The following is a 461,373-nucleotide window of genomic DNA, read 5'->3' as shown; positions in this document are numbered from 1 at the left end:
CGGCAGCGACTTTGTGACAGGTGCACCTGCGCCACGTAACAGCAGCAGTGCGGTGAACGTGTGTGGTGGTGGTACGGGCACCAATCAGCCGATTGTGACTTCTTGCCCGGCAGTGACTTTGCAAGTGGGCGAAGCGGGTTCGGTATTGCTGCAAGCGTCTGATGCGGACAGCGTCGTCAATGCGGCAACCTTGTCAGCCTCTGCGCCAGCCGGTATTACATTGAGCAATTTTGTCGCCGCTGGCAGTGATGGTCAGTCTGCCAGTGCGAGCTTGCAACTGGATGGCAGTCTGCCAGCGGGTAACTATGCTGTTGACGTGCAGTTTGCTAACAACGAAGCGCAAACGGCCACGTGCAGCGTGAACATCAATGTACAAAGCAGCAGCATTACCCGTATTTTCCAGATTCAGGGCAGCGCCTTAGGCGTGGACTCAGTGAGTCCCCTCAACGGGCAGACCGTGACCACTGAAGGTGTGGTGACGGCTGTGTTCCCAGGTTTGAATGGTTTTTACATGCAAGATGCCAGCGGCGATGGCAATCCACAGACTTCTGACGGTATTTTTGTTTACCTGGGTTCGGGCGTGACACCGACTGTGAGCAAAGGCCAGAAAGTCCGCATGACCGCCAGCGTGACAGAATTCAACACCATCACCGAGCTGATCAATATCAGCGGCTTGCAGGTGTTGAGCAGCAACAATGTGATTCTGCCAACAGACATCACATTGCCGGAAGTGACCGAAGGCGATCTGGAAGCCTATGAGGGCATGCTGGTGCGCATCACCACGCCAATGACGGCTTCACAGAATTACTTTCAGGGACGTTATGGCCAGGTGACCTTGTCTGCAGAGGGCCGCATGATCAAGCCTAGCAATATTTATCCAGCCAACTCTGCGGCTGCCGCACAACTGGCAGATGAAAACGCCCGCCGCCGCCTAGTGCTAGATGATGGCAGCAGTGTACAAAACCCCAATCCGATCCCGTTTATCGGCGAAGACGATACCTTGCGCGCTGGTGACGTCGTGGAAAATCTGACCGGGGTGATAGACCATGGCCTGATCACTGCATCCAATCCGGGTCCGCGTGACTACAAATTGCATCCGACAGAAGCGGTGCAGTTTAGCCGTGAAAATGCGCGTACAGCGGCGCCTGCCAGTGTAGGCGGTAACGTCAAGGTGGCCAGCTTCAATGTACTCAATTACTTCACTACTTTCACCAACGGTGCCACGGCCAGTGGTCAAAGTGGTCAGGGATGCAGCCTGGGTAATAGCGTATCGGCCTCTAATTGCCGCGGCGCGAATAACCTGGTGGAGTTTAACCGCCAGCGTCAAAAAATTACCCGTGCACTGACTGCGATCAATGCTGATGTCGTCGGTTTGATGGAAATCCAGAATAACGGCACAACGGCGGCACAAAACCTGGTCAATGGCCTGAATGGTGTGTTGGGGGCCAATACTTATGCCGTGATTGCTGATCCAGCTAACGGCACCGGTACGGATGCGATCAAGGTGGCCATGATTTATAAACCGGCCAGATTGACGCCAGCAGGGGCTGCATTGTCTGATGCCAACAGTGTCAATAACCGTCCTACGCTGGCGCAAACTTTCCAGGCAGCCAACGGTGAGAAGTTCTCGGTATTGGTGAATCACCTCAAATCCAAGAGCTGCTCGGATGCCAGTGGCGCAAACCAGGATCAGGGCGATGGCCAGGGTTGCTATAACCCACAACGTCTGGCACAAGCCAATCAGCTCACCCAATTTGTCCAGACCGTTAAAAACCAGGCCAACGATCCAGATGTGTTGGTGATTGGCGACCTGAATGCTTATGGCAAAGAAGACCCGGTGCTGGTGCTGGAAAACGCTGGCTTGCAGGATCAGATTGCACGCTTTAATCAGCAGGCCGGATATTCCTATGTGTTTGATGGTGAGTCTGGCTACCTGGACCATGCCCTGGCCAATGCCGATTTGGTCACACAAGTCACGGGTACGGTGCACTGGCATATCAACGCAGACGAACCATTTGTGATTGATTACAACACCGAGTTCAAACCGCAAGACCTCTATAGCGACAGCCCTTACCGTTCTTCTGACCACGACCCGGTCATTGTGGGCTTGCAACTGGTGAAGTCTGTGCAGGGTAGCGCGCAGCGTGACACGCTGGTAGGCACACCAGGTGACGATGTCATCACGGGTGGCGTGGGGGCGGACACCATCACCGGCCTCGCCGGACGCGACACCTTTGTCTACCAAAGCATGCGCGATGCGACTGACACCATCACCGACTTTACACCGGGTGAAGATCAACTGGACATCACTGAGTTGTTGCAGAGCATCGCTTACACCGGTAGCCAGCCATTTGCTGATGGCGTGGCGCGCTGGGTGAGCGTGGCAGGTGGTGTGCAATTGCAAATAGACACCGACGGTACTGCCGGTGCGGCGACTGCCAAACCGCTGGTGACCTTGAAGGGATTAGCCGTGAACCAGCTGGACGCACAAAGGGATGTGCGCTGGTAGTTAAATCATCAATAAAACCCTAATCAATCAATACCTTGTTTTTTAAATATCTAGTGAGAGGATAGTTTTATGAAAAAAATCAGTTTAATCGCAGCTTTGTTGCTGTCCAGCCAAGCCAATGCGGCCCTGAATGCCGGTGACATCATGTTCACAGCCTTCAACGCCGATGAAGATGGCCTGTCTTTTGTGACTTTTGTCGATATCGCCGCCAATACCACTATCTACTTCAGCGATAACGAGTGGACAGGCAGTGCTTTCAATACAGGCGAAAGCTACAACCAATGGGTGTCCAGTGACGTTGTGAGCGCAGGGTCTGTGGTACGTTTCTCAGCCTATGACAAAGCTACCCTGTCTGCCTCTACCGGCGTGTTGTCCCGTGTCACTGTCAGCGGCAGCAGCAACTGGGGGATTTCCAATTCTGGCGAAACTGTTTACGCCTACCTGGGCACTGGCGCCACCACGCCAACGACTTTTCTGAGCGCGATTACCAACGGCAAATTTACAACAGATGGTTCTTTGACCAACACAGGTCTGACTGCGGGCGTGAACGCCATTGAACTGACTGCCAAAGCCGGTGCTTCCAGCGAGCCTGACTACGCCGAGTACAACGGTGTGCGTGACGGCCTGAGCAATTTTGCTGATTACAAAGCGCAAGTGGCTAATGTCAACAACTGGAACGTAGACACCGTGAATAACAGTGCTTCTGCAACGTTGATCCCTAACACCACGGCTTTTACTGTCGCAGCGGTGACACCGGTGCCGGAAGCTGACAGCGTAGGCATGTTGCTGGCTGGCCTGGGTGTATTGGCCCTGGTACGTCGTCGTCAATCACGTTAATCAATAAGCGTAATGCGTGCCGTGATGCGTCACGGCACGACATGGAGAATGTAATGTTTAAACTGAAACAATTAACGGCTTGCGTGGCGTTGGCATTGACTGCCGGTGCCGCCTGGGCCGAGGGTGTGACTGTGTTACACGTGGGTGACCAGGAAAGCTGGTTGCTGTCTGCACAAGGTAATCTGCGCGATAACGCTGGTCAGGCCATTTCTTTTTACGGCGGCATCGACCGCCTGGCGTCTGTGATTAAAAATGCAGAAACCGCGGCGACCAGCCAGGGCCGCACTGTACTGAAGTTGAATGCTGGTGATGCATTCTTGCCAGGCCCGCGTTTCACCGCCAGCCTGAACAATCTGGCCAATAGCTACACCGAGGGCGGCCAGGATTTTTACGATGCGATTGCCTTGCGCCAAATCGGTTTTGACGCCATGGTGTTCGGTAATCATGAGTTCGACCTCGGCCCGCAAGTGGCTGCACGTTTTGCCAAAGTATCCGGCAGCACCTATCTTTCCAGTAACCTGAACTTTAATGCCACCGCCGAATTCAGCGCCTTAAAAGCCAGCGGTAAAGTTGCATCTTCCAAAGTGATCACGACCACCGCCGGCCATAAAATCGGCCTGGTGGGTGCAACGACACCTTTGTTGCCGAATATATCCTCCCCGGGTGCCGTGAATGTGATTGGTTATGACGCAGGCAATACTGAAGCGCAAAACTTGCAAGCATTGATCCCGCTGATTCAGGCAGAAGTGAACCGTCTGCGCAGCGAACAAGGCGTGACGACCGTTATCCTGATGAGCCATTTGCAAAATGCCGCGAATGAAATCGGTGTGGTGATCCCAGCCCTGACCGGCGTGGATCTGGTGTTGTCCGGTGGTGGTCATGAGTTGATGGTGGACCCTGATGATGCCCTGATCAATGGTGGCGTGGCAGCGACTTATACGTCACATCCAGTGAATGCCGTCGATGCACACGGCCGTACCGTGCCGGTACTCACCAGTCATTTCGGTAACCGTTATGTCGGTCAGGTCAATTTCACCATTGATGATGCCCATGGCACTTTTGTTGGCATTGAGTCGAGCAAAATGATGCGCGTGACCGGTGCAACGGCCGATGCTGATCGCGTAAGTGGCGATACGGCGATCCAGGCGCAAGTAGTGACACCCGTGCTGAACTATATTTCTGCATTGAACGCACAAATCATCGGCACCACTGCGGTGAAATTGAACGGCCCGACACATACCACGTGTGCTGCACTGCCTTGTACCTTTGTGGCAGGCGTACGTAACGCTGAAACCGGCCTCGGTAACCTGGTGGCAGACGCCATGCGTTTTGCCGGCAAGACTGAGGTAGCGATCCAGAACGGTGGCGGTATCCGTACCAATATTGCAACAGTGGGCAATGTGTCTATCGGCGATACCTTCAATGTGCTGCCTTTTACCAACCTGGTGAAACGTGCGCCGGCTGTCAATGCCACGCAACTGAAAGACCTGCTGGAACATGGTTATGGCGATACCAGCCCGACTGGCCGCGCCAATGGCCGTTATCCACAAATCTCCGGCATGCAAGTAGTGTATGACAGCCGCAACACGGCCAGAACCACCCTGGGCACGGGCAACCGTATTCAACGTGTGGTGCTGGATGATGGCACTGTGCTGATTGATGGTGGTGTGGTGATCAATAACAGCCGCACATTCTCTTTCACCACGATCGACTTTACTGCTGCAGGCGGCGATGGCTTCCCATTCGCAGTCAATGCCGTGGTATTTGAAGATAGCCCGTTCACCATTACCTACCAGGAAGCTTTGGCTAACTATATCCAGTCACCTAAAGCCGAAGGTGGCCTGGGTCGTCTGAGCAATGCCGATAGTGATGAAATTACCGGCAACTTGTACGGCCTGGAAAACCAGTATGACAAAGGCGGCCGCCTGATTGACCTGGCCATTGCAACGACCACGCCTGGCGTGACACGCAACGGCACTGCCAGCCGCGACGTACTGGTAGGTACTGCCGGAGATGACATCATCAACGGTGGCCTGGGTGTGGATACGCTGACCGGTGGTGCTGGCAACGATGTGTTTGTGTATAGCAGCATGCGCGATGCTGGTGACACCATCACTGACTTCACACCTTATGCTGACAAGTTACAGCTGACGGCCTTGCTGTCTTCACTGGGGATCTCTGCCAATACAGCACTCACTAGCGGTTACCTGAACTTAGTTGATGTAACGGGTGGCGTACAGGTGACTGTTGATACCGACGGTGCCGCAGGCCCGGCAGCAGCCAAACCATTAGTTACCCTGAAAGGCTTGACCGCGAAACAAGTGTCACCCGCCAGAGATTTCATACTTTAATGTTTACTAAAGGAATTTTGCAATGAACAAATTCATGAAAAAAATCACGCTGGTTGCTTTGCTGGCAGTGGTGATGCCAGCCCAGGCGGCTATTCAATCCCTGCAGTTTGCAGGCCAGGTGGAGTCTGGTTATTACAATGGCACCAGCTACCAGGGCCAGTTCAGCTTTGATGATGCCGGTTTGCTGGCATCAGGCACTGAATTGCTCAACCTGAGCAGCCTGAACTTCAATTTCGGTGGCAGTCTGTTTAACCTGGGTACACCAGCATTGGCCGATGCCACTGCCGTATTCCAGGACGGCGTGTTTACTGGCCTGGAGTGGTCTGTGGACTCAAACAGCCCGGCCATTGGCTTTAGCCTTGTAGCTGGTTATGCCGATACTTCAGATGCTTTCTTTGCCTATGACACCGCGTTGGGTTTGTCCGGTACCGGTAGTCTGGCCTATGCCGCCACTGTGCCAGAACCGACACAATCCGGCATGATTCTGGCTGGTTTGGGCCTGATTGGCTTGATCGCTGCCCGCCGTCAATCTTAAGACTATCCACGTCTGCAATGCACGACAAAGCCCGGTTCGCCGGGCTTTTTTATGTCCAAAAAAAAGGATGTCAGGCAGGCATAGTCCGACTAGTCCGATCTTAATGTGTCTGCAACATTCGCTCTATAGACTTGCCACTCGAATTAACTCGTCAGCGAAGCTATGAAGAAAAAACTTGGTTTATTGCTTGGATTATTAGGGCTCAGCCTGTCCACGCCCGTGTTTGCCGCCTGGAATGCAGATTGGGCTGCACAACAAAAAATTACGATAGAGACCGCCAATATTAAAGAGGCTGTGAACCAGGCACCGGTGCTGGTGCGCCTGCATTCTGGCAACTTTGATTTTACCGGTGCCAATGTAGATGGCGCAGACCTGCGTTTTATCGCTGCAGATGATAAAACGGAACTCAAATTCTCACTGGAAAAATACGATGCGGTGAATGAGTTGGCTGTGGCGTGGGTGGTGTTGCCGCAAGTGTCTGCAGCTAATAAAGATCTGGCGATCAGCCTATATACCGGTAACGAAAGTGCCAAGGCAGCCAGCGATGCGCAAGCGCTCAATGACCCGGCCCTGCTGGCACGGTTTGCTTTTTCAGACAATGCCTTGCTCAAGGATAGCGGCCCCAGCCAGCTGATTGCGAGTGGCAATGCAACGGTGCAAAAGGCCGGTCTGATTGCCGAAAGTGCCACGCTGAACAATAGCCCGCTGACCATCACTTTGCCAACGGCACCAGTGTTGGCCAATGGCAGCACCTGGTCCGTGTGGTTAAAACCGGCCAACCTGCCGCAAATCGCTGAAATCTTTAAAAGCGGTAACGTCACATTGAAGCTGGAAGGCAGTGCCCTGGCATTGCAGGCAGGGACTGCCAGCACGCAAGCGGGTGAATTAAAGCCTGGCCAGTGGCAGCATATTGCGCTGGTGTTCCAGGGTGGCCAGGCCATTATTTATGTCAATGGCCAAGTCGCAGGCCAAGTGGCGGCCAGCGATGCACAGGCCGCAGCTGGCTTCACGCTGGGTCAGAATCTGAATGCCGAAGTGGACGAGTTACAACTGGCTGTCACTGCCCGTAGCGCGGCCTGGTTGGCACTGGTGGCGCAATCACAAGGGGCAGATGCCAGTATCGTCAAAGTGACGGCAGCCGACGCTGAAGAAGAGGGCGAGGGTGGCGAAGCCAACTACATGGGCATCCTGATTGATAGCCTGACCGTCGATGCCAAGGTGGTGATTGGCATCCTGGCGGTGATGTTTGCCATCAGCGTCTGGGTCATGATCAGCAAAGCACGTCTGGTGGTGCGCACCGATAAAGATAATGCCTTATTCCTCAAACGCTTCCAGCAAGCCTCTGCTAAAGATCTGCTGGACTTGGACAAGACCGGCACTTATGCCAATTCCAATCTGTTTGGCTTGTATAAAGCCGGTTTGCGTGAAATTAAAAAACGCGAACATGACGGCAAAGTACAGTTAAGCGGCGCGTCGATTGATGCCATCAAGGCAGCGGTGGATGCCGACCAGGTGCGTGAAACCCAACGCCTGAACAGCATGATGGTATTACTCACCATCGCGATTTCCGGGGGCCCTTTCCTCGGCCTGCTGGGGACCGTCGTCGGTGTGATGATCACCTTTGCTGCGATTGCGGCGGCGGGCGATGTCAACGTCAACGCGATTGCGCCAGGTATTGCGGCAGCGTTGCTGGCCACTGTGGCCGGTCTGGGTGTCGCGATTCCAGCCTTGTTTGGGTACAACTACCTGGCCAGCCGCGTCAAAAATATCACCATCGCCATGCAGATTTTTGTCGATGAGTTCATTACCCGTACCGCTGAACTGTACGGTAAGGAATAAGGCAGCGAGATGTCAGAAGGCGTCAAGGAAGAGAACCAGCTCTACGATGAAATCAATATTACGCCCATGCTGGACCTGGCGTACGTATTGCTGGTGATTTTTATCATCATGACTACTGCATCCGTGCAAGGCGTCAAAGTCGACATGCCACACACCGTGAACTCGGCGGCACTGGCGAAGCCGCAAATGCGCGCGATCACTGTGACCAGTGACGGCAGTGTCTACCTGGATGCGTTTCCGGTAGACATGGCGCAATTGGAGCAGCGCCTGGCTGAATATAAAAGCAGCAACCCTGAGTTGCCCGTAGTGCTTAAAGGTGATGCTGCTGCGCATTATGAAAAGGTGTCCGAAGTGCTGGAAATCTGTAAGCGGCTGGATATCACCGAAGTCGGTCTGGTAACGAAGAAAGTGGTGGAGTAAACCATGCAAGTCCAGAACGACGCCCAACCTTACGACACCATCAATATCACGCCGATGCTGGATCTCGCCTATGTGCTGCTGGTGATTTTTATCCTGATGACCACTGCTGGCGTGCAAGGCCTGACCATGAATCTGCCCAAGCCGTCTAACAAACCGAGTACCGAAAAACACGATATCAAAATCGTGCAGGTGCAGCAGGGTGGCACGCTGACGATTAATGGTGTTGGTGTGAGCATGGCCGAGCTGGAAACGCAACTCAACCAGGCCAAGGCCATGGACCCCAAATTCAACGTCATGATTAAAGGCCAGGCGCAAGCACCTTATGCCGGTGTGATTGGTGTGATTGACCTGGTCAATCGCCTGCAAATTGAAAATGTCGGCCTGGTCACCGGCAAGATCGGGACATAAGCATGGCATTGCATGAAATGGATGCCGTGGCAGAAGAAACACCAGTGCCTACCGCGCGCTTATGGACAACACGCATCGTGATTGCGTTGCTGGTGCTGGCTGTGTTGGCGGGTGCTGCTTATGGCATCAAAAAATTATTTTCAGGGGGCGCTACGCATAAAAAGCAAATCACTACAGTGAAGTTGCTGCCGGATACGCCGCCACCTCCACCGCCACCACCGCCAAAAGAGCCACCCAAGGAAACGCCGAAAGAGCAACCTAAGGAAATCAAGGCGCCTGAGCCTAAACCGGCAGAAGCCCCGCCTGCTGAAAACCTGAAAATGGAAGGGGCGGCTGGCGATGGCCCTAGCCCGTTCCAGGCCGGAGCGGTGAACAATGAGTACAAAGGTGGCGATGTCACCACAGGCCCCAAAATTGGGGGCAAGAAAAATATGGCTGCATTTGCCTGGTTTACCAACAAGGTCGATGCGCAGATTAAAAAGGCACTTGATGCTGAAAATGGGTTGAACAAAATCAAGTACCAGGTTGATGTCAGGGTGTTCTTGAATGCGCAGGGAGATATTGATCATGCCGAACTGATTGATACCAGCGGTGACGCGGAAGTAGACGCCTTGATTCGCAAGGTGTTGAGCAGGATTCCGCCTTTGAAGGAATCTGCGCCTGAGGATATGCCAAGAAAAGTCGTCGTACGTATGGCTTCAAAAAATATGTCTTAAAAATGCGACAGGCAATGCGACAGGCAATGCGGTAAAAGCGCTTAGTAATTAGGGAAAGAGAATGAATATTAAAGCAAAAAACTGGATGATTCCTTTAGTGGTGGCCAGCCTGTTTGGCACACAGTCAACAGGAGTCATTGCTGGCGAACGTGAGTCACTTGAAGAGGTGCGGGCAACTACCATGAGTTTGATTGAGTTGCTAGTGCAAGAAGGAGTGCTTTCTAAGCAAAAAGCAGATACTTTATTGCAACAGGCTCAGCAAGCCAGACAAAAAGCAAAAGAAGAGGCTGAAGCCTTAGCGGCCCAGAACCCACAGCCACTGGATCAGGCAGTATCAGGTCAGCCCAAGGCCATTCGTGTGCAATATGTGCCTGAGCATGTTAAAAACGAAATGCGTGCTGAAATTGAGCAGGATGTGATGAAAAAGCTCAATTACAAAGCGGGTGAGCGATTAGGCATTCCAGAGTGGATAGACCGCATCGAGTGGACAGGCGCCCTCCGTTTACGTTATCAGCAGGATATGTTTGGCGATAGCAATGCCATTCCAGGCAGCCTGAATAACGAAGTACAGAATATGGTCGTCAATAACTCGACCGAAGACCGTGAGCGTCAGCGTGTACGTGCGTTTTTTGGTGCGAATATACATATTAACGAGTGGCTGGATGGTGGTATTCGCTTTACCACGGGTATGTTGCAAACACCAGTCACCCCCAACCAGACCGAAGGGTTTTCCCAGGGCAAGTTTGTATTCGGGCTGGATCGCGCCTTTCTTGAAGCAAAACCATATGACTGGCTGACATTGAGTGGGGGGCGGTTTGCTAACCCATTCTTTACCGGTAACCAGGTGTTTGGCACAGATTTGCTTTGGGATCCTGACCTGGCATTTGATGGTTTTGTGGCACGTGCGAACCCGGCTATTAACAGACATTGGAAATTATTTTCCTCAGTGGGTGCATTCCCGATTGAAGAGGTCGAGAGCTCTAATACCAATAAAGCCGGTGACAAATGGTTATATGCCGCGCAGGGCGGGATTGAGTGGACGGCCAGCAATGATAGCAAAGTGAAATTGGGCGTCGCTTACTACGACTTTAAAAATGTAGAAGGTCAGCGCAATCCGGTCAATGATAGCCTTCAATATGCCGGTACCGTGCCGCTGTGGCGGCAAAAAGGTAACCACACCTTCAGTATTAATGATGGCACAACCAATGGTGCTTTATGTGGTTCGACGAACGGTCTATGCGGATTGGCCTCCCAGTTCCAGTTGATTAACTTCACCGGTGAGGTTGATCTGGCAGTGTTTGATCCGGTGCATGTCATCTTGCATGGTGCTTATGTGCAAAACATCGGCTTTGACGAGAAAGAAATACAGCGCCGCACTGGTAACACATACAAAAAAGAAAATGAGGGTTATGAGCTTGCGCTGATGGTAGGGCACCCCATGATCAAGAAACTGCATGATTGGCAAGTATTTGGCGGCTACCGTCGCCTGGAGGCCGATGCTATGCTGGATGGGTTCACCGATTCGAACTTCCGTCTGGGGGGCACCGATGCCAAAGGCTTTTATGTGGGCGCGCAATATGGCGTAGGCAAAAATGCCTGGCTGTCTTCAAGATATGTCAGCGCAGACGAAATTTCTGGTTTGCCATTCTCTGTCGATACGTTCTTTGTTGACTTTAATGGCAGATTCTAAAGGAACAGCATGAAAACCATTTTGTCTCTCTTGGTAAGTGCTTGTTTGATGGGGGGCTATGCCACCCACAGCATGGCTGCCGAAAAGCAGGATAAAGCCGCCAAGCGCGCGGCTATATTGATGCAGAAAATGAAGCAGGATCTGGAAACCGAGAAATCGGCCATGCAGACCCAGTTTGAGCAGGAGAAAAAAGGCCTGTCACAAGCACTGGGTGAGGCACAGAGTTCGCAAAAAGCACATTCGGCCAAACTGCAGGGCCAGCTCAGGCGTAACCAGCAGCTAGAGTCCGATAAGCAGAAGTTAGGTCAGGAAAAAGACGCATTGTCGGCGCAGGTGCAGCAATTGCAGGCACAGTTGGCCGAGCAGGCGCAACGCCTGGAAACCACCGAGCAACAACTCAAGGTCGCGAAAGCCGATCTGGTTACTAATGATGGACAACGTAAAGGTCTGGTGACCAAAGTGAGTGCCACTCACCAGCAATTGGTAGCGTGTGAAGAAAAAAATGGCCGCTTGTATAGCTATGGCCATGACTTGGTCAATTTGTACGCGGATGCCGGGGCTTATCAGCGCTTCTTGCGCGCAGAGCCATTTTTCCAGCTCAAACGGGTAGAGCTGGAAAATATTGTGCAGGGTAAGCAGACACAACTACTGGAAAATAAAGTTGATACAATAGCAACGCCTTGACCACTTTTTAGGCGAGGCCTGTGCTTTTTGATGATCGGCTGGCGCAATGACTGCTTTACTTGATTCTTGGTTTACCCGGCATGAGCGTGCCCGTATTTACCCGTTTGCCGGGTTTATCTTATTACTGGCGGCTGAGCCGTGGCTGGCAATGGCGTTGTCCTGGTTAGGTATAGGCGCAGAACCCACCTATTTGCTGCGCAGTCTATCGGCCTTGTGCCTGCTGTTATATTTCCGCCGCGATTACCTCGAACTGCGTGTGACACCCACGTTTAACCAAGCCTTAATCGCGCTGCTGGCTGGTTGGCTGGTCTTCTTACTGTGGATTGCGCCTTATCCCGCCTGGCTGGGTGGACATGGATCGAGCCATACGGTTGCCATGCCGATGCAGAGCAGCGCTGATATTTTCTGGTTAATTTGTCGCTGGAGTGGTTCGGCATTGGTGGTGCCAGTGATCGAAGAGCTGTTCTGGCGGTCATATTTAATGCGCAGGCTGGATAGTAACGACTTTATGTCGGTCTCTCCTGCGCGCGCGACGGCTTATGCAATTGCAGTAAGTAGCGTATTATTTGCAGTGGAACATCAGCTCTGGTTAGCCGGGCTGTTGGCAGGACTGGTATATGCCTGGTTATACCGTCGTTTCCAGGTGCTCTGGGTATCAATTCTTGCCCATGTGACCACCAATGCCGTACTCGGTGTTTGGGTGGTATACACTGGTCACTGGCAATATTGGTAACAAGAGTGTGTTAGCATGTGTTTTGAAAATTTTGACAATGATCGCTAAAGACAGGCCTGAGGGAGGCCGTAATTAGTGTGGCGAACTGTCGCAACAGAACACAAAAAATACCAAAATATTAAAGGGTGATGATGAAAAAAATCGCATTAATTGTGCCAGCACTGATGCTGGTGATGGCCGGGTGCAGTAAACATGATGACGCGGCCAAAGCCGGGTCACAAGTCGTGGCCAAAGTGAACGGCAGTGAAATTACCGTGCATCAATTGAATTTTGCCTTATCCAAACTGGGTAAGCTGGATCAGTCACAAGTCAAGGCGGCTTCTGAAAAAGTATTGCAACAAATGGTCGATCTGGAGTTGCTCAAGCAGAAGTCTGTGGATGAAAAGCTGGACCGTGATCCGAATGTACTGCAAGTGCTGGAAGCGACCAAACAACAGGTGCTGGCACAGGCTTACATGCAAAAGGTAGCGGCTAAACAAGCAGCGCCGTCTGCGGATGACATCAAGAAGTTTTACGACACACATCCTGAATTATTCAGCGAGCGTAACGTGTATGTGATTCAGGAGTTTGCCATCAAGGATGGCAATGAGCATGCCAGCGACATTGAGGCCGGGATTAGCGCCGCAAAAACGGCAGATGACTTGGCCAAATGGTTAAAAGACAATAACTATGTGTTTAGTGCCAATGCCAGCCGTAAAGCGGCTGAGCAACTACCGTTGGAGCTCTTGAAAAAACTGAACACTTTGAAAGCGGGCGATACGCTGGTGGTGAAAAGCCCTCAGGCCTTGGTGCTGCTGTTTTTGGCCAAAGTTGACCGTCAACCGGTGGATCTGGAAAAAGCAAAACCTGTGATCCAGCAATTCCTGGTGAACTCAAATCAGCAAACTGTGATCAAGAATGAAGTGTCTGCCTTGCGCAAGGACGCTAAAGTGGAGTTCTACGGCGACTTTTCCAAACTGACCCTGGATAGCGGCGCCGCGACTGCGCCGACAGTGCCTGTGGCACCTGCTGAGGCAAAACCGGAATCAGCCGTGGCTTCGCCAGTGTCTGAGACGACTGAGCAGCCAGCACATCATAATCAAGCGATTGAAAAAGGATTGTCTGGCCTGTAGTTCAGCTAGCAACTTTGCGAAAACCCCGGCTTGCCGGGGTTTTTTATTGGGTACGAGTTTTATCTACGCGCAAAACAGAATGGCGATGGCTTTAATGTTGCTGTTTTCTACGCCAGCGCATCCAGCCTGCCCACAGCAACAGAGCTGGCAAGCCAAATTGAAAGCTATTAAATAACAAGATCAGCCAGGTCTGAGTCGATGGCAGGGCAATCACGCTATCTCTTAACGGGGTGACGGGCAAACTGATGCTAGGCTGATTATTGACCACCCATTGCAGGCTTTGCATACTGAGCGCCAGATTGCCACCGCGCTGTAACTGACTGTTGCTAAAAAACTGCCGGCTGCCGATGACCAGAATACGTTGATGCTCGCCCGTGGCCCGTTCTTTTTCTAACGCCAGCATCACCGTGGCAGGCCCCTGCATATCTGTGTCGGCATTAAACGCAGGCAGCGCTGTTGACTGCCCAGGGCGATAACTCGCGCTGACCCAGCCATGCTCTGCCGCCGCAACCAGTGGTAGCGTACGCCATGTATCATTTGGCTGGCGCATGCGCTGGATGGCATGTGCCTCCTCAAAAAAGGTGCGCAGGGCAAACTCCTGGGTCGGGCCTTGTGCGGCATAGCGCTGTGTACTCAAGGCATGCAGCGGAATATCGAACTGGCGATTGGCTGGGTCTATGACCATACCTGGGCTGATATCGAGGCCTAACCCTTCAGCCAGCGCTTGCAGGCCTTGTGTTTGTGCTGAGTCGACCAGCCAGACCAGGTTACCACCCTGGGTTAGATGGGCTTTGATGGCGGCTGCCTGCGCAGGTGTATAAGCCTGTGTGGCGCCTGCCAGCACTAGGGTGGATAATGGCTTGTTTTTACTCGCGACATAAGTCAGTGATGTGCTCGCCATTACCTGTAAACCGGCTGCTTGCATGGCTTGTGCTAGCTGGCTGCCACCACTGTCAGAGGTGTTGTCTAGTGCGGTTTCACCCTGTCCGCTGGCAAATAATAGTGGCGCGCGTTCACCATGCTGTAGTTGTAGCAATACATTGGTAAACGCTTCTTCGGTGTATGGCAAATACATGCGCTTTTCTTGGCCGCGATAGCGGATGATCATTTCGCCTTCTTTTTTGATCTGCTGCTCGCGGGCCAGGGTCGGTGAGCTGGCTGGGTCAATAAATTGCACACGTAAATCTGCATGCAGGTATTGATAACGCTGCAGCAGCGAGGTGATCGACTTTCTGAAATAACGCCCTTTGTAAGGGCTATTACTGCAAAAAGCGGTGATTTCGATGGTGCCTGGTAAATGTTGTAGCACCTGAATACTGGCTGCAGATAAGGTGTTGCGGTGATTGTGCGTCGTATCCGCCATGATGTGGAACTGCCAGGCGAGCACGCCCAGTGCCAGCGTGAGCAGCAGCAAGGCAGGCACCGCCAGGCGGTGTTGCCACCAGTGTGCTGCACTCGCCAGCCAGTGTTTGATTGAGGCGCGTTGCCAGAGGTTAGCCATAAAGTCGGTCAGCATGTAAACGGCGGATAGAAAGCAGCACAAAAAACAGTGCGAACAGCACGAAAAATAATATGTCGTAGCTGTTGAGTATGCCCAATGAGAATTGGCGGTAGTGCTGCATCAGGGATAGGTCATGAAACAGCGCCTGACGATTGTCACTAAAGAACTTGTCCAGTAGTAAACAGACGGAGAGGGCTGTCATGCTGCAAAATGCCGCCAGGATTGGATTCGCCGTCAAGCAGGACACATATAGCCCCAATGCACTGCTGGCTACCACCAGCAACCACAGTCCCAAGGCATGTGTGAGCAGGTAAGGCAGGTCAATTTCTGCCCAGGGTAACAGCATGGCAATCATGAGCACCATACTGATAATCAGTATGCTGAGATAGGTGACGATACCCAGCAGCTTGCCTAAAATAAGCTCACTCATGCTTAACGGCGCGCTCATCAGCAAGGCCATGGTCTGGTTTTTGCGTTCTTCGCTAATGAGTTTCATCGATACCAGTGGCACCACAAACAGCATTAATATTGCGGCGACGCCAAACACACCTTCTGCCATAAACTGGGTGATGCCGATACGCTGCACTTGCCATTGTGCACTGCGCATGATTTCAAAATACTGGTTAAAACTCAGGCTGTAATAGGTGCCGGCAATGGCCTGGAAAATGGCCAGAATCAGCCAGCCCATGGGGGTGGCAAACAGGCTGCGGAGTTCTTTGCGGGCAATAATCAGAATCATGGCGAATGACCTGATTACAGGCCTTTGATAATGCCGAAGCGCACGGCGATATGCACCACCTGGCCAGTAGTTTCCACCCCCAGTTTTTGCCGCACGCTGGTCTGGATATTGGCCACTGTTTTATAGCCGATATGCATGCCTTTGGCGATGGCTGCCAGCGCCTCGCCCTGGGCGATGCGGCGAAAGACTTCAAATTCGCGCGGGGATAATTTCTGGATCGGGTTTTCCTGACTTTCCAGGTGATACATGGACAAACTCTGCGCTAGCTCGTTATTGATATAACGTCCGCCTTTGAGGATCTTCTGTACCGCTTCCAGCACCACTTCTGGCGGTTCGGTTTTGGTCACGTAACCGCGTGCACCCGCTTGAATGGCGCGCGTGGCGTAGATGCAGTCATCATGCATGCTGAAAATCAGTACCCGCATTTGCGGTTTACGATGCAAAATGCGCTTCAGGGTTTCCAGGCCACCGATGCCTGGCATATCCAGGTCCAGAATCAGCAGGTCAGGGTGATTCTTTTCTACCAACAGGCAGGCCTCTTCACCACTTAGCGCATCCGCAGAAACCTGGTGGTTTGCCTGTTCCAGCATAGTGCGCAAGCCTTGCCTGAGCATGGCATGGTCATCCGCGATCATTACTTTTGCCATGGGTCTGCGTGCGCCTTATTTTTTATTGGCAAAGGTGATGTTCACGCATTTGTCGTTGGCAAAGGTGAGCTCGGCAGTATTGAAAAACTTGTTTGGCGCATATTGAATCTTGCCGCGGTAATACCACATCTCAATCTGTTCGCCAGCACCAGGGGCTGCTTGCTGTTGTTGTTGCAAAATCTGGTCTGCGTTGTGTGGTTTCACTGCCATTTCTTTTTTGACGGGTTTGCCTAGTTGCTCTTCTACAAACTGGCGCGACTGGCCACTATAGGCCTGCAAAAAAGGTTGTTCTTCTGTTTGCAGATCTTTTGCAGACAATGCCAGCGGCATCATCAGTGCAATCAGGCTTAGCCATTTAAGGGGTTGCATAGTCGTTTACTCCCGGGTTTGACAATAAGGATGCAGCAGGGCGTACCTGCTTGCTGGTGTTGAGTGGCAGCAGGCCGGTAATCAGGGTGCCAGCCTGTAAGCCGCTCATGAGTTTGAAACTGCCTTGCAGCGACTCGATACGCTCGCGCATGCCGACCAGGCCGACACCTTCGGTTGCCTGCGTGGTATCCATGCCTTTGCCGTTATCACGGATTTCGATTTGCAGCATGGCTTTGTCCTGGCGCTTGATGATATGGATATCTATCCACACTTCACTGGCATGGGCGTGGCGTGCAATATTGGTCAGCGCTTCCTGCACAACGCGGAAAGCAACAATATTGGTGTCTTCGTTCAATGTCTGTTCGCTGGTATCCAGTGTGAGGTGGCAGTCGACGGACGGATTGAGTTTCTTCCAGTCATTGACCAGGCGCTCAACGGCGCCAATCAGGCCTAGCGAATCAAGTGCCGGTGGTCGTAAATGCTTAATCAGCGCACGTATGGACTGCTGCACATGCTGGGTATTGGAGGCAATCCTCACTGCAATCACATGGGCCTGATCGGGATTACTTTTTTGCAAGGTCAGTGCATCCATACGAATCGCCGTCAAATATTGACCCGTTTCGTCATGAATCTCGCTGGCGATATATTTACGCTCCTGCTCTTGCATCTGCATGGCATGACGCGCCAGCACACGGTTTTCTTTCAAGGTGCGTTCAAGGTCAAGTTCCACCAGGCATTGCTCGGTCATGTCGACCAGGTAGCCGTGAATTTGTGCCGGTTTGCGCTCTGCTGCCGGCACATAGACAAAGCGCGCGCCCACATAGCAGGGCAGGCCATCTGGTCGCCGGATTTGCAGCTTGTTGAAATTGAGTTCCTGGTGGTATTGCAGTTGCGATACAAAGGTTGGCCAATCAAATGAAAACAGTACGCAGGCGTTTTTGTCATCATTCAGCGGGCGGCAGATACGGTCAAATGCACGATTGTGCATGCCGATATTGCCATCAATATCCAGCACCACATTACCGGTCAGGTCGCCATCGAACAGCGTTTTATACAGTTGCTGGCTGCTGCTTAATTGGGCTTCTGTGTGTTTTCTGCGCTGGATTTCAGCATGAATTTCCCGCATGCGGCGCTGGCTGAACCAGACGCTCAATAACACAAACACAAACAATGTGAGCGGGACCTCGTCCAGTTGCGCATATTCATAGGTCAGTAACCAGGTGTTGACGCGCTCGGCCAGGTCGAATTCAGATGCACAGACAAACGTCAGCACCACGCCCGTCATCACAATGAGCGTGTCCTGGCTGGCCCGGCTTAATTTGCCGAGTTTGTGTAGAGCAGTAATAACTGGCATAGATCGTTGATAAGAATGCATGACTGAGTGACCAAACGCTGTGAAGCTATATGGCGGTAGCCAACTTGCTCCCGCCTTGTGTGAACCTGCGCCACTATAGACCACATCTCAATCAACTGCCCCGTGAAAAATTCCCTTATATGACCGGTCTGCATGAATGAATTGTTGAAGCAATGATAGGGAATCATTCATCTATTGCCTTTGTTACAAATTATTAATAATTCAGGTCGTGCAGTGCGGCATTCGGGGGGATGTCGCAACACCACGTGAAACTCATTCTTGAGAGATTAGGAGATAGTATGAAAGTAAGATCATCTAGTGCCATTTTAGGCGCTTTGGTCGGAGGCTTGTTTGCAAGCTTTTCTGGCCTGGCCATGGCGGATGCAGAGCTGGACAAGCAGGTGAACACACCTGGTGCCTGGCCGATCGCAACTGGTGGCTATTATAGCCAGCACAACAGCCCATTGGCTCAAATCAACAAATCCAACGTAAAAAATGTGAAAGCTGCGTGGTCATTCTCCACCGGTGTACTGAATGGTCACGAAGGTGCGCCATTGGTCATTGGTGACATGATGTACATCCACTCTGCTTTCCCAAACAATACATACGCCCTGAACCTGAACGATCCAGGCAAAATTGTTTGGCAACACAAGCCTAAGCAAGATGCTTCTACTAAAGCAGTGATGTGCTGTGACGTGGTTGACCGCGGTCTGGCATACGGCGCTGGTCAAATTATTAAGAAACAGGCCAATGGTCATTTGCTGGCTTTGGATGCAAAAACCGGTAAAACCAACTGGGAAGTGGAAGTATGTGATCCAAAAGTGGGTTCTACACTGACACAAGCGCCTTTCGTGGCTAAAGACACTATCCTGATGGGTTGTTCAGGTGCCGAGCTGGGTGTACGTGGCGCGGTAAACGCCTTCGACCTGAAAACAGGTGAACTGAAATGGCGTGCGTTTGCGACCGGTTCTGACGACTCTGTGCGTCTGGCGAAAGACTTCAACAAAGACAATCCACACTACGGTCAATTCGGCCTGGGTACTAAAACCTGGGAAGGCGATGCCTGGAAAATTGGTGGCGGTACAAACTGGGGTTGGTATGCTTATGACCCTAAATTGAACCTGTTCTACTACGGTTCTGGCAACCCGGCACCATGGAACGAAACCATGCGTCCTGGTGACAACAAGTGGACCATGACGATCTGGGGTCGTGACCTGGACACCGGTATGGCTAAATGGGGTTACCAAAAAACGCCTCACGATGAGTGGGACTTTGCTGGTGTGAACCAGATGGTGCTGACTGACCAACCAGTCAACGGCAAAGTGACTCCGCTGCTAAGCCACATTGACCGTAACGGTATCCTGTACACACTGAACCGTGAAAACGGCAGCCTGATCGTCGCTGAAAAAGTCGATCCGGCAGTCAACGTGTTCAAAAAAGTGGACCTGAAAACCGGTACGCCGGTACGTGATCCTGAGTTTGCAACCCGTATGGACCACAAAGGTACCAATATTTGTCCATCAGCGATGGGCTTCCACAACCAAGGTGTTGACTCCTACGATCCGGAAAGCCGTACTTTGTACGCTGGTCTGAACCACATTTGTATGGATTGGGAGCCGTTCATGCTGCCATACCGTGCAGGTCAGTTCTTCGTTGGTGCAACACTGGCGATGTACCCCGGTCCTAACGGCCCAACCAAGAAAGAAATGGGTCAGATCCGTGCTTTCGACTTGACGACAGGTAAGGCGAAATGGACCAAGTGGGAGAAATTCGCGGCCTGGGGCGGTACTTTGTACACCAAAGGCGGCTTGGTATGGTACGCAACACTTGATGGTTACCTGAAAGCTTTGGATAACAAAGACGGTAAAGAGTTGTGGAACTTCAAGATGCCATCCGGTGGTATCGGATCTCCTATGACTTACTCCTTCAAAGGTAAGCAGTACGTTGGCAGCATGTACGGTGTAGGCGGCTGGCCAGGTGTTGGTCTGGTGTTTGACCTGACAGACCCTAGCGCTGGTTTGGGTGCGGTTGGAGCGTTCAAAGAACTGCAAAACCACACACAAATGGGCGGTGGCCTGATGGTGTTTAGCCTGTAATTCATACAGTAAACCTGTTGATGTAGTGTGCAGGATGGCCGTCAGACGCAAGGATGGCCGGTCATCCTGTTCTCTCTAATGGAGAAGAGAACAAATGTTTGCTGAAGTTAAAAAGAATAGTCGTACCTGGTTGAGCGTCTGCTTGTCCTTGACCCTGAGTGTGTTTGCATTGCCCACACTTGCTGCCGATGCACTGAATATCTGTGCCGGTAAATCCGAATTACCTTTTTCCAATGACCAGAAACAAGGCTTTGAAAACAAGATCGCTGCTGTCATTGGCAAAACACTGAATGTCCCCGTCAATTATTTCTGGTGGACTAACCCGTTAACCCTGCAAAAGGACATGGAAGAAGGCAAGTGTGATGTGCTGATTGGCACTGACCCGAATGATCCGCGTGTGCTGGTGACCAAGCCTTATTACCGTTCCGGCTACGTATTCGTCACCCGTGTCGACCGCGAAATCGATGTCACTTCCTGGGATCATCCTTACCTCAAGGAAAAGAATTTCCGTATCGGCGTGATGCCGGACAGCCCGGGTAAAAACATGCTGCTGCAGATTAACCGCTTTGATGACATGTTTGACTACTTCACTGAAATCCAGAATTTTCAGTCCACGCGTAATCGCTATGTGCATGTTGAACCTTCACGCCTGGTGAATGATGTCGCCAACATGCATCTGCATATGGCCATGTTGTGGGCGCCTGAAGCCGCACGTTATGTGCGTGCCTCTGAAGTGCCATTGAAAATGGTGATGGTGGAAGACAACGCCAAAAAAACCAATGGTGAAAAAATCCCCATGCATTACGACGTGGTCATGGGTGTGAGCAAAAAACGCCCTGAGTTGCTACAGGCCCTGAATGGCGTCATTGAAAAACACGGGATGGAAATCACCGCCATTCTCAAAGAGGAAGGTATTCCTCTGCTGAACCTTCAGTAAATCACAATCTTGATTAATTAGTTTTTGGAGTTTGAATTGAAAGAATCTCAACAATCTCAATCGCAGGCCATGCCGTTGCGCCGTGTGAAACAACAGCTGGCGATGGCGTTCGGCATCTCTGGTCTGGTCATGGCGACTTTCTTTACCGTGGCGTGCGCCAAAGACGACACCTCTGCGCAAACCCAGGGTGCCAGCAAAACTGAGCTAGCGAAAGTGGTACTGAAGGATGGCCCGGCGATCGAGTTCCGCGGCACGCTGTCCGGCGATGTGCTGGACCTTGCGCCGATGGAAGATGAAACCTTCACGCCTGAAGCCAAGCATTTCATGGCAACCGGTGAAAACCCGTACCGTGGCAATGAGGAAGAGATTAAAAAAGGCTACACCATTTTCTCTACCGCCTGTTCCGGCTGCCACGGTCACTTGGCTGAAGGCAAGTTGGGACCAGCACTGGCTGATGATTACTGGACCTACCCTAAGAATGAAACCGATAAAGGTATTTTTGAAACCATTTATGGCGGTGCTGCCGGCATGATGGGGCCGCAACAGGGCCGTATGACGGTTGATGAGATCCTGCATGTGATCGCCTGGATTCGTCATCAGGCCGAAGAAAACCTTAAAAACGGTGGCGCTGCGCCGCACGGTTAAACCCATTATCGGATTGTTAGGCTGGTGGGCAATCCGTTAATCGAAAACAATACACCAGCTAATTTATGATTAAGGAGAAAGTGATGAAACACGTATTGGCATTACTGGCTGTTGCCAGTGTGTTTGCGGTGTCAAATCAGGCGCTGGCTTACGACGGTCAAAGTTGTAAAGAGCCAGGAAACTGCTGGGAAGCCAAACCTGGCTATCCGGAAAAAATTGCGGGTTCCAAATATGACCCGAAACATGATCCGGTAGAACTCAACAAGCAAGAGGAATCCATCAAATTGATGGATGCACGCAACGCAAAACGCATTGCGAATGCCAAATCCAGCGGCAATTTCGTGTTTGACGTGAAGTAATCTTAAATTCCCCCCTAGGAAACTGGCATCGTTTCCGGTGTCAGTTTCGCCCCCTCAATGCATGTGGCAAACCGGTGTCGATTGTATGCAGTCGACAGTGGCCTGTTTCATTCTGAATCATGGATGGTGTATGGAAAATAAAATTGAATTAGCCGCCTGGCGTGAGCGCGCCCTAGCATTTGAAAAGGCCATTAACACCGTGGTGGTGGGCATGCCGGAGCAAACGCGCGCACTGACTATTGCGATTTTTTCACGTGGGCACGTGTTGCTGGAAGGCGATGTCGGGGTAGGTAAGACCACACTGTTACGTGCAGCAGCGCAACTATTGGGTGGTGGCTATCAACGGATAGAAGGCGCAATTGACCTGATGCCCAGCGACTTTCTTTACCATGCCTATATCAATGAGCAAGGCCAGGCCGCGGTTAAACCCGGGCCGTTGTTGCAGCACGATGAAGCACTGGCGGTGTTTTTCTTTAATGAAATCAACCGTGCCCGTCCGCAGGCACATGCTCTGTTTTTACGCTTGATGGCTGAACGTTCAGTCAATGCATTCAACCGCGAATACCGTTTCCCGCACCTGACGGTGTTTGCCGACCGCAACCGGCTGGAACGTGAAGAAACCTTTGAAATCCCTGCTGCCGCACGTGATCGCTTCTTGATGGAAATTTCGGTGCAGGCGCCGGATGAGCGTGACCTGCAGCGGGCATTGATGTTTGATACCCGTTTTTATGATGTGGATGCGCTGATTGCGACACTGCCCGCCGGATTAACGCCTTACGACCAGTTAAACCTGGTCGCGGAAACCATACAGAATTCAGTCCGGGCCGAAATCGCATTGCAGGAGTATGCCGTTGATTTATGGCGTGCGCTAAAAGACCCGGTAGCAGCCGGCATCCAGTTACCCGATGTCGATATGTCACGCTTGCTGGCTGGCGGTGCCAGCCCGCGCGGTACCGCCATGCTCATGCGCAGTGCGCGCACGCGTGCCTGGATAGAAGGCCGTGATTATTTAACGCCGGACGATATCCGTGCCGTGTGGCCATTTGTCATGACGCATCGCGTATTCTTCAATGGCGCTTATGCCCTGCAACACGCACGACTGGCGCCACTGTTATTGCAAGCGGTTCTGGACAAGGTGTCTGCCCCTTAAGTCTGGCGGCAGTCTGTTTTTATCTTTATGGCTATCCTGTCAGTACCCACGGCGAATGCTTCCGAGATGAGTCCATCATCGTCGCAGCTTCAGGCTGCGTTTGAGCCAAGCCAGTTTTTTTACAATATCAACTGGCGCTCCAAGTCATACCACGCCGGGGCAACGCTCACTACGCACCATGGCAATGGCAGTGACTTTGCCGGGTTTGCCTCGTTGCTGGCGTGCCCTGACCCGAAACGCATCGATATCCGCGCCAGCGTGCGCACTGTACCCAGGCAATGGCTGGTGAGAACCTATCTGGAACGCGCTGCTGTACGGGTCTATGCGATTATCGATGTCTCCAGCTCCATGTTTTTCCAGGGCGAGGCCAATATGCGCCAGCAGGTGACAGAGTTTGTCTCTTCGCTGGCCTGGTCTGCCAACCGGCAAGGCGACGCGTTTGGCATGCGCGCGGCAGATGATCACGAACAACTGGCATTGCAAGTATTGCCCAGTTTTCAACCGGGCACAGCGCAGGCCGTGGCACAACAAATCACACGTTACTGGCAGCAGGCAGAAACAATGAATCGTGCTGATGGCCGCAGTGCCAACGCTATCCCGGAAACGCTCATGTCGCTAGGTTCGCAACGCGCGCTGGTTTTCCTGTTGTCTGACTTTTACTGGCCGGATGCCTTGTTGCAACAGACCCTGCAAGCTGGACAGCATCACGATGTGATTCCGGTTGTTCTACGCGACCGTACCGCGACAGCGGGTTTACCCAGCTTTGGCTGGGCACGCCTGCGCGATATGGAAACCGGTGAAGAACGCAGCTGGATGTTGAGGCGTAAGTTGCACCAGCAGATCGCCGACCATGCAAAACAGCAAAAAAAGTCACTCAATGCACGATTTTTAACCGCGGGTACGCGCGCTCCCTTGTGGTTAAAGCCGGGCTGGCGAGCAGAAGAAGTGAGTCGTCATTTGATGGAGAGCATGTCATGACTATGGGATTGCATGCAATGCATGGGCAAAAACATAAAAGGTTGTTAAAACTGGTAGGTAGCCTGCTGTGGCTGGCTGTGATGCAATCATCATATGCGAACGATGCTAATAAGCCACGCGCCGAAAGCCATACTCGCGAAGCCGATTACACCCTGGGCAGTATTGCTCGGCAACATATTAAGCTGCATGTGCCGTCAGGCTTTGAACTGGATCCTGCCAGTCTACCAGCGCCAGCACAAAATGAAGCCATAGAACTCAGGAAAGCACACTGGACTAACAGTGACAGCAAAGCTGAACGCCTGATCCAACTCGATATCGACTGGCAGATATTTGTGGCAGGTGACACGGTGAAAACCTTGCCGCTGAAAAACCTGCACCTGCAATTTAAACGCGACCAGCAACGCCTGACGATAGATATACCTGCTGACAAAGTCATTGTTTCCAGCCTGCTGCCAGCGCGTATTGATGCCGAGCACGTCAAACTTTACCCGGATGCGCCATTGCCCGAGTGGCCGCTCTCCACTCAACTGTGGCAGCTGGCTGCTTGGTTTCTTCTGTTGGGTTCAGGCCTGGTTTATTTTGCCTGGTATCTGGGCTGGATCCAGTTTCCGCAGGAAAAACGCATGCCGTTTAGGCAGGCGTGGCATGGTATCCGTCGCTTAAAGCAAGACCAAGATGAAACGCGTATGCACGCCATGCGCCTGATTAGTCGCGCAGTCGATCAATTTGCCGGTTACGCCGTCACCGCAGAAAATTTGCCCAGGCTGCTGGCCAGTCAATCAGCCATCACACCTTATCGCGACAAATTGCAGGATTTTTACCACAATGTTCAGCAAACTTTTTTTGCCGGTCAACCAGTGTCTTTGTCACTGAGTGAGTTGAAACAGCTCGCCAAAACCTTAAGCCAGGTGGAGATTTCCTGAACATGTGGGAAGAAGGCGCGCAAACCGTATTACTGGCTTCAGGCTTTAATGAGCACTGGGGGCTGACGGATTTCTGGCCATTGCTGTTGTTACCTTTGGCCGTATTGCCATGGGTATTGCGCGGGCAAATGAATTTCCCGCATCCGGCGTTACAAGGGTTACCCGCAGATCCGCTATCTGCCTGGCTGGATCGCCTGTGGAAGATGGCATTAAGTCTATTGATACTGGCCTTGAGTCTGGCGCTCACCGGCCCTTACCTGAAATCGCAATATGTCGAAAAGATAGGACGTGGTGCGCATGTCATGATCGTGCTGGACCGCAGTGCCAGCATGAATGAGCCATTTGTAAAAAAAGGTGACGATGCACAAGCACGCGTGCCCAAGATGGAAGTCGCCCGCAAGGTCCTTAAAACGCTGGTCGCACAAGGGCATGATGATTTAATGGGCATGGTGACTTTCAGTACTTCCCCAATTCTGGCGGCACCACTGGGCAATGACCGTGAGTTTGTGCAGGCGGCACTGGATGCCACCGAAGCCGGTGGCATGGGCTTTACCGCCGTGGCGCGTGGCTTGGGTATGGCACTGGATTACTTTGCGGACCAGCCAGTCACCGGCGCACGCGCCATGGTGCTGGTGTCGGACGGTGGCGCGCATCTGGATGGTAAAACGCAGGATATGTTACGCGCCATGTTTATGCGCCAGAAGGCTTCACTGTACTGGATTTATCTACGCTCCGAGAGTGGCGTCAGCCTTAAGCAAAGCCTGGCAGAAGGCGAAAATATTGATGCCTACCCTGAGTATGCCCTGCATGAATACTTCCAGACCCTGAATGTGCCTTACCGCGTGTATGAAGCTGAAAACCCGCAAGCGGTGATGGCGGCAGTACGCGATATTTCCACACTGAAAAATAAACCGACCAGATACCTGGAGCCCGTGTCGCGGCAGGATTTAAGCCAGTATGCCTATGGCTTGGCGTGGCTGGCGGCGGTGTGTTTGATCTGTTTGTATGCATTGGAATTGAAACGGTGGCAGGCATGAATAAAAAACTGGCGGGCATCCTGCGGCGTGGCATGTTATGGGCTGGGCTATTGATATTAATCTCAGTGGTGATGCTGATCAGGCAAGCGATAGATATCTATCAGGCTGAAGTCTATCGTCGCAGCCTGCAACCGCATGTATTGATTGAAAACACCTTGCTTGGCGCTAACCAGACGCCCCAGGCTTTGTTTGCCAATGCGGTGTTTTATGACAACCAGGTTAAGCCCGAACAGGCATTATCGGAATTTGCCGCTCTGATCAGCAAAGTGCCTGAAGGTGATGCGTTACGCCAACAGGCCTATTTTAATTCGGGCAATATTTACCTGCGCACAGCGATCCGCTTGCTGGAACAGCGCGGCCTGCCTGCCTGGGATGAAGCGGGTCCGCTGGTCGCACTGGCCAAAGAGAGCTACCAAAAAGCCTTGCGCGTAGAGCCTGACTGGTCTGAGGTGAAATACAACTACCACCTGGCCTTACGCCTGGCACCGACTACGCATGGCATGTCCGGGCCGCAACAATATGAAGATGAGCAGATCAAGGCAGAAGAAGAGCCAAGTGGCTGGCCAGCCATGCCGGGTAATCCTAGAGGCATGCCCTGATGCGTCTGCGTTTTTCTGAGGCATGGCGAGCGGTCGTAAAAGGCCTGGTGGGGGGCTGGTCTGGGCAAGGGTCCAGGCTGTATGCCTGGCGCAAAGCGTGCCTTATCGCAACATTTGTGTTGCTCACCATCATCTTATTCCGGCCACATCTAATGCTACCCAATCGCGTTTATGACTGGTATTTCGTGGTGGATATCACGCAAAGCATGAATGTGCCTGATTACCAGGTGGCTGGTAAAAGTATCAGTCGCTTGCAAATAGCCAAGCAAAGTATACGCAAAACCTTATCGGCCTTGCCTTGTGGTTCACGGGTGGCGCTGGGGATGTTTACCGAACGCAATGTGGTGAATGTGGTGGAGCCGGTTGAGGTCTGCGCCCATTTCGCCGCGCTGGACCAAACGGTTGCCAGCATGGACTGGCGCATGGCCTGGGCTGCGGATTCGTTTATCGCGCATGGTTTGTACAACGCCCTGGAACAGGCACCGGAATTAGGCAAGCAGATACGCGTCATGTTTTTCACTGATGGCCAGCAGGCGCCACCTGCCAATCCTAAATACATGCCCGGCTATGCCGGTAAACCTGGCGATGTGCAGGGATACCTGGTCGGCATGGGCAAGCCAGTCGCCAGCAAAATCCCCAAGCTGGATGAAAAGAATGCGGTTTCCGGCTATTGGGAACAGGAAGAAGTGCAGCGTTTCGGTAACTTTGGCATGGCTGAGACTTTGTCGGTACTGGCGATGGAGCAGGGCCAGCATGACCGCAATGCCGGTCACGGCCCGGGGACTGATTTGCTGAATAATGCGCACCTCTCGGCACTGGATGAACAGAACCTGCAACGCCTGGCTAACACCACTGGCCTGAATTATGTGCGTCTGGAGCAGTCAGCGCAAAGCAGCAGTTGGGCGACTGGCTTGGGCATGACTGCCTGGCGCTGGGCCGATACCGACCTCAGGCCTTGGCTGGCCGTGCCGGCGATAGTTTGCTGGCTGCTGTACCTGCTGCTGACATTTTCCGGTAGTCGCTGGGTCAAGTGGTTGGCGCGACGCTGGTCTGGCATCAGGCTGCGCAGTCACTAAAAGTTTTAAGTAAACAACAGATTTTAAGTAAACAACACGTTTAGTTTTTTAGAGAAGGAGCAACAATGAAGTGGTCTTTATTACTGATTGGATTAATGAGTGCAAATGCCTGGGCGCATGGCCCGACACCGCAGAAAACCGATGAATCCATTCAGGTAAATTCGGCAGCCGATGCCGTATGGAAGCGTATCAGCGCGCCTTGTGCACTGGTACAATGGCATCCACAAGTGACGGCCTGCGAGGCAGTCAACGACAAGCAGCAAAAAATTACCCTCAAAAACGGCAAGCATTTATTACAGGAAATCGATGAGGTTTCTGCCGCAGACATGACGGTGGCTTATCGCCTGTCGGGCGACATTGACCTGGAAGCGCTACCTGTCAGCTCCTTGAATGGCAAAATCAAGGTGGTGGCCGATGGCAGCAATGCCAAGGTGGTGTGGACAGCACGCTATTACCGCGCCTTTACCGGCAATGAACCGCCAGCCGGGCAGGATGATGAATCAGCCAAAAGTGCGGTCGACAGTTTTGTCAAAGACGGCTTGCAAGGCCTGAAAGACGCTCGCCAGAATGCAGCGGCCAATAGCAGTGGCTGGCGCAACAAGATCTGCGCACATTTGCGCCCTTTGTTTAAACGCATGGGTACAAGCGTGTGCGCCTGAATCAGTTAGCCAGCATGATGACCCGCATACGCTTGCTGGTTGCTGTCAGTGCCTGGATATTCCTGACCACTACCCCGGCCATGGCTGCTAGTGAAAACAGTGAGGTCACGCTGGTCGAAACCGATGACAGTCTATGTCTGGCACATGGCGGTCAACTGGTGTCGCTGCAACTGTCCGCTGTCAGCATTGAACAGGACGCCTCAGCAGAGGTTGAGGTGTGGGTGGATCGCTGGTTTATGCAAGTGCAAACGGCAGACCATACCCGCCATGTGTTGAGTGCGCAGGTGCCGGTCGCAGAACTCGGCTGTTCGCAAAGCATAGCCGGACCGCAACACTGGACCCTGAGTGTGATTAAACGCCTGCCAGCAGCAGGCGCCCCTTCCAAGGAAACTCCATGAGTGTCAATAATATTTATCCCATAGACAGCCAAGCCGCGTTTAACCAGCAAGTAACCGCGCATGATTTTATGGTTGTACTGTTTACCGCTAAGTGGTGTGCGCCTTGCCAGACCTTTGCACCGGTATTTGCCGAGGTAGCCGCACAAACGCCCCACATCTTGTTTGCTACGGTAGATATGGATGTGGCCACAGACCTGGCGGCCAATTTTCAGGTTGCACAAGTACCAGCGTTGATGGTGGTACGCGAGCGCGTGGTGATTGACCTGGTCAATGGCGCTATGCACGCCCACGAGCTGAAACATCATCTGCATATGTGGCAAGCGCTGGATATGGCGGCGATTAATGCCCATTTTGCGCAAAGAGTATCTGCTTCCTAGCCTCCCTGCCGTGAAAAAATCCCTGCCAGTTGCAGGATACTGTCTGACGTTTTAAGACAGATAAACACCTATAGTTAAACATCGCTCAAAGACCATACGCGAGGAGAAGTATGTTTTTTCGGAAGACGTCCAGCATGGCGTCTGCACGCCCATACTTTCAAAGATTTGCCGGGTTATGGTTGGCCTGTATGGTTCTGCATGGGCAAGCAGCAGAGCTTGCTTATATCACCAACCAGGGTGATCACACGGTGTCGGTGGTCGAGATGCAGCAGCGTACCGTGCTGCATACCCTGGTGGTGGGCAAGTCGCCGGTTGGTGTGGCGGTCGATCAGCAACAGCAAAAAGTGTATGTAAGCAATGTTGAAGGCCACTCTTTGTCGGTCATCGATATGCAGCATCAGCAAGTGATACGTACGATTGATTTACCGATTGCGCCAGTCGGGTTGGCCGTGAGTAAAACGGGTGACCGCTTGTATGTGGCTGACTGGTATCACGACACTTTGCTGGTCGTGGCTGCAGATAGCGGGCAGGTGCTGGCAAATATTCCGGTCGGGCAAGCACCGGGCGGCCTGCAATTGAGTCTGGATGGTAGCACTTTGTATGTTGCCAATCGCGACAGCGACGATATCAGTGTGATTGATACCCACAGCAACAAAGCGCGTCATCGGGTCAACGTTGGCAAGCATCCATTTGGATTGAGTTTAAGTCCGGATGGCCAGCAATTATTTGTGGTGAATGTGTATTCAAATACGGTCAGCGTGATGGATACGCGCACTCAACAGATACTGGCGACACTGAATACGGGCGATCACCCGTATTGCGCGACACCGGACCATCGCGGGCAACGCTTGTTTGTCAGTAATACGGGTGACGATAGTGTGAGTGTGATTGATCTGGCAACGCGGCAAACCATTCGCAAGATTCGTGTGCCGGGCACGCCGGAAGGTATTGCTTTCGATGCTGAGCACCAGCAGGTGGTGGTGGCCAGCTGGATGGATAACGTTATTGCCATTATCGACAGTGAACGCCTGCTTGTTAAAGCAACGGTTGCCGTCGGTGCGCAGCCGCGGGCGTTTGGTCAGTTCATCGGGAATAAATCCCGATGAAATCGGGAAGGCTGCCGCTATTGGGGCAGTCGTAGCATGCTTAATATGCAATTATCAATTTAAATGACTTAATTTAATTGATTTGCATAAAGTATATCTCCATGTTCAGGCCAGTTGTTGCAGCAACTGGTCGATTTTTTTGAAGGACACTCTATGCAACAAGCACTGCAACAGCTTCTATTCACAGCGGCTTTGGCCACTACCTCTTTCTCAGCGTTCTCCCAACCTTTCGCCTATGTGCCCAATGAAAAAGATGGCACGGTGTCGGTCATTGATACCAGTACCGATGAGGTGGTGAAGCGCCTGCCAGCCAAGGGCCAGTTCGGTAAAAAAGTTCAGGCAGCCGCCGTACACCCTGGCAATCAAAACTTGTATGTCGTCGTGCGCGATAAAAATGCGGTAGCTGTGGTGGATACCCAACAAGGCAAGCAAGTCGCTTTGATCAAGGTCGGCGACGAACCCGAGGGAATAGATATTTCACCGGATGGCAAACTGCTGGCTGCCTGCCTGGAAGAGGAAAATGCGGTGGCGCTGGTAGACCTGCAGGTCAATAAGGTCAAACACACCATTCATACCCAGGGCAGAAATCCCGAGCACTGTGTATTTTCGCCTGATCAGCAGTGGTTATTGGCGAGCAATGAAGAAAGCAATAATGTGGATGTGATCAATCTGACATCACTCAAATCCGAACATTTGATTGCTGCCACCAAGCATCCGCGCGGCGTGGGCTTCAGCCCGGACGGCAAATGGGCTTATGTCGCTAACGAAGCGGCAAATTTGCTGGAAATTGTATCCACCAGTGACTGGAAGGTGCAAGCCAATATCAAAGTCGGCTTGCGCTCTAATGGTGTCAAGGTCAATGCCGATGGCAGCCGTATTTATGTCAGCAACGGCGGCGACCATAATATCAGCGTGATTGATACTGCCAGCCGTCAGGTGATTGCCACTATCGCGGTGGGGCAACGGCCGTGGAATATGGCACTGACGCCAGATGGCAAAAAACTGTATGTCGCCAATGGCCGTAGTCATAGCGTGTCTGTGATTGATACCCAAACGAATCAGCGCTTAAAGGATATTCCGGTCGGCACCTTGCCTTGGGGTGTGGTGATTCGCTAGTCCGCCTATAATGCGTGGTATCCCTGCATACCAGGGGTATGAATCGGGAAAAATTCCCGATAGTTTTTGGGCGATCGACTTTAAAATCCACACAGCATGATGAAATCTCTCAGTCTTCAGTTCAAACTTAATCTGATCATTACCTTGTTATTGCTCGGCTTATTGCTGACCTGGGCAGTATCCGTGGTGAAGAATGCACGTGAAGACGTATTGGCAGAAGTAGATTCAAGTACCAACCTGGTGATTCATTTGCTGGATGCGGAAATTGCGCATTACATGACAGATTTTGGCTGGTTGAATAACAGTGAAAATGGTCAAACCAATCTGTTCAGGCTGGATGAGCTGACCAACATCCGCCATTTGAAGGTGGATTTTTTTGATATGAATGGCCGCTTGCGTGAGTCTAACCGCTCGACGCGATTGGAGCATACCGGTGAAGAGCCACCGGCGTGGTTTGTACGCCTGCTGGATATTTCCAGCGTGCTCAATGAACCCAAACGCAAGAATATTATTTTAAACGGGCGCTTTATCGGCGAGCTGGTCATTACGCCAGACCCGAGTTTTGAGTTGCGCGAAATTTGGGATGACACCTCTGGTTTGCTGGCGATTGTCGGCCTGTTTGGTCTCAGCGTATTGTTGTTTGTTTATTGGACGGTGCGGGCGACGTTTAAGCCAGTGAAGCAGATTATTTATGGTTTGAACCAGATTGAGCGCGGTGAATATCAAAGCCGCTTGCCTGGGTTTGAGCAGATTGAGCTGAGTGAGATCAGTGACAAGTTCAACAGCATGGCCAGCACGCTGGAGCAAAGCATACGCAATAATCACCGTTTAACGCAGCAGATTATTCACCTGCAGGAAGAAGAACGTAAAAAACTGGCGCGTGACCTGCATGACGAAATCGGCCAATACCTGACCGCGGTGCATGTGGATGCCAGTGCGCTGGTGGCGGCGAAAAAGCTCAGTGTGGCACGCGAAAGCGCACAGGCGATTGCGCAGATCACACGGCAAATGATGGTGACTATTCAGGATATCCTGGCGCGTTTGCGCCCGCGCGTGCTGGATGAGCTAGGGTTGAGCCTGGCGTTGGCCGAGTTGATTCATCACTGGCATGATCGTAATCGCGGCATTATGGTAGTGAATGCGATTTCAAATCACCTGAGCCAGCATGATGAATCGGTGTCGGTGACGGTTTACCGTATTTTGCAGGAGTGCCTGACGAATATCAGCAAGCATGCGGCGGCTACCCGCGTGACGATAGAAGTGACGGAAGATGAGCAAGGTTTGTCGCTGATGATAGAGGATGATGGCCGCGGGTTTGATACCAGTGTGCAAAGTCGCGGCTATGGCCTGGCAGGTATGCAAGAGCGGGTAGAGGGCTTGAGGGGCAGTATGAAAATTAGCAGTGCGCCGGGCCAGGGGACGCGCATCGAAGTCCGTTTTCACACAACAGAAGGTTTTCAGGAAGCAGTGACATGACAGTTAAAGTGGTTTTGGTGGATGATCACACCGTGGTGCGTTCAGGGTTACGTCGCTTGCTTGAGAGCCATAAATCAATTGAAATTGTGGCCGAGGCGGATACCGGGGAATCAGCGTACCAAGTCTATGGCGAGATCTTGCCTGATGTCATGCTGATGGATATTTCCATGCCTGGCATGGGCGGCCTGGAAGCCGCCAAACGTATTTTGCAGCGCTATCCGCAAGCCAGAATCGTGATTTTCTCCATGCACGAGGCTGTGTCGTTTGCAGCGCAGGCACTCAAAACCGGCGTGAAAGGCTATGTGACTAAAACCGGTGTGGCGGAAGATCTCGTGCAGGCGGTGCTGGATGTGGCTAAAGGTCGCACGTTTTTAAGCCAGGATGTGGCGCAGAAAGTCGCTTTGCAAACCTTGATTGGCGAAAGCAACCCCTTACAGCAATTGACGTCACGCGAGTTCGAAGTGTTTCGCCTGTTGGCCGAAGGCAAGCGCGTGGAAGAGGTGGCTGATATGCTCAAAATCAGCCAGAAAACAGTGGCCAATTACTATACCCTGATCAAGCAAAAACTCTCGGTGAACAGCCCGGTAGAAATGGTGCGGCTAGCCATGAAGCATGGCCTGATTGATGCCGCGTAAGCATGGCTAAAGTGTTTGCGCCACATCTTCAATCAATGACCGCAGCCAGCGATGTGCGGGATCTTGCCGATACCTGACATGCCAGGCGATATCGACTGGAAAAGTACCCAGGTCGACTGGTGTTGGCAGGATTTTTAAGCGCGTGTCATTTGCCAGGCGGCGGCAAATCTGGATCGGCAGTGTGGTGCAATAGTCGGTGACGGAAATCACTTCTGGTACCGACAGAAAATGCGTGACCGACACCGCCACTTCACGTTTCAACCCCTGCCGGTCTAATGCCTGAAACAAGCCTGCGCGCATGCGTCCTGGCGGCAATACATTCACATGCTTCAACTGTTCATATTGCGCCTTGGTGATTTCATTGCCAACAGTCGGGTGATCGGTGCGCACTACACACGCCAGCCTGTCATCCATCAGGTGCTGCACAATCAGGTTGTCTGGCGGGTCGACAAAACGGCCCATGACCAGCGCCGTGCCGCCTGAAATCACCCCGGTTTCAGCAAGATCATTGCCGTAAGGAATAATGCGCAGCTTGATGCCAGGGGCCAGTACGCGCAGCTTAGCAACGACTGCCGGAATCAGCACATATTCGACATAACTATTAGGTGCAATGGTGAATAACAAATTGGCACTGGCCGGGTCAAAAGCTTGCTGTTCCAGCACGATTTCATCCAGTTGCCCAATGGCTTCCATAATCACTGGCGCCAATGCCTCCGCTTTCTGTGTCGGTTGCATGCCATAACGTTCGCGGATAAATAATGGATCCTGGAGTATCTCCCGCAGGCGGTTCAATGCATTCGACAATGCTGGCTGCGTGATGCCAAGCCGGTCAGCCGCACGCGTCACACTGCGCTCTTCCATCAAGGCAATAAATACTCGTAATAGATTCAGGTCGTAGCGCATTTTAATTATTCATGTGGTGAATAATTAAAATATACATAATAAATTTCAAAAATGGAATCAAAGCGTTCATGATGGACTCACCTGATCACTTAATCACTAAGGAGCTTTAAATGAACATCCTGATCGTCCTCACCTCGCATGACACCCTGGGTAATACTGGCCTTAAAACTGGTTTCTGGCTCGAAGAGCTGGCTGCGCCTTATTACGCGTTTAAGGCTGCGGGTGCGCAATTGACATTGGCATCGCCTAAAGGCGGCCAGCCGCCGCTGGATCCTAAAAGTAATGATCCCGCTTTTCAAACGGCGGACACCAAACGTTTTGAAGCCGATGCAGAAGCAGGCAAAGCCCTGGCGACGACCGTGCCCTTAAGTTCGGTGTCACATAATGGTTTTGATGCAGTATTTTATCCAGGCGGGCACGGGCCATTGTGGGACCTGGCAGAGGACCGCGACTCCATTAGCTTGATCGAGTCGACATTGAATGCAGGTAAACCTGTCGCGCTGGTTTGTCATGCGCCTGGCGTGTTGCGCCATGCCAAACAGCCAGATGGTCGCCCGCTGGTGGCTGGCAAGAAAGTTACCGGTTTCACTAATACTGAAGAAGAGGCCGTTGGCTTAACCAATGTCGTCCCTTTCCTGGTCGAAGATATGCTGGCCAATCATGGCGGTATTTTTTCAAAAGGCGCTGACTGGCAACCCTATGTGGTCGAGGATGGTTTGTTGATTACCGGGCAAAATCCGGCGTCGTCTGCCTTAGCCGCACAGTCTCTTGTGCAGCGTCTGCAAGGTGCGCAAGCATCATGAGTGCCTATGTGGTCATGATGCGTGAGCAGACCACGGATCAAGCCGCCATGGATAGTTATGCCAGCCTGGCCCCTCTCGCCCGGGAGGGGCATGCGGTCACGCCGCTGGTGAAATATGGCGCGCTCAATATTCTCGAAGGCGTGTCCTTTGAGGGGTGTTTAATCCATCGCTTTCCCACCGTCAAAGCGGCCGAAGCCTGGTACCACAGTCCGCAATATCAGCAGGCCGTTAAGCATAGGCACCAGGGCGCACAATATCGGGTGTTTATTGTGGAAGGGATTGACGGCTGAAGCAGACGCAGGCTATAACGGTTTGTTGTGTCACTTTTATATATTGAGCGGTTATAGAGAACTCGGATGAATCACTTTAAAACTTATTTGATGGCCACCATGGCAGCGATTTTCTGGGGCGCTAATTTCAACCTGGCGCGCCCAGTCATTGCTGAAATGGGGCCTTATGTCGCGGGCGCAAGTCGCTATGTGCTGGCTGCGGCTGTTATGGTCTTGATTGCACAAATGCGAAAAGAGGCGATTCCCGCGCAGCATTGGAAAGCATATCTGACGCTAGGAGTGGTTGGCGTATTTGGCTTTAACCTGTTTTTCTTTCTGGGCATGGAAACGTCCTCTGCCATCAATGGCGCCCTGATTATGGCCTTGAATCCCTTGCTGACGGCCGTGCTGGGTTATGTGATTCTGCGCGACAGGCCAAGCAAGCAGCAACTGCTTGCATTCCCGATTGGTATTGCGGGCGTGGCAATCGTGGTGCTGGGTGCGGGCGCGCAACTGACGATTGCGGTCGGCGATATCTATATCCTGATTGCCTCGCTGAATTGGGCGCTCTATAACGTATTGGTCAAAAAAATGATGCCTAAGCAGGTGGGCGGTATTGCGAATACTGCGGGCATCATGACCGTTGGGGCGATGGCATTGAGCATTGCTGCCATCATGCATGGCGATCATGTTGTGGTGCCGACGATACATGCCGGGGCTGCGCTGCTGACGATGTCGCTAGGCGGCGGAGTGCTGGCTTATCTGTTCTGGAATGCCAGCATTTCACATCTTGGGCCCTCAAAAGCGGCAATCTTTATGAACCTGGTGCCGGTCACCACCATGGTCATTGCGGCGTTTGAGCATGTGCCACCTAATCATGCCCAGTTGCTGGGGGCGATGCTGGTCATCAGCGCGGTGACTTTTAGCTCGGTGTCGTTATCTAAAAAGGTTTAAAGGTGGTCGGGCCTTGGTCCATCTTTAGCTGCTTTTCCCAGTATCTGGTGTCAGCTTGGCTTTTGCGCCTTCTTTATGCGCCAGCGAGCGGGCTTTCTATACCTTCGCTCGCCAGCTTGACAGTGGCTCGGTCCGTTTTCTGGTTATATTCAGAATAATTATCCTCAAACAATACATTAAATCTTTACATTTGCTGCTTTTTATGCATAATGCATCATATGAGGCACATTAATTTCGCAAATCAATTTAAAGCACAACGCATTGCAGCAGGCCTTACTCAAGAGGATATGGCTGAGAATGCACACGTCACAAGAATGAATGTGCATGATTTAGAAACCGGCAAAAATGTTGGTTTTCACATCGTGGCTAAGATCATGGCGGCTTTAAATCTTGAGCTGACTAAAAAGAGTACGCTGGAAACCGTAGAAAAAGCCAGATTGGGCGCAATCACGAAGAAGAGGGTTAGAAATCCCAAGGTTGATGGCACCACGTATCCTCAATTGTGCTTACTGCTATGGGACAGAAGTAATAAAAACCTGACTGAAAAGGAGGCTTTTTATATCTATGAGAAGAATGCGAGATATTTAGAGCGTGACACGCTCACGCCTGAAGAAGCAAAATTTTTAGATAGGCTTACCCATAAATATGGCAGCGGAGTCATGTTATGAAGCTCGTGCGACATCATCATATAAGAATCATGTCTGTGCTGCAGAATTTCAATACTGAAATCATGCGCGCTACAGAATGCTACTTTGGTGGAGGCACTGCAATTGCACTCATGATTGATGAGTATCGGACATCCGTGGATATCGATTTTTTGTGTTCAAGCCGGGAGGGATACTCCGATCTTCGAGAGTTAGTCCATCAAAGGGGCATAGAGGGTTTGTTCATTCGAGACACTCCAGTGCAGTTGCGTAGCCCTCGAATAGATAAAGAGGGCATTCGAACTGTATTTGAAGTTGAAGGCCAACCAATAAAATTTGAAATTGTTTCAGAGGGAAGAGTTGACCTAACAGGTGAAGCATCAGATCTTCCATTGCCAACGCTCTCAAAAGCGTGTTTGTTTGTAGAAAAGTTAATGGCTAATGTGGACCGGGGAATGGATAAGTCTGGGTTGAGCAAAGACTTTTTAGACTTGATTATGATGCAGCACAAGTGGGGTGAGATACCAGATAGCGCTTTGCTCACCGCTAGAAAAGCCTATAAATCAGCTATTCCTGATTACTATGAAAAGGTTTTTAATTTGCTGCAAAAGGACAAGGCACATTTGGCATATTGCTTTGATCGGTTAGATATTAATGAAAAGGGAATGGAAATAATCTCTGATTATTTCATGAATAAAGACAATGCTAACTATGTCAGGCAAAGACTGCAGGCGATCGATTCAATGCATCAAATGTGATTGTGTTTTAATGTGGGCATATTCATTTGTATGAGGGTTGTTTCATGAAATTCCCTAAACGCTGTTCATGATCCGCAATAGCAGGATTGTTGGGGCATGGGCCGATAATACATTCACACGAGCCAGACATGGGGTCGGTTCGGGGAATCAAAAAAGGAGATCATTATGTGGACTAAACCAGCTGCTACCGAAATGCGTTTCGGCTTCGAAGTAACCATGTACGTGATGAACAAATAAGTTCATCTGCGTTCAGGAAACCCGGTTGCCCATGCTCAATAGGCGCCGGGTTTTTTATTGCCCGCAGCACTGTTTTATTACCTGAAGCGCCTGAATGAGCCTATTACTACACCCCAGACTTCAAACTGCATGGGCGCTTGAATCAGGATAGGTGTATAGCGGCCAGACGAGTTTGCCGGCAACAATTTTGGTGTGCCATCTTGTTGTTTGGCCAGCGTTTTAATGGTGAACTCGCCATCTATCATTGCCAGCACAATATCGCCGACCACGGCTGATTTACCTTTATCTACGACCGCCTTATCGCCCGGCATCAAACCGGCCTCTATCATCGACTCACCTTGTATGGTGACAAAAAAAGTGGTGTCGGCCTGGTCAATCAAATATGCGCTAGGATCCAGGCGCTGCTCAACATGGTCATCGGCCGGGGAGGGAAATCCGGCGGGTACCTTGGATGCATAGAGCGGCACTGCCATCGGTTGTGCTGCACTGTCAGGAAACGCGAAAACTTGCGGACTGTCCAGACTCTCCCTGTTTTGCCGTTGTTGCTGTTGTTTGGCATAGACCGCCAGCAAGTCACCAATCGCGGTTTTTTGGCTGACAGGCACGCGCATCACGGTGGTGCTTTCCTGGTATAAACCAGAGCCCGGTTTACGGCCCGCACCCGCCCGTCTGCCACCTGCCTTTTTCACACATTGATCACTCATTTGATTATTGTAACAAAAATTATTGCCGGTCAGCGTAAAGAAAAAGATGCAAATGGTGCTGAGTCAGCCGTTATACTGTTGCGCTTTCAACGGATGAGTGTCGCATGGACTGGATACAATTATTTATTGAGCAATATGCGCTGTTTTGCCTGATCGGCGTGGTGGTTGGTGTGCTGTCTGGTTTGCTGGGAATAGGCGGCGGCATTGTGCTGGTGCCTATGTTGCATGCCATGCTGGTGGCCAAGGGCTTTTCGGCTGATGCGGCTTTCCATATGGCGCTGGCGACCTCGATGGCCTGCATCGTGTTTACTTCCCTTTCCAGTATTCTGGCGCATCATAAAAACCAGAATATCGTCTGGCCGTATGTCTGGGCCATGGTGCCGATGGCGTTTATTGGCTCTTTGCTGGCAACCCTGGTGGCGATTCACCTTGATGCGTTTTACTTGACGCTGTTTTTTGCCACGTTTACTTTTTTTGCGGCGATCCAGTTATTCCTGGATCGCAAACCCACCCAGCACAAAATACCGGGCAAGGTGGAAATCAGCCTGGTGTCATTGTTGATCGGTGTGATCTCTGCGCTGGTGTCTATCGGTGGCGGCACGTTGACGGTGCCTTATCTGGCCATGCGTAATGTGTCTGTGAAACAGGCGATTGGTACGTCGGCAGTACTAGGCTTCCCGATTGCATTGGCGAGCACAGTGAGTTATCTGCAAGACGCTGCCCGACAGGCGACACATGCGCCAGACACATTTGGCCTGCTCTATTTGCCTGCCATTATGCTGATTACACCGCTTAGCGTGTTATTTGCCCCGGCAGGCGTGGCGTTGACCAAGCGCTTACCGGTCAAGGTGTTAAAACGTATCTTTGCTGTTTTCTTGATGGCAGTGAGTATCAACCTGTTGTGGTCGCAGCTTGCGTAAGCTCACAGCGGCAGACAATAAAAAAACCGCCGTATTCCGGCGGTTTTTTGTTCAGCGCAATCTTGATACTTAAGATTAAGTGCTGATTATTTGTTCATAACGTACATCGTCACTTCAAAGCCAAAACGCATTTCAGTAGCAGCTGGTTTAGTCCACATGATAGTCTCCTTTGGTTGTTTGGTAGTACATCGTGCTTGATGTACTTGTATGACTGTCACTATACGCCGGTGTTTCAAAACCACCCTGAAGCGAATCCGTAAAAGCAGCTCATGATTTTACGTAGTTTGCAGAGGCTGGAAATGATAAAAAGTGTGAGGAAATCGTCTGTGTAGCAAAAAAACTGACATGAATCTGTAATACAATCAAAGCAGTCCATTAATAAAAAAGAGTGTGCTTGCATGTCGATTCAAACTGTCGCAACTAATCCCTTTTCTGACCAGAAACCTGGTACTTCCGGCTTGCGTAAAAAAGTACGCGTGTTCCAGCAAGCCCATTACCTGCAAAACTTTGTGCAGAGCATTTTTGATACGCTGGAGATTCCGGCCAATGCCACGCTTACACTCGGTGGTGACGGCCGCTTCTATAACAAAGAGGCTATCCAGGTCATTATTAAAATGGCAGCTGCCAACGGTTTTGCCAAGGTGCTGGTCGGCCAGCACGGCATCCTGTCCACCCCGGCTGCGTCCAACATCATCCGTAAATACCAAACCTTTGGTGGCATCATCCTCTCGGCCAGCCACAACCCGGCCGGGCCAGAGGACGACTTCGGGATCAAATACAACACCAGCAATGGCGGCCCGGCACCGGAAAAAATCACCGATGCCATTTTTGCCAATAGCAAACACATTACACAATACAAACTGATCGATTTACCTGAAGTGGATTTATCGAGCATAGGCGTGACCACGCTGGATGGCTTTGAGGTCGAAGTGATTGACTCAGTGGCTGATTACGCGGACCTCATGCAAAGCATGTTTGACTTCGCTGCCATCAAGCGCTGGTTGGCGGCAGGCCACCGCTTGCAGTTTGATGCCATGCATGCGGTGACCGGGCCGTATGCCAAAGAAATTTTCACTCATCGCTTGGGCGCCTCGGTGGATAGCCTGATGAATTGCGAAGTGTCGGAAAACTTTGGTGGTGGTCACCCTGACCCTAACCTGACGTATGCAGAAGACCTGGTCAAAATAGCCTATGGCGGACAAGCGCCAGATTTTGCGGCAGCGTCTGACGGCGATGGTGACCGCAATATGATTCTGGGTAACCATTTTTTTGTCACGCCGTCTGATAGCCTGGCGCTGATTGCAGCGAATGCCAAACTGATTCCTGCTTACGCCAAAGGCTTGTCTGGCGTGGCGCGCTCCATGCCGACCAGTGGTGCAGTGGATAGGGTGGCTGCCAAACTCGGTATCGCCTGCTACGAAACACCTACCGGCTGGAAATTTTTCGGTAACCTGATGGATGCCGGCCGCGTGACCCTGTGTGGTGAAGAAAGCTTTGGCACCGGTAGCGACCACGTGCGTGAAAAAGATGGTTTGTGGGCAGTGTTGTGCTGGTTGAATTTGCTGGCCGCGACGGGCGAGAGTGTTGAGTCGCTGGTGCGCAAACACTGGCAAGTGTATGGCCGCAATGTCTATTCGCGCCATGATTACGAAGGCGTCCCGACCGAACAGGCCAATGCCGTCATCACTCATATCAAGGCGCAATTTGCCAACCTGCCAGGCCAGGTGTTTGGCAGCTATACCGTGAAAACAGTGGATGATTTTAGCTATACCGATCCGGTTGACGCCTCAGTCAGCACTGGCCAGGGTTTACGTATCCTGTTTACTTGCGGCTCACGAGTGGTCATCCGTTTGTCTGGCACCGGCACTGAAGGCGCCACTATTCGCGTTTACCTCGAAGCCTTTACTGAGGATGCTGCACAGCAGCAACTGGATGCACAGGAGGCATTGGCGGAGCTGATCAGCGTTTCACACCAGATTTCGCAGTTGCCGCAACTCACCGGCAGGCAGCAGCCAACGGTTATTACTTAAGGCTGAATGGCTGCGGCTGGATGGGGAAACAGCAGAATGACAATGATTAAAAAAAGTATTTTTTGCCCGGTGTTGCTCTCTGTGGGTCTACTGGCCTGCGGCGTCAATCCGGTGACCAAAGAGCGCGAGTTCCAGTTTGTCTCGCAGGATAAAGAGATTCAGCTGGGTCAGCAAAACTATAGTCCTGCCCGCCAGTCACAAGGTGGTGATTACACGCTGGATGCCGAACTGACGCGCTATGTGCAGCAGGTGGGACAAAAGCTGGCGGCCGTATCAGACCGTCCCGATTTGCCCTATGAGTTTGTGGTGCTCAATGACTCGGTGCCTAATGCCTGGGCGATGCCGGGCGGCAAAATCGCGTTTAACCGTGGCTTGCTTTATGAACTGCATAGCGAAGCAGAGCTGGCTGCCGTGCTGGGCCATGAGATTGTACATGCAGCGGCGCGACATGGTGCCAAAGGCATGGAGCGTGGCATGTTTATGCAAGGGGCCATGCTGGCAATCGGCCTGGCCACGAGGGACTCTAATTACGCCAACCTGGTTGTTGGTGGCGCGCAACTGGGTGGTCAGCTGATTACCAGCAAATATGGCCGCGATGCTGAATCAGAGTCTGACCACTATGGCATGAAGTACATGAAACTGGCAGGCTATGATCCGGCCGCAGCCGTGACCTTGCAAGAGACGTTTGTGCGCCTGAGTGAAGGCAAACGGCAGGACTTTATCGGTGGCCTGTTTGCCAGCCATCCGCCTTCACAAGAGCGGGTGGATGACAACAAAAAAACGTTGGCAGAGCTGGGCGCTGGTGGTGACATGGGTAAAGATGTCTATGCGCAAAAGGTCGCCAAGTTGATGGCCACGCGTGAGGCCTATAAAGCCTATGATGAAGGTAAAGAGGCATTGCAAAAAGGCGATGCCGAAAAAGCCAAAACCCTGGCCAAAAAAGCCATTAGTATTGAGCCGCACGAAGCACGCTTTCAGGAGCTGTTAGGCGATATTGCCCTGACCAAGAAAAACACCACGGAAGCGCTGGCGTTTTACGACAAGGCGATTCAAATGCAGCCGGATTATTTCAAGCCCTATGTGCAAAGCGGTATTGCCTTGTTTAATGATGGCAAAAAAGCGCAAGCCGAACCTTTTTTGAAAAAAGCCAATGCCTTGCTGCCGACCGCGCCTGGCTATGCCTTGCTCGGCCAGATTGCCGAAGGGCGTGGTGAAACTGCACTTGCCTTGCAACACTACCAGTTAGCCGCCAGTTCAGACTCCGAAATCGGCAAAGAAGCCGCTGGCCGCGCCATGCGCATAGACTTGCCGCGCAACCCGGCGCGCTACCTGCCTTCTGGCCCGCTGGCAGATAACACCGGCATGGTTTACGCTGCGGTACAAAACAATAGCAGCGTGCCAGTCGGGCGTGTGCAAGTGCGCATGCTGCAATACGACAACCGTGGACGTTTGGTGGACCAGACCCGCTCTATGCTGATTACCGGCGGCATTGCGCCAGGCAAGCGCGGTTCGGTAGCGACTGGTATCCGGATTCAAGACCAGGCTGCGTTACAGTTTTTCCGCGTCGTGGTTGAGGGTGCAGAGCTGGCGAATTAATTTTAAACAATAATAATCACGTTATGGCCACCCAAGATACCTGCTGTTCTGTTTCTCCTTACTTCGAAATCCATGCTGGCAAAACTGCTGTTTTTCGCGCCATCTGTGAAAAGTATGTCGAGTGGTCATCGCGTGAGCCTGGCTGTTTGTATTATGGCTTTAGTTTTGACGGTGACCTCGCACATTGCCGGGAAGGCTTTGAGAACGCGGAGGCACTGCTGGCTCACCTCGACAATCTGCGCCCGATTCTGCATGAAATGGGTGAGGTGTCTACACTGGTGCGTATTGAGGTGCATGGCCCGGACGCTGAATTGGCCAAGCTGCGCATGCCGCTGGCTGGGCTCAGTCCGCAGTATTTTGTACTGGAATATGGTGTGAGAAAGTAGAGGTGTGCGCAACATGGCTTTGCTGCTTGAAATCTGCTAATGTTTCGCCGGATTGGATTAACCGATCTTTACTTAACCACTTGGAAGAATAAAAATGAATATCACAAGAAAAATCGCCAGCACCACCTTGGTGGCATTAGCGATTGCTGTCTCTGGTTGCTCGACCATGCAAGATGTTGTCAAAGTTAAACAAAGTGGTGCAGAGGGGACGACGAAGAATTATGCAGTCACCGAAGCACAAGCCTGGGAAATTGCTAAAACAGTATTCAGATGGGAAGGGGCCGACGCAATTGAGGAGCATAGAGATCAGCACTATATGCTCACGAGTAGTGGCGTCAATTTGGTTTCATGGGGTGCTGTGATGGGCGCGTGGGTTGAGCCTGTGAAAGATGACGACACCAAGGTCACCGTGGTGACCAAGCGCCGTGTAACGGTGAACGTGGCAACGACCTTAACTGAAACGACCTTTCATAAGCGCTTTGCACAGGCCGTGAATATCGTCAAACAAGGCAAGCCACTCCCTGCTGAAGCACCCTAGTATTTATTTTGCGTGGACAAGTGGCTTGTCCACGCAAATCATTCAAGCTTATTGTGGTGCCTCACCATCCCGTATCGTCATCACTCCCCGATACAACCTGACATCCATCCTCCCCAGAAAACTCATACCGAGCAGGGCGTCGCCTTCCAGTCCAGGTGAAATCGTCGCCGCCACATCATGCGCGATCACGCCGCCTAATTGCACGGTTTTCAAACGCACCAGGTAAGACACGGCATTGCCGTTGGCAGTGTGTGTATTAATCGCATCCCGACTGGCTAGCCCCAAACGGTCTGCAACATGTTGTGAGATGGCGACGCCGGTGGCGCCGGTATCCACCAGCACGCGCACACGTTCGCCGTTAATCAGGGCTTCGGCACTGTAGTGACCGTCAGGGCCGCGTTTAAGGCTGACGACTTCTGGCTGGCCGATCTGCTCCAGGGTGTTGGGGTGTTGTACGCGATCGACTAACACCCACACCAGTGCGGCGAGTGCCAGCCAAGTGAGGGTGTAGAGCAGGCCGCGCCCGCGTGAATAACGTTTTTGAGTGGCATTGTGCATGCTCATTCAATGGTGGCTTAAAACGGGATTTTCAAGTCTGGCCTGGTATTGCTTAACACCTGTTTGAACGCCTGTTGAATGCGGATAAGCGCGGTTTCATCCTCAGCTTCAAAGCGTAGCGTGAGGACGGGCGTTGTGTTGGAGGCGCGAATCAGGCCAAAACCGTCGGCATATTCCACCCGCAGGCCATCAATCGTGATCACCTCAAGTGCATCTGGAAATGGTGCGGACTGTTGCAGGCTGGCAATAAAGGCATGCGGCTCACCTTCTTGCATGGCGATTTGCAGTTCGGGCGTGTTGACGCTATCGGGCAGGGCTTCTAGCACCGCGCTGGCATCAGGGCTGCGGCTGACGATTTCGAGTAATCTGGCGGCGCTGTAGAGGCCGTCATCAAAGCCAAACCAGCGTGGCTTGCCTGCTTTGGCATCGTTAAAAAACAGGTGGCCTGAGAGCTCGCCGCCCATGGCGGCACCGGTTTCCTTGATTTTGGCTTTCATCAGTGAGTGGCCGGTTTTCCAGATCACCGGTTTGCCGCCATGCTCGCGTATAAAAGGGGATAAGTGGCGCGTCGATTTGACGTCAAATACGACTTTGCTGCCTGGCTGCTCTATCAGCACATCTTCAACAAATAGCATGAGCTGGCGGTCGCTGCGGATAATCTGGCCGGATTTGGTGACTACGCCCAGGCGGTCGCCATCGCCATCAAAGGCAATACCGATTTCAGCCTCACCAGTCTGTAATGTGCGTATCACATCTTGCAGGTTTTTCGCTTCAACCGGGTCCGGGTGGTGATTGGGAAAATGCCCATCGACTTCGCAAAATAAGGGTTCAACCTCGCAGCCAAGGGCTTTAAACAAGGCCGGTGCATAAGCGCCGGCGACGCCATTGCCGCAGTCGATGACCACCCGCATCGGGCGTGCCAGCTGAATATCAGACACAATCGCCGCCTGGTAAGCCGGATAAATATCATAAAACGATTGTTTGCCGGGCTCTGGTGGCTGGGCAAACTGCTGCTGGAGAATGCGTTGCTTGAGTGCCTGAATGGCTTCGCTACTGAGCGTTTCACCTGCAATCACCATTTTAAGGCCATTATAGGGTGGAGGATTGTGGCTGCCTGTGATCATGACGCCGCTACTGGTCTGGGCCAGGTAGTGCGCCGCAAAATACAGCATGGGGGTGGTGACCATGCCCAGGGCAATCACGTTGGTGCCTGTGTCTGCGATGCCCGCCGTCAATGCTGCGGCCAGAGTTGGGCTCGACAAGCGTCCATCGTAGCCCACGCAGAGGCTGTGCTCGCCGCGCTCTTGTGCCAGTGTGCCCAGCGCCAGTCCGATCTGGCGCACGATGTCTTCCGTCAGCGACTCACCGACAATGCCGCGAATATCATAGGCCTTGAAAATGGACGCTGGCAGAAAAGTGGTCATTTACTCAGCTTCTTCTATCCAGGCCAGCTGAATGGCTTCGAGGATTTTTTCGCCGCAATGGGCAGGCTCATCATCAAAGCCGTCCAACGCCAGTACCCATTGCATCAGGTCAGTAAAGCGGATGGTTTTGGGGTCTATGTCAGGATGTTTGTCGTACAGTTCTTCAGCGATCCGCTGACTGTCGGTCCATTTCATTACAATCGGCTCCAGTGTTTAAGTTGAGGATATCTTTACTCTCATTATAACTGACAGCTTGCATCCGGTTTGACAGAATCGGCCTACACGCGTGTCAGCCATGTAGGACTAGCCAGTCCAGCCTATCATTGTCATCATAACAAGCTATGAATGAGACCGAAATAACAACAAAAAAATCTGCACCTATCACCAGATGGCTAATCGGAAGCTTGCTTGCGCTGGTGTTAGCCGTGATCGTGTGTGAAGTCGCCGGCTGGCCGTTTTTGCGCCAACCGTTACAACAATTGCTGCAAGATAAATTGCACCGATCTGTCGAGATTGAGCGCCCGTTTCGTTTGCAATTGCTGGGCGGCATCCGCCTGCAAGTGGGTGGCTTAAAGCTCGCGGCACCAGAAGGCTTTGATGCGCCTTACTTTGTCGATGCACACGGGCTGGACCTGGCGTTGCGTTATCGTGATTTATGGTCGCTCAAGGAAACCGATCCTTACCGTATTGAAGCAATTCGTGCGGATCAACTGAATGCCTATCTGCTTCGCCGTGCAGACAGGCATGCGAGTTGGGAGTTTGAGCTGGATGATAGCGGCCCGCCACGGCCTTTTCCACTGATTGAGCAACTGGCGGTGAATCAGGGCCAGGCAAAAGTCGCCGATGCTGTGACCAATGCACAACTGGCCGTGACATTTTTTACCGAGGAGGGGGAGCATCTGGCCACGCCGGAATCCAGGGTTAAGGTGAATGGTCAATTTCGCAAGCTGCCCATACAAGGGGAGCTAGTGACACAAGGTTTCTTGCCAGTGGCGACCCAAGATAGTAAGTCTCCGCCTATTAATTCTCAAGGCTGGTTGAAATATGGCGCGGTTAACGCACAATTTCGTGGCGCGGTGTATGACTTGTTCGGTACGCAACGCGTGAAAGGCAACGTTGAAGTCAAAGGCGCATCGTTGGCTGACGTAGGCGATTTGCTTGACCTGACTTTTCCACGGACCGCTTCGTTTAAAGTCAGTGCCGATATTGAAAAAGGCATAGACCAATGGCAGGTGAGTATTCCCTCGGCACATATTGGGCATAGCCGTTTATCCGGGCAGTTTGTCTATGACTTTGCGCCTGAAACGCCTATGCTGCGTGGCAAGTTGCAAGGCTCACTACTCATGCTGGCCGATTTGGCCCCCGCATTCGGGGCGACACAAGATAATCCGGCCGCCAAAACGCATCCCGGCAAGCTGTTCCCGGACGAGTCACTGGATTTTACGACTTACGGGCGGATGAATGCAGATATTGATGTACATCTGGATGCGGTTGATTTAGGTCATGCATTTAAGCAACGGATTTCACCTTTGAAATTGCGTTTGACCTTGATTAAACACAAATTAAGCCTGGCTGAACTAGAGGCCAATACCGCACAAGGCACACTGACAGGTGCACTGAGTATTGATGCACATGACTCCAGCAATGCCGATTTATCGCCACCGCCTGCGCCTGAATGGGATATACAGTTGGCCGTGCGCGATATTCGGCTGGAGCAATGGTTGAAAGTGACGCCTGCCGATAACAAGGCACCAGGTAAGCAACCACCGTCAGCCAAACAGTCGTCGAGTCCGGCACCAGCCTATATCTCAGGTAAGTTAAACGGTAAAGCCAAGTTACAAGGCCGTGGCCGCTCTACGGCCGCGTTACTTAAATCGTTGGATGGTCAGCTGGCGCTAATGGTGCGCCAGGGTGAAATCTCACACCTGGTGGTGGAAGCTGCAGGCCTGGATATTGCGCAAGCCGTGGGTGTGTTGATTAAAGGCGATCAACCCTTACCCATGCAATGTGCGGCCATGGGGTGGCATGCCAAGCAGGGCGTGCTAACGCCAGAAGCCGCCATCATAGATACACCGGTGACCACCGTGAACATTCTTGGCGATATTAATCTGGGCCAGGAGCAACTCAACCTCAAGTTGCAAGCCAGCCCGAAAAACTTCTCACCGTTGACGGTGCGTTCACCCATCCTTGTCACCGGGCCGTTTGTCGACCCGAAAGTGTCACTGAGTCCCGGGCCGATTGCTGCACGCGTTGCGGGAGGTGTGCTATTGGCGCTGATCAATCCATTTGCGGCGATTCTGCCTTTTCTTGACCCGGGCAGTACGCCGGAAGTGACGGATGCAGGTTGCGAGCAGACGCTGCAACAACTTAAAGCACGCAAGCATTAATGGGCGGTTGCGGGCGACCACAAAAAAAGAACCCAACCGAAGTTGGGTTTAGGGAGCGATTTTGGAGATATACGCTTACAGTTACTACTAAGCATAAGCTGTGCCAGGTTTGATAATTACATTTAAATCAATAAGATAGTCTCATTTTAGGATTTTATTGCCTGCTGCACGATCAGCAACTGTTTGATTGTGTGCACTGATTTGGTGCAGTGCGTGCAATGCTGGCGCATCCATCCCTGACATAAATACCAGTTACCTTCTTGCATCGGCCCTATGCACATCTAACACACGTATCAGCCCAGAAAAACAGGCCGACTTGGCGAGCCTGACGCTAAAGGTGCATGCCATGGTCGCCTCATGGTAAAATTACGCTTTATTGTTATTGATACGGAAACTTGATCGTCATGTTTAGCTTTTCAAGAAACTTAAGCGCTGCAGACCCGGCATTAGCCACAATGATTTCTTCCGAAGTCGAACGTCAACATCAGCATATTGAACTGATTGCCTCAGAGAACTACACCAGCCCGGCCGTGATGGAAGCGCAGGGCTCGCAACTGACTAACAAGTATGCGGAAGGTTATCCGGGCAAGCGTTTTTACGGTGGCTGTGAGTTTGTTGATCAAGTAGAACAATTGGCGATTGACCGCCTGAAAGCACTGTACGGCGCTGAGTATGCTAACGTGCAACCGCACTCTGGTTCACAGGCCAACCAGGCGGTGTATTTCTCCATCCTGAAACCAGGCGATACCGTGATGGGGATGAACCTGGGCCACGGTGGTCACCTGACCCACGGTTCCCCGGCCAACTTGTCCGGTAAATTGTTCAATATCGTGCCTTATGGCTTGAACGACAAAGAAGAAATTGACTACGATGAAATGGAGCGCATTGCCATTGAGTGCAAACCAAAACTGCTGATTGGTGGTGCCTCTGCGTACGCCCTGCGTTTTGACTGGGCACGCATGGCCGAAATCGCTAAAAAAGTCGGTGCTTATTTCATGGTCGATATGGCGCATTACTCTGGCCTGATCGCGGCCGGTGTGTACCCGAACCCGGTGCCGCATGCTGATTTCGTCACTTCTACTACACACAAAACATTGCGTGGTCCACGTGGCGGCATCATCATGGCCAAAGCCGAGTTTGAAAAATCAATCAACTCCAACGTATTCCCAAGCTTGCAAGGTGGTCCGTTGATGCATGTCATCGCTGGTAAAGCAACCGCCTTCCTGGAGGCTGCACAACCTGAGTTCAAGGTATATCAGGAGCAAGTATTGAAAAACGCCAGCGCCATGGCTAAAACCCTGGCGGCACGTGGCTTGCGCATTATTTCTGGCCGCACTGAGTCACACGTGTTCCTGGTAGACCTGCGTCCTAAAGGCTTGACCGGTAAAGCGGCTGACGCCTTCCTGGGCCAGGCGCACATTACTGTGAACAAGAATGCGATTCCTAATGACCCAGAGAGCCCATTCGTGACCTCCGGTATCCGTATCGGTTCGCCAGCGATTACCACCCGTGGCTTTAAAGAGGCTGAAGCCGAGCAAGTGGCCAACCTGATCGCTGACGTACTGGATAATCCGGAAAATGCAGAAGTGATTGTAGCAGTCAAAGCCAAAGTACATGCTTTGGCCGACAAATTCCCGGTCTACGGCAAATAATCTTTACGGCCATTTTTAGCCATGAAATGTCCTTTTTGCGGTGCTGACGATACGCAGGTGGTGGATTCCCGACTCAATGAGGAGGGAAATTCTATCCGCAGGCGTCGTCGCTGCCAGGCTTGCGATAAGCGTTTTACGACCTATGAAACGGCCGAGTTGCATCTGCCGCAGGTGGTGAAGCAAAATGGTAACCGCGAAGAGTTCAAGCGTGAAAAACTGCGCGTGTCTTTCACACGTGCGTTACACAAGCGTCCGGTGCCGACTGAGTATGTCGATAAGGCGCTGGACCGCATTATTCAAAAAGTGCTTGGTTTGGGCGTGCGTGAAGTGCCTGCGCGCCTGCTGGGCGAAACCGTGATGCAAGAGTTGAAACAAATGGATCAGGTGGCGTATATCCGTTTTGCTTCTGTGTATAGAAGCTTTTCGGATGTGGATGATTTCCATAACGCCATCCGTGACCTGGATAATTAACAGAAGCGGCTACGCGGATGAATGATACTTCATCCGGCGCGCTTGTTTCTCATATGTTGTTTGCATTTGAAGGCGGGGGCGTATGAAACTGATCAAGTTGTCTGCAATTGCGTTAGCGGTATTTACGGTCATTCTCACCATTGTGTTTTTTACCTGGTGGGCATTTAAAGACCAGGCGGTGTTTGGCAGCGACAAGTTTGACCAGACGCGCTGGATGGAACTGGCTAACACGGTACAAAAAGAGTGTAGACGTGGTGACATGGCCTACGACCTGAAAAATCATATCCTCATTCGTGGCGCCAAAAAAGAAGCGGTGATGGCCTTGCTGGGTCGCCCCAGTTTAGAAGATGCCAATGCGCTGGAGTACGACCTCGGTAAGTGCATGTATGTCTACCATGCCTTGCGCATTTATTTTGACCAGGATGGGCGCTTAACCCATAGCCAGATTTCTTCCCACTAAACGCTGTTAAGCGTAAGCAGGCGACAGGACTGTAGTTTGTGTTGTCGCTTTATAACGCTTACGAAATGTCTGCATAAAGTCAGCCAATTGTTCAGCGGCGGCCATCTCCAGGCCGTTATAAATTGATGCACGGATGCCGCCTATGCTACGGTGACCATTCAAACCTGAAAAGCCTGCCTGTTGTGCGGCCTGCAAAAAGGCTTGCTCAATCTCTGCGTTGGGTAAGTTAAACACCACATTCATCTTCGAGCGGTCTGCAACGGCGGCACGACCGCGGTAAAAGTCGGCGTGGTCATCCAGTACCTGATACAAATAGTCCGCTTTTTGCTGGTTGCGTTTGGCGATGTTGGGCAAGCCACCGATTTCGTCCCGTAACCAGCGCGTGACCAGCAAGACGCTATAAATCGCAAACACGGGGGGCGTGTTGTAGATCGAGTGCGCATCGGCTTGCGCGTGATAGTTGATAAAGCCAGGCAGGTCATCTGGCAGGCTATTCATAAAGTCATCCCGCAAAATCACCATGGTGACCCCGGCCGGACCGATGTTTTTCTGTGCATGAGCATAGATCATGGCGTAGCGGTTAAAGTCCCCAGGCGCAGACAGCAGGTCTGAGGACATATCACAGATGCGCGGCACATCGTCACGGCCAGGCACGCGATGAAATTGCAGCCCCTCTACCGTTTCGTTGGAAATGTAGTGAAAATACGCAGCGTCTTTAGATAACTGTAATTCGGCATCGCTGGGCAGGCGGCCAAACTGGTCCGCTTTACCACTCCAGGCCAGTTGTAGTTGGCCGGATTTCTCCGCCTCATGAATGGCCTTACCGCTCCAGTAACCGCTGTGAATATAATCGGCAGATTGCCCATTTCGCAGCAGATTCATTGGCAACATGGAAAACTGCTGCGTGGCACCGCCTTGCATCATCAGCACGCGCGTGGATGCTGGCAAGCCCATGAGTTGGCGCATATTATCTTCCAGCTCATGCACCACTTGCGCAAACCATTCGGAGCGGTGGCTGATGCCCAGAATCGACAGGCCGACTTCTGGTACACAGAGCATGGCAGTATGCAGTTGTTGCAATACGCTCTCAGGCAAGGCACCCGGGCCGCCAGAAAAATTCAGTTGATTGGCACTCAGTTTCATCATGCGCTCTCCAGTAAAGGTTGCGGCTGTAATGCATATAAATATTGCTCAAAGGCCTGTTGTAGCTTGGCGATTTGCCCGGCTTTAAAGGGGAACAGGCTGGCAGAGTCCATGGCATGGACTGCCATGATGTGGTCGATTTCAAACACCAGCAATTTGCCGTCTTTGGTTTCTGCGCAATCGATACACAAATAGTCTAGTTGCAAGCGCTGGTAAATCGCCGCCAGTGCTGACTGGTGGCGTGCAGCAAAGCTGGCAAAGTTCTGCATAAACGCGCCTTCTTCGGCCCGTTTGTCGGCAGAGTCATACATGCCTGCATTGACGTAATGCACCATCCAGTCGCTGGATATTGCCATATGACAGATAAACGGCTGGCCGCGCAGCATGGCAATGCGGTATTTGCGGAACTGGCCATCCTGGCTGCTGTAATCAACAAAGCGCGATACAAAAAACGCGGTGCTTTGCACCTGTTTTAAATAGTCTGCCAGCTCGGCTGTCTGTGTGATTCTGGCCAGGTCGTTACCGGCTTGTGAGCCGACCGGACGGATAATCAAGGGCAAGCTGGGTAGCGCATCGTGGTCGGTTGCCTCTGCGGGACGTTGCATGCTTAAACGCGTGACAACCTGACTACGGGTCAGCCGGTGTGTGCGTGGCATATCCAGGCCGGAGATGCCTTGTAGCAGCTCACTTAACTGGTCACGGTTGACGTTGGGCAGCAGGTGTGGCGGATTAATCACTGGCCGCGCGTGGTCAAGCAGGCTGGCTTGTACTGCCAGTAGCAAGGCGCGGTTGGCCTGGCTATCTGAGAGTGCGACCATCACCGCGTCGTGTTCCGGCATGGGGGATGGCAAAGGCTGCTCGACGGATGCGTAGTAATACAGGAGTTCTACCGGGCTGTTTTCGAGCAGGCAATCAATCGGTGTGTTTTCAGATAAATCGCCTGGTGTCATGATCATGAGCAGGCGGAAGCGTGGCGGCTGACAGTTTGCCGGGCGGCGATAGAGCCGTTGCAAGGACAAAGCCTGTTCCTGGATCGCCAGGCCCATGTCACGCATTTTGAGGCATAAAAAGCCGGTGGCCAGGTTCATCCACAAAATGGCATTCTCCTGGTCCTGATTGGCTTGTACCAACAGTGATTGCGCATGCGACCGCAAGTCGGCGCCATTGAGGCTCATGCGCAGAAAGGGCGCCAGCCCCTGGAAAGTATGGCTTGCATTGTTGTGGGCCAATGCTTCAAGTAGATTGCGCATATAACGCTTTTTTTCGCTGGCACGGGCTGACGCCCAGAAGTCATCACTGCGATAGACCGGATTGCCGTCTATCGTCACCTGCATGTGGTAAGGCTGTCCCAGTAATTCTGTATGCACATAGGTGGCGAAGCACTCGGCAAAGTCTTCTTGTACATCCATGCTGGCGTATAAGGTGGGAAACGATGTTCTCGCCAAGTCCCGGTATAAGTCTAATGCCTGGCTGGCATGCAGGGTCGGCTGGCGATAGAAGCTAATCTTCTCGCGATGCGGGAAGTTCTGTTCTGGCCGGATCGCCTTGCTGCCACTGGTTTGCCAGCTCAGTTTGCTAAAGTGACCTGCCAGCTTGGGTAAGGTGAATGACCAGTCCTGGGGACAGAGGTCAGTCATGGTTGCCAGGATGTGGCCGAATTCATGCAATAGCAGAAAACGCAGTGCCTGTATGCGATGGTCGTTTTCCGGCGTTGCGATCTCTACGTTGATTTGCACCTGCGGGTCTGCAATGAAGGCTGAATTTTCTTTCCAGCTGGCCCAGGCGTTTGCCGATGGTTGGCTAAATGCCTGGCTGTCGAGCACAATCACAAAGCCGATATTGTTACTGCCATCCCCCAGTGCGGCCATATCGGTAAAGCCAGAAGCATCCAGGCCTTTTGCAAAGAAAATACCCAGTATGGATTTTTCGAGTGTATCCAGCAGGCTCTCCGGGAGTGGTGCCAGCGCCTGCGCGAGGGTATCCTGCCAGTCTATGCTTGCGTCCAGGCTCACCTTCTCTGGTAATCCGTGCGTGAGGCCATACTCTGACAGAAAGTCCTGCAAGTCTGCGGTGGGTGGGGTCAGGCGCGTATGCAGCGGTTGCGCATACATGGCCAGCCATGGATTGGGATCGGCAATATAAATCATGCCTCAGTGTAGCGCCATCACGCGCGCGGATTAGTGGCAAAAAAACCGGCAAATACCACGGTATTCAACAGTTAACCTGTTATTTACTAGCCGTTTGTGCGCGATGGTGCGCAATTTGATGACAAAAAACCGCAGAGCCGTGTTTTTTTGTATCATGGCAGTCTATGCAAGTGAGCTCACAAGATATTGAATGGATGACGCGTGCGTTGCGATTGGCGGCGCGCGGGCTATATACAACGACCCCCAACCCGCGTGTGGGTTGCGTGATTGTCAATAATGGCCAGGTGGTCGGCGAGGGCGCACATCTTAAAGCGGGTGAACCGCATGCCGAAGTACATGCCTTGCGCGCGGCTGGCGAGCAGGCACGTGGGGCGACAGCCTATGTGACGCTGGAGCCGTGTAGTCATTTTGGCCGTACTCCGCCCTGTGCCGATGCCTTGGTCAATGCTGGCGTCAGTCGGGTGGTGGTGGCGATGCAGGATCCGAATCCGCTGGTGGCAGGCAATGGCATTGCCCGCTTGCAGGCGCAAGGGATTGCGGTGACTGTTGGGGTATGCGAAGCGCAAGCACTCGCACTGAATCCTGGCTTTGTCCTGCGCATGACCCAGCAACGTCCTTATGTCCGTCTCAAGGTGGCGGCCAGCCTGGACGGCCGGACTGCGTTGGCCAATGGCGACAGCCAATGGATCACTTCGGCTGCGGCCCGCCGCGACGTGCATCACTGGCGGGCGCAAAGTTGCGCCATTATCACCGGCATTGCCAGCATATTGAAGGATGATTCTTCCCTGACTGTACGTGAAGTCAAAACCCCAAGGCAACCTTTGCGCGTGATTGTCGATAGCCAGTTACGGATTCCGATTGATGCCAAGGTGTTGCAGGATGGCAATGCGCTGGTGGCTTACGCGCAAGGCGATGTGGCCAAGCTGGAGGTGTTGCAGGTGATGGGCGTACGCACCTTGCATGCGCCGGATTCGCTGGCGCCCAACGCAGCACAGGCACAGGTTGATCTTGCCGTACTTATGCAGGCTTTAACCGCATTGCCGTGCAATGAGGTGTTGATTGAGGCCGGGGCAACGTTGAGTGGTGCGTTTTTGCAAAGCGGCCTGGTGGATGAGTTGTTGCTGTATTACGCGCCTAAGTTGATGGGCCACACTGCCCGTGGCATGTTTGCCTTGCCTGAGCTCACGCAGATGTCCGCGGTGCGCGATTTGCATATTCTCGATGTGCGCCAGTTTGGCCAGGATCTGCGTATCCAGGCCAAACTGCAGCCTTAATATTTTATGTTGATAGACACCCATTGCCATCTTGATGCCAGCGAGTTCGATGCAGATCGCGACCAAGTGTGGCAAGAGGCGCAAGCACAAGGCGTGCGTGCGGTGGTGATTCCTGCCGTCACGCAGGCAACGTTTCAACCGATTATGCAGTGGTGCGCACAATACCCGCAGGCTGGCTTTGCGCTGGGTTGGCATCCTATGTATGTGGCACAAGCGCCGGATGACGCCTTGCAACAATTGCAGGAGATCGTGGCGACGGTACTGGCCGGGCCGCAGGCGCATCAATTACTGGCGATTGGTGAGATCGGCCTTGATTTTTACCTGACGCGTGACAATGAAGCCAAACAGATTGCTTTGTTTGAAGGACAGCTACAGATTGCCAAACAATTTGAGTTACCCGTCATCCTGCATGTGCGTAGCGCGATAGATAGCATACTCAAATACCTGCGCAAGCATCGCGTACATGGCGGCATTGCCCATGCGTTTAACGGCAGCATGCAGCAAGCGGCGATTTTTGGACAGTTAGGATTCAAGTTAGGCTTTGGTGGCGCCATGACTTGGCCGCGCGCATTAAAAATCCGGCAACTGGCTGCCGAATTGCCACTGGAGCTGCTGGTGTTGGAGACGGATGCCCCCGATATTCCCCCGGTTTGGATCGGTCACCAGGGACGAAACAGCCCTGTTCAATTAAAAAGAATAGCGGAGGAATTGTGCCTAATTCGTGGCTTGGAAACTTCGCAACTCATTGAAATGATAGGCAAAAATTCTACGCAAGTTTTACCGAAATTAGCCCATTTATGCACATGACTTAAAGTGACACATTAAGAATGTGTCGAAAGTGTTTCAATTATAGTGGTGCGTTGTAAGTTGTTGATTTTATTGAATAAAAAAATAGATTAAAAAATGAACTTTTGGAAAAAGTCCTTTTAAATTGGTAAGTTACGGAATTAAGACACAGCAATCCACAAAGTTATCCACAGATTTTGTGGATGGAAAAATACGGTGTTTGTCCTACAGGAAAAGCAAGGCCTTTTACAACTTTTACAATTAATGACTACTCGTCAGCAGATTCCTTTTTATGCGTATCAAACAACAACATTTTCGTACCATCTGGCAACAAAGTGGTGCCGTCTGCCTGATTGATCAGACCCGCTTACCATTTGAGTTTGTGACGGTGAATGTGACTACCCTGGCGCAAATGTGTCATGCCATTCGCAGTATGCAAGTGCGGGGTGCACCTTTGATTGGTGCTGCCGCTGCTTACGGCGTCGCGCTGGGCGTTCAGCAAACCGCCAGTGATGCGCAGGTGCAGGATGTGGTCACGCAATTGTGTGCTACCCGGCCAACAGCAGTGAATCTGGCGTGGGCGGCACAACGCATGCAGCAAGCCTTGCTGGCCTTACCTGAGTCTGCCCGCGCGATGGCGGCCTGGCAGCTGGCGCAAGCGATTGCCGATGAAGATGTGACACAAAATCTGGCGCTGGGCCAGTATGGCAAGGCGCTTATTGCCGCCAAGAGCACAGTCAATCCGCAGCAGGTCGTGAATATCCTCACCCATTGCAACGCTGGCTGGCTGGCCACTGTGGATGGTGGCACCGCACTGGCGCCAATTTACGCGGCACATGATGCGGGCCTGAAGGTGCATGTCTGGGTAGATGAAACGCGACCGCGCAATCAGGGCGCGAGTTTAACCGCCTGGGAACTGGCGCAACATGGTGTACCGCATACGGTGATTGCTGATAATGCCGGCGGGCATTTGATGCAGCACGGGCAAGTGGATATGGTGATTGTGGGCGCTGATCGCGTGACACGTGAGGGTGACGTGTGCAACAAGATTGGCACTTATTTAAAGGCACTGGCTGCTTTTGACCAGAAGGTGCCTTTTTATGCAGCCGTGCCTACGCCGACCATCGATTGGCAATTGGCACGTGGTGCGGATATTGAAATTGAAATGCGCGACGCAGACGAGGTGGCTTATATGCAAGGGCAGGGCGCAGACGGCCAGGTGCAACGCATACGCGTGATTCCACACGAAAGCACGGCGCTCAACCCGGCGTTTGATGTGACGCCCGCCAGGCTGGTCACGGGCATTATTACTGAACGCGGCGTATTGACGCCTGCGCAGCTACATACACTGGCAGCTTAAAATGACGACCCCAACAATGACCACAGCTCCACCCGCACAGCAATTATTACAGGCTGCCCAGCAGATGGCGCTAGCCGGACTCAACAAAGGCAGTTCTGGCAATGCCAGCATACGGCTGGATGACGGCTTTTTAATCACGCCTTCAGGCGTGCCTGCCGAACAGCTCAGCACACAGAGCATGGTGTATATGGATTGGACGGGACAGGCGGAGGCCGGTAAAAAGCCTTCTAGTGAGTGGTTTTTTCACCGCGACATTTTACAGGCACGGCCGGAAGTGAATGCGGTGGTGCATTGCCATAGCATGTTTGCCACCACCATTGCCTGCATGGCACGCGATGTGCCGCCGTTTCATTATATGATCGCCACCGTAGGCGGTGACGATATCCGCTGTGCGCCTTATGCCTTGTTTGGCACCCAGGCGCTATCTGATGTCGCCGTGAGCGCCTTACAAGAGCGTAAAGCCTGTTTGCTGGCGCACCATGGCATGATCGCTTTAGGTAAAAACCTGGCGCAGGCACTGGCGATAGCCATTGAGGTGGAGAATCTATGCGAGCAATATTGGCGCTTATTGCAGCTTGGGGAGCCTGTGCTGTTAACGCCAGAGCAGATGCGTGAAGTGCACGCCCAGTTTAAAGGCTATGGCCAGTGGGACAAGTAGGGCAAGTAGGTCTACAACTTGGGAAACAACGCCAAGGTGCTCAAGCGCAATAAGTATGTTGGGTCACATATAAACACATTGTTTTCTATGGCCAGAATGGCCTCCGGTGGCGCATAGCACTTGAGCAGCACGCCACCAGACTCTACTGCATTAAGACCTTTGGCATAAGTGGTTGCAATGTCTTCAGAGGTGGTCCAGCAAAAGCCGATCTGGTCGTTGTCAAATAAAAACCAGCTTTCACCACGGTATAAAGTAAAGCCCTCGCCGTGGTAACCAGGGAGTGCCTTTTTGAGTACTTTTAGCACCAGGACGTCATCTTTTATTTTTGCACGCAGGTCACCGCCGTATTGCGCCCACAGTATTGCAATCTGGCTTTTTTGAAACACGGTGTCATCTTTGAGTCTGGCCATATAGTCAAAGGTGTCATGCCAGAGCACGGCATCTACCGCATTGACATACACTCCCAGACAAAACTGCTTGGCGAGCGATTGCGGGGTGTGTTTCATATTATGGCTGCGGGCTGGCTACCCATTCGCCATCCACCAGTTTTTCCTGCGGCTGGAACTGCTGTTTATAGGCCATTTTCTGGCTGTCGGCGATCCAGTAGCCCAGATACAGATAGGGCAGGCCCAGCTGTTTGGCCCAGGTGATTTGCCACAGGATGCTATACGTGCCGTAGCTGGCTTTATCCGTGGTATAGTAAAACGTATAGACCGCAGATAAGCCATCCATCACGATGTCGATCACACTGACCATTTTGAGGGCGCCGTAGGCATCGCGGAACTCAACCATAATGCTTTCCACATTGCTCTGACACAAAAACTGCTGGTACTGCGCGGCCTCGTCCTCAAGGTCTGCAATATGGTCCGGGCCGTGGTGATGGCGCTGTTGCTGGTAAGCCTGGTAAAGCGCGAAATGTTCAGCATCGTAGCTGGCTTCGACGATCGTTACTTGCAGGTCAGCATGTTTTTTAAAAGCGCGTTGCTGGCTACGTGTGATTTGAAAGGCGTTGACCGGCAAACGCACTGAAATGCAGGCGTTGCAGTGTTCGCAGTGCGGACGGTAGGCAAATTTACCGCTGCGTCTGAACCCTTGCTGGATCAGGCCGCTATATACCGGACCATCGACCAGATTTTGCGGGGTGGCAATCAGGCTTTGTGCCAGCTTTTTTGGCAGGTAGCCACACGGATAGGCCGTGGTGACATAAAACTGCAGCTTTTGTAGCGGAGCATCGTTAGGTAGCGTCATATTGCACCAGGGTGTTCAATTGCGCGATAAATCGGTCTCGGGGAATCTCATATGCACCAAAGCTTGCCAGCAGCGGTGTATGCATCTGACAATCAATCATACCGACTTGTTGCGCGTTTAACCATTGCACTAAATGGGCAAACGCGACTTTAGAGGCATTGCTGGCATGATGAAACATGCTTTCTCCATAAAACATGCGGCCAATTTTCACACCATAGCAGCCACCCACGAGCTGCTCATCTTGCCAGGCTTCTACGCTATGCGCATACCCCATCAGGTGTAGTTGATGATAGGCGGCGATCATGTCGTCGGTAATCCAGGTGCCTGGCTGACCTGGGCGAGGGGTGGCCGCACATGCTTGTATCACGCGCTTGAAATCAGTATTGAAACGAATATCAAAAGGCTGCTGTTGTATGACCTTGCGTAATGAACGGCTGATATTCACTGCCTCGGGAAACAACACCATACGTGGGTCAGGACTCCACCAGAGGATAGGCTCGCCTGGGCTAAACCAGGGGAAGATCCCTTGCCGATAGGCCGCTAGCAATCGCTCTGCGGTCAAATCGCCGCCAATGGCAATCAGGCCATTGGGCTCGGTCAATGCCTGCTGCAATGGCGGAAAAGGCGTTTTTGTGTCCAGAATGAGTACTGGCCCGCCCGGCAGCGGGTAGTAGTGTTCGTGCATAAACGTCAGTTAAATTGGTAAGGGTCGTGCTTGCCTGCCCATTCTATAACCTTGTTGCCCGGCATGCCACGCGAAATGCCAAAGCCTTGTGCATAATCGCAACCTAATGCCGCCAGGATCTGGGCTTGCTCCGCTTTTTCCACGCCCTCTGCTACCACTTTGCGCCCGAATTCGCGGCATAGTGTGACTACGCCTCGAATCACTGCCAGGTCCTCCTGATTGCTGAGCATATTGTGGATAAAGGACTGGTCGATTTTGATGATATCTACCGGCAACCGGCGCAAATAAATCAGTGACGAGTAGCCGGAGCCAAAGTCATCAATCGAAAAAGCCACGCCCAGCGACTGGCACTGTTGAATGACACGGTTGACGCGGGCGAAGTCACTGATGGCTGCGCTTTCGGTGATCTCGATATGCAGCTGCTGCGGTTTGATGCTTGGATACTTTTTAAACAGGCTGGCCAGATGGTCACTGAACTGTTTATGCATCAAATGTTGTGCAGCAATATTGACCGAGACCTGGGTGTGCAGGCCATGGTCTTGCCATTCCGTGAGTTGTCGCAGGCTTTCTTCAATCACCCAGTTGCCAATATCAATAATCAGGCTGGTATGTTCCACCGCGTTGAGGAAGTCATTCGGGTAAAGCAGGCCACGCAGTGGGTGTTGCCAGCGCAATAAGGCCTCAAAGCAAAACAGTTTGCCTGATTGCATGCATACTTGCGGCTGGTAAACCAGTTTGATGTGGCTGTTTTGAATGCCGTTCAACAAATCTCGCAACAGCAGTTGCTGTTGTTGCGACTGCTGCGCGGAGGCTAAGTCGAACAGGTGGAACTGGTGCCCGCCATGCGTTTTGGCATGGTACATGGCATGGTCGGCATGGCGCAGCAGCGTGTCGGGCGGGTTGTGATCAATCGGGTAGAGGGTGTAGCCAATGCTGGCCGAAATCGAGAATTTGAATTTATCAATCGCAAACGGCTTTTCAATCGCCGCCAGCAGTTTTTTGAGTAAACGCGTGTATTCGGTTTGTGTACGGCCGCCGCACAAGAGCATGGCAAATTCATCGCCGCCGAGGCGCGCCAGCGTATCTTGCGGTTTAAGAATGTTGGTCAGCCTGCTGGCCAGTTGCATCAGTAATTTATCGCCAAATTCGTGGCCATACTGGTCATTTACAATTTTAAAGTCATCCAGGTCTATATAGCAGATCGCCACCAGCGATTGCTGGCGCTCAGCCTCCAGCAAGGCTTGCTGTAAACGGCTGGAAAACAGCACGCGGTTGGGCAACTGCGTTAATACATCATGGTAAGCCAGGTGTTCCAGCATGTTTTGCTGTTCTTTGGCGCGGGTGATATCCGAGAATAAACCGACATAATGCTGGAATTCGCCCGCCTGGTTCATCACCGGCGACAGTTCCAGTTCAACCAGGTAATCGTGGCCCTGATGATGGCGGTTCCACACTTCGCCTTGCCACTCTTGAAATGCCTGTGCACCTTCATACAGGGCTTGGAAAAAGTCTGGCTGCTGGCAGGCAATACCTAAGGCGGCAGGGGACTGCCCAATGGCTTCGGCCTGTGCATAGCCGGTGACCACGCTAAACGAGGGGTTGCATTGCACAATCAGGCCACGTTCGTCGGTAATGAAAATCGCATCATGTGCATGGTCAAACACGCTCGCAGAGACTTTGAGCCGGTTGGCGCTGGCCTGTATCTGGCTCACCATTTCACGCAAGCGGCGTCGCATTTTGACCATATTGGCGATCAAGGTATCTGGTGTGGCTGCAATATGGTCTTCGGCGAAATCGCCGCTTTCAATGCGCATCAGCAGCAGTTTTGCTGTTTCCGGCTCGCCACCCAAGGGGTTCAACACAAAGCGCTGCAAGCCGCTGATCACAGCCATTAACACCACCAGGGTCAGAATCAAGGCGATGATCATGACAGGCGAAAGCGCGCCCAGCGCAGACCAGTAAGCTTCGTTGACGGGGTAGAGGATATTGATCTGGAAGTCCCATTCAGGCACCTCTTTGCTGACTCTTTTCCAGCGGTGCTGGCTGTCTTCCATCGCCTCTAGCGCTTGCTGTTTGCTGATGCCGCCGGTAAGAAAGCGAATCTTGCCGTGGCCATCGGTGATGGCGACGAAGCCTTTTTCTAAAAATCCCCATTGGCGGATCGCCTGGTCAATGGCGTTGAAGTCCAGTTTATAACCGACATACCAGGCACCAATCAAACGATTCTGGTTGTCGTGCATGGGCTCGTAACGTGAAAGATAGGCTTCGCCCAGAATATCAACCACGCCATAGAACGTTTCATTTTTCTGCAGTTTTTCAATGACCTTGCCATACGGGTTCAGCTCGGTGCCAAAGGCGTTGCTGCCATCGGCTTTTTTCACATTGGTGGCAATCCGCAAAAACTGCTGGCCACGTTTGACAAAAATAGTGGCAGTGCCGCTGCCAATGCGGGTGACAGAGTCGACCATAATGGTCCTGCCGGTTTGCGGGCTGTCACCAAAACGCAGGTTGGGTACCTGCGTGCCCAGCATGTCGGTGACGCCATGAATATTGGGCGGACCTTCAACCGAGGCATATTGTTTCAGCAAAGCCATGCTGGAAAGCACATGTTCACTGACCAGTGTTCTAGCCGTGACTAACAGGTTGGCGAGCTTTTGTGTTTCTTCGTTGGCCTTGGCTTCAATATTATTCAGGTGATGGTTGAAAATAAAGGCAAATGAAATGAACCCGATCAGCAGGCCAAAGGCTGCCAAAGGTAATAGGATTTTCTTGAATAGCGTGTAATGCTTCATTGTTAATTTAATAATTATTATGTAAAAAAATACCCCACTCTTGAGAGTGGTTATACAGGGCTTTAACAGCCGCCGCAATCATAAATACACCTGTTAACGGCGAATGCCCGTCTTTTCGTGTTGGGCGTCTGATTCAGCACACAGTTTGTTTTGCGCGTGGTGTTTTCTCCGGACGAGACCTAATTCAGTCGTTCGCGTGATTGTGACGGCAAAAACACTTCATTTTTTTTAAGAAAAATGATTTCAAATCAATCAATTAACGCGTAAAATGCGCAACTCTCAAGCATTGCTGGTCACCCGCGTGGAAATCTACACCTCCCTTATAGCCAAACCTGTTAACAGCTATCGTCCGTATTGGGCCAAACGCTTTGGCACGGCGCCTGTGCTGCCGATGAGCCGCGCCGAAATGGATGCGCTGGGTTGGGATAGTTGCGACATTATTCTGGTGAGCGGGGATGCCTATATTGACCACCCCAGTTTTGGTGCAGCGTTGATTGGTCGTTTGCTCGAGGCGCAAGGCTTTCGCGTTGGCATTATTGCGCAGCCTGACTGGCAGTCAGCGGCGGCCTTTAAAGTGTTGGGTAAGCCTAATCTGTATTTTGGCGTGACAGCTGGCAATATGGATAGCATGGTCAACCGTTACACGGCAGACCGTAAAATTCGCTCTGATGATGCCTATACGCCGAATGCTGAAGCCAACAAACGCCCGGACCGCGCGGTGCTGGTATATTCGCAGCGCTGTAAAGAGGCTTATGCAGATGTGCCGCTGGTGATTGGCAGTATCGAAGCCAGCCTGCGCCGTATTGCGCATTACGATTACTGGTCGGACAAAGTACGCCGTTCCATCCTCATCGATTCTAAAGCCGATATTCTGCTGTATGGCAATGCTGAACGTGCCATTGTTGAGCTGTCGCATCGTATTGCACGCGGTGAGCCTGTGCATGAGATTCAGGATATCCGTGGTACGGCATTTATCCGCAAACAAGTGCCGGATGACTTTTTAGAGGTGCCTTCCACCCGTTTGGATAGACCAGGCGTGGTTGAGAAACACGAAGACCCTTATGCCATGAAAATGGGCAAGGGCGATGCCAGCTGCGCGACCGATGAAAAAGGCGCTGAAGCGAGTGCGGCTGCGCCAACCATCAGCCTGCCCTTACCGCTTAAAGCCAGCAAAGTGCCGCGTGACCGCCAGGTCATCCGCATGCCATCGTATGAAGAGGTGGTGAGTGACCCGGTGATGTATGCGCACGCTTCGCGCGTGCTGCATCTGGAAGCTAACCCAGGCAATGCGCGGGCGCTGGTGCAAAGACACGGCAACCGCGAAGTGTGGCTGAATGCGCCGCCGATTCCACTCACGACCAAAGAGATGGATTACGTTTACGACTTGCCTTATGCACGCAAACCACATCCGGCTTACAAAGACGCCAATATCCCGGCCTGGGAAATGATCCGTTTTTCGGTCAATATCATGCGTGGTTGTTTTGGCGGCTGTACTTTCTGCTCGATCACCGAGCATGAAGGCCGTATTATTCAAAGCCGCTCCGAAGACTCTGTTTTGCGCGAAATCGAGGAAATCCGTGACAAAGTGGATGGCTTTACTGGCGTGATTTCTGACCTCGGCGGGCCAACGGCCAATATGTACCGCTTGTCTTGCAAGTCTGAAGAGATCGAGAAAAACTGCCGCAAGTTGTCTTGCGTCTATCCTGGCGTGTGCGAAAACCTCAATACTGACCATTCAGCGCTGATCCAGCTTTACCGCAAGGCGCGTAATTTGCGTGGCGTGAAAAAAATCCTCATTGGTTCAGGCTTGCGTTATGACCTCGCCGTGAAATCGCCGGAATATGTCAAGGAGCTGGTGCAGCATCATGTGGGCGGCTATTTGAAAATTGCGCCTGAGCACTCAGAAGAAAACGTGCTGAGCAAAATGATGAAGCCGGGCATGGGCGCTTATGATGAATTCAAGCGCATGTTTGAAAAATTCAGTGCCGAGGCAGGCAAGAAACAGTATTTGATTCCATACTTTATTGCTGCGCATCCTGGCACCACAGATGACGATATGATTAACCTGGCATTGTGGCTCAAGCGCAATGATTTCCGCCTTGACCAGGTGCAGACCTTCACTCCGACACCGATGGCGATGGCCACCGCCATGTATCACAGTGGCAAAAACCCCTTACGCAAAGTCACCCCTGACTCTGAGAACGTGCCAGTCGCCAAAACTGGTACCATCCGCAAATTGCAAAAAGCGTTTATCCGCTACCATGACCCGCAAAACTGGCCCATGCTGCGTGAAGCGCTCAAGAAAATGGGCCGTGCCGATTTAATTGGTAATGGTAAAAAGCATTTGGTGCCGGCGTATCAGCCTGCGGTATTGCAGCAAATTGTGCAGTCCGACGGCAGCCGTTTCCAGGCCAAGGCCATGCCTAAAGGCTTTAACCAGACCAAGAATCCTGCTTATAAGCACAAAGCCAGAAAACCTGGCGCAGGCCGCTAATAAGGCAGCCCTAACACTTGATAGCCCAGGATCGGGCTGGCCAGTTTCTGTGCACGGGCGGTCAGGTCGTTCGCATTCGGGAAATCTATGGTTTCATAATGCCAGTTGACCCACACCTTGTGGTCGCTGCCTTCATGCATGCAGGCATAGTTGCGATGGAATAAAAAGCGATTGCCGGCGGCGTCTTTGCGTAGCGTGGCTGACAATACGCAACCGCCGCCGAGGTCAATATCCGGCTGTGTGACGCTAGAGGCCAGCCGGATCACTGATTGCTCCATGCTCAATGGCGGCGGATGCACAATGCCTGAGGAAATCAATTGCACGATGTTGCCTAGACCAGCTTGGTTGCCCTGACCTGACTGGTTGTTAGGCCCAGGTTGCTCGCGATAGGTGCCGCTGGCAGCGACATGCACATCTCCAGAAATAATAAATACTTTGGTCTGGGCTTGAGTTTGCAGCTCGGCTTGAAACTGCAGCAGGCGTTGCAGAATGCTGCACATTTCATCGTAATGCGTACTGAAGCGCCAGTGATCCGCCATATCGTCATAGGCATCAAACTGGATGCTGAGGCGGATATTGTGATCGCTTTCGGAAAAGTGCCGGTAAAGAAAAGGCACGCCACTCAGTATCAGCAACTTCTGGCCAGCTTGCCAGTCTGCCTGTAAATCGGCCAAGCCCTGAATAAAGTCTTGTTTGCCACTACCCATAATGTTGTGCAAAGTGCGCTGGCTACGGTTATCCATGACCAGCAAGCCGTAGTCACGGAAGTTTAGGGTCATGCCAAAATGCGCAGGTGCGGCAGTGCGTTGCTGCAAGGCGCGGTTGTTGGTCCCTCGCAATTGAAACAGTGTGAAATACTTTTTTGCACTGTCAAACATGGCCTGGTAGGTCGGGCTGGTTTCCAGGCGATAGGGTTGTGAGCCCCAGCCGTCGATAATGTCATGGTCATCCCACATCATGATGCTGGGAATACTTGCCAGACAGTAACGCAAAGCCGCTGATTGCGTCCAGCTTCTGAGATAAGTGTCGAAGTAGAAATTATCGATACGCTGCCTGAGCGTGTCAGACACTGGTGCAGACAATTGATCTTTCAATGGCTTTTGTGACCAGGCATACAAAGGCTGCTTTTCATTGAAAATCGCGTCGGCATAAATCTGGTCACCCCCCATGATCAGGGCCGCATAAGGCGCATCGACGACTTCTGTATAAGGCATGGCCGCCATATGTGCGGCCTGCTGTTGCTGCATACGTTGCCACAGGTAGTCGATCGGCGCCGGATGTTGTGTGCGCACCTTGTCTGATGAAAATCCATTGCATGACGCAAATGCCAGTTGTACCTGCTGCTTGGCTGCCGGGCAAAAAAATGACCAGTCAGTGACCAGGTCGTTGCGCGTTTGTGTGTAACTGGCCGGTTGTGCATCAATTAAAATCTGGTAATCACAGACTTGGTCTAGCGGTGTCAGCGGAATAGCGATTTCTGCGCGCCAGAACTTGCCGCGCCCCAGGCTGCTGATCAAGGTGAATTCGCTACGCAAGCTTTGCTTGGCGATGCGATAAGCAAGGGTGGCGGCGCTGACGTCGTTTTCTGAGAGAAAGCAAACACTGTAGATGGTGGCTTGGTCGTGCTCACCCTCCAGCCCTAGCAAGGGCCCTAATACAATATTGTGTGATGACATGCGTGCTCCGTATGTTTGTATGGCTTAAGTCGCACTATCCAGCAGGCCTGGTAATAGCGTTTGTATCTGCTCGGCCACTATTTTATCCGGATGACTGGCAGGCAGTTTAAGGTTTTGCGCAATATGTTCGCCCAGGCGGCGATAACTCTCAAACTGCGATTCACTGAAAAACTGGTCTACCGTACTGTGGTGAGGAAAGCTGGGCTCTTGCAGTTTGAAATTGATCAGGTCGCTAGGTTCATCACCAGTTAGCGAGCTTTTGATATACACCAGGTAGCCCATATGTGCCGGATCGCCATCGCCCAGGTAGTCAATGCTGCCAATCGCAAAATGGCGGGCACCGCATTTAAACAAGCCATATTTGCAATCATTCACTGGTAACAATGGGTTGATGTCCAGCTTGATAGTGATGCCGAAATCGACTTTGCATTTACGGATGGCATTGCCCAGGTCTTCAAATTCATAGCAGCCATCAGCACCAGCATCGATGGCAACGATCAATTTGCAGCGGCGGCGTACCAGTTCGTAAATGCCCAGGTTCTCAAAGTGGCCGCCATCAGATAGATACAAATAGCCTGAGGTGGGGCCAGTGTTGGTGATCAGTTCTTTGATCAGGTAAAACAGGTTCCAGAACGGTGATTGCCGCTGTGGCGGGTTGCGCAGCCTCAATTTGCAGTTAAATTGCATGAGCAGCCTGTTAAAGTAATTCTCATGCAAGGGGTTGCCAAACCAGCGCCCAAGACGCGCATTGAAAATGGTCATGATAAAGCCCATGACCGGGTTGGTGTGATAGCCCATATTCGGGCTGGCAGCCGCACCACTGGTAGACACCAGGCTGCCCAGCTCTGGCCCGCCTTCACTGGTGTAATGGTGGGTGTCATACCAGATTTCGGTATCGGGTAATTTAAAGCCGCAGTAATAGGGGCTGAACATAAATGAAGCGGCCTGACGCTGTTGCCAGGCCAGTTGCGAGCCATCGCTGATATTGACCGCCGTGTTCACAATATGGGTAGGCCGTTGTCCGCGCAAAGCAGACATGGTGACATCATCGTTATTATCAAAGCCGGTAAAACTGTTGGGTTTGCGATGGTTGTTGGTGGCGCCCAGATAGCAACGGGTGAGGCGGTTGCGGTAAAAGTTGTGCAGGGAAAACACATTGATATCGATGCGCCAACTGCCTAAAACGACGATGAACAAGGCTGCGGCAAACCACAGGCCGCGGTGCGGTGAAATATATAGGCTGAAACTCAGGTAGCCGGATACCAGCAGGATCAGTGCGACCACAATATAGGGCAGTGCGGTGGTGAATGTGCCTTTCAGGCTATTGGGTGACTCTGTGCCGGTGACGCGGCTTTTACCTAGCCTGGCGGTGAAAAAGGCCAGCAACCAGGAGCCAATCCCGGTCAGACTTTTCTCGGTGGTCCCCAGGCTACCCAGCCAGTGGTGAATGAGCACCGGGATGTACAGCGCGCAACCAAACAGCGCCAGCCAGATGACACAAAAACCAATATTGATGCCGCCAATGCGGTGCCACCATTCACGCGTACTCACCTCTATTAAGCGCCCACCTATGCCCATGGCGGCCACCAGTCCTGCAGAAATCAGCAGTGAAATCACCGGGACGCCCAGGCCTATCCAATAGTTGGGCTGGATATGGCTGGCCTCATGATCGACTGCATAGGTTGTGAATAATTGTTGCCAGCTTGACTGGGGAATTCCCCACAACAGCAAGATGAATCCTGCCACCCCGCATAAGAATGCCAGCACAGGGTAAAGCGCATGTGCTGTGCTGAGGCAGTCGCGACGACTGAAGTAGAATGAGCTGGCCAAGCTGATTAGCGCCAGGGCCATGCCTGTTTTGCCTGAGATCGTTTGCGCTGCATTTTCAAGCAGTTGCCGCAACAGGTCGCTATCCAGTGTGAATGCGGGCAACAGAGTGCCATGGATTTCCGAGTGACTGAAAAAGATCACTGTCATCATCAACACAATTAACACGCAGAGCAGGAGTACCTGGTTAAGTAAGGTATTGGCCATCCATTGTGCTAGTGCCGCCAGGGTGTCGCCGGTGAATAAACCGGTTTTGGGCGTCAGGTAATTGCTATAGCTACGTAACCAGAGAATCGCTTTTTCAGTGGCAGTGAGCTGGCGTGTAACCGGGCTTTGTGGCTGTGTGGATAACACCAGCTCGGCCTGCACGGTATTGACGTGATTGCTGTGTTTGATCAGGCTGGAAAACCAGGCACCGATATAACCACCGCCAGACACTGTCGACAAATAGTCAAATTGATTAAGCAGGCCTTTCTTTGCCAGGCCTTGCAGGATACCCAGGTTGAGGGTGGCACTACGGATGCCGCCACCAGAAAAGGCCAGGCCAATGAGGTTTTCACGATGAATATCTTGACGCAAATGCGCCATGCCACGAATTTCCGCATCCAGTACCGCGTCAAAAGAATGCGTTTTATATGGGTCGGTGTCTTCAGTCTGGTCGGTCGGGTGCATGGCAGTCTCCCTGAGCATATTGTTGATATTATTTAACACATGGTAGCTCTGTATCATATAAGTGACAACCTTTGGGCGCATACCATACGGCGCAGGCGCGCAAAAAGGGCATGCAATGTGTCATTTCTATGAGAGGATATCGGCTGGCGGGCAATAGGGATTGCCTGTGCAAGCAATGGGCAGTAACCAATGTGGATGACTAAAAATATGAAGAATGTGGTGCAAGGGTTATGGTTGTGGGCGGCGGTATTTTTATTGTTAGGCCAGCCGGTCAATGCCGCTGAAAAAAGCCTGTTTTGGCAGCTGGAATCCCCAGGTGGACAAGTAAGTTACCTGTTTGGGACCATGCACACGGATGACAATCGCGTCACTGATTTCTCCCCTGCGGTGTTGCAGGCACTGAAACAGGTGGATGCATTTATGCTGGAGGTGGCAGACGCACCGCCCGCATCTTTGTTGCAATTGCCACAAGGTAGCCTGAAACAGTATTTGTCTGAAGCCGAGCTGGATAAGGTGGCCAGCCTGGCCGATATGCATGTGATGCCGATGGATAGGGTGCTTAAAATGAAACCGTGGTTGCTGGCGGTGATATTTGATCTGCCCAAGCCACAAACACCGTTCGCGCAGGATTTTCTACTAAAAGCCAAAGCAGAGGAACTGGATAAGCAGGTACTTGGTCTGGAAAGTCCGCAGGAACATTTTGGCGTCATGGATGGCATGACGCAGGACGAGCAATTGTTGATGTTGCGGGCTGTGCTCAAACGTAGCCAGAAGCAAAAAGAGGGCGATTTTGAAAGGCTGATGAAGGCTTACCTGGCTGGGGATGCCGAGCAGGTGGCTAATATGGATGACGCCATGACGCGCGGGATCTTGCCTGCCGCCTTGTGGCAGCGCATGCGGGTAAAGTTATTGGATGAGCGCAATGTGCTAATGGCTGCACGCAGTATCGATCAGGCCAGGCAGCGCCCGGTATTTATTGCGGTTGGCGCCGCACACCTGGCGGGGCAAAGTGGATTGTTACAAGCCTTTAAACAGGCAGGATTTAAGCTGACACCGCTAAAGAAATAGGCGTGTTTTAATCGTAGGTAGCGTTAAGCGTGGTTTGAGCGGGTTTCTTGTGCAATGCGCGAAATATGGGCGACGAAATCCGCATCTTCACCGACCAGCAACCTGGGCAAGTGCTGGCGAAAGTCTTCACGCAGGCACCACTCGCGCATATAGTCTTCCCATGACATCCAGCGCCGCAAGCGTTTGCCACGCATATCAGGGTCATAGGTCAGCAAATAAGCGCGTTCAAACAGTGAAATCAGGATTTCGAATAGCACCAGTTTGCGTTCTTCCTGCTCGGCTGTCATCACTAAAGGCTCGCTATGCGAGCGCAGTTGCAGGTCAGGATGCGCCATGACCAGTTTTAAAAAGTCGGTATAGTTGTCTGCCAGTAACTGGTAGACCTCTTCGTCTTCGTTCTCACGCTCTTTGCGTTGCTCAAGCATAAAGGTCACAATCGCCAGCGGCAAGCCGACGACGGTGACGACATAACTCAGTAATTCCCAGGTGTCCTTGTCTATCATGTCAGTGTCTTTATCCGTTTACAGGATACCTTCAAAAATACGCGATGACTGCTGTTTGAATTTTTGCCAAAGCGGGCGTCGTTGCCACTGTTCCAGTTCAATTTTTTCAGCATTCTTCAAATCTTGCTGAAAACGGCGTTCAAGCATGCTGGCCGTTTCATTGCCCAAAATCACTACATCAATCTCGGCATTGATGCCCGCACTGCGATAGTCCAGATTGGAGCTGCCAATCACTGACCAGACACTATCAATAGACACCATTTTGGCATGTAATACCTGATCCTGCATCTCGTAAATCTCGACGCCATGTTTGAGCAAGTGGCTGTAATGCGAGCGTTGCACATTCATGGAGAGTGTAGAGTCACTGAAACTGGGCACCAGTAGCGATACTTTGACGCCACGGTCAGCCGCGTTGACCAGGGCCTCTTCCTGCGCGCTGGTTGGTACAAAGTAGGCAGAATTCAGGATGATGTGGTGCTCTGCATGCTGTATTGCGGCGATCAGGGTCAGATAGTACGGCGAATCAGTATTTTTGCGTTTGCTGGCAGGCGTGGTGATCACGCGTACGAACTGTCCTCCCTGTTTGGCCAGCGGTGGGAAGAAACTGCTTGTATCCAATGGCTGCGCAGCATCCCAGTGGTCGAGAAACGCTTGCTGGATATTGGCTACCACCGGGCCAGTGATCATGACATCAGTATCTCGCCAGTCCGCCTGATTGAGGTCCGGCAGTTTTTGTTTGCTAAAGAATCTGAGCGAGCCCTTGCTTTGATAGGTTTTGCTTAAATTGACGCCGCCGACGATAGCCAGCTTGCCATCAACGATCATGATTTTACGATGGTCGCGCTGATTGATTCGCGCCAGTGTGCTGGCTTGTACGGGATGAAAAACCGTGATTTTGGCGCCTGCTTTTTTCAAAATCTCAAACAGTGCAGGGGGCGTATCGCCTGAGCCAATTGCGTCGTAGATCAAGTGAACGCTGACTCCTTGTGACAGTTTTTGCAATAGCAGTGCCTGTAAGGTGATGCCGCCGAGGTCGACATCCTCAAACGTAAAGTATTCCAGATGAATATATTGTTGTGCCCCTGCCAGGGCCTGACGCATATTGCTGAAGGTGAGTTCACCATTAAACAGTAAGGTGACTTTGTTATCGGCATACAAGCTATTGCCCGCAATCGCCTGCTCCACCTGAAGGTGTGCAGCAAGTGCTGCACGAATGCTTTCGTCGGGCGACAGTTTTTTTAAGGCCTGCTCGACCTTGCCCGGTGGCAAGGCCTGTTTGGCTGTGACGACTGTAATCGGCTGTGTTTGCGTATTGATCTCAGTGAGGGCCAGCTTGGCATCGGGAATTGATGCACAACCAGACAGCCACAGGCCTAGCAGGTATAAGCAAGCGCGTGACCAGCGCTGGCAAAAATCTTTAGTAAAACGGCTGTGATAAAGACAGCAAAGGCCTGGGCGTGTGCGGATTGTTGTGGGCATGGCGTCCACCATCACCATTAGGATGATGATTTAGGAAACGTGGCTGGCGTGCTGCTGGATCACGTCCATGCACTCGTCAAATTGCAGGGATTTGTCGAAAAAGTACTCAACGCCCATGTTGTGTGCCAGGTTACGGTAATAGCTGTTGCCGTGATTGGTCAGCATGACGATATCAGGGGCTTTAAACGGATAGCCTTGCTGGCGTGTGTGGCGTACCACATCAAAACCGGTGCCTTTGGCTAGCTCAATATCCAGCACGATCATGTCGTACTGCCTGGCATTGAGCAAGTCAATGGCTTCGTCGCTGGTGGTAGCGATGTCCCTGACGTCGAGCTGGTCGCAGTCGTGCAACATCTCGACGATCACATCGCGAATCAGGGCAGAGTCTTCAACTAACAATAATCTATACATGACGGTTTAACCAGTGACTGATGTCAAATAAGGGGTTAACACAGGCTGCTTGGCGATGATATTCATGCGTACATTCAATCGTATTGGCTTAATTAAGCAAACCGTATTTGATGGCATAGTAGGTCAAGTCAGCATTCGATTTCATGGCCATTTTTTCCAGGATACGGCTGCGGTAAGTACTGACCGTTTTGATACTGATAAATAACTCATCCGCAATGGCGGTAGGCGTTTGGCCGGTTGCCAGTTTGACGAATACCTGGAATTCGCGGTCAGACAAGGTTTCGTGCAACTGCTTCTCTGAGGGATGACTGAGTTCGTTGGTCATCAGCTCAGCCAGTTCGGCCGAAATGTAACGCTTGCCTGCAGACACGGTGCGAATGGCCAGGATGATTTCATCTGAATCCGCATTTTTGGATAAATAGCCTTTGCAGCCATTACGCATTAAATTCAACGCGTATTGATCCTCTGCATAACCACTGAGCACCAGTACCGGTAAGTCTGGCGACACATGTTTGAGTTCATGCAAGGTATCCACCCCGTTTTTGTCAGGCATGGAAATATCAAGCACCATGGCATCATATTCATTTTTGCGCACCAGCTGGATCGCCTCTGCCCCTGACGAGGCTTCCCCGGTCACTTGCAGATCATTTTCCAGTTCGATCAGGTTACGCAAACCATCACGCACAATGCTGTGATCATCTACCAAAAGAATTCTTTTCATGCGGTTCTCTTAAATTCGTTAGTCAGGGTTTATGTCTCAGCTTGCAGATTTTTCGCCATCATTGTCTGGCGCAGCTGCCGGGTCTGTTTGCGCATCTGGCGCCATTTCTTTCCTAAACAAGCGCCAGTCCTGGCTGATCATGGCCAGCGAGTCAGCAAACAATGGTTTCTTATGCCAAATGGCGCGTACAGAAATAAAAGCAATAATACCGATAATTGTGGGCACCAGCATTGCCAGGCCAAGAATTAAAGAGCGGTGGGGATGTTGCCACAATAGTGAAAACAGCCACATCAAGCCGAGTAAACCGGTAAAGATGAACATGCTAAACACCACCAGCATGCCTACCATGCTGGTGGCCAGGCGTTCAGTTTCCTCCAGAAAATCCTGTTTCAATTGTTGTGCACGGTCTTCTGTGTAATCGGCGACGTGATGACGCAAATTGAAAAAACTACCTTTCAATGCGCTCACTTTGCGATTTAAAAACAAAACAGCGACAAATTTCAAGAGGTTTACCCACATAGCTTTCCTTGCTTATTCACGACGTTTGGTGCCTAACAGGTATCCTATCAGCAAACCGACACCAGCGGCTACCAGCACGGTGCCCAATGGATGTTCCTGTACAGTATCGGCGGTCTTGTCTTTGATCGAGTGGTAAGTGTCGCTCACTTCGCGTTGCACTTGCTCTTTGACACGGCCCGCTTTTGAGCTCAGGTTGGAGGCAAGGGCTGCCGCATTTTCTTCGCTGGTTAAACGGTCAATATTACTTTTCAGGGTATGAATCAGCTCTTTTGCCTTGTCCTGCGTGGTGTCCGCAGTATCATTGACGGCATCCAGCAGCTCATTGGCAGTCGATTTCACCTGCGCAGCGATTTGTTCAATGGCCTGGTCAGAGTGTTTGGCCAAGCGATCAGTCGTGTTCTCAACATTGTCTTTTGAAAAATTAAACATTTTGAAACTCCTTTTTAAATCGTGGTTTTACATACGTAGTTCAGTGTCTTACTCACATAACAAATAAACCGTTATGACTGATTGGACAGTTGATTAAACGAAAAGTGTTTTCAACATGTGGCCATCTTATCCAACTGGCATGCAATCTACCTATCGGCCAGCCACCGATATCAAAGTCAGAATTCTCTGACAGTGCATTAATTCACAAGGCAACACATCTTTACGTTGCTGTTAGTTCGCAACACCGCTATGATGCGTTTGATATATTGTGAACAATACACGCAAAAAACGTTACGCCGGATTGCCTGATTTTTCAATCTCTTCACTCAACCGCCATGCAAAAATTCAGAACCTACCTTATCGCCTTGCTTGATCGGCTGGAAAAAATCAGTGATACCTTTGGCGGTAACACGGTGGCTTTGCTCACTGTCAGTCTGATGCTGGCGGCCGCCATGCTGGTGGTGAATGACCGCTTTATTGTCACCACCCGCGAAAAAACCGACGTATTAGCCATGCTCGACCAGTTGCTGCTCGAAACCTGGAAAACCCAGTCCAACCTGGCCGTTGCCGAAAGTGCGCAGCGCGGGTATTTGCTCACGCGCTCAGAAAACTACTTTAAACCCTATGATGATGCGACCAAGCAAATGAGTCAGCATCTACGCAACATCAATAAATTGCTCAACCATACTAACCTGGTCAAACATCCGGTGATACAAACCACCATGAGCGAGCTGGTGAACAGTATTGTGAAGAAGTCTGCTGAAATGAGCGTGACCATTGATTTTGCTAAAAAACGCCAGTTTGATAAAGCATTGGCAGTAGTCAAGCTGGATTCCGGGATCAAGGAAAGCCGTAATATTGAAGTATTGTCCCGCCAGTTTGAAAAGCTGGTGCTGGATTACCGTGACGAAGTGGCCGATACGCGGGATACGACACGCAAACTGATGCGCTGGTTTGTCATGGCCTGCCCGCTGATCTTTGTATCATTGGTGGTGCTGGTGATACGCCGCTTGTTACGCGAACTGGCGGAGAAGGCTAATTTATATATACGCCTGACCGATGAGAACGCGGAGTATGAGCGTAATATCCAGCGCCTGACCACTACTGTGCAGGGCCAGGCCTTGCAGGCGCAAACCAATATTGAACATGAGCGCTATCAATTATCCCGAGAGTTACATGATGAACTGGGTTCTTTGCTTACAGCGATCAAGATGGATATTTCCTGGGCGATCAAGCATGTGAAGGATCAGTTGCCGCAGGTGACCGAGAAGCTCAAAAAGACCAATCAGTACCTGGATCGCAGTATTAATTTTAAACGCGAAATCGTACAAAACCTGCACCCGGCCATGATTAAGAGTTTTGGCCTGATTGCGTCGTTGCAGAACCTGATTGATGAAGCCAGGTCACGTAACCAGTGGCAAATGGATATTATTATGCCAGAGCAGGAAATGGCGATTAACGAGACCGTCAGCCTGATTGTTTACCGTTTGGTGCAAGAGAGTTTAAATAACTGCAGCAAATATGCCAAGGCGACCGAAGTCTCCGTGCATTTAATGCATGACGATCAGCATATCAAATTAGAGATCGTGGATAACGGTATCGGTTTTGATCCGGAAAAACTCACCAATAGCACCCATGGTATCAGCGGTATGTGTAACCGTGTGGAGTCGATTGGCGGGCATTATGAAATCACCAGCGCTCCGCAACAAGGCGCCAGCACGCGCGTACTGTTGCCATATCTCAAGAGCGATCCTTCTGCTGCCTGAGTGCAGCCCCCGCCTCACTGTAGGCCTATTCTGACATGACATTCAGTCGTTGGACGACTGACCTGACACGCGCACCTCATTAATATGGCCACACAAGACAGCAGAACTGTTTTGTGTAACGCGTGAAAAAGGAGACGCTCATGTTAATGTCAAAATACACACAAGCAACAATCTTTGGCGGCCTGTTGGCGACAACCATCACATTAAATGCTTTCGCATTCGATCTGCAGGAAGTCCAGAACGGTGAAAAACCCTACCTGGAAGAATTTAACACCTTGGACAAGAATGCCAATAACTCACTGAATTGGTCCGAGCTGCAACAGGACAAAGGAGTTAAGCAACAAGATTTCAAAGCGTTTGACCATGATAAAGATGGTAGTTTGAGCTACGAAGAATATGCAGAGCTCAAAACACAAACTGGTCAAAAAGCGATTAAAGGCGCCATGTCTGATAGCTGGATTACCACTAAAGTGAAAGCCCGCTTGCTGGAAGAGGAGTCATTGAAGTCCCTCAAAATCAGCGTGGAAACACACAAAGGTGAAGTGCTGATTAGTGGCTTTGTGTCTGAGGCTGCGCTGAAATCCAAAGCCGAGCAACTGGTGGCCAGCGTTGAAGGCGTGAAGTCTGTGAAAAACGCTATTGTGGTTAAAGGTTAATAAACACCCCCTCGCAAGCTACATATTCTCTCCCAAGTGCGTAGCTTGCTTTTTTCTTGCGGCGGGTTGTTCTTCATGTGTTGACTGATTCATCCTCTGTACAACTTGAACAACTCGCCACCTTATGCAACAGAAAGGAAACATCATGAATAAGATGAACCGATATCTGGCGATGAGTACGATGATTGCTTTATTAGTGGGTGGCAGCGCAAATGCGCTGGCTGCGGGTGTGCTGGCCAAAGCTGAGCCCATGTATAACTTTTTGCCTAGCGACACCGTGGTTGATAATGTGAAAAATACGTTGCAAACACATGGTGTAGATGTGTCGAGCATTCAGGTCGATGCCGATGCGCAAGGCGTGGTGCAGCTGAGTGGTGAGGTGGCCTCCAAGCAGGATGTGGAGACCGTGACCCAATTAGCCAAGCAGGCGGATGGTGTTTACGCGGTGTTAGGTGCATTACGTTACAGCACCGGTGAAGTCGTGCCAGCGCCCGTGCCTGCTGGTCTGGATCCAGTGATGGATGCGCCGGCGGCGGGTCCTGAAAGCGGTCGGCCCGAAAGCGAGCAGATTGACGCGCAATGAACAGAGCGGGAGGGGCAGCCCTCCCGCGCGTTAATCTCCAGTGGATTGACGCGGCAGGAGTTAGTGATGCTGGGGCATCACATGTCGACCGGATTCGTACTCAACCTGGTTGGACTGGCGGATGAACAATAGCTGATCAGTGGCAAATCCCAGTTCTTTGGCTTTGGCCATCAGGTGCTGTTTGATCGGGTAAGTGAGTTGTGGGGTGCGCGACAGTATCCATAGGTAGTCACGACCGCTACTCACCAGTGCATAGTTGTAATAGGGCTGGTCTACTTCGAGGATGTTGTAATCCCCATAAAATGGGCCGAAGAAAGACACTTTAAGGCGGCCAGTCCGGCTGCCATCTGCATTGGCGGGATCGACGAACTTGGCTTTGCCTATGGCTTCACTCCAGTCGTTTTTCTCGGGACTAAATCCACGGTTAATTACTTTGAGCGTGCCATCTGCTTCCAGGCTATAGGTGGCGGTCACCTGTTCCAGCCCTTTTTCAAATGTGTTGTCCAGCCTGGCAATTTCATACCAGGTACCCACATATTGGGTCGGGTCAAAACGGCGCACAATGGCCTGTTCAGCTTGCGGTGGCAAAGGCGCTGAGCAAGCGATTAAGGTGAGTGCAAGCAGCGGTGAACAGAGTAGTGATAAACGGGTAGCTAACATGATGTGAGTGTGTAGATGAAGGATATAAAGCCCGTCATGACTGACAAGACAGTTTAAAATAACATAAATTCAATCAAGGCAACATTCAAGCAAGTAGTTAATTCAAATAAGGGAAGATGATGAAGTTTTTAAAGATGTGCAAGGTATGGGGTGTGTTGGCATTGTTATCGACGACTGCGATGGCAGATAATCTGGAAACCGGTCTCGGTGGCGGTGTCGGCGCAGCTGCAGGCACTGCGGTTGGTAGCGTACTCGGTGGCAGTACGGGTGAAGTCATTGGCGGTGCCGTAGGCGGTGGCCTGGGTGGGGCAGCGACAACTGGCCGCGCTGGTCGTACAGGGGCCATTCTGGGCGGTGCCGCTGGCGGCGCAACGGGTGCCATGGTTGGCCGTAAAGTCAGCGGCACCACGACTGGCGCCGTGGTCGGTGCAGGAGTTGGTGGTGCCGGTGGTGCGGTGGTCGGTAAGGTGATTGATGAACCTGATCCATACCAGAGAAGTTACCGTGGTAAAAAAGGCAAAAAACATGGCCACCATCATGGCCGCGGTCATCATCATGATTAAACCCCTGTCATCCCGCGTGAAGCGTTAATCCTAGAGTCACTGCCATGAGAATCTGGATATTATCAGTCGGCCTGTTATGCATGAGTCATGTCGTGCAGGCACAAAGTTGCAACAATCAAGCCGTCGGCGCCAGTGGTGTCGGTGGTTTGGCTGGTTCGGCCATTGGCGCAGTGATGCTGGGCCCCGCCGGGGAAGTATTAGGCGGGGCGGTGGGCGGTGCCGTTGGCAGCGTGGTCGCCAATGGCGGCAAGACTCAACCTCATACCATGCTGGGTGGCGCGGTGGGCGGTGCTGGCGGTGCGATTCTTGGGCGTGGATTAGGTGGCGGCCGTTTATTGGCCGTGCTTGGTGCAGGGTTGGGTAGTGCAGGCGGCGCCTGTGTGGCACAACAGGCCGGGACCGGTAAAACTCACCATGCAGCCAGCGCAAAGAAACGTTCGGCCAATAACGCAACAGCCAAAGCGCAAAAGTTGCTGGGCAGTTAATTCACCATCGCCTGCGACCAGCTTGCTTGATCGCAGGTTATTTTCCCATCAGCGCAGCACTGGCTTTTTTCAGTTGGTACATCATGGTGTCCCCTTCAAGCAGCAGTTGATCCACGGATTTTGGTTGCTGGGGATCAAACTCGACGATGCCTTGTGAGAATGATATTTTATAAGGTTGTCGCAGTTGCTGCCGGATCATGTCTAAATGATGGCATAGCCTTTGCGTCACAATATGTGCTTCTTGTTCACGGGTGCAGGCGAGCAAGATCACAAATTCATCGCCACCCAGTCGCGCAAAAATATCCGAGCTGCGGCCCATTTGTTTCAGTGCTTTGCCAAACGTTTGCAAGGCACGATCGCCTTCATCATGGCCATAGGTGTCGTTGATGATCTTAAAGTCATTCAGGTCTAAAAACACCAGTGAGGCATGCAATTGGTGACGGCTGAAATAATTGAGGTATTTTTCCGTCAGCATGATAAAGCCGCGTCGATTACTGAGGTCGGTCAGTTCATCCATGGTCGCCAGTTCAATCGCCGCCAGTTCGCTCTCTACCATGGTTGCCAGGTCATCGAGGTCTTCTATATCACGGGCTGGAAACTCCCGTGGTTGCGAGTCAATCAGGCATAAGGTGCCGACTTTAAACCCATGGGTGGTGCGTATTGGCCTGCCAGCATAAAAGCGAATATGTGGTGCAGCCGTCACCAACGGATTATCGAGAAACCTGGGGTCTTTGGAGGCATCATTGATGACGAAGGTGTCATTACCCAAAATCGCATGACCACAAAAGGAGATGTCGCGTGAGGTTTCTGAGACTTGCAGCCCCATGCAGGACTTGAACCATTGGCGATTGGTATCGACCAGGCTGACCAGCGCAATCGGCACATTAAACATGCGCGTCGCAATTCTGGTTAACCGGTCAAAACGTTCTTCTGCCTGCGTATCAAGGATGGCGAGCGCGCGTAATACATGCAAGCGCTCTATTTCATTGGCAGGAATAGCTGGTATTTGCAAAGCACTCGATCCTTTGACAGGGATGTTGTAACGATCATACCGCGTTTTTTATGATTTATACAAAAAAATACAACTGTTTTTCCAGGTGAGTTTTTGACAGGCAGAAGGCTGCGCTTATGCTTGTGTGGTCGCGAGTTTTAAACCAATAATGCCCGCCATAATCAAGCCCAGGCTAATGATACGCAAGGCAGATACCGGCTCGTTAAACAGCCAGATACCGCCAATCACCGTCCCCACAGCACCGATGCCCACCCAGACGGCATAAGCCGTGCCGACTGGCAACGATTTGACGCAGAGGCCCAGTAACCAGACACTGATAATCATGGCGAGAATGGTCCAGAATGAAGGCCAGAAGCGGGTAAAGCCATCCGTATATTTCAATCCTATGGCCCAGGCCGTTTCAAACAAGCCAGCAATAACCAGGGTTAGCCACGTCATAAAGTTTCCTTTTTAAGTGATGCGATTCAAGGCTGCCGCGTAAATCAAGACTGGACAGCGATTAAGTCCTCGGCGGACAGCCAGCGCCACTGGCCAGCCGCCAATGTTTCAGGCAATACCAGTTGACCGATTTTGATGCGTTTCAATGCCTCGACACGATTACCAATCGCGGCAATCATGCGTTTGACTTGGTGGTATTTTCCCTCCGCCAGGGTCATGTGTAGCACCGTTGCAGAAATGCTGGTCACCGCCAGTGCTGCAATGGTTTCTTCCTCATCAATCAGTTTGACACCAGCCAGCAAATGCTCAAGGTCGGCGGCACTCAAGGCGTGCTTGCAAGTGACTTCATACACTTTAGGCACGTGGTGCTTGGGAGAGCTGACTTTATGGATAAACTGCCCATCATCCGACAGCAGAATCAAACCGGTGGTGTCTTCATCCAGGCGGCCTATGCATTGAATCCCACGTTCTACCAGTGGCTCAGGCAGCAGCGTGTAAATGGTTGGGTGGAACTGGGTTTTGTGCGTGCATTCATAATGCGCAGGTTTATGCATCAGCAGGTAGCTATGTTCGCGATACTGCCAGGCCTCGCCATTAACGGTGAAATGCAGGTCGCCATCCAGAGCAAATTTGGCGTCCGGGTCATCGCACAGTTCACCGTTGACGGTGACTTCTTCGTTGATGATTAAAATGCGGCACATCTTGCGCGTGCCAAAGCCCTGACGGTGCAGGATACGTTCTAGATCTAATGTTTTTGCCATGATGGGATTATACGTGAATTGGAAGTGGGCTTTGGTGTGACTGGGTTTCTTATGTGCTAGAAGGTCATTCTTACGTGGGGTGACTACTTGTAGGGATTTTTTTGCTCGCGATTGTATTGGATTGGAAGGTTTCTTTTCGCCTTTTTGGCGAGTTACTTTTCTTTGCTTGCCCAAAGCTAAGACTATTCTATGATCGATCTATTTCGCCTTTCCGGCGACCATTCTTTCTTATGCTTGTCCATAAGAAAGAAGGCAAAGAACAAGACACCCCAACTTCCGCTTGATTCCTGTGCTACTCGGCTTGCCGGGCGTCCATCGAAACTCGCCCTGACAAGCCACACAGAACGTGGCTTGTTGCGGAACTCGGACAGCCGATGGCCGAAGACTCCCGCCAACCCTGCGTTGCTCGGCGCGGCAGATGGGGACCCCGAAAACCTACGAGTGCCATCGTTTAGCAGGTTTAACAAAAGAATCCGGTTTTTAAACCGTCCAAACTAAATCCATGCAAGTTAGATGAGATAAATCCCATCCCATCACGCTGAGTAGCGGAAACAAAATAAGAGTAGAGGGAGCGACTGTCTGAGCTCCGCGGCAGCTTGCGTAGTGTGCAAGCTGCTAGGGCGAGTTTCGTGACCGCTTATTTTGTTGAGCAACGCAAGGGAGCCGAAGGCCGTGATGGCTGGGTGCCCTCTTTTTGGTTACTTTTTTGGGGCAAGCAAAAAAAGTAACTCGCCAATAAGGCGAAAAGAACTTTGGCGGTGTGCAAGTGGTGAATGGCTAAAGAATAACCTTTCTTCCCAATCCCAAAATCAGCCACCCAAGCAATTCACGTATAATCCCCACCATGGCCTTCAAACACATCACCTCCCGCGATAATCCCGTTTTCAAACAGCTACGCAAACTGCTCGATCAGTCTCGTGAGCGCAGGAAAACAGCGTCAACGCTGCTCGAGGGCGTGCATTTAATTGAGGCATATTGCCAGACCTATGGTGAGCCGCGCTTGCTGATTATCCCGGAAGGCCATAGTACGGTGGAAGCGACTGGTTTGATTCAGCAGTTGTCTGATGTGGATACCATGCTGCTGCCGACCTTGATGTTTGCCGAGCTGGCGCCGGTGGCGTCTAGCAGTGGGGTGATGGCGCTGGTGGATATTCCTGAACCCGCGCTGCCTGAAAAGGTTGATTTTGCCTTGTTGATTGAAGATATTCAGGATCCCGGTAATTTGGGCAGTATATTACGCACCGCAGCTGCGGCCGGGGTGCAGGTGGCTTACCTGAGCAAAGGCTGTACGGATGCCTGGTCGCCTAAGGCTTTACGCGGCGGGCAGGGTGCACAGTTTGTGTTGCCGGTGGTGGAAGGCGTGGATGCTGTTGAGGTGGTGCACAGTTTTGATGGCCACACGCTGGCGCTGACCATGCAGGGTGAGAGTCTGTATGAGCAAGCCTTGCGTGAGCGGGTGTTGTTTGCGGTGGGTAATGAAGGCGCGGGGATTTCTGCCGCCTTGCAATCTGCCGTCAGTACCTGCATCACCATTCCGATGGCGCATCAGGGAACATTGGCGCTGGAATCACTGAATGCCGCAGCCGCGACTGCGGTGGCGCTGTTTGAGTGTCAGCGCCAACGCTTGCTCGCTGGGTAATGGTTTAAATGGTATTAGTGCGTGACCTCGTGGTCATCATCTTCGTCAAATAGGGCCAGCGCTTCCTGCTCGTCGACCACGTAGTGCTTGTTGCAGAAGTCACATTGAATCTGCACGCTGCCTTGTTCTTCAATGATACTGCGTACTTCGGCCATGCCCAGCATTTGCAGCATATTGGTGACGCTGGTTTGTGAGCAACTACAAAATGCTTGCACTTCACGGCCGCTGAACAAGCGCACATCTTCTTCTGCAAACAGGCGCTGCAGCAGAGTGACCGTGTCCAGGTCTAATAACTCCTGTTCGGTGACCGTGCCTGCCAGGTGCTGCACACGGTTCCAGCAATCGAGGTCACTTTCTTGTTGCTGCGGCAATTTTTGCAGTAGCAGGCCTGAGGCGCGCTCGCCATCTGACGCCAACCATAAACGGGTATCGATTTGCTGTGAGCGCAACATGTAGTTCTCCAGCATGCTGGCGATGTTGTCACCTTCTAGCGGCACAATGCCTTGATAGGGCTCGCCTTCTTCTGGCATCAGCGTAATCACTAATTGCCCTTGTTTGAGCCAGGCGGTCAAGTTGTCGCCATGCAGTTCGGCGCCGACTTTGGCCGTGGCACGGATATTCAGCCTTGAGGTACATTCCACCACCAGTAATTGCAGCGCGCCCTGGCTTTGCAATTGCAAAATCAGTTTGCCCTGCATTTTGAGCGTCGCAGTGAGCAGCACGCTGGCGGCGGTGAATTCGCCTATGGCTTTTTTCAGGGCGGGCGGTAATGACTGATGCTCAAGCGCAGTCGACAGGCTTTGGTCAAGCTGCACACAGTTGCCACGCACGGCAGACTGCTCAAAAATAAACGGGTGTAATTGGTCTTGGTTACGATCTTGGTTCATACCGACATTTTACCATTTGCAGGCAAAACTGATTGTTAAGCGCTGGTAATTTTTGGCAACTGCCAGTGCGTTATCGCCCATTGCCATAGATTTGCCAGCGATAGCGATTGTGCATTTTTCGGCAAGGCTTGTTGCAGAAAAGTGAGTGCGGCGACCAGTGTGTCCACGAGATTGTCTTCAGGTAATGCCGTGGCCAATGTCTGTTTACTCAATTTTTGTCCGTCGGCATTTAATACCAATGGAAGATGGGCGTAGATTGGCGTGGGGTAGCCGAGTAATTGTTGCAGGTAAATTTGCCGCGTTGTGGAATTGAGTAAATCAGCACCACGTACGATATGCGTCACGCCTTGCAAGGCGTCATCTATCACCACCGCCAATTGATAGCTAAACAGTCCATCAGCGCGCTTAACGACAAAATCACCAATGTCACTCGCCATATGGTGTTGCTGGTGGCCCTGAATGAGGTCCTGAAAGCTGATGGTCTGGGCGTCCGTTTTAATGCGCCAGGCAGCGGCTGCACCTGGTTTGGTTGGATGCTGCAAACAAGTGCCGGGATAAATGGCTCCTTCTATGCCGAGCAGCGTGCTGGAATCAGTAATCTCTTTGCGTGAGCAGGTGCAGGGATAGGCCAGGCTGCGCTGGCGCAGTTGCTGCAATGCCGTTTGGTAATATTCATTGCGTTGGCTTTGATAAACAATCTCGCCATCCCACACAAAGCCGTAGTGTTGCAGGGTATGAATAATCGCTTCACTGGCACCCGCCACGTGCCTGGTTTGATCAACGTCCTCTATGCGCAACAGCCATTGCCCGCCACGACTTTTAGCATCGCAATAGCTGGCAACCGCGGCCACCAGTGAACCAAAGTGCAGTGGCCCGGTAGGCGAGGGAGCAAAGCGGCCAACCACCATGTTGATTACTGTGCAGCGTAGGGCGGAATATGCCAGGCCACCAGCTGTGCGCCGCGCAGTTGCAAATGGCAGGCCATGCGTTCTATGCCCTGGCTGGAGACGTCAAAAGTATAAGTGCGCTGCAATTGCATGCGGCCATTGCCATCCCGGGCAAAGCCCACGCGCGAGCAGGCAACGGTTTCGTCTAAAAACTGCAAATGGCAACGTTCTGCCAGTTGGCGTCCAATCTTTAAAGCCGCCTCGCGTTTGGCGACAGAGTCCATCCAAAACCATGCACCTGCAATTAAAATGGCCAATAAAGCCCATTCAGCCATTGTTGTTCTCCCGTAAAGCGATCATATGTTTCAGTGTATGATGTTTCAAGTTCATATTCCTATATCAGTGCAACCTGTCATGAGTTCAAGTCGCGAAGCAGACGCTATTCAAGCCTATTATAATTTATTGCATGGCAAGGGGGCGGATGCCGCCATTATGGCGCAACGCGATGCCTTGCTGGCTGAGTTAAGTCCTTTGCTGGCAGATCAGGAGTGTACCAGCACGGCCTATCGCCAGGCGGTTGATGATTGCCTGAACGATAAACCGGCACAACGCTGGCCTGAGTTGCTCACTATTATCCGCGAGTTCTACCCATTCTGGCGCGGGGATGTGAAAGCCGTGATGCAATATGCAGAGTCGGTTGGCTTTGAGTTGCATCCTATCGGCTGGCAGCCGGCCGTGATTGATTTACAGTCCGTCTGGCCAGCGTTGCAGTCTGAAAAGTTTGAGACTTCAGAGTTGTGGGCGCTCAATGGCTATGTCAAAGCGCTCAAGTCCATGGAGCACAAGCAGGAAATGGATATTGAACTGCGCACGCGGATGGCGAAACTGATGTTGTTACGCCTGCGAGAAGCTCCCTTGTCTGAAAAGAATGCCTTTCGTATCACTGCTGATGCAACCTTGCCGTTGTTTAACCTCAAAAATACCCGTCACCTGTTTTTAAATGCTGTGCGCGAGTTTTATTATTTTTGGGCGGCACATCCTGATGCGGTTGAAATGCTCAAACAGTTGCAGCCACCAGAAATTATGTAAAATTGCACCAAAAATGTGCAATGCACTTTTGTTGGTTCTGTTTTGGTGCAATTTCGCGTAGTCCTCAAAGTAAGTGCCTTTAAAATCAATCACATAAAAATGGTCTGATATTTGCTTTAGCCATGCGCATTAAATTGGTGCGCATTTTAATAGTGCGTATTCAATATAAGGCGTGCCATCAGGCAAAACGCCAACTTTCACCACTATTAGTCGGAGAGCGAAATGGAAGCATTAGTGTCAGCGAATGACGTCTTGTTTGTATTGCTTGGAGCCATTATGGTGCTGGCAATGCATGCCGGATTTGCCTTTTTGGAGGTCGGCACTGTACGTCAAAAAAACCAGGTCAATGCCCTGGTCAAAATCATGGTGGATTTTTGTGTGTCTACCATCGCCTATTTTTTCATTGGTTACAGCATTGCCTATGGCATCAATTTTTTCAGCGGCGCCGATGTATTGGCCGCGAAAAGTGGCTATGACCTGGTTAAATTCTTTTTCCTGTTAACCTTTGCCGCGGCTATCCCGGCGATTGTCTCTGGCGGCATTGCCGAACGCGCCAAATTCAATCCGCAAATGGCCGCCACCTTTCTCATCGTCGGTTTTGTCTACCCGTTTTTTGAGGGCATCGCCTGGAATAACCACTTCGGCTTTCAAGACTGGTTAAAAGCTAATTTTGGCGCAGGCTTTCATGACTTTGCCGGTTCAGTCGTGGTGCATGCCATGGGCGGCTGGATTGCACTGGCGGCGGTTATCCTGCTCGGTGCGCGTAATGGGCGCTATACCAAAGACGGCCGCTTGCATGCTTACCCACCATCAAACATCCCTTTTCTCGCTTTAGGTGCTTGGATACTTACGGTTGGCTGGTTTGGTTTTAACGTCATGTCTGCGCAGTCCATACAAAACATCTCAGGTCTGGTGGCCGTCAATTCGCTGATGGCCCTGGTTGGCGGCACGCTGGCCGCCCTGGTGCTAGGTAAAAATGACCCCGGTTTCGTACATAACGGACCTCTGGCGGGGTTGGTGGCCGTGTGTGCTGGCTCTGACGTGATGCATCCGCTAGGCGCATTAGTCACCGGCGCCGTTGCCGGCACATTGTTTGTGTGGGCATTTACCATGACTCAAAACCGCCTGAAGATTGATGATGTACTGGGTGTCTGGCCGCTGCACGGCCTATGCGGCGCCTGGGGCGGTTTGGCGGCCGGTATTTTTGGCTGTTCTGCTTTAGGCGGCATGGGCGGTGTCAGCTTTATCAGTCAACTTATCGGCACACTCACAGGCGTCGTCATTGCACTGGTCGGCGGTGCCATTGTGTATGGCCTGATCAAAAAAACGGTAGGTATTCGACTGGATGCCGAGTCGGAATTTGACGGCGCAGATTTGAGTATTCATAAGATTCCTTCAGTGTCTGGGGATTGATCAGTCACACATCATTGTGCTGCCTGATTCTCTGTGCGCCTGAACCAACAAAAAGGCCTGCCACTTTTGATGACAGGCCTTTTGTTTGCAGCGTCTTGGGGCTGCGAGTGATATTTGTGATACCAATCACAACCTACTGCAAAACGATGTACATTCACGCGTTTGGCTACAAACGATCAGAGTAGTAGCGCCAGCGAGAGAAATTTCAATATTGCACTTAACGCACCAGACCCTTGCTTTTTGGCTGGTTGCGCATCGACGATGACCACTTCATCTGCTGGTGCAGCGGGCTGGCTGCTTTGATATGCCAGACCGTATAAATATTTACCTTTCTGCTGCAAGGTGGCTGGTGGCGGTTGGTTGGCGGCAGACGCTTGTGCGATGACCTGCGGCTCATTTTTACCGGCGGCCACCGACATTTCTAATAACGCCAGGTTATTTTGGGCTTTGAGGTACTGACCATCCACAGCGATTGCGTCATGCAGGGCCTTTTCTGCATGGGCATAATCCTGTTTCTGCATATAGGCAAAGCCGAGGTTGTTATAATTTTTGGCGCTGGGCTCAACGCTGACCAGTTGTTCCAGCGCTGCAATCGCTTCGTCGGTGCGATTGTGGCGCATGAGCAAGGCACTCAGGTGTTGCAGGCTGGCAATATGTTGCGGCTCCAGGTGCAACGCTTTTTGATAGGCGACCACCGCCATCTCGGTATTGTTGAGTCGTTCGTAATTCAAGCCTATCTGGTCGTAGTCAGCGGCTGAGCTGGCAGAGACCAGTTCGATATTTGTCGTGGGCTTGATTTGGAACGAGGCCTGTTTTTCATCACGGATCTGGTGGGTGCATCCCAGTGCCAGCAGTGAAGAGAAAATCACTATATAGGTTAAATGCATAGCAGCTTCCTCCTTACATGCTAGGGGCCAAGATGGATCGCGCTGAATATTTCCATGATTGCGGGACCCGCCAGAATAAAAAGCAAGGTTGGCAGCATAAAGAAAGCTACAGGGAACAGTAACTTTACTGGAATCTTTGCCGCTCTTTCTTCTGCGCGTTGCTTTCTTTTTAAGCGCAACTCTTCAGAGCTGACCTTGAGTGACTCACTGACACTGGTGCCATAACGCTCGGCCTGAATAATCATGGAGGCAAAACTGTTGATATCTTCAATGCCGACGCGCAGGACAAAGTGCCTGAGTGCGCGCTCTCGGCTTTTACCGGAGCGTACTTCTAGCAAAATCAGCTCCATTTCATCGTGCAGGATGTTTGATTTGATTTTGATTTCATGTGATACGCGAGTGAGTGCCTGATCAAAACTGAGGCCTGCATCCATACAGATCACCAGTAAGTCCAGCGCATCTGGAAACGCGCCTAGAATCTCTTCTTTGCGCTGGCTGATGACAAAATCCAGGTATATTTTTGGCAGCACCAAGCCCATGGCCGCGCCTGAAAACAGGATGACGGCCAGGCTGAGTGAGTTGTCACGTGACAGTTGCTCTTTAAACAGCAGGTAAAACAAGAGTGGGATGGCAAAAGTCAGTATGGTCTTGATGCCGAAGAACAAACTTGGCGCATATTCGCCGCGCCAGCCGGCCTGCAAGAACTGCACTTTGAGCGGCGAAGTTTCCCAACCATCTTTAGGCAAGGTGAGTTTGGCAAACGGCTCGACCAGTTTGACCACTTTAAAGGCGAACTCCTCATCCGCGTCTGATTTGAGTTGCGCGCTTTGTTGCGTGGTTTGTAGCGACTTTAACCTTCGCGCATATTTGTCATGCGAGAACAGCGAAAACATAAACATTGCCAGGGCAAAAACTGCAACGAAGACACAGATGTAAACAATGATTTCGTTCATGATAGACCGCCAATCACACTTTGATTTGAATAATCTTGCGCATACATAAGCCTGCAAATATCATCAAGACAAAACCGATTTTCAATAATGTCAGTCCCACTTCTGTGCCGAATAAGAGCTTGGCGTAATAAGGCGTAATAGCACTCATTAACGGCACAATCATCACCGGCATCAGCCACATGACCCAGGCCGAGGTCCTGCCTTCGGCACTGAGTGTGTCGATGTCACGCATTAACTGGAATCGGTCACGGATAATCTTGCTCATAGAGGTCAATACATGGGCAAGGTTGCCGCCTGATTCGCGCTGAATCAGAATGGCAATCACAAAAAACTTGAGGTCGGTAATGGGTACGCGCCGACTGAGGTTTAACATCGCCTCGCTTAGTGGCACACCAAGATTGGTTTCCTCAAGGGATATGCGGAATTCTCCGGCCAGTGGTTCGGCGAACTCGTCACTGACAATCTTGAAGGCGCTTTGGAAGGAGTGGCCCGCTTTCAGCGAGCGCGCCATGGAGTCGATGGCATCCGGCAATTGTTGCTCAACCTGTTTGAGTCGTTTGCTGCGCTCTATGTAGATATGCATTAAAGGTAGCAAGCTCGCCCCGGCACCCAATAGTGTGCACCACATCCAGTTAACGCCAAGCAGCAGGCCGATTAAAAAGCCTGACACAAAGAACAGGAAAATATAACGAGTAAACTGCTCGACTGACCATAGCTTGCCGGATTGCATCAACAGGATATCCAGCTCCCGGATATCAAAGAACCAGCCTATCATTTTGATCAGTTGGCTTTGGCTGTCTTGAATGCGGCTACGCAAGATGCTGATTTCATGGCGGTAAACATTGTCGCTGGCGACGCCTTTGAGGCGGCTGGCAAGCTTTCTGGCTTCTGCGCTATGTTTTTCTTTCCATACCAGCAGAATCGCTTCAAAAAATAGAAAACAGGCGAAGAAGCCAAGCACTGCAAATAACATAAGTTGTGTATTGATTTTCATATGCTACACCTCGTACCTGACTGTCGGGTCAAAGTCGGACTCTAACAGTGCAGCCCCATAGGATTTAAGCCGTTGCATAAAGGTAGGGACAACGCCGGTGGCATAAAAATAGCCCCTGACTTTGCCTTGTTCATCGACGCCGGTTTGCCTGAAGCCATAAATCTCCTGCATGGCAATCGTTTCACCTTCCATGCCGGTGATTTCCTGGATACTGACGATTTTGCGGGTGCCATCCACCAGGCGGGAGACCTGGATAATCACATTGATCGCGGCCGCGATTTGTTGCCGGGTCGCCAGCAAGGTTAAATTGGCACCTGCCATGCCCACCATGTTTTCCATCCTGGCCAGGGCATCGCGCGGGCTGTTGGCATGGATAGTGGCAAACGAGCCTTCATGGCCGGTATTCATTGCCTGCAACATATCCAGCGCTTCGGCACCGCGCACTTCGCCCAAAATGATCCGGTCTGGCCGCATGCGCAAGGCATTGCGTACCAGGGCGGTTTGCGTCACTTCGCCCTTGTTTTCAATATTGGGCGGCCGGGTTTCCAGCCTCACCACGTGCGGTTGTTGCATTCTTAATTCGGCGGCGTCCTCAATGGTGACAATACGTTCTTCTTTGGGGATAAAGCCGGAAACCAGATTCAGCATGGTGGTTTTGCCGCTGCCGGTACCACCCGAAATCACCGCATTCATTTTGGATTTTGAGAAGGCGCTGATCAAGTTCGCCATTTGTGGCGTCATGGTTTTGAGCTTGATCAGATCGTCGGTCAGCAGCGGGCTCACCGAAAAGCGGCGAATCGACATCACTGGGCCATCCAGCGCCAGCGGCGGGATAATGGCGTTTACTCGCGAGCCGTCAGCAAGGCGGGCATCCACCATCGGGCTGGATTCATCGACCCGTCTGCCGACCTGGCTGACAATGCGTTCAATGATGTTGAGCAAGTGCTGGTTATCCTGGAATTGCACCTGCGTTAATTCCAGCATGCCTTTGCGTTCTATGTAGACCTGATTGTAGCCATTGACCAGGATGTCCGAGATTGCCGGGTCGCTCAGCAGCGGCTCCAATGGCCCCAGGCCAAACATTTCATATTGAATATCCCTGGCCAGTGAACCTCTTTCAGCCGTGTTGAGGGCGATACTTTGTTCGTCGACGATGACGCTGACCAGTTCATTGATCTGTTTTTTAATTTGCTCATCCGATAAGGTCGCCAGTTTTTCCAGGTTGATGCGATCGAGAATCTGGGTATGTATCTGCCTTTTCAGCGCAGAGTATCCGCTGGCATCCTGGCCGCCCTCAACCAGCGAATGATGGTGAGTGTTAAAGCTGCTATTGGTAGATTGCAATTTTTCACGAAGGGACATGATGCAGCCTCCGGCTATTTAAAAAGGTTAGAAAAAAATCCGGCACAGGCCACTTTTTCACCAGTGAATTTTTCAGCCAGTTGTTTAAGTTTTTTTGCCATGTCTGATTTTGGATTCAGTTTGTAAACGGCCTCGCCCTGATTAATGCAGTGATTCACCAGGGCATATTCGTTGGGCAAGGTATCACTGACTTTTAAGCCCAGCGCTTGCTCAAAATCTGAAATTTTTAACTTGTCATTCTTGTCGTAGCGGTTGACCAGGAAATAGATTTTTTCCTTGGCGTAGCCCAGGGAGCTGAAAATCCGGTACAAATAATTGGCATCGCGGATATAGGGCAGCACTAACTGCACCACTGGCAGTATTTGATGGCTCAGGTCCATCGCCTTGACCGTCAATGCATCAATGTGGCGGCCCAAATCCAGGATGATCAAATCGTAATAATTACCCGCTACCTCAATGATCTTTTCCAGATGCTCAGGTTTGACATCTGAGGCATGTGAAGGATTGTCCGATGCTGCCAGCACTTTCAGGCGTGGCGTGATTTCAATCAGTGAGGAATCAAGAAAGGCATAATCCAGCCGGTGAATTTGCTGGCAAAGTTCGGCCAGTGAAGCGCTGGCTTGTTCATCTGACAAATACATGCAGGCGTCACCAAAATAGGGGTTGGCATCAATCAGCAAGACGCGCTTGTTGGTATATTCGGCTATGACGTAAGCCAGATTTGTCGCTACGAAAGTCGCGCCGGCACCGCCTTTGCAGGAGATCACGCTGATGACTTTGGTTGAGACGCCCCGTGTGGCGCGTGACCTGGCCATATAGCGCTCCAGCGCTGCAATCAGGCTTTGCTCCGACAGTGGCAGTGCCAGCACTTCAGAAAAACCGGCCCGAATCCCTTTGAGTAGCATTTCTGAGGTGACCTCCTCAGATAACAACATGAAGGTCATCTGGCTGTATTGTGTTTTGTAGCGCTCAATCAGGTCAAACTCGGCGACATCTGACTGGCTGACATCAATCATCAGCACGTCGGGCCGCTCGGTGGCGATTTTCTGGTTGGCGCTCACCAGATTGGTGTGATAGGCAACACATTCAAAACCCCGCTGGTAAAGCGTCTGGAAGGCAGACAGGCTTTGAATGACTTGGTTGTTTTCACTTATTATTAGTATTTTCATATCAACACCTAACTACACTTAGCGTTATATTGACTATCCAGGCTTTCTCTGGGGAGCGTGGTGGTAAAACTGGGCATGGTCACGTTAAAACCAAACACTGCCGAGGTATAAACGGCCTGGCTCAGGGCCACGGTAATGGTCTTGCAATCGGCCACCGTGCATCCGCCAGGCAAATAGGTCACGACTACATTGCTATTGCTGACAAAGGGCAGGCGGCTGGTGACTTGTATTTTGATGGCATTGCTATTCTGGGCACAGACCGTGCCTAAGCGGGCGGCCGCGCGCGTAGCCTGCGAGGCCGCATCGTAGTAGTGCAGCACCTTGCCCAGTTCGACAATCGAAAACAGCAGCAGAAACAGAAATCCCGAGACCAGTACAAACTCGATGGCATAGACCCCTTGTTGTGATTTGCGTGTGTTCATGTCAATTGATTACAGCTCGTACTGACTGTATCCAGTTGTGGTTGATAAAAAGTGCTGGAGATATTGCCCAGCGCCAGTGAGCCGGAAAACAGCTTGGTGATATAAGAAAGACTCATGCTGTTAATGCCCACTTTGACCATGGTCACGCTGCCGACCATCAGGTATTGCACTTGCACTTTGCTGGTGGATAGCCCCGAGACCGAGGCTTTTGAACAGCTGGTGAGCGAACCACAGACGGCCAGGTTTTTGCTCTCGGTGATGACTGTTTTGTAAGCCAGGACCTCGGGGTCGGTGGTAGAGGCGCAATTCATCGGCCGCGTATGTCCGGCCAGGTATTTGCCCGCGTCACGCACATTTTTGACCAGCTCGTTATACTGGAACATGGTTTTTGCCAGGTCTACACCGGCCAGCATGACAATAATCAGGAAAGGCAGCACCACTGCCAACTCGATGGCTGCGATTCCGGAATGTGTTGTGCGATTGTTCATGATCACTCCACCAAGGCAGCCACTTTTGGCCCCAGCACTGAACCCCCGCCCACCAGGCCGCCAGATTTGCTGCAAGGCGTGACAGAAGTGCTGGCATTGCCCAGGTACTCAAGATACATATTGAAATTGGCCCCACTGGTGGTCGGCATCGGGTGTAGCAAAAAGATACAGACAAATGACTTGAGCTTCATGGTGGTGCAATCGACCACAGGTGCGATGGCAACCCGCCGGTTAGTGCCGTAGGCTTTCAGATCTGTGCTTGGCATATAGGCAAACGCGTTGCTGATTGATATTCCCGAAATATCACTGTAGGGCGTATTGTTCGGCACAGCGTTTGGTGAAAAATCAGCTGCATAACGATTGGTTTGGGCCGGGTTGTAATAGCCCTTGCCGCTGGTATCCGGAAAATATCCGGAAGAGGCTGTATTTTTTTTCTTAATACCAAAGCGGGTATTGAAATCATCCCGCAAAGAGGCTTTGTACCCAGGCGTGCCGATATATTGATCTGCGGATGCTTTTACCGAACAGTCGGTAGACTGTTGGCCACTTAGCGTATCCGCCAGTTCATTGGCACCGCCACCGCCACTGGTAAAGTCCACCCAGCGGAAATGGCCGGACAGCGTGGTATCTTTATTACCGTTATTCGGCGAAGCCAAGCCCGCCAGCCAGTCTCCGGGATTTTTGCCTGCCACATCCGGCTGGCAAATGCCGATCGGAATCGCACAGGCCGTTTGTGAGGGCAGGGTGGTGGCGGTGGCTACTGCCGTGACTGATTCAGCGGCATTCACACTGCCGCCTATGCGGTTCAATAGTGGCGTAATCCAGTTGCTGATACCGCTGCGCGTAATGCTGCAGCGCAGGTATTTGCCATTGACGCCATTGGATGTACTCGGAAAGGTGATGGTTACCTCGCCAGTGGCAATCGCATTTTTCTGAAAATAGGCACGGTTATTCTGCGCCACGGTCAGCCCGGCAGCGGAGGCCCTGGTTTGCTCATTGCTCAAGCCATCAAACTGTGCCGCGCCAGCCAGCGCACAGGCGTCCGCTGCATTTTGCAGTTCGGATTTAGTCACATATAGTTTGCCTAAATCCGCGCCCAGGCCACCCATTACCAGCAGCAATGGTAAAAACAGCAATACCATGAGCGCAATCGAACCTGACTGCTTACTTTGTTTGCAATGTCTGGTCATTAACATATCGATCTCCATAGGCAGGCAATGATGCGGATACGCTGCCTGGGTACGCCTACTGGTTGCCTGTGCCGTTATTCGACCCCGTGCCACCTACCCCGAAATTAAATACACTGGGTTGCGGCACCGGTTTGGAGAACGACTTCTGGTAACTATTAATCGAGTCACGCGCGGCACGGCCATCCAGCCCATTGACAGGGTCCGGATTATTGGCAGCAGCCGGGTGTATGATCTGCGCCTGCAAGGTATTGCGGACGCTTTCACCAAACTCGCGTTCATATCGTGGCATGGTGCTTTGACATGCTGACACACCGACGGCCACCCCCAACAACATATATAGATTTAGCGGTTTCATTTTGGCATCCTATTTAAGATCGTATCCAGTCGCATTGTCTGCGCTTGGTTCATCAGTTTTTTTTGCAGGTTGTTTTTCGTCAGCGTTGGTCTTGGCTGGCGCATCTCCGTCCGGTTTACCTTCCAGTTTGCCGCCCAGGAAAAACTCTTTACGGCTGGGGTCTGTATGGCGGCCGGTAGGCAGGTCAATGTCTGCCGGGTTCACCGGTTTCACCAGGTGCGGTGTCACTACAAATACCAGTTCGGTTTTATCGTTCTGAAAGTCCGAGCTTCTGAATAACGCGCCAATGATCGGAATTTCCCCCAGAATCGGGAAAGCCTTGATATTGGCTGTGGTATTGTTTTTGATTAAACCGCCAATGGCGAAGCTTTGTCCGTCAAACAGTTGCACAGTGGTCGAGGCTTTTCTGGTAGTAAAGGCCGGTAAAATAGCGGTGCCACTAAACCCGGTAGCGGTCACGCCTATGCCTTCCCGGTTAAGCTCAGAGACTTCTGGCGCCACGCGTAAATTGATGCGTCCGCCTGCCAGTACGGTAGGGGTGAATTTCACGCCTACACCAAACTCTTTTTCTTCCAGTGTGATGGTGTTGCCCGCGCCGGCATTTTGCGCCACCGGGATGAAAATGCGGCCACCTGCCAGAAAGCTACCTTCCTGGCCGCTAATGGCCATGATGGTTGGCTCAGCCAGCACTTTGATTAAGCCATCGCGTTTTTCAGCATCCAGAGTGAAATTTTTGTTGGCTGACTTAAAGCCGCCAATCGAGCCGCCAGTGGCGCTGCCCGATGTCGACAGGAAATTACCCAACAGGGTGTAAGTCCAACTGCCAGAGGTTTTACTGAGGGCGATACTGGCGCCCAGTTTATCCAGCAGGGTTTTAGACACCTCGGCCACTTTCACCTCCAGCATGACCTGTTGCTGGGCTGAGACCGTGAGCATGTTCACAATGCGGGGGTTTACAAACTCTTGTAGTAGCGGATTATTCAGCTGCTGCTGTGATTGTTGCTGTTGTTGCATCTGCATCTGCATTTGCATCTGTGCGTTGTCGCCACTGGCAAATACCGGCATGGTTCTTCTTCTGACAAAGGTCTGTGCAATATCAATCACCCGGTTGGCCGTCAGCGCATCCTCCACCGAGCCCCAGACGATGAGCGAATCTGCGGCGGCAGTGACCTTGATGTTTTTTTCCTCTGGCAGCAGTTCTGATAATGTTTGCAGCAATCCTTCTGCATCCATATTGACGACCACATCGACAAAGGTACATTTGCCACTCTTGCCTTTGATGATCATATTGGTCGTACCTATATTCACCCCAAGCAGATACAGGGTTTTTAATGACACCAGCTTGGTTTGCAGCACACTCGCATCACCCACACTGCGCGTCGCCAGCGGCTCCGGCAGACTCATTAAGGTAGACTTGCCCAGCGGCAGGTGCATGGTGGTGGGATGGTCAATCTCGCCGTCACAGTTGGCATCGCCATTGCCAATGTAATCATTGGTTTCAATGACTGCCGCTTTGGTTTTTTCAGCAGAAATCAACAGGGAAGGCAACGTGGCAGTGATGAACGCCGCGGCCAGGAGAGACAACTTCAACGCATATTTTGACTTGTGATCAAATGCGATATGCGTTCTCTTCAATGAGAAGAAATCCATGATCGACCCCCTCTGAAAACCTAAGGTTTTCAATATTGTTTGAGTTATTGTTCACTTACTTTTTGAGTTAAAAACACTCAAGTGACTCAGTCGTCCCTGTGAATACCTTGGTACATTTCTTAGTCACCACTATTGGCGCCGCTGCCGCAACAATCATTTTTTTCGCCTTGGGTTTGCTGATTACTGGCATCACCGGTCCTGTATTTTTAGGAACAAGCGATAACAAGGCTTCTTTGGTGATACCCTGGGTGGCGACGTCGCCGGGGTCGGCCTGATTGCGTAATACCAGGGAGAGGTTGCCGACACTGCGTGCCAGGTCAATCATTTCTGCCTGCTCCGGGGTGACTTCGAGGGTGACGGCATTGACGACTTTTGGTTTGTCGGCATTGGCATTGACGTCATCGCCCACGGCCAGCACGAGGATGTGCTTGAGGACGATCTTGGAAATATTGTCTTCGTCGCCGTTGCGTTCGGCCTGATTGGTATTGACGATCATGTCAACGTAATTGCCTGGTAGCGCGAAACCAGCCACGCCCACCACTTCGTTGACTTTGACAGTGATTGCGCGCTTGCCTTCGGCAATCACGGCAGATAAGCCGCCTTTAGAGCCAACCGGCGCCAGTTTGGATTCCAGCACGGGCTCGCCATTTTGCAGGCTATATTTGACCACCCGACCATCAAGCTTTTCGACCTCGCCAAAGAAGCCCTCGGGTAAACTGGTTTTGGGCCAATCGATGCGTTTCAGCATGCCCACATTGATTTTTTCACCCATATTGAGTGGGCTGACCATCACCACTACTTTTTCAGTTTGCATCGAACGTGTTTGCAACCATTTGGAAGCCGCTACGACCGCTCCAATCGCTGCTAACAAGGCAAACAACAGCATCGTCATTGCACGCATATTCATTTTTATTCTCTTTTTCGAAAAAAACTTGCAAATGAAATGGTCACGAATGCCAGACTACATATGTTGTGTGTACACCCCCATCAAAGTACCTATCGCAATCGCCAGTGCATAAGGCATTCTGCCTACACTGTTGATGCCATCTGTCCCATCCTCCATACCTAGCTGGATATGCGTATGGTGTAACTTGAAAAACAGGATTGCATTCACATTTCTGATGAGTTGCATGCCCCGTTTTTGCATTAACACCACTCCCATCGCCAATACTCCACCAACTAGATAGATACACACCGCAACTGGCATCCATGCCGCCGAACCTAAAATGCCACCGACCACCATGGCCAGCTTGACATCGCCTGCTGCCATGCCTTTCAGTAAATAAAGTGGCATAAAACACATGAACGCTAAGCCCACGCCTTGTAACCATTGCACACCGCCTGGCCCGCTGGCATTTAATAGCCACAATCCCAAGCTGCTTATCAGGCCAAATACAATCAGTGTGTTATACACTTTGCGAAATCTAAGGTCGGTGTAACAGGCGTAGATCAATACCCCGGCCAGTAACCATAATCCAAGTGCTGCGTAAGTCGTCATGTTCAGAAACAAAAAAACCTCTCACCGTTGGGGTAAGAGGTTTTAATGGATATCATAGGCTGAACCCGATACGCTACATTGTTTCTAGGTGGTGATACCGTTCACAATGGCCTGTAGCTTGGTGGTCAGAGTGGTACCCATCCCAGAAAAAACGGCAGCCAATACACCGACCAGTGCCGCAGCAATAATGACATACTCGATGGCGACAACGCCATCTTCATCCTTCATAAATTTAACGATTGCGCTCATCATCATCTCCCGAAAAGATATTTTTTGTCACATGAAATACAAGTTTAATTGCGTATTTCATGACTGTATTTTACGTATTGTTTTTAGGTTTCCAAGTACCCGTTTGGGCTATCGTGAAAATAATTACCTAGGTAACTATTAACGAAAATACAATAATTACAGTATCTAACTTGCAAAATTAAAAGCAATAGATACCCATTAAAACACTTGGTATTTAACTAACATTTACCATGTTTGGCGTAAATGTAATTGTTGATGCCATTAAATTGTGATAATGATTTTCATTAACGGCGGTCGGGGGGGCATGACATATGGCGGTCAAGCGTCGCGCGAAAAATGCAGCTTATTCTCAGGCATGTGAGGGGATGCTGTATCGCAATAGTAGCGACTTAAATACAATTTTTGCGCGGCTAATGACGATGCATTATTCAAGTAATACATCGGTTAAGTGAATGTTTGCTCAAGAGCCAGGCCTGGCAGGCGGCGACACGGTCAGTGCCGCTTCCCGCCGGGCAAGCTTAGTCTAGTGTCGGGCTTCTATATCTGGCTAGCCAATGTGCATAAGGCGCAGGCAATACCCAGGCGGCATCGTCTTTACCCAATTGCTTGGCGGCGAAATAGGGCCAGTGCGGGTTTTCCAGATGCGCGCGGCCTATCATGGCTAAGTCCAATTCTTGTTTGCGGATCGCGTTATCTGCCAATGATGGTGCGCCGAAGCCCCAGGCGGATGAAACCGGGATGCCTGCTTCATTGCGCACGCGTTGTGCAATCGGACCTAAAAACGCAGGGCCCCAGGGGATATTGGTTTCCGGAATGGTGAAACCGACACTGACGCTCAGCATATCCAGCCCGCGTTCACGCCAGGCTTTGACCAGCTGAATCGATTCACTCAGGGTTTCTTCATCTTTGCCATCATATTCAATGACGCCGAACCTGGCGGTGAGTGGCAGGTTTTCCGGCCACACTGCGCGGATGGCCTCCAGCGTTTCGATGGTAAAACGCGAGCGGTTTTCAAAGCTGCCGCCATAAGCATCGGTACGCTGGTTAGAGTGTGCAGAGGTAAAACTTTGTCCCAGGTAGCCGTGGGCAAAGTGGATTTCCAGCCATTCGAAACCTGCATCAAGCGCACGTTTTGCCGTAGCGACAAAATCCTGTTTGACGCGCTGGATGTCATCAATCGACATGGCGTTGGGCACACGTGGCAAATCACCCCCAAAGGCAATGGCAGATGGCGCAATGGTTTGCCAGGCGCGCGGGTCATTCTCTGCGATATGGTCATCGCCTTCCCACGGTTTGTTGGCACTGGCTTTACGCCCGGCATGGGCAATCTGGATGCCGGGGACTGCGCCGGCTGCCTTGATAGAGGCGGCAATTTCACGTAGTTGAGCTGTTTGCGTATCGTTCCATAATCCCAGGCAGCCAGGGGTGATGCGGCCTTCTGGCGCGACGCCGGTGGCTTCGACAATTACCAGTCCGCTGCCACCGCGTGCCAGCGTGGCGTAATGGGCTTTGTGCCAGTCATTGGCAACGCCGTCTTCTGCCATATATTGGCACATAGGCGGAATCGCAATGCGGTTTCTGAGGGTGACGTCTTTTAATTGATAGCTAGAAAATAAATCGGCCATGATGATCCTTTTACTAAGTTTTCCTATTGATTAATTGTCGACAGATGCCAGTGTTGAGTTGGCGTTATTTGAAAGGAGCTGCATTTCTATGATTGCCAATGCCAGCCCTACGCATACGATGCAACCGGCAATCCAGCCAATAGCGGTCAGGCCCAGGCCAGGCGTAATCACCAATCCACCTACCCATGCGCCTGCGGCATTGCCTATATTGAATGCACCAATATTCATGGCCGAGGCCAGGGTCGGTGCGCCGCTGGCCTTTTCCAGAATTTTGATCTGTAATGAAGGCACCGCAGCAAAACCGGCAATGCCGAGCAGTCCGACCAGCGCGACGACTGCTATTTGCTGATGGGCAAAGAAGGAGAACGAGACCAGGATGGCAATGATGAACATCAATGCCCCTATCAGGGTTTTATCCAGGTGGATATCGGCGAGTTTGGCGCCGATGATATTGCCGACGACCATGCCCACACCAAACAGTAAAAATACCGGTGAAATGGCGGCGGGTGAAAAGTGCGCGACATCGGTCAGTATTGGCGCGACGTAGGTGAGCACAGCGAACAGGCCCGTATCTACAATAATGGTCAGCAGCAATCCGGCAATTACTTGCGGTTGTAATAAGGTGTTTACTTCAGCGCGAACATTCACTTTTTCCGCATGATGATCACTGGGCACCAGCCAGTAGAGCGCGGCCAGCGCAACCGGGCCTATCATGGTCACCGCCCAAAAGGTGGATCGCCAGCCCAGCATCTGGCCTAACCAGGTCCCCGCAGGCACGCCAATGACATTGGCGACCGTCAGGCCGGTAAACATTAATGCAATCGCCAGTGCGCGCTTGTCTTTAGGCACCAGGCTGGTGGCGACCACCGCGCCTATGCCAAAAAAAGTACCATGTGCAAACGAAGTCACCACGCGCGCGATCATGAGGGTGGTGTAGTCAGGCGCTACCGCGCAGATTAAATTACCCAGCGTGAAAATGGCCATGAGCCATAGCAACGAGCTTTTGCGCGAAAACTTGGCCATCATGATAGACATGATAGGCGCGCCCACGGCCACGCCCAGTGCATAGCCGCTGATCAATAAACCAGCCATCGGGATGCTGACGTGCAGGTCGCGGCTGACTTCTGGCAATAAGCCCATAATGACAAATTCAGTGGTGCCGATGCCAAAAGCACCGGCCATCAGGGCATATAAGGCGAGGGGGATGCCTTGTGAAGATGGTTCTTTTTTCATTGCAGCTTAAACACTTTTATTAAATTCTATAGTTCGAATATAATCGAACTATAGAATAATATCAAGCGTTGTGATAAATTTTACATATGCGGCAAATTAAACATCCCAATATGGATCAGGTGGAGCTCACAGACATTATGTATGCGCTGTCAGACCCGACACGCCTGGAGATTGTCGGCCGACTGGCCAATGCAGGCCGTAAACTGACCTGTGGTGAACTCGACTTGAATCGTCCCAAATCCAGCATGTCGCATCATTTCAAGATTCTGCGCGCCGCCGGGCTGGTGGAAACCCTGATTGAAGGCACTGAGCATATGAATGCGCTCAGGGTAGCGGAGATTGAGCAGAAGTTTCCTGGCGTGCTGCAATCGGTGCTGCGCGCACTTGCTTAATTGCCACAAATTAATGCTCAAGGAGATGAGCATGCGCTTTTAGTAGCGCTTCATTGCTCAATACAAATTCTTGACTGTTTGCCAGTCTTTCAATCACCAGATCAATAAAGCAGCGTACCCGTGCCGGTTGCGCAGTACGGCTACCGTAATAAATATACAAGCCCAGGTTATCCACGATATGTTCCAGTAACAAGGGCACCAGGCGCCCTTGGCGAATATAGCTTGCAGCCGTGGGGACGGCCAGTTGACCAATCACTTCACCGGCCAACACAGCCCTGAGTTCGAAGCCTTCATCATTGGTGCAAAAGGCGGGGCGTACATGTTGCTCAATGATATTTTCGCCGACCTTCACGTGCCAGGGAACCACGCGACCATCGCTAGGGCGGCGAAATGCGCTGCAACGATGCGTTTCCAATTGGCTGAGCGTATGCGGAATGCCGTATTTTCGCAGGTAGCTTGGCGCTGCACAGATGGCGAGTTGCATGGGAAAAAGCCTGCGCATGACCAAGCCATCTTGCGGCGGGTTGCCCAGGCGAAATCCGACATCGACGCGATCGTCGACCCAATTGCCGATGCGGTCATCCAGCTGTATGTCGGGTTGCACTTCGGGATACAAGCGAGAGTATTCATCTAACACCGGGCCAAGTACCGATAATAAAACCGTACGCGGTCCGACGATACGCAACGGGCCTGCGAGTCCTTCCCTGGTTTGGCGTGTGGATTCCAGCGCCTGTTCCAACCCGATTAATGAGGGTTTTGCCGATTCATATAGCCGTTGTCCTTCTTCGGTGAGTGACATGCTACGTGTGGTGCGATGAAACAGCCTGACACCAAGGTGTGCCTCCAGCTGGCCTAGGGCCTTACTGGCTGCCTGCGGGGTAATCTGCTGCGCAGCGGCCGCTTTACTGAGACTTCCTAGTTCGACAGTCCGCACAAAGGTAGTCATTGATCGTAAGGTATCCAGGGCCATAAGGCATTGTTCTTTCTGCTATTTACATTATTTAGTTGTAAATAATTAAACTAATAATGCGCTAGTTTAATGCATATCCGGCGCGTAAAGTGCGACTCATCACATGGATAGATGAAAGGAACGCGCGTGGATCATTTTACTTATTACAATCCAACCAAAGTCGAGTTTGGTGTCGGTAAAGAGTCCCTGATTGGTCAGCACCTGGCCGAAGCCAGGGTCAAAAAAGTATTGCTCTGTTATGGCAGTGACCGTATCAAACGTGATGGCTTGTTTGATGTGGTGACCAAAAGCCTGGCCGAGAAGAACATTCAATTTGTGCTGTGTGGTGGTATTGTCAGCAACCCCATCATCTCTAAAGTACGTGAAGCGATCAGCCTGGCGCGCCTGCATCAGGTCGATGCCATTTTAAGTGTGGGTGGCGGTTCAGTGCTGGATAGTGCCAAAGCGATCGCCGCGGGTGTGCCTTATACAGGCGACGTTTGGGATTTGTTTATCGGCAAAGCCAGCATTGATAGCGCGTTGCCCGTGTTTGATATTCTGACGCTGGCGGCCACTGGCAGTGAAATGAATAATGGTGCCGTTATCACCAATGAAGACACCAAAGAAAAATTTGCGATTCAATCACCCCTAACGTTCCCCAAAGTGTCTATCGTAAATCCTGCACTCATGAAAACGGTGTCGCGCGATTACCTGGTGTACTCTGCTGCAGACATTATTGCGCACGCAATTGAGGGTTATTTTACTGCTGTCGACCAGCCCCGGTTTCACTCGCGGTTGGTCGAGGCCATCATCAATACCGTGATTGAAAACACGGAAATTCTGCTGGTGAATCCGGATAACTATGCAGCCAGGGCAGAGTTTGCCTGGGCATCGACACAGGCGCTGAATGGTTTGATTTATTCCGGGACGGCTGGTTACAGTTATCCCAACCACATGATTGAGCATGCACTGTCTGCCTTGTTCAATGTGCCGCATGGCGCTGGGCTGTCTGTGGTGATACCAGCCTGGATGAAGTGGTACCAGGACCGCAATCCTTTGCAGTTTGAACGCTTTGCGCAAAATATCTTTGGTTTAAAAACCGCCGAGCAAGGGATTGCTGCGCTGGAAAACTGGTTTAACAAAATCGGTACGCCAACACGCTTAGCACAACTGGGCATTACCGAGGCCCACTTGCCAGCCACTATAGACATCGTACTCACCAATGCTAAGTGGTTTGGTCTCGCCGATATTTACACCAAAGACGTGGCGACCACCATCTTGAAAAATGCACTTTAATTACTGACGAATAAGAAAGGTACAACATGCAAACACGTACATTAGGAAATAGTGGCCTGGAAGTCTCCGCGCTAGGTTTAGGTTGTATGGGCCTGAGTTTTGGATACGGCGCCGCTGTCGATAAGAAAGACGGCATTGCGTTGATCCGGGCGGCTTACAGAAAAGGTGTTAACTTTTTTGATACTGCCGAGGTATATGGTCCTTTTGACAATGAAGAGCTGGTTGGCGAGGCGCTGGCGCCATTTAAAAATGAGGTAGTCATCGCCACCAAATTTGGTTTCAAAATTGAAGATGGCAAACAAGTGGGATTGGATAGCCGCCCGGAAACCATCAGGAAAGTGGCTGAAGCCTCTTTAAAACGTCTCAAGATCGATGCGATTGATTTGTTTTATCAGCATCGGGTGGATGACACAGTGCCGATTGAGGAGGTTGCAGGGGCGGTGAAAGACTTGATTCAGCAAGGTAAAGTGAAACATTTTGGCCTGTCTGAGGCGGGCGTGAATACCATACGTCGGGCGCATGCCGTACAGCCGGTTGCTGCCTTGCAGAGTGAGTACTCCTTATTCTGGCGCGAACCGGAAAAGGAGATTATGCCGACCCTGGAGGAACTGGGAATTGGTTTTGTGCCTTTTAGTCCGTTGGGGAAAGGATTTCTCACCGGAAAAATCAATGAACGTACCCAGTTTAGCGAGGGTGATTTCCGCAATGTGGTGCCGCGATTCTCAAAGGAAAATCGCAAAGCTAATATTTTGGTGGTTGAGTTGCTGTCTTATCTGGCCGAATTGAAAAATGTCACCCCTGCGCAGATTGCCCTGGCCTGGTTGTTGGCGCAAAAGCCCTGGATAGTGCCGATTCCCGGCACTACTAAAACACATCGACTGAATGAGAATATTGGTTCAGTCGATGTCGAGTTGAGTGGCGATGAACTGCAAAGAATCAATGAAGTGGTCTCTGCCATGCAGTTTAAAGGCGAGCGTTATCCGGAGCATTTGCAAAAGTTAGTCGGGCGGTAGTCTTTTATACATGGCAATACTGCGTTGGCGCAGTCCTGTAAGCGGGGCGTTTAATACACGTCCCGCACATAGCGTTTGTCCTGTGCCATCTTTGATACGTAGTCTGCAGCCGCTTCGGCACTCATCTTGCCATGCGTCTGGATAATCGTTTTCAAGGCGGCATCGACATCTTTTGCCATGCGGCTGGCATCGCCACAGACGCAGAAATGCGCGCCTGCTTGCAGCCATTGCCATAACATTTCACCTTGTTCCAGCATGCGCTGTTGCACGTAGATCTTTTCTGACTGGTCTCTCGAGAAGGCCGTATCTAAACGATGCAAGACTTTGGCCTCTTGTAAGACTGTCAGTTCTTCACGATAGTAAAAATCTGAAGCGGCGTGCTGTTCACCAAAGAACAGCCAGTTTTTACCTTGCGCGCCTGTGGCCTGGCGTTCCTGTAAAAAGGCGATAAATGGCGCAATGCCGGTGCCTGGGCCGACCATAATCAACGGTGCATCCGGATTTTTTGGCGGGCGGAAGTGGGTCGAGCGTTGCAGAAAAATAGGCACGCTGATTTCGCCAGCACGGTCGGCCATAAAAGTTGAACACACTCCGCCACGCGCCTTATCTTTACCGTAACGCACGGTAGAAACCGTCAGGTGTACCTGGTTGGGATAGGTCTTCGGACTGGACGAAATAGAGTAAAGGCGTGGTTGCAGGCGTTTTAAGACGCTGAGCCATTCGCTCGCCTCGACCTTGATCGGATACGCCAGCAGCAAGTCTATGATCTGTTTGCCCCACAGCCAGTCTTTGAGTGCTTTGTCATCGGCCATTAGTGCTGCTAGTGCGGCACTGTGACTGCGTTCTTGCACAAATTTGAGTATGTCAGCGGTGATGCGGGCAATCTCATAGTGGTGTGAGAGGGCATCTACCAACGCCACTTCGCCGTGATCTTTCACGGTCACCATAGTAGAGGGTGACAATTTGAGCGCACTCAGCATGTCGCCCACCAGTTCCGGGCAGTTGGTCGGCCAGACGCCGAGGGCATCCCCTGCTTCGTAACTGAAGCCGCTATTGCTGAGGTCAAAACCAAACTGGCGGATCTCTTTCTCTGCACCTTGGGCATTCAGTCGCTGGTTGATGATCAATGGGGCTTGCAGCGGCTGCTGGCGCGTATAGCCTGAGGACGTTGCCACCGCCGTTTCTGCAAGTGCTTCATCGGTATCGCCTGCCAGCGCCATGGCGGGTTGCGTCACGCTGGCGGCATGATTAGCCAAAGCGGAAACCACTTTGCCCAGCCATTCGTTGGCGGCTTGCTCAAAGTCCGGCTCACAATCTATACGTGGTGTCAGGCGCTGCGCGCCCAAGGTTTCCAGGCGTGCATCAAGCTTGCGGCCAAAGCCACAGAACTGGTCATAATTGGAGTCACCGAATGCCAGTACGGAAAAACGGGTTTTTTCCAGCTTGGGCGCGGTATCCGCCTGAAGGGCGTTCCAGAAATGGCTGCCGTTATCAGGCGGGTCACCATCGCCAAACGTACTGGTGAGCAGGAGCACCTGGCTGCTCGTGGCCAGGTCTGCCACCGTTATGCTGTCCAGTTGTTTTACTGTGGCTTGCAGCCCGCTGGCGTTGATACGCTCAGCACATTTTTCGGCAAAGCCTTCAGCATTACCGGTTTGTGAGGCCCACAGAATCATCACCGGTGGGGCGGCTGGTGTGGTCGAAAAATCCGGCAGGCCTGTAGGCAGGTTGCTGTTGTCAGGCAGCCAGCTACGTGCAAACAGCCCCGCCAGGATGCCGTTGATCAGCACATGTTTGGCCGGCGCCAGCGGGGCGCCTTCTGGTAGCATGGGTACGCCACCCAGCTGGCGCGACTCTTCGGTACGCAAGCCGGTGATAAAGCCTTGCAAATAGAGTTGTTCGTGCGCATCCAGAATAATGTCCGGTTGCTTATCAAGCCCCAGCAACCTGGCTAAAGCGTCGATATCTTTCATAGGGAGTTCCTTGTGATTCTTGACCGAGTCAGCTGCGTCGGTGATTGTGATGAGCGCATCTTCTTCCGCAGGCGGCTGCACCGTGGCGACACGTGTCATCGCCACGGCGCAGAATTTGAATTCGGGTTGTTGTGAGATGGCATCTATCGCATCACTGGTGACGGCATTGATGGTCAGGTCGTCGCCGAATACATCGTTCCAGTGAAAAGGCGCAAAGCAGTTGCCAGCACGCACGCGATGCGTCACCACAGCAGGTAATACTGCACGGCCACGCCGAGAGCGAATTTCGACGGCGTCTTTATCTTGTATGCCCAGCGCGGCTGCGTCTTCTGGATGCAGCTCTACAAATGGGCCCGGGTTGAGTTTGTTTAAGGTAGGAATCTTGCCGGTTTTGGTCATGGTGTGCCATTGGTGCTGCAGGCGACCGGTGTTCAGCACAAATGGATAGTCCGGATCGGGCAACTCTGCCGGATCCATGTGTGGACGGGCAAAAAACACGCCTTTGCCACTGGCAGTTGCAAAGGCAATACGCGGCTGGCTACCGTCTTCGCGGATGGTCAGTTTCTGGCTGATGCCATTATTAAGATAGCGAATCGGATGGCGATCTTCTGTGCTGTCTGGCGCGCATGGCCATTGCAGTGATTGCTGGCGTAATTTTTCATGGCTGACACCGCGGATGTCATAACCGGTTTTCAGGTTAGAGGCCTGGGTGATTTCCGCAAATACTTCAGCGGCTGACTGGTAGCTGAAGCCGTCACTAAAGCCCATTTCGCAAGCCACTTTGGCAATGATCTGCCAATCTGCCATGGCTTCACCTGGCGGATTCACCGCATGCTGCATCAGCGTCATATTGCGTTCTGAGTTAATCATCACGCCTTCTGCTTCGGCCCACAAGGCACCCGGCAGCAAAATATCGGCATAGCGATTGGTTTCAGTATCGAGGAACGCATCCTGAGCAATCACCAGCTCGGCCTTTTCCAGTCCGGCGATGACGTTTTTGCGGTTGGCCATGCTAGCGACCGGGTTGGTACAAATCACCCAGCAGGCTTTGATGTCGCCGGCCATCATTTGCTCAAACATGGCGACGGTGCCGCCACCCAGGCGCGTATGCAGTGTGCCTTCCGGCACTTTCCACAGCTGTTCGATGAATTGTCTATCCTGCTCGACTAAGACTGAGCGCTGGCCAGGTAGCCCAGGACCCATATAGCCCATTTCACGCCCACCCATGGCATTCGGTTGCCCGGTCAGTGAGAACGGGCCGCTGCCTGGGCGGCAAATCGCGCCGGTCGCCAGGTGCAGGTTACAAATGGCATTGGTGTTCCAGGTGCCATGGGTGCTTTGGTTGAGGCCCATGGTCCAGCAACTGATCCAGTTTTTGCTGCTGCCTATCCACTCAGCTGTCTGGCGGATAGCGTATTCATTAATGCCTGTGATTTCGGCCACTTTTTCTGGCGAGTAGGCTTCGAGAAAGTCAGGCATGACCTCCCAGCCTTCGGTAAACTCGGCAATAAATGCGGTATCGGTGTGGCCGTTTTTGACCAGCAAGTGCAATAAACCATTGAGTAAAGCGAGATCAGTGCCGGGCTTGATCTGCATAAACAAACTTGCTTTATCTGCGGTGGTGTTGCGGCGCGGATCAACCACGATCAATTTGGCACCGGCTTTGACTCTATCCATCATGCGCAGGAATAAAATCGGGTGGCAATCGGCCATATTGGCGCCAATGACGAAGAACAGGTCGGTCTGGTCAAAGTCCTGGTAGGAGCCTGGCGGGCCATCTGCACCCAGCGATAATTTATAGCCACTGCCTGCGCTAGCCATACACAGGCGCGAGTTAGACTCAATGTTGTTGCTACCGAGATAACCCTTCACCAGTTTGTTGGCGAGGTATTGGGACTCAATCGACATCTGGCCGGAGACATACAAGGCAATTGCATCCGGGCCATGTTCGTCCAGAATAGCACGCAGGCGGCGTGCGGTTTCCTTGATGGCTTCGTCCATGCCGGTACGCACAGACTCTTGCCCGCGTGCCGGACGTACATAGGCATAGTCCAGCCGACCAGATTCAGCTATGGCCTGGATGCAGGTATTGCCCTTGGTGCACAGGCGGCCAAAGTTGGTCGGATGCTGCTTGTCGCCATAGACCTTGATCACGCGCTGATTCTTTGTGACGCCCTGATCTTCGACCTCCATGACAATGCCGCACCCGACACCACAGTAGGGGCAGACTGATTTTACCTGCGTGACCATCGTGCCTGATCCCGATGCAACCTAGACCTGCACCCAGATTGCGCCATCTCGCACTTCAACAGCGTAGGTGTTCAGGCACACACTGTCATCTTCTACGCAGACTCCAGTACGCAACTGGTAGTGATGTTTGTAGATCGGTGAGGCGACGACACGCTCGCCGCCTAAGTCGCCGACGATGCCGCGTGACAGCACGTTGGCATCGCTGTGCGGGTCATGATTGTCGATGGCGTACAGCAGGTTATCCTGCAGGCGAAAAATCGCGATCTGGCGATCCTCTACCAAGGCACATACGCCCATATTGGGCCAGATGTCTTCCAGTGCACACACCGGGTGCCACGCGCCTGCATTGTCTGGGATTTGATTGATTGCATCATCCAATGACGCTGCTTGTTGTAATTGACTCATGGGGTACTCCGTTGATTACTCTGTGGTCGCGAGGATAGGAATCACCTTCGCTTGTTTCTTTTCTTCTACCGTCGCCGGGCGCATCTGGTCGCGTTCCTTGACGAAGACAATATTGTTGTCGCCAGCCACGCTGTTCACAAAACTGCGGAAGCGTTTGCGCACTTCAGGGTCATTGACGGCGGTTTTCCATTCGTCCTGGTAGTTATCTACCACGTGTTGCATTTGCGCTTCCAGTTCGGCGCCCAGGCCCAAGGAATCATTGATCACCACGTCTCTGAGGTAGTCCAGGCCACCTTCCAGGTTGTCGCGCCAGGTGCTGGTGCGTTGCAGGCGATCAGCGGTGCGGATGTAGAACATCAGGAAGCGGTCTATCATGCGGATCGCTTCTTCTTTACTGAGGTCGCTGGCGATCAGTTCAGCGTGACGTGGCTTCATGCCACCGTTACCGCATACATACAGGTTCCAGCCATTTTCGGTGGCGATTAAACCCACATCTTTGCCTTGGGCTTCGGCGCATTCACGCGTACAACCCGAGACACCGAACTTGATTTTGTGCGGTGCGCGCAGGCCTTTGTAGCGATTCTCCAGTTGTACGGCCAGGCCGACACTGTCGTCCACACCATAGCGGCACCAGGTCGAGCCAACGCAACTTTTCACGGTACGTAATGATTTACCATAAGCATGACCGGACTCGAAACCAGCGGCGATCAACTCTTCCCAGATATTCGGTAATTGTTCGACGCGGGCACCGAACATATCGACACGGGCACCACCGGTGACCTTGGTATATAAGTTGTATTTCTTGGCAATCTGGCCGATAGCGATCAGGCCATCAGGGGTGACTTCACCACCCGGCATACGTGGTACGACAGAGTAGCTGCCGTCTTTCTGGATATTGCCCAGGAAGTAGTCGTTCGAGTCTTGCAGCGAAGCCAGGTCTTTCTTCAGGATAAAATCGTTCCAGCAAGAGGCGAGGATGCTGGCAGCGGTTGGTTTGCAGATGTCGCAACCCAGGCCTTTGCCATGTTTGTGCAGCAGATCAGCAAATGTCCTGATCTCGCCGACGCGCACCAGGTGGTAAAGCTCCTGGCGCGAATAGGGGAAGTGCTCGCACAAGTGGTTGTTGACGGTCATGCCGAGTTTCACCATCTGTGCTTTCATGACTTGCGTCACTAACGGCACGCAACCGCCGCAGGCAGTGCCCGCTTTGGTGCAGGCCTTGATGGCACCTATGCTGCAGTTCCCGGCAGCCACCGCTTCGCCGATGGCACCTTTGCTGACGTTGTTGCATGAACACATCACCGCGCTATCAGGCAAGGCATCTACACCCAGGCCTGGTTTTTCTTTGCCGTCGCTGGCAGGCAGGATCAGGAATTCTGGGTTTTCCGGCAATGCCATTTCATTGATGGTCATTTGCTGCAAAGTACCGTACTCGTCGGCATTGCCGATCAGCACTGCGCCCAGCAGTTTTTTGCCATCTTCGCTGACGACGATTTTTTTGTAGATATTGCGTACTTCGTCTGTGTACTGGTAGCTGCGGCAGTCATGGGTTTTGCCGTGTGCATCACCGACGCTGGCCACATCGACGCCCATCAGCTTGAGTTTGGTACTCATGTCCGCGCCCTGGAAGGTGGACGTCGTTTCACCTGACAAATGTGCGCAAGCTGTGCGGGCCATGTCGTAGCCTGGTGCCACCAGGCCGTACATTTCATCGTTCCAGCTGGCACATTCGCCGATGGCGTAAATATCGTGGTCGCTGGAGCGGGAGAAGTCGTCGATGGCGATACCGCCACGTGCGCCTATGGCCAGCCCGGAGTCGCGTGCCAGTTCGTCGCGCGGACGGATACCAGCGGAGAACACGATCATGTCGGTTTCCAGCCAGGTTTCATCAAAGAACACCATGCGGTGACGCGCTGTCGCGCCATCCACAATGGCTGTGGTATTACGGCTGGTATGTACGTGCACACCCAGCTCCTCAATCTTGCTGCGCAGCACTTTGCCGCCAGCCTCATCCACTTGCACGGCCATCAGGCGCGGCGCGAATTCCACCACGTGGGTGTCCAGGCCCATATCGCGCAAGGCTTTGGCGCATTCCAGACCGAGCAGGCCGCCGCCGACCACCACGCCACTCTTGGCGGATTTACCTGCGGCCGTCATGGCCTCCAGGTCTTCAATGGTGCGGTAAACAAAGCAGTTTTCGCGATCACGGCCAGCGACAGATGGCACGAATGGGAAAGAGCCAGTTGCCAATACCAGCTTGTCATATGACAGGACGGTGTTATCGCTTAGCGTGATGGTATGCTGGTGGCGGTCAATCTGGCTGACGCGCGCGTTCAGGCGCAGTTCCAGGCCTGGGCGGTCATAAAAGCCAGGTTCGACTAATGATAAATCTTCAGCGGTGCTGCCTGAGAAAAAACTGGACAGGTGCACACGATCATAAGCCGGGCGTGGTTCTTCGCCTAATACGGTGACTTGCAGGTTGGCGGCTGCCAGGTCCGGGTGGCGTTTCACCAGTTCCTGCATAAAATAATGTCCCACCATGCCGTTGCCGACAACTACTACGCGGGTAAGTTGATTCATCGTGTGTTCCCCATCAGATGCAAGCATGACGATGGCAGTTGTTTTTCCATAGGCATGCGTTGCGATTTACTAAACTTAAAAACGAAAAAAGGCGCCCACAGCTTATCTAGCGACCACCTTTGGCAGCATTTAAATAAGCTATGGACGCCGTTGTCCATAAAGGGATTTCCTGACTGCGAAAATGCCCTTATTGCAAATACTCATCGTTAATAAACGAGATTTATTGCCAAATAAGCAATTGGCATGCCAGGAGGCAGGGGAGGTTTCACTGCAAGCGATTGAAATGCTTTAAGTGACTGTTATATAGCGGTTTATATCTTGCCTGATTTGCGTTTTATGCATTCAGTAGAGATCAAGGCAGTGGGGTGGAATAAGTATGATGCACGATAATGATGCATATCAGGGGGATTGCACCAGAATCGATCTTAAGGGGCGATCTAGATCAATTTCGACTGTGTGATGACATGGTTTCCTTATCAGGCGTGTACTTTGCCATGCAATTTAACCAGGCGTTTAAGCTCCGGCACGCATGAACCACAACTGGTCCCGCATTTGAGTTTATTCTGCAAGGTAGGCAGGTCTGCACCCATTTCCAGCGTTTCCATGATTTCGTTTTCCGATACATCCAGGCAGTTGCAGATGATCTTGCCGCGGCTATGCTGGCCCGCAGGCGGTGCACTGAGTGGCGCCAGGGCCCAGCGTCGCAACTCGTCTGTCAGGGTACCCTGGCTCATGACTTCGCGCAGCCAATCCGCGGCCAGTGTTTCGCCAATCAGTCGCACGCCAGTGACCTGGTTATGCTGCACCAATATATGCTTGCTAATGCCACGTTTGGCATCGTTATAAGTCAGCATGGGCGCATCCTCTGCCATATCCAGCAGGGCATCCAGTTGGGCAATCAGTGCCGGGTCTGGTGCTGCATGGTGTGAGGCGCGCAACATGACCATCCCGGCATCGCGGCCATATAGGCCACAACTGGCGTAGTCAAACGACTTCAGCAGCTTGCGTACTTTGCTGATGAGTTGCGCATCGTCGCAATTGCGCATCACCACCATTTGCCAGGGCAGGTCCAGTTTTTCAATTTTGACCGCGGTGTGCTTGAGCTCTGGCTGCTTGGAAAACTTGTCAACAGCGGGCGGCATCAATGCATTGACGCCCAGACCGTGCATAAACTGGCTGCTCCAGTGCATGGGCATAAAAATCTGCGCCGGTTGCACTTCGTCAGAAGCCTGTACACGTACCACCAGGCTGCCACGCTTGTTACTGACTTTAACGATATCGCCATGCTTGAAGGTGCGTCGCTGCATATCGTCTGTATGCATCCAGATCACAGGCTGCTCTTCATGGTTAAACAGTTGCGGCACGATGCCGGTGCGGCTCATGCCATGCCACTGGTCACGCAGGCGGCCAGTCAGCAGATGGAAAGGGTGGCGCGCATCCGGCTTGTCGGCGGTGCCTTTGTAGATGGCACTCATAAAGTGCGCCTTACCGTCAGGTTTCTGGAATACGCCGTCGGTATATAAACGCGCTTCGCCCTGGGTGGCGCCAGATTTAAACGGCCATTGTTGCGGACCTTGCGTTTCCAGGATGCTGTAGCTCAGGCCGGTAATGTCGAGGTCACGGCCACGTGTGCTTTCACGGTGCTCGTTAAAAATGGATTCAGTATCCGGATAGTTAAACAGCGCCTTGGTTTTGCCTAGTTTTTGCTCCAGTCGCTGGGCAAAGTCGACCACGGCTTCCCAGTCATGGCGCGCTTCGCCCGGTTTGGGCGCAGCAGGGCGCACACGCGTAATGCGGCGCTCGGAGTTGGTCACGGTGCCTTCTTTTTCACCCCAGGTAGTGGCAGGTAAAAACACATCGGCGTACTGGTTGCTGTCGGTGTTGTTAAATGCATCTTGCAATACCACCAGCTCGGCGTTTTGCAGTGAAGCCAGCACATTATTCAAATCCGGCATGGAGTGGGCCGGGTTGGTGCAGGCAATCCAGATCGCTTTGATTTCACCACTTTTCACCGCGTCGAACATTTCTACGGCAGTTTTGCCCGGGGTCGCTGGCACCTCAGGCACGCCCCATAAACGGGCAACTTCTGCACGATGTTCGGCATTGCCCAGGTCACGGTGGCCAGACAATAAATTAGCCATGCCGCCCACTTCGCGGCCACCCATGGCATTGGGCTGGCCGGTAAGTGAGAACGGGCCAGCGCCTGGTTTGCCGATCTGGCCGGTGGCCAGGTGCAGGTTAATCAGGGTGGCATTTTTTTCTGTACCGTGGATGGACTGGTTGAGCCCCATGCAGTACATGGACAGGGTAGGGCCAGCGCCAAACCATTTGGCGGCCTGGATAATATCTTTTTCGCTGATGCCGCAAATATCCGCTACCATTTTCGGCGTGTATTCGCGTACGGTTTCCTTCAGCGCTTCAAACCCTTCGGTATGGTCGCGGATATATTGCATATCCAGCAAGCCTTCCCACAGCATGACATGCAGCAGGCCGTTGAATAATGCAACGTCGGTGCCGGGCAAAATCGCCAGGTGCAAGTCTGCCAGTTGTGCGGTGTCAGTGCGGCGCGGGTCCACCACGACAATTTTCATGTCCGGATTATTCGCCTTGGCATCTTCAATACGACGGAACACAATCGGGTGCGCAAATGCCGTATTGGAGCCCGCAATAAACAGGCATTGTGTATGGTCGATATCTTCATAACAGGCCGGCGGCGCATCGGCGCCCAGCGTGACTTTGTAACCGGCGACGGCTGAACTCATACACAGGCGTGAGTTGGTATCGACGTTGTTGGTACCTATCAGGCCTTTGGCCAGCTTGTTGAACACATAATAATCTTCGGTGAGTAACTGGCCGGAGATATAAAACGCCACGGCATCCGGGCCGTGCGTTTGTATGATGTCGGCAAAGCGGTCGACCACGTGATCAAGTGCGCTATCCCAGCTTACTTTTTCTCTGGCGTCATCGCGAGACAAACGCATTTCCGGATACAGGGCACGTGCATCCAGTTTGGCAGTCAGGTGTAGCGTCGAGCCTTTGGTACACAAGCGGCCAAAGTTGGCCGGATGCTCAGGGTCGCCTTTGACGTCGACAATCTGCTTGCCTTCCGTGGTAATAATGACGCCACAGCCCACCCCGCAATAGCAGCAAGTGCTGCGTGTTTCACGCCGTTGCGGATAAAACTGTACTGGCTCCGCAGTCAACGTGCTTTGTGTGTTCTGGAGTTGTTGCTGTTGGGTCATAGATTGTCTGTATTGCTGAAGCTACTTATTCAATTGCAGATAGACGTCGCCGTCTTCTACTTTCACTGCATAGCAGGCGGTGTGGCCGACATCAGGTTCTTCTGCCTTGCCATCGACCAGGCTGATTTTCCAGCTATGTAATGGGCAGGCGACTTTGTCACCATAGACGATGCCTTGCGACAACGGGCCGCCTTTGTGTGGGCAGCTGTTATTCAGCGCAAACACGCGGTCATCTTCAGTGCGGAACACACCAATATCCACTTCGCCATGGCGCACAACGCGTGCACCCAATGCAGGAATGTCGTTAACCGGGCAAATTTTTGTCCAACTCATTATTTCCTCTTTTCCAATTGGAGTCTGGTTTTCACAGCGCAAAAGCTTAAGAGACCAGTAACAAATAAATCAATAACAGGTTAATACACAGTGAAATCACGGCCAGCCATTGCCATTTGACCAGGCGTGCACGGGCGATCAGCGGCGTGCGCGGGATGACAATCGGTTTCAGTTCGCCATGTTCCAGCGCCAGTAGCATTTCTTCCGCCGTCTCAAAGCGGTCAGCCGGTTTTCTGGCAATGGCCTTGAGAATAATGTTTTCCAGCCAGGCCGGAATCTCAGGGCGGTAGCGGCTAGGGCGGATTGGCTCGCCAAAACGTGGTGACTGGAATGGCTCGATCTCGCCATAAGGATATTTGCGGGTCAGCAAGTGATACAACGTGACACCAGCGGCATAAATATCTGCCTGGCGGTCAGCGACTTTGCCATCAAACAGTTCAGGCGACATAAAACTTGGTGTGCCGGGATTTTCCATCTGCTCGGGCATCGGTAACGTGCTGCTCAGTGCCACACCCAGGTCGAGGATGCGCAGGCGCTTGTCACTACCAATATGAATATTGGCTGGTTTGATATCGCGGTGCACGATATTCAAACGGTGCAGCATGCTCAGGCCGCGTAATAAATCCTGGCCGATATTGGCAACGCCATTCATGGTGAAGTGGTGCCCGGCCTCAAGGCGTTGCTGCAGCGTCGCGCCTTCGTGCCAGGTCATGACGTAATACAGCGCACTGCGCTGTTCACGTGTGAGTGGCAGGATTTGCGGCACGCATTGCGATACCACGCGTTTGGCCAGCCATTCTTCGTTGAGCAGGGCTTCGCAGCTGGTTTTATCGTCTGCCCTGGCTGGCTGTAGTGTTTTTAGCACAAACAATTGGCCTGCCGCATTTTTGACCTGGTACAGCAGGCTGACGCGCGAATCATGGATGATTTGCGTAATGGTAAAGCCATCCAGCTGGTCGCCAATTGCCACCTTGCGCGGCACGGGCAGGCTCAGGGCATCGGCCAGCATATCGGTCAGGTGATCCTGGCCGACCTGGTCAATGCGCACCACCACGGCAGAAGCATTGTCCTGCCCGCCTTGTTCCAGCGCCTGGCTGGTCAGGTGTTCTGCCATCAGTTGTGGTGTGTGATACAGCATCAACACTTTATGTATATCGGCATCGCCGAGGGCTGCCCAGACGCCATCACTGACAATGGCATAGACATCACCGGTTTGCAGCAAGCCTTCGGCGTAATCGACGCTGAGCTGATCATCCAGCCCCACTGCACGCTTGAGCACGTGGCGCATATCCGGTCTGTCCCAGACGTGATCAGTGGTCAGGCATTGCAGCGATTGCTCTCGCAAGCGGTAGATACGTGTATCACCGACATGCGCTAGTACGTAGCGCTGCCCGCGCAATACCAGCAGCGATAAAGTGGTTGCCATGCCAGCCATCTGGCTATGCTTGCGCGCCTGTGACAGCACCCAGCGATTGGCAGCCTGAATCACCTTGTCCAGTGCATGCTGTATGGTCCAGGTGTCAGGCGTGGCATAGTAGTCAGCCGACAGTGTGCGCACCGTCATTTCAGCCGCTTCAGCGCCACCGGCGCCACCACTGATGCCATCCGCCACGGCCAGCAAGGCGCCCTTGATCCCCAGTTGGGCGTCGGCAGGGGTGACCAGGCCAATATAGTCCTCATTACGAGGTCTGGGCCCGGTGACACTGCTTTCGCCTACACTGAAGTTCAATTTCATCTTGGTATCCGTGGATGGTTGCGCAAATAGGTTTAAATTTTTGCACTGGTGACGGTGGCGGCACCCCAGGTGGTACGCCAGCGGTTTTTCACGCTAGAGAGTCCAACCAGTGCCACAATCGCCAGGCCTGCAAAAATGGTCAGGCCAATCTGGTAGCTGCCTGTGATTTGTTTAGAATATCCCAGGCTGGAGGCCAGATAAAAGCCGCCGACCCCGCCAGCCATGCCAACCAGGCCAGTCATCACGCCGATTTCCTTGCGGAAACGCTGTGGCACCAACTGGAATACGGCGCCGTTGCCCATGCCCAAGGATGCCATGGCTAACACAACTACCGCCAGGCCAGCGGCTTGTGTTTGCATGCCAAAGCTTAAAATGAACAGGAAAATGGCAGCCAACACATACATGGTGCTCAAGGAGCGGATGCCACCGATACGGTCAGCCAGCAAACCGCCGAATGGACGTACCAGCGAACCAGCAAACACACAAGCCGCAGTAAAGTAACCGGCATGCACAGGGTCCAGGCCATACTGGTCATGGAAGTAAATGGTCAGTGAAGAAGCCATACCAACAAAACCGCCAAAGGTCACGCTGTAGAAAAACATAAACCACCAGGCATCTTTGTCTTTTAACACCGCCAGGTATTGTGACAGTGACTTGGCCGCAGGCGCATCTGGCGCATCTTTAGCAAACACGGAATACACGACCAGCGCGAGCAGTAGTGGAATCAGTGCCAGGCCAAACACGTTGCTCCAGCCAAATGCCACGGCGAGGCCTGGTGCAAACAGGGCGGCCAAGGCCGTGCCTGAGTTACCGGCACCAGCAATGCCCAGAGCCGTGCCCTGATGCTCTGGCGGATACCAGCGTGAAGCCAATGGCAAGGCCACGGCAAAGGCGGCCCCGGCAAAGCCGAGGAACATGCCCAGCAGCAAGGCTTGCTGATAAGTGTGGATGCCATGCAACCAGGCGGTGAGCAGCGCGGCAATCACAATCACCTGGCCAATCAGGCCGGCTTTTTTCGGCTTGAGCTGGTCGACCAGTACGCCCATGACGATACGCAGGATAGCGCCGGTGAGTACTGGTGTGGCCACCATCAGGCCTTTTTGTGCAGGGTTTAACTGCAGGTCCGCCGCGATTTGCACCGCCAATGGCCCCAGCATGACCCAGACCATAAAGCTCAGGTCAAAATAAAAGAAGGCTGAAAATAATGTCGGTTTATGGCCGACTTCCCAAAAGCTTTTTTGCATGTTGTTTCTCCCGGGCGTGTGTTAACGATTGTCGCACGCCACATATTAATTAAACAGTAATCGTATCGAATTCTTTGTGTTCATCACGCTTGTTGACGCGCTCTGCCCACGGGTCAACAGACCCTTGTAATGCATACAGCAAGCGCTCGTAGGCAGCAGTGCGGCCTTCGGCATCTTCCAGGATGCGTTTTTTCACATAGTCGAGGCCGACGCGCTCAATCCAGTGCACGGTACGATCCAGATAACGCGCTTCTTCGCGGTAGATCTGGATAAACGCTCCCGAGTACTCAATGACCTCTTCGGCGGTTTTGACCTTGCACAAGAAATGCGCCACTTCGGTTTTAATGCCGCCGTTACCACCGACATAAATTTCCCAGCCGGAGTCGACGCCAATGACACCCACGTCTTTAATACCTGATTCGGCGCAGTTACGCGGACAACCGGACACCGCGAATTTCACCTTGTGCGGTGCCCACATATGGTCAAAGGCTTTTTCGATATCGATGCCGAGCTGGGTGGAGTTTTGTGTGCCAAACCGGCAGAACTCGGAGCCGACACAGGTTTTCACCGTACGGATAGATTTGCCGTAAGCGTAACCGGATGGCATATCCAGGTCAGCCCACATATTGGTCAGGTCTTCTTTTTTTACACCGAGCAAGTCAATACGCTGGCCGCCGGTGACTTTCACCATCGGCACCTTGTACTTGTCAGCAACATCGGCAATTTTGCGTAACTGGTCTGATGACGTCACGCCGCCATACATTCGCGGAATCACCGAGTAAGTGCCGTCTTTCTGGATATTGGCGTGTACGCGCTCGTTAATAAAGCGTGATTGCGGATCATCCTTGGCTTCATGTGGCCAGGTGGAAATCAGGTAGTAGTTCATTGCCGGACGGCAAGTCGCACAGCCGTTAGGGGTTTTCCAGCCCATGCCTTTCATGGCACTTGGGATGCTCAGGTATTTATGTTTGCGGATTTCATCACGCACTTCTTCGTGGTTAAAGTCAGTACATCCGCATACCGCTTTGCTTGTAGAAGGCGGTGCATAACCACCACCCAGCGTAGAAGCCAGAATCTGTTCGACCAGACCGGTACAACTGCCGCAGCTGGAACCGGCTTTGGTTTGTTTCTTGACGTCGTCTATGGTGAACAGGCCTTTTTCCTGGATCGCCTTGACGATAGTACCTTTACAGACACCGTTGCAACCACACACTTCCATTTCGTTGGTCATGGTGGAGACTTTGTCCTGACCCTGGTGGCCGGTATTGCCCAGACTGTCCTGCCCGAACATGAGGTGATCACGAATTTCGTGTATCGGCTTCCTGTCGCGCAGCAGCTGGAAATACCAGGCCCCATCCGTCGTATCGCCATACAGCACGGCACCGATGATTGTGTCATCTTTGATCACGAGTTTTTTGTAAACCCCGCCGACCGCGTCGTGCAGCAAAATTTCTTCGGCATCGTCACTGCCCATGAAATCACCGGCCGAAAACAAATCAATGCCGGTCACTTTCAGTTTTGTCGAAGTGACCGAGCCTTTGTATAGACCAATGCCGAAGTTGGCCAAATGTGTGGCGCACACTTTGGCCATTTCAAATAAAGGCGCCACCAGGCCGTAGGCAATGCCACGGTGGCTCACACATTCACCCACTGCATAGACGCGTGGGTCATAGGTTTGCATGGTGTCATTGACGACAATGCCGCGGTTGCAATGGATACCTGCCGACTCCGCCAGGGCATAGTTGGGGCGGATACCTACCGCCATCACCACCAAATCAGCCGGGATTTCCTGGCCATCTGTAAAGCGTACCGCAACGACGCGGCCATCTTTGCCTATCAGTTGTTCAGTATTTTTTTGCAGTAAAAAGTTGAGGCCGCGCGCTTCTAGCGATTTTTGCAGCATCTTGCCAGAAACTTTGTCCAGCTGACGTTCGAGTAACCACTCGTTTTTATGTACGACGGTGACGTCCATGCCTTGCACTTTTAGGCCGTTTGCCGCTTCCAGGCCCAGCAAGCCACCACCGATCACCACGGCATGCTTGTGCGTTTTGGCCGCGGCAATCATGTCATTGGTGTCTTTGATATCACGATAGCCCAGCACACCGTCGAGATCCGCGCCAGGAATCGGCAAAATGAATGGCTTGGAACCCGTCGCCAGCAATAAACGGTCATAGGCCACCGTGGTGCCATTGTCGGCAGTGACCGTACGCGCTTTACGGTCAATCTTGTTGATACGGGCGCTGGTGTGCAAAGCTATATCATTTTCCGCATACCACTCGCGTGTATTCAGGATAATGTCATCAATGGTCTGCTCATTGGCCAGCACCGGCGACAGCATGATGCGGTTATAGTTAGGGTAAGGCTCATCGCCAAACACCGTAATGTCATACATGTCTGGCGCAATTTTGAGCAGCTCTTCCACTGCCCGCATGCCGGCCATGCCGTTACCAACGACCACCAGTTTCTGTTTTATCATCAACATCGCTCCTTTTATAGTTATGCTGCATTGGCTACGCTGAGCCAGGTTTGCACGTTTTCTTGCCAGTCTTGTTCTTGCTGGCTGTTTCTTGCTAATTTCACTACTTCGCCGACGACAATAATCGCCGGGCTTTTCAGGCCTTCGGTGTGGGCCAGGTAGGGAATGGCCTGTAATGACGAAGTCACAGCCCGTTGGTGATGACGGGTGCCGTTCTCTACCACCATGCAAGGCATGTCGGCGGACATGCCTGCATTGATTAAGCCACGGGTGATTTCAGGCAAGTGCTGCATGCCCATATAAATCACCAGTGTGGTATTGGTTTCTACCAGCGCTTGCCAGGGCAGCGGTTCGCCGTCCTGGGTATGGCCGGTGATCAGGGTCACGCCGTGGTTGAAACCACGGTGCGTCACCGGTACTTCCATGCTGGCGCAAGCGCCCAGGCCGCTGGTCATGCCTGGGATAATTTCGTAAGGAATATTCGCTGCACGCAAGGCAAGCATTTCTTCGCCGCCACGCCCAAACACAAAGGGGTCGCCGCCTTTCAGGCGAACGACCACTTGTCCTTGCTCGGCCAGGGCAACCAGCATGCGGTTGATAAAGTGCTGCGGAGTAGACTTGCAGCCGCCGCGTTTACCCACCGGCACGATACGTGCCTGCGGACAATGCGCGAGCAGGGCCGGATTGACCAGGTCATCGACCAGCACCACCTCAGCTTGCTGCAAAGCCTTGACGGCTTTGAGCGTAATGAGGTCTGGGTCGCCGGGTCCGGCGCCGACTAAATAAACTTTTGCGGCTGAAGTCATAGGCAATTCCTTATCGAGTTAAAACGTATACATGGCAGTCAGCCATAATTTTTCGGTGTCGCGCACACGGCCACGGTTACCCGCGACGCTATCTGGGACGTTGGCGGTGAGGGCATAACGGTCACCTTCAGTAAAACGGCCGTACTCCAGCTTGGTCATCCAGTTTTTATCCACATTCCAGGTCACGGCAGCATTCCACTCTTTACCGTAACGCGAACCTTTGCTGCTGGTGCCACCACCGACAGTATGGAAGTCTTCATCTGAATCAATCAGGTGATAGTCGGCAAAGAACAAGAAATCGCCATAGCGGTAAGTCGCGGTAACAAAGGTATCTTTAATACCTTCAAGCGGCGTTGCCAAGAATTTGTCTACCCAGCCCTGAAACAGGTGGTTAGTACCCAATGGCGTCTGGAAGGCATACTTGCCGTTATTGCTGGACAGCAATTCCTGATCAAGTCGCATATTGAAGTTATCGATACCAAAGCCGCCACCCACTTTGTAATAGTGCGCATCAATGCGGGAGTCGCCATTGCTGTAGTCGGATTGTTTGGCGTATTCGGCAGTGTAGTGCGCGCGGTAGTTAGGCGTGAACGGATGGGTGCCGTCCAGACGTACGCCGATAATTTTGTTGCCTTGATCGGCTGTCTGGTTAGCTGCGCCACCTTTGCCTGCAGCAATCGCTGCGCCTGTGGTGCCGTTACCAAACCAGGCACGGCCCATGCCTAAATCCTGGAAACCATCCAGATAGGCATAACCGACCAGAAACTCTGTAGGGGAAATACGGTAACGTGCATTCACGATATCCAGTGCGCCATCTGAACGGTGCTTGGCTGTGATTTGCTCCAGGCTTTCAAAGTGGGCAACAAAAAGTTCGGTATCAGGAATGGTTTTGTTGAACACCGATACGCCATCAAACACTTGCATGACCTGGCGGAAAGCAATGTCACCAATAAAACGCACGTTATCCAGGTTCACTTGCTGGCGGCCGGCACGTACGCGGGTGTTTTTAATGCCGGTCCATTCGACAAATAACTGGTTGACGCCTGTGTAGTCAGGATCCACTACTTTGGCATATTCAATATTCCTGGCCTGGTTGGAGACGCTGTTGGTCAGTATGCTATTGGTGCTGTCATTATAGTTGTCTGCCAGTTTGGATACGTTGATCACCTGCGCCGCGAAGCTGAAGTTATGGTAAGGCGCAGTTTGCCAGCCAATCAGGCTGCGCAAAGTCAGGGCATTAGCATCTTTTAGTTCTTTCGTTGCGGTTGGGTTAGCCGTGCCATTCGGCAAGGTTGGCGGTTGCAAGCCATCCTGGTCTACATTCTCATAACGCAGTCTAAAGCTGGTCATATTTTTGCCGGTTTTAATTGCATCCATAAAAGTGTATTCGGGCAAAGCCTCTTCTTCTGCCATCGCCTGTGTACTCAATGCCGCCAGTAAAATAGCGACTGAAACTTGACGTAAGCGTGGGTGTGAGTTAGCGTTCATGTGTTGCTCCTTTTTCTATGTGGGGTAACCATACTTCGATGAGGTATGCAGTGCTGGCGGGTGACCGCCCGTCAGCACTACTTATATCTATGCCGCCTTTTTAGCGTGGCGCTCATACAAAAACTTCAATACTTCGCTGCGCAGATGCGTATACGCCGGGTCTTCTACCAGCTCCAGACGCTTACGCGGACGAGGCAAATCGACGTCCAGGATTTCGCCTATGGTCGCTGCCGGGCCGTTGGTCATCATGACGATGCGGTCTGACAGCAACACGGCTTCGTCTACATCGTGCGTGACCATTACGGCAGTGCAGCCAGAGCGCGCCATAATGCCCATCAGCTCGTCTTGCAAACCGGCACGGGTGAGGGCATCCAGCGCGCCGAAGGGCTCATCCAGCAGCAATACCTTAGGCTCCATGGCCAGAGCGCGCGCAATACCGACGCGTTGCTTCATGCCGCCAGAGATTTCGTTTGGGCGTTTTTCAATGGCGTGGCTTAAACCCACCAGTTCCAGCGCTGCACGGGTGCGCTCAGCCAGTTGTGCCGGACCTTCTTTATCGCCAAATACGCGTTCTACAGCCAGGTAAACATTTTCAAAACAGGTCAGCCATGGCAGCAGAGAGTGGTTTTGGAACACCACGGCACGCTCAGGGCCAGGCTTGGAGATTTCACGGCCGGCACAAAACAGGTAGCCTTCACTGGGTTGCAGCAACCCGGCAATCAGGTTGAGTACCGTAGACTTGCCACAGCCAGAGTGGCCGATGATGGAAATAAACTCGCCTTCACGGATATTCAGGTTGATGTCTTTCAGTGCCTGAAAGCTGCCTTTTTTGGTGTGAAACGTCATGTTGACGTTTTCAATCAGGACATAACGGTCTTGCATTACATTGGTCGTCATAATAAGAATCCTTTTCCTGCGGGTTATTCGTAGCTGTAGCGTTTTGCCACTAGCACCAGCAATTGTTCGAGTAACAAACCGACAATGCCAACAATAAAAATGGCGATGATGATGTGTTCTACATTGAGGTTGTTCCACTCATCCCACACCCAGAAGCCGATGCCCATGCCGCCAGTCAGCATTTCTGCCGCCACAATCACCAGCCAGGCTGCGCCAATTGATAAGCGGACGCCTGTCATCATGTAGGGCATGACATAAGGCAGCAGGATTTTGGTCACGACTTTCCATTCGGACAGGTTGAGCACTTTGGCCACATTCATATAGTCTTGCGGCACTTTGCTCACGCCGACGGCAGTGTTGATAATCATCGGCCAGACGGCGGTAATGAAGATCACCCAGATCGCCGCAGGGTTGGCCGCCTTGAACACCAGCAGACCAATGGGCAGCCAGGCCAGCGGTGACACCGGTTTGAGCAGGCTGATAATCGGTGCCGCCATCCTGGACATAAACGCATAGCGGCCAATCACAAAGCCCATCGGGATACCGACAATCGCTGCCAGGCCAAAACCCGTCGCCACACGTTGCAGTGAGCTCAGAATGTTCCAGCCTATGCCCATGTCATTTGGGTTGTTGATATAAAACGGGTCGCTGAACAGCTCGACAGCCGATTGCCAGGTCTTGACCGGGCCTGGCAAGCCTTGTGTTAGCGCGGCTACCGTGGCCCAGATGGCTGCGAATACCATCAAGCCAATCACAGGCGGCAACAGCCATTCAAATCCTCGTTTAGCCGTTGCCACCCATGCCCCGCGCTTGGGCGCGGTGGCTTTTGCAGCTGTGGTTGAGAGAGGGGTAACCACAGCAACAACTGGTTGCGCAGGTGCTGTGGTGACAGCTTCCTCGCTTTTTTGCATGATGTTTTCTTTCTTCAAGCTGACGACATTCATGGTGATTCTCCTTTAAAGGTTAGGCTTTCACCTTGAAGCTGTTGGCATACGCTTTCGGATCCTTGCCATCCCAGACCACGCCATCGATCAGCTTGCTGCTACGCATGGCATCTGGCACCGCAATGCCCAGTGATTTGGCTGCTTCGGTATAAATGTCGATACGGTTGACCTTTTTCGCGATGCCCAGGTAGTCAGGGTCAGACTTCAACAAGCCCCAGCGTTTGTGCTGTGTCAGGAACCACATGCCATCAGACAGGTAAGGGAAGTTGACCTTGCCGTCATTGAAGAATTTCATGTAGTTCGGGTCTTCCCATTTTTTGCCGATACCATTGTCGTAATGGCCGAGGAAGCGACCTTCAATCACTTCTTCTGGCGCATTGACGTAGGCTTTGCCTGCAATCAGTTTGGCCACTTCCGGGCGGTTTTTAGTCGCATCGATATAGCGGCAGGCTTCCAGAATCGCTTTGGTCAGTGCCAGTGCGGTATTCGGGTTTTTGGCCGCAAACTCAGCGGTGGTGCCGAGTACTTTTTCCGGGTGATCGGCCCAGATGTCCTGGGTGGTGGCGACGGTAAAACCAATCTTGTCGTAGATGGCGCGTGCGTTCCATGGCTCGCCTACGCAGTAGCCGTCCATATTGCCGATGCGCATGTTGGCGACCATTTGTGGCGGAGGCACCACAATGGTTTTCACGTCTTGCATCGGATTGATGCCATAACTGGCCAGCCAGTAATACAACCACATGGCGTGTGTGCCGGTCGGGAAGGTCTGGGCAAAAGTAAAGTCGCGGTTTTCGTTATCTAGCAGGCGCTTGAGCGTCCCGCCACTGGTCACGCCTTTTTCTTTCAGCTGGTTAGCCAGTGTGATGCCCTGACCGTTGTGGTTCAGTGTCATCAAAATGTTCATGTCTTTTTGCTGGCCGCCGATGCCTAGTTGCACACCGTAAATTAGACCGTATAACACGTGCGCTGCATGCAACTCACCGTTCACCATTTTGTCGCGTACACCCGCCCATGAGGCTTCTTTGGAGGGGACAATTTTGATGCCGTATTTTTTATCGAAGCCCATTTGTGAGGCGACAATAATCGGCGCACAGTCCGTCAGCGGAATAAAGCCTACTTTCACCTCAGTGATTTCAGGGGCATCTGAGCCTGCTGCCCAAGCCTGGCTGCGAATCGCAGAGGGCACCATGTTCATCATGGCAGCCGCGCCAAATGCACCTGCCAGGGTATTCATGAAAAAGTGACGGCGCTGCTGGTTTACTTGCTCGGTGGTGGATACTTCGGTGACCGTTGAAGTTGGTGTCACATTATTTTTGTCAGAACTGCTCATTGCTGCTCCTTAATCATCAATCAATTGGGAAAGTTAAAAAACAAAAAGGCGTCCTGAATGCAGACTGTTTTTTGTCTACACTCAGGACGCCTTTGTCCTTTTACTGCACAAGTCATTCGACTTGTTTACTGCCCAGCCGCGCTACATCGCAGGCTGGTATCACACGAGATTTTCAACCGCCGTTAGCTGAAGCCTCAAGCCAAATTAGCAATTGCCGTGCCAGCTGAAGCGTTATTTTTAAGTGATTGTTCTATATTGGTTTTTTTGGATGATTGCATTTTTATGCAACCTTTTCAGCGCGGTGCTGTCCGCACCATACGTGTGCGGATGCACCAATTTGACGGGCGTTTAGCCCGGTTGTGCGTGATGCGCCAAAATGTTTTCAGCGACATCAATAATCTTGCGGTTTTGCTCCATGGCAATGCTGCGCATGGTTTTATACGCTTCCATTTCATTCAGCCCGCGCGTGCTCATTAACAGGCCTTTGGCACGTTCGATCAGCTTGCGTTCGGCAAGCGCCTTTTTAGTATCAGACAACTCACTTTCCATCTCGGCAATTTGCCGCGACTGCTGTTGCAGCAGCGTAATCATGGAGGCCATCGGATACGCCTGCGACGTATCATGCGTCTGAAAATTCAGCGCATTTTCAACTGGAATCGCCAGGTTGAAAAAGGTGCTGTTGAGCGCGGCGGCTGGTGTTGCCTGAATGGCATCCAAATATTGCCGGGTTTGCTCAAAGTCGCTCTTGGCTTTGCTAGCCAGCTCGGCCAACAACTCATGCATGGTTTGGATGAGCTGACATTGAATCTGCCACATGGCGCTTAAACGCTGGCTGCACAATTCAAACCAGACATCTGCGCTACTGGGGTTGAGCGCCTGCTGGTCTTTGGCTGCGCTCAGTTTGGTGCGGTATTTTTGATGTTGCTGGTGCCAGCTGGTTTCCTGCAGCGCAAGCCATGACTGGCGTACCTCTTCACTGCCAAACTGGCAGAATAAATCAAAATGGCGGTCTTGCTGGGCGATGAGTTCAAACAGCTTTTGCTGATGCGGCAGTTGCAGGCTGCCTGAACCAAACATATAGGCACCCACTGCACGCTCCTGCCCGGCAAATTCCTTGCCCTGGATCAGGTTGTAAAGGGTCAGCAAACAGGTGGAAATCTTGCTATTGACCGAGCTGTCGGTGATCTCAAAGATCAGTGCAATCAGGCTGCCGATCAGGCGGCTAAAAGATTCGATGCAGTCCGCAAAGCTGATCTTTTGCAAAGTGATTTGATGCCGCAAAGACGTTAGTTGGTCCAGGCCTAGCAAGATCCACGAGGTCAGCGTCAATTGCTTGGCATCTGCCAGCGCGTTTCTATGCAAGTGCTGTTGCAACGCCTCTCTAAAACTGGCTTCCATGGCCTGGTTTTGCGTAATAATGTCAGCGCGCTCTGGTGCAAAGCGTCGCCCATTGGAGGCAATATAGAGGCAGCTAGCACCACGTTCGGCCTGGATCAGGTGGATCAACTGGCCAATTTTTTCGACAAATGCGATACAGCTATCGAGTCGCTCCAGCTCCTCGATATGTCTGATTTTGGCCAAGGTAATGGTTTGGGCAGGGGATATTTCTGTGTTCATCACTAGGCACCAAGCAAGAAGTGTGCGCAACTTGGTGGTTATCTTTATCTTTAATGTTTAAAACGATGATGTTCATGCATGCACTCACTAATGCCAACCGCCGCCCATGACCTTATACAAGGTCAGCTGGCTAGCGGCGTCACTTAATTGCAATGTGACCAGCGATTGCTCTGCAGTATAAAGCGTGCGCTGTGCATCCAGCACCACCAGGTAATTGTCGACCCCATTTTTAAAGCGGACATCAGCCAGCTGGAATGCCGCATTCGCCGCAGCGGTGAGTGAGTGCTGGGCGTCCAGTTGTGCTTGCAAACCTTCACGCTGCACCAACACGTCCGCCACTTCGCGGAACGCAGTTTGCACGGTTTTTTCGTATTGTGCGAGCAGAATATCGCGGTTTTTCTCTGCTGAGGTCAAATTGGCACGGTTACGTCCTGCGTTAAACAGCGGTACGCTGACTTGCGGCACAAAGGTCCAGATGCCGGAATTTTTGGCAAACAGGCCGGATAATTCGGTACTGGCTGAACCGACCGTGGTGGTCAGGCTGATGGTGGGGAAGAAGGCCGCGCGTAATGCGCCGATATTGGCATTGGCGCCTTCCAGCAAGTGTTCTGCTGCACGGACATCGGGCCGTTGCTGTAAGGTTTGCGAGCTGACTCCGGCAGGTAAGGCTGTGGTCGCGACGACGCTGGACAAGTTGCCTGCTGGCAACCACTGTTCAGGCACCATGCTACCCGCCAGCAGGTTGAGTGCGTTGATGTCCTGCTTGATTTGCATATTGTAGGTGGCCACTGCCACGCGTGCACTGTCGACACTGGTTTGCAGTTGCTTTAAGGTCAGCGCATTGGCAACGCCCAGTTCAAACATTTTCTGGTTGATATCATAAGTGGCTTGCTGACTTTGCTGGGTTTGCTGGGCAATCGCGAGTCGCTTTTTGTCTGCCGCCAGGGTTAGCCAGGCGGTCGCTACTTCGGCAACCAGGCTGATCTGTGTGCTGTGACGATTATCTTCATTGGCATAAAACGTTTGCAAGGCCTGCTGGTTCAGGTTGCGTATGCGGCCGAACAAATCTAGCTCATATGCACTAAAGCCTACGGTTGCACGGTAAATATGCGAGATATTGCCACTGCTGTTGCTGCTGCCAGCCGTGCCAGTGGTCGCGCCGGAGGTATTGCCAGCGGTATTGTTGGCTGCACTGGCCATGCCTTTGGAGGCGGTTTCGGTAACGCTCGCAGCGATGGTTGGAAACAGGTCGGCACGTTGCACCTGGTAGAGGGCACGTGACCGTTCTATGGTCAGCGCAGCTACCTGCAGGTCGCGGTTATTTTTCAAGGCGAGGTCAACCACCTGGCGCAGCTTTTCATCACTGATAAAGGATTGCCACGGCAGGTCAGTAAAGGCTTTGGGATCGCTTTCTACCGTGCCTAGCGTTGCCGGAACCGGTGAGGCTGGCCGTGTGTAAAACGGCGCCAGGTCAATACAACTGCTCAGGCCAAGTGACAGCGTCATTAGGGCCAGTAATTTGATTGGTAGTTTTGCCGTGCCAAGTAATGTATGTGTGCTTGGTTTTATCATAAGGTTATCCATGTGCGATGGCATCTGGATCAGGCTGGTAAGGGAACAGCGAACGTATCAGCACATAAAACAGCGGCACAAAAAAGATGCCGAGGAAGGTGGCCATCAACATGCCGCCGAGTACGCCGGTGCCAATCGCCTGGCGGCTCACCGCGCCTGCGCCTTCACTGAAGGCCAGCGGCAGCACACCAAAAACAAAAGCGAGCGAGGTCATGAGGATGGGCCGCAAGCGCAGTTTCACGGCCTCCAGGGTGGCAGTCAGTAAAGGCTGGCCACGCTCTTGTAGATGCTTGGCGAACTCTACAATCAGAATGGCGTTTTTCGCTGACAGGCCGATGGTCGTCAACAGGCCGACCTGGAAGTAAACGTCTGCTGTCATGCCACGCAAGCTGGTTGCCAGCACAGCGCCCAGGATGCCCAGAGGCACCACCATAATGACGGAGAAAGGCACCGCCCAGCTTTCATATAACGCGGCCAGGCACAAAAACACAAACACGACAGACACCGCATACAAAAGGGGCGCCTGTGAACCTGACAGTCTTTCCTGGTAGGACTGCGCACTCCACTCATAGCCGATGCCTGCCGGTAGTTGCTTGATAATGCCTTCAGCAATACGCATGGCTTCGCCGGTGCTGGTGCCTTTGGCTGCTTCGCCGACGATTTCCACGGAAGAAATACCGTTATAGCGTTCGAGCAAGGGCGAGCCCGATACCCAACGGGTATTGGAAAAGGCAGAGAACGGCACCATGTCGTTGGTGCTATTGCGTACATACCAGCGATCAATGTCTTCAGGCTGCATGCGGTAAGGCGCATCCCCCTGCAAATAGACTTTTTTGACGCGGCCTTTGTTGATAAAGTCGTTCACATAGGTGCCGCCCATGGCGATAGACAGTGTGGAGTTGATATTGGCGGTGGTCAGATTATAAATGCCGGTTTTCTGGTCATCAATATTGAGCCTGAACATCGGCGTATCATCCAGGCCGCTTGGCCGTACCCGGTTAAGTTTGGGATTGTCTGCGGCCAGTTGCACAAATTGGTTTCTGGCCTCCATCAGTGCCTGGTGCCCGAGGCCGCCGACATCCTTGAGCTCGAGTGTAAAGCCGGAGCCCTGGCCCAGGCCACGCACGGGCGCTGGCTGGTTCACAAACAGTTTGGCATCACGGATCTTGGATAAGGCTTTGGTCATCTGATCTGCGAGTGACGCGGCGTCCTGGCCTTCGCCACGCAGTGACCAGTCCTTGAGGCGGATAAAGGCACGGCCGGTGTTTTGGCTGCCGCCACCGCCCTGGCCGAGGCCGGCAATGGTTAAATATTCATCAATGACCGCTTCCTGACCATCCAGGTAATGCTCGATTTGTCGCAGCACACGCTGCATCCTGCTATCGGTGGCACCGACCGGCAATTGAATCTGCGCCATGAGGATGCCCTGGTCTTCTGTCGGCAGGAAGGAGCTGGGTAAACGCAGGAACAGGAAAGCCAGCAAGGCCAGAATGCCCGCATACAGCACCATGGTGAATAGCTTCTGGCGCAGGATTTTCTCGACGATGGCCTGGTAGCCGTTGGCAAATGCTTCAAACGCCGGGTTGAACCAGCGGAAAAACCAGCCAAACAGGCCACCTGTTGCCGCATGGCCATGGTTTGATGGTGTGAGCATGGTCGCACAAAGCGCTGGGGTCAATGTCAGCGCGACCAACACAGATAACAACATGGCAGAGACAATGGTGATAGAGAACTGGCGGTAAATCACGCCGGTGGCACCGCCGAAAAAGGCCATGGGAATAAACACGGCGGATAGCACCAGTGAAATACCGACCAGTGCGCTGGTAATTTCACCCATGGATTTACGCGTGGCTTCTTTCGGGCTCAGGCCTTCCTCACGCATCACACGCTCGACGTTTTCCACCACCACAATGGCATCATCCACCAGCAAACCAATCGCCAGTACCAGGCCAAACATAGTCAGCGTGTTAATCGAAAAGCCAAACGCGGCCAGTACGCCAAAGGTACCGAGTAGCACCACTGGCACAGCAATGGCGGGAATCAGCGTCGCGCGCAGGTTCTGCAAAAACACATACATAATGATCACGACCAGCAGGATGGCCTCTACCAGCGACTTGACGACTTCCTTAATGGAAATACGCACAAATGGCGTGGTGTCATAGGGGATGTGGATACTGAGTTTCAGCTCGGGCGGGAAATACGGTTCCAGCGCTGCTAGTTTGTCTTTTACGGCTTGCGCGGTCGCCAGCGCATTGGCGCCTGACGCGAGTTTGACCCCAAAGGCTGCGGACGTTTTACCGTTGAGGTTAGCAACCGGGGTGTAACTTTCGGCGCCGAGTTCAACACGGGCCACATCCGACAAATGCACGACATAACCATCTGCGCCGGACTTGACGATAATCTGGTTGAATTGTTCTACGGTTTGCAATTTGCTGCGGGCGGTAATCGGCGCATTCAAACCTTGGCCTTTGACTGAAGGCAGCGCGCCTAACTGGCCAGAGGAGACTTCGGTATTCTGCGCCTGTACGGCCGCCGAAATATCGGAAGGAATCAGGTTGTATTTTTGCAGCTTGGCCGGGTCCAGCCAGATGCGCATGGCATAGCCCGCGCTCAGGGTTTGTACATCTCCCACCCCATCCAGGCGGCTGATCTGGTCGATCAGGTTGCTCGAAATGTAATCACCGATATCAATGGCGCGCACTGTAGGGCTGTCAGACATGAGTGAAATCATCATCAGGAAGTCGATGCCGGTTTTGGCCACCGTCACCCCCTGGCTTTGTACAATCTGCGGCAGCCTGGGCATGGCTTGTTGCAGTTTATTCTGCACCTGCATTTGTGCGACGTCAGGGTTGGTGCCGGCATCAAAGGTCAGGCTGATATTGGCGGTGCCTGAAGATGTGCTGCTGGCAGACATATAGGTCAGGTTATCAATGCCCTTCATGTACTGCTCAATCACTTGCGTCACCGAGTTTTCAATGGTGTCGGCCGCGGCGCCGGTATAGGTGGCATTGATAGAGACGCGTGGTGGTGCAATATCCGGGTATTGCTCCAGCGGGAGCCACTCAATTGCGCCTATGCCCGCCAGCATGATGACAATTGCAATCACCCAGGCAAAGATAGGGCGTTGGATAAAAAAAGACGCCATAGTTAAATTCTCTTCTGGTTAGCGGGCAGGGTTCACGGTAGACGGTGTTGTTGCCGTGGCCGGTGTTGCTGCATCTGGATGACTGGTCGCCACAAAGGGCACCGCCTTCACTTCGCTGCCTACGCTGATGCCTTGTAGCCCATCCATAATCACGCGGTCACCGGCTTGCAGGCCGTGTGTGACACGCCAGTTGTCACCTTGTGCGCCACTGGTTTCCAGGGTTTGCTGAATCACTTTTTGCGTATTGTCCACCAGTAGCACCGTGGGTTCACCACGTGTATTTCTGGTCACAGCACGTTGCGGTACCAGAATAGCTGCCTTTTCTTCGGCGACATCAATCAGGGCATGCACATACATGCCGGGCAGCAAAATGCCTTCCGGGTTAGGCACCACCGCACGCAGTGTAACCGCCCCTGAAGTGGTATTGACACTAATGCCGTTGAATTTGAGTTTTCCGGCGTGGGCGTATGTGGAGCCATCTTCGAGTACGACACGGACAGGGATTTCTTTTTGCGATGTGCTGCTCAGTTTGCCGCTGGCAATATCCCGTTTGAGTTTGAGCAAATCACTGCTGGACTGAATCACATCAACGTAAATCGGGTCCAGTTGCTGCACGGTGGTGAGTGCGGTGTCCTGGCTGGCGGTGACCAACGCGCCAGGTGTGACGGTAGAAGTAGACACAAAGCCAGTGATCGGCGAGACCACGCGTGTGAAATCCAGATTGATTTTTGCGGTGGACAGCGCCGCCCTGGCGGCAGCCACATCGGCTTCACCTTGTTGCAAGGCGGCTTGCGCGTCATCGTTATCCTGCCTGCTCACAGCATTGATTTTGACCAGTTCTTTATAACGATCCGCTTTGAGTTTGAGCGTGGTCAGCGAGGCTTCTGTTTTTTGTAGCGCGGCGGCTGCACTTTGGGCACTGGCCTGGTAAGGCGCAGGCTCGATTTGATAAAGCAGTTGGCCCGCTTTGACCAGTGCGCCTTCTGTAAATGCGCGTTGGCGGATAATGCCGCCGACTTGTGGGCGGACCTCCGAAATCATAAACGGATTGGTGCGCCCTGGCAGGTCAGCCACAATCGGCTGGCTGGCAGGTTGTACAGTGATCACGCCGACTTCTGGCGTTTTTTTGGGCGGTTTGTTGTCCGGTTTGCCTGATGAGCAGGCGGCCAGCATCAGGCTGGCAAGGCCCAGTAGCCATACACCGGATTTAGCGTAAAGGCCAGATTTAGCGTCAAGGGAAGTGGCGTTCATAGGTACCAATATTGATATCGTTATTCTTGTCTGACAAGATTGTACTGCGTTTGATTGGGCGTGAATGTAACGATACGTATCGACAGCCTATACAATTGACATCATAGCGTTACGTGAGGCAGTCGTGTAAAAAATAAGGGCTGCCAAAGCAGCCCTTATTGCCGTTTTGAGGCTGTTAGAGCACGTGCCGTTCAAAACGCTGTAACACATGGGCAGACATGCCTTTGGCCAGTTCTTCCTCGCCAAAAAACACCGCTTGGCCCAGGTCTTTTTGCAGGCGCTGGTATTCGTCCTCGTGATGGGTGCGGATCACCACTTCAATGTCCGGTTTCAATTGCTTGGCAATGTCGACAATTTTGCGGATATCCATGGCGTCTGGTGTGGCAATAATCAGCATGGCCGCATTGGCGATGTGTGCCTGTATCAATACCATGGGGTCCGCGGCATTGCCTGACACGGCGGGCTGGCCTTGCTTGCGCAGTTTTTCCACCAGTTCGCGATTTTGCTCGGCCACCACAAATGGAATCGCAGAGTCTGTCAGCGATTGTGCAATGCGCTTGCCAACGCGGCCATAGCCGACCAATACCACCTGGCCTTCAAGAAACTTGCGTTCCGTGGACATCGGCAACTCACTGTAGGGATCCATGCGCAAAGACAGGCGTCGTGCCACATCTGATTTATTGACCACCCAGTTAGCCAACGGTTTGATCGAGGCAAATACCAGCGGATTCAAGGCAATTGAAATCAGTGCGCCCGCCAACACCAGGCTCATGCCATCTGCTGACAGCAGGTTAAGCGACACGCCAAGCCCGGCCAGAATAAATGAAAACTCGCCAATTTGCCCCAGGCTGGCGGCGACGGTGAGTGCTGTATTCAATGGATAGCGCAGCGCCAGTACGATCGCAACCGCTGCCAGTGATTTGCCTAGGATAATAATAGCGACCACAGACAGAACCTGTACCGGTTGCTTGATCAGGATACTAGGGTCAAACAGCATGCCGACGGCGACAAAAAACAGCACGGCAAATGCATCGCGGAAAGGCAGGGAGTCTTCCGCCGCACGATGGCTATATTCTGATTCGCGCATGATCATGCCGGCAAAAAAGGCGCCTAGTGCAAACGACACATGAAACAGGGATGAGGCAAAAAAGGCCACGCCAATCGCTACGGCAATCACGGTGAGCGTAAACAGTTCGCGTGAGCCGGTGCCAGCCACATACCACAGCAACCAGGGTAATACGCGTTTGCCTATCACCAGCATTACCACTACAAAGCCGGTGATTTCAAGCAAGGTAACGCCTATGGTCTCCCAAATGGCACTGGCGTTGGTGGCTTCGCCCTGGCCACCCAAGACGCCAGCCAGGGCTGGCATCAGCACCAGCACCAGCACGGTCACCATGTCTTCTACCACCAGCCAGCCGACAGCAATTTTGCCGTTCATGCTTTCCAGGATGCGTCTGGACTCCAGCGCTTTCAGTAACACCACGGTACTGGCGCAGGAGAGTGACAGGCCAAAGACCAGGCCATGCCCCATGCTCCAGCCCCAATAATGGGCCACCAGCATGCCGAGCAGGGTCGCCAGCGTCATCTGCGCCAGTGCGCCGGGTAGGGCAATGCGTTTGACCGACATTAAATCTTGCACTGAAAAGTGCAAGCCAACGCCGAACATCAGCAGCATGACGCCGATTTCAGACAGTTGCGAGGCGATTTCTATGTCCGCCACAAAGCCAGGTGTGGCCGGGCCGATGATAATGCCAGCAAACAGATAACCAATCAGCGCTGGCAATTTGAGTTTTTCGGCGATCAGGCCAAACACCAGCGCCAGCGCAAATGCGGCAGCAATGGTGGTAATAAGAGACAGGTTATGATCCATAGCAATATTTTTTCTTAAGTTATTTTTATAGGGGTGTGTATCGGGGTGATGCGTTTAAAAATGAACGTGCGTGGTCATACTGACCTTGTTCAGACAAAAAAGTTGAACAATTTTATTGTCATCAATGTATCCGGCCCTTATCTTGCCGGAAGGCGGGCGTGCTCGTCAATGCTAGCAGAATAGCTTGACGTTTAAATTACGGCTGGAAAAGTGGCATAGACAGGCGTTGCAGTCCATATTCACAGAGTTGTTCCGCACGTTGCCAGCGTTGTGATTCACTGAGGTTGCCAAAATAAATAATGCTGAACACACCTTCAATAATGGACTGGCAATACAGGCTGATCAGATCGAAATCGACTTCGGCAGAGAGTTCTGTTTGCGCAATCGCCTGTTTGAGCAGGCAATCTATTTGTGTAATGCGCTTTTTCTCCCAGGCAAAACGTAATTGCAATAATTCGGGCGAATCATCAATGCCGATATACAAAAAAAATAATACGCGCTGAATCGAGCTGGGTTCAATATAACTGCGGATTTCCTGCAAGCAATATTGTTTGAGGTTGCTTAAGGCGCTGATGGTAGGTTGGCTTTGAAACGGCGAGGCTTGTTGAATCACGCGTTCTGCCATAGCGGTGGCCACTTCCAGTTTGCCTTTGTAATGGCCGTAGACTGCACCACGTGACAGCGTGGCTGCTTCGGCAATATCTGCCATGGTGGTCAGGGTAAAGCCTTTGCGGTAAAACACGTGTTCAGCCGCATCCAGAATCTGGTCGCGGGTTTTTTGCGCATCTTCTTTGGTTTTTCTGGCCATGATCTCTAGGCTTATCATTCCTCAAACAATGGCGAGGATTATACCAAAAAATAATTAATCAGTCATGATTGATTAATTATTGAAGGGCGGATAGAATATTGACGTCTATATAGTAAGAAGGCATGTTCATGTCCCGTTTTTCTCTCAGCACGGCCTCTGTCGCCACACTCTTGTTATTGCAACTCTCTGCTTGTAGCAAACCGCAGGAAGCCGCTCAGGCAGCGGCTGGCGCACCTGAGGTCGAAGTGGTGACCGTGCAAACCGCCGAAATCCCCGCTGAGGTTGAATTACCTGGTCGTGTAGAGGCCTATCGCATTGCAGAAGTGCGTGCGCGCGTTTCCGGTATTGTCTCTAAACGGCTGTATCAGGAAGGGCAAACAGTGAAGGCGGGCACACCGTTATTTGCCCTCAACCCGGAGCAATTGCAGGCTAGTAAATTGGAAGCAGATGCTGAGCTCGCCAGAACCGAAGCTAACCTGGTGAATGCCAATGACAAATTGCAGCGCTACCAGGCGCTGGTAGGCGACCAGTCCGTGAGTCAGCGCGACTACCGCGCGGCACAGGCTGAGGCGCAACTGGCTAAAGCCGAAGTGGCCGCCGCGCAAGCTAAACTCAATCGCGCCAAACTGGATGTGGCTTATGCCAATGTGACGGCGCCGATTGATGGCGTGGCGCGCCGTGCGCTGGTGACCGAAGGCGCGCTGGTGGGTAAAGACGAGGCTACGCACATGACCACGGTGGAGCAAATCAACCCGGTGTATGTCAATTTTGCACAGTCTTCTTCTGAGGTGTTTGCCCTGCGCAAAGCCTTGCGCGACGGCCAGTTAAAAGGCAGCAATGGTCAATTGCAGATTGCCTTGATGTTGCCGGATGGTTCAACTTATCCCAGTGCAGGCAAATTGTCATTTTCTGATGTGTCTGTGAACCAGACGACTGATTCTGTCGTGATGCGCGCCATTTTTGACAACCCGCAACAGGAACTGATGCCAGGCGCTTATGTGCGCCTGAAAATCCGCCAGGCGACCAATCCGCATGCCATCCTGATTCCACGTGATGCGCTGATCCGTGACCAGTTCTCCAGCCGGGTATGGGTGGTCAATGCCAAACAGGAGTTGGAGTCACGCGAAGTGCAAACCGGCGCTGTGATTGATAAACAGTGGGTGATTGAGCACGGCCTGCAAGCAGGCGAGCAAGTGGTGGTCACCAATGCTGCCACGCAAACGGCGGGCGCAAAAGTGACGCCGAAGCAGGTAAGCGCCACAGACAACATCACGAAAGCCGTCGCACCTTGACTGGCGCGGTATCACACAAGCCTCAAGTTAAGGGAAGCAGGCCATGAGTCGTTTTTTTATTGATCGCCCGATTTTTGCCTGGGTGATTGCCATCCTGATTGTGCTGGCAGGTCTAATAGCCATCAAGCAATTACCGATTGCACAGTATCCTGATATCGCGCCACCCGTCGTCAATATCGCTGCAACCTATCCTGGCGCATCGGCCAAAGTGGTCGAAGAAACCGTGACCTCGATTATCGAGCGCGAGATGAATGGTATGCCAGGTCTGATGTATGTGTCTGCCACCAGCAACCAGGGTATGGCTTCTATTAGTGTGACTTTCCGCCAGGGCACCAACCCTGACCTGGCGGCCGTCGATGTGCAAAACCGCCTCAAAAGTGTTGAAGTGCGTTTGCCGGAAATTGTGCGTCGTAGCGGCATCATGGTGGAAAAATCGGCGGATAGCTTTCAGCTGATTGTGTCACTGACCTCAGAGGATAACCGTTACAGTGAGATTGACCTCGGCGAGTTGTCCTCTGCCACGGTCATGCCTACGCTCAAACGCGTGCAAGGTGTGGGTAAGGTGCAGTCATTCAGCCCGGAGTACGCCATGCGTATCTGGCCGGACCCGCAGAAAATGGCGGGCTTGAATGTCAGCGTCAGCGAAATATCCAATGCCTTGCGTAGCTACAATACACGCCTGACCTTGGGCCAGGTCGGTGCCAGTGGTGTGCCGGATGGCGCGCCATTGAGTGTGACGCTCGAAGCCGAAGCCACGCTGAAAACGGTAGAAGACTTTGCCAATGTGCCACTGCGCAGCCAGGCGGATGGCTCGGCCTTGTTGGTGAAGGACGTGGCGCGCGTGGAAATGGGCAGCAGTGACTATACCTATAGCTCTAAAGTCAATGGCAAAAATGCCGCCGGCATGGCGATTAAACTGTCGCCGGGCTCGAATGCAGTAGAAACCATCAAGCGCGTCAAGGTCGCGATGGAACAAATGCAGCCATACTTTCCACCGAATGTGGTGTTCCAGTTGTCGTATGACTCCTCGGCATTTGTGTCTATCTCGATTAAAAAAGTGATTCAAACGCTGGTTGAGGCGGTGCTGCTGGTATTCGTGGTCATGTACCTGTTTATGCAGAACCTGCGCGCGACCCTGATTCCGACCATCGTGGTGCCGATTGCCCTGATGGGGACGTTTGCCGTCATGTACTGGCTGGGTTATTCCATCAATGTGCTGACCATGTTTGGCGTGGTGCTGGCGATTGGTATCCTGGTGGATGATGCCATCGTGGTGGTGGAAAACGTTGAACGCCTGATTGTCGATGAAGGCTTGTCTGCGCGCGAAGCGACTATTAAAGCCATGTCGCAGATCAGTGGCGCTGTAGTAGGCATTACCGCTGTGCTTGTGTCGGTATTTATCCCGATGGCCTTTTTCAGTGGCGCGGTGGGCAATATCTACCGCCAGTTCTCATTGGCATTGTCGGTGTCGATCAGCTTCTCGGCCTTTCTGGCGCTGTCGCTGACACCTGCCTTGTGTGTCACGCTGTTGCGCCATGAAACCAGCCCTAAAGCACGCTTTTTTGTCTGGTTTAACCGTAGCTTTAAGTGTATGACCGAGCGTTACACGCGCCTGACCGGCGGTTTGCTCAACAAGCCACTGCGCTGGCTGGGCGTATTTGCACTCATCGTGACCTTGGTCGGCTGGCTGTTTATGCGCTTGCCAAGTGCCTTCTTGCCAGAAGAAGACCAGGGTAACTTTATGGTCATGGTGTCGTTGCCACAAGGCGCGACGCTGGCGGAAACCGCCGAAGTGCTGGGCGATATGAGCCGTTATATCCAGCAACACGAGCCGGTCGATATCATTTTTGAAGTCAGCGGGTTTAGTTTTTACGGCACCAGCACCAATAGTGGCATGCTGTTTATCACGCTGAAAGATTGGTCCGAGCGGCCCAAAACCGAGCAGCAGGTGCAGGCGATTGTGAACCGCGTTAACCAGCAATTTTATGGCCGACCCAATTTAAGTATTTTCGCCATGAATGCGCCACCGCTGCCAGAGTTGGGTAGCGTGGGTGGTTTTGATATGAAACTGGTAGATCGTGCCAGCGTTGGCATAGAAACCCTGATGAAGGCACGCGATCAACTGATTGCCGAATCGATCAAGCATCCCGAGTTGGCGAATGTCTTGTTTGCCGGTTTATACGATACGCCAGTGGTCAATATGCAGCTTAACCGCAGCAAGGCCAATGCGCTGGGCATCTCGCTGGATGAAATCAATGATTCGCTGGCAACTTTGCTTGGTTCTAATTATCTTGGTGATTTTGTCTATGGCAACCAGGTGCGCCGGGTGCTGATTCAAGCCGATGGCAAACAACGGCAGACGCTGGAAGATATCAAGAAAATTCGCCTCAAAGCTGCCGATGGTAGCCTGGTACCGCTGTCTTCCATCATGACGCTGGACTGGGCCATGGGTACCCCACAACGCACGCGTTTTAATGGCTTTCCGTCATTTAATATCAATGGCGGCGCCGGGCCTGGCTATAGCAGCGGCGAAGCCATGCAGAAGATCGAAAAACTGGTACAAGGGTTGGGCAAGGGCATAGGCTTCGAATGGGCCGGGCAGTCACTCGAAGAAAAGCAATCCGGCAGCCAGGCCATCATGCTGTTCGGTTTGTCTATCCTGATTGTGTTCCTGGTGCTGGCGGCTTTGTATGAAAGCTGGGCCATTCCGTTCGCCGTGATGCTGGTGGTGCCACTGGGTGTGTTGGGCGCGTTGCTTGGCGTGACTATCCGTGGTTTGCCCAATGATATTTATTTCAAGGTAGGCTTGATTGCGACGATTGGTTTATCTGCCAAAAACGCTATCCTGATCGTGGAGTTTGCACGCGAGCATGTGCTGCAAGGCATGCCTTTGCTTGAAGCCAGTTTGCTGGCAGCCAAAGAGCGCCTGCGGCCAATCGTTATGACCTCACTGGCCTTTGGTGTAGGTGTGATTCCATTGGCATTCTCCACCGGCGCTGCGTCGGGCGCGCAAGTTGCGATCGGCACCAGCGTGCTGGGTGGCATTGTCACGGCGACTTTGCTGGCGATCTTTTTTGTCCCGTTATTTTTTATGGTGGTCGGGCGCTGGATGCACAAGCCAGCGGCGACCAAGGATGTTGCATGAAATTAAGTCGACTCACATTGTTACTGGGTTTTATTCTCTCGGCCAGCGGTTGCTCGCTGATGCCTGAGTATTTCCGGCCAGCTGCGCCGGTGCCTGAGGCTTACCCAGGCCAGCCAGTGAATGACACGGTGACTGAAGCGCCTCCGCTCACCTGGCAAACTTATTTCCCTGATGCCGATTTACAGCAACTGATACAAGTGGGGTTGGCGCATAACCGTGACCTGAAAACGGCCGTGCTGCGCATGGACGAGGCCAAGGCCACTTACGGCATACAAAAAGCCGACCGCCTGCCGACCATACAGGGCAACCTGACGTACGACCGTAGTCGCACTGTGTTCAGCTCCAGCCAGGCATTTGAGGCCGAGTTGTACCGCGTTGGGGTCGGTATTTCTGACTACGAAATTGATGTGTTTGGCCGCGTCAAAAGCCTGACGCAATCCGCGCTGGAACAATACCTCGCCGTGACTGAGAATCGGCAAGCGGTACAAGCCACCCTGATCACTGAGATCGCCACGCAGTATGTCAACCTGCTGACTTTACACGCGCAACTCAAGCTGGCGCAGCAAACGCTAGATGACCGCAAACAGACCTTGCATCGGACTCAGCGTCGCTTTGAGGCCGGTTTGGATCAGGTGCTGGATGTCAAAGCCGCCCAAATCCAGGTCGAGCAAGTGCAGGCACAATATGCACAATGGCAACGACAACTGGCCACCACGCAAAATGCCTTGTATTTACTGCTCGGCGAGTCATCACAGCGCACATCGTTAGTCATCAAACCTCTGGCGGATTTAAAACTTGCTGACGTTACGCCAGGCCTGCCTTCCAGCCTGTTGACCCGGCGCGCAGATATCCGTGCTGCCGAGCACCAACTCAAAGCTGCCAATGCCAATATCGGTGCTGCACGTGCTGCGTTCTATCCACGCTTGCAACTCACCACCAACGTCGGCCTGGTTAACTCGGAGTTCTCCAAACTGTTCTCTGACACCGGCAGCAACTACTGGTCTTTCAGCCCGCAATTGACCATCCCGATCTTTAACTATGGCCGCAACAAAGCCAACCTCAACCTTGCGCAAACCCGTGAGCGTATCGAGGTAGTCAATTACGAAAAAACCATCCAGACCGCGTTTAAAGAAGTGATGGATGTATTAAGCACACGCGCAGCGATTGCCGAAGAGTCCACGGCCAGGACGCGTTTAAGCGAATTAGAAAGCAGCCGTCTGCAACTGGTCAAACGTAAGCTGGACCAAGGTTTGGTGACGTACCTGGAATTGCTCGACTCGCAGCGCAGTGTGCTGGATGCACAGTCACAGGCGTTACAAATACAGCAGCAGGCGTTGCAGAATCAGGTAGGGTTGTATAAGGCGCTGGGAGGGAGTTGAGTCTGGGATGTTTGCTTTGGTTGACGGGTTTATGTTTGTATTTTAGGATAGTCTAAAATTTAATAATAGTTTTAAAGTGTTAAAAAACTCATTAAATTTTCTTCCGAAAAAGCATCAATGGCGCAAAGTTTTGCGTTATTTAAGATGACTACTTTACGTTAGGGTTTCAAACATGCTAAGAAAAATAAGCTCCCTTTTCATCATATTTTCATTGCTCATCCTCTCTGCATGTACAGGGAGTGACCCAGGCCCTCTGGCTGGCACTTGGCGCATGGGTGGCTTAGTTCCAATGACCATTCAGTTTAGGTCTGGTGAAACCGAAACGCTTGGAGTTATTGAAAAAGTGTCATACAAAGTAAAAGGAAATGATGTGCTCGTAACCTACACTGAGGGCCTTGCAAAAGGTATGACCATGAGATACACCATTACTGGTCAAAACACAGCTCAAACTGAGATGGGCACACTTCAGCGCATACAATGAAAATACACCTTAACCCATCATTTAAGCGGGACTGGCTAAAGCCAGCCCCGTAATTCAAACGTTAGGTGCTCGGATAATTGTCATGATTAGTGAAATGAATTTAGCGATATTCGCAATTCTCGTATCTTGTTTGGCTGCCTTATATGCTCGGTGGAGTGCTATGGAATCAAAAAAGGCAAACGATATTGGGCGTTTGAATGCTTTGCTTTCATTGCGCACTCACTACTTAGCATTAATGGAACATCAAGTAAAAATGGCAGATTTTCTCAAAAATCATCCTAGCGGGCTCCAAGTCGCGCAGAATACATATGCAGATCTAGATCAAAAACTTGGTGAGGTGAGTCGTGAAATCAATACATACCACACAAGTCTCGTTAAATCACGCTCCTAACAAGCCAGGTAGGGTGGGCAACTCGTTGCCCACGAGGTAAAACTCACGGACAATTCCACCATGTCACGTTATCGTCGCGCTAATACTGCTGGAGCTACTTACTTTTTCACGGTTGTGACTTACCATAGGCAAAAATTTCTTTGTGACGATGATGTACGTGATGCGTTAAAGTATGCCATCCAAAAAGTCCGCACTGACCATCCTTTTACAATCGACGCATGGGTTTTGTTGCCTGATCATATTCATTCCATGTGGACGCTACCACCCCATGATGCAAATTTTGCGCTTCGTTGGCAACTTATCAAACGTTATGTGAGCCGTGCTTGCGGCTCGCGTTTGAACCATACAGAATGGATGACAGCATCCAAAACAAAACATCGTGAATCGACCATTTGGCAACGTCGTTATTGGGAGCATCAAATTCGCGATGATAGCGATTATGCAAAACATATGGATTATTTGCATTACAACCCGCTTAAACATGGCTTGGTGAGCAATGTGAAAGATTGGCCTTATTCAACGTTTCACCGATATGTTAAAGCGGGCGTTTATGATGAGCATTGGGGTGCTGGGCTAGGTTTTGTGGATGGGGCGTTTGGTGATGAATGACGAGTGTTTGTGCGTGGGCAACTAGTTGCCCACCCTACAGACTCAAGCCTCTAACTTTTCGTTCCGCGCTGAATAATAATCAATAGGGTCAAAACAAACGAGTCCGCCCTACGAATTCTCACGTACCGAGGAGGTAGCACTTTATGAAAGCTAAGGATTTTGAACAGCAGTTTGATGAAAGTGTTGATATCACTGCTGCGCTGGATTTATCAAAAGCAACACGCACTATGCAAGCGCAAAAACGAGTCAATGTCGATTTTCCTACATGGATGATTGAGTCTCTTGACCGGGAAGCTGTGCGCTTGGGTGTGACCAGGCAATCAATCATTAAAGTGTGGCTTGCCGAGCGTCTTGAAAAGTCTGCCTAAACACCTTTATCTTAAATGTTAACCATTTAGCTGTGCTAGCGCATGTCAAATCTTAACCGTAACCAGCTCGCGCTTGGCATAAGTATTTTTGCACTGTCAGTAGCTATGGTTGTTTGGGTTGAACTGTTCACCTTTTCAAAGGTAGTTCATTTGCCGCAGTGGGCCGATGCGTTTCCATGGCCCATATTGGCACCTTCTTTTCTTGTCCTTCTCTGTCTTATCCCCGCAGCATTTGGCACTCACACTTTTGCAAATGCATGCAAGGCAATCATCTTTTCGCTATTAGTGTGCCCACTCGTAGCAGTAGTCGCTTACGCACTTAATCCGCTCTATCAAACCCGATTTCTCCCTGCAAATGCGTTATTTAACTATTTCTGGGTGATCGGGTTTCATTGCCTCGTTCCAGCAATGCTACTTTTGGCGGTTCGGGCAATTGTTTACTTCACGCGTAAACGGTTCAACCAAGACAATTAATGAGGGGATGGCTCGACTAGTTACTATCTAGTCACTAACTTCTTTGGTTAACTACACCGCTCTATCATAACTACTCAACTCATTTATCTCGCCGCATATAGTGGTGGTTTCTGCATTTGCGAGTACTATCTGCCCTCTATCATTCAAGAAGTGTTGTTCCCTCATGCAAAGTGAAGTTAAAGAGCCCGTCAGCCATGCCGTTGTGGCGGCCGTGCAACTGCCAAATGTCAGCGATATGGAGTTTGAAGCTTCGCTGAATGAGCTACGCGAACTGGCAAAAACACTGGGCTACAAGATCGTCCACACCTTTGTGCAGAAGCGCGCTGGCTTTGATATCACCGGCTATCTGGGAGTAGGTAAGCGCGAAGAGATTCGTGATTATGTACGCAGTATGTCTGGTGACCCTGATGCACCAGAATTTAATCCCCATGCCCTTGAGATTGAAGCCGTACTGGTTGACCATGAAATTTCCCCGTCGCAGGCACGCAATCTGGAATTAGAAGTGGGTTGCGAGGTGATGGACCGTACTATGGTGATTTTGGAGATTTTTCACCGCAATGCCCGCTCGCGTGCGGCGCGTGCGCAGGTGGAGATTGCGCGCCTGGGTTATATGGCGCCACGTTTGCGCGAGGCGGCAAAATTGGCCGGGCCACAAGGGCGGCAGCGTAGCGGGGCGGGTGGTCGTGGGGCAGGGGAATCGCATACCGAGCTGGATAGACGCAAGATTCGCGACCGCATAGCCGAGTTGCAACAAGAGATTGTGATTATGGATGGCGAGCGCCGGACGCAGCGTGCGCGGCGCCAGGAGCGGCAGACGATGGCGAGTGTGGCGCTGGTGGGTTATACCAATGCCGGTAAATCTACCTTGATGCGGGCACTCACCGGTAGCGAGGTGTTGGTAGCAAACAAATTATTTGCCACACTGGATACCACGGTGCGCGCCTTGTACCCGGAAAGCGTGCCGCGCGTGCTGGTCAGCGATACCGTGGGTTTTATCAAGAACCTGCCGCATGGCCTGGTGGCTTCTTTTAAATCTACGTTGGATGAGGCGCTGGATGCTGCGCTGTTGTTGCACGTGATCGATGCCAGCGACCCTGGTTTTGAGCGTCAGCTTGAGGTGACGGATAAGGTACTTGAGGAAATCGATGCCGATGTAGTGCCGCGTATTCGTGTGTTTAACAAAATAGATTATGTCGGCGATGCAGCGGCACAAGTTGAGTGTGAAGCCGCGCTGCGCCTCAAATACCCGGATTGCATTGTGATGAGTGCTCGTCGCCCGGATGAAGTGGCGATGCTGCGGCAGAAGATTGTCGATTTCTTTCAGCAGGATTTGGTTGAAACCGAGATTTTCCTGCCTTGGTCCGTACAACAGCTACGCGGCAAAATTTATAGCACCTGCCAGGTATTGAACGAGCGCTCAGATGAAGAAGGCACTTTTTTCACTGTGCGCGGCGAACCCAATGACATCAATAGCCTGCGTGAGCAGTTATTGTTGGTGCAATAAATACAGCTTAGATCTCTGCCAATCACTGTTAGTGAGTCAATGTGACAGTATGAGAAACCACGTATTGAAGAAACGCTGGATAAATTAAACGATAATCGTTATCATTTGGAGATTGTTTTGATTCCCTATGATTGGCCATTCCCCGTTGTCGCACCAGCCCAAGTATCCTTCTTTGCTCCATGCCTTAACCACCCATTACGATGACTTGATTGATTATGTCAGGCGCAAATTTGGTGGGCGTGAGTTTGCGCAGGATGTGGTACATGATCTGTGTGTCAAGTTGATGGAACGCCCTATCTTATTAGAGATTCAGCAGCCACTGGCCTATCTGCGCAAAGCATCTGCCAATGGCGCGCTCAATCGTATCCGTGGCGAAAACCTCCGTGCTGAATTTATTGATGTGGTCGAAGAGTTACCTGATTATGCGCATACTGAGTCAGGTGAATATCTGCTTGCCCTCAAGCAAAATGTGATTAGCTTGCATGCGGTGATTGAAGGATTGCCACCACGAGCCCGTCAGGTGTTTCTGCTGCACAGGCTGTATGACTTTAGCCAGCAGGAAATCGCAAAGGAGCTGGAGATTTCCAGAACCATGGTCACTCAGCACTACCGCCGTGCGATACGCGAAATTGCCGAAAAGTGGCCACCATTACAGCAATACTATGAATCACGTTGGGGGAGTAAATTGTGAGCAAACGTGCAAATCATTCGGCATCCCCACAAGTATCCGCAGTGCGCAAGGATGTTTTTTCATCCTACGAAGATGAGTTGCGGACCTTGTATCCTTCCAGCGAAGATATCTTGCGGGAAGCCAAACAGCTTAGCCAGCGTCGTAAAAAGGTGAAGAAACGTAGCATCAGCATGGCCGTGTTATTACTGGCAATCGGTACCGTGGTGATCGATCCGGCCTGGCAGGTAGAAACCCTGTCCACCAGTATTGGCAAGCAAGCCACGTATGCGCTGCCAGATGGCAGCAGTGTGGTGCTGAATACTAGCAGCGTCCTCAAAGTGGAGCATCACATACGCACACGGCAATTACAGCTTGTCCAGGGTGAAGCGGCTTTTACCGTGAACCATGGATGGCGTCCTTTCAGCGTGATGGCCCAGGATGTACGTGTGACAGATATAGGGACCCGTTTTAACATCCGTTTAAAAACCAACAGCGTGCGCGTGGCCGTGCTGGAAGGGGCGGTTGAGGTGGCGACAGGCGATCAGTATCAGATTCTCACGACAGGGCAGGCTATAGAATCACAACTGGGTAGCTTGAGCCATTTGAATCATATCAACCTGGATCACGAAGCGGCCTGGCAACAAGGCAAGCTGGTCTTCAATGGTGCGCCATTGAGCCAGGTGGTCAATGAAATTCAGCGCTATAGTGCCATGACGATTCATGTCGATCAGGCTGCAGCAGGCATGCGGGTATCTGGTGTGTATGATATTGAGGCAGTGGAAACATTGATTCAGGATTTATTACAGAGCCTGCCTGTTGAAATAGCACGGACAGCCAATGGTGAGGTGCTTATCAGGAAAAGTCACAGGCTGCCCTCATAAGCGCTGAATAAAAAATTTCTTTCACGACCTTCACATTTTTTTGTTTCAAGTGCCAACCCTAATGAAACCTTCATTTAGAAGGTGAATTAATAGGGGAGTTTCATGTTTTCTATGCATCAACATGTCCGGCAAAACAATCTGGCCGGATTCAAATTAACCTTGGCAAGCCTGCTTCTGTCGGCGGCCATGCATACCCAGGCAGCACCTCTGGAGTTAGACATCCCGAGCCAGTCACTGGATCAAGCCCTCAATGCACTGGCATTAAAATCAGGAGAAAGAATTTCTTTCTCTACTGACCTGACTGAAAAGCACACGGCGCCTGCGCTTAAGGGAAAATATGAATTGCGCCGGGCGTTGGAAAAGTTGCTGGAAGGTTCTGGTCTGATACTCAAAGACACCGGTAACAACAGTTTTACTGTCGTCGGGGCCACTGACCAGCAAGTCAGCACCTTGCCAGAAGTGTTGGTGCAAGATATTGCCCAGAATGAATCCTTAACTGAAGGGACGCAGTCCTACACGACGCAGTCCATGAGTACGGCGACCCGCCTGCCACTTTCCATCCGTGAGACGCCACAGGCTGTCACAGTCATTACACGCCAGCGCATGGATGATCAGGGCATGCTGAATATTACGGATGTGGTCAAAAGTACGCCTGGGGTTTTTCTCAGTAATGCCGATGGTACCGGGCGTCCCAATTTTGAGGCGCGCGGGTTTGGTGTCAGTAATATTATGTATGACGGTTCACTGGTGCCATGGTCTTCTTATATCCCCAGTGCCCAGGCCAACCTTGCGATGTATGACCGGGTAGAAGTAGTGCGTGGTGCGACCGGTTTGATGCAAGGGGCAGGCAATCCTTCCGCTGCCATTAACTTGGTGCGTAAGCGACCAACCAGCGAATTTAAGGGCTCTGTCACGGCCTATGCCGGCAGCTGGGATAATTATGGCAGCATCCTTGATCTGGGTGGTGCGATGAATGAGGCCGCGTCGGTACGCGGGCGTGTGGTCGCTTCTGTACAAGACTCAGGCAGTTTCCGTGATGGTCAAGGTTATGAAAATCATCTGCTTTATGGCATTAGCGAGATAGACCTTGCTGATAGAACCACACTGACAGTGGGTGCCTTTACCCAGAAAGACAGTACAAACGGGTCATGGTGGGGTGGCCTGCCAGTTAATCCGGATGGTAGCCATGTCAAACTGAATCGTTCTGTCAGCCTGGCAAATAACTGGGAGTATCTGGATCAGGACAATAAAAGTCTTTTTGCCATTCTTGAGCACAGCTTTAATCAAGACTGGAAGCTGAAGTTGAGCACTACGTATATGTGGAACCATACCGATGGCCTGGGTACTTTTATGCGTAGCACAATCACTGGCGGCACCGTCAGTCGTGATTTAATGGCCTGGCGCGGCGATCAGGAAAACAAGGCATCCAGCTATGACCTGGTTGTAAATGGCAAATACGAACTGTTTGGACGTCAGCATGAATTGGCGTTTGGCGCTAATCGTAACCAGTTTGACGCCAGTCCCCATAATTACCGGACGACATACATCGGCGCGAATACCGATATCTACAACTGGAGTGGCAGTGCATTGGCCAAACCAGTGTTGCCTTATACAAGCACAGGTCATACACGCACACGCCAGGATGGTGTTTATGTGACTTCCCGCCTGAATCTCGCAGATCAATGGAAATTGATATTGGGTGGTCGACTGGACTGGTATGACTACGATAATTATCGTAATAACTCGGATTATGAGGTCGTGCGCAATGTGACGCGTTATGCCGGGTTGATTTACGATCTTAATGATCATCACTCACTCTATGCCAGCTTTACTGATATTTTCAGCCCGCAAAGCAGTATCGGGCGCGATGGCAATGTGATCCACCCGATTGATGGTGAGAACTACGAATTTGGATTGAAGAGTGAATATCTGAATGGTGCGCTGAATACTAGTATTGCCGTGTTTCAGGTCAATCAGAATAACCGGTCGCGCGCCGTCAGGGATGTCAGCCAGTGCACGGTAGGTACCAGTTGTGCCGAAGCTTCGGGCGAAGTGCGTAGCCGTGGGGTAGATATGGAAATGCAGGGTGCATTGCAGCCAAACTGGCAGGTTGGGGCTGGCTATACGTATACCAATACAGAGTACATCAAGGATGACAGCTATGATAAAGGTGACCGTTTTAATACCTTATCGCCTGAGCACATGTTCAAGTTGACAACGGTGTATCGCTTACTTGGCGATTGGTCGAACTGGAGAGTGGGTGCGAACGTATATCGTCAAAGCCGGATTTACATGACAGCTTCAGAGGCCGGGACGACAGATGATGTTGAACAGAAAGCTTATACGCTGGTGGATATGATCGTCGGCTACAAAGCCAGCAAGAATCTCGATTTACAGCTCAATATCAATAACCTGCTGGATAAAACCTATTATCGGGGTGTTTCCTCTGCCAATTGGGCTTGGGAAAGCTACGGTGAACCTAGAAGTGCCAGAATCACAGCCAAGTATACTTTTTAGTCGCATCTGTATGTAGTGTGCCTTCCTGGATGCAATCGGGAAGGCATTTTTATTGAAGATGACCAATCAATCATTTCAGTGAAGTGTAATTTTTTGCCGGTTTGGATATTCTTTACCGATGGTAGGGGGCTGCCAGGTATTGAGTGATCGCTCTGAGGATGAGAATTCATGTGATGGTTCATCGCCTCGACTAGAAACAAGATAAGTATTGCTTTGCGCAACAAGTGTTGGGTATCATTGATAATGATTCTTATTAGCAAATAAATTATGTCAATGCCTGACCCCGGGGTGCAACAGCAATTGCATCATTTATACAGCCATCATTATGGCTGGTTGAAAGCCTGGTTACGAAAAAAGCTCTCTTGTCAGCACACCGCGGCTGATTTGGCACAAGACACGTTTGTGCGGCTGATCGTTTCGGACAAAAAGCCATTGCCGGAACAATCACGCGCTTATTTAACGCAAATTGCCAAAGGTTTGATGATTGATCTGTATCGACGTCAACGCCTGGAGCTAGCTTATCAGGAATGGCTGTTGCAATTGCCGCCGGTCGAGACACCTTCGCCCGAGCAGCAGGCTATCGCATTGCAAAGCCTGATACAGCTCGACAAGGTATTGGACCAATTACCTGCCAAAGTTCGCGAGACATTTATCCTGTCACGGTTTGAGCAACTGACTTATAGCCAAATTGCCGACCAGCTTGGTATTTCTGTGGCGGCGGTGCGCAAGTATATGCTCAAAGCCACGCAAGCCTGCATGGAGTTGTTATGAACCAGCATTCAACCATCAACGTAGTTACAGACTATAGCCGACTACAGCAGGAAGCATTAGAGTGGCAGGTGATGTTATGGTCAGGTGAGGTCACTGCCGATCAGCAGCATGCATTTGAGGTCTGGCTGAGCCGCAGTGATGCGCATCAACAGGCATGGTCTGAAGTAGAAGTCATGCAGCAGAAGTTACAACTGGTCCCGCATGCGACCATCGGCCTGGTAAAAAATAGATTGCCGTCTGCCAAACGGCGGCGCGTATTACAAATGCTGGGGCTGGCTGCCGTGACTGGTGGCGCCGTGCCTGTTGTGCGTCAAAGTGATGGTTGGCAAGCGCTGGCTGCAGATTATCGCACCCATACAGGGCAGCAGGAAAAGGTTGTGCTGGCTGATGGCAGCGAGTTAATCATGAATACTTCGACGTCGGTTGATATTGCCTACAGCGCGCGTGAACGTAGGCTCGTTTTGCATGAGGGAGAGATTTATATCAGCACGGTAGCTGATCATGGATCTAACCGGCCATTGCTAGTGCAAACACGACACGGTACCGCCACAGCCTTAGGCACAAAATTCAATGTGCGTTTAAAGCATCATGAAACCAGAGTGTCCGTTGATGAGGGGGCCGTCAAATTGCGCTCAAGCAATGGCTTACATGACCTCACTATTGCCAGTGGAATGCAGGCCGGCTTGTTGACTGGAGCCCTGTCAAAAGTGACGGCCAATGGCAGTGAAAATGCCTGGCTAGATGGCAAGTTAGTGGCAGAGCAATTGCGTCTGGGCGACTTTCTGGATGAACTCAGCCGCTACCGCATGGGGGTGATCCGCTACGACCAAACGGTTGCCAATATGCTGGTGTCAGGTGTTTTCCCGTTACTGGATACTGATCGAGTGTTGCAGTCCTTATTACAGGCGCTGCCTTTGCGCATTGATTACTTTTCAAAATATTGGGTGACTGTGCATGCTTCCTGATGAGTGTGAGATTAGGTAAAAAATGCTTTAAGCGTAGCACTTTTATTTTTTCATTCGGGATAGGAGTGAAGACTACTTTTCAATGAGGAAATAATCATGTCACACCCCGTTCATGCCCAGGCAATATTGCCAGCATTCCGTATCAATCAACTCGCCGGCTTGTTATTACTCGCGGGTATTAGCTCAATGGCTTATATGCCGCGTGCCTATGCAGACGCTGTGCAAGAGAGTAATGCCTCTTTGCCTGCATTCAATATTGCTGCTGGCGCTATGGATCAGGTGCTCAATGCATACGCCAGGCAAACCGGGATCTTGCTGGTCATTGATGCCAATCTGACTCAGGGCAAGCAAAGTCGTGGTCTACGTGGGCAGTATGATGTGTTGCCGGGGTTGAATGCCATTCTGTCCGGTAGTGGCTTACAGGCAGTGATACAAGATAATGGTAGCTATAAATTGCAGAGGTCATCCCAGCCGCTGCCTGCCAGTTCTGATGCGGTTGATACTTTGCCGGAAGTGGTTGTTTCAGATGTGAAGCTGACAGAATCCAGCCCGGCATATGCGGGTTCTCAGGTCGCGCGCGCTGGTCGCGCCGGTATTCTGGGACAGCGTAATTTTATGGATATTCCGTTCAATGCGACCAACTATACCGCTGAGCTGATCACAAATCAGCAGGCGCGCAGTATTGGCGATGTATTGCAAAATGATCCATCGGTACGACAAACCAGTGCTCGCACCAACATTAACGAAGACTTTTCGATTCGTGGCTTTACTGTTGCCAGCCAGGATATTGCCTTAAATGGCATGTATGGCTTGATGCCATATTTTCGCGTGCCGGTAGAAATGGCCGAGCGTGTGGAAGTCCTTAAAGGCCCGAGCGCATTGCTCAACGGCATGCCGCCCAGCGGTAATGTCGGTGGCAGTATCAATATTGTGCCCAAGCGTGCAGGTGACCAGGCATTAAGCCGATTTGGCGTCACTTATATGAGTGATTCCGTATATGGCGGCACGGCAGATCTGGGTCGCCGGTTTGGTGAAAATAACGAGTTTGGTGTGCGCCTCAATGGCATGTATCGCAAAGGGGATACCGCGCTCGACCAACAAAAGCTGGAAGAGTTTATGGGTAGCCTGGCGCTAGATTATCGTGGTGAGCGTTTACGGGTGACGGCTGATTTCATCAACCAGCAAGAAACCATTAATAAAGTGGTCCGCCAATTTACCGTGGGCGCAGGTCTCACCAAAATGCCTGGCGCACCAGACAGTCAGCTTAATTATCCCGGTTATGGTCACTCGCAAATGAAAGACCGCTCCATGGTATTGCGTGGCGAATATGACGTGACCGATGCCGTCATGGTGTATGCAGGTGTTGGTAGCCGTAACAGCCAGATGGATGCGGTGGCAGGTAACCCGAGTTTGACCAGTGCCAATGGTGATTATAGTTCTATGGCCATGTGGCAGCTGTTTGAAGTCAAGTCGGAGTCATTTGAAGCGGGTAGCCGTATTAAGTTCAACACGGGCCCGGTTGGTCATCAGGTGAGCCTGGGCGCGACCAAAGTCAGCCAGAATACCGATATTCACTTTGTTGCTGTGTCGGGCACGATTAACGGTAACATTTTTGCGCCAGTGTATATTGATACGCCAAGTACAGCAGGGCTATCTGATAATAAGGTGAAGTATGGCGCGATGACACTGACCAGTTATGCACTGGCCGATACGCTGTCATTCTTGGATGACAAATTACAGCTTACTTTAGGCGCTAGACACCAGAGTGTGGAACAGCAGGCCTATAACTTTGTGACGGGTGCAAAATCGGGGCCGGGATATGATAAAGGCGCTCTCACGCCGGTGGCTGGTGTGGTGTTCAAGGCGCAAGAAAATATCTCCTTGTATGCCAACTATATTGAAGGTTTAAGCCAGGGGCAGCAGGCACCAGCAGGTACCAGTAACTCAGGGCAAATGTTCTCACCTTATAAAACCAAACAAAAAGAAGCCGGTGTTAAAGTGGATTGGGGCAAAATTGCCACCACGGTGAGCGTGTTTGAAATCGAGCGCCCCAGTGCTTTAACGACCAATGGCATCTACCGTGTGAGCGGTGAGCAGCGTAACCGTGGTGTGGAATTTAATGTATTTGGTGAAGTCGCCGAAGGCGTTCGACTGCTTGGTGGAGGAGCTTATACACAAGGTAAACTGGTAAAAAGCGGTGATGATGGTGAATTTAACGGCAATACCGCAGTGGGCGTGCCCGACTGGCAAGTCAGCATGGGTGGTGAGTGGGATCCGGTGCCTGTGCCCGGCCTGACATTGACCTCCAGAGTGATATACACCAGCAAGCAATACGTAGATCAGGCCAATAACCTGTCTATTCCAAGCATTACCCGCTTTGACATCGGCGCCCGTTACAAAACCGTATTGAATGCGACCCCTGTCACTTTGCGCGCCAATATCGAAAACCTGTTTAACCGCGACTATTGGAATACCTCTAACGAAGGCTATATCTACCTGGGCATGCCGCGTACCCTGTTATTATCAGCAACCGCTGATTTTTAAGCTGGCAAAGGGTGAGGGTTAAGGCGACATGAGCATTCGTACGTGGTATTTGACACATAAATGGAGCAGCCTGGTTTGCACAGCTTTTTTGCTGATGCTGTGCATCACCGGTTTGCCATTGATCTTTCATGAGGAAATCGAGCAGTTGTCCGGCGTGGTCGAAGCGCCTGCCATGGCAGAGGGAACGCCCAATGCCAGTATGGATGCCGTCGCTGAGGCTGCCCGTCAACAGCGGCCCCAAGATGTGATTCGCTTTATGTTCTGGGAGCAAGACGAGCACCCGAATGTCACGCTGGTTTCGATGGCAAAGTCTATGGATGCGTCGCCGGATGATTCGAATATCGTGCTGATTGACTCACGCACTGCCAAAGTTCTGGATGAACCGCCGCCAGACCATGGCTTTATGTATGTCATGCTCAAGTTGCATATTGATATGTTTGCCGGCTTGCCCGGCATGCTGTTTCTTGGCTTGATGGGTTTGCTGTTCGCTGTGGCCATCATTTCGGGCATTGTGCTGTATCACCCCTTTATGCGGCGACTGGATTTCGGCACCGTCAGGCGCGAGAAGCAGGCCAGGTTAAAGTGGCTGGATATCCATAACTTGCTGGGTGTGGCGACGCTGGTCTGGGCGTTGGTTGTCGGCATCACCGGTACCATCAACACCTTGAGCCAGATTGTGATTATGGTCTGGCAAGCCGATCAAATGGCGGAGATGATTGCGCCGTATAAAGGCTTGCCACCACCGGTCAAGCTGGGCTCTTTGCAAGACTCGATTGACACTGCCAAGCAGGCCGTGCCGGATATGCATGTAAGCTTTGTGGCCTTTCCGGGCAGTATGTTCTCCAGCCCGCACCATTACACGGTATTTCTGAAAGGCAATACGCCGGTCACTTCCCGTTTGTTGCGCCCGGCCTTGATTGATGCGCAGACTGCAAAGTTAACCGATACACGTGAGATGCCCTGGTATGTCAAAACGCTCTTGTTATCACAACCGCTGCATTTTGGCGATTATGGCGGGTTGCCGCTAAAGATTATTTGGGCCTTGCTGGATTTAGTGACGATTGTGGTGCTGGTGAGCGGCTTGTATCTCTGGATCAAGCGTCGTCAGCATACCGAGCAGCGTATTGCCGATCTTGAGCATAAGCATGCAGCAACGGCGAGAGGAGGTGTGCGATGAATAAACGGTTTATCGATATCTGGGGCTGGCCTATTGTGCTTTCGTTACTGACGGTCTTTGGTTTGTTGTCAGCCCTGCTTGGAACAGGCATCTGGCATTGGCTATCATGGGTCGCCATGGCTCTGCCACTTGTAGTGATGGGATGTTATTGGCGAAAAGCCAAGGTGATGGAGTCATCGTCAAGGCGGCGATGAGTGCTTGTTTAGCGTTGAGAATGATACATTTTTGTTGATCGCTTTGGCGTAATCTCACCGCGACTTTAAGCATCGTGCTTTTAAGCATGCATGAATCTATTGCAAGGGAGTGCTTGTACCGTTTAATATGAGAATGATTATCAATTAATATTTTACAAGCATCTCTTATGCTGCCTTTCGACGCCACGCTAGATCATACTGTTACCCGGCTCTATCGCGACCACCATCATTGGCTGAGTGCTTGGTTACGGCGCAAACTAGGCAATAGTTTCGATGCGGCAGACATTGCGCAGGATACCTTTGTGCGTATTCTCGCCGCGCCAGATCATTTGGCGGAAAAACAGACCAATTGGCAATTGCATGAGCCACGTGCTTACCTGACTGTGATTGCCAAGCGGCTATTGGCTAACCTGTATCGGCGACGATCATTGGAGCAGGCTTATTTAGATTCGCTGGCATCACTCCCGGAATCCCTGACGCCGTCACTAGAGCAACGGCTATTAATTTTAGAAACTTTGCATGAACTGGATGCCATGCTGGATGGTTTGCCAGCCAAAGTGCGTATGACCTTTTTACTGGCACAACTTGAAGGGCTAAGTTATGCCGAAATCGCTATGCGGCTCTCCCTGAGTGAGCGCACCATTAAGCGCTATATGGTACAAGCCATGGCACGTTGTATTCTGGTTGCGCTTTAAATGTCTAAGCTCAAGATCAGCAACCAAACAAGTACGAGTGCAGAACAGTTGTCTCTAAGTGCTGAAGCCGATTTGGTGACTGGTAGCATTGCTCAGCAGGCGGCTGAATGGTTTTTCCGCTTGCAAGCGCCAGATGTGTCTCCAATGGAGCGTAAAGATTGGGAACACTGGTGTGCGGCTGATACCAGGCATGCACTCGCCTGGCAACGTGCCATGCGCATTGGCGCCAAGTTGGATAGTTTGCCGTCGCAGTTGGCCATCACGACGCTCACACGTCATCCTGATGCAAATCGCCGCCTGGCACTGAAGACGCTCGCCTTATTGATCGTGAGTGGATCTGCCGGGTTGCAGACATGGCGTAGTGAGCCGGTGCGGCGCGTCATGGCCGCATACCACACGGCTACTGGCGAACGGCGCAGCATTATATTGGCAGACGGTACACGTGTTCAGCTAAATACCGCGAGTGCCATTGATATTGTGTTTGATGATAAGAAAAGGCTGCTAAAACTGCAGGCAGGTGAGATTCTTATTGAGACAGCACCTGATGCGGTTCGTAGCGATCATGCTGCCTATCGTCCATTTATGGTGGAAACCGCCCAAGGCGTATTGCGTGCATTAGGCACGCGCTTCGTGGTGCGGCAGGAGAGCGAACACACACGCCTGGCAGTATTGGAGGGTGCCGTCGAAGTGCGTCCATCCAGCGCAGCCGAGTCACCCTTTATCGTTCAGGCCGGATGGCAAACGCGCTTTACCAGTGGGCGTGCCGCTCAGGTAGATGTGCTGGATCGCCATGTTGATGGTTGGTCGCACGGTGTGCTGTATGCCAATGCTATGCGTCTTGACCAATTCATTGCTGAACTCGGCCGTTATCGTCCGGGCATATTACGTTGTGATTCGGCTGTGGCTGACCTACGCATTTCAGGTGTGTTCCAGTTAGATAACACTGACCCGGTGCTCAATAGTCTCTCTGAGGCACTACCGGTCAGGCTTATTTACCGCACGCGTTACTGGGTCACTATTTTGGCCAATTAAATTCGCCGTGATTTTAACGAATGAGATGCTGTAAGCGTTGTAATCAATCCGTCTGTTGATATGCAATAAAAAAATTCCAAATTTGTGTCACTTTTTATTTTCTTGCGTGTGAAGTGAGTGTAGACCGCATTTTTTACATTCAAGCAAAGGAAGTTAAATGACACAACCGTATTACTCGCCTCCCCAGAAAAAGATGATTGATGTTAGCTGTTCTAGCAGGCGTTTAGCGCGTGCCGTGCACGGCGCACTAGTGATGATGGCAACCTTGTCTATAAACGGAATGGCTGCTGTAGCAGTGTTTGCTGCAGATAGTGCCACCTCGATCGCTAGCCAAAAAAATTACCGTATACCAGCAGGCGCCCTGTATGAGGCACTGGTTGAATTTGCGAGTGCCTCCGGCGTCAGCCTTGTGGTGCCACCAGACTTGGTGCAAGGGAAAGTCTCGGAAGGCCTCAATGGCAGCTATAGCATACAACAAGGTTTTGATAAGTTACTCAGTGGGTCTGGGTTGGGTGTGAGCGATCAAGGAAAGGGTGCCTTTGTGTTGCAGAAGATCACGCCAGCAACACCAGCAAAAGCCGCGGCTGATCAAACTTTGCCCGAGGTGCAGGTGTACTCAGTGGCAGAGAAACCGCTCACGCAGCTTATTCAGCAAGAAGGTAAGGCCGAAGCAGGTTACCTGGTTAAAACAGTTTCTTCACTCGGCGCTTTGGGCGCGACTAATCTGCAAGATACACCATTTTCAATGAGCGTGGTGCCACAAGAACTCATCCAAAATATCCAGGCGCAATCACCGGATGATATTTACAAAATCAACCCGTTTTCGCGCACTGCAACGCCACAAATTACAAGCTGGTCACCAGCAACGACCATCCGTGGCTTTACTGCCTACAATACTGCGGAGGATGGTTTGCGGCGCCCATATAATCATGCAGCCGTGATTGAAGACAAAGAGCGTGTAGAGATATTTAACGGGCCAGCTGGCTTTTTATATGGCGCGGCTGCACCAGGCGGTATGATCAATTCTGTTTATAAACGTCCGACTATGGAGCGTTTGAACAGTGTCACGGTTGGTAATTACGGCGGGAGTCAATATTACGCGCACGGCGATTTCGGCGGGCGTATTGATGAGGACGGGCGTGCCGGTTATCGTCTGAACATTGTCAGGCAGGACGGTGATACCGCCATCGATCACCAGAGTATAGATCGTGTATTAGTCAGTGGCGCTGTCGATTGGCAGGTGTCAGACAAGTTGTTGCTTGAGCTGAATGCCAGTTATAACGACTACAAAACAAAGGGTACTTCTGCGTATTGGTTCTACAGTGTTAATCGTGGCAAGGCGCCTGATGCCAGCAAATTGTGGTCGCAGCCTTGGGCACGCGACGAGTTTGAAAATACCAAGTTGATGGGTAAGCTGACTTACCGTCTGAATGACAACATTACTCTGCGTGGCGCATATATGCGCGATTATGTTGATCGTCCGTTGACCGTACATACCTTAAATAGTGTGAGTTCGAGTACGGCATACGAACAGATACGTACCTTCTCAGGTAAAACAAAAGATATCTATGATGCAGCACAAGCCATGGCCGATATTCGTTTCGATACGGGCGCTGTTGAGCACAAGCTCACGCTGGGTTATTACATGTTTTCGGATAAGTTTTATCAAACGCCATCTAATAGTAATACCGGCTGGTTAGGCCCATATCCCCTGGATAATCCGACGTATGTTGCAAATCCTGGCTTTGCCGGAGATAGCTCAACCTATTATGCCGGCTACGACCTGAATGAGAATTATCTGATAGGTGATGCCATTAAGCTGAATGAGCAATGGTCGGTGTTAGTCGGGATTAATCACAGCAGAATACTCAGCCAAAGTTACGAGCAGTCTGGTGCAAAAAGCCAATCGGATTACAATAAAAGTCGCAACTCACCTTCCGCTTCGCTCCTGTTCAAACCTGTGTCCTGGCTGACTACTTATGCCAGCTACATTGAAGGTCTGGAGATGGGCGGGCGGGCTGGAACTGATGCGACTAACTTCGATCAGATCATGCCGCCCATGGTGAGTACACAAAAAGAAATAGGCATGAAAGCGACTGTAGGCGGTATGTTGCTGACGTCTGCATTGTTTGAGATAGAAAAGGCTTACGAATATAAGGATGCTGATAATATCTATAAACAAAATGGCCGCCAGAATCATAAGGGCATAGAGTTTAGTGCTACCGGCAGGGCTACTGAGCGGTTAACGATTGTGAGTGGGTTGACCTTGTTGGATGCGAAAGTCAGTCATTCAGAGTTAGATGGCAAGGAGCCGATGAATGTCGCTAGGCAATATGCAAAAATTTATGCTGAGTACGATCTTTTCGGGGCCATGGCCGGGCTTAGTTTAACTGGAGGCCTACAATATACCGGTAAGCAACAGGCAAATGATGCCAATACGGATACCTTACCCGCTTACGTGACTGCTGATATTGGCATGCGTTACCGAACTACCCTGTCACAGCGTCCACTGACCTTACGCCTCAACATCAATAATCTCATGGATAAAGACTATTGGCTAAATGCATACTATGTGGGCGCACCGCGTAGCGTTGCATTCTCGGCGCAAATGCAGTTCTAACTTGCTGTTGATTATGTGGCAGTGCTTGTGGCTGTAGAACGGTTGGCTAGCTGCCTGGATTGCTTCTGAATCATGGCAGTCATGGGCTAATTGCTATAGCTTCGGCATGCACATGATTGTTTGAAAAAAGACGCGTTGATGGCGCGTCTTTTTTTATTGGTATGATCAACCGACGCCCTGGCATTTGATGCGTATTAGCATGCTAAAGATCACTTGCTTGTGCCAGTGTAATAAATGCTTGTACATAATCAATTTCTACATCTGTTTCGCGGATACCCAGGTAAATCTGCTTGGCAATGCCTTGCTCGCCTAACTTGACCGGCACCACATCGAAGCGACTTTGATATTCTTCCACCAGCCAGCGCGGTAAGGCCGCGACACCGCGGCCACTGGCGACCATTTGCAGCATGATGTCAGTGGTTTCTATCGGTTTGTGCACCTGTGGGCTGATGCCTGCTGGTTGAAGAAACTGGTTGTAAATATCGAGCCGATCAATATCCACCGGGTAGGTGATCAAGGTTTCACTGCTGAGTTGTTCGGGGCGCACATACGCCAGTTGGGCCAGTGCATGCTGGTGATGCACCACCAGCACCTGTTCGTAATCAAATACGGGTTGAAACAGCAGGCCGGGTTTATATAGCGGGTCAGGCGTGACCAGCATATCGATCTCATAGCCAAATAAAGCGCCTATGCCGCCAAACTGGAACTTCTGTTTTACGTCTACATCGACATCCGGCCACGCGGCCAGGTAGGGTGACACCACTTTGAGTAGCCACTGGTAGCACGGGTGACACTCCATGCCGATGCGCAAGGTGCCACGCTCGCCTTGCGCAAACTGGCGCAAGCGTTCTTCTGCTAACGAGAGTTGCGGTAACAGCCGGTTGGCCACTGCCAGCAAGTATTGTCCGGCCTGGGTCAGGCGCAGGCTGCGGCCTTCACGTAACCAGATATCAGTGCCTAGTTGCTGTTCCAGCTTTTTTATCGAGTGACTCAGCGCCGACTGCGTGAGAAATAAATGTTCAGCGGCGGCGGTCAGTGAGCCTTGCCGTTCGACTTCGCGAATAATCGCTAAATGGATACGTTCAATCATGTTTTAATGTATGAATAAAATTAATTGATTATTGAAATAATACCATTTTACTTCATGGTTTGCCTTTTTTAGAATGCGTGTTCTCAAACGATTATTGACGAGGCTAGCATGGTCACCACACACAATCTTGGATTTCCGCGCATAGGCGCAAAACGCGAACTGAAATTTGCTTTAGAGGCTTATTGGAAAGGACAGTCTTCATTAGACGCATTAAAGCAAGTAGGCAAAGACTTGCGCCAGGGCAACTGGGCGTTGCAATCGCATCTGGACCTGGCGCCGGTGGGTGACTTTGCATTTTATGACCAGGTGCTGGATATGAGCTTTACGCTCGGTCACTTGCCTGCCCGTATACAGGGTTTTCATGGCGACCCACTGGATAATTATTTCCGTGTGGCCCGTGGACGTTCTGCAGAATCTGGCGAAGAGCATGCGCAGTGTTGTGGTGGCGTGGCGGCAGGGGAGATGACCAAATGGTTTGATACCAACTACCACTATATCGTGCCGGAATTCACCGCCGAGACACAGTTCAAGCTGGATGCGACACGCTTGCTGGCGCAATTGGCAGAAGCGCAGGCGCAGAATGTTAAAGCCAAGCCGGTGATTGTCGGGCCGGTGACTTACCTGGCGATTGGTAAGGCTAAAGATGCTTCAGACCGCCTGGCCTTGCTGCCGCAATTGCTGGTGGTGTATAGCGAGTTGCTCGAGGCGTTGGCGGCGCAGGGCGTGGCGTGGGTACAAATAGACGAGCCTATTCTGGTGACTGAACTGGAGGCTGAATGGCAGCATGCATTCAACCTGGCCTATCACCAACTCAAAAGTAGTCGCGTCAAGATTCTGCTCGCGACTTATTTTGGCCCGTTGGTTGATAACCAGTATCTGGTGGCGAATTTGCCGGTGGCTGGCTTGCATATCGATGCCATCAACGCGCGCCACGAGATTGTGCCTTTGCTGGCGATGTTGCCTGCGCACAAAGTGCTTTCATTGGGCGTGATTAATGGCCGCAATATCTGGAAAACTGATTTGAATGGCACCCTGGACTGGCTGGAGCCAATCGCCGAACGCCTGGGAGAGCGTTTATGGCTGGCGCCTTCTTGCTCACTGTTGCATGTGCCGGTGGACCTCGATAATGAGGTGAAATTGGATAGTGAGGTCAAGTCCTGGCTGGCATTTGCCAAGCAGAAACTGGATGAGTTACAGGTGTTGGCGACGGCATTGAATCATGGTCGTGCCGCGGTGAAAGTGGCTTTGGCTGTAAATCAGGTGGCGATTGATGCACGCCGTACCTCGAAGCGCGTCCATCAGCCGCAGGTGAAAGCCGCGCTGGAAACACTGACACCGCAACTGGGTCAGCGGCAAAATCATTATGTACAACGTGCCATCAAACAGGCCGCCTTGCTTGGTTTGCCCAAGTATCCGACCACCACCATCGGCTCTTTCCCGCAGACGGCAGAAATCCGCCATGCCCGCAGCCAGTTCAAGGCCGGGGCGTTGAATCAGGCAGCTTACCAGCAGGCGATGAAAGCCGAAATTGAGCGTAGCGTACGTGAACAGGAAGCCTTAGGGCTAGATGTGCTGGTGCACGGTGAAGCCGAGCGTAACGACATGGTGGAATATTTTGGCGAGCAGTTGGAGGGGTATGCCTTCAGCCAGTTTGGCTGGGTGCAGTCGTATGGCTCGCGTTGTGTCAAACCGCCTATCCTATTTGGGGATATCAGTCGTCCACAAGCCATGACGGTAGAGTGGATCAAGTACGCGCAATCACTGACCAGCAAGCCGATGAAAGGCATGTTGACCGGCCCGGTGACGATACTCAACTGGTCTTTTGTGCGTGATGACCAGCCACGTTCAGTCAGCTGCTACCAGTTGGCACTGGCGATTCGTGAAGAAGTGCTGGACCTGGAAAAAGCCGGTATCAATGTGATCCAGATTGATGAAGCCGCCTTGCGTGAGGGCTTGCCATTGCGCAAGTCACAGTGGAAAGAGTATTTGCAGTGGGCAGTAGAGTCATTCCGCATCACCGCCAATGGTGTGGCCGATGAAACGCAGATTCATACGCATATGTGCTATTCGGAGTTTAATGACATCATCGCTTCGATTGCTGACATGGATGCTGACGTGATTACCATTGAAACCTCACGTTCAGACATGGAGTTGCTGGATGCATTTGATGATTTCAACTACCCGAACGAGATCGGGCCGGGCGTCTATGACATTCACTCGCCGAATATCCCGACCCAGGCGCATATTGTGCAGTTGATGCAAAAGGCTGCCGAGCGTATCCCTGCCGAGCGTTTGTGGGTGAACCCGGATTGTGGCCTGAAAACCCGGCAATGGGCTGAAGTGTTGCCCGCGTTGACCAATATGGTCGCGGCAGCAAAAACCTTGCGCGCCCAGGCTTAGGTCGCGATACAGCTTGCTGGCATCTGGTGTCGGGTGCCAGCAAATCTTGCCTTCTCTTTGCGTTTTTTAATCTAGTTGATAATGATTTTCATTTGTATTTTTTCATCGAGGCCGTTAAGATGTCCGTTTAAATAATTGTCTGCCTCATTGCTGTGTTGCTCCATCCCGAAAACTCCAAACTTGTGGTGACCCTGGTGTATCACTACGATGAATTGGTCAATTATGTGAAGCGTCACTTTGGTGACCAGCATTTCGCACAGGATGTGGTGCATGACGTCTGCATAGAGATCATGGAGCGGCCACTGGGCCAGCCGGTGAATACCCCCATGGCCTTTTTGCGTCGGCTTTCCAGAAACCGGGCCATAGACCGTTACCGCCAGCAGCAGACGCAGCAGTCTCACGTGCACAGCATGCAGGACACGCTGGCGCAGACACATGAGGTGGATGGCGAGCGGGTATTGCACTTTGTGCAGCGATTAGAGGCGTTAAAACGCATTATCGAAGCATTACCGCCGCGTCAGCAGCAGGTGTTTCTACTGCACCGATTGCATGAAATGCCACAGCAGGAAATTGCGGATGCACTGGGTATTTCGCGCAATATGGTGACACAGCATTTCACCAAGGCGATGGCGACCATCCAGCGGGCGTGGGGAGCGCAGGCATGAAGATCAGTCGCCATGAAGCCCGTCCGTTGCCGGAGCAGGGGAATGTACCGGATGTGCTCAGCCCTTATACGCAGGCATTACGTAAGCACTTTCCTTCGCGGGAAGACATTCTGCGCGCAGCCCAACAGCAGACCCGGCAACAGCGCCGTTTGAAAAAAATCACTGCTGGTATTGCCGCCATCAGCGTCATTGCACTCAGCTGGTATGTAGACCCGGTATTGCAGCGAGAAGACCTGCATACCATGGTCGGGCAGCAAGCCAGTTATATGTTGAAAGATGGCAGCCGTGTCACGCTTAACACCAATAGTGTATTGCTGGTTGAGCAGCGTCTTTACTCCCGGCAATTACGTTTGCAGCAAGGGGAGGCTTTGTTCAGTGTCGCGCATGCATGGCGACCTTTCACTGTCTATGCACATCAGACCGCTATCCGGGATATTGGCACGGTGTTTAATGTGCGTCATCATGGACAAGGTGCCGTGGTGACGGTGGTTGAGGGTGCGGTAGACGTACGTACGGCCTCCGCGCAACGCCAGATTTTCCAGAACCAGTCTGTGAGCACGCATGCGGCTGACATGTCGACAACACGCCATGCTTCAGCGGCTGCTGCGACTGTTTGGCAGCAAGGGCGGCTGATGTTTGACGGCGATACCCTGGCAGAGGTTGTCAGCGAGTTGCAGCGTTACCATCACGGGCAGATTGAAATTGCAGATGCACGCATTGCCCATTACCGTATGTCAGGCGAGTACGATATCAATGGCATCGATGCATTGATCGATACCTTGCCAGAAATTTTACCGGTACGCATCGCACGGCACGAGGGTGGAACCATCGTGATCCGGCAGCGCTAATCATGGTTGAATCATTTGCCATTTCTACCAGAAAGTGCCTGCCATGGCCTTGCTGAATATACGCTGGCAGCAATTGCACGATGTTTATCGCCAGCATCATGACTGGCTGCAGGGCTGGTTACGCAAAAAAACCGGCAATAGCTGGGATGCGGCAGATATTGCGCACGACACGTTTGTGCGCATCATGCACCACAACAAGCTGGCCCAGCTCGGTACAGAGCCCAGGGCCTTGCTGGTGCATATCGCCAAAGGGCTGGTGATTGACCACTGGCGCCACCAGCAAGTCGAACGCGCGTATCAGGAAACGCTGGCACAATTGCCTCCCGGTTCGTGGCCGTCGGCTGAAGAGCAGCACCTGATTCTGGAGTCGCTGCGGCAAATTGATCGCCTGCTGCAAACCATGCCCGCGCAAACGCGCGCTATCTTCCTGCTGGCGCAACTGGATGGGCTGACTTACCAGCAAATTGCGGATCAACTGGATATGTCACTCATCACTGTCAAACGGCATATGCGTAAAGCCTATCTGGCGTGTTTAAGCCTATGATTTCAAACACCACCCAAACGCTGGATCCACAGGTGCTGACCCAGGCCGTGGACTGGCTGCTTAAATTACAGACGGAGGCGGCAAATCCGGCGACACAGGCGGCGTTTGAACATTGGCAAAGCAGCCATCCACAGCATGCAGAAGCCTGGTCACGACTCACGCAGATAGAGCACACATTTGGACAAGTGCAGCGCAAAGCTCTGGCCAAACAGGTGCTCACGCGCATGGACCATGCGTCACGCAGGCATGCACTCAAAAAGCTGGGCACGCTGGGGCTGATATTACCCAGTGCCTGGCTGGGATATCGCGCCTTGCCTTTAACACGCTGGCAGGCTGAATATCAGACGGCTGTCGGTGAACAAAAGCACCTGCATTTGGGCGATGGCACGCATCTGGTATTGAATACAGACTCTGCCGTGGATATTCAGTATCGCGAGCAACGGCAGATTGTGTTGCATCAAGGTGAGGTTTGGTTGGAAACCGGGCATCAGGACAAGCGCAAATTGGTCGTCATCACGCCGCATGGTGAGCTGGTGCCATTGGGCACACGCTTTAATGTCAAGTTGACTGCTGAGCGTACCATATTGGCGGTGACCGAAGGCGAGGTGCGTATTCAACTCGACAATGGCCAGAGCAGCGTGGTACAGGCCGGGCAGCAACGTGCATTTAATCGCCATGGCTTAGAGCAAACACGTCGTGCTGAGCAACATGTAGGTTATTGGCAGCAGGGCATGTTGCTGGCACAGGAAATGCCGTTAGAAACGTTGCTCAAAGAACTGGCACGTTATCGTCATGGCGTCATTCGTTGTCACCCTGACCTCAGGCAAATGGTTGTGTCTGGTGCGTTTCCTTTAAACGATACTGATGCTGCGCTCGATTTATTACAAAAAACCTTACCGGTACGCGTGCTTATCCCCAGCCGTTACTGGATCATGGTTGAGCCTGCCAATACGGCAGGATAAAAAATGTTGCTCACCCTGATACTTTTTTAGTCTTCATCCGGTGTACATGATGAAGGCCATGACCTGGCCATTTCGTTATTTATACTTAGGGAGCAATCAGGATCATGTCATCCTCAACATTTCAATTCACTCCACTTCAGCGTGCGCTGCGTATTGCGCTCTGTGGCTGGAGCCTTATGCTTGCCGCCAGCCCGACGCCGGCCCTGGCAGACAACGCTAAAGTGACTTCGGAAAAACAACGCTATCAACTGGCGCCAGGCCCATTGGGACATGTGCTGGCAGAGTTTGCCGCATTGACTGGCACCCGTTTATCTTTTGACCCGGCACTGGTAGCCAATATCAAAAGTGACGGCCTGCAAGGCTATTACAGCGTGAATGAAGGCTTTGATGCCTTGCTGAAGGGCAGCGAGTTTACGCTGGAGGACAAGGGCGGCCAGCAATATTCGTTGAAAAGAATGGCTAAAGTCAGTGGCCGAACAGCGCCAACCACCACCAACACAGCATCGATCGATACCTTAAGTGAGGTGGTGGTCAAAGGTGAAAAAATCGAACGCAAACTGAGCGAAACATTCTCTAGCGTGGCCGTGGCAACCGCGCAAGATATACGCACTCATTCTGATCAGTCATTGGCAGATATCATGGCGCGTACGCCTGGGGTGTATACGCAATCGCGTAATGAAACCTGGGGCATCCGTGGGGTGCCGGTGACCGGTTTTGATGACCAGGGGCCGCTCTCGCTTAATAATGCGGTATCGGTGTTTGTCGATGGTGCCTTGCAAACCAGCAGTATGGTGACCATGAGCCCGCTCTCGACCTGGGATATGAAGCAGGTCGAGGTGTACCGTGGCGCACAATCCACCGTGCAAGGCCGCAACGCATTGGCGGGCGCCGTGATTATGCAAACCAATGATCCCGAGTTTAAAAATGCACTGACATTGCAGGGCAATCTTGGCAATTACTACCAGCAGGGTGGGGCGTTGACGGCGAACGCCGAGCTGGTGCCGGATGTGCTGGCGGGCCGTTTTACATTGAATGTGCAAAATGAAGATGGCTATATCAAAAACCGTGTGCTGGATAACAACGCCGACCCGCGCCGGTCTATCAATGCCCGTGGCAAATTGCTGTTACTGGCGGGTGAAAAAACAGAAGCGTTGTTGACGCTATCGCATACGGATTATCACGCCGGTAGCAATGGCGTAACGCAAGTCAATAACCAGCCACAGTACTACCGGCTGGTTCAGAATACAGATGCGTTTGATGCTATACAGCAAAATGAGGCAACCCTGAAGCTGACTTACCAGTTAAGCCAGCCATGGCTATTGACCAGCATCACCTCAGGTACCAATGCCAATTATCAAAGCTTGCTGGACTTTGATCAGGGCGCAGTAGACAGTGAAGAAGCCAATCGTCACCATCAAACCAGGTTATTTAGCCAGGAGTTCCGTGCCACTTACCAAGGGGAAACACTGAAGGCTCATGCAGGTTTCTATTACGGTTCTTCCAGAATCAAGTTTAATGATACCTTGGGTATTGTGGGCTTGGGATCAGTATTGATGGCAGATGGCAGAAGCCAGATACGTAATAAGGCCATTTTTGGCGAGGTCAACTGGGATTTTGACCCGCACTGGCAAGCCATCGCCGGTTTGCGTTATGACCGTGAGAAGAATGAGGCCAAGGTAGATTATGTGCTAGATACCTTCTCGCTATCACCCGTCACAGAAGCCGATGACAAAAAGACTTTTGGCGCCTTACTGCCAAAAGCGGGCATCAACTACATCTGGTCGCCTACCCAGCGAACCGGGTTTATGGTGCAACGTGGCTATCGGGGCGGTGGTATTAATATGCGGGTGCCATCCGATCACCGGCCATATGATGCCGAATTTACTACCACCTATGAATTTTCTTATCGGGGTAGCTGGCCTGAATACGGCCTGAAAACGTTTGCCAACGTGTATTACACCGATTGGAAGGACCAGCAGGTGCGTCAGCGCGATGCATTGAATCGTTTGTATATTTCTAATGCTGCCAGAAGCCGTATGCGCGGCCTGGAGGTCTCCGCTGAGTATGCGATTAATAGTGACTGGCAAATGATTGCTGGCGCCGCCTACAACCACACTGAGTACCTGGACTTTATCAACAGTGATGGCCTCAATATGCGCGGCAAGCAGTTCATTATGGCGCCGAGAACCAAAGTGAATCTTGGGCTGAATTACCATTTGGGCAATCAGTGGTTGTTCAATGTCGATACGGTATACCAGGACAGCAGTCCGTCGGTCTACCTGCTGACGGAAACCCGGCGTAACGACAGTGTGGTGCTGGTCAATGCCAATGCCTCCTATCGCCTGAACCCGCGTACCACAGTCAATGCCTTTGTACGTAACTTGTTTGGTCGCGAATATATCACCAATAATAGTAGTGGCGATGTCATTGATGTCGGCGCACCACGTTTGTTCGGTGTGGCGCTCAAGCTAGAGATTTAATGATCCCTATCTGATCTTCAAGCACCGGCTCGCATACGCCGGTGCTTTTTTATCGGGGACTTATTATTTTTTAGAAAAATATTAAAACAGACCTCAACATCTTTCATCGCTCAAACGACATACCAGTATTACTGATTAATTTAACTGTACTGGATTACACATGCCTCGTTCCCGTTGTTCTGCTTTTATGGCGTTGTTGCTCGCGCAACTGACTTTCCCTGCTCTGGCTGTTGAGCTGAATATTCCATCCCAGCCCCTCGATAAAGCACTTAATGCACTTGCGCACCAGACCGGGGAACGTATTATTTTTTCGACCGGTATTACCGATAAGAAAACCTCATCGACCCTGAAAGGGGATTACACCACGCGCCAGGCATTGGAAAAATTGCTGGCCGGCAGTGGGTTGATGATCAAGCCAACCTCCACTGGCGGCTATGCCATTACCGAGGTGCCGCCAAAGTCCGAAAGTAAAGTGGACCCACAAACGTTGCCTGAAGTGAATGTGTCAAGCCAGCGTGTTGAGGAAACCGCCTATGGACCAGTCAAGGGCTATGTGGCTAAACGCAGTGCGACAGGTAGCAAAACGGACACGCCATTGGCCGAGGTGCCGCAATCGATCTCAGTGGTCACCCGCGATGAGATGAATGCCAGAAACGTGCAGACTTTAACCGAGGCTGTGGCATATACCCCGGGTGTGCGGGTCGGTGCGTTTGGTTTTGACCCGCGCTTTGATTCCTTTAGTATTCGCGGTTTTGATATGACTTATACCGGGGTTTATCGCGACGGGCTGCGTCAGCTCAGCAGCAATTTTGCGCTGTATAAAGAAGAACCTTATTCTGCGGAGCGGATTGATATCCTGAAAGGCCCGAGCTCGGTGTTATACGGCCAGGCCGAGCCCAGCGGGCTGGTGAATATTGTGAGCAAACGTCCGCAGTTTGAAGCCAGGCACCAGGCTGATATCCAGTTAGGCAACTATGACAGGCAACAGGTGCGCTTTGATACGACTGGCGCGTTGGATGCTGACAATACCCTGGCTTATCGCCTGACCGGTTTGTATCGTGATAGCGATAGCCCGGTCAAAGGCGGGCATGATGACCGGACGTATATCGCACCGGCTTTCACCTGGCAGCCCAATGAAAAAACTACATTGACGGTATTGACGCATTACCAGAAAGATACGACGGTTGGTAACTCGTCCTATTTTAATGACACTAACGGGCGTGTGGTGAGAAGCTTGCCAAGCGGCGATCCGGCGTTTCAGGATTTCACTCAGGAACAATACCAGATAGGCTATTTATTTGAGCACTTGCTGAATGAACATTGGACCTTGCGCCAGAATGTGCGTACCGGGCGGGTGGATGCGGATGCCCGCTATACGCAGATTGACAGTGTCAGTGGCAATATCGCCAGCCGCAGTACCGGGCGGTTGGTCGAGCGCTTGCATACTTATGCCATTGATAACCAGGCACAGTGGCAAGGCAATACCGGCAGTGTGCAGCATACGGTCTTGTTTGGCCTGGATTGGACCAAGTCTCTCAACAACGGCAAGATGGGGTTTGGTGCAGCACCTGATCTTGATGTAAGCACACACAACTATGGTACACAGCCTATCAGTAGCCCAGTGCTGGATCAGCCTTATGAATATGGCATGCACCAGACCGGCATATACGCTCAGGAACAACTCAAGTGGCAGCAATGGATACTGACCATAGGTGGTCGCCGCGACTGGGCAGAAACCGCACAGAAAACACTGACAGACGATGATGATGGCAACTTTAAGAAGTTTACCGGCCGGGTTGGCCTGAGCTATCAGCTGGAGCATGGCGTGATGCCGTATATCAGTTATGCGACCTCTTTTGTACCAGTGGTGGGCCGCAACGCTGCCGGGGGCTTTTTCAAGCCAACGACGGGCAAGCAGGTCGAGGCCGGGGTGAAGTTCAAGCCAGAAGACCTCAACCTGATGTTGACGGCATCGGTGTTTCAAATTACCCAGCAAAATGTGGTGATTGCCAGCGGGCCAGCCAGCCAGACCCAGGCGGGAGAAGTACGTTCACGCGGCTTTGAAGTGGAAGCGAAAGCCAGCCTGGATTCTGGTGTCAACGTGACAGCTGCTTATACCTATTTGATGCCTAAACTGACCAGCCGCCAGGACGAGAACTATGACAACCTGCTGTCTGGTCAGCCTAAAAATAACCTGTCATTGTGGGCGGACTATACCTTGCCTTCGGGTAGCCTGCAGGGCTTAGGTATTGGCGCAGGTGTGCGTCATATGGGGGGTAGCTATGGGGATGATGCCAACAGCTTTAGCAATAATAGTGCGACCGTGTTTGATATGACCACGCACTACCAAATTGACGAGCACTGGCGCTTAGCAGTCAATGCCACCAACCTGGCAGATAACCGCTATACGATTTGTACCCAGGGCTATTGCTATCTGGCACAACCACGGACGGTCATTGGCACCCTGGGCTATACCTGGTAGCCGATGCATGAGTGAAAGCGGGCAAGTGCCACTTTCACTCGTCCGCGGCTATTGAAGTCCCGCATCCGCCGCACGCTGAGTTGCGTGAATAAAGTGATAAATGTTAAGATGAGAATAGTTATCATTACCTTATTGCAATTTGTCACCTCCAATGGCGCCTGTTTCTGGTCAAAATTCAAATACGCATTTACTGAGCGCGCCAACGGGCGATGTGCCAAATCAGTCTTTGCTGACGTTGGCATTAGTCAAGCATTACGACCATTTGGTTGAGTATGTACGCCGCCGTTTTGGCAACCATGGTTTTGCCCAAGATGTGGTACAGGATGTATGTGTACATGTGATGGAACGCACGCCAAAAGAGCCGGTGCGTATTCCCTTGGCGTTATTAAAACGTATTTCGCACGACATTGCCGTTGATCGTTGCCGTGCAGAAGACTCCCGCCATGCTTATGTGCAATCGCAAGAGGTGCTGCCAGAGGTTGCTTCAAATGCGCCCTGTGCCTCACGTATTTTAAGTGCAAAGCAAGAGCTGCAACTACTGGCGGAGGCGATCAATGCCTTGCCAGAACGCTGTAGACTGGTGTTTATCATGCATAAGATTCACGAATTGCCGCAAGCTGAAGTTGCAAGCCGGCTCAATATTTCCACTAAAATGGTTGAGAAGCATTTACGTGCGGGTATGCTTGCCTGCCGCACCAGGCTTAGTCGCTTCAACGCTTTGTAAGGCTCAACCGCATGCAAAAGAAAACGTCCACACCTGCAGAGTTTTTGAATGAAGATGACGCGATTGCAGCCAATCGTGCGCAGTTGCAGCAGTTATTCCCGTTGCCCGACGAGGCCCTTTATCAGGCCGAGAAAAACACCTCGGCCCTCAAGCGCAACGTGAAAAAGGCCTTGCCAGTGTTCGGCTTTGTCTTCGCGGTATTCTCTTTACTGCTCTGGCTAAACCCTGCCTATAAAACTGAAACAATCGCCTCTGCCATTGGCGAGCAAAAAACGCTGACATTGGCGGACCATAGCCATTTAACGCTGGATACCAATACGCAATTGCAAGTGCATTGGCATTTGCGGTCAAGACAAGTTGTTTTAACGTCTGGTCGCGTGATGTTTCATGTGGCGCATCAGGTGTATCGCCCTTTTTACGTTAAGGCTGGTGTGACACGCATCAAGGTGATCGGCACTATTTTTGATGTATTACTGCAAGGCGACCAGGCGACCGTGACGGTGTTGCGCGGTAAGGTGCAGGTGCGCAGATATCACAATGCCTACACGCAATATCAGGAAGTCTATCTGACAAAAGACCAGCAAACGCAATCTTACCCAGCCCGTCCTCTGTCTGTCCAAACGGTGGATACTAAAACGCAGACAGCCTGGAAAGACGGAAAAATCATATTTGAACGCACGCCATTGCGTCAGGCGCTGGCAGAAATGCAGCGCTATGAAACCAGGCCGGTGGTACTGGCGGATGCGCAATTAGCCAATTTGAAAATCTCTGGTACGTTTAATACAAAGTCTACCGATGATGTGATCAAGCTGCTGCCGCAGATCTTGCCGGTGAAGGTTATTCACCATGCCGATGGCGCCATTTATATTCATACGAAATAATTTTTAATTTATTTTTGAAAATGAAGGTAGGGTTGGAGCCCTGCTGATACGGCTACTCTTTGAAGCAATTTCATACTGAAATATTTTTCTAAAAGAGAGCTAAATTGAACACCGCGTTATTACATCGTCCACAAGAACATCCAACATTATCGACGCTTAAGCGTTTACGCATTCCCGCACTGATTGCCTGCATGTGCCTGGCGTTCTCAGCACAAGCAGAATCCAAACGCGCAATAGAGATCAAACGTGCACCGCTAGACAAAGCGCTGAATAGCCTGGCGAGCCAGGCTGGCGTACAAATATTGTTCGCCAGTGATGTGGTGGCCAATCATCAATCCACCGCGTTGAAAGGCAACCTGAGTGCAAAACAGGCATTGAGTCAGATGCTGGAAGGCACCAATCTGGTGGCTAAAGAGCAGGCGGATGGCACATTTATCATTGTGAAAGCGCCCGAAGTCAAAACGCAAGTGTCGCCGGAACAGACGTTGCCAGAAGTCGTGGTCATGTCGGAAACGGAAAAAGAAACCGCTACCAGCCATGTGAATGGCTATGTGGCAAAACGTAGTGCGACCAGTTCGAAAATGGATTTGCCTATCCTTGAAACGGCGAGGTCGATTTCCGTGGTGACTTCAGATCAGGTGGAAGCACAGCAACCACGTTCGATTACTGAAGCGCTATCCTATACCGCAGGTGTCACCACGCCAGGTTCGGCCTTTTCTGTGACAGACGCCAATATTTTCCTGCGCGGTTTTTCGCTATATACCAACGGTACGATTTATGCCGATGGTTCGCTGATGGGTTCACGGTCTAACTACAACAGAACTGCGGCGGAGCCCTATGGTCTGGAGCGTATTGAAGTGTTGCGTGGCCCAGCCTCTGTTACCTATGGTAGAAACGAACCTGGTGGCATGGTGAATCTGGTTAGCAAGATGCCTTCAGTGACGCCGATACATGAAGTACAGGTGCAAGCTGGTAGCTTTGACCGCAAGCAATTCGCGCTTGACCTTAGCGACAGGATTGACGATGAAGGGGTGTGGAGTTATCGCCTTACGGCACTTGAGCGTAAAAGTGACTCGCAGGTAGAGCATGCTCAGGATAATCGTACGTATATTGCCCCGGCACTGACCTGGCAGCCATCGGACAAGACCAAGGTCACCCTCTTAAGCAAATATCAAAAAAATGAGGGTTTATCTAATAACACACTGCCCGCGGTTGGGACGGTGTTTAACAACCCGAACGGCAATATCCCCGTCAGCCGTAACTCAGGCAATCTCAAGCAAAACCACGAAAGTTATGAAAGTACCTCCATTGGTTATATCTGGGATCAACAACTCGCGGATAACTGGGGCTTCCGCCAGAATACGCGCTATACCGACTTTGATGGTTCCAGATACTCGATCCGCGTGGATGGTTATGTGCCCGGGCAGTTACGTGTAATTGAGCGTCGCCAATGGCAGATTCCAGTCATCACTGGCAGCCTGTTCACGATGGATAATCAGGTACATGGCAAGTTTGCCCTGGCTGGGATGGAACATACCTTGTTGCTGGGCACAGACTACCACACGGGCAATGCCACCATTAAACGTTTAAACAGCACCACCACAGACCTGGATTTATATGATCCTGTGTACGGTTCTCTGGCGGTGGGCCCATATACCGGTGTGACTAAAGATACGGATAGCCAGACCGGTATTTACTTGCAGGACAGTATCAAAATCACACCGAAATGGATTGCCTCTGCAGGCATACGCCGTGACCACGCAAAAGTGAGTAGCAAGGATTATCTGGCAGACACCTCGCAATCTAATCAATATCATGCGACGACAGGCTCCGCAGGTTTGTTGTATCTCACCGATATGGGCGTGGCACCGTATGTGAGTTATGCCGAGTCATTCGCCCCTGAAGGCGGCGCTAATTTTGCCGGTGAGTTATTTAAGCCACAAGAAGGCAAGCAGGTTGAAGTCGGTGTGAAATATGAACCCAAAGGCTATAACGCGTTATTTACCGCTGCCGTGTATGACTTGAAGAAGTCCAATGTGCCGACGACGGATGTTGCGCATCCAGATTTCAGTATTGCGCGTGGTGAAATTGCATCACGCGGACTGGAACTGGAAGCCAGGGCAGGTATTACTTCAAATCTCAACCTGATCGCCAGCTATACCTATACTGATATTAAAGTGACCAAGAGTAATGATGCTGACCGTGGCATGCATATCCCTGGCGTGCCAAGAAATATGGCTTCTGTCTGGGCGGATTACAAAATGACTGGGGCGTTCTCAGGCCTGAAACTGGCCGGTGGTTTGCGTATGCTGGGTGAAACCTACGGTGATTATGTCGAGTCGTTCAAAGTGCCTGGCTACACCTTGGTCGATATGAGTGCACGTTATGACTTGTCTAAAGCGAACGCTTCGCTCAAGGGGGCAGAGCTGGCTGTGAGCGCCAAAAACTTAATGGATAAGCGTTATGCCATCTGTGATGACATCACTTCTTGTGAATACGGTTCACGCAGGACGGTATTGGGAACGATGACTTACCGCTGGTAATTGATGGCTTCTTGAACTGCACACCATGCCACTCAGGTAAGTGGCATGGTACCTGTTTTTGTGAACTGGATATGCTTGATGGGGCGTGCTTAATGCGTCAAACATTTGTTGTGCTGCATCGTTATGTTGGCTTGGTGATGGCGCTGTTCTTGGTTGTGGCTGGCTTTACCGGCATGTTTATCGCTTTTTACGATGAACTGGATGCGTGTATTCACCCGGAGGTGATGCGCGTCGTACCGCCCGCCAACCAGGCCATGCTAAGCCCGGTCGCATTAACGGCATTAGTGCTCAGGCAATATCCTGACGCAATGATTACCAGGATAGATTTAAATCAGGTCGCGGATAAATCCAGGCGTTTCCGTTTACAGCCACGCCCCGGTCTGCCTGAGAGCGCTGTGATCAACAACGAAGTATTCGTGAATCCTTATACCGGTCAAATCCTCGGTGAACGTAAATGGGGCGATATTACGCAGGGCACGATTAATTTATTGCCTTTTATTTACCGCCTGCATTTTTCACTGGCGTTAGGCAGTGTGGGCGATTATCTATTTGGGATTGTGGCGTTATTGTGGACGCTGGATTGTTTTGTCGGCGCGTACTTAACGTTTCCGGCACCACAGCGCACGTCAAACATCAGGAATAAGCCTAAAGAGCAGCATTGGCTCAGACGCTGGTGGAAAGCATGGAAAATTCGCTGGCATGGCGGCTCAGCCAAGCGGAATTTTGACCTGCACAGGGCAGGTGGCTTATGGGTATGGGCCATGTTGTTTGTCTTTGCCTGGTCCAGCGTGGCGTTTAATTTACGTGAGGTGTACACGCCGGTGATGGACACTCTGTTTGCCCGGCAAAGTTTTGATGAAAAAATCCCTACACTGACTCAACCTTTGACCAGCCCTCAGTTGGATGTGAGTGCCGCCTTGGGTACAGGCCGCCAGTTGATACAACAAGCCAGTCACGATGATGCATTCACGATTCATCATGAAGCCAAAATTTATTATGATGCGAGCAAAGGCACTTATACCTATGTCGTGAATTCAAGCCGGGATATTTCTGAAAAAACCGCAGATACCGCAGTGATATTCAACGCCAACAGTGGCCAGCAATTGGCTATCTATCTACCGACTGGTGAAGCAGCGGGCGATACCATCACGCAATGGCTGCTGGCGTTGCATACTGCCCAAGTATGGGGACTGCCCATGCAGATATTTGTCTGTGCCATGGGCTTGGGCGTGGTTGGTTTAACCGTGACGGGAGTGCTCATTTGGCTGAAAAAACGACGCTCCCGCAAACTTGCTCATCAGCTTAAGGGTTCCCGTCGCTAGCAAATGACTCAGTTTCATACCGGTTGTTTTTTGTCTCCGGCGCAGAGGCTTATGCAAACACATTGTTAATGGTAAAATAAGAATCATTATCATTAAAAATCTAGAGTCTGGCCTGTATGTCGGCAAACGAATATCCTTTGCAACAAACATTGACTGCACTGTATACAGAACACCATTCCTGGTTACGCGGCTGGCTGCGGGGTAAGTTGGGTTGCAGCGAGAAAGCGGCGGATCTGGCACAGGATACCTTTCTACGTATCCTGGCTGCTCGCCGTGCCCTGAGCGCGCTGGAACAACCCAGAGCCTATCTGACCTCCATTGCCAAGCATTTGCTGATTGACCACTGGCGCCGGCAAGATATTGAACGTGCCTGGCTGGAAACACTGTCCACCTTGCCCGAGTCTTACGTGCCTTCTCCCGAAGAGCATGTCCTGGTATTGGAAGCCCTGTTCCGGGTGGATCTGTTACTGGACAAACTCAAGCCCAAGGTACGTGAAGCTTTTCTGCTGTCGCAACTGGATGGACTGACTTATTGCCAGATTGGTGAACAATTGGGCGTCGGCGAGCGTATGGTTAAAAAATATATGGCACAGGCCATGGTGGCGTGTCTGCAGGTAGAGTATGAGTAGTCTGGCACCCGAATCGCAGGATGAACAAGCCGTTATTGCGGAGGCCGCGGAATGGTTTGCGCTGTTGCAAGATGAACACAGCAACGAGCAGGATCGTCAGCGCTGGCAGGTCTGGCTGGCGGCACATCCTGTGCACGCACGGGTATGGCAGCGGGTGGAGGCGATTAGCCAGCCATTCCGGCAACTGGTGGAATCACTGCCTGTCCAGGCTGGTCATGACACGCTAGCGCAAGCACGCTTAGCCAGCCGGCGCCGGGCGTTGCGCCTGCTGGGCATGGGTGCCGTGTTGGTTGGGGCTGGCGGGCTGTTACGGCAGATGTTGCCGTGGCAGGCTTGGCAATATGAATATGCCATTGCACATGCCGGTTACCGCACCGGGGTCGGGCAACGTCAACGGTTTACTCTCGCCGATGGGACCGTACTGATCCTGAATACCAATACCGCTGTCGATGTTGTGTATGGACAGCAGTTACGCCGCATCGTCCTGCATCGGGGGGAGATTCTGGTGACATCTGCCCATGATCAATACGCCCGGCCATTGGTGGTGGATACTTCAACGGCTCGCGTAACGGCACTGGGCACACGATTTACTGTCCGCAGTGATTTACACGGCGGACACGTGGCCGTGTTTGAAGGCGCGGTGCAGGTAACGCCACATGCCGCAGTGGCCGTACGCGTTGCAGCGGGCCAGCAAGCTCGGTTTAATGCCAATACCGTGGTGGCAGATGGTGCTGCTGACATGGCACGTGAAGCCTGGTCACAAGGCAAGATTGTTGCCGATAATATTGCGCTGAGTGATTTTGTCAATGAACTGGTGCGTTATACCACCGTAAACATCAGTGTGAGTCCGCAGGTCGCTGCTTTGCGGCTGGTGGGTGTGTACTCGATAACCACGCCTGCGCGCGATATCCCCCTGATTCTGGCTAATCTTGAAAATGCACTGCCTGTACGTGTGCAGCAGACCACAGGCGCAAACATGATCATTATTTCTCGTTAAAAACAGTTCCCCTTTTTGCAAGTTGTTCGGCATACCAGTTGAAACTATCTGATATGACTTGAATCTGGAGCCTGATTTTATGCAGAACCCCCTTTTATTTCCGCGTCGCATGATGATCACGGCAGTGCACTTTGCATTGCTGGCGACGGCTGGCAGCCTCACTATTGCTACGCCTGTGGCACACGCCCAAACGCTAGAAGCGCAATACAATTTTGATATCGCGGCAGGCCCGCTGTCTACGGCATTGACCCAAATTGCGTTGCAAACCGGGGCAAATCTGACAGCCAATGCTGCGTTGACCAATGGTAAAAAGATTTCCGCACTCAAAGGAAGCATGACACTGAGCCATGCGCTGGAAAAAATATTGTCAGGCACTGGCCTGCAGGCGGTGCAACTGGGTAATGGCTATGTTTTACGTGCGACACCGGCGGCCTCACCTGTGGTCAAAGAAGAGACGGATGTCTTGCCTGAAGTTAATGTGACAGCGCTGGGCTATAAAGAAAATGCATATGGACCCGTGAACGGGTATGTGGCCAAACGTACGGCCACGGCGACCAAAACCGATACTCCTATTATCGAAACGCCGCAGTCTATCTCAGTGATTACTGCGGACCAAATCACTGATCAAAAAGTGATGTCCATTCAGGAAGCCCTGCGCTATAGCACCGGTGTTGCTGCCGATCAGTACGGGATGGATTCGCGCTCGGATGGATATGCCATTCGTGGGATGGAGGCTGTGCAGTACCTGGATGGCCTGCGCCAGATTAATACTTATTATTCAGAAACGATCCGGCCAGACCCGTTCATGATGGAGCGCATTGAGGTGTTGCGCGGTCCGGCATCAACTTTATACGGTCAAGGCGGTGTCGGCGGCATTGTCAACCTGGTCAGTAAACGGCCACTGACTGAAGCGCGCCGCGAAATTGGCGTCTCTTTGGGTAACTATGATTTCAAGCAAATCCAGGCAGATTTTACTGGGCCGGTTGCCGATAGCGATACGCTGTTTTACCGCTTGGTCATGGTTGGCAAGGACACGGATACGCAAGTCGATCATGCTTATCAAAAACGTACATTGTTTGCGCCATCTTTGACCTGGAAGCCTAGCGATAAAACGAGCCTGACTTTAATTGCCCGCTATCAGCTGGATGACTCACTGCCCACGCCGCAGTTCCTGCCTGTGTATGGCGTCCTCAAACCTAACCCCAATGGCCGCATTCCTTACGATAACTACCTGGGGGAGCCTGGTTTCGACAAGTACATCAGTGAATCTACCCATCTTGGCTGGATTTTTGATCATCAGTTGAATGATACCTGGTCGGTGCGGCAGAACTTCCGTTGGACCAAAAGCCGTAATAATTACAGCTCACTGTATGTGAATTCATTTACGTTTGATCCAAGTGTGAATCCATTCCCAACAGCAGGCCAGAATGTTTTGCCTCGCTATTACGATGTATCAAAAACGCATTCCTTTACATTGAATGTCGATACCAATGCCAAAGCGCACTTTGATCTGGGGAGTACGCTGCATACCGTGTTAATTGGCCTGGATTATGCGCGATTCCGCAAAACGGGCGTGGCAGGCTATGACGATGGTACCGGTAATCTGATTGATATTTACAACCCTGTCTACGGCAATATTGATTCGGTGGCGACATTGTCGGCATTACCAGAAACACGTGTGATGCAAACAGGCCTGTATTTGCAGGATCAAATCAAGTTTGACCAGCACTGGGTGCTGACGGCCGGTATCCGTCGTGACAAAGCTGAAAACCGCAGTGAAGGTTCTGTCCCGCAGGAAAGCTACAAAACCACGCAGCGTTATGGCCTGAACTACCTGTTTGATAATGGCTGGTCGCCTTATGTGAGTTATGCTGAGTCCTTCCTGCCACTGACTAATTTGTCAGTGAATGGCGGTTATTTAAAACCACAGGAAGGCAAACAGTGGGAGGCCGGCTTGAAATACATGCCTGCAAACTCGCCGACGCGTTTCACTATTGCCGCCTATCATTTGGCTGACGAGAACCGCCCGATTTATGTCATGAGTAATCTCTACACGCAAAAGGGCAGGATTGTGTCGCGCGGTATCGAAATGGAAGGCGCAACCAGCTTTGGTGACCGTTGGGACGTCCTGGCTTCCTGGAGCTACACAGATGCCAAGTATGACATCACTGATAATCCAGCAGAAAAAGGGCAGCAGGTTGAAACCATTCCTAAATACCTGGCTTCCGGCTGGCTGACAAAACGCTTTTCTATCGGGGATGTGAGTGGGTTCCGTGCCGGTTTTGGGGTGCGCTATATTGGTGAGTCCTGGAACTCTACCCATATTGTTAAAACGCCAGACGTGACTTTGTTTGACGCCATGATAGGCCTGGATTATGGCAATTGGCGCTATGCACTGAATGCCAGCAATCTTGCAGATAAAGAGTATGTGTCTACTTGTATTACGCGTGGCGATTGCTGGATTGGTGCTCGCCGTGCGGCCATTGCCAGTGCAACTTATAGCTGGTAACTACCAACTAGTAATTGCTGGTTTGATGAGTGAATATTGTTTGGCAGACATATCATGCCAAACAATATTCGCGACTAGCACAGGCAGGCATTGCTGCCACAGTGAGCGGATGGGGGTATTTGCCAGTCAGCGTCTTAAGCGGGCGTGCAAAATGAATTTTACATGATAGAATGAGAATTATTATCATTTGAATCATGAAGTTCGACCGTCACTATGTCTGCAAACGAGCATGCATTCCAACACACACTACATAGCTTGTATAGTGACCATCGCAGCTGGTTGCAACATTGGCTAAGGCGTAAATTGGGATGCCGTGAGCAGGCGGCAGATATGGTGCAGGAAACATTCTGCCGTTTGCTATCGCTTTCCGATGCCGATCTTAAAGCATTGCAGACCCCGCGCGCTTATCTGACGACCACTGCCACACGCTTGCTGATTGATCAGGCGCGGCGGCAGAAAATAGAGCAGGCCTATCTGGAAGCATTGGCACTGACACATGCAGAAAACTATGTGAGTTCGCCCGAGCAGCATCTGGAAGTGATCGAAACACTGACCTTGATTGCCGCCATGCTGGACAGTATGGCGGATAAGCCGCGGCAAGCTTTTATGTTGAGCCGGCTTGAAAACATGACGTATGCCGAAATCGGCGTAGTGCTGGGTGTTTCTGTCAGTATGGTCAAACAATATATTGCCAAAGCCATGGTGCATTGCCATCGTATTGTTTATGGTGAAGTGGTTTAGCCTGATGCAACACACCACATCTTCTCCCGATATTATTTTACAGGCCGCAGAATGGCATACACATTTGCATGCCGACCATGTCAGTGAGGCTGACCGGATGGCATTTGCGCAGTGGTTAGCGTCGGATGCACGTCATGCCACCGCATTTACACAAATGGAAAAACTGTGGAGCCGTTTTGATGCGGCACAGGAGACTTCGAGCAAACGTGTCCTGAATGCGGTGCTGAAGCCGTCCAAACACAAACGGAACAAAGTGTTCACGACCGGGTTGTGTTTACTGGCCGTCATGCTGGTTGGCGGCGTGGTTGCCAATAGCCTGCCTGCCCGTGTCATGCTGGCGGATTACCATACCGGCATTGGTGAGCAGCGCACGATTGAGTTGGCTGATCATAGCCAGATGACCCTGGATACGCATAGTGCCGTGAACATCCACTTTAATGGAGGCCAGCGCCGCGTCGAGTTGCTGCAAGGCAAGATCCTGCTGCAGGTGGCCAAAGATGCGCAGCGGCCATTTGTGGTCGAGACTGCCGAAGGGACGGCGCGTGCGCTAGGCACGCAATACACGGTGGGGCGCCAGCATCACGTCACGCAGGTCATGGTGATTGAGTCTAGCGTCGAAGCTTGTACTATACAGCGCTCGTGTGTGACTTTATCTCCCGGCGAGGCTACGCTGCTGCAAAATGATCTGCCAGCCAGTAAAACCAATGCCGATATCCAGAATGAAACTGCCTGGATATCATCCAGGCTGGTGGCAGATGATCTGCCACTCTCCTTGCTGCTCAGTGAATTACAACGCTATCACCAGGGGCATCTTTACTATGATGCCGCTGCGTTAGAGCATGTACATGTGTCAGGCGTGTTCGCGCTGAATGATACGGCCCGTACATTGAAGGTGTTGGCCGATACGACGCCAGTCGCCATGACGCATTACACGCCCTGGCTGACGTCGATTCAGCCAGCACATTAACCGGCCAATTAAAAAATATTGCATTCCACTGTCCACCTCTCTGGGTTGTACGTCATCAATAGTACATACAACAAATAATCAGGGAGTTTTATTTCTATGCAGTTGCTTCATCTCAAGCAAAAGCCACTTGCAGTGGCGTTGCACTTATTGCTAACTTGCTCAGCGTTCACATTACTGCAATCACCCTCTGCCCATGCTGACAGCGGAAGCCAGGCTGAAAGTACACATGTTTACGATGTGCCTGCCGGCTCGCTCACCAGTGCGTTGAATAGCTTTGCGCGCACGGCAAATGTCATCCTTTCCTTTGATCCTGCCTTGGCCTCGGGCAAACAAAGTGCTGGCCTCAAAGGGCGGCATACCCTGAAACAGGGCTTTGATGCCTTGTTGCGCGATACCGGCTTACAGGCAGTTCTGGCCGATGATGGTGGCTATACTTTGAAAAAGTTAGTCGTTGGTAGTGAGTCTTCAGTGGTCGATGTGTTACCTGAAGTCTTTGTTCGTGCCAAAAAAGAGCAAACGGCCGTGACTGAGAATAGTGGTTCTTATACCTCGAATACGGTCACTATCGGCAAAGGGGAACAAAAATTACGCGATATCCCGCAATCCATTTCGATTGTGACACGCCAGCGCATTGAGGACCAGAACCTGACCACGGTGGCCGAAGCAATGCAACAGACCACCGGCATTACGGTAGTGAGTTATGGCAGTAATACAGCGGGTATTTCCATGCGTGGTTACGGTCTGGATACTATTCAGATTGATGGCATTCCTGTACAGGATAGCCAGGGCGCATGGGGTACCAGCTCACAGGACCTGACTACCTATGACCGCATTGAGGTGCTACGCGGAGCAGCTGCTTTATTGCAGGGCACTGGTGAGCCCGGTGGTACGGTCAATCTGGTCAGAAAACGCGCCCTGGCAGATTTTGCGGTGAAGACACGTCTGCAAACTGGCTCCTGGGATAATTACCGTGGCGAAGTGGATGTGACAGGCGCACTTGATAGTGAGGGTAAAGTGCGTGGCCGGGTAGTCGCAATGTACCAGGATAAAAACTCTTTTATTGATGGCGATTACATGCGCAAGCCATTGCTGTACGGTACGCTGGAAGTGGATGTCAGTTCCAAAACCACATTGTCTGTTGGTGCAACCATTACCAGTATGGACTCGCGTCCAACGTTTGGTTTACCGACCTATGCTGATGGTAGGGTGGCAGATATCAAGCGTTCAACCTTTATTGGCTCTGGCTGGGATAACAAACACGAAAATAACAATCAATATTTTGTTGAACTGGAGCATCATCTTGACCAGGGCGGCGAATTCAAATTACGCGCCAGTGCCATTGAACGCAGATTTGGCCTGGAAAGCAGTGCTTTTGGCGACTCCTATATCGATGCCGCAGGTAACTTTGACCGCATTTTGCTGGGTAGTAAGGGCAAAACCAGTGATTACGGCGTAGATGCTTACCTGAGCCAGCCGTTTAATGCTTTTGATAAACAGCATCATTTGCTGGTGGGTTTTAATACGCGGGTATTTAACTCCAGTACCGCATACGCCCAGGTATTTGGTGCGACGCAAAATATTTTTTCACCGGTGCATAGCATTGCCAAGCCCGATTTTGTTTATGACCCGGCGGACGAATATCAAACCCGGCAAAATGGTTTATACGGTCAGACCCGATTGCAACTGCTGGAAAATACCAGATTGATATTGGGCGGGCGTCTTAGCAACTGGAAAACTTCGGTGAAAGGCAATCCTGACGGTAGTGACGAATTTACCAACCAGTTCACCCCGTATGTCGGGCTGGTGCAGAACCTGAATGACACCTATGCGGTGTATGCCAGTTATAGTGATATCTTCCAGCCGCAACAATATAGCTTGAGTGCTAATAATAAAATGCTCAAGCCGCGTACCGGCAGGCAGTATGAAGTGGGCGTCAAGGGCGAACTGGAAGGCGGCAAGTTAAATATGCATGCCGCCTTGTTCCGTATCAATGACGAGAACCGCGCCATGACCGATCCGGCGAATCCGCTTTATTCGATCGCGGTGGGCGAGGTGCGCAGCCAGGGCGCTGAGGCTGAGATCAGCGGCCGCTTGAATGACCAGTGGGAATTGATCGCCGGCTATGCGTACACCGAAACCAAATACCTCAAGGCAGAGGACAGTTTGAAGGGCCTGGTATTTGCAACTTCCACACCCAAACACAGTTTTAAACTGTGGAACAAATACCGTTTGTCAGACGCATGGGCGATTGGGGGTGGGCTGGATATGAGCAGCGGTGTATACGCTTATGATGGGACCAATAAATGGGAGCAAGGCGCGTACACCCTGGCCTCGGCGCAAGTGAGCTACCGCATTAACCCGAAATGGAACCTGAGCCTGACGGGCAGCAATCTGTTCGACAAGAAGTATTACTCTCGTTTGGAAGGCTGGTCGCGCCAGACTTATTTTGGTGAGCCGCGTAATTTCATGATGACGTTGAGTGGTAGTTTCTAAGTAACTGCTATTCACTCTCTATCATCATCATTCACGGCATGTATCGCATTGATGCATGCCGTGTGTGCGATCAATATATTTTCACCAAGCCTGCGTACAGGCTTTCTTTGTTTCAGATGTGTGAGCATGGCAGTGTCGCGATCATCGTCAAAACTTTACAATTGTTTTTAAACTATTAATCAACCGACTTCCTGCCGTTGTTTCCGCGTGAATGGCTCATGATAGAATTAAGAATCATTATCATTAATGGGCGTGATAGGCTGGTATGTCAGCAAATGAGTTTGCATTACAGCAATCGGTTGAGAGTCTTTATCTGAATCATCAATCCTGGTTGAAGAGTTGGCTGCGTCGACAGTTGTATTGCAGTGAGAATGCTGCCGATTTGGCACATGATACTTTTATTCGCGTGATTGCTGCACGCAATGCAAGCCAGATATTAGAGCCTCGTGTTTATCTGGCAACGATTGCGCGGCGGGTGATGGTCGATTATTTTCGCCGCAGTACCCTGGAGCGCGCTTACCTGGAAGCGCTGGCCGCAATGCCGGAACCTGTACAGATTTCTGCTGAAGAGCGAGCCATCGTCATTGAAACCTTGTGTGAAATTGACGCCATGCTGGACGCATTAGGTGAAAAAACACGCCAGGTATTTTTGCTGTCGCAACTCGATGGCATGACTTATCCTGACATTGCCGAGCAGATGAATCTTTCGGTCAGTTCGATCAAAAAATATATGGCGCGTGCGATTGAGCACTGCCTGCTGTTTTCTTTATCATGAATCACATATCACCAGACCCGAGAACGGCGCGTCGTTTGATTCGCGAAGCCGCAGGCTGGTATAGCCAGTTATGTTCTGGCGTCGCCAGTGCTGAGGATAAGCTTGCCTGGCAGCTTTGGCTGGCCCAAGGCTGGGAGCAGCAATGGGCCTGGTCGCGGGTCGAGCATCTTCAACAACAACTGACCCTGGCGCCTGCACAAATCACGCACACTGCATTAGAGGCAAGTAGCGAGGTCGTGCATGCCCGTCGCCGTGCGCTGCTGAAAGGGCTGGGGATATTTGCATTCACCATGCCATTGGCCTGGGTGGGCTGGCGCACGCAACCCTGGCAACCCATACTGGCCGATTACAGCACGGCAACGGGTGAGCGGCGGGAGTGGATGCTGACAGATGGTACGCGGCTGGTGTTGAATACCAACAGTGTGGTGAATGTCTCTTTCGATGCATCTGCACGTACGCTGCATCTGATCAGGGGCGAAATTTATATTGAAACCGGTCATGCAGATCCTCAGCAGCGACCATTGATCGTACATACGGCCCAGGCCAGTTGGCGCGCGTTAGGCACACAGTTTATTGTCAGGCAATATGCCGCCTCCACCTGGCTGGGCGTGATACAGCATGCAGTCGAAGTGACGCCTGCCGTGGGGCATCCCATCTTCCAGGTGCCTGCCGGACAACAATGCACACTCAATGCGCAAGGCGTTACTTCGCGTCAGGCCTTGACTGGGTACGAAGCCAGCTGGCTTCGCGGCATGCTGGTGGTGACCGATTGGCGGTTGGCCGACTTGGTCACGGAGTTAAACCGTTATCGCCGAGGCGTTTTGCGCTGCGACCCGCAGCTGGCAAACCAGCGCATCTCGGGGGCATTCCCGCTGGACCAGCCGGATATTGCAATTGACGCTATCCAAACCGCGTTGCCACAAGTACATGTCGACTATTTCACACGCTACTGGGTCAGTTTGCGTCTTGCAACGTAGGTGTTTTTGGCAAAATTATAAAAAAAGCCTGTTTGCATTGTCCCTTTTTAAATTTCGTTCGACCAATGCTATGAAAACATTCATTGCACAGGGACACGAAATGAACATCCAAAAACAAACCGGCCATGGCCGAACCTATTTGCAGCAACGCGCGTTGGGCAGTTTGCTCGCCGCAGCCTTAGGCCTGGCGGCATTACCTTTTTCCGCTAGCCTGTCATCTGCTATCGCGGCAGAAAATATCTTGCTACGCAGTTACGATATCCCCGCCGGGGCTTTGGATAGCGCTTTAGGGCATTTTGCCGCTGAGGCAGGTGTCGTGCTTTCATTTGAGGCCGAGCAGGCAAAGCACCTAGTCAGTAAAGGCCTCAAAGGCAACTACACCATTAAGCAAGGCTTTGATGGTCTGTTACACAACTCAGGTTTGCAGGCGGTAGAGGTACAACCAGGTAGATATACACTTAAAAAAATAGTCGCCAGCTCAACACCAAGTGCTGCGGTCGATACATTGCCTGAAGTCACTGTCACGGCACACGCGGAGTCGGATAAAAATGAACTCATGCCTGCCTATGCGGGTGACCAGGTGGCACGCGGCAGCCGGGTAGGCTTACTGGGCAACAAAGAGGTGATAGACACACCGTTTAATATCACCAGCTATACGTCACAGCTTATAGAAAACCAGCAGGCCATCACAGTGGCGGATGTGCTGGCGAATGATCCTTCCGTACGCACGATTTCCTATGGCTTAACCAATGCGGCGGGAGCGGGCGACTCTTTCATGATCCGCGGCTTTCCCATCCAGAGCGCTGTGCTGTTTGATGGAATTTATGGCATCGCCCCCAGTCGTACATTGCCTGTTGAGACAGCTGAGCGTATAGAAGTGCTGAAAGGCCCGAATGCCTTACTGAATGGCATGGCACCTAATGACGCCGCGGGCGGGGCGATCAATATGGTACCGAAACGAGCGGGTGATACACCTTTGACCAGATTGACGGCGACTTATATGTCGAAAGGCGTGCTGGGCGGGCATCTGGATGTCGGTCGTCGGTTTGGCGAAGATAAGCAATGGGGGCTACGCTTCAATGGTATTTACCATCATGGCAACACTGCGACAGATGGGCAGTCGATCGAGTTAGGCGCTGCCACCGTTGGTGTTGATTATAGAGGCAGCAGATTACGTGGGTCGCTGGATGCCGGATATCAGTCCATGAATAATGAGGCGCCGCAGGGCGCAGGAGGTCTCGGTATTTCCGACGCCATCAGCATTCCACGTCCACCCAGTGCACGTAAACAAATTGCCCAGGATTGGGAATATGCAAAAACACGTAGTGACTATGTGCTTTCCAAGCTGGAGTTTGATATCACGCCTGATTGGACAGTCTACGGTGCAATAGGTGAAAGTAATAATCGCTTTTGCTACTTATCGACCGATATCTATGTGACAGATACACAGGGTAATGCGCAAGCGACGGTGTATTACTGGCCTGACTTCTGGAACTACAAAACGATGCAAGCAGGCTTACGAGGTATGGCTTGGACCGGGGCGATCAAACATCAACTCAACCTGAATGCTTCTTATGTCAAGCAAACGCATGGCTATACCGATGACTACTATGGTTTTAGCAGTTTTAATACAAATATTTATGATACGCCAACGATTAACGCACCATCATTGGCCGGGTTTTCATCCAATCCGCCCAAAACAGATGCTTTGCAGCTACCTTCGATCGCTGTCTCCGACACCATTTCGTTCTTTGATGATCAGGTGGCGTTTACGCTGGGCGTACGTCACCAGCGTGTAAAAGTCATTACCTATGATCCAGCCACAGGTAGCGGTCAAACAGACTACGATAAAAGTGCCGTGACGCCCATGTTGGCAGTATTGTTTAAACCGTTTGCAAATTTTTCTATTTACGGCAACTACATTGAGGGCTTAAGTAAAGGCGATACCGCACCAATGGACACAATCAATAAGGAAAAAATCTTTGCACCATATAAAACGAAGCAATACGAAGTCGGGGCAAAGTATGATTTTGGCCGTTTTACTACTACCATCAGCCTATTTCAGATTGAGAAACCCAGCGGTTTCAGTGTTGTAAATCCAGATGGCACGAAAACCTATAAAGTCGATGGTGAGCAGCGTAATCGTGGTGTGGAGCTCAACGTCTTTGGTGAAGTGTTACCAGATGTCAGGCTACTAGGCGGCCTTGCCTATATTGATGCACGTCTGGCAAGCACAGAAAACGCGATCAATAATGGCAACTATGCGCCTAATGTGTCCCGCTGGCAGGTCAATCTGGGTAGCGAGTACGACGTTAAAACCGTGTCTGGCTTAACGGTCACTGCCCGCATGATTTCAAGCAGTGAGCAATATGTCGACGGTGCCAATATGCACAGTATTCCAGGCTGGACGCGCTGGGATATTGGTAGCCGCTACAAAACCCAAGCCTGGGACCGGCCTGTGATTTTTCGGGCTGGCCTGGAAAACTTGTTCGGACGCGATTATTGGGTGAGTGGTTCAGGCAGCTGGCTCTACCTTGGCAAGCCGCGTATGTTGACATTGTCGGCGACCATGGATTTTTAGCATACAGATTGCCATTGCTGCAGTTTTCTAGCGCGCTCTATTTTCAGCCTTTCATATCAGTGACTCAGGCAGTTTTTTGCTGAAGTCACTGATTCCATCGTTTAATCAATTTATTTTTTTCAATATTGTGGTGCCCTTTTTCCATTCTCGCGTGTCATTACAAATAAGAGGCTTTTTTATTCATTGCATAGTGTTGTTCAAGGTGATGAATATCAACATAAAGCATGTGACGGTTGAAAGGTTAGTTTGTGAAGTTATCTCATATACGTTTGGCGCTGGTGACTGTGCACCGCTGGGCGGGATTATTAATGGCAGTATTTCTGTTCATTGCCGGCCTCACAGGTGCGGTGATTTCATGGGATCACGAATTAGATGCATTGCTTAATCCCCAATTATTTACCGCCCGCAGCGGGGAGACTTCAAAAACTTTGACACCACTAGCACTGGCGCGCCAGGTTGAATTGGCCAATCCGCAATTGCAGGTTGGTTATCTACCTTTATCCATTGACGCTGGCCATACCTTAATGATGGGGGTAAGTGGTCGTGTCAATCAGGAGACTGGCAAGCGCATTGAGCTCGGCTTCAATCAAGTCGCCGTTGATCCGGCAACCGCGACCATTCAGGGCACACGACAATGGGGGGCTGTGTCCATGACACGTGAAAACCTGTTGCCGTTTCTGTACAAACTGCATTACAGCCTGCACCTGCCCAAGATTGGTGAGGATTTTTATTTGGGCTTGTGGGTGATGGGCGTGATTGCCATCGTCTGGGTACTGGATTGTTTCCTGGCGCTGTGGATATCCTTTCCGAATGTGTCTAGCTGGCGCAAATCGTTTGCATTCCGGCTTGGCCAGGGGTGGCCCAAAATGAATTTTGATTTGCATCGCTCGGGTGGTGTTTGGACTTGGCTGTTGCTACTCATGCTGGCGATTACCTCTGTCTCCATGAACCTGGGTGAGTCGGTGATGCAGCCCTTGGTGTCGGTATTTTCACCGCTAACTCCCAGTCCGTTTGATGCGCGAAAACCGACTCCCGACAATGCGCCAATTACCCCGCTATTTAGTCGTGAAGAGATACTGGCACTGGCACGCATTGAGGCTGACAAGCGAGGCTGGCACATCCCCGCGGGAGGAATTGCCTATGCCGATCGATATGGGACTTATCAAATCGGATTTTTTGAAAGTGAAAAGTCGCATGGCGATGGTGGGCTAGGCAATCCATGGCTTTTCTTTGATGCCAGGACAGGTCATCTGCTGGGGAGTGAAGTGCCTGGTACCGGTACGGCGGGAGATATTTTTATGCAGGCACAATTTCCGCTGCATTCTGGACGCATTATAGGATTAACGGGGCGTATTCTCATTTCCCTCATGGGGTTGGTCGTCGCCATACTGAGCGTCACTGGCATCATTATCTGGTGGAGGAAGCGTCGCTCCGCTGCCAAAAATGGTCATTCCAGGCATAAACGTGCAGCACACTTTTCTGCAAATCGATCGCTTCTCTAAACAGGCCGTTTCTTGAAAAATGCAGACATGAGAATCGTCCATTTTTCTGACAATAATTAAAATTTTAAGGAGCTATTTCACATGAATAGATTAATGCGCAGTACCTGTTTGCAGGTGATGATGCTTGCATGCTTATCGGCGAGTCTGGGTGTCAAGGCCGACTATGTCTGGCTGGAGCCAGGCCAGAATGGCGCAAATGCTTTTCTCGGATTGCATGACGCGGCTATCAAGGCCGATATTGCCGTGCTGAATAGTAGCCGTGCTTTTGTGAACGATGATAAAGAGCTGATATTGCAAAAAGAAAACAATCATTTTGTGATTGCGCCAGCAGAAGGGGATATCCGATTGACCGCACAGGCTGTGACTCAGGGAGAGGTGCTCAATTTTTATCAGGCAAAACTGGGGCGAAGTGAGACCAAAGCGGTTAATGACCTTGAGCTGGTGCCTGTAGCATCCAATGGCAATACTTTTAAGCTTGTATGGAAAGGGAGTGCGGTAGCCGCTTCACAAGTGAATGTGAGTACCAGCGAAGGCTGGATACGCTCACTCAAACCGGCTGAAGATGGCACGGTGACTTTGAAAACATCCTTCCCGGGACTGTATGTGCTTGAGGTGACTGCCCGCATCAATGGCAGCACGACTTATCAAGGAAAAAAATATGAAGATGTACGCCATACGGCCACATTGAGTTTTGAGGTTCCGCAATAAATGACATTCCGTCGATACAAGTGGCCAGTGTTGCTGGTACTGATGATTCTTTTGATCTTTGCTTGGCGCTGGTGGCAGGCGCGGACACAACTACCGTTTGAGACAGAAATGGTTCAGCGTGGCGATATAGAACAGAACGTGACGGCGATCGGCACCTTGCAGCCGCGTAGTTATGTTGATGTCGGTGCGCAGGTGTCAGGGCAGATACTGGCTTTGCATGTGCAACCGGGCGATGTGGTTGAAAAAGGCAAACTATTGTCAGAGATTGACCCGCGCGTGCCACAGGCCACGGTTGATGCCGGTCAGGCAGCCTTGGCCGGCCTGCAGGCACAACTCGAAGAGCAGGAGGCGCAATACGCCTTTGCACAGCAGCAGGAGGCAAGGCAGCAACGCATGCATGTAGAAGGTTCGACCCGTGCCGAGGATGTACAACAGGCTGAAGCGACCATGAAGACTGCCGCCGCGCGGATCAAAAACCTCAAGGCGCAGATTGTACAAACACAATCGACGCTGCAGGGCAACGAAGCACTGTTGGGCTTCACCCGGATTTATGCGCCGATGTCAGGCACAGTGGTGTCTATCGAGGCGAAAGCAGGCCAGACATTGAATGCGACTTACCAGACGCCTACCTTATTACGTATCGCCGATCTGTCATCCATGACGGTGTGGACAGATGTATCCGAAGCCGACGTGCGCTATGTCAAACCGGGCATGCCGGTATATTTCAAAACCCTGGGGGGTGATGCGCGCCGCTGGGCTGGCACAGTTCGCCAGGTATTACCTGCACCACCCAAGCCTGAAAGCACCAGTAACACTGCCGCCACTCAGGCAACAAGCAACAACAAAGTTGTGTTGTACACGGTGTTGTTTGATGTCGACAATCCTGATGGCGAGTTAATGCCACAAATGACGGCACAGGTCTCATTCGTGGTCGCGCAGGCCAATCAGGTCATTCTTGCACCAACGAATGCACTGGCTGCGGTAGAGGGCAAGCCCGGCCAATATAAAGTAAGGGTGCTGACCAAAGAGGGTAAGGTGGACTGGCATGAGGTCGTGACTGGCGTACGTACGCGCTTGCGCGCTGAGATTGTTTCTGGCCTGGCAGAAGGTGAGCAATTAATTATCGCTGATAAAGCAGCGCCGCCCAGTGCGTGGAAGTTTCAGTTTTGACGATGCACCAGCCATTGATCTCGTTGCGTGATATTCGCAAGCATTACGGTGGCGGTGACAAACCGCGCGTGGAAATCCTGCATGGTATTTCCATGGATATTCATGCAGGTGAATTTGTCGCGATTGTGGGTGCCTCTGGCTCGGGTAAGTCCACTTTGATGAATATTCTGGGATGCCTGGATAAACCCAGTAGCGGACATTACAACTTTGCCGGGCGCGATGTTGCCTATATGGACACCGATGAACTGGCGTGGTTACGGCGCGAGGCGTTTGGCTTCGTGTTTCAGGGCTATCACCTGATTACCACTGAAACTGCGCAAGAGAACGTTGAAATGCCTGCTTTGTATGCAGGCATGAGCGAATCTGCACGGGCTGAACGTGCCAAGGCGTTGCTGACCCGGCTGGGACTGGCCGAGCGCTTGCAATACCGACCGCAGCAACTATCCGGTGGTCAGCAGCAGCGTGTCTCCATCGCGCGTGCCCTGATGAATGGCGGTCATATTATCCTGGCGGATGAACCGACTGGCGCGTTGGACTCGCGTAGCGGCGAAGAGGTGATGCGCCTGCTGAATGAGCTTGCCGACGCAGGGCATACGATCATCCTGATCACGCATGACCGGAATGTTGCGGCGCGCGCGCGTCGTATCATTGAGATACGTGATGGTTATGTGATCAGCGATACCGGTTTTGCCAATACAGCTGCAGACGACAGGGCTAAAATTTCTCATATGCCTGCCCTGAAATTTGCTGCCAGTGATGCGGGTATCCAATGGCGTGGTGACATGCTGGAAGCTTGCCGTGCCGCCTGGCGCGTGATGTGGGTGAACCGCTTTCGTACTGGCTTGACGTTACTCGGCATCATTATTGGTGTTGCCTCGGTGATTGTTATGCTGGCTGTCGGCATGGGGACGAAAGAGCGGGTGGTTGCAGAGTTGGGCGCGTTTGGTACCAACCATATCTATGTTTACCCTAAACGCGAGAGCTCAAGTATTCCGGGGCGCGGCATCAATGCAGCCGATATGGAGGCATTGGGCGATTTACCGCAGATCAGTTATGTATTGCCAAATTTTTCCGGTAGTAAAGTGGTGCGATTTGGTAATCAGGATGCACAAACCCGTATTAAAGGATCGCGTGCCGCCATGTCACGCATGCTGTCCTGGCCGGTGATCAAAGGTTCTTTTTTTACCGAAGAGGATGATGAGCGCATGACTACGGTCGCGGTCGTCGGCCAGCGGCTGGTGCAAAACCTGATGCCGGATGTCGGGAACCCGATTGGCGAAACGATCCTGATCGGCAATGTGCCCTTTCAGGTGATCGGTGTACTGGCTTCCAAAGGGGCAGTCACTGGTGACCAGAGTGATGATGACATCGTTGTTATTCCATATTCTACGGCTAGCTTGCGTGTGTTTGGTGAGCGTGAGCCCAGCTATGTCACGCTGGAAGTGAAGGACATGGCATCGATAGATGCAGCGGCAGAGAGTATTGATGCTTTGCTTTTTAGCCGTCACAGCGTGCGTGACTTTCAAATTGAAAATGCGGCTGCCTGGATCGCGGCACAAGCCAAAACCCAGGACAGTATGGGTTTTATGCTCGCCCTGATTGCAGTGGTGTCGCTGGGGGTTGGTGGTATAGGCGTGATGAATGTGATGTTGATGACCGTGCGCGAGCGCACGCGCGAGATCGGTATCCGTATGGCTACTGGCGCCCGTCAGCGTGACATCCTGCAACAGTTCTTGACCGAGGCGGTATTAGTGACGACGGTTGGTGGCGTGACGGGGGTCGTCATCGGTTTGTCGATAGGCATTACCCTGGTTTTATTTGGTATGCCGGTCATTTTCTCACTCAGTGCCATCCTGGGTGCTTTTTTCTGTTCAGTGGTGACCGGGCTGATCTTTGGCTTTATGCCTGCGCGTAAGGCCGCCAGCCTGGATCCTGTGGTGGCGCTTGCCAATGAGTAATATGAAATCTACTGTGTGTATTCCCTTGATTGCCTTGCTGGCAGCTTGCAGCCCATTAAAACCGCTGCAACTCAAGCATGATGACGGCCTGGCTGGCATGCCATCGCAATGGCGTCATCAGGCTGACTCCACTGATGTGCAAATAGAGCGCGACTGGTGGCAGGCATTTGCTAATCCCGAGCTGGATAGCCTGGTGCAGCGAGCGCAGGCGGCCAATTACGATATTGTCGCTGCTGTGGCACGTGTGACACAAGCGCAGAAGTTAGCCGTAGTCGCCGGTGCGCCATTGTTGCCGGAAGTCTCGGCCACGACCAATGTGGGCCGCCAACACAGGCTGGGCGGCGGTAGTGATGCGGCCAATGCCAATCATTATGCTGGAAGCTTGGTGGCGAGTTACGAGATCGATTTTTGGGGCAAGAACCGCTCAGCGTATCAGGGGGCATTGGCGCGCGTTGAGGCTAGCCAGTTTGACCGTGACAGTGTGCGATTGTCGATCACGGCCAGTGTGGCGAATACCTGGATGGAATTGACTGGTTTACGCGAGCGAGCCTTAATCGCGCAGCAAAATCTTGATAATGCTGAGAAAGTGTTGCGGTTAGTGCAGTCGCGTTATCGCGCCGGTGCAGCCAATCAGCTGGCATTGGCACAACAGCAAGGCCTGGTCGCGACGCAACGTCGTACTGTGGTATTGCTCAAACAACAGCAAGGCAATACTGAAGCGGTGTTGGCGACACTGCTGTCTCAGCCGCTGGCTGAATTGCAATTCGGCAATAGTCTGCTCAGGGATTTGCAACTACCGCAAACCAGTGTGAGCCTGCCAAGCAGTTTGCTGACACGCAGGCCGGATATTGCCAGTGCCGAAGCTGCATTATTGGCAGCGCAGGCAGATATCCAGGTCGCGCGGGCCGTCATGTTGCCTAGCATTACCCTGAATGGTGGCATGTTAAGTAGTAGCAATCATTTGGCCAGTGTGCTTGATCATCCGCTTTATAGCCTGGCAGCCGGCTTGACGGCGCCTATCTTCAATGCAGGCCGGCTTGCTGCGCAACGTGATATAGCCATCGCCCGCAGGGAAGAGCTATTGGCAAATTATCGCCAGACCATCATTGCCGCCTTTGCCGATGTTGAAGCCGCCTTAAACCGTATCCAGGGACTGGATCAGCAGGCTGTGGCACAGGCCGAAGCACTGGAAAATGCAGAGCGAGCATTCAATTTTGCCCAGTCACGCTATCAGGCAGGAGCAGACACCATGCTGAATTTGCTGGATACCGAACGTACGCTGTTCACCGCGCAGGATGTCAATCTGCAAATACGTCAGCAACGATTGCAGGCTGCTATCGATCTCTATCGCGCATTGGGCGGAGGCTGGGCTCGCCCGGCTTCCTGAACCTGAAGACCGGCATCAAGATTACGCAATGTGATATAATGATAATCATTATCATTTGTAGTTTTTTTGGAACTTGTCTTCACATGCCGGCAAACGAGCGTGCACTGCAACAAACCCTGCATAGTCTTTACAGCGAACATCACGGTTGGTTATTTTCCTGGTTAAGAAAAAAACTCGGCTGCCCGCATGCAGCCGCTGACCTCATGCAAGATACGTTTACCCGCATTCTGGTGTCCCGAGATGCCTTGCTGACTATGCGTGAGCCACGTGCGTATCTGACCACGACAGCCAAGCACTTGCTGCTGAATCAGGCCAGGCGACGCGTCATTGAGGAAACCTATCTTGCTGGTGTGATGGCGATGGGAGAGGTATATGCACCGTCAGCCGAACAGGTAGCATCGGCAGTGGAGGCACTGGAACATATCAGCCACATGTTGCAAGGTCTTGCGCATAAACCACGCGAGGCTTTTCTGATGCGTTATCTGGATGGGATGTCTCATGCAGAAATTGCAGACAACCTGCAGGTATCCGTCAGGATGGTACAAAAGTATCTGATGAGTGTGCTGGTGCATTGCCATACCGTGCTTGGTGAATCGGAGAGCCAGGCATGACGACGGTTGCCGAGCAGGCCGCTGAATGGTTGCTGCGCCTTGAAGAGGATGCGCAAGATCCAGCTGTCAACGCTGAGTTCCAGGAATGGCTGGCGCTTGATCCAGCCCACGCAAAAGCGGTGCAGCTAATGCAAGGGATGATTGCTAGCCTGGAGGGATTCCGTCCGCAATCCGGTGTAGCACACCAGGCCATCCAGGCCGGTATCCAGCAGGATAAGCGTCGTAAACAGTTTAAACGTGGTGCCAGTCTTTTGGCTTTGCTATTCGTGCTGGCATTGCCAGCCAGGCTGATGCTGGAAGCGTATCCACTTTCTTACTGGCTATCGGATATACACACCGCGACTGCCGAGTGGCAGTCGTCGGTATTGCCAGATCAAAGCCAAATTACGCTGAATGGTCATACGGCGGTAGATGTCGATTTCACCACACATCGCCGCGTACTCACCTTGCTGCAGGGCGAAATCCTGATTGATGTTGCCAAAGATGCCAGCCGTCCTTTCGTGGTCAAGACCGAGCATGGCAGTATCACTGCCCTGGGTACGCGTTTTGTGGTGGGCCGCCATCGGCATTCGACAGAAGTCCTCATGCTTGAGTCTAAAGTAAACATCAAACCGGAAGCCCCGTCCGATAGGCAAGCCGTGGTGAAACAAGGCGAGGGCGTCAATGTGACCTCACAGGGCGTTGAAGGCTTACATGCCATTGACCCTGACAGCATTAATGATGCCTGGAAACTGCATCAGCTGGTGGTGCAAAGTCAGCCATTGTCAGATGTACTGGCGACGTTGGCACGTCACCATAAAGGCTATTTGCGTTATGACGAGGCTGCATTGTCGCAATATCAGGTCAGTGCGGTGTTACCACTCGACGAGCCTGAGCGAGCATTGGCTTTGCTGGCAGAGAGTTTTCCGATTAAGGTGCAACAATTCACGCCCTGGATGGTGTCAGTGAATCTCAAACCGTAAAAATGCATTAAATGTTTACTTTCCGGTTCCGGTTTTTGATGGCCGGTTGTCTTGGTGATAGTAACCGTTCACTAAGGGAGTAACACATTACATGCAATTACTAAAACAACAATGCCAGGGGCAAACACCTGGCTTCAGGCTGGCACCTGTTGTGCTGGCCTTGCAACTGGTCTGTTTGCCACTGCTGGCCAGTAGTCCGTTAATCGCTTATGCAGAGCCTGCGGTTGCGAGCAAAGCCTATGATATTCCTGCCGGGCCGCTGGCAAGCACGCTCACCCGGTTTGCGCAGCAATCCGGGGTGGCTATTTCCCTGGATGCTGCGGATATCCAGCATCTGCGCAGTGCAGGCTTAAAAGGGGCGTATACGGTTGAAGAAGGCTTTGCCAAACTGCTGGCAGAGACTGGCTACAGTGCTGATAAAACAGCGGCCGGTTATTCGTTGCGCAAGTCACCAGCACCGCGGGATGATGCCAGCCAGTCTACTTTGCCTGAGGTCAAAGTCACGGCGGAGAAAGACCGCGAGATGCATTCCGTTAGCGAAGGGACAAAGTCCTACGCTGCACGTGCAGTAACGATAGGTAAGGGGGTTCAGTCGTTGAGGGAGCTTCCACAATCAGTGAGTGTGGTGACACGCCAGCGTATGGATGACCAGAACCTGACCACGCTGGACAGTGTGTTGATGCAAACCACAGGGGTGACCAAACAGCTACGTGGCTACGGCCATTCGACTTATTACTCGCGCGGTTTCGAAATCAGTAACTATATGGTTGATGGCGTGCCGATGGGAGATTACGGGGGCATTGGTACTCCACCGGACACCATCATGCTGGATCGTGTTGAGGTCATGCGTGGAGCACCTGGCTTGTTGATCGGTAATGGTGACCCCGGCGGCACTGTGAATATGGTACGCAAGCGCCCTATGGCGGAGCAACAGTTACAGTTAACCGGGCGTGCAGGTAGCTGGGACTACTATCGCATGGATGCCGATTTGACTGGAGCACTCAATGCAGCCGGCACCTTGCGTGGGCGTATTATCGCCGGTTATGAAGACCGCCAGTACTTCTATGATGAGGCTGCAAGCAAGCTGCCCTTGCTTTACGGTATTATTGAAGCAGATCTGGGCGAGAAGACCGTGGCTGCAATTGGCATGCGCTATCAGGATTTCCGTCAGTATGGTGGCCGCTGGCGTGGTGGTTTGCCGATGTCTACCGATGGTAGCAACCTGCATCTGCCGCGGTCTACCTCGTTAGGCCCAGATTGGACTGGTTATCAGAGTCAGACGCAGGAAGTGTTCGCCGATCTCACACATGCCTTCAATGACGACTGGAAGTTCAAGGTCAGTGCCATGTATCAGCGTAACGACAGAAAAGATGCGATCATCCGCCCGACAGCTACCAATGTGAATCCGGTAACGATGACCGGTCCAAGTTATATGCGTGCCGAGTTTTCCAGGGTATTGTACGAAACCTCCGCACTGGATGCACAAGTAACCGGTCAATTCAATGCACTGGGGCAGACGCATGAGGTGTTCGTCGGTGCTAACTGGCAACTGGCCGAAATGCCATCCAGCAGAACTGCTCGGACAGCTTATTCGCCACAATATCCTATCGACTTTAACAATTTGGATTTGTCGCAGGTGCCACAGGTGTATCCAGGGGTGTATGGCGCAGCGTTAAGTTCCAAAGAAATCCGGCAAGGTCTGTATGGAAATGTCAGGTTGCAACTGGCTGATCCACTCAAGCTGATACTGGGTGGCCGGGTAAGCTGGTACGACTATGAAAGTTCATTTAACGGTGCCTATAAGCAAGCGCATGAAGTCACACCATATGCTGCATTAATCTATCGATTGAATGACAACTGGTCACTCTATGGCAGTTATACTGATATCTTCAAGCCGCAAAGTAATAGCTTCACTGCGAGTGGTGGTTCGCTAGATCCGGCAGTCGGTAAAAATTACGAAGCTGGTCTCAAGGGCGAGTTTTATGGCGGCAAGCTCAATACATCGCTGACTGTGTTTAGCATTAAGCAGACTAATGGTGCCATCATCGATCCGCTGAACTCTCTTACATGTTCTGGTTCTCCTACCGGTGGGTCTTGCTATATCAACGCTGGCAAGCAGGAGAGTAAAGGCTTCGACGGTGAGGTCAGTGGTGAAGTATTGCCAGGTTGGCAAGTATACGCTGGCTACACCTTTAATGATGCCAAATACGTGACAGCTGAAGATGCTAGTCTGAACGGGGTGCGCCTGAATGGTGATCATAATCCACGTCACCTGCTGCGTGCCTGGAATACCTATCGGTTGTCTGGTGAGTTGGATCGTTTCACCATAGGCGGTGGCGTTGTCATGCAAAGTGGCACTGCTTATACCACGGCTGATAGCGTTAAGCGCGAGCAGAGCGGCTATGCTATCTGGAGTGCGCAAGCCAGCTACAAAATTGATAACCACTGGACGGCTGCATTAAACATCAATAATGTGTTTGACAAGCATTATTATCTTGATGCGTTGCAGACATTCTACGGTGATCCGCAAAACTTTATGCTAACCATACGTGGCACTTTATAACCATGCCTGTATCAAGCCCCGCTGTCTGGCGGGGCTTTTTTATTGCAGCAACCAATCTCTGGATTGATGGCATGACCGGTAACGTTTTGCGCGAAGATTATCCAGGGCATGGCTTGCCAGGAGACATTATCAGTAAATGGCTAAGAGTGTTGCACACCGGTGCAGTTTTCGGTCTGGCTTGCCGGGTGCTCATTGTGATGATCGGCATTGTCGTGGCAATACTCAGTATCACGGGTGTGGTGCTATGGTGGAAAAAACGGCAGGGTCGACGTTTTGTTCAATCACGACGCAAGCCTCTTGATCAGGATGCCACAATTTAAACCTACCAGCGGCGGCTCAGCATGAAGTGAAGCACAATTGCTTCATTGCGGATTTCAGACTCGCCAAATAATTGGCTGTTGTATTTAACGCTGACAGGTAGCATCCATTCGACACCGCCAGTCATCAGCCAGTGCGGGTCGATCTTACGTGCGGCACCAAAGGTGAGGTGATGTTCAAGGGTCCCTGCCAATAAAGGACTGGAGTTCTGGCGCGGAATCGGGTTTTTGCCGTAATTGTGGCCCGCATAAAGCGTGGTACGGTCATCCCAGTTGTAGGCGACGCCTGTCGCGACCACCCATTGGTCTTTCCAGTCGGCACCCATCGAGCTGCCATATATAGATTGCGCTGAGGCATTGTTTGGTTTGGTGGCGCGCAGGGTCACGTCATTGATCGCATCGCCCCAGTTAAGCCAGTTGAGTTTGAATGACAGCAGCCAGTCGTCTGTTGGCTTGAACGCCATTCCTACCGCCACTTCGCGTGGCAGGGCGAAGCCTTTGATTGAAGCGTCGGCATACTTCACCTTGCCTAAGCCTGCGTCTGTGAAGTCAGCTGTCAGTGTACCGCCAGTCATCGGCAGCTCGGTTTTTTCGGTATAAGAGGCAGCTAGCGTCAGCGCCGGGGTCACACGATATTGCATGCCCAGCTTGAAGCCAGTACGCACTGCAGAGGCACCCTCTAATTTGTAACCAGCAAAGGGCACAGCATTCACTGACGTGTTCGCAAAAAAGTCCTGTTCTATGCTCGCATAAACAATATTCAGGCTGGCCCCTAGAGAGAGTTTGTCAGTCACCTCGCAGCCGATACCAGGAATAATCTTGGCGATCCCAAACAGCGAGGACAAGTCATCGCGATTGCCAAATGGCGTACGCAGGTTGTCGAACACGCCACCGGCGCCGCCTTGCGCGAACAAACCGATGCCGGCCGTACAGGGCGTATTTTCCAGTGGCCGCGCATAGCCACCACCACCAAGCAAGGTGTAGCGGTTGGACGCATGCTCTTCGTTGCGGGGGTCTTTGTGCACCAGGTCAGTGGTACGCAGCACTGAGCCAAACATATCCAGCAGCGGCGCTTTGATCTGCGTCAGCCCGGCCGGATTGGTATTCAGCGCACTGGTATCACGCGCCACTGCGACGTCAGCACCGCCCATCAGAGTCGATTCGGCACCGAAGCCGATCAGGTTGATGCCGTTGGTGGCATGCGCGGCGCTGCCGGTGGTTACCAAGGCGAGGGCGGTTGCAATACGTAGGGTAGAAACATTTAAGGCAGTCATAGCAAGTTTGTTCTTGTTCGTTAGACTTACTGTCGCATAATTCGACAATTCTGTGTTGCGATAACAGCGCTCCGATCACATGGCTTTTCGGCCTTTTTAGCTATGCGAGAAACATTCACATGGTAGCTAAATTATCGATCAATGTGTTGTAAAAATATTCTTTAATAAAAACAATCAGTTGCTGCCTGTCAATTAAAATATATCAATATATTGTGTTTTGGATAATTGAAAAGCCATAGATATTGTTTTATAGTCGCATCCATACGGTATGCAGAAGAGACTCTTCTTCTGCGTTTAATAGGGAACCTGGTGCGTGAAGCCGCGCAGGAGTCATTAAGCCAGGGCTGCCCCCGCAACTGTGATTAGCGAGTTGTTTGCTGCCATTTAAGCCACTGAAGAGATTCGGGAAGGCGAAAGCAAATAATGACGACCTGAGAGCCAGGAGACCTGCCGTGAAATTTTTTCTTGTTAACGTTTGAGGCGGGGTGTCCTCGGCAGATGCAGTTAGTCCATGTTCAACACTGATTGTTCAATACTGATTGCTAGTCTGGCCTTTGAGCGGGTACATTTTTCATCGTCATGATGGTCCGGGTATTGCCCGGTTAAATGTGTCTGTTTCGGGACCCCTCGCTTCCTGTACTGGGAGCCATCAATGTCAAAATACGAATCCATGCAGGCCACGAAAAGGGATGGCCGCAAGGAACCTATCAATCTCGATAAAATTCATCGGGTGATTGATTGGGCATCACAAGGCCTGAATAATGTGTCGGTCTCGCAGGTGGAGCTACGTTCGCATATTCAGTTTTATGATGGCATCCGTACTGACGACATTCATGAAACGATCATCAAATCCGCAGCCGACCTGATTTCTGAAGAAACACCGGATTACCAGTACCTGGCGGCGCGTTTGTCTATTTTTCACCTGCGCAAAATTGCCTATGGCCAGTTTGAGCCACCGCATTTGTTTGACCATGTGACCAACCTGACGGCGCTGGGTAAATATGACCAGCACCTGTTGCAGGATTACAGCCGCGAAGAGTTCGACGTACTGAATGCCACGATTGACCACTGGCGCGACATGAACTTCTCCTATGCCGCGGTCAAGCAGCTGGAAGGTAAATACTTGGTCCAGAACCGCGTGACCAAAAAGATCTACGAGAGCCCACAGTTCTTGTACATCCTGGTCGCCATGTGCCTGTTTGCCAACTACAAAGGCCAGGCGCGTCTGGATTACATCAAGCGCTTTTATGATGCGGTCTCGACCTTCAAAATTTCCTTGCCTACGCCGATTATGTCCGGCGTGCGTACGCCGACCCGCCAGTTCAGCTCTTGCGTGCTGATTGAGTGTGGCGACAGCCTGGACAGCATCAACGCGACTACCAGCGCGATTGTGAAATATGTATCGCAGCGTGCCGGCATTGGCGTCAATGCGGGCCGTATCCGCGCCCTGGGCAGTGAAATCCGTGGCGGCGAAGCGCAGCATACTGGCTGCCTGCCATTCTACAAATTGTTCCAGTCTGCGGTGAAGTCCTGCTCACAGGGTGGTGTACGCGGCGGCGCGGCGACCTTGTTCTACCCGATCTGGCACCTTGAAGTTGAATCGTTGCTGGTACTCAAAAACAACCGTGGCGTCGAAGAAAACCGCGTGCGTCACCTCGACTACGGCGTGCAACTGAACCGCCTGATGTACCAGCGCCTGATCAAGAGCCAGAACATCACCCTGTTCTCACCGCACGACACACCAGGGCTGTACGACGCCTTCTTTGCTGACCAGGATGAATTCGAGCGCCTGTATACGCAATATGAAGCCGATGACAGCATCCGCAAACGCACGATACCAGCGGTCGACCTGTTCTCACTCATGATGCAAGAGCGTGCCGGTACTGGCCGTATCTACATCCAGAACGTGGACCATTGCAATACGCATAGCCCGTTTGACCCGGCCGTGGCGCCTGTGCGCCAGTCTAACCTGTGTATGGAAATCGCGCTGCCGACTAATCCATTGAACGACATCAATGACACCGAAGGCGAAATCGCCCTGTGTACCTTGTCTGCGTTTAACCTGGGTGCATTGGAGTCCCTGGACGAGCTGGAAGGCCTGGCTGACCTGGTGGTACGCGCACTGGATGCCTTGCTGGAATACCAGGATTACCCGGTGAAAGCCGCCTTGAATGCGACTAACAAGCGCCGTTCACTGGGCGTGGGCGTCATCAACTACGCCTATTACCTGGCCAAAAATGGCACGAACTACACCAGCGACACTGCGCTAGGCCTGACACACCGTACTTTCGAGGCGATTCAGTTCTACCTGTTGAAAGCTTCTGTGCAGTTGGCGCGCGAATTTGGCCCATGTGGTGCGTTTAATGAAACCACCTACGCCAAAGGTATTTTACCGATTGATAGCTACAAGTCTGACCTCGATGCCGTATGCAGCGAGCCACTGTTGCTGGATTGGGAAAGCCTGCGTCAAGAAATCCAGAAAGATGGCCTGCGCAACTCAACACTGACCGCGTTGATGCCATCAGAAACCTCCAGCCAGATTGCCAACGCCACTAACGGTATTGAGCCGCCACGTGGCCTGGTGTCTGTGAAGCAATCCAAAGACGGCATCCTGCGCCAGGTAGTGCCAGAGATTGACCGTCTGCGTGACCAGTACCAGTTGTTGTGGAAAATGCCGAACAACGAGGGTTACCTCAAGCTGGTGGGCATCATGCAGAAGTTTGTTGACCAGTCTATTTCTGCCAACACCAACTACGACCCAACCCGTTTTGAAGGTGGTCGTGTGCCGATGAAGCAATTGTTGAAAGACTTGTTGCAAGTCTACAAACTGGGCATCAAAACGCTGTACTACCATAACACGCGCGATGGTGCGACTGAAGGTGGCACAGAGGCAGAAGATGATGGATGCGCGAGTGGTGCCTGCAAAATTTAAAGAAACACTGACTCAGTGGCTGCGCGGGTAAATTGCTGCGTTGTGCGGTACTCGAAATCCTCATGTACTTACGTGTACATTCCGGTTTCTGCGTGCCGTACGCCTTGCACTTTATCCCGCTCGCTCACTGATTCAATATTTCTTGCAGTGGGGTAATGAATATATTTTAAAAACAGTTTGAGAATAAATACTTAAACATTAGGAACACGGCCATGGCCTATAGCATCTTCACCAAAATCGACAACGAACAGTTAAAAGAACCCATGTTCTTTGGTCAGCCCGTTAACGTGGCGCGTTATGACCAGCAGAAATACCCGGTATTCGAGCGGCTGATCGAGAAGCAACTGTCTTTCTTCTGGCGTCCGGAAGAGGTTGATGTGTCGCAGGATCGCGCCGATTACCAAGGTTTGCCTGAGCACGAAAAGCACATTTTTATCAGCAACCTCAAATACCAGACCTTGCTCGATTCGATTCAGGGCCGTAGCCCTAACGTCGCGCTGTTACCACTGGTGTCCTTGCCCGAGATTGAAACCTGGATTGAAACCTGGGCGTTTTCCGAGACCATCCACTCGCGTTCGTATACCCATATCATCCGTAACATCGTCAATGACCCTTCCGTGATGTTTGACGACATCGTGCGTAATGAAAACATTACCGCGCGCGCCACCGATATTGCCCACTATTACGATGAGCTGATCCATCAGACCATGCTGTATTCACAGCTGGGTGAGGGCGAGCACATCATCAATGGCGAGCTCAAGTCAGTCAAACGGCGTGAGTTGAAAAAATTGCTCTACCGTTGCCTGATGAGCGTCAATATCCTTGAAGCGATTCGTTTTTACGTCAGCTTTGCCTGCTCATTTGCCTTTGCCGAACGCAAGGTGATGGAAGGCAACGCTAAAATCATCCGCCTGATTGCCCGTGATGAAGCCTTGCACCTCACCGGCACCCAGCACATGCTTAACATCATGCGCTCCGGGCAAGACGATCCGGAATTCGCCGAGATTGCGACTGAATTGCATCAAGAATGCTTCGAGATGTTTAAAACCGCCGCCGAGCAAGAAAAGCAATGGGCAGAGTATCTGTTTAAAGATGGCTCCATGATTGGCCTCAATAAAGACATCCTGTGCCAATACGTGGAATACATCACCAATAGCCGCATGGCGTCGGTCGGCTTGCCGCCGGCATTCCCCAATGCCAAAAACAACCCGATTCCATGGATCAACACCTGGCTGGCATCGGACACGGTGCAGGTCGCGCCACAAGAGGTGGAATTAAGCTCTTACCTGATTGGTCAAATTGACTCCGAAGTATCAGCAGACGACCTGAATGGTTTTGAACTGTAAATGAAACAATGATTAGCGTACGCAGCCAGCACAGCCGCTTTAGCCTTCTCCCGCAAGAAACCCTGCTCGAAGGCCTGGAACGTACCGGCCACGAAGTAGAGTACCAATGCCGGAGTGGTTATTGTGGTGCCTGCCGCGTACGCATGCTCGATGGCGAAGTCGATTACGTTGAATTACCCTTGGCGTTTATTGCCGCCGATGAAATCCTGCCATGCTGCTGCGTGCCCAAGTCTGATTTGTGGCTAGACTGCGAACTCAGGTTCGATTTGCAAAGCTCGCAATTGCAAGACGATATGTTCCCGGCACAGCAATCGTTGTTTGATGAAGCCTTGCCATTTGCCGATACGCCTGTGAAAAAACTGCTAAGAAGAAGAGTGGTTAGAAACAACGTGCAGGCCAGCAACCTGCCATTGTTCTAATAAAAAAGGCGCTTGAAACCAAGCGCCTTTTTTAACATATTTAATTCACGCCGCAGCGTTAGGCCGCAACCATTGCATTTTCAGGTTCGGTGCCCGCGCACTCGAATCCGCCACCAGGCTGCAACTCAAAATCTCGCAGCGCCAATACATCTGCCTAATTTTAGCGTCAGCCTCATTACGTGACTTGCCAAAAATCTGCAAATTTTCAACCAGCACCCCATTCGCACTGCGAATGGTATATAAATATTTTCCAGACATATCCATCATTTTCAATGTCACCCCGATGATTTTTGATGCAAACGCATCATATTTATTATGATATATCGGTAACATATCAAAGTTTTTTAGGGTTGTATACATTGTAAAGATAGTATTTATATCGTTAATTCAATAATTTAAGCGGTTTTTTGCATAAAACACCTATAATTAACCTGCTAAGTTCACTTCCAAATAGTTGGATTGAAGGTCAGTGATTGACGATCACGGCGCCAGATGACCTCATGTTGGCCGACTGCCAACCACCAGGTTTGTGTTTCAGGCCTGGGTTTATTCTCGGCAAATGCTTCCGGTGTTAAGACCGCCACACACCACGCGGCTTCAGGGTGACGTACAGATTGATAAACAATACAACCCAACGTAACTTCTCTTGCTATTTGTGCAAAGGCTTGTGTGGGGCCGTAATCGGTTTTATGTAACCAACTCGCATCTGCATCAAAGGGTGGTTTGCGTAAATCCACCGCTTGCGCCTTGAGCGCTACTTGAAACGCGGTATGTGCCACAGGTTCAATATGTGTCAGGGCGGGTGCATCCATTAAAAACTTCCAGCGCCAGTAACCGAGTTCAGCGGCTGCGGTTGCTACCGATTCCGCGCCATAAAACACACCAGGGTCATTTGCACCCCTAAATCGTGAGCCGCCTTTGCGCGTTGGGTAGCGAAATGGGGTTGCCAGCAGATAGTCCAGCTTTGCCGTCGTGTCAGGGTAAGCTGGCTTGCTGTGATCGAGCAATGCTTCAAGAATATTCTGCTCAGCGGCGGTATCCACCAGCTTCATGGTAGACGCCACATGCTGCGCCTCCACCATGCGCCAAGCTAAGCCGCGCCAGGCAAAGGTCTCAGACGAGACCGCGTGAGGTGTCCAGGTAGTGTACGACACGCACCAAACCTTCTGTTTGTGTGATGAGTTCAATCGGACGCGCATTCAGCGCCAGGTTATTGTTGTTCAACCATACTCGCGCCGTTTCATCATTGCTCACTATTGAATCCAGTGAGCGGAATACGCGCACAAACAACAACGCAAAATCCCACTCTTTACGCTTCTGGTCAAGAATGTATTTGCCATCATACAACCGCGTAATCGTCGCCGGACTCAAACCAAGAATCGTCGCCAACATCGCGCGCGAAAGCTGTAATCGCTCGGCAGCACGGCCTACCGCTTTGCTTAATACATGCGCGGCATCGGGCTTAGTCGCTGTTTCTGTGGTTGCAGTTGCCATTGTCTTTATCCTTTCTTTAGAAATTATATTATTAAAACATTTCTTTGGAAAGTTTTTGTGCGGTGACAAAGTCGTTATTCAGCGAATAGTTATCTACTTAGCTATTTAAAAACATCGTTTTAAGTCACGTCTTTTACGGATTTAAAGATTAGAATCTCTGGTGTTTAAAGCCTTGAAAGGGGTATTTAGATGACTAAACTTGACCAAGAGATTGAGCAGTTCAAAGCGGACTTGCTGGCCTCCGTCAAAGAGCTAAAGTCTGGAGAAATTGCATGTAGTACTCAGGTAGATGTTTCTTACTTTGTCTCAGAGCGCAATCATATGGGATTGTCAGGGGGCTCAGCAGATTAATGCTTGTGTAGTTTTGCAAGACCTGACCCCGTTAGTACGCATTAATGGGGTTTTTGCATAAATTAACTCCTATTTCAGCGCTAAGAAGATTTAAAAATCTGATTTTTTTAACGAGTCTGAAAAGCTAATTTCCGAGTTCTGCAGTTGATTAAGCATAGTAGAAAGATCTGTTTGTGTTGGAAGACCTTTAACAATTATTTCTGCATTGATCTCTAACTTCTTTGCGAGTCCATTTAGATGGGCAATTATATGTTCCCGCAATATTGTTTTTGCCAATTTAAAAGTTACATATTTATGAGCTAAATAGAACTCTGTAATGTAATCGCTATCAGAATTTCTGAAGTGATATCCTAATTTACGAGTTAGCTTATTTCTGAATAAAACTATATTCTTTTGGGCAGTCTTAAAGTCGAATCCTATATTCGAGAATTTACCAGTAGAGTTGAACATTAATGATGTGTTAGGTGTGTCTCCAAACTTATTCAAAAGCTTTAATATTGTTTGATACTTCGATTTTGAGTACAGTGTTTTTGGCGAGTTAATTATTAAGGTTTGGGAGTTACTCCACCAGCTAATTTTGTATTTTCCAGGTGTTTCCTCAAAATCTTTGTAAATAATATCCCTGTAAATTTGGACAGTGCCAATCTTCAATGAGTAAGTATTTTTGATATACATGGGATGGAGTTTGAAAAGTTTTTTGTCTTTATCAACTGAATGCAATATCTCAAAACGTGAAAAGCCATATCGAGAGATAGACTTGGCAATAGTATTAATTACATCACAAATGAAATCGCAGTCCTCATAATCTACTGCTTGAGGAATGTCTACAAGAAGCTGTCTCAATCTATTGCAATCTGCCTCTTCACCACAGAAGTAAGCTTTGAATTCTTTTTTACTGCTAAATCTCTGATTCAATGGCATAACTTGTTCGCCTAAATCTTGTGCTAAAAAATTGGCATACATTCCACTAGGGGATATAGATGCTGATGTAGAGTATGGCCTTTTTGATTTGGCTTTTTCAAAATCTACAGAATTCAATGATTGAGATGTTTTTCGTTTCATCATTTTTTATTTTCCTTATCTATTTCATCCAGAAGATTGTTTTGATAAGAAAAATCACTATTATCGGAAGGGAATAGTTTGGAAAAATATAAAGCATCAAAAACATGGAGCCCTGTGAATTCATTTATTATTCTTGGCTGAGCGAAAACTCGAATTAATGCGCTTTCATGAGGAATGGAATATTTCTCAAATGAAAATTCAAATTGATTATCCTTGATATTGAATTTTCTTCTCGTGTGTAGCTGAACTCTTCTAGACCACTCCATGCGCAGCATTCCTCTATGGGGTTCATTAGTAATATTTAGCCCCATTTGTATTGCTATACGAACTATATTTTGTAATGTTTCAGAGGTAGTCGTCTCTTTTTTCAGGTGAGTATCCCAAACTTTATGAACAATATTCTTATAAATTTCTGTTTGAGTTAATTCTGAAAATAATAATGCATATCCGCTTAAAGTAATTAAATCTGCTATTGGGCCTAATGCTACTCTAACTTCATTTGATAAGCGAAACTCAGGGATTGTGTTGTCAGGTTTAAGCCCTTCAAACATAAATATGCAGGCAATGAAATACTTCTCGAATAACTCAACGAACAATTCACTATCATTATGCAGAATCGCTTCGAAAATATTTTCGCCTGTTTCGTGTAAAAATCTTCCGGCAAAGTCAGGTAGTGTCTCATCAAAGTCTTGGAGAGATAAGCATTCGCTTAAGCTTGCTGTATTTAATGCAATTAATTGAGACATATCTTTAATAGCAAGTGTGGCAGGTTCACAAGCCAAAGTTGGCCAATGTAGACCGACAATATTCTTTTGGAGAGTTAATTTACTGTAAGACTCTTCAAATGATTTCTGATGAGTTTTTAGTTTGTTTAAAAACTCATTAAAAACACTGACGATCAAAGCTGCTTGAATGGGATCATCTTTCTCATTTATTGTAGTGAGTAGTTTTCCAATTTTCCCTTTTACAGGGTTATAAATTTCTGCAAAATTTTTCGCAAGATTTTCAGCTAATTCTCTAAAAACTATTTCTTGTAAATACCAAACTGGCGTAACAACTTTACCCTCTATATCAATCTCGAAATTCATTCGATTACTCAAATCAAGCAATGTATGAAGTAGATGTTGAGGAGCTCCAATTTTATAAATTGCTCTTTTATCTTCCCAAGCGATTTTGGCAAGCGATGTCTTCCAATCTATGCTTGTCAATTCGTCTGAATAATTTAAAAACTTTAAAAGTATTACTACAGGTATTCGAGCTAAGCATTCGGACAAAATTAACTTGAGTCGCTTATCTTTTATCTTACTGAAGTGGGGAATGCTAATGTTGAGTATTTGTGAATAAATAAGTATAGATTTAGCGGCTTCCCCGGATCGAGAGATATCACCTAATACTCTTTCTAGATATCTAACAAAACTTTCTAAACCTTGGGTGTTTTCAGTATCTAAGTTGAAATCTAATACTTGAAACAGCTGTTCAAAGACAAAGCTCTCTACCCACCAATGGTTAGACTCTGTATTAGTTGAGCCATAATTGGCTGTTTGATGTGCCATTTGTATTTCATAGTCACTTTGGCGATAAATTTTTACAAACTTTGTATCTTGCTGAAACCATAAGCTTGATGGAGGGATTTTGTGTTTAATGTCTTGGTAGCGAGTTAATAAGTTAAATGCAAGATTGCCTAAATCTGTGAGAGAGTTTTTTTGAAGGTGTTTTTCTGATTTGCAAATGTTGATCAAATCTGAAATAGAGTTTAAGGCTGATCTAGCTCGGGTTTGAGCATAGTTTTGAAAGGAGGGGTCAAAAGCGTTTGCATTATTCGATGTAGCTAACGTTAGTGACTCTTCAAATTGTCTATAAATATGATTGGAAAGCTGAATTGGGTCAAAGAAGGAAAAGACTCTTTGCCCAAGTTTCACAAAGGCAATTATTCCAAAACATGACATTCCTGCAACGATCGGTATTGAAATTAGTACGGCTTCGTAGTTTAAAAGTCGGAAGGTAAGTAAAAAAATTGATAACGCTGTTAAGTATGACAGAAAGCGGATATATACATTTCCAATCTGCTCGCGTGAGATCAACCCTCTAACACTTGAAGGTGTTTTCGCAAAAGTTGAAGCTGCTATCGTTGTTACTGCTGTGTAATACAAACCTATAAAGACAGCGCCAATGCTCGCTACAGTTGCATACAGTGTTGCATATACACCTTCGTCTGAGACTGTCCATTTGAGAACAGAATACATGTCCTGAAAGTGATCATTTAGTAATTGGAGAACAACTGCAGAAGCAAAGGCTAAAAAGAACTGAGGTAAGGTATTGGGAATTATTGCTCTAAAGTATTTTGAAGTTTCATACTCTTCAGCCCATTTGTTTTTAAAATTTAATATGCCTCTGCTGCTTGAGAAAGATAGTTTGCTCAAATATTTTCTTATTTGCCAAAACCACTTTTTATTAGCAAGAACTGCTGTTAGGTAATTTGTAATATGCATTTCTTTTAGTTTGAAGGCTGTGAGTCGATTAAACTATCATATAACGAGCAGTAAAATATTAGGTAACCCTCTGCTAGATCTCAATAATTCTGCAAATCGCTTTCTTAATCTTTTAAAGTGTCATGAAGTCTGAGTAATCCACATCAACCTTGCATCCATGGGATCAGCATCGCAATGGCTATGATTTCACAGTGCTAGTACAAGCACAACCAACACTCTCTCAATACGTCCGTCCAAATGCTTATGGCGATGATTCGATAGACTTTGCCAACCCGCAAGCGGTGAAAGCCTTGAATCAGGCTTTGCTCAAGCACTATTACGGTGTGGCGATGTGGGATATTCCAAAAATTACTGATGTCTGCCTATCCCTGGGTGGGCTGATTATGAGCATTATCTGGCGGATTTATTGGCAGCGATCTGCGTAGTTAACCAATTCGTTGATATAAACGATTCTGCTGTATATAACTAAATACCTGCTGTGGTATTTCAGTGATGACAGTCTCGTGATTCTGACTTAACTTTTCACGAATACGCGTAGAGGAAATATCTGGCGGGGTAGTTGGTAGAAAGCTGATCAGGCCGTTCGCTTGGGTGGTAAATGCTTCTGGCGCTGCTGCGATATCTACTAATTTACCCTCATGTTCTGGATGCAAGAATAAGGTTTTTTCGCGATCTGCGCGGTGTACGACCAATATATGGCAATAGTCTAATAACTCTAACCAGCGGCGCCAGGTGGGTAGTTTTTGGTAACTGTCTTGGCCCATGATCAGGCATAGTGCCTGGTTTGGGAAGCGGTGGCGCAATAGATGCAGGGTTTCTATGGTGTACGAAGTGCCCTGGCGGTCTAGCTCGCAGGTATCGAGCACGAATTGCGGGCGGTCTTGTATCGCCAATTGCACCATCGCGGCGCGGTGTTGTGCTGTGACGGCGGGTGTTGCTTTATGAGGTGGGACAGCTGCCGGAATAAAGCGGATTTGCGTGCAGTGCAGGGTGTCGAGCACGGTTTGCGCCAGCACCAAATGCCCGTTGTGGATAGGATTGAAAGTCCCGCCAAAAATGCCTATGAGTTCCATTTCAGCCATTCTTTGGGAGCATCGCGGTGTTGCGCGGTGCTCGAAAACTCGCTGTACTCATGTGTACTATCTTGTTTCCTGCGCTTCGTGCTCCTTGCGCTGCATCCCCAATAATGGCTGAAAGCGACATTAAGCGCGTACGTGGCCGTCACCTAGTACAACATATTTCAACGACGTTAATCCCTCTAAACCAACCGGGCCGCGTGCATGCAGTTTGTCGGTGGAAATGCCGATTTCTGCGCCAAAGCCATATTCAAAACCATCGGCAAAACGGGTAGAGGCGTTGACCATGACGCTGCTGGAATCGACCTCGCGCAGGAATTGGCGCGCTTTGGTGTAGTTCTCGGTGACAATCGCTTCGGTGTGCTGGCTGGAGTATTTGTTGATGTGCTCAATCGCTTCGTCGACGCCACTGACCACCTTGCACGAAATAATCGAAGCCAGGTATTCGGTGTAATAGTCTTCTTCAGTCGCGGCAATGGCTTGTGGCACGATGGCGCGAGTTTCTTCGCAACCGCGGATTTCCACGCCTTTGCTAATCAGCATCTCGGCCAGTTTAGGCAGGACGGTGTTGGCTATGCTGCGTGCGACCAGTAATGATTCGGCCGTGTTGCAGGTGCCCAGGCGCTGCGTCTTGGAATTCTCCAGAATACGCACGGCTTTGTCTAAGTTCGCTTCGTCGTCCACATACACGTGACAGTTGCCATCCAGGTGTTTGATGACTGGAATGCGTGCATCGTTGCTGATGCGCTCGATGAGGCCTTTGCCGCCACGTGGCACGATGACATCGACATATTGTTTCATGGTGATGAGTTCACCCACCGCAGCGCGGTCTGTGGTTTCAACCACCAGCACGGCGGCTTGTGGCAAGCCTGCTTGTTGCAGGCCTTGATGCACGAGCTTTGCCAGCGCCTGGTTGCAATGGATGGCCTCAGAGCCACCACGCAGAATGCAGGCGTTACCGGATTTGATGCATAAGCCAGCGGCATCGACGGTCACATTTGGACGCGCTTCGTAAATAATGCCGATGACGCCCAGTGGCACGCGCATCTGGCCGATCTGGATGCCGGAAGGGCGGTATTTGAAGTTGCTCATTTCGCCAATCGGATCTGGCAGGCTGGCGATTTGTTCCAGGCCTTCGGCCATGGTCGCCACCGACTTTTCACTCAAAGCCAGGCGGTCCAGCATGGCGGCTTCCATGCCGTTGGCTTTGGCGGCTTCCAGGTCTTGCTGGTTGGCGGCCAGTAGTGCTTTTTCGTGCTGGCGGATCAGGGCGGCGATATTACGCAGGGCCTGATTTTTGGTGTTGGTATCGGCTTTTGCCATCAAACGGGAAGCGGCACGTGCCTGCTCGCCCAGTTGTTTCATGTAATGTTGAATGTCCATAACCATCATTCTATATTAAAACCTTAACGAGACCGTGCTGCGGCCGATCTGGCGGATTTATTCGCTGCCATACGCGCAATGCCACTACATAAGCGGGAAAGCTCCAGCCAGGCATCGCCATCCCCTACGCCTTTTGCCATGCGGTCTATGTCAGACAATTTCTGCAAAGCAGCTTCGATATGTTTTTGCGGTAAAAATTCCAATGCGCGTTTAACCAGTGTCTGGCGGTCACCAAATAACCTGGCCTGGCTTAAGGCAGCCTGCACGGCCTGGCCGTTTTGCATGGCGAGCCGCACTTGCAATAGGGGGCGGAATAACCATACCAGCGGGTTCATCACAGCGACGGCAGTTTCGCCTTCTTCACGCAGGCCTTCAATAATGCGTAACACGCGGCTTTGGTCGCCTTGCAACATGGCTTCACCGAGTTGCGAGACATCAAAGCGTGCCACGTTGAGCACACATTGCCGGATGGCATCTTCAGAGAGGGGGCCGGGTGGATAGAGCAAGCCCAGTTTCTGGATTTCCTGGTGCGCAGCCAATAAATTACCTTCGACCTGCTCGGCAATAAACCGGCGTGAGGCTTCATCCGCTGTTTGCTGCTGCATGGCCAGGCGTTGCGCAATCCACTCTGGCAATTGCGGCAGTGGCACCTGGTTGAGCACCAGCAATACGCCGTGTTGTAATAAGGCTTCATACCAGGCGCTGCTGGTCATGTCGCGATCAGGCGCGGGCAGGGTAATGATAATGGTGGTATCAGCAGCGGGCAATTCAGCCACTTGCTGCAAGGCCTTGGCGCCTTCGACGCCGGGTTTGCCGGTAGGAATGTTGATTTCGAGAATGCGTTGCTCGGCAAACAGCGAGAAACTTTGCAAAAACTGGCTGACTTGCGCCCAATTGAAATAACGCTCTACGGTAAAGCTGGCACGCTCTTGCGCGCCATGCTGGCGGGCAGCCGCCCGAATCTGGTCGATGGCTTCAGTGATGGAGAGTGGCTCGTCACCCGCCAACACAAACAAATGCTGTTTTGGCGGCAGGTGTTGAGCCAGTTGCGCAGCCTGTATGCGCATGGTTATTGCGCTTTTTTCAGGGCAGACAAGCGGCGCATAATGCCGTTAAGCACGTCCGTGCGCATGGTCTGGGTCAAGCGCTTTTCTTCGGCCAGTTTAGCTAGCAAGTTTGAGTCGTTGTAGGTGTAGTCGCGTCTGCTTTCCATGACTAGTGGCAATCCCCATGTTGGCTCATCGCTGGCCTTGGTGCGGTATTGCACGCGATAGTAAAGCTCGTACTCTCGCACCACACCGGTACCACTCAGGGATAAAATGCGTTTTTCGTTTTCTTCATGCATCAGCTCCACCTGTAGTTCGGCTTCTTCGGCTGTCTCCACTAACTGGATATTTTGCTCTTTTAAACTCTTTTTAAGGGCCGATGTAATCTGCGTGTTGCCTGAGAGTTGGACTGTTTTAAATGACACAGGGTTAGGCTGCCTGAGCTGGAAGCCGCATGAGGATAACGCTGCAATCAATAGCATCAAGCCACTATTTTGCCAAAAGCGCTGTGGCAAAAATGGTGTCAGGTGTGAAAGCAGCATAGTCATCCTTTCTTTAAGCAACCACAATATTAATCAGTTTGTTAGGCACCACAATGATTTTTTTCACGCTGCCTTCATTGAGGAATTTTTGTACAAAGTCCTGATTAACGGCAGTTGCTTCAATTTGCTCTTTGGCCATGCTTTTAGGGATGCTGATGCTGCCGCGCAGTTTGCCATTTACTTGCACCACATACTCGACCTCGTCTTGTACCAGAGCCGAATTTAATGGGGCAGGCCATTGCGCACTTAAAATGTCATCACCGAACCCAAGTCTGCTCCATATAACTTGTGTTATGTGTGGGGCAATAGGTGAAAGTACGCGGAGTAGAATAGACAAACCTTCTGTTTTTACAAATAGTGATGCTCCTATATCTCCAAGGCCAGAGCTGGCTTCTATGGCATTCAATAGTTTCATAGTGGCCGAAGCAAGGGTATTGAATTGATTTCTTTCAATATCATGAGAAGCTTGCTTGAGGATTAAGTGAATATTTCTTCTAGCTGATGCAAAATCCTTTTTATGATTCTCGTACATTGCTTGGTACTTCTCATAGTTTTTTAGTACCAATTCAATACCCGATTGCGTGCTGTATGCAAATTGCCAAAGTCTTCTAAGAAAGCGATGTGCACCGTCAACACCGCTATCCGACCACTCAAGAGTTTGTTCAGGTGGTGCAGCAAACATCATAAAAAACCGTGCAGTATCAGCACCATATTTTTCAATAAGAAATTGAGGATCAACACCATTTCTCTTTGACTTTGACATCGTACCCATACCTTGGAAGTCAACCTCTAGACCATCTCTTTTACTTACATAGATAGAGTCAATGGTTCCGTCAATCTCTTCGTCAGTTTCTGATGGGTATTCTTTAGTTACTTTTATTTCGACTTCTTCTGGAGCGAAGTACTCAATGCCGCCTTTGGCCGTGCGACGTGAGAAAATATGGTTAAGCACCATGCCTTGTGTCAGCAGGTTGGCAAACGGCTCGTCATAATTCACCAGGCCTAGGTCACGCATGACCTTGCTCCAGAAACGTGAATACAGCAGGTGCAGAATCGCATGCTCAATGCCGCCAATATATTGGTCGACTGGCATCCAGTGGTTAGTCTGTGCGTCCACCATGGCATCATTGCTAAAGCCTGACGCATAACGCGCGTAATACCAGCTGGAATCGACAAAGGTATCCATGGTGTCGGTTTCGCGCTTGGCTGGCTGGCCGCATTTAGGGCAAGCGCAGTTCAGGAAGTCTTCGCGTTTATTGAGCGGATTGCCTGAGCCATCCGGCACACAGTCTTCCGGCAGTTTGACCGGCAACTGGTCATCTGGCACTGGCACATCGCCACAGCTGTCGCAGTGCACGATTGGAATCGGGCAACCCCAGTAGCGTTGACGGGAGACACCCCAGTCGCGCAGGCGCCAGTTGGTTTGTTTGCCGCCCAGGTTTTTCTCGGCCAGGTCAGCGGCTACAGCATCCACGGCTTGGGTATAACCCAGGTCGTTGTATTTGCCTGAATGGATGCATACGCCTTTGGATTTGTCGCCGTACCATTCTTGCCAGGCACTCAGATCAAAACTTTGGTCGACCACACTGATGACTTGCTTGATCGGCAGGCTATATTTCTTGGCAAAGCCAAAATCACGCTCGTCGTGCGCAGGCACGGCCATCACGGCACCTTCACCGTAGGTCATCAGCACATAATTACCAACCCACACTGGCACCTGTTCGCCGGTAATCGGGTGCGCAACGGTCAGGCCGGTGTCCATGCCTTCTTTTTCCATGGTGGCCATGTCGGCTTCCATGACTGAGCCTTGCTTGCATTTTTCAATGAACGCTTGCAGAGCTGGATTGTTTTGCGCGGCATGTGTCGCTAATGGATGCTCAGCTGCGACGGCGCAGAAAGTCACACCCATAATGGTGTCGGCACGCGTGGTGAATACCCACAGTTTGCCGTCATCAATCAGCTGGTCATCGTTATTTTTGATGTTATGCGTAAAGGCAAAACGCACGCCTACGCTCTTGCCTATCCAGTTGGCTTGCATGGTTTTGACACGCTCTGGCCAGCCTGGCAGCTTGTCCAGGTCATCGAGCAATTGCTGGGCATAACCCGTGATGTGCAGGTAATAGCCGGGGATTTCACGTTTTTCAACAAGCGCACCAGTGCGCCAGCCGCGGCCATCAATCACTTGCTCGTTGGCCAGAACCGTCTGGTCGACCGGGTCCCAGTTCACCACCTGGGTTTTTTTGTACGCAATGCCTTTTTCCAGCATACGCAGGAACAGCCACTGGTTCCATTTGTAGTAATCCGGCTGGCAAGTCGCCAACTCGCGCTCCCAATCAATGGCAAATCCCAGCGATTTCAACTGCTTGCGCATATAGGCAATGTTGTCGTAGGTCCATTGCGCAGGCGGCACATTATTTTGAATCGCCGCATTTTCAGCGGGCAAGCCAAACGCATCCCAACCCATAGGCTGCAATACGTTAAACCCTTTCATGTGGTGATAACGGCTTAAGACGTCACCAATGGTGTAGTTGCGCACATGCCCCATATGCAATTTGCCACTGGGGTAGGGGAACATCGACAAGCAGTAGTATTTGGGCTTATTGCTATCCGCCTTGGCCTGAAAGCTCAGGTTGGACTCCCAATGTTGTTGTGCCTGTTGTTCGACTTCTTTGAATGGATACTGCTGTTGCATGTGCGTGGCTTGAAAGTAACTAAACGAAGCGACAATTATACCCGAGAACTGATAGGCATGTTTTGCGTTGGCAGGTGTTGCCAGTAGGATGCGAACTCTATTTGGCTGATATCAGCCATGGTCGATTAAAGTGGGTTGATATAAACCTATTGTATGTCTGGTGAATGCCTTGTAAATGGCATTATTATTTATATAAATATAATTTACGTAATAAAAACATGGGGATAACTTTTATCGTCGTGATGCTGGTATCAATATTGCAGCCCTTTCACCTGTTTTTATAACAACAGAAACAGAAGAGGGTGTGACACATGAAGAAAAAAAGTTTGTTGATGGCCACGGTACTGGCGTTTAATCCCGCCATGGAAGTGCTTGCCGAAGAAAAAGAACGGCAGGATGAAACACTGAATATTTCACCAGTTGTGGTGAAAGGGATTTTGCCTGACCGGCTGGAATCGGTGCCAGGTTCTTATTTCCTGGTTGATGAAAAAGCGCTGCAAGAACGGCGACCATTCTCGGTTCAGGAGGCATTAAGCAATGTGCCTGGGGTACATGTTGTGGGGGAGAACAGTTTTGGCCTGGGCGTTAATATCGGCGTGCGGGGCTTGGATCCGAGAAGAACGGCACGCACACTGCTGATGGAGGACGGCATGCCTTTGTTTCTGGCGCCCTATGGTGATCCAGCCGCACATTACACCACGCCATTGGAGCGTGTGCAGCGCATCGAGGTGGTTAAAGGCTCAGGCCAGATTCTATATGGCCCGCAAACGGTGGGTGGCATGATTAATTTTGTGACACGCCCGGTACCCAGTGACGGCCAGGTGCATGGCAATGTCACCGCCACCTTGGGTAACAATGACTTTACCAGCCTCTATGGCAACATCGGAGCCGGTGATGAGCGCGGTGGTTTGATGATTGATGCCTTGCACAAAAAAGGTGATGGTATTCGTGACAATCATGATTTCGAGATTCAGGAATACACGGCAAAAGGGCAGTTGAATTTATCTGACCGGCATACCTTGATTGCCAAGGCCAGTTATTTCCGTGAGAGCTCGCATGTGACAGAAACTGGGTTGGGACTGGTGGAATACCGTGAAGATAAATATCAGGCGCCTACCGGCAAAAATGATGTATTTGAGCACGAGCGTACCACGTTTCAACTACAGCACCTGTTTCAAATCAACACACAGGTTAAGCTGAGTACACAAGCTTATTATGCCAAATCAGAGCGGGCTTCATTCCGCCAAATCAACGATCCCGGTGGTTTAGGTGGTCGTTCTGTGATGGATCGTTGTACAGGACTGGGTGTTGCGACCGAAGCCAATGCCGAACTTTGTGGTGGACGCTGGCGTCCGCGCGAGTTTGAATATTGGGGCATTGAGCCACGGCTGGATGTGCAGCATAGCCTGTTCGGCGTGGAAAGTAATGCAGTCCTTGGTTTCCGTTACCACCGTGAAGATATCCAGCGCAACCAGTTCCGTGGTGGGGATCCCCGTATCCAGAACCAGGAATACGCAGAGGCGTTTGGTGACCATCGCGAGCAGATTCATACCAATGTCGAGGCCAAGTCCTATTACGCACAAAATACTTTCTATGTGGGCGAGTGGACGTTTACGCCAGGTTTACGTATAGAAGATTTGCGTATCAGGACCGATATTCTGCGCGCCGAAGGTGCAGTGCAAAACAATGCTGAGTCAAAAGATACCAATCACCAGAGCAAAGTGTTGCCAGGATTCGGTTTAACCTGGAATGGGATTGCAAAAACCACCTTGTTTGCAGGTGTGCACAAAGGCTTTGCGCCGCCGCGTCCTGATCGGGATATCCATGCGCCAGGAGGCGCCAATACCGCCGTGGTGGTCAATACCAAGCCGGAGGAAAGCACCAATTGGGAGTTGGGCGCGCGCTCTAACTATATCAAAGGCGTCACCTTTGAAACCACTTTGTTCCATACGATTTTTGACGATATTGTGGTGGCGGGCCCAACCTCCGGTTCATTTATCAATGGCGGACAATCGCAACAAACCGGGGTGGAGCTGGCTGGGCGTATTAACTTTGGACACATATATGACTCGGCACATAATATTTACCTGGCCGGGTCTTATACCAATCTGATCACGGCCAAGTTCAAGAAAACCAATGCGGCAGCAGATGTGTTTAGTGGTGATCGTTTACCGTATGCGCCAAAACACTTGGCATCACTGAGCCTGGGCTATGAGCATCCGGTCGGATTCGATGCACGCATTGGTGTTGATTATGTCAGCGAGCAACAAGAGGATGTTTCTTACCGTGCAGGCCGTTCTGAGGCCGATGTGTTATCAGGCCGTACCGGGCGCATTCCGGCCTATGCGTTGCTGAATGCAACGGCGAATTACCGGCCTGTAGGTAGTCGTGTCTCGTACTTTGTCAGTGCCTATAACCTGGCAGATAAAGAGTACCTCACCAGCCGTGTGGATGGCATGGTGGCCGGGCGTCAACGCCAGGTTGTTGGTGGCATCCGTTACGATTTTTAGTCTGTTGTACCATCAATAAAAAAGCCCGCATCATGCGGGCTTTTTGCTTTAGCGCAGTTATTTCAATGCGCTAAAAATGTCTTCTTTAATCGCATTCAACTCGCCCAAGCCGTTGACCTTGACGTATTGTGGCGCACCGCTGACACCGGATTTTGCCCAGTCAGAATAGTAACCAATCAGTTGCTCAGTCTGGTCGTGATAGACCTGCAAACGCTTCAGCACGACCTCTTCTTTGTCGTCATCACGCTGCACCAGTTCTTCACCGGTAACGTCGTCTTTGCCAGCCACTTTTGGCGCGTTGAATTTGACATGGTAAGTGCGGCCAGAAGCAGGGTGGCTGCGGCGGCCGCTCATGCGCTCAACAATGGCTTCATCCGGCACGTCGATTTCCACCACGTAATCAATGGCGACGCCTGCGTTTTTCATCGCCTCGGCTTGTGGAATGGTGCGAGGGAATCCGTCAAACAGGAAACCATTGGCACAATCTGCATCTTTAATACGTTCTTTGACCAGGCCGATAATCACTTCATCTGGCACCAGGCCACCTGCGTCCATGAATTTTTTGGCTTCCAGACCCAATTGAGTGCCTGCTTTGACTGCTGCGCGCAACATATCGCCAGTGGAAATTTGCGGAATATTGAATTTTTCTTTAATAAAGGTGGCTTGTGTCCCTTTACCGGCACCGGGGGCGCCCAGCAGAATCAAACGCATAACATGCTCCAAAAGTTTGGGTTTTAGTAAAAACAGAATTATATCAGGCTAAACTTTAAATCAGGTTAAGCCAGTGCTGCTTTGCACAAGTTGTGCTTAAGCCTGGTCTAGCAGATGCTGGTCCGCCAGATAATTGCTGATGGCGACAAAATTGGCCACGCTCAGGTTCTCGGCACGTAGCTGGGAGTCGATATTCAATGCGCTAAATCCATCATCATCCAGCAAGCCTTTGAGTGTATTGCGCAAGGTTTTGCGGCGTTGACCAAACGCCGCCGTGACCACTTTAGCGAATAAGGCTTCGTCACTGGCAGGATAGGGCAAGGTGTCATAAGGAATGCAGCGCACAAAAGCAGATTCGACTTTAGGCGCCGGGTCAAAGGCTTCGGGCGGCACGGTGACCATGTATTCCATCTGCAAGCGGTATTGCAGCATGACAGACAAGCGGCCATATTCCGAGTTGGAAGGCTCGGCCACCATGCGCTCAACCACTTCTTTTTGCAACATAAAGTGCATATCGATGATTTGAGCAGTGTTTTCCAGCAGCTTGAACAGGATAGGGCTGGAGATGTTGTACGGCAAATTGCCAACCACCCGGATGCGCTCGCCTATGTTTGCGAAGTCAAACTTCAATACATCTGAATTATGGATGGTGATTTTCTTCGGCGGATAGAAGCCTTGCATCCACTGAATAATGTCGCGGTCGATTTCAACCACGTGCAAGTGATTCAGGTGCTTGATCAGGGGCTGCGTCATCGCGCCCAGGCCGGGGCCAATTTCGACCATCAGATCATCCGCCTGCGGATGGATGGCGTTAATCAGGCTTTGGATAATGGCTTGGTCAATTAAAAAATTCTGACCAAATTTCTTCTTGGCAATGTGTTTCATGTATTTGAGGTGTGACGTGTGTGTGACAGCGTGATGGCTAACTGTATGGCACTTAGCATACTGCCGAGATCGGCTTTGCCGCTGCCTGCAATATCCAGCGCGGTACCGTGATCGACAGAGGTGCGGATAATGGGTAGCCCCAGGGTCACATTGACCCCTTCGCCAAAGCTGGCGTGTTTGAGTACAGTGAGGCCCTGGTCATGGTACATGGCCAAGAACGCATCGGCTTGCGACAGATTTTTTTGTGAAAACATGGTGTCGGCCGGTAAGGCGCCGATGAGTTGCATACCTTCGGCACGCAAATTTTCCAGCACCGGGTTGATGGTGTCTATTTCTTCCATGCCCAGATAGCCGTTTTCACCTGCATGTGGGTTGAGCCCGGCAACGAATATACGCGGTTGAGCAATGCCAAATTTATGCACCAGGTCATGATCCAGAATGCGGATGGTGGTAGTGAGTGCTTCGGTGGTAATGGCAGCGCTGACCTGGGTAAGTGGTAGATGTGTGGTGGCGAGTGCAACGCGCATGCCGCCACCGACCAGCATCATCACCACTTGGGCCGTCCGGGTTTTTTCCGCCAGGTATTCGGTATGGCCAGTAAATGCAATGCCTGCATCATTGATCACGCCTTTGTGTACGGGGGCGGTGACCATGGCATCAAATTCACCGGATTGGCAACCTGCCAGCGCGCGATCCAGCATGCTTAACACCGCTGCACTGTTGGCCGGGTCGAGTGCACCAGCAACCACGGGTGCAGCCGTTTGCACCGGCAGTATATACAGGCTGCCATCGCCCGCATGTGGCGGCAACGTTTCGGTATATGTATGCAATGTTAAGGGCGTCGCTAATTGCGCTGCTCTCGCCTGTAGTGCGACGGGGTCTGCCAACACCACCAGTGCGGCAGGCATGGCTGTGTGGGCGAGTTTGACGCAGATATCGAGCCCGATACCAGCAGGTTCGCCAGCGGTGATCGCAATACGTGGCAAGTTGTTCATGCGTTTAGAATTTATCTTCTAGGCGCATTTCAACAAAGGCTTTGTCACGTAGTTCGTGGATCCAGTCGTTATAAGATTCTTCCGCTTTACGCGCGCGGATTTCCTGGCGTGCTTTTAAACGTTTGGATTCTTTGGACATATCCTGTTTGCGGCGTTCCAGTACCTGGATGATGTGCCAGCCAAACTGGCTGCGGATTGGTGCACTGACTTCGTTCACTGCCAGCTCGGCCATGGTTTTTTCAAACACAGGCACGGTGTCACCCGGACTGATCCAGCCCAGGTCGCCGCCACTGGAAGCACTGCCATCGTCTGAGTATTGGCGTGCCATGTCCTGGAACGGTGTACCATGGTCTATACGCTCCTTGATGCCGTCAATTTTTTGCTTGGCTTCTTTGTCAGACAAAACTTCATTGGGCTTTAGCAGAATGTGGCGCACATGGGTTTGCTCAACAATCAGGGTGCTGGCACCTGCGCGTCTGTCATTCAGTTTAAGAATATGTACGCCGGTACCACTGCGGATTGGACGTGAGACGCCGCCCGCTTGCAATGTTTTAACCAGTTCCAGAAACTGGGCTGGCATTTGCTGACCGCTGCGCCAGCCTAAACTACCACCATCCAGCGCGTTAGGCGCATCTGAAAAATTGGCAGAAGCTTTTTCAAAGCTCATGCCTTCAGCCAGCGCTTTGGTAATTTGTTCCGTGCGTGCTCTGGCTTTTTGAATGTCCTCTGGCGAACTGTCTTCCGGCAGGCGAACCAGGATTTGCGAGATATTGAACTCATCCAGATCGCCTTCTTTCTCTTGTGTCGTTAAATAGTTGTCAATTTCGGCTTCGGAAATATTCACCTTGTTGTCTACATCGCGCTCGCGCAGGCGGGCAAGAATAATGTCATTGCGGATATCTTCACGAAACTTGTAGAACTGGGTCCCGTCTTCCTCCAGTGCTTTTTTAAAGGCAGGCAAGGTCAGGTTATTTTGTTCGGCAATCCGCTCAATTGTTTTGTCCAGTTGTGCATCTTCAACTTTAATGCCGGTTTGGGCGGCCAGTTGCAGTTGCAGGCTATCGACGATCAGGCGTTCCAGAATTTGCTTTTGTAACACCTCATCAGGTGGCACTTCAACGCCTTTTTTAATCATTTGTGTCTTGACTGACTCCATACGGTTCAGCATTTCCCGTTCCGTAATGACGGATTGGTCGACTACCGCAATGATGCGATCCATTTTTTCAATCGGACGTTTTTCTGCGGCAAATAGTGTTGTTGATTGCGATGCGTACAGCGCAAACACCATCGTGGAGATAAGGAAATTAGATAAACGTTTCATCATTGCGCGTTCTGGTCTCTGTAAATTGCCGGGATATCATAAGTGCGCATATAGGTTGGAATATTGCGCTTGATCACATTTAACGGGTTGGCACCAATCGAGGTCAACCCACCGAGTTCGAGTTGGAAAAACATGGCATAGTTCGCATCGGCAGTCGCTGTTTGTACGCGTTGCATGACCGCGCGGGCTTGCCAGCAACCGGCATCATATTCCAGCCCGCCGAGGAATTGCACGATGTTGCCATCACGGATGGAGTAATTCAGCCTGCTGATACCATACCAGCCTGCACCCAATGGCCATTGGGCTGAAGTGTCGATTTGTTCGAGCGTGTTAGCCGTGTAGCGATAGCCAAAACTGAATGATTTGCCTGGTTCAGGGTTATACCGTAATAAATAGTTATTACGTTCCATATTGCCGCGGTCAGGATCATATTGCCAGAAGGTGTCCAGGTTCAGGCGGCTGGAAAGGCGTGCCGTAAAGCCAGCCAAAATGTCTGAGGATTTACGTGTACTAACGGAGGTGTTCGGGAGCGAGACTTTTTGATCTTCGAAATAAAAGCGTTGCCCCAATGTAGCACTGAGTCGCTCAATACCCGTTTCAGCGTCAATCAAGCGACTGGTGATCGCCAGCGTGGTTTGATTGGCATTGTTGACCCGGTCACCGCCAATAAACTGGTTTTCGGTAAAAATAGAGTCCTGATTCAGGGTCGCGAGCGCCGTGTCAAAAATCGGGATTTTGCTTTGATCTCGATACGGAATATAAACGTAGTACGCTCTTGGTTCCAGAGTGTGAGTATAGTTTGTACCGAAAATACTTGATTCACGATCAAAATACAGTCCTGAGTCCAGGCTGAAAATAGGCAGCGTTCGACTCAGCTGGTTGTAGTCTTGCGAATAACCAGAAGGGATATTGTTACTCAAACTATATTGCGTGGTATTGACCCCGAACTTGGGCGTGATAAAGCCATATGAACTTTTGATCGGATAGGATAGCGATGGATAGAAATTTAATCTAGAGCCGGTTGCTACCTTGCCCATCTCCTGCATGCTGTCAAAAAAGACATATTGCGCCGCCGTTTGCGTTGTGATGCCATGCCAGCTGTTGTCGTAATTCAACGTCAGCTGAGGCAGGCGCTGATAGACAAATGATTTGTTATCCAGGTTTTGATAGCGCTGTACCGAGCCATTAAATGTCCAGTTGTCGTCTTGATAATCAACAAAAGCGGTTTGTTGCAAGTTAACGCGTGACGTGACCTGAATCCTGGTTGCCATTTCGGAAAAGTATTTATCGTCTGATACTTTTTCCAGGTTGTAACCGCCGGACCAGTGTTCACTGAAGCGTTGTGCATGTGATAATTTGGCATAAAACCGGGTTTGATCGGTCAAGCTGTCTTTATCCAGATACTCCAGGTTATTAATGCCTGAATAGTCCTCACCGAGGTAGCGGAATTCGCCCTGCAATTGCACCCCGCGCTTACTTAAGAAACGGGTAGCAATAGTGGCGTCCATGTCCGGCCGGATATTAATATAGTATGGCGTGAGTAATTCAAAGCCGCTTCTGGACGTGGTTCCCCACAGTGGGGCCAGTAAGCCACTTTTACGCTGGTTGTTATAAGAAAAGCTCATCCAGGGCGTGTAGAGGATGGGTACACCCTTAAACTCAACGAATGCGTTAGTGGCTTCGCCAGTACGTGTATAGTCGTTGAGTTCCAGGTTGTTGGTTTTGATATACCAGTCATCCACATCGGCAGCACAGGAGGTATAGCTGGCACTCTTCAGGCGCTTGATATTCTGGCCTTCAAATAATACCTGTTTGGCCGAGGCGCGGATGTTCTCAAAAGATGTATTGTCTTTTTGCGTGCTGTAAGACTCGTTATCTTCCAGATATCTTTTCGGGTCACTCAGCAAAATGGCTTCATCATTGAGCAACGCGCTGCTGTCCTGGTTGCTGGGTGGCGGCGGGCTACTTTTGAACTCAATGGTGACGTCGCGCATTTCACCAATGTTCTCGCTCATGCGCATCCGCAGCATCGGGCCTTTGATGGTTGTTTGCCCGGCCGTAATCACCGCGTTACCATCTACTTGCAGTTCGTCATTCTGGATGTCGTAGCGGATATCATCCCCGGTGACTTGCTGGCCTTCTTTGCGGATCACCGCGTTGCCTATGGCGCGCATTTGGCGGTCCATGCGCAGTTGCAAGGTGTCGCCTTCAATTTCAATCGCACCGGGTAAAGTGGTGTTTTCTGCCACGACCATGGCAGGAGCTTCAGACTGATCATCCGCGCATGCATGCACAGGCGCCAGCGTGCCGATAGCAGTGAGCGCCAAAATCAGGCGGATGCCGCGTTCCTGAAAGGTGGATGAGTGAGCTTGCAAATTATTCAAAGAGTGATCGTTTCGGTAAGGCCTGCTAATGGCCGACGTTTGTATGCACGCATCCCGGACCATACGGCCAGATGTCCCGTTTCAATTGGGCTATATTATTCATGAAAATGCTTAAAAAGTCATTTTTCACTTAAAATGACAGCCGCATTTTAACAGTAATGCCCGCCAGTATGGGCCGATTCATTATTTGGGAACATTTGTGGATAGAACACAGCAATTACAACAATGGCTACAGCAGGTGCTCGATCAGCCTTTTACACTCACTACGGCTTCGGCAGACGCCAGTTTCAGGCGTTATTTCCGCGTGCATTTGCCGACGCAAACCCTGATTGCCATGGATGCGCCACCGCCGCAGGAAGACTGTCGCCCGTTTGTGCGCGTGGCTGAGCAACTGTTGGCCGCCGGGCTCAATGTGCCCAAGATCGTGGCGCAAGACGTTACGCAAGGCTTTTTGTTGCTAAGCGATCTCGGTAACGACACCTATCTGTCGCAACTGAATCGTGACAACGCCAAGGCTTTATATGGCGATGCTTGCCAGGCCCTGATCAAGATGCAACTGGCAACACAGCCAGACGCGTTGCCAGCATATGATGCAGCCTTGCTGATGCGCGAATTGCAATTGTTCCCGGAGTGGTATGTGAGCAAGCATTTAGGTCAAACGCTGACGGCAGAGCAGCAGGCCGTGATGGATAAGACGTTTGGCTTGCTGATCGACAATATTTTGCAGCAACCGCAAGTGACGGTGCACAGGGATTACCACTCGCGCAACCTGATGGTGACCGCGGATAATAATCCTGGCGTGCTGGACTTTCAGGATGCCGTCATCGGGGCCATTACCTATGACCTGGCGTCTTTGTTCAAAGATGCCTATATCCGCTGGGACGAAGAAGACCTGATGGACTGGGTAGTACGTTACTGGCAGTCTGCTAAAAAAGCTGGCTTACCAGTCACTGCCGATTTTGGCGAGTTTTATAAAGATTTTGAGTGGATGGGCGTACAGCGCCATATCAAGGTGCTGGGTATTTTTGCCCGTTTGTATCATCGTGATGGTAAAGATGGCTATCTCAAGGATATGCCGCTGGTGATGCAGTATTTGCAGGCAGCGTGCGAACGCTATGTCGAACTGCGGCCATTTTTAAGATTGCTATTGACCCTGGAAAAGGCAGCGTAAATCATGCAGGCAATGATCCTGGCAGCAGGGCGTGGCGAAAGGATGCGGCCACTGACCGACCATACGCCCAAACCGTTGCTGATGGTTGGTGGCAAGCCACTGATTGTGTGGCATATCGAGCGATTGGCGCGGGCCGGTTTTACCGAGTTAGTGATTAATCATGCACATTTGGGGCTGCAGATTGAAACCGCATTGCGCGATGGTGCGCAATGGCAGGTGCATATCCGTTATAGCGCCGAGCCGCAGGCTCTGGAGACGGCAGGCGGCATTGCGAATGCCTTGCCTTTGTTGGGTGACGAGCCGTTCCTGGTGGTGAATGGAGACGTGTTTACCGATATTGATTATGCCAGCCTGCGTTTGCCAACTGGTAAATTGGCGCACCTGGTCATGGTGGATAATCCACCGCAGCATGCGAGTGGTGACTTTGGCCTGGAAAACGGACTGGTGCTAGAGTCTGCCGGGCATCGCCTCACTTTTTCGGGCGTAGGCGTCTATCATCCTGCGCTATTCGAGAGTGTGACCCCTGGGCAGGCGGCCAAATTGGCGCCGCTGTTAAAAGCTGCGATGCAACAGCAACGCGTGACTGGACAACATCACCTGGGTTTGTGGCATGATATCGGCACACCGGAGCGTTTAGAGCAGCTCGATCATTGGCTACATAAAAAGACAAATCAGGGGGAATAATGAAGCCACCTTATGAACATCGTACCGATAAAATTGCCCATCAGGCATTGATGTGGATAGAGCGGTTGGGGCTAGGCTTAGTGACCATCGCTACTTTTTTCTCGCTGGCGCACGAATTGGCGCGCATGTGGGACGCAGGTATGGTCGGTCTCGGTGATTTGCTGCAGCTGTTTTTATATCTGGAAGTGTTCTCCATGATTAACAGCTATTTTGGCACCGGTAAATTGCCTATGCGTTATCCGATTTATATCGCCATGGTGGCTTTGGCTCGCTATTTATTGCTGGATATGAAGGAAATGACAGAGACACATATGTTAGCGGTGTCTGCTGCCATTCTGATATTGGCGATTTCCGTATTGGTGATGCGCTTTGGGCATTCGCGCTATCCCTATGAGGATATTCCTGAGCAGAAACGCGACTTGCTTTAAAGTAATCAGGCGGCTGCAAGTTCTCCGTTTAACAGGGTGACCTGGTTACGGCCTTGTGCTTTTGAGGTATATAAAGCCTGGTCAGCCCGTGTGATAAAGCTGTCAGCAGATTCCCCCGGATGGTAAGCGGTGACGCCCATGGAAATGGTAATGTTGGAAATCAGCCGCTGGGTGACATTGTTTTTAATGGTGATGGCGGCGACCTGGCGACGAATATTCTCTGCAATTTCGTGTGCAATATCCATACTGGTGTGCGGCAGCAACAGCACAAATTCTTCACCACCGTAGCGGGCAGCGGTATATAAATTGCCCGACACGGTTTTTAATATCCTGGCCACGGCCTGAATTACTTTGTCGCCGAATAAATGTCCGTAGCTGTCATTTACTTTTTTAAAGAAATCAATATCGGCAATCATCAGGCATGTTTCTTCAGCGGGCCCGGTGTCCAGGCATTGATGCAATGCGCTATCAAATCCTTTACGGTTCATCAGTCCGGTCAGACCATCCGAGATCGCCTCTTGCTTGGCTTTCATAATCTCGTTTTTCAGGTCAGCGATTTCCTCCAGACTAGAGGTTAGTTGATGCTGTAAACCATGCATGGAGGTTTGCATTTGTTGGGTGTCAGACAGCAAAGAGCCTAATTGCGCCCCTAGCTGCGGATCCAGTTGTTGAATCTCATCAGACCAGGCATCGAGTGACTTTCTAAACTGTGAGGTCTCTTGCCCGGCTTTTTCTGTGGAAGAGGTGATACTGGTCACCACCTGGTTGAAGCGCTCCACCAGTACCTTGGCACTATCGGCATCGGCACCGGCAATGTGTTTGTTAAACAGGTGAGTAGTGCTCTTTTCGTTAAGTCTTTTCTCTTTCTCAATCAAATCATTCACTTCTTCAATCAGGCGCACATGTTCGCCAGAGGAATATTCATACCAGACCGCGTAGCTGACCGGATGAAAAGCCGCATCCTGCATCGACATATGATGGATGGCTTGTCGCAGATATTCTGCACTTTTTTCTTTAGTAATTTCGTATTGCATCATGGCCTCTCGCGATGTTAAATTCAACGCAAAGAATCTTCTTATTGTTAAGTATTCAAGCATACTCAAGGGGAATAACGGCTGGCGGCGGGATTTTTTTAGGGCCGTTGTGAAATAAAGCTTAAAAATAGTGGATTGTGCTTAAAATAATGTATTGCTCATCCCTATTGTTCCCATGAAAAAAGAAGATCTGATGCAGTTGGTTACCCTCAAAATGCCTTATGGCAAATATCAGGGCAGGCTGATCGCCGACTTGCCGGGCCATTATCTGCACTGGTTTGCACGTGAGGGTTTTCCACCAGGCGAACTAGGCCGCCTGTTGCAATTGATGCGTGAAATTGACCACAATGGCTTGTCATCGCTGTTAACGCCGCTACGCGCTGAGGCGGCGAAACCTCATGATTAAGCATTGGCTGATGGTTTTTCTGTTGCCGTGCCTCATGCTGGCAGCATCGGCATTCGCGGAAGAATCCTGGCAGTCACCGGCGTATTTGCAGCAGGCATTCAATGAGGTGGCGCTGCATAGTGAATATATTGCGGGCGAGCAAGTCGTGCGCAAATGGCAGCAGCCGGTCAAGGTATGGTTGGTGCATCATGCAGACCAGGCTGACAAACACACGAAACTTACGCGCTATCATTTACACCATTTGTCGCAAATTACCGGTCACCCGATCAGTTTTGCAGCTAGCGCAGCAGAAGCTAATATGACAGTGGTGTTTAGCCAGTCTGCCCTGTGGCATCAAGAAGTTGCACAAGTAAGTGGCAATAAAAGCAGGCCACCACCCGCCGATGCCATATGTATGTTCGGCCTCACCCTCGATGCACAAAATGCCATCAAGCGCGCCTGGGTGGTGATTCCTGTCGACCATGCGAATGAGCGTGGTTCGCTGGTATCTTGTATTGTGGAAGAGATCACGCAGGCCATGGGCTTGCCGAATGATTCCGACAAAGTGTATCCCTCGGTATTTAACGATAAAACGCCAGAGTCATTACTCACTGGCCTCGATGCTTTATTGCTGAAGATGCTGTATTTGCCTGCGATTAAACCCGGCATGCGTGCCGGGCAGGTGCGGCCTATCCTGGCGCACCAACTGCAGCAATGGCAGGATGATGGCACGCTGCAAAATGCCGAAAAAAATGTCAGGCAATCTGAGTTATATGAAATGATGGGCTTCTGACCGCATTTGGCCGGAACCATTCCAGCAATTGCCACCCAAATACGCTACAATTCCTCACTATTCAGAATGTGCCTTGAGTGTTCCCATGCAAGAATTTTCCCGTCGTCGCCAGCAACTGATCACCAGCATGCAAGCGGGTATCGCGGTGATTCCAACCGCACCCGAAGTGACGCGCAATCGTGACAGTCATTACCCTTACCGTTTTGACAGTTATTTTTATTACCTGACAGGTTTTAAAGAGCCTGAAGCCGTGTTGGTGCTGATTGCCGGGCCATCGCCAAAAACGATTCTGTTTTGCCGTGATAAAGACATTGATCGCGAAATCTGGGACGGTTTTCGTTATGGCCCAGACGCAGCTAAAACAGAATTCGGTTTTGATGAGGCGTATTCCATCACGCAACTAGATGAACAGTTGCCCAAATTGATGGCAAATCAGCCAGAGTTGTTTTTCAGCCTGGGCAGTGATGCAGGCTGGGATGCCAAAGTCAGTAGCTGGCTGAATGCCGTCAAGGCGCAAGCCCGCACGGGCGTACAAGCGCCATCCAAGCTGGTTGACGTACGTCAAACGCTGGATGCCATGCGTCTGCTTAAATCACCTTTCGAAATCGACCTGATGCGCCGCTCGGCTAATATTGCCGCCAGCGCACACAATCGCGCCATGCAGGCAGTGATCCCAGGTAAGTGGGAGTATGAAATTGAAGCGGAATTTTTACATGCGTTTTATAGTCAGGGCGCACAGGCGCCAGCCTATACCAGCATTGTGGCAGGTGGGGCCAATGCCTGCACCTTGCATTACAACGCTAATAACGCTCAGCTAAACGTGGGCGATTTGCTGCTGATCGATGCCGGGTGTGAGCTGGATGGCTATGCTTCTGACATTACGCGCACTTTTCCTGTGAGTGGCCGTTTCAGTGGTCCGCAAAAAGATTTGTATGAACTGGTGCTGGCATCACAGGCGGCGGCTATTGCCAGCGTGAGCCCGCAGCATCACTGGAATGCGCCGCATGAGGCTGCACTGGATGTGCTGGTGGATGGCTTTATCCATTATGGTTTGTGCCAGGGCAGCCGTGATGCCGTGCTGGAAACCGGCAGTTACCGCCAGTTTTACATGCACCGTACTGGCCACTGGCTGGGGCTGGATGTGCATGATGCCGGTGAGTATAAAACCGCTGATGGTGACTGGGTCATGCTACAGCCCGGCAATATGCTGACGGTAGAGCCAGGCTGCTATGTGCGTCCGGCAGACAATGTGCCTGAACATTTCTGGAATATTGGCATCCGTATTGAAGATGATGTGCTGGTGACCGACAAGGGGCATGACGTCATTACCTCAGCGGCAGTAAAAACGGTTGCCGACATTGAGGCGATGATGCGTCAGCGCGCATAAGCGATTAGAAAGTACATTGAGATTGAGTCAAAGGCAGTCAGCGTGATGCAAACTATAGACCATCCGGTAGTGATAGGCGGCGGCCCGGTCGGGCTGGTGCTGGCGCTATCGTTGCAACAATCCGGTGTGCCGGTGACGGTGCTGGAGGCGCAGTCGCCAGGTGCCATGTATGGCGATGGCCGCGCGTTGGCATTGTCTTACGGCACGCGCCTGGTATTGGCGCAACTAGGCGTGTGGTCTCTACTGGAAACCGCTGTCACCGCGATTGAAACCATTCATGTTTCGCAACAGAAAGGTTTTGGCCGCACCGTGCTTAAGGCGCAGGAGCATGATTTGCCTGCCTTGGGGTATGTGGTTTCTTATGGCGCCTTGATGCAGGCGCTGGATGCGCGGCTTGAGCAATCACCTGCTGGCATCACCATGCAATACCAGGTGCCGGTGACCGGCCTGAATGTACATGCCAGCGCGACGGAGATTGAGTATCAGCCTATTGATGATGGCGTACAGGTATTAGCGACGCCTTTGGCCGTGATTGCTGATGGTGGCCGTAGCTTGGAGGCGATTCCAGGCCTAGTGCGCGAAACCAAGCATTACGGGCATGATGCGCTGGTTGGTCTGGTGCAAACCGAGCAGCCGCACCACAATATTGCCTACGAGCGGTTTACGCCACGCGGGCCAATGGCACTATTACCCAACGGGCAACAATTTTCGCTGGTGTGGACGGGCGAGCAGGCCTATCTGGATGAGATCGCCGCGCTGGATGACGCTGCTTTTCTACAAGCCTTGCATGAGGCATTTGGTGACCGCGTTGGAAAGTTTTTGCATGCGGGTAAACGATTCAGGTTCCCACTCAAATTGAGTAAACTGGGCCAGACGTTCGCCGCGCATTGCGTGGTCATCGGTAACGCGGCGCAAACCATGCACCCGGTAGCGGGGCAGGGGTTTAATGTCGGCATCCGCGATGCCGTGGCACTGGCCAAAAATGTAGCATCGACGCAAGCCAATGAATGGGGAGCTGCACACCGCCTAGCGGAGTATCACCAGTCTCGCCAGCGCGATACTGGTCGTGGCTTGCAGTTCACCGATTTTCTGGTCAATGTATTTTCCAATGACTTGGTTGGGGTCGGCCTGTTAAGGGGGGCTGGCCTGGGTGCGCTCAGCCTGTTGCCGATAGCGCGGCGTTTCCTGGTCAACAAGATGAGTTATGGCAGCTGAACATCCTTTGATTAAAACCGATGTCGCGATTGTGGGCGCAGGCCTGGTGGGCCTGACTGCGGCCATTGCCCTGTCGCGTCTGGGTAAACAGGTGGTATTGACCGATGCCAAGCCGGCACAATCACTGCCTGAGGACTGGATTGCAGATATGGCGCATTGGGATGCCCGTATCTATGCACTCACTAATCAAACCGTAGACTGGTTGCGCGAGCTGGGCGTGTGGTCGCGTTTGCCAGCCAGTCGAATTAACCCGATTGCAGCCATGCACTTATGGTCGCCCACCCATAGCCATGCTACGCCTAGCTTGCGCCTGCATGCCGACGAAGCGCACCTGTCTGAGATGGGGTACATCGTTGAAAGCCAGGCCTTGATGCATGCTTGCTGGCAGGCATTAGCGGAGTCTGAGGTGACTGTGATCACCGACGCCCCGGCGCAGTCATTGCAACATTGCGGTCATATCGTGCGCTTATCCTTACCGCAGCATGAGATTGAGGCGTCATTGTTATTAGGCGCTGATGGTGCACGTTCATGGGTGCGGTCGCAATGTGACGTGGGTGTGCAGCAAGTGGATTTTGCACAAACGGCGTTGGTGACCAACTTTAAAGCCGAGCGGCCACATGACAATATTGCCAGACAGTGGTTTGGCGAACATGAGACCTTGGCTTTGTTGCCCATGCCGCAACAACAGGTATCACTGGTGTGGGCTTTGCCTCTTGCGCTTGCCACGCAAAAACAAGGATTGTCTGCAGAAGCATTCTCAGCCGAGGTGGCTGAGCGCAGTGGTCAATTGCTTGGGCAGTTAACGCATAGCGGCCCTGTATTAGCTTTCCCGCTGATGCAGAACACCGCCGATACCATGGCGTTGCCGCAAGTCATGCTGTTAGGCGATGCCGCGCATCAGGTGCATCCGATGGCTGGGCAAGGCGTCAACCTGGGTTTTCAGGATGTACAAGCACTTTGTGCGCAGGTTGCCCAATTGCCAGCGATCAGGCCATTAGGCGACGCACGTTTTTTACGGCATGTCATGCGTACACGGCAGCCGGATATTTTGAAGATGCATGCACTGACACGCGGCCTGGATGGCTTGTTTGCGCGTCCGCAAGCCGTGTGGACACACGCCGCCCTGCTAGGCTTACATGGGGTGGAAAACAGTGCTATGCTTAAACGTTTTTTAATTCGCGCAGCGACTCAAGGCTGATATGGCAGAGAGCCATTGCGCATGTTTGAGAAAGAGTATGTCATGAAAAAATCTATCGGCCAGTGTGTGATGGGCGGCTTGATTGCCTTGGCCACGCTATGGTCTTTTAACAGCGTTGCAGACGAAGCTAGCCTGAAAAAGCTGGTAGAAGGCGCTTATCCAAAATTCAAGGTCGACAGTGTAACCAAAACGCCATACCCAGGCCTGTATGAAGTATTTATGGGTGGGCAAATTATTTATACCGATGATAAGTTCAGTTTCCTGATTGCCGAAGGTCGCCTGGTTGATCCAAAAACCAAAAAAGACATTACCGGTGAGCGCATGGATGAATTGACTAAAATTGACTTCAACAGCTTGCCGCTGGATCAGGCGATTAAAGTGGTTAAAGGTAATGGCAGCCGCAAACTGGTGGTGTTTTCAGATGTGGACTGCCCATTCTGTAAACGTCTGGAGCAGAAAGAGCTTAGCAATATTAACGACGTGACCATTTACACTTTCTTGTACCCGATTGAGCAATTGCACCCGGATGCGGCCAATAAATCACGCAGTATCTGGTGTGCCAGCAATCGTGTGAAAGCCTGGCAGGACTGGATTTTCAATAACAAACTCCCAACTTCTACAGCTAAATGTGACGTGCCGCTGGAAAAAGTCGGCGAATTGGCGCATAAAGTGGGGGTTAACAGCACGCCGACCCTGTTCTTTGAAAATGGCAAGCGTATGTTAGGTGCGCAGCCTGCTGATGAAATTGAGAAGTCGTTACAGGCAGCAAAGAAGACGTTGTAATATTATCGAGAAATTAAAAAAGGGGCTATTGAATAGCCCCTTTTTTTGTATGCGACGGTTTTTAACCGCCGCCACTGACCACCTTGCCCATTTTGAAGATAGGCATATACATGGCGACGACCAGGCCACCGATCAACACCCCCAATACCACCATGATCACAGGCTCCATCAGGCTGGAAATGGCTGCCACTGCATCATCCACTTCACCTTCGTAGAAGTCAGCCACTTTGGTCAGCATGCCGTCTAAAGAGCCGGATTCTTCACCAATCGCGGTCATCTGAATAACCATATTAGGGAATACATTGGTATTCTGCATCGATACAGTGAGGCTGGTGCCGGTACTGACTTCGCTTTGGATTTTCTTGGTGGCATCAAAATACACTTTGTTGCCAGAAGCCCCGGCGACGGAGTCCAGCGCCTCTACCAATGGCACACCCGCCGCAAACATGGTCGATAGTGTACGGGCAAAGCGCGCAATAGTGGCTTTACGGATCAATTCACCGAAAATGGGCAACCGCAGCATGAGGCGGTCCATGGTCGCTTGCAGTTTCTCGGAGCGCTTCCATGTGTAGAAGAAGAACCATAAGCCGCCGCCAATCGAGCCAAAGACTGCCCACCACCATTTAACAAAGAAATCGGATAAGTTGATCACTACGACCGTTGGGCCCGGTAAATCTGCCCCAAAACTGCTGAACAGGTCTTTAAATGCAGGGACTACGAAAATCATAATCACGGCGGTAATGACAAACGCGACGACGATAATCGACGCTGGATATACCAATGCAGATTTGATTTTGCTTTTAATGGCGAGAATTTTTTCTTTATAGGTCGCCAATCGCTCAAGTAAAGAGTCCAGAATACCTGCCTGCTCACCGGCGCCCACCAGGTTACAGAACAGTTGATCAAAATGCAGCGGGTATTTGCGGAAAGCCGCGCTCAAACTGCTGCCGGTTTCAACATCGGACTTAATATCGCCTAGCAGTTTTGACACAGCCGGATTATGGTGCCCTTTGCCGACAATATCAAAAGCTTGCAATAAAGGCACGCCAGCTTTCATCATGGTGGCGAGCTGGCGGGTGAACAAGGTGACATCTTTGTCTGTGACTTTGCCTTTGATGGCTAGTGAGCTTTGCTTTTTGACCTTGATGATCGTAATGCCCTGGCGACGCAACGTGGCATTGACCACGGCTTCGCCATTGGCACGCATCTCGCCTTTGACCAGCTTGCCTTTGCGGTCTTTACCTTCCCATTGGTATACGGATTGTTTGATATTGCCAGTCGCCATAGTGTTTTCTTAAAATTGGTTGATTGACTCACCGGAGTTATTCATTGGTGACCGCTTCCACTTCTTCAATCGAGGTTAGGCCCTGTTTTACTTTAAGTAAGCCTGATTCGCGTAAATCTTTCACACCGTCTTTTTTCGCTTGCGCGGCAATATCCAGCGCATTGCCGTTGGACATAATGATTTGCGCCATGGCTTCAGTGATAGGCATTACCTGGTAAATACCGACACGGCCTTTGTAGCCATTATTGCAGTGTTCACAGCCGCCTTCTTTCGCGCCATATAATTGCCAGTCACCTTCCAGCATGGCTTCGGTAAAGCCCACTTTGAGCAGTGCCTCTTGTGGCACATTTAAAGGCACTTTGCAGTGCTTGCACAAGCGTCTGGCCAAGCGTTGTGCTGTAATTAACGTCACGGCAGAAGCAATATTGAAGGGGGCGACGCCCATATTCAATAATCGAGATAAAGTAGTTGGCGCATCATTGGTATGCAGCGTAGACAATACCATATGGCCGGTAGAAGCTGCCTTGATTGCCATGTCTGCAGTTTCCAGGTCACGAATTTCACCAATCATGATGATGTCCGGGTCCTGGCGTAAAAAGGATTTTAGTGCCGCAGCAAAGGTCAGACCTTGTTTATCATTCACGTTGACCTGGTTAATGCCCGCTAAAGGAATTTCTGCCGGATCTTCAGCGGTAGAAATATTGACGCCAGGGTCATTGAGCAGGTTTAAACAAGTATACAGTGAGACGGTTTTACCCGAGCCGGTCGGCCCAGTGACCAGTACCAGGCCATAGGGGCGGTGAATCGCCTTGAGTAGCGAAGCTTGCTGTTCTGCCTCATAGCCCAGTGCTTCAATGCCTAGTGTCGCGCTGGTTGGGTCCAGGATCCGCATCACAATCTTTTCACCGTGAATCAGTGGCAAGGTGCTGACGCGGAAATCAATGGCACGGGTTTTGGTGATAATTAACTTCATGCGCCCATCTTGCGGGACTCTCTTTTCGGAAATATCCAGATTGGAGATGACCTTGATGCGCGAGGCCAGTTTTTCCTTAATAGCCAATGGCGGCTGCGACATATCCCTTAACACGCCGTCCACCCTGAAGCGGATACGGTAAAACTTTTCATAAGGCTCAAAGTGCAAGTCGGACGCCCCCATGTTAATGGCATCCAGCAATATTTTTTGCAAGAACTTGACCACAGGCGCATCGTCGACTTCTTGTATGACTTCTGCTTCCTGTTCTTCGCCAGCTTCTTCCATCCCCAGGTCAAAATCGTCACTGCCGGCATTGAGGTTAGACATGCTGGTATCTTTGGAGTCGACAATTTTATCGATCCATTTGCCCAGCTTGTCATCTTCCACCACGATCGGGAACAGCGTAGCGCCCATCTGAAACTGGATAGTATCCAGCGAGTGCAGATTGGTCGGGTCGGAGATCGCAATATAGGCAACATTGCTTTTTTGTTGCAGCAGTAATACCCGATGCGACTGCATGAGTTTTATGTCTATGGTTTTGTCTGGCAGGGAGTCTTGATCCAGCGCATCCAGGTCTAGAAAGGGAAAGCCAAAAGCATTCGAGGCTGTTTGCGCAATATCTTTAGCCGAAATCTTTTTTTGCGCCAACGTTGCCGCCAGAAAACTGACCTTTTGTGCAGAGGACTTTTCTTGCAATGCGGCGGCATCATCTTCGTTCATCAGCGAAGATTGCACCAGCATGCGCGCCATGCCTCCCAGTTTTCTTGAACTTTCCAGTGTTGCCATAGATGTCTTTAAACGTGTCTTCTAAACAGTGAAATAGGGCTGTTAATGTACTGATACCACTATACTTTTTACTTTAGTATACGTGGAGGATCACAGATTCAAATCGTAGAAAAGACGGGCTCTCATGCAGCATTTATACAAATTTTAATTGTATTTTTTAGCTTTCGTTAAAAGATACAAAATTAGTCTTGACATTTAAATTATGCTAACTTATAAATCCTTAAGGCGTTTGGGTTCAGGTTTTTTGTAGCCGTCTTTAAGTAAAGCAAAGCTTGTTAATTGCGACTGGAGTACTTGAGACAAACTTTTGGGGCGCCTCCCTGTTAAGTAAAAAAGTAAGGAAGTAAAATGGCAACAGGTACCGTAAAGTGGTTTAACGACTCTAAGGGCTTTGGATTCATTACTCCCGATGACGGCGGTGACGATTTGTTCGCGCACTTCTCCGCAATCGTTGAATCTGGTTATAAAAGCTTGAAAGAAGGTCAACGTGTATCCTTTGATGTGACTGAAGGTCCCAAAGGGAAACAGGCCTCAAACATACAAAAAGCATAATTTTTGTTTTAGGGGTAAAAAATACAAAACGGCTCGCAATTGCGAGCCGTTTTTTTATATTCAAATCGAGGCCAGTGGCCAGGACTTATGCCATCTGTTTGATGATTTCGTCACCAAATTCAGCCGTGCCGACTTGGGTCGCACCTTCCATTTGGCTACTGAAGTCACCAGTGACGCGTTTGCTGGCAATCGCTTTGGCCACGCCATTCAATACCAGGTCTGCCGCTTCTACCCAGCCCATATGGCGTAACATCATTTCGGCTGACAAAATCAGTGAGCTTGGGTTAGCCAGGTTTTTACCGGCGATTTTAGGCGCCGTACCATGCGTGGCTTCAAACATGGCGATGGTGTCGCTCAGGTTGGCGCCAGGCGCGATACCAATGCCGCCGACTTGTGCTGCCAGCGCATCGCTCATGTAGTCACCATTGAGGTTCAAGGCGGCCACGACATCGTAATCTTCCGGATGCAACAGGATTTCCTGCAGGAATGCATCTGCGATACAGTCTTTGATGATGATGCCATTCGGCAGTTTGCACCATGGGCCGCCGTCAATCAGCTCTGCGCCAAACTCCTCTTTGGCCAGTTGATAACCCCAGTCACGGAAGCCACCTTCGGTGAACTTCATGATATTGCCTTTGTGGGTAATCGTGACTGATTTACGGTTGTTATCAATCGCGTATTGAATCGCCTTGCGGATCAGGCGCTTGCTGCCGTCGATGGAGACTGGTTTGATGCCGATGGAAGAGGCCTCAGGGAAGCGGATTTTCTTGCGCACGCCCATATCACTCAAGAAGTTGATGACTTTTTTCACTTCTTCTGTGCCTGCTGCCCACTCGATGCCAGCGTAAATGTCTTCAGTGTTTTCGCGGAAAATCACCATATCGGTTTTTTCCGGGTGTTTGACCGGGCTAGGAACGCCTGTGAAGTATTGAATTGGGCGCAGGCAGACGTATAAGTCCAGTTCCTGACGCAGCGTCACGTTCAATGAGCGAATGCCGCCACCAACAGGCGTGGTCAATGGGCCTTTGATCGAGATGACGTACTCTTTTAATGCCGCCATGGTTTCGTCAGATAACCAGGTGTCTTTGTCGTATATGGTCGTGGATTTTTCACCGGCATAGACTTCCATCCAGGAGATCTTGCGCTTACCGCCGTAGGCTTTTTCAACTGCGCTATCTACCACTTTGATCATGGGTGGTGTGATGTCGATACCAATGCCATCGCCTTCGATAAACGGGATAATAGGTTGGTCGGGAACATTTAGGGTATTATCGGCATTGACAATGATTTTGCTGCCAGTGGCTGGCACCTTGAATTTAGACATAGCGCTTTCCATGTTATTACTGTTTAACAAACCTTTTAACGTCGTGTGTCAGTTCACTGTGCATGAAAAACACGCGACGCTCAAAGACTATATTCCGATTCCCAACGTATATGCAGCCGGGCGGTTAGATACTGACTCCGAAGGATTGCTTATTTTAACCGATGATGGTGGATTGCAACATCGTTTAAGTCATCCAAAACACAAACAGATCAAAACCTATTGGGCGCAAGTAGAAGGTGCTCCTACACAAGCAGATTTGATGCCATTGCAACAGGGTGTTGATCTGGGTGATTTTGTCACGCAGCCCGCGCAGGTGAAAATCATCGCCGAACCTGACCATTTATGGCAGCGCGAGCCGCCGATTCGCGAGCGGAAAAACATTCCCACCACCTGGCTGGAGCTTAAAATCAGTGAAGGCAAGAACCGCCAGGTGCGACGAATGACCGCGCACGTAGGGTTTCCGACCTTGCGCTTGATTCGTTATGCGATAGGGCCGTACACGTTGGACGGAATCTTGCTTGGGCAATATCAGGAAGTTAGTTTAGTAAGGTAAATCATGAAACCGGTGGTGATATTCAGGCACGCTTGCTGCGAGGGTGCTGGTTATTTGGGCACTTTTTTGGCGCAACATGCTATTCCGTGGTGCGAAGTACGGATTGATAAAGGCGAGGCAGTACCTGCCTCTGTCGATGATTACAGTGGCATTGTACTCATGGGTGGCCCCATGAGCGTGAACGATGATTTGCCGTGGATTCCGCCATTGTTGCAACTCATTCAACAGGCCGTGCAAGCCGATGTGCCCTTACTCGGCCATTGCCTGGGCGGCCAGCTCATCAGCAAGGCGCTGGGTGGTGTGGTCAGCAAAAACCCGGTCAAGGAGATCGGCTGGGGAGATGTGCAAGTGGCAGATCATGCCGTGGCGCGCGATTGGTTTGGTGACTTGCAAGGCTTTAACAGTTTTCACTGGCATGGTGAAACCTTTACGGTGCCTGAGGGTGCGACGCATGTATTGTCCAGCGCTTATTGCGCTAACCAGGCTTACGTGATGGGTAAGCATATCGGTTTGCAATGCCATATCGAAATGACGCCGAGCATGGTTAAAATATGGACCGAGCAATGGAAAAACGATATTGCCAGCGCGGCCAGCAGCCCCGCTGTGCAATCTGCCGATACCATGCTGGCCGGCGTGGAAGCTGATTGCGAAGTATTACACCGTGTGGCCGATAAAGTGTACAGCCGCTGGATTCAAGGCCTGGCCTAGCAAACTGGCTATGTGAGAGCGCTGCGTGTTTGTGGATGATCGATCAACGTTCAGCCTGCTCCTGCTGGGCTTTTTCTAACTTGTGCAGGGCGTAACGCCGCTGTTTAAAGCGGTTGTACTGCCATAAGTACTGCTCGGGGCATTGTGCCACCTGGCGCTCAATCGCCTGGTTGAGCAGGGCAGGCGTGCTAATATCCTCTACCTGTGTCAGGTGAATATTAAATCCTTTTCCGTTGGGCAGTCGCTCACCAAACGCCATGATAATGACAGCGTCTGCCTTGCTGGCCAGCTTACTGGCTAGTCCCATGGTGTAGGCTGGTTTGTCAAAGAAGTCCGCCCATTCACCTTCGCCCTGCCTGGGGATCTGATCCGGCAAAATGCCGATGGCTTGGCCGGATTTCAATGCTTGTAGCAGCTTTTTCACGCCGCTGGCATTGGCCGGTGCCATCTCCACTTTGCCTTTTTGCCTGCCTTTTACAACCAACTCACTTAACCATTGCAATTTTGGTGGTCGGTAAAGCACGGTGATGGGCGCCCGCTCGCCATAATAAATGGACGTGATTTCAAAACAGCCCAGGTGCGGGGTGAGGAAAATCAGGCCTTTGCCTTGTGCTTGCGCCTCAGTGATATGTTGCCAGCCATGCACTTGCTGTATCAATGGCAACAGCTTTGCCGTGGGGTTGCCCCAGATAAAGAATGTTTCCAGAATCGCCTTGCCTGCTTCGATGCGACTGGTTTTGACTAATTGTTTTGCATGCGCTTCGCTAGCAGCTAAACCGCTTTGCTTAATATTTTCCAGCGCAATACGATTGCTTTTGTGGTCAGAAAGATAAGATATCCAGCCGAAGAATGCCCCCAATCTATGTACCCAGGACAACGGCAGGCGAGCGATGGTTTTGCAGAAAAACAGCAACATGAGGCTAATTTATAAACGCATTCTGTTAAAATTTGAGATTAGCTCTTATGTTAACAAAATGTGGTTTAAAAACCCGCATTGGCGTCAATTATTTCAGCACAATTAATTTTGGAACATTCCCTGAATCATTATCAAGATCCTGTCTACGAAGCGGCCCTGCAGCGTCATGGGCTGGATACGTTTGAAGCCTGGTGGACGCGTGATATCGCCTGGTTTGAGGCGCCTAATCAGCGGCGCGGTGGCTGGAGTGGTGTCGGCAAGCTGGTATTGCCGCAGGAAAATCTGCCTGCACTGACCTTGTTTGTGAAAAAGCAGCAGAATCATGGTCGCCGCACCTTATGGCATCCGTTTGCTGGTGAGCCGACTTTCCGCCGTGAATACCATCGCCTGCAGTCGCTGGCAAAGGCGGGCATTCCTGCGCCCAAAGTGCTGATGTATGCCGAATCGCCGCAGGCTGGCAATCAGCGCGCCATCCTGGTCACAGAAAATCTGCATGGTTTTGTCGATCTGGAGCAATTTTTACCAAGCATGCTGAATCAGCATGCGCGTAGGCAGCTGTTACGTGCAGTTGCCAGGCAGATTCGCCGCTTTCACGACCTGGGCTGGGTGCATCGCGCTTTGTATCCCAAGCATATTTTTGTGCGGCCGGATGACGTCGCGCCTGATGTGGCACTGATTGACCTGGAAAAAGCCAGGCAAAGCCTAGGCGCCTGGCGTCGTGCGCGTTTCGACCTTGCGGCATTACACCGGCATACTGCAGACCTGAGTGGTCGCGATCGCCTCTATTTTTTAAAGCATTATTTGTATGGTGAGACGTATACGCGGCCGTTAGGCTGGTGTGATCGCCAGTTACTCAAATGGATAACCAAGCGTAGCAAGCGTTAACGGATAAGCATGTCTATGGCACACACATTACCAAGATTCAGCATCGGGCTGGTGAATTACAAAACGCTGGATTTGACCCGTACCTGTTTGAGTTTTATCAAAAGCCATTTCGATAGCGGGGCGCTGGATGCTAATGCCGTCGACGTCTGGGTGGTGGATAATGATTCTGCGGATGAAAGTACAGCATACTTGCGCAGCCTGGACTGGATTCATTTAATTGAGCGCCCATCACCAGGCAAAGAGCAGGGGTTTGCTGCGCACGGTGAAGGCCTGGATTTGATTCTGGCTGCGATCAATACGGATTACCTGTTTTTGATGCATACCGATACCTTTATTTACGAGCCGCAAATTTTTCTTGACTGTTTGCAGCGCATGCAGCACGAGCCTAATATTGCCGCGATTGGCTGTTTGCATCAGTTAAACCGCGGCCATGTGCGTTTGTTCTGGCGCGCATTCACTGGCTTTTTCAAGTACCACAGCCGTCGTATCAAGCAGCAGCTAGGCCTGCCTGCACGCCAGGCCCGGCCTTACATTGAGCCGTATATCAAGAGTTTTTTTGCCTTGTGGAACGTGGGTTTGATGAAAAAGCTAGGCTACCGTTTTTATATGCAGCAACAGATTCCTGGCTATGTATTGCAGGATAAGCTGGTTGCGCAGGGTTATGTCATTGAGCGCATGTCAGCGGCACGTTTGTTTCGTTACCTTGACCATGTCGAGGCGGGAACGGTTGGGCTTGTGAGCGGGTATACTGCGCAAAACCGCCGTTTACAGCGTAAACAAGCCATGCTTAAACAATTACAGTCACAGCAGGAAACAACAAAATGACCATGACTGATGGGGTATTGCCAATTGAAATGGGAAATGGATTTTCTCTGGATATGCAGCAGGCCAAAGATATTGGCAGTTTGCTGGCTGAGGAGTATGCGCAAGCGCAGCCGTTTCCGCATGCGGTAATCGACAATATTTTTCCTGCCGCGTTTACACAGTTATTGCTGGATCACTTTCCGCAAGACCCCAAAGCGCATGACAAGGTGTATGAAAAAGGCTATGGCGGTACACATAAGCGTCAAATTTCACCCTATGATTGCGATGAGACCTTGCGCGCGGCGTTTGCCTTGTTTAACTCTGCCGCCATGTTGCAGTTTATTGAAACCCTGACCGGTTTTAAAGGTCTGTTGCCAGACCCCTATTTCGCGGGCGGTGGCTTGCACGAAACGTCTGCTGGCGGCTTGCTCGGCATCCATGCTGACTTTCAGGTCAATGAAGGCCTGCAACTGTATCGCCGCGTCAATATGCTGGTGTATTTAAACCAGGACTGGCTGCCGGAGTATGGCGGTAATCTAGAGTTATGGGACAGGCAAATGCAGGCCAGGCAGCAAACGGTGGCGCCTTTGTTTAACCGTTGCGTGATTTTTAATACAGATGCTGACAGCTTTCATGGGCATCCTGATCCATTGACGACGCCGGAAGGCATTACGCGTCGGTCGATCGCACTGTATTACTACCAGGCTTTGCCTATCCCGAATGAACAGGGAGATTCTCGCCATACCTTGTATGTGGCCAGGCCGCATGATGATGCAGAGACAAAATCGCAAGTGAAAAAAATGATGAAAAAACGCGATAAACGGGCGAAAAAGTTATTCGCCGGGCAAGCTAGCTGGCTGCAGCAAATTGCGCAATGGTGGAAATCCCGCTAATGGTGGCAATGCATGACGCGATCATCGCGCCTGCCATGTGTGATGTTGTTGATAGCGCCACGGGCGCTATCCTGCTGTCTGACCAGTCTGTATTGACCGGGCTGGTCGCTGTGCGTGTTTTGCCGCAGCGGCGCTGGGTATTTCGCGCGCAATGGTCTGGCAAGGCGGTGTTCGCTAAAGTATTTCTCGGTGCGCAGGCAGAAAAATATGCCTCACGCGATGCGCAAGGCGTGCGTTGGCTCACGCAAGCAGGGTTGGCAACGCCTGCCTTGTTGTGGCAAGGACATTCCGCAGACCAGCGTGCCAGCATCTTGATCTATGCCGCTATCGCGCCCGCAGATAATGCCGATGTGTTATACCAGACCTTGCCCCCTGAACAAGGCTTGCTGTTACTCAAACAATTGGTGCAAACCCTGGCTGCACAGCATGCGGCTGGTTTGGTGCAGACGGATTTGCATCTTAAAAATTTTCTACTGTCGGATAATAAAGTATGGTCGCTGGATGGTGATGGGATTCAGAAACATACCTTGAACCAGCGCCAGGCTTATCGGCAGCTGGCTGAGTTGATCTCAAAAGTACAGGTGCTGGATCAGCATGCCTGGGTGGCGCCCTTGCTGGCAACGTATGATCAGGCGCGTGGGTGGCCGCCTACTTTGTTATCTTCCACATTGCTGACCTTGGCCAAGCAAATGAAGGCGCAAGAGGTTGAACGCTATGTCACGCGTAAAATTTTCCGTACTTGCAGCGATGTTGCCTGGCAGCAAACCAGCCAGAGCGCGCAGGCGGTGAGTGCGGCAGGCGGCTTACATGCAACAGACTTGCCTGCACTTGAAGTGGCCATGCATGTCGGCAAGGTGCTGAAGCCAGGCAATACCTGTACCGTGGTGCATACGCATTTGCAAGACCAGGCGGTGGTGATCAAGCGGTATAACATCAAGGACTGGCTACATGGCCTGAGCCGCGCCTGGCGACCCAGTCGTGCCGCGGCATCATGGCGTAATGCCCATCGTTTGCAGTACTACGGCATGCTGACGCCACAGCCATTGTTAATGTATGAGCAGCGCTACTGCGGCATGCGCGGCCGCGCTTATTTTGTGTCCACTTACAGCCCATGGCCGGATGCACTGACCTTTTTCCAGCAGTGCACCGATAGCAATATGCGTGAGCGGGTTATTCGCCAGCTGGTAACGCTGTGTTATCAATGGTATTTGCTCAAGGTATCTCATGGCGATCTGAAAGCCAGTAACCTGCAAGTGACCGATCGGGGCGAGATTGTGGTCATCGACCTCGATAGCATGCAGCAACATCGCCGTACGCAAATGGCTTTACGTGCACATGTCAAAGATATCCGCCGTCTGCTGCAAAATTGGAAACAGGATACTTCCCTGTATAATGCACTGCTTAAGTCGTTTAGCCTGATTTATCAGGACCATACGCCACTCAGGCTGGCGGGCATTTCCCTTTAGTTATTTCCATTAAATCATTACGCGAGTTTCTGCATGATTGTTTTAGGTTTATCCGGTGCCTTGGGGCATGACGCTTCTGCTGCCATTCTGGTGGACGGCAAGATTGTCGCTGCGGCGGAAGAAGAACGTTTTATCCGTGACAAGCACGCTAAAAATCACTGGCCCTACGAGGCGACACAATTTTGCCTGAAACAGGCAGGTATTACGCCGGATCAGGTGGATATCGTCGCTTTCCCTTACGGTGAAATTCCATTGACTTCGGCTGCGCGCTGGCATTATGCCAAGCGTTACTGGTATGCGCCTGATCGTGCGCTGGATGCGATTTTTAACGGTAACCGCCGTTTCCGTCGCAACCGTGACAAATCGCTCAAGTTGATGGCCGAACTGGGCCTGACTAAAGCCAAATATGTGCCGGTGGAGCACCATTTGGCACATGCTTCCAGTGCTTATCACCTGAGTGGGTTTAAAGAAAAAACGGCGATTGTCGGCATTGATGGCAAAGGCGAGTATGCGACGACCTTTTTCGGCTATGGTGAAAACGGCAAGATTCACAAAATAAAAGAATTCTATGACCCGGATTCACTGGGTGGCCTGTATGGTGCCATCACTGAATTTTTGGGCTTTGAAATGCTGGATGGCGAATTTAAAGTCATGGGCATGGCGCCGTATGGCGACCCAAATAAATACGATTTAAGTCGTCTGGCCAAGTTTGAAAACGGTGAACTCATCATTAACACCGAATATGTCAATGTGGTGGGCTTGCGCCGTTATAAAGAGACCGATGCCGATGGTAAATCCAAAGGTTATTACTTTACGCCCAGGCTCATCGAATGGCTGGGCCCCAAGCGTAAAGGCGACGAGATCGATGATCCGTATATCCATTACGCGGCCAGCGTGCAGAAGTTGCTGGAAGAGCTGGCATTGCAGATGATTGAGTATTACCTGGGTGATATCATCCGCGAAACCGGCAAGATTGTGATGGCAGGTGGTGTGGCGCTGAACGTAAAACTGAATCAACGTATTATTGCCTTGCCGCACGTGAAAGAGTTGTTTGTGCAACCGGCTTCTGGCGATAACGGCACTAGCCTCGGCGCAGCAACTTATGCTGCACATTTAGCAGGTGAAACCATCCATAAAATGGAGCATGCCTATCTGGGCCCAGCGTTCACCAACGAAGAGTGTATCGCCGCCTGTGAGGCGCATCCGGCCAAGCCTGTTTTTACCCGTGTCGAAGATGGTCCGCGTAAAGCGGCTGAATTGCTGGCGGCAGGGAATCCACTGGCGTGGTTCCAGGGCCGTATGGAGTTTGGCCCGCGCTCATTAGGCTGTCGCAGCATCCTGGGTGACCCGAGTTTTCCGGGCGTAGCTGACCGTATCAATGCGCAAATTAAATACCGTGAGCGCTGGCGGCCATTCTGCCCCAGTATGCTGGATCGTATTGCAGTCGATATTCTGCAAACAGAGCATCCAGCGCCATATATGACGTTCACTTTTGATGTGAATCCAGCCTGGAAAGCACGTATTCCGGAAGTGGTGCATGAAGATGGTACGGCGCGTGCGCAGATTGTGACCAAGGAAACCAACCCGCGCTATTACGCGTTGATTGAGCACCTGGAGCAATTGCGTGGGAATGGCGTGGTGCTTAATACCTCGCTTAATCGTCGTGGCGAACCCATGATTTGCAGTCCGACCGATGCCTTGAATATGTTCTATGGCTGCGATCTTGAGTATTTGATGCTGGAAGATATTCTGGTCACCAAATCTATCTGAAGGCTGGTTTGAAGCGCGTGCGCTTCAAACTGGTTCCCTCAAACGGTTTATATTGTTTTAAGTCATTGAATCGTCTAAAAAAACAATCAAATTTGGTAATTCAGTTTGACGTCTTGCACCAGTTTGGCGATAATCGCAGGTAGGGAACCTGTTTGGATTCATATATATTACGACCCTAAACTGTGACTAAATAGCAAGTTCAAAGCAGTTCATCAGGATAGTTCATCAGGTAGTTAAAACACAGTTGAGCGATAGTCAATGAAACAATCTCACATTGAAGTAACAGAACGCATCATCGAGCGCAGCCGTCCGACCCGCAAGGCGTATTTGCAGCGTATTGATGATTACCTGAACCGTGAAAAAGGCCCGGATCGTCTGGGCTGTGCCAACGTGGCGCACGCGTTTGCGGCGATGCCACAAAACGACAAGTTCAAGATTTATGCCGAGAAACCAACGCATATTGGTATCGTCACGGCTTACAACGAAATGCTGTCTGCGCATCAGCCTTACGTGGACTATCCGGATATTATCCGTGATGAAGCCCGTAAATTGGGTGCAACCGTGCAGGTGGCAGGTGGTGTGCCAGCCATGTGTGATGGCATTACCCAGGGCGAACCAGGCATGGAACTGAGCCTGTTCAGCCGCGACACCATTGCCATGAGTACTGCGGTTGCTTTGTCTCATGACGTATTTGATGCTTCTTTGTTGCTCGGTGTCTGTGACAAGATTGTGCCTGGCCTGTTGATTGGCGCGCTGCATTTTGGCCATTTGCCATGTGTGTTCGTGCCCGCTGGCCCGATGAGCACCGGTATCGATAACACCTCAAAATCCAAAGTCCGCGAGAAATACGCACAAGGCTTGTGTGACCGCGAGGAGTTGCTGGCGAGCGAGTCTGCGGCGTATCACGGTGCAGGTACCTGTACGTTCTACGGCACCGCCAACAGTAACCAGATGTTGCTGGAGGCGATGGGTTTGCATGTGCCTGGTGCAGCTTTTATCCATCCACATGATGGTATGCGCGAAGATTTGACGCGCGAGGCGGTGCGCCTGGTGATACAAAATACCAAAAAAGAAAAATTCGTGCCGATTGGCCGCCTGGTCGACGAACATGTGATTGTGAATGCCATGGTGGCCTTGCTGGCAACTGGTGGTTCAACTAACCATTTGATCCACTGGGTAGCCGTTGCACGTGCCGCCGGGATTATCATTGACTGGACCGACTTCCACTACCTGGCCAAGGCCACGCCTTTGCTGGCCAGTGTTTACCCGAACGGCAAAGCCGATGTCAACGAATTTCAGACCGCTGGTGGCCCTGGTTTCGTGATTCGCGAGCTGATCGAAGGTGGTTACATGTATCCCGATGTGTACACCGTCAGCGGTGGTGGCATGCGTGACTACGGTAAAAAACCGGAGAAAACAGCGGATAAACTGGTGTGGACCGACTACCCGGCTGAAAGCGGCGATGAAACCATTGTGCGTACTGCTGCACATCCATTTAATGAGTCTGGCGGCTTGCGCTTGCTCAAGGGTAACCTAGGCCGCAGCGTGATTAAAATTTCTGCAGTGCCTGAAGACCGTCATATCATTGAAGCGCCAGCCATTGTGTTTGATGCGCAAGAGGAATTGCTGTCAGCGTTTGACCGTGGTGAGCTGGAAAGAGACTTTATTGCGGTGGTTCGCTTCCAGGGCCCTAAAGCCAATGGGATGCCAGAGCTGCATAAACTGACACCGCCACTGGCTGTGTTGCAAAACAAAGGTTTCCGTGTCGCGATTGTGACTGACGGCCGCATGAGTGGCGCGTCTGGCAAGATTCCGGCGGCGATTCACTTGAGCCCTGAGGCGAGTGCCGGTGGTGCAATTTCCAAAATCCGCAATGGCGACATTATTCGCCTCAACGGAACGGTTGGCCAGTTGAACGTGCTGGTGGATGAAGACACCTGGGCTGAGCGCGAAGCTGAAGAGCTGAGCGATGCCAAGCGTCATCACAATGCGCACGGTCTAGGTCGTGAGTTGTTCGGTGGTATGCGCAGAAATGTGCTGTCTGCCGAAGAAGGTGCGGTCACCTGGTTGTAAATTAAAATTGCGTCGCAATACGTCGTTGCAGTTCGCTTGCCGTACTATTCGTACTGTCTGCGCTTCTGCGCCTAGTCTTGATTAGCACTTTTAATTCACTGTTAAGCAGGCAATTAAAAAAAAGTTTATTTATTTAGGTAAAGATTGAGAACATGAGCACATTAGAGTTAGCTAATCATGGCCCGGTGATTCCGGTCATTGTCATCAACAAAGTGGAAGATGCCGTACCAATGGCAGAAGCCTTGTTGGAAGGTGGCGTTAAAGTACTGGAAGTGACTTTGCGTTCACCTGTCGCCCTGCAAGCCATGGAACAAATCGCCAAGCACGTGCCTGATGCGATTTTGGGTTCCGGTACCGTGCGTAACCTGAAAGATGCACAAGCTTCTAAAGATGTCGGTTGCCAATTTGCAGTGAGCCCAGGCTATACCACTGAGTTAGGCCAATTTGCCCGTAAAATTGGCTTGCCATTACTGCCAGGCGTGTCTACAGGCTCTGAAATCATGATGGCGAATGCCGATGATTACTACTTTCTGAAGTTGTTCCCAGCCGTGGCTGTGGGTGGTATCAACCTGCTCAAAGGGTTTGCTGGCCCATTTGCTGACGTGAAATTCTGCCCAACCGGTGGCGTGAGCGTAGAAAGCGCACCTAACTTCCTTGCATTGCCTAACGTGGTTGTGTGTGGCGGTACCTGGTTGACACCAGCTGATGCGGTGGCGAACAAAGACTGGGCGCACATCACCAAACTGGCGAAAGAAGCTTCAGCGATTGTGGCGGCTAAATAAGCAAGTCACCGACGCAAATCGTCTATAATGAAGGCTTGTAGCAATACAAGCCTTTTTTATTAGCCAGCCTATGTCCCAACGCCCAGACCTCTCTATCTATAAAACCATCGTGCTTGACTGCGATGGCGTTGTCCTCAATAGCAACCAGACCAAAGTGGATGCTTATTACAATACGGCCAAACGCATGGGCGGTAGCGATGAGCAAGCGCAAGCCTTTGTCGATTACCATATCAAACTGGGCAGTATCCCGCGCAATGACAAGATCCGTTATTACATTACCGAGATCATTAAGCAACCGCTGACGCCTGAGTTGTTCCAGGCATTTATGGATACGTTTACAGTGATTCTGGATGAGACCTTAATGCAGTGTGAAGTCGCGCCTGCGTTGATGGATTTAAAGCAAAAGACGGCGCAGGCCAAGTGGATGCTGATGTCAGGCGGGGACCAGCAAGAGCTGCGGCAGATTTTTCCGCGCCGTGGTCTGGATGGTTTATTCGAGCTGGGTATTTATGGTGGGCCAACTAAAAAGAACGAGCATCTGGCGACCATGATTGCGGATGGCACCATACAATTCCCCGCTTTGTTTATCGGCGATAGTCGCTTTGACCACCAGGCATCTACAGGTGCAGGGCTGGACTTTGTATTTTTAAGTGACTGGACTGATATGCCGGACTGGCAGGCATATTGCGCCACACATCAGGTGACTGTGGTGCCGCATATGCATGCGCTGTGATCATTGGCCGATTATCACTTATGCTGAATCTATTGCACACGCGGAGCCAACTGTTGACCGATGAACGCTTGCAGCAGATGTGCCGTGAGGGCAACATCATCGAGCAGGATCCGCGTGGCCCGAAAGTGATTCAATTGCCAGATGGTGATTTTCTCAAGATTTTCCGTGCACGCAGGGTATTCAGTGGTGCTCGCCTGTATTCACATGCCCGGCGTTTTTACCGTAATGCATTGCGCTTGCAAGCATTAGATATCCCAACGGTGACGGTGAAATCACTCTACCATTTATCGCATTCCGGCCATACGGCGGTGGTTTACCAGCCGCTGGCAGGGCAGACTTTGCGTCAGTTAATGGCTTCTGACCTGGCCAGGCTTTACCCACTCGCAGCCAAGCTGGGAACATTCCTGGCAACCATGCACGATAAAGGTGTGCATTTTCACTCCTTGCATAGCGGTAACGTGTTATTGATGCCGAATAGTGAATTTGGTTTAATTGATGTGTCTGATATGACGATTTATCCCTGGTCGCTGATGTGTGCGACGCGGATTCGCAGTTTTGTGCGTTTAGGTAAATATCATGAAGAGATGGTCGTGCTGGATAAAGCATTCTGGCAAGCTGCCATGCAGGGGTATCAGCAGGTCTCGGCAAAGGCAGCCCGTTGTGTACCGAGCATTTTAGCCAGTATTGATTATTTGCAAAGTCGATAAGCACACATGACTGATTCTAACTCCTCACCATCACAACAGGTACACCTGGAGCCAGGATATAGCCCTAGTATCAGCAGGTTTGATGACTGGATGGCTTTGCAGGGCGAAGTATTCCGTTCAGTGAAAGATCGGCAGACGCATAAAGTGATGCTGGATGGAGAGTCTATCTTCATTAAAAAACATTACGGGGTAGGCTGGGGTGAGATTTTCAAGAACCTGTTGAGCCTGAAATGGCCGGTATTGGGCGCGCGTAATGAATGGCAAGCCATACACAAATTAAATGAGATTGGCATTGCCACAACGCCTCTGCTGGCCTATGGCGAGCGCGGTACGCATCCTGCACATAAACAGTCTTTTGTAGTGACCCGTGATCTGGGGGATATCGTGACCCTGGAAACTTTGTGTGAACCATGGTTGCAACAGCCACCGTCGCCATATTTTAAGCGGCAACTCATTGCAAAAGTGGCAGAACTGGCCCGCTGCTTTCATGCCAATGGCATGTGGCATCGTGATTTTTATCTATGCCATTTTGCTTTACCGCGCAGCACACTGAAAACACAAGATCTGCAATTGCATTTAATGGATTTGCATCGCGTAGAGATACATGCGCACCTGTCTGAGGATAAACGTCTCAAAGACCTGGCCGGACTTTATTTTTCCGCCATGCATATCGGTCTGACGCAACGGGATGTACTGCGGTTTCTCAAGCACTATTATCAGCAACCATTACGCCAGGTGTTGATGCAACACCAATTTTTGCACTCAGTCGCACATCGTGCCAGTCAACTGGATGCAAAGTTTCAACGCAAGCGGCAAGCTGGCGTGGCGATGTAATGAAGAGTGGGGGCGTGAATTTGCAGCCAGAAATTTCCATACTGATCGTTAACTACCATACGGTGAGTGAGTTGACACGCTGCCTGCAATCATTGGCGCAGCAGCAGGGCGTGACTTATGAGGTCATCATTGTTGATAATTCGGGTGACCAAAACGAGCAACAACAGTTAGAAGCCCTCGCTAATGCCCAGGTACGCTGTATTTTCAGTGAACAAAATCTGGGGTTTGGCCGCGCCAACAACCTGGCCGCCAATCATGCCACGGCTGCGTTGCTGCTGATCCTCAATCCGGATACTACTTTGCAGGACGTGACGTTGTTGCGTCGTTATATAGACCGGTTCAAAACTGGCCACGATGCAATGCTGGCGCCATTGATTGTGGAGTCAGAAAAGCAAAAGCTGGTGTATCCGCGCACACGTTATCCTTCGCAGCAATTATGCCGGAAAACGGATTTTTCAGCGCTGGCAGGTGATGTGGCCTGGGTGTTGGGGGCATGCATGATGATGCGGCGTGAAGATTATCTGCGTATTGATGGTTTTGACAGCGATTATTTTATGTATGGCGAAGACACTGACATATGCTGGCGTATCCGCGCGATGCTGGGTCCGATTGGATTTGATGAGACTTTGGCTGTGCATCATATTGGCGGCGCCAGTGAAAAGCAGGCCATTAGTTTTGCCAAGTGGATGCGTAAGCGGCAGGGGCAATATTTGTTTTTCAGAAAACGCTATCATGCAGTAGATGTACAACGCATTGCGTTGAAGCAGCGTGCGCGAGCAAGCTTCAAACTTGCCAGAAATGCATTATTGAATTTATGTCTGGGTCTATCTGCCCGGCGTCTCGATGATGATGCGCGGGCAACGGCAACACTGGCAGTGACTGCCGAGGTGCTCGCGCCGATAGTGAAAAGCTAGTCAGCTGTGGTCTGGCGTTTCCGGTAAATCAGTACTTTGGACTTTTTCTTCCAGCCATAGAGCGTATGAATATGTTCAAAATCCGCGTTTAGCCTGCGTTGTACAGATTGCTCATAGTCAGCTTTATCATCGGCAATGCTGATCATCAGGTAATTGTAGTTTGTGATTTTACCGGAGGCTAATAATGACTCCACAAGCTTATGCGATGGAATACGCTCCATAAACGGCTGTTGCGCGTAAAAACGGGCATTTTCGGTGTCATACAATACAGATTGTTGATGCGGAGTGATAGATTGCAAGTACTCTACAGCCGCTCTGTCCAGGTCTACCCGGCCTGAATCATGCAGATTGACCACCAGCATGCCAGCGAATAACAGCAGCAGGCCACGCTTTCCCCATGCTGAGGCTTTGACATATAGATATTCAACACAGAATGCACCAATCACCAACATGACAATGCCCGAGGCGATAACATAACGGCTCGACAGTACAAAGGCATTCATAATAATCAACACGCTGGTGATGAACCCAAGCATCAGGTGCAGGCTGAATAAATGTCGTGCGTGATAGTGGATATTTTTCCATGCTTTTCGCCCGGCAATCATGATCAAGAGTACTGGCCAACCGGCAACTTTGAGAGTCTTGTTCACTGTAATCAGAATCAGAACACTCCATATGGCAAATTGACTGTAGTTATCCAAATGATGCCCCAGAATCTGTTTGCCCATCAGGTCACCTTTGTCCTGAATAAACTGCAGACGCTCAATCAGGCCTTGTTGTAACAGGTAGATAATTTCCTGCAGTCGCCCAAGGTGTGCAATTTCCACGATGCCAGTGATGACTGCCGCCGTGAGAAGCAATCCGCAGCATAATGGAATGCTCACGCTATGTACCATTTTGTACAAACGCTTACGCAAGGGCAGTGTATGGCATGTCAATAGCGTCAGTAGTGGTAAGGCAAAGTAAACAATCGCCTCCAGGCGGAACAGCATCGCCACAATGATTGCAGCTTGAAAGTAATAAGCATCTGCCACTTTGCTGCGTTGCATGTAACGCAGCAGGAATAATAATGCCCAGGTCAGGCTTGCCCAGAACCCTTCATCGCGTAACAACATGCCTAGAATATCGCCAACGATATATTGAGTGGATAGCAGTAGTAGGCTGCCCCAGCACATGGTCTTGATGGTACCGCCAGCTTGCAGGATCAGTAATGAAAATCCCCAGCTAAACAAGGTGAATAGCGCAATATTAATCAGTTGCGCGGTCGTATGGATATCCAATCCGGTGGCTATATGCCCAAGCGTCAGCAAAGCAGGGTACAGTAACCAGGGGAATAAATCGTATGCAGCTTGCCATTGCCCGTCAGCAAGCAGGCGGGCGACTTCAAAATAAAGCAGTGAGTCATCATTTACCCAGCCGTGCTGTACATAAGTGATGCGTAAAGCAACCAGAGCAGACAGCGCAATCAGAATCGCGATATATTGATTGGGACGAAGCGCCGCAGCATAACGGCTGGCTTGGACGATTAGTGATTTAATGAGTGACATGGATATCAGCAATAATCGTAGAGGGAGAGATTTGTTTTAAACAGTTCAAATGTCCTAGCGGGCACACGCGTTCAAAACATGGACTGCATGAAAGCCCAAGGTATTCCACCACTGCATCCGGGTGCATGGGGGGCGTATGTTTGGGGTCAGACGAGCCATAAATCGCAATCAGTTTTTTATCCAGCGCTGCTGCGACATGCATGAGGCCTGAATCGTTGCTGATAATGGTATTGCACTGTGACATTAAATCAATGGCTTCGCCCAGCTTGGTGCTGCCAGCCAGATCCACGCAGCGTTGTTGGGTGAGTTGCTGGATGTTGGCTGTGACCGGTTTATCTTTTTCTGAGCCAAACAGCCATACTTGCCAGCCTTGGTTCAGGGCATGGTTTGCCACTTCTGCGTAATATTCTGCGGGCCAACGTTTGGCCTCGCCATACTCTGCTCCCGGGCATAGCCCGAGCACAGGTTTGTCTGTGTTCCCAATATTGAATGTTTTTAATAATGTGCTGGCATGTGCCGGGTCAGACCGTAATGCTGGTTGCGGTAATTGTGCGGGCAGGGCGACATTTTTTGGCAAGCCAAGTGCGACAAAGCGCTCCACGGTTTTTTTAAGCACTGTTTTATCCAGTGGACGCATATCATTCACCAGGCCATAGCGCATTTCGCCTTTAAAACCCGTGCGGACGGGAATCTTGGCCGCCCACGGCAGAATCGCTGATTTAAGGCTGTTAGTGAGCAAAATCGCTTGCGTAAACCCTTGTCCTGCCAATGAACGGCCGAATTGGAAGCGCTCACGCAACGCCAGGTCGCCATGTTTAAACGGTAGGGCAATGGCTTGTGACACTTCTGGCATCCTGTCTAGCAAGGGGATGGTCCAGGCTGGTGCGGCAACGGATATTTGGCAATTTGGTTGCTCGATTTTGAGCTGTTTGAACAGGCTTTGCGCCAACACCATGTCGCCTACCCATGACGGGCCCATCACCAGTATCTTATTCATGCGTGCAGTTTTTTAATCAGGTTGGTGGTGCTGCGGCCTTCTACCAGATCGATCAGGGCAATTTCACCTCCCCACGACAGCACTTCTTTGCCGCCTACCACTTGCTCAGCAGTATAGTCACTGCCTTTGGCAATCACGGCTGGTTGTATGGCATTGATCAGTGCGAGCGGGGTATCTTCGTCAAACAGGATGACAGCATCAATAGACTCTAGCGCGGCCAGGACACGGGCGCGATCCTGTTCATTAACCACTGGCCGAGTCGGGCCTTTTAACGCAGAGACTGAGCGATCGGTATTCAAGCCCAGGATCAGTTTGTCTCCGCGTTTTTTGGCGCCTTCAAGGTAGGTGACATGCCCGGCGTGCAATAAGTCAAAGCAGCCGTTGGTAAAAACGATTTTTTGTCCTTGTTGTTTCCATGCTGTGACTTTTTGCAGCAGGCCTGGCAATTCGCATACTTTATGTGCTTGTTCGCTGCCTTGTGCGGTGGCAATGGCGTCTACCAGGTCAGCCTTGGTAATCGGCACAGTGCCTACTTTGCCGACAACGACACCGGCAGCAATATTGGCGAGTGACAAACTATCTAGCGCACTCAAGCCATGCATGAGCCCGGCTGCCAGTGTGGCAATCACGGTATCGCCCGCGCCAGATACATCAAACACTTGTTTGGCCGTGGCGCTTAAATGATCGGTGCGGTCAGCAATCAGGGTAATGCCTTCTTCACCACGTGTGACGGCCAGAAAATCCAGCGCCAAACGGGACTTGAGTGCAGTGGCCTTCTCTATGAGTGCTGCGTCATGGACTTGCGTATCGCAGGCCTCAGCCGTTTCTTTTTTGTTGGGCGTGAGCGCCGTCGCACCACGATATTTGTCATAGTTGCGCCCTTTAGGGTCCACCAAGACCTGGATGTTATGTTGGCGGCAATGTTGAATCACATGCTGGCATAGCGGTTCGGTCAACAAGCCCTTGGCGTAGTCTGACAAAATCACTAGCGCCGGTTGTTGCGCCAGGGCTGCGTTAATGGTTTCGGTTGCGGTTTGGGTTTCCGCCGTTGAGAGTTCAGTGGTGATTTCCTGATCCAGACGCATCATCTGCTGATGCCCGCCCAGAATACGTGTTTTGGCAATAGTGGGGCGTGTGGCTGTGTTGATCATGGCCGATGTATCTATGCCACAGCTTTGCATGGCTGCGAGTAAGAGCTGGCCTTCATTGTCGGCTCCCACCATGCCTACCATACGGGTTTTGATGCCCAACAGTGCCAGGTTGGCCGCGACATTGGCCGCGCCGCCTGCGCGTTGTTGCTCTGATTTGATCAATACCACCGGCACCGGTGCTTCAGGTGAAATGCGATTGACCTCACCCATCAGGTAACGGTCCAGCATCACATCGCCAATGACCAGCGCATGCTGTTTTTGTTCGCCAAAATGGGCAACCAGCGTTGCCGTGTTGTTATTCAATACCGTTGCAGTCATCAGGATTCCAGAATTTCACACAGGCAGTGACCAATGAAAATATGCGCTTCCTGAATGCGGGCGGTGACGCTGGAGGGGACGACGATATTGTGTGTACACAGCACATTCAATTTGCCGCCGCTACCGCCAGTCAGGCCTATGGTTGTTGCGCCAATGTCATTAGCAGCTTCAATCGCACGCACCACATTGGCACTGTTACCACTGGTGGTCAAGCCAATCAGGATATCTTCGGGGCGGCAAAGTGCTTCGACCTGGCGCGCAAAAATATAGTCATAGCCATAGTCATTACCGACTGAGGTCAGGATAGACGTATCCGTTGTCAAAGCGATGGATGGCAAGCCCTTGCGTTCTTTTTTAAAGCGGCCAACGATCTCTGCAGCAATGTGCTGGCTATCCGCCGCGCTGCCGCCGTTACCGCACAGCAACACCTTGCCGCCACGCTGAATACAGTCGCGCAGCAAATTGCCAACATCGCTAATCAGCGGAAATAGCGGTTCCAATGCCTGAAACATCGCCACATGCGCCGCGTGCTCACCTTTAAGATATTCAATATGATTCATGTCGCTCACAATTTCTGAAGGAGGTTATGCGTAAGGGTCATCCTGCCGCAAATAGTTCTGCACATAGTCCTTCACGCCTTCTTCCAGTGTGGTAAATGGCTTTTTATAACCCGCATCGCGCAGCTTTTTCATCTCGGCCTGCGTAAAGTACTGATATTTGCCCTGAAGATCTTGCGGCATATCAATATAAGTAATATTGGGTTCGCGATCCATGCTGGTCATCACATTGGTCGCTAGGTCTTTAAAGCTGCGTGCTTGCCCGGTGCCGATATTGTAAATCGCATTCGCCGCTGGTTTGTTTTTCAACGCAGCCTCAAGGAAAAATCCCATCACATCTGCGACGTCTTTCACATAGACAAAGTCACGCAGTTGCATGCCGTCTGCCACGTCCGCCTTGGTACCTTTAAACAAACGCATGGTGCCGGTTTCTTTAAACTGGTTAAAGGTGTGGTAAGCCACGCTGGCCATGCGTTCTTTATGGTATTCGTTTGGCCCATAGACATTGAAAAACTTGAATCCTGCCCATGCGGGAGGTGTGATCTGTTTTTGCGCGACTTGCTGCAACACCCACTGGTCAAAAAAGTGTTTCGAATAGCCATAGCCATTCAAGGGGCGCAGGTTTTCGATGCTGGCATCATCGTAGCCTTGCTCACCGCCGCCATAGGTCGCGGCAGAGCTGGCGTAAAAGAAGGGGACTTCATATTCCGCACACCAAGACCACAAGTCCTGCGAATAATGCATATTATCCGCCACCAGCTTGTTAAAGTCGCGCTCGGTGGTCGCGCTGATGGCACCCATATGAATCACGGCTGTGATGTCGTCGTTATCTTCCAGAAAGTCGAACAACTGGTCTTTGTCCAGGTATTCGGCATAGTGCCTGTGCACCAGGTTTTGCCACTGGTTTTCATGTGTGATGCGGTCAACAATTACCAGATCTTGCCGGCCCAGTTTGTTGTTCAAATGCCAGGCCATGATAGAGCCAATCATGCCTGCACCACCGGTGATAATGATCATAGGGGAACGATAAAAACGTTAAAACGCGATTATAACGCGTAATCGGCGAGGGCTGGCATAGGAATCGGTAGGCTTTGAATGTATCAATACTTCATGCATGTCAATCAATCGTTATCACTATGTAGCTTATGCTGGAGACTTTTGCGCGGGCAATGACACTGTATAAACCCAGGTCAATTCAGCCTTAATTGCCTTGCCCCAAAGGGCTATAGACAGGTTCCTATCATAAGCTTACAATCACCGGCCAATTCTTATTATTAATATAATTTATGGGGAGGGTGTTATGAAATTCTTGAAACAACGCAGTATCGCTCTATCAATCTTTGTTGCTTTATTTTCAACCAATACGTTTGCTGATACATTAGACTTCACAACGTTAGTACACGGCTCTCAAGGCTCCACTGTTCTGGTATTCCCGCAGGCGACCATCACATCTTTCGGGTCAGATATTTACGTTGGTGCGTCAGGCATAGACAGCGAAATTTGCGCTCTGACGGCAGGTTTTAACTGCCAGGCAGACTTGCAAGTTGACTTTACAGCAGCAGTGAATAATCTCTCGTTTGTGCTTGCCGGTTACGATAGTGGTGACCATCTGGATATTAACATTTTCAGTGGCGCTTCTTTACTCGGCACCATTGCACGTGAGTCAAACGGTTTGGTTGATTTAAGCGCCTATTCAAACATCACAAAACTGTATTTTGATGACTCCTCGACAGGCGCTGGCTTCAGCTACGATAAATTTCAGTTTACGGTTGCAAACGTGCCAGAGCCAGAAACCTATGGCATGCTGTTGGCCGGACTGGGATTGTTAGGTTTTGCCACTCGCCGCAAACAAGCCTGATCATTAAACTATCCGTCAGTAGTAAAAAAAGCGTAATTTAATTACGCTTTTTTTATGTCTACTTTATGTCCGAGAGCTATTTTTCAGCACCCATCGCCAAAGCACGTTGCTGACTTGCTTGCGCCTCAGCTTCTGCTTGCACCTGATTGAAGTCATCACTCACCCAACCCTGCAAATGCTCCAGTGCAATATCGCGCATGGCTTCAATCCACACAGGTTCATTATTCAGCGCCGGGATATAGTGATAATCACCCCCGCCCACAGACTGAAATAAATGTTTGCCTTCCATGGCAATTTCTTCCAGGGTTTCCAGGCAGTCACTGCTAAACCCGGGGCAGACGACGTCTATGCGTTTGATTTGCTGTTTGCCTAAGGCGTCCAGTGTGTTGGCGAGGTAGGGTTGCAGCCATTCCTGGCGGCCAAAGCGGGATTGGAAGCCGACTTCATATTGTACTTTGCTTAAGCCTAAAGCCTCGGCCAGCAAGCGAGCGGTTTTATGGCATTCACAGTGGTAGGGGTCGCCTTTAAGCAGGTGAAATTTAGGCACGCCGTGAAAGCTCATGACCAGTTTTTCGGGTTTGCCGTGTTGTTTCCAGTAGGTTTGGATATGGCTGGCCAGGGCTTGAATGTAGCGCGGGTGGTCGTGGTAGTGTTTGATGGTGCGAATGGCGGGCACGTTGCGCATTTTAAGCAGCACGCGCCACACCGCATCCAGCGCGGCCGCCGTGCTGCTGGCGGCGTATTGCGGGTAGAGCGGGAATACGAGGATGCGGTCACAACCTTGTGCTTTGAGTGACTCAATCGCGCTTTGCATGCTGGGATTGCCGTAGGTCATGCCTAATTCGACGGCAAATGGCGAGTTGATTTTTTGTGACAGGTATCCTTGCAACAGTTTTTTTTGTTGTACTGCATAGGCCATTAATGGTGAGCCGTCTTTGCGCCAAATGCTGGCGTATTTTTCGGCAGATTTTTTGGGCCTGATGATTAAAATAATACCGTGTAGGATGCACCACCAGATCAGGCGCGGGATTTCGACCACGCGTCTGTCCATCAGGAACTGTTGCAGGTAGGGACGTAATGCCTTGGCGGTTGGCGCTTCTGGTGTGCCGAGGTTGGCTAACAAGATCCCCACTTTTGGTTGGCTGCCGTGGGTGTAGGCAGGCTCTGGCTGGTAATAGGTCATAAAGGCATTTTAAGCGAATAAGAGCCTATATGACGCTTGCCAGTGAAAAAAGTGCGGCAACCGCTAATACTCTGTCAGCGGTTGCTTGGGGCGCAGGGTGAGTTATTTTTTGTTGATCTGGTTACCGATCACGCCACCGATGGCGGCACCGCCAACCGTACCAATGGCGCTACCACCGGTTAACACAGCACCGCCGACTGCACCAATCCCTGCGCCTAAGGCTGTACTTTTACCGCGTGTGCTCATGGAGCCACAGGCCGTAGTGCTCAGGCACAACGCTAACAGTACAGACCAGATAAGTGATTTATGTAAAGATTTTTGATTTACGCTGTTCATTTTGATCTCTCCACAATAAGTAAATAGTGTGGTCAGTATAAAAAAGTGGTCCTTTAGGTTGTAGCAGGCTGAAGCTGATAGTGATGTCAGAACTTTCTGACAAATGTAAAGAAGCTGGCTACTGGTTCGATAATGCGTTCGATAGCAACTTGGCGGTCACATCTACAATCGGGATAATGCGCTCATAGGCCATGCGCGTCGGCCCAATCACGCCCAAGGTGCCCACAACTTGGCCATCCACTTCATACGGCGAGGTCACCAGACTGCATTCGTCCAGCGGCAGGTAGCCACTTTCACCACCAATAAAAATCTGCACGCCATCTGCGCGCTGGCTATGATCGAGCAATTGCATGAGTGCGGTGCGGCGCTCAAAAATCTCAAATAGCTTGCGCAGGCTACCGACGTTGGTGGATAACTCATCCACTTGCAGTAAATTGCGTTCACCGGCAATGACCACGGTTTCTTGCTCCGAGGATTCAGGCTGGCTGGCGGCTTCAAGTGCGGCGGACATCAGGCGGTTAATATCCACCTGCATTTGCTGCAGTTCTTGTTTGAGCTTGGCTTGTACTTCTTCGAGCGAAAGACCGCGGCAATAGCTGTTAAAGTAATTGCTGGCGGCGGTGAGCTCGCTGGCACTAAACGCTTTGTCGGTGAGCAAAATACGGTTTTGTACCTGGCCATCTTCAGTCACCAGAATCACCAGGATTTTCTTGTCGTTTAAGTGCAGAAATTCCAGGTGCTTCAACACGTTACGTGTGCGTTTCGGGATCATCACCAAGCCGGCAAACTGGGTGAGTTGCGACAGCATATCGGCGGCACTGTTGATCAGCGCCTGCTGGTTAGGCGAGGATAAGCCACTTTTCAGTTGCGTCATGGCGCGCTGGTCCAGTGGTTGCACCGTCATCAGCGAATCGACAAACAGGCGATAGCCTTTTTTAGTGGGCACCCTGCCAGCCGAAGTATGCGGACTGGTAATAAAGCCTAATTGTTCGAGGTCACTCATCACGTTACGGATGGTCGCCGGGCTGACGTCGAGGCCTGAATGTTGAAGCAGGGTACGGGAGCCGATAGGCTGCCCCTCACTGATGTAATGTTCCACCAGCGTTTTTAGCAAAATTTGCGCGCGTTTATCCACTTTTAACCACCTTGTTGCCGTGTTTCAAATTTTGCACCATTTACGCTCAGGATAACAGCCCCTTGCGCTTTTCAGTTGTGGGCTTCTATGCTTTAATGCGGCCATGCAATCTACATTCCGTTCCGTTGCCATTGTTGGAAAATACATGGATGCCATCGCCTTGCAGCACATGCAAAGTGATTTGACCCGTTTGGCGCATCACCTGCTGTCTCAGGGCTTGCATGTTTGTATTGAAGAGCGCACGGCACAATTTGTGGATGATGAAGGTTTTGAACTGGCTAGCCTGGATGATATAGGCAGCAAGGCTGACCTGGTGGTCGTGATGGGCGGCGATGGCACCATGCTGAGTGTGGGCCGCGCCTTGCGCGATACCGGCGTGCCACTCATCGGTATTAATCGTGGCCGCCTCGGCTTTTTGACCGACTTGCAAACCGATCATATGCTGGTTGAGATTGATAAAATCCTGCAAGGAGAGTGTCAGCTGGAGTCTCGCATGCTGCTGCAGTCAGTGGTGACACGTGCCGGGCAGGCCATAGAACACACCGTTGCTTTGAATGATGTGGTGATTAAAAGTGCTTTCCGTCTGATTGAGCTGGAAGTACATGTGGATGGACAGTTTGTCTCGCGTCAGCGGTCTGATGGCTTGATTCTCACTACCCCAACGGGTACCACGGCATATGGATTGTCTGCGGGTGGCCCGATTATGCATCCGGATCTGGAAGCGATTTCGATTGTGCCTATCAGCCCGCATACGCTTAGTTACCGGCCAATTACCGTACCAGCTTGTAGCGTGATTGAGGTAATTGTAGTGAATGCCGCCGATGCCCAAATCAGTTACGATGGGCAGGGGCAATATCCGCTGATGGTGGGAGATCATGTGCGCACTGAACGTGCGCCACAAGCAATTCAACTGGTACATCCCAAAGATTATTGTTATTTTGATATGTTGCGTAACAAATTAAACTGGGGCTAATCAGGCCCGTACAAAAAAACCATGCTACAAGCCCTTTCTATCCGAGATTTTGTCATTGTTGATATGCTGGAACTAGAGTTCTCAGCGGGATATACCGCGCTCACCGGCGAGACCGGAGCAGGTAAGTCAATTCTGATTGATGCTTTGTCTTTGAGCTTGGGTGCGCGTAATGAAGGTGATGTGACGCGCAAAGGCTGCGAAAAGGCCGAAATTTCCACCACCTTCGATATCCGCAATAATCTGCCAGCGCGCGAGTGGCTGCAAGCGCAAGAAATCGATGTCGACGATGCCCTGATTTTACGCCGTGTCATTTATGCCGATGGCCGTAGCCGTGCGTTTATCAATGGTGCGTCGGCCACCGTTGGCCAATTGCGCGACATTGGCGAAACCCTGATTGATATCTATAGCCAGAATGCGCACCACTCCTTACTGAAAGTCGCTACCCAGCGCGAGATTCTGGATGCTTATGCGCAAGCCGCGCCATTAGCCAAGCAAGTTGCCAAACTGTATAAAGAGTGGTCGCAACTGCATCAGCAACAATTGGCGTATGAAAAAAATGCCAGCCAGTTTGCCGATGAGTTGGCTGTGTTGCGCGATAGCACGCGTGAGCTCAAACAATTGGGGTTTTCCATTGAAGAATGGGCAGCTTTGCAGCAAGAGCATGCCCGGCTCAGCAATGGTGCCAGCCTGCTCAGTGGCATGGAAGCCAGTCTGCAGATGATGAGCGAAAGCGATGAGGTGAATGCGCTGGATTTACTGTCGCAAGCGCAAGCCAAACTAGCGGAGTTGCAGGCGATTGATATCGGTTTGCAGCCTATGGTAGAAACGCTCGATTCTGCCGTAGTGCAACTGGAAGAAGCCAGCCGTGCCTTGAATCGTTACTTGCAGAAAAGTGAACTGGATCCGGCGCGCCTGGCCGAAGTGGAGTCGCGCATACAGGCGATTCATGGTGCTGCGCGTAAATTCCGCGTTAAACCAGATGAGTTGCCAGATTTATTGGCCGCGCAATTGGGCCGCATGGCTGAGCTAGAAAGCTTTGCGGATGATGGTGCCTTGGCAAAGCAGGTGCAAGCCGCCTGGCAAAGCTATCAAGCGCAGGCTGCGCAGCTGTCATCTATCAGGCAGCAAGCGGCGAACAAGTTGGCAAAAACCATTAGCGAACAAATGCAGGCTTTATCATTAAAAGGTGGCCAGTTTGCTGTTGCTTTAACCCCAGGAGAACCTGCGGCACATGGCCTGGAGCAGGTTGAATTTCTGGTCGCTGGTCATGCCGGGGTGGAGCCGCGTCCACTCAATAAGGTCGCTTCCGGTGGTGAGTTGTCGCGTATCAGCCTGGCCTTGCAGGTGACCACGGCCTCATTGGGCACTGTGCCATGCATGATTTTTGATGAGGTCGATGTCGGTATCGGCGGCGGCGTGGCAGAGGTGGTTGGCAAGCTGCTAAGCCAGTTGGGTCAGCACAGGCAGGTACTGGTGATTACCCATTTGGCGCAAGTGGCTGCGCAGGCGCAACAACATTGGCAAGTCAGCAAGTCCGAGCAGCAGGGCGCGACCTTGAGCAGGATTCGCACGCTGGATGCACATGAGCGTGTAGAAGAAGTTGCCCGCATGCTGGGCGGCTTGCAGATCACCGAAACCACGCGCGATCATGCGCGGGAAATGTTACAGGCTAATCTGGCCTGATTGCTTCAATGCATAGTCGCACATGGTGTGAGGCTATAGCGCTTGCAGATGTATTTGCAAGTCGCCGGTTTATTTCTCCTGATGTTTATTTTCCCTCTCGTATGGCTTGGCGTTGATTGCTGTCTGGAATCGTGCTTTAATCTCCTCACCAATTGTTAAATTATATTAATTATTGTTTTCAATAGCGTCACTGCGATTCGCTGCTTTGTTCACATTAAATGCTGAGGAGATTCATATGTATAGATGGGTAGGATTAGTAGCTTGGGCCTGGGTGATTGTTATTGGTGGGTTGATGATTACACCGGGCGGGGTGCACTGCATCGTCTGTGGTGACAAGGGCAATCTGTTCATGGGCGTGATTTCGATTGTGCTTGGGGCAGTCGCCATAGTCACCAATAAAGTGTTCGCCAGATAAATAGCGATTGTTAACAGCGCGGCCTGACATGTCAGGCCGTTTTTTTTGATCTATTGCGCTTCTTGGTGTTGTTTTAGCACCTGCCATTGCGCCAGTTTTTCCTCAAACCGTAATCTCGCATTGGCAGGGCTGGTTGAGGGCAGCAATACAGTATTGATTGCGCGTGCAAGACGAATGTGTTTTTTGAACAACTGTGCGGCAGCTTGGCCATTACAGGCAATCAGCGCGATGTGTGGGCAGGTCTTTAATAGTCCGTTGATGTCGTTGGCAATAATGCTGTGCCCCTGAATGTTACTGTCCAGGCTGCCTGTGCGTTGTGCTGCGTGACATACGTCCCAAATCGCTAGTCCATGATCTTGTGCAGATTGGCAGCGCATGTGGTAAGGCGCATCTGCCGGGATATCGAATAGTCGCTCCAATATGCGCCAGAAAGCATTTTGCGGATGTGCGTAATATTGTTGCTGTTTGAGTGACGCGATGCCAGGCAGGGTGCCCAGAATCAGAATACGCGCATCGGGGCTAGCGACAGGCGCAAATCCGGTAGCGTAATGTGCTGGTGTAGGGGTGAGTTCAGACAAGCAGAGGTGCGATGGGCCAATGCTCGCCGAGGAGCATCAACCCATGATAGTGGTGATTATTCAGTGCAAGGTTGTTTTTTGCACAGGCCATAAATGGTCAGTGAGTGGTCTTGCATGCTGAAGCCATACTGTTCTGCTGCTGCTTTTTGTCTTTTTTCGATTTCTTCGTCGTAAAACTCTTCAACGCGGCCACATTTCACGCAAACAATATGGTCGTGATGGCTGCCTTCATTCATTTCAAACACGGCTTTGCCGCTTTCAAAGTGGTGGCGTACCAGCAGCCCCGCTTGCTCAAACTGGGTCAAAACGCGATAAACCGTTGCCAGGCCCACGTCTTCACCATTGGTAATCATGATTTTGTAAATGTCCTCGGCAGACAGGTGGCGCTGCTCGCTATTTTCAAACAGCTCCAGAATTTTCAGACGCGGTAGCGTCGCTTTGAGGCCTGCATTTTTAAGTTCTTTGGGATCATGCATAGGTTTTGTCCATTGGTGTTGTCTGTCGTTAAGTTTTGTCACGCCTTAAGTCGCCTGCCATACTTGATTGGCGAAACTACGTGGTATATTAATGATTATTCTCAATAATACCGATTATAAAGTGAATCCAATGCGTAATTCTATCTTATTTGTGTTGGCTGTCGCATCTCTGGAGAGTGGGTGCGGTGCCAAACTTCCTTCAGTCAAGCCATTCAAGATGGAAGTGCAGCAAGGTAATGTTGTCACTTCCAAAATGCTATTGCAACTTCGTCCTGGCATGACACGTTCGCAAGTGCGCTACATTATGGGGACTCCGCTGATTGTAGATAGTTTCCGTGATAACCGCTGGGATTATTTTTATGAGCTGCGTAAACAGGGCACCGTCGTTGAGAAACGCAGAGTGATTCTCGATTTTGACAAGGATAGTCTGGTTTCTGTGCGTGGCGACGTGATTCCGTCTGCAGAAAATCCTGATATTAAAACTATTGCAGAAGCACCACAGAAAAAAGTCGAGGCTGAAAAAGAGCAGGCCTGGACGGATAAGCTGAAATTCTGGAAAGCAGAAGAGGTCGCTGCTGATAAAACCACAGAAGCTGCGGCCGCTACCGCTACCGCTGCAGTTGCTGCGACAGAGGCTAAGGCCAACAAAGCGCAAGCTGACACGGCAAGTAGCAAAGTAGTTGCTGCGGAAGAGGAAGTCGTTCCCTACATTCCTGAAGGTGAATATGCGGCAGCCAATCAGGTGACTGAGGCCAAGGCGCATCCTGTTAATGAAAAAGAAATGGCTGCGCAGATTGCAGATACTGTAGAGCCGCCGCCAGTGTTTAAGCAAGAAGCAGTGACTGCAGAGCCTGAGGCTGTCTTGCCACCAGCAGTCAAAGCCGCGCCAGCAGCCAGCAAGAGTATTACTGCGCCTGTGGTGGCTGCGGCGACCGTTGCTGCCGCGGCTGTGAAGCCTGCGGAGACTAAAAAAGCTGCCGCAACGGCTGTCAAACCAGCGCAGCAGGCTGTACCAGCTGCCAAAACTGCTGCCGTGGCAGCCGTTGAAGATGATGAAGTGATTCCCTATATTCCTGAGGGTGAGTATGTGGCGCCAGTGGTGCCGACCGAGCAGGAAATGGTCAAAGGCAATATGGCTGAAGCCAATGCGCCCGCAACAGATGCTGAAGCGCATCAGGTGACCGAAAAAGGGGTTGCACCTAAAGCAGATCGTGCTGCCGAGGCGTCACCCACGTTTGTGGCGGAGCAGTTGCCAGAGCCTGAACCAGAGCCGGAATTGCCGCCGCCGCCTGTGAGCAAGCCGATTGTAAAACCGGTCGCGCAAGCTGCGGCCACGGCGGCCACATTGGCTGCTGCGGAAGAGAAGCCGGCGCAGGCTAAGTCTGCCGCCGCTAAAGTGGTTGAACCAGCGCCAGTAGCAACGCAAGAGGCGCCAGCTGGGGATGCTGATATTAATCAGGCCGTGGCTGCTTGGGCGCAAGCCTGGCGGACCAAGGATGTTAAAAACTATCTGGCGGCCTATGCGCCTGATTTCGTCCCGGAAGGTTTGCCATCCAAAAAAGCCTGGGAAGCACAGCGCAAGCAGCGTTTGTCTGCGGCAGGTAACATTACACTGGTGCTGAATAATACGCAGGTGCAACGTGATGGTTCGACAGCCACCGTACAATTTGAGCAAAAATATGCTGCCAGAGCTTATAAGGATGAATTAAACAAAACGCTGGAGTTGCGCTATGCGCCTGCACAAAAGCGCTGGTTAATTACGCGTGAGCGCACAGAGGCTGCTGCCGGTGCTGTGATTGCGGCGACGGAGTCAGCAAAAACCAGTGCATCAGTTGCTACTGATGCGGGTGCCGTATCCAGTAGTGCGGCTACGGTTGAAACCAGTGTGGATGCTGCTATTCAATCGTGGGCGCAGGCCTGGCGTAGCAAGAATGCCAGCGCCTACTTTGCGGCTTATTCACCGGCTTTTGTGCCAGAGGGTTTGCCTAGCCGTGCTGCCTGGGAAGCGCAACGTAAAAAACGCTTGTCGCCACAGCAAGGCAAAATCAGCCTGGAACTCGCAGATGTGAATGTGAGTCGTGATGGGGATGCTGCTATTGCGACCTTCACGCAGAAATATGCTTCGAAGTCGTTTAGCGACGAGATGGTCAAGCGTCTGGAGTTGAAGCTGGATACCACTAACAACCGCTGGTTGATTGTGCGTGAAAGCGCTGCCAGCGGTGCAGATGTGCCTGCCGCCAAACAGCAGGTGACTGCGCCTGAAGGTAGTTCAGAGCACTTGGATGGCGTGCTGGAACAAATCGGGTTTTAATCCTAAATTATTAAAGAATGATTGAGCGAGTGATGTTGAAAGTTGTGATTGCTGGTGTGTCCGGCCGTATGGGGCATGCCTTACTGGAAGGTGTTTTTTCGGATAGTGGTTTGCAGCTGCATGCTGCGTTGGATCGTGCCGAGAGCCCGATGATTGGGCGCGATGCCGGTGAACAGTTTGGTAAGCAAACAGGCGTCAAAATCAGTGCTGATATCGTTGCTGCATTGCAGGGTGCGGATGTGTTGGTAGATTTCACGCGTCCGGAAGCCAGCATGCAGTACCTGCAAGCTTGCCAGCAGGCAAATGTGAAATTAGTCATTGGCACCACCGGCTTTAATGAAGCTGAAAAAGCCAGTATTGAGGCAGCTGCCAAAAACGTTGGCGTAGTGTTTGCGCCTAATATGAGCGTCGGTGTGACCTTGTTGATTAACCTGGTTGAGCAAGCGGCACGCGTGCTCAATGAGGGCTATGATATTGAAGTGGTGGAAATGCATCATCGCCACAAGGTGGATGCGCCTTCTGGTACTGCGCTGCGTTTGGGTGAAGCCGCAGCCAAAGGTATTGATAAAGCCTTAAAGGATTGCGCGGTATATGCGCGTGAAGGCGTGACCGGTGAGCGCGAGGCAGGCACGATAGGCTTTGCGACCTTGCGCGGTGGCGATGTGGTCGGTGATCACACCGTGGTGTTGGCAGGCGTGGGTGAGCGTGTCGAGTTAACACACAAAGCATCTAGCCGTGCTACCTTTGCCCAGGGTGCATTACGTGCGGCCAAGTTTCTGGCCGATAAACCACAGGGTTTGTTTGATATGCGCGATGTGCTGGGGTTTGATAAAAGCTGATTTTTAGCAGGCACCTAAGGCCTGCCTGGTTTGAGTCACCAAAGCAGTATTGCCTGCGAGTTGCCCTTGAGTGGGCAGTCGATTTGCGCTATAATGCTTTAATTCTGAACGGGAAGAGTCCAACAAGCTTTTCCCGTTTTGCACATCTATTCACCGCAGCTTGAACCCGGTTTCTGGCGATGCGATGAACCCTCTAAACGATGTGTTTCGTATCAAACTTAAGGAGCTAAAGGTGTCAAAAACAATTCCAGCGATTTTAGTGTTAGCAGATGGAACTGTTTTTAAGGGCATTAGCATTGGCGCTTCCGGTCATACGGTCGGTGAGGTGGTGTTTAACACTTCCATCACCGGTTATCAGGAAATTCTTACCGATCCTTCCTATACCGAACAAATTGTGACACTGACTTATCCGCACATTGGTAACTACGGTACCAATAGTGAAGATGTCGAGTCAGGCAAAGTCTATGCTGCGGGTCTGATTATTCGTGACTTGCCCTTATTGGAAAGCAATTTCCGCAGTGAACAAAATCTCTCTGATTATCTCAAGGCCAACAATGTGGTGGCACTTGCTGATATCGATACCCGCAAACTGACCCGTATTCTGCGTGAAAAAGGCGCTCAGGCTGGCTGTATTATGGCTGGTGAGTCTGTCGATGAAGCGCAGGCACTGGCCTTGGCGAATGGCTTCCCTGGCCTGGCTGGCATGGACCTGGCCAAGGTGGTGAGCTGTACCCAGCCTTACGAGTTTACTGAGGCCGAGTGGCAATTAGGCGCAGGCTTTAGCAAAAAGGCTGAGTCACAATTCCATGTGGTCGCGTTTGACTACGGTGTGAAACGCAACATTCTGCGCATGCTGGTCTCGCGTGGCTGTAAGGTCACGGTGTTGCCAGCACAGGCGACAGCAGAGCAAGCCTTGGCTTATAAGCCTGATGGTATTTTCCTGTCTAACGGCCCTGGCGACCCAGAGCCATGCGATTACGCGATTAGCGCGATTAAAACACTGGTTGATACTGGTATCCCAACGTTTGGTATTTGTCTGGGCCACCAATTGCTGGCCCTTGCCAGCGGTGCTAAAACATTGAAGATGAAATTTGGCCACCACGGCGCTAACCATCCCGTGCAGGATGTTGAAAGCAAGCGTGTGTATATCACCAGCCAGAACCATGGTTTTGCCGCCGATCCTGCGACCTTGCCAGCCAATGTCAAAGTGACACATGTGTCCTTGTTTGATGGCAGCCTGCAAGGCATTGCGCGTACTGACAAACCAGCATTCAGTTTCCAGGGTCACCCTGAAGCCAGCCCGGGTCCGCAAGAAATGAGCGTGTTGTTTGACCGCTTTATCCAGTTAATGCAAGAAAGAAAGTCCATCTAATGGCAAAAAGAACTGACATTAAAAGTATTCTGATTATCGGTGCCGGTCCCATTGTCATTGGGCAGGCCTGTGAGTTCGACTATTCAGGTGCGCAAGCTTGTAAGGCTTTGCGTGAAGAAGGTTACCGCGTTATTTTGGTGAACTCTAACCCGGCGACCATCATGACCGACCCGGAAATGGCGGATGCGACCTACATCGAGCCAATTACCTGGCAGATGGTGGAAAAGATTATTGAAAAAGAACGTCCGGATGCATTGCTGCCTACCATGGGCGGCCAGACTGCGCTCAACTGTGCGCTGGATCTGGACAAGCACGGCGTATTGCAGAAATTCAATGTCGAGCTGATTGGTGCATCTAAAGAAGCGATTGATAAAGCCGAAGATCGCCAGAAGTTTAAAGAAGCCATGACCAAAATTGGCCTGGGTTCTGCACGCTCTGCGATTGCGCATAGCCTGGAAGAGGCACTGCAAGTGCAGGCAACGATTGGTTATCCTGCGATTATCCGTCCTTCATTCACCATGGGTGGCAGCGGCGGCGGTATTGCTTATAACCGCGAAGAGTTTATCGCCATTTGCGAACGCGGCCTGGATGCGTCACCTACCAACGAATTGCTGATTGAAGAGTCGCTGCTGGGTTGGAAAGAATACGAGATGGAAGTGGTGCGCGACAAAGCGGACAACTGCATCATCATCTGTTCGATTGAAAACCTGGACCCGATGGGTGTGCATACTGGCGACAGTATCACGGTGGCGCCCGCACAAACGCTGAGCGACAAAGAATACCAGATCATGCGTAACGCCTCATTGGCCGTGCTGCGTGAAATTGGTGTCGATACTGGCGGTTCTAACGTGCAGTTCGCCATCAACCCTGATGATGGCCGCATGATCGTGATTGAGATGAACCCGCGTGTGTCGCGCTCATCTGCGCTGGCATCTAAAGCCACCGGTTTCCCGATTGCCAAAGTGGCCGCCAAATTGGCCGTGGGTTTTACCCTGGATGAATTGCGTAATGAAATTACGGGTGGTCAGACGCCAGCTTCGTTTGAGCCATCGATTGACTACGTGGTGACCAAAGTGCCGCGTTTCGCTTTCGAGAAATTCCCGCAGGCCGATAGCCGTTTAACTACGCAGATGAAATCTGTAGGTGAAGTGATGGCGATGGGCCGTAGCTTCCAGGAATCTTTCCAGAAAGCCTTGCGTGGCCTGGAAGTGGGCGTTGATGGCTTGGATTCTGTCACCGATGACAAAGACCGTATCGTGAAGGAAATGGGTGAGCCTGGCCCTGAGCGTATCTGGTATGTGGCAGATGCTTTCCGTCTGGGCATGAGTGTTGCCGAGATTTTCGATATCACGAAAATCGACCGCTGGTTCCTGGTACAGATTGAAGAGATCATCAAGCTGGAACTGTCGCTGTCGGTGAAGTCATTGGCAGATTTGAACAAGGAAACGCTGTTCAGCCTGAAGCGTAAAGGCTTCTCTGACCGCCGCTTGGCTAAATTGCTGAACACGGATCAGCACGCGGTGCGTGCGTTCCGCCAGGCACTGAATGTGCGTCCAGTGTACAAACGCGTGGATACCTGTGCCGCTGAATTTGCGACCAATACGGCGTATATGTACTCTACTTATGAAGAAGAGTGCGAATCACAGCCAACCAATAACAAGAAGATCATGGTATTGGGCGGTGGTCCTAACCGTATTGGCCAGGGTATTGAGTTTGACTATTGCTGCGTACATGCGGCCTTTGCCATGCGCGAAGATGGTTATGAAACCATTATGGTGAACTGTAACCCAGAGACAGTTTCTACCGATTACGATACGTCTGACCGTTTGTATTTCGAGCCAGTGACCCTGGAAGATGTACTCGAGATCGTCAATATCGAAAAACCGGTCGGTGTGATTGTGCAATACGGTGGCCAAACGCCATTGAAATTGGCGCGTGACCTGGAAAAAGCCGGTGTGCCTATCATAGGTACCACGCCAGACGCGATTGACCGTGCGGAAGACCGTGAGCGTTTCCAGCAAATGTTGCATACCCTCAATCTGAAGCAACCACCTAACCGTACTGCGCGTGCGCCAGAAGAGGCGATTCGCCTGGCGACAGAGATTGGTTACCCATTGGTGGTGCGTCCTTCTTACGTATTGGGCGGTCGCGCCATGGAAATCGTGCATGAGCAAAGCCAGCTCGAGCGCTATATGCGTGAGGCGGTAAAAGTTTCTAACGAATCTCCGGTATTGCTGGATCGTTTCCTCAATGACGCGATTGAAGTCGACGTCGATGCGTTGAGCGACGGCGAAGACGTGTTGATCGGCGGTATCATGCAGCACGTGGAACAAGCCGGTGTGCACTCTGGTGACTCCGCTTGTTCATTGCCCCCTTATAGCCTGAGCGACAGCCTGCAGGATGAACTGCGCAAACAAACCGTACAAATGGCCAAAGCCTTGGGCGTTAAAGGCCTGATGAACGTGCAGTTTGCCGTGCAAAATACCGAACAAGGTGAAGTGGTTTACGTGCTGGAAGTCAACCCGCGTGCCTCCCGCACAGTACCGTTCGTATCCAAAGCCTGTGGCTTGCAACTGGCGAAGATTGCCGCGCGTTGTATGGCAGGTCAATCACTGAAATCACAAGGTGTCACCAAAGAAGTCGTACCACCTTATTACTCAGTGAAAGAAGCCGTGTTCCCCTTCATCAAGTTCCCGGGTGTCGATACTATTCTGGGTCCGGAAATGAAGTCAACTGGTGAAGTCATGGGCGTAGGCACGACGTTTGCTGAAGCATTTGTGAAGTCGCAACTGGGTGCCTCTGTGAAAATGCCTACTGGCGGCAAGGCGTTTATCAGTGTGCGCAACGAAGACCACGCAAAAGTGATCGACATTGCCAAAGATCTGGTCAAACTTGGCTTTACCCTGGTGGCGACTAAAGGCACTGCACGTGCCTTGTCACAGCAAGGTCTGGACGTGTCTCCTGTGAACAAAGTGGCCGAAGGTCGCCCGCATATTGTCGACATGATCAAGAACGATGAGATCAGTTTGATTGTCAATGTGACTGAGGATAAGAAAGCCATTACGGATTCTTACGAGATTCGTCGCAGCGCGCTGCAAAACAAGGTCACGTATTACACGACCCTGGCTGGTGCACGTGCCGCTTGTATCGGCATGGCGCAAAGCAAGGACATGAATGTCTACTCAGTGCAGGACTTGCACAAACGCTTGGCTTAACTTACACTTAAGTTCAATTGCATAGATGTAATTGATATTTGAAATAAGCCACGCTCTTTCGGGTGTGGTTTATTTTTTTTATACTTATTTTTTGAAGGTATTTCAACATGGCAGTACATCAAATTCCTGTGACCGTGCTTGGTGCAGAATTGCTCAAAGAAGAATTACAACGTTTGCGTGCGGTAGATCGCCCTAATATCATTCAGGCGATTGCTGAAGCGCGTGCACAGGGTGACTTGTCTGAGAATGCTGAATACGAATCTGCCAAAGAGCGTCAAAGCTTTATCGAAGGCCGTATCTCCGAACTGGAAGCCAAGTTATCTAACTTGCAAGTGATTGATCCAACCATGTTGAACGCGGAAGGCCGCGTGGTGTTTGGTGCCACTGTGCGTTTTGAAGATCTGGATTCTGGTGATGCCAAAACCTACCAGATCGTTGGTGAGGACGAAGCGGATATTAAAAACGGCAAGATTTCTGTCAGCTCACCGATTGCGCGTGGCCTGATTGGCAAGTCTGAAGGCGAAGTGGTTGAAGTACAATCACCAGGTGGCGTCAAAGAGTACGAAATTATTGAAGTACTCTATATTTAGGAGTGCACGGCCATGGCCAAACAAGCAGGACTCACAGGTTGGATGAATCCGCTGTTATTGACAGCGTGGGTGGGCGCATTATGGATGACGGCCATCACCGCCAGTGTCTTGTTCCAAACCATTCCAGATCACCAATTGGCTGGCCTGGTGGCTGGAAAACTATTTAGCATTGTCAGCTATATTGGCTTGGCGAGTGGATTATGGTTGCTGATACAGCGCCTGGCAAATGATGGTTTCTCTGCGTTCAAGCAAGGCTTGTTTTGGGTGGTGTTCCTGATGTGGGTACTGGTGCTGATCGGTGAGTTTGGCATTCAGCCGCTGCTGGCGCAATTGAAAGCAAGCGCTTTGCCGAATGATGTGATGCAAAGCGTGTTTGCCAGCCGTTTTAAAACCTGGCACGGCATTGCCAGCATTGCTTACTTGGTGGAATGTTTGCTAGGTGTCTGGTTGGTGATTAAATCCAGCTAGAGGTAAATAAAAAACGCGCTTTCAGTAGCGCGTTTTTTATTGATGACCTTTACCGGGATTTTATATCTGTCATTCTACAGCTTTGGAATCACGATCTTGGCCGAGGCTTTCACCGTTTCGCTGGCGCGGTAAAACACCAGCTGTTTGCCAATGTGGTGCACGGCAATCGCATTGGTTTTATCCGCGATATCAGTCAGCAATGATTTGCGTAGTTCGCGATCATCACCGGCCACTTGTACTTTAATCAGTTCGTGGGCATTGAGGCTGACATCAATTTCTTTTAACACGGCATCGGTGAGGCCATTGTTGCCTAACATGACCACCGGGTTTAAATTGTGTGCCAGGCCACGTAAATAAGCGATTTGTTTGCTATTTAATTGCATGCAAAAATTTCCTTGAAAACAATCAGTATTTTAGCATGAAGCAGGAATTCCCCCTATGAAACCCTCTAAAACCAGTAAAGCCTGGATGCAGGAACATTTGAACGACGAGTTCGTGAAACGCGCGCAAAAAGACGGCTATCGTGCACGCGCTGCCTATAAATTGCTGGAAATCGACGACAAGGACAAATTGATCAAACCAGGTATGACGGTGGTAGACCTGGGTTCTACGCCAGGTAGCTGGTCGCAGGTGGCGGTACAGCGCATTAAAGGGCAGGGACGCGTGATTGCGCTGGATATTCTGGAAATGCATCCGATTCCTGGCGTGGAGTTTATTTGTGGCGATTTTCGTGAACAAGAGGTACTGCAGCAGTTGGAAGCTTCACTCAATGGCAAACCTGTCGATTTGGTTATTGCCGATATGGCGCCGAATATGAGTGGTTTGAAAGATGTTGATCAGGCGGGCGCGACCTACCTGACTGAACTGGCGCTGGATTTTTGTCAACAATGGCTGAAACCAGGTGGCAATATTCTGGTCAAAGTATTTATTGGCAGCGGATTTGACGAAATTGTGAAACAAATGCGTGGCCAATTTGAAAAAGTAGTGACACGTAAACCGAAAGCCTCACGTGATCGCAGCAGTGAAGTTTATTTGCTGGGCTTGCAACGTAAAGCTTGAATTGCAATGCTTTTCAGCGTTTAGTTTTCGTCGCATAAGCAAAAAATTGGGTATACAATGCCATTAAAGGCTTGAAAAGTTTGGTTTTGCCTCCATTGTTCCAGATAGGGACCTCCCTGCCTTTCGATTTTAAATTAAGGAACCACCTTGAATAATCTATTGAAAAATATCGCGATTTGGGTAGCGATCGCCTTGTTGCTGATGACGGTATTTAATCAATTTACCGGCACCGGCAGAAGTAGTGGTCAGGTGGTTTACTCGCAATTTATGCAAGAGGTCAGAGATGGCCGTGTTGCAAAAGTCCAAATTGATGGCCGTTCATTGCATGTGACAACCAATGAAGGTAAAAACTACGATACCTTCACGCCTTCAGACCCATGGCTGGTGTCCGATCTGCTGAAAAATAACGTGATTGTTGAAGCCAAGCCGGAAGAGCATGAGTCTATGCTCATGAGTATTTTTGTCTCCTGGTTCCCGATGGTGCTACTGATTGGCGTCTGGATTTTCTTTATGCGCCAGATGCAAGGTGGTGGTAAGGGCGGTGGTCCATTCTCGTTTGGCAAAAGCAAGGCACGTCAATTGGACGAGTCTAACAATAGCACTACCTTTGCCGATGTGGCCGGTTGCGATGAAGCCAAAGAAGAAGTTGCTGAACTGGTTGAGTTCCTCAAAGACCCGAGCAAGTTCCAGAAGCTGGGTGGCCGTATTCCGCGTGGCGTACTGATGGTTGGCCCTCCAGGGACTGGTAAAACCTTGCTGGCACGCGCGATTGCCGGTGAAGCCAAAGTGCCTTTCTTCAGTATCTCCGGTTCTGACTTTGTAGAAATGTTTGTCGGCGTGGGTGCTGCGCGTGTGCGTGACATGTTTGAAACCGCCAAGAAAAACTCACCTTGTATCGTGTTTATTGACGAGATCGACGCGGTAGGTCGCCATCGTGGTGCGGGTACTGGTGGTGGTAACGATGAGCGTGAGCAAACCCTGAACCAGATGCTGGTTGAGATGGATGGCTTTGAGGCAAACTCCGGCGTGATTGTGATTGCCGCGACTAACCGTGCTGATGTGCTGGATAAAGCGCTATTACGTCCAGGTCGTTTTGACCGCCAAGTGATGGTTGGCCTGCCTGACATCAAGGGTCGCGAACAGATCTTAAACGTGCATATGCGCAAAGTGCCGAGTGATCCAGATGTCAGAGCGGATATTCTGGCGCGTGGTACACCAGGCTTTAGTGGTGCTGACCTGGCTAACCTGGTCAACGAAGCTGCGCTATTTGCAGCACGTCGCAACAAGCGCACGGTGGATATGCAGGACTTTGAAGATGCCAAAGACAAAATCTTCATGGGCCCTGAGCGCAAGTCTATGGTGATGCGTGAAGAAGAGCGTTTGAACACGGCTTATCATGAATCCGGCCATGCTGTCGTGGCCAAGTTGTTGCCAAAAGCGGATCCTGTGCACAAAGTGACAATTATGCCGCGTGGCTGGGCTTTAGGCCTGACCTGGCAGTTGCCTGAGCACGACCGCATCAGCAACTACAAAGACAAAATGCTGGAAGATATTTCGATTCTGTTTGGTGGCCGTATTGCCGAAGAAATTTTCATGCATCAAATGTCTACGGGTGCGTCAAACGACTTTGAACGTGCCACTAAAATGGCGCGCGATATGGTGACCAAGTTTGGTATGTCTGATAGTTTAGGCACCATGGTGTATGCCGGTAGCGAGCAGGATTCATGGATGGGCAATATGTCTTCCCGTACTGTGTCTGAAGCGACGCAGCAAAAGGTCGATGCTGAAATCCGTCGCATTCTGGATGAGCAATATGGCATTGCGCGTAAATTGTTGGAAGATAACCGCGACAAGGTTGAAGCCATGACTAAAGCCCTGATGGAGTTTGAAACCATTGATGCAGATCAGGTAAATGACATTATGGCTGGTTTGCCAGTGCGTGCGCCTAAGCCTAAAAATGGCCCAACTATCAGTTCCGGTGGCAGCGGCACAGGTCCAATGGTGAACCCGACACCACAACCAACAGCTAAAGGCGATGACACTGAAAGTAATACCTAACATTGATTAACCGGGTATTTTGCAACCGGGCTTTCAGTTAAAATAACAAGGCTGGCATTTGCCAGCCTTTATTTTTTGGGAAATCAATCACACATGCAATTTCACTGTGGCCGCTTTCGCCTCGATTTGGATACGCCCAAGGTCATGGGGATTATCAATGTCACACCAGACTCTTTCTCCGATGGCGGCCAGTTTAACCAGGTTGAGTTTGCAGTGGCTCATGCCCTGGCCTTGATAGAGCAGGGCGCTGCGGTACTTGATATTGGCGGCGAATCGACGCGGCCGAATGCGACGCCAGTACCGCTGGCAGAAGAACTACAACGTGTGATCCCGGTGATTGAAGCATTGATTGCGCGTGATATCCCTGTCCCGATTTCGATAGATACTTATAAACCCGAGGTCATGCGTGCCGCGATTGCCGCTGGTGCCAGCATTGTGAATGACATCCGTGGATTACAGGAAAAAGGGGCCTTGGAAGCGGTGGCTAATAGCCATGCCGGCGTCTGTATTATGCATATGCAGGGTACGCCGCAAACCATGCAGCTAGAGCCACACTATGATGATGTGGTCGCTGAAGTAAAAAAGTTTTTACGCGAGCAGAGAGATGCATGCCTGACGGCGGGCATTGCGCAGGATCGCATTATGCTAGACCCCGGCTTTGGTTTTGGTAAAACCCGGGCGCACAATATTGCATTGGCTAAAGCCTTGCCACAGTTGCTGGATTTACATTGTCCCTTGCTAGTTGGATTGTCACGTAAGTCAGTCTTGGGACAAATGACTGGTAATGATGTGGATGCGCGCCTGCATGCCAGTGTGGCAGCGGCGGTGATCAGTGCCATGCAAGGTGCGCATTTATTACGCGTGCATGATGTCAAAGCAACCGTTGAAGCACTTAAGGTCGTTGCAGCGTTGCAGTAAACAAACAGACAAAAGAACAAGCAAGAGAAGGATAAGAGCGATGAGTAAACAGTATTTTGGCACCGATGGTATTCGTGGTCGCGTGGGCGAATCCGTGATCACCCCGGAATTTGTGATGAAGCTGGGCTATGCCGCTGGGCGTGTCTTGGCTAGCCACGAGCACTTGCCCGCGGGCAAACGCCCCACAGTACTGATTGGTAAAGATACGCGCATTTCTGGCTATATGCTGGAGGCCTCACTTGAAGCCGGCTTGTCTGCCGCGGGTGTGGATGTGTTGCTTACCGGCCCCATGCCAACGCCTGCCGTAGCTTACCTGACGCGTGCCTTGCGTGCACAGGCCGGCATTGTGATTTCAGCTTCGCATAACCCGTATTACGACAACGGCATCAAGTTTTTCTCTGCGCAAGGCACCAAGTTGCCAGATGATATTGAGCATGCGATTGAAGCCGAATTGGCTAAACCCATGCAAGTCATGGAGTCGGCGCAACTAGGCAAGGCCAAGCGCGTTGATGATGCCGCTGGCCGCTATGTAGAGTTCTGTAAAAGTACCTTCCCTAACCATCTCGATTTGCGTGGCCTCAAAATCGTGTTGGATTGCGCGCATGGCGCGACTTACCACGTGGCACCGCCGGTATTCCATGAGCTAGGTGCCGATGTGATTGCCATTGGCAACCAGCCGGATGGACTCAATATTAATGAGGGCGTGGGTTCCACGCATCCGCAGGCGTTGCAAAAAGCCGTGGTTGAGCACCAGGCGGATCTTGGCATCGCCTTTGACGGTGATGGTGACCGTGTGATGATGGTAGATGGCGCCGGGAATCTGCTGGATGGCGACCAGTTGCTGTATATCATCGCCATGGGCCTATATGCCAAAGGTAAACTCAAGGGCGGTGTGGCGGGCACGCTCATGACCAACCTGGCACTGGAGCATGCGCTGCAAAAACACCAGATTCCATTTGGCCGCGCTAAAGTGGGTGATCGTTATGTGTTGGAGTTATTGCAAGAAAAAAACTGGAAGCTGGGCGGCGAAAATTCCGGCCATATTCTCACGCTGGATAAACATACCAGTGGCGATGCCATTATTGCGGCGTTGCAAGTGCTGCAATCGGTGCGTGAAAGCGGTAAGACGTTACAGCAGTTGGGCGCAGATTTGACCTTGTACCCGCAAGTACTGATTAATGTCACTACCAAACAAAAGCTGGATTTGAACCAGGCTGCGGTGCAAACCGCTGTTAAACAGGCGGAAACCACCCTGAATGGTGAAGGCCGCGTGTTACTACGCGCTTCTGGCACCGAACCCAAAATCCGCGTCATGGTTGAAGGCTTAAACCAGGGGCTGGTGCAATCACAGGCAGAACAGCTTGCCGAGGTCATCCGCCAACTGGCTGCTTAATTTTTCGGAGATATGCATGGACACCTTTAGTCACGCTTTATGGGGTTATGGCCTGTTTGGCTTTCGCAAGAATGCTCGACCCACGTACCCCAAATTCGCTGCCCTGATGGGAGCCATGCCTGACCTGATTTCTTTCGGTGCCTTGTTGTTATTGCGGGTGATAGAAGGCAATTACAGCTTCGGCAAGCCTGCACTGGCTACATTGCCCGCCTGGATTTATCCGGCCTACACCGTTGGCCATAGTTTTGTCATTGCCTTTGCCGTGATTGGCCTGGTGGCAATATGGCGCAAGGATATTGCGTTCGCCATGCTGGCCTGGCCGTTCCATATTACGCTGGACTTTCCATTTCATAGCCTGCAATACTTTGCCACGCCAATGTTCTGGCCGATCTCTGACTTCAAAGTGGACGGTATTCCCTGGTCTCACTGGTATATCTGGTGGCCGAATGTGGCCGGTATCCTCATTCTGCTGGCCTACCGTTACAAGCAAAAACGGCAAGGTCAGCGGCCATAAAAAGGCGGGCCCTGTAATGGTAGGCCAATCGTGCCCGCTTTTTTATTAAGCAGCCAGCGGTTCAGTCGCTGGGCCCTGGTAGACAGTGAGGTGTGGAAATGGAATTTCAATCTGCTGCGCATCGAATGCGTTTTTAATCCGTTTTAAATATTCACGCTTGATGGTCCATTGTTCCAAAGGTCGAACCTTCATGCGGCAGCGGATAATCACGGCAGATTCCGCCAGGTTGTCTACGCCGGCAATATCCAGTTTATCCAGTACTTTGTCCTGCAATTGCGTATCTTGCAGAATGCTGGCACCGACCTCATGCATAATCTGCATCACCTTGGCGATATTTTCGTCATAGCCCACCCGGATATCCATCACCGCATAGGCAAAATCGCGTGAGCGGTTAGTCACCGTGGTAATCTGACCATTGGGCACATAATGCACGTTGCCTTCGTAATCACGCATCTTGATATAACGGAGTGTAATTTCTTCCACCAGGCCTGATTTATTGGCAATCTCAACCACATCATCCTTACGGATCTGGTTTTCCAGCAATAGAAAAAAGCCATTAAAATAATCCTTGACCAGGCTTTGCGCACCAAAGCCGACCGCCAGGCCGACCACGCCCGCTGCCGCCAGCACGGGTGCGATGGAGATGCCCAATTCATGTAAGATTTCGACGATGGTAATGGCCAAAATGACGGTGGTAACGATATAGCGCAGTACCATGCTGAGTGTATTCAGGCGTTTAATCTCTTCAATATTGTCTGCGCTTCTTGCGTTCAATTTATCCCTGAGTTTCACAATCAGTTGTTTGCTTAAGCGATTGAGGAAATAGGCGACGCCGACAATGACAAAAATACGGAGCAGGGTTTTAACCAGAGCCAGCATTTCAGTCGGATTTTCGATCCCTAAATAAGTAAGCCAAGACATTGTGTTTCACATTCCTTTCGATTGATTTAAGTCGATAACCAGTAAGCGGTTAAGGGGGGGATTTCTATGCTGTCTTTATCAGTAGGCAGCGTTTGACCGCTATATAGCTCAGTCAATACCGGGGTTTTAAACAAGCCTTTTTGCCTGAATACCTGCAAGGGAGCGCTTTGGGGGGCCGTATCGAAATTGGCAATCACCACGACTTTGGGGTGCATGCCGGTTTGCACATAGCGGTAAAAAGCGAATAAATGTGGATGATCAAGTGCGATCAGTTCGCGATTGTTTAAGTCGGCAAACGCCGAAATTTCCTTGCGGATAGCAATGAGTTGCTTGATTCGGCTGAACAGGCGCTGTTGCACGGTGCCTGCTTCATTCTTGAGCGCCAATACCTCCCAATCCAGCGTTGGCCTGTGTACCCAGCGGTTATCATGCATTTTGTTCTCATCTTGCAGGTAGCTGTCATTATTCAAGGTGCCGACCGCGTCGCCATAATAAAGTAGCGGGATACCACCAAACGACATGATCAGGTTGTGCAGCAAGACGATAGTGAGGACAGCGTTGTCTATCGCAGCTTGGTCCTGATTGGCGAGTGCGGATTCCAGCCCGGCCAGTGAAGCGAGGGCACCTGAAATTCTGGCATCGCCGGTTTTTTTATTGACGCCAAAAGCAAAGCCACGGGCATTGGATTCCGGATAATGGCCGGTGTAATAGTCCACCAGGAAGCGGCGGTGCGAGACGGGTTCAAACCCGGCGGCAATAATGGCCCGGTCGCTAAAGCCCAGGCCGATATCATCGTGGCAGCGCACGTAATTGAGCCAGGTCGCACGGTCCAGTTTCTCTGGCAAGTCTTCTACCCCCCTGGTGAGTAGCACGGTTTGTTTGGTGGCAACCGCGTCCCATAACAGCGCCATAAAGGTGGCGTTATAGGCGATCTCACACTCTTTGGCGTTAATGGCGTCTTCGCCAAAATACTTGATGATTTCTATCGGCGCCACAATCGCTTCGGCAATAAAAATAACCCCGGGCGCGGTGACCTGGCAACAGTCCTTGAGCAATTGCAGAATCAGGTGTGCCTCGCGCTCATTCTGGCAGCTACTGCCTATTTTCTTCCACAGAAAAGCCACGGCATCCAGGCGCAGAATATCCACGCCCTTATTAGCCCAGAATAAAATGATGTCTACCATTTCAATCAGAACTGCCGGGTTGCTGTAATTGAGGTCCCATTGATATTGGTTGAACACCGTCATCACCCATTTACCGGTGTCAGGATTCAAGGTAAAACTGCCCGGTGCGTTTTCAGGAAACACTTCGGGCATGGCGGCCTCGAACATATCCGGAATGGTACGGTCAGGGTACATATAGTAATAATCCTGATACTGCTGATCGCCTAGTTTGGCCTGTTTCGCCCAGGCATGCTCATCCGAGGTGTGGTTGACCACCACGTCCAGTGTCAGCAACATCTCGGATTGTTGCATCGCCGCGATTAGCTGTTCGAGGTCTGCCATGCTGCCGTTGCGCGCGTCGACTTGCCTGAAATCACGCACCGCGTAGCCACCATCATTCTGTTGCTCCGGGCAGTCACAAATCGGCAAAATATGCACGAGGTTAATGCCCAGCTCTTGCAGGTAAGGTAGTTTTTCGCGCATATTGGCCAGGTTGCCGGCAAAGCCCTGGCAATACATGGCCATGCCTACCCACTTTTGTTGCATAAACCAGTCATGGTTCTTTTCACGCTCCAGATCTTTGGCTCTTAAATGCGCTGCCCGCTGCGCATATTGCTGCGTCAGCACGGTGACCAGCCTGCCCAGTTGGGCTTTAAAGTCTTCGCGCTGGCCATATAAGTGTTGAAACAGCGAATGAATCGCATAAAAGTTGGCGCCCAGCCGGGTATAAAAATGCTGCCAATCTTCGCCTTTGGGTTGTTTACATTGTGTCAGGATGTCATTCAGCAAAGAGTGCGAGATTTGCTCATACATAATTAAGCATCCTCCATGGCGGCTTGTTCAGGCGTAGGTTTTGGGGTTTTATTAGCGGCGACGCCAAATTTGTAATGTTGCATGCCTTCTAAAATGCCATGCGCATATTGGGCCTGGGCGAAATAAATACGTGGCACCCCTTTGAGGTGGATGAGGTCTTCACTGTAATTGCCAACCACCACCGCCATGGTGTCGCCCACCAGCATTTCGATGTCATTGCCAGAATCACCCGAGACCAGGAAACTGGCCAATGGCAGCCCCCATTTATATGACAGGTAGCGGATGGCGTGCCCTTTGGAAGCGCGTATTGGTAACAGGTCGAGAAACTCACCATGGGAATAGATGATCTGCGCATGCAGGCCACGTGCATGCAAATGCTGGCTGATTTTTTCTACTGCGGGCATGATTTGTGAGTCCACCAGATAAGAGATTTTGAATTCCCGTTGGTTGTCAGCAGTTTGCAAACGTATGCCTGGAATCTCTTGCATGGCCTTGACCACATCGTCGCGCCGCCACAGGTGGCGGATATGATTCGCCCAGCCGATGTCCGGAATACGGCGTATACCATAGTGAATTTCGGAGCCGACCGAGGTGATCAGCACATCGGGAATCGGGATGCGATTTTTGCGCAATATATCAATAGCACTCTCTAGCGGGCGACCGGTGGCGATGCCAAAAATGGTATAGCCGACATTGTCGATTAACCATTCCACCAAGGCTTCCTGTCCGTCACGCTGGCCAAGCAAGGTATTATCGATATCGGTGATAAACGCATGCTGCGCCAATGGAATTGCAGATTTTCCGCTGTGCAACGCGATCTGTTGTTTGCGCAGGTTTTTACGTTGCTTACGCAATAAAGCGCGGGCTTCTTTAACGTATTTGTTGACGTGGCCAGCCCAGGTGTAATGCCGTTTGACATTGATCACGCCGCTCTTAGACCATTTTCGCCAGCGTGGCTTGTCAGTCAGCGCCGATAACAATGCTTCGCCAATGGCATCGCTATCGAGTGTATCCACCAGTAAACCGTGATGGCAATTCGCCAGAATGTCCCGCGGCCCGCCATCGTCAGGCGCAATCACCGGCAAGCCGCAGGCGGCGGCTTCCAGCAAGGTCAGTCCAAACGGTTCGGTAAACGCGGCATTAATGAACATACCTCGGCTCTTGGCGGCCAAACGGTAAAGTTCAGGCACTTCTTCCTGTGCATGGCTTTTGGGGATTGCCACTTTGCCCCACAAATCATAAGTGTCAATATCCAGCAGCAACTCATTGAGTACTGCTGCCTGAGACTTTTCGAGATTTCGGATATTGTCACGACTACCAGCCACCAGTACCAGATTGGCGCGTTTTTGCAGGGCAGGGTGATTGCCATAAGCCGCAATCAGGCCCTGGATGTTTTTACGCATTTCGGGTCGGCAGATACATAGAATCATCGGCTTTTTAGGATGCTCTAAAAAGCGTGCGATGCTTTGCTCTACGTTGTCTGCAATCGGTCGCCTGCCGGGTGGTGAAAAGCGCGAAGTGTCGGTGCCTGGCGGGATAACTCTGAATTTTCTAGTGTCTGGTTGCGCATACATGCCATATTGCAGTTCAACCTCCTGGCGCGTACTGGTCACGATCATGGAGGCGTGCTGTATTAGCGCTTCCTCTTCGGCAATGCGCCGCTCAAAGTTAAATTGCTTTTCAATATTGGTGGCTTTGCGGCCACTGGAGAGTAATTTCTCCTGTTTGGGTTTACCCAGCGAATGCCCCGTGTGAATTTGCGGGATACCCAGCAACATGGAGAGCTGGCGGCCGACGTATCCGGCATCGGCATAATGCGAGTGAATCACGTCCGGCAAGCGACCTTGCTGGCGCAAATAATGCAGGCAGCGATCCACCATCTGGTCCAGGTGCGGCCACAAGGTCTCCTTGCGCATATAGCGCTTGGGGCCACATGGGAAACGAATAATGCGGGCATGATCACTCAGTTTTTCTTCAGCCTGCGCATAGTCTGGCGATACCTGTGGGTCTTCAATCAGGCGTGTCATCAAATCGACTTTGCCCACTTCAGGGTGTTCAGCCAGCGCTTTGGCTAAATCCAGCACATAAGTACACTGGCCGCCGGTATCGGCATCGACACCAAGTTCAAGTGCTTCGCCCCTGATCAGGCCGTGGACACTGATAAGGAGTACATATAGCTGATCTGTTTTTTGTTCAAGTTTTGCGCGCATAGTTACCTGACTGCTTATGAAGGTAGGGTAGACAAGGACGCCACTGGCTTACTTGCCAAAGACAGTATGCGAAGGTGCGATAGTCAGATTGACAGCGGTGTTTGCTGCCTGAGCCGTGCTTATGTCACACGCTTACACATTAAAAAGCTCTGTTAAACCTGACACCTTCATGGCAGGTAAGTTTATTTTCTGCTTGTAGGAATTGTCTGAAAATGAAAAAGCCCTGCAAACACGGCAGGGCTTTTTGAAGGTGGGGTGATGAGATTACAGCGCTAGCATTGCTGGCCTGTGGCAAAAAATACGCCACCGGCAATATGGTGCACCGTGCGTAATGCATCATGGCCATCAAAGTGCCAGCGGCCATCAGAAAACACGCGCTCGTCGGCATGCGCTGCCACGACTTCAGCGATAAATAAATCGTAAGTATTCTGGTTGTGTGGCTCAGAGATGATTTTGCATTCCAGCCAGCCGACACAGCCTTGTACCAGCGGGGCGCTGATTTCCTTTGCAGCAAAAGTTGCTATGCCATATTCGGCAAACTTGTCCGTGCCAGGCAAATCGCGGCCACTGATCGCGCCAACTTTTTTGACCATCTCAATCTGTTGTACGCAAGGCAGGTTAATGGCAAACGTACCTTCGGCCTCCATCAGTTCGCGCGTGTAGGTGTTGCGATCAATCACCACTGTGACTTTTGCCGGGTTAAAGTCCAAGGCACACACCCAGGCCGCTGCCATAATGTTGTTTTGGCCAGCATGGGCTGAGGTAATCAGGGTGGTCGGGCCGTGATTGAGTAGTCTTATGAAATGATTTTGCAATGAAGTTTTCATTGAGTAGCTGGAATATAATTAACTCGATAAGTTGTGTTTTATTGCCTGCTCTCTATTTAGCACATTCACCGCTGGTTCACTGATTCCCCATGGTTTTATATAACCCTTCATGATGGCTCTAAATTTGTCTGTAATCGGCGGTAACATGCTTCTGGGAACATCGGGTATTACTAAAGCTAAATGAATATCTATTGTTGACCAATTTAAATTTAATATTTCTTCAGGAATCTCTCTTAAGTCTACATGGCTTCGCTTTAGTGCGCCTGATACTGTCAGTGAAATAGCGTTCAAAATTTTACACCTAATATCATCGAAGAATTTTTCATAGTCCTCAGTGTTCGTTGGTTTTGGAATTGAAGTTTTTGCTTCTACAATCCACAGCTTTTGGCTATCTGAAACCCATAGGAACTCTGCAATTTTAGTATTCTGTTGAATCTTTACGTAACTTTTAGATTGTTCAATACGAAATATACTATTCTCATTAAATGGGCCGAAATTTAGCCCGGATTCTTGAAATACAATTGTCATCTGAGCGATACCTCTAGCTCTTCTTCATACAGACGTACTGATTCATTAATGATTTCAGTGTCTGGCATACCATCTTTTAAATTGTAATGAATCCATTTTTTTTCTTGATTTTCTACAAATGTGGGAATTGATAAATTCTCTTGTTGAGAAATAAGAAAAAGTTTTTTTATAACAAAGTAAGAATGGCTAGTAATAAAGATTTGTATTCCCAGTTTAGCTAGTAAGGCTAATATCTCCATAAATTTAATAATTGCAGTTGGATGCAATGCAGACTCTGGCTCATCAATAAAAATGACCGACTCAGGTGTTAAATATCGATTACCAAGTAAAGTGTCTAGGATTGCTATTTTTTTTACTCCCTCTGCTGTTGTCATTATTGAAAATTTGCTACTACCTTGTTTGTAAATCCATTTCTCAGCTGTTGCATCGTATTCAACTCTTCCTTCAAACATTGACTCTAATAACTGACGAGATTTTGTAAATGCATCATAATTTCTGCCTCTCTGCGTTGGATTTCTTAAGGCAAGAGCGAGGTCTGAATATGTAGCATCAAATCCAAAAGATTTATCTTGCAATGCTGATTTGATAATTACTTTTTCTAGAGTTAATACCTCTTTTGGAGGTAGGAAAACGGAGTTGAATTGACGTTTTTCAAGATTATTATGGAGTGGGGTTATTTTTTTTGTGGTGTCTTGACCAAAGTCATATGCGAGGGACGTGTTGTCAGACATTGATACAGAAACTTTAAGGCGATTACCACTTCCTTTTGTAACTAAGTCGCCAAGTTTTTCTGCTTGAAATGTCCAATAAAGTTTATCTGCGAGAACTTCTGAGAAATCTCTTTTATCGTCACCTCTACCAAATTCTTCTTGAGATTTGATTGTGCTATATAGGGTCTTAAGTAGAAAAGTTTTACCAGAGCCATTTTTGCCAATTATCAGATTGATATTTTGTAAATGATTGCAACTTATCTTTTTGATTGGCCCAAAATTTTCTATATCAAATTTTTTTAACATTTAGATTCCGCCGTAACTTATTTATTTATACGCACCATCATGATGATGCAACTGATCATTGCTTTTAGCCTCAGCTACTACAAAAGGTGTACCATTTTTCTCAGCAAGTTTTTTGCTGTTTGAGCCGCACGCCTTAGTGCTGCATCGACTCCCTTAAAAGTATCTTCAAAATCTTCGCTCTGATTATTCATAAACGATTTTTTGAATAATTTGGCTCACGATTCAAGTGCATGACGGCAAGTATATAAATCTTCATCATTCACAACTGAATACAGCACGCCATATGGAAAACGGCGTACCAAGATACGCCGAATATTGTGTTTAATCATTGTCCACGCTTGTGCGTGCTCTGCTATTAGCTGCACTGTAGATTTGAATCCAAGATTCAGCTGTTTGCACACCATGTTTGGCGGTCTTCATAATAAAAAATGGCTTTTTCAAGCTCTAAAGCGGCTTCCGGGTGAAAGCGTAATTTCATGCGCCCAAGCGATTATCAATTGTTTCAAATACCGCTTCGGCGGTTATGGTTTGCACTTTGCCAGTACTGATTTCGGACAAACGCTGTTGCGCTAACTTCAACCAGGCTTGCTCGATTTCCGGGTGCGTTGCGTTGAGTGTTTGCAATAGGCTATCTGCGATCATCGCACGCTCATCAATCGGCAGGTTGGCCAATTCGGAAATAATCTCTGAGGTTTTCATCTGATAGATCCATGCAATCGTTTGACTAACATCATGGCATTTCTATTTATTTCTGCCAAGTGTCCTTCAATGTCACCGTTCTATTAAACACCGGCTTGCCTGCTACGCTGTCTTTGCGGTCAGCGACAAAATAGCCGTGACGTTCAAACTGGTAAATATCCCCTGCGCGGGCGTCTTGCGCACCTTGTTCCAATTGCGCAGTAATGGTGGTCACTGAATTCGGGTTAATGTCATCCAGAAAGTCTTTATCGCCGCTACCCGGATGCGCGTCTTTAAACAGGCGGTCATACAGTCGAATTTCAGCGGTGTAGGCATGCGCTGCACTTACCCAGTGAATGTTGCCTTTGACTTTGACGCTGTCTGAACCCGGTGTGCCAGATTTGGTGTCTGGCAGGTATTCGCAATGCACGGTAGTGACGTTGCCTGCGGCATCTTTTTCACAGCTGATGCATTTGACCACGTAGCCATAGCGCAGGCGCACCATATTGCCTGGGAACAGACGGAAGTAGCCTTTGCTTGGCTCTTCCATAAAGTCTTCGCGCTCAATCCACAACTCTTTGGAAAGTTTGACCACGCGTTTACCCAAATCCGGTTTTTGCGGATGATTAGGCGCGTAGCAGTCTTCTTCCTGATTTTCGGGATAATTGTCGATGATCAGTTTGATCGGATCAAGCACGCCGATTTTGCGTGGTGCGGATTCGTTGAGCACTTCGCGCATGCAGTCTTCAAGGATACTGTAATCAATCCAGGAGTCAGCCTTGGAGACGCCGATACGATCAGTAAACAGCTTAAAACCTTCTGGCGTGTAGCCGCGACGACGCGCACCGGCCAGGGTGGGCAGGCGTGGGTCATCCCAGCCTGATACATGTTTTTCTTCCACCAGTTGAATCAGTTTGCGTTTGGAAAGCACCACATAAGTCAGGTTCAAGCGCGCAAACTCATACTGGTAAGGCACCGGGTTGGCCAGCAGGTTTGCTTCGACCAGGCGTGCCATCAGCCAGTCGTAGAATGGGCGTTGGTCTTCAAATTCCAGCGTACAGATGGAGTGGGTGATTTGCTCCAGCGCATCTTCAATCGGGTGCGCGAAGGTGTACATTGGGTAGATGCACCATTGGTCACCGGTGTTATGGTGATGCGCGCGGCGGATACGGTAAATGGCCGGGTCGCGCATATTGATGTTAGGCGAGGCCATATCAATTTTGGCGCGTAAAATCATGCTGCCATCGGCATGTTTGCCATCGCGCATTTCACGGAAAATACGCAGGTTATCTTCAACGCTGCGTGTGCGGAAAGGCGAATCTTTACCAGGCTCGGTCAGGGTGCCACGGTTAATACGCATATCCTCGGCGCTTTGTTCATCCACATAGGCGTGGCCATGCTGGATCAGCGCTTCAGCCGCTTGGTACATCACGTTGAAATAATCTGACGCAAAGTACAGATTCGTTTCTTTGTTGCCGTTAGGTGTGGCATTGTCCCAGCCAAAGCCCAGCCATTGCACCATGTCAGAGATGCTGTCTACATACTCCTGGCTTTCTTTCTCAGGGTTGGTATCGTCAAAGCGCAAGTGGCAAACACCGTTGTAATCACGCGCCAGGCCAAAGTTTAAAAAGATCGATTTGGCATGACCAATGTGCAGGTAACCGTTAGGCTCGGGTGGAAAGCGGGTGCGGATTTTAGCGAAGTCTACCTGGCCACTGGCTTGGTGTGCGGCGTCACCTGGCGAGCCAGCCCATTTTTTGCTCGCGTACTTGTTTTCTGCGAGGTCTTTATCAATCACGGCACGGATAAAGTTGGAGGCGGCTGGAATCGGTTCTTTTTCTGTCGACATGGCGGTTCTTGAAGTTTCTAAAGTATGTCTATTTTACACGCTTCGTGCTGTGCCCCAAAACGCTTAATGCACTGTATTTCAAGCCTTGATCGACCGGCGGCACAAGGCGGATATGCTACACTGCGGGCTATGATTAAAGCCCTTGATGCACTTAAAACAGTCATTCGATGAACAAACTGGCATTCCCGATATTGGCCGTACTGGCCGATGGCAAGTTTCATTCTGGCGAGACGCTTGCGCAACGCTTTGGCGTGACGCGGGCGACTGTTTATAACGCGATTCAATCAGTAGAAGCATTGGGCATTACCGTATTCTCCGTGCGTGGGCGCGGCTACCGCCTGCCCAAGGCGGTGACTTTGCTGGACGTGGATGCCATCGTGCAGGCCTGCGGCGAATATGCGCCGTGGTTTCATGTGCAGGTGCTGGCGCAGGTGGATTCAACCAACCGTTATTTAATGCAGGAAAGCGCACGGGGGATCGCACACGCCACTTGCGTCGCTGCCCATATCCAGACCGCCGGGCGTGGGCGCCGTGGCCGTACCTGGGTGTCACAGTTGGGTGGTAGCGTGACCTTCTCACTGTTATGGCGCTTTCAGTGTGGTGCTGCCGGCTTGTCTGGCCTCAGCCTGGTGGTTGGTCTGGCGCTGGTGCGCGCCTTGCACTCATTTGGCCTGATGGATGTGCAGCTAAAATGGCCGAATGATTTGCTGGTACTGCATCAGGGACAATGGCACAAGTTGGGTGGTATTCTGATTGAGCTGCAAGGCGATATGGAAGGCCCAAGCGCGGCAGTGATTGGTATTGGCCTGAACCTGGAGATCGCGCCTGAGATGAGGCTGAATATTGATCAGCCGGTGTTAGGCCTGAATGCGTTGTCTGCACAGGCATTGGACCCGAATATATTGCTGGGACGCTGCCTTAGCCAGCTTGCCATACACTTAAACCAGTTTGCTGAACAAGGGTTTGCCTATTTTCAACGCGAGTGGACAACATATCATGCATTTCATCAGCAGTCGGTCAATTTGTTGCTGGCCAATGGCCAGACGATTCCTGGTCAGGTGCTGGGTGTGGCCGAAGAAGGCAGTTTGCTGGTAGAAACCGCGACTGGCCAACAACGTTTTAATGCCGGTGAAATCAGTGTGCGGAGTGCAGCGTGAAGTTATTGATTGATGCAGGCAATACGCGCACCAAATGGGCCTGGTGCCCGGAGGATGCATCGCATGCATCCACTGCATGGCAGGTGCATGCATTAGAGCATGAACAGTGGTTGCAGGCGGATGTGGAAGCCCAACGGTTGTTGCAGGCGATTGAGCAGGCCGAGCAGGTCTGGCTGAGCAATGTGGCTGGGTCAGATTGGTTGCAACGCTTACCTGCACTTGGTGATCAATTGCATCTGGTGCAATCACAGGCTTCTGCGCTGGGTGTGCAAAATGCGTATGAGCAGCCTTCGCAACTGGGTAGTGATCGCTGGTGCAGCATGCTCGCTGTTTGGCAGCAGTTTGGTCGGCCAACTCTGATCGTTACTGCGGGGACAGCGATGACAATCGATGCGCTAGTGGTGAATAAGGCTGGGGCCAGGTTCGCTGGTGGTACCATACAACCTGGTCTGCGTTTGATGTGGCAAAGTTTGCAGCAAGGGGCGGCGCAACTGGATTATGCTTATCCCCTTGAACGTGATGCGCTGCCAGGCTTTGCACAAGAAAGCCGGCAGGCAATGTGGCTGGGTTGCTTGCAGGCATTGGCGGCTTCAGTCTCTGCACAGTTTGAGCGCATGTTAGCTTTGGTCGATTCAGTGCCTTTATTGGTACTCACTGGCGGTGATGCACCGTTATTAAATAGATATTTGCCGGGCACATTGTCAGCGCAGGCGATTATTGTGGATAATCTGGTTTTAAAGGGGTTGGCCTGCCTGGCTAAAAATACAGACGAATGAAAAGCGCACAATAATGAAAAGACTATTCTGGATATTGCTATTAGCCAACGTGGCAGTGTTTGCTTATTTTAAGCACGACGCATCGCTGTCGGCAGTCAGCAGCCTTAAGCCTGAGATACATCCCGAACAGATAAAATTACTCAGTGCGCAAGCATTGGCGTCTTATCCTAAGCGTACGGTGGCGGTGGCATCTACTCCTGAACCTGTTTTACAGCCTGAGGCGGTTGCAGCAAACACCTCACCGGTCATGGCGTCTAATTTATCCAAAGCAGACATCAAAGCGCCAGAAGTCAAAGTTGCTGAGGCAAAACCTGTGGATACTAAGTCCTCTGAAGCCAGGCCTTCCGAAACCAAGCCTGCAGAGAAGCTGCTTGCCGACAAAACTCCTCTGGTCAAGCCAGCGGAAACACATGCGGCAGTCCAAACTGCATGTTACGAGTGGAGCGGCTTTAATATGGCGCGGGTGACTGAAGCCGCCAGTTTGGCACAGCAGATGAGTATTAAAACGCAAACCAATATGACCAGCAGCGGCCAGGAGAGCGTGCGCTACTGGATTTACAAGCCACCTTTGGCCACCGCAGAAGCTGCACAAACCAAAGCTGATGAATTGCGCAAACTGGGCGTTGAAGATTTCTTTATTGTGCAAGACGATCCTAAATGGCGTAACGCCATCTCATTTGGCGTATTCCGTGATGAAAAACTGGCAGACAAGCTCATGGCCGACCTGAAAAATAAGGGCGTGAAACTATTGATTAAGGCGACGCGCAATGGCGGGCAGGCGGTCATCAAGCTACAGCAAGTGTCACCACAACAGTTCGCCAGTTTGCAGAAATCCCGCTCGCATTTTCCGGATAGTGTATTAAAAGAGATTCCTTGCCAGTAATCATGGAGTGACTCAAACAAAAAGCCCGCAATTGCGGGCTTTTTGTTGTACAAGGATATAAAGTTAACGCTTTTTCGGCGGCAACATATCGGTAATGGTGCCTTCTTTAAGCTCTGCGGCAAAGCAAACAGTTTCAGACAGCGTAGGGTGGGCGTGAATGGTCAGGCCCAAGTCGTGTGCGTCTGCGCCCATTTCAATCGCCAGTACGGCTTCAGCCAGCAATTCACCGGCGTTGATGCCGACAATGCCTGCGCCAATAACGCGATGTGTATCTTTATCAAAAATGAGCTTGGTGGCACCTTCGGTACGCGCAATCGATAACGCACGACCACTGGCTGCCCATGGGAAGCTGGCTTTTTCGATCTCAATGCCTTTGGCCTTAGCTTCTGTTTCGGTTAAGCCCACCCAGGCGATTTCAGGGTCGGTGTAAGCGACGGATGGAATCACGCTGGCAACAAATTCAACTTTATGACCCGCAATCACTTCAGCAGCCACTTTGGCTTCATGCGTTGCTTTGTGCGCCAGCATGGGTTGGCCGACAATGTCACCAATGGCGAAAATGTGAGACACATTGGTGCGCATTTGTTTGTCGACGGCAATAAAGCCGCGCTCATCCACAATCACACCTGCGTTTTCTGCACCTATGTTTTTGCCGTTTGGACGTCGGCCAATGGAAACCAGCACGCGGTCGTATTTCTGTGTTTCTTTCGGCGCGTTGGCGCCTTCAAAATCGACATAAATGCCGTCTGCTTTGGCTTCCAGTTTAGACACTTTGGTCGAGACTAAAATACTTTCGAAACGTTTTTCCATACGCTTTTGCAATGGGCGCACCAGGTCACGGTCTGCACCTGGAATCAGGCCGTCCATAAACTCGACCACACTGACCTTGCTGCCTAGTGCGTCATACACCGTGCCCATTTCCAGGCCGATAATGCCGCCGCCAATCACCAGCATGCGTTTTGGGATGTCAGCCAATGCGAGTGCACCTGTCGAATCCATAATGCGTTCGTCTTCTGGCGCGCCAGGGAATTTAGTCGCTTGTGAACCGGCCGCGATAATGGCATGTTCAAAGCCAACCAGGGTGACGTTGCCATCGGCGGCAGTCACGGCAATCTGGTGAGGGCTGGTGAATTGACCAACACCACTGATGACAGTCACACCACGCATTTTAGCCATTTGTGCCAGGCCGCCAGTGAGCTTGCCGACCACGTCGTTGGCTTTCCAGTTACGCAGTTTGTCGAGGTCGATGTTTGGTTGGCCGAAACTCAGGCCGTGATGTTCGGTTTCTTCGGCTTCGGTAATCACTTTTGCTGTATGCAACAGGGCTTTGGATGGGATGCAGCCAACGTTCAGGCACACACCGCCCAGGGTTGGATAGCGCTCAACCAGCACGACTTTCAAACCCAAGTCCGCCGCGCGGAAAGCGGCGGTATAGCCGCCTGGGCCAGAACCGAGCACCATGACCTGACAGCTTACGTCATTGTTGCCTGTTGCTGCCGCTGGAGCGGGTGCAACAGGTGCGCTTGTTTGTGCTATCGGGGCGGCAGTTGCCTCCACGGCTGCAGGTTTCGATTCAGCCGTCGCGGCTTGGGCACTTTCTACCACCAAAATCAGGCTGCCTTTGGCGACCTTGTCACCGACTGCAACTTTGAGTTCTTTAACGACACCCGCGTGTGAAGAGGGGATGTCCATGGAGGCTTTATCAGATTCTACCGTGATCAGTGAATCCTCTTTGGCGATGGTATCACCCACGGCCACCAGCACCTCGATGACATCGACGCTGTCAAAATTGCCGATATCCGGCACCAATATTTCAACCATTTGACTCATGAAAACCTTATATTCCGATTAGTTTTGCTATTTTATCACCAAAAGAACAAGATCACTTTCAGGCTGTCTACACATCCTAATGTCTGCTAGTTGCGCCGCTCGCAGGGTGGGCGACTGGCGCCGGTTTCATGGTGCAGGTTTCATGGCCGTAGTTGCCGCCTGTGTCATCTGGTTCGTAATAATCGTTTTTGAAGGTCCAGCCATTTTTGCCAACTTTGGTGAATTGGCCCATGCCAGTGGAGAACTCGGCATATTTGGCATCAGACAGTTTAAACGTCATGGCCAGTTGTTTGCCACGTGTGATGGCTTGCCCGGTATAGCTTTGCTTGTTTTCAGTATGTGTTGCCAGATCGTATACGGACACTTGCGACGTACTGTTGCGTCGATTCTTTTTCAAATAAATGGTTACCTCATAGTCACCGACGGTGACGTTGTTGCCTTTGCAGAGATATTCGCCGCTGTAGTCCAGGCTGGCAACAGGTGCCGCAAATGCTGGCACAGAAAATGATGAGAGCAACACGAGTGTGGTCAAGCAGGATTTAACGTTCATATGACTTCTGAGATGATTATTTTGGCGTGAAATTCTTTAAAAGCCGATGTTTTTAACGCGACTTTTGAATACGTTTCATCATAAGTCCAATTGCCTAATTTACCAAGTCTCTTTTGGAATATTTCTGAGGTTTTATCAGGGGTTGTAGGACGCATCCCGAGGGTATTTGTGAGAGAATGCAAGCTATTTTTTAAGGAATTCCGTTTCAGGGGATCATGTTGCAGCGTTTGTTATCTCGAATTTCACCGATTGTCTGGCTGACCCTATTCCTGATCGGGTCGATCTTTTACCTCTGGCGCCTGCAACAGCCGCAAGCGCTGGTAGAGGTGGCCGCAGAGGTGTTGCCATTACAATGCGTTTCTTATGCTCCGTACTACAAACCGGGCATGAATCCTACGATTAAAGACAGCTTTGTCGATCCGCTGCAGATTGAGCAAGACTTGCAGGCACTGTCTAAAGTCACACGCTGTGTGCGTACCTATTCGGTTGGCCAGGGGCTGGATTACGTGCCAAAAGCGGCGCAAAAATTGGGCATGAAGGTCATTCTTGGAGTATGGATTGGCTGGGTGGATGCGTTGAATCAATCTGAATTGCAATTGGCAGTGCAACAGGCTAACCAATACCCTGATACCGTGCGTGGCCTGGTGGTCGGTAATGAAGTATTGTTGCGTGGTGAACAAACCGAGCCGAAAATGCATGAATATCTGCAATGGGCCAAAGCCAATACCAAGGCCCCTGTCACTTATGCTGACGTCTGGGAGTTTTGGCTCAAGCATCCCACGCTGGAGCAGGATGTCGACTTTGTGACCGTGCATATTTTGCCGTATTGGGAAGACAAGCCAGTCGCGATTGAGCAGGCGGTTGCGCATACGGCGTCTGTCATGGGCCACTTGGGCACTGTGTTTAAAAAGCCGATTTTGATTGGCGAGACTGGCTGGCCATCACAAGGGCGTCAGCGCTTCTGGTCCAAGCCGAGTGCGATCAATCAGGCGCGCTATATGCGTGAGTTTTTACAAGCGGCGCACGTCAATCATTGGCAGTACAACGTGATTGAAGCGGTTGATCAGCCATGGAAGCGTGAGCTGGAAGGCACGGTTGGCGGTTATTGGGGCGTGCTGGATACCGATTTACAGCCTAAATTTAATCTGCAAGGCCCTGTAGCAGAGCGTGCCGATGGCTTTAAACCTTACCTGCTGGCCTTGGTACTTGCCGTAGCAGCCGTTGCCTGGGGACAATACAAGCGCGTGCCTGTAAACCAAATGCTGTTGCTGGCGTTTACTGGCGGTGTGGTTGGCTTGCATGCTTATTTGCAGGTGGGCTATGTGCAGCTGGCCGCACGCAATAGCGCCGAGTATGCCATGTTAGGTGGCCTGGTATTACTGGGCTGGACATTAGTGCTGATGCAATTGCGGCAATGGCTGGGTTTGGGCATCAAGCCTTGCATCGAGCAATCATTATTACGCTTGCTGGCGCTGGCATTTTTACTGACCAGTGCTGGTCTGGCGATCAATGGGCGTTATCTTGATTTTCCGCTGATTCTGGTCGGCTTGCCATTGGTGATGATCGCTATTTCTATCATCACAACGCCTTTGCGTGCTAGCGTGCAGGCACCTTTGCCTATAGTGGGCATTTGGCTGACAACGGTGATGGTGGTGATTGCGGCCAATATGGCAATTGCGGTGGCCATGACGGAACCTGGCAATGTGATTGCCTGGTGGTGGTGTGCAGCATGCGGTGTGGCAGTGTTTTTGTTGCCGGCCAGAAGTGCGCAGCTTAGCCAATAAAAGTTTAAATAAATACATCAGACATGATGGAAAGAGTGAGAAGTGATCGTTTCTTGGTTTAAAAAACTGGTACCCGGGTTGGTGTTTGCCATCCTGTTTTCGGCATTGCATTTCGGGCTGTGGGCCTTGGCCAACCGTGCATTGCCGCTGATCAATGTGAAACCAGCAGTCAATGGGTTTGCTTATTCAGGCTACCGTGGCAATCAAAGCCCGCTTGATGGGCAGCACCCAAGCACGGCCGAGTTGGCAGAAGATCTGGATTTGATGCACAAGCACACGCGTCATATCCGCATGTATTCGTCGCTGGATTTAAATGAGGTTGTGCCGCTGGCCGCCAGACGCAATATGAACGTGATTGCAGGCGCCTGGATTGATACTGATAACCAGAAAAACACTCGCGAGATCTCTGCCTTGCTGGAAAAGCTGGAGAACTACAGCAATATCGATCGTGTGATTGTGGGTAACGAAGCCTTACTGCGTAATGATTTGCCAGTGCAGTCGCTGATGGGTTACCTGGATTTTGTCAGGGAGCATAGTAATGTGCCGGTTTCAACAGCTGAACCATGGCACGTTTGGCTCAAGCATCCTGAGTTGGTGAAGCATGTGGATTATATCGCCGTGCATTTGCTGCCATACCACGAGGGTGTGCCAGTGGAAAAAGCCGTGCAATACACCATCGAGCGTTACAACCAGCTCATGCAGGCTTACCCGCGTAAAAAAATCGTGATTACCGAAGTGGGCTGGCCTAGCCGTGGCCCGGCTATTGGCGCCTCTGTTGCCAGTGAAGTCAATCAGGCGCGGTTTATTCGCGAGTTTCTGGCACGTAACTCGATTGAAGACCTTGATTTTTACCTGATGGAAGCGTTTGACCAACCATGGAAAGTGGCACTGGAAGGTTGGGCTGGCGCGTATTGGGGCATGTATAACGCCGACCGTCACCAGAAGTATTCGCTGCAAGGGGCTGTACCGCCAAATACGCGCTGGATTGCGAAAGCGACCTGGTCTAGCTTGCTGGCCTTTATTCCACTCATGTTAATTGCATGGCGTTTCAAACACTGGGGCATAGGCGGTGTGTTGTCGATGGCTGTGTTGTTCCAAGCATGTATTACCACCCTCACCATTGCCTGGAACTTGCCTGGTGATTATTACTACACCCTGCGTGATTTCGTGGTGCTGATTGGCCTGATTCTGGGCATTGCATTGACCTCTATGGTACTGATGATTTATGCCGCCGAGTTCAGCGAGGTGATGTTTAAGCCAGCCTGGCGTCGCCTGTTTAAGCGGGCACAAGCCTTACCAGCAGACCAGGAACTGTTTGTGTCTATTCACCTGGCCTGCTACAACGAGCCACCGGAAATGGTGATTGCTACCATTGATAGCCTGCGTCATCTGAATTACACGCACTATGAAGTGATTGTGGTGGATAACAACACCAAAGATGAAGCCAAGTGGAAGCCGCTGGAAACGTATATGGCGACCATGCCAGATAATTTCCATTTCTACCATCTGCCTTCCTGGCCTGGCTTTAAAGCCGGGGCATTGAATTTTGCCCTGGATAAAACGCACCCGGATGCAAAAGTGGTAGGCGTGGTGGATGCCGACTACGTAGTGACCCCGGACTGGCTGTCTGACCTGGTGCCACACTTCCAGGAGTCGCAAGTCGCAGTAGTACAAGCGCCACAAGCACACCGCGAATGGGAAAATCACTTTTTCCACCGCATGTGTAACTGGGAGTTTGAAGGCTTTTTCCGTATTGGCATGCACCATAGGCATGAACGTAATGCCTTGATTCAACACGGCACCATGACTTTGATTCGCCGTGAATCACTGCAAACACTGGGTGGCTGGTCAGAATGGTGTATTTGTGAGGATACTGAACTTGGTTTGCGCTTGCTCGAGAACAATATGGAGTTGCGCTACATTGATGAAACCTTTGGTCGTGGCCTGACACCAGCCAACTTCAAGGCACTTAAATCACAACGTAACCGCTGGGCGTTTGGTGCCATGCAGATTCTTAAGCACCATATGCCTAAATTGCTGGGCAAGTCATCGCTGAATTTCAGTCAGCGTTATCACTTTCTGACCGGCTGGTTTGGCTGGTTTGGTGAGGCCTTGCAACTGGTATTCACCATTGGTTCTATCGGCTGGACCATTGCCATGCTGGCGTTTCCTAAATATTTCAGTTTGCCAGTGGTGGTCATGATTGTGCCTATCCTGTGTTTCCTGGCGATCAAGGCGATTCTGGGGCCCGTGCTGTACCGCAAAACCATGCATTGCAGCTGGATGGATATTTTTGGCGCTTCACTGGCTAGCCTGGGCTTGTCACACGCGATTGCCAGAGGCATTATCAACGGCCTGACGCACAAGGCTGGCGTGTTTGTGGTGACCAACAAAACCAAAGCCAAGCTCAGCAACTGGCAATTGATTGACCCGATTAAAGAAGAACTGTTGATTCTGGTATCGCTGATTATGGCGGGCGCAGCCATGTTGTATGCACGTGGCTTTAGCAATCTGGATGCGCAATTATGGGTGTCCATGCTGGCCCTGCAATCGCTGCCGTACTGGAGTGCGCTGGCATGTCAATGGATATCGGAACGGAAGTAAGTCCTGACGCTTTTCCACCCGATCAGGTGGAAAAGCCCTTGATCTATAAGGGGCGGGCGGCACACAGCAACCAGGTCAGCCGCTTTGACCCACACGCCCGCGTGGCCGTTGACGATGGGTGGGGAACGCTTGATGAGGATGCCCCGCCATTACGCACCGAAGTCATGCTGGATGCAGCGAAAACCATCATCAACTACATCCAGTCGCCTGATTTGCCTTTTGACCGTACCCTCAACCATTACCGCGGCTGTGAGCACGGCTGTATCTATTGCTACGCGCGTCCTACGCATGCTTATTTAGGCTTGTCACCCGGGCTGGACTTCGAGTCGCGCTTACTGATGAAAGCGGATGCCGCCGAATTGCTCAAAAAAGAGTTGGCGCATGCCAAGTACCAATGTGCGCCCATCGCACTGGGCATGAATACGGATAGCTACCAGCCGATTGAGCGTGAATATCAACTGACGCGACAAGTCATTCAAGTGCTGGCTGAAGCGAATCACCCATTCAGTCTGGTGACTAAATCGTCGCTGGTCGAACGGGATATCGATTTAATCGCCCCCATGGCCGCCAAAGGTTTGGCCAGCATCTACTTGAGCATCACGACGTTAGATAGAGAAATTGCGCGCCGACTGGAACCACGGGCGGCAGCGCCTGAACGCCGCTTTGAAACCCTGCGCCGTTTGAGCGAGGCGGGCATTCCAACGGGTGTCATGGTGGCACCAGTGATTCCGGCGTTGACCGATTGCGATATGGAGCAAATTCTGCAGCAAGCACATCAAGCGGGTGCCAGAAAAGCAGGTTATGTATTTCTGCGCTTGCCGCATGAGTTAAGCGATTTGTTTGAGCAATGGCTGCAGCAATACTTCCCGCTTAAAGCCAATCATGTCATGAGTATTGTGAAACAAAGCCGTGGCGGTAAGGCCTACCAAAGCGGGTTTGGCCAGCGTATGCGTGGTGAAGGCGTATTTGCCGATTTGCTGGCACATCGTTTCAAACTCAGTTGCCAGAAGCTGGGCATGTCAGGCGAAAGGTTGGGATTCCGTACCGATTTGTTTAAGGTGCCGGATGCCTGGCGGCAGTCGTCAAACAGCCCGCAACTCACATTGTTTTAATCACCATGCTTGATTTGTTATTTGTCTATGGCACCTTGCGCCAAGGTAACGCAAACGCAATGGCTGCTTATCTTTCTACGCATGCTGAATTCGTCACTGGAGGCTGGTTTCAAGGCCTGATGTATCAGATCAGCTATTACCCTGGTGTGATTGCCTCTGACTGTGCTGATGACCGCGTCTATGGGGAGGTTTACCGTTTGCATGATGCGCAAAGCACGCTGGCTGTGTTGGATGATTATGAGGAGTGTAGTGCCCGACATAGGCAGCCTGCGGAGTATCAACGGCTTAACACGCAGATACTTGCCGTAGATGGTCGCGTATTGGAACAGGTGTGGATTTATCTGTATCAATGGCCTCTGCACAATAAGCGACTGATTGAATCTGGTGACTTTATGCAGCACGAACAACTGATATGAAAACAAAGGGCGCCATCAGCGCCCTTTGTTTGATATTGCAGCTTAGAGTAACAACCTTCTCACATCACTCAGCATCACTCGCAGGTGGCTGGTGAATCTTGCACCGTCTGCACCGTCAATCACACGGTGATCGTATGACAGCGATAATGGCATGATCAGGCGTGGGTCAAAGCCGCCAGTGTCTTTGTTGTAGACAGGCTGCATGGCCGCGCGTGAGACGCCTAAAATCGCTACTTCAGGGCAATTGATGATAGGCGTAAACATAGTGCCGCCGATACCGCCCAGGCTGGAAATGGTAAAGCAGCCGCCTTGCATTTCTTCTACTTTCAGCTTGCGTTCGCGTGCTTTAGCAGACAGGTCAGCCAGGTCACGTGCGATATCCATCACGTCTTTCTGGTTCACATCACGCACCACTGGTACTACCAGGCCGTCTGGCGTGTCGCAGGCGAAGCCGATGTTGTAATACTGCTTGAGAATCAGGCTATCACCTTCTGGTGACAGTGACGCGTTAAAGTTAGGGTAGGTACGCAATGCGTTGACCACCGCTTTCATCAGGAAAGCCAGCAAGGTCAGTTTGACGCCACGTTTTTCTGCTTCGGCCAACATAGACTTACGGAAGTCTTCCAGGTCGGTAATGTCGGCTTCATCAAATTGTGTGACGTGCGGTGCGGTCACCCAGTTACGGTGCAGGTTGGCGCCGGACAATTTCTTGATGCGTGACAGTGGTTTGTTTTCGATGCTGCCAAACTGGCTGAAATCGATCACTGGCATTGGCAAGGTGCTCAAACCGCCACCCACGCCCATGTTTTCAGAACGTGGCTTGGACAGCTCGCCTTTAACGTAGGCTTGTACATCCGCTTGTAGAATGCGGTTTTTCGGGCCGTTGGCTTTGACCAGTGACAAGTTAACGCCAAGCTCACGTGCAAACTTACGCACAGAAGGGCTGGCATGCGCCAGTTTGCCGCTGCTGGCAACACTGCTGGCTGCGACCGGGTTCGGGGTCGCTTGCGGTTGCACTACTTGCGGCACTTCGGCCACCGGGCGTGTTGGCTCAGGAATGGCCACCGTTTTTTCATCAACCTTGACCGTTGCCACGACTGGCGTGGCCGTTGGTTGCGGGGCGACTTTCTCAGCAGGTGCTGCTTCGGCAGTGGTATCCAGCGTTAGAATCAGTGCGCCTTGCTTGGTTTTGTCGCCAACGTTGATATGAATCTCTTTGACCACCCCAGCCAATGAAGAAGGGATGTCCATGGAGGCTTTATCAGACTCCACGGTAATCAGCGAGTCTTCTTTGGCCACGGTGTCACCCACGCTGACCAGGACTTCAATCACGTCGACGCTGTCAAAGTTGCCGATATCCGGCACCAGTACTTCTTTGATAGACATATTCTATACTTTCCTTATGTCGTGACCTTAGATCGTGGCCGGGTTGGCACGAGTAATGTCGATATTATATTTTTTGATCGCTTCGGTCGCTTTGCTTGCTGGCAGCTTTCCGTCATCCGCCAAGGCTTTCAGTGCGGCCAGTACCACGTAGTAGCGGTCAACTTCAAAGAAACTGCGTAGTGCTTCGCGAGAATCTGAGCGGCCATAACCATCGGTGCCCAGGGCGACAAAGCGGTTAGGCACATAGTTGTGGATCTGGTCAGCAAACGAACGCATGTAGTCAGTGGAGGCAATCACTGGACCTTCAGCTTTTGCCAAGGCTTGAGCAACGTAGCTTAGCTTAGGCTTGGCTTCCGGGTTCAGCAGGTTGTGACGCTCGGCATCGATACCATCGCGGCGCAACTCGGTAAAGCTGGTTACGCTCCACACGTCAGCAGACACGCCCCAGTCTTTTTCCAGCAACTCGGCGGCGGCAATCACTTCGCGCAAAATCACACCAGAACCCATCAGCTGCACTTTCGGGCCCTTGGCTTTGGATTTGCTGAAGCTATACATGCCTTTGAGGATGCCCTCGGCACTGCCTTCCGGCATGGCAGGGTGGGTGTAGTTTTCGTTCATCAGGGTGATGTAGTAATACACATCTTCCTGATTTTGCACCATGCGGCGCATGCCTTCCTGAATGATCACGGCCAACTCGTAAGCAAAAGTTGGGTCGTAAGACACGCAGTTAGGAATCGTCGCAGACATCAGGTGGCTATGGCCATCTTCGTGTTGCAAACCTTCACCGTTCAGCGTGGTACGGCCTGCCGTGGCACCCAGCAAGAAACCGCGTGCGCGGCTGTCACCGGCGGCCCAGGCAAAGTCGCCGATGCGCTGGAAACCAAACATGGAGTAGTAGATATAGAACGGAATCATTTGCGTGCCGGTGACGCTATAAGACGTCGCGGCGGCCAGCCAGCTGGCAAAAGAGCCAGCCTCGTTAATGCCTTCTTCCAGAATCTGGCCACTTTGAGATTCTTTATAGAACATCACCTGGTCAGAATCTTGTGGCTCGTACAGTTGGCCGACAGAAGAGTAAATACCCAATTGACGGAACATGCCTTCCATACCGAAGGTACGCGCTTCGTCTGGCACGATAGGCACCACGTATTTGCCCACTTGCTTGTCACGTACCAGCGTAGACAGGATACGTACGAATGCCATGGTGGTCGAGATTTCACGCTCACCGGTCGCACCGAGCATGTTTTCAAATGCAGATAGTTCAGGCACTGTCAGCTCGTTACCTTTACGGCGACGGCTAGGCACAAAGCCACCCAAAGCAGAGCGGCGTTCCATCATGTATTTGATTTCCGGGCTGTCTTCGGTCGGACGGTAGTAAGACAGATTTTCTACTTGCTCGTCAGTCAATGGCAAGTCAAAGCGGTCACGGAACGCTTTCAGTGAAGCGATATCCATGCTTTTTTGCTGGTGCGTGGTGTTCTGGCCTTCACCAGCTTCACCCATGCCATAGCCTTTAACGGTTTTAGCCAGGATAACGGTAGGTTGACCCTTGTGGTTCACTGCAGACTGGTAAGCTGCAAATACTTTGTGTGGATCGTGGCCACCACGGTTCAGGCGCCAGATATCAGCATCTGACATGGCCGCGACCATTTCACGCAATTCAGGATATTTGCCAAAGAAGTGCTCACGTGTGTACGCGCCACCTTTTTGCTTGAAGTTCTGGTATTCGCCGTCCACGCATTCTTCCATGCGTTTACGCAGAATACCGTCTTTGTCCATGGCCAGCAGTGGATCCCAGTAGGAGCCCCAGATGACCTTGATCGCGTTCCAGCCCGCACCGCGGAAGTTGGATTCGAGTTCCTGGATAATTTTGCCGTTGCCGCGCACTGGGCCATCCAGGCGTTGCAAGTTACAGTTAATGACGAAAATCAGGTTATCAAGGCCTTCGCGTGCAGCCAGTGAAATCGCGCCTTGTGATTCCGGTTCGTCCATCTCGCCGTCACCACAGAATACCCATACCTTACGGTCAGCCGTATCGGCGATGCCGCGGTTATGCAGGTATTTGAGGAAACGTGCCTGGTAAATACCAGCCAATGGGCCCAGGCCCATAGATACGGTTGGGAACTGCCAGAAATCAGGCATCAACCAAGGGTGAGGGTAACTGGACAGGCCATTGCCACCAGTTTCCTGGCGGAAGTTGTCCATTTGATCTTCAGAGATACGGCCTTCAAGGAATGCACGCGCGTACACGCCTGGTGAGGAGTGGCCCTGGAAGTAAATACAGTCGCCGCCAAAACTTTCATTGGCAGCGCGGAAAAAGTGGTTAAAACCTACATCGTATAGCGTTGCTGCTGACTGGAAGCTGGCAATATGGCCACCAATCCCTGGCGATTTTTCGTTGGCACGCAACACGGTCATGATCGCATTCCAGCGAATCAGTGCGCGTACACGGCGTTCCATCTCCGGGTCACCTTGCAGTTTGCCCTGCAAGTGGGTGGGGATGGTATTGACGTAAGAGGTGGTTGCCTTATAAGGCAAATGGCCGCCGGAACGGCGGGCCTGATCAATCATTGCTTCCAGCAGGAAGTGGGCGCGCTCTGGCCCTTCATTCTCAATGACGGCACTGAGGGCTTCTAGCCATTCTTGCGTTTCTTGTGCGTCGGTTTCATTGAGGTGTGCTTGCGAATGCGTTGCCATGCGTGAGGATTCTCCGAGTTTTTAGTCGCTATGCGTATAATCTAGCACCTAGTATCCCGCACCTGGCCATGCCTAGCGCTGAGGAAAGTGTTGATTACCAAGAAGGGATTCCGAAATTGGACACTGCTTTTATGGTAACACGTTGCTGAATTTAGGTGATGAGCCTCAGCAACCTAGCTATCAACTGTAAGTGTCTCTTTTTTGGCGCTTTTGGTCAAGTTTTGCATGAATGAATCATGCCTAACTACAGGTATTTGCTACGTTTATTTAATGTTTTATATAAGAGTGTTTTCTAAAGATATGCGCATCGAGTGGTCCCAAACTTCTGAAGTCAGTTCAACCTTATTATCCGCTTATGCCAAGCATGTATTGGTCGTGTTTGAAGAAAAGTTTTTTTCGTCATTGCCATTTGCTGATGCGCTGGCGCTTAAATTGCAGCGTGCTGGCCTCACCGCAGCCGATTTAAAAGACAAACCAGTCACGCTGGAGTTGGCCGATGGCACACTGGTCAGCCTGTGCCAAGTGGAGGCTACAGCATCCGCATTCGGCGTGACTACATTGTTGCGTACGGCCATCAAACCTTTACTCAGCGAGCATCCGGCACGTATTGCCCTGGCAATACTTTCTAAGAAACATGCGGCCTCACTCGCCAGATTGGCAGCTTATGTCACCCTGGTGAATGCACAAGCCTTGCCCGTGCTGAAACAAAAAACTGCCAGCCAGAAACTGCGTGAAATCGGCGTGTTTGGTGTCGCCGATATTGCCTGGACTGATGAAGTCACGGCATTGGTGGCTGGCAATACCGTTTGCCGCGCACTGACCATGACGCCGCCCAATATGCTGACGCCAGCCTTGTACCGTCAATGCCTGCAAACCATGGCCAGCGAAAAAGGCTGGCAATATGCCGAGTGGGACACCGAGGCACTGCGCCAACTGGGCGCAGGTGCATTTGTCGCGGTGGCACAAGGCTCTGAGCCCCAAGATGCCGCCATCGTCAAACTGTCTTACCGCCATCCACAAGCTGAAAAAACGCTGGCACTGGTTGGGAAGGGTATTTGTTTTGATACCGGCGGCCATAATTTAAAGTCAGCCAAATATATGCAGGGCATGCACCAGGATATGAATGGCAGCGCAGTGGCGGTGGGCGTGTTGCAGGCCATCAGTGCGCAACAGCTGCCTATCAATGTGGATTGCTGGCTGGCTCTGGCACAAAACCATATTGGCCCCAACGCTTACAAGCAGAATGATGTGATCACCGCCCTGAATGGCATGAGCATCGAGATTGTGCATACCGATGCCGAAGGCCGTATGGTGCTGGCTGATACCTTGACCTTGGCTAGTCGTGACAAACCAGATGTGATGGTAGATTACGCTACACTGACCGGCAGTATGCAAACGGCGCTGGGTTCTCGCATGAGTGGCATTGTGGCGAATCGCCAGGCCTTGGCAAACCAGATGGTGGAAGCAGGTGCGGTGAGCGGGGAGCGCGTCGTGGCTTTCCCTTACGCTGAGGACTATGACAGCGAGCTCGATAGCGACATCGCTGATATCAAGCAGTGCACCATGGATAGCGATGCTGACCATATCCTGGCGGCCCGCTTTTTAGGTAAGTTTATCGAGGGTGACGTGGACTGGTGCCACGTCGATTTATCGTCTTATGCGCACAAAGAGGGCTTGGGCGCTGTGGCCAGCGAGGTGAACGGCTTTGGCGTGGCGCTCACCTTGCAATGGTTGCAGACATTTATGGCCAGCCAAAAAGGCTAAGCGCACAAGCCAGCTAACCACAAGCGCTGCAACGTGCCAGCCACTCACGGCCTTTGAGCATCAGGTGCCAGTACAGAGAAGGCAATATATATTTTTTTAGCCACCAGGCACTGCGGCGAGGCTTGGTCGAGTCCCAGGGAAAGGTCGGCACGATTTTGCCACCATAACCAAACTCGGCCAGGATGATTTTGCCTTTTTCTACGGTGAGTGGGCAGGAGCCATAACCATCATAACGTGAAGGCAGGGCGAGGCCCGCGCGGGCAGCTAACAAGTTCTCGGCCGCAATCACCACTTGCTTGCGCGCAGCGGCAGCCGTTTTTGCATTCGGTGTATTGGTACAATCACCGACGCCGAAAATCTCCGGGTAACGCACATGCTGCAAGCTGTGTTGATCGACTTCCACCCAGCCATCGGCATTGGCTAACGGGCTTTGCTTGATAAAGTCTGGCGCAACTTGTGGCGGTACTACATGCAATAGGTCAAACGACTCGCTGACACGGTTGATATTGCCGTCGGCATCTTTCACATTAAACCAGGCTGTTTTACTCGGGCCATCCACTTCGACTAATGTGCTGTTCAAATGCAAATCTACCTGATAGCGGCGGATATATTGCATCAGCGGTTCTACATATTCCTTGACGCCAAACAGCGCAGGCGTACTGCTGTAGAACGATGCTTTGATATTGCCCAGGCGTCCCTTGCCCAGCCACTCGGCACAGGAAAGATACAAGGCTTTTTGTGGTGCGCCCGCACATTTGATTGGCATCGGTGGCTGGGTAAACAAGGCTTTGCCGGATTGCAATTGTTGCACTAACTGCCAGGTGTAAGGCGCCAGGTCGAAACGGTAGTTAGAGGTCACGCCATGCTGGCCCAGCGTTTCTGGCAAGCCTTTGATCCCTGCCCAGTTGAGTTTAAGGCCCGCAGCGACTACCAGTTGCTGATATTGAATGTTGCCCAGCTTGTCGGTGCTGACTTGCTGTTGATCCGGCTGAAAGCTGGTGACTGCGGCCTGCAGCCAGGTGACCCCGGACGGAATGCAAGATGCCATGGGGCGTACCGTTTTCTGGGCGTCAAATTCACCGGCACCGACCAGGGTCCAGGCTGGCTGGTAATAGTGCTGCTCCGAAGGCTCTATGATGGCAATGCTTAGTGCCGGTGCGCGTTTTTTCAGGCTGGCTGCAATGGCACAACCGGCTGAGCCGCCGCCTATAATCACAATGTCGAAATTGGTTTTTTGCATGAGATGAAAGTTTTTCTAATTTTCTAATAATGAAGACGTTGGTAAGGTTAAGGGCTTAGCCAGCTTTTAACTTTATGCAGTAAGCCTGCTTGTTCGGAAGACTGGCAGCAGGCAGGTTTGGCCGCCGTTTCTGCAGAAGCCGGGCCGTTATGTAATGCTTGTTGATACACCTGGCTGGCCCGGTTACCTGTCCTGCAAAACCCGAGTACAGGGCCTGGGTGCATATTCAGCAGGGCCTGCAATTGCTGCACATGCTCAGGCCTGATTTGGTTGGGTAACACCGGGATATCCGCGTAGGCGATGCCCAGTGAGGCTGCTTTTGCGGCAAGTGTCGCGCTGAGGGGCTGCGCATCGCCGCCTTCGCCATCTGGCCGAAAATTCACAACCAGCTTGATACCGTTGGCTGCCAGTGCATCCAGGTCTGTTGCCGTTAACTGGTCGCTCACACTGTAGCGTTGATCAATTGTTTTGATGTCCATCTTTCTTTCCTATGCGCTTTTTAGTTGCGCGGTTGCTGTCTTTTGGCAAAACTCGCGATGTAATACCTGAATCACCGCCAGGGCCGCCGGGCTGCCTATGCTGTAAAACACATTTTTGCCTTCACGGCGGGTGCTCACCAGTTGCGCCTCGCGCAGTACGGTTAATTGTTGCGACAGGCTGGGTTGTCTTAAATTCAGGTTGTTTTCCAGCTCGCTGACCGATTTCTCGCCTTGTGATAACTGACATAACAGCAACAACCGATCAGTGTTTGCCATTGCTTTCATTAACTGGCTGGCCTGATCGGCCGATGCTCTTAACTGGTCAAAAAGATCCACCGCAATATCCGACGTTTGCATAATACCCCTAGAATCATCATTTATTTTTATACTTCATTTATACGTTGAAATTCCATCATAAACCTGTTGTCACAGATTGTGTACGCTTTAACACTTGAGTGATTGACCGTGAGCATGATTTGAAATCAATCTATGGTAAAGTTTGTCGCACAAATTAAAAATGAGGGCCGCTGCGACGGTCTTCACAATCACAATAAAAACACTGGGGATTATCGGGATGATGCAATCACTTTCATGGATCAGCTTGTTTCCGGAACTGGAAGCGCTGGAAGATACGGCTAAGAAACTGCTCACGCAATATGCACGCATTGTGGAGGCGCCTATTGGCACCATCGGTTATCGCGAAGGCGACCACTGTGGAGGCTATGTGCTGCGGCTTAAAGGCCGCTCGCGTGTCTATAAAATGTCAGCCAGTGGCCGCGAGATTGTGTTGTACCGCGTCGGCGCCGGTGAAACCTGCGTCATCACCACGACCTGTTTGCTGGGCAATAGCCAGTATCCGGCTTCGACCATTGTCGAAGAAGAAATTCAGGATGTGATTGTGCCGGATACGACTTTCCATAAACTCATGATCGATTCACCGGTATTCAGGCAATACGTGATGCAAAATTATGGCGCCTTGATCAGCGACCTGATCGTGTTGCTGGATGAGGTCGCCTTTCAAACGCTGGATGCACGCCTGGCCAAATGGCTGCTGGATATGGGTAATAACACGATTCAACGCACGCATCAGCAAATTGCCGATGAATTGGGTACGGCGCGTGAGGTGATCAGCCGCCAGTTAAAGCGCCTGGAACAAAAAGGCTGGTTGACCATGGGGCGCGGTGTGATTGAAATCCAGCAGCGTGGCGAATTACTGAAACTGGCGAACAGCGGCCAGTAGCACTGTATCTGCCCAGATACAAAATTCTCCCGGCTTCGATACATCTCTTCGTCATCTCTCATGATTGAATGCACGTTAACAACATAACTGCATTAAGCAGTGTGCTTCAAGAGAGGAAAGCTAGGATGCGTAAATTAATCTTATCCAGCGTAGTTATGATGGCGGCGAGCCAGAGTGCATTTGCCGATGCCGAATATATTGACCGGGCCAGAGTGTTGTCGGTCGCACCGCAAGTGCAACAAATCAACCAGCCACGCCAGGAATGCCGTACCGAATATGTGCGTGAAAGTGTGTATGAATCTAATCGATCTAACACGGGCGCGATTGTCGGTGGTGTCGCCGGTGGTTTGTTAGGCAGTACTATTGGCCGTGGTAATGGCCGTATTGCGGCCGCTGCGGTAGGCGCAGGTGTGGGGGCGATTGTGGGTGACCGTGTCGGTAACCAGAATACCTATGGTAACGAACGCATCGTGACGCGCCCGATTGAGCAATGTGTGATGGTAGACCAGTGGCAAACGGTGACCACAGGCTATATGGTGAATTACGAATATCAGGGCCGTCAATATTCAACCATGATGGACCGTGACCCAGGCCCGGTGTTGGATGTGGCCGTATTAGTCAGACCGAATGTGGTGCAGATTCAACCTATGCCAGCCCCTGGCTATCGTCCAGCCGCGATGAGGGGGCATGGCCCACGCCAGCATCGCCAATATTGGTAAATGCATGGCTGTTAATAAGCGCGGTGCCCGCCATGGCATCGCGTTTATGCTTTGAGCAGCACAATTACGGCACCGCTGCCGCCATCGTTGGCGCGCGCCTGGGCATAGGCAATGACTTCATCTTTTTGCATCAGCCAGTTGCGCAATTTGTGTTTGAGCACGGGTTCTTTGTTACGCGAGCCCAGGCCTTTGCCATGCACAATGCGCACGCAGCGCAAGCCGCGTTTTTTGCAATCAGCAATAAATTCAGACACATATAACCTGGCTTCATCGCTGATCAGGCCATGCAAATCTATGTGTGCCTGCACCACCCAATGGCCACGCCGCAGTTTGCTCAGCACCATGGGTGACTGGCCATCGCGCAAATACAGTAACTCTTCGCCGCTTTCGAGTTCGTGGGCTGGAATATAGTGGTCGCTCAGCGAATCCACCAGCGCTTGTTGTTCGTCTTTAATCAGTTGCCGCGGGATCGGTTTCGGTTTTTTGGGCGCATGCGAAATACGATTGGTTTTGACTGGGCGTGCGCCTTTGACTGCTTCGTGAAACAGTGTCAGATCATCTTCGTCTTTGTCCGGCAACTCGTGTGACATGGTTTGATTTTAATGTTTAATTTAAAAATAAAAAAGCGCACCGGGGTGCGCTTCTTCATTTCAGCAGCTAGATTTACTCCAGGCTGGTCAAATAGCGCTCGGCATCCAGCGCGGCCATACAACCGGTGCCGGCACTGGTGACAGCCTGGCGGTAAATATGGTCTTGCACATCACCGGCGGCAAATACGCCAGGTACGCTGGTGGCAGTAAAATTACCCTGACGGCCGGTTTGCGTCACAATATAACCGCCTTCCATCTCCAGCTGGCCTTCAAAAATCTGCGTATTTGGCTGGTGGCCAATGGCGATAAACACGCCTTTGAGTGCAATATCTTTGGTGGTGCCAGCATTCACATCTTTCACGCGCATACCAGTCACGCCGGTGTTGTCGCCTAATACTTCGTCCAGCGTGTGGAAGGTTTCGAGGACGATCTTGCCTTCCTTGACGCGGTCCATCAGTTTATCGACCAGGATGGCTTCGGCCTTGAATTTGTCGCGGCGGTGTACCAGGGTCACCTTGCTGGCAATATTAGCCAGGTAGAGGGCTTCTTCAACGGCCGTATTGCCGCCGCCAATCACGGCGACTTCCTGGTTACGGTAGAAAAAGCCATCACATGTGGCGCAGGCAGATACGCCTTTACCGGCAAAGGCCTCTTCACTTGGCAAGCCCAGGTATTTGGCCGACGCGCCCGTAGCAATAATCAAGGCATCGCAGGTGTACTCACCGTTATCACCCACCAGGCGGATCGGTTTTTCTTTGAGGTGCGTGGTGTGGATATGGTCAAAAATCATCTCGGTATTAAAGCGCTCGGCATGCTGTTGAAAACGCGCCATCAACTCCGGACCCATGACGCCATTGGCATCGGCAGGCCAGTTATCGACCTCAGTAGTCGTCATCAGCTGGCCGCCTTGAGCCAGGCCGGTAATCAACACCGGGTTGAGGTTTGCGCGAGCAGCATAGACCGCTGCGGTGTAGCCAGCAGGGCCTGAGCCAAGAATCATTAAACGGGCATGTTTTGTTGCCATGATGGGATTTCCAGTGTTTGGTGAATTATTTTTATGTAGATGGGGATGGGCATCTGTGATTTAAATGCCCATCTCACTTAATGTCTTTAAAGAAAGGTTTCAGTCGCCTTACTCAAGCAAGCTCCGTAACATCCACGCTGTTTTTTCATGCAGTTGCAGGCGTTGGGTCAATAAGTCAGCGGTGGCTTCGTCCGAGGCTTTTTCTGCTGCCGGGAATACACTGCGCGCCGTGCGACAGACTGCTTCGTGACCAGCAACCAGTTCACGGATCATGTCGTTGGCTTTAGGCACATCAATGGTTTCTTCAATCGAGGTCAGTTTGGCAAACTGGGCATAGGTGCCAGGTGCATACACGCCCAATGAACGAATACGCTCCGCCACCAGGTCAACCGCCAGTGCCAGCTCGGTGTACTGGGTTTCAAACATCAGATGCAAAGTGTTGAACATTGGTCCAGTGACGTTCCAATGAAAATAGTGCGTTTTCAAATATAAAGTGTAGGTGTCAGCCAGCAGTTTGGACAAACCCTGCGCGATTTCCTGGCGATTTTCATTGTTAATTCCGATATCCATATGCTCTCCATGGGTGTGATTTATAGATGTGATTTGTTTATTTTAGAACCTCGTCTCCCTGACTGCAATTTGATTTTGCTATAATCATTTAAGTTCACTCTTGCAAAGAAAGAGACAACATATTGTTTTTTAATAAGAAAAAAGTTGCTAACGTCCGTCTTGAAAAAGTTTCGACGGAGAAACAGCTGCGTGATGCCAAACTGCTGCGTGAGGTGTCATGGATTGCGCTGGCCGCATTGGGCGTGTTCCTGGCGGTGATTTTAGCGACTTATTCGCATGAAGATCCAGGCTGGACACATGCGATTGGCGAACATGACATCATCCACAATGCGGGCGGGACTGTGGGCGCCTGGGTGTCAGATATTTTCCTCTCCTTATTTGGTTTTTCATCGTGGTGGTTTGTGGTGCTGGCCTTTTACATGGTCTGGCTCATGTATCAGCGCTTGCATCTGGACCCGGTTGAAAAACATGACTGGTGGTTGAATGGCGTCGGCTTTGCCTTGATGCTACTGGCGTCAGCGGCGCTTGAGTCCGGTCACCTGGTGAGTTTTCCGGCCGATTTTCCGCTTAAGCAAGGTGGCGTGATTGGTAGTGGCATTGATCATCTGCTACGCAACATGTTTGGATTTGCTGGCTCGACCATGCTGTTGCTGGTGTTGTTTGCCATCTCGTTCAGCCTGTTTACCAGCTGGTCACTGATTGCCATGAGCGAGCAATTGGGCGAGTGGGTGATCCAGTTTTACCAGTGGAGCCTGCTCAAATACCAGGATAGTCAGGACCGTAAAGTGGGTCGCCAGGCATTGCAGGCACGAGAAGAGTTTGTCGAAGCCGAGCGCAAGCGGGTTGAAGACCGAAAGCCGGTCGAGATTACGGTGCCAGAAGTGGTTATAGAGCCCAGCGAGCGCGTGGTCAAAGAAAAGCAGGCTGTGTTGTTTGCCGCGATTGAGCAGGAAGGCTTGCCGCCACTGCATTTGCTGGATGCGCCTAACCAGTCGGTTGAGTTGCAATCTGCCGAAACACTGGATTTCACCTCGCGCCTGATCGAGCGCAAGCTGATGGACTTTGGCATTGAAGTCAAAGTGGTCACGGCACAACCTGGCCCGGTGATTACACGCTATGAGCTGGACCCGGCCCCCGGCGTGAAGGGTAGCCAGATCACCAACCTGGCCAAAGACCTGGCGCGGGCGCTGTCTGTGATCAGTGTGCGCGTGGTCGAAACCATCCCAGGTAAAAGCTTTATGGGCCTGGAGATTCCTAACCCTAAACGCCAGATTGTGTCGCTGTCTGAAATCATGGGTAGTCAGGCTTATGCCGACCAGAGCTCACCGCTGGCAATTGCCATGGGTAAAGATATTGCTGGCAAGCCGATTGTGGCCGACCTGGCGAAAATGCCGCATGTGCTGGTGGCAGGTACCACCGGTTCCGGTAAGTCGGTGGCGATTAACGCCCTCATTTTAAGCTTGTTGTATAAGTCAGAAGCCAGTCGCGTGCGCATGATCCTGATCGATCCGAAAATGCTAGAGCTTTCAGTCTATGAAGGTATCCCGCATCTGCTGGCGCCGGTGGTGACTGATATGCGCCAGGCCGCTAACGCATTGAACTGGTGCGTGGCAGAGATGGAGCGTCGTTACAAACTGATGTCTACGCTGGGTGTGCGTAACCTGGCCGGGTATAACCAGAAGATACAGGAAGCGAAAAAGCAGGGCGTCTCGATTCCGCACCCGTTCAGCTTAACGCCGGATGAACCGGAGCCATTGGAAGAAATGCCATTGATCGTGGTGATGATCGACGAATTGGCCGACCTGATGATGGTGGTGGGCAAAAAAGTGGAAGAACTGATTGCACGACTGGCGCAAAAAGCGCGTGCTTCAGGCATCCACCTGGTGCTTGCGACACAGCGGCCATCGGTAGACGTGATTACTGGCTTGATTAAAGCGAACGTGCCGACACGCGTGGCGTTCCAGGTGTCGAGTAAGATTGACTCGCGCACCATCCTGGATCAGATGGGCGCAGAAACTTTGCTGGGGCAGGGCGATATGCTTTACCTGCCGCCAGGCAGCGGTTATCCGCAACGTATTCATGGCGCGTTTGTCAGTGATGGCGAAGTGCATAATGTGGTCAATTTCCTCAAGGCACAAGGCGAACCAAACTACATCGAAGGCATTCTCACCAATGAGACTGAGGGCGGCGATATGGATGCCTTGCCGGGTGGCAGTGATGCTGGCGGTGAAAAAGACCCGTTGTATGATGAAGCGGTGGCCATTGTGTTGAAGACACGCCGTGCTTCAATTTCATCGGTGCAACGCCAACTGCGCATCGGTTACAACCGTGCTGCGAGGTTAATTGAGGATATGGAACGTGCCGGACTGGTCTCTGCCATGCAAAGTAATGGCAACCGTGAAGTACTGGTAAAAGCTGGAGGGGACCATGAATAAAAAATTGATCAAAGCGCTGATCGTATTGAGCGGCTGGTGTGTGATGTCAGCAGCATTGGCCGATGGCGTCGATGATTTAAAACAGTTTTATCAAAGCACACAAGCCATGCGTGCTAACTTCAAGCAAACGGTGTTTGACCAAAAAGGGCGCAAATTGCAAGAGGTCAACGGCACCATGTTGTTGCAGCGCCCGAACAAGTTTCGCTGGGATTATCAAAAGCCTTACGAGCAGCAAATTATTAGCGATGGCCGTCAGGTGTTTTTGTTCGATGTTGATTTGCAACAAGTCACGGTGCGCACGGTGGATAAAGTGCTGGGTACCAGTCCGGCCGCATTGTTGGCAGGTGGGCCAAATGTGGAAGAAAGCTTCCGCCTCTCGCGTTTGCTCGACTTTGAAGGGCTGCAGCGCGTGCAGGCTAAACCCAAGCAGAAAGACAGCGGTTTTCAGGTGGTGATTATCTCGTTTGACCATAGCAAATTGGCCGAAATGCGCCTGGTGGATGCTTTTGGGCAAAGCACGCATATTGTGTTTTCCAATGTTGAGGCCAACCCAAGCCTGAATACCAACCAGTTTCTGTTCTCGATTCCCAAAGGGGTAGATGTGGTGGGCGAGTAATCGCCTGCGCATCAAAGCTATCCATGTCCTCGCTGTTTGAACCACAAACGCCTGCTTCTGCGCCCCTTGCGGAGCAGTTGCGCCCCAAAACCCTGGACGAAGTTGTCGGGCAAACGCATTTGCTCGGTGAAGGTAAACCTTTACGCCGTGCGTTTGAGTCTGGCAAATTGCCGTCCATGATTTTATGGGGCCCACCGGGTGTTGGTAAAACGACCTTGGCACGCCTGATTGCACAAACCGCAGAGGCTGAGTTTGTGCCTTTGTCCGCTGTGTTGTCGGGCATTAAAGATATCCGCGAAGCCGTAGAGCGTGCTGAGCACACCTTGCAACAAACCGGGCGTAACACCATTTTGTTTGTCGATGAGGTGCACCGGTTTAATAAAGGCCAGCAAGATGCTTTTTTACCGTATGTTGAAAGTGGCCTGATTACGTTTATTGGAGCAACTACCGAGAACCCTTCATTTGAGGTGAACAGTGCGTTGCTGAGCCGTGCTCAGGTATTTGTGCTGAATGCATTGACTGAGGAAGAGCTAGCCGAACTGCTGGAGCGCGCACGGCTGAAGGTGGCGCCAGACGTCACATTGGATGACACTGTCACCGAGCAAGTATTGGCTTACGCTGACGGCGATGCCAGGCGCTTGCTCAACTTTGCCGAAGGCTTGTTCAATGGGGCTGTCTCGGCCAAGATTGACAGCATAGACGAGTCCTTTTTGCAGTCGACCATGGCCAGCAAGTTGCGCCGGTTTGACAAAGGTGGCGAAGCCTTTTACGACCAGATTTCTGCATTGCACAAATCCGTGCGCGGCTCTAACCCGGACGCGGCGCTCTATTGGTTGATGCGTATGCTGGATGGAGGTGCCGAGCCCTTGTACCTGGCGCGCCGCATTATCCGCATGGCTTGGGAAGATATCGGCCTGGCCGATCCACGCGCCATGCAGATCGCGAACGACGCAGCGCTGACATTTGAGCGCCTGGGCAGTCCGGAAGGCGAGCTGGCGCTGGCGCAAGCGGTGATTTACCTGGCCGTGGCCGCCAAAAGCAACGCGGGCTATATGGCCTATAATCAGGCTAAGGCCTTTGTGGCGCAAGACAAATCCAGGCCGGTGCCGCTACACCTGAGAAATGCGCCGACCAAACTGATGAAAGCGCTGGATTACGGCAAAGAATATCGTTACGCGCACAATGAGCCTGGCGCTTATGCGGCAGGCGAGCATTACTTTCCAGATGATTTGGAAGCCCAGCCGTTTTACCAACCCACACCACGTGGTTTGGAAGGTAAAATAGGCGAAAAATTGCAGCACCTGAAAGAACTGGATAGAAAAGCCAAGAAGTAGTTTGGCCACAGAGGGCACAGAGCTCACAGAGAAAACCACTATGGATGATTTGACTGGTCAGATTATCGGGGCCGCGATTGAGGTACATCGTGAGCTTGGAGTAGGTTTGCTGGAGTGTGTTTACGAAGCTGCCCTTTGCCATGAATTTGGTTTGCGTGGCATTGCATACCGACGTCAGGTTGCAGTGGATCTATTGTATAAAGGTGTAGTGATATAAGGGCAGCGCCTTGATTTATTGGTGCATGGTGAAGTAATTGTCGAATTGAAAGCGCAATTGAAACTGCCTGAGTTTGCACAAGCACAATTGATTTCATATTTAAAATCAACGGGTCTCAAGCGTGGCCTGTTGATTAATTTTGCAGAGCCTAAATTGGTCAATGGAGTAAAACGGGTTTCTCTGTGAACTCTGTGTTCTCTGTGGCTAAAACAAAGAAAGAACTTATGTTAGACATACAACAACTGAGAAATGATTTGGACAATGTGGTCGCCCGCTTGGCGGCACGCAAGTTTGCTTTTCCGGCAGCGGAGTTCACCGCACTGGAAGCACAACGTAAAACCATTCAGACCCATACCGAGAATCTGCAAGCCAAACGCAATACTGCTTCCAAGCAAATTGGCATTGCTAAGTCCAAAGGTGAGGATGCCAGTGCGATTTTGGCCGAGGTGGCTGGTTTGGGCGACGAGCTAAAAGCGGCAGAAGCGCAGTTGAGCGAGATTCAGGCTAGCATGCAGGCATTGATGCTGAATGTACCTAATTTGCCGCATGACAGCGTGCCTGTAGGCCAGGATGAAAGCCAAAACGTGGAAGCACGTCGCTGGGGCACACCACGCAGCTTTGACTTTGAAGTCAAAGACCATGCTGACGTGGGTGCGCCTTTAGGGCTGGATTTTGATACTGGTGCCAAATTGTCAGGTGCGCGTTTTACGCTGATGAAAGGCCAGATCGCCAAACTGCACCGTGCGATTGCCCAGTTTATGCTGGATACGCAAACCGACAAGCATGGCTATACCGAGTGCTATACGCCTTATATGGTTAACCGCGAAACTTTGGTTGGCACTGGCCAATTGCCCAAGTTTGAAGAAGACCTGTTTGCAACGCCGCATAATGACAGCAAGCTGTACCTGATCCCGACTTCAGAAGTCACGCTGACCAATACCGTGCGCGACGAGATTGTGGCGGCGGATAGTTTGCCGATTAAACTCACTGCACATACGCCTTGCTTCCGCTCAGAGGCGGGTTCTTATGGCCGTGATACCAAGGGCATGATTCGCCAGCACCAGTTTGATAAGGTTGAAATGGTGCAGATTGTGCATCCTGATACCAGCTATCAGGCGCTGGAAGAAATGGTTGGCCATGCGGAAGCCATCTTGCAGGCACTGGAATTGCCTTACCGCGTCGTTTCATTATGTACTGGCGATATGGGCTTTGGCGCGGCTAAAACTTATGATCTCGAAGTCTGGTTACCTGCACAGAATACCTACCGTGAGATTTCCTCTGTGTCTAATTGCGAAGCGTTCCAGGCGCGCCGTTTACAGGCACGTTTCCGCAATGCTAATGGTAAACCAGAGTTGTTGCATACGCTGAACGGGTCTGGTTTGGCGGTGGGGCGTACGCTGGTGGCAGTGCTGGAAAATAACCAGAATGCTGATGGCAGTGTGACGATTCCTAAAGCTTTGCAGCCTTATATGGGTGGCAAGACCTTGCTCAGCGTGTAAGCTTAATCGCGGTGTTTAAGATGCCTTGGCTAATAACCAGGGCATTTTTATGTCTGCAATCTTGTAGGGATCTACGCCGGGGTCATAAATCGGGAAGTATTTCTGCATGATCTGGTAATAGCTTCTCACCAGCTCGGTGTAAATCACAGGCGCGCCACAGCTACAGTAGCCATGCCTGGCGTTGACGTAGTAAGCCGGGTCATTCAGTAGTTGGTAGCCGCGTTTCACGTCTGCCCAGCTGTCAGGGTTCAATCCTAGTTTCTGCGCGATAATCCGCGCGTCTTCCAGGTGGCCAACACCATTATTGTAGGCGGCCAGCGTCATAAAGGTGCGATCAGGCTCGGGGATGCGTGACGGAATGCGGTCTTTCATCCATAACAGGAATTTGGCGCCGGCCATCACACTTTGCTTAGGGTCCAGCCGGTCAGTGACATTCATCATGTTGGAGGTTTGCTCGGTCAGCATCATCAAACCGCGCACATTGGTTGGCGAGGTGCTGTAATTGTCCCAGTGCGATTCCTGATAGCTTAATGCCGCCAGCAAGCGCCAGTCTATGTCAGTGATCTCCTGTGCGCCTTTAAATAAACGCACATACCTGGGCAGCAGCGTTTGTGATTTGCTTAAAAACGCGGTGACATCCACAGGCTTCAAGCGTTTGGTGTGGCCGTGATAACGGTCCAGCAGGTTACGCAACGTGCCATCTTTTTCGATTTTCTTGAAAAAGGCCTGTACTTGTTTCAGTCGTTCTTCACCATGTAACTTGTTGAGCGCCCAGCCAATTTTATCGGCCTGGCCCAGCATCATGCCCGCATCCAGTTGCGGGTAGTTATATTGCATGATGGCGATGAGGTGATTGTCTGCTACCGTAAAGTCGATCTCATTACGTGCCACGGCTTCGATCAGTTGCTCAGAACTGAGCTTGTCCGTTTCTTTCCAGGTGAGTGTCGGTGCTTTTGATTGCAACTCACGCATGCGCTCAACAAAGCTGGTGCTTTTAGGCAGCACAATGCGCTTTTCAAATAAGGCATCGGCGTTATTGGGTTCGCTGTTTTTGTCCCGGTTATACACCACCATGGCCTGCACCTGGTTAAAGGATGGGCCAAACAAGACCTGGCGCTTGCGTGCAGGTGTGATGCTGATGTCAGCCGCAGCAATGTCAGCATCGCCCCTCAGTAGTGTTGGGAACACTTTGGCAAAACTGTCGACCACAATGAATTCGAGTTTGTAGGGCGGGCCTAGAAATTCGACAAAGCGTTTGGCGAGGTCATATTCCAGGCCGGCATAATTATTCTGGCTGTCGATAAAGTAAGTACTGGGGCTGTTGATGGTGACAAAGCGGATGGTATACGGATCTGGCTTGGGTTTGGTTTGTGCCAGGTGTTTTTGGCTACTGTTGTCACTACAGGCGAGCAAGGTGACACATAGCGTGATCAGCATGGTTTTCAACCACACTGACCATATTAACTTGCCTGAACAGAACTGCATAAGACCTGAGTGGCGCTTAAACGCGAGTCTCAATCTGCCCTTGGTCCGCAATCAGGATGGTGCTTGCCAGTTTGGCAAAAATGCCGTGTTCAATGACGCCGGGGATATTGTTAATCAAGGCATTCAAGCGATCGGCATCCAGGCTGGCATCAAAGCGCATGTCGAGCACCAGGCTGCCGTAACTGGTGATAGATAAACCGTCTTTGGCCACATTCTGGCGCAGCTCACCGACGCCGCCAATCGCTTCCAGGCTGCGTTTGGCCGCCTGCCAGGCAAAAGGCATCACTTCAATCGGGATCGCAAAGTTTTCACCAATACGGCTAACCAGTTTGCTTTTATCTGCAACCACAATGAATTGTTTGGCTGCCTTGGCCAGCAGCTTTTCCATCACCAGGTCATAGCCACGGCCTTTGAGTAAAGCATTGTCTGGTGTGATTTCGTCTGCACCATCCACATACAGGTCGATCTGGCTGAGTTGCGATAAGCTCAGCACGGTGAGTCCGGCGGATTGCGCCTTGATCATGCTGATATTGGAACTGGCAACGGTGGTGATGCGTAAGTTCTCGGTGCGCTGGCGCTCGGCCAGTGCGTCGATAAAGTAATTGGCTGTGGATCCTGTGCCCAGGCCTACGATCATGTCATTTTTAACGTAGCTGGCGGCTTCCAGCGCGACGGCTTGTTTGTCGTTCATATATTGTTCTCCGTGCTGGTCTCTTTAATCGCTCGGGCGTCTTGCGTTTCATTCAGTCACTGTCTGTGGACGCTTGCAGTTATAATAGCAAACTCGGCAGATTCGCCAAGAAATACTCGTCTAACCTGAGCAATAAGATTCTAACTTTTTATGGCAGTTTCACTCCCCGTTATCGGGCATCCGCAGCGTTTTTCTTTTCAAAGTCAGGGCCTGGATAGCCGGGCATTGGCCGAACTGGCCTGTGGTTTAAAAGCAACAAATACACCGTTGGTGGTGCTCACCGCGAGTGCGTTTGAAGCGCAACGCCTGATGGACGAGATTCCATTTTTTGGCAAAGACATTCAGGTACATTTACTGCCGGACTGGGAAACACTGCCTTACGATGTGTTTTCGCCCCACCCGGACTTGACCTCTGAACGTCTGGCGACGCTCTACCAACTGAGCCAGAACCAAAGCAATATCGTGATCGTGCCGATGGCGACGGCGTTGCTCAGGTTGCCGCCGGTGGCTTACCTGGCGGCGCATACTTTTATGCTCAAAAAAGGCCAGAAGCTGGATGTGGATGCTTTGCGCAACCAGTGCGCGCAAGCGGGTTATCACCACGTGAGCCAGGTGATGGGGCCAGGCGAATTTAGCGTACGCGGTGGCCTGGTTGATTTGTATCCCATGGGCAGCGCGTTCCCGTACCGTATAGACCTGTTCGACGATGAAATCGAAACCATACGTACATTTGATATCGATACCCAACGCAGCGTGTATCCAGTCCCTGAGATCCGTATGCTGCCAGCGCGCGAATTTCCCATGGATGAAGCGGCGATCACACGCTTCCGCAGCCAGTTCCGCGAGTATTTTGAGGGCGATCCTCAACGTGCAAAAATCTATAAGGATGTCAGCAAAGGCACGCCTAGTGGCGGTGTAGAGTGGTATCTGCCTTTGTTCTTTGAACAAACGGCTACCTTGTTCGATTACCTGCCTGCACAAACCGTGTTGTGCCTGCATGGTGACCTTGATAAAGCCGCGCAAACCTTTTGGACAGATGCCAATAGCCGCTACAAGCTGATGGCATATGACCCCGAAAAACCGATTATGCGGCCGGAAAGCCTGCTGCAAAAAGCCGATGAGTTTTTCAAGCAAACGCATGCATTTGCTCTGGTGAATCAGCAACTGGATATTAAGAAGAGTTTGCCTGCTGTCGATGTCGACCGTCGTGCAGAGCAGCCCTTACATAAGTTGCAGGGCTTTATCAGCCAGTTTGGTGGACGTGTGTTGATCGCGGCTGAGAGCTTGGGCCGTCGCGAAACCATTGCCCAGTTATTCGCAGAACACGGCCTGACTTTCTCATTGGCTGAAGACTGGGCCGGATTTGCACAGTCTAACTTTCCGGTGATGCTAGGTGTGGCGCCACTGCATCAAGGCCTGGTTGATGGCGAGTTGGCGGTGATTACTGAAGCTGAGTTATATGCCAGCACGGTGCGTCAGCAGCGCCGCCGCAACCAGGAAAAAGCACGCAATGCCGAGGGTATGCTTAAAGACTTGTCCGAGCTGCGGCTGGACGACCCGGTGGTGCATGAGCAGCACGGGGTAGGGCGTTATAAAGGCCTGGTCAATATCGATTTTGGTGAAGGCGAAACCGAGTTATTGCTGATTGAATACTTTGGCGATGACAAATTGTATGTGCCAGTGTCGCAATTATTCCTGATTTCACGCTACTCCGGCGGCCCGCCAGAGAGCGCGCCATTGCATCGCTTGGGCAGCGGTCAATGGGATAAAGCCAAGAAAAAAGCGCTCAAGCAAATCCGCGATACGGCCGCAGAATTACTGAATCTTTACGCCCAGCGTGCGTCACGCCGCGGCCATGCTTTTACGTTGAGTCTGCATGATTACGAAGCTTTCTGCGAAGGTTTCCCGTTTGAAGAAACGCCAGACCAGCTGGAGGCCATTGAAAACGTTATCAAAGACATGCAGTCTGGCCGCCCCATGGATAGGCTGGTCTGCGGCGATGTGGGCTTCGGTAAGACCGAAGTGGCGTTACGTGCCGCGTTTGTCGCTGTCATGGGTGGCCGCCAGGTGGCGGTGTTAGTGCCAACCACGCTGTTGGCCGAGCAGCATTACCAGAACTTCTGTGACCGCTTTGCCGAATGGCCGATCAAGATTGCCGAGATCTCACGTTTCCGTACTGCCAAAGAACAGGCCGAGGCCCTCAAAGGCCTGGCTGATGGCAGCATTGATATCATCATTGGTACCCACCGGTTGATCCAGAAAGACGTACAGTTCAAAAACCTGGGCCTGGCCATTTTGGATGAAGAACACCGTTTTGGCGTACGCCAGAAAGAACAGATGAAAGCGCTACGTGCCGAGGTTGATGTGCTGACGCTGACTGCCACACCTATTCCGCGCACCCTGAGTATGGCGATGGAGGGCTTACGTGAATTTTCGGTGATTTCAACACCACCGCAAAAACGTCTGGCGATTAAAACTTTCCACACGCCATACTCCGATGGCATTATCCGCGAAGCGGTGATGCGTGAATTCAAGCGTGGTGGCCAGGTATATTTCCTGCATAACGAGGTGGATACCATCTACGTGATGAAGGAAAAACTGGAGAAAATTGTCCCCGAAGCCCGCATCGCGATCGGTCACGGCCAGTTGCGTGAGCGCGAGCTCGAACATGTCATGCGCGATTTTTACCAGCAGCGCGCCAACCTGCTGCTGTGTACCACCATTGTCGAAACCGGGATTGACGTACCCACCGCCAACACCATGATTATCAACAAAGCTGATATGTTCGGCCTGGCGCAATTGCACCAGCTACGTGGCCGTGTGGGCCGCAGCCACCATCAGGCGTATACCTATTTACTGACTGACCCGGACCGCAATATTACGCCACAAGCGCAAAAGCGCCTGGATGCGATCCAGTTGCTGGAAGATCTGGGTGCTGGCTTCCACCTGGCCATGCATGACCTTGAAATTCGCGGCGCAGGTGAGCTGTTGGGCGATAGCCAGAGCGGTGAGATGCAAGAGATTGGTTTTAATCTGTATTCGGATATGCTCAACCACGCCGTTAAGCAGCTCAAGGCTGGTAAAGAGCCAGACCTGGATGCACCATTAGGCGTGACCACGGAAATCAACCTGCATACGCCCGCGCTGTTGCCGAATAATTACTGCCCCGACGTGCATGAGCGGCTGGTGATTTATAAACGCTTAGCCAATTGTGAAGATGATGACGCACTCGACGCCATGCAGGAAGAGCTGATAGACCGCTTTGGCCTGCTGCCAGAGTCTGGTGAAGCATTGATCGCCTGCCACCGCCTGCGTATTGCAGCCAAGCCGCTGGGCATCATTAAAGTCGACGCTTCAGATACGGCGATTCAATTACAGTTTAATGTGAAGGCCGACCTGGATCCTATGAAGTTGATCAGCCTGTTACAGCGCGACAAACGCTGCCGCATGAACGGGCCTGATAAATTACGGATGACGGTGCACATTGGCAATCTGGCGCACAAAATGACAATGGTGAAAGAGTTGTTGAGCCAGTTTAATTAATTTATCCGATTAGTAGGGTTTGATTCGGGTTGTTAATCAGGTATCCAACAAGCTCTGCTTCCGTAGCTGAATTAGTGGCATTAAACAGGTTGGTATTAGATAGCACGATGCGCACATCCTCCTCTGTTGTGTTATACGCGCCACCTGTGAAATTGCCGGTTGAGCTGATACGAATATGAGTTGAACTGCCTTGCATGACGATATCAATGTAATCAAGGATATTACCAGTCGATTCACCGATCAGCAGATCTCTCAGGTCAAGCTGATCTGTTTGTGTAAATGAGAAGTCAGTAATGGTATCTGTACTCTGAGAAATGTCTCCCGCAGTGCCAGCATCGTCTAATGACCACTTGAATACATCTGCACCAAGACCACCTTTCAGCGTATCACTGCCTTTGCCTCCGATGAGGATATCGTTACCAGCGCCGCCATCCAGGATGTTGTTAGCATCATTGCCTGTGAGAGTATTTGCGAGTGCATTGCCTGTGAGGTTGAGTTTGGTTAAGCCTGTGTCTGAGGCATTCAGATTCTCGAGGTTTGCACCTAAGGTGAGGGTAGTGAAAGTGGTCGGTTCAGTAAAGGTGCCACGCAATATGACTGTGTCAGTTCCGGAGCCTGCGAGAGCGGTTTCAGTGATGGTATCTTGCAGAGCGACCTTGAAGTTAGCTGGGGTTGTGCCTGTGCGGACGAGATCAACGATGTAGGTGTCATCACCATTCCCGCCGATGAGTTTGTCTACACCAGCGCCACCATCGAGGATGTTATTGCCAGCATTGCCGGTGATGATATTTGCCAGCGCATTGCCAGTGCCATTGATATGATCATTGCCGGTAAGCGTCAGGTTTTCGACAAAGTCAGTGAGTTCATAATCGACACTGGCTTTAACGAGGTCAATGCCTTCATTTGCAGCTTCAATCACTTCATCATCTTTATCGTCGACGATATAGGTATCGTTGCCTTTGCCACCGATGAGGGTGTCAATGCCACCTTTGCCATCAAGGATGTTGTTGCCTGCATTGCCTGTGATGATGTTTGCATCATCATTGCCGGTGCCATTGATGGCGGCAGTGCCTGTGAGTTCCAGGTTCTCTACATTGTCACCGAGCGTATAACTGACACTGGCTTTGACCAGGTCTGTGCCTTCATTAGAGTCTTCGGTCACGATATCAGCGATGTTATCGACGATGTATGTATCATCGCCATCGCCACCGATCATGGTATCGATCCCGGCGCCGCCGTTAAGGAGATCGTTACCAAAGCCACCTGTTAATGTATTTGCTGCATCATTCCCGGTCAGGACATTATTTGCATCGTTGCCAGTGAGGTTGAGTTTGCTAGACGAAGTCAGGCTTGCATCCAGGTTTTCTACGTTGGCCAGGCCAGCGCTAAGAGTAAGAGTCGTAGCCGTTGTGAGCTTAACGTTGCCTCTTAGTTGAATCGTGTCACTGCCGTCACCTGATGCATCTTCAATGATAATATCTTGTAATGCCGCTGTAGTGACTCCCGCGTGGATATTGGTAACAAGGTCCACAATGTATGTGTCACTAATGTTTCCGCCTACTAAGGTGTCTATGCCTGCACCACCATCAAAAATATGGGAGTAGTCATTGCCAATGATGTAGTTGGCCAAGTTGTTGCCGATAAGGTGGGAGAATGCGCCATAGGTGTTAGTTGCATCTAAATTCTCTACATTGAGTGGCATGAGGTATTTGTTCATGAGGCTATTATTGCCTGCTGCAGAGAGAATAATGCTATCTATACCAGCATTCAGGCTCTCTATAACAGTATCTTGTGTCACTGGTTTCGCGCTACTCGCAAATAAATAAGTCACCTCATAGATGTCATTGCCAGCCCCTCCAATCAGTGTGTCTGAGCCATCCCCGCCACCGCCTAACCGATTATTGCCTGCATTGCCCCTAATAGTATTGTTTAATTCGTTACCATAGCCATCAATGTTTTCTGTACCTGTTAACGTGAGATTCTCAACGTTGTAGTTCAGTGAAAAGCTGACCGATGACAAGACGATATCAATGCCGCCAGCGGCACCTGCAATCGTTTCAATGGCTTGGTCGTTAACATCATCAACAATGTAGGTATCGTTACCCGCGCCACCTTGCATGTCATCCCGGTTGCCACCACCATCTAAAATGTTGTTGCCGGCGTTACCGATCAACAAGTTGCTGCCATCGTTACCTGTTGCATTCAAATTGGCTTTGCCAAGCAGGGTGAGGTATTCAACATTGTCATAATTGGCAAGTGAAAGGCTAATGGATGAGAGAATGGTATCGATGCCTTCGTCTGCCAGAACATGATCGGTATTTTCCAACTCGACAATCACATCCTTAATATTATCTACGTAATAAGTATCCCAGCCCTTACCACCGATCATGGTGTCTGCGCCTGCGCCACCATTAAGGATATCGTTACCTAAACCACCTTCGAGTATATTAGCTGCGTTATTCCCAATCAGCGTATTGTCTTCGTCGTTGCCTTTGAGGGTTAGCTTAGTGGTGCCTGTGGCAGAGGCATCAAGGGTTTCAATATTGGTCCAAAGGTTAAGTGAGATATCAATAGCTGTGGCAAGATTAGTGGTGCCACGGAGCTTGACGGTATCGACTCCTTCAGTGCTGCCGTTGTCTTCAGTGATCGTGTCATCAAAGTCGATGTTGCCAGCTGAGACCTTGAGGTCGAGGATATAAGTGTCATTACCAGCGCCACCAATGAGGGTGTCAATGCCTTTACCGCCATCAAGGATGTTATCGGCATCGTTACCGGTGAGGATGTTGTCGAGTGAGTTGCCTGTGAGATTGAGCTTGATATCTTCTGTAGCAGAAACATCAAGGTTCTCAAGGTTAGCACCGAGGGTGAGGGTAGTGGCATTTTCCATGTCACTGTAATCTATGCTGCCAAGCGATCTGAGTTGCACTGTGTCAGTGCCTGCATTGGCTGCTTCGGTAATGGTATCTTGCAGGGCGACTTTGTAGCTTGCTGCATTCTTGCCTGTTTTAATCAGGTCAACGATGTAGGTATCATCGCCAGCGCCGCCGATGAGTTTATCTACACCGTCTTCACCGTCAATTATGTCATTACCAGCCGCCCCATCAAGCGTGTCATTACCAGTGCCACCTTGTAAATGATTGTCGGCACTATTGCCTGTGATTTTGTCATTACCGCTGCCACCAATGGCATTTTCAATCACGACATTGAAAGCAATTGCAATATTATCTTGTTGCACAGTTGCGTTGTTTGGGCCTACTTTAAAGGTTTGGCCTAGGCGGCTGAAAGCGCCTGCTTCAAGGTTAATCACTCCCCCGGTAGACGATGTGTACTTAATCGTGTCGTTTCCGCCGCCGTCCCAAATGGTTTCGTAATAATGTTGCGATGAGGAAAACTCATACACGGTATCATCGGCGTTATAGCTGTTGTTAGCACCGTATAAATGCTGTATTGCCAGAATGTCATACAGCATGGGGGTCGTTGGATAATATTCATTTAATCCATCATAACGAAGTCCGGGGCGATCTGAGTAGCTCATGACTGTATATTGAATATAGTCAATTTTGGCCGGTAACCCGATCTCCCCATCTTCTTCAGCAAAGGAATGGTCTAAGCCTAGTGCATGTCCGATTTCATGTAATCCAGCAAAATAGCTTATGGTACCTACTTCAAAGGTATTATCAGGAGAGGCTGATTGGTCATCGTTAAACCAGATATCCCCGCTCCTGGTGTAAGGGAAAATTGAAGAGTAGTCATATAAGGCAGCGTTAACCGTATAGGTATAAGCATAATACTCCGGTGACATCAATCCATCGCTAGTAAACCCAAAGCGGATATCACCTACAGTGGTAGGTGTTTCATCAACTTTAATAAAGTCCAGGTTGGCGACATTGGCCCAGGCATTTAGCGCTAGCGTGATACCATTTTGTTGACTGCTGGAGAATGGTGTCAGCGAGACGTAATCTGGCGTAGGGTCTGATATTGGGTCAAAAACTCCGTAGCCATTAATAAAGTCTTGAGACCAATATTCGTCGCTGCGAGAGAATGGAAAACTATAGTAAACCGTGGCCCCGCTGCCGATAGATCCACCCCATTTGTTACCTAGCAACAACACATTGATATAGGCGTTGCTTGAACTGGCGCTAGCATCAAAAATTGTAATATCACTAGTGGTATAAGGGGTAGGGACGGTCATAGTAGCTCTAATAACTCAATGAGGAGGGAACGCTGTTTTTAGGCATTCTCTCGTATTACAAGGTGGTTCAGTCTTTAGTCGATCAGTAGGTAATTGTTTTGAGTCAGATAGCCGATCAGTTGAGCGTCATTGCCTGCTGCCGTTTTTGTCGCAGTAAACAAGTTAATGTTAGATAAAACAATATGCGCATCTTCTTTAGTCGAGTCATAAGTACCGTCAGCAAATTCACCAGTTGAACTAATGCGAATATGCGTTGAACCATTCTCAAATACAATATCCAGGTAACTCTCTAGATTTGACGCGCCAGTCAGTATATCTCTCAGGTCTAGTTGATCCTTTTGAGCAATAGAAAAGTCTGTGATTGTGTCAGTGTTGTTAGAAATATCGCCTGGTGCCACCAAATCGCTTGTAGTCCATTTGAATACATCTGCACCCAAACCACCTGTTAAGGTGTCATTGCCCAATCCGCCAATCAGGGTGTCGTTACCAGCCCCACCATTCAGGGTGTCATTACCCATACCGCCATCGAGAATGTTGGCAGCAGCATTGCCAGTCAGCGTGTTGTCAAATTCATTTCCAGTCAGGTTGAGCTTGGTTGACTTGGTAGCAGACGCATCTATGTTCTCAACATGAGACCACGTAATAGCGGCGGAACCATCCAGTGATAGGGTTGTGGCCTCGGTGAGTGTGACTGAACCACGCAGCTTGATGGTATCAATGCCATCAGTTGTGCCATTAAATTCTTCTACTGTATCTTCAATCGAAAGAATTCCGGCTGTGGCTTTGAGGTCCAAAATGTAGATGTCATTACCTTCGCCGCCCTGCAGGGTATCTACCCCAGCGCCGCCATCAAGGATGTTATCTGCATCATTGCCTGTGAGAGTATTTGCGAGTGCATTGCCTGTAAGGTTGAGTTTGATAGATTCTGTGCCAGAAGCATCGAGTCTTTCAAGGTTCGCGCCCAGTGTCAATGTAGTTGCATTGTTCATGTTATACACTACGTCATCGAGCAGTCGTAGCTTCACAATGTCAGTCCCTGAGTCAACTGCCGCAGTTTCAGTAATGGTATCTTGCAACGCAACCTTGTAGTTAGCTAACGTTGAGCCTGTTTTAATGAGGTCAACGATGTAGATATCGTTGCCATTGCCGCCAATCAGTTTATCTACACCAGTGCCACCGTCGAGTATGTTGTTGCCGGCATTGCCAGTGATGGTATTTGCCAGCGCATTGCCAGTGCCATTGATATGATCATTGCCGGTAAGCGTCAGGTTTTCGACAAAGTCAGTGAGTTCATAATCGACACTTGCTTTAACGAGGTCAATGCCTTCATTTGCAGCTTCAATCACTTCATCATCTTCATCGTCGACGATATAGGTATCGTTGCCTTTGCCACCGATCATGATATCGCCACCAATACCACCATTAAGGATATTGTTGCTTGTATTACCTTTGATGAAGTTGTTCAGATCGTTACCGGTACCATTAATGGCGGAAGTTCCTGTCAGTTCAAGGAACTCGACATAGTTGCTCAGTGTATAGCTGACACTTGTCTTGACCCAGTCTATACCTTCATTGTCGTTCTCAATGACTTGGTCGGCTATATTGTCGACGATATAGATATCATTACCCTCACCACCGATCATGGTATCGATCCCGGCACCACCGTTAAGGATATCGTCGCCAGTACCACCGGTCAGGATGTTAGCTGCAGCATTCCCAATTAAAGTGTTGCCCAGGTTGTTGCCGGTCAAGTCGAGTTTGGTTGATCCAGTGGCTGAAGCGTCAAGGATCTCGATGTTAGCCCAGTCATTATCCAGAGTCAGTGTTGCAGCTGTCGCTAGAGTCCGCGGTGCCACGTAGTTTAACGGTATCGATACCTTCAGTTGTGCCATTGAGTTCGGTTACTGTGTCTTCAATCAAAATGCTTCCGGCTGAGGTCTTGATATCGATCACATAAGTATCATCACCAAGGCCACCGATGAGAGTATCTCAGCCACCAGCGGCCGCTCAGGATGATTAATTAGTATCCATTGCCAGTGAGAGTGTTGGCGAGTGCATTGCCTGTGAGGTTGAGTTTGGTTAAGCCTGTGTCTGAGGCATTCAGATTCTCGAGGTTTGCACCTAAGGTGAGGGTAGTGAAAGTGGTCGGTTCAGTAAAAGGTGCCACGCAATATGACTGTGTCAGTTCCGGAGCCTGCGAGAGCGGTTTCAGTGATGGTATCTTGCAGGAGCGACCTTGAAGTTAGCTGGGGTTGTGCCTGTGCGGACGAGATCAACGATGTAGGTGTCATCACCATTCCCGCCGATGAGTTTGTCTACACCAGCGCCACCATCGAGGATGTTATTGCCAGCATTGCCGGTGATGATATTTGCCAGCGCGCATTGCCAGTGCCATTGATATGATCATTGCCGGTAAGCGTCAGGTTTTCGACAAAGTCAGTGAGTTCATAATCGACACTGGCTTTAACGAGGTCAATGCCTTCATTTGCAGCTTCAATCACTTCATCATCTTTATCGTCGACGATATAGGTATCGTTGCCTTTGCCACCGATGAGGGTGTCAATGCCACCTTTGCCATCAAGGATGTTGTTGCCTGCATTGCCTGTGATGATGTTTGCATCATCATTGCCGGTGCCATTGATGGCGGCAGTGCCTGTGAGTTCCAGGTTCTCTACATTGTCACCGAGCGTATAACTGACACTGGCTTTGACCAGGTCTGTGCCTTCATTAGAGTCTTCGGTCACGATATCAGCGATATTATCGACGATGTAAGTATCATCGCCATCACCACCGATCATGGTGTCTGCGCCTGCACCACCGTTAAGGATATCGTCGCCAGTACCACCGGTCAGGATGTTAGCTGCAGCATTCCCAATTAAAGTGTTGCCCAGGTTGTTGCCGGTCAAGTCGAGTTTGGTTGATCCAGTGGCTGAAGCGTCAAGGATCTCGATGTTAGCCCAGTCATTATCCAGAGTCAGTGTTGCAGCTGTCGCTAGAGTCGCGGTGCCACGTAGTTTAACGGTATCGATACCTTCAGTTGTGCCATTGAGTTCGGTTACTGTGTCTTCAATCAAAATACTTCCGGCTGAGGTCTTGATATCGATCACATAAGTATCATCACCAAGGCCACCGATGAGAGTATCTACACCAGCGCCGCCATCAAGGATGTTATTAGTATCATTGCCAGTGAGAGTGTTGGCGAGTACATTGCCTGTGAGGTTGAGTTTGGTTAAGCCTGTGTCTGAGGCATTCAGATTCTCGAGGTTTGCACCTAAGGTGAGGGTAGTGAAAGTGGTCGGTTCAGTAAAGGTGCCACGCAATATGACTGTGTCAGTTCCGGAGCCTGCGAGAGCGGTTTCAGTGATGGTATCTTGCAGAGCGACCTTGAAGTTAGCTGGGGTTGTGCCTGTGCGGACGAGATCAACGATGTAGGTGTCATCACCATTCCCGCCGATGAGTTTGTCTACACCAGCGCCACCATCGAGGATGTTATTGCCAGCATTGCCGGTGATGGTGTTTGCCAGCGCATTACCAATTCCGTTAATGGCTGCGGTCCCACCGTTTGCTGAGCCATCAGTCAGAGTGAGGTTCTCAACGTTATCTGAGAGGGTATAACTGACACTTGCTTTAACGAGGTCAGTGCCTTCGTTGAAGTTCTCAATGATTTCATCATCTTCATCGTCGACGATATAAGTATCGTTGCCTTTGCCACCGATGAGCGTGTCCGCACCAGCGCCGCCATCGAGTGTGTCGTTACCCGCGCCGCTATATAAATTATCGGCTTCATCCCCACCTTGAATGTAATCATTGCCAGCTAGATTTGACTCTGAGTTAATATAGGAAAATAGATCTGAAAGAGATGAATGTCCGCTAGTTAACGATACGAACTGTGTCCAGCTAATCGAAAAGCCACTAGCCTTTAAGGTATGTTCTGAAGAGTCTATGAATGTGATTTCATTCAATGTTCCGCCAGAAATCTCACCGTTTGAATTAGTTGTTAAGCTGCCTTTTATAGAATACGAGTCGACTGAATTAGATGAGTAGATTAGAGAGGTTATTGTACCCGCTTTAAGTACTGCCCCATCTGCGCTGACCCCAAAGCTTCCCGAGATACTATAAGACTCCCCAGTAGTAAAGTTAGTATATTCAAATTTATTAATGGCGCCAGTAATAGAGCCATTATTGTAGTTTGCGGTTACGCCAGGACTTGAAAGTATAAAGTTCTCGTTACTGGATAGTGAGGTCAACGATATTGTTTTAATTGTAAGCAGGGGGGTGTCATCGATAAAGTGATTACCCGTAAGCGTATATTGGTAGCCCGTACTGTATTCAGTTCCAGAAGCGTATGTATTTGTTGCCTGCCAATCGCTAAAAGCCATGTATTCAATATCGACCACGGCAAATAACGTGTAATGCGTTTGGGCATTTGTTGATAGGGCACTGCTAAAGTTACTGAGTAGTATGGACTCCCATCCTGAATACTGGATATTCATTTTTTCTTTTCCCTGTTAGTTATTGTTGTTAAATATGGTTTATATATTTAACAAGAACCATGCTGCGACACTATGAATTTCTTGATAGAGCAAAATTATTTTTAAGCGACATAGACATATAATCTCATCACTATCAATATGCAATTGATAACAGAAATCAGTCGCCATACTTATTTCTGGATTTACATAATAGTTTTTATTTCTTGTATACCAGATGCTACAAGATTGGCAATCTAGCTCATCAATCTTTAGGTAGTAATAGATTTTGAGCTAGATTGCCTAATTTATTACTAATCAATCAATAGTGATTGATTAGTAATCATATGCTGAATTGCAAGCTCATATGTGCTCTGTCCAGTTGCCATTAATAAATTGGTATTGGATAAAATAATGCGAGTATCCTCTTCACCAGCGTTATAGCTGCCGCCAGTGAACTGACCAGTTGTACTAATGTGTAGCACAGTTGAAGAGCCCGCAGCCTCTACACTAATGTAGTCGAAGATGTTGCCTTCGGTCTCGCCTACGAGCAGATCTCTTAAATCCAGTTGGTCACCTTGAGTGACTGAGAAGTCAGTGATCGTATCTGTACTGTTGGAGATATTTCCAGCAGGGCCTAAGTCATCGGCACCCCACTTGAAAACATCAGCGCCTAGCCCCCCTTTCAGCGTATCACTGCCTTTGCCTCCGATGAGGATGTCGTTACCTGCGCCGCCATCGAGGATGTTGTTAGCATCATTGCCCATCAGGGTGTTGTTCAGAGCATTACCTGTGAGGTTGAGCTTTGTTGAACCTGTGAATGAGGCATCGAGGTTCTCAAGATTGGCACCGATGGTGAGAGTAGTAAAGGTGGTTGGTTCAGTAAAGGAGCCACGCAATATGACCGTGTCAGTACCAGAGCCTGCGACGGCGGTTTCAGTGATAGTGTCTTGCAGTGCCACTTTGTAGTTAGCAGGAGCCGTACCTGTACGTACGAGGTCGACGATGTAGGTATCATCGCCATTGCCACCGATGAGTTTGTCTACACCAGCACCACCGTCAAGGATATTATTGCCTGCATTGCCAGTGATGGTATTTGCGAGGGCATTACCGGTGCCATTCAGGGCGGCGGTGCCACCGTTTGCTGAGCCATCAGTCAGAGTGAGGTTCTCAACGTTGTCTGAGAGTGTATAACTGACACTTGCTTTAACGAGGTCAATGCCTTCATTTGCAGCTTCAATCACTTCATCATCTTCATCATCGACGATATAAGTATCGTTGCCTTTGCCACCGATGAGCGTGTCCGCACCAGCGCCGCCATCGAGGATGTTGTTACCAGCATTACCTGTGATGACGTTATCTAAACCATTGCCTGTGCCATTGATCGCAGCGGTGCCTGTCAGTTCCAGGTTCTCAATGTTTGCGCCCAGTGTATAACTGACGCTTGCTTTGACGAGGTCAGTGCCCTCATTCAAGTCTTCGGTCACGATATCAGCGATGTTATCGACGATGTAAGTATCATCACCATCGCCGCCGATCATGGAGTCAGCACCAGCACCACCGTTAAGGGTGTCGTCGCCTGTGCCGCCAGTCAGAATGTTGACAGCAGCGTTCCCGATCAGGGTATTGCCCAGGTTGTTGCCAGTGAGATTCAGTTTAGTTGAGCCTGTAGCAGAAGCATCAAGGATCTCGACGTTAGCCCAGTCATTATCCAGGGTGAGAGTTGCTGCTGTGGAGAGGGGAGCTGTACCACGTAGTTTAATGGTATCAATGCCATCAGTTGTGCCATTAAATTCTTCTACTGTATCTTCAATCGAAAGAATTCCGGCTGTGGCTTTGAGGTCCAAAATGTAGGTGTCATTACCTTCGCCACCCTGCAGGGTATCTACCCCAGCGCCGCCATCAAGGATGTTATCTGCATCATTGCCTGTGAGAGTATTTGCGAGTGCATTGCCAGTGAGGTTTAGTTTGATAGATTCTGTGCCAGAAGCATCGAATCTTTCAAGGTTCGCACCGAGGGTGAGGGTAGTTGCATTCGCCATGGTGCTGTAGTCAGTGCCACTGAGTAAGCGCAGTTGAACGGTATCACTGCCTGCATTGGCGGTTTCAGTGATGGTATCTTGCAGAGCGACCTTGAAGTTAGCTGGGGTTGTGCCTGTGCGGACGAGATCAACGATGTAGGTGTCATCACCATTCCCGCCGATGAGTTTGTCTACACCAGCGCCACCATCGAGGATGTTATTGCCAGCATTGCCAGTGATGATATTTGCCAGCGCATTGCCAGTGCCATTGATATGATCATTGCCGGTAAGCGTCAGGTTTTCGACAAAGTCAGTGAGTTCATAATCGACACTGGCTTTAACGAGGTCAGTGCCTTCATTTGCAGCTTCAATGACTTCATCATCTTCATCATCGACGATATAGGTATCGTTGCCTTTGCCACCACGTAAGGAGTCAATGCCACCTTTGCCATCGAGGATGTTGTTGCCTGCATTGCCTGTAATGATGTTTGCATCATCGTTGCCGGTGCCATTGATGGCAGCGGCGCCAGTCAGTTCCAGGTCTTCAATGTTTGCGCCCAGCGTATAACTGACACTGGCTTTGACCAGGTCTGTGCCTTCATTAGAGTCTTCGGTCACGATATCAGCGATGTTATCGACAATGTATGTATCATTGCCCGCCCCACCGATCATAGTATCGATTCCGGCGCCGCCGTTAAGGGTGTCATCGCCAGTACCCCCGGTCAGGATGTTCGCGGCGGCATTACCGATCAGTGTGTTGCCCAGGTTGTTACCTGTGAGGTTGAGCTTGGTTGAGCCTGTAGCAGAAGCATCAAGGATCTCGATGTTGGCCCAGTCATTATCCAGGGTGAGAGTTGCTGCTGTGGCAAGCGTAGCTGAACCACGCAGCTTGATGGTATCAATGCCATCAGTTGTGCCATTAAATTCTTCTACTGCATCTTCAATCGAAAGAATTCCGGCTGTGGCTTTGAGGTCCAAAATGTAGGTGTCATTACCTTCGCCACCCTGCAGGGTATCTACCCCAGCGCCGCCATCAAGGATGTTATCTGCATCATTGCCTGTGAGAGTATTTGCGAGTGCATTGCCAGTGAGGTTGAGTTTGGTTAAGCCTGTTGCAGAAGCATCAAGGTTCTCGAGGTTAGCGCCCAAGGTGAGAGTGGTTGCGTTAATGTGATCAAAGTTACCACGTAACTTGACGGTGTCATTGCCGGCATTGGCAGCTTCAGTGATGGTGTCTTGCAGTGCGACCCTGTATGCAGCGGCATTGGTACCGGTCTGAATGAGGTCGACGATGTAGATATCATCACCCGCCCCACCGATGAGTTTGTCTACGCCATCGCCACCATCGAGGATGTTATTGCCGGCATTGCCAGTGATGGTATTTGCCAGCGCATTGCCAGTGCCATTGATATGATCATTGCCGGTAAGCGTCAGGTTTTCGACAAAGTCAGTGAGTTCATAATCGACACTTGCTTTAACGAGGTCAGTACCCCCGTTTGCAGCTTCAATGACTTCATCATCTTCATCATCGACGATATAGGTATCGTTACCTTTGCCACCTTCCATACTGTCAGCACCTGCACCGCCATCCAGAACGTTGTTACCAGCATTCCCTGTGATGACGTTATCTAAACCATTACCGGTGCCATTGATGGCAGCGGCGCCAGTCAGTTCCAGGTCCTCAATGTTTGCGCCCAGCGTGTAACTGACGCTGGCTTTGACCAGGTCAGTGCCTTCGTTAGAGTCTTCGGTCACGATATCAGCGATGTTATCGACGATGTATGTATCATTGCCCGCCCCACCGATCATAGTATCGATTCCGGCGCCGCCGTTAAGGGTGTCGTCGCCAGTACCCCCGGTCAGGATGTTCGCGGCGGCATTGCCGATCAGTGTGTTGCCCAGGTTGTTGCCTGTGAGATTGAGCTTGGTTGAGCCTGTAGCAGAAGCATCAAGGATTTCAATGTTAGCCCAGTCATTGTCTAGGGTGAGAGTTGCTGCTGTGGCAAGCGTAGCTGTGCCACGTAGTTTGATGGTATCGATCCCTTCGTTATTGCCGTCGAGTTCTGTGATAGAGTCATCAAACACGATGTTGCCAGCAGAGACCTTGAGGTCAAGCATATAGGTATCATCACCGAGACCACCGATAAGAGTATCTACACCAGCGCCGCCATCAAGGATATTGTTAGCATCATTGCCTGTGAGGGTGTTGGCGAGTGCGTTACCTGTGAGGTTGAGCTTGGTAGAGCCTGTGTCTGAGGCATTCAGATTCTCGAGGTTCGCGCCGAGGGTGAGGGTAGTTGCATTGGCCATGGTGCTGAAGTCTGTGCCACTGAGTAAGCGCAGTTGCACGGTATCACTGCCTGCATTGGTGGCTTCAGTGATGGTATCTTGCAGAGCGACCTTGAAGTTAGCTGGGGTTGTGCCTGTACGAACGAGGTCAACGATGTAGGTATCATCACCAGCGCCACCGATGAGTTTGTCTACGCCTGCGCCACCATCAAGAGTGTTGTTTTGGCTATCACCTATAATTGTGTCATTACCTGTTAAGTATGAGCTACTCAATAAGAAGCTGCTTAATGTTGAGAAGTCTGTACTGGAACCGGCACCTTGCAGTATTGATTGCAGGTCTGCAGCATCAATCAGTGCATTGCTGATACTGAAGCTTTTGCCATCTGGAGAGGTATAACTGATTGAGCTAATTGTTCCGCTGGTAATTACCTCGTTGGAATCAATGTTAAGTGTTCCAGTTAGCGTCAGCTTTCCACTTGATGGATTAACTGTTGCGGACGTAATTGTGCCGCCATTAATGGAGTTATTAAATGTGGGCGAGTATGTAAATGAGCCCTTGATAATATAGTCAGTTACAGCAGCATCAGAATGTGTAAGCGAGCTAAACGTACCGCCATTAATAACGTAACCCCAGACTGTGTTCGATATATTGATGCTTCCGTTGAACTCATATTTTTCACCAGAGTCCGTGAGTTTTACGTAAGTAGCTCTAGGCGAACTACCTAAAAAGTTACTTCCTTTTACAGAAATATCATAGCTGCCCCAACTTCCGTAGCCTGTGCTATTACTACCATCATAAAAGTAAATTGACTGGGATGCTAAGCTTGTCAGTGTGTTATCAGTGTCTTTAACTGAATCTGTGATGTCGCCAAAGCTATTAGAAAAGTCTTGTAAGTTAATAGACTGCCATTGGTTAAATTGCACCTGCATTATTGTTTTTCCCTGTTTGTTTTTTTGCATGACAATACAGGGATTTACAATTAATCACAATAGTCCGTTTGTCTTGTTTTATTAAACTGTTATATTGCGCATAAAGAGTTGATTAGGTAAGTTTAAATGCTAGAAAAGTTATTAGCCGCCGTGGCGAGCTGGATTATCGCTGTCATTGCCAATATGGGCTATGGTGGCATCGTGTTACTAATGGCGATTGAGTCTGCCTGTATCCCATTACCTTCAGAAATTATCATGCCATTTGCCGGTTTTCTGGTCAGCAAGGGTGATCTGACTTTGTGGGGCATAGCCCTGGCCGGTGCTGTAGGCTGTGTGGTCGGATCAATCCCGGCGTATTACGTGGGCTTGTACGGTGGCCGTCCATTAGCGGAAAAATATGGCAAGTATGTGTTGATCAGCAAGAAAGACCTTGATATGGCTGACCGTTGGTTTGAGAGTCATGGCGAGATCATTATTTTCATCGCGCGCTTGCTGCCTGCGGTGCGTACATTTATCGCTTTCCCGGCGGGTGTGGCACGTATGAATATGACGCGCTTTGTGCTTTACACCTTTGTGGGGTCATTGATCTGGTGTTTTGTGCTTGGTTATGTTGGCATGAAAACAGGCGAGCATTGGGAGGACTTGAAAGTCTATTTCCATGAGTCACATTACGTGATTGCTGCCTTGGGCGTGGTGTTCTTGGCCTGGTATGTGCGCAGGCATTTCAAAAACGAGGCAGCGTAATCAGTCAGTTTCAAACAGTCACAAAAGTTCTGTGGGAATTAGAACTGGACACCTTGGTGTTGTAGGTAACTACGTGTGAAAAAGTAAAAAGGCCGTTAACCGGCCTTTTTATTTAAGCAGCGCACCAACATGATTGTCTGCGTCATCTACTACGCGACACCATGCCAGTACTTGCAGCTTTTAGGCGAGCATAGTTTCTGCCTCTGAGCTGTCAGCCTGATCATCATCCGCAACGGCTACAAGCGCTAACAGGCTGAGGTCTGCATGCACAGTCACATGCATTGGGGTCGAAGGGTCTACAGTGGCGTTGGCAGCCACACTTGCCAACATGAGTGCACTGCAAGCGAATACCTTTGATAATACAGATTTCATCCATCACCCCACTGAATTGATATTGAAATAAGACTCTATCAAAGCTAGGCAAGAGATTTAAATAGCTCTTTAAGGCCAACGATTTAACAATTTAAATGGTGTACCCAGGTGAGCGGCGTCTTGTGGGTTGGTATTTGAACAATCACAGAGCGCACTCACTTCCAAGTGACCACTTGCGACAAGGCTCTACGCGTTTTCGCTTTCGGCTCGTGTTTACGGTAACCAAAGGCGACCATATAAGCCAAACCATACTCTTGCAAATTAACGCCGAATTGCTCTGCCAGCAGGGCGTCAGTTTCTTTTTGTTTAAAGCCTTCAATCGGGCATGAGTCTATGCCGCGCATGGCAGCCACCGTCATCATATTTGCCAATGGCAAATAGCATTGTTTGCTGGCCCAGTCGAACAGTTTTCGTTCATCCGTGAGGTCAAAGTCTGATTGCTGGAACTGCTTGTAAAAGCCCAGGCGCATATTGGCGATGTCTTCCGGGTGGTGCTGCACGTCACGCATAAATTGTGGCAGGTAAGGGCTATCTGCATCCAGGAACGGTGATTTCATCGCCAGACACAACACAAAATGGCTCGCCGTATCCAGCTTGAGCGGTGCGCCCCAGGCATGCTGCTTGAGGCTTTCGCGCAGTGCCTTGTCTTGCACCACGATAAAATGCCAGGGTTCAAAACCGAATGAGCTGGGTGAGAGACGGGCGGCTTCCAGAATCAACTCAAATTCTGCGGCGGGAATCTGTTTGCTGGCATCAAACTCCTTACAGGCATGGCGGAAGTTAAACGCGTCCAAAATAGCTTGTTTTTCTATCATCATGTTTCCTTAGGGCATCTCAACAGGCGCTAATTGGCCTGTGCTTAAAAATAGAATTGCGGTTTTGACCGACAGGCCTTCCGCCTGAAATAACTGCGCATAGTCAGCCAATTGCAATTTGAATGTGCTGGCTAATACGGTGAGATCATCCTTGGCTGATACTGGCATGGATTTATAGTCGACAATCCAGCGCACGCCATCGGCGACAAACGTCCGGTCTATGACCTTTTTACCTACGCTGAGTTGCTCAATTGCTAACTCTGAGGCGGCTTGTGTATGTGGCTGTAATACCCAGCGCCCCTCTGTGGATTGCAACGTGGTTGTTAACAGCGTTGCCACCTGGTTCGCACCCTGGCTTGCTTCGCTGTCCGTATAACCCTGTTGTTTAAACCAACGCTGCATAGGGGGATGCAGCGACAGAAATGCATTTTTTTCATGCGTTTGCCAGGCCGCTAACCCTTGTTCAGCCACCAGTTGCAAATACAGATGGGCGAGAGTGCCGATATCAGCCTCCAGTCGGCTGGCCTTACTTTCACTGGCTTCTGCTTGATAGCCTGTATTTGCTTCGTGCTGGCTGGCCTGCAATATCGCTGGCGTGCTGGCTTCGCGTAAGCGGATCAGCTTGGGCACAAATTGGCGAATATCGGCTTCTTGCTGCGCGCTGGGATAACGGCTGACGATATCGTGTTCGCTGGTAAACCACGGCTGGATAGCAGGCCAGAGCAGGTGCAAAAAACTGTTTTTGCGTGCTTGTGGTTCGCCGCTTTTGTCTGGCTTGGCGGCACCCAGTAAATGCAATTGCCGCTCGGCGCGGGTCGCTGCCACATACAGCACGCGTGCATCTTCATAGCTGGCGCGGGTTTTATCCAGGTCGTTTAAATAGTCATAGGCGGTGATGCTGGCCTGCTGGCGTTTTAGCACTGTGGGCACAAACGGTGCGGCGACCAGTTCGGTATGGCCATTTTCCATGGGGACTTCTTCCCAGATCACCAGTTTGGCGTCGTCAGGCGGATTGCTGCCATCCAGGCCGGGCAGGATCACGGTGTCAAACTCCAGCCCTTTGGATTTGTGGATGGTCATGAACTGCAAACTGGCATCTGCTTTGGCATCGGGTGCGGCGTAGAGTTTTTGCACATCTTCAGCCAGTGCTTGCGGATTAAACTGGCCGTGTTGTTCTAACGCGGCGATACGGGCAAAAAAGGCCTGCACATCCTGCACATCACTTTCATTCCACAGGCAATGCGCGCCGCCCAGCCGCAGCCAGGTGTTATGCACCCAACGGCTGACCGAGGTGCGGCCACGCCAGTGTAGTGCGCTTTGCATCACGTCGCGCACATGGCGGGCGCGCGCCTGGCCATCTTCACTCAAGCGCGCGAGTACTTGTTCATTTTGCAGCAGGCTGAGCGCACTGCGTTGGCCATCCTGTCCAATCAACGCATGCATATCGGCCAGCGTCAGCCCGCACCAGGGTGCGCGCAATAGTGCCAGCCAGTGCACGCGGTCGGCGCGTTGATGCAGCGCATGCGTCAGCGTGAGCAGGTCCTGCACAATCTGGCGATTGGCCAGCTCTTCAATTTCTACCGCCTGAAAGCTTAACTCGCTGTGATTCCTGCGCATTTCCGTCACCAGTGCATGCAAATGTTTGCGCGCGCGTACCAGCACGGCAATGCTGGCGCCAGGTTTGTCGGTGCGTGTTTGCTGGATGATGCGGATAATCTGCTCGGCTTCCAGGTGACGGATATCGGCCGGTTCTTCGTCTTCGCTATTCACTGGCGTGATCAGGGGATGCACAAATACACCGGCACCTGTGGCCTCGGCGCGCGTGGCAACAAATGGCCGGTAAGCAATGGCGCCTTGCTGTGGCGCATCGTGTGCTGGCAGCATGCCGGCAAAGGTCTGGTTGATCCATTCCACCACAGGCGGGCAAGATCGGTTATTGCGCCATAGTTTGAGCGGTGTCAGCGCAATATCGGCGATGCCGTGCAACGCGGCATTGAGGAACAGGCCGACATTGGCTTTGCGGAAACGGTAAATCGACTGCATGGGGTCGCCGACAGCAAACAGCGTACGACCATCGCCCGGCTGCCAGCCGCGCGTCAGCGCCTTGAGCAGGTCGATCTGCATCGGGCTGGTATCCTGAAACTCATCGACCAGTAAATGCTGGATGCGGTAATCCAGCCGCATGGCCAGCTCGGTGGCTTCGTCGCCTTCTTGCAGCGCCTGAAACGCGCGTTGGGCGATTTCGACAAAGTCGACTTCATTTTGCGCCTGAAAACACAGCCACAATTGCGCGGCAGCAATATTCAATAACTGGCTCAGCGCCTGAATCATGGCGTCGTCTGCACCGTCAGCATCCGGTAACAGGCGGATGCGTGCCAGGTAACGTTCACTGTCGCTGTGCTGGGAAAGGCCTGCCAACAGTTCAGTCAGGGCTTCTTTATAGGGCTTGGCCTCGTCGGTCGCTGGCAAGCCCATGTTTTTATCCAGCCGTTTGCGCAAGCCACCGCTACTGGTGAGCAGCAACTCTGTCAGCGCGCGCCAGGCGGGCAGGTCTTCTATGCTGGCAGTCAATGGTATTTGCCAGTCCAGTAAAGCCGATAACACATGCTCAGGCGGTAATTGGCTGGCAGCATAGCGCGCAATCGGCATCAGTGCTTGTTGCAGGCGGGCAGAGATGGCCGTCAGCGCTGCTTGCAATTCGCTTTCTATCAGGTAAATCAAGGCCGCTTGCGCCTGCGCATGGTCTTTGGCCTGACTTAAATGCAGCCATTGCTCACGCTTGGCCAGCATGGACATGAGCAGGCTTTCCAGCCTGGCCTGGTCGTTATCCATATAGCGCAGCACACGGCGCACAGGTTCGCCCAGGCCGTCTTCATCCATGGTTTGCAGCGCCAGGCCAGCCGCTTCACGGTAATAGGCCCAGGCATCTTCGGTGACGGCCGGTTGTGTGCCAAAACGGCTTAATAAGGGCATTTGGCGCGCCAGGTTGGCGCACAACGAATCGATGGTGTAAATGCGCAGGCGCGCCGGGCTTTCCAGCAAATGCCATTGCAACTCAGCTGAACGTTGCAAGGCCTGTTGCCCCAGGGCGTAAGTGATCTGTTTATGCGGTGCTTCCGGCGGCACGCCCGTTGCGGCCAGCAACAGGCTATCCAGGATACGTGCCCGCATTTCCGACGCAGCCTTGTTGGTAAAAGTAATGGCGATAATTTCTTCTGGTGCCTGCACCGTTTGCAGCAGCTTGAGAAAGCGCTGCGTCAGCAGCTCGGTTTTACCAGCACCGGCCGGGGCTTCGACAATAAAGGATTCGATATCCAGCGCACGCTCACGGTTGGCCGCATCCAGCGCCAGCGCTTGCTGGAAGTCAGACTCAGTCATTTTCATGCAGTGCCTCCCGCCTGAAGGTGCTCAAATTGCAATTGCCGTTCTGGCAGACGCAACAAGGGCAGCACATCGCAATAGTCCAGATCTTGCTCCGACTCAAATACCACGGCGGCTTCACCCGCTTTGAGTGCTTGCGCCGTACGCGTAATCTGGGTGTGCCAATGCGCCAGCACCGATGGCCAGTCAGGGAACTGTGCAGGGTCAAACAATTTACTCTTATCGTGGTTAAAGGCTTTGATGCCGGGCACGATGTCGTCTTCGGCGGCAACACCGGCAAAGCCGCCATCGGTCAGTCGCAGTTTGCCAAAGCAGACGGCGGCAATGTCGGCATCTTGTAGCAGAAAGGCGGCATAAATCGGTAATTGTGGTTCGCTGATTTTGTCCGACGCCCAGTTTTTAAAGTCGGGCATGCTACCGGTTTTGTAATCCACCACCACCAGGCGGCCATCATCCAGCGTATCGACGCGGTCAATCACCAGTTTGACCTGGATACCTTCAATCAGCGGCTTGTAGACTTGTTCGACTGAGGTCACAGCGAACGCTTGCGGACGTTCGCGTTCCACCTCCCACAACCAGGTCAGCGCCAGCTTACTCAGGCGCTCGGCTTCCAGTTGGCAAAACACGACAGAGAACGGTTGCGCGAATTCAGTATTAAACGCAGCGATGACCTCAGCCGCAATCTGGTCGAGTTGGGCTTTTAAAGCTTCTATATTGACGGCCTGCCAGTCTAGTGTCGATTGCTGCGACCAGAACGCCGCCAGTACGCGGTGAATCAGGTCGCCGCGTTGCATGGCATCCAGCCCGTTATGCGGCGTTTCCAGTTTACGTGCCTTGAGGCGGTATTGATAAAACGCCCAGGCCGGGCAGAGCGCCTGCGCGCGCAGCAAACCTGTGCCGCCGCTGATATGTTCGCCTTCCAGGATGGGCGGGGCCTGATGGTCATCCAGCCATTGCCAGTCTTGCATGCTATTGCCTGCCAGCGTTTCTGCCAACGTGGAGGCCCCTGCGGTGGCAGTTATTTCCGGGATGGCCTGGATCAGCGGGCTCATACGCAGCAAACGGTCACCATCCTGGCGGGCCGATGAAAAAATGATTTGTTTGGCCGAGCGTAACAGTCGCTGGTGAATCTGGCTGGCAAACGCCATTTGCACTTCGCTGCTGGCGTTGGGCGTGCCTGCCTGCCGTTGTAATTCAGCTGGGATCAGCGCGTTGGTGCGTGACAATGGCGGCCATACATGGTCGTTCATGCCCATCACCCATACGCCATCCAGCGGCTGTGCGCTGGCTTCCAGCATGCCCATGACCGTGATGTTGGGTAGTCGCACGGTTTGCGGCTGGAAGATTTGCGCCTGACACAGTTGCGATAACCTGTGCAAAGCACTCATGGCATCAATAGGCCCCAACCAGCCATCAAGTGCCGCCAGTTGCGTCAATACTGCTTTAAACTTGGTCTGGCATTGATGTTCATGGCTGGATAAGCCGCGCTCGCCCGGCCAGTGCGTGGCTGTCAGCAGTTCAGTAAAGCTTGCCACCCAGGCAGAAGGGACTTGCTTGCGCGGCGTTTGTTTGGCCTGCGTTAACAAGCTGGTGAGGTCTGCGTGTAATGCAGGACACAGAATCGGGTATTCATCCTGCTGCTTGCGCGCCACAAAGCGGGCAAAGGTGTAGGCATTGACTTGCAGCGGCAACTGGCGGCGCATGTCGGCATCCAGTGCGGCGCGTGCGTCGGCTTCATAGAGTGCTTGTGACCAGTAAATATCTGCCAGTAACGCAGACAGTTCGGATTGTGGCAATGGTGTGGCCTGGAATGCCAGGCGCAGCACATTCAGTGCGCTATGCACTAACGGCCAGCGACTCAACGGCAGCCCGAGTGAAAACTCATAACAGCGTGGCGATTCTGCCTGCGCTGGATGCAGGGCTTCGGGGTGGAAGGTATCGTCGAGCAGGTTGGCCAGGGTTTCGCGTTGGCTATCCAGGTCGGGCAGGACAATGGCCAGTTTTGCTTGCGGGTCGGCGGCCAATTGTTGCTGTGCCCAATGCACCGCCGCACGCATTTCGTCCATGGCTTCGGCAAATGTCATGCGTTGTGTCTGTTGTGCAGGCACGCTGTTGTCAAACGTTGTTATCTGCACGCCTGCGGATTGCAGTATGGTGATGAGTGTCTGCACATGCGGATTGATGCGATCAAATCCGGCCATTTGTATGCTGGCAGGCAAGGGCAGTACATGCTGGCTGAGTTGTTCGAGCTGCCAGGTCTGGTAACGCACGCTTTCCAGAGTGCCACTTTGCTTGCATAAGGTTTGGAACTGCTGGCGCCACTGTAGAAACTGCCGTGTTTCTTCGCTGACTGTCGCCATGTCCAGGCTGATATTCCACTCAATCAGGTAGCGGTTGGCCTCCATGGCCGCGCTGGCCAGGCCATTGGTATTAAATAAATCGATAGCCGCATGCTGGCGTAAACAGTGCTGAATCGCCTGTTCCCAAAGCAGCGCTTCTTGTGTACTGGAAAGCATGCCTAGCGGCGCTTGTGCGATGTCGATTTGCCCACACAAGATGGCGTATTCCAGGCGCTGGTTGAGCCAGTCTTGCAACGGGAATACTTGTGGCGCTTGCCATTGTGACTGGCCTTGTTGCTGATAGGTTTGCTGCAACCATTGCCGGATGCCCTGTGCCAGACGTGCCGAGGCGCAGAGAACCACAGGTGCGGTGTCGGGATTGGCAGCAAGAGTCATGAATAGATATCAGCAGGAATTATTATGTTCAGCGCAACATTTTATAAGATAATGCGATGAACAAACGATAAAAACTTGCGGAGTAGTGACATGTCGGCTTTTGCCAAACTTTTAAAATGGGTTTTCTGGATAATCCTGCTGCCGGTCATATTGCTTGGTCTCTATACCTGGGGCAGCCTGAGCTGGGTCTACTCTGATGGTGAGCGCATCGGCTATGTGCAAAAACTGGCTCATAAAGGCTGGGTGTGTAAAACCTGGGAAGGCGAGTTGGTACTGGTGACTGTGCCGGGCACACAGGCTGAGAAGTTTTACTTTACTGTGCGCGATCCTGCCGTGATTAGCAAAGTGAATCAACTGGCCGGAGAGCGGGTACGCGTCATGTACAAAGAGCATAAAGGCGTGCCTTCAAGCTGCTTTGGCGAGACCAGTCATTATGTTTATGATGTGGATGTCATTAAAGAAGATTGACGCGTAGCGTGTCACTTTTTGTTGTTGCCAGCTTTATTCAGGCCTGCTGCTGGTCGGTTGAGCGTTTGCCACGGGCAGGCGAGTCAGTGGCAGCGACTGCTATGGCTAGCGAGACTGGTGGTAAAGGCTTCAATCTGGCCGTGGCCGCCCGCCGTCTGGGAGCCCCAGTATCGGTCATCATCGCACTTGGTGAGGATGCCGCAGCAGAGGCTGCTTTACAGGTGTTGCAACAACACGCTATTGCGCCTATTTACGCTTATCGGCTGTCGCCACAATCAGGCCATGGCGCAGGCTTGATCGGCGCCGACGGCGCCAATATGGTCAGTGTCTATCTTGGCCCTAACCGTTTGTTAACGGCAGCGCATGTTGCCAATGCGGCGGCCTCTATACAAGCGGCAACACTGGTCTATGCACAGTTTGAGACTTCATTGGCGGCGATTGAGAGCGCTTTTGCATTCGCCAGGCAAGCCGGGCGGCAGACTGTATTGAATCCTTCTCCCTGGCAGGTAATTCCGCCTGCTCTACTTGCGCAGACCAGCATGCTTATATTAAATCAATCTGAGGCAGCACAGTTGCTGGCGTGGCCTGCCGAGCTTGTAGCGCAGTCGCCTGAGATCACAATCAATGCATTACAACAAGCGATCAGCCGGTTTTACCAAACGTGGTCAGGCGAGTTGCTGGTGGTGACGCTGGGGGCATGGGGTAGCGTGGCCATGACGCAGGCCGGGGAGTGGATTATTTCACCCGCGTTTGCCGTCGTGGCAGTCGACACGCTGGGGGCCGGGGATGCTTTTGCTGCTGCGCTTTGCGTGGCCTTGGCGCGTGGAGATGCGTTGCCACAAGCATTACAGTTTGCCAACGCTTGCGGCGCTATCGTTGCCCAACAGCCGGGCGTGCTGGGCGCCTTGCCAGACGCCGCGCAGGTCAGCACATTCATGCGTCAGCGCCAGGCTACACTTCCAGTTTGATCCGGTAAGTATAGGCATCACCACGGAAGGTGCCCTCCACGTACTCCACCAGTTGCTGCTGTTGCGAGTAAGACTTGCGTTTGAGCAGCAAGCACGGGCTGCTTTGCCTGAAATCAAACACCCTGGACTCTTCATCGCTACTCATCACGGCTTCTATTGATTGCTCTGCCCAGCTCAGCTTAATGCCACATTGCTGCTCGAGGTGGTTGTATGCCGATCCCGAGGTATCCCAGTCTGCCATGCCAGGCGCCAGTGTTAAATCATACCAGGCCACTTCGCGCGTCATCGGCACTTCATTGCCCAGGCGGATTCTGATCAGGCGCAAGAATGTCGAGGTAGAGGGACGCTGGAAAATAGAGGCGATGGTACGGTCAATGACTACTTCATGCGAAACAATGCGTGTCGAAGCGGTAATGCCTACTTCACGCATTTCTTCGGTAAAGCCTTTTAATTTACCCAAGGACGGACAGATTTTTGGCGCTGCTTTGACCAGTGTGCCTGCACGGCCATCGCTATCGATTTGTCCACTGGCACGTAACTCTTCATAGCAGCGGCGCACCGTTGTTCTACTGAGGTTCAGTGCTTCCGCCAGCATACGCTCTGAAGGCAAGCCGCTGCCATTTTCAATGGCCCCGGTTTCAATCAGCGTCAGGATATTGCGTTTGAGCTGTTGATAGTAAGGTTCAGAGGTCTTTTCACTGACCTTGAGCCTGGTAATCAATTCATCGTAATCATGCATCATCTCTGCATTATAAAACGACAAATCAATGGATGCGCATGCATTTCCAACGGTAAATTGTTAACTTAATTATTTATATTGTAAATATTTATTGCATTTATAAATCCGTTATGGAACCATATAGATACCAAAAAAATACCATAAAGAGAGAGTGCCATGACTGAGATTCAACAAAAGTATCAATCGCTGGGAGGCGAGCAGGGACCGTTAGGCCGTGCAGTAAACGAGGAGCAAGCCACGCCTAACGGCTTAGGTTTTTTTCAGGATTTTGATCATGGCATGATTTTCTATCATGCTGATTATGGCGCGCATGTGTTGTCTGAGGCGGTAGAAAACAAGTGGAAATCCAGCATGCTGGCCAATGATATGGTGACCGGGACGCAGCAGGCAATTCGTGATTACATGGGGTTTCCTATTTCAGATACGCTGCCAACTGGCGAGCGCGGTGAGGCCTGCTACTTTGAGCGCGGCATGATCGTCGTCAGGGCAAGTGGTAGCAGTGTGGTCATCTATGGCGAGTGTTATCAGGCATATCGTGCGCATGGTGACCTGCAGGGGGCGCTGGGTTTGCCGTTGAATGATCAGAGACTTTCCGCTGGCGGTGGTTATGCCGTGCAATGCGATCAGGCCGATATTTACTGGCATCCAGCAACAGGCGCATTTGAAGTACACGGTGCCATTTTGCAGAAGTACCGCAGTATGGGCGCAGAAAATGCATTTCTGGGTTACCCAATCAGTGATGAGCAGCCGGTATTCAATGGCAGCCAGCAAATTGGTGCAGTGAGTCATTTTCAATCCGGCACCATTTACTGGAGTGCTGCAACTGGGGCGCATGAGGTGCATGGGGATTTGCTGACAGCTTACCAAACCCACCATCATGGCCCGGCGGGCGAGCTGGGCTTCCCTCTCTCAGATGAAACCAATTCGCCTAACGATGTATGCCGTTTCAATAATTTTCAACACGGCATTTTGGTGTGGCAGGCGGCGAATAGACAAGTCAGTTTGATTAACCGGCTCAAATTGGTGGTCACCCGGCTGGAAACGGATGAAGACGATGATGACTTACTGGTACGTACGCAAGTGCTGATTGATCATGTGCAAGGCCAGCAAAAACGCTTTGAAAAGCAGTTTGGCGAATATTCTAATCAAGGCACCAAAACCTTTAGCAACCCTGATGAAGGGTTTGTTTGTGATTGCCCGATTAATGATGGCAATGCCATTTTGACGGTGAATATGCAGGCGTTTGATGTAGACGCTGGCTTGAACTTCAACGATGACCTGATTGCACAATTCAGTAAGTCATTCGGCATTGAAACCCTATGGGATAGCTCTTTGCCAGACCTGCAAGGCAATGATCTCGGGACGTTTGCGCGTGGCCCGGATGGCAAGTTCCGCGCCAGTTTTACCGTGTTTACAGACCAGCGTGTGGTGGACCCGACCGATAGCAGCCATTTCAGGGAAAACCTGTTCTGGAGTTTTAAAAATCCTAAGATTGCCGAGCTAAGTTTTGACACCTGTGCTGCTACCTTTAGTGATCTTGAGGCTGATGATACCTGGCTTTTCCATCCGTTTAACAGGGCATTTTATGAAACGGTATACAAAAGCGCAGCCAAAACCGGCACTTGTTTTGGCATGTGCCTGGAGGCTATTTATGCGTTAAAAGGGGTGTCCAGTTCACGGCCATTTATTTCACAATATGGTTTTGATGCCCAGCGTACCAGGGATATTTCCATCAAGTTCGGTTATCAACTGGGCGGTAGCCAGGTGGGCTACATGATTGATGCGATCAAAAGTGGCCGCATGTGGGATCCGGTACAAAACTTTGAGTTTTCGCAAGCGGCGTTTGAGCAGAAAAACTATAGTCTGTTGTGTTTATCCGAAGATATCTCGCCGGTGGGCGGCCATGTCGTGCTGCCTTATCGCTGGGAAAAACGCAGTGATGAAGAGTGGCGTATTTATGTCGCCAACCCCAATTCGCCTTTCCCAAAAAGTAACAGTAATGAAGGCGGGGATAAGGTGATTACCATCAACCCCAAAACTAATACTTTTGTCTATCAGCATGGCAAAGAGAAAACGTGGAAAGGCGGGCAGGGCTTGTTTAATGGCGGGCGCATGTTTGCCATGCCGTTTAGTGAGTTATCGACGCAGCCGAGAACACCGTTTTGGGAAGCATTTTTGACCTTTATTACCGGCGGCATGTATTTGATTTTTGCTAGCGATTCGAGTGAGCTGGAGCAGGTCAGCAATGAGCAAGGTGAGACCTTGATCAATGCCGATGGCAGCTTGAATACGGATCGGGTGACGCGTATTAAAAACTTGTTCCCGGTTGAGCACCACGCGCAGAGAACATTTTCTGATGTCGCCAGACAAGTAGGCAAAATCAAAACCAGTCGCAATCTGAGTCAATTGTTTAAACGTCAGCAGTTTAATCTCTATTATTTGAGCCAACCTTTAGTGCGCGGCAAGATGTATCCCGATGTGGTCTTGCATGTGAACCCCGATTTGGTGAGAACATTTCCCCGGCAGGCGCCAGAACAAAACCCAACTGCGCAGCGTATAGGCAAACTGTCGACCAAGTTTAAAACCGGCATTCATACACAGCCACTCACTCACTCCGCTGCCAGCGATACGACACACACAGTCGCTCGTGATGTCAGCGAGCATGTACAGAGTTCGGCGATGTTGGGCGAGGTATTGCGCAATAAACGGGCACTGACACTGAAGGTACGCAATCAAGCGCAGGGCGATTATCAGTTAGGGTTTGTCTCAGGTGGAGCAAAGCTGATGTTGACGGCCAATTCAATACAAAATAGCAGTGATATGGTCACCTTGTCTCTGGCTGGTAGCCGGCAACAATCATTTGTGTTTCAGGCAGGCGATCAAACCGCCAACAAGCAACTGACGCTCACGCTCACCAGTTACGATAACCAGCGTCGCTATGAGCTCAGTGGGCTGCAACTACAAGCACAGCAAACCATACAATTGCAACATGATAATGCCTGCCGCAGTGTACGTTTGCAAAGTGCTGGCCAGCCAGTGGCGTTTGACTTGAAAGTGTTTGTCAATCATCAATCCGCTGCTGCCATGAGTAAACGCGTGGAGTTCCCGGCGGATGTGGCCTTGAACTTCAGCCCGCTGGATTGGACCGCACTGGAGCAAGGCGCGGTGGATACTGGATTAGAGTTGCAGTTGATTAATCCATTGGATGGCAAGTTAATCGAAACCAGACGCTTGTAAGACATGGCGTGACATCTGCTGTCAAACAACCATGCGCCAGTGAAGGCGCATGGTTGTTTAGCCTGAAGGTTAAGCAATCAGGCGTAAGTGGTCGAATTCATTCGCCTCGTCGGCATTGATTTTGAATTGATTCACGGATTCAACCAGTGTGTGTACCTGTTCCAGCATGCTTTCTGCGGCGGCGGCCGCTTCTTCTACCAGCGCGGCATTTTGCTGCGTGGTTTCATCGATGGATGTCATCGACTCATAGATTTGTTCCAGGCCGCTGCTTTGCTGGCTGGAGGCGGCAGAAATCGCCTGTATGCTGTGGGAAACTTGCTGCACGGCGTTGACAATTTCATGCATGGTATGGCCTGCCTGGCCCACTTGCTTGGCGCTGGCGTTGGTTTGCGAGACGGAGGCTGCAATCAGTTCCTTGATCTCTTTGGCTGAGGCGGCCGAGCGTTTGGCCAGGTTACGTACTTCGCCGGCAACTACCGCAAAACCGCGGCCTTCTTCGCCAGCGCGTGCGGCTTCTACGGCAGCATTCAGTGCCAGGATATTGGTCTGGAAGGCGATGCTGTCAATCACGCTGGTAATTTGCGCAATTTGTGCCGAGGTTTCATTAATCCCTTGCATGGTGGTGGTCAAGGCATTGAAGGCTTCACCCCCTTGCAAAGCCATCTGGTTTGCCTGGTTCGCTTGCAGGCTGGCTTGTTGGGCATGTTCTGCGGTTTGCTTGATATTGGTAGTCAAGGTTTCCAGGTTAGCTGAGGTTTCCTGCAAGGCATTGGCTTGCGTTTCGGTGCGGCGCGACAAGTCATTGTTGCCTTTTTCAATTTCGGCAGCCGCGACATGGATGGTTTCAGCCGCTTGCTTGACGGTTTGTATCGGCGCCACCATACGTTGCAGAATTTCTTGTGAGCCTTGCAGTACTTCCCTGAAGTCACCCGCGTGAGTCGTGACATCTACCAGGCTATACAACTGCCCCTGCTGTGCTTCGCCTGCAATCTGGCGCGTGTCTTCTACCAGGCGGTTCACCGCCAAAATGCAGGTGTTCAGGTTGTTAATCAGCACCTTGAAGTCACCGTGGTATTGATTGTGGATAGGTGCAGGAATATCACCGGCGGCAATGCGTTTGACGCAATCTGCGGCCACATGCAGTGGTGAAACTACCGCATCCAGCGTCTGGTTAATGCCCTGGATAATTTTGCGGAAGTCACCCGCATGCGCTTCAACGTCGACGCGGGTATTTAATTGGCCTTGTTGTGCTGCAGAGGCCAGGTGGTGTACATCCGCAATCAGTTGATGGATGGCGCCTGTGCAATGCTTAAGGCTGGTTTGCATCAGGTTAAAGTCACCGACAAAGTGCTCTTTAATCTGCGTTGGAATATGACCTGTGGCCATCTGGTCCAGGTAGCGGGCAGTGGTTTGCAGGGGCACGACGACGGCATCCAGGGTCTGGTTAAAACCTGCCACAATCTGTTGAAATTCCCCTTGGTGGCGTGACACATCGACGCGAATATTCAGTTGTCCCTGTTTGGCGGCCTGCGACAGGGTATGTACGTCATTCATCAGCAGGTTGAAGTTTTGGCGCACCTGCTCAATGCTTTGATTGATATAGCTGCGCTGGCCGGGGAATGTTTCCAGTGGCTGATTGAAGTCGCCCTGGCCAAAGGCCGTTACCACTTGCAGGGATTTTGTCTGCGCCAGAATATGTTCTTCTACCATCTGGTTAATGCCTGTGGTGAGTTGCTGATACGCACCGTTAAACGATGTGCTATCAATGCGATAATCAATCATGCCAGCGCGGTGCTGGCTGGACATCTCGTTGAGTGATTGCACAATGCTTTGAATGGTCGATTGCATACGATGCATTTCACGCAGCAATTTCCCGGTTTCGTCATTGCCCGTCGGTGCGTCTTGACTAATGAACTCACCGTTGGCGATATGCTGTGACAAGGTCAATGCCTGCTTGAGCGGCGTGGTAATCGAGCGTGTCATTTTCCAGGCGATGGCCATCGCCATCACCACCGCAATCAACAAGGCAATTTCAATTTGTTTATTGGCTTTGGCAATGGTGGAGGCAAACTGGCTCGAAGCATCGGTGACGCCCGCAATATTCATATCCATCAGCAAGCGCAATGAGTGGCTCAAGGGCTTGTCTGCACCTTTCACCGTGCTGTCAATGTCAGTCACGCTCATGCCGTCATTCTTCAACGCTTCGCAGCGTGCTATCGCGTCGCGGTAGGTGGTAATGGCCAGGGTAATATTGCCTAGAATCTCTTTCTCTTGCTGATTGAGTTCGCCTGTCGCTGCATAAGCCTTCATGGCCTGATCTATATCATCCATACTGTGCTGAAATTTGCTGGCTTCACGTCCGCCACGTAGCACATAATTTTTAAAATGATGCACCGCATCGCCCAGGCCTTTGCTGGCGTTTTCAATCTGTGTCCTTTTCACCAGCTGTATGTTTTCAAAATGCTGCCAGGTGTGATGAATGTGGTTGAAGCCGCGCCAGGCGATGACAAAAATAAAGGTGGTAAACAGGATCAGTAGCGCGTAACCCAGAAACAGCCGGGTGCCTACATTCAAACGGGCGATGGATTTTTTCATGCAATTCCTTACGATAACTCTTGGATAAATCAGCAACATTGCGTTGCCATGCACATCACGCTTTGTGACGCACAACTCATTTACGTAAAATAAATTGGCAAATGAAGCCTTTTCAAGAAAGCTTCACAAAAGATTCATAAAGCGACGTTGCTGGTCAAGCAAAAGGCAGTGATGGCTGCCGCAGGAATACGTTGTATGATAGGCGCTGAATAGATCGGACGTGGCGATAACTACGTACGCAATGGACTTGGAATGACATGGCTGAACAAAAAAATTACATTACGCCGGAAGGCTACGCCGCGCTGGAAAAAGAGTTTCAATACCTGATCAAGGTGGATAGACCGGAAGTGGTGCGTGTGGTGAGCTGGGCCGCTGGTAATGGTGACCGCAGCGAAAACGGTGATTATATTTATGGCAAAAAGCGCTTGCGCCAGATTGATGGACGTATTCGTTTTTTGACCAAGCGCATGGATGCCGCGGAGATTGTCTACAGCAATACGCAGACCAATACCGAGAAAGTGTATTTTGGTGCCTGGGTGACGCTGTTTAACCTGGGCGATGACAGCGAAATGACGATTCGTATCGTTGGCCAGGATGAACTGGACCCGACGCAGGGCTATATTTCATGGGTGTCACCGATGGCGAAAGCGCTGTTGGCCAAGAATTTGGGTGACACCATACGCGTAGTGACGCCGGGCGCAGAAATTGAATATGAAATTATTGATATCCGCTATGGGTAACGTGTTTTTAAAAAATATCCGCCGCGACTTGAACTAATTCATTTTTAGCTTTATCTTAGCCTTATATGCGTAAACGTCTTTGCCTGTTGCTGATTTGCTGGTTGCCATGCTTTGTCATGGCCGCTAACGTCATGTCATTGCAAATGGCGTTGGCCGAGCACGCCTTGACGTCTGTTGCCCAGGCGCCACAGGCCGAGATGCCGTGCCATCATATGGCAGGCGATCATCAACAGATGCAACATGCTAATGATGACCATGCTCCAGCCAAGCATCATTGTACGGTATGTGGCTTTTGCATGGTCAGTACCGGCGTTGCCCATTTAGAGACTTTCCCTCGCGTTGCCATCATTGCACAGACGGCTGCTGCCCCGTTGTTTGAGGCAGATCCCGTGCATTCACAAACTTATCCCCCTGCCATCAAACCACCCATATTCAGTTAACACACAGGACAAGTTCGTCCACGTTTTGTTTGTTTGATTGAATAAGGGAGGCTTTATGCTTAAGCAACGCACTGTTGCACTCGGCGCCATCCTTCTAGGCCAGATTGCTTTGCCACTGCACGCAGCGGCACTGATGGGCTTTGAAGACAGCGCCATGCTTATGACCGAAATCGGTCGCTATAACCAGGAATGGATGTTGAACTACTCGCCTGCACTCGGGCATGCCATCGGCGTTGAGCAGATGCGCATGTCGGGCAAAGGTGAGCAGGCGACCACCATTTCCGGCATCAATTACACCGGCCTCATTAAACGCTGGAACATGCCTGCGGCGCAGGCCAACGTCTGGTTTAACGGCAGCGTCGGTGAAGCCCGTGGTCAGTATGACGGCTTTGCCTACACGCCCAGCTTGCAGTTTGATGTCGAATCTACCCGGCTGTATTTTTTGGCCAAGGCCCGCATGATTCGTGCGCCCAATATGAACTACGACACCGCTGCCGTGCAGGCCGGGTTTTCATTTTATGAAACCGGCTTTCACCAGACGCAACCGTGGTTTGTGATTGAGGCTAAAACCATGCGTAACAATGATCCTGGCCTGCAAATTACTCCAGCGTTGCGACTGATTAACAAAAACTATTTTCTTGAATTTGGTGTGACCAATCCATGGCAGGGCGAGGGCTTTGCGCCGCGCCTGAATGCCATGTTTGTGTTTTAACCGATGCTATTTTTAAAGGATATTGAAATGAAAAAATTATTAGTGACTTTGATGTTATCTGCTTTAACCCCAGCTGCGTTTGCTGTGACGACGATCAAGGCAGAAGTCAACGGCATGGTGTGCGCGTTTTGTGCCAAAGGCATTGAGAAAAAACTCAATGCCTTGCCACAAAAACAAGCCGCCTTTGTTGACCTGAAAAGCCGTGTCGTTGCGTTGCAATTAAAAGATGGCCAGGATGTCTCCAATGAAGCATTTAGCAAGGTGATCCAGGATGCCGGATACTCAGTGGGCAAGCTGGAGCGTGTCAACCAGACCGTGGATGCGATTCAGGCCGAAGTGGCCGAGGCGGAGAAAGCGGGTGGCAAGTGATGGCGGCAGAAATCAATCCTCTGCAAGCCAGCAAACGGCTCAACCTGCTGTCGCTGTTTACCAGCGGGTCTACGCTGATTTGCTGTGCATTACCTGCAACGCTGGTGGCCATCGGTTCTGTGGCAACGCTCACAAGCCTCATCAGTTATTTTCCGCAACTGATCTGGATCAGTGAGCATAAGCCACTGGTCTTTGGGCTGGCTGGTGCGATGCTGCTGATCGCTGGGTGGATGCAATGGCGGGCGCGTTTGTTGCCGTGCCCCACTGATCCACAACTGGCAGCGTTATGTACGCAAACACGACGCCAAAGCGTGTGGATTTACGGGTTTTCGGTGACGATTTTTATGATTGGTGCTTTTTTTGCATTTGTTGCACCTTTATTGATTGATTAAATTATCTGTTAAATGCGCATTGCGCATTGCGCATGAAAAAAGCCGACTGCATAGTCGGCTTTTTTCTTGTCACCTAAAGCTTATTTTGGCGCTGCCTGAGATTCAGGTTCAGCGACGAAGATCTCTACACGGCGGTTTTTCGCGCGGTTCGCTTCGGTGTCGTTTGCCGCTAATGGTTCATGTGAGCCGCGGCCATCAATGGTGATGCGGTTAAAGGCAATACCGCGCTCGGCCAGGTAACTACGGGCACTGGCAGCACGATTCACCGATAATGGATCATTGATGGCATCTGAGCCACTGCTGTCAGTATGACCGACGATGGTGACGCGTGCGGCAGCGTTGTTTTGTAAACCGGTCGCAAATTTATCCAGGATGGGGCGGAAATTCGGTTTGATATTGGATTTGCCTTTATCAAATGAAATATCACTTGGAATCTCCAGTTTCAGCTGGTTATTTTCCGTTTTGGTCACGGCCACCCCTGTGCCGGCTGTGGCCTGTTCCATTTCCTGTTTCTGTGCCTCCATCTTTTTGGACCAGATGTTACCCGCAATCGCACCAGCACCAGCGCCTACAGCGGCACCAATGACTGCCCCTTTGCCACCACCGGCAACGGCGCCAATGACACCGCCCGCAGCAGCGCCAATACCTGCGCCTTTAGCAGTGCCTTTCTGGGTTTCGCTCATATTTGCACAACCAGACAAGCCAATCGCTGCTGTTAACACTGAGACTGTAATAATTTTATGCATTTTTTTCTCCCTAACAAGTATTTGTGACTTTAGTTTGTCCAGTAAGGTCACAGTAAGTTCAGTCCTCAGTTTAGACTAATTGCGTATAATCTCAATGCTGATTAAAGCCAAGCGTTTTTGTGCCGTTGAATAGCCAGATAAACGTAAGTTGCATGCAGTCGCAGATTCATTGATAGAGAGATACACACAGGTCAGTATTGATGGTTCCACCAGTCATATTAGATATTGAAGCTTCAGGTTTCGGCGTGGGTAGTTACCCGGTCGAGATTGGCTACGTCGATGCAAATGGCGACGTATGGAGTGCACAGGTGCAACCAGATGCTGACTGGCTGCATTGGGATAAAGAGGCTGAAAAGCTGCACCAACAGTCCCGGCAGTCATTAGAGGCACATGGTCAAACTGCAAAGGAAATTGCAACGCACCTGAACCGTGTGTTTGCTGGTCAAACCGTGTATACCGATGGCTGGTACCAGGATTTTGTCTGGTTACATAGCCTGTATGAGGCCGCTGGCTTCAGCCCGCGCTTTAAGCTGGAAGATTTAAGTGTCACCTTGACTCCTGAGCAACAGGCTGTCTGGCATGAAACCAAGCAATCCATACGTGACGCCTTTGCATTGCAGCAGCATAGAGCTTCTACTGACGCCAAGGTGTTGCAACTGACCTGGTTAAAAACAGCTGAAATGGCGACTGTACTGACTGAATAGTGTTTATGATCGCGTCAACAAAGCCCCTGATCATCGCCGATAGGGGCTTTGTCTTTTAGTGCTTGCTTTCTGCTTTTTTACTTGCAGCTTTTCTTCGCATCTACTTCAAACTCAATATCGACATCGGTCCAGGTCTTGCCTTGATGGAAGGCCTGGGTACAAATGCGCCCGAACTTCTCAAAAGCACTGCCGCCATTGAAGTCCTTGATAATATCCAGCGTACCTTTGGCGAGTAAATGACCATTTTTCTCAGTGATTTTCATCGGCACCACTTTGGTCACGTCATTCATGGTGACAGCCAACTGTAAGTCATTGCCCTGGATTTTCTCAATTTTGGCGGTAATCTTGCCCGGGTTGGCAAAGTTTTTGAACAGGCCAGTCACGACATTCATATTGCGGATGCTTGCCAGTGCCGGATCCCAGGTGCCACCTTTGCCATTATTTAAATCATTTGAGGTATCCAGCGAGGTGCTGTCGATCTCAATGGTCGCGCCTTCGAGCTTGCCGGTGGCAGAGGCCAGTTGATATTTTTTAAAGGTATTCTTGGTCACGACATAGGATTTGTCTGGCGCACCAAATGCGGTGAATGAAAATTTAAAGCTTTTTTCATCCGGGGTGTAAGTACAGCTATTCGCCCATACTGCGCTGCTTAATAAACTGCCGATAATTGCGGTTAATGCACGTGCTTGCCACATATTCATATCAATTTCCTGCCTTATTTTTGATCTGGTTAATATCGTCATGGATTGCGATCACTCGCTTTATTTATAGTAATGATAATCATTATCAATTGCAACAGGTGTATTGAAATTAAGCAGGGGATAGGTCTGCCAGTCGCTTAAATAAAGGCTTGTACTTTGGCACCGGGCATGACGCCGGATGGTTATCCGCTACATGAATTAAGATACAATCAATGACTTTTTAGCGGTATCAATGCTTTTGCCAGATGACTCATCCAGCACAAACAACATTCACGTGGGATATTTTTTGCAAGGTCGTCGATAACTTTGGCGATATAGGCGTGTGCTGGCGGCTGGCGCGTCAACTGGCCGACGAATACGAGATCAGTATGCGTTTGTGGGTGGACGATCTGGCGCTGGCGCAGCAGTTTGCCGGGGCAGGGCATGCGCGCATCCAGTTGCAGCATTGGTCTGAAAGTGCTGATTTTTCACAAGCGGCCGATGTGGTGATAGAAACGTTTGGCTGCGGTTTACCTGAGACTTACCAGCAACACATGCTCGGCCAGCGGTCGATTTGGGTCAACGTTGATTATTTATCAGCAGAAAGCTGGGTGGACAGTTTTCACGCACAACCTTCGCCGCAAGCCAATGGCCTGGTGCGTCATTTCTTTTATCCTGGCTTTACCCCGGCGACAGGGGGGCTACTCCGTGAAGCTAGTTTGCCTGGATTGCAAGCCAGCGCAGCGTGGCATGATTTAGGCTTGGCGCCGGCGCCTGATCAACTCACTGTATCGTTGTTTTGTTATGCGCATGCGCCATTGGCTGCCCTGGTGGAAAGCTTGCAGGTTTCAACTGTACCCGTATGTGTATTGGTGCCACAGACAGTAGCCCCCATGTTGGGCGCTGTGCTTGGGGTCAACAACGTGCAGGTGGGTGATCGCATCCAGCGCGAACAATGCGAGTTTTTGGTGATTCCGTTTTTATCGCAAACTGATTACGACCGTTTGCTTTGCTTGTGCGACTTTAACTTCGTGCGCGGTGAAGATAGCTGGATTCGTGCCTTATGGGCGGGCAAGCCGATGATCTGGCTGCCTTATCAGCAAAGCGAAGACACGCATCTGTTAAAACTCAACGCGTTTATGGCACATTATCTGGCACAGACTGATGCGGCACTCAGCGAAGTCATCCATCATGCCATGCTGGCGTGGGCGCAAGGGGATTGGCAAGCCGCCCATTGGCCGTCTTTGCTAGCCGCGCTGCCGCAGTTTGCGCAGCATGCCCATGCCTTTAAAGTGACCCAATCCAAGCAGGCAGACCTGGCGACTAACTTGGTGATTTTTATTGAGAAATGTCGTGCACATCGGGTATAATTCCGCGCTTTCAAATCCCGCATACAAATTAAGGCTTATTTATGAAAATCGCTCAAGACCTCCGCGTTGGCAACGTAGTGATGATTGGCAACGACCCGATGGTAGTTGTAAAAACCGAATACAACAAATCCGGCCGTAATGCGGCTGTGGTGAAAATGAAAATGAAAAATTTGTTGACTGAAGCGCCAAGCGAAAACGTTTACAGCGCACAAGACAAGTTTGATGTAATTGTGCTGGAAAAGAAAGAAGTGACTTACTCCTACTTTGCGGATCCAACCTACGTATTTATGGACGCTGAGTACAACCAGTACGACGTGGATGCCGAGTTTATGGAAGATGCGCTGCCATACCTGGAAGATGGTATGCCATGTGAAGTGCGTTTCTACGACGGTAAAGCCATTTCTATTGAATTGCCAACAACAGTCGTGCGTGAAATCACTTACACCGAGCCAGCTGTAAAAGGCGATACGTCAGGTAAGGTCATGAAGCCAGCCAAGATTGCGACTGGTTTTGAAATCCCGGTACCACTGTTTGTGAGCCAGGGCGACAGAATTGAGATCGATACCCGTACTGGTGAATACCGTAACCGTGTCATGAAGTAATTCAGCCTGTATCGGCGCCCAAAACCCCGGCTTTCCGGGGTTTTTTATTGCCTGCCGATGACGCGCGTAAAGGCGGATGCTTGAGGCAGGGAAGTATTGTGGCTATCGTAGGGAATCATTCACTATTTGCCGTTAATTTTTTTCAATGACAATCGCTGACAGCTTTACATCATTTCAACCTTGGGGGATGCAATGCGTTATCAGCGAGTCAATGAAAAACACACTGTTCTGAAATCACTGTTTGCTTGTTGTGCCTTGTTGGCCAGCATGCAAGTGATCGCTGAAGCAGATCCACGATCACTCAAACACCCTGTGATCGGTTATTGGGAATCGCGACTGCCTGAGACTGGCTGTTTGGAAAGCTATTGGTTTAAAGAGGATGGCAGCGCCGTGTTTACCAGTGGCGATGAACAACTGGAAGCGCATTATGAGGTGACGCCACAGCCGAATGAACATGGGTTTTTCAAGCTGAATCATCGGGTAACGCTCAGTAACAAAGCGCAGGATTGCACCCGGCAAACGTCGGAAGTGAATAGCGAGCAAACCAGTTTCTTGTTATTTAAACCAGATGGCAGCAGTTTTATTTCCTGTGATAACGATGACCCTTCGCTCGCAAGCTGTTTTGGGCCCATTGAGTTAAAAAATAACGCGAGCAGAAGTCTGCGCTGAAACGGACTGGCCCAGGCAAATGCGGCAGGTGAGCATAAAGCTGCTCAGGCGAGTGATGCCTCTATTAGTAGTCTGTATGGGGCTGACAATCGGGCATTCCAGCCAGGCCATTATTCATGGGCTGACATTTCCGGGAATGGCTATTTCCACCGTCAAGTTAAGTGTTCAGCATGCCCATTTTTTGCACTCGGCAGAGAAGTGGGAGTATTACGATTCGATTTGTAGTGCCGCGATTGTGGGCCTCAAACCACTGACACTCATTACGGCCGCGCATTGCCTGAAAGAGGTACGTTTGACCGGCGCCATGAGTTTGCCTATGCTTTCCATTGCGCAGCCTGAGCTACTGGGCATAGAAGATATTAGCCTGAAACAGGTTTTTTACCGGCCGTTTGAGGTGGTTGCAGAGGATTTAACCCAAGACGTTGCCGTGCTGGTGTTTGAGGCAAAAGTGACCAGCCTGATACAACCTTTACGCATTCGGCTTGACGATGCCTTGCCTGACCTGTTGATGATTTGCGGTTATGGGCGAGGGTATGGCGAAGCCGATACGCGGCATCCGCGTTGCGGTGAACGCAAACCTGTGCGTGATTTATCTGACTTTTATCAGGTATTACCCAAAGCATACCGCGAGATGGATGAGATGCTACATCTGCAAGCGCAAACCCAGTTTGCGTATACACAAGAACTGGTGCATGCCGAAAAAGCCTTGCTGGCCGTGAATCGTCTAAATGAAATGGACCAATATGACCATACGATTGCCATGCCTACGCTCGGTGACTCAGGCGGGCCCTGGCTGGTACTCAATGCCCTGGGTCAATACGAACTATTGGCGATTACCAGCCTGGTCGAGCGTTTTTACAACCCGAGTGCTCATTGGCCGTTCTTCCAGAAGCAGGTGCCACTCTCCGAATACCCTTACATTGCCTATGGTTTGCGCTTGAGTCATCCCGAAGTGTTGGGATTTTTACAATATGCGCAGCATAGCGGTGCCGATATCCAGTTCACTTCGGCACCGTTGCTGCCACGTACACGCCAGCCTCAATAAATAGCCAGTCTGGCAATCAGGCATTCAATTTGGCATTAATCTCTTGCTCAGCCTCTAACCAATAGTCCATATGGGAATGGCCAAAGCCTTTTTTTTCGGCAATATAGTAGGCCGCAACCTCAATCATTTTGTAACGTTCTTCACTGGTGATAATCGCAGGTTTAACGGTTTTCTTGCGCGTCACTGCCGGTTTTGCTGATTTGTCTGAAGCTGGCTTGGGCGCCGCTTTTTTTGCGGAGGTGGTTTTTTTAGCGGATGATGCCGTGGTTTTGGTAGCTGCCATACAATAATTCTCCGTGGTCTAGAGTTAAATGAAATAGCGTCGACTTGTGGTCGCTGTAAAGCTATATTAAGAGGGAGCTATGCCTAGCGTCAAGCCTAAATCGGTATTCGATTTGATCTGGATTAAATTCAACCGGTTCATTTTTGTGTTTGAGGTTGAATTACTGGCCGCATCAAGCTTAAAAAAGGGCATTGCACCAAAAGCAACTTCCAAAGCCATGACATTTATGCTGTAGTTACTCGCTGATTTAATTTGAAAGACGCTATGTATAAAAAAGCACTCACCTCACTGATTATATTGTTCTTTATGATGGGCTTTATTACCTGTCTAAACGATATCCTGGTGCCGTATCTCAAAGCGGTTTTCGACTTGAGTTACAGCCAGGCTGCGCTGGTGCAGTTTTGTTTTTTTGCGGCCTATGGCCTGACGTCAATTCCGTTTAGCAAGCTGATTGAAAAGGTCGGTTACCAAACCGGCATGGTGATTGGCTTTTCGCTGGCGGCATTAGGCTGTCTGCTATTTTATCCGGCAGTGGCATTGCATGCTTATCCCTTGTTCCTTGGCGCTTTGTTTGTGCTGGCCTCCGGTATCGTATTGCTGCAAGTGGCGGCTAACCCATGTGTGTCTGTGATCGGCCCTAAAGAAACCGCTTCTTCACGCCTGACCATGGCACAAGCGTTTAATTCGTTAGGCACTTTTATTGCGCCTTTCTTTGGTGCTTATTTCATCCTTTCTGCACTGGCACATTCCAGCCATGCAGAGGGCGTGGTTTATCCTTATTTGTTCATTGCTGGCGTGCTGGTGGCGATTGCTCTTGTGTTGTCGCGCCTGAATCTGGCCGGAATGGACAGCGCAGAAAAGGATGAGAGTCTCTGGCGTGAGGTGCTGGCTGACCGTGGACTGATGTTAGGCATGGTGGGTATTTTTTGCTATGTCGGTGCCGAGGTCGCGATTGGTAGTTTTCTGGTCAACTACATTAAAGAGCTGACACGCATGCCAGAGGCAGAAGCCGCATCATTGATTGCGCTGTACTGGGGCGGTGCCATGCTGGGGCGTTTTATTGGTATTTTTACGCTCAAGGCATTTGCCCCGGCTAAAGTGCTCAGTGTGCATGCAATACTGGCGATTATTTTGATTATTTACTCCATGAACGCGACCGGCATGCTGGCCGTCGTCAGCATGGTGCTGGTCGGTTTGTGCAACTCCATTATGTTTCCGACCATTTTTACGCTGGGTATTAAAAGCCTCAAGCCCGGTCAGGAGAAAAAGGGCTCAGGCCTGCTGGCCACTGCCATTTTGGGTGGCGCGGTGGTGCCGTTGTTGACTGGGTTGTTGGCCGATCGCATAGGCTTGCATCATGCGTTCGTGTTGCCGGTATTGTGTTATAGCTATATTGCGTGGCTGGGAGTGAATCATCTCAAAGCCCGTTAACGACTAAGTAAAAAAGCTGCCCTTTAGGCAGCTTTTTTACTCTCTGATAGATATTAGGCTGACGTGCCGCCTACCGTCAATCCATCAATCTTCAATGTTGGCTGCCCAACGCCTACCGGCACGCTCTGGCCTTCTTTGCCGCAGGTGCCAACGCCGCTATCCAGTGTCATGTCATTACCGATCATGCTGACTTTTGTCAGGACATCTGGTCCATTACCAATCAGGGTGGCGCCTTTGACCGGGTAGGTGATTTTGCCGTCTTCGATCATGTAGGCTTCGGCGGCACTAAACACGAATTTGCCGCTGGTGATATCGACCTGGCCACCACCAAAGTTAGCTGCATAGAGGCCTTTTTTCACCGACTTGATAATCTCTTGCGGGTCTTTGTCGCCATTGAGCATATAGGTGTTGGTCATGCGTGGCATGGGGATATGCGCATAGCTCTCGCGACGCGCATTGCCAGTGAGACCCATGCCCATCAGTCTGGCATTGAGCGTGTCTTGTATGTAGCCGCGCAGGATGCCGTCTTCAATGAGCACGGTGTTTTGTGGCGCGTTGCCTTCATCGTCCATGGTCAGTGAGCCACGGCGGTCCTGTATCGTGCCGTCATCGACGATGGTGATGCCTTTGGCGGCAACTTGCTGGCCGATCATATTGCTGAAGGCGCTGCTGCCTTTACGGTTAAAATCGCCTTCGAGGCCGTGGCCAATCGCTTCGTGCAACAAAATGCCTGGCCAGCCATTGCCCAGTACAACTGTCATACTGCCAGCCGGGGCAGGGCGTGCTTCCAGGTTGACCAGCGCCTGATGCGCAGCTTTTTGGGCGTAGTCTTGTAATATTTCATCGGTGAAGTAACTGTAATCGAACCGACCACCACCACCGCTGGAGCCTTGCTCGCGGCGGCCGTTGTGCTCGGCAATTACTTGCAAGGATAAACGCACCAAGGGCCTGACATCGCCAGCCATGACGCCATCACTGCGTGCAACTAATACGACTTCATATTCTGCGGCAATTGACGCCATCACTTGCGTGATGCGTGGATCTTGCGCCTTGGCATAACGCTCGAGTTTCTCCAGTAGTTTGACCTTGGCATCTGCGCTCAGGCTGGCAATCGGGTCTTGCGGTAAGTAGAGCGGCGTATGGCTGCGGGTGATAATGCTGTGACCGGTTTTTTCCTGGCCCAGGTTGGCAATCGCGCGCGTGGCCTGTGCCGCCTGTTGCAAGGCGTCGAGGTGGATATCGTCAGAATAGGCAAAGGCGGTTTTTTCACCACTGACTGCGCGTACGCCCACGCCCTGGTCGATATTGAAGCTGCCGGATTTGACCTGGCCTTCTTCCAGCCCCCACGATTCGCTACGGCTGTATTGAAAATACAAGTCGGCGTAGTCGATGTTGTGTGTCATCATGCCGGACAATACATTGGTTAAAGCGCTGTGGTCCAATCCGGCCGGGCGGAGTAGCAAGTCGTTGGCAGTGGTGAGTAGCGTTTGCATAGTTAAGTCACTTGTTTTAATCGTGAGTGTTGGAGTCAATCTGAAGCAAAGAGTGCCAGTATGGCGCTCAGTGTTTTCATTAAATCGCCTTAATGGTTTTGTGTTTGAGCGCAGGCAAGCTCTGGCGCAGGTTTTTAATATAGTTGCGGTTGACGTTGGCCACCACAATGCCAGAGCCACGTGGCAGGCGGTCCAGCACCACGCCCCACGGGTCTACAATCATGCTGTTGCCGTGTGTTTCGCGGCCAGACAAATGGTAGCCGCCCTGGGCTGAAGCAATCACATAACTGAGGTTTTCTACCGCACGTGCACGCACCAGGGTTTCCCAATGCGCTTTGCCTGTGGTTTCGGTAAAAGCGGATGGCACCACGATCATGTCAACGTCGCCCATGGCACGGAACAGCTCCGGGAAGCGCAAATCGTAGCAAATAGAGAGGCCGATGCGGCCAAACGGCGTGTCCACCGTTACTACGGTATCGCCTGGCTCTATGGTGTTTTCTTCATGGTAATGTTCGGTGCCCATGTCCAAACCGAACAAGTGGATTTTGTCATAGCGCGCGACTTGCTCGCCTTTGTCGTTGTAGACCAGGCAACTGTTACGCACCTTGTTGGCATAATTGCTTTCGAGTGGCACACTGCCTGCAACAATCCAGAGTTTAAAGGCCTTGGCTGTTTTGCTCAAAAACTGCTGAATCGGGCCATCATCCGGCTTTTCGCGGATAGTAACTTTGTCGAAATCTTTGAGGCCCATGATGCAAAAATACTCTGGCAGCACGACCAGCTTGGCACCGGCTTTGGCGGCCATTTCAATCAGGCGTTTGGCTTCTACCAGATTGGCAGCCACATTAGGGCTGGACGCCATTTGAACCGCGGCCACTTTGACAATGTCATCATTGGCGGCTGATTTCAGTTTTTTAGTTTTCTTCTCTGCCATGGCAAGTTTTCCGTTGAAATAATAATGTGGTCATTAGTGCAGCGTTTTCAAGGGCTGAGCAGGTGCAGGGGCCTTTTTATCAACCTCTGCCTCTTGCGGATTATCCCAGGTGCCTGTAATCATATACTCACTGGCACTGATTTTGTTAAGCGGGTCCTTGAGTAATTTTTGTGCGACAAACGCAGCCACGCCGACAATCGGCCCACCCGCCAGCGCCGCCAGGGAAACCGAATCGCTAATGTGAGGCACGACTCTCACCCGCAGGCGTTGCGTTTCTGTTTTTAAATTGGTCTCACCCTTGATTCTTGCTTCGGCGGCCGGGCCGGTCATAAACAAGTCATCACTACGCAAAATGCCGTCCTTGATATTGGCGGTAGAATTGATCTTGTCAAACGCGAAGCCTTCGCTAAAGAGGTCACGGAAGTCTAGTGTTAAACGACGTGGCAAGCTTTGCAAGCTCAATAAGCCCAGCAGGCGTCCAACGCCTGGCTGTACTTTCAAGATCTGGCCTTTTTCCAGTTGCATGGTGAAGTTACCATCCAGTCTTTCCACCGCGAACTCATGCGGACTGCCTGGCCAGCCCAGCTGACCATTCATATTGCCGGTGCCGCCTTTCACCATTTCGCCACCTGGTTGAAAACGTTGCAGGGTTTTGCCCAGATTGCTTGAAGTCAGGTTGAATTTGAGCATGGTTTGCGGGCTGCGTACCGAGTTACGCCAGGTGCCGTCGGCTGAGAGCTGGCTATCGCTGTTGCTGATGTTCATGCGCTGTATGACCCAGCTTTCACCGCTGTTATAGGCTTTTAAATCCAAGCTGCCCAATTGTTTGTCGCCAAACTGAAAATCTTGTGCGGTGATGTCCAGTTCAGGGTAAGTCATGTCCAGGCGCCGCACTTCTGCCGGATTGGTGTTGTTATCGGTGTCCATGCTGCGCGGAATACGCAGATAGTTTAGTTTAGCCACCAGTTTGCTGGGTTTCCCTGAAATCCAGTCTGCATCGCCTGCCAGTTCCTGGCTTTGTATCGCCAGTTTGAGTCGATCATTGTCTGGTGCAATATTCAGCTTGATTTGATGCAGGTTGCGGTCAAACACATGCAGGGTGCCCGCAGTCAGTTCTATTTGATTCAATGCCAGTGAGGAGGATTCCGCAGTCTGGTTGCCACTACCCTGGTTGAGATAGGCTAACCACTCATCCACGTTAAGCTTTTGAAAGTCTGCGCGTAAATTAATGCCATCTCCGGTTGGTAAACGAGGCGGTGTATTGATCGCAATTTCACCGGCGCTGACAGCGGCTGGGCTATTCGCATTACGCAAAAAGTTGGCATGAATCCAGTCGTTGTAATGAATAGCGATTTTGTCTGGTTGGTTGCTTTCCTGACGGAAACGTATCGTCAGGCTGGCGGGTGTTTCTACGCTTTTCTTTGCGGGTTCTGGCAGGTCAATCGCCATGCCGATCAACTGTGAGCGGATATCCAGCCGGATATTAGGCGCCTGGATCAACAGATTGCTTTTCCAGTCCGTCGTGCCGTGCAAAGCGCGGGTAATCGAGTTGTTATCCAGTTTTTTGAGCGCAGCATCGGTGATGCGGCCACTGCCCTGAATAATCACAGATTTATCAGATCGGGTACTCAGGCTGACGCTGGCAGGATTATCAAACATCGATAGCTGTATACCTTGCGCTTGCAGGCCTTTTTCGTTGAATTTTAAATGGCCATTGATATTGCTCATTTCCGGCATGGCAATTTGCGGATTGGCGGCAATATGCCCATTTTTTATGTTGTAGTCGCCTTGAAACTGGCTGGCGTCGACATCGTTGAGGGGCACTTGCAATGCCAGTTTAAGTTCTGCATTGCCTGTGGTTTTCAAAAAGTCGGTAAAGCCCATAGTGACTTGTCTTACCGGGCTGGTGTTGACGAACTTCACGCCTTGCTCGACGGTGCCGGTGGCTGCCGCTTTGACGTTGAGCATCGGCCAGTCGGCATCCAGTAGCGGAATTTCGACCTGTGCTTGCGTAATGTGCTGGCCGACCGTGCTGCCGTTTTTAACGGCGATATCCATGCGCTTGCCCTCAAACTTGAGAAAGGCGTCGATATTTTGGATCACTGGCCAGTCGGTGCCATATTCCAGGCTGGCGCGGTCTACTTGAGCAGTCACACGGAACAGGCCCAGGGACGGATCAGATTGCTGCGCTTGGTTGACGTAAGGAAAATCACTGACCCGGCCTTTGACGATTACTTCACCACGCCGGATTTGGCCACCGAGAATTGAGCTATCCAGCCAGTGCAAGGTCGTTTCACCCAGAATCAATGGGTAGTAAAACGGCGCAAACTTTGCATCGCCACGCTCGATTTGGCTTTGTAGTTGTATGGTGTCCCCGCCTGCTGCGCCTAACTGGTATTCCATATTGGTGCGCAAGGCCAGGTGAGGGTTGCTAAACTGCAGGTTGCGGGTGCTGATCAAGGTTTTCTGGCCGTTATGACTCCACTCCACTTCACCCTGCAAACGGTCTATGGGTAATGGCCAGCGTAGCAGGCCAGCCAGCTCAATATTAGCCTTGCTGGTATCGAGTTCCACGCTGCCTGCATTGGGGTGTAGTGATAATTGCCCAGACCAGTTATCCAGACCAGGAATGCCGGCATAAGCTTGCGTGTGCAGCGCATTGAAGTTGGCCTCGACGGCATAATCACGCCACTGATCTTGTTGATATAGCCAGCGCGCTTTGATTTGAGAGGCATTGCCTGCGGGCGCCATATTTTCCAGGTATGTTGCTATTTTTGAGTCAGGCGGTAACCATTGCGCAAATAAATTGCCTTGGGTCAGGCTGAATTTTTTAACCGTGATTGTGCCTTCATGGCCTTTGTCGTCCCATTGCAATTCACCATTGCTATCCTCTAGCACCAAACCAGGCTGGACGTTGGCAGAAAAGTGCTTGAGCGTGACCATAAAGCGTTGCTCAACACGTTGCCAGCGCAACTCGCCAGCCACGGTTTTGGCGACAAAGGTTTGTGGCTCATTGGCGGGTTTGACCGCTACATCGCTCAGTTGCACTTGCGCAGCCAGGCGTTGCAATTGCAGCGCGTCGAATGCCAGCGTGGTGGTCAGGTTGCCTTTGCCGGAATTCACCTTGAGTGGCAGGTCTAACCAGGGGCTCCAGGCAGCTAAATCGGTTTCTGGCAAACGTAGCGAAATTTCGCCATGCCATGCTTCAGGTTTGGCCACATCATGACCGACCACGACTGATTCCAGGGTGATGCGCTGCTTTGTCCCGGTTGAGACCAGGCTGTCGATATGGATGCTATGACGGTGCAGCAGGCGCTGCCAGACTGGCGTTAATATTTCAATATTCAAATCCTCCAGCAACAGTGGCGGTGCCTGGCGTTGCTCGTCTAGCCAGGTGATGGTGGCATGAGAGATTTTGATGCGCCGTTGCGCCAACAGCCAGTTGGCAAAAGCCGGGTTGCCTTGCCCAGACATGGATATGCCTGCGAGAAACAGCTCACCATTGGCTGTGCGCCTGATCACCAGATTAGGGGCGTCTATCCTGAGGCTGATCAATGAAGGTGAAAGCAAGACCAGGCTGCTCCACGACAAACGGGTAGTCACCTCCGATAATTCAAGCGCAGGACGCTGCTCAGTATCAAATACAGTGACTTTGCCCAGTGTCACTTGTGGTGCCAGGCCGCGCCAGCGAATGCCAATGTGGGCGATGGTGACTTGCTGTTTGAGCGATTGGCTCAGCGCTTGTTCGATGCGGCCTCTGTAGTCATCAATATGTGGAAACACATAGAACTGAATGACGCCAATAATGCCTGCCAGCATGACAAAAATAACAATCATGAGTGAAACCAGCCAGCGTTTGATTTTTTGCAGAGGCATAAGGGCGTTGAACAAGGGTTGAGGAAGTTTTAGTGATAACTGACCATTTTACTCGAAAACAGTTGCGCAGCCGCAGCAGAACTGCCTGTTGACTGCGGAATTATTCAGCATGAGCATGAATGATTCGTTTAAAATGCCACTCTTTTGCAATTTCGTTTTTAAATGAAAGTGATTGTCAGTGATTCAGTTTAAACAACTGACTTTTTCCAGAGCAGGTAAAACGCTGGTCGAAGCGGCCAGTTTTCAGTTGCATCCGGGGCATCGCGTCGGCCTTACCGGTGCCAATGGTGCGGGTAAGTCGACCTTGTTTGCCTTGCTGCGTGGTGAGCTCACGGCAGATGTAGGTGAGTTGCTGATGCCGCCACAATGGGTGATTGCACATGTGGCACAGGAAACGCCTGCGCTAACGCAATCTGCACTCGAATATACCCTGGATGGTGATGAAGAGCTGCGCACTTTGCAAGTAAAGCTTGCGCAAGCCGACGCTGGCGAAAGCCATGACCCGTTACATGTCGCCGAGTGGCATCAGCGATTGGCGGATATTGACGGCTATAGCGCAGAAGCCAGGGCCAGCGCTTTATTGGCTGGCCTGGGATTTTCTCAATCACAATTGAGCCGCCCGGTCAGCGATTTTTCAGGTGGCTGGCGCATGCGCCTCAACCTGGCACGCGCGCTCATGTGCCGTTCGGATTTATTACTGCTGGATGAGCCGACCAATCACCTGGATATTGAAGCCGTGATCTGGCTGGAGGGCTGGCTGAGCGCTTATCGTGGTACCTTGCTGCTCATTTCGCATGATAGGGAATTCCTCGATAATACTGTCAATCATATCCTGCATATCGAACAACAGCAGCTCACTTTATATCGTGGCGGCTATAGCGATTTTGAGCGCCAGCGGGCTGAAAAACTGACATTGCAACAAGCCAGTTACCAAAAGCAACAGCAGCAAATGGCACATTTGCAGAAATACATTGATCGTTTTCGCGCGCAGGCGACCAAGGCACGCCAGGCGCAAAGCCGTATCAAGGCGCTTGAGCGCATGGAGCGCATCAGCGCCGCGCACGTAGACTCTCCCTTCAGTTTCAGTTTTCGTGACCTGGGTTCAGCGCCGGATCCCTTATTGGTGATGAATCGGGTCGCACTGGGCTATGCAGGGCAAACCCTGGTGAAACTTGAGCATCTGGCGATTCGTCCTGGCGAACGTATTGGCTTGCTGGGTAAAAATGGTGCCGGTAAATCCACCTTGATTAAAGCGCTGGCACAGTCAGCAACTTTATTATCGGGCGAACGGGTGGAAGGCAAGGATTTGCGTATAGGCTATTTTGCCCAGCACCAGCTTGAACAACTGGTTGCCAGCGACTCACCGTTGCAACATTTGCAGCGGTTGGATGCCACTGCGAGAGAGCAGGAGTTATTAGATTTTTTAGGCGGTTTTGATTTCAGGGGTGAAATGGCCAAAGCAGCTTGCGGACCATTTTCTGGTGGCGAAAAATCACGCCTGGCATTGGCCATGCTGATCTGGCAGCGGCCTAACCTGATTTTGCTGGATGAGCCGACCAACCATCTGGATATTGAAATGCGGCATGCTTTATCCATGGCTTTGCAGGCGTATGAGGGCGGCATGGTGATGGTGTCGCACGATCGCACGCTGCTTGCCACTTGTTGCGAAAAATTTGTGTTGGTGGCTGATGGTCAGGCCAGTGTGTTTGATGGCGACCTGGAAGATTACAAAGTATCTTTGCTGAAGACAGCGCAAGCAGAAGTCGCCGCGAGCCGACCTGCGGCAGTCAAGCAAAATAGTTATCATCAGCAAAAAGCTGACAGGCAGGCACGCCTGGTAGAGCGCAGGCCTTTGCTCAAAACGCTGGCTGCGCTGGAAACCCAATTGACCAAGCTCACGCAAGAAAAGCAGGACGTTGAACAACGCCTGGCTGATAGCGCGATTTACGATGTCGAGCAACGCGAAACATTGCAGGCCTTATTGATTGCGCAAGGTGAGCATCAAAAACAACTCGATTCGATCGAGGAGCAGTGGCTGGATGTGCAGGAAAAACTGGAAGCGCTGCCTGAGATTGAGTAACACGACGATATTAATAAAGGGATCATCATGGAAATGACTTATGAAGAGCGTTTGAGATTCATGCATCAGCTGTGTCAGGCGCAGACGCATGCTGGGGGCCAGTCAGAGGCGCAAGCCGTGGCCGCTTTTGCCAATGGGGATGTCGAAGACTCGGTGCATTATCTGGCGAGTTTTTTAACTTTTAAAGCGATTCAGTCTGCGGATCGCCACCCGGCAGAAGAATTGCAAAATGATTTTGACATGCTAGGCGTGTATCAATGCTTTGGCTTGATGGTCTACGCCTTCTTGTTTATGCCGCTGACGCAGGAAGGGCTGCAGCCCGACTACGATAGGGCACAAATTACAATCGGTAAAACCTTGTTTGACGGGCTTGCGCCAGAAATGCTGGCCGAGATTATTGAATCCGGTTTTCATAAATTTAAACTGATTGCCGAAGCAGAGTCTGAGCATTGGCAGGAATACCGTGAAAATCTGGATAAAGTGACCATTAGTTATATGATTGCGACCACCGATGATGACAGCCCGCATAGCGCGGAAGATGTATTGCCACTGTTTGGGCAATTGCTGAGTCAGTTGTGTGAGGCATTTACGGCTGATTAGCCGTTTAGCATCATAAAACTTTAATGTATAATTTAAAATTGTTTAACATTTTTGATACAGTTTGAAAACTTGGGTAAAGTTAGGCCATTTACGCTTGTTAATCAATTTAATTGTTCATAATATTCCGAGGCTAAATATTAGGATAAGCCTTGTGTTATCTTTTAAAAAAGGACATAAATGAGCAAGCTGCTGTTGATTGACGATGATGTTGAATTAGCCAATATGCTGAAGGAGTTTCTGACGCAAGAGGGCTTTGCGGTGACGACTGCGCATGATGGATTGACGGGTGAGCAATACGTGCTTGCCGGTAAATTCGACTTGGTGATTCTTGATGTAATGATGCCAGGTCAGGACGGATTGCAGACGTTACGGAATGTCAGACAACATTCTGATATTCCTGTGCTGATGCTCACGGCTAAAGACGACAACGAGGGCCGCATTGAAGGTTTGGAAGGCGGCGCGGATGACTACGTGCAGAAACCTTGTCTGCCAAGAGAGTTGGTTGCCAGAATTCGTGCGATTTTGCGCCGTCACACCAGTGACACGCCAAAAGGCAACGATATCGTGGTTGGCCAACTGGTGGTTTCCAGTGAACGTAGAAAAGTGTTTTGGGTGGATAAGCCGATTGTGTTTACCAGCACCGAATTTAGCCTGATTGAAATTCTGGCTAAACATGCAGGTACTATCGTCAGCAAAGAAGATTTGTCCATTAAGGCACTGGGACGTCCGTTAGTGAAGTATGACCGTAGTATTGACGTGCATTTGAGCAGTATCCGTCAAAAAATATCAGAAGTATCTGGCGGTGTGAATGTGATACAAACCATTTACCGCGTTGGATATCAACTTGTTAGAGAGTAAGTGATTTAATGCGAGGGTTATGGGGCGCCTGTTCTGGAAGTTATTTTTAGCATTTTTTCTGGCGCTCGTCTCCACCGATCTTATCGTTGGTAATATTATCGAGTGGCAGGCCCATCAACAAACACCTGAGCATCATGAAGTCTCACACATTTGTTCGTCTGGAAGCAGCTGTGAGACAACGCCAAACGCGTTAAAGGCTGAACCACTCTCCGCCAAGACCGACCAGCGCTGGACTGAGAGGCAACTCTTTAGTTTGCCTTTCTCTGTTTTGATATACAGCCTTATCTCCAGCACGATTTTTGCCGGCGTCCTGGCCTGGTCTATTTCGCATCCCATCAAGTTGTTGCTTGAGCATTTAAAGAGTGCCGCAGAAGGCGATCTGCTAGTCAGGGTCAGCCCTAAAATCAAGGCCAGCCACGATGAGTTTGCTGAGCTTGGTGAAGCGTTTGATTTGATGGCATTGCGCCTCAATAATATGATCAAAAGCCAGTCCAAAATGCTGCACCATGTTTCCCATGAGTTACGCTCGCCTCTCGCCAGGATACAAATGTCGGTAGGCCTGGTGATGCAGAATCCCAAAAAAATGCAAAGCTCTTTACAGCGCGTGGAGCTGGAAGCTGTGCGCATGGAGCGCATGATTTCTGAGTTACTGGAAATCTTTCGTTTTGAATCCGGCATGCAAAAGCTGCAAAAAACTGAGGTGGATTTAAAAGGGCTATTGACCGGTATTGTGGGCGATGTGCTATTTGAGAAGCATGAAGCCAAGCTGCATCTCGAGATGCCAGAAGATGCTGTAGTGGTGGATGGCCAGCTGGAGTTGCTGCAGCGTGCGATCGATAATGTGATCCGCAATGCCGTGAAATATGGTCCGGAGAATGGCGTGGTGGCGATTGAATTGCAACACAGCGCACGCACGGGAGAGGTGATTCTGGAAGTGCAGGATCAAGGCCAGGGCGTGGAACCGCAGGAGCTGGAGCAGATTTTCAGGCCATTTGTACGCGGTCGTCGCGCATCGCAAGTGGATGGGCATGGCATTGGCCTGGCGATGACCAAGCATATCGTTGAGGCGCATGGTGGTTTTGTCAACGCAACCAATCTTAATCCGCATGGTTTTATGATACGTATCCATTTGCCTGAAAAGCATGAGGCACCTAGCGATCAAGAGTCCAAAAATTGGATGTAACAATGCTAAAATAGCGGGTTTACGAATAACGCAGAAGATTGCCGGATACTTTATGACAGCACAACACTCCAACCCAGACAGCGCGACAGAGTCAGTCGTTGATGAGAACCACGTGATTGCAGAGCGTCGCGAAAAGTTGCGCTTGCTGCGCGAACAAGCGCAATCAGCACAAGTGGCTACTTTTCCTAACGACTTTAAGCCTGAGCATAAAGCGGCTGTTTTGCAAGAGACGTATGCTGCCAGCGAGAAAGAAACGCTGGATCCGCAAGAGATCGTCGTTGTGGTTGCTGGTCGCATGATGCTGAAACGTGTGATGGGCAAAGCCAGTTTTGCAACGATTCAGGACAGCACCGCGCGTATTCAATTGTATGTCGCACGTGATGAAATTGGTGAAGACCTCTACGAGAGCTTTAAGCACTGGGACATGGGCGACATTCTGGGTGCGCGCGGGCGTTTGTTTAAAACCCGCACTGGCGAGCTTTCTGTACATGTCACCGAGTTGCGTTTACTCACCAAGTCACTGCGCCCATTGCCGGAAAAATTTCATGGTTTGCAAGATCAGGAAATCAAATATCGTCAGCGTTATGTTGATTTGATCACGTCTGAAGAAACACGCGCCACGTTTAAGGCACGCTCAAAAGTGGTGGCGGCGATTCGTCAGTTTATGAATGACAACGAGTTTCTCGAAGTAGAAACTCCTATGTTGCACCCAATTCCTGGTGGTGCGTCAGCCAAACCATTTGTTACGCATCACAATGCATTAGATATGCAGATGTTTATGCGCATTGCGCCAGAGCTTTATTTGAAGCGCCTGATTGTCGGCGGCTTTGAGCGTGTATTTGAAATCAACCGTAACTTCCGTAATGAAGGCCTCAGCGTTCGCCATAATCCTGAGTTCACCATGATGGAGTTCTACGCGGCTTACACAGACTATCAATGGCTGATGGACTTTACCGAGCAATGTATCCGTGCCGCAGCGATTGCCGCGAACGGCACTGCGGTGTTGAGCTACGCTGGCAAAGAAGTGGATTTAAGCAAGCCGTTTGAGCGTTTGACCATTGTGGGCGCGATCCAGAAATATGCGCCGCAATATACGCTGGCGCAACTCAATGATGCTGACTTTATCCGTCAGGAGTTATTGAAGTTTGGCGTGAAACCATTTGCTCACGCAGGCCTGGGCTCATTGCAGTTATCCCTGTTTGAAGAAACAGCAGAAAGCCAACTGTGGCAGCCTACTTATATTATCGATTACCCGGTGGAAGTTTCACCTTTGGCACGCGCTTCAGATAAGCAGCCTGAAATCACCGAACGGTTTGAGCTGTTTATCACTGGCCGCGAAATGGCCAATGGCTTTAGCGAGTTAAACGATGCTGAAGACCAGGCAGCGCGCTTCCATGCGCAAATGAAAGCCAAAGAGGCAGGTGACCAGGAAGCTATGTACTACGATGCAGACTTTATCCGTGCTTTGGAATATGGCATGCCGCCGACCGGTGGTTGCGGCATTGGCATTGACCGCCTGGTGATGCTGATTACCGATAGCCCGAGCATACGTGATGTGATTCTGTTCCCACACATGCGTGCAGAGAGCTAAACTCATCAAAGTAACATAGAGCCACCCAGTAAGGGTGGCTTTTTTGTTACTAGTAGTCTGCTTGTAAGAAATGTGTAAGGTTTGTCATCAAACTGTCATATTGAAAATTCAAAATACGTCCCGGATACACACATGTAATCTTATAACAGGGGATAAAAATGAATTTGAAGTTTCGTCGTTTGTTGATGGCAACCTTGGCCGGTGGTCTGTTAACAGGTTTGACGTCTGTCTCGCATGCTGATTCAACGACTGATCTGGTTCAGGCGCTGATTAGCAAAGGTGTTTTGACTGAAGAAGAAGGCGCTTTGTTGATGAAGGGCCGTACTAATGAAGTTGAAGTGCAGAAAAAGAAAGAAAGCAAGAGCTGGACTAGCCGTGTCAATATGCGTGGCTATGTGCAGGTTCGCAATACCCAGATGCTGGGTGGCGATGAAGGGGTTAACCTGTGGTCAGACCGCTCCGTAGGTGATGACCACTCATTGGGTGATGCAGATAAGAACTTCTTGATCCGCCGTGCGCGCATCATCATTTTTGGTGATTATGGTGATCACCTGAGCTACTACATCCAGCCAGATTTCGCCAGCTCTGTGGGCGGCACATCCAACTCTAATGCGAGTGGTGCCGGTAACTTTGCCCAGCTGCGTGATGCCTATGGCGATGTTTATATTGATAAAGAACGTGTACACCGTGTACGCGTAGGTCAATCCAAAGTGCCATATGGTTTTGAAAACCTGCAGTCAAGTTCAAACCGCCTGGCATTAGACCGTAACGATGCCTTGAATAGTGCTGTGCGCGATGAGCGTGACCTAGGTGCGTTCTACTACTACACACCAACCAATATCCAGGCTTTGTTTGAAGAAATCAACAAGAGTGGCCTGAAACACTCCGGCAACTACGGTATGTTTGCGTTGGGCTTGTATAACGGCCAAGGCGCTAATGCCCGTGACCAGAACGATAACTACCATGTGGTTTCACGTCTGACTTACCCATGGAAAACACAAAGTGGCCAGATCTACGAAGCAGGCATTCAAGCTTATAAAGGCGACTACATTTCAACCACTGGCAATTACAGCCGCCGCAACCCTGTGACTGGCGTATTGGCATCTTCTCCAGCGCCTACCTTGGGCACTGGCACGCCTCTTTCAGGCCGAAACGGTATTGAAGACGAGCGCGTAGGTATCAGCTTTATCATGTACCCACAGCCTTTTGGTATTCAGGCCGAGTGGAACTGGGGTAACACACCGGGTCTGGACATTACGAAAAACGTGATTGAAAAGAAAAGCCTGAACGGTGGTTATGTACAAGCCATGTATAAAATCGATAACTTCCAGTTCTTGAGTACCAATGGCACATTGATTCCGTTTATCAAATGGCAGTACTTTGATGGCTATAACAAAGCGGAAACTAACTCACCTGAAAACCATGTCAATGACTGGGAGTTCGGTTTAGAGTGGCAACTGGCACCAGAGGTTGAGTTGACAGCTGTCTACCACCGTATGAATCGTACTAACCTCGTGACAGGTAACCGTGCAACCGCGAGTGCTGCAAATAATCTGCAAGCCAGGGAAGATTACGATAACTTCAAAGCAGAAGCGTTGCGCGTACAACTGCAATACAACTTCTAATAACAACCGTATCAAAACTTAAATTGAAATCCCGCAGTCTTGCGGGATTTTTTTTTATTTTATATATAGTTAAAAGTAATATAAAAATAACGAATAATTATTTTTTAAAATATAAATAGTCTGAAATAATGCCCTTCATTCAATGCAGTGAGGGGCATCATGTCTACAGTATTAAACAAACCGGAAACACAAGCTGACGAAGCCTTGTTGGCGATTGTTGCGGCGGCCATTGCGGCTGTGCAGAAGGATACCGGTTATGGTTCTATTGAAATTACAGTACATGATGGGCGGGTGACGCAAATTGAACGGCGTGAGAAAGTGCGCTTTGATCACCAGATAAAACCCAAGAAGTAGTTGATAAGATTTTACTGAGCACTGACCAGGCTGCTGGAAGTCATTAATTAACGGGAGATAATACATGCAGTTAAAGAAATTAAGCCTTGCACTGGCAACCGCAGGTGTGTGGTGGCTGGGTAATGGCGTGGCCGCGGCGGCAGAAGAGGTACAGCTGGCCGAGACACAAGTAGAGGATGCTGAGCAACAAAAGAAAGTAAAAGCACGCCTGGAAGAAATCAAGGCTGAAGAAAAAGCGGCTGCCAAAGCAGCAAGTGGCTATTATGTTGAGCGCCGTAGTTATGGCACACAAAAAGAAACCGAGCCACCAAGATACGTAAAACAATTAAACAAAACATGGTTGAAAGATTACGACAGTTTTGCTGATGTTGACTGGCTGGACATTGGCTTTGAATATCGCGCCCGTTACGAAAGCCGTCAAAACGATTTTCGCCGTGCGCAAGAAAATATTGATGATCCACTCCTGTTGCGTTCACGCGCTTATTTGGGCCTGAAAAACATTTTAGACCCGTTCCGTTTCGCGGTTGAAGTGCAGGATTCCCGTCGTAATCACAGTGATTACAATGATAGTACTGATCGTCGTTTATCCAACGACCCAAAAGATATTGACCATGCTGACTTTTTACAGGCCTATCTGGAACTGTATTTCAAAGAAAGTATTTTTGGCAAAGATGACCTGGGTAACAATCGTCCATTCTGGGTGCGTGGTGGTCGTCTGGCTTGGGAAGACCTGGATCGTCGTTTGATCGCACGTAACGAGTGGCGCAACACGACCAATACTTTCCAGGGTATCCGTGCCAATATCGGCGAAAAGAAAAATGACTGGCAGTTGGAAGCTTTTGCCGTACAACCGGTACAGCGCTTTGCCAACCAATTGGACCAGGTTGATCATGCCCAGAAATTTTACGGCCTGGTGGGTGACTGGCGCGGCTGGTCTGACTATGTGACGATTCAGCCTTATTACTTTTACCTGAAGCAGAATGGTAACAGGGTTGAGTATGACGGTAACGGTACCGCATATAGTGACCGCAGTGTTTATACTAATCCATTACAACAAGTCAGGGCACAAGTTGATCGTGAGATTAATACCGGTGGTGTGCGCGTGTATGGTGTGGTTCCAGGAACACAATGGGACTATGACGCGAGCTACAGCAAACAGTGGGGTGAAGTTCAACGCTATATTGGCAGTTTGGCAACAGGCCGTTATATCAATGTTGATCACGATGCTTATGCCTATACCGCAGAAGTTGGCTATACCTTTAACAAGCATTCATGGAAACCACGTTTCAGCGGTTCTTATGGCGTAGCGAGCGGCGATAAGGTCTCTGGTACGACTGCGACGGACACTTCTGACAATCAGGGTTTTGACCGTTTGTTCGGGTTTGCACGTCCTTGGTCTAATAACGACTATATTCAAATGAATAATATTCGCGCAGCCAAAATACGTGCAGAGTTCGATCCTAAAGTGCCATTTTTGGATAATGTGAAAGTAGATACGGGCTTTAGCTGGTATCGCCTGGATAGCGCAACAGACCGTTGGGCAGCAGGTAACAATTTGCAGGATGTCACGGGTAATGCTGGTAGAGACTTAGGTAAAGAGTTCGATTTAAGAGTTCGTTTCCCATTGAGTCAATATGCTGCTTTGAATCTGGGTTATGCGCACTTCTGGGCTGGCGATTTTGTGAAGACAACGTCACGCCTGGTTGCGGGGCAAGCCAATCGTTCCGATACGTCCAACTTCTTCTATACCGAGCTGACTTTATACGGCTTCTAATAACAAGGGAATATGATGAGATTCAATCATAGTTTAAAACATGCTTTACTGGCGCTCACTCTGACATTCCCATTATTGTCTGGGGCTGCCGATGTCAACCTGCTCAATGTGTCATACGACCCGACCCGTGAGTTGTACCAAGACTACAACGATGCATTTGCAAAGTACTGGAAAGCCAAAACAGGCGACAATGTGATTATTAAACAGTCACATGGTGGCTCAGGCAAGCAGGCGCGTTCAGTCATCGATGGCTTGCAGGCGGATGTGGTGACACTGGCCTTATCTTACGACATTGACGAAGTGGGCAGCAAAGGCCGTTTGTTTGGGCCAGACTGGCAAAAACGTCTGCCGCATAACAGCTCACCTTATACCTCCACCATTGTGTTTCTGGTGCGTAAAGGTAACCCGAAAAACATCAAGGACTGGAATGATCTGGTGAAGCCAGGGACTTCGGTGATTACACCGAACCCGAAAACCTCGGGCGGTGCACGCTGGAACTACCTGGCTGCTTATGCTTATGCGCTCAAGCAGAACAATAATGACGATGCCAAGGCCAAGGACTTCCTGAAAAAGCTGTTTAAAAACGTGCCGGTGCTGGATAGCGGTGCGCGTGGCTCAACCACCACTTTTGTCGAGCGTGGCATTGGTGATGTGTTGCTGGCTTGGGAAAACGAAGCTTTCCTCGCGTTGAAAGAACTGGGTCCGGACAAGTTTGATATCGTGGTGCCTTCCTTGTCGATTTTGGCTGAACCGCCTGTGACGGTGGTCGACAAAAACGTCAAACGCCATAATACGCAGGCCGTGGCAGAAGCATATTTGCAGTATTTGTATAGCGAAGAAGGCCAGGAAATTGCGGCGAAGAACTACTACCGCCCAACCCTGGAGTCTGTCGCCAAGAAATACGAAAAACAGTTTCCAAAGGTCAATTTGATCAAAATTGATGATGTGTTTGGCGGCTGGCAAAAAGCACAGAAAACACATTTTGCCGATGGCGGCGTGTTTGACGAGATTTACCAGAAATAAGATTTGATCAACAGAAAAAGGCATTTACCCAATGCCTTTTTCTTTCTCTACAACAAGGAGAGTGTTTCATGTCAAAAGCATTAGTGATTGGTGGTGACCGTATAGAAGGCATCAAACAGGTACTGCAGGCGCAAGGGATCGATAAAATTGATCACTGGACCGGCAGGAAGCCTGGCGATGTGAAACGCGAGCTACCGGCAAACGTCAATGTGATTGTGTTGGTCACGGGCTGGCTCAATCATTCCATGATGTACCGCATCAAGCATGTGGCACACAAGCGTGGCCTCAAGGTCGTATATACACGCAATAGCGCGGATGGCATGCAGCGCGTGCTCGAGGCGGCCTGATCGTGCGCTTTACCATGCCCCAGCCCTAATTATTAATTTTTTTTAAATTAGGTCTAAATTTATCCGTTTGTTTAACCGATAACACTATTGAGATTTAAGGTTTAATGACCTGACTCAAGAATCTTTTTTGCTTGTGGCAGAGAATGATGCAGTGATAGCGGTTAAAGGGTAAATAATGAGTCAAACCGGGATTGGCGAACTGGCAGCGCCACTCAGCGAAAATATAACGCAGCGGCAGTTTATGCGTCATCGTCTTGTGCGTAAAGTGCAGGACAACACCCATTTCTTGGCCATGGCCAGCATGGTCTGTGGCTTGCTGGGTTTTCCGCATTACCTGTTAGACGTTGATAACAATGTCTGGCTGGCACAATTACTGACTTATCTCACCTTTATTCTGGTCAGCTACAATTTGCTGCTGGAAAACGGTCGCACCAATCTGGCCATGCTCACCATGTCACTGGTCACCATCAGTTTGTTCATGGTGCAACTTTCTCCTTACGCCGCCGATTTTAACGATACTGCGCAGTTGCTGCGCATTGCGAATGACATACAGGTGCAACAAGACTCGAGGCTGGTGGAATATGCCTCAGGTGCTTTGCTGGCGTGTCTGATTGCCATTTCCTATCTCTTCCAGCGTTCTGGCTGGCTAGCCACCAGCCAGGCTATTTTGTGCGTCGCAGTCATGATTCCATTGATTCCGCTACTGGGGTTTTTGTGCGGCATTGCACGTCCTTACGGCCTGATGCCGCCGCTGGCAACTCTAAGTGGCTTGTTGTGCGCCTTTGGTTTATTGGCCAGGCACGCGTCGCATCCGCCCATGAGTTACTTGTTGCTGATGGATGACAATGGTAAGCAGATACGCTTCAGTATCGTTTTCTTGAGCTTTTTCGCCATTATGCTGGCCAGAGCCGGTGTCGAGTTTGAAGACAATATGCGTGCATTGCCAGCGGTCGTTGTGGTAGCGATTTTGGCGATTGTTTACACGATGACTGTCACCTATTACCGCAAAGGGCAAAGCAACGAACAGGTGCTGCCAGCGACCGATATGGACTTTGCCAGCCAACTGGAAGCTGCGTTGGATAGTCACCAGTTCTTTATGGTGTATCAACCACAAGTCGATTTCAATACCGGCAAATTAAAAGGCGTCGAGGCCCTGGTACGCTGGCGACATCCGGAAAAAGGCATTATTTCTCCAGAAAAGTTTATCCGGGTGGCCGAATTGACCGGTCTGATTGTGCCTTTAGGCAAATGGGTCATGCGCACGGCTTGCACGCAGGCTGCGCAATGGCACCATGACCCTGTGTTGGGCAAGATCGAAGTGGCGGTGAATGTCTCCGCCCTGCAACTCAAGTCAGGCACGCTGGTGGAGGATATTTTACAAATCCTGGCTGAAACCGGCTTCCCGCCACAGCGGCTGGTGGTTGAGCTCACCGAAAGCTCTTTCGTGCAGGATGATGGTGAAAATGCCCGCATCATGCATCGCCTGAAACAGGCGGGCATCAAGCTGGCGATTGACGATTTTGGCACCGGATATTCGTGCTTGTCTTATCTGCGTGATATTCCTGGCGACTATTTAAAAGTGGACCGTTCATTTGTGATGGAATTGCCTGGCCATAACAAGGCCGAGGCGGTGATTCAGGCCATCGTCAGCTTAGGTAAGAGCCTGGATTACCGTATTATTGCCGAAGGTATCGAAACTGAAGCCCAGGCCGGTTTTCTCAAAGGTATAGGCTGCGATATCGCACAAGGTTTTCTGTTTGCCCGGCCGCTGGAAGCCCAGGCTTTACAACAATGGGTGGCGAACAATCTGCCCGTAGAGACCGCATCAGCAAGCGCTTAATCAGTGGCGATGGCCATGCCTGTTGTCGAGATAGCCTGCACTGTGAGCTTGTTTATAAAAACACGTTATTCCATAGCGAATCATCCATGAGTATCAATTTAATTTGATTTAAAGGATGATAAAACCCTGTTTTATTTTATGTTGATTTCAATGTACTTGCGCCTATAGTAAAACAAAACTGCCTGCCAGCGCGGGCGATAATAATAGATAGCGACAGGGGGCAACATGTCAGTATCCAACATTGACTGGTCAGCTGTAACTGTTCAGGAATGTACAACGCAACGCCAGTACATGCGGCATCGATTTCTTAGAACAGTACAGAAGTACTCTCCTTGGCTGGCACTTGCCAGCATTGTGAGCGTGCTGCTAGGGTTCCCATTGAGTGAGCTGCACCACACCTTTGAATTAAGTGTGCTGCAGAGTGTGAGTTACCTCATTTTTGTTGCGGTGAGTTTGCGCGTCATTTACGACACCAGGCGTGAGCATCCTCTGATTGGCTGGCTGATTGGCAGCGTGTTACTCGGCTATATGCTGCAAACTTATTGGCTATTAAGCAGCCACGCCTCTTTTAGTCATATTGCTTCCATCAACAGTTTTTCACAAGTGGTCAGCCATGGCCAGATTGCGACCGATTTCGGCATGTCGTTGCTGGTGATCGCAGGCTTTTTGTTATGCCACTTTCAATGTAACCGCGCAAGCCAAGCGGTACTCAGTGTCGCGTTGCTGATGCCGGTGACTGGTTTACTGGCGCGAGCATATGGTATCCCGGATGCTTATGGCCAGCTGTCTCTGCTGTCTTGTTTGGGCGGCTTGCTTTGTGCCTCTGCCTTGCTTGCCAAGCAGGTGTCGCAAACCTCAATGAGTTATCTGTTATTGATGGACGACACCGGTAAGCATCTGCGCTGGATCGTCAGTTTGCTGTTTTTATGCGCGATCGTCCTCGGTGGTGTTGGTGTTTATTTTAAACATGATTACCGTTTGACGCCGTTGATCATCACGCTGGCATTGACTTCTGTCGTCTGTATCATGACCTTCACTTATTACCGTAAAGGCGTGATGCATGAGCAAGTCTTGCCACCTGAAGACCTGGCATTTGCCAGTGAACTGGAAGCTGCGATTGCACATCAGGAGTTTTACCTGGTTTACCAGCCGCAGCTGAATTTTATGACCGGCGAACTGGTAGGTGTAGAAGCATTGATCCGCTGGCAACATCCGCAACAAGGCGTGGTGCCGCCCGCCAAATTTATTGGTGTGGCAGAGCTGACTGGCTTGATTGTGCCTATGGGCGCCTGGGTGCTGAAAGCGGCCTGCCAGCAGGTGGCCGCCTGGCAAGAGGGGGCGTTGAGCAAGGTCAAAGTGTCAGTCAATGTTTCTCCCATGCAACTGCGCTCGCCGGGATTTACCGATTATGTGTTGCAAGTCCTGCGCGAAACCGGCCTGTCCGCAGAACGCCTAGTGATTGAGCTGACCGAGAGTGCGCTGATTCATTCTGATTGCAAGGGCACCGATAGTTTGCAGGCGCTAAAACAGCTTGGGGTCAAACTGGCGATTGATGATTTTGGCACTGGCTATTCATGCCTGGCTTACTTGCGTGATATCCCCGGCGACTATTTAAAAGTCGATCGTTCTTTTGTCAATGACGTGCCAGGCAAAGAACGTTCAGAAGCGGTCACCAGTGCGATTGTTGTGCTCGGCAAAAACTTGCATTACCAGATCGTGGCAGAAGGGGTGGAGACGGAGGCGCAAGCTGAGTACCTGAAAAGCCTGGGCTGTGATCTGGTACAAGGGTATTTATACGCCAAGCCGATGGAAGCGCAGGCATTGCAACAGTGGGTCAGCGCCAGGCGCACATAAGTGTGTCGCCTGGCATTTAAACGGATGCTGGTTGAAACTTGTGATGATTGAGCTTTGACCTGACCAGCTCAATATGCGCACGTAACTCATAAGCATATTGTGAGAATGGCACTGGTAATTTCACATTGACCACTTTCGCTTCAATTTCATTGAGTTTTTCCAGGCATTCCTCTACATCTGCAGCACTCTTGATCTCTTGTAATTGGGTATCAAGAAAGCGCAACTCGCCGTAATAACGGAATAGTTTGCGTTTAACAAGCCACACATACACCATCGGGATAATCTTGGTCAGCGGGATCAGCAAGGCCAGCAATGGCAAGATCACGATCAAGGTGCGGTTCACAAATGTCGCTGCCCAGAACGGCAGGTATTTATCAATAATCGGTAAGCCGGATTTGTAAAAATTAAGCGCCTGCGTACTCAGTGGGAAGTCGGTATCTTTGGCTGAAGGAAACTCGCCTTTGGTATTAAACAGGCTAGGGCCGCCATGTACCTCGGCAATCACTTTCATCATCAGGTAAGCCAGGGCAGGATGCATGCTTTCTTTCACCACCAGCGTGGCTGTAGGCGCTACTAAGTGCACATCATGCCCCGGAATGTTGCGCGCCAGGTCCATGGCGCCTTCAGGCAGCACCAGATGGTGCATAAAGGCGAATTTTCGTGAAAAGGCTTCTGCGGTATCCATGCTCAGCAAGCGCAGGCGTTTGTCAGTCACCATTTCGTGAATCATGCCAGAATTGGCGACATCCACAAACAGTGCGGCATCCAGTTTGCCCTGTCTTAGCGCAGTCGCGGCTTCTTCGCCGCCAATGGACACGAGCTTGGTATTGCTATTGTTAATGCCACTTTCTGTGAGTAGTGTACTGACCAGGGTATGGGTACCATTGCCAGCATAACCGATGGCAATACGTTTGCCTTTGAGCGCTGACAAATGCGTCGTAGTGGCTTTGCAGCGGCAAAAAATCCATACCGGCTGGTAATACAAGCTGCCGAGGGATAGCAAGGATCCTGCACCTTCGCTATGGGCCACACCATCCTGGATAAAGGCAATGTCGACGTCTGATTCCGGATCTTTCAGCAAACGCAGATTTTCAGTATCCCCTGACGTTTTACGCAACTCCAGCGTGATGCCTTCCTTTTGCAAGTAGACGCCGTAGATAGCCGCGTAGGCGTTGTAGTTTAAATCGGCCTCACCAGTAGCGATCACAATCTTGCGTGGTGGCGCCGGGTCTATGAATTTGTAGGCAAAAAACAGGGCGAGGCAGATCAGCAGAACTGAAGGCAGTGTGGCCTCCAGCATTTCTCTGGTAAAAATTGAAGTGAATTTGTTATTACGCGGATCAAATTTCATCGGTCAGCTTTTATTGATACCTGATTGTAGAGAGCCTCAACCCCGCGGGCTGGTGTGAGTGATTTTACAGAGGCTTGCACAGAATGTCACAACAGAAGTGCTGGAGCAAACAAAAAGGGCGTACAGTGATGTGCCACTGTACGCCCGTTGCGGTCGAGATTGCGTGCGCTTAAGCGTGATAAGACGCCAAACGCTGCAACACCGCAATCATGCGGTCAATTTCTTCATAGGTGTTATAAAACGCCAATGAAGGACGCACCGTGGTTTCGACACCAAAGCGGCGCAAGATAGGTTGTGCGCAATGATGACCAGAACGCACCGCAATGCCTTCTTCATTCAGCGCTGCACCGACTTCTTCACTCTGGTAGCCTTTGAGTGCAAATGACAGCACGCTGGCTTTGTGTTTGGCGGTACCAATCAAACGCAGGTTGGGGATCTGGCTCATGGCTGCGGTCGCGTATTCAAGCAAAGCATGCTCGTAGGCAGCGATGTTCTCAATGCCCAGGCGTTCCACATATTTCAGTGCAGCACCTAAACCCACGGCATCCGCGATGTTGCCGGTGCCTGCTTCAAACTTGGCTGGCGCCGGGTGATACACCGTTTTTTCAAAGGTGACATCCTGAATCATATTACCGCCACCTTGCCAGGCCGGCATGTCTTGCAACACGTCTGCTTTACCATACAGCGCACCAATACCGGTCGGGCCGAAAATCTTGTGTCCGGAGAACACAAAAAAGTCAGCATCCAGCGTTTGTACATCCGTACGCAGGTGCGAGACGGATTGTGCGCCGTCCAGTAATACCTTGGCGCCAACCCGGTGTGCCATGGCAATCATTTCCTGCGCCGGCGTGACGGTGCCCAAAGCATTCGACACTTGCGTGAAAGACACCAGTTTGGTTTTTGCCGTCAGCAATTTCTGGTATTCCTCCAGCAAGATCTGCCCACTATCATCGACCGGAATCACCTTGATCACCGCGCCTGTTTCCTGGCATAGCTGCTGCCAGGGCACGATATTGGCGTGATGCTCAAGGTTGGAAACCACAATCTCGTCACCAGCGCCCAGGTGCTTCTTGCCCCAGGTTTTGGCCACCAGGTTAATGGCTTCGGTGGTGCCACGCACAAAAATTACGTTATTCACCGACGGTGCATTGATAAAGCGGCGCACGGTTTCACGAGCATCTTCATAAGCATCCGTCGCACGTGCCGCCAGTTCATGCGCAGCGCGGTGAATATTGGAGTTTTCGTGCTGATAGAAATAGCTGATGCGGTCTATGACTACCTGTGGTTTGTGCGTGGTTGCGGCGTTATCAAACCAGACTAACTGACGGCCGTTGACGCGCTCGTTCAGAATCGGGAAGTCGCGGCGCACGGCATGCACATCAAAGGCTGGATGCGCAGAGGCGGGCAGGCTACCGATGACGGCTGGCTCAGCTTGCAAAAAATAGAATGATTGCGCGCTGCCCGCAGATGGTTTGTTGGCCGGTTGCGTGGATGCTGCTGATGACGGAGACTGGCCCGCACCTGTGCCCAACCAGCGATCAAGCTCCTGCTGATAGGGAATCTCAATGCCCAGCCCGCCAAATGCGGCCGGTGCCAGGTAAGCGGCGTCAGGCTGCAACACATTCAGGTGTGCCGGATGGTTATGCAGCGGATCACTGGCCAATGTTTCCACGCCAGGCGCGTAAGTGAGTTGCTGCGCCTGTGTTTCCAGCGTAACGGGTTGCACTTGCGACTGAACGTAGCTAGGTGACGATACGCCCAAAGAGCTGCCCCCTGCATTGCCCAGTTTCGTGGTCAATGAGTCAGTGGCTGGCACAGACGGTTGTGGTGTATGTCCAGCGGCCAATGATTGCGCAAAGTCTGCTGCGGCAAACGGGGCGGTGGCCGGAAAGCCCTCGGCGTAAAGATCATTTACCAGTTGCGTCAGGGTGGCGGTATCCAGCACCCCTGTGTTTTCCAGTTCGCGACCCACGCCCAGCGCAGCCGTCATCTTCGGATGCTCACCCGGTAGTGAGGCTAATATCGCCTCAGGCTCAAAGCTCGCTAAATCGATAGAATTACTTGTAGTCATAGTAATGGTCAACTCCGACATCTTCCAGTACGGCAATCGCATCTTCGGTCAGCACTGCCAGTGAGCAATACAGGGAGACCAGGTAGGACGCAATCGCTTTATGGTTGATACCCATGAAGCGCACAGACAAGCCCATGGTTTGTTGACCTGGCAGGTTCGGTTGATACAAACCAATCACGCCTTGTTTGCTTTCGCCTACGCGCAGCAACAGGATTTTGGATTTGCCATTGACGATAGGCAGTTTGTCGCTAGGAATCAGCGGTACGCCGCGCCAGGTCAGGAATTGTGAGCCAAACAGGGACACGGTTGGTGGTGGCACGCCGCGACGGGTGCACTCACGGCCAAAGGCAGCAATCGCTTTCGGGTGCGCCAGGAAGAACGCAGGCTCTTTCCAGACTTTGGTCAGCAATTCATCCAGGTCGTCCGGGGTAGGGAAGCCGTTACGGGTTTTTACCGTTTGTGACTTGGCCACGTTGTTCAGCAGGCCGTATTCCTTGTTGTTGATCAGTTCGCTTTCCTGGCGCTCTTTCACCACTTCAATGGTCAGGCGCAATTGCTCTTTGATCTGGTTGTGCGGGCTGCTGTAAAGGTCAGACACGCGGGTATGTACGTCTACCACGGTGTTGACGGCGTTCAACACATATTCACGGCCCCATTCTTCGTAGTCGACAAAAGTCGCTGGCAATTCTTTTTCGTCTTTGTTAGAGCAATCGACCGTAATGGCGTTAGGATCTTTGGCCTTGTTGACGCGGTAAATACCAGCTTCTACCGGTACCCAATTGAGCAAATGCACCAGCCAGCGTGGGCTGATGGTGCTGAGCATAGGCACCGATTTGGTGGCATTGGCAAGCGTTCGTGCGGCGACATCGCCTAAGGCGCTTTGGGTTGGTTGTTCAGACATACGATTATTCTCCTTATTAAACTAATTAATTAGCGGCTAAAAACTGAGTGGTTAAAAATCAAGCAGCCACCGGAATCGGTTTGGCATCCGAATGTGCTTGTGTGACATGACTATTGGCGGGCACGCTGCGGGTGACCCAGACATTGCCGCCAATAATTGAATGTTTGCCGATCGTGATGCGGCCCAGGATCGTGGCGCCGGCATACACCACTACGTGGTCCTCCAGAATCGGGTGACGTTCAAACTTTTTGACCAGATGGCCATTGGCATCTTTGGGGAAGTTTTTGGCACCCAATGTCACGGCCTGATACAGGCGGACATGGCTGCCAATAATGGCAGTTTCGCCAATCACGACGCCCGTGCCATGGTCGATAAAAAAGTGATCGCCAATTTGCGCACCAGGATGGATATCAATCCCCGTCTGTGAATGGGCAATTTCGGTCATTAAACGCGCAATAATGGTCAGCCCCAGGCCATGCAATACATGGGCAATACGATAATGAATCAAGGCCAGGATGCCGGGATAACTGACCAGGATTTCATCCACACTGTCTGCTGCCGGGTCGCCCTGGTAGGCGGCCTCCAGATCTGTATCCAGTTGCAAACGGATATGAGGTAACTGCTCTGAAAACTGGGCAGTGAAATTATGTGCTTGCGTGCGAAACTGGTTGATCGGTTCACTGGGCGACTTGAAGGCCAGTTCCAGGCGAATCTGATGCTGTAACTCTCGCAGTGCTTTATCCAGCGTTGTCCCGACGTAGAAATTAATGGCATTGGCCTGAATGTCAGGATCGCCCAGCCGATTGGGGAATAGGGCTGCTGCCAGCCATTCTACGCATTGACCCAAGGCCTTGCGAGAAGGGAGTTTCGGTGGTTGTGATAAGCGCTGGCGTTGTTGTAACGCGCTTTCTCGTATGTTGGCCAGTTCTTGCACGATGTGCTCAATCGCGATTTCTTGCATCGTCAATTCGTCCTGTCAGTATCCGTTTTAGCTGCTAAAAACGCAAAAAGCCAGCTGCACGAATAGTGCAAACTGGCTTCTAGTGGTCTAGTCAGCTTTAATATTCGCCCACTATAAAATAAACGGCTGTAATTGAACAGGGTCGAAGTCAAATAATTATTGATTATTTGCTTATTCCATTTAGTTATTTAGTGGACGGGCTTGCAAAAGGGGCTGCAACATTGATTTAAGTAACCCTTTTGCCCCTATAAAATTACTCTACTGCATCAGCATTTGCAATGCAGTAGAGGCCATTTATCTCCCTTTTTATATATATTTTTATATTATAAATATATTATTTTTTATTCTTTTTAAAAATATGAGATTGTCGGTATAGTTCAGGCCAGTTTCAAAATAATAAGGGAGTTATGTATGCCGTTTGTGTTGCGCAGTGCCTTATTGGCCGTGTTGTTTAGCAGTGTGTCACTGCAAGCCGCCGAGTTGTTGAATGCGTCTTATGATGTGACCAGGGAGTTTTATAAGGATTTCAATCCGGCGTTTGTGCAGTACTGGAAAGAGAAAACTGGCGAAACGGTGACCATCAACCAGTCACACGGCGGCTCAACCAAACAGGCGCGCTCCGTGGTCGACGGCTTGCCGGCAGATGTGATTACCATGAACCGCAGTGCCGACATTGATATCCTGGCACAAAAAGGCAAACTGATCCCGGCCAACTGGCAAACACGTTTACCCAATAACAGCGTGCCTAGTGCTTCACCAACGGTATTTCTGGTGCGTAAAGGCAACCCTAAACAAGTCAAAGACTGGGATGACCTGGTGCGCCCAGGCGTGACTTCCGTGATTCCTAACCCTAAGACGTCCGGTAACGGTAAATATAGTTATCTGGCGGCCTGGGGCTATATCACACAAAAAGGCGGCGATGCAGTGAAAGCGCGCCAGTTTGTGACAGAGTTGTTCAAGCATGTGCCCGTACTGGATACCGGCGGCCGCGGTGCAACCACCACTTTTGCCCAGCGTGAAATCGGCGATGTGCTGGTGACGTTTGAAAATGAAGTCTACCTGTTGCAAAAGGAACTGGGTGAGGACAAATATGAAGTGGTGTATCCGTCTGTGACCGTATTGGCCGAGAATCCGGTGTCATTGGTGGATAAAGTGGTCGATAAAAAAGGCACACGCAAAGTGGCACAGGCTTATCTCGAGTTCCATTTCTCACCACAAGGGCAAGCGCTGGCCGCCAAGCATTATTTGCGTCCGCAAGTAAGCGAAGTGGCGCAACCGGCATTCAAGAAGTTACATACGTTCACCGTCAAGCAGGTGTTTGGTAGTTGGAACGAGGCTGAAAATACGCATTTTAGCGATGGCGGTATTTTCGACCAGATTTACCAGAAGTAAGCAGATTTTTCAGAAGTACAAAGTAGTCTCGCAGGAAGGAGTCACGATGACGCAACGTCAATCAAATCAGGAACCAGAACATGTCGTACAGTTACGCGCCGAGTTAAAGCAGGCGCTGTCGCTGGATCTGGAAGAGTTGGGGCTGTTAGAAGCCAGTTCGGGTGAATATGAGAGTACCTTTATCGGGGTGCATCTCAAAACGGCTTTTCAGCCTATTTATGATGCCAAACAAGGCGATATCTACGGCTACGAAGCCTTGATCCGCCCATCTTTGTTTGGCACGCTGGGCAGTACGCCGGAATTCGCATTCACCTACGCCGAGCAATCGGGCAAGCTGGTACAGTTTGACCGCGTCTGCCGCTCGCAGCACGTGTTGAACTATCGTGCGATTCATCAGGAAAATGGTTTGCTGTTTTTGAACGTGCACCCCAAGTTGCTGCTTGAAGTCAGCGCACACGGCAAGGTGTTTGAGCAGATCCTGCATAAATACTCAGTGCCTACGCATCGTGTCGTGCTTGAGATTAACGAGTCCCTGATTGAGCAGGACAAGCACCTGATTTCTGCCATCGAGAACTACCGTGCGCTGGGCTATCAGATTGCGTTTGACCATGTGGGTGGCCATCAGAGTAAGTTGTACCGCTTATGGAATGCCCATCATGACTACATCAAGTTTGATGTGTCGGTCATTCATCAGGCAGCACAACAACCAGCGCTGGCCAAAGCCCTTAAGGGCCTGGTGGCAACTGTGCAGGACTTAGGCAGCATCCCGGTGATTCTTGGCATAGAAACACAACAGCAACTGGATATTGCAATTGCTTCTGGCGCGACCGTGCTGCAAGGTAATTTATTGGCGGCGCCGGTAGTGGCCAAGGTCATTAATGACCAGTACCAGCACCGTTCACCTAAAGTAGCGTAATCATCCCTTCTTCAATATAACAGGCGCTTATAAATTAATGATTATCTATTCTTTTGAGATTTAAAAGAATCCAGCTACATTAGCGCCTGTTTACACTTGTCACCACACAACCTTGTCACTACACAACATGGCATCACAAAAAAAGAAACATCTACTTCCCGGCTTCGGGCTGTCATTGGGGTACACGCTGGTTTATTTAAGCCTGATTGTATTGATTCCGCTAGCTGCTGTTTTTCTACGCACCACTGAGCTGAGTTGGCATGAATTTTGTGCTGTAGTGACCACGCCACGGGTAGTCGCTACCTATAAACTGACTTTTGGTGCCTCATTACTGGCTGCCGTGATTAACCTGGTGTTTGGCTTACTTACCGCCTGGGTGCTGGTGCGTTACCAGTTCTTTGGCAAAAAAGTGCTCGATGCCCTGGTTGACTTGCCCTTTGCCTTACCCACTGCCGTTGCCGGTATCGCGTTGACTGCGATTTATGCGCCGAATGGCTGGTTAGGTCAATGGCTGGAACCACATGGTATTAAAGTGGCCTTTACGCCACTGGGCGTCGTGGTGGCGCTCACCTTTATCGGTCTGCCATTTGTGGTGCGTACGGTGCAGCCTGTGCTGGAGGATTTCAGTGCAGAAGCTGAAGAAGCCGCTGCCAGCCTGGGTGCCAACCGCTGGCAAACCTTTTACAAAATTATCCTGCCAGCTATCTGGCCTGCCTTGCTCACCGGTTTTTCGCTGGCATTTGCCCGCGCCGTGGGTGAGTACGGTTCGGTGATCTTTATTGCAGGCAATATGCCGATGATCTCCGAGATTACGCCACTGATGATTATTACCAAACTGGAACAATACGATTACGCCGGGGCGACTGCGATTGCGGTAGTAATGCTGGTGATTTCTTTCGTTTTGCTGCTGCTGATCAATCTATTGCAGTGGTGGAGCAATCATCGCCATGGCAATAAATAATTGGCTGCGCGGGCAAATCACGGCGTTGCAAGTTGTTATTTATGGGTACTCGAAATCCTCATGTACTCATTGTACATTCCGGTTTCTGCGTGCCGTGCGCCTTGTGCTTTATCCGCTCGCTCAATATTTAGTTAAATAATAGAAAACTTATGCATAACACACAATTTCAACAATATCAGGGCAAGGTGGCTTTTAAACGCGCGACCTCTGAGCCTGCCTGGGTACGCTGGGGCCTGATCGGGCTGGCCCTTGCTTTTTTGGGGCTGTTTTTGCTGATTCCGCTGGCCGCTGTGTTTTCTGAGGCCTTGCGCAAAGGTTGGGGCGTCTATCTGGCGGCGATTACCGAGGCAGATGCCTTGTCAGCCATGAAGCTAACACTGATTGCTTCCCTGATATCGGTACCGCTTAATCTGGTGTTTGGTGTTGCCGCGGCCTGGGCAATTACCAAATTCGACTTTAAAGGCAAGAGCTTTCTGATCACCTTGATTGACTTGCCGTTTGCCGTGTCACCGGTGATTGCCGGTTTGATCTTTGTGCTGATTTTTGGCCTGCAAGGCTGGTTTGGCGAGTGGTTAATTGATCATGACCTGAAAGTGGTCTTTGCGGTGCCTGGCATTGTGCTGGCGACTATTTTTGTGACTTTCCCGTTCGTGGCACGTGAGTTGATTCCGTTGATGCAGGCGCAAGGCAAAGAAGAGGAAGAGGCGGCCTTAGTATTAGGTGCTTCCGGCTGGAAAATGCTGTGGCACGTGACCTTGCCTAATGTGAAGTGGGGCCTGATTTACGGTGTGATTCTGACCAATGCGCGGGCGATGGGTGAGTTTGGTGCTGTGTCTGTGGTGTCTGGGCATATCCGTGGCCTGACTAACACCATGCCGCTGCATGTCGAGATTTTGTACAACGAATATAACTATGCCGCTGCGTTTGCTGTTGCTTCATTGCTGACGCTACTGGCGCTGGTGACCCTGGTTTTAAAAACATATGTCGAATGGCAGGCTTCGCGTGATGCCGCCAATATTGAAAAGGAAGTGACGGCTTAAAATGAGCATTACCATTCAACACATTAACAAAGGCTTTGGCCAGTTTAGCGCGCTGCGTGACATCAACCTGCAAGTACCGTCTGGCGAGCTGGTTGCATTGCTAGGCCCTTCCGGTTGCGGTAAAACCACCTTGTTGCGCATTATTGCTGGCCTGGAATCCCCTGATAGCGGCCAAGTGCTGTTTGATGGCGTGGATACCACGCATCGTGATGTGCGTGAGCGCCAGGTAGGGTTTGTATTCCAGCACTATGCACTGTTCCGCCATATGACAGTGTTCGAGAATGTCGCTTTTGGCCTGCGTGTGCGTCCAAAAGAGACCCGCCCGTCAGATGCTGAAATCAAGAAACGTGTGCATGATTTGCTCAAGTTAGTACAACTCGACTGGCTGGCAGATCGCTATCCACCGCAATTATCCGGTGGCCAGCGTCAGCGTATTGCCCTGGCACGCGCCCTGGCAGTCGAGCCTAAAGTCTTGTTGCTGGACGAGCCGTTTGGCGCGCTGGATGCCAAAGTACGTAAAGACCTGCGCCGCTGGTTGCGTCGCCTGCACGACGAATTGCATGTCACCAGTGTGTTTGTGACGCACGATCAGGAAGAAGCGCTGGAAGTGGCGGATACCATTGTGGTCATGAATCACGGCCAGGTAGAGCAGGTAGGTTCACCGCAAGGTGTTTACGACCAGCCAGCCACGCCTTTTGTGTATGAGTTTTTGGGCAATGTGAATGCGTTCGAAACACCACAAGGCAAAGGCTTTGTGCGCCCGTATGAAATTGCCGTGAGCCGCGTGGCAGAAGCCAACAGCATCCCTGGTGCCTTAACCTATGTGCATTCTGTCGGCTCTCTGGTGCGCCTCGAAATCAAGCGCACAGACAATGAGCAATATGTGGATGTTGAGCTTGGACGCGAACAGTTTAACCAGTTGAATTTCCAGCAAGGTGAAACGGTGTATCTGAAGCCGACACAATTGCGCGTGTTTTAAACAATTATTCAGCACGATTGAGATTAATCCAGGCGAGCCACAGGGCTCGCCTTTTTTTATCTACTCTAGTCTATCCTTATTCAGATTTAAATGATAATGATTGACTTTTTGTTATTAAATATTAAATTAAATCAATGTTTAATGACATAAATAGAATAACGTTATCATGTCTTGTCACTCCATGATACTTGCTAACATTATGTTAGCCATGGTGGTGCATATGAGAAATCAATGGTAAAGCGATGACGTACGACGAACACACCCCTGATACTGGTAATCTTCCAGAATATGCTCAAATGCTGGTCACTGAAGAGTGGCAGGCTATTATCACGGGCACTCCGCCTGCGGTGATTAAGCAAGTCTATGGCTTGATCCGCGACAATATGCAGGAGTTACTCACCGGTTACCGGCATTATCTGAGTACCGACCCGATATTGAGCAAGGTGCTTAATACGGATGAGATGCGCGCCAAATGGACGGCCGTGTTTGAAGAGTGGGTGTATCAGCTGTTTAGCATGCAGTTTTCAGATGTAGATCACTTCGTGCAGGAGCAGCATGCGCTAGGCATGAAATTGTCGCGCGTTGGCTACCCGGCGCATTCGGTGTCGAAAAGCTTGCGCATGATCAATGCCTGTATTTTGCGGCATATCCTCATGCAAGCGTGGACAGACCAGGAAAAAATGCAGTCGGTGATGTATGTGAATCATCTGATCGGCCTGTCGTACGAGATTCGCAACCATGGCTATATGCAGTCGATTTCTGATCAAACACGGCTTGATGAGTCCTATCGGCTGGCGGTGATAGGTAGCAATATCGCCATGGAAAGAGAGCGTCAACGCGCATTTCTCACCGAATGGGAAAGAAATATCCTGGCCTGGTTTTATAGCCCCTCCGACATCGGTTTGCCACGACTGGCCAAATCTGAATTTGGCATGTGGTTTTTGCATAAAGCCAGCTTGATGTTTGAACGCACCCCCAAGTTGCAAAACATTGCCGAATGTATCGCCAAAATTGATCAGCAGATTTTGCCAAACCTTGAAACCACGCAGTACGATGACCGCGCGGCGATTGGCAGCCAGTTTCAGTTGATTCAGCAGGACCTGGTCAAAATAAAATTTGTCATTAATGAGATTTTTGATTCTCATATTGAGCTGGATAATGCGCGTGACAGCCTGACCCGGTTGTTGAACCGACGGTTTATCCATACCGTGTTATCGCGCGAAATTGCCTTGCAAAAACGTGCAGGCGCCATCGGTTTTGCCATCCTGATTTTGGATCTGGATCACTTCAAAACCGTGAATGATAGCTATGGCCATGCTGCCGGGGACATTGCTTTGCAGAAGGTGGCGACCTTAATGACCGAGTCTGTGCGGCCGTCAGACTTTGTATTCCGGTATGGCGGTGAAGAAATGCTATTGATTCTGGTTGAAGCTGATGCGAACACGGCCATGCATGTGGCAGAGAATATCCGCAGTAAGGTCGCACAAACACGTATTCAGGCGCCGGGCGGCGGCAGTATTGCGCTGACCGTCAGTATTGGTGGCGCGCTGGCCAAGGGCAAAATTGATTATGAGTCTGTGATCGCCGAGGCAGATAAAGCGCTCTACCAGGCCAAACACGCAGGCCGCAACCGGGTGATGATGAGTGCGTGATTATTTTTCACGCACGATGTTGCCTGAAATCACATAGCGTTGTTTGCCGTCAATAATGGTTGAATATACCTTCATGGTGTTCAGGTTGATGACCTGGGTGACATTGATGCCTGTTTTTTCTACCCAGGTTGCAAAGTAAACCTTGTCGGCCACGGTAAAACGTTCAGGTGTTTCTACACCATGCGCGCCTTTTTCATCGCCCTTGATACATAGCCACGACATGGATTTAGCTTCCTTGACCGTGACCCGGTAAACGTTGCCGCCGTCATATTGGTAAAGAAACTGGCCGAGGTAGGCTTCGGCAGCATGTGCTGTGGTGACCAAGCTTGAGAGCAGTATCGTGGTGATCAGTAATGGCAGCGATTTCATAGGTGGTTTCCTGAAGGGGCAGTCAATAGGGCGTTTAAAGTCATGATTCAAGACGGCGTAACCAGGGCCATCTTTGCTGGTAGGAGTTGGCTTTGCTTTCGTAAAGGTCACGATGCGGTGTCAGCGGATTGATGGACAGAATGCCTTGATAGAGCGGCTCAAAACCATGCGGTGCATATACCGCATCAGAATTGATGCCAACACAAGTCGATGGAATCAGGAAGCGGTCTATGCCTTGCTGGCTGTTGTGTAACTGGGTGTAGGGATAGCCAAAGTGGCTTTCATACCACAAGTGTACCCTGGCCTGGTTGCACACCTCCACCGTGATATTGAGGTCATGGAAGAGGGCGTTGGCTTCTTCCTGGCGTGCCTGTTCAGCTTCTGCAGAGACATCCGTGGCGTCAAAGTAGAAGATATCGTAATCCTTGATGTCAGCTTCCGGCGATTTGGCAGATAAACGGTTCCAGACCGTTTGGAACAGGCATCCTGCCACCAGCCAGCTATCCGGCAGAGATAAGTGATGCCAGCGTGCCAGGATCTGGGCGTTGTTCGGATTGGTGAGAATATCTGCGACGAAAGTATGCTGCATGGCGTAGCACTTTAGCGATGATTGCAGGCAGACACAAGCCGCCTGCAATCACCAAGGTGATGCTGCTGATGGTTTAGACCTGAGCCAGCGCCTGCTCCAGGTCAGCAATCAGGTCGTCAATATGCTCAATGCCTACCGACAGTCTGACCATGTCTTCACTCACCCCCGCGCGGGCGAGTTCTTCAGCGTTAAGTTGACGGTGGGTGGTCGTTGCCGGGTGGCAGGCCAGGCTTTTGGCATCGCCGATATTCACCAGGCGGGTGAATAGTTGCAGTGCATCAATAAAACGTGTGCCGCCTTGTAGCCCATCTTGCACGCCAAAAGACAATATCCCCGAAGCTTGCCCCTTCAGGTATTTTTGCACCAGGGCATGGTCTGGATGGTCTGTCAGCCCGGCATATTTAACCCATTTGACCTTGGGGTGTTGCTGCAAGTAATTGGCCACCGCCAAGGCATTGCTACTATGCCGCTCAATACGCAGCGCCAGTGTTTCCAGCCCTTGCAGGATCAGGAAACTGTTGAATGGGCTGATGGCGGCCCCGGTGTTACGCAATGGCACCACGCGTGCACGGGCGATGTAGGCAGCAGGGCCTAGCGCTTCTACATAGTTAACGCCGTGGTAACTCGGGTCCGGTGTATTGAGGCTAGGAAATCTGTCCGCATGTTCACCCCACGGAAATTTGCCGCTATCGACGATGATGCCGCCTATCGAGTTGCCATGACCGCCGATATATTTGGTGAGCGAATGTACGACAATATCGACACCATGCGCGAATGGTTTTGCCAGAATAGGCGTAGCAACGGTATTGTCCACAATCACCGGCACGCCATGTTTATGCGCAGCAGCGCTAATGGCAGCCAGGTCTATCACATTGCCCAAGGGGTTACCTATGGTTTCGGCGAATATCAGTTTGGTGCGGCTGTCTATGAGCTTTTCCAGCGAGGCTGGGTCGCGATAATCAAAAAACCTGACTTCTATCCCTTGCTTGGGCAGAGTATGGGCAAATAAATTATAAGTGCCGCCATAGAGCGTGGAGACCGAGACAATATTGTCGCCAGCCTCGGCAATGGTTTGAATGGCATAAGTGATTGCAGCCATGCCTGAGGCCAGTGCCAATGCGCCTATACCACCTTCGAGTTGCGCCAGGCGCTCTTCCAATACGGCGGTGGTCGGGTTCATGATGCGCGTGTAGATATTGCCCTGTACCTTGAGGTCAAACAGGTCTGCGCCATGCTGGGTGTTGTCAAAGGCGTAAGAGGTCGTTTGATACACGGGCACCGCCACCGCCTTGGTGGTCGGGTCGGGGCTATAGCCGCCATGGATGGATATCGTCTCTTGCTGCATCGCCTGTCTCTCCTTGTGGTTTTATTGTGACGAACAAGGAGTATAGCCCCGCCATGAGGGCTGGTTTATAACATTTGCTTTGCGGCTTATAACCAGTATTTATGAGGCTGGCAGCGGTTATCCCAGGTCTGGGATCATATGGCCCAGTTTGCTGGACTTGGTTTGCAGGTACTTGAGATTTTCTGCGGTCGGTGTGGTCAGCAGCGGCACTTGCTGATGAATACTGATCCCTAACGATTGCAAGGCGGATCGCTTTTCCTGGTTATTAGAAAGCAAACGGATGCGATTGATTTCAAAGTAGCCCAGCATGTCAGCAGCGGCTTCATAGGTACGTGCGTCAATCGGTAAACCCAGTGCCACATTGGCTTCTACCGTATCCATGCCCTGGTCTTGCAAGGCATAGGCACGCATTTTGTTGGTCAGGCCGATGCCGCGCCCTTCATGATTTTTTAAATACAAGATCAAGCCCTGGCCGGTTTCCTGGATCAGGCGTTGTGCGTGATGCAGTTGTTCGCCGCAGTCGCAACGCGTGGAGCCAAACACATCGCCGGTCAAACACTCAGAATGCACTCTTACCAGTGGCGTGCTGGCACGCTGCAGTTCACCGCAGGCCAAGGCAATATGTTCCACGCCATTGCGGTTATCCGTAAATACATGGATATCAAACGCACCAAACTGGGTAGGTAATCTGGCGCTGGAAGTATGGGATAAAAAAAGCATGGGCGTGCGTATTCGGTGTTAAAGGCTCAATCTCATATTGTAGCGGTTATGCGTTTTTTAAAGTGTCTCTCATCAATTAATCTGTACTTTACATGCGGTCATGCATTTGCATGACTGCCAGATGGCTGGAATTCAGCTTGGTTTAAGATGAATACTGTTAAACTTTGGTCGATTTCGGTGGTTTTCAGGAGTGTTGAGCCTATGTTTTGGATGCAACGCCGTATATGGATGGCGCTTTTCGCGCTAGTGCTTGTATTGCTTGCGCTGGTTTACCTGCCGCGCGCAGATTCGGGTGAAAGCCCCGCCAACGCCGGGCGTTTATCGGCGAAAGGCGACATTTTGAGCCTGGAAAAAATCTCCCAAAAAGCCAAGAGTTATAAACCTGGCGAAATTCTGGAGGTCGAACTGGAGAAAAAGCACGGGCGTTATATTTATGAGGTTGAGATACTGGATGCTGGAAGCCAGGTGTGGGAGTTGAAACTGGATGCCAAGAGTGGGCAGTTACTGAAAATGGAACAAGACGACTAATATGCGGTTGCTGCTGGTAGAAGACGATGCTGTGCTTGGCGCACAGACGCAGCAAGCACTCAAGGCTGCGGGTTATGCCTGTGACTGGCTGCAAGAAGGCGGCGAAGCCAGTATACAAGGGGTGCTTGAGCCATATGACCTGGCGATCCTGGATTTAGGCTTGCCTGGCAAGCCTGGCCTGGAGGTGCTGGCCATTTGGCGTGCACAAGCAGACAGTATGCCGGTGATTGTATTAACCGCGCGCAGCAGCTGGCAAGAGAAAGTCGAGGCATTTAACCTCGGAGCCGATGATTATGTGACCAAACCTTTTCACATGGAGGAGTTGCTGGCGCGTATCGGTGCGGTGCATAAGCGCAGCGTGGGCGTGGTGAATAGCGCACTGGTGGTGGCAGATTTAAGTCTGGACGAGCAGACACAGACGGTCTGGCAGGGCGAAACTGCACATGCATTGACGGGTACCGAGTTCAGGTTACTGCGCTACCTGATGTTACATCCCGGACGGATTTTTTCTAAAACCGAGTTGACCGAGCATGTTTACGCCTATGATGCAGACAAAGACAGCAATGTGATTGAGGTCTATATCAACCGCCTGCGGCAGAAAGTCGGCGCCGACCGTATCCAGACCAAGCGCGGCCAGGGCTATGCGTTTACCAGTCTGATGTCCGGGGCGGAGACATGAAATCACTGCGCAGACAGTTGTCGCTGGGCTTGACGCTGAGCCTGGTTGGCCTGCTGACGCTGCAATGGGCGGTGGTCACCTTTACCATAGACCATTTAGTCCAGTCACAAATGACGGCACGTATGCAACAGGAAGCTGAAGGCCTACTGGCAGGCGTGTCAGTGAATGCGCGCGGCGAATTGGCGCTGGAGCCACGACTCATCACAAGCAGTTATCAGCGACCGTTTTCAGGCCGCTATTTTATTGTGCTGCTAGATCATGAGCGCAAGGAGGCCATCCACAAGATACAGTCTCGCTCCTGGTGGGATGTCGATATGCCGGTGAGCGCGCTCAAGGTTGGTGATGAACGCGTCACCCATGTCACTGGCCCGGAGTCGCAACCCTTGCTGCTATTAGGGCATGCTTACCGTAAGCAGCAACACACCATCACTATTTATATTGCAGAGAGTCTGGTTGACTTACAGCAAAGTCTGCGCCTGTTTCATTGGCTGTATGGGGTGTTTTCCCTGCTGGGTTTACTGGCATTGTTGGCGTTACAGCGCTGGATTGTCGTCAATACGCTGCAGCCTTTGCAACAGATTAAGGAGAGCTTGGCAAAAGTCGCCAGTGGCGAGTTGCAACAGATTAATGCCAGTGGCCCGGCGGAGGTGATGCCGCTGGTCAACGAGTTTAACCGTATCCTGAAAACAACCAGCCAGAAAACTCGGCGCTCGCGCCTGGCGATAGGTAACCTGGCACATGGGCTCAAAACGCGCCTGGCGCAGCTGCAATTGCTGGCCGGTAATGGATCAGAGGCAGGGGATATGCAGTTGCGGCAGATGATACAGCACTGTAGCGAGGACATACACCACGATGTGGAGCGTGAGTTAAAACGCGCGCGGCTGATGGGCGATGCCTACACCAGCCAGCAGACGGACCTAGAACTGGAGTTACCCAAACTGGTGACGACTTTGCAGAAGATTTACAGTGATAAAACCGTGGCATTCGCCTGGCAACATGATGGTCAGGCACGTTTAATGGTTGACCGTGAAGATATGCTGGAATTATTGGGTAATGTGCTTGATAACGCTTTTAAATGGTGTCACGGCCAGGTACAACTGCATATTTCTGTACAAAACAGCATACAAGATACTATTGAGATTGTGGTTGAAGATGACGGTCCCGGCAGCAGTGCGCCGACCTTGGACACTTTGTTACAGCGTGGCATGCGTATGGATGAATCCAAACCAGGCAGTGGCTTGGGCTTGGCAATCGTGCAGGATATCGTGCACCATTACCACGGCCAGATTTCGCTCACGCATTCTGAGCGATTGGGTGGTTTGCGCATCAAGATGACGCTGGCACCTACCTTGGCAGGCTCCAGCGTTTAAGGCTTAAAACCAGTCGCGGTTGATACTGTTGACCTTGCCGGTTTTGGCATCAATAGTGACTTCCCATTCGGCACCATTGCTATCGACGATTTCAACTTCGTAGTCCCAGCCAGCGCGAAATTTCCTGCGTTCCAGCTCTACTTCTTTCACCACGCCGGGTTTGGCTGCCAGCGCTTTGCTTTGCGCCTCCTCATGTGAAATCAGGCCAAACGCTTTGGCTTTTTCAGACATCTTTTGTACATCATCATCGTCATCGTCTGCCAGTGCAGGCTGGCAGGCCATCGCGCCTAAAAACAAGGCAATCATGAGCAGGCTAAGGGATTTGTTTGAGGCTTTACGCATCGTGTTCTCCTTGTGTGTTGAGTATTCACGATACATGGCGCGGATTAATCCACGCTTAATTTTCATGCATGCTAGGCAAGTGTAAGTTGGGTTGGTGCGTTTTGAGTTGATTAAATAACCAGCGTGTTTCCAGCAGGTTCCATACCCTGAGCATGGCTTCCATATGATCAAACGGCTTGGTTAAAAAGTCTTTGGCACCCAATGCCAGCGCTTTGCGCCGCGTGGCAATGGTCGCATCCGCGGTCAGTACCAGCACCGGCAAGAAGTCATGTGGTCCGACATGGTGAGAGAGCTGGTCGAGCACGGCAAAACCATCCAGCACTGGCATCATTAAATCCAGCAAAATCAGGTCGGGCTGGAAAGCATTCACCAGGTCCATGGTTTTGGTGGAATCCGTGGTGCTGATCACCTGCTCAAAGCCTTCTTTGGTCAGCAGCTCTTCAAGCAGGCGTAGATTGGCTTCAGCATCGTCAATAATCAGGATTTTAGAGGCACGTAATTGTTCAATATTCATGGAGTCTCGGGCAGGAGTTTTAGCAGTAACTGGTTAAAGGCCGCGACATTCAACGGCTTGGTAAAGTAATGTGTGATGCCCAGCGCGTTAAGCCGCTGTATGGTGTCCGGCAGGGCGTCTGCACTTAACACGACGATGGGAGTGGCTTGCAAGTCCTGACGGCTGGACTGGATATGCTGAATCAGTGACTCCCCTGAGCCATCAGGCAAGTTCAGGTCCAGCAATAGCAAGTCTGGCTGCATATCGCGTAGCCAGACCATGCTTTCCTGCAAGCTGGCCGCCAGGTGCAGCTTGAGGTGGCGATGCTTGCTCATAATGGCTTCTATCAAGGCCTGATTACTGTGGTTATCTTCCACATACAGGATATGGCGCTTGGCCTGACTGGTTGTTGCAGCAGGGCGCGCGTTCAGTGCTGTGCTTGCTTCAGCTTGCGGCAGGGGATTGTGAATTGCCTGCCCGGTTTCCGGCAGGCTGATCCAGAACAGGCTTTGCGCTTCGGCAACACCAATCTGGCCGCCCATGGCATCCATCAGCTGTTTGCTGAGTACTAGGCCCAAACCAGTCCCTTCCGTCACTGTACGTTCTGCGCCCAGCCGGTCAAATGGTGTGAATAGCCGCGAACGCAGGGCGGCGGGAATCCCCTGGCCCTGATCCTGCACATCCACCCGGATTTGGCCTTGCTGCCGATAAGCGCTGAAGCTGACACTGGTATTTTCCGGGCCGTATTTCAAGGCATTGGCCAGCAGGTTTAAAATCACCTGCAGCAAGCGCTGACGGTCAGCGCGCACTTTCAAATCAGGCTCAAAATGCGTTTCTATAGTGATATCGCGTACTTTTTCCAGCGGTTTGAGGTAGTGATAGGCTTCTTCTAGTAGTAAATTCAGGGCGATGACTTCCATAGACATGCTGATATCGCCACTTTCAATGCGCGAAATATCCAGTACTTCGTTAATCAGCTTCAGCAAGTGTTGGCCGGCATTATGAATCAGCGTGGCGCTGTCTTTTTGCCGACCTTCCGGCAAGTCGTTTTCTAGGATCTGCGCAAAGCCCAAAATCGCGTTTAATGGCGTGCGCAGCTCATGGCTGGTACGTGATAAAAAGTTACTCTTGGCGGCACTGGCTTCTTCCGCTTCTACGCGCGCCAGGTGCGCTTCCTGGGCGCTTTGGGTCAGCAATTGCGAGGCGTGCTCCAGTTCGCTGGTGAGCTCACCCAATTCATCCCGGCTAATGCTGGGCAGGGCTAGAGGTTCGCCCTTGACCAAGTGAATGGCGCTGTCGCGTATGGTTTTGACGCGGGCAACAATGGTTTGGGTAAACAGCCAGACGCCAATCAGCGAGCCAACCACGCCTGCAATTACGGCCATCAACGTGATGCGTAAATTGCGTTTGCGTTCGTAAATGACTTCTTTTTTATCCTGGTTGACGATGGTGGACTCGCGTAAGCTCATGCGATCAAGGTGGGCACGCAATTGATTTAAGGCATTGCCCTGCGAGCTGAATTTACCAATCAGGGCTTCATCCGCTTCGTCTTCGCTATGGCTGGCGAGAATCGCCAGGTCGTCCAGGTTTTTTGCCACCAGCGGGTGAATGACCTGCAATAAGTGTTGTTGCGAGCGATCATCCAGGTTGTGCTCCAACGAGCTCAGCAGGTGCGGCATACTTTGCCTGGCACTTTCATAACCACCCAGAAACTGGCGGTTACCTGTGAGCAGGAAGTCGCGCACACCGGTTGAGGCTTCGAGTAACAGGGTTTGCAGGGTTTGAATGTCCTGCTGGATTTGCAGGGCGTTTTGCACGCGTCTTTCCAGCAGGGCAGCCTGCTGTTCGCTTTCAAAAATCAGGGCCAGCGAGCCGAGTAACACCGTGAGCGGCAAAGCATTGAGGACGATGCCTTTGGTGGTCAGCGATAAATCCTGCCACAAGTGATTCAGGCGGCTGGTGAGCTGGGTCATGGTATTAAATAGCGACTGCATCATAAACCGTCACTCTTAAAACCGGCTTCAACTGCTTTGACTGCGGCTTGCGTGCGGTCATTCAGGTCCAGCTTGCTTAAAATCCGTTCAATATGGATTTTGACCGTGCCTGGGGAAATCCCCAGTTTTTGTGCCAGCGCGGCGTTGCTGGGGCCGGAAGGTAACAGGGCGAATACCTCACGTTCACGCGGCGTAAGTTTTTGCAGATAACTGTCATCAATGGTGCTATTGGACTGCGCCTGTCCTTGCAGAGCAAACCCCAGCAAGCCGCATACGCTATGCAGCACTTGCAAGCTGGCCGGACTTAAGGGGTTGCCGGTGATAAGGCCGAGTAAACCAACGGCGCGTTGCTGGCAGGCGATCGGCAAGTGATAACAATGTAATGGCGTCGGCTCATTATTGGTTTGCAGCGTCCACAAGCTGGGTACAAACTGGTTATGCACTTCAAAGTGTAGCGGCTCTTTGAGCCATTGCCCCAGTGCGCCCAGCATGGGCACGCGCGCACCGATAGGGAAGGTTTTGCCGCGCTGTGCCAATATCTTTAATGCCCCGGCATGTTGCTGGCTGATCAGGCCATGTGGTGCGCCAAACTGCATGCAGACTTCATCCAGCAACCATTGCATCAGTTCTTCTGACCAGCCACTGTTGAACAGTTTCTGACCAAGTCGCTCAAACAGTCGGTCATGTGCCATTTGCACTTGTGTTTGTTTCAGCGAGTTGCGTAAGGCAAATGCACTTTCTGTCGGTGGGGGGCTGTCATTCGGCATATGCCGTTTAGTATATACCGAACTACCTATATCGGTAGATTTTTTGATGATAATAGACGGGCAAAATGCAATCCATCGTGAATGCATCAAGATTCACACCAACAGAACAACTTGTCTGAATGACAATTTAAAGGAGATACACCATGCGTACATTCACAACCGTAGCAGCAATGATTCTGGGTTTAAGTCTGGCTTTGCCAGCACAAGCCGTTGAAACCAATGCCGGTGAAACTGTTCATAATACACATCATGTACAGTTTTTGGGCAAACGTGCATACCAGCAACCAGTGGTAGCCAAGGCAGATGCTGATCAAGCCTGGGTGGGCGCCACACTGAGAGTGGACCAGACAAACCAGCAGCAAGTCTTGAAAATGCACTCCCTGGGCAAGCGCGCTTACTAGTCAGTGTTGCGTAAGGTTGTTGGAACATAATGGCCTTACACCTGCCACAGGTGTATACACAAACAAATTATGTAGGAGCGAAAAATGAGTAAATTATTATTGGCACTCTTGGTGACATTTGGTTTAATGGCTAATGCATTGGCGGAAGAGTCGATTGATCAGGACGCCACGGTTAACCAGATGCATCAGCACAATTTTTTAGGTAAGCGCCCTTATGCCAAAACCCCGGTTGCCAAGCAAAATCCGGATGAAAAATGGGTAGGTGCTGGCATCGTCACCGACAAGCCTGAAAAAGGCTTCGATAAGCACCAGCAAATGCGTTTAAACTTTATCGGTAGACGCCCTTTTAATGCAGACACTTCAGCTGATTAACAATAAGCTGACCACTGCTCTGAACAATAACCCCGCATGATTGCGGGGTTTTGTGTGTCATAACGTCAATTATAAAAATTAACAATATAACAATAATTTTGTTTGTGAAGGATATACACCATGTCAACCTCTGTGCAGGGGTCTAGTCCGCTAGACTTGTTCAAGCACATCAATCGAGACTTACCGGCCTCCATTGTCGTGTTTTTTGTGGCATTGCCACTTTGTTTGGGTATTGCCCTGGCTTCTGGTGCGCCACTATTTTCGGGCGTGATTGCCGGGATTATCGGTGGCATTGTCGTTGGCCTGGCCAGCGGCTCGCAACTCGGTGTGAGTGGCCCCGCCGCTGGCCTGGCCGTGATTGTGATGGCAGCGATTGGCAATTTGGGCTCTTATGAAGTTTTTCTGGCCGCGGTAGTCCTCGCTGGTGTGTTCCAGTTTTTGCTCGGGCAGTTTAAAGCAGGCTTTATTGCTTACTTCGTGCCTTCCTCAGTGATTACCGGCATGCTGACAGGCATAGGATTGTTGATTATCCTGAAGCAGATTCCCCATGCATTTGGTTACGATGCGGACTATGAGGGCGATGAATCTTTTGACGCGTTTGCCGGCCATGATACGTTCAGCGATATTTTGCAGGCATGGGACCTGTTAACGCCGGGCGCGGTATTGATTGCTGCTGTGTCTTTTGCGATTTTGATCCTGTGGGATACGGTGCTTACCAAGAAACACCGGATTTTCCAATTGCTGCAAGGGCCGATTGTGGTGGTGCTGGTTGGTATCCTGCTCAATGTGGCATTTATGCGCGGCTGGTTGAATTTCACATTAAGTGACGACCAGATCGTACGTTTGCCAGTAGCGAGTAGCTTGGGTGAGTTTGCCAGCTTCTTTACGCATCCTGATTTTAGTCAGGTGACGCAGCCGCTGGTGATTAAAACCGCCTTGGTGATGGCTATTGTCGCCAGCTTGGAAACCCTGCTTTGTGTTGAAGCCACTGACAAACTGGATGTGCATAAACGCGTGACGCCAACCAACAAAGAGCTCAAGGCACAGGGCTTAGGCAATATTGTCTCAGGCCTGATTGGTGGCTTGCCCATTACACAAGTGATTGTGCGTAGCAGTGCCAACGTGACCTTTGGTGCGCAAACCAAGTTGTCTGCGATCTTGCATGGCTTCTGGTTGTTGCTCAGTGCCATCACCATTGCCAGCTTCCTCAACCTGATTCCTTTGGCCAGCCTGGCTACCATCCTGATTATGGTGGGTTACAAACTGGCGAAACCTAAACTGTTCAAGCAAATGTATCAGCTAGGCTGGGAGCAGTTTATCCCGTTTATTGTGACCATTGTCGCGATCGTATTTACCGATTTGCTGACGGGGATTGGCCTGGGCCTGGTGGTCGCCGTGTTCTTCACCTTGCATCACAGCTACCGCAATTCGCACTACATCAAACAAACGCGCTCTACCAAAGAGGGCAAGGAAGTGTATGAGCTCGTGCTGGCGGAAGAAGTCTCGTTTTTTAACAAGGCAAGTATCCTGGAAGTGTTGGAAGCCATTCCACCGAATAGCAAAGTCGTGATCGATTGTACCAATAGTAAATCGATCGCCTATGATGTCGTGGAATTCATCTATGGCTACCAGCAGCATGCCAAATTGAAAAATATTGATGTAGAAACCATTGATTTCAAACCACCCAAGCATATGCTGGGGCATTAACCAAAAAGCATGGCGTACAAGCCATGCAAAACAATTAATTAGTAGAGGATAGACACTATGTACAAGCACCCATTACTGGACCGCGACAAAATGACCGCGCGTGAGGCACTGGATATCTTGGTTGAAGGTAATCACCGTTTTATTACCGATCGTGAGCAAGACAAGGATTTTAAAAGCCTGATCCAAATCACCAAGGATAAACAACATCCGTTCTCGTCATTTTTGAGCTGCAGTGACTCACGTGCGCCAGTGGAGTTGTTATTTGACCAGGCATTGGGCGACGTGTTCAGCGTGCGCCTGGCAGGTAATATTGCTTCAGACAAAGCGATCGGCAGCCTTGAGTTCGGCAGCAAGTACCTGGGCAGCAAACTGATTGTGGTCATGGGCCATTCGTCCTGCGGCGCGGTGAAAGCGGCTTGTGACGATTTTAAAGATGGTCATATCGGCGAGATTATCAACCTGATCAAACCGTCTATCCGTCACGAAAAGACCATTACCGATCCGGCCCAGCGCAATTCAAAAAACAGTGATTTTGTGGAGAAGATTTGCGCCTTGAATGTAAAATATCAGATCGATACCATCATTCGTTGCAGTGACATTATTGATGATATGTTGCAAAGCAAGCAGATCGGCATTGTCGGTGCGGTCTATGATATCTCTACCGGTAAAGTGGATTTCCTGGAAGATACTTTTATTGGCTAAGCGCTGACTAGGTGAAACAAAAAAGCCGATGCATGCATCGGCTTTTTATTTGGCTTGAAGGTGATTAATGATGGCCTTCTTTGGCCAGGTTAATGCTGTATTTGGGAATCTCTACCGTGACATCGGTTTCCTGCAAAATGGCCTGGCACGACAAACGGGACTGCGGAGTCAGGCCCCAGGCGCGATCCAGCATATCGTCTTCGTCTTCTTCAATCTCATTCAGGCTGTTAAAGCCCTCACGTACCACCACGTGGCAGGTGGTACAGGCACAGACACCGCCACAGGCATTATCAATATCAATATCGTGCTTTAACAGCGCATCGCAGATGGAAGTGCCTTTTTCGGCTTCGATCACGGCGCCTTGCGGGCAGATTTCAGGATGCGGTAATACATTAATTTTTGGCATATTTTAGAGTTCCAGTGAATCCAGGTTTTTGCCTGCAAGGGCTTTTTGTACCGAGGCATCCATGCGCTTGGCGGCAAAGTCTTCTGTGGCATGGTTAAGTGCATCGCTCGCCTGTTTAACCGCATGGCTATCCGTGCCCTGGCATAAGGCCAGCAGCGCATCGATATGGGTTTGTATCTGCTGACGCTCATCTGCACTCAGCAGGGTGTCGCCATCTTCGGCCAAAGCAGCCTGGATTGCTTCAATCAGGCGTTGTGCGTCGACCACGGCCTCACGCAACATGCGGGCGGCTTTGTCGCTTTCGGCTGCACCAAATGAATCCTTCAGCATGTTGGTGATCTGGTCTTCGTTCAGGCCGTAAGAGGGTTTCACCGTGATATTGGCTTCCACGCCATTGGTCTGTTCGCGCGCACTCACAGATAACAGGCCATCGGCGTCGACTTGAAAGGTGACGCGAATGCGGGCGGCCCCAGCTGCCATGGGCGGAATGCCGCGCAGTTCAAACCGTGCCAATGAACGACAGTCACTGACCAGTTCACGCTCACCTTGCACGACATGAATCGCCATGGCGGTTTGGCCGTCTTTATAGGTGGTAAAGTCCTGTGCACGTGCAATCGGCAAAGTCGAATTGCGAGGAATCACTTTTTCTACCAATCCGCCCATGGTTTCCAGGCCGAGTGAGAGCGGAGTGATGTCCAGTAACAGTAACTCATCACCACTGCGGTTGCCTGCCAATACGTTGGCTTGTATGGCTGCGCCCAGGGCGACGACTTTGTCCGGGTCGAGGTTAGTCAACGGTTCCTGCTCGAAGAATGCCTGCACCGCATGGCGGATATGTGGCATGCGTGTTGCACCGCCGACCAGTACCACGCCTTTGATCTCGTCTATGCTTAATCGGGCATCGCGCATGGCTTTGCGCGTGGGACTTAAGGTTTTAATTACCAGATGTTCAGTGAGCGCCACAAACTGGGCCACCGACAAGGTTTCATCGACCAGGGCGCCGTTGCTTAATTTACAGACGATGTTGGCTTCATGATTATCGGTCAGCCATTCTTTGGCCTGGCGCGATTTGGTGAGTAGCAGGCGGGTATCTTCTTCGTTGAGTGGTTTAAAGTCTTTGCTTTTACTGCGCACCTGGTCCAGCACCCAGCAAAAAATGCGGTGGTCAAAGTCGTCACCGCCTAATGCCGAGTCACCATTGGTGGCCAAGACTTCAAACACGCCTTTACTCAGGCGCAAAATTGAAATATCAAAGGTGCCGCCACCCAGGTCATAAATGACATAGACACCTTCGGCCGCGTTATCCAGGCCGTAAGCCACAGCTGCGGCGGTGGGTTCATTGAGCAAGCGCAACACATGCAAGCCAGCGAGGCGTGCAGCGTCTTTGGTCGCCTGGCGTTGTGCGTCATCAAAATAGGCGGGTACGGTGATCACCGCGCCAGTCAGTTCGCCGCCCAATGCTTTTTCAGCACGTGCTTTCAGGGTTTTTAATATATCGGCAGAAATCTCGACCGGGCTTTTTAAACCAGCACGCGTTTTGATTTCGAGGATGCCTTGCGAACTATCATTTTCAACAAAATGATAGGGGATATGCGCTCTGTCGGTAATGTCGTGCAAAGCGCGGCCCATAAAGCGTTTAACCGAGATAATGGTATTCACTGGGTCCTGGCTTTGTGCTGCCTGTGCTTCATGGCCGACAATGACGGCATCCTGCAGGTAACGTACTACAGAAGGCAACAAGGCGTGCCCATGCTCGTCATGCAACACAGTACTCATGCCGCTGCGTACAGTGGCAACCAGGGAGTTGGTGGTACCCAGATCAATGCCTACTGCCAATTTGTGCTGATGTGGGGCAGGGGACAATCCAGGTTCTGAAATCTGTAATAAGGCCATGAAACTCTAATCTTCCAACTGAGCGATCAGCTGATTCACATCTTCACTCACTTTATCAATAAACCGCAGCTTGCGGACGGTCAGTGCTGCTTGCGTCGGGGCGGCCACAATCTCGTTGGCCACTCGCTGCTGCAAGGTTTTTGCCTGTATTCGCATTTCTTTGAGTAATGCATCCAGCGCTGGAATATCTTTACCAACCCTGGCGTCATCCATGGCCTCACGCCACTCCATTTGCGCCATTAAAAAATCACCAGGCATGGCGGTGTTATTTTCTTCATCAGTGGCAATGCCCTGCAGTTGCAGCAAGTAGCGGGCGCGAGATGTCGGCTGTTTGAGTGCCTGGTAAGCTTCATTCACCAGTGTGGCCATTTGCATGGATTGCATGCGGTCGGCAGGCGAAGCATTCACAAATTTATCCGGATGGACTTCCGCTTGTAACTTGCGGTACTGGCCATCCAGTACGGTCAAGTCCAGCTCAAACTGTTGCGGCAGCTGAAAGAGGGCGAAGTAGTTTTGCATAGTCTTTTGGCCGCAGCGTCAGGCGAACGCTGCGTGTATTTGCAGCAACAATTAAACGGTAAATGACTCGCCGCAGCCGCACTCGTCTTTGACATTTGGATTGTTGAACTTGAAGCCTTCGTTCAAGCCTTCCTTGGTAAAGTCGAGCTCAGTGCCATCGATATAGACCAGGCTTTTCGGGTCGACAATTACCTTGACGCCGTGGCTTTCAAATGACACATCTTCCGCTTGCATTTCGTCCACAAATTCCAGCGTGTAGGCCATGCCTGAACAGCCAGTGGTTTTGACGCCCAGGCGTAAACCAAGGCCCTTGCCACGGTTGGCCAGGAACTTCTCGACACGGTTAGCTGCTGTTTCAGTCAGGGTAATTGCCATACGCTTAGCCTTGCTTGGATTTCAAATCAGCGATCGCAGATTTGATAGCATCTTCTGCCAGTACTGAGCAGTGAATTTTCACTGGTGGCAATGCCAGTTCTTCAGCAATCGCAGAGTTTTTGATTTCTTGCGCCTGATCCAGCGTTTTGCCTTTTAACCATTCGGTCACCAGCGAGCTGGAAGCAATCGCAGAACCGCAACCATAGGTCTTGAATTTGGCATCTTCAATCACGCCTGCATCATTCACCTTGATTTGCAATTTCATCACGTCACCACACGCAGGCGCGCCGACCATGCCGGTGCCCACATTCGGGTCATTTTTGTCCAGAGAACCCACGTTACGTGGGTTTTCGTAGTGGTCCAATACTTTATCTGAATAAGCCATGTTGTTGCTCCTATCAATTAAATCGCGACCAACAGGATTGTGTCGCTTTTTAATTCTTAAAAAATATTCCTTAATTCGTAAAAATTGCAGATTTGACTGTCTGGCAAGGCGGAGGATTGCGCCGTTTAGCTTATCTAAACAAGCAGTCCGAAAACGCCGCCAGGCGGTCAAAGATCAATTTTTAATGTTCCGCCCATTCTACTTTGGACAGATCAATTCCATCCTTGAACATCTCCCATAATGGGGACAGTTCACGCAATTTTCCAATTTTGCTCTTTAACAGGTCAATGGTGTAATCCACATCGGCTTCGGTAGTGAAGCGGCCAATACTGAAACGGATCGAGCTGTGTGCAAGTTCGTCTGAGCGGCCCAAGGCACGCAACACATAGCTAGGCTCCAGGCTGGCAGAGGTACATGCAGAACCAGAGGAGACAGCAATATCCTTGATCGCCATGATCAGTGACTCGCCTTCAACGTAGTTAAAACTGACGTTGAGGTTGTGCGGCACACGATGATCCAGGTCACCATTGACGTAAGTCTCTTCGATTTGTAGCAGGCCGTTCAGTAAGCGGTCACGCAGTGCGCGGATACGCTCGTTTTCGCTTGCCATTTCTTCGCGTGCAATGCGGAAAGCTTCGCCCATGCCTGCAATCTGGTGCGTGGCCAGGGTGCCGGAACGCATGCCGCGCTCATGGCCACCGCCATGCATTTGCGCTTCAATACGAATACGCGGTTTACGACGCACATATAATGCGCCTATGCCTTTAGGGCCGTAGGTTTTATGCGCAGAAAAGCTCATCAAATCCACGGGCAGCGTTTCCAGGTCAATCGCGACTTTACCGGTGGCTTGCGCAGCATCGACATGGAAAATCACATTGTTGGCGCGGCAGACATTACCCAGCGCCGTAATGTCCTGGATCACGCCGATTTCGTTATTGACCAGCATGATAGACGCCAGCACAGTATCCGGACGAATCGCGGCTTTGAATTTCTCAAGCGAAATCAGGCCGTCGGCTTCTGGTTGCAGGTAAGTCGCTTCGTAGCCTTCACGCTCGAGTTCACGCACTGTATCCAGCACCGCTTTGTGCTCGGTGGCTGCGGTGATGATGTGCTTGCCTTTGCTGCCTGCATAAAAGTGCGCGGCACCTTTAATCGCCAGGTTATTCGACTCCGTCGCGCCTGATGTCCACACGATCTCACGTGGATCGGCATTGACCAGCTTGGCTACTTCTTCACGCGCATTTTCCACGGCGTGCTCCGCGGTCCAGCCATACGGGTGGCTACGCGAAGCCGGGTTGCCAAAGTCTTCGGTCAGGTAAGGAATCATTTTTTGCGCCACACGTGGGTCTACCGGTGTGGTCGCAGAGTAATCCAGATAAATCGGCTTTCTTTCAGACATGTCTCATGCTCTTTCAATTAAAGTCTCATGCCGCAACGGCATTTAATCCTTTCAGACGCTGCATTTGTTGCTGCAACGCTGCTAAAAACTGTGTGATTTCTTCACTGGTATTGCTATCGCTCAGGCTGACGCGCACTGCACCGCGTGCCAGGTCTGGCGTGATGCCCATTGCCAGTAGTACATGACTGGGCTCTGTACTATCACTGGAGCAGGCCGAGCCGCTGGCAACTGCAAAGCCAGCTTTATCGAGTGCTGTCACCAAGGTTTCGCCTTCAATATTCGTAATGGCAAAGAAACTGGTGTTTGGCAGGTGCTCGGCTTGTGACGCAAAAATTGTAGCGCCTAACTTGTTTAACCCGGTTTCCAACTGGTCACGCAATTTTTGTACGACGGTGTGACGCGCGTCCAGCGTTTCCATCGCCAATTGGCAAGCCCGGGCAAAACCGACAATACCGGCGACATTTTCAGTGCCACTACGCAGGCCACGTTCCTGACCACCGCCATGCAATAAAGGTGCAATGTCTACACGTTTATCCAGAATCAAGGCGCCGACTCCAATCGGGCCACCAATCTTGTGACTTGAGATCGTCATTGCATGTACGCCAAGCGCGATCATGTCGACGGCGATTTTGCCGAAAGCCTGTACGGCATCGGTATGCAATAACGCACCATGTGCTTTTGCCAATTGCGCCAACTCGGCTATTGGCTGTATGGCGCCGGTTTCATTGTTTGCCAACATGGCCGAAACCAAGCCTGTGCGAGTGCTCAGTGCTTGTTCGGCCTGCGCCAGGTCAATCACGCCCTGACTGTTGACGGCAAGCTGGGCGACTTTCCAGTCATGCCAGGCCAGCGATTGTGCCGGGCGGGTCACGCATGGATGCTCAATGGCACTGATCAGTAGCTGTGACGGGCTCAGGTTGGCCGTGATGCCTTTAATCGCAAAGTTATTCGCTTCAGTGCCGCCAGAGGTAAACACGACTTGTGACGCCTGAACACCGACGCACTCGGCAATCTGCTTCCTGGCCAGCTCCATCGCCTCACGTGCATTGCGGCCATACACATGGCGACTGGTCGGATTGCCAGTCGCCTGGGTCAACCAGGGTAGCATCGCTTCCAGTACCTGCGGTTTTAACGCCGTGGTGCTGTTGTGATCCAGGAAAACGGTTTTCGTTGTCATAGCCAAATGTTAGGCGGCAATGGTTGCTTCAGAGCCACATTTTCTCGGTGCAAAGACCACTGTGCCCGCGCCTTTTTTGCGTTGCATCTCGACCATATCCGCCAGGCTGACGCCGGACAAATAATCCAGAATCTTGCTATTTAATGATGCCCAGAGCTCATGCGTCATGCAACGGCCTTCGTCGTGACAGTTTTCATTACCGCCACATTGGGTCGCATCAATTTGTTCGTCCACAGCCGTGATAATGTCGGAGACTGAAATCTCTTGGTGTGCTCTGGCGATGCGGTAGCCGCCACCGGGCCCGCGTACGCTGGAAACCAGCCCTTGCTTACGCAAGCGGCTAAATAGTTGTTCAAGATATGATAGGGAAATGCTTTGGCGTTCGCTAATGCCAGCCAAGGTGACTGGCTTGTCTGCTTCGTAGAGCGCAATGTCCAGCATCGCAGTAACAGCAAAACGTCCTTTGGTGGTTAATCGCATCTTGAGATGACCTTTTAAAACAGAGTTGAATTGTATAATAACCTACTGTTTTAGTCAATTATTATGCTTGAAAAGTTCAAGTCATGCTGGACGATGGTTTGAGGTAGGTGCTACTTGCCTTTGCGGGCAATTACTCTGGCTTTTTGGCAAAGGCTTCACCGACGTTGCTATCTGTTTCAACATCATTGAGTTTGGCTAATTGCACTTTAAGCTCGGCGATTTCCGCCTCTTGCTTGTGCGCATGATCCAGCAGGCTGTTAATCGCTTTGATCATGGGGTCGTTTTCATCATTGCCAACCGCGTAGGCGCTGAAGCCCATTTTTTGCGCGGCATCCTGACGCTGTTTGGCTTTTTCTTCTTCGAGGATGCGGGCCGGAATGCCAACTGCGGTGGCGCCGTCCGGCACATCCTTGACCACCACGGCATTGGAGCCAATCTTGGCGTTTTTACCAATCGTAATCGGCCCTAGCACCTTGGCACCTGCGCCAATCACCACGCCAGATTCCAGTGTAGGGTGGCGTTTGCCTTTGTTCCAGCTGGTGCCGCCGAGGGTGACACCATGGTAGAGCGTGCAATCATCGCCAATAATGGCGGTTTCACCCACCACGACCCCCATGCCATGATCAATAAACACACGGCGGCCAATGGTAGCACCAGGGTGGATTTCGATGCCGGTGATCCAGCGCCCGAAGTGGGAGAGCGCGCGCCCTAGCCAATACAGGCGGTGACTCCACAACCAATGGCTGAAACGATGCAGAATCAAGGCATGCACACCAGGGTAGGTGGTCAGAATTTCAAAGTGCGTGCGGGCCGCCGGATCGCGGTCAAACACAATCGAAATATCTTCTTTGAGGTGCTTAAACATGCGCGCATTATGCCATTAAGTTAAGCCCACGTCTAAAGCCAGCATGCGCGACTATGGTCCATTTTAGTATTTGTCATGTTTTTTCGGGTTGACGGTCAGCGTCAAAATGCCACGTAACAAATTGACCTCTTCTTTTTCCAACCGGCTACGGCCATAGAGGCGGCGCAGACGTTCAAACAGCTTTTTCGGCGCACGTGGATTGATATAGCCGATATGTTCCAGTACCTCGCGCATATGCTCGTAAAAGCGCTCCAGATCATCCTGTGTTGCGAGCTCGATCGGCTTCTCGGCGTAATGTAATTCGCCGGTAGTGATCGCCATGCGCGTTTCGTAGCTCATGATTTGTACCGCCTGCGCCAGGTTGAGTGAGGTGTACTCAGGATTGGCCGGAATCGTTGCCAGCACATGGCAAAGGTCAGCCTCGGCATTACTCAGACCGCTCATCTCGGTACCAAACACCAGTGCGACCTGACTATGGCTGGCAACTGACTTTACCTCTTGCGCCGCCTCACGCACCGTCATCACCTGTTGTGACAGTGATCGCTCCTTGCCGCTGACACCAATCACAAACTGGCAGTCGGCGAGCGCTTCCTCCAGGGTTTCTGTCACGACGGCTGTTTCCAGCAGGTCGGCGGCATTGACTGCCAATGAGGTGGCTTCGCTATCTGGAAAGTGTTTTGGGCGCACCAGGTAAAGACGGCTTAAGCCCATGGTTTTCATGGCGCGCGCCGTGGAGCCAATGTTGCCAGGATGGCTGGTTTGGCATAAAACGACGCGGATATTTGAAAAAATGGCGGATTCAGTATTGAGTGACATGGGTAAATTTTGCCGTTGTGTTTGTGGCTAAGCGTGTAAAAAGCTAAAATAGCATTTTATCAGTGAATCAAGATCCCACAGCATGCATCCAATCCTGAATGTCGCCATTCGCGCCGCGCGTGAAGCAGGCAAAATCATCAACCGTGGCGCCATGGACATCGGCGCCTTAAAAGTCGAGCAAAAAGACACTAACGATTTTGTCAGCGAAATCGACCGCAATGCCGAGCAAGCCATTATCAATATCTTAAAAGAAGCTTATCCAAACCACGGTTTTTATGGCGAAGAAACGGGTAAAACCAATAGCGAATCCGACAATATCTGGATTATCGACCCGCTAGATGGCACCACTAACTTTTTGCATAACTTCCCGGCTTACTGTATTTCAATTGCCCTGCAAGAAAAAGGCGTGCTGACCCAGGCCGTGATTTACGACCCGGTGCGCAACGACTTGTTTACCGCTACCAGAGGCAGCGGCGCGTTTTTGAACAACCGCCGTATTCGCGTCACCCAGCGTACCAAATTGCAAGAAGCATTGCTTTCCACTGGGTTCCCATTCAAGGATTTCAGCTATCTGGATACCTATATCAACATTTTCCGCGACATGGCCAAGAAAACCGCTGGTTTACGCCGTCCTGGATCTGCCGCGCTGGATCTGGCCTATGTTGCCGCTGGGTTCACTGACGGTTTCTTCGAGATCAACCTGTCACCGTGGGATATTGCAGCGGGCGCCTTGTTAGTACAGGAGGCTGGCGGGATTGTTGGTGATTTTGAAGGCAATGAAAGCTGGTTGCGTACGGGTAATATTGTGGCAGCTAACCCGAAAGTGTTTGGGCAAATGCTGCAGGTGATTGCGCCACATCTGACTGAGCGGATCAAGACGCCGACATTGGGCATGTAGTTTTTTCTGATGTTGAATGATGAACCCGGATAGAGATATCCGGGTTTATTTTTTTGTGGCTGATTGGTTGGGAAGGTCATTCTTTAGGTTTGTGCGTGTACGAGAGATTTCTTTTCGCCTTTTCGGCGAGTTACTTTTCTTTGCTTGCACAAAGAACAAGTAACCAAAAGAAAGTGCACCCCAACTTCCGCTTCTTCCTTGCGCTACTCGGCTTGCCGGGCGTCCATCGAAACTCGCCCTGACAAGCCACATAAGACGTGGCTTGTTGCGGAACTCGGACAGTCGATGGCCGAAGACTCCCGTCAACCCTGCGTTGCTCGGCGCGGCAGATGGGGACCCCGGAAACCTAATGAGTGCAACGGTAAGTGATTGTAAGAAATGAATTTGGTTTTCTAACTTTCCAAATTGCTACGATGTCAGTTTGACGAGACAAATCCCATCCCATCACGCTGAGTAGCGGAGACAAAGTGGGGGCTTTCGGCCATCGGCTGTCCGAGTTCCGCAGTGGCTTGCGTTTTGTGCAAGCCGCCAGGGCGAGTTTCGATGGACGCCCACTTTGTTGAGCAACGCAAGGTAGCCGAAGGCCATGATGGCTGGGTGTCTTCCTCTTTGGTTACTTTCTGGGGGACAAGCACCAGAAAGTGACTCGCCTAGAGGCGAAAGAGAGTGCAGCTTAAAAACTCACATCTCTAAATGTTAAGAATAACTTTCTTGCATCATTGTCTTTCTAAAAGCACTCTAAGCAAAAAACCGTGCTTTTGTTGTAAGATGCAGTGGCTATTTATTCCAACATCTCTAAATCAAAGTATCCCTGCATGTCCTTCGAAAACCATACCCCCATGATGCGTCAATACCTGACGTTGAAAGCACAGTATCCCGATATGCTGCTGTTTTACCGCATGGGCGATTTTTACGAATTATTTTTTGAGGATGCTGAAAAAGCGTCGCGTTTGCTTGGGATTACGCTGACCCGTCGTGGTGCCAGTAATGGTGAGCCGATCAAAATGGCTGGCTTGCCTTATCACGCGGCCGAGGGGTATCTGGCCAAACTGGCAAAGATGGGCGAGGCGGTGGCGATTTGCGAGCAGGTTGGCGATCCGGCGACCTCTAAAGGACCGGTGGCGCGTGAGGTGACGCGTATCCTCACGCCTGGTACCTTGACGGATGCCGCGCTGCTGGACGAAACACGCGATAACACTTTGCTGTGTGTGGCTAAAGGTGAGGGTGTGCTGGGTTTGGCACGGCTCAACCTGGCCTCGGGTGAGTTTGTGTTGAGTGAAATTGCGCCGGGGCATTTGTCGCAGGAGCTGGAGCGTATTCATCCGGCGGAATTGGTGATTGCGGAAGACCATAGTTCAGACGTGCTGCAGCAATGCCGCTGTGCCAAAAAACGCCTGGCACCATGGCAGTTTGATCTGGATACTGCTAATCGCAGCCTGACGCAGCAGTTTAATACCCATGATCTGGGCGGTTTTGGCTGTGGTGAAATGCCTGCGGCCGTGACTGCTGCGGGTGCTTTGCTTGAGTATGTGAAACATACTCAACGCACCGCATTGCCGCATATTGTGGGTTTGCGCGTGGAGCAGGGCGATCACTATCTGCAACTGGATGCCGCGACCCGCCGCAATCTGGAAATAGATACAACGATACGCGGTGAAACGACGCCGACCTTATACTCGTTGCTGAATTCGACCCAAACAGCCATGGGCGCACGTTTGTTGCGCCATTGGTTGCATCATCCTCTGCGCAATCAACATACCATACAGCAGCGGCATTTGGCTGTGGCTGAGTTGCTGGATCAATTCCTTGAAAGCACGTTGCAGCAGGTGCTGCATCCGATTGGTGATATTGAGCGCATGACTGCGCGCGTGGCGCTTAAATCTGCCAGGCCGCGTGATTTGTCGGGTCTGCGCGATAGCTTGTTACAACTACCCACGATTGTCACCACGCTGCCACCACCTGAGTCCAGCTTGTTAAAAGGCTTGCTGGCAGAGTTGCAAGTACCTGCTGATGCCTTGCAGGTATTGGTGCAGGCAATCCAGGCCGAGCCTTCGGCAGTGCTGCGCGAAGGAGGGGTGATTGCGACTGGCTATGATGCTGAGTTAGATGAACTGCGTGCGATCCAGACCGATCATGGTGACTTTTTGCTGCAATTTGAAGCCGCTGAAAAGGCGCGTACCGGCATCGCTAACCTCAAGGTGGAATACAACAGCGTACATGGCTTTTATATCGAAATCAGCCGCTTGCAAGCTGAAAGTGCACCGCCCGAGTATCGTCGTCGCCAGACCTTGAAAAATGTAGAACGCTTTATTACGCCTGAATTAAAAGCATTTGAAGACAAAGTGTTGAGTGCCAACGAGCGGGCGCTGGCACGTGAAAAAATGCTATATGAGCAAGTGCTGGAGGCGTTGTTACCGCATATTGCAAACTTGCAACGGATTGCTACGGCTGTGGCGACGTTAGATGTATTGGCCTGTTTTGCCGAGCGTGCCCGTGCGCTTCATTATATACAGCCGGAATTCCGGCCAGATATTGGCCTGGATATCCAGCATGGGCGCCATCCGGTGGTGGAAAGTATCGCCCAGCCTTATGTGGCCAACGATGTGATGCTCAATCCGTATCGCCAGTTGCTATTGATTACCGGCCCCAACATGGGTGGTAAGTCGACATTTATGCGCCAAACAGCGCTGATTGTGTTGTTGGCCTATTGCGGCAGTTTTGTGCCAGCACAAGTTGCGGTGATTGGAGATATTGACCGTATTTTCACCCGCATTGGTGCTTCTGATGACCTGGCAGGTGGCCGCTCAACCTTTATGGTAGAGATGACGGAAACCGCCAATATCCTGAATAATGCTAGCGCGAACAGCCTGGTATTGCTTGATGAGATCGGCCGCGGCACCAGTACTTTTGATGGTTTGAGCCTGGCGTGGGCGGTGGCTAAACAATTACTGGAGAAAAACAAATCTCTGACTTTGTTTGCCACGCACTACTTTGAGCTGACGCGCATTGTCGATGAGGCCAAACACGCCGCCAATGTACATCTGGATGCGGTTGAGCATGGCCAAGGCATTGTCTTTTTGCACAAGGTAGAAGAGGGCGCGGCCACCATGAGCTATGGTATCCAGGTCGCGCAACTGGCTGGAATCCCCAAGTCAGTCGTGCAATTGGCCAAGCGCAAATTGCAGCAACTCGAAAACCAGACCATTGCCGCCACGCCGCAAAATGACCTGTTTGCAGCAAGCCATGTGCCAGAGGAGCCGCCTTTGCACCCGCTGGTTGCAGAATTGGAACGTATTCAGCCAGATGACTTAACCCCTAAGCAGGCGTTAGAGTTACTGTATCTTTTGAAAAAACAACTGTGAGGATTTGACCATGCAAAAACCTGCTATTACCCAACAAGCCATCCATGAGTTGCTTGCCAACCGCTGGAGCGGTCGCGCCTATGATGCGGGCAAAGCTGTCAGTCAGGAGCAAGTGGTCAGCCTGCTTGAAGCTGCCCGCTGGGCGCCTTCATGCTTTGGCGATCAACCGTGGCGTTATGTATTCTGTAACAAGGCAGATAACATGCAAGCCTGGCAGGCGGCATTTGATTGCCTGGTTCCCGGCAATCAAGGCTGGGCAGTCAACGCGCCTGTGTTGTTGTTGATTTGTGCGGATACCTTGTTTGGCCATAATGACAAACCCAATAAATGGGCGGCATATGATACCGGTGCAGCCACTGAGAACTTGTGCTTGCAAGCCACTGCTTTGGGTTTGATGGCTCACCAGATGGGGGGCTTTGATGCCGATAAGGCGCGCACCACCTTTAAAGTGCCTGAACGTTACCAGATTTTAGCCATGGTGACGGTTGGCTATCAGGCTGCCATAGAGGGATTGTCGGAAGAGGACAAAGCCCGTGAGGTAGCTGCCCGTAGCCGCAAACCACTAGATGAGTTGTTTTTTAATGGCGTATGGCAAGGTCAGTAATTCGTCACATTTGCCCATGCGGCATTGGCCCGTTTGGGTAGATAAGCCGCTAATCAATAAGATTGTTGTTGAGTTATTTTATTTGATGATTTAGGATTGCTCATCACTAAAGGTTTAATTAAAAAAATGCCTGCTAATACAGGCCTATTCTTTGAGGAGAGAGAAGATGTCGATATCACGTTTGTTTAAAGCACTGGTAGCTACCGCCTTGTTCGCTGGCGTATCACTGGCGAATGCAGCTAGTTATAGTTTCGTTGGCAGCTGGTCTGTTTATAACGATGCAGCACCAGTATGGAGCGATAGTGCTTATGATGCCACTAATGGCCCATTAGCCTACACTGCGCAAGAAGCGGCTGCACTGTTATTCGGCGGCTCAGCTTCCGATTATGTCATCAGCACCATTGATAACAATCCATTAAACATCAACTTTCAGGGTTGGTATGACGTGATTGGTTATGGTGGCGCACAGTTCGCACAAGATTACAGCAACAAATACAATGGTTTGTACTATGGCCCGGTAGATTCATTTGAGGCATCTAACATTAATTCAGCAGCTTCTGCCTTTGTTAGAGACAACAATGTCACCAGTCTCAACTATGCATTCAGAGTTACTGCTGTACCAGAGCCAGAAACTTATGGCTTGTTGATGGCAGGTCTGGGTGCCATTGTGTTGGTACGTAGAAGAAAATACAACGCTTAACTCAAGCGTGTAAAACAAAAAAGTCGGCGATTGCCGGCTTTTTTGTTTTTGTGAGTTTGTGTCTCAACATCCAATGAAAATTTCTCTGGTAGCAGTTTCGTCTGTTAAAATAAGACCTATAAAAAAACAATTTTTTGGACTGGAGATAGTATGGCGGTTGTAACACTGACCAAAGATAATTTTAAAGAAACCATCGAAAGCAATGCGTTCGTGGTTGTCGATTTCTGGGCGCCTTGGTGTGATCCTTGTGTGGCATTCACGCCGACGTTTGAGGCTGCTGCGGCCAAAAATCCAGACATTGTGTTTGGGATGGTGAATACTGAAACTGACCCGGAAATTTCTGAGTATTTCGAAGTGAAGCAAATTCCAGGCTTGCTGGTGATTCGCGAGCGCGCAGGTATTCATGCGCAAGTGGGTGAGATTGGTGCGCCGGCATTGGATGAGATTATCAAATGGGCACGTGAGTTTGATATGACAGCTGTGCGGGAGTATTACAAGGCGGAAGATGCCAAGCAATAATCGCTGATTGTTGTATTTAAAAAGCCATGCATTGCATGGCTTTTTGCTTTTTGAGGGTGTCGATTAGTGATGTGATGAGAGTTTTTTTTCGCCTTTTCGGCGACCGTTCTTTCTTATGCTTGTCCATAAGAAAGAAGGCAAAGAACAAGACACCCCAACTTCCGCTTGTTTCCTGCGCTACTCGGCGCGGCAGATGGGGGCCCCGAAAACCTACGAGCGCTATCGTTTGACCGACTTAACAAAAGAATCCGGTTTTTGAACCGTCCAAACTGAAGTGATGCAGGTTAGATGAGATAAATCCCATTCCATCACGCTGAGTAGCGCAGGCGAAGTGGGGGCTTTCGGCCATCGGCTGTTCGAGTTCCGCGGTGGCTTGCGGGTTGTGCAAGCCGCTAGGGCGAGTTTCGATGGACGCCCACTTTGTTGAGCAACGCAAGGGAGCCGGAGGCCGTGATGGCTGGGTGTCTTCCTCTTTGGTTACTTTCTGGGGGACAAGCACCAGAAAGTGACTCGCCTAGAGGCGAAATAAAACGCTACATTCCTATGTAAACATTGGCTAAATTCATGTTTCTTGTTCACTCCTAATCCACTGGTACTTTCGCCCGTGCCACCACATTTCTCAATACAAAACTGGTATGCACACCCGTAACCCCTGCAATTTTGGTAATTTTATGCAGTAACAGATGCTGGTAATCATCCATGTCCTTCACAACAACCTTAAGCAAATAGTCCGATTGCTGGCCGGTAATCAGCAAGCATTCCAGCACCTCAGGAATATTAACGATGCTGCTTTCAAAGTTGGCAAAACGTTCGGGGGTGTGTTGATCCATCGAAATACCGATGAGTGCCATCAGGCTCAATCCAAGCTTTTTGGCATCGACCAATGCTTGATAACCTAGAATCAGGCCTGCTTGTTCTAGTGCTTTAACTCTTCTCAGGCATGGCGCAGGAGAGAGGCCAATCCGGTCAGCGAGTTCCTGGTTGCTGATATGTCCGTCCGTTTGCAGGATGCTGAGAATGGCTTTGTCGAATCGGTCTAATTTCATTTAAATTTCAACTTCAATTTAATATTGAAATAATATTACAAAAATAATTAATATATTGAAATAATATTTTTTAAATTGGCTTATTTTAGTTAAATTAGCAATTTAATTTTTTGCCAAAGCTCTATCATGTCTTCTGTCAAAAACAAAACAGATGGAGCACAGCATGCAGACACAATCCGCACAAAAATATCAGGCTTTCCCCCCCGTGAGCCTCAAAGACCGTCAATGGCCGAATGCCGTGATTACCCAGCCGCCGATCTGGATGAGCACCGATCTGCGTGACGGCAATCAGTCATTGTTTGAGCCGATGGATGCAGATAAAAAACTGCGCATGTTTAATATGCTATGCCAAATGGGGTTTAAAGAGATTGAAGTGGCGTTTCCTTCGGCTTCGCAAACTGACTTTAATTTTGTGCGCAGCCTGATTGAGGAAAAACGCATTCCCGACGATGTGACGATAGAAGTGCTGACACAGGCGCGTGAGCACCTGATACGTCGCACCATGGAGTCAGTGCGTGGCGCACGTCGTGTGATTGTGCATATTTACAATGCGATTTCACCTACGTTTAGGGAGGTCGTATTCAATATGAGCCAGGCGGAAGTGAAGGCGATGGCGGTCGATTCAGTGAAGCTGGTGAAGGCGCTGGCAGCTGACATGCCTGAAACGGAAATCATCATGCAATATAGTCCGGAAACGTTTACTGCCACTGAACTTGTATTTTCCAAAGAAGTCTGCGATGCGGTCACCGAGGCTTGGGAGGCAACACCGGCGCGCAAAGTGATTATCAATTGTCCGGCGACGGTAGAGGTCGCCAGCCCAAATGTGTATGCGGACCAGATTGAGTGGATGCATCGTAATCTGGCGCGCCGCGATAGCGTCATTCTGAGCCTGCATCCGCATAATGACCGCGGCACAGCCGTGGCAGCGACTGAGCTTGGCATCATGGCGGGCGCTGACCGTGTCGAAGGTTGCCTGTTTGGGCATGGTGAGCGTACGGGTAATGTTGACCTGGTAACTGTGGCACTGAATATGTATACGCAAGGCGTGCATCCTGGCCTGGATTTTTCTGATATTGATGCGATTGGGCGTACGGTAGAAGAGTGCACGCAGATCGAGATTCATCCGCGCCATCCTTATGCGGGTGATCTGGTATTCACGGCGTTTTCTGGCTCACACCAGGATGCGATCAAAAAGGGCTTTGCCAGTCAGCAAGCAGATGCACGCTGGAATGTGCCTTACCTGCCGATAGACCCCAAAGACCTGGGCCGTAATTATGACTCTATTATTCGTGTCAACAGCCAGTCAGGCAAGGGCGGGGTGGCTTACCTGATGGAAAGCCATTATGGGGTGGTGATGCCCAGACGCATGCAGGTGGAGTTTTCTGGCGTGGTGCAGCAATATACGGATCAGCATGGCAGCGAAGTTGGGCCTGCCGAGCTGTGGCAACTGTTTAATGCGCATTATGTGGCTGCGGTAGTGCCTATGCACTTTCAGGACTACCAACTGGAAACACACGCACAAGGGCAGGCAATCCGCATGCATATTGCGGTAGATGGTGTGCCAACCATTGCCAGTGGGCATGGTAATGGGCCGGTCGATGCTGCGATTCATGCGCTGCAAAATATCGGTATTCAAGTGCAGGTGCGCAGTTTTGAAGAGCGCTCGCTGGGGGCAAGCAGTTCAGCCGGGGAGGCGATGGCTTGTGCATTTGTCGAGGTCGTCTGCCAGGGCAAGGTCTGCTATGGCGTGGGCATGGATACCAATATTGTGACGGCTTCGATCAAGGCAATCTTCAGCGGCATGAACAGATGTGCTGTGCAACCTGCAGCGCTGGTTAAAACCGCTTGATTGATGCGTAACGCCCTGCCATCAACGCTGTTGGTGGGGTGTGCTTACCAATGACCTGTGGTGATCAGTGTATAAATGAAATAAACGCCAATCAGCATCATGGCGTAGACAGGCAGCTCGCTGGCAGAGCGGCGTTGCTGGTTGCTAATATGGGTGATGTAACGGTGAAAAGCGACGACGACTATCAGCAGGATAAACGTGATCACACCGTTGATGGGTGTCGCCGTGACCCATTGTAACCAGTCTGCCGGGCCTTGGTCACTGCCAAACACGTGCACGGCGATGCCGATAAAGCCGCAGAGCATCAGCCCCAGGGTGACGAGTGCCTGTACGACTTGCCAGGCACTATCGGGGCGAATCGTACGGTTTTTGCTGTAACGGTTTGGATCCATACGGCACTCCTTTCAAACAGCAACCATGCGCAAGAGGTCGGAGGCGCAAGGCTGGTTTTGTGAGCCCGTCAGGCAGTGCGGGCTTAACTATTGCTGCTTATTGTAGCCGGATTCGCTGGCAAATAGCTGATAGGATCAACTGGTTTGCCTTTTTGCCTGATTTCAAAATGTAGCATGGGTGACTTGTTATTGGCTGCGGCGGGTAAGTTCGCAAGTTTTTCACCTGATGCCACAAAAGCACCTTCTTTGACCAAAGAGTTACCTTGATGTGCATAGACTGACAGCAGGTTGCTGTTATGTTTGATAATAATCAGCTTGCCATACCCACGCACATCCATACCACTGTAGATCACTTTGCCTGCACCGGCTGCATTAATTACCTGGCCTGCATTACCGGTAATATTGAGGCCCTTGTTGGTTTGTGCGTCAAAGCTGGTGCTGACTTTGCCTGCCAAAGGCCATTGCCATTGAATATCACCATCCGCAATCGCTTCTATATCGCTGCTTGTGGCATTTTTGCCAGCATCCGCTGAAGTGGACGCTGGATTGTTTGCGGCTGACGTTGCTGCGGTGTCACCAGCGGCGTTCATATCCGGGCGGCTAATGGCGGAGGTCACAACTTCTGCATCATCAGCGGTACTGGCTGCTTCATTGGCTTTGTTGCTGACCGTGGTGGCCTTGGCATTGAGGTTCAACACTTGGCCGACGTGGATCTCATAGGGCGCCTGCAACTGGTTAATGTCGGCCAGCTTCATGAATGGAATGCCAAATTTACGGCCTATGCTGTACAGCGTATCGCCTTTTTGCACCAGATACTGGCTGGCGCCTATCGTCGACACTGCTGGCGCGGCTGCTTTGCTTTCGCCGCTTGTGGCCGGGCTGCTGCTGACTGGCGCACGCGGCATGGGTGAGTTCAGCGCGCAAGCTGCCAGTGTGCAGGCTGCACCCCATACCGTTAGCAAAGTGCGTAAATTCATGATAAAGCCGTGCCTCCCAACAATGGAACAAACTTCACTGGTTCCAGCGCGATTTGTTGTACACCTTGTGCGGTGCGTTCGATCAGATGTAATACTTGCTCGTTGGTCCCGACCGGGATCACCATGCGGCCGCCAACGGCCAGTTGTTCAACCAGTTCTTGTGGCACATGACTGGCCGCGGCCGTTACCATAATGGCATCAAATGGACCATAACTCTTCAACCCCAGGCTGCCATCGGCGTGGTCGAGTTTGACGTTGGTGCATTTGAGGGTACGCAAATGGTTTCTGGCCTTCATCACCAGGGGTCGAATGCGCTCTAATGAGTAAACCTCTGCACTGACACGTGATAAGACGGCCGTTTGATAGCCGCAGCCAGTACCGATTTCAAGCACCTTGTTTAACGGTTTGCCATTACGCAGAATTTGCGTCATTTTTGCCACAATATAGGGCTGTGAAATGGTCTGGCCATAACCAATCGGCAATGAAACATCTTCATAGGCGCGAATAGACAATGCTTCATCGACAAAGATGTGGCGCGGAATATCGGCCATGGCTGCAATCACCACCTCATCCTGAATGCCTTGCTCGCGCAGGCGTGTCAGCATGCGTTCACGCGTGCGTGACGAGGTCATGCCTATGCCGGTTTTACTTGATGTTCTTGGAATCGCCATAATACTTAATTCTTGGCTTGCAGCCATTGTTGCATGGTTGCAATTTGAGAGTGCCGGGTCAGGTCTACCTGGATAGGGGAGATGGAAACATAGCCTTGCGCCACCGCATGAAAGTCCGTGCCTTCGCCGCCGTCGTTCGGTTGTCCGGCTGCGCCTACCCAGTAGACCGTTTCGCCACGCGGGGTTTGCAATTGAATGACCGGTTCGGCTTTGTGGCGTTTACCCAGACGGGTAATTTGGCGCCCTTTGATATCTTGCAATGGTACATCCGGCACGTTGATATTCAGTAGCGTGGGCTCAGTAAACTCACTATGGTTATATTGTTTGACCAGCTCAACCACAATTTTTGCGGCAGTTTCAAAGTGCGCGGGCTGGTGTTGCGCCATGGAGACGGCAAACGAAGGGATACCCAGCAGGTAGCCCTCAGTCGCAGCGGCGACGGTGCCTGAGTAAATGGTGTCGTCGCCCATGTTGGCGCCATCATTAATACCGCTGATGACCATATCCGGCATTTCCTGCATGAGGCCAGTGAGGGCAATGTGGACGCAATCTGTCGGCGTGCCATTCACGTAATAGAAGCCATTGGCCGCTTGCTTGACACTTAAGGGGCGATCCAGTGTTAAGGAGTTGCTGGCGCCGCTGCGGTTACGTTCCGGCGCCACCACCGTGATATCGGCAATTTTGCTTAAGTGGGTGGCTAGCGCGTTTAGGCCCGGTGCCAGGTAGCCATCATCATTGGATAACAGAATTCTCATGCCCGATATTATATAAGGTTTACCAGGCTTGTCAGCGCCTGCGCATGAAAGAATTTATTGCAAAATAGACTGTTGATGGGCGTTACAAAAACGCTCTTAGGCAAGCTGGTAACGGCGGCCTGTATATTTGGCATAGGCAATGACGCTGGCAAAGAAAATCAGGCTAAGCATGACTTCGCTGGCTGCCAGCCAGCGCGATAAACCTGCTTCTGACCAGGTTCTGACCGCACCTTCGGTAAAGTAGAACAGGATCAGCATGCCAGACCATTGGTAGGTATAGCGTTTTCCGCGCAAAATGCCAAATAGCGGTAGCAGTAATGGCAAGGTTTTGAGAAATAATAGGCTGCCACCGGCCCGCAGTGGCGCCCAGAAAATTTCCCAACCCAGGCACAACACAATGAGGCCAAGCAGGCTGATACTTGCCGCGATGCGGCTGATGGATAAAATACGTGGAATCATGATCGGCAGGCTTGTGATAAGGCGACCAGTGCTTTGCGTGCATCCATCGCGTTTAATACGGGTTGTTCAAATTGAAAACGTAACTGGCCATGTATTTCTTCGCCTTGATGATATTGCACATCAAAGCCGTCGGCATCCAGGCCAACCATTTCTGCGTGATCAGCTGCCACCCCATGCACATGTTGGCAATATTGCAGCAAGCTGTCTTTGTGGTCTTCGTTCATATGCGCGACGATGCCGCCTTCTTGCGCCGACAACATACTCTCTGCCAGGCCATCATTCAGCGCATGGCCTTCAAACCAGCCCATGCGGCCAAAACCGGCGATATAGCGCACCTGTTTAACCTGGATACGGTAAAAATGGAAATCATGCATATCAAAGTAACTAGCGGCCTGTGGCAAGTAGCGCAGATAACGGGCACGCAAATCTTCGTCCTGTTTGTCGCAATGAACGGCTTCACCCATCAGGGTCAACCGTGCATTGGCCTGCAAATCATCTGCGCCTGAAAATACCAGCAAGGAGACTTTCGGATTTTCGAGGATGTTTTTAGTGTGCTCGGCAATCGTGCTGATTAATATGATCGGCTCAGCCTGCTGGTTGCAGACAAACGGCGCTACCGAGCCAAATGGAAAGCCAGGGTATTTCATCGAATGTGTCGACAAAATGGCATGGCGGGTTGAAAACAGAAACTGGCGAGCTTCATGGGCGAGGGCAGCAGACATAGCGTACTTTTCCTGAAAAACGGTTATTGCAATTTGAGTGCAGTTTCGGCCAGGCGTTTCCCCAGCGCCATGCACAACTTCTTCTCATCATCCGAGATTGGATGGTCATCCATGGCACCACCGATGTGACTGGCCCCATAAGGCGTGCCGCCCGTTTTGGTGGTACCCAATTGCGGCTCGGAATAGGGTAGTCCTAACATCAGCATGCCGTGGTGCATGAGCGGAATCATCATGGTCATCAGCGTCATTTCGTTACCGCCATGCAGTGAGCCACTGGAGGTGAATACCGCCGCTGGTTTACCGATCAGAGCACCCTTGAGCCACAGGCCAGCGGTGCCATCAAGAAAATACTTCATCGGTGCTGCCATATTACCAAAACGGGCCGGGCTGCCCAAGGCCAGCCCGGCACAGTCTTCCAGATCCTGCAACGTAGCATAAGGCGCCCCGGACGCAGGAATGTCGGCTTCGGTTGCCTCACAGTTGGCAGAGACTTTAGGCACCGTGCGTACGCGCGCGGTTACCCCGGTGACACTTTCCACACCACGCGCAATCAATTGTGCCATCTCTTTGACGGCCCCGCCTTGGGAGTAATAAAGAATCAGGATTTCGGTCATTTTTTTCGTTTATCTTTTACGTGTTGCTTTTTAGTGTCCAGCTCAAATAACCCTATGGTTTGAATAAGCTCGCTAAATTTGGCATAGCCATAGTTTCTTGAGTCAAAGGCGGAGTAGTTCTTAATGATATGTTTTTTGACTTCGCTTAAGTTGGCAAAGCTGTCGTCATCAGACAGTGCTTCAATTGCCGAGCGTATCAGTGAGACCAGTTTTGTGTCCATCGCCAGTTGTTGTGAGGTTCTTCTCACAACAGGGCTCAGCGCTACCGGCTCGGCTGGTGGGCTCGCATTTTTACCAGCATGGTCTGGTTTATCTGCCGTAACTTTGTCGCTATTGGCCGGGACAGGCGTTTCTTCTTCGGCCTTTTTATCTTGTGACAGAATTTCAATAAATACAAACTGGTTACAGGCAGCGCGTAACGACTCAGGGGTTTTGGCTTCGCCGAAGCCATACACCCATTTTCCAGATTCCCGGAAGCGTATGGCCAACCTGGTAAAGTCACTGTCGCTGGAAACGATACAGACGCCATCCAGTGGCGCGGTATACAGTAAATCCATGGCATCAATGATCAGTGCGCTGTCGGTCGCATTTTTACCTTTGGTATTGGCATATTGCTGCATGGGTTGTATGGCGTGTTTGGGCAGAACCTCTTTCCAGCGACTCAGCTGGTTTTGCGTCCAGTCTCCATAAATGCGACGTATGCTGGCGTCGCCGAATTTGGAGATTTCCTCAAATAGCGCATCGATGATAGGAATTACGTTAAACGTATTGTCCGCATCGATCAGCACAGCAAGTCTTGGATTGTTTTTGTCGGAACTCATGTGTTTAAAGGCTCAGTTAGTCAAAGCTAAAACCATAAAATATATCCAGCGCATTATCAGAGCCGGTTCTGGTTTCGATGGAAATGCGTTTGGTCAGTTGGTAGGTGAGTTTACCAACATTTAACAGGCCGACAATGCTTTTTTCGTAGCCAACTACCAGGTTGCGATTGATTCGCTTGCCGACGCTGACAGCGTAATTGGTGGGGCCAGTGCCACGTACATCTATGCTATCCAGGCCAACCGCTTGCGCAATCTTGGTTTGCAGCGAGACGGAGTCGCCTTGTGATAACAGCGCGCCTGCTGCCACCGATAACAAGGCCATATCACTGCTGCCGACTTGCGACATGGGCTGCCCCAGTACCAGCAGTGAGATTTTATTCTCGTTGCTGGTATCAGGTGTTGAGACCAGTTTTAGTTGCGGGGTTTGCAGGCTGCCATTGATTTGAATACCCACTTTGGTACTTTCTACTTGCCTTGTCGCCAGCACATCCAGGCCGATATTGGGTAGTTTGCCGCTAAATATCAGGCGGCCTGTTTCGATATTCAATGACTGTCCGTAAGCGATATAGGTGCCGGTGATTTCCAGTGTACCGGCCGCAGTGAGCTCGTCCAGCATACCGTTAAGCTGCATATTGCCACTGAGGGCGCCATTGAGCCCTTGGCCACGCAACATGAATTGCTCGGATTCCTTGAAAGGTAATACCAGTGGTTTGTCGCCAAAATCGAGCGCAAAGTCGTTAAAGACCAGTTTTGACGTTGGCTCAGCCTGGCTGGCTTGCGGCGATTCAATGACGACATCTTCGTCCAGCTTGGGTTTGTCGGCTTTAGGCAGCTCAAACAGGCCTTTATGTATCTTGAGCTTGCCGCTGAGCGTGGTTTGCTCGCTGTTCATGCTGAGCTGGGTATTACCGCTGAGTTGCACCCAGCGATCTACCCTGGACAGCGCCTGTAATTTGTTAAGTTGCATCGCGGCATCCAGTTGCCAGCGGTCTTCTCTAAAGGTCAGCAGGCCGTTGCCATTGAGCTCGCCACTTTTGCCAGCAAAGTGGATGTGTTCAATATTGACCTGGTCTCCTGCGAGTTGGGCATTCAAACTGCCTTGCTCTAGCCACAAGCCTTGTGACGGTATTTGTATGGCAAGGGCCTGGCCTTGAATGCTGCCTTGCAGCTGTGGCTGGGCAATCACACCGCTGGCCCGGGCATCTATTAGCAATTGGCCTGCTGGCTGCAACTCTGGCATGAGTTTGGCCAGCCAGCCCAGTTTTGAGAGATTGGCTTTGAGTTGTGCCGAGATTGGCGCTGAGCGTTGAATCACTATTCCACTTTGTGTTGGGGTCACCACTGTGTTGCCTGTCAATTGCAGATCTATCGCAGTGTCTGCACGTACGCTGCTTTGCACGCTGACGCGATTGTTCTGCGCCTGGATATCTGCCAATAATGACTGTATGCCCAGCCCTTGCCACTGCGCCTGGCTGCTGTCGTAGACTTGCCAGTCACCTGATGCGCGCTCAAGGTGTAATGTCCCGTTGAGCTGTTCGTCCAGCGCCAGTTGCCATTGTGCTGAAACACGCAAGTGGTCTGCAGGCAAGGCTTCAGGCTGCGCGGGTGCCAGCCATGCCATCACGGCTTGCAATGGAAATGCCTTGAGTGCGCCTTGGCTGCTGAACTGCACTTTTTCGGCTGATTGTTGTGTGAGCGGGTCGGCTGTTTTGGCCGGGCGATAGTGCAGTTGGTCCAGTTGCAATTGTCCTGCCAGGACATTAACAACCAGATTTTGTAACTGGAAGCCTTGTTCGTTTTGCCATTTCAGACTGGCGGGGTGCGCCAGTTGAAATACTTTGCCATTAGCGTCTTGCAACTGCGTGAGTTGTGCCTGCCAGGTATTTTCTTGCCAGCTACCATCCAGCGCTAACAGCAGGTTGCGTTGCAGTAAAGGGTCGGCATCATTGATTTTCAACGCGAAGTGATGTTTTGCCAGCGACCCGCTCAGATCGAGTTCAGCATCAATCGGCGGGCTGTCTATGCCACGTGCATTCTGCTGTGACAAACCACGCAATTTGATATGGTTTTCCAGTGACGACTGTGACTGGCTGGCAGCCTGGCCTTGCGCCTCAAAGGCACTCAGTGACAGGCCTTGTGGTAACTGCAATTGCTGGCCAGCGAGTTGATACGTCGCGGCAAAGCCGTCTGGTGATTGTTGCACCCTACCTGCACCTTTGACCCGGCCAGCAAAGCCTGGCATCAATTGTGCAAGATTGGCCAGGTCTGCCTGCCAGACCAATGTACTGCGATTGTTACCTGAAGGTTCGGGGTCTACTTTCACAGTGAGTGTGTTTTTATCCAGTTGCGCGAGCAGATCCATTGTTGTCAGTTGTGATCCTTGCAGGCTGGCTGTGCCACGGACGATCAATGGCTGGCCTTGCAAGCGGCTATCGCCAGCATCTATGGAGGCCAGGATCTGGCCTTGTTCGGTCAGGCTGCCATCGGCGACGATTTTTAAGTCCATATGGCCAGCCAATTGCGGATGGATATGCTTGGCTTGTAATTGCTGCAGATGCACTAGCAGGTGGCTCTGGCGTGTTTCATCAAGGCCAATCGAGGCGCTGATTTGCAGCATATCTTCGGCCTGAGCATTGGTAGCCTCGGCGGCCGGTACGATGGCAAATGGCCTGGCTTGTGGCTGGTAATGATGATTGGCGGCAATCTCCAGCCGGGTGAGGTCGCCGTGCAGCTCGGTGCGCAGATGGTAGGGAGTGTCGCCTTGTGCTTGCTGAACGTCCATCCAGCCATTGAGCGAGAAGGGGGCGGCATTCTGCATTTGAAAATGCGTGCTGACTTTGCCCCAGGGGCTGTGCGCTTCGGCAATACGGAACTGCATGGCCTGGTTGTCGGCATCCAGGTCGAATTGAATCTGTGTGATATCCGACGTGCTTGCACCCTGGATAATCGTAAGCCTGTCAATCTGGCCGGATAACAAGTGAAACGGCAGTGGAATATGGATATGCGCAGGTAACGGTGCTTGTCCGGCTTTAGGCGTTGGCGTGACTTCCGTGGCCGGTTTAAAGCGCAGGGTGATCTGCCTGGCACGGAAGTGCGATACGGTCAGTTCGCCTTTGGGTGTGACGCCCAGGCGCATATTGGAATCTATGCCTTCTACCTTCAGGGTGGCGTTACCCAGGTCAGATTCAAACGCCTTCAAGCTAGTCATCAGCAGTACATTGGCCGCCCACACCATTTGCGGCGTGATGATCAATGACAGGCACAGCATGCCGATGAGTAGCATATTGAACAGTCGGTTGAAAGTGTGAGTGAGTGACATCAGAAATTCACGCCCAGGTTAAAGTGCAAACGATATTCTTTGGTTTCTTCACCATAGGCGACATCGACGCCTACCGGGCCAATCGGGCTGCGCCAGCGCACACCCAGGCCATAGCCCAAGGCCGGGTCATAATCTTTCCAGCTATTGGCGGCGTTGCCGAAGTCGACAAATATGGCTGCGCCCCAGGATGAGGTCAGCCACTGCACGACTTCGCTGCTGCCGGTGAGTAGCACACGGCCACCAACAATGGCATCGGCTTCTTTGACACCCAGTGACTGGAAGGCATAGCCACGCACGGATTGGTCGCCACCAGCCCTGAATAAATAAGTGGCTGGCACACTGCGCGCGCCGGTGACCGAGCCCACTTCGATACGGCCCAGCCATTGTGTGGATTGCGTCAGTGGATAAAACGCCTGTAACCGGGCTTGCGATTGCAGAAAACGACCATCTGACAACTTGTCCAAAGGGGCCAGTTGGAACTGGGTATTTAAAATCCAGCCTTTAGTGGGCGCCAGCGGATGATCCAGCTTGCGCATATTCAGGCCATAGGCCAGCGTCGCGGCTTTGTTGAATTGCGAAGATTCACCATCCACGGTCAAGAATTCATATAGTAAATTGGCCCCTATATATTGTTCAAAAATACTAGGTTGACCCCAGTAACGACGTACACCGTTTTGTACGGCGGTAGTGATTTGGCCTTCGAGGTCTGTGCGTGTGACGCTATTCTGGATGCTGTCCCGGTAGCCTTTATCATCAGTGAGGAAAGTGATATTAGAGGTGACAGCTTGTAGACGCTGTTCCAGCCGCAAGCTGCTATCCCACAGCAAACCACGGTCAAACAGGTTGCGGTCGGTGTAGTTAAATACAATACGGGCGCCAGTGTTGGTGCTGGCGCCTGTACCAATGCGAAAGGTATTTTGTTCCATTTCGTGCACGGTCACGTCTATGTCGGCACTATGATCGGCATTGAGTGCTTCGGTTTTGGCAACGACATCTACCGAGCGAAATTTGCCGGTGGCCATAAAACTGTTTTGCAACGTGAGTAAATCTGCCTGGCGATAGGGCGCGCCGGTTTTTAGCGTATTAAGCGGGCGCACCAGTGACTCTTGGTAGTGCTGCAATCCGTGAATACGGACTTCACCAATGCGTACTGCAGGACCGGAATCCATTGCCAGCGTAATCAACACCGCTTGTGTTTGCGGATTGACCATGGCTTGTGACGTGGTGATTCTGGCATTGGGGAATTCTGCGCGCAGCAATGTCGCCAGTAATTCGCGTTTGGCCGTACTCCAGGCTTGCTGGGTAAAGGGGCTGTTGACGGGCAGTGGCCAGCTTTTCTGGGCGGCTTCCAATGTCGACTGATGGCTGGCTTGCTGGATTTCGCCAGTGATGGCTACGTTGACCTGACTCACTTTGGCTTGTGGTGGCAGCTTGATATGGAATTCGGCCAGATTGGCGGTTGGTTGCACACTAATGGTTTTTGTTTTGAAATAGCCTTCGGTTGCCAGCAGGTCAGCGATTTCCTGTGGTGTTTTTTGTACTAGCCGGCGCCATTCATTGTCGTTCATGCGCGGGTTTTGCATGGCTTCGTGTATGGTCAGGTGTTTTTGCAGCAGCTCACGCAAGGCCGAAGTGTCTTCGGCGCTTGCGTCGTTAGCAAGTGAGAAGCGTGTCTGGTAGCTGTTGCCTGGTTTGACGTCAAACCAAGGACTATCTTGAGCCTGACAGGTGGTAGTCAGCAACATCAGGGTTAGTGCTGTCAAAGTCAGTGCCAGGTGCATTAACTGCTTGCACGTGGCGTTTGCCCAGAGCAGGCAGCGGTACAACATGTGTGCTGCCTGTTCATAAGCGGGATGTTTTACATGATGAGCAAGAAAATCCCGGATCAAATCGACTTGGTAAAGACTATGGTTTAAATATGCTTCACTAGTTGACTGGCCTTGCCGGTATAAGTTGCAGGGGTGAGGGCCAGCAATGCCTGTTTGGCTTCAGCTGGAATTTGCAGGGTTTCAATAAACGCATGCAATGATTGTTTGTTGATGCCACCTTTGCCGCGCGTCAGTTCTTTTAATTGCTCGTATGGATTCTCAATGCCATAACGACGCATCACGGTCTGGATAGGTTCAGCCAGCACTTCCCAGCTATTGTCCAGGTCTTCTGCCAAACGTTGTGGGTTGACTTCCAACTTGTTTAAACCGCGCAGGCAAGAGTCATAGCCTAGCAAAGTGTAGCCAAATGCCACCCCCATATTGCGCAATACGGTAGAGTCGGTCAGGTCACGCTGCCAGCGAGAGATAGGCAGTTTCTCTGCCAGGTGGCGCAACACAGCATTGGCCAGCCCAAGATTGCCTTCAGAGTTTTCGAAGTCAATCGGGTTGACCTTATGCGGCATGGTAGAAGAGCCGATTTCGCCAGCTTTGACCTTCTGCTTGAAATAGCCAACAGAAATATAGCCCCAGATATCGCGGTTGAGGTCGATCAGAATAGTATTGATGCGTGACAGGGTGTCATACATTTCAGCCATATAGTCGTGTGGCTCAATCTGGATGGTCATCGGGTTGTAGGTCAAACCCAGTGATTCGACAAAGCGTTTGGCAAAGCCTTCCCAGTCAAACTCGGGGTAGGCAGACAGGTGTGCATTAAAGTTACCCACTGCACCGTTGATTTTGCCTAGCACTTCATTGGCTTGCAGTTGCTTGAATTGGCGTTGCAGGCGGTAGACCACGTTGGCCAGTTCTTTACCCATGGTGGAAGGGCTGGCAGTTTGGCCATGCGTACGGGACAGCATGGGCTGATCAGCCAGCGCATGCGCGAGTTCTGTCAGGCGTGCAATCACCGTTTGCAGGTTAGGTTGCATGACGGCATCGCGCGCAGATTTCAGCATCAGGGCATGCGACAGGTTATTAATGTCTTCCGAGGTGCAGGCAAAATGAATGAATTCGCTGGCCTTTTTGATCTCCGGGTTACCGTCAAACTTTTCTTTCAGCCAGTATTCGAGTGCTTTTACATCATGATTGGTGCGTGCTTCAATCGCCTTGACTTGCGTCGCATCTGCTTCGCTGAAGGCGGTAATGGCAGCATCCAGCTCGGCGATGGTTTCAGGGCTGAACGGTGCGATTTCTGCCAGTTCAGACGCTGCGCTGAGTGCTTTCAACCACGCCACTTCAACCAGCGCCCTGTATTTAATCAGTGCATATTCACTGAAAAAAGGACGTAAAGGATCGAGTTTGGATTGATAGCGACCATCCAGTGGTGACAGTGCATTGAGCGTGGTGAGAGACGTCATGAGTAAAAAACTTATCGATTCAAAAGCCGATATTTTACCCAATCCAGCCACACTTGTCTTTGTTGAATGTGGTTTGCTTGTGATGAGCCGGGAGGGTGGGCGCGCTGAAATTGTCGATTAAAACCGCTTTGTTTGGTAAATTGTGCTTGATTTAGCCGTGACATAATCGCTCACTGGGAATGAATTTCACATGAGACGCCACGTAAACTCATCTTTTGTCCGCTTGCTGACAGGCTTGTGCCTGGGGCTGTGCCTGCTATGGTCGCAGATACAGGCGGATGACTATGTGCTGGCCATGCTGGAAAAAGTCAGGCAACGCTACGGCGAAGAGGCTTACCAGAATGTCATGCGCATGAATGAGATGTTCGCCCAGGTGGCCGGTGCCAGCGAGATGACCAAGGTACATATGGTGAATGATTTTACCAATCAGCACGTGTTGTTTGTGGATGATATTACCTTGTGGGGCATGGAAGATTACTGGGCTAGCCCCCTAGAGACCTTTGGCAAAGGGGCGGGTGACTGTGAAGACTTCAGTATTGCCAAATATACCTTGCTGAAAAAGCTGGGCGTGTCGCAAGACAAGTTACGGCTGACTTATGTTCGGGCGCGCATGCCTAGCGGTTCCATTCGTCCACATATGGTATTGACCTATTATGCGACGCCGAATAGCGATCCATTGGTACTTGATAACCTCAATTTTGAATTATTGCCCGCCTCCAAGCGCGGTGATTTGTCTCCAGTATTCAGCTTTAATGATAAAGGGTTATTCGTAGCAAATAACCCGAATATGCGGGCAGGTTCGCCTTCCAATATCTCCAAATGGCGTGATGTATTGACGCGTATGCGACAGGATGGATTGGAATGATTAAAAACCTGTTAGGGGTGTGGTTATTATGGGGGCTTAATGCTAGGCTGATGGTCAAAGCCTGCACAAGCGGCGGGCCATTATCTGGTCTCCCCCAGGAAAGTAAGAGGGCTTTCAAATGTCTTTGGTAAAACAAATACGCATTGCGATTTCTGTCATTATTTTAATGGTGGCGGCAGGATGCCTGTTTTTGGGTGTCTATGACGATCACCGTTACATGGCTGAGCAACTGCAAAAGAAAAATAACGATAACGCCAACGGGCTGGCGATTACGCTTTCCAATATCCAGAAAGACAATGTCACGGTAGAGCTGATTATCAGCGCCCAGTTTGATATGGGGCACTATCGCCGCATTGCCATTATTTCGCCGGACAACAAGCTGATGATCGAGCGGGTGAACCGCCATCCGCACTCCATCGCACCTGCCTGGTTCCAGTCGGTGTTTTCTGTCAATATCCAGCCTGGCGTGGCCAATATCCAGTCCGGCTGGCAACAATATGGCACCCTGGAGCTGGAGAGCGAACCGTCACTGGCCTATGACCAACTATGGGAAACCTCACGTCATGCTGTGTTGTGGACATTGATCGTTGCGCTGCTGAGCTATGTGGTTTCTGGTTTCTCCTTGAAGAAAATCCTGAGGCCGCTGGACGAAGTGATTGCACAAGCCGAGGCCTTGGGCGAACGCAAGTACATCACCATCGAAGAGCCAGCGACAGAAGAGTTCCAGAAGCTGGTGCGCACCATGAATACGCTGTCTGACCGTGTTAAATCCATGGTCACGGCAGAATCTGAACGCCTGAATACCTTTAATCAGCAAATTAACTACGATGAAGTGACTGGCTTGATGAATCAGTCACATTTTACCAATACGGCTTCGGTCGCCCTCAAGCATGAAGGGTTTGTCGAAGGCGTGTTGATTCTGGTGCAACTACGCAACTTGCCTGACATTGATAAGCAATTGGGTTACAGCATGACCAACCAGTTGATTAAAAAGGTGGGGGATGCCATACAGCAACAGATGGACCATTACCAGGATGTGGTGTGTGGCCGCCTGGCTGGTGGCGTGTTCGGTATTTTCAGTCGCCAGCCATTGGATGATTTTGCCGTCACGACTGAGCTGAAACTGGTGCTGGAAAAACTGAATGCGGCACAACAGCTATTGCAGTTCCAGTTTGTGGTCACACATACCAAAACTAAAAAAGGCGATGACTTTGTCGATATTCATCGTGTGATGCAGTTTATTCTAGACTTGGCTGAAGATCAGGCAGCAACGCCGATGCGGGTGATGAATGCCAACAGTATTGTCACGTCGAGAAAAAATTACCTCAATCAATGGAAAGAGCAATTCTTGCAAGCCATTGAGCAAAAACAGATCAAACTGGCCTGCTACCCGGTCATGCAGCGCGATCAGCAACTGTATCACTACGAGTGCCCGCTGCGTTTGCATATTGATGAAGGGGATCAATGGCTGGCTGCAGGCGCATTTATTGATTGGGCTAGCCAGCTTGATATGATTAAAACACTGGATGGGTTGGCGCTGGAATACGCTGTCGATATGCTGACGAAAAATAATGCCAGCCTCAGTGTGAATGTCTCAGCAGCTGCCATGCGCAGCGACGAATATAAGGATAAATTGCAATCCCTGATGCTCAGCATCACAACGCCAGCACGATTAAGCTTTGAAGTCTCGGAAGAGGCTGCATTTAGCGACTTTGTGAAATTTAAGGAATTTGTGCACCTGGCGAAATCCCTGGGTTGCATGGTCGGCATGGAGCATGTATCAACCCGCCTGGCGCAATTGGGTGATTTGCATGAACTTGGCTTGGATTACATCAAGTTTGATGCGTCACTGATTCGCGACATTCATTTGCGGCCACAGCAGCAATCACTCATGCGCGGTTTATGCATGATGGTGCGCACGATGGGGATTGTGCCAATTGCAGAGGGTGTGCAGGGCCAGGAAGAGCTGGATAGTTTGAATTCCATTGGTATTGAGGCGGTGACTGGCCCCTTCGTACAGGAAAACTTACAGTTTGGTGCGCTGTGAAAGTGTCAATTTTTGTAATTTCGGGGTGTTATGCCATATACTCATCGTTTTGACATGGCTTAACACCCCATACAATCAACAGTCGGTAAATCAGTCACTGGTTTAACTCGGATAAGGATAATAATAAGTCATCTGCCATGGAAACGACGCCATATTTTAATCAAACCGCAAAAGACGCTCTGCTGGAGTGTCTCCTTTATATTTGTCGCCATAATCGACTAGCCACAACGCGTGATGCTTTAACTTCCGGTTTGCCGCTGGAAGGGGGCAAGCTTAATCCGGAGTTGTTCAAACGCTCGGCTGAACGTTTGCGGCTGGAGGTGGTGGTGAAGCAGGGAGCGATTGCGACACTGCTGCAACCGCAGGCCGATGTCACCTTGCTGCTGAATAATCACCGCGCTTGCCAACTGATCAAAATCGATGAAAGCCAGCATTTCGCGCAAGTAGTGTTTCCAGACTTGTCGCCCGATGCCGTGACCATGAGTCTGGCTGATCTGGCTGCCGAATATACTGGCTATGCCTTAATTACCAAGCAAACCTTTATGTTTGATGCACGTACGCCAGAAGTGGGCCGGGTGCAAGTCCGCCACTGGTTCTGGGGTACATTGGCCGAAAACAAAGGGATTTATCGCGATGTGATGGTCGCTGCATTGCTGATCAATATTTTTGCCTTGGCCATGCCGCTGTTTACCATGAACGTGTATGACAGGGTGGTACCTAACAAAGCGGTAGAAACCTTGTGGGTTTTGGGTATCGGTGTCGCGTTGATTGTCCTGGGCGATTTGCTACTACGCTCTATGCGCGCCTATTTTCTGGACTGGGCCAGCGCCCGTATTGACGTCAAGCTCAGTGCACAGATTATGGAAAAGGTATTGGGCACACGCTATGAAGCCAAGCCAACTTCGGTCGGTTCATTTGCTTCTAATCTACGCTCGTTTGAAAGTGTGCGTGATTTTATTACCTCGGCCACGGTAGTGACATTGATTGACCTGCCATTCGGCATTATTTTCCTGATCGTGATTGCATGGATTAGTCCATATATGGTGTTGCCCGCATTGATTGGTGGCGCCATTGTGTTGATTTACTCGCTGAGCGTGCAAACCAAGATGCATGATCTTTCAGAAACCATGTACCGTGCCAGCGCCCAGCGCAATGCGACCTTGATTGAAAGCCTGGTTGGGCTGGAAACCGTCAAGTCTATGGGGGTTGAGGGCCAGATGCAGGGCAAGTGGGAGAAAAGCGCGCTGTTCCTGTCTGAGGTGGGTAGCAAACTCAAACTGCTGTCATCTTCTATTACCAATGGCACCTATGCCTTGCAACAGATTATTAGCGTTGCCATTGTGATTTTAGGCGTGTATTTGATCTCGAATGGCGATTTAACCATGGGTGGCTTGATTGCCTGCTCACAGTTGACCAGCCGTGGCTTGGCGCCTATTTCGCAAATCGCAGGCCTGTTTACGCAGTATCACACGGCGGCGACCTCCCTGAAGTCACTGGATGAAGTGATGGGTAAACCGGTGGAACGTAATAAAGGGGTTAACTTCTTGTCTCGCCCGGCATTCAAGGGCGAAATCGAGTTTAAGAATGTTTCCTTTAAATATCCTGGCTCTGATGAGCTGGCCCTGAACCGGATTTCTTTCAGGATTCGTCCTGGTGAGCACGTTGGCCTGATTGGTCGCATGGGTTCAGGCAAAACGACGATTAACAAACTGATTCTTGGTTTGTATCAGCCGACTGAGGGCGCGATTCTGATTGATGGTATTGATGCGCGGCAAATTGACCCGGCGGAATTGCGCCGCAGCATTGGCTACGTGCAACAAGATAACCATTTGTTTTATGGCTCGTTACGTGAAAATATTACTTTGCGCCATCCGCATGCTGACGATCGCTCTGTGTTACAGGCGGCACAAGTGGGCGGTATTGCCGAGTTTGTGAATGCGCATCCGAAGGGCTTTGATCTGGAAGTTGGCGAGCGCGGGGATACTTTGTCTGGGGGGCAACGTCAGGGCGTGGGCATTGCGCGTGCGTTTGTGACGCAGCCGCAAATTGTATTGCTGGATGAACCGACCAGTGCCATGGATCACTCCGGTGAGGAAACTGTAAAACGTAACATCGCCGAAGCCACTGCCGATAAAACCATGGTTGTGATCAGTCACCGTAACGCCATGTTAGAGCTGGCAGAGCGTTTGATTGTGATTGATTCTGGTCAAGTGGTCGCAGATGGTAATAAAGAGGACGTCACTGCTGCGCTGCGCGCCGGCAAAGTGGGTAAGGCGAGATAACAATATGGCAAAAAAAATATTCGATCAATTAGGTGAAGTCACCAAGCCAGACAGTATCTGGGTGCGCCTCGGCAAGCCTGTGCATGCGCTGGTAGACAAGGTCATTAAAACCGAGACTGCTGAAGCACGCACATGGTCCGAGCAAGCACATGATGTGATGATAGAAGATACCATGTTGCATGCCAAATTGATTATGTACGGCATTTTAGCGATTCTGCTGGTGTTACTTATCTGGGCCAGTGTGGCCAAGGTCGACGAGGTGACGCGTGGTGAAGGTCGTGTGATTCCATCCCGCCAGATTCAGGTGGTGCAGTCTTTGGATGGCGGTATTGTGGTCGATATCATGGTGCAGCTAGGCGATACTGTTAAGCGTGGTCAGCCCTTGATTAAAATTGATGAAACGCGGGCCATTTCATCGTTAAAAGAGAACGAAAGCCAGTATTTGTCACTCAAGGCCAAAGAGGCACGCCTGAAGGCACTGGCGAATGGTGGCAGTTTTAACCCGCCTAGCGAAGTACAGCAAAAAACGCCTGATACCTACTTGCAAGAGTTGCAACTGTTTAATGCAGGCAGGGACGAACTGAACTCACAGATTAATATCGCCAGGGACCAGTTGTCGCAACGTGAACGCGAACTGTCAGAAGTGCAGTTTAAAAAAGAGGTTGCTATTAAGACCTATGATTCGACCAGTAAAGAGCTGGCTGCCAATCGACCATTATTAAATAGTGGTGCGGTTTCAGAAATCGAGATATTGAGGCTGGAACGTGATGCTAACCGTGCCAAAGGCGATATCGACCAGGCATCGGCGCAGATGGGGCGCTTGACGGCGGCTATTTCAGAAGCGCGTCGTAAAGTATCAGAAGCGCAGCAGTCTTTCATGAGCAAGGTGCGTACCGACTTGAACGAAACCACAGCAAAAATCAATAGCCTGACGCAATCCAGCCTTGCGCTTTCCGATAAAGTGAAACAATCGACATTGACCTCACCGGTCAACGGCAAAGTCAGCAAGCTTTATTACAACACCGTCGGTGGCGTGATTCAGCCAGGAAAAGAAGTCATGGAGGTGGTACCTTCAGATGATGCGCTGGTGATTGAGGCTAAAGTACAAACCAAAGATATTGCGTTTATTCGCCCGCAACAGCCTGCGGTGATCAAGCTGACGGCCTATGATTACACCATTTATGGCAGTTTGGATGGCTCGGTGCAAGATATTGCAGCAGATTCCACCATAGACGATAAAGGTAATGCATATTATGTCGTTAAGGTAAGAACAGACCAGAATACTCTGGGCGACCACTTGCCGATTATTCCGGGCATGGTGGCACAGGTTGATATTTTGACCGGCAAGAAAACAGTGCTGTCCTACTTATTAAAACCAGTGTTAAAAGCTAAATCTTACGCACTAACCGAGCGCTAATTACTATGAAGCATATATTTATCACTACATTAAAACAATCCGTAGAATCCTGGCTCAAGGCTTTTCCGCAGTTAACGACTATCGCTGATGTTGTGTCAGCAGATGTTGCGGGGGCTTCTATCATCTGGGTACATGCGCAAATTGAACAAGGTCAGCAGTGGCGTAAGCACGTACAGCAGATATTAACCTTCTTGCCCTCGGCCAAAGTGATCGTGTTATCAAATAACCCGGAACAGGCTGAAGCCATGCAGGCCCTAGAGTTAGGTGCCGTAGGCTATTTGCACGCTTATGCGCATCAGCACGTGCTGCAAGAAGTTTACAGTGTTGTTTCACATGGCGGGGTCTGGTTAGGCAGGGATGTACTTAAGCATCTGATCACGCTAACGACACGGGGTAATCCGCAGCCCGATGCCACGGAAGAAATTTTAGAGGGCTTGACCAAGCGCGAGCGTGAAGTTGCGCTTGAGGCGGCCAGAGGTAATAGCAATAAAGAAATTGCACGTACGCTGTCTATTTCCGAGCGTACAGTCAAAGCACACCTGACGTCGGTATTCGACACCTTAAAAGTGCGTGATCGTTTGCACTTGGCATTGGTGTTGCAAGGTAAATCAGCGCAGGGACACTTCTCCCATGATGATAATGTGCAAAAAGATTCTTTGAATAAATTACATTTAAACTCATGATTGATTAATATTTTTAATATATGTTTATTTTTGTAAATTAATGAATTTAATCAGATTTTTTCAAAATTTTTGCTGTCTTACCTGTGAAATATATGACATTTTTCACTAAAAGCCTATCTAAGTGCGTACTTGGATAGGCCATATGCCCTTGTGCCGACACAATTCCGTGGTTATACTGGTTCTGGATGAATCTTTATAACTTGTTAAGAGTCTGCACATGAAACTAAAAAAAATCGCCTCGGCACTATTGATGGGGGTATTTTCTTACTCGTCTTTGGTATTAGCTGCTAGCCCAGAGACTTTAGAGAAAATAATTGAAAAGGCTGTCTCCGAGAACCCGGAAGTTCAAGCCACCTTTCATGCATTCAAAGCAGCAGAGTTCGATGAATCTGCCGCCAAAGGTCGATACCTGCCAAATTTGACGGTGGATCAAACGTTCAGAAACCAAGAGCGCCTGACACCAAACGTTAATAACACTTTTACGCCCAATCAGCAATCCACCTTGACCTTGCGTCAAATGATTTTTGATGGTCTGGCAACCCCGTCTGAAGTTGGCCGCCTGGATCATGTGGCCAAATCTCGCTTCTATGAGCTGCAGGGTCAAATGCAAGGCGTGGCGCTGGATACGGCAACCGCTTATTTTGATTTGTTGCGCTATCGCCGTCTGGTGTCTTATGCACAAGATAACTTTGTGGTGCATAAGCAGGTTTTTGACAAAATCAAATCACGCGTGGATGCCGGTGTAGGTAAGAAGGTGGATTTGGAGCAGGCGACTGGTCGTTTGGCCTTGGCTGAAGCAAACCTGCTGACTGAAACCACAAACCTATATGATGTGTCTGCCCGTTTCCAGCGTCTGGTGGGTGAGTTGCCGCCAGAGACCGTAAACGAAGTCATGCTGACAGGTGATGGCTTGGCTGGTAGCGCAGATCAGGTGTTGGATGCAGCTTACAAGCAAAACCCAAATATCCTTGCAGCCATTGAGAATATCATTGCAGTAGAAAAATCCGTTTCAGGCAAAAAAGCACCATTCATGCCGCGTCTGGACTTGCAGGGCCGCAAAGTTTTGGATGTGAATGACGCAAGTAGAAACAGTACGTTAGCTGCAGATACGTTGGAAGTCACTGCCAGCTGGAATATTTTTAATGGATTCACAGATAAATCTAATCTGGATTCTGCCGTACAAACTTTAAATCGCTCACATGATTTGCGCGATAAAGCGTGTATTGATACACGTCAGTTAGTTGCTATCGCTTACAACAATATCAAGCAGTTGAGTGAGCAAGTAGCGTATCGCAAGCAACATCAGGACTCCATCGAGAATGCACGCCTGGCCTATCGTAAGCAATATGATATCGGTCAACGTACCTTGCTTGACTTGTTGGATACGGAGAATGAATACTTCCAGTCACGCCGTAACTTTACCAATGCGGAAATGGACCTCAGTACTGCTTACGCCAGAACCTATGCTGGTCAAGGTTTGTTGTTGAGCAAGCTGGGTGTGACGCGTGCTGACGTGGGTGAGTATCCACGTGAAGAGTACATGGATCGCGAGAATGTGTGTAAGGCTGTTGCGCCTACGCAGGTTGTACCAGATAAGGCAGCATTGTTAGCCAATGCCAAACCTTGGGAAGGTGAAGCCTTTAAGCCTAAAGCACAAGAAAAAGCGACCATGAAGTTCACGCCTCGCATCTTGTTCCAAGCAAATAGCGCCATCATCTTGCCAGAGTCTTATGCGGATCTGGATATCGTGTATGACGTGGTTAAAGAGTGGGGTAATGACAAGGTTGAAATTGCAGGTCATACCGACAAGCGTAATACTTCGAAAGAGAAGTACAACCTGCTGTTGTCAGAGAAGCGTGCTAAGGCGGTTGCTGATTACTTAGTGAAAAAAGGCATGGATGCGCAGCGCATTGCAGTCAAAGGCTACGGTTTCTCGCAACCGATCGCTGAAAATGACCCTGTGAGTGGTAATGATGCCAACCGTCGCGTTGAGGTCATTCGATTCCAGTCTGTCGCTCAGTAATATTGAGCTTAGCTCCCGCGTGTCGGGGGTGTAAAAAAGCGGTGCCAAATAGGCACCGCTTTTTTTATATCTGCTAGCGTTGGTTGGCAAGCATAATGGCCTCTAAGGCTGGTCCAGGCATTGTACTTTAGTACAATAGATTTCTGTTTTGGATTGGCGTCTAATACGACACTATCAGAATTGTCTCAATCTTAAGTGAGGATCAAAATGGCTACAGTAATCGGAACTGTTACAAATATTCAGGGTATGGCTATCGTAGTTGATGCCAGTGGCAATCGCCATATGTTGAAAGTCGGCGAAGTGCTTCATGCCGGTGACAAAGTCATCACTGCCTCTGGTGCGGCAGTTGCCGTGAAATTGGCTAATGGTGAAACCGTGAATTTTGCTGAAGCACAAACAGTTAAGATTACAGACAATTTAGCCCAGGTTGATGTTTCTGATGTCTCTGAGAATGCTGTGAATCAAACGGTTTTTGATGCGGTGTTGACCGCGTTAAATGAAGGCCGTGATATCACCGAAGTATTGGACAGCCCGGCTGCAGGTGAGGCCGGTAGTGATGGTAATGCCAGCTTTGTGAACCTGGACAGAATCCAGACACAAAATGCCGGTGGCGCCAACTATGATGGCGGTACTGGTGCAGGTGGTGTGGCTACAGCTGGTGGTATTGCCCCTAATTATGTTTATCTGAGCCCTGCAAGTGGTGCGCCTGTGATTACATTGTCAGATGATGCAGATAATGACGGCTATTTGAATGCTGGCGAATTGGGTAATGCGACAACGACTAAAGCAACGGTAACCTTGCCAGCTGGTCTTGAGCCAGGTGATACGTTAAATGTTGTGCATAATGGTGGCACGATCAGCATTGCATTATCCGCAGCTAATATTGCAGCTGGCTTTGTTGAACTACAAGTACCAGTTCCTGCTGAAGGCTCAACGCTTACGGTGACGGCAAGCATTACCAATCAGTCCGGCCAAACCTCACCTTCTAGTTCAGACTCTGCGATTATTGATACAACTCCTCCCAATGGTGGTGAGTCGCCTGTCGTTGAGATTACAGAGGATGCGAATAATGACCACTTCATTAATCGTGCAGAATTAAATGGTGATATCGATGTGAAGGTTTCATTCACACCAAGTTTGGTGGATGTAGGTGATATCGTTGTCGTTAAGTCTAATGATGGTACTGTTAAGCAAGTTGTGATTGCCGCAACAGACAAAGCCAATGGCTTTATTACAACAACGGTGCCGGCGCAGCCAGATGGCGCTACTGTAACTGTGACTTCTACCATTGTGGATGCTGCCAAAAACGAATCAAAACCTGGTAGTGATTCTGCAATAATTGATTTAACTGCACCAAATACACCAGCGTTTGAGGGCGTGGATGATGTCGGTCCGACCCAGGGTGTGATCGTCAACAACTCAACGATTGATGATAATAAACCTGAAATTCGTGGTTCAAATGGTAATCCTGGCGACACGATCACCATTTACGATAACGGCACTAAACTTGGTACAACTGTTGTTCAGCCAGACGGCACATGGACATTCACACCAACAACACCATTGGTAGATGGCTCGCATAGCATTACAGTGACAGCGACTGATCCGGCTGGCAATACCAGCAACCCATCAACACCACTGAACTTTACTGTTGATACAGTTGCACCTAACACCCCAGCATTTGAAGGCGTTGACGATGTTGGCCCAACCCAAGGTGTGATCGTTAATAATTCAACCATCGATGATAACAAGCCTGAGATTCGTGGTTCCAATGGCAATCCTGGTGACACAATCACCATTTACGACAATGGAACCAAGCTTGGTACAGCGCTTGTTCAGCCGGATGGTAAATGGACATTCACACCGACAACACCGTTGGTTGATGGTTTACACAGCATTACAGTGACTGCAACTGATCCGGCTGGTAACACTAGTGATCCATCTGCACCACTTGGTTTCACAATCGATACGGTTGCACCAAATACTCCAGCGTTTGAAGGCGTTGATGATGTTGGCCCAACCCAAGGTGTGATCGTTAATAATTCAACCATCGATGATAACAAGCCTGAGATTCGTGGTTCCAATGGCAACCCTGGCGACACCATCACGATCTACGATAATGGTACCAAGCTCGGTACTGCCCTTGTTCAGCCTGACGGCACTTGGACATTCACACCAACAACACCATTGGTTGATGGCTCACACAGCATTACTGTGACAGCGACCGATCCAGCAGGCAATACCAGTGATCCATCGACACCACTGAATTTCACTGTTGATACGGTTGCGCCTAATACACCAGCATTTGAAGGCTATGATGACGTTGGTACGATTCAAGGGGTGATCGCGAATAACTCTTCAATTGACGATAACAAACCTGAAATTCGTGGTTCAAATGGTAATCCTGGCGACACGATCACCATTTACGATAATGGCACCAAGCTCGGTACAGCGCTTGTTCAGGCTGACGGTACCTGGACATTCACACCAACAACACCATTGGTTGACGGCTCACACAGTATCACTGTGACAGCGACCGATCCAGCTGGCAATACCAGCGATCCATCTACGCCACTGAACTTTACGATAGATACTGTTCCACCAGCTCTATTTATTAGCCTGGATGCCAACGTGGCAGGTGATGGCATTGTGAACGTCGCTGAATCTACAGCGGCTGCAATCCCAGTGACTGGTACCGTGAGTGGTCAGTTTAAAACTGGCGATATCGTCACAATCACTGTAAACGGTAAAGACTTTACTGGCGCTGTGACTGCTACAGGTACATTCTCAATTAATGTGCCAGGTGCCGATTTGGCCGCTGATGCGGACAAAACGATTGATGCGCGCGTCACTACATCAGATATTGCCGGTAACACAACAACGGCGACCGATACCCAGACGTACACAGTTAATCTGTTGCCACCAGCATTGGCGATTAGTCTGGATGCGAACGTTGCAGGTGACGGCATTGTGAACGCAGCTGAATCTACAGCGGCAGCGATTCCAGTGACTGGTACAGTCAGTGGTGATTTTAAAGTGGGTGATGTAGTCACTGTGACAGTCAACAACAAAGACTTCACTGGTACAGTGCAAGCTGGCGGTAAATTCTCAATTAATGTTCCTGGTGCAGATTTGGCTGCAGACTCTGACAGTACAGTATTTGCCAGCGTGACAACGACTAATGCTGCTGGTAACAATGCGACAGCGACTGATACACAGACCTACACTGTGAACGTATTGCCACCAGCGCTGGCGATCAGCCTGGATGCGAATGTAGCTGGTGATGGCATTGTGAACGTGGCTGAGTCTACTGCCACTGCGATTCCAGTGACTGGTACCGTAAGTGGCCAGTTCAAAACTGGCGACATTGTGACGGTTACGATTAATGGTAAAGACTTTACTGGCGCAGTTGCGACAGATGGTACTTTCTCAATCAATGTGCCTGGTGCCGATTTGGCTGCTGATGCAGACAGCACGGTATTTGCCAGCGTCACAACCACCAATACGGCAGGTAACAGTGCGACCGCCACGGATACACAGACTTACACAGTAAACCTGTTGCCACCAGCTTTGGCGATCAGCCTGGATGCAAACGTTGCTGGTGACGGCATTGTGAATGCAGCGGAGTCTACAACAGCAGCGATTCCAGTGACTGGTACAGTGAGTGGTCAATTCAAAGTCGGTGATGTCGTGACTGTGACGATCAACAACAAGGACTTCACTGGCACAGTGCAAGCTGGTGGTAAGTTCTCAATTGATGTCCCTGGTGCAGACTTGGCTGCTGACTCAGATAGTACGATCTTTGCGAGCGTGACAACGACAAACGCAGCAGGTAATAGTGCGACCGCAACGGATACACAGACCTATACTGTGAACGTATTGCCGCCAGCAGTTGCAATCAGTCTGGATGCGAACGTTGCAGGTGACGGCATTGTGAACGCAGCTGAATCTACAGCGGCAGCGATTCCAGTGACTGGTACCGTGAGTGGCCAGTTCAAAACTGGCGATATCGTAACAATCACTATAAACGGTAAAGACTTTACCGGTGCTGTTGCGACAGATGGTACTTTCTCAATCAATGTGCCTGGTGCCGACTTGGCGGCTGACTCAGATAGCACCGTATTTGCCAGCGTGACAACGACAAACGCAGCAGGTAACAGTGCGACCGCAACGGATACACAGACCTATACTGTAAACGTATTGCCGCCAGCAGTTGCAATCAGCCTGGATGCAAACGTTGCTGGCGATGGCATTGTGAATGTTGCTGAATCTACAGCAGCTGCAATCCCAGTAACTGGTACAGTGAGCGGCCAATTTAAAACTGGCGACATTGTAACGGTGACGATTAACGGTAAAGACTTTACTGGTGCGGTTGCTGCAAATGGTACCTTCTCAATCAATGTGCCTGGTGCCGACTTGGCTGCTGACTCAGACAGCACCGTATTTGCCAGCGTGACAACGACAAACGCAGCAGGCAACAGCGCGACAGCGACCGATACACAAACATACACCGTGAACGTATTGCCACCAGCAGTTGCAATCAGTCTGGATGCGAACGTTGCAGGTGACGGCATTGTGAATGTAGCTGAATCTACAGCGGCTGCAATCCCAGTGACTGGTACTGTGAGTGGCCAGTTCAAAACTGGCGACATTGTGACGGTTACGATTAACGGTAAAGACTTTACTGGTGCAGTTGCGACGGACGGTACTTTCTCAATCAATGTGCCTGGTGCAGATTTGGCAGCAGATCCTGATGCAACGGTATTCGCCAGCGTCACAACCACCAATGCGGCAGGTAACAGTGCGACAGCAACGGATACTCAGACCTACACAGTAAACCTGTTACCACCAGCATTGGCGATCAGCCTGGATGCGAACGTAGCTGGTGATGGCATTGTGAACGTGGCTGAGTCTACTGCCACTGCGATTCCAGTGACTGGTACCGTAAGTGGCCAGTTTAAAGTCGGTGATGTTGTGACTGTGACGATCAACAACAAGGACTTCACCGGCACAGTGCAAGCTGGCGGTAAGTTCTCAATTAATGTGCCTGGCGCAGACTTGGCTGCGGATTCCGACAGCACAATATTTGCGAGTGTAACAACAACGAATGCTGCTGGTAACAGTGCGACAGCAACTGATACACAAGACTATAAACTGGCAGTGAATCCAAACTTGTTTGCAACAATTGCCTTGGATGCAAACTTTGCTGGCGACGGTATTATTAATATCGAAGAAGCTAAAGCGACCTCAACTATTGCGGTGACTGGTACCGTTGGTGGGGATGCTAAAGCAGGTGATCCGGTAGTCGTCACCATCAATGGTAAAGATTACAACACAACTGCTATTACCCGTCCTGATGGTAAATTGGGTTTCAGTGTGAATGTCGCTGGTAATGAACTGGCTGCTGACCCAGACAAGACTATCGATGCGAAAGTGACAGTAAGTGACAATGCTGGCAATAGTCTGAGTCAATCGACACAACTGACGTATACCGTGGATCTGACACCGCCAGTTGCAACGATCGCGCTTGACGCCAACTTCGGTGGTGATGGCATCATCAACATTGAAGAAGCGAAAGCGACTTCCATTACGCCAGTAACGGGTACAGTTGGCGGCGACGCCAAACTGGGTGACCCTGTAGTTGTGACCATCAACGGTAAAGACTACAACACAACAGTGATTACCCGTCCTGACGGCAAACTGGGCTTCAGTGTCAATGTGGCTGGTAATGAGCTGGCTGCTGATGCTGACAAGACGATTGATGCGAAAGTGACTGTGACTGACAACGCTGGTAACACAGCGAGCCAGTCTACCCAATTGACATACAGCCTGGATCTGACGCCGCCAGTAGCGACAATCGCTTTGGATGCTAACTTTGGTGGCGATGGCATTATCAATATTGCCGAGTCTCAACCAGGTGTAAATCAGCCTGTCACTGGTACTGTCGGTGGTGAGGCCAAACTGGGTGACCCAGTGGTTGTGACCATCAACGGTAAAGATTACAACACAACAGTGATTACCCGTCCTGACGGCAAATTAGGCTTTACTGTGAGTGTGCCTGGTTCAGAATTGGTTGCCGACGCAGACAAAACTATTGATGCTAAAGTGACTACAACAGATACCGCTGGCAATATTGGTGTAGCCACCACGCAGCTGACTTATGTAGTGGATGTCATTGCGCCGAACAAACCAACCATCGATAACATCTATGATGACTTTGGTGCAGTGAAAGGCAATGTCGGAAATGGCGGTGTGGCTGATGATGCAACGCCAACCTTAACCGGTAAGGCGGAAGCGGGTAGTACAGTGACTATCTACGATGGTTCCACCAAAGTAGGTACTGCTGTTGCTGATAAAGATGGTAAGTGGACATTTACGCCGACGACTGACATTACCAAAGGTTTGCACAA

Annotated in this window: 393 protein-coding genes, 1 pseudogene and 1 riboswitch (1 of these 395 cut by a window edge); of the genes and pseudogenes, 223 read left to right on the top strand and 171 right to left on the bottom strand. The window is 51.0% G+C overall.

Going from position 1 to position 461,373, the window contains the following annotated elements; genetic code table 11:
* The 12 genes from MET42_RS0111060 to MET42_RS0111005 all read left to right on the top strand — a co-directional run.
* A protein-coding gene (locus tag MET42_RS0111060; RefSeq protein ID WP_019883056.1) for an ExeM/NucH family extracellular endonuclease crosses the window boundary here: on the top strand, positions 1-2,509 show its 3' portion. 560 nt of this gene lie to the left of the window's left edge; 2,509 of the gene's 3,069 nt are visible here — the last part of the coding sequence; the start codon falls outside the window, past its left edge; it ends in the stop codon at positions 2,507-2,509.
* Between the two features lie 69 nt (positions 2,510-2,578).
* Positions 2,579-3,346 carry a PEP-CTERM sorting domain-containing protein gene (locus MET42_RS0111055; RefSeq protein ID WP_019883055.1) on the top strand — a complete coding sequence of 256 codons (768 nt, stop codon included), beginning with the start codon at positions 2,579-2,581 and terminating at the stop codon, positions 3,344-3,346.
* Positions 3,347-3,399: 53 nt separating this feature from the next.
* Positions 3,400-5,697, top strand: a complete 2,298-nt coding sequence (locus MET42_RS15035) for a 5'-nucleotidase C-terminal domain-containing protein (protein ID WP_019883054.1) — start codon at positions 3,400-3,402, stop codon at positions 5,695-5,697.
* 22 nt (positions 5,698-5,719) lie between these two features.
* Positions 5,720-6,232 (top strand): PEP-CTERM sorting domain-containing protein, encoded by a 513-nt coding sequence (locus MET42_RS0111045; protein ID WP_019883053.1) that lies wholly within the window; start codon positions 5,720-5,722, stop codon positions 6,230-6,232.
* A 162-nt stretch (positions 6,233-6,394) separates the two neighbouring features.
* The gene (locus MET42_RS0111040) at positions 6,395-8,071 is read left to right on the top strand and encodes a DUF2341 domain-containing protein (protein WP_019883052.1); all 1,677 of its coding nucleotides are present in this window, start codon (positions 6,395-6,397) and stop codon (positions 8,069-8,071) included.
* 9 nt (positions 8,072-8,080) lie between these two features.
* A complete protein-coding gene (locus MET42_RS0111035; RefSeq protein ID WP_019883051.1) occupies positions 8,081-8,491 on the top strand; it encodes a biopolymer transporter ExbD in 411 nt (136 codons plus the stop codon).
* Positions 8,492-8,494: 3 nt separating this feature from the next.
* Positions 8,495-8,899: a biopolymer transporter ExbD gene (locus tag MET42_RS0111030; protein ID WP_019883050.1), complete on the top strand. Its 405-nt coding sequence runs from the start codon at positions 8,495-8,497 to the stop codon at positions 8,897-8,899.
* Positions 8,900-8,901: 2 nt separating this feature from the next.
* Positions 8,902-9,615: a TonB C-terminal domain-containing protein gene (locus MET42_RS0111025; RefSeq protein WP_019883049.1), complete on the top strand. Its 714-nt coding sequence runs from the start codon at positions 8,902-8,904 to the stop codon at positions 9,613-9,615.
* 61 nt (positions 9,616-9,676) lie between these two features.
* Positions 9,677-11,305: a putative porin gene (locus MET42_RS0111020; RefSeq protein WP_019883048.1), complete on the top strand. Its 1,629-nt coding sequence runs from the start codon at positions 9,677-9,679 to the stop codon at positions 11,303-11,305.
* 9 nt (positions 11,306-11,314) lie between these two features.
* Positions 11,315-11,989 carry a hypothetical protein gene (locus MET42_RS0111015; protein WP_019883047.1) on the top strand — a complete coding sequence of 225 codons (675 nt, stop codon included), beginning with the start codon at positions 11,315-11,317 and terminating at the stop codon, positions 11,987-11,989.
* A 46-nt stretch (positions 11,990-12,035) separates the two neighbouring features.
* Positions 12,036-12,722 carry a CAAX prenyl protease-related protein gene (locus MET42_RS0111010; RefSeq protein ID WP_019883046.1) on the top strand — a complete coding sequence of 229 codons (687 nt, stop codon included), beginning with the start codon at positions 12,036-12,038 and terminating at the stop codon, positions 12,720-12,722.
* 128 nt (positions 12,723-12,850) lie between these two features.
* A complete protein-coding gene (locus tag MET42_RS0111005) occupies positions 12,851-13,834 on the top strand; it encodes an EpsD family peptidyl-prolyl cis-trans isomerase (protein ID WP_232411510.1) in 984 nt (327 codons plus the stop codon).
* A gap of 91 nt (positions 13,835-13,925) precedes the next feature.
* Here the strand turns inward: MET42_RS0111005 and MET42_RS0111000 are convergent, their stop codons facing one another.
* Genes MET42_RS0111000 through MET42_RS0110980 form a run of 5 tightly spaced genes read right to left on the bottom strand, consistent with a single transcriptional unit; the run spans position 13,926 to position 18,444 of the window.
* The gene (locus tag MET42_RS0111000) at positions 13,926-15,335 is read right to left on the bottom strand and encodes a GldG family protein (protein ID WP_232411507.1); all 1,410 of its coding nucleotides are present in this window, start codon (positions 15,333-15,335) and stop codon (positions 13,926-13,928) included.
* Positions 15,328-16,074 (bottom strand): ABC transporter permease, encoded by a 747-nt coding sequence (locus MET42_RS0110995; protein ID WP_019883043.1) that lies wholly within the window; start codon positions 16,072-16,074, stop codon positions 15,328-15,330. The genes MET42_RS0111000 and MET42_RS0110995 overlap by 8 nt, the downstream gene beginning before the upstream one ends.
* A gap of 14 nt (positions 16,075-16,088) precedes the next feature.
* Complete coding sequence (locus tag MET42_RS0110990) at positions 16,089-16,721, bottom strand: response regulator transcription factor (protein ID WP_019915176.1); 633 nt, start codon at positions 16,719-16,721, stop codon at positions 16,089-16,091.
* A 15-nt stretch (positions 16,722-16,736) separates the two neighbouring features.
* Positions 16,737-17,090, bottom strand: coding sequence for a hypothetical protein (locus tag MET42_RS0110985; RefSeq protein ID WP_019883040.1), 354 nt, complete (start codon positions 17,088-17,090; stop codon positions 16,737-16,739).
* Positions 17,077-18,444, bottom strand: a complete 1,368-nt coding sequence (locus MET42_RS0110980) for a sensor histidine kinase (RefSeq protein WP_019883039.1) — start codon at positions 18,442-18,444, stop codon at positions 17,077-17,079. Before MET42_RS0110980 ends, MET42_RS0110985 begins: the two co-directional genes overlap by 14 nt.
* 299 nt (positions 18,445-18,743) lie before the next feature.
* Between MET42_RS0110980 and MET42_RS0110975 the strand changes: the two genes are divergently transcribed.
* The 17 genes from MET42_RS0110975 to MET42_RS0110895 all read left to right on the top strand — a co-directional run bounded on the left by MET42_RS0110975 (position 18,744) and on the right by MET42_RS0110895 (position 34,011).
* Entirely contained in the window at positions 18,744-20,540 is a 1,797-nt protein-coding gene (locus MET42_RS0110975; RefSeq protein ID WP_019883038.1) for a methanol/ethanol family PQQ-dependent dehydrogenase, read from the top strand.
* Between the two features lie 94 nt (positions 20,541-20,634).
* A complete protein-coding gene (gene moxJ / locus MET42_RS0110970; RefSeq protein ID WP_019883037.1) occupies positions 20,635-21,477 on the top strand; it encodes a methanol oxidation system protein MoxJ in 843 nt (280 codons plus the stop codon).
* Between the two features lie 69 nt (positions 21,478-21,546).
* A complete protein-coding gene (moxG, locus tag MET42_RS0110965) occupies positions 21,547-22,122 on the top strand; it encodes a cytochrome c(L), periplasmic (protein ID WP_019883036.1) in 576 nt (191 codons plus the stop codon).
* Between the two features lie 83 nt (positions 22,123-22,205).
* Complete coding sequence (locus MET42_RS0110960; protein WP_019883035.1) at positions 22,206-22,481, top strand: methanol dehydrogenase [cytochrome c] subunit; 276 nt, start codon at positions 22,206-22,208, stop codon at positions 22,479-22,481.
* A 130-nt stretch (positions 22,482-22,611) separates the two neighbouring features.
* Positions 22,612-23,631: a MoxR family ATPase gene (locus MET42_RS0110955; RefSeq protein ID WP_019883033.1), complete on the top strand. Its 1,020-nt coding sequence runs from the start codon at positions 22,612-22,614 to the stop codon at positions 23,629-23,631.
* A 66-nt stretch (positions 23,632-23,697) separates the two neighbouring features.
* The gene (locus tag MET42_RS0110950; protein ID WP_019883032.1) at positions 23,698-24,609 is read left to right on the top strand and encodes a DUF58 domain-containing protein; all 912 of its coding nucleotides are present in this window, start codon (positions 23,698-23,700) and stop codon (positions 24,607-24,609) included.
* Entirely contained in the window at positions 24,606-25,532 is a 927-nt protein-coding gene (locus MET42_RS0110945) for a hypothetical protein (RefSeq protein ID WP_019883031.1), read from the top strand. The genes MET42_RS0110950 and MET42_RS0110945 overlap by 4 nt, the downstream gene beginning before the upstream one ends.
* A 2-nt stretch (positions 25,533-25,534) precedes the next feature.
* Positions 25,535-26,569, top strand: a complete 1,035-nt coding sequence (locus MET42_RS0110940; RefSeq protein WP_019883030.1) for a VWA domain-containing protein — start codon at positions 25,535-25,537, stop codon at positions 26,567-26,569.
* The gene (locus tag MET42_RS0110935; RefSeq protein ID WP_019883029.1) at positions 26,566-27,168 is read left to right on the top strand and encodes a hypothetical protein; all 603 of its coding nucleotides are present in this window, start codon (positions 26,566-26,568) and stop codon (positions 27,166-27,168) included. The genes MET42_RS0110940 and MET42_RS0110935 overlap by 4 nt, the downstream gene beginning before the upstream one ends.
* Positions 27,168-28,244, top strand: coding sequence for a vWA domain-containing protein (locus MET42_RS0110930; protein ID WP_019883028.1), 1,077 nt, complete (start codon positions 27,168-27,170; stop codon positions 28,242-28,244). The genes MET42_RS0110935 and MET42_RS0110930 overlap by 1 nt, the downstream gene beginning before the upstream one ends.
* 65 nt (positions 28,245-28,309) lie before the next feature.
* Positions 28,310-28,903 carry an SRPBCC family protein gene (locus MET42_RS0110925; protein WP_019883027.1) on the top strand — a complete coding sequence of 198 codons (594 nt, stop codon included), beginning with the start codon at positions 28,310-28,312 and terminating at the stop codon, positions 28,901-28,903.
* Positions 28,904-28,917: 14 nt separating this feature from the next.
* Entirely contained in the window at positions 28,918-29,301 is a 384-nt protein-coding gene (locus MET42_RS0110920) for a hypothetical protein (protein WP_232411503.1), read from the top strand.
* Positions 29,298-29,678 (top strand): thioredoxin family protein, encoded by a 381-nt coding sequence (locus tag MET42_RS0110915; RefSeq protein WP_019883025.1) that lies wholly within the window; start codon positions 29,298-29,300, stop codon positions 29,676-29,678. The genes MET42_RS0110920 and MET42_RS0110915 overlap by 4 nt, the downstream gene beginning before the upstream one ends.
* Positions 29,679-29,812: 134 nt before the next feature.
* Positions 29,813-30,784, top strand: a complete 972-nt coding sequence (locus MET42_RS0110910) for a cytochrome D1 domain-containing protein (RefSeq protein WP_019883024.1) — start codon at positions 29,813-29,815, stop codon at positions 30,782-30,784.
* Between the two features lie 153 nt (positions 30,785-30,937).
* On the top strand, positions 30,938-31,900 hold the full coding sequence (locus tag MET42_RS0110905; protein WP_029512411.1) for a beta-propeller fold lactonase family protein: 963 nt from the start codon (positions 30,938-30,940) through the stop codon (positions 31,898-31,900).
* Positions 31,901-31,996: 96 nt separating this feature from the next.
* Positions 31,997-33,376 (top strand): ATP-binding protein, encoded by a 1,380-nt coding sequence (locus tag MET42_RS0110900; RefSeq protein ID WP_019883020.1) that lies wholly within the window; start codon positions 31,997-31,999, stop codon positions 33,374-33,376.
* Positions 33,373-34,011 carry a response regulator transcription factor gene (locus MET42_RS0110895; protein ID WP_019883019.1) on the top strand — a complete coding sequence of 213 codons (639 nt, stop codon included), beginning with the start codon at positions 33,373-33,375 and terminating at the stop codon, positions 34,009-34,011. Before MET42_RS0110900 ends, MET42_RS0110895 begins: the two co-directional genes overlap by 4 nt.
* A gap of 6 nt (positions 34,012-34,017) precedes the next feature.
* Here MET42_RS0110895 and MET42_RS0110890 read toward each other — a convergent pair whose 3' ends face one another.
* A complete protein-coding gene (locus MET42_RS0110890) occupies positions 34,018-34,914 on the bottom strand; it encodes a LysR substrate-binding domain-containing protein (protein WP_019883018.1) in 897 nt (298 codons plus the stop codon).
* A 110-nt stretch (positions 34,915-35,024) separates the two neighbouring features.
* Here MET42_RS0110890 and MET42_RS0110885 point away from each other — a divergent pair, with 110 nt between their 5' ends.
* The 6 genes from MET42_RS0110885 (at position 35,025) to pqqA (MET42_RS15030) (ending at position 38,579) form a co-directional block, all read left to right on the top strand.
* Positions 35,025-35,717 carry a type 1 glutamine amidotransferase domain-containing protein gene (locus MET42_RS0110885; RefSeq protein ID WP_019883017.1) on the top strand — a complete coding sequence of 231 codons (693 nt, stop codon included), beginning with the start codon at positions 35,025-35,027 and terminating at the stop codon, positions 35,715-35,717.
* A complete protein-coding gene (locus MET42_RS0110880; RefSeq protein ID WP_019883016.1) occupies positions 35,714-36,007 on the top strand; it encodes a DUF1330 domain-containing protein in 294 nt (97 codons plus the stop codon). Before MET42_RS0110885 ends, MET42_RS0110880 begins: the two co-directional genes overlap by 4 nt.
* Before the next feature lie 66 nt (positions 36,008-36,073).
* Positions 36,074-36,940, top strand: coding sequence for a DMT family transporter (locus tag MET42_RS0110875; protein WP_019883015.1), 867 nt, complete (start codon positions 36,074-36,076; stop codon positions 36,938-36,940).
* A 218-nt stretch (positions 36,941-37,158) separates the two neighbouring features.
* Positions 37,159-37,608, top strand: coding sequence for a helix-turn-helix domain-containing protein (locus tag MET42_RS0110870; RefSeq protein WP_019883014.1), 450 nt, complete (start codon positions 37,159-37,161; stop codon positions 37,606-37,608).
* Positions 37,609-37,637: 29 nt separating this feature from the next.
* A complete protein-coding gene (locus MET42_RS0110865; RefSeq protein WP_232411501.1) occupies positions 37,638-38,342 on the top strand; it encodes a nucleotidyl transferase AbiEii/AbiGii toxin family protein in 705 nt (234 codons plus the stop codon).
* Between the two features lie 165 nt (positions 38,343-38,507).
* Positions 38,508-38,579 carry a pyrroloquinoline quinone precursor peptide PqqA gene (gene pqqA / locus MET42_RS15030; protein ID WP_081624291.1) on the top strand — a complete coding sequence of 24 codons (72 nt, stop codon included), beginning with the start codon at positions 38,508-38,510 and terminating at the stop codon, positions 38,577-38,579.
* Between the two features lie 77 nt (positions 38,580-38,656).
* Here the strand turns inward: pqqA (MET42_RS15030) and MET42_RS0110860 are convergent, their stop codons facing one another.
* Positions 38,657-39,283: a LexA family transcriptional regulator gene (locus MET42_RS0110860; RefSeq protein WP_019883012.1), complete on the bottom strand. Its 627-nt coding sequence runs from the start codon at positions 39,281-39,283 to the stop codon at positions 38,657-38,659.
* Positions 39,284-39,387: 104 nt separating this feature from the next.
* Between MET42_RS0110860 and MET42_RS0110855 the strand changes: the two genes are divergently transcribed.
* Positions 39,388-40,203, top strand: a complete 816-nt coding sequence (locus MET42_RS0110855) for a sulfite exporter TauE/SafE family protein (RefSeq protein ID WP_019883010.1) — start codon at positions 39,388-39,390, stop codon at positions 40,201-40,203.
* Positions 40,204-40,289: 86 nt separating this feature from the next.
* Here MET42_RS0110855 and pqqA (MET42_RS14705) read toward each other — a convergent pair whose 3' ends face one another.
* Positions 40,290-40,361 (bottom strand): pyrroloquinoline quinone precursor peptide PqqA, encoded by a 72-nt coding sequence (gene pqqA, locus MET42_RS14705; protein ID WP_081624291.1) that lies wholly within the window; start codon positions 40,359-40,361, stop codon positions 40,290-40,292.
* Positions 40,362-40,601: 240 nt separating this feature from the next.
* Between pqqA (MET42_RS14705) and MET42_RS0110850 the strand changes: the two genes are divergently transcribed.
* The 4 genes from MET42_RS0110850 to MET42_RS0110835 all read left to right on the top strand — a co-directional run bounded on the left by MET42_RS0110850 (position 40,602) and on the right by MET42_RS0110835 (position 44,753).
* On the top strand, positions 40,602-42,233 hold the full coding sequence (locus MET42_RS0110850) for an alpha-D-glucose phosphate-specific phosphoglucomutase (RefSeq protein ID WP_019883008.1): 1,632 nt from the start codon (positions 40,602-40,604) through the stop codon (positions 42,231-42,233).
* A 42-nt stretch (positions 42,234-42,275) separates the two neighbouring features.
* A complete protein-coding gene (locus tag MET42_RS0110845; protein WP_019883006.1) occupies positions 42,276-43,829 on the top strand; it encodes a M48 family metalloprotease in 1,554 nt (517 codons plus the stop codon).
* A gap of 23 nt (positions 43,830-43,852) precedes the next feature.
* A complete protein-coding gene (locus MET42_RS0110840; protein WP_019883005.1) occupies positions 43,853-44,215 on the top strand; it encodes a putative quinol monooxygenase in 363 nt (120 codons plus the stop codon).
* Between the two features lie 94 nt (positions 44,216-44,309).
* Positions 44,310-44,753 carry a hypothetical protein gene (locus MET42_RS0110835; protein ID WP_019883004.1) on the top strand — a complete coding sequence of 148 codons (444 nt, stop codon included), beginning with the start codon at positions 44,310-44,312 and terminating at the stop codon, positions 44,751-44,753.
* A 48-nt stretch (positions 44,754-44,801) separates the two neighbouring features.
* On the opposite strand, the gene MET42_RS0110830 is transcribed toward MET42_RS0110835, so the two are convergent.
* From MET42_RS0110830 to iscX, 3 genes are read right to left on the bottom strand one after another with little or no spacing between them, the layout of a single operon-like run.
* Complete coding sequence (locus tag MET42_RS0110830; RefSeq protein ID WP_019883003.1) at positions 44,802-45,317, bottom strand: TIGR02281 family clan AA aspartic protease; 516 nt, start codon at positions 45,315-45,317, stop codon at positions 44,802-44,804.
* Positions 45,318-45,328: 11 nt separating this feature from the next.
* Positions 45,329-46,735, bottom strand: coding sequence for a phosphomannomutase/phosphoglucomutase (locus MET42_RS0110825; RefSeq protein ID WP_019883000.1), 1,407 nt, complete (start codon positions 46,733-46,735; stop codon positions 45,329-45,331).
* A complete protein-coding gene (gene iscX / locus MET42_RS0110820) occupies positions 46,736-46,930 on the bottom strand; it encodes a Fe-S cluster assembly protein IscX (protein ID WP_019882999.1) in 195 nt (64 codons plus the stop codon).
* A 146-nt stretch (positions 46,931-47,076) separates the two neighbouring features.
* On the opposite strand from iscX, the gene MET42_RS0110815 reads away from it, so the two are divergent.
* The 4 genes from MET42_RS0110815 to MET42_RS0110795 all read left to right on the top strand — a co-directional run bounded on the left by MET42_RS0110815 (position 47,077) and on the right by MET42_RS0110795 (position 51,705).
* Positions 47,077-49,122 (top strand): AsmA family protein, encoded by a 2,046-nt coding sequence (locus tag MET42_RS0110815; protein WP_019882998.1) that lies wholly within the window; start codon positions 47,077-47,079, stop codon positions 49,120-49,122.
* Positions 49,123-49,526: 404 nt separating this feature from the next.
* Positions 49,527-50,774 (top strand): serine hydroxymethyltransferase, encoded by a 1,248-nt coding sequence (glyA, locus tag MET42_RS0110805; protein ID WP_029512410.1) that lies wholly within the window; start codon positions 49,527-49,529, stop codon positions 50,772-50,774.
* Positions 50,775-50,795: 21 nt separating this feature from the next.
* On the top strand, positions 50,796-51,245 hold the full coding sequence (nrdR, locus tag MET42_RS0110800) for a transcriptional regulator NrdR (RefSeq protein WP_019882994.1): 450 nt from the start codon (positions 50,796-50,798) through the stop codon (positions 51,243-51,245).
* Positions 51,246-51,327: 82 nt separating this feature from the next.
* Positions 51,328-51,705, top strand: a complete 378-nt coding sequence (locus MET42_RS0110795) for a hypothetical protein (protein WP_019882993.1) — start codon at positions 51,328-51,330, stop codon at positions 51,703-51,705.
* A 6-nt stretch (positions 51,706-51,711) separates the two neighbouring features.
* Here MET42_RS0110795 and MET42_RS0110790 read toward each other — a convergent pair whose 3' ends face one another.
* Together MET42_RS0110790 and MET42_RS0110785 are read right to left on the bottom strand one after the other, a co-directional pair.
* Complete coding sequence (locus tag MET42_RS0110790) at positions 51,712-52,851, bottom strand: phosphoserine transaminase (RefSeq protein ID WP_019882992.1); 1,140 nt, start codon at positions 52,849-52,851, stop codon at positions 51,712-51,714.
* On the bottom strand, positions 52,848-54,995 hold the full coding sequence (locus MET42_RS0110785) for a RimK family alpha-L-glutamate ligase (RefSeq protein ID WP_019882991.1): 2,148 nt from the start codon (positions 54,993-54,995) through the stop codon (positions 52,848-52,850). The genes MET42_RS0110790 and MET42_RS0110785 overlap by 4 nt, the downstream gene beginning before the upstream one ends.
* A 164-nt stretch (positions 54,996-55,159) precedes the next feature.
* Here MET42_RS0110785 and ribD point away from each other — a divergent pair, with 164 nt between their 5' ends.
* The 4 genes from ribD to MET42_RS0110765 all read left to right on the top strand — a co-directional run bounded on the left by ribD (position 55,160) and on the right by MET42_RS0110765 (position 59,073).
* Positions 55,160-56,269, top strand: a complete 1,110-nt coding sequence (ribD, locus tag MET42_RS0110780; RefSeq protein WP_019882990.1) for a bifunctional diaminohydroxyphosphoribosylaminopyrimidine deaminase/5-amino-6-(5-phosphoribosylamino)uracil reductase RibD — start codon at positions 55,160-55,162, stop codon at positions 56,267-56,269.
* A 6-nt stretch (positions 56,270-56,275) separates the two neighbouring features.
* Positions 56,276-57,076, top strand: coding sequence for a TatD family hydrolase (locus MET42_RS0110775; RefSeq protein ID WP_019882989.1), 801 nt, complete (start codon positions 56,276-56,278; stop codon positions 57,074-57,076).
* 271 nt (positions 57,077-57,347) lie between these two features.
* On the top strand, positions 57,348-58,415 hold the full coding sequence (gene mtnA, locus MET42_RS0110770; RefSeq protein WP_019882988.1) for an S-methyl-5-thioribose-1-phosphate isomerase: 1,068 nt from the start codon (positions 57,348-57,350) through the stop codon (positions 58,413-58,415).
* A 16-nt stretch (positions 58,416-58,431) separates the two neighbouring features.
* Positions 58,432-59,073, top strand: coding sequence for a class II aldolase/adducin family protein (locus tag MET42_RS0110765; RefSeq protein ID WP_019882986.1), 642 nt, complete (start codon positions 58,432-58,434; stop codon positions 59,071-59,073).
* An 11-nt stretch (positions 59,074-59,084) separates the two neighbouring features.
* Here MET42_RS0110765 and MET42_RS0110760 read toward each other — a convergent pair whose 3' ends face one another.
* Genes MET42_RS0110760 through MET42_RS0110745 form a run of 4 tightly spaced genes read right to left on the bottom strand, consistent with a single transcriptional unit; the run spans position 59,085 to position 63,798 of the window.
* A complete protein-coding gene (locus MET42_RS0110760; RefSeq protein ID WP_019882985.1) occupies positions 59,085-59,579 on the bottom strand; it encodes a hypothetical protein in 495 nt (164 codons plus the stop codon).
* A 1-nt stretch (position 59,580) separates the two neighbouring features.
* Positions 59,581-60,321 (bottom strand): arginyltransferase, encoded by a 741-nt coding sequence (locus tag MET42_RS0110755; protein WP_019882984.1) that lies wholly within the window; start codon positions 60,319-60,321, stop codon positions 59,581-59,583.
* Positions 60,308-61,006, bottom strand: a complete 699-nt coding sequence (gene aat / locus MET42_RS0110750) for a leucyl/phenylalanyl-tRNA--protein transferase (protein WP_019882983.1) — start codon at positions 61,004-61,006, stop codon at positions 60,308-60,310. The genes MET42_RS0110755 and aat overlap by 14 nt, the downstream gene beginning before the upstream one ends.
* Positions 61,007-61,011: 5 nt before the next feature.
* On the bottom strand, positions 61,012-63,798 hold the full coding sequence (locus MET42_RS0110745) for an EAL domain-containing protein (RefSeq protein WP_232411496.1): 2,787 nt from the start codon (positions 63,796-63,798) through the stop codon (positions 61,012-61,014).
* Between the two features lie 268 nt (positions 63,799-64,066).
* Between MET42_RS0110745 and MET42_RS0110740 the strand changes: the two genes are divergently transcribed.
* Positions 64,067-66,292: a YgiQ family radical SAM protein gene (locus MET42_RS0110740; protein WP_019882981.1), complete on the top strand. Its 2,226-nt coding sequence runs from the start codon at positions 64,067-64,069 to the stop codon at positions 66,290-66,292.
* Here MET42_RS0110740 and MET42_RS0110735 read toward each other — a convergent pair.
* Complete coding sequence (locus MET42_RS0110735) at positions 66,289-67,968, bottom strand: alkaline phosphatase D family protein (RefSeq protein WP_019882979.1); 1,680 nt, start codon at positions 67,966-67,968, stop codon at positions 66,289-66,291. The two genes, MET42_RS0110740 and MET42_RS0110735, sit on opposite strands and share 4 nt — an antisense overlap.
* Before the next feature lie 24 nt (positions 67,969-67,992).
* A complete protein-coding gene (locus MET42_RS0110730; protein WP_232411494.1) occupies positions 67,993-70,506 on the bottom strand; it encodes a patatin-like phospholipase family protein in 2,514 nt (837 codons plus the stop codon).
* 150 nt (positions 70,507-70,656) lie between these two features.
* Between MET42_RS0110730 and MET42_RS0110725 the strand changes: the two genes are divergently transcribed.
* Entirely contained in the window at positions 70,657-71,535 is an 879-nt protein-coding gene (locus tag MET42_RS0110725) for a TraB/GumN family protein (RefSeq protein WP_019882975.1), read from the top strand.
* 23 nt (positions 71,536-71,558) lie between these two features.
* On the opposite strand, the gene MET42_RS0110720 is transcribed toward MET42_RS0110725, so the two are convergent.
* The 6 genes from MET42_RS0110720 to MET42_RS0110695 all read right to left on the bottom strand — a co-directional run bounded on the left by MET42_RS0110720 (position 71,559) and on the right by MET42_RS0110695 (position 75,597).
* Complete coding sequence (locus tag MET42_RS0110720; protein WP_019882974.1) at positions 71,559-72,038, bottom strand: hypothetical protein; 480 nt, start codon at positions 72,036-72,038, stop codon at positions 71,559-71,561.
* An 18-nt stretch (positions 72,039-72,056) separates the two neighbouring features.
* Complete coding sequence (locus MET42_RS0110715) at positions 72,057-73,517, bottom strand: phosphatidylserine/phosphatidylglycerophosphate/cardiolipin synthase family protein (RefSeq protein WP_232411492.1); 1,461 nt, start codon at positions 73,515-73,517, stop codon at positions 72,057-72,059.
* Positions 73,518-73,547: 30 nt separating this feature from the next.
* Entirely contained in the window at positions 73,548-73,928 is a 381-nt protein-coding gene (locus MET42_RS0110710) for a response regulator (RefSeq protein WP_019882972.1), read from the bottom strand.
* An 88-nt stretch (positions 73,929-74,016) separates the two neighbouring features.
* On the bottom strand, positions 74,017-74,649 hold the full coding sequence (locus MET42_RS0110705; RefSeq protein WP_019882971.1) for a response regulator transcription factor: 633 nt from the start codon (positions 74,647-74,649) through the stop codon (positions 74,017-74,019).
* 36 nt (positions 74,650-74,685) lie between these two features.
* Entirely contained in the window at positions 74,686-75,087 is a 402-nt protein-coding gene (locus MET42_RS0110700; RefSeq protein WP_232411489.1) for a phage holin family protein, read from the bottom strand.
* A gap of 93 nt (positions 75,088-75,180) precedes the next feature.
* A complete protein-coding gene (locus MET42_RS0110695; RefSeq protein ID WP_019882969.1) occupies positions 75,181-75,597 on the bottom strand; it encodes a YqjD family protein in 417 nt (138 codons plus the stop codon).
* 335 nt (positions 75,598-75,932) lie between these two features.
* Here MET42_RS0110695 and MET42_RS0110690 point away from each other — a divergent pair, with 335 nt between their 5' ends.
* The 3 genes from MET42_RS0110690 to MET42_RS0110680 all read left to right on the top strand — a co-directional run bounded on the left by MET42_RS0110690 (position 75,933) and on the right by MET42_RS0110680 (position 78,602).
* A complete protein-coding gene (locus MET42_RS0110690) occupies positions 75,933-77,363 on the top strand; it encodes a CHASE3 domain-containing protein (protein WP_019882968.1) in 1,431 nt (476 codons plus the stop codon).
* A gap of 140 nt (positions 77,364-77,503) precedes the next feature.
* Positions 77,504-78,019, top strand: a complete 516-nt coding sequence (locus tag MET42_RS0110685; RefSeq protein ID WP_019882966.1) for a BON domain-containing protein — start codon at positions 77,504-77,506, stop codon at positions 78,017-78,019.
* A gap of 145 nt (positions 78,020-78,164) precedes the next feature.
* Complete coding sequence (locus tag MET42_RS0110680) at positions 78,165-78,602, top strand: BON domain-containing protein (protein WP_019882964.1); 438 nt, start codon at positions 78,165-78,167, stop codon at positions 78,600-78,602.
* A gap of 60 nt (positions 78,603-78,662) precedes the next feature.
* Here the strand turns inward: MET42_RS0110680 and MET42_RS0110675 are convergent, their stop codons facing one another.
* A complete protein-coding gene (locus tag MET42_RS0110675; RefSeq protein ID WP_369751509.1) occupies positions 78,663-79,262 on the bottom strand; it encodes a lipocalin family protein in 600 nt (199 codons plus the stop codon).
* Positions 79,263-79,381: 119 nt separating this feature from the next.
* Here MET42_RS0110675 and MET42_RS0110670 point away from each other — a divergent pair, with 119 nt between their 5' ends.
* Both MET42_RS0110670 and MET42_RS0110665 read left to right on the top strand, forming a co-directional pair.
* Positions 79,382-79,825 carry a glycine zipper domain-containing protein gene (locus tag MET42_RS0110670; RefSeq protein WP_019882960.1) on the top strand — a complete coding sequence of 148 codons (444 nt, stop codon included), beginning with the start codon at positions 79,382-79,384 and terminating at the stop codon, positions 79,823-79,825.
* Positions 79,826-79,869: 44 nt separating this feature from the next.
* Entirely contained in the window at positions 79,870-80,310 is a 441-nt protein-coding gene (locus tag MET42_RS0110665; RefSeq protein ID WP_232411486.1) for a bacteriocin, read from the top strand.
* A 37-nt stretch (positions 80,311-80,347) separates the two neighbouring features.
* On the opposite strand, the gene MET42_RS0110660 is transcribed toward MET42_RS0110665, so the two are convergent.
* The 3 genes from MET42_RS0110660 to MET42_RS0110650 all read right to left on the bottom strand — a co-directional run bounded on the left by MET42_RS0110660 (position 80,348) and on the right by MET42_RS0110650 (position 82,521).
* Positions 80,348-81,322 (bottom strand): diguanylate cyclase, encoded by a 975-nt coding sequence (locus tag MET42_RS0110660; protein WP_019882957.1) that lies wholly within the window; start codon positions 81,320-81,322, stop codon positions 80,348-80,350.
* A 114-nt stretch (positions 81,323-81,436) separates the two neighbouring features.
* Positions 81,437-81,760: a quaternary ammonium compound efflux SMR transporter SugE gene (gene sugE / locus MET42_RS0110655; protein WP_019882955.1), complete on the bottom strand. Its 324-nt coding sequence runs from the start codon at positions 81,758-81,760 to the stop codon at positions 81,437-81,439.
* A 44-nt stretch (positions 81,761-81,804) separates the two neighbouring features.
* Positions 81,805-82,521 (bottom strand): pseudouridine synthase, encoded by a 717-nt coding sequence (locus MET42_RS0110650; protein ID WP_019882954.1) that lies wholly within the window; start codon positions 82,519-82,521, stop codon positions 81,805-81,807.
* 844 nt (positions 82,522-83,365) lie between these two features.
* On the opposite strand from MET42_RS0110650, the gene MET42_RS0110645 reads away from it, so the two are divergent.
* Entirely contained in the window at positions 83,366-84,160 is a 795-nt protein-coding gene (locus MET42_RS0110645; RefSeq protein ID WP_019882952.1) for an RNA methyltransferase, read from the top strand.
* Positions 84,161-84,174: 14 nt separating this feature from the next.
* Here MET42_RS0110645 and hslO read toward each other — a convergent pair whose 3' ends face one another.
* From hslO to MET42_RS0110630, 3 genes are read right to left on the bottom strand one after another with little or no spacing between them, the layout of a single operon-like run.
* Positions 84,175-85,047 carry an Hsp33 family molecular chaperone HslO gene (hslO, locus tag MET42_RS0110640; protein ID WP_019882951.1) on the bottom strand — a complete coding sequence of 291 codons (873 nt, stop codon included), beginning with the start codon at positions 85,045-85,047 and terminating at the stop codon, positions 84,175-84,177.
* Between the two features lie 35 nt (positions 85,048-85,082).
* Positions 85,083-85,955, bottom strand: coding sequence for a tRNA glutamyl-Q(34) synthetase GluQRS (gluQRS, locus tag MET42_RS0110635; RefSeq protein ID WP_019882950.1), 873 nt, complete (start codon positions 85,953-85,955; stop codon positions 85,083-85,085).
* Positions 85,956-85,960: 5 nt separating this feature from the next.
* Positions 85,961-86,269: a DUF3301 domain-containing protein gene (locus MET42_RS0110630; protein ID WP_019882949.1), complete on the bottom strand. Its 309-nt coding sequence runs from the start codon at positions 86,267-86,269 to the stop codon at positions 85,961-85,963.
* Between the two features lie 79 nt (positions 86,270-86,348).
* Between MET42_RS0110630 and MET42_RS0110625 the strand changes: the two genes are divergently transcribed.
* Both MET42_RS0110625 and MET42_RS0110620 read left to right on the top strand, forming a co-directional pair.
* Complete coding sequence (locus MET42_RS0110625) at positions 86,349-87,023, top strand: hypothetical protein (protein ID WP_024929274.1); 675 nt, start codon at positions 86,349-86,351, stop codon at positions 87,021-87,023.
* A 222-nt stretch (positions 87,024-87,245) separates the two neighbouring features.
* Positions 87,246-88,436 (top strand): ammonium transporter, encoded by a 1,191-nt coding sequence (locus MET42_RS0110620; protein WP_019882946.1) that lies wholly within the window; start codon positions 87,246-87,248, stop codon positions 88,434-88,436.
* Positions 88,437-88,612: 176 nt separating this feature from the next.
* Here MET42_RS0110620 and MET42_RS0110615 read toward each other — a convergent pair whose 3' ends face one another.
* From MET42_RS0110615 to MET42_RS0110545, 15 genes are all read right to left on the bottom strand, one after another.
* A complete protein-coding gene (locus MET42_RS0110615; RefSeq protein WP_019882944.1) occupies positions 88,613-89,323 on the bottom strand; it encodes a tetratricopeptide repeat protein in 711 nt (236 codons plus the stop codon).
* 20 nt (positions 89,324-89,343) lie between these two features.
* The gene (locus tag MET42_RS0110610) at positions 89,344-90,276 is read right to left on the bottom strand and encodes a type II secretion system F family protein (protein ID WP_019882943.1); all 933 of its coding nucleotides are present in this window, start codon (positions 90,274-90,276) and stop codon (positions 89,344-89,346) included.
* Positions 90,277-90,289: 13 nt separating this feature from the next.
* The gene (locus MET42_RS0110605) at positions 90,290-91,270 is read right to left on the bottom strand and encodes a type II secretion system F family protein (protein ID WP_232411484.1); all 981 of its coding nucleotides are present in this window, start codon (positions 91,268-91,270) and stop codon (positions 90,290-90,292) included.
* Positions 91,271-91,273: 3 nt separating this feature from the next.
* Positions 91,274-92,632 (bottom strand): CpaF family protein, encoded by a 1,359-nt coding sequence (locus tag MET42_RS0110600; protein WP_019882941.1) that lies wholly within the window; start codon positions 92,630-92,632, stop codon positions 91,274-91,276.
* Between the two features lie 14 nt (positions 92,633-92,646).
* Positions 92,647-93,801 (bottom strand): AAA family ATPase, encoded by a 1,155-nt coding sequence (locus tag MET42_RS0110595; RefSeq protein ID WP_019882940.1) that lies wholly within the window; start codon positions 93,799-93,801, stop codon positions 92,647-92,649.
* Positions 93,802-93,809: 8 nt separating this feature from the next.
* A complete protein-coding gene (locus MET42_RS0110590; RefSeq protein ID WP_019882939.1) occupies positions 93,810-94,223 on the bottom strand; it encodes a TadE/TadG family type IV pilus assembly protein in 414 nt (137 codons plus the stop codon).
* The gene (locus MET42_RS0110585; protein ID WP_019882937.1) at positions 94,220-94,711 is read right to left on the bottom strand and encodes a TadE family protein; all 492 of its coding nucleotides are present in this window, start codon (positions 94,709-94,711) and stop codon (positions 94,220-94,222) included. The genes MET42_RS0110590 and MET42_RS0110585 overlap by 4 nt, the downstream gene beginning before the upstream one ends.
* Before the next feature lie 2 nt (positions 94,712-94,713).
* A complete protein-coding gene (locus tag MET42_RS0110580) occupies positions 94,714-95,907 on the bottom strand; it encodes a pilus assembly protein TadG-related protein (RefSeq protein ID WP_019882936.1) in 1,194 nt (397 codons plus the stop codon).
* 49 nt (positions 95,908-95,956) lie between these two features.
* Positions 95,957-96,256: a hypothetical protein gene (locus tag MET42_RS0110575; RefSeq protein WP_232411482.1), complete on the bottom strand. Its 300-nt coding sequence runs from the start codon at positions 96,254-96,256 to the stop codon at positions 95,957-95,959.
* Positions 96,257-96,265: 9 nt separating this feature from the next.
* On the bottom strand, positions 96,266-97,906 hold the full coding sequence (locus tag MET42_RS0110570; RefSeq protein ID WP_019882934.1) for a type II and III secretion system protein family protein: 1,641 nt from the start codon (positions 97,904-97,906) through the stop codon (positions 96,266-96,268).
* 67 nt (positions 97,907-97,973) lie between these two features.
* Positions 97,974-98,813 carry a Flp pilus assembly protein CpaB gene (gene cpaB, locus MET42_RS0110565; protein ID WP_019882933.1) on the bottom strand — a complete coding sequence of 280 codons (840 nt, stop codon included), beginning with the start codon at positions 98,811-98,813 and terminating at the stop codon, positions 97,974-97,976.
* 54 nt (positions 98,814-98,867) lie between these two features.
* A complete protein-coding gene (locus MET42_RS0110560) occupies positions 98,868-99,404 on the bottom strand; it encodes a prepilin peptidase (RefSeq protein WP_019882932.1) in 537 nt (178 codons plus the stop codon).
* Positions 99,405-99,488: 84 nt separating this feature from the next.
* Complete coding sequence (locus MET42_RS0110555) at positions 99,489-99,653, bottom strand: Flp family type IVb pilin (RefSeq protein WP_019882931.1); 165 nt, start codon at positions 99,651-99,653, stop codon at positions 99,489-99,491.
* Between the two features lie 518 nt (positions 99,654-100,171).
* On the bottom strand, positions 100,172-101,278 hold the full coding sequence (locus tag MET42_RS0110550) for an NADH:flavin oxidoreductase/NADH oxidase (RefSeq protein ID WP_019882930.1): 1,107 nt from the start codon (positions 101,276-101,278) through the stop codon (positions 100,172-100,174).
* Between the two features lie 30 nt (positions 101,279-101,308).
* Complete coding sequence (locus MET42_RS0110545; protein ID WP_019882929.1) at positions 101,309-102,511, bottom strand: MFS transporter; 1,203 nt, start codon at positions 102,509-102,511, stop codon at positions 101,309-101,311.
* Between the two features lie 86 nt (positions 102,512-102,597).
* Here MET42_RS0110545 and MET42_RS0110540 point away from each other — a divergent pair, with 86 nt between their 5' ends.
* Positions 102,598-102,903, top strand: coding sequence for a helix-turn-helix transcriptional regulator (locus tag MET42_RS0110540; RefSeq protein WP_019882928.1), 306 nt, complete (start codon positions 102,598-102,600; stop codon positions 102,901-102,903).
* Between the two features lie 10 nt (positions 102,904-102,913).
* Here MET42_RS0110540 and MET42_RS0110535 read toward each other — a convergent pair whose 3' ends face one another.
* On the bottom strand, positions 102,914-103,849 hold the full coding sequence (locus tag MET42_RS0110535) for a LysR family transcriptional regulator (protein WP_019882927.1): 936 nt from the start codon (positions 103,847-103,849) through the stop codon (positions 102,914-102,916).
* Positions 103,850-103,999: 150 nt separating this feature from the next.
* Between MET42_RS0110535 and MET42_RS0110530 the strand changes: the two genes are divergently transcribed.
* The gene (locus MET42_RS0110530; protein ID WP_029512408.1) at positions 104,000-105,148 is read left to right on the top strand and encodes an iron-containing alcohol dehydrogenase; all 1,149 of its coding nucleotides are present in this window, start codon (positions 104,000-104,002) and stop codon (positions 105,146-105,148) included.
* A gap of 26 nt (positions 105,149-105,174) precedes the next feature.
* Positions 105,175-106,161 carry an aldo/keto reductase gene (locus tag MET42_RS0110525; protein WP_029512407.1) on the top strand — a complete coding sequence of 329 codons (987 nt, stop codon included), beginning with the start codon at positions 105,175-105,177 and terminating at the stop codon, positions 106,159-106,161.
* A gap of 50 nt (positions 106,162-106,211) precedes the next feature.
* On the opposite strand, the gene MET42_RS0110520 is transcribed toward MET42_RS0110525, so the two are convergent.
* From MET42_RS0110520 to MET42_RS0110430, 19 genes are all read right to left on the bottom strand, one after another.
* A complete protein-coding gene (locus tag MET42_RS0110520; protein ID WP_019882920.1) occupies positions 106,212-110,384 on the bottom strand; it encodes a bifunctional nitrate reductase/sulfite reductase flavoprotein subunit alpha in 4,173 nt (1,390 codons plus the stop codon).
* 21 nt (positions 110,385-110,405) lie between these two features.
* On the bottom strand, positions 110,406-110,789 hold the full coding sequence (gene nirD / locus MET42_RS0110515) for a nitrite reductase small subunit NirD (RefSeq protein WP_019882919.1): 384 nt from the start codon (positions 110,787-110,789) through the stop codon (positions 110,406-110,408).
* A 15-nt stretch (positions 110,790-110,804) separates the two neighbouring features.
* On the bottom strand, positions 110,805-113,369 hold the full coding sequence (nirB, locus tag MET42_RS0110510; RefSeq protein ID WP_019882918.1) for a nitrite reductase large subunit NirB: 2,565 nt from the start codon (positions 113,367-113,369) through the stop codon (positions 110,805-110,807).
* 476 nt (positions 113,370-113,845) lie between these two features.
* Positions 113,846-116,611 (bottom strand): nitrate reductase, encoded by a 2,766-nt coding sequence (locus MET42_RS0110505; protein WP_019882917.1) that lies wholly within the window; start codon positions 116,609-116,611, stop codon positions 113,846-113,848.
* A 21-nt stretch (positions 116,612-116,632) separates the two neighbouring features.
* A complete protein-coding gene (nirD, locus tag MET42_RS0110500; protein ID WP_019882916.1) occupies positions 116,633-116,944 on the bottom strand; it encodes a nitrite reductase small subunit NirD in 312 nt (103 codons plus the stop codon).
* Between the two features lie 46 nt (positions 116,945-116,990).
* The gene (locus MET42_RS0110495; protein WP_019882915.1) at positions 116,991-118,679 is read right to left on the bottom strand and encodes a bifunctional protein-serine/threonine kinase/phosphatase; all 1,689 of its coding nucleotides are present in this window, start codon (positions 118,677-118,679) and stop codon (positions 116,991-116,993) included.
* A 32-nt stretch (positions 118,680-118,711) separates the two neighbouring features.
* Positions 118,712-119,923, bottom strand: a complete 1,212-nt coding sequence (locus MET42_RS0110490) for a NarK/NasA family nitrate transporter (protein ID WP_019882914.1) — start codon at positions 119,921-119,923, stop codon at positions 118,712-118,714.
* Between the two features lie 49 nt (positions 119,924-119,972).
* Complete coding sequence (gene nirB / locus MET42_RS0110485) at positions 119,973-122,399, bottom strand: nitrite reductase large subunit NirB (RefSeq protein ID WP_024929252.1); 2,427 nt, start codon at positions 122,397-122,399, stop codon at positions 119,973-119,975.
* 20 nt (positions 122,400-122,419) lie between these two features.
* Positions 122,420-123,205 carry a uroporphyrinogen-III C-methyltransferase gene (gene cobA / locus MET42_RS0110480; RefSeq protein WP_019882911.1) on the bottom strand — a complete coding sequence of 262 codons (786 nt, stop codon included), beginning with the start codon at positions 123,203-123,205 and terminating at the stop codon, positions 122,420-122,422.
* 18 nt (positions 123,206-123,223) lie between these two features.
* A complete protein-coding gene (locus MET42_RS0110475; protein ID WP_019882910.1) occupies positions 123,224-124,693 on the bottom strand; it encodes an alginate export family protein in 1,470 nt (489 codons plus the stop codon).
* A gap of 87 nt (positions 124,694-124,780) precedes the next feature.
* Positions 124,781-125,590, bottom strand: a complete 810-nt coding sequence (locus tag MET42_RS0110470) for an ABC transporter ATP-binding protein (protein ID WP_019882909.1) — start codon at positions 125,588-125,590, stop codon at positions 124,781-124,783.
* Between the two features lie 23 nt (positions 125,591-125,613).
* Positions 125,614-126,534, bottom strand: a complete 921-nt coding sequence (gene ntrB, locus MET42_RS0110465) for a nitrate ABC transporter permease (RefSeq protein WP_019882908.1) — start codon at positions 126,532-126,534, stop codon at positions 125,614-125,616.
* Positions 126,535-126,553: 19 nt separating this feature from the next.
* Positions 126,554-127,864: a CmpA/NrtA family ABC transporter substrate-binding protein gene (locus MET42_RS0110460; RefSeq protein ID WP_019882907.1), complete on the bottom strand. Its 1,311-nt coding sequence runs from the start codon at positions 127,862-127,864 to the stop codon at positions 126,554-126,556.
* 348 nt (positions 127,865-128,212) lie between these two features.
* Entirely contained in the window at positions 128,213-129,481 is a 1,269-nt protein-coding gene (locus MET42_RS0110455; RefSeq protein WP_019882906.1) for a nitrate regulatory protein, read from the bottom strand.
* Positions 129,482-129,568: 87 nt separating this feature from the next.
* A complete protein-coding gene (locus MET42_RS0110450) occupies positions 129,569-131,065 on the bottom strand; it encodes an efflux transporter outer membrane subunit (protein ID WP_019882904.1) in 1,497 nt (498 codons plus the stop codon).
* Positions 131,058-134,198: an efflux RND transporter permease subunit gene (locus tag MET42_RS0110445; RefSeq protein WP_019882903.1), complete on the bottom strand. Its 3,141-nt coding sequence runs from the start codon at positions 134,196-134,198 to the stop codon at positions 131,058-131,060. Before MET42_RS0110445 ends, MET42_RS0110450 begins: the two co-directional genes overlap by 8 nt.
* 18 nt (positions 134,199-134,216) lie before the next feature.
* Positions 134,217-135,449 (bottom strand): efflux RND transporter periplasmic adaptor subunit, encoded by a 1,233-nt coding sequence (locus tag MET42_RS0110440; protein ID WP_019882902.1) that lies wholly within the window; start codon positions 135,447-135,449, stop codon positions 134,217-134,219.
* A gap of 175 nt (positions 135,450-135,624) precedes the next feature.
* Positions 135,625-137,322, bottom strand: a complete 1,698-nt coding sequence (gene ybaL, locus MET42_RS0110435) for a YbaL family putative K(+) efflux transporter (RefSeq protein ID WP_019882901.1) — start codon at positions 137,320-137,322, stop codon at positions 135,625-135,627.
* A 196-nt stretch (positions 137,323-137,518) separates the two neighbouring features.
* Positions 137,519-138,130: a TetR family transcriptional regulator gene (locus tag MET42_RS0110430; protein WP_019882900.1), complete on the bottom strand. Its 612-nt coding sequence runs from the start codon at positions 138,128-138,130 to the stop codon at positions 137,519-137,521.
* 128 nt (positions 138,131-138,258) lie between these two features.
* Between MET42_RS0110430 and MET42_RS0110425 the strand changes: the two genes are divergently transcribed.
* From MET42_RS0110425 to MET42_RS0110330, 19 genes are all read left to right on the top strand, one after another.
* The gene (locus MET42_RS0110425; protein WP_019882899.1) at positions 138,259-139,422 is read left to right on the top strand and encodes an efflux RND transporter periplasmic adaptor subunit; all 1,164 of its coding nucleotides are present in this window, start codon (positions 138,259-138,261) and stop codon (positions 139,420-139,422) included.
* A gap of 43 nt (positions 139,423-139,465) precedes the next feature.
* Entirely contained in the window at positions 139,466-142,567 is a 3,102-nt protein-coding gene (locus tag MET42_RS0110420) for a multidrug efflux RND transporter permease subunit (protein WP_019882898.1), read from the top strand.
* A complete protein-coding gene (locus MET42_RS0110415; protein ID WP_019882896.1) occupies positions 142,564-143,946 on the top strand; it encodes an efflux transporter outer membrane subunit in 1,383 nt (460 codons plus the stop codon). Before MET42_RS0110420 ends, MET42_RS0110415 begins: the two co-directional genes overlap by 4 nt.
* Positions 143,947-144,118: 172 nt before the next feature.
* Positions 144,119-144,427: a hypothetical protein gene (locus MET42_RS0110410; protein ID WP_232411480.1), complete on the top strand. Its 309-nt coding sequence runs from the start codon at positions 144,119-144,121 to the stop codon at positions 144,425-144,427.
* Between the two features lie 82 nt (positions 144,428-144,509).
* Positions 144,510-144,818 carry a hypothetical protein gene (locus tag MET42_RS0110405; protein WP_019915173.1) on the top strand — a complete coding sequence of 103 codons (309 nt, stop codon included), beginning with the start codon at positions 144,510-144,512 and terminating at the stop codon, positions 144,816-144,818.
* A gap of 60 nt (positions 144,819-144,878) precedes the next feature.
* The gene (locus MET42_RS0110400; protein ID WP_081624267.1) at positions 144,879-145,427 is read left to right on the top strand and encodes a transposase; all 549 of its coding nucleotides are present in this window, start codon (positions 144,879-144,881) and stop codon (positions 145,425-145,427) included.
* A 143-nt stretch (positions 145,428-145,570) separates the two neighbouring features.
* Positions 145,571-145,795 carry a type II toxin-antitoxin system BrnA family antitoxin gene (gene brnA, locus MET42_RS0110395; RefSeq protein WP_019882891.1) on the top strand — a complete coding sequence of 75 codons (225 nt, stop codon included), beginning with the start codon at positions 145,571-145,573 and terminating at the stop codon, positions 145,793-145,795.
* A 42-nt stretch (positions 145,796-145,837) separates the two neighbouring features.
* Complete coding sequence (locus MET42_RS0110390) at positions 145,838-146,269, top strand: hypothetical protein (RefSeq protein ID WP_019882890.1); 432 nt, start codon at positions 145,838-145,840, stop codon at positions 146,267-146,269.
* A gap of 163 nt (positions 146,270-146,432) precedes the next feature.
* Positions 146,433-147,773 carry a GTPase HflX gene (gene hflX, locus MET42_RS0110385; protein ID WP_019882889.1) on the top strand — a complete coding sequence of 447 codons (1,341 nt, stop codon included), beginning with the start codon at positions 146,433-146,435 and terminating at the stop codon, positions 147,771-147,773.
* Positions 147,774-147,900: 127 nt separating this feature from the next.
* On the top strand, positions 147,901-148,464 hold the full coding sequence (locus MET42_RS0110380; RefSeq protein WP_019882888.1) for an RNA polymerase sigma factor: 564 nt from the start codon (positions 147,901-147,903) through the stop codon (positions 148,462-148,464).
* Positions 148,461-149,324, top strand: a complete 864-nt coding sequence (locus tag MET42_RS0110375; RefSeq protein WP_019882887.1) for a FecR family protein — start codon at positions 148,461-148,463, stop codon at positions 149,322-149,324. Before MET42_RS0110380 ends, MET42_RS0110375 begins: the two co-directional genes overlap by 4 nt.
* A gap of 102 nt (positions 149,325-149,426) precedes the next feature.
* The gene (locus MET42_RS0110370) at positions 149,427-151,841 is read left to right on the top strand and encodes a TonB-dependent receptor (RefSeq protein ID WP_019882886.1); all 2,415 of its coding nucleotides are present in this window, start codon (positions 149,427-149,429) and stop codon (positions 151,839-151,841) included.
* Between the two features lie 267 nt (positions 151,842-152,108).
* Positions 152,109-152,612, top strand: a complete 504-nt coding sequence (locus MET42_RS0110365) for a sigma-70 family RNA polymerase sigma factor (protein WP_019882885.1) — start codon at positions 152,109-152,111, stop codon at positions 152,610-152,612.
* Positions 152,609-153,577: a FecR domain-containing protein gene (locus MET42_RS0110360; protein ID WP_019882884.1), complete on the top strand. Its 969-nt coding sequence runs from the start codon at positions 152,609-152,611 to the stop codon at positions 153,575-153,577. Before MET42_RS0110365 ends, MET42_RS0110360 begins: the two co-directional genes overlap by 4 nt.
* Before the next feature lie 96 nt (positions 153,578-153,673).
* Entirely contained in the window at positions 153,674-156,121 is a 2,448-nt protein-coding gene (locus tag MET42_RS0110355) for a TonB-dependent receptor (RefSeq protein ID WP_019882883.1), read from the top strand.
* 28 nt (positions 156,122-156,149) lie between these two features.
* Positions 156,150-157,298, top strand: coding sequence for a PepSY domain-containing protein (locus tag MET42_RS0110350; protein ID WP_019882882.1), 1,149 nt, complete (start codon positions 156,150-156,152; stop codon positions 157,296-157,298).
* Positions 157,299-157,659: 361 nt separating this feature from the next.
* A complete protein-coding gene (locus MET42_RS0110340) occupies positions 157,660-158,187 on the top strand; it encodes a sigma-70 family RNA polymerase sigma factor (protein ID WP_019882880.1) in 528 nt (175 codons plus the stop codon).
* Positions 158,188-159,219 (top strand): FecR domain-containing protein, encoded by a 1,032-nt coding sequence (locus tag MET42_RS0110335; protein WP_019882879.1) that lies wholly within the window; start codon positions 158,188-158,190, stop codon positions 159,217-159,219.
* A gap of 280 nt (positions 159,220-159,499) precedes the next feature.
* Positions 159,500-161,839, top strand: a complete 2,340-nt coding sequence (locus MET42_RS0110330) for a TonB-dependent receptor (RefSeq protein ID WP_019882876.1) — start codon at positions 159,500-159,502, stop codon at positions 161,837-161,839.
* Positions 161,840-162,041: 202 nt separating this feature from the next.
* Here the strand turns inward: MET42_RS0110330 and MET42_RS0110325 are convergent, their stop codons facing one another.
* Positions 162,042-162,929, bottom strand: coding sequence for a LysR family transcriptional regulator (locus MET42_RS0110325; RefSeq protein ID WP_019882875.1), 888 nt, complete (start codon positions 162,927-162,929; stop codon positions 162,042-162,044).
* A gap of 108 nt (positions 162,930-163,037) precedes the next feature.
* Between MET42_RS0110325 and metE the strand changes: the two genes are divergently transcribed.
* The 29 genes from metE (at position 163,038) to MET42_RS0110170 (ending at position 202,630) form a co-directional block, all read left to right on the top strand.
* On the top strand, positions 163,038-165,329 hold the full coding sequence (metE, locus tag MET42_RS0110320; RefSeq protein ID WP_019882874.1) for a 5-methyltetrahydropteroyltriglutamate--homocysteine S-methyltransferase: 2,292 nt from the start codon (positions 163,038-163,040) through the stop codon (positions 165,327-165,329).
* A 152-nt stretch (positions 165,330-165,481) separates the two neighbouring features.
* On the top strand, positions 165,482-165,994 hold the full coding sequence (locus MET42_RS14420; RefSeq protein WP_198289754.1) for an RNA polymerase sigma factor: 513 nt from the start codon (positions 165,482-165,484) through the stop codon (positions 165,992-165,994).
* Positions 165,991-166,842 (top strand): FecR family protein, encoded by an 852-nt coding sequence (locus MET42_RS0110305; RefSeq protein ID WP_019882871.1) that lies wholly within the window; start codon positions 165,991-165,993, stop codon positions 166,840-166,842. Before MET42_RS14420 ends, MET42_RS0110305 begins: the two co-directional genes overlap by 4 nt.
* Before the next feature lie 43 nt (positions 166,843-166,885).
* Entirely contained in the window at positions 166,886-167,386 is a 501-nt protein-coding gene (locus MET42_RS0110300; RefSeq protein ID WP_019882870.1) for a sigma-70 family RNA polymerase sigma factor, read from the top strand.
* Positions 167,383-168,348: a FecR domain-containing protein gene (locus MET42_RS0110295; protein ID WP_019882869.1), complete on the top strand. Its 966-nt coding sequence runs from the start codon at positions 167,383-167,385 to the stop codon at positions 168,346-168,348. The genes MET42_RS0110300 and MET42_RS0110295 overlap by 4 nt, the downstream gene beginning before the upstream one ends.
* Positions 168,349-168,452: 104 nt before the next feature.
* On the top strand, positions 168,453-170,828 hold the full coding sequence (locus MET42_RS0110290; protein WP_232411478.1) for a TonB-dependent receptor: 2,376 nt from the start codon (positions 168,453-168,455) through the stop codon (positions 170,826-170,828).
* A gap of 160 nt (positions 170,829-170,988) precedes the next feature.
* Positions 170,989-173,310, top strand: coding sequence for a TonB-dependent siderophore receptor (locus MET42_RS0110285; protein WP_232411476.1), 2,322 nt, complete (start codon positions 170,989-170,991; stop codon positions 173,308-173,310).
* A 211-nt stretch (positions 173,311-173,521) separates the two neighbouring features.
* Complete coding sequence (locus tag MET42_RS0110280; protein ID WP_029512402.1) at positions 173,522-174,034, top strand: RNA polymerase sigma factor; 513 nt, start codon at positions 173,522-173,524, stop codon at positions 174,032-174,034.
* Between the two features lie 11 nt (positions 174,035-174,045).
* Entirely contained in the window at positions 174,046-174,915 is an 870-nt protein-coding gene (locus tag MET42_RS0110275) for a FecR family protein (protein WP_019882865.1), read from the top strand.
* Positions 174,916-175,019: 104 nt separating this feature from the next.
* Positions 175,020-177,458 carry a TonB-dependent siderophore receptor gene (locus MET42_RS0110270; RefSeq protein ID WP_019882864.1) on the top strand — a complete coding sequence of 813 codons (2,439 nt, stop codon included), beginning with the start codon at positions 175,020-175,022 and terminating at the stop codon, positions 177,456-177,458.
* A gap of 92 nt (positions 177,459-177,550) precedes the next feature.
* Positions 177,551-178,780, top strand: coding sequence for a PepSY domain-containing protein (locus MET42_RS0110265; RefSeq protein ID WP_019882863.1), 1,230 nt, complete (start codon positions 177,551-177,553; stop codon positions 178,778-178,780).
* Between the two features lie 116 nt (positions 178,781-178,896).
* Entirely contained in the window at positions 178,897-179,409 is a 513-nt protein-coding gene (locus MET42_RS0110260) for a sigma-70 family RNA polymerase sigma factor (RefSeq protein ID WP_019882862.1), read from the top strand.
* Entirely contained in the window at positions 179,402-180,406 is a 1,005-nt protein-coding gene (locus MET42_RS0110255) for a FecR domain-containing protein (RefSeq protein WP_019882861.1), read from the top strand. The genes MET42_RS0110260 and MET42_RS0110255 overlap by 8 nt, the downstream gene beginning before the upstream one ends.
* Positions 180,407-180,485: 79 nt before the next feature.
* A complete protein-coding gene (locus MET42_RS0110250) occupies positions 180,486-182,915 on the top strand; it encodes a TonB-dependent siderophore receptor (RefSeq protein WP_019882860.1) in 2,430 nt (809 codons plus the stop codon).
* 213 nt (positions 182,916-183,128) lie between these two features.
* Entirely contained in the window at positions 183,129-183,656 is a 528-nt protein-coding gene (locus MET42_RS14415; protein ID WP_024929208.1) for a sigma-70 family RNA polymerase sigma factor, read from the top strand.
* A complete protein-coding gene (locus tag MET42_RS0110240) occupies positions 183,640-184,623 on the top strand; it encodes a FecR family protein (protein WP_019882858.1) in 984 nt (327 codons plus the stop codon). The genes MET42_RS14415 and MET42_RS0110240 overlap by 17 nt, the downstream gene beginning before the upstream one ends.
* 96 nt (positions 184,624-184,719) lie before the next feature.
* On the top strand, positions 184,720-187,116 hold the full coding sequence (locus tag MET42_RS0110235) for a TonB-dependent receptor (RefSeq protein ID WP_019882857.1): 2,397 nt from the start codon (positions 184,720-184,722) through the stop codon (positions 187,114-187,116).
* Between the two features lie 265 nt (positions 187,117-187,381).
* Positions 187,382-187,891, top strand: coding sequence for a sigma-70 family RNA polymerase sigma factor (locus tag MET42_RS0110225; protein ID WP_019882855.1), 510 nt, complete (start codon positions 187,382-187,384; stop codon positions 187,889-187,891).
* Complete coding sequence (locus tag MET42_RS0110220; RefSeq protein WP_019882854.1) at positions 187,888-188,868, top strand: FecR domain-containing protein; 981 nt, start codon at positions 187,888-187,890, stop codon at positions 188,866-188,868. The genes MET42_RS0110225 and MET42_RS0110220 overlap by 4 nt, the downstream gene beginning before the upstream one ends.
* Before the next feature lie 100 nt (positions 188,869-188,968).
* A complete protein-coding gene (locus MET42_RS0110215) occupies positions 188,969-191,449 on the top strand; it encodes a TonB-dependent receptor (protein WP_157380510.1) in 2,481 nt (826 codons plus the stop codon).
* Positions 191,450-191,697: 248 nt separating this feature from the next.
* Complete coding sequence (locus tag MET42_RS0110210) at positions 191,698-192,951, top strand: PepSY domain-containing protein (RefSeq protein ID WP_232411474.1); 1,254 nt, start codon at positions 191,698-191,700, stop codon at positions 192,949-192,951.
* 81 nt (positions 192,952-193,032) lie between these two features.
* Entirely contained in the window at positions 193,033-193,659 is a 627-nt protein-coding gene (locus MET42_RS0110205; protein WP_232411472.1) for a hypothetical protein, read from the top strand.
* Positions 193,660-194,829, top strand: coding sequence for an efflux RND transporter periplasmic adaptor subunit (locus tag MET42_RS0110200; RefSeq protein WP_019882850.1), 1,170 nt, complete (start codon positions 193,660-193,662; stop codon positions 194,827-194,829).
* Entirely contained in the window at positions 194,811-196,787 is a 1,977-nt protein-coding gene (locus MET42_RS0110195) for a MacB family efflux pump subunit (protein WP_304412138.1), read from the top strand. The genes MET42_RS0110200 and MET42_RS0110195 overlap by 19 nt, the downstream gene beginning before the upstream one ends.
* A 1-nt stretch (position 196,788) precedes the next feature.
* Entirely contained in the window at positions 196,789-198,174 is a 1,386-nt protein-coding gene (locus tag MET42_RS0110190; RefSeq protein ID WP_019882848.1) for an efflux transporter outer membrane subunit, read from the top strand.
* An 83-nt stretch (positions 198,175-198,257) separates the two neighbouring features.
* Entirely contained in the window at positions 198,258-198,785 is a 528-nt protein-coding gene (locus tag MET42_RS0110185) for a sigma-70 family RNA polymerase sigma factor (protein ID WP_019882847.1), read from the top strand.
* Positions 198,782-199,747 carry a FecR domain-containing protein gene (locus MET42_RS0110180; RefSeq protein WP_019882846.1) on the top strand — a complete coding sequence of 322 codons (966 nt, stop codon included), beginning with the start codon at positions 198,782-198,784 and terminating at the stop codon, positions 199,745-199,747. The genes MET42_RS0110185 and MET42_RS0110180 overlap by 4 nt, the downstream gene beginning before the upstream one ends.
* Positions 199,748-199,838: 91 nt before the next feature.
* Positions 199,839-202,310, top strand: coding sequence for a TonB-dependent receptor (locus MET42_RS0110175; protein ID WP_019882845.1), 2,472 nt, complete (start codon positions 199,839-199,841; stop codon positions 202,308-202,310).
* Positions 202,311-202,381: 71 nt separating this feature from the next.
* Positions 202,382-202,630 carry a PepSY domain-containing protein gene (locus MET42_RS0110170; protein ID WP_019882844.1) on the top strand — a complete coding sequence of 83 codons (249 nt, stop codon included), beginning with the start codon at positions 202,382-202,384 and terminating at the stop codon, positions 202,628-202,630.
* Between the two features lie 2 nt (positions 202,631-202,632).
* Here MET42_RS0110170 and MET42_RS0110165 read toward each other — a convergent pair whose 3' ends face one another.
* Positions 202,633-203,901 carry an OmpP1/FadL family transporter gene (locus tag MET42_RS0110165; protein WP_019882843.1) on the bottom strand — a complete coding sequence of 423 codons (1,269 nt, stop codon included), beginning with the start codon at positions 203,899-203,901 and terminating at the stop codon, positions 202,633-202,635.
* 247 nt (positions 203,902-204,148) lie between these two features.
* A riboswitch (cobalamin riboswitch) is annotated at positions 204,149-204,371 on the top strand.
* Positions 204,372-204,553: 182 nt separating this feature from the next.
* Between MET42_RS0110165 and nrdA the strand changes: the two genes are divergently transcribed.
* The 3 genes from nrdA to yfaE all read left to right on the top strand — a co-directional run bounded on the left by nrdA (position 204,554) and on the right by yfaE (position 208,598).
* Positions 204,554-206,833 carry a class 1a ribonucleoside-diphosphate reductase subunit alpha gene (gene nrdA, locus MET42_RS0110160; RefSeq protein WP_019882842.1) on the top strand — a complete coding sequence of 760 codons (2,280 nt, stop codon included), beginning with the start codon at positions 204,554-204,556 and terminating at the stop codon, positions 206,831-206,833.
* 212 nt (positions 206,834-207,045) lie between these two features.
* Positions 207,046-208,179, top strand: coding sequence for a class Ia ribonucleoside-diphosphate reductase subunit beta (gene nrdB, locus MET42_RS0110155; RefSeq protein WP_019882841.1), 1,134 nt, complete (start codon positions 207,046-207,048; stop codon positions 208,177-208,179).
* Positions 208,180-208,187: 8 nt separating this feature from the next.
* Complete coding sequence (gene yfaE / locus MET42_RS0110150) at positions 208,188-208,598, top strand: class I ribonucleotide reductase maintenance protein YfaE (protein ID WP_019882840.1); 411 nt, start codon at positions 208,188-208,190, stop codon at positions 208,596-208,598.
* 45 nt (positions 208,599-208,643) lie between these two features.
* Here yfaE and MET42_RS0110145 read toward each other — a convergent pair whose 3' ends face one another.
* The 3 genes from MET42_RS0110145 to MET42_RS0110135 form a co-directional block, all read right to left on the bottom strand.
* Positions 208,644-208,931 carry a hypothetical protein gene (locus tag MET42_RS0110145; RefSeq protein WP_232411469.1) on the bottom strand — a complete coding sequence of 96 codons (288 nt, stop codon included), beginning with the start codon at positions 208,929-208,931 and terminating at the stop codon, positions 208,644-208,646.
* A gap of 107 nt (positions 208,932-209,038) precedes the next feature.
* On the bottom strand, positions 209,039-209,752 hold the full coding sequence (locus MET42_RS0110140; protein ID WP_029512400.1) for an RES family NAD+ phosphorylase: 714 nt from the start codon (positions 209,750-209,752) through the stop codon (positions 209,039-209,041).
* Positions 209,712-210,092, bottom strand: coding sequence for an antitoxin Xre-like helix-turn-helix domain-containing protein (locus MET42_RS0110135; protein ID WP_019882837.1), 381 nt, complete (start codon positions 210,090-210,092; stop codon positions 209,712-209,714). Before MET42_RS0110135 ends, MET42_RS0110140 begins: the two co-directional genes overlap by 41 nt.
* Before the next feature lie 189 nt (positions 210,093-210,281).
* On the opposite strand from MET42_RS0110135, the gene MET42_RS14875 reads away from it, so the two are divergent.
* Positions 210,282-210,443 (top strand): hypothetical protein, encoded by a 162-nt coding sequence (locus MET42_RS14875; RefSeq protein ID WP_019882836.1) that lies wholly within the window; start codon positions 210,282-210,284, stop codon positions 210,441-210,443.
* Positions 210,444-210,533: 90 nt separating this feature from the next.
* On the opposite strand, the gene MET42_RS0110125 is transcribed toward MET42_RS14875, so the two are convergent.
* Both MET42_RS0110125 and MET42_RS0110120 read right to left on the bottom strand, forming a co-directional pair.
* A complete protein-coding gene (locus MET42_RS0110125; protein ID WP_019882835.1) occupies positions 210,534-211,508 on the bottom strand; it encodes a hypothetical protein in 975 nt (324 codons plus the stop codon).
* On the bottom strand, positions 211,505-213,994 hold the full coding sequence (locus MET42_RS0110120; protein WP_019882834.1) for a hypothetical protein: 2,490 nt from the start codon (positions 213,992-213,994) through the stop codon (positions 211,505-211,507). The genes MET42_RS0110125 and MET42_RS0110120 overlap by 4 nt, the downstream gene beginning before the upstream one ends.
* A 191-nt stretch (positions 213,995-214,185) precedes the next feature.
* Here MET42_RS0110120 and MET42_RS0110115 point away from each other — a divergent pair, with 191 nt between their 5' ends.
* Positions 214,186-214,419, top strand: coding sequence for an RlmF-related methyltransferase (locus MET42_RS0110115; protein ID WP_369751508.1), 234 nt, complete (start codon positions 214,186-214,188; stop codon positions 214,417-214,419).
* On the opposite strand, the gene nadD is transcribed toward MET42_RS0110115, so the two are convergent.
* From nadD to leuS, 5 genes are all read right to left on the bottom strand, one after another.
* On the bottom strand, positions 214,420-215,067 hold the full coding sequence (gene nadD, locus MET42_RS0110110) for a nicotinate-nucleotide adenylyltransferase (RefSeq protein WP_019882833.1): 648 nt from the start codon (positions 215,065-215,067) through the stop codon (positions 214,420-214,422).
* A gap of 129 nt (positions 215,068-215,196) precedes the next feature.
* Complete coding sequence (locus tag MET42_RS0110105; protein ID WP_019882832.1) at positions 215,197-216,453, bottom strand: glutamate-5-semialdehyde dehydrogenase; 1,257 nt, start codon at positions 216,451-216,453, stop codon at positions 215,197-215,199.
* Between the two features lie 23 nt (positions 216,454-216,476).
* The gene (gene holA, locus MET42_RS0110100; RefSeq protein WP_019882831.1) at positions 216,477-217,520 is read right to left on the bottom strand and encodes a DNA polymerase III subunit delta; all 1,044 of its coding nucleotides are present in this window, start codon (positions 217,518-217,520) and stop codon (positions 216,477-216,479) included.
* A 2-nt stretch (positions 217,521-217,522) separates the two neighbouring features.
* A complete protein-coding gene (gene lptE / locus MET42_RS0110095) occupies positions 217,523-218,041 on the bottom strand; it encodes an LPS assembly lipoprotein LptE (protein WP_019882830.1) in 519 nt (172 codons plus the stop codon).
* A gap of 13 nt (positions 218,042-218,054) precedes the next feature.
* A complete protein-coding gene (gene leuS, locus MET42_RS0110090) occupies positions 218,055-220,733 on the bottom strand; it encodes a leucine--tRNA ligase (RefSeq protein ID WP_019882829.1) in 2,679 nt (892 codons plus the stop codon).
* Between the two features lie 311 nt (positions 220,734-221,044).
* On the opposite strand from leuS, the gene MET42_RS0110085 reads away from it, so the two are divergent.
* Positions 221,045-223,243 carry a TonB-dependent receptor domain-containing protein gene (locus MET42_RS0110085; RefSeq protein ID WP_019882828.1) on the top strand — a complete coding sequence of 733 codons (2,199 nt, stop codon included), beginning with the start codon at positions 221,045-221,047 and terminating at the stop codon, positions 223,241-223,243.
* Positions 223,244-223,300: 57 nt separating this feature from the next.
* Here the strand turns inward: MET42_RS0110085 and adk are convergent, their stop codons facing one another.
* The 5 genes from adk to MET42_RS0110060 all read right to left on the bottom strand — a co-directional run bounded on the left by adk (position 223,301) and on the right by MET42_RS0110060 (position 229,539).
* A complete protein-coding gene (gene adk / locus MET42_RS0110080; protein WP_019882827.1) occupies positions 223,301-223,954 on the bottom strand; it encodes an adenylate kinase in 654 nt (217 codons plus the stop codon).
* A 96-nt stretch (positions 223,955-224,050) separates the two neighbouring features.
* Positions 224,051-224,839, bottom strand: coding sequence for a 16S rRNA (adenine(1518)-N(6)/adenine(1519)-N(6))-dimethyltransferase RsmA (rsmA, locus tag MET42_RS0110075; RefSeq protein ID WP_019882826.1), 789 nt, complete (start codon positions 224,837-224,839; stop codon positions 224,051-224,053).
* Complete coding sequence (gene pdxA, locus MET42_RS0110070) at positions 224,836-225,834, bottom strand: 4-hydroxythreonine-4-phosphate dehydrogenase PdxA (protein ID WP_019882825.1); 999 nt, start codon at positions 225,832-225,834, stop codon at positions 224,836-224,838. The genes rsmA and pdxA overlap by 4 nt, the downstream gene beginning before the upstream one ends.
* 4 nt (positions 225,835-225,838) lie before the next feature.
* Entirely contained in the window at positions 225,839-227,158 is a 1,320-nt protein-coding gene (locus MET42_RS0110065) for a peptidylprolyl isomerase (protein WP_369751507.1), read from the bottom strand.
* Positions 227,155-229,539 (bottom strand): LPS-assembly protein LptD, encoded by a 2,385-nt coding sequence (locus MET42_RS0110060; protein WP_019882823.1) that lies wholly within the window; start codon positions 229,537-229,539, stop codon positions 227,155-227,157. Before MET42_RS0110060 ends, MET42_RS0110065 begins: the two co-directional genes overlap by 4 nt.
* Before the next feature lie 199 nt (positions 229,540-229,738).
* Here MET42_RS0110060 and MET42_RS0110055 point away from each other — a divergent pair, with 199 nt between their 5' ends.
* Genes MET42_RS0110055 through MET42_RS0110045 form a run of 3 tightly spaced genes read left to right on the top strand, consistent with a single transcriptional unit; the run spans position 229,739 to position 231,822 of the window.
* On the top strand, positions 229,739-230,710 hold the full coding sequence (locus MET42_RS0110055) for an aminoglycoside phosphotransferase family protein (protein WP_019882822.1): 972 nt from the start codon (positions 229,739-229,741) through the stop codon (positions 230,708-230,710).
* Between the two features lie 3 nt (positions 230,711-230,713).
* Positions 230,714-231,394 carry an N-acetylmuramate alpha-1-phosphate uridylyltransferase MurU gene (murU, locus tag MET42_RS0110050; RefSeq protein WP_019882821.1) on the top strand — a complete coding sequence of 227 codons (681 nt, stop codon included), beginning with the start codon at positions 230,714-230,716 and terminating at the stop codon, positions 231,392-231,394.
* The gene (locus MET42_RS0110045) at positions 231,394-231,822 is read left to right on the top strand and encodes a phosphate-starvation-inducible protein PsiE (protein WP_019882820.1); all 429 of its coding nucleotides are present in this window, start codon (positions 231,394-231,396) and stop codon (positions 231,820-231,822) included. The genes murU and MET42_RS0110045 overlap by 1 nt, the downstream gene beginning before the upstream one ends.
* A 5-nt stretch (positions 231,823-231,827) precedes the next feature.
* On the opposite strand, the gene MET42_RS0110040 is transcribed toward MET42_RS0110045, so the two are convergent.
* Positions 231,828-232,859 carry a GGDEF domain-containing protein gene (locus MET42_RS0110040; RefSeq protein ID WP_019882819.1) on the bottom strand — a complete coding sequence of 344 codons (1,032 nt, stop codon included), beginning with the start codon at positions 232,857-232,859 and terminating at the stop codon, positions 231,828-231,830.
* A 172-nt stretch (positions 232,860-233,031) separates the two neighbouring features.
* On the opposite strand from MET42_RS0110040, the gene MET42_RS0110035 reads away from it, so the two are divergent.
* From MET42_RS0110035 to MET42_RS0110010, 6 genes are all read left to right on the top strand, one after another.
* A complete protein-coding gene (locus tag MET42_RS0110035) occupies positions 233,032-233,262 on the top strand; it encodes a DUF3820 family protein (RefSeq protein ID WP_019882818.1) in 231 nt (76 codons plus the stop codon).
* Positions 233,255-234,034 (top strand): DUF2927 domain-containing protein, encoded by a 780-nt coding sequence (locus tag MET42_RS0110030; protein WP_019882817.1) that lies wholly within the window; start codon positions 233,255-233,257, stop codon positions 234,032-234,034. The genes MET42_RS0110035 and MET42_RS0110030 overlap by 8 nt, the downstream gene beginning before the upstream one ends.
* Before the next feature lie 85 nt (positions 234,035-234,119).
* A complete protein-coding gene (locus MET42_RS0110025; protein ID WP_019882816.1) occupies positions 234,120-235,421 on the top strand; it encodes an aminopeptidase P N-terminal domain-containing protein in 1,302 nt (433 codons plus the stop codon).
* Between the two features lie 45 nt (positions 235,422-235,466).
* Positions 235,467-236,636 carry an FAD-dependent monooxygenase gene (locus MET42_RS0110020; protein ID WP_019882815.1) on the top strand — a complete coding sequence of 390 codons (1,170 nt, stop codon included), beginning with the start codon at positions 235,467-235,469 and terminating at the stop codon, positions 236,634-236,636.
* Positions 236,626-237,834, top strand: a complete 1,209-nt coding sequence (locus MET42_RS0110015; RefSeq protein WP_019882814.1) for an FAD-dependent monooxygenase — start codon at positions 236,626-236,628, stop codon at positions 237,832-237,834. Before MET42_RS0110020 ends, MET42_RS0110015 begins: the two co-directional genes overlap by 11 nt.
* 42 nt (positions 237,835-237,876) lie before the next feature.
* Positions 237,877-238,617: a DsbC family protein gene (locus MET42_RS0110010; protein WP_198289753.1), complete on the top strand. Its 741-nt coding sequence runs from the start codon at positions 237,877-237,879 to the stop codon at positions 238,615-238,617.
* Between the two features lie 61 nt (positions 238,618-238,678).
* Here MET42_RS0110010 and MET42_RS0110005 read toward each other — a convergent pair whose 3' ends face one another.
* Together MET42_RS0110005 and pilB are read right to left on the bottom strand one after the other, a co-directional pair.
* Positions 238,679-239,902 (bottom strand): type II secretion system F family protein, encoded by a 1,224-nt coding sequence (locus MET42_RS0110005; protein ID WP_019882812.1) that lies wholly within the window; start codon positions 239,900-239,902, stop codon positions 238,679-238,681.
* A gap of 37 nt (positions 239,903-239,939) precedes the next feature.
* A complete protein-coding gene (pilB, locus tag MET42_RS0110000) occupies positions 239,940-241,661 on the bottom strand; it encodes a type IV-A pilus assembly ATPase PilB (protein WP_029512398.1) in 1,722 nt (573 codons plus the stop codon).
* A gap of 348 nt (positions 241,662-242,009) precedes the next feature.
* Here pilB and MET42_RS0109995 point away from each other — a divergent pair, with 348 nt between their 5' ends.
* Complete coding sequence (locus tag MET42_RS0109995; RefSeq protein WP_013441419.1) at positions 242,010-242,213, top strand: cold-shock protein; 204 nt, start codon at positions 242,010-242,012, stop codon at positions 242,211-242,213.
* An 85-nt stretch (positions 242,214-242,298) separates the two neighbouring features.
* On the opposite strand, the gene icd is transcribed toward MET42_RS0109995, so the two are convergent.
* A complete protein-coding gene (gene icd, locus MET42_RS0109990) occupies positions 242,299-243,537 on the bottom strand; it encodes an NADP-dependent isocitrate dehydrogenase (RefSeq protein ID WP_024929165.1) in 1,239 nt (412 codons plus the stop codon).
* Between the two features lie 10 nt (positions 243,538-243,547).
* Between icd and MET42_RS0109985 the strand changes: the two genes are divergently transcribed.
* Together MET42_RS0109985 and MET42_RS0109980 are read left to right on the top strand one after the other, a co-directional pair.
* Positions 243,548-244,090, top strand: a complete 543-nt coding sequence (locus tag MET42_RS0109985) for an rRNA large subunit pseudouridine synthase E (protein WP_019882809.1) — start codon at positions 243,548-243,550, stop codon at positions 244,088-244,090.
* 3 nt (positions 244,091-244,093) lie between these two features.
* Positions 244,094-244,798: a type 1 glutamine amidotransferase gene (locus MET42_RS0109980; RefSeq protein WP_019882808.1), complete on the top strand. Its 705-nt coding sequence runs from the start codon at positions 244,094-244,096 to the stop codon at positions 244,796-244,798.
* Positions 244,799-244,841: 43 nt separating this feature from the next.
* Here MET42_RS0109980 and MET42_RS0109975 read toward each other — a convergent pair whose 3' ends face one another.
* Positions 244,842-245,714 carry a lysophospholipid acyltransferase family protein gene (locus MET42_RS0109975; protein ID WP_019882807.1) on the bottom strand — a complete coding sequence of 291 codons (873 nt, stop codon included), beginning with the start codon at positions 245,712-245,714 and terminating at the stop codon, positions 244,842-244,844.
* 108 nt (positions 245,715-245,822) lie between these two features.
* Here MET42_RS0109975 and MET42_RS0109965 point away from each other — a divergent pair, with 108 nt between their 5' ends.
* From MET42_RS0109965 to MET42_RS0109915, 11 genes are all read left to right on the top strand, one after another.
* Positions 245,823-246,599, top strand: coding sequence for a lipopolysaccharide kinase InaA family protein (locus tag MET42_RS0109965; protein WP_019882805.1), 777 nt, complete (start codon positions 245,823-245,825; stop codon positions 246,597-246,599).
* Between the two features lie 15 nt (positions 246,600-246,614).
* Complete coding sequence (locus tag MET42_RS0109960; protein WP_232411467.1) at positions 246,615-247,424, top strand: glycosyltransferase; 810 nt, start codon at positions 246,615-246,617, stop codon at positions 247,422-247,424.
* Positions 247,421-248,296 carry a 2OG-Fe(II) oxygenase gene (locus tag MET42_RS0109955; protein WP_019882803.1) on the top strand — a complete coding sequence of 292 codons (876 nt, stop codon included), beginning with the start codon at positions 247,421-247,423 and terminating at the stop codon, positions 248,294-248,296. Before MET42_RS0109960 ends, MET42_RS0109955 begins: the two co-directional genes overlap by 4 nt.
* A complete protein-coding gene (locus tag MET42_RS0109950) occupies positions 248,278-249,762 on the top strand; it encodes a lipopolysaccharide kinase InaA family protein (RefSeq protein WP_232411463.1) in 1,485 nt (494 codons plus the stop codon). The genes MET42_RS0109955 and MET42_RS0109950 overlap by 19 nt, the downstream gene beginning before the upstream one ends.
* Positions 249,763-249,795: 33 nt before the next feature.
* Positions 249,796-251,532 (top strand): carbamoyltransferase, encoded by a 1,737-nt coding sequence (locus MET42_RS0109945; protein WP_019882801.1) that lies wholly within the window; start codon positions 249,796-249,798, stop codon positions 251,530-251,532.
* Between the two features lie 258 nt (positions 251,533-251,790).
* Positions 251,791-253,605: a phosphogluconate dehydratase gene (gene edd, locus MET42_RS0109940; RefSeq protein WP_019882800.1), complete on the top strand. Its 1,815-nt coding sequence runs from the start codon at positions 251,791-251,793 to the stop codon at positions 253,603-253,605.
* 152 nt (positions 253,606-253,757) lie between these two features.
* Positions 253,758-254,387 carry a bifunctional 4-hydroxy-2-oxoglutarate aldolase/2-dehydro-3-deoxy-phosphogluconate aldolase gene (eda, locus tag MET42_RS0109935; protein WP_019882798.1) on the top strand — a complete coding sequence of 210 codons (630 nt, stop codon included), beginning with the start codon at positions 253,758-253,760 and terminating at the stop codon, positions 254,385-254,387.
* Between the two features lie 70 nt (positions 254,388-254,457).
* Positions 254,458-255,120 carry an HAD family hydrolase gene (locus MET42_RS0109930; protein WP_019882797.1) on the top strand — a complete coding sequence of 221 codons (663 nt, stop codon included), beginning with the start codon at positions 254,458-254,460 and terminating at the stop codon, positions 255,118-255,120.
* A 53-nt stretch (positions 255,121-255,173) separates the two neighbouring features.
* Complete coding sequence (locus tag MET42_RS0109925; protein WP_232411461.1) at positions 255,174-255,827, top strand: hypothetical protein; 654 nt, start codon at positions 255,174-255,176, stop codon at positions 255,825-255,827.
* Positions 255,828-255,833: 6 nt separating this feature from the next.
* Positions 255,834-256,661 carry a lipopolysaccharide core heptose(I) kinase RfaP gene (rfaP, locus tag MET42_RS0109920; protein ID WP_232411458.1) on the top strand — a complete coding sequence of 276 codons (828 nt, stop codon included), beginning with the start codon at positions 255,834-255,836 and terminating at the stop codon, positions 256,659-256,661.
* Positions 256,661-257,575: a glycosyltransferase family 2 protein gene (locus tag MET42_RS0109915; protein ID WP_019882794.1), complete on the top strand. Its 915-nt coding sequence runs from the start codon at positions 256,661-256,663 to the stop codon at positions 257,573-257,575. Before rfaP ends, MET42_RS0109915 begins: the two co-directional genes overlap by 1 nt.
* Here MET42_RS0109915 and MET42_RS0109910 read toward each other — a convergent pair.
* From MET42_RS0109910 to rfaD, 5 genes are read right to left on the bottom strand one after another with little or no spacing between them, the layout of a single operon-like run.
* On the bottom strand, positions 257,572-259,122 hold the full coding sequence (locus MET42_RS0109910) for a hypothetical protein (RefSeq protein WP_019882793.1): 1,551 nt from the start codon (positions 259,120-259,122) through the stop codon (positions 257,572-257,574). The two genes, MET42_RS0109915 and MET42_RS0109910, sit on opposite strands and share 4 nt — an antisense overlap.
* The gene (gene waaF, locus MET42_RS0109905; protein WP_019882792.1) at positions 259,109-260,119 is read right to left on the bottom strand and encodes a lipopolysaccharide heptosyltransferase II; all 1,011 of its coding nucleotides are present in this window, start codon (positions 260,117-260,119) and stop codon (positions 259,109-259,111) included. The genes MET42_RS0109910 and waaF overlap by 14 nt, the downstream gene beginning before the upstream one ends.
* The gene (gene rfaE1, locus MET42_RS0109900) at positions 260,116-261,588 is read right to left on the bottom strand and encodes a D-glycero-beta-D-manno-heptose-7-phosphate kinase (protein ID WP_019882791.1); all 1,473 of its coding nucleotides are present in this window, start codon (positions 261,586-261,588) and stop codon (positions 260,116-260,118) included. The genes waaF and rfaE1 overlap by 4 nt, the downstream gene beginning before the upstream one ends.
* On the bottom strand, positions 261,588-262,148 hold the full coding sequence (locus MET42_RS0109895) for an SIS domain-containing protein (protein ID WP_019882790.1): 561 nt from the start codon (positions 262,146-262,148) through the stop codon (positions 261,588-261,590). Before MET42_RS0109895 ends, rfaE1 begins: the two co-directional genes overlap by 1 nt.
* 24 nt (positions 262,149-262,172) lie before the next feature.
* The gene (rfaD, locus tag MET42_RS0109890) at positions 262,173-263,162 is read right to left on the bottom strand and encodes an ADP-glyceromanno-heptose 6-epimerase (protein WP_019882789.1); all 990 of its coding nucleotides are present in this window, start codon (positions 263,160-263,162) and stop codon (positions 262,173-262,175) included.
* A gap of 283 nt (positions 263,163-263,445) precedes the next feature.
* Between rfaD and MET42_RS0109885 the strand changes: the two genes are divergently transcribed.
* On the top strand, positions 263,446-264,003 hold the full coding sequence (locus MET42_RS0109885; RefSeq protein WP_019882788.1) for a PEP-CTERM sorting domain-containing protein: 558 nt from the start codon (positions 263,446-263,448) through the stop codon (positions 264,001-264,003).
* 76 nt (positions 264,004-264,079) lie between these two features.
* On the opposite strand, the gene hemH is transcribed toward MET42_RS0109885, so the two are convergent.
* The 3 genes from hemH to hrcA form a co-directional block, all read right to left on the bottom strand.
* On the bottom strand, positions 264,080-265,186 hold the full coding sequence (hemH, locus tag MET42_RS0109880; protein ID WP_019882787.1) for a ferrochelatase: 1,107 nt from the start codon (positions 265,184-265,186) through the stop codon (positions 264,080-264,082).
* A 102-nt stretch (positions 265,187-265,288) separates the two neighbouring features.
* Complete coding sequence (locus MET42_RS0109875; RefSeq protein ID WP_019882785.1) at positions 265,289-265,522, bottom strand: glycine zipper 2TM domain-containing protein; 234 nt, start codon at positions 265,520-265,522, stop codon at positions 265,289-265,291.
* Positions 265,523-265,640: 118 nt separating this feature from the next.
* Positions 265,641-266,657, bottom strand: a complete 1,017-nt coding sequence (gene hrcA, locus MET42_RS0109870) for a heat-inducible transcriptional repressor HrcA (RefSeq protein ID WP_019882784.1) — start codon at positions 266,655-266,657, stop codon at positions 265,641-265,643.
* A 103-nt stretch (positions 266,658-266,760) separates the two neighbouring features.
* On the opposite strand from hrcA, the gene MET42_RS0109865 reads away from it, so the two are divergent.
* The 3 genes from MET42_RS0109865 (at position 266,761) to MET42_RS0109855 (ending at position 269,728) form a co-directional block, all read left to right on the top strand.
* Positions 266,761-267,630, top strand: a complete 870-nt coding sequence (locus tag MET42_RS0109865) for an NAD(+) kinase (protein WP_029512394.1) — start codon at positions 266,761-266,763, stop codon at positions 267,628-267,630.
* Positions 267,631-267,651: 21 nt separating this feature from the next.
* Entirely contained in the window at positions 267,652-269,313 is a 1,662-nt protein-coding gene (gene recN, locus MET42_RS0109860) for a DNA repair protein RecN (protein ID WP_019882782.1), read from the top strand.
* Between the two features lie 235 nt (positions 269,314-269,548).
* Complete coding sequence (locus MET42_RS0109855; RefSeq protein ID WP_019882781.1) at positions 269,549-269,728, top strand: hypothetical protein; 180 nt, start codon at positions 269,549-269,551, stop codon at positions 269,726-269,728.
* 50 nt (positions 269,729-269,778) lie between these two features.
* On the opposite strand, the gene MET42_RS0109850 is transcribed toward MET42_RS0109855, so the two are convergent.
* Positions 269,779-270,306 (bottom strand): DNA-deoxyinosine glycosylase, encoded by a 528-nt coding sequence (locus MET42_RS0109850; RefSeq protein ID WP_019882780.1) that lies wholly within the window; start codon positions 270,304-270,306, stop codon positions 269,779-269,781.
* Between the two features lie 56 nt (positions 270,307-270,362).
* Positions 270,363-270,782 (bottom strand): ferric iron uptake transcriptional regulator, encoded by a 420-nt coding sequence (gene fur, locus MET42_RS0109845; protein ID WP_019882779.1) that lies wholly within the window; start codon positions 270,780-270,782, stop codon positions 270,363-270,365.
* Between the two features lie 130 nt (positions 270,783-270,912).
* Here fur and bamE point away from each other — a divergent pair, with 130 nt between their 5' ends.
* From bamE to MET42_RS0109815, 6 genes are all read left to right on the top strand, one after another.
* Positions 270,913-273,093: an outer membrane protein assembly factor BamE gene (gene bamE / locus MET42_RS0109840; RefSeq protein ID WP_232411456.1), complete on the top strand. Its 2,181-nt coding sequence runs from the start codon at positions 270,913-270,915 to the stop codon at positions 273,091-273,093.
* Positions 273,094-273,125: 32 nt separating this feature from the next.
* Entirely contained in the window at positions 273,126-273,932 is an 807-nt protein-coding gene (gene dapB / locus MET42_RS0109835) for a 4-hydroxy-tetrahydrodipicolinate reductase (protein ID WP_019882777.1), read from the top strand.
* Between the two features lie 232 nt (positions 273,933-274,164).
* Positions 274,165-275,304, top strand: a complete 1,140-nt coding sequence (carA, locus tag MET42_RS0109830) for a glutamine-hydrolyzing carbamoyl-phosphate synthase small subunit (protein WP_019882776.1) — start codon at positions 274,165-274,167, stop codon at positions 275,302-275,304.
* Positions 275,304-278,519: a carbamoyl-phosphate synthase large subunit gene (gene carB, locus MET42_RS0109825; protein WP_019882775.1), complete on the top strand. Its 3,216-nt coding sequence runs from the start codon at positions 275,304-275,306 to the stop codon at positions 278,517-278,519. Before carA ends, carB begins: the two co-directional genes overlap by 1 nt.
* A gap of 107 nt (positions 278,520-278,626) precedes the next feature.
* Positions 278,627-279,109: a transcription elongation factor GreA gene (greA, locus tag MET42_RS0109820; protein WP_019882774.1), complete on the top strand. Its 483-nt coding sequence runs from the start codon at positions 278,627-278,629 to the stop codon at positions 279,107-279,109.
* A 12-nt stretch (positions 279,110-279,121) separates the two neighbouring features.
* Positions 279,122-279,577 (top strand): DUF4149 domain-containing protein, encoded by a 456-nt coding sequence (locus MET42_RS0109815; protein ID WP_019882773.1) that lies wholly within the window; start codon positions 279,122-279,124, stop codon positions 279,575-279,577.
* A gap of 74 nt (positions 279,578-279,651) precedes the next feature.
* Here MET42_RS0109815 and yhbY read toward each other — a convergent pair whose 3' ends face one another.
* Positions 279,652-279,960, bottom strand: coding sequence for a ribosome assembly RNA-binding protein YhbY (yhbY, locus tag MET42_RS0109810; RefSeq protein WP_019882771.1), 309 nt, complete (start codon positions 279,958-279,960; stop codon positions 279,652-279,654).
* Positions 279,961-280,015: 55 nt separating this feature from the next.
* On the opposite strand from yhbY, the gene rlmE reads away from it, so the two are divergent.
* From rlmE to MET42_RS0109785, 5 genes are all read left to right on the top strand, one after another.
* A complete protein-coding gene (gene rlmE, locus MET42_RS0109805; protein WP_019882769.1) occupies positions 280,016-280,636 on the top strand; it encodes a 23S rRNA (uridine(2552)-2'-O)-methyltransferase RlmE in 621 nt (206 codons plus the stop codon).
* A 147-nt stretch (positions 280,637-280,783) separates the two neighbouring features.
* On the top strand, positions 280,784-282,694 hold the full coding sequence (gene ftsH, locus MET42_RS0109800; protein WP_019882768.1) for an ATP-dependent zinc metalloprotease FtsH: 1,911 nt from the start codon (positions 280,784-280,786) through the stop codon (positions 282,692-282,694).
* A gap of 93 nt (positions 282,695-282,787) precedes the next feature.
* Entirely contained in the window at positions 282,788-283,612 is an 825-nt protein-coding gene (gene folP / locus MET42_RS0109795; protein WP_019882767.1) for a dihydropteroate synthase, read from the top strand.
* Positions 283,613-283,652: 40 nt separating this feature from the next.
* The gene (gene glmM / locus MET42_RS0109790) at positions 283,653-285,005 is read left to right on the top strand and encodes a phosphoglucosamine mutase (protein WP_019882765.1); all 1,353 of its coding nucleotides are present in this window, start codon (positions 283,653-283,655) and stop codon (positions 285,003-285,005) included.
* Positions 285,006-285,021: 16 nt separating this feature from the next.
* Positions 285,022-285,519: a hypothetical protein gene (locus MET42_RS0109785; RefSeq protein WP_019882764.1), complete on the top strand. Its 498-nt coding sequence runs from the start codon at positions 285,022-285,024 to the stop codon at positions 285,517-285,519.
* 45 nt (positions 285,520-285,564) lie between these two features.
* Here the strand turns inward: MET42_RS0109785 and MET42_RS0109780 are convergent, their stop codons facing one another.
* The 8 genes from MET42_RS0109780 to MET42_RS0109740 all read right to left on the bottom strand — a co-directional run bounded on the left by MET42_RS0109780 (position 285,565) and on the right by MET42_RS0109740 (position 295,524).
* Positions 285,565-286,440 (bottom strand): mechanosensitive ion channel family protein, encoded by an 876-nt coding sequence (locus tag MET42_RS0109780; RefSeq protein WP_019882763.1) that lies wholly within the window; start codon positions 286,438-286,440, stop codon positions 285,565-285,567.
* 26 nt (positions 286,441-286,466) lie between these two features.
* Positions 286,467-288,416 carry an alpha-amylase family protein gene (locus MET42_RS0109775; protein WP_019882762.1) on the bottom strand — a complete coding sequence of 650 codons (1,950 nt, stop codon included), beginning with the start codon at positions 288,414-288,416 and terminating at the stop codon, positions 286,467-286,469.
* Between the two features lie 2 nt (positions 288,417-288,418).
* The gene (locus MET42_RS0109770) at positions 288,419-290,626 is read right to left on the bottom strand and encodes an HAD-IIB family hydrolase (protein ID WP_019882761.1); all 2,208 of its coding nucleotides are present in this window, start codon (positions 290,624-290,626) and stop codon (positions 288,419-288,421) included.
* A gap of 272 nt (positions 290,627-290,898) precedes the next feature.
* Positions 290,899-291,453, bottom strand: coding sequence for a flavin reductase family protein (locus MET42_RS0109765; RefSeq protein WP_019882760.1), 555 nt, complete (start codon positions 291,451-291,453; stop codon positions 290,899-290,901).
* A gap of 18 nt (positions 291,454-291,471) precedes the next feature.
* Positions 291,472-291,981, bottom strand: a complete 510-nt coding sequence (locus tag MET42_RS0109760; RefSeq protein ID WP_019882758.1) for a hypothetical protein — start codon at positions 291,979-291,981, stop codon at positions 291,472-291,474.
* Positions 291,978-292,997 (bottom strand): ATP-binding protein, encoded by a 1,020-nt coding sequence (locus MET42_RS0109755; RefSeq protein WP_019882757.1) that lies wholly within the window; start codon positions 292,995-292,997, stop codon positions 291,978-291,980. The genes MET42_RS0109760 and MET42_RS0109755 overlap by 4 nt, the downstream gene beginning before the upstream one ends.
* 474 nt (positions 292,998-293,471) lie before the next feature.
* Positions 293,472-293,696, bottom strand: a complete 225-nt coding sequence (locus MET42_RS0109745) for an addiction module protein (RefSeq protein WP_019882755.1) — start codon at positions 293,694-293,696, stop codon at positions 293,472-293,474.
* Positions 293,697-293,742: 46 nt separating this feature from the next.
* A complete protein-coding gene (locus MET42_RS0109740) occupies positions 293,743-295,524 on the bottom strand; it encodes a glutamine--tRNA ligase/YqeY domain fusion protein (protein WP_019882754.1) in 1,782 nt (593 codons plus the stop codon).
* A 167-nt stretch (positions 295,525-295,691) separates the two neighbouring features.
* Here MET42_RS0109740 and MET42_RS0109735 point away from each other — a divergent pair, with 167 nt between their 5' ends.
* The 3 genes from MET42_RS0109735 to MET42_RS0109725 are packed head-to-tail and all read left to right on the top strand — an operon-like array spanning position 295,692 to position 298,340.
* Entirely contained in the window at positions 295,692-296,681 is a 990-nt protein-coding gene (locus tag MET42_RS0109735) for a biotin--[acetyl-CoA-carboxylase] ligase (RefSeq protein WP_019882753.1), read from the top strand.
* The gene (locus MET42_RS0109730) at positions 296,678-297,457 is read left to right on the top strand and encodes a type III pantothenate kinase (protein ID WP_019882752.1); all 780 of its coding nucleotides are present in this window, start codon (positions 296,678-296,680) and stop codon (positions 297,455-297,457) included. The genes MET42_RS0109735 and MET42_RS0109730 overlap by 4 nt, the downstream gene beginning before the upstream one ends.
* A gap of 13 nt (positions 297,458-297,470) precedes the next feature.
* On the top strand, positions 297,471-298,340 hold the full coding sequence (locus tag MET42_RS0109725; RefSeq protein ID WP_019882751.1) for an SPOR domain-containing protein: 870 nt from the start codon (positions 297,471-297,473) through the stop codon (positions 298,338-298,340).
* 63 nt (positions 298,341-298,403) lie between these two features.
* Here MET42_RS0109725 and lpdA read toward each other — a convergent pair whose 3' ends face one another.
* Together lpdA and MET42_RS0109715 are read right to left on the bottom strand one after the other, a co-directional pair.
* On the bottom strand, positions 298,404-300,170 hold the full coding sequence (gene lpdA / locus MET42_RS0109720) for a dihydrolipoyl dehydrogenase (RefSeq protein ID WP_029512393.1): 1,767 nt from the start codon (positions 300,168-300,170) through the stop codon (positions 298,404-298,406).
* A 76-nt stretch (positions 300,171-300,246) separates the two neighbouring features.
* Positions 300,247-300,720 (bottom strand): hypothetical protein, encoded by a 474-nt coding sequence (locus MET42_RS0109715; RefSeq protein WP_019882749.1) that lies wholly within the window; start codon positions 300,718-300,720, stop codon positions 300,247-300,249.
* 215 nt (positions 300,721-300,935) lie between these two features.
* Between MET42_RS0109715 and MET42_RS0109710 the strand changes: the two genes are divergently transcribed.
* The 4 genes from MET42_RS0109710 to MET42_RS0109695 are packed head-to-tail and all read left to right on the top strand — an operon-like array spanning position 300,936 to position 306,636.
* On the top strand, positions 300,936-302,504 hold the full coding sequence (locus MET42_RS0109710) for a hypothetical protein (RefSeq protein ID WP_019882748.1): 1,569 nt from the start codon (positions 300,936-300,938) through the stop codon (positions 302,502-302,504).
* A gap of 42 nt (positions 302,505-302,546) precedes the next feature.
* Positions 302,547-305,108, top strand: a complete 2,562-nt coding sequence (locus MET42_RS0109705; protein WP_019882747.1) for a glycosyltransferase — start codon at positions 302,547-302,549, stop codon at positions 305,106-305,108.
* Positions 305,087-306,220: a PA0069 family radical SAM protein gene (locus tag MET42_RS0109700; protein WP_019882745.1), complete on the top strand. Its 1,134-nt coding sequence runs from the start codon at positions 305,087-305,089 to the stop codon at positions 306,218-306,220. The genes MET42_RS0109705 and MET42_RS0109700 overlap by 22 nt, the downstream gene beginning before the upstream one ends.
* A 5-nt stretch (positions 306,221-306,225) precedes the next feature.
* Positions 306,226-306,636 carry a gamma-glutamylcyclotransferase gene (locus MET42_RS0109695; protein ID WP_019882743.1) on the top strand — a complete coding sequence of 137 codons (411 nt, stop codon included), beginning with the start codon at positions 306,226-306,228 and terminating at the stop codon, positions 306,634-306,636.
* Positions 306,637-306,678: 42 nt separating this feature from the next.
* Here MET42_RS0109695 and aceF read toward each other — a convergent pair whose 3' ends face one another.
* On the bottom strand, positions 306,679-308,022 hold the full coding sequence (gene aceF, locus MET42_RS0109690; protein ID WP_019882742.1) for a dihydrolipoyllysine-residue acetyltransferase: 1,344 nt from the start codon (positions 308,020-308,022) through the stop codon (positions 306,679-306,681).
* Between the two features lie 27 nt (positions 308,023-308,049).
* Positions 308,050-310,719 carry a pyruvate dehydrogenase (acetyl-transferring), homodimeric type gene (gene aceE / locus MET42_RS0109685; RefSeq protein WP_019882741.1) on the bottom strand — a complete coding sequence of 890 codons (2,670 nt, stop codon included), beginning with the start codon at positions 310,717-310,719 and terminating at the stop codon, positions 308,050-308,052.
* Between the two features lie 300 nt (positions 310,720-311,019).
* On the opposite strand from aceE, the gene MET42_RS0109680 reads away from it, so the two are divergent.
* The gene (locus MET42_RS0109680; RefSeq protein ID WP_019882740.1) at positions 311,020-312,483 is read left to right on the top strand and encodes a leucyl aminopeptidase family protein; all 1,464 of its coding nucleotides are present in this window, start codon (positions 311,020-311,022) and stop codon (positions 312,481-312,483) included.
* A 13-nt stretch (positions 312,484-312,496) separates the two neighbouring features.
* Here the strand turns inward: MET42_RS0109680 and MET42_RS0109675 are convergent, their stop codons facing one another.
* The 3 genes from MET42_RS0109675 to MET42_RS0109665 are packed head-to-tail and all read right to left on the bottom strand — an operon-like array spanning position 312,497 to position 314,559.
* Positions 312,497-313,723 (bottom strand): FAD/NAD(P)-binding oxidoreductase, encoded by a 1,227-nt coding sequence (locus MET42_RS0109675; RefSeq protein WP_019882739.1) that lies wholly within the window; start codon positions 313,721-313,723, stop codon positions 312,497-312,499.
* Between the two features lie 47 nt (positions 313,724-313,770).
* The gene (locus MET42_RS0109670; RefSeq protein WP_019882738.1) at positions 313,771-314,202 is read right to left on the bottom strand and encodes a TIGR01244 family sulfur transferase; all 432 of its coding nucleotides are present in this window, start codon (positions 314,200-314,202) and stop codon (positions 313,771-313,773) included.
* A 9-nt stretch (positions 314,203-314,211) separates the two neighbouring features.
* Complete coding sequence (locus MET42_RS0109665) at positions 314,212-314,559, bottom strand: helix-turn-helix transcriptional regulator (protein WP_019882737.1); 348 nt, start codon at positions 314,557-314,559, stop codon at positions 314,212-314,214.
* Between the two features lie 217 nt (positions 314,560-314,776).
* On the opposite strand from MET42_RS0109665, the gene MET42_RS0109660 reads away from it, so the two are divergent.
* Entirely contained in the window at positions 314,777-315,442 is a 666-nt protein-coding gene (locus MET42_RS0109660; RefSeq protein ID WP_019882736.1) for a Crp/Fnr family transcriptional regulator, read from the top strand.
* Between the two features lie 125 nt (positions 315,443-315,567).
* The gene (locus tag MET42_RS0109655) at positions 315,568-316,161 is read left to right on the top strand and encodes a glycine zipper 2TM domain-containing protein (protein ID WP_019882735.1); all 594 of its coding nucleotides are present in this window, start codon (positions 315,568-315,570) and stop codon (positions 316,159-316,161) included.
* A gap of 44 nt (positions 316,162-316,205) precedes the next feature.
* On the opposite strand, the gene MET42_RS0109650 is transcribed toward MET42_RS0109655, so the two are convergent.
* The 3 genes from MET42_RS0109650 to MET42_RS0109640 form a co-directional block, all read right to left on the bottom strand.
* Positions 316,206-316,751 (bottom strand): Smr/MutS family protein, encoded by a 546-nt coding sequence (locus MET42_RS0109650; RefSeq protein WP_019882734.1) that lies wholly within the window; start codon positions 316,749-316,751, stop codon positions 316,206-316,208.
* 73 nt (positions 316,752-316,824) lie between these two features.
* Positions 316,825-317,775, bottom strand: coding sequence for a thioredoxin-disulfide reductase (gene trxB, locus MET42_RS0109645; RefSeq protein WP_019882732.1), 951 nt, complete (start codon positions 317,773-317,775; stop codon positions 316,825-316,827).
* Positions 317,776-317,883: 108 nt separating this feature from the next.
* Complete coding sequence (locus tag MET42_RS0109640) at positions 317,884-318,345, bottom strand: Dps family protein (protein WP_019882731.1); 462 nt, start codon at positions 318,343-318,345, stop codon at positions 317,884-317,886.
* Between the two features lie 122 nt (positions 318,346-318,467).
* Here MET42_RS0109640 and MET42_RS0109635 point away from each other — a divergent pair, with 122 nt between their 5' ends.
* The 5 genes and pseudogenes from MET42_RS0109635 to serS all read left to right on the top strand — a co-directional run bounded on the left by MET42_RS0109635 (position 318,468) and on the right by serS (position 324,446).
* Positions 318,468-320,780 carry a DNA translocase FtsK gene (locus MET42_RS0109635; protein ID WP_019882730.1) on the top strand — a complete coding sequence of 771 codons (2,313 nt, stop codon included), beginning with the start codon at positions 318,468-318,470 and terminating at the stop codon, positions 320,778-320,780.
* Positions 320,773-321,396, top strand: coding sequence for an outer membrane lipoprotein chaperone LolA (gene lolA / locus MET42_RS0109630; protein WP_019882729.1), 624 nt, complete (start codon positions 320,773-320,775; stop codon positions 321,394-321,396). Before MET42_RS0109635 ends, lolA begins: the two co-directional genes overlap by 8 nt.
* 23 nt (positions 321,397-321,419) lie before the next feature.
* Positions 321,420-322,730, top strand: coding sequence for a replication-associated recombination protein A (locus MET42_RS0109625; protein WP_019882728.1), 1,311 nt, complete (start codon positions 321,420-321,422; stop codon positions 322,728-322,730).
* A 40-nt stretch (positions 322,731-322,770) separates the two neighbouring features.
* Positions 322,771-323,133, top strand: a pseudogene (locus tag MET42_RS14945) (GxxExxY protein).
* 38 nt (positions 323,134-323,171) lie between these two features.
* Positions 323,172-324,446 (top strand): serine--tRNA ligase, encoded by a 1,275-nt coding sequence (gene serS / locus MET42_RS0109610; protein ID WP_019882725.1) that lies wholly within the window; start codon positions 323,172-323,174, stop codon positions 324,444-324,446.
* 15 nt (positions 324,447-324,461) lie between these two features.
* Here the strand turns inward: serS and mltF are convergent, their stop codons facing one another.
* Positions 324,462-325,883 carry a membrane-bound lytic murein transglycosylase MltF gene (mltF, locus tag MET42_RS0109605; protein WP_232411453.1) on the bottom strand — a complete coding sequence of 474 codons (1,422 nt, stop codon included), beginning with the start codon at positions 325,881-325,883 and terminating at the stop codon, positions 324,462-324,464.
* A 64-nt stretch (positions 325,884-325,947) separates the two neighbouring features.
* Positions 325,948-326,622 carry a ribose-5-phosphate isomerase RpiA gene (rpiA, locus tag MET42_RS0109600; RefSeq protein WP_019882723.1) on the bottom strand — a complete coding sequence of 225 codons (675 nt, stop codon included), beginning with the start codon at positions 326,620-326,622 and terminating at the stop codon, positions 325,948-325,950.
* Between the two features lie 150 nt (positions 326,623-326,772).
* On the opposite strand from rpiA, the gene mfd reads away from it, so the two are divergent.
* The gene (gene mfd, locus MET42_RS0109595) at positions 326,773-330,165 is read left to right on the top strand and encodes a transcription-repair coupling factor (RefSeq protein WP_019882721.1); all 3,393 of its coding nucleotides are present in this window, start codon (positions 326,773-326,775) and stop codon (positions 330,163-330,165) included.
* A 1-nt stretch (position 330,166) separates the two neighbouring features.
* Here the strand turns inward: mfd and MET42_RS15025 are convergent, their stop codons facing one another.
* The 5 genes from MET42_RS15025 to MET42_RS14400 form a co-directional block, all read right to left on the bottom strand.
* Positions 330,167-334,357, bottom strand: coding sequence for a type I secretion C-terminal target domain-containing protein (locus MET42_RS15025; RefSeq protein ID WP_019882720.1), 4,191 nt, complete (start codon positions 334,355-334,357; stop codon positions 330,167-330,169).
* A gap of 74 nt (positions 334,358-334,431) precedes the next feature.
* Entirely contained in the window at positions 334,432-336,249 is a 1,818-nt protein-coding gene (locus tag MET42_RS15020) for a type I secretion C-terminal target domain-containing protein (RefSeq protein WP_019882719.1), read from the bottom strand.
* 316 nt (positions 336,250-336,565) lie between these two features.
* Positions 336,566-336,697 carry a hypothetical protein gene (locus tag MET42_RS15055; protein ID WP_369751686.1) on the bottom strand — a complete coding sequence of 44 codons (132 nt, stop codon included), beginning with the start codon at positions 336,695-336,697 and terminating at the stop codon, positions 336,566-336,568.
* Positions 336,673-338,319, bottom strand: a complete 1,647-nt coding sequence (locus tag MET42_RS14465; protein ID WP_019882718.1) for a calcium-binding protein — start codon at positions 338,317-338,319, stop codon at positions 336,673-336,675. The genes MET42_RS15055 and MET42_RS14465 overlap by 25 nt, the downstream gene beginning before the upstream one ends.
* 821 nt (positions 338,320-339,140) lie before the next feature.
* Positions 339,141-343,409 (bottom strand): calcium-binding protein, encoded by a 4,269-nt coding sequence (locus tag MET42_RS14400; protein ID WP_198290093.1) that lies wholly within the window; start codon positions 343,407-343,409, stop codon positions 339,141-339,143.
* A 783-nt stretch (positions 343,410-344,192) separates the two neighbouring features.
* On the opposite strand from MET42_RS14400, the gene MET42_RS0109570 reads away from it, so the two are divergent.
* Positions 344,193-344,810 (top strand): DedA family protein, encoded by a 618-nt coding sequence (locus MET42_RS0109570; RefSeq protein ID WP_019882716.1) that lies wholly within the window; start codon positions 344,193-344,195, stop codon positions 344,808-344,810.
* 180 nt (positions 344,811-344,990) lie between these two features.
* Here the strand turns inward: MET42_RS0109570 and MET42_RS14395 are convergent, their stop codons facing one another.
* From MET42_RS14395 to MET42_RS0109550, 4 genes are all read right to left on the bottom strand, one after another.
* Positions 344,991-345,182 (bottom strand): hypothetical protein, encoded by a 192-nt coding sequence (locus tag MET42_RS14395; protein WP_033425681.1) that lies wholly within the window; start codon positions 345,180-345,182, stop codon positions 344,991-344,993.
* A gap of 155 nt (positions 345,183-345,337) precedes the next feature.
* Complete coding sequence (locus MET42_RS0109560) at positions 345,338-346,000, bottom strand: NAD(P)H-dependent oxidoreductase (protein ID WP_232411451.1); 663 nt, start codon at positions 345,998-346,000, stop codon at positions 345,338-345,340.
* A gap of 6 nt (positions 346,001-346,006) precedes the next feature.
* On the bottom strand, positions 346,007-349,381 hold the full coding sequence (locus MET42_RS0109555; protein ID WP_019882713.1) for an exodeoxyribonuclease V subunit beta: 3,375 nt from the start codon (positions 349,379-349,381) through the stop codon (positions 346,007-346,009).
* Positions 349,378-352,113 carry a PD-(D/E)XK nuclease family protein gene (locus tag MET42_RS0109550; RefSeq protein WP_019882712.1) on the bottom strand — a complete coding sequence of 912 codons (2,736 nt, stop codon included), beginning with the start codon at positions 352,111-352,113 and terminating at the stop codon, positions 349,378-349,380. The genes MET42_RS0109555 and MET42_RS0109550 overlap by 4 nt, the downstream gene beginning before the upstream one ends.
* Positions 352,114-352,203: 90 nt before the next feature.
* Here MET42_RS0109550 and MET42_RS0109545 point away from each other — a divergent pair, with 90 nt between their 5' ends.
* Together MET42_RS0109545 and MET42_RS0109540 are read left to right on the top strand one after the other, a co-directional pair.
* A complete protein-coding gene (locus tag MET42_RS0109545; RefSeq protein WP_019882711.1) occupies positions 352,204-352,581 on the top strand; it encodes a hypothetical protein in 378 nt (125 codons plus the stop codon).
* 8 nt (positions 352,582-352,589) lie between these two features.
* Positions 352,590-353,549: a PfkB family carbohydrate kinase gene (locus MET42_RS0109540; RefSeq protein ID WP_232411449.1), complete on the top strand. Its 960-nt coding sequence runs from the start codon at positions 352,590-352,592 to the stop codon at positions 353,547-353,549.
* Here the strand turns inward: MET42_RS0109540 and MET42_RS0109535 are convergent.
* Entirely contained in the window at positions 353,533-354,291 is a 759-nt protein-coding gene (locus MET42_RS0109535) for a GntR family transcriptional regulator (protein WP_232411447.1), read from the bottom strand. The genes MET42_RS0109540 and MET42_RS0109535 overlap by 17 nt on opposite strands.
* 153 nt (positions 354,292-354,444) lie before the next feature.
* On the opposite strand from MET42_RS0109535, the gene MET42_RS0109530 reads away from it, so the two are divergent.
* The gene (locus MET42_RS0109530) at positions 354,445-357,525 is read left to right on the top strand and encodes an LGFP repeat-containing protein (protein ID WP_019882708.1); all 3,081 of its coding nucleotides are present in this window, start codon (positions 354,445-354,447) and stop codon (positions 357,523-357,525) included.
* A gap of 69 nt (positions 357,526-357,594) precedes the next feature.
* Here MET42_RS0109530 and MET42_RS0109525 read toward each other — a convergent pair whose 3' ends face one another.
* The gene (locus MET42_RS0109525) at positions 357,595-360,120 is read right to left on the bottom strand and encodes a methyl-accepting chemotaxis protein (RefSeq protein ID WP_019882707.1); all 2,526 of its coding nucleotides are present in this window, start codon (positions 360,118-360,120) and stop codon (positions 357,595-357,597) included.
* Between the two features lie 257 nt (positions 360,121-360,377).
* Between MET42_RS0109525 and greB the strand changes: the two genes are divergently transcribed.
* From greB to MET42_RS0109500, 5 genes are all read left to right on the top strand, one after another.
* The gene (greB, locus tag MET42_RS0109520; protein ID WP_019882706.1) at positions 360,378-360,860 is read left to right on the top strand and encodes a transcription elongation factor GreB; all 483 of its coding nucleotides are present in this window, start codon (positions 360,378-360,380) and stop codon (positions 360,858-360,860) included.
* Between the two features lie 65 nt (positions 360,861-360,925).
* Positions 360,926-361,300: a DUF2946 family protein gene (locus tag MET42_RS14860; protein ID WP_198289766.1), complete on the top strand. Its 375-nt coding sequence runs from the start codon at positions 360,926-360,928 to the stop codon at positions 361,298-361,300.
* A 55-nt stretch (positions 361,301-361,355) separates the two neighbouring features.
* Positions 361,356-362,012 (top strand): hypothetical protein, encoded by a 657-nt coding sequence (locus MET42_RS0109510; RefSeq protein ID WP_019882704.1) that lies wholly within the window; start codon positions 361,356-361,358, stop codon positions 362,010-362,012.
* A 27-nt stretch (positions 362,013-362,039) separates the two neighbouring features.
* Complete coding sequence (locus tag MET42_RS0109505) at positions 362,040-362,381, top strand: heavy-metal-associated domain-containing protein (RefSeq protein ID WP_019882703.1); 342 nt, start codon at positions 362,040-362,042, stop codon at positions 362,379-362,381.
* Positions 362,381-362,773, top strand: coding sequence for a hypothetical protein (locus MET42_RS0109500; RefSeq protein WP_019882702.1), 393 nt, complete (start codon positions 362,381-362,383; stop codon positions 362,771-362,773). Before MET42_RS0109505 ends, MET42_RS0109500 begins: the two co-directional genes overlap by 1 nt.
* 80 nt (positions 362,774-362,853) lie before the next feature.
* Here the strand turns inward: MET42_RS0109500 and MET42_RS0109495 are convergent, their stop codons facing one another.
* The gene (locus MET42_RS0109495) at positions 362,854-363,519 is read right to left on the bottom strand and encodes an OmpA family protein (RefSeq protein ID WP_019882701.1); all 666 of its coding nucleotides are present in this window, start codon (positions 363,517-363,519) and stop codon (positions 362,854-362,856) included.
* A 200-nt stretch (positions 363,520-363,719) separates the two neighbouring features.
* Between MET42_RS0109495 and MET42_RS0109490 the strand changes: the two genes are divergently transcribed.
* Positions 363,720-364,223 (top strand): hypothetical protein, encoded by a 504-nt coding sequence (locus tag MET42_RS0109490; protein ID WP_019882700.1) that lies wholly within the window; start codon positions 363,720-363,722, stop codon positions 364,221-364,223.
* Between the two features lie 77 nt (positions 364,224-364,300).
* Here MET42_RS0109490 and MET42_RS0109485 read toward each other — a convergent pair whose 3' ends face one another.
* Positions 364,301-364,924, bottom strand: coding sequence for a YceI family protein (locus tag MET42_RS0109485; RefSeq protein WP_019882699.1), 624 nt, complete (start codon positions 364,922-364,924; stop codon positions 364,301-364,303).
* 245 nt (positions 364,925-365,169) lie between these two features.
* On the opposite strand from MET42_RS0109485, the gene earP reads away from it, so the two are divergent.
* From earP to MET42_RS0109465, 4 genes are all read left to right on the top strand, one after another.
* Positions 365,170-366,273 (top strand): elongation factor P maturation arginine rhamnosyltransferase EarP, encoded by a 1,104-nt coding sequence (gene earP, locus MET42_RS0109480; protein WP_019882697.1) that lies wholly within the window; start codon positions 365,170-365,172, stop codon positions 366,271-366,273.
* Positions 366,274-366,314: 41 nt separating this feature from the next.
* The gene (gene efp / locus MET42_RS0109475) at positions 366,315-366,875 is read left to right on the top strand and encodes an elongation factor P (RefSeq protein ID WP_019882696.1); all 561 of its coding nucleotides are present in this window, start codon (positions 366,315-366,317) and stop codon (positions 366,873-366,875) included.
* Positions 366,876-367,067: 192 nt separating this feature from the next.
* A complete protein-coding gene (locus MET42_RS0109470; RefSeq protein WP_019882695.1) occupies positions 367,068-367,544 on the top strand; it encodes a hypothetical protein in 477 nt (158 codons plus the stop codon).
* A gap of 55 nt (positions 367,545-367,599) precedes the next feature.
* Positions 367,600-368,589 carry a hypothetical protein gene (locus MET42_RS0109465; RefSeq protein WP_232411445.1) on the top strand — a complete coding sequence of 330 codons (990 nt, stop codon included), beginning with the start codon at positions 367,600-367,602 and terminating at the stop codon, positions 368,587-368,589.
* Positions 368,590-368,605: 16 nt separating this feature from the next.
* On the opposite strand, the gene MET42_RS0109460 is transcribed toward MET42_RS0109465, so the two are convergent.
* A complete protein-coding gene (locus MET42_RS0109460) occupies positions 368,606-368,872 on the bottom strand; it encodes a DUF2934 domain-containing protein (RefSeq protein ID WP_019882691.1) in 267 nt (88 codons plus the stop codon).
* A 264-nt stretch (positions 368,873-369,136) separates the two neighbouring features.
* On the opposite strand from MET42_RS0109460, the gene MET42_RS0109450 reads away from it, so the two are divergent.
* A complete protein-coding gene (locus MET42_RS0109450; protein WP_019882689.1) occupies positions 369,137-370,303 on the top strand; it encodes a sugar MFS transporter in 1,167 nt (388 codons plus the stop codon).
* A gap of 53 nt (positions 370,304-370,356) precedes the next feature.
* On the opposite strand, the gene tldD is transcribed toward MET42_RS0109450, so the two are convergent.
* The 3 genes from tldD to MET42_RS0109435 form a co-directional block, all read right to left on the bottom strand.
* A complete protein-coding gene (gene tldD / locus MET42_RS0109445; protein ID WP_019882688.1) occupies positions 370,357-371,796 on the bottom strand; it encodes a metalloprotease TldD in 1,440 nt (479 codons plus the stop codon).
* Positions 371,797-371,875: 79 nt separating this feature from the next.
* A complete protein-coding gene (locus tag MET42_RS0109440; RefSeq protein ID WP_019882687.1) occupies positions 371,876-372,730 on the bottom strand; it encodes a carbon-nitrogen hydrolase family protein in 855 nt (284 codons plus the stop codon).
* A gap of 33 nt (positions 372,731-372,763) precedes the next feature.
* The gene (locus MET42_RS0109435) at positions 372,764-376,606 is read right to left on the bottom strand and encodes a YhdP family protein (protein ID WP_019882686.1); all 3,843 of its coding nucleotides are present in this window, start codon (positions 376,604-376,606) and stop codon (positions 372,764-372,766) included.
* Positions 376,607-376,784: 178 nt separating this feature from the next.
* Between MET42_RS0109435 and MET42_RS0109430 the strand changes: the two genes are divergently transcribed.
* The 12 genes from MET42_RS0109430 (at position 376,785) to MET42_RS0109375 (ending at position 391,735) form a co-directional block, all read left to right on the top strand.
* A complete protein-coding gene (locus MET42_RS0109430; RefSeq protein WP_029512390.1) occupies positions 376,785-378,686 on the top strand; it encodes an ATP-binding cassette domain-containing protein in 1,902 nt (633 codons plus the stop codon).
* Between the two features lie 27 nt (positions 378,687-378,713).
* Positions 378,714-379,286: a hypothetical protein gene (locus MET42_RS0109425; protein WP_019882684.1), complete on the top strand. Its 573-nt coding sequence runs from the start codon at positions 378,714-378,716 to the stop codon at positions 379,284-379,286.
* 177 nt (positions 379,287-379,463) lie between these two features.
* Positions 379,464-380,144, top strand: coding sequence for a response regulator transcription factor (locus MET42_RS0109420; protein ID WP_019882683.1), 681 nt, complete (start codon positions 379,464-379,466; stop codon positions 380,142-380,144).
* A gap of 268 nt (positions 380,145-380,412) precedes the next feature.
* The gene (locus MET42_RS0109415) at positions 380,413-381,327 is read left to right on the top strand and encodes a sensor histidine kinase KdpD (protein WP_232411440.1); all 915 of its coding nucleotides are present in this window, start codon (positions 380,413-380,415) and stop codon (positions 381,325-381,327) included.
* Between the two features lie 52 nt (positions 381,328-381,379).
* Positions 381,380-382,918 (top strand): lysine--tRNA ligase, encoded by a 1,539-nt coding sequence (gene lysS, locus MET42_RS0109410; RefSeq protein ID WP_019882679.1) that lies wholly within the window; start codon positions 381,380-381,382, stop codon positions 382,916-382,918.
* A 158-nt stretch (positions 382,919-383,076) separates the two neighbouring features.
* Positions 383,077-384,543: a porin gene (locus tag MET42_RS0109405; protein WP_019882678.1), complete on the top strand. Its 1,467-nt coding sequence runs from the start codon at positions 383,077-383,079 to the stop codon at positions 384,541-384,543.
* A 159-nt stretch (positions 384,544-384,702) separates the two neighbouring features.
* Positions 384,703-384,897, top strand: coding sequence for a YezD family protein (locus MET42_RS0109400; protein WP_019882677.1), 195 nt, complete (start codon positions 384,703-384,705; stop codon positions 384,895-384,897).
* Positions 384,898-384,961: 64 nt separating this feature from the next.
* On the top strand, positions 384,962-386,671 hold the full coding sequence (locus tag MET42_RS0109395) for an alginate export family protein (protein ID WP_019882676.1): 1,710 nt from the start codon (positions 384,962-384,964) through the stop codon (positions 386,669-386,671).
* A gap of 15 nt (positions 386,672-386,686) precedes the next feature.
* Positions 386,687-387,694: a sulfate ABC transporter substrate-binding protein gene (locus MET42_RS0109390; RefSeq protein WP_019882675.1), complete on the top strand. Its 1,008-nt coding sequence runs from the start codon at positions 386,687-386,689 to the stop codon at positions 387,692-387,694.
* Between the two features lie 68 nt (positions 387,695-387,762).
* Positions 387,763-388,041, top strand: coding sequence for a DUF2325 domain-containing protein (locus MET42_RS0109385; protein WP_019882674.1), 279 nt, complete (start codon positions 387,763-387,765; stop codon positions 388,039-388,041).
* Positions 388,042-388,216: 175 nt separating this feature from the next.
* Positions 388,217-389,881 (top strand): EAL domain-containing protein, encoded by a 1,665-nt coding sequence (locus tag MET42_RS0109380; protein WP_019882672.1) that lies wholly within the window; start codon positions 388,217-388,219, stop codon positions 389,879-389,881.
* Positions 389,882-390,106: 225 nt separating this feature from the next.
* Positions 390,107-391,735, top strand: a complete 1,629-nt coding sequence (locus MET42_RS0109375) for a bifunctional diguanylate cyclase/phosphodiesterase (RefSeq protein WP_232411438.1) — start codon at positions 390,107-390,109, stop codon at positions 391,733-391,735.
* Positions 391,736-391,751: 16 nt separating this feature from the next.
* Here MET42_RS0109375 and MET42_RS0109370 read toward each other — a convergent pair whose 3' ends face one another.
* The 4 genes from MET42_RS0109370 to epsC all read right to left on the bottom strand — a co-directional run bounded on the left by MET42_RS0109370 (position 391,752) and on the right by epsC (position 397,019).
* Positions 391,752-393,086 carry a TAXI family TRAP transporter solute-binding subunit gene (locus MET42_RS0109370; RefSeq protein WP_019882670.1) on the bottom strand — a complete coding sequence of 445 codons (1,335 nt, stop codon included), beginning with the start codon at positions 393,084-393,086 and terminating at the stop codon, positions 391,752-391,754.
* A 169-nt stretch (positions 393,087-393,255) separates the two neighbouring features.
* The gene (locus tag MET42_RS0109365; RefSeq protein WP_019882669.1) at positions 393,256-395,157 is read right to left on the bottom strand and encodes a family 2A encapsulin nanocompartment cargo protein cysteine desulfurase; all 1,902 of its coding nucleotides are present in this window, start codon (positions 395,155-395,157) and stop codon (positions 393,256-393,258) included.
* On the bottom strand, positions 395,144-396,058 hold the full coding sequence (locus MET42_RS0109360; protein WP_019882668.1) for a family 2A encapsulin nanocompartment shell protein: 915 nt from the start codon (positions 396,056-396,058) through the stop codon (positions 395,144-395,146). The genes MET42_RS0109365 and MET42_RS0109360 overlap by 14 nt, the downstream gene beginning before the upstream one ends.
* Positions 396,059-396,116: 58 nt before the next feature.
* Positions 396,117-397,019 (bottom strand): serine O-acetyltransferase EpsC, encoded by a 903-nt coding sequence (gene epsC / locus MET42_RS0109355; protein WP_019882667.1) that lies wholly within the window; start codon positions 397,017-397,019, stop codon positions 396,117-396,119.
* Positions 397,020-397,430: 411 nt separating this feature from the next.
* Between epsC and MET42_RS0109350 the strand changes: the two genes are divergently transcribed.
* The 6 genes from MET42_RS0109350 to MET42_RS0109325 all read left to right on the top strand — a co-directional run bounded on the left by MET42_RS0109350 (position 397,431) and on the right by MET42_RS0109325 (position 403,959).
* Positions 397,431-398,411, top strand: coding sequence for a sulfate ABC transporter substrate-binding protein (locus MET42_RS0109350; protein ID WP_019882665.1), 981 nt, complete (start codon positions 397,431-397,433; stop codon positions 398,409-398,411).
* A gap of 46 nt (positions 398,412-398,457) precedes the next feature.
* Positions 398,458-399,327, top strand: a complete 870-nt coding sequence (locus MET42_RS0109345) for an EAL domain-containing protein (protein ID WP_019882664.1) — start codon at positions 398,458-398,460, stop codon at positions 399,325-399,327.
* Between the two features lie 127 nt (positions 399,328-399,454).
* Positions 399,455-400,288 (top strand): sulfate ABC transporter permease subunit CysT, encoded by an 834-nt coding sequence (gene cysT / locus MET42_RS0109340; protein ID WP_029512389.1) that lies wholly within the window; start codon positions 399,455-399,457, stop codon positions 400,286-400,288.
* Positions 400,289-400,437: 149 nt separating this feature from the next.
* Entirely contained in the window at positions 400,438-401,328 is an 891-nt protein-coding gene (gene cysW / locus MET42_RS0109335) for a sulfate ABC transporter permease subunit CysW (RefSeq protein WP_019882662.1), read from the top strand.
* 1 nt (position 401,329) lies between these two features.
* Positions 401,330-402,307, top strand: a complete 978-nt coding sequence (locus MET42_RS0109330) for a sulfate/molybdate ABC transporter ATP-binding protein (RefSeq protein ID WP_019882661.1) — start codon at positions 401,330-401,332, stop codon at positions 402,305-402,307.
* 242 nt (positions 402,308-402,549) lie between these two features.
* Positions 402,550-403,959, top strand: coding sequence for a GGDEF domain-containing protein (locus tag MET42_RS0109325; RefSeq protein ID WP_232411436.1), 1,410 nt, complete (start codon positions 402,550-402,552; stop codon positions 403,957-403,959).
* Here the strand turns inward: MET42_RS0109325 and MET42_RS0109320 are convergent, their stop codons facing one another.
* The 4 genes from MET42_RS0109320 to ribA form a co-directional block, all read right to left on the bottom strand.
* On the bottom strand, positions 403,960-404,328 hold the full coding sequence (locus MET42_RS0109320) for a MoaF C-terminal domain-containing protein (protein WP_019882659.1): 369 nt from the start codon (positions 404,326-404,328) through the stop codon (positions 403,960-403,962).
* A gap of 40 nt (positions 404,329-404,368) precedes the next feature.
* Positions 404,369-404,917: a nucleotidyltransferase family protein gene (locus MET42_RS0109315; protein WP_019882657.1), complete on the bottom strand. Its 549-nt coding sequence runs from the start codon at positions 404,915-404,917 to the stop codon at positions 404,369-404,371.
* 73 nt (positions 404,918-404,990) lie between these two features.
* On the bottom strand, positions 404,991-406,262 hold the full coding sequence (locus tag MET42_RS0109310; protein WP_019882655.1) for an O-acetylhomoserine aminocarboxypropyltransferase/cysteine synthase family protein: 1,272 nt from the start codon (positions 406,260-406,262) through the stop codon (positions 404,991-404,993).
* A 117-nt stretch (positions 406,263-406,379) separates the two neighbouring features.
* On the bottom strand, positions 406,380-406,982 hold the full coding sequence (ribA, locus tag MET42_RS0109305) for a GTP cyclohydrolase II (RefSeq protein ID WP_019882654.1): 603 nt from the start codon (positions 406,980-406,982) through the stop codon (positions 406,380-406,382).
* A gap of 201 nt (positions 406,983-407,183) precedes the next feature.
* Between ribA and MET42_RS0109300 the strand changes: the two genes are divergently transcribed.
* Genes MET42_RS0109300 through MET42_RS0109290 form a run of 3 tightly spaced genes read left to right on the top strand, consistent with a single transcriptional unit; the run spans position 407,184 to position 409,559 of the window.
* Positions 407,184-407,510, top strand: coding sequence for a PepSY domain-containing protein (locus MET42_RS0109300; RefSeq protein WP_019882653.1), 327 nt, complete (start codon positions 407,184-407,186; stop codon positions 407,508-407,510).
* A gap of 1 nt (position 407,511) precedes the next feature.
* Positions 407,512-408,189, top strand: a complete 678-nt coding sequence (locus MET42_RS0109295; protein ID WP_019882651.1) for a response regulator transcription factor — start codon at positions 407,512-407,514, stop codon at positions 408,187-408,189.
* Entirely contained in the window at positions 408,186-409,559 is a 1,374-nt protein-coding gene (locus MET42_RS0109290; RefSeq protein WP_019882650.1) for a sensor histidine kinase, read from the top strand. Before MET42_RS0109295 ends, MET42_RS0109290 begins: the two co-directional genes overlap by 4 nt.
* A gap of 3 nt (positions 409,560-409,562) precedes the next feature.
* Here the strand turns inward: MET42_RS0109290 and MET42_RS0109285 are convergent, their stop codons facing one another.
* The 4 genes from MET42_RS0109285 to MET42_RS0109270 are packed head-to-tail and all read right to left on the bottom strand — an operon-like array spanning position 409,563 to position 413,242.
* Positions 409,563-409,901, bottom strand: a complete 339-nt coding sequence (locus tag MET42_RS0109285) for a PepSY domain-containing protein (protein ID WP_019882649.1) — start codon at positions 409,899-409,901, stop codon at positions 409,563-409,565.
* Positions 409,902-409,956: 55 nt separating this feature from the next.
* Positions 409,957-410,415 carry a response regulator gene (locus MET42_RS0109280; RefSeq protein ID WP_019882648.1) on the bottom strand — a complete coding sequence of 153 codons (459 nt, stop codon included), beginning with the start codon at positions 410,413-410,415 and terminating at the stop codon, positions 409,957-409,959.
* Positions 410,412-412,391 carry an ATP-binding protein gene (locus MET42_RS0109275; protein WP_019882646.1) on the bottom strand — a complete coding sequence of 660 codons (1,980 nt, stop codon included), beginning with the start codon at positions 412,389-412,391 and terminating at the stop codon, positions 410,412-410,414. Before MET42_RS0109275 ends, MET42_RS0109280 begins: the two co-directional genes overlap by 4 nt.
* Complete coding sequence (locus MET42_RS0109270; RefSeq protein WP_232411433.1) at positions 412,388-413,242, bottom strand: LuxR C-terminal-related transcriptional regulator; 855 nt, start codon at positions 413,240-413,242, stop codon at positions 412,388-412,390. The genes MET42_RS0109275 and MET42_RS0109270 overlap by 4 nt, the downstream gene beginning before the upstream one ends.
* Before the next feature lie 56 nt (positions 413,243-413,298).
* Here MET42_RS0109270 and MET42_RS0109265 point away from each other — a divergent pair, with 56 nt between their 5' ends.
* The 4 genes from MET42_RS0109265 (at position 413,299) to MET42_RS0109250 (ending at position 416,337) form a co-directional block, all read left to right on the top strand.
* Entirely contained in the window at positions 413,299-413,556 is a 258-nt protein-coding gene (locus MET42_RS0109265; RefSeq protein ID WP_019882644.1) for a hypothetical protein, read from the top strand.
* A gap of 84 nt (positions 413,557-413,640) precedes the next feature.
* On the top strand, positions 413,641-413,928 hold the full coding sequence (locus tag MET42_RS0109260) for a hypothetical protein (RefSeq protein ID WP_019882643.1): 288 nt from the start codon (positions 413,641-413,643) through the stop codon (positions 413,926-413,928).
* 120 nt (positions 413,929-414,048) lie between these two features.
* Positions 414,049-415,635 carry a SulP family inorganic anion transporter gene (locus tag MET42_RS0109255; RefSeq protein ID WP_019882642.1) on the top strand — a complete coding sequence of 529 codons (1,587 nt, stop codon included), beginning with the start codon at positions 414,049-414,051 and terminating at the stop codon, positions 415,633-415,635.
* A gap of 57 nt (positions 415,636-415,692) precedes the next feature.
* A complete protein-coding gene (locus MET42_RS0109250) occupies positions 415,693-416,337 on the top strand; it encodes a carbonic anhydrase (protein WP_019882641.1) in 645 nt (214 codons plus the stop codon).
* Between the two features lie 64 nt (positions 416,338-416,401).
* On the opposite strand, the gene fdx is transcribed toward MET42_RS0109250, so the two are convergent.
* From fdx to MET42_RS0109200, 10 genes are all read right to left on the bottom strand, one after another.
* Complete coding sequence (gene fdx, locus MET42_RS0109245; RefSeq protein ID WP_019882639.1) at positions 416,402-416,743, bottom strand: ISC system 2Fe-2S type ferredoxin; 342 nt, start codon at positions 416,741-416,743, stop codon at positions 416,402-416,404.
* 3 nt (positions 416,744-416,746) lie between these two features.
* A complete protein-coding gene (gene hscA, locus MET42_RS0109240) occupies positions 416,747-418,636 on the bottom strand; it encodes a Fe-S protein assembly chaperone HscA (protein ID WP_019882638.1) in 1,890 nt (629 codons plus the stop codon).
* Between the two features lie 6 nt (positions 418,637-418,642).
* Positions 418,643-419,155 carry a Fe-S protein assembly co-chaperone HscB gene (hscB, locus tag MET42_RS0109235; RefSeq protein ID WP_019882637.1) on the bottom strand — a complete coding sequence of 171 codons (513 nt, stop codon included), beginning with the start codon at positions 419,153-419,155 and terminating at the stop codon, positions 418,643-418,645.
* Positions 419,156-419,206: 51 nt separating this feature from the next.
* The gene (iscA, locus tag MET42_RS0109230) at positions 419,207-419,530 is read right to left on the bottom strand and encodes an iron-sulfur cluster assembly protein IscA (protein ID WP_019882636.1); all 324 of its coding nucleotides are present in this window, start codon (positions 419,528-419,530) and stop codon (positions 419,207-419,209) included.
* A gap of 4 nt (positions 419,531-419,534) precedes the next feature.
* Positions 419,535-419,915 (bottom strand): Fe-S cluster assembly scaffold IscU, encoded by a 381-nt coding sequence (gene iscU / locus MET42_RS0109225; RefSeq protein WP_019882635.1) that lies wholly within the window; start codon positions 419,913-419,915, stop codon positions 419,535-419,537.
* A gap of 181 nt (positions 419,916-420,096) precedes the next feature.
* A complete protein-coding gene (locus MET42_RS0109220) occupies positions 420,097-421,314 on the bottom strand; it encodes an IscS subfamily cysteine desulfurase (protein ID WP_019882634.1) in 1,218 nt (405 codons plus the stop codon).
* A 25-nt stretch (positions 421,315-421,339) separates the two neighbouring features.
* Entirely contained in the window at positions 421,340-422,491 is a 1,152-nt protein-coding gene (locus MET42_RS0109215; protein ID WP_019882633.1) for a cysteine desulfurase family protein, read from the bottom strand.
* A 9-nt stretch (positions 422,492-422,500) separates the two neighbouring features.
* Entirely contained in the window at positions 422,501-422,971 is a 471-nt protein-coding gene (gene iscR / locus MET42_RS0109210) for a Fe-S cluster assembly transcriptional regulator IscR (RefSeq protein WP_019882632.1), read from the bottom strand.
* Between the two features lie 130 nt (positions 422,972-423,101).
* On the bottom strand, positions 423,102-423,836 hold the full coding sequence (cysE, locus tag MET42_RS0109205; protein ID WP_019882631.1) for a serine O-acetyltransferase: 735 nt from the start codon (positions 423,834-423,836) through the stop codon (positions 423,102-423,104).
* 63 nt (positions 423,837-423,899) lie between these two features.
* The gene (locus tag MET42_RS0109200; RefSeq protein WP_019882628.1) at positions 423,900-424,652 is read right to left on the bottom strand and encodes an RNA methyltransferase; all 753 of its coding nucleotides are present in this window, start codon (positions 424,650-424,652) and stop codon (positions 423,900-423,902) included.
* Between the two features lie 82 nt (positions 424,653-424,734).
* Here MET42_RS0109200 and MET42_RS0109195 point away from each other — a divergent pair, with 82 nt between their 5' ends.
* The 5 genes from MET42_RS0109195 to MET42_RS0109175 all read left to right on the top strand — a co-directional run bounded on the left by MET42_RS0109195 (position 424,735) and on the right by MET42_RS0109175 (position 430,735).
* The gene (locus MET42_RS0109195) at positions 424,735-425,550 is read left to right on the top strand and encodes an inositol monophosphatase family protein (protein WP_019882627.1); all 816 of its coding nucleotides are present in this window, start codon (positions 424,735-424,737) and stop codon (positions 425,548-425,550) included.
* Positions 425,551-426,365: 815 nt separating this feature from the next.
* Positions 426,366-428,912 carry a DNA mismatch repair protein MutS gene (mutS, locus tag MET42_RS0109190; protein ID WP_019915254.1) on the top strand — a complete coding sequence of 849 codons (2,547 nt, stop codon included), beginning with the start codon at positions 426,366-426,368 and terminating at the stop codon, positions 428,910-428,912.
* A gap of 10 nt (positions 428,913-428,922) precedes the next feature.
* Complete coding sequence (locus MET42_RS0109185; protein WP_019882625.1) at positions 428,923-429,516, top strand: nitroreductase family protein; 594 nt, start codon at positions 428,923-428,925, stop codon at positions 429,514-429,516.
* Positions 429,517-429,682: 166 nt separating this feature from the next.
* The gene (locus tag MET42_RS0109180) at positions 429,683-430,216 is read left to right on the top strand and encodes a PEP-CTERM sorting domain-containing protein (RefSeq protein WP_019882622.1); all 534 of its coding nucleotides are present in this window, start codon (positions 429,683-429,685) and stop codon (positions 430,214-430,216) included.
* Between the two features lie 150 nt (positions 430,217-430,366).
* Complete coding sequence (locus MET42_RS0109175; RefSeq protein ID WP_019882621.1) at positions 430,367-430,735, top strand: co-chaperone YbbN; 369 nt, start codon at positions 430,367-430,369, stop codon at positions 430,733-430,735.
* A 581-nt stretch (positions 430,736-431,316) separates the two neighbouring features.
* On the opposite strand, the gene MET42_RS0109165 is transcribed toward MET42_RS0109175, so the two are convergent.
* Positions 431,317-431,781: an Lrp/AsnC family transcriptional regulator gene (locus MET42_RS0109165; RefSeq protein WP_019882618.1), complete on the bottom strand. Its 465-nt coding sequence runs from the start codon at positions 431,779-431,781 to the stop codon at positions 431,317-431,319.
* A gap of 163 nt (positions 431,782-431,944) precedes the next feature.
* Here MET42_RS0109165 and leuA point away from each other — a divergent pair, with 163 nt between their 5' ends.
* The gene (gene leuA / locus MET42_RS0109160) at positions 431,945-433,630 is read left to right on the top strand and encodes a 2-isopropylmalate synthase (protein WP_019882617.1); all 1,686 of its coding nucleotides are present in this window, start codon (positions 431,945-431,947) and stop codon (positions 433,628-433,630) included.
* A gap of 44 nt (positions 433,631-433,674) precedes the next feature.
* Here leuA and MET42_RS0109155 read toward each other — a convergent pair whose 3' ends face one another.
* The 11 genes from MET42_RS0109155 to purB all read right to left on the bottom strand — a co-directional run bounded on the left by MET42_RS0109155 (position 433,675) and on the right by purB (position 445,646).
* Positions 433,675-434,022, bottom strand: a complete 348-nt coding sequence (locus MET42_RS0109155) for a hypothetical protein (protein ID WP_019882616.1) — start codon at positions 434,020-434,022, stop codon at positions 433,675-433,677.
* A gap of 83 nt (positions 434,023-434,105) precedes the next feature.
* On the bottom strand, positions 434,106-434,999 hold the full coding sequence (locus MET42_RS0109150; RefSeq protein ID WP_019882615.1) for a peptidoglycan DD-metalloendopeptidase family protein: 894 nt from the start codon (positions 434,997-434,999) through the stop codon (positions 434,106-434,108).
* Positions 434,996-435,631 carry a protein-L-isoaspartate(D-aspartate) O-methyltransferase gene (locus MET42_RS0109145; protein WP_019882614.1) on the bottom strand — a complete coding sequence of 212 codons (636 nt, stop codon included), beginning with the start codon at positions 435,629-435,631 and terminating at the stop codon, positions 434,996-434,998. The genes MET42_RS0109150 and MET42_RS0109145 overlap by 4 nt, the downstream gene beginning before the upstream one ends.
* Before the next feature lie 44 nt (positions 435,632-435,675).
* The gene (surE, locus tag MET42_RS0109140) at positions 435,676-436,425 is read right to left on the bottom strand and encodes a 5'/3'-nucleotidase SurE (RefSeq protein ID WP_019882613.1); all 750 of its coding nucleotides are present in this window, start codon (positions 436,423-436,425) and stop codon (positions 435,676-435,678) included.
* A 96-nt stretch (positions 436,426-436,521) separates the two neighbouring features.
* Entirely contained in the window at positions 436,522-436,884 is a 363-nt protein-coding gene (locus MET42_RS0109135) for a DUF2069 domain-containing protein (RefSeq protein ID WP_019882612.1), read from the bottom strand.
* On the bottom strand, positions 436,881-437,606 hold the full coding sequence (locus tag MET42_RS0109130; RefSeq protein WP_019882611.1) for a HugZ family protein: 726 nt from the start codon (positions 437,604-437,606) through the stop codon (positions 436,881-436,883). The genes MET42_RS0109135 and MET42_RS0109130 overlap by 4 nt, the downstream gene beginning before the upstream one ends.
* Positions 437,607-437,629: 23 nt before the next feature.
* Positions 437,630-438,220 carry an NAD(P)H:quinone oxidoreductase gene (gene wrbA, locus MET42_RS0109125; protein ID WP_019882610.1) on the bottom strand — a complete coding sequence of 197 codons (591 nt, stop codon included), beginning with the start codon at positions 438,218-438,220 and terminating at the stop codon, positions 437,630-437,632.
* Positions 438,217-439,041: an NYN domain-containing protein gene (locus MET42_RS0109120; protein ID WP_019882609.1), complete on the bottom strand. Its 825-nt coding sequence runs from the start codon at positions 439,039-439,041 to the stop codon at positions 438,217-438,219. Before MET42_RS0109120 ends, wrbA begins: the two co-directional genes overlap by 4 nt.
* Before the next feature lie 16 nt (positions 439,042-439,057).
* Positions 439,058-442,360 carry a translocation/assembly module TamB domain-containing protein gene (locus MET42_RS0109115; protein ID WP_019882608.1) on the bottom strand — a complete coding sequence of 1,101 codons (3,303 nt, stop codon included), beginning with the start codon at positions 442,358-442,360 and terminating at the stop codon, positions 439,058-439,060.
* A complete protein-coding gene (locus MET42_RS0109110) occupies positions 442,360-444,123 on the bottom strand; it encodes an autotransporter assembly complex family protein (protein ID WP_232411431.1) in 1,764 nt (587 codons plus the stop codon). Before MET42_RS0109110 ends, MET42_RS0109115 begins: the two co-directional genes overlap by 1 nt.
* Positions 444,124-444,272: 149 nt before the next feature.
* On the bottom strand, positions 444,273-445,646 hold the full coding sequence (gene purB / locus MET42_RS0109105) for an adenylosuccinate lyase (RefSeq protein ID WP_019882606.1): 1,374 nt from the start codon (positions 445,644-445,646) through the stop codon (positions 444,273-444,275).
* On the opposite strand from purB, the gene MET42_RS14975 reads away from it, so the two are divergent.
* The 8 genes from MET42_RS14975 to MET42_RS14390 form a co-directional block, all read left to right on the top strand.
* Positions 445,645-445,767, top strand: coding sequence for a hypothetical protein (locus MET42_RS14975; RefSeq protein WP_019882605.1), 123 nt, complete (start codon positions 445,645-445,647; stop codon positions 445,765-445,767). The genes purB and MET42_RS14975 overlap by 2 nt on opposite strands.
* Before the next feature lie 69 nt (positions 445,768-445,836).
* A complete protein-coding gene (locus MET42_RS0109095; protein ID WP_019882604.1) occupies positions 445,837-446,511 on the top strand; it encodes a transglutaminase-like cysteine peptidase in 675 nt (224 codons plus the stop codon).
* Between the two features lie 118 nt (positions 446,512-446,629).
* Positions 446,630-448,558 (top strand): EAL domain-containing protein, encoded by a 1,929-nt coding sequence (locus MET42_RS0109090; RefSeq protein ID WP_019882603.1) that lies wholly within the window; start codon positions 446,630-446,632, stop codon positions 448,556-448,558.
* A gap of 137 nt (positions 448,559-448,695) precedes the next feature.
* The gene (locus tag MET42_RS0109085) at positions 448,696-450,840 is read left to right on the top strand and encodes a type I secretion system permease/ATPase (protein ID WP_019882602.1); all 2,145 of its coding nucleotides are present in this window, start codon (positions 448,696-448,698) and stop codon (positions 450,838-450,840) included.
* Positions 450,841-450,844: 4 nt separating this feature from the next.
* Positions 450,845-452,257: an HlyD family type I secretion periplasmic adaptor subunit gene (locus MET42_RS0109080; protein WP_019882601.1), complete on the top strand. Its 1,413-nt coding sequence runs from the start codon at positions 450,845-450,847 to the stop codon at positions 452,255-452,257.
* A gap of 5 nt (positions 452,258-452,262) precedes the next feature.
* Positions 452,263-452,940 (top strand): response regulator transcription factor, encoded by a 678-nt coding sequence (locus MET42_RS0109075; RefSeq protein WP_019882600.1) that lies wholly within the window; start codon positions 452,263-452,265, stop codon positions 452,938-452,940.
* 217 nt (positions 452,941-453,157) lie between these two features.
* Positions 453,158-454,963: a TolC family outer membrane protein gene (locus tag MET42_RS0109070; protein ID WP_019882599.1), complete on the top strand. Its 1,806-nt coding sequence runs from the start codon at positions 453,158-453,160 to the stop codon at positions 454,961-454,963.
* A 246-nt stretch (positions 454,964-455,209) separates the two neighbouring features.
* On the top strand, positions 455,210-461,373 hold a 6,164-nt coding region (locus MET42_RS14390), incomplete at its 3' end, for a retention module-containing protein (protein WP_019882598.1).

It is taken from the genome of Methylophilus sp. 42, assembly GCF_000384155.1.
GTDB lineage: Bacteria > Pseudomonadota > Gammaproteobacteria > Burkholderiales > Methylophilaceae > Methylophilus.
Note: the sequence above shows the minus strand (reverse complement) of the source record. Positions and strands in the feature narration are given on the sequence as shown.

What these genes read in the sequence shown, in the direction of transcription:
- MET42_RS0109450 (WP_019882689.1), top strand. Translation starts at nt 369,137, where the DNA reads ATGTATAAAAAAGCACTCACCTCACTGATTATATTGTTCTTTATGATG.
- MET42_RS0110390 (WP_019882890.1), top strand. Translation starts at nt 145,838, where the DNA reads ATGTCAAATCTTAACCGTAACCAGCTCGCGCTTGGCATAAGTATTTTT.
- MET42_RS0110620 (WP_019882946.1), top strand. Translation starts at nt 87,246, where the DNA reads ATGGAAGCATTAGTGTCAGCGAATGACGTCTTGTTTGTATTGCTTGGA.
- aat (WP_019882983.1), bottom strand. Translation starts at nt 61,006, where the DNA reads ATGCACGAACACTACTACCCGCTGCCGGGCGGGCCAGTACTCATTCTG.
- MET42_RS0109350 (WP_019882665.1), top strand. Translation starts at nt 397,431, where the DNA reads ATGCCGTTTGTGTTGCGCAGTGCCTTATTGGCCGTGTTGTTTAGCAGT.
- MET42_RS0109275 (WP_019882646.1), bottom strand. Translation starts at nt 412,391, where the DNA reads ATGATGCAGTCGCTATTTAATACCATGACCCAGCTCACCAGCCGCCTG.
- MET42_RS0110265 (WP_019882863.1), top strand. Translation starts at nt 177,551, where the DNA reads ATGCGTCAAACATTTGTTGTGCTGCATCGTTATGTTGGCTTGGTGATG.
- MET42_RS0110235 (WP_019882857.1), top strand. Translation starts at nt 184,720, where the DNA reads ATGCAGTTGCTTCATCTCAAGCAAAAGCCACTTGCAGTGGCGTTGCAC.
- lysS (WP_019882679.1), top strand. Translation starts at nt 381,380, where the DNA reads ATGACAGCACAACACTCCAACCCAGACAGCGCGACAGAGTCAGTCGTT.
- hscA (WP_019882638.1), bottom strand. Translation starts at nt 418,636, where the DNA reads ATGGCCTTATTACAGATTTCAGAACCTGGATTGTCCCCTGCCCCACAT.
- MET42_RS0109725 (WP_019882751.1), top strand. Translation starts at nt 297,471, where the DNA reads ATGAAAAGACTATTCTGGATATTGCTATTAGCCAACGTGGCAGTGTTT.
- MET42_RS0109680 (WP_019882740.1), top strand. Translation starts at nt 311,020, where the DNA reads ATGCGCATCGAGTGGTCCCAAACTTCTGAAGTCAGTTCAACCTTATTA.
- MET42_RS0110125 (WP_019882835.1), bottom strand. Translation starts at nt 211,508, where the DNA reads ATGATGAAACGAAAAACATCTCAATCATTGAATTCTGTAGATTTTGAA.
- hslO (WP_019882951.1), bottom strand. Translation starts at nt 85,047, where the DNA reads ATGAACCAAGATCGTAACCAAGACCAATTACACCCGTTTATTTTTGAG.
- MET42_RS0110525 (WP_029512407.1), top strand. Translation starts at nt 105,175, where the DNA reads ATGCAAACACGTACATTAGGAAATAGTGGCCTGGAAGTCTCCGCGCTA.
- MET42_RS0110290 (WP_232411478.1), top strand. Translation starts at nt 168,453, where the DNA reads ATGTCATCCTCAACATTTCAATTCACTCCACTTCAGCGTGCGCTGCGT.
- MET42_RS0110430 (WP_019882900.1), bottom strand. Translation starts at nt 138,130, where the DNA reads ATGGCCAGAAAAACCAAAGAAGATGCGCAAAAAACCCGCGACCAGATT.
- rpiA (WP_019882723.1), bottom strand. Translation starts at nt 326,622, where the DNA reads ATGAACGACAAACAAGCCGTCGCGCTGGAAGCCGCCAGCTACGTTAAA.
- MET42_RS0110360 (WP_019882884.1), top strand. Translation starts at nt 152,609, where the DNA reads ATGAACCAGCATTCAACCATCAACGTAGTTACAGACTATAGCCGACTA.
- MET42_RS0111030 (WP_019883050.1), top strand. Translation starts at nt 8,495, where the DNA reads ATGCAAGTCCAGAACGACGCCCAACCTTACGACACCATCAATATCACG.
- rfaE1 (WP_019882791.1), bottom strand. Translation starts at nt 261,588, where the DNA reads ATGACTGCAACGGTATTGAATAACAACACGGCAACGCTGGTTGCCCAT.
- MET42_RS0109770 (WP_019882761.1), bottom strand. Translation starts at nt 290,626, where the DNA reads ATGCGCGCAAAACTTGAACAAAAAACAGATCAGCTATATGTACTCCTT.
- MET42_RS0109640 (WP_019882731.1), bottom strand. Translation starts at nt 318,345, where the DNA reads ATGGATATCGGAATTAACAATGAAAATCGCCAGGAAATCGCGCAGGGT.
- MET42_RS0110845 (WP_019883006.1), top strand. Translation starts at nt 42,276, where the DNA reads ATGATTAAAAAAAGTATTTTTTGCCCGGTGTTGCTCTCTGTGGGTCTA.
- MET42_RS0109280 (WP_019882648.1), bottom strand. Translation starts at nt 410,415, where the DNA reads ATGAATATTGAACAATTACGTGCCTCTAAAATCCTGATTATTGACGAT.
- MET42_RS0111040 (WP_019883052.1), top strand. Translation starts at nt 6,395, where the DNA reads ATGAAGAAAAAACTTGGTTTATTGCTTGGATTATTAGGGCTCAGCCTG.
- MET42_RS0111055 (WP_019883055.1), top strand. Translation starts at nt 2,579, where the DNA reads ATGAAAAAAATCAGTTTAATCGCAGCTTTGTTGCTGTCCAGCCAAGCC.
- MET42_RS0109090 (WP_019882603.1), top strand. Translation starts at nt 446,630, where the DNA reads ATGTCTTTGGTAAAACAAATACGCATTGCGATTTCTGTCATTATTTTA.
- MET42_RS0109080 (WP_019882601.1), top strand. Translation starts at nt 450,845, where the DNA reads ATGGCAAAAAAAATATTCGATCAATTAGGTGAAGTCACCAAGCCAGAC.
- MET42_RS0109975 (WP_019882807.1), bottom strand. Translation starts at nt 245,714, where the DNA reads ATGTTGCTGTTTTTCTGCAAAACCATCGCTCGCCTGCCGTTGTCCTGG.
- MET42_RS0110650 (WP_019882954.1), bottom strand. Translation starts at nt 82,521, where the DNA reads ATGGCAAAAACATTAGATCTAGAACGTATCCTGCACCGTCAGGGCTTT.
- MET42_RS0109310 (WP_019882655.1), bottom strand. Translation starts at nt 406,262, where the DNA reads ATGCAGCAAGAGACGATATCCATCCATGGCGGCTATAGCCCCGACCCG.
- rfaD (WP_019882789.1), bottom strand. Translation starts at nt 263,162, where the DNA reads ATGATCATTATCACCGGTGGTGCAGGCATGATTGGCTCTATCATGGCC.
- MET42_RS0109995 (WP_013441419.1), top strand. Translation starts at nt 242,010, where the DNA reads ATGGCAACAGGTACCGTAAAGTGGTTTAACGACTCTAAGGGCTTTGGA.
- lpdA (WP_029512393.1), bottom strand. Translation starts at nt 300,170, where the DNA reads ATGAGTCAAATGGTTGAAATATTGGTGCCGGATATCGGCAATTTTGAC.
- MET42_RS0110860 (WP_019883012.1), bottom strand. Translation starts at nt 39,283, where the DNA reads ATGAGTGATCAATGTGTGAAAAAGGCAGGTGGCAGACGGGCGGGTGCG.
- MET42_RS14860 (WP_198289766.1), top strand. Translation starts at nt 360,926, where the DNA reads ATGCGTAAACGTCTTTGCCTGTTGCTGATTTGCTGGTTGCCATGCTTT.
- lolA (WP_019882729.1), top strand. Translation starts at nt 320,773, where the DNA reads ATGAATAAAAAATTGATCAAAGCGCTGATCGTATTGAGCGGCTGGTGT.
- MET42_RS0110350 (WP_019882882.1), top strand. Translation starts at nt 156,150, where the DNA reads ATGAGCATTCGTACGTGGTATTTGACACATAAATGGAGCAGCCTGGTT.
- MET42_RS0110815 (WP_019882998.1), top strand. Translation starts at nt 47,077, where the DNA reads ATGAATGAGACCGAAATAACAACAAAAAAATCTGCACCTATCACCAGA.
- bamE (WP_232411456.1), top strand. Translation starts at nt 270,913, where the DNA reads ATGCGTAATTCTATCTTATTTGTGTTGGCTGTCGCATCTCTGGAGAGT.
- leuS (WP_019882829.1), bottom strand. Translation starts at nt 220,733, where the DNA reads ATGCAACAGCAGTATCCATTCAAAGAAGTCGAACAACAGGCACAACAA.
- MET42_RS0110260 (WP_019882862.1), top strand. Translation starts at nt 178,897, where the DNA reads ATGTCGGCAAACGAATATCCTTTGCAACAAACATTGACTGCACTGTAT.
- MET42_RS0110450 (WP_019882904.1), bottom strand. Translation starts at nt 131,065, where the DNA reads ATGGATAACCTTATGATAAAACCAAGCACACATACATTACTTGGCACG.
- MET42_RS0110225 (WP_019882855.1), top strand. Translation starts at nt 187,382, where the DNA reads ATGTCAGCAAATGAGTTTGCATTACAGCAATCGGTTGAGAGTCTTTAT.
- nirB (WP_024929252.1), bottom strand. Translation starts at nt 122,399, where the DNA reads ATGATAAAACAGAAACTGGTGGTCGTTGGTAACGGCATGGCCGGCATG.
- MET42_RS0110610 (WP_019882943.1), bottom strand. Translation starts at nt 90,276, where the DNA reads ATGAACGAAATCATTGTTTACATCTGTGTCTTCGTTGCAGTTTTTGCC.
- MET42_RS0110285 (WP_232411476.1), top strand. Translation starts at nt 170,989, where the DNA reads ATGCCTCGTTCCCGTTGTTCTGCTTTTATGGCGTTGTTGCTCGCGCAA.
- MET42_RS0110790 (WP_019882992.1), bottom strand. Translation starts at nt 52,851, where the DNA reads ATGATGAAACTGAGTGCCAATCAACTGAATTTTTCTGGCGGCCCGGGT.
- MET42_RS0110170 (WP_019882844.1), top strand. Translation starts at nt 202,382, where the DNA reads ATGACCGGTAACGTTTTGCGCGAAGATTATCCAGGGCATGGCTTGCCA.
- MET42_RS0110960 (WP_019883035.1), top strand. Translation starts at nt 22,206, where the DNA reads ATGAAACACGTATTGGCATTACTGGCTGTTGCCAGTGTGTTTGCGGTG.
- purB (WP_019882606.1), bottom strand. Translation starts at nt 445,646, where the DNA reads ATGACGTCTCTCACCACGCTCAATGCACTGTCACCACTGGATGGTCGC.
- MET42_RS0109545 (WP_019882711.1), top strand. Translation starts at nt 352,204, where the DNA reads ATGTCGGCTTTTGCCAAACTTTTAAAATGGGTTTTCTGGATAATCCTG.
- MET42_RS0110520 (WP_019882920.1), bottom strand. Translation starts at nt 110,384, where the DNA reads ATGGTCACGCAGGTAAAATCAGTCTGCCCCTACTGTGGTGTCGGGTGC.
- MET42_RS0109745 (WP_019882755.1), bottom strand. Translation starts at nt 293,696, where the DNA reads ATGAAAACCTCAGAGATTATTTCCGAATTGGCCAACCTGCCGATTGAT.
- MET42_RS0110440 (WP_019882902.1), bottom strand. Translation starts at nt 135,449, where the DNA reads ATGAACGCCACTTCCCTTGACGCTAAATCTGGCCTTTACGCTAAATCC.
- nirB (WP_019882918.1), bottom strand. Translation starts at nt 113,369, where the DNA reads ATGAATCAACTTACCCGCGTAGTAGTTGTCGGCAACGGCATGGTGGGA.
- hflX (WP_019882889.1), top strand. Translation starts at nt 146,433, where the DNA reads ATGCAAAGTGAAGTTAAAGAGCCCGTCAGCCATGCCGTTGTGGCGGCC.
- MET42_RS0110975 (WP_019883038.1), top strand. Translation starts at nt 18,744, where the DNA reads ATGAAAGTAAGATCATCTAGTGCCATTTTAGGCGCTTTGGTCGGAGGC.
- MET42_RS0109180 (WP_019882622.1), top strand. Translation starts at nt 429,683, where the DNA reads ATGTCGATATCACGTTTGTTTAAAGCACTGGTAGCTACCGCCTTGTTC.
- MET42_RS15020 (WP_019882719.1), bottom strand. Translation starts at nt 336,249, where the DNA reads ATGGCACAACTGAAGGTATCGATACCGTTAAACTACGTGGCACCGCGG.
- moxG (WP_019883036.1), top strand. Translation starts at nt 21,547, where the DNA reads ATGCCGTTGCGCCGTGTGAAACAACAGCTGGCGATGGCGTTCGGCATC.
- MET42_RS0111045 (WP_019883053.1), top strand. Translation starts at nt 5,720, where the DNA reads ATGAACAAATTCATGAAAAAAATCACGCTGGTTGCTTTGCTGGCAGTG.
- MET42_RS0110370 (WP_019882886.1), top strand. Translation starts at nt 149,427, where the DNA reads ATGTTTTCTATGCATCAACATGTCCGGCAAAACAATCTGGCCGGATTC.
- nrdB (WP_019882841.1), top strand. Translation starts at nt 207,046, where the DNA reads ATGGCCTATAGCATCTTCACCAAAATCGACAACGAACAGTTAAAAGAA.
- MET42_RS0110880 (WP_019883016.1), top strand. Translation starts at nt 35,714, where the DNA reads ATGAGTGCCTATGTGGTCATGATGCGTGAGCAGACCACGGATCAAGCC.
- MET42_RS0110995 (WP_019883043.1), bottom strand. Translation starts at nt 16,074, where the DNA reads ATGATTCTGATTATTGCCCGCAAAGAACTCCGCAGCCTGTTTGCCACC.
- MET42_RS0110475 (WP_019882910.1), bottom strand. Translation starts at nt 124,693, where the DNA reads ATGAACGCTAACTCACACCCACGCTTACGTCAAGTTTCAGTCGCTATT.
- MET42_RS0110570 (WP_019882934.1), bottom strand. Translation starts at nt 97,906, where the DNA reads ATGGATTTCTTCTCATTGAAGAGAACGCATATCGCATTTGATCACAAG.
- MET42_RS0110795 (WP_019882993.1), top strand. Translation starts at nt 51,328, where the DNA reads ATGAAACTGATCAAGTTGTCTGCAATTGCGTTAGCGGTATTTACGGTC.
- MET42_RS0109570 (WP_019882716.1), top strand. Translation starts at nt 344,193, where the DNA reads ATGCTAGAAAAGTTATTAGCCGCCGTGGCGAGCTGGATTATCGCTGTC.
- brnA (WP_019882891.1), top strand. Translation starts at nt 145,571, where the DNA reads ATGAAAGCTAAGGATTTTGAACAGCAGTTTGATGAAAGTGTTGATATC.
- MET42_RS14395 (WP_033425681.1), bottom strand. Translation starts at nt 345,182, where the DNA reads ATGAAATCTGTATTATCAAAGGTATTCGCTTGCAGTGCACTCATGTTG.
- MET42_RS0109875 (WP_019882785.1), bottom strand. Translation starts at nt 265,522, where the DNA reads ATGAACAGCGTAAATCAAAAATCTTTACATAAATCACTTATCTGGTCT.
- nirD (WP_019882919.1), bottom strand. Translation starts at nt 110,789, where the DNA reads ATGAGTCAATTACAACAAGCAGCGTCATTGGATGATGCAATCAATCAA.
- MET42_RS0109405 (WP_019882678.1), top strand. Translation starts at nt 383,077, where the DNA reads ATGAATTTGAAGTTTCGTCGTTTGTTGATGGCAACCTTGGCCGGTGGT.
- MET42_RS0109370 (WP_019882670.1), bottom strand. Translation starts at nt 393,086, where the DNA reads ATGAAATTTGATCCGCGTAATAACAAATTCACTTCAATTTTTACCAGA.
- MET42_RS0109095 (WP_019882604.1), top strand. Translation starts at nt 445,837, where the DNA reads ATGAGACGCCACGTAAACTCATCTTTTGTCCGCTTGCTGACAGGCTTG.
- MET42_RS0109250 (WP_019882641.1), top strand. Translation starts at nt 415,693, where the DNA reads ATGTACAAGCACCCATTACTGGACCGCGACAAAATGACCGCGCGTGAG.
- nadD (WP_019882833.1), bottom strand. Translation starts at nt 215,067, where the DNA reads ATGGAACTCATAGGCATTTTTGGCGGGACTTTCAATCCTATCCACAAC.
- MET42_RS0110830 (WP_019883003.1), bottom strand. Translation starts at nt 45,317, where the DNA reads ATGAGCATGCACAATGCCACTCAAAAACGTTATTCACGCGGGCGCGGC.
- MET42_RS0110405 (WP_019915173.1), top strand. Translation starts at nt 144,510, where the DNA reads ATGATTAGTGAAATGAATTTAGCGATATTCGCAATTCTCGTATCTTGT.
- MET42_RS0110340 (WP_019882880.1), top strand. Translation starts at nt 157,660, where the DNA reads ATGCTGCCTTTCGACGCCACGCTAGATCATACTGTTACCCGGCTCTAT.
- murU (WP_019882821.1), top strand. Translation starts at nt 230,714, where the DNA reads ATGCAGGCAATGATCCTGGCAGCAGGGCGTGGCGAAAGGATGCGGCCA.
- MET42_RS0110145 (WP_232411469.1), bottom strand. Translation starts at nt 208,931, where the DNA reads ATGTTACCGATATATCATAATAAATATGATGCGTTTGCATCAAAAATC.
- MET42_RS0111025 (WP_019883049.1), top strand. Translation starts at nt 8,902, where the DNA reads ATGGCATTGCATGAAATGGATGCCGTGGCAGAAGAAACACCAGTGCCT.
- glmM (WP_019882765.1), top strand. Translation starts at nt 283,653, where the DNA reads ATGAGTAAACAGTATTTTGGCACCGATGGTATTCGTGGTCGCGTGGGC.
- MET42_RS0110645 (WP_019882952.1), top strand. Translation starts at nt 83,366, where the DNA reads ATGGCCTTCAAACACATCACCTCCCGCGATAATCCCGTTTTCAAACAG.
- MET42_RS0109895 (WP_019882790.1), bottom strand. Translation starts at nt 262,148, where the DNA reads ATGAATCATATTGAATATCTTAAAGGTGAGCACGCGGCGCATGTGGCG.
- MET42_RS0109505 (WP_019882703.1), top strand. Translation starts at nt 362,040, where the DNA reads ATGAAAAAATTATTAGTGACTTTGATGTTATCTGCTTTAACCCCAGCT.
- MET42_RS0109785 (WP_019882764.1), top strand. Translation starts at nt 285,022, where the DNA reads ATGGACACCTTTAGTCACGCTTTATGGGGTTATGGCCTGTTTGGCTTT.
- cpaB (WP_019882933.1), bottom strand. Translation starts at nt 98,813, where the DNA reads ATGAATATGCGTGCAATGACGATGCTGTTGTTTGCCTTGTTAGCAGCG.
- MET42_RS0110540 (WP_019882928.1), top strand. Translation starts at nt 102,598, where the DNA reads ATGCGGCAAATTAAACATCCCAATATGGATCAGGTGGAGCTCACAGAC.
- MET42_RS0110380 (WP_019882888.1), top strand. Translation starts at nt 147,901, where the DNA reads ATGATTGGCCATTCCCCGTTGTCGCACCAGCCCAAGTATCCTTCTTTG.
- MET42_RS0110980 (WP_019883039.1), bottom strand. Translation starts at nt 18,444, where the DNA reads ATGCCAGTTATTACTGCTCTACACAAACTCGGCAAATTAAGCCGGGCC.
- gluQRS (WP_019882950.1), bottom strand. Translation starts at nt 85,955, where the DNA reads ATGGTGGTTGGCCGCTTTGCTCCCTCGCCTACCGGGCCACTGCACTTT.
- MET42_RS0109740 (WP_019882754.1), bottom strand. Translation starts at nt 295,524, where the DNA reads ATGTCGACAGAAAAAGAACCGATTCCAGCCGCCTCCAACTTTATCCGT.
- MET42_RS0109950 (WP_232411463.1), top strand. Translation starts at nt 248,278, where the DNA reads ATGGTGGAAATCCCGCTAATGGTGGCAATGCATGACGCGATCATCGCG.
- MET42_RS0110775 (WP_019882989.1), top strand. Translation starts at nt 56,276, where the DNA reads ATGTTGATAGACACCCATTGCCATCTTGATGCCAGCGAGTTCGATGCA.
- MET42_RS0110625 (WP_024929274.1), top strand. Translation starts at nt 86,349, where the DNA reads ATGAGTTCAAGTCGCGAAGCAGACGCTATTCAAGCCTATTATAATTTA.
- MET42_RS0110185 (WP_019882847.1), top strand. Translation starts at nt 198,258, where the DNA reads ATGCCGGCAAACGAGCGTGCACTGCAACAAACCCTGCATAGTCTTTAC.
- MET42_RS0110045 (WP_019882820.1), top strand. Translation starts at nt 231,394, where the DNA reads ATGAAGCCACCTTATGAACATCGTACCGATAAAATTGCCCATCAGGCA.
- MET42_RS0110950 (WP_019883032.1), top strand. Translation starts at nt 23,698, where the DNA reads ATGAGTCCATCATCGTCGCAGCTTCAGGCTGCGTTTGAGCCAAGCCAG.
- MET42_RS0109290 (WP_019882650.1), top strand. Translation starts at nt 408,186, where the DNA reads ATGAAATCACTGCGCAGACAGTTGTCGCTGGGCTTGACGCTGAGCCTG.
- waaF (WP_019882792.1), bottom strand. Translation starts at nt 260,119, where the DNA reads ATGAATAAGATACTGGTGATGGGCCCGTCATGGGTAGGCGACATGGTG.
- serS (WP_019882725.1), top strand. Translation starts at nt 323,172, where the DNA reads ATGTTAGACATACAACAACTGAGAAATGATTTGGACAATGTGGTCGCC.
- MET42_RS0109375 (WP_232411438.1), top strand. Translation starts at nt 390,107, where the DNA reads ATGTCAGTATCCAACATTGACTGGTCAGCTGTAACTGTTCAGGAATGT.
- MET42_RS0109070 (WP_019882599.1), top strand. Translation starts at nt 453,158, where the DNA reads ATGAAACTAAAAAAAATCGCCTCGGCACTATTGATGGGGGTATTTTCT.
- nrdR (WP_019882994.1), top strand. Translation starts at nt 50,796, where the DNA reads ATGAAATGTCCTTTTTGCGGTGCTGACGATACGCAGGTGGTGGATTCC.
- cobA (WP_019882911.1), bottom strand. Translation starts at nt 123,205, where the DNA reads ATGACTTCAGCCGCAAAAGTTTATTTAGTCGGCGCCGGACCCGGCGAC.
- MET42_RS0110355 (WP_019882883.1), top strand. Translation starts at nt 153,674, where the DNA reads ATGTCACACCCCGTTCATGCCCAGGCAATATTGCCAGCATTCCGTATC.
- MET42_RS0109195 (WP_019882627.1), top strand. Translation starts at nt 424,735, where the DNA reads ATGCATCCAATCCTGAATGTCGCCATTCGCGCCGCGCGTGAAGCAGGC.
- MET42_RS0109485 (WP_019882699.1), bottom strand. Translation starts at nt 364,924, where the DNA reads ATGAATATGTGGCAAGCACGTGCATTAACCGCAATTATCGGCAGTTTA.
- MET42_RS0110905 (WP_029512411.1), top strand. Translation starts at nt 30,938, where the DNA reads ATGCAACAAGCACTGCAACAGCTTCTATTCACAGCGGCTTTGGCCACT.
- MET42_RS0110675 (WP_369751509.1), bottom strand. Translation starts at nt 79,262, where the DNA reads ATGTTAGCTACCCGTTTATCACTACTCTGTTCACCGCTGCTTGCACTC.
- MET42_RS0110120 (WP_019882834.1), bottom strand. Translation starts at nt 213,994, where the DNA reads ATGCATATTACAAATTACCTAACAGCAGTTCTTGCTAATAAAAAGTGG.
- rlmE (WP_019882769.1), top strand. Translation starts at nt 280,016, where the DNA reads ATGAAACCCTCTAAAACCAGTAAAGCCTGGATGCAGGAACATTTGAAC.
- ribA (WP_019882654.1), bottom strand. Translation starts at nt 406,982, where the DNA reads ATGCTTTTTTTATCCCATACTTCCAGCGCCAGATTACCTACCCAGTTT.
- nirD (WP_019882916.1), bottom strand. Translation starts at nt 116,944, where the DNA reads ATGAGTTGGACAAAAATTTGCCCGGTTAACGACATTCCTGCATTGGGT.
- MET42_RS0110400 (WP_081624267.1), top strand. Translation starts at nt 144,879, where the DNA reads ATGTCACGTTATCGTCGCGCTAATACTGCTGGAGCTACTTACTTTTTC.
- MET42_RS0110850 (WP_019883008.1), top strand. Translation starts at nt 40,602, where the DNA reads ATGTCGATTCAAACTGTCGCAACTAATCCCTTTTCTGACCAGAAACCT.
- MET42_RS0110505 (WP_019882917.1), bottom strand. Translation starts at nt 116,611, where the DNA reads ATGACCCAACAGCAACAACTCCAGAACACACAAAGCACGTTGACTGCG.
- holA (WP_019882831.1), bottom strand. Translation starts at nt 217,520, where the DNA reads ATGCGCATACAGGCTGCGCAACTGGCTCAACACCTGCCGCCAAAACAG.
- MET42_RS0109265 (WP_019882644.1), top strand. Translation starts at nt 413,299, where the DNA reads ATGCGTACATTCACAACCGTAGCAGCAATGATTCTGGGTTTAAGTCTG.
- MET42_RS0110870 (WP_019883014.1), top strand. Translation starts at nt 37,159, where the DNA reads ATGAGGCACATTAATTTCGCAAATCAATTTAAAGCACAACGCATTGCA.
- MET42_RS0110200 (WP_019882850.1), top strand. Translation starts at nt 193,660, where the DNA reads ATGACATTCCGTCGATACAAGTGGCCAGTGTTGCTGGTACTGATGATT.
- MET42_RS0110885 (WP_019883017.1), top strand. Translation starts at nt 35,025, where the DNA reads ATGAACATCCTGATCGTCCTCACCTCGCATGACACCCTGGGTAATACT.
- MET42_RS0109625 (WP_019882728.1), top strand. Translation starts at nt 321,420, where the DNA reads ATGTCCTCGCTGTTTGAACCACAAACGCCTGCTTCTGCGCCCCTTGCG.
- MET42_RS0110495 (WP_019882915.1), bottom strand. Translation starts at nt 118,679, where the DNA reads ATGAAATTGAACTTCAGTGTAGGCGAAAGCAGTGTCACCGGGCCCAGA.
- pdxA (WP_019882825.1), bottom strand. Translation starts at nt 225,834, where the DNA reads ATGAACAACTTGCCACGTATTGCGATCACCGCTGGCGAACCTGCTGGT.
- MET42_RS0109200 (WP_019882628.1), bottom strand. Translation starts at nt 424,652, where the DNA reads ATGTCACTCAATACTGAATCCGCCATTTTTTCAAATATCCGCGTCGTT.
- earP (WP_019882697.1), top strand. Translation starts at nt 365,170, where the DNA reads ATGACTCATCCAGCACAAACAACATTCACGTGGGATATTTTTTGCAAG.
- MET42_RS0110220 (WP_019882854.1), top strand. Translation starts at nt 187,888, where the DNA reads ATGAATCACATATCACCAGACCCGAGAACGGCGCGTCGTTTGATTCGC.
- trxB (WP_019882732.1), bottom strand. Translation starts at nt 317,775, where the DNA reads ATGGCAACAAAACATGCCCGTTTAATGATTCTTGGCTCAGGCCCTGCT.
- MET42_RS0110575 (WP_232411482.1), bottom strand. Translation starts at nt 96,256, where the DNA reads ATGAAACCGCTAAATCTATATATGTTGTTGGGGGTGGCCGTCGGTGTG.
- MET42_RS0110365 (WP_019882885.1), top strand. Translation starts at nt 152,109, where the DNA reads ATGTCAATGCCTGACCCCGGGGTGCAACAGCAATTGCATCATTTATAC.
- MET42_RS0109220 (WP_019882634.1), bottom strand. Translation starts at nt 421,314, where the DNA reads ATGTCTGAAAGAAAGCCGATTTATCTGGATTACTCTGCGACCACACCG.
- MET42_RS0110895 (WP_019883019.1), top strand. Translation starts at nt 33,373, where the DNA reads ATGACAGTTAAAGTGGTTTTGGTGGATGATCACACCGTGGTGCGTTCA.
- fur (WP_019882779.1), bottom strand. Translation starts at nt 270,782, where the DNA reads ATGCATGATCCCAAAGAACTTAAAAATGCAGGCCTCAAAGCGACGCTA.
- MET42_RS0109435 (WP_019882686.1), bottom strand. Translation starts at nt 376,606, where the DNA reads ATGCCTCTGCAAAAAATCAAACGCTGGCTGGTTTCACTCATGATTGTT.
- MET42_RS0110190 (WP_019882848.1), top strand. Translation starts at nt 196,789, where the DNA reads ATGAAATCTACTGTGTGTATTCCCTTGATTGCCTTGCTGGCAGCTTGC.
- MET42_RS0109460 (WP_019882691.1), bottom strand. Translation starts at nt 368,872, where the DNA reads ATGGCAGCTACCAAAACCACGGCATCATCCGCTAAAAAAACCACCTCC.
- aceE (WP_019882741.1), bottom strand. Translation starts at nt 310,719, where the DNA reads ATGGCAACGCATTCGCAAGCACACCTCAATGAAACCGACGCACAAGAA.
- MET42_RS0110305 (WP_019882871.1), top strand. Translation starts at nt 165,991, where the DNA reads ATGAAGATCAGTCGCCATGAAGCCCGTCCGTTGCCGGAGCAGGGGAAT.
- MET42_RS0110595 (WP_019882940.1), bottom strand. Translation starts at nt 93,801, where the DNA reads ATGAAAATACTAATAATAAGTGAAAACAACCAAGTCATTCAAAGCCTG.
- MET42_RS0110590 (WP_019882939.1), bottom strand. Translation starts at nt 94,223, where the DNA reads ATGAACACACGCAAATCACAACAAGGGGTCTATGCCATCGAGTTTGTA.
- MET42_RS0110910 (WP_019883024.1), top strand. Translation starts at nt 29,813, where the DNA reads ATGGCGTCTGCACGCCCATACTTTCAAAGATTTGCCGGGTTATGGTTG.
- MET42_RS0110460 (WP_019882907.1), bottom strand. Translation starts at nt 127,864, where the DNA reads ATGAGCAGTTCTGACAAAAATAATGTGACACCAACTTCAACGGTCACC.
- MET42_RS0109535 (WP_232411447.1), bottom strand. Translation starts at nt 354,291, where the DNA reads ATGATGCATGATTACGATGAATTGATTACCAGGCTCAAGGTCAGTGAA.
- MET42_RS0109085 (WP_019882602.1), top strand. Translation starts at nt 448,696, where the DNA reads ATGGAAACGACGCCATATTTTAATCAAACCGCAAAAGACGCTCTGCTG.
- MET42_RS0110065 (WP_369751507.1), bottom strand. Translation starts at nt 227,158, where the DNA reads ATGATGAAACGTTTATCTAATTTCCTTATCTCCACGATGGTGTTTGCG.
- MET42_RS0110030 (WP_019882817.1), top strand. Translation starts at nt 233,255, where the DNA reads ATGATTAAGCATTGGCTGATGGTTTTTCTGTTGCCGTGCCTCATGCTG.
- MET42_RS0109320 (WP_019882659.1), bottom strand. Translation starts at nt 404,328, where the DNA reads ATGAAATCGCTGCCATTACTGATCACCACGATACTGCTCTCAAGCTTG.
- MET42_RS0110615 (WP_019882944.1), bottom strand. Translation starts at nt 89,323, where the DNA reads ATGCATTTAACCTATATAGTGATTTTCTCTTCACTGCTGGCACTGGGA.
- MET42_RS0110010 (WP_198289753.1), top strand. Translation starts at nt 237,877, where the DNA reads ATGAAAAAATCTATCGGCCAGTGTGTGATGGGCGGCTTGATTGCCTTG.
- MET42_RS0110535 (WP_019882927.1), bottom strand. Translation starts at nt 103,849, where the DNA reads ATGACTACCTTTGTGCGGACTGTCGAACTAGGAAGTCTCAGTAAAGCG.
- MET42_RS0111000 (WP_232411507.1), bottom strand. Translation starts at nt 15,335, where the DNA reads ATGGCTAACCTCTGGCAACGCGCCTCAATCAAACACTGGCTGGCGAGT.
- metE (WP_019882874.1), top strand. Translation starts at nt 163,038, where the DNA reads ATGGTCACCACACACAATCTTGGATTTCCGCGCATAGGCGCAAAACGC.
- MET42_RS0109500 (WP_019882702.1), top strand. Translation starts at nt 362,381, where the DNA reads ATGGCGGCAGAAATCAATCCTCTGCAAGCCAGCAAACGGCTCAACCTG.
- MET42_RS0110670 (WP_019882960.1), top strand. Translation starts at nt 79,382, where the DNA reads ATGAAGTTTTTAAAGATGTGCAAGGTATGGGGTGTGTTGGCATTGTTA.
- MET42_RS0110890 (WP_019883018.1), bottom strand. Translation starts at nt 34,914, where the DNA reads ATGCGCTACGACCTGAATCTATTACGAGTATTTATTGCCTTGATGGAA.
- MET42_RS0110560 (WP_019882932.1), bottom strand. Translation starts at nt 99,404, where the DNA reads ATGACGACTTACGCAGCACTTGGATTATGGTTACTGGCCGGGGTATTG.
- mltF (WP_232411453.1), bottom strand. Translation starts at nt 325,883, where the DNA reads ATGCTGATCACGCTATGTGTCACCTTGCTCGCCTGTAGTGACAACAGT.
- MET42_RS0109150 (WP_019882615.1), bottom strand. Translation starts at nt 434,999, where the DNA reads ATGAATTTACGCACTTTGCTAACGGTATGGGGTGCAGCCTGCACACTG.
- MET42_RS0109650 (WP_019882734.1), bottom strand. Translation starts at nt 316,751, where the DNA reads ATGTCACACGAGTTGCCGGACAAAGACGAAGATGATCTGACACTGTTT.
- MET42_RS0109360 (WP_019882668.1), bottom strand. Translation starts at nt 396,058, where the DNA reads ATGTCTGAACAACCAACCCAAAGCGCCTTAGGCGATGTCGCCGCACGA.
- MET42_RS0109865 (WP_029512394.1), top strand. Translation starts at nt 266,761, where the DNA reads ATGCAATCTACATTCCGTTCCGTTGCCATTGTTGGAAAATACATGGAT.
- MET42_RS0109345 (WP_019882664.1), top strand. Translation starts at nt 398,458, where the DNA reads ATGACGCAACGTCAATCAAATCAGGAACCAGAACATGTCGTACAGTTA.
- MET42_RS0109955 (WP_019882803.1), top strand. Translation starts at nt 247,421, where the DNA reads ATGACCATGACTGATGGGGTATTGCCAATTGAAATGGGAAATGGATTT.
- glyA (WP_029512410.1), top strand. Translation starts at nt 49,527, where the DNA reads ATGTTTAGCTTTTCAAGAAACTTAAGCGCTGCAGACCCGGCATTAGCC.
- MET42_RS0110470 (WP_019882909.1), bottom strand. Translation starts at nt 125,590, where the DNA reads ATGACGACCAATGTAATGCAAGACCGTTATGTCCTGATTGAAAACGTC.
- MET42_RS0109425 (WP_019882684.1), top strand. Translation starts at nt 378,714, where the DNA reads ATGGAAATGACTTATGAAGAGCGTTTGAGATTCATGCATCAGCTGTGT.
- icd (WP_024929165.1), bottom strand. Translation starts at nt 243,537, where the DNA reads ATGTCTAAATTCAAGGTGCCAGCCACTGGCAGCAAAATCATTGTCAAT.
- nrdA (WP_019882842.1), top strand. Translation starts at nt 204,554, where the DNA reads ATGTCAAAATACGAATCCATGCAGGCCACGAAAAGGGATGGCCGCAAG.
- MET42_RS0109495 (WP_019882701.1), bottom strand. Translation starts at nt 363,519, where the DNA reads ATGCATAAAATTATTACAGTCTCAGTGTTAACAGCAGCGATTGGCTTG.
- MET42_RS0109660 (WP_019882736.1), top strand. Translation starts at nt 314,777, where the DNA reads ATGATGCAATCACTTTCATGGATCAGCTTGTTTCCGGAACTGGAAGCG.
- MET42_RS0109075 (WP_019882600.1), top strand. Translation starts at nt 452,263, where the DNA reads ATGAAGCATATATTTATCACTACATTAAAACAATCCGTAGAATCCTGG.
- ribD (WP_019882990.1), top strand. Translation starts at nt 55,160, where the DNA reads ATGCAAGTGAGCTCACAAGATATTGAATGGATGACGCGTGCGTTGCGA.
- sugE (WP_019882955.1), bottom strand. Translation starts at nt 81,760, where the DNA reads ATGACGTGGCTAACCCTGGTTATTGCTGGCTTGTTTGAAACGGCCTGG.
- MET42_RS0109130 (WP_019882611.1), bottom strand. Translation starts at nt 437,606, where the DNA reads ATGTCTGCTGCCCTCGCCCATGAAGCTCGCCAGTTTCTGTTTTCAACC.
- rsmA (WP_019882826.1), bottom strand. Translation starts at nt 224,839, where the DNA reads ATGAAACACATTGCCAAGAAGAAATTTGGTCAGAATTTTTTAATTGAC.
- MET42_RS0109775 (WP_019882762.1), bottom strand. Translation starts at nt 288,416, where the DNA reads ATGTATGAGCAAATCTCGCACTCTTTGCTGAATGACATCCTGACACAA.
- efp (WP_019882696.1), top strand. Translation starts at nt 366,315, where the DNA reads ATGAAAATCGCTCAAGACCTCCGCGTTGGCAACGTAGTGATGATTGGC.
- MET42_RS0109120 (WP_019882609.1), bottom strand. Translation starts at nt 439,041, where the DNA reads ATGAGTTCCGACAAAAACAATCCAAGACTTGCTGTGCTGATCGATGCG.
- MET42_RS0110710 (WP_019882972.1), bottom strand. Translation starts at nt 73,928, where the DNA reads ATGTATAGATTATTGTTAGTTGAAGACTCTGCCCTGATTCGCGATGTG.
- edd (WP_019882800.1), top strand. Translation starts at nt 251,791, where the DNA reads ATGAAACAATCTCACATTGAAGTAACAGAACGCATCATCGAGCGCAGC.
- MET42_RS0110455 (WP_019882906.1), bottom strand. Translation starts at nt 129,481, where the DNA reads ATGAACACAGAAATATCCCCTGCCCAAACCATTACCTTGGCCAAAATC.
- MET42_RS0110445 (WP_019882903.1), bottom strand. Translation starts at nt 134,198, where the DNA reads ATGGCGTCTTTTTTTATCCAACGCCCTATCTTTGCCTGGGTGATTGCA.
- MET42_RS0109135 (WP_019882612.1), bottom strand. Translation starts at nt 436,884, where the DNA reads ATGATTCCACGTATTTTATCCATCAGCCGCATCGCGGCAAGTATCAGC.
- MET42_RS0110720 (WP_019882974.1), bottom strand. Translation starts at nt 72,038, where the DNA reads ATGATAGACAAGGACACCTGGGAATTACTGAGTTATGTCGTCACCGTC.
- MET42_RS0110410 (WP_232411480.1), top strand. Translation starts at nt 144,119, where the DNA reads ATGCTAAGAAAAATAAGCTCCCTTTTCATCATATTTTCATTGCTCATC.
- adk (WP_019882827.1), bottom strand. Translation starts at nt 223,954, where the DNA reads ATGCGTTTGATTCTGCTGGGCGCCCCCGGTGCCGGTAAAGGGACACAA.
- MET42_RS0110240 (WP_019882858.1), top strand. Translation starts at nt 183,640, where the DNA reads ATGGTGAAGTGGTTTAGCCTGATGCAACACACCACATCTTCTCCCGAT.
- pilB (WP_029512398.1), bottom strand. Translation starts at nt 241,661, where the DNA reads ATGGCAACACTGGAAAGTTCAAGAAAACTGGGAGGCATGGCGCGCATG.
- MET42_RS0109465 (WP_232411445.1), top strand. Translation starts at nt 367,600, where the DNA reads ATGCCTCTATTAGTAGTCTGTATGGGGCTGACAATCGGGCATTCCAGC.
- MET42_RS14975 (WP_019882605.1), top strand. Translation starts at nt 445,645, where the DNA reads ATGAGTAAAAAACTTATCGATTCAAAAGCCGATATTTTACCCAATCCA.
- MET42_RS0111005 (WP_232411510.1), top strand. Translation starts at nt 12,851, where the DNA reads ATGATGAAAAAAATCGCATTAATTGTGCCAGCACTGATGCTGGTGATG.
- MET42_RS0110915 (WP_019883025.1), top strand. Translation starts at nt 29,298, where the DNA reads ATGAGTGTCAATAATATTTATCCCATAGACAGCCAAGCCGCGTTTAAC.
- MET42_RS14415 (WP_024929208.1), top strand. Translation starts at nt 183,129, where the DNA reads ATGTCTGCAAACGAGCATGCATTCCAACACACACTACATAGCTTGTAT.
- MET42_RS0109915 (WP_019882794.1), top strand. Translation starts at nt 256,661, where the DNA reads ATGAAGAGTGGGGGCGTGAATTTGCAGCCAGAAATTTCCATACTGATC.
- MET42_RS0110300 (WP_019882870.1), top strand. Translation starts at nt 166,886, where the DNA reads ATGGCCTTGCTGAATATACGCTGGCAGCAATTGCACGATGTTTATCGC.
- MET42_RS15035 (WP_019883054.1), top strand. Translation starts at nt 3,400, where the DNA reads ATGTTTAAACTGAAACAATTAACGGCTTGCGTGGCGTTGGCATTGACT.
- fdx (WP_019882639.1), bottom strand. Translation starts at nt 416,743, where the DNA reads ATGCCAAAAATTAATGTATTACCGCATCCTGAAATCTGCCCGCAAGGC.
- MET42_RS0110630 (WP_019882949.1), bottom strand. Translation starts at nt 86,269, where the DNA reads ATGGCTGAATGGGCTTTATTGGCCATTTTAATTGCAGGTGCATGGTTT.
- MET42_RS0109735 (WP_019882753.1), top strand. Translation starts at nt 295,692, where the DNA reads ATGAACAAACTGGCATTCCCGATATTGGCCGTACTGGCCGATGGCAAG.
- MET42_RS0111020 (WP_019883048.1), top strand. Translation starts at nt 9,677, where the DNA reads ATGAATATTAAAGCAAAAAACTGGATGATTCCTTTAGTGGTGGCCAGC.
- MET42_RS0109185 (WP_019882625.1), top strand. Translation starts at nt 428,923, where the DNA reads ATGCAAAAACCTGCTATTACCCAACAAGCCATCCATGAGTTGCTTGCC.
- MET42_RS0109910 (WP_019882793.1), bottom strand. Translation starts at nt 259,122, where the DNA reads ATGTCACTCATTAAATCACTAATCGTCCAAGCCAGCCGTTATGCTGCG.
- recN (WP_019882782.1), top strand. Translation starts at nt 267,652, where the DNA reads ATGCTACAAGCCCTTTCTATCCGAGATTTTGTCATTGTTGATATGCTG.
- moxJ (WP_019883037.1), top strand. Translation starts at nt 20,635, where the DNA reads ATGTTTGCTGAAGTTAAAAAGAATAGTCGTACCTGGTTGAGCGTCTGC.
- MET42_RS0109695 (WP_019882743.1), top strand. Translation starts at nt 306,226, where the DNA reads ATGCTTGATTTGTTATTTGTCTATGGCACCTTGCGCCAAGGTAACGCA.
- MET42_RS0109385 (WP_019882674.1), top strand. Translation starts at nt 387,763, where the DNA reads ATGTCAAAAGCATTAGTGATTGGTGGTGACCGTATAGAAGGCATCAAA.
- iscA (WP_019882636.1), bottom strand. Translation starts at nt 419,530, where the DNA reads ATGGCAATTACCCTGACTGAAACAGCAGCTAACCGTGTCGAGAAGTTC.
- MET42_RS0110715 (WP_232411492.1), bottom strand. Translation starts at nt 73,517, where the DNA reads ATGCCCACAACAATCCGCACACGCCCAGGCCTTTGCTGTCTTTATCAC.
- MET42_RS0109980 (WP_019882808.1), top strand. Translation starts at nt 244,094, where the DNA reads ATGAAACCGGTGGTGATATTCAGGCACGCTTGCTGCGAGGGTGCTGGT.
- MET42_RS0109165 (WP_019882618.1), bottom strand. Translation starts at nt 431,781, where the DNA reads ATGAAATTAGACCGATTCGACAAAGCCATTCTCAGCATCCTGCAAACG.
- MET42_RS0110760 (WP_019882985.1), bottom strand. Translation starts at nt 59,579, where the DNA reads ATGAAACACACCCCGCAATCGCTCGCCAAGCAGTTTTGTCTGGGAGTG.
- MET42_RS0109930 (WP_019882797.1), top strand. Translation starts at nt 254,458, where the DNA reads ATGTCCCAACGCCCAGACCTCTCTATCTATAAAACCATCGTGCTTGAC.
- MET42_RS0110680 (WP_019882964.1), top strand. Translation starts at nt 78,165, where the DNA reads ATGAATAAGATGAACCGATATCTGGCGATGAGTACGATGATTGCTTTA.
- MET42_RS0109295 (WP_019882651.1), top strand. Translation starts at nt 407,512, where the DNA reads ATGCGGTTGCTGCTGGTAGAAGACGATGCTGTGCTTGGCGCACAGACG.
- aceF (WP_019882742.1), bottom strand. Translation starts at nt 308,022, where the DNA reads ATGTCTATCAAAGAAGTACTGGTGCCGGATATCGGCAACTTTGACAGC.
- MET42_RS0109760 (WP_019882758.1), bottom strand. Translation starts at nt 291,981, where the DNA reads ATGACAATTGTATTTCAAGAATCCGGGCTAAATTTCGGCCCATTTAAT.
- MET42_RS0111015 (WP_019883047.1), top strand. Translation starts at nt 11,315, where the DNA reads ATGAAAACCATTTTGTCTCTCTTGGTAAGTGCTTGTTTGATGGGGGGC.
- MET42_RS0109255 (WP_019882642.1), top strand. Translation starts at nt 414,049, where the DNA reads ATGTCAACCTCTGTGCAGGGGTCTAGTCCGCTAGACTTGTTCAAGCAC.
- MET42_RS0110175 (WP_019882845.1), top strand. Translation starts at nt 199,839, where the DNA reads ATGCAATTACTAAAACAACAATGCCAGGGGCAAACACCTGGCTTCAGG.
- MET42_RS0110735 (WP_019882979.1), bottom strand. Translation starts at nt 67,968, where the DNA reads ATGTCATCACACAATATTGTATTAGGGCCCTTGCTAGGGCTGGAGGGT.
- MET42_RS0109960 (WP_232411467.1), top strand. Translation starts at nt 246,615, where the DNA reads ATGGCACACACATTACCAAGATTCAGCATCGGGCTGGTGAATTACAAA.
- mfd (WP_019882721.1), top strand. Translation starts at nt 326,773, where the DNA reads ATGGCAGTTTCACTCCCCGTTATCGGGCATCCGCAGCGTTTTTCTTTT.
- MET42_RS0110005 (WP_019882812.1), bottom strand. Translation starts at nt 239,902, where the DNA reads ATGGCGACTGGCAATATCAAACAATCCGTATACCAATGGGAAGGTAAA.
- MET42_RS0109175 (WP_019882621.1), top strand. Translation starts at nt 430,367, where the DNA reads ATGGCGGTTGTAACACTGACCAAAGATAATTTTAAAGAAACCATCGAA.
- lptE (WP_019882830.1), bottom strand. Translation starts at nt 218,041, where the DNA reads ATGCTGCTTTCACACCTGACACCATTTTTGCCACAGCGCTTTTGGCAA.
- MET42_RS0110940 (WP_019883030.1), top strand. Translation starts at nt 25,535, where the DNA reads ATGTGGGAAGAAGGCGCGCAAACCGTATTACTGGCTTCAGGCTTTAAT.
- MET42_RS0110755 (WP_019882984.1), bottom strand. Translation starts at nt 60,321, where the DNA reads ATGACGCTACCTAACGATGCTCCGCTACAAAAGCTGCAGTTTTATGTC.
- folP (WP_019882767.1), top strand. Translation starts at nt 282,788, where the DNA reads ATGCAATTTCACTGTGGCCGCTTTCGCCTCGATTTGGATACGCCCAAG.
- MET42_RS0110840 (WP_019883005.1), top strand. Translation starts at nt 43,853, where the DNA reads ATGGCCACCCAAGATACCTGCTGTTCTGTTTCTCCTTACTTCGAAATC.
- hscB (WP_019882637.1), bottom strand. Translation starts at nt 419,155, where the DNA reads ATGCAAAACTACTTCGCCCTCTTTCAGCTGCCGCAACAGTTTGAGCTG.
- MET42_RS0109675 (WP_019882739.1), bottom strand. Translation starts at nt 313,723, where the DNA reads ATGCAAAAAACCAATTTCGACATTGTGATTATAGGCGGCGGCTCAGCC.
- MET42_RS0110295 (WP_019882869.1), top strand. Translation starts at nt 167,383, where the DNA reads ATGATTTCAAACACCACCCAAACGCTGGATCCACAGGTGCTGACCCAG.
- MET42_RS0109765 (WP_019882760.1), bottom strand. Translation starts at nt 291,453, where the DNA reads ATGAAAACTTCATTGCAAAATCATTTCATAAGACTACTCAATCACGGC.
- MET42_RS0109330 (WP_019882661.1), top strand. Translation starts at nt 401,330, where the DNA reads ATGAGCATTACCATTCAACACATTAACAAAGGCTTTGGCCAGTTTAGC.
- MET42_RS0109700 (WP_019882745.1), top strand. Translation starts at nt 305,087, where the DNA reads ATGGATATCGGAACGGAAGTAAGTCCTGACGCTTTTCCACCCGATCAG.
- MET42_RS0109525 (WP_019882707.1), bottom strand. Translation starts at nt 360,120, where the DNA reads ATGAAAAAATCCATCGCCCGTTTGAATGTAGGCACCCGGCTGTTTCTG.
- MET42_RS0110600 (WP_019882941.1), bottom strand. Translation starts at nt 92,632, where the DNA reads ATGTCCCTTCGTGAAAAATTGCAATCTACCAATAGCAGCTTTAACACT.
- cysE (WP_019882631.1), bottom strand. Translation starts at nt 423,836, where the DNA reads ATGTTTAAGCACCTCAAAGAAGATATTTCGATTGTGTTTGACCGCGAT.
- MET42_RS0110550 (WP_019882930.1), bottom strand. Translation starts at nt 101,278, where the DNA reads ATGGCCGATTTATTTTCTAGCTATCAATTAAAAGACGTCACCCTCAGA.
- MET42_RS0109325 (WP_232411436.1), top strand. Translation starts at nt 402,550, where the DNA reads ATGACGTACGACGAACACACCCCTGATACTGGTAATCTTCCAGAATAT.
- MET42_RS0109390 (WP_019882675.1), top strand. Translation starts at nt 386,687, where the DNA reads ATGAGATTCAATCATAGTTTAAAACATGCTTTACTGGCGCTCACTCTG.
- MET42_RS14875 (WP_019882836.1), top strand. Translation starts at nt 210,282, where the DNA reads ATGACTAAACTTGACCAAGAGATTGAGCAGTTCAAAGCGGACTTGCTG.
- MET42_RS0110135 (WP_019882837.1), bottom strand. Translation starts at nt 210,092, where the DNA reads ATGGCAACTGCAACCACAGAAACAGCGACTAAGCCCGATGCCGCGCAT.
- MET42_RS0110165 (WP_019882843.1), bottom strand. Translation starts at nt 203,901, where the DNA reads ATGACTGCCTTAAATGTTTCTACCCTACGTATTGCAACCGCCCTCGCC.
- MET42_RS0110250 (WP_019882860.1), top strand. Translation starts at nt 180,486, where the DNA reads ATGCAGAACCCCCTTTTATTTCCGCGTCGCATGATGATCACGGCAGTG.
- carB (WP_019882775.1), top strand. Translation starts at nt 275,304, where the DNA reads ATGGCAAAAAGAACTGACATTAAAAGTATTCTGATTATCGGTGCCGGT.
- MET42_RS0110020 (WP_019882815.1), top strand. Translation starts at nt 235,467, where the DNA reads ATGCAAACTATAGACCATCCGGTAGTGATAGGCGGCGGCCCGGTCGGG.
- MET42_RS0110695 (WP_019882969.1), bottom strand. Translation starts at nt 75,597, where the DNA reads ATGTTTAATTTTTCAAAAGACAATGTTGAGAACACGACTGATCGCTTG.
- MET42_RS0110955 (WP_019883033.1), top strand. Translation starts at nt 22,612, where the DNA reads ATGGAAAATAAAATTGAATTAGCCGCCTGGCGTGAGCGCGCCCTAGCA.
- MET42_RS0110855 (WP_019883010.1), top strand. Translation starts at nt 39,388, where the DNA reads ATGGACTGGATACAATTATTTATTGAGCAATATGCGCTGTTTTGCCTG.
- cysT (WP_029512389.1), top strand. Translation starts at nt 399,455, where the DNA reads ATGGCATCACAAAAAAAGAAACATCTACTTCCCGGCTTCGGGCTGTCA.
- MET42_RS0110725 (WP_019882975.1), top strand. Translation starts at nt 70,657, where the DNA reads ATGTGGATGACTAAAAATATGAAGAATGTGGTGCAAGGGTTATGGTTG.
- MET42_RS0109655 (WP_019882735.1), top strand. Translation starts at nt 315,568, where the DNA reads ATGCGTAAATTAATCTTATCCAGCGTAGTTATGATGGCGGCGAGCCAG.
- surE (WP_019882613.1), bottom strand. Translation starts at nt 436,425, where the DNA reads ATGAGAATTCTGTTATCCAATGATGATGGCTACCTGGCACCGGGCCTA.
- MET42_RS0110865 (WP_232411501.1), top strand. Translation starts at nt 37,638, where the DNA reads ATGTCTGTGCTGCAGAATTTCAATACTGAAATCATGCGCGCTACAGAA.
- MET42_RS0110335 (WP_019882879.1), top strand. Translation starts at nt 158,188, where the DNA reads ATGTCTAAGCTCAAGATCAGCAACCAAACAAGTACGAGTGCAGAACAG.
- MET42_RS0110205 (WP_232411472.1), top strand. Translation starts at nt 193,033, where the DNA reads ATGAATAGATTAATGCGCAGTACCTGTTTGCAGGTGATGATGCTTGCA.
- MET42_RS0109665 (WP_019882737.1), bottom strand. Translation starts at nt 314,559, where the DNA reads ATGCAAACGTCGGATATTGCGGTGGATCTTTTTGACCAGTTAAGAGCA.
- MET42_RS0110330 (WP_019882876.1), top strand. Translation starts at nt 159,500, where the DNA reads ATGGCTGCTGTAGCAGTGTTTGCTGCAGATAGTGCCACCTCGATCGCT.
- iscX (WP_019882999.1), bottom strand. Translation starts at nt 46,930, where the DNA reads ATGAAATGGACCGACAGTCAGCGGATCGCTGAAGAACTGTACGACAAA.
- iscR (WP_019882632.1), bottom strand. Translation starts at nt 422,971, where the DNA reads ATGCGATTAACCACCAAAGGACGTTTTGCTGTTACTGCGATGCTGGAC.
- MET42_RS0110085 (WP_019882828.1), top strand. Translation starts at nt 221,045, where the DNA reads ATGAAGAAAAAAAGTTTGTTGATGGCCACGGTACTGGCGTTTAATCCC.
- MET42_RS0110585 (WP_019882937.1), bottom strand. Translation starts at nt 94,711, where the DNA reads ATGAACAATCGCACAACACATTCCGGAATCGCAGCCATCGAGTTGGCA.
- MET42_RS0110180 (WP_019882846.1), top strand. Translation starts at nt 198,782, where the DNA reads ATGACGACGGTTGCCGAGCAGGCCGCTGAATGGTTGCTGCGCCTTGAA.
- MET42_RS0110990 (WP_019915176.1), bottom strand. Translation starts at nt 16,721, where the DNA reads ATGGCAAAAGTAATGATCGCGGATGACCATGCCATGCTCAGGCAAGGC.
- iscU (WP_019882635.1), bottom strand. Translation starts at nt 419,915, where the DNA reads ATGGCTTATTCAGATAAAGTATTGGACCACTACGAAAACCCACGTAAC.
- MET42_RS0109395 (WP_019882676.1), top strand. Translation starts at nt 384,962, where the DNA reads ATGCAGTTAAAGAAATTAAGCCTTGCACTGGCAACCGCAGGTGTGTGG.
- MET42_RS0110420 (WP_019882898.1), top strand. Translation starts at nt 139,466, where the DNA reads ATGAGTCGTTTTTTTATTGATCGCCCGATTTTTGCCTGGGTGATTGCC.
- MET42_RS0109380 (WP_019882672.1), top strand. Translation starts at nt 388,217, where the DNA reads ATGAGTCAAACCGGGATTGGCGAACTGGCAGCGCCACTCAGCGAAAAT.
- yfaE (WP_019882840.1), top strand. Translation starts at nt 208,188, where the DNA reads ATGATTAGCGTACGCAGCCAGCACAGCCGCTTTAGCCTTCTCCCGCAA.
- MET42_RS0110740 (WP_019882981.1), top strand. Translation starts at nt 64,067, where the DNA reads ATGCGCAACTCTCAAGCATTGCTGGTCACCCGCGTGGAAATCTACACC.
- MET42_RS0110555 (WP_019882931.1), bottom strand. Translation starts at nt 99,653, where the DNA reads ATGAGCGCAATCGTTAAATTTATGAAGGATGAAGATGGCGTTGTCGCC.
- MET42_RS0109300 (WP_019882653.1), top strand. Translation starts at nt 407,184, where the DNA reads ATGTTTTGGATGCAACGCCGTATATGGATGGCGCTTTTCGCGCTAGTG.
- MET42_RS0110035 (WP_019882818.1), top strand. Translation starts at nt 233,032, where the DNA reads ATGAAAAAAGAAGATCTGATGCAGTTGGTTACCCTCAAAATGCCTTAT.
- MET42_RS0109315 (WP_019882657.1), bottom strand. Translation starts at nt 404,917, where the DNA reads ATGCAGCATACTTTCGTCGCAGATATTCTCACCAATCCGAACAACGCC.
- MET42_RS0109155 (WP_019882616.1), bottom strand. Translation starts at nt 434,022, where the DNA reads ATGGATCCAAACCGTTACAGCAAAAACCGTACGATTCGCCCCGATAGT.
- MET42_RS0110015 (WP_019882814.1), top strand. Translation starts at nt 236,626, where the DNA reads ATGGCAGCTGAACATCCTTTGATTAAAACCGATGTCGCGATTGTGGGC.
- MET42_RS0109260 (WP_019882643.1), top strand. Translation starts at nt 413,641, where the DNA reads ATGAGTAAATTATTATTGGCACTCTTGGTGACATTTGGTTTAATGGCT.
- MET42_RS0110875 (WP_019883015.1), top strand. Translation starts at nt 36,074, where the DNA reads ATGAATCACTTTAAAACTTATTTGATGGCCACCATGGCAGCGATTTTC.
- MET42_RS0109555 (WP_019882713.1), bottom strand. Translation starts at nt 349,381, where the DNA reads ATGAAAATGACTGAGTCTGACTTCCAGCAAGCGCTGGCGCTGGATGCG.
- ntrB (WP_019882908.1), bottom strand. Translation starts at nt 126,534, where the DNA reads ATGAATGTCGTCAGCTTGAAGAAAGAAAACATCATGCAAAAAAGCGAG.
- MET42_RS0110425 (WP_019882899.1), top strand. Translation starts at nt 138,259, where the DNA reads ATGTCCCGTTTTTCTCTCAGCACGGCCTCTGTCGCCACACTCTTGTTA.
- MET42_RS0110835 (WP_019883004.1), top strand. Translation starts at nt 44,310, where the DNA reads ATGAATATCACAAGAAAAATCGCCAGCACCACCTTGGTGGCATTAGCG.
- MET42_RS0110325 (WP_019882875.1), bottom strand. Translation starts at nt 162,929, where the DNA reads ATGATTGAACGTATCCATTTAGCGATTATTCGCGAAGTCGAACGGCAA.
- MET42_RS0110985 (WP_019883040.1), bottom strand. Translation starts at nt 17,090, where the DNA reads ATGCAACCCCTTAAATGGCTAAGCCTGATTGCACTGATGATGCCGCTG.
- MET42_RS0109420 (WP_019882683.1), top strand. Translation starts at nt 379,464, where the DNA reads ATGAGCAAGCTGCTGTTGATTGACGATGATGTTGAATTAGCCAATATG.
- dapB (WP_019882777.1), top strand. Translation starts at nt 273,126, where the DNA reads ATGTTGAAAGTTGTGATTGCTGGTGTGTCCGGCCGTATGGGGCATGCC.
- MET42_RS0110685 (WP_019882966.1), top strand. Translation starts at nt 77,504, where the DNA reads ATGTTAATGTCAAAATACACACAAGCAACAATCTTTGGCGGCCTGTTG.
- mutS (WP_019915254.1), top strand. Translation starts at nt 426,366, where the DNA reads ATGTCCTTCGAAAACCATACCCCCATGATGCGTCAATACCTGACGTTG.
- MET42_RS0110215 (WP_157380510.1), top strand. Translation starts at nt 188,969, where the DNA reads ATGAACATCCAAAAACAAACCGGCCATGGCCGAACCTATTTGCAGCAA.
- MET42_RS0109270 (WP_232411433.1), bottom strand. Translation starts at nt 413,242, where the DNA reads ATGCATTCACGATGGATTGCATTTTGCCCGTCTATTATCATCAAAAAA.
- MET42_RS0109215 (WP_019882633.1), bottom strand. Translation starts at nt 422,491, where the DNA reads ATGACAACGAAAACCGTTTTCCTGGATCACAACAGCACCACGGCGTTA.
- eda (WP_019882798.1), top strand. Translation starts at nt 253,758, where the DNA reads ATGAGCACATTAGAGTTAGCTAATCATGGCCCGGTGATTCCGGTCATT.
- MET42_RS0109470 (WP_019882695.1), top strand. Translation starts at nt 367,068, where the DNA reads ATGCGTTATCAGCGAGTCAATGAAAAACACACTGTTCTGAAATCACTG.
- MET42_RS0109510 (WP_019882704.1), top strand. Translation starts at nt 361,356, where the DNA reads ATGCTTAAGCAACGCACTGTTGCACTCGGCGCCATCCTTCTAGGCCAG.
- MET42_RS0109145 (WP_019882614.1), bottom strand. Translation starts at nt 435,631, where the DNA reads ATGACCTCGTCACGCACGCGTGAACGCATGCTGACACGCCTGCGCGAG.
- MET42_RS0110930 (WP_019883028.1), top strand. Translation starts at nt 27,168, where the DNA reads ATGCGTCTGCGTTTTTCTGAGGCATGGCGAGCGGTCGTAAAAGGCCTG.
- MET42_RS0109780 (WP_019882763.1), bottom strand. Translation starts at nt 286,440, where the DNA reads ATGTCTTGGCTTACTTATTTAGGGATCGAAAATCCGACTGAAATGCTG.
- MET42_RS0109285 (WP_019882649.1), bottom strand. Translation starts at nt 409,901, where the DNA reads ATGCGTAAAGCCTCAAACAAATCCCTTAGCCTGCTCATGATTGCCTTG.
- MET42_RS0110415 (WP_019882896.1), top strand. Translation starts at nt 142,564, where the DNA reads ATGAAATTAAGTCGACTCACATTGTTACTGGGTTTTATTCTCTCGGCC.
- MET42_RS0110945 (WP_019883031.1), top strand. Translation starts at nt 24,606, where the DNA reads ATGACTATGGGATTGCATGCAATGCATGGGCAAAAACATAAAAGGTTG.
- MET42_RS0110745 (WP_232411496.1), bottom strand. Translation starts at nt 63,798, where the DNA reads ATGAAGCATTACACGCTATTCAAGAAAATCCTATTACCTTTGGCAGCC.
- MET42_RS0110900 (WP_019883020.1), top strand. Translation starts at nt 31,997, where the DNA reads ATGATGAAATCTCTCAGTCTTCAGTTCAAACTTAATCTGATCATTACC.
- MET42_RS0110275 (WP_019882865.1), top strand. Translation starts at nt 174,046, where the DNA reads ATGCAAAAGAAAACGTCCACACCTGCAGAGTTTTTGAATGAAGATGAC.
- MET42_RS0109550 (WP_019882712.1), bottom strand. Translation starts at nt 352,113, where the DNA reads ATGACTCTTGCTGCCAATCCCGACACCGCACCTGTGGTTCTCTGCGCC.
- MET42_RS0110920 (WP_232411503.1), top strand. Translation starts at nt 28,918, where the DNA reads ATGATGACCCGCATACGCTTGCTGGTTGCTGTCAGTGCCTGGATATTC.
- MET42_RS15025 (WP_019882720.1), bottom strand. Translation starts at nt 334,357, where the DNA reads ATGACCGTCCCTACCCCTTATACCACTAGTGATATTACAATTTTTGAT.
- MET42_RS0109985 (WP_019882809.1), top strand. Translation starts at nt 243,548, where the DNA reads ATGTTATTACTGTTTAACAAACCTTTTAACGTCGTGTGTCAGTTCACT.
- MET42_RS0109440 (WP_019882687.1), bottom strand. Translation starts at nt 372,730, where the DNA reads ATGGCAGAGAAGAAAACTAAAAAACTGAAATCAGCCGCCAATGATGAC.
- MET42_RS0109755 (WP_019882757.1), bottom strand. Translation starts at nt 292,997, where the DNA reads ATGTTAAAAAAATTTGATATAGAAAATTTTGGGCCAATCAAAAAGATA.
- tldD (WP_019882688.1), bottom strand. Translation starts at nt 371,796, where the DNA reads ATGCAAACGCTACTCACCACTGCCAACGACTTGCTACTCCGCCCGGCC.
- MET42_RS0110935 (WP_019883029.1), top strand. Translation starts at nt 26,566, where the DNA reads ATGAATAAAAAACTGGCGGGCATCCTGCGGCGTGGCATGTTATGGGCT.
- MET42_RS0109885 (WP_019882788.1), top strand. Translation starts at nt 263,446, where the DNA reads ATGAAATTCTTGAAACAACGCAGTATCGCTCTATCAATCTTTGTTGCT.
- MET42_RS0109115 (WP_019882608.1), bottom strand. Translation starts at nt 442,360, where the DNA reads ATGTCACTCACTCACACTTTCAACCGACTGTTCAATATGCTACTCATC.
- MET42_RS0109530 (WP_019882708.1), top strand. Translation starts at nt 354,445, where the DNA reads ATGACTGAGATTCAACAAAAGTATCAATCGCTGGGAGGCGAGCAGGGA.
- MET42_RS0109670 (WP_019882738.1), bottom strand. Translation starts at nt 314,202, where the DNA reads ATGGACATCAAAACAATTGATCAACGCTACAGTGTGAGCGACCAGTTA.
- MET42_RS0109945 (WP_019882801.1), top strand. Translation starts at nt 249,796, where the DNA reads ATGATTGTTTTAGGTTTATCCGGTGCCTTGGGGCATGACGCTTCTGCT.
- MET42_RS0110605 (WP_232411484.1), bottom strand. Translation starts at nt 91,270, where the DNA reads ATGAAAATCAATACACAACTTATGTTATTTGCAGTGCTTGGCTTCTTC.
- MET42_RS0110105 (WP_019882832.1), bottom strand. Translation starts at nt 216,453, where the DNA reads ATGGACATTCAACATTACATGAAACAACTGGGCGAGCAGGCACGTGCC.
- epsC (WP_019882667.1), bottom strand. Translation starts at nt 397,019, where the DNA reads ATGCAAGAAATCGCGATTGAGCACATCGTGCAAGAACTGGCCAACATA.
- MET42_RS0110925 (WP_019883027.1), top strand. Translation starts at nt 28,310, where the DNA reads ATGAAGTGGTCTTTATTACTGATTGGATTAATGAGTGCAAATGCCTGG.
- leuA (WP_019882617.1), top strand. Translation starts at nt 431,945, where the DNA reads ATGCAGACACAATCCGCACAAAAATATCAGGCTTTCCCCCCCGTGAGC.
- mtnA (WP_019882988.1), top strand. Translation starts at nt 57,348, where the DNA reads ATGCGTATCAAACAACAACATTTTCGTACCATCTGGCAACAAAGTGGT.
- rfaP (WP_232411458.1), top strand. Translation starts at nt 255,834, where the DNA reads ATGACTGATTCTAACTCCTCACCATCACAACAGGTACACCTGGAGCCA.
- cysW (WP_019882662.1), top strand. Translation starts at nt 400,438, where the DNA reads ATGCATAACACACAATTTCAACAATATCAGGGCAAGGTGGCTTTTAAA.
- MET42_RS0109400 (WP_019882677.1), top strand. Translation starts at nt 384,703, where the DNA reads ATGTCTACAGTATTAAACAAACCGGAAACACAAGCTGACGAAGCCTTG.
- MET42_RS0109710 (WP_019882748.1), top strand. Translation starts at nt 300,936, where the DNA reads ATGTTGCAGCGTTTGTTATCTCGAATTTCACCGATTGTCTGGCTGACC.
- MET42_RS0110545 (WP_019882929.1), bottom strand. Translation starts at nt 102,511, where the DNA reads ATGAAAAAAGAACCATCTTCACAAGGCATCCCCCTCGCCTTATATGCC.
- MET42_RS0109365 (WP_019882669.1), bottom strand. Translation starts at nt 395,157, where the DNA reads ATGACTACAAGTAATTCTATCGATTTAGCGAGCTTTGAGCCTGAGGCG.
- greB (WP_019882706.1), top strand. Translation starts at nt 360,378, where the DNA reads ATGGCTGAACAAAAAAATTACATTACGCCGGAAGGCTACGCCGCGCTG.
- MET42_RS0109490 (WP_019882700.1), top strand. Translation starts at nt 363,720, where the DNA reads ATGGTTCCACCAGTCATATTAGATATTGAAGCTTCAGGTTTCGGCGTG.
- MET42_RS0110490 (WP_019882914.1), bottom strand. Translation starts at nt 119,923, where the DNA reads ATGCAAAAAAGCTTTTGGGAAGTCGGCCATAAACCGACATTATTTTCA.
- MET42_RS0111010 (WP_019883046.1), top strand. Translation starts at nt 12,036, where the DNA reads ATGACTGCTTTACTTGATTCTTGGTTTACCCGGCATGAGCGTGCCCGT.
- MET42_RS0110765 (WP_019882986.1), top strand. Translation starts at nt 58,432, where the DNA reads ATGACCACAGCTCCACCCGCACAGCAATTATTACAGGCTGCCCAGCAG.
- MET42_RS0111035 (WP_019883051.1), top strand. Translation starts at nt 8,081, where the DNA reads ATGTCAGAAGGCGTCAAGGAAGAGAACCAGCTCTACGATGAAATCAAT.
- MET42_RS0109815 (WP_019882773.1), top strand. Translation starts at nt 279,122, where the DNA reads ATGGCCAAACAAGCAGGACTCACAGGTTGGATGAATCCGCTGTTATTG.
- hemH (WP_019882787.1), bottom strand. Translation starts at nt 265,186, where the DNA reads ATGACCTATTACCAGCCAGAGCCTGCCTACACCCACGGCAGCCAACCA.
- MET42_RS0110580 (WP_019882936.1), bottom strand. Translation starts at nt 95,907, where the DNA reads ATGTTAATGACCAGACATTGCAAACAAAGTAAGCAGTCAGGTTCGATT.
- MET42_RS0110785 (WP_019882991.1), bottom strand. Translation starts at nt 54,995, where the DNA reads ATGATTTATATTGCCGATCCCAATCCATGGCTGGCCATGTATGCGCAA.
- greA (WP_019882774.1), top strand. Translation starts at nt 278,627, where the DNA reads ATGGCAGTACATCAAATTCCTGTGACCGTGCTTGGTGCAGAATTGCTC.
- MET42_RS0110255 (WP_019882861.1), top strand. Translation starts at nt 179,402, where the DNA reads ATGAGTAGTCTGGCACCCGAATCGCAGGATGAACAAGCCGTTATTGCG.
- MET42_RS0110825 (WP_019883000.1), bottom strand. Translation starts at nt 46,735, where the DNA reads ATGACCACTTTTCTGCCAGCGTCCATTTTCAAGGCCTATGATATTCGC.
- MET42_RS0110690 (WP_019882968.1), top strand. Translation starts at nt 75,933, where the DNA reads ATGCAAAAATTCAGAACCTACCTTATCGCCTTGCTTGATCGGCTGGAA.
- MET42_RS0109855 (WP_019882781.1), top strand. Translation starts at nt 269,549, where the DNA reads ATGTATAGATGGGTAGGATTAGTAGCTTGGGCCTGGGTGATTGTTATT.
- MET42_RS0110025 (WP_019882816.1), top strand. Translation starts at nt 234,120, where the DNA reads ATGCAAGAATTTTCCCGTCGTCGCCAGCAACTGATCACCAGCATGCAA.
- MET42_RS0110040 (WP_019882819.1), bottom strand. Translation starts at nt 232,859, where the DNA reads ATGATGCAATACGAAATTACTAAAGAAAAAAGTGCAGAATATCTGCGA.
- ybaL (WP_019882901.1), bottom strand. Translation starts at nt 137,322, where the DNA reads ATGGATCATAACCTGTCTCTTATTACCACCATTGCTGCCGCATTTGCG.
- yhbY (WP_019882771.1), bottom strand. Translation starts at nt 279,960, where the DNA reads ATGCAATTAAATAGCAAACAAATCGCTTATTTACGTGGCCTGGCACAC.
- MET42_RS0110665 (WP_232411486.1), top strand. Translation starts at nt 79,870, where the DNA reads ATGAGAATCTGGATATTATCAGTCGGCCTGTTATGCATGAGTCATGTC.
- MET42_RS0109560 (WP_232411451.1), bottom strand. Translation starts at nt 346,000, where the DNA reads ATGATGATAGAAAAACAAGCTATTTTGGACGCGTTTAACTTCCGCCAT.
- wrbA (WP_019882610.1), bottom strand. Translation starts at nt 438,220, where the DNA reads ATGACCGAAATCCTGATTCTTTATTACTCCCAAGGCGGGGCCGTCAAA.
- MET42_RS0109715 (WP_019882749.1), bottom strand. Translation starts at nt 300,720, where the DNA reads ATGAACGTTAAATCCTGCTTGACCACACTCGTGTTGCTCTCATCATTT.
- MET42_RS0110705 (WP_019882971.1), bottom strand. Translation starts at nt 74,649, where the DNA reads ATGAAAAGAATTCTTTTGGTAGATGATCACAGCATTGTGCGTGATGGT.